Consider the following 340,242-nt stretch of genomic DNA (forward strand, 5'->3'; position numbering starts at 1 on the left):
TCTGCTGTTCGAGCGTTTTACCCACTTTAACGGGGCAGCGGATAAAGGCTGGATCATCATTCCTTGCGAACTCATCGACTACAACGGCGATGCCCTGCGTGAACTGGTGCTGCGCTATGCACAGGAGTGGGCGCTGCCGGCGGCATTCATTGCGTGGCTGAACGATGCTAACACCTTCTGTTCGACGCTGGTTGACCGCATTGTTACCGGCTATCCGCGTGATGAGGTGGCTGAGCTGGAAGCCGGGCTGGGCTATCACGACAGCTTCCTCGACACGGCGGAACATTTCTATCTGTTTGTTATTCAGGGGCCGAAATCACTTGCAGCTGAACTGCGCCTGGATAAATACCCGCTTAACATCCTGATTGTTGACGATATCAAGCCTTATAAAGAGCGTAAGGTGGCGATCCTCAACGGCGCGCACACGGCGCTGGTTCCGGTCGCTTTTCAGGCCGGCCTGGATACGGTAGGGGAAGCCATGAACGACGCGGAAATTTGCGCGTTCGTAGAGAAGGCTATTTATGAGGAGATTATTCCGGTCCTGGATCTGCCGCGCGACGAGCTTCACTCCTTCGCCAGTGCCGTAACGGGGCGTTTCCGTAATCCGTACATTAAGCATCAGCTGCTGTCGATTGCCCTGAACGGGATGACCAAGTACCGCACCCGTATTCTGCCGCAACTGCTGGCAGGGCAGAAGGCGACCGGCAAATTGCCAGCACGTCTGACCTTTGCTCTGGCGGCGCTGATTGCATTTTACCGTGCCGAGCGCAACGGTGAGCGCTATCCGGTGCAGGACGATGCGCACTGGCTTGAACGTTACCAGCAGCTGTGGACGCAACATCACGACAAACAGGTCACTACCCGTGAACTGGTATCGTCGGTGTTAAGCGTGAGCGAGCACTGGGAACAGGATCTCACTCTGGTGAACGGACTGGTAGACCAGGTTGCGCAGGATCTGGATGCGATTTTAAGCAAAGGCATGCGCGATGCGGTGAAACCGCTCTGCTAATCATTATACCCGGCGTTGGCCGGGTTTTTTACAGACCCTATTTAGTTACAACATACTATATGTTCTTTTTTTAAAAAGCACATGCAGCACCGTGCGGTTGAGGCTTAACAGGTGAGAAAATGCAATGAACTATTAACATGCTTGCAACCGTGAGGGGGATCACGTTTAATAGCCGCGCTCTTTACTTTTCTGAAGCTGATTATGATTGTTCGTCCTCAACAGCACTGGCTGCAACTGATTTTTGTCTGGCATGGTTCGGTACTTCCCAAAATTTATACCCGACTGCTGCTTAACTTCCTGCTTTCCATCGCCGTGATTGTCATGCTGCCGTGGTACACCTCGCTGGGTATCCGGTTTACCGTCGCGCCGTTCAGCATTCTGGGCGTGGCTATCGCCATCTTCCTGGGATTTCGCAATAACGCCTGTTATTCGCGCTACGTTGAGGCGCGTCTGCTTTGGGGGCAGTTGATGATAGCGGCGCGCTCGCTGTTTCGCGAGGTAAAAAACACCTTGCCGGATGATAAACATCTCGGAGAGTTTGTCCGCCTGCAAATCGCGTTTGCTAACTGTCTGCGTATGACCCTGCGCAGAGAAACCAATGCCGATCAGCTGTCCCGCTATCTGGCTCCTGACGATTTACGCAAAGTGATGGACGCCAACTCACCCGCGAACCGTATCCTGCTGATCATGGGGGAGTGGCTGGCCGTGCGGCGGCGTAGCGGGCACCTTTCAGACATCCTGTTTCACAGCCTCAACAACCGCCTGAACGATATGTCCATCGTGCTGGCTGGCTGTGAGCGTATCGCCAATACGCCAGTCCCGTTTGCCTATACGCTGATCCTGCACCGGACGGTGTATCTGTTCTGCATCATGCTGCCGTTTGCGCTGGTAGTTGATCTGCATTACATGACGCCCTTTGTCTCTGCGCTGATTTCCTACACCTTTATCTCGCTGGACACGCTGGCGGAAGAGCTGGAAGATCCGTTTGGGACGGAAGATAACGATCTGCCGCTGGACGCCATCTGCAACATGATGGAGCGCGATCTGTTGCAGATGAACGATGAAGAGAATATCCCTGAAAGACTGATGCCGGATAAACATTATCAGCTGACCTGACGGGCATTCCACTCATCGCGGGTGATTTCCCACAGCTCCGAATCCAGCAGGCCACTGACATAGGCTTTCTTCTCCGTCCTGATGAGCCGCATGCCGCTGCTGTCTGAAATACGTCGGGAGCGGCTGTTGGCCGCCGCTTTCGGCGCACGTAACACCGGTTTATTGAGCGTATTAAACCAGTAATCCGTGGCCGCAATACTCGCCTCGCGCATATATCCCTGGCCCTGAAATTCCGGCGCGAGCCAGAAGCCCCGGTTGTTGTCCTCCACGTCATACAGGCAAATCAACCCCATCAGTTCGTCAGGCGCTTCGCGACGGCGAATCGTCCAGAACCACGCAATCCCTTTGGCCATATCGGGCAGTGCAACATTGTTGACATAATTTTCTGCACCGTTTTCCGGGTAGGGCCAGGGGACTGAAGCCACCATATAGCGGACAATCTCCCAGCGCGGATAGCGTTGCTGGATCTGGACGGCATCTTCTGCAAGCAGGGGGCGTAATATCAGGCGCTCGGTGGTAAGCGTGGGTATGGTCATCCGCTGATCTCCATAATTAAGCGTTATGCTTTTGTTTGGGTTCTGGTATTTTCATCTTAATAACATTCTGTTGCGATGTACTGTACTAAAACGATGTTGAGTTAACGTAATCAACCTGCTTGAAAAGGAGAAGGGTATGGTTTTACCTGGGATAAACCTTGATAAAAACTTACCGGGCTACGATTTTGCGAAAATGTCGGGAGTTGGGGCTGCGGATTTCGATTTTAAAGCGCTTGGTGCCGCCATGGACTGTCATCGTGAATTTGCTCACGCGGGTATCATTTACTCTGACGGCCCCCAACGCTTCCTGGTGCGACCCGGTAAAAGACATCCTCAAGGGCAAAGTGGAATAGTAACGCATGTTATTGTGACTAAAGCCACCTCGCTTCCGTCTGCCTCCACAGCAGGAAAAGCATTGAGTGATGCAGTTTCTTCTACTTCCATGGGAACTGAAATTGCCTCAACCGTTCTGTCATGTGGCGCGATGATCATAACTGGCGGAGTGATGCTCGCTGGAACAGCAGCGACTCCCCTTACCGCAGGCGCGGGAAGCGTATTGGTCGCTATTGGCTACGCCGGAACGGCTGCCACTGGTCTGCAATGTGTGAATGGCCTTTATCGAATTTATGATTTGGTTGAAAATGACGGCGCCAATGTCGCCTGGCTGGATACCCAGGACTGGTATGTCGCGACATCCACTTCCTTAGATGTCATTTCTCTGGCAAGCGCAGGCGGTGCACTTAAAGAGGCTGTTACTACCTGGCGCGCAATGAAATCCGTTTCGTCCTTGAAAGCAACCGAGTGGCTAAAAAGTTATCCTCGTCAGGACCGTGCTCGACTGACTGAATTAATTATTCGCGCTCAAAACCCTGGTATAAGCAATAAAGAAGTCAAAGCGCTTATTCGAGCAGGCTTTTATCCAAAACGATTCCCAACGGGTCCTGTTCAGGTTGAGCTCACCAGGCAATTAGGTCAAGTTGTAACGAGTGCCGCGGCGCTTGCAGGAAGCGCTGTAAGCGGAGTTATTGCCGCTCCAGGGAACATACCTCGCACCAGTAAATACATTATCGGTACTATCCAGTCACTGGCGGTTTTTTGATGAAAATTCTGCGCTTGTTAACCGGACACGTTTCTTACGAGCTCCTGCAACACGGAAAACGGATTGAGGACGCTATTGCCCGTCATGACAATGACTTATTAAACCATTCCACACCCGAACTGGAGCGGTTTTTTTCACGCCCGCTTAGTGAGCTGCCACGGCAAAATGCTTATCCGGTAGCGATATTATTACCGCTATTTCTGGTGATTTTTGCGTTTAATTTGCTGCCATTTCTCCAGACAATATCCAGTATGTCGCCATCGCTACATGCACTCAGTTTTTTTGTCCCATCGCTAGCGATACTTATCTTCCTGATGCTCGCGAGTGCCTTCCTTGCCCGGGGATACACTTCAGGACTAACAGGGTTTTTAGCGCTTTTCATCATCCTGCTGACATTAACGGTACTGCAATGGCTTCACTATCTGACCATTTCTGACGGCAGTAGCTGGCAGCTGATCATTGCAACGATCGCTTTGGTAATTAGCCGTATGGTGTTAAACAGTCGAGGCTTTGTGCTGTTCACGCTATATTGTCGTTCGAAGCGTCTTGCCACGCTGGCTCGCATCATGCGCCTAAAGAGCGGTAAGGATAATGTGAGGAACACATGACACTCATCGTACGCCCGTTACAGGCAGAAGATTACCCACAATGGCGACCGCTGTGGGATGGCTATACCCATTTTTATGAGTGCTACCTTGACGAGTCCGTTACCACGGCCACCTGGGACAGGGCGCTCGCAGATTCATCACCCCTGTTTTGCCGGGTCGTGGAGAAAGACGGCAGCGTCATCGGCTTCGCCATGTGTGTCCTGCATGAAGGGACCTGGTCAACCGCGCCAGTTTGCTATCTGGAAGATCTGTTTGTTGACGCTGCCGAACGTGGCGCAGGGGCGGGTAAAGCGCTTATCGACGCCCTGATCGATGAAGGCAAGCGGGAAGGGTGGTCAAAACTCTACTGGGTAACCCGCATGAACAATCCGGCGCGTAAGCTGTATGACCACTATGGTGAAGCCGACGATTACGTCCGGTACCGAATCTCGCTTTAGTCGTTTACTACCTGGGTTTGTATCACACTGTATCTGCGTCTGTGATACATACACAGGTATGCAATAAAACCGCATCCGCACACATCTCCTATACAAACGCATGGTGTTATATCTCCGTCAACTGAACTTATCCGGAGATAACATCATGTTTAATAAACTCGCATACTCAGCCGTCGCCCTGACCGTTTCACTTGGCACCGTGATGTCCTGTCACGCAGAAGCGACGGGTAAGGATTACGCGTCGGCTTTTAATCAGGTTAAACAGATTAACGCTGGCGATTTGAACGTCGGTTACGTCGATATCGGGCCAAAAGAGGGGCAACCGGTGATCCTGTTGCATGGCTGGCCGTACGACATTCACAGTTATGCAGAAGTGGCCCCCGCGCTGGCCGCGAAGGGGTATCGTGTCATTGTGCCGTCCCTGCGCGGGTACGGCACCACGCGCTTTATTTCTGATAAAACGCCGCGAAACGGCCAGCCTTCGGCAATGGCAAAAGACATCGTCAACCTGATGGACGCCCTGAATATCAAACAGGCGGTGTTTGCCGGTTATGACTGGGGGGCGCGTACGGCGGATATCGTTGCGGCGCTCTGGCCGGAACGGGTGAAATCGCTGGTCTCGGTAAGTGGCTACCTGATCAGCAGCCAGGCGATTGGCAAACAGCCTTTACCGCCGAAGGCAGAGGTTCAGTGGTGGTATCAGTTCTATTTCGCCACGCCGCGCGGTGCGGAAGGCTATGCTAAAAATACGCACGATTTTGCCCGGTTGATCTGGTCCCAGGCTTCGCCTGACTGGAAATTCAGCGATGCCACCTTCAATGCCAGCGCCAGGTCCCTCGATAATCCGGACCACGTTGCCGTCACGCTCAGTAATTACCGCTGGCGTCTGGGACTGGAGAAGGGTGAGCAGAAATATGACGCCTACGAACAAAAGCTGGCTACGCTGCCGAACATTACGGTGCCGACCATCACCATCGAGGGCGGTAACAACGGGGCACCACATCCTGCACCCGCCGCCTATGCGGGGAAATTCACCGGAAAATATGAGCACCGTACTTTCGGCGCAACAGTTGGCCACAACCCGCCGCAGGAAGATCCGCAGGACTTTGTTAACGCCGTTGTCGACGCGGATAAGCTCTGATATGTGCTATTTTCAATCCGTTACCTCTTAATCAGGAGCCTGCGGTGGAGCATATTGATCACATCCTTGTCGTCGATGACGACAGGGATATTCGTGAACTGATTGTCGATTACCTCGTGAAATCCGGCTATCACGCCTCTGGCGCTGCGAACGGGAAAGAGATGCGCGCAGTGCTCGACAAACAGCATATCGACCTGGTGGTGCTGGACGTGATGATGCCCGGCGATGATGGCCTGACGCTGTGTCGGCAGCTGCGCAGCAGCAGGCATAAGGATCTGCCGATCCTGATGCTCACCGCGCGCAACGAGGACACGGACCGGATCCTGGGGCTGGAGATGGGCGCCGACGATTATGTGGTGAAACCGTTTGTGGCCCGCGAACTGCTGGCGCGTATCAAAGCTATCCTGCGTCGTTTTCGTACTATGCCGCCGAATCTTCAGGTGACCGAGGCAGGGCGCCTGGTGGTGTTCGGGGAATGGCAGCTGGATACCGTGGCGCGTCATCTGATTGATAACGAGGGGATGGTTGTGGCGCTCAGCGGGGCGGAATATCGCCTTTTGCGCGTATTCCTTGACCATCCTCAACGGGTGCTGACCCGCGATCAGCTGCTGAACCTGACGCAGGGACGTGATGCCGAGCTGTTTGAGCGTTCAATTGATCTCCTGGTGAGCCGCGTGCGACAGCGTCTGAATGAAGATGCCCGCACGCCCGCCTACATCAAAACCGTTCGCAGCGAGGGCTACGTCTTTACCATGCCGGTGACCATCGTCGAGGCCAATGAATGACGCTGTGGCCCCGCACCTTACTGGCCCGGCTGCTGATCATTGTGCTGCTTGGGCTCTTGCTGGCTAACGCGCTCAGCCTGACGCTGGTCATGGTTGAGCGAATGCGCAGCGCGCGTTCGGTTATGCTGGGCAATCTTGAGAACGACGTGGCGACCAGCGTGGCTATTCTCGACCGGCTTCCGGCCAAAGAGCGGCCAGAGTGGCTGGAACGGCTCAGTCGCGGTAATTATCGTTATATCCTTGGCCCCGGCGAGGCAGGCGCCGCGCCAACGGACAAGCGCTCGCGGGATGCGATTCGCACCCTGAAAGAGACGCTTTCAGCCCAATATCCGCTCCATTTTACGACGGTGCCAGGGCCGATTTCCCATATTCAGGCCCATCTGTCGCTTCGCGACGGCGCACCGCTCACCATCGATCTGATCCCGCGCATGCCGCCTGTCGCCAGCTGGTTGCCCGTGGTGCTGGTTCTTCAGCTGTTACTTGTCGCGCTTTGCTCCTGGATTGCCGTGCGCCAGGTTGTCCGGCCCTTCCTGCTATTCACGCGCGCGGTTGATTCCCTCGATCCTGCGGCCCATTCTCCGATGACTGAAAAAGGTCCGGTTGAGGTGCGCCAGGCAGCGCACGCTTTTAATGAGATGCAGTCGCGGATACAGACCTATCTGCGTGAACGCGCGCAGATTCTGGCGTCCATTTCTCACGATCTCCAGACGCCCATCACGCGCATGAAGCTGCGGATCGAAATGGCGGATCAGCCCGAACTCCGCGATAAGCTGCTGAGCGACCTGGATAATATGTCGCGCCTGGTACGGGAGGGGATTGCCTATGCCCGGTCATCAGAATCCCTGGAAGAGACCACGCTGAAGCTGGAGCTGAACGCGTGGGTTAACAGCATCGCCAGTGATTATCAGGACATTGGTAAAAACGTGCAGTTTCATGCACGCAATGCGCGTCTGCCGATCGTCACTCGTCCCCAGGCATTGCGCAGGGTAATGACCAACCTGCTGGATAATGCGCTGAAGTTTGGCGATAGCGCGGTAATAGAGATTGATGAAGATGAAAGGCAGGTCGCGATCCGCATTATGGATAACGGCCCTGGCATCCCGGAGGCAGAACTGGAGGCGGTGTTACAGCCGTTCTACCGGGTTGAAACGTCGCGCAACCGGGAAACGGGCGGCACCGGGTTAGGCCTCGCCATTGCCGCGCAGCTCACCGCCCAGCTTGACGGGAAATTGCAGCTTGCAAACCGGGCGGAGGGCGGGCTGGCCGTAAGCGTAACCCTTCCGCGCGGTTAATTGTACGCCTGTGTATCTGCACGCCGCGCCGATACGCAGGCAGACAAAATTCAGCTTTTCGCACACGGCCTGAACACATTCGTACGGTGAAATGACCTCACTGCACCTTCGCAGCAACCGTATCGTGAGGTCGTTATGTTTCTGATAATCGCTTTTTTAGGCGGCATGATTAGCCTGCTCAGTCCGTGCACGCTTCCCGTCATTCCTCTGCTGTTCGCTGGCTTTCAGGGGCAGCGCAAACACATTCTGGCGCTTCTGTCGGGAATGATTGTGATGTTCACGTTGGTGGCGATGGTAGTAACGGTTGCCAGCGAGTGGATCGCTGACGCCACCGTTATCGGTCGCTGGATTGCGCTGTTGGTACTGAGCATTGCCGCCCTGGCCCTGATCTTTCCGCAGTTTGCTCAGCGCATTGCCCGCCCGGCGGTCAGCGCGGGAAACGTTCTCAACACCCACAGCATGCAGCGACGCGGCCTGGTTTCGGCTTTTCTGGCAGGGCTGGCCGTTGGACTGCTGTGGTCCCCCTGTGCCGGACCGATTCTCGGGGCGATCTTCAGCATTAATATTGCGGGCCACTCGGCCATCGCAACTGGAGCGCTGTTAGCCGCTTACGGCAGTGGGTGCGCGTTGATGCTGGGGCTGCTTGTTGCGGGGGGCCGTAAGTTGATAACCCCTCTGAGAGCCAAATCCGCATTGATGGCGCGTTTGCGTCAGGGAGCGGGAGTGATGATGTTAGCCGCTGTTGCGTTCAACGCCAGCGGGATGACCTCAGCCCTGAAAGGTGCCAACGGTATTGCCGACCAGCTGGAAAACGCCCTGTTGAGCTTGGCGCAACCATCCTCCACGCAGGTGAAACTGCAACCGGTCGCTGACGCGACGCCGAGCAGCCAGCTACCGTCATTAAGCGGCGGTACGGGTTGGGTAAACGGTGACCCTGTCACGTCTGAGTCCTTGAGGGGGAAAGTTGTGCTTATCGATTTCTGGACCTGGGACTGTATTAACTGCCAGCACACGCTTCCGCACGTGCGTAACTGGGCGAAGAAATATCAGTCTGAAGGTCTGGTAGTGATTGGCGTCCACACCCCGGAATACCCCTGGGAAAAGCCGTTATCATCGGTGAAAAACGCGGTCAACAAATGGCAGCTGCCGTACCGCGTAGTGACGGATAATAACTACAAAATCTGGAGCGCGTTCGGAAATCAGTACTGGCCAGCACATTACTATTTCGATGCGAAAGGGCAACTGCGTTACACCGCGTTTGGCGAGGGGAACTACGACAAGCAGGAGGCCGTGATTCAGCAGTTGCTCAAGGAAGCACGTTCCTGATCCGGCTTACGGAACCCGCTGAGCCACCATAAACAGGCGCGGAAAAGCCAGCAGTATCTGCCCGTTCTCCTGGAGTGGATACTGCTCTTCCAGCAGCTCAAGATAGCGTTTCAGATAGTTTTTCTGCTCGCTCTCGCTGAGATCCTGTAACCACGGCCGTAACCCCGTCGCGCTGACCCAATCGATAATCGCCTGATGAGAGCTCATCTGATGGAAGTAGGTGGTGCGCCAGATATCCACGTCGCATCCCGCTTCCGTCAGAATATCGTAGTAGGCATGGATACCCGGCAATGGCTCGCGGCCACGATCGGGGTAGCCCTGTTCCCAGGCAACTTCACGCATCAGGGCGTGCGTCGGCTCAAGCCAGTTGTCAGGCATTTGCACCGCCAGCACGCCGTTTAACTGGAGCAGTGAAACCAGGTGCGGCAGAAGGTGGTAATGGTCCGGGATCCATTGCAATGAGGCGTTAGCATAGATCAGGCTGAGAGGCTGGTCAGGTTTGTAGTGCCGGATATCCGCCTCAACAAAGTGGCAGTCTGGCAGGGCCTGCCGGGCTTCCTCCAGCATGGCCGGGGAGTTATCCACGCCAGCGATCTGCGCAGAAGGCCAGCGCTGTTTCAGCAGCGCGGTGCTGTTGCCTGGCCCGCAGCCCAAATCCACGGCAGAGGTTATGTCAGCAAGCGGCACCCGGGCGAGTAGCTCTGCGGCGGGACGTGTGCGTTCTGCGCTGTACTGTAGATAAAGAGAGGGATCCCAGTCGGCCATTTTCGCATCTCCATGTTGAGGTGTTCAGCAAGAATAGCACAGGCAAATACCTGTGCCGGGGAAGGTATCTGGCTAATGGTGAGATTATAAAATGCCTTTCAGGGCCAGGTGATAGAGCAGCATGATGGTTTTTCCGTCGACAATCTGCCCATTTTCAATGCCCCGAAGCGCGTCGTCCAGCGTCATTTCCAGTACGTCGAATCAAACGTGCATTTTCCGGCAGAGCGGCGGAAACGGTGGTATTGGCCTCACCGGAAAAGATCAACACGGCCTCGGCGTTTGTGATTGGCGACCTGTCGCTGGTGAATACGCTGGTTGTTGAAAACACAACGGATGAACGCTGGGTGAGCGCTCTGAAAGAAAAGGGCGTTGCGGTGATCGCAAGCCAGTAAATATCCGCTTTTTTGCCAGCCTGACCGCATGGCTGTCAAACAGACAAAGGTTATCCTTCTGGCGGATTTCTAAACTAAGGCTTTCATCTGTTTAAGGACAAGCCATGAAAGCGATCTCCATTCTGGCGTGCGGCGCGGACCCAACCGCGCAACGCCTGTCAACGTCTGCCATTCAGCAGGCCATAAATAGCGCTCAACAGAACGATGTCATTGTTATTCCGCAAGGCCGTTTTCTGACCGGAGCACTGTTCCTGAAAAGCGGTGTTTCGCTTCGCCTGGACGCTGGCGCACAGCTCGTTGGAAGCCAGGATCTGGCTGATTATCCCCTGATAAACACCCGGGTGGCGGGCATTGATATGCGCTGGCCGGCAGGCATTATTAATATCATCGATTGTGAAAACGTCAGTATTACCGGTACAGGCACGATAGACGGGCAGGGTGTTATCTGGTGGCAACGCTTCTGGGGCGATGACGAGCGCAGCGGCATGGTCGGCGATTACAGCGCCAGAGGATTGCGCTGGGTGGTTGATTACGACTGTCAGCGCCCGCGCAATATTCTGGTCTTTGAAAGCCAGAGCATTCTGCTGCGTGATGTTACCAGTCGGGAGTCCGGATTCTGGAACATGCACCTTTGTTATTCGCGCCATATCACGGTTGAGGGCGTGCAAATCAGCAATTCTGCGGGGCCGAGCACCGACGGGATTGATATCGATTCCTGTGAACAGGTGCGGGTTGAACGCTGCATTGTTTCCTGTAATGACGACAATATCTGCATCAAATCAGGACGAGGACGCGAAGCGGCGCAAAAAGCACGTACTGCAAGGGATATAGTGGTCCGCGGATGTACGCTGAATAAGGGGTCCGGGATCACGCTGGGGAGCGAAACCTCAGGCGGCATTGAACGCGTCCTGATAGAAGATAATGCGTTTAACGGTACGGGCGTCGGGTTTCGCATTAAGTCGGCCCGCAACCGGGGCGGGTTTATCCGTGATATCACCGTCCAAAATTTACGGCTTATGGACGTGCGTTTTCCGGTGCTGATCCAGCTGAACTGGTTTCCGCAGTACAGCTATGGCGGCCAGAGCAATTTATCTGATAAGCCAGAACACTGGCGCAAGCTGGCTGATGGCGTCGAGGGCGAAGCCGGTCTTACTGCGGTCAGCGGACTGACGATTAAAAATATGACGGCGCATCGCTCAGACAACAAATATTTCTCGCGGGCATTTTTCATTGAGGGGTATCCGGAGCGTCCTGTGGCTGGGTTAACGCTGGAGGGTATTTTGATTGACGCGACAGAGTTCGGGAAAATTTCCGGTGTGGATGGGTTGCGCTTTCAGAATGTGCAGGTGACTGCCGTGGAGAACACGCAAGACTGTAACGACAGTTACGAACGTTAAGGGCATAGAAATGATGGACATAATGCGCTGAATGAGCAGAACAAGGATGGGCCCGAAACGGCTGGATTTGTTCTTAATTAATCTTAGTTCGCATAATGTATATTATGTTAAATGAGATATTATGAAGCCTATCCCTCGTCAGATAAGCCCATCGAATCCCACCCCTTCCCTGTGCCTCTACTGAGGAAGCCTGAGAAACAGTGTTCGTTCCTGAGTCTGCGATGCTTTGAAACCATGGTGGATATAAAACGCTTTGGCTTCCTCAGTGAGTGCATGAACCATAATCGCCCGCACCCCGATATTCTCAGCTACCCGATAACAGCGTAAAACCGCATCGTGGAGTAAATCGGCTCCCAACCCGTTTCCGCGTAACGAGACATCGACAGCCAGACGAGCAAGAATAATCACGGGAATGGGATCCGGCATGTTACGCCGCAGATTCCCTGTCGCTTGCGTATGGTTAACGCTGCCGGTAGCCAGAGAGTAAAATCCCGCGACCTGCTTCGTGCCTGTTTTACAAACGACAAACGTACGGGCTGCGCCGAGCGCCTGGTTTTTCAGACCTCTTTGTTTTAGCCATTCGTCAAGCACGGCCTCTCCACTGACGAACTCCGCCAGTTGATGAACGCTGGATAACGGCTCTGGTGCTGTTACACGTCCCACTGCGGTTTCCTTGCCAGCAGTTTTTCTATGGCCGGATCGTCCGCGACCGGGGCATCGAGCATGTCAATGAACTCGGCATACTGTTCATCGTTAAAATTGAATACACGCCGATCGAGGATCACATTCTCGGCTGCCTGACAGGCCATCTCCAGAATGAAGTCTGTACGTGATTTATGGAGGATCTCTGCGGCGGCATCAATAAGCGCCCGCTGGGATTCTTTGGCTCTGAGATTGAGTTGAACATCTGATTTCATGGGCATACCTCTTGTATAGCAATTGCTTTACAAGCATAGCATAAGCGCTGTGTATAGCAATCGCTATACAGCGCCCTTAATCATGTCTGACCTCTCCACACCGCATATCGCAAGAATTTGCTCTCTCAGCCAACGGTGACCAGGGTCGCGTTCCATTCTTGGGTGCCACATCTGCGATACCGTAATACGACGGCTTTTGAACGGCAGCTTGAAAACGTGTACCTGGTCCGTTACCTGCTGATTGAGTAAATAGAGCGCGGGTATCATGGCGATAAGATCTGATGCCAGCGCCACGGACAGTGCCGTCGGAAATCCCGGTACGACGCTCGCGATTTTACGTTTTGTCCCCAGTTCGGCCAGCGCATCGTCAACGGATCCGTGCAATGCGCCCTCGGGTGACGCGACCACATGGCCCCAGGCGACATAATCGTCCACGTGTATGTCTGCCTGCGTAGCCAGCGGGTGCCCCTTACGCACGACGCCCACAAACCGATCCTCAAACAACCGTTGCAGCCGTATTTCAGGCCCCATATTGCTCTGGACGCCAATCTCCAGATCAACCAGCCCTTCCCGAAGATAGCGCGACGTTTTTTCCGGCTTAGGCGCGAAGCGTATACAGACGTCCGGCGCGGCGTCGGCCACAGCCGCTATAAGCGCAGGCCCAAACGCTACCACAAAACCATCGTTTGCCCTGATGGTAAAAAGACGCGCCAGACTTCGCGCGCTGAACGTTTCGGTTGAGGGCTGCAATACCGCCCTGGCCTCGTGCACTGCACGCCTGGCGCGATCCCGGGTCGCTTCGGCCCACGGGGTCAGTACCATGTTACGTCCGGCGCGCACCAGGATCGGGTCGCCTGTAACGTCGCGTAACCTGCTTAATGTCCGGCTCATGGCCGAGGTGCTGAGGTTCAGCCGACGTGCCGCACCTGCGACACTCGCTTCGCTCAGCAATATGTCGAGTGCAATCAGTAAATTAAAATCAGGATCGGTCATAGCGCTCATTCCTGTTCATTCAGATAAGGCGTTTCGTGCAACGATAAAGTGCAAATGGTGCGCCTTCCGCCCTGTAAAAGCCATCTTTATAGTTTTGTCATCCATACACGCTTCTCAGAGGACACTATGATGACGCTCTTTTCCAGTCAACCCGGCGACGAAGGACTGCCCGGCCCGGCGCGCGCACGGGTGATGGCCGCAATAATGACCACCACCTTAATGGGCGTGTTTGATGGCACCATGATCAACATTGCCCTGCCCTCCATGGCTCAGGAGATGCAGGTACCTGCCAGTATTGCCGTCTGGTTCGCCAACGGGTATCTGCTGGCGGCTGCGATGACGCTGGCGATATTCGCGGCGCTTGCGGCCCGCCTGGGTTATCGCCTCGTATTTCTGGCAGGTCTGACGACCTTTACCCTGACATCGCTGGGTTGCGCGCTGGCGAATACATCCGAAGTGCTTATCGGTATGCGCGTGCTTCAGGGGATCGGCGGCGCGGCGACGCTGAGTATTGCCCCCGCAATCCTGCGGTCCATATTTCCCGGGCGATTGCTTGGCCGCATTCTGGGGTTGCACGCCCTGCTCATCGCCTCCAGCTCCGCTATCGGCCCGGTATTGGGCGGAACGATCCTTCACACCCTGAGCTGGCAATGGCTGTTTGCGATAAACGTTGTTCCCGGCACCCTCGCCTTAGTGCTGGCGTTTAAAGCGCTGCCGCGGGAGGCTGTTCGAAAGCAAGCGCCCTTCGACACTCCGGGCGCCATATTGTCGGCGCTGCTGCTGGGGTCGACGATCATGGCGGCGAACAGCCTCCAGGACGCGACTTATCACCTTGGCAGTCTTTGCTGGACGGTGCTCGCTGCGCTGAGCGGCATGGCGTTTATCTGGCAGATCCGCCGCGCGGATAACCCCTTACTGCCACCGACGATGTTTAAAAATGAACGTTTTACCCTCGCGGCCTTCACGTCGATGATTGCTTTTGTCAGCCAGGGGATCACTTTTATTGCACTGCCTTTCCTGTTTCAGAGCGAATACGGCTACAGTCCGGTATTGTCTGCCCTGCTGTTTACGCCGTGGCCGTTAGGGATCGTACTGATTGCGCCGCATGCAGGCCGGTGGGCGGACACGATTTCAGCCCCGGCGATATCCACCCTGGGGCTGGTGATTTTTGTCGTGGGTTTGATCCTGCTGGCGACATTACCCGACCGCCCTTCAGTGTGGGATATCTGCCTGCGGAGTCTGGTGTGCGGAGTGGGGTTTGGCTGCTTTCAGAGTCCCAATAACCGTGAAATGCTCTCCAACGTTATTCGTGAGCATGCGAGCTATGCATCCGGTGTTTTATCCATTATGCGCACGTTCTGGCAGTGTCTGGGGGCCGCCGCCGTGGCCGTTCTACTGGCGGCAGATGAAAGGTCAATTCATCTTGCACTGTGGGTCGCCGCCGCGGCTTCTGCGATAGCGGTCGTCGTCAGCGCGAGCCGGTTGCGTAAAATCACTCATCCTGCGGAAACAGGATGAGCGCGAAAATATAACTAAGCGCTACTCCAGTGCCAGCAGCGCAAAACTCGCCAGCCAGTGGCCGCCGCTGTAGTGGCTGCCGACAACATGTTCCACGCTTGCCGAGAGATGGCGCGCAACGGCATCCTGTAACGCCTGCTGCGCCGGGTGGTTTTCCGGCAAGGCGCGGGCAATGTGCTTCATACACCACGCGCGGCTGAGGTTAAGCCCGTCCAGGTGCGCGATTTTCGGGTCGGTGCGGTCGCTTACCTCAGCCGGGTTCATCAGCGCTGAAACGGCACCCACTTCAGGCAGAAACGCATCGAACCAGGCCGGGAAATTCTCTACCACCTTACTCATCAGCAGGGCCTCGGTCAGCGCCCCGGAGATATACTCGTCGCCGCCCGGCTCATAATGCGCCGGATATTGCGTGTCCGTATGATAAAAGCGCGTCGCCGCGTCCAGGATCGCCTGTTCAAGCCCGTCATCCGTCACCGCCCGGGCATAATCCAGACCCAGCGCGAGCGCAAACGCCGTGTTGTAATGTGTTCCGACGCGGATGGGATAGGTAAGCTTGCTGAGGTAATCCACCAGCCGCTGGCGAATATCCCGCGTTAACGGTTGCAGCGTCTGGTACCAGCGCTCCGCCTGCGGCAGTGACGACTGTTTCAGCTCCTGCGCCAGCGCCAGCAGCCAGCCGTAGCCATAAGGCCGCTCAAACGACGCGCGGAACGGCGCGGTAAAATAGGCCAGCTCCTTCGCCACCTTCTCGTCGGTCAGGTGTTCTTCGAACAGAGTGATGATCTCTTCCCGGCACGGCAGTTCGGGCCAGAGACGCAGGCAGCGCAGCAGCAGCCAGTAGCCGTGCACCGCAGAGTGCCAGTCAAAACAGCCGTAAAAGATCGGGTGCAGCTCGCGAGGCGGCAGAACGTCGCCGTCATCGTTGAGCAGATGCATAATGTGGTTCGGGTATTCCTGACGTAAATAGGTCAACGGCATTCTGGCGAAAGCGTCAGCCTGATGTTGCGTTAATTCCATTGCAGCTCCTTAGCGAAACACGAGGAAATACATTAAGAACACGTTCACCACCAGCAGGGTTAACGCGGTCGGGATCTGGATCTTGATAACCTGATATTTGTCTTTTAGCTCCAGCAGCGCGGCGGGCACAATGTTGAAGTTGGCGGCCATCGGCGTCATCAGCGTGCCGCAATAGCCAGCGTACATACCGATAGCCAGCAGCGGCGCCGGGTTACCGTGATGGACGTTAATCAGGAATGGCAGAGCGATACCGGCGCTTAACACCGGGAAGGCTGCGAAGGCGTTACCCATGATCATGGTAAACAGCGCCATCCCCACGCAGTAAATGACCACCAGCATGAAGCGGCTGTCCGGGTTAACAAACAGGCTGACCACCTTTTGTACCGATTCGCCGGTATTCGCCACCACAAACACCCCGCCGAGCATGGCGAGCATCTGCGGCAGGATCACCGCCCAGCCAATGGTATCGACCAGCCGACGCGACTGACGCACCGCATGCAGCGGCGTACCTTTTGTCAGCCACCAGCCGGTAAGGATAGCCGCCACGCAGGCCACGCACAGCGCCGCCAGCGTAAGCTGTTTCTGGTCGAGCAGATAAACGCCGCCAATCGACACGCCTTTCAGAAACAGCGTCCCGATGACCGTTACCACGGGGATCATCAGCGCGGGCAAGAATAGCCAGTTTTTCAGCCGGTTCGACGAGGCAACACGCTCCTCCTCGGTGGACATTTTATAGTGCCCCTTCCCGACCAGCCCGAAACCGGCCAGCAGCGCAATCACGATAACGGCGCCGCCAATAATGCGATACGCCAGCGACTTACCCAGCTCCTGCACCATCAGATCGCCAAACAGGAAGATCCCGCCGAACAGAAACCAGAACAGCGCGGTGGTATAGCGTTTCGGGTTAGCGCGATCGCGAAGGGTCATCACAACCAGCAGCATCACGACGAAGCCGATTAGGTAGTACACGCGGTTAATGGTAATGAGGGTCATCATGGTGCGATCTCCTGCGTACCCTGTTCTGCTTTCCAGGCCATCACGTCGCGACGAATGCTGGCATCGAGGCGCAGCAGACGCGTCATATGGATGATCAGTGCCGCAATAGCGGTCGGAATGGCCCACAGGCCGATATGCAGCGGTTCGATCCCCTCGATCCCGTTCTCTTTCAGGAACGCATCAATCAGCAGTACCGCGCCAAAGGCGATAAAGATATCTTCCCCAAAGAAAACCGCGATATTGTCACACGCGGCGGCATGGGCTTTGATTTTGTCGCGGATAGTCTGCGGCAGTTCGCCGTATTCATTCAGGGCAGCCCCTTCCGCCATCGGCGCCAGCAGCGGACGCACCGTTTGCGCGTGGCCGCCAAGGGACATCAGGCCCAGCGCAGCCGTCCCTTCGCGGGCAACAAAGTAGAGCATCAGGATACGCGCCGAGGTGGCGCTGGCGATCTTCGCGACCCAGGCCTGGGCGCGCTCTTTCAGCCCGTAATACTCCAGCAGGCCAATCACCGGCAGGATCAGAATGAAGGTGGCAAGCGATCGGCTATTCACGAACTTTTCGCCAAAGGTTTCCAGCAGCATACCGAAATCCATGCCAACCAGCAGGCCCGTCGCCAGCCCCGCCACCACGACAACCAGCAGCGGGTTGAAACGCAGTGCAAAACCAATAACCACCACCGGAATCCCGATAAGTGGCAACAGTGTAGAACTGTCCATAAACGTTACCCTATCCAAAGTGAGCGTTGCGCGCCGACGGCTATTTTTTATACTTCGCAGCAGAGCGAAGCCGGTGCATTACGGCGCGCGATGTTGTGTTTTGCGTCAGGCTCCACAGAACCTGCACTAAAAAGCTATATCTGAACGTCAAAAACATGTAAACAATTTATCAATAAAATGTTCTTATTTTATCGACGGGTTTACATTTCGGGGGAAGGATCGTTATGACAGTAAAGAAAAAGACGACAGCATTGAACCACGACGATATTGCGGACGGGCGAATCGTCTCCTCCCGTCATCTCGTCTCAGAGCGGTGTGCTGAATTATCAGAGCTGGAATATGCGCTGATCATGACCAGCAATGCGTTTAACAAATGGATGGTGCGCTGCATGACCGCAGCGGGTGAACCGGATATGGGGGCCTTTGACGTTTCGCTTCTGCACCACGTGAATCACCGCAACCGCAAGAAAAAGCTGGCCGACATCTGCTTTGTGCTGAACGTGGAAGATACCCACGTGGTGACGTATGCGCTGAAAAAGCTGGTTAAGGCGGGATATGTCACCAGCGAGAAAGCCGGAAAAGAGCTTTTTTTCTCCACTACGGCGGAGGGAAAAGCGCTGTGCATGAAGTACCGGGAGGTGCGGGAGGCCTGCCTGATCAACATTCATGCGGAAAGCGGTATTCCGGGCGCGTCGATTGGCGAGACCGCGCAGTTACTCCGCGCGATCTCCTCCCTGTATGATACCGCCGCACGCGCGGCGGCCTCGCTTTAAGGACGGCGGAAAAGCGACATGCTCCGCCCGGCCAGTTCATAATCGACGGATTCCGTGATGATTTCCCCTGTGGGGGCATCATCCGCCGTCGAAAGCTCCAGCACCCAACCCCCTTCGCCAAACTGCGGGATCTGGAATGGCACCGTGCCTTCAAACGGGTTAAACAGCATCAGCACGTCGTGCCAGACGCCCTCTTCCTGCTCAAGATCGGGACGGCTGATGGCAAGACCAAGGGTGGAACCCTCGTCCCATTGTTCCGACTGCTGCGGTCCGCCACCGGCGTTAAACCAGCGGATCTCCAGCCCGTCGCGCCAGTTCTCACGTCGCAGCAGCGGCTGCGTCGCGCGCAGGGCAATCAACCGACGGGTAAAGTCGCGCAGCTTCTCGTCGTTCTCAGTGAGTCCTTCCCAGTTTACCCAGGAGATCTCGCTGTCCTGACAATAGCCGTTATTATTGCCCTTTTGCGTCCGGCCAAACTCATCGCCTGCCAGCAGCATCGGCGTGCCGTGGGAGAAGAAGAGCGTGGTGAGGAAGTTGCGCTTTTGCCGCTCGCGGGTGGCGATGATATCCGGGTTCTCCGTAGGCCCCTCTTCACCGTAGTTATACGACCGGTTATCGTTATGTCCGTCGTTATTATCTTCCCCGTTATCGGCGTTATGTTTCACGTTGTACGACACCAGGTCGTTCAGCGTGAAGCCGTCATGCGCGGTAATAAAATTGACGCTGGCCCACGGACGACGCCCGCGCAGATCGTACAAATCACCGGACCCTAACAGACGGGCGGCAAAATCGTTAGAGACGTTATCCCCCTTCCAGTATTCACGTACCGTATCGCGGTATTTGTCGTTCCACTCACCCCAGCCTGGCGGGAAGCCCCCCACCTGATACCCGCCGGGGCCGATATCCCACGGCTCACCGATGAGCTTCAGCTTCGACAGCACCGGATCCTGGGTCACGGCATCGAAGAAGCCGCCGCGTGGATCGAACCCCTCCGGCTCACGTCCGAGAATGGTCCCGAGATCAAAGCGGAAACCGTCAATCTGCATCGATTCCGCCCAGTAGCGCAGGGAGTCCATGACCATCTGCAACACGCGCGGGTGCGAAGTATTAACGGTGTTCCCGGTGCCGGTATCGTTGATGTAATACCGGTGCTGATCCGGCATGGTGCGGTAATAACAGAAGTTATCAATTCCCTTAAACGACAGGGTTGGCCCCAGCTCGTTGCCCTCCGCCGTGTGGTTATAGACCACGTCGAGGATCACCTCAATGCCCGCGTCATGATAAGCACGCACCATGTCGCGAAAACCCTGGATCCCCGCCGGGCCGTAATAGCGGGACGCTGGCGCAAAGAAAGCGAGCGAGTTATAGCCCCAGAAGTTTTTCAGACCGCGATCGAGCAGGTGCTGATCGTCAGGGAACCAGTGAACCGGCAGCAGCTCGACCGAGGTAATCCCGAGGCTTTTGATGTACTCCACCGACGCTTTATGCCCCATCCCCTCAAACGTACCGCGCAGTTCAGGCGGAATAGCCGGGTTAAGCTGGGTAAAACCTTTGACGTGGCTCTCATAGACCACGGTATGCGGCCACGGGATATCGGGTCGGCGGGAGTCTTGCCAGTCAACGGCATTGGGGTCGATGACCTTGCATTTGGGCGTAAACGGCGCGCTGTCTCGCGTATCAAAGCTGAGATCCAGCTCATCGTGTCCCAGCTCATAGCCGAAGTGGGCATCGTTCCACTCAATGTCACCCACCAGTTCACGGGCATAGGGGTCAATAAGCAGCTTATTGGGATTGAAGCGGTGACCGTTCTCCGGATCGTAAGGGCCATACACACGGTAACCATACAGCGCCCCCGGTTTCAGATCCGGTACATAGCCGTGCCAGACCTCATGGGTATATTCCGGCAGTTCCAGGCGAGCGATTTCTGTTTTTCCCGAAGGGTCAAACAGACACAGCTCCACCCGCTCCGCATGGGCGGAAAACAGGGCGAAGTTCACCCCTTTCCCGTCATAATTTGCGCCCAACTGCTGGCCATGACCGGCCCGAATTTCAAACGTTGTATCCTTTGGCATTTTTGTTCTCCTCGATTAGTCGCAGGTAAGCAGAACCAACAAACATCCCTTTTCAGACGTTAAATCCAGCGTCTCTGGCAGAAGGCGGCGCTCACCGGTAAACAGATCCCGGTAGTGCTTCCCGGCCAGCTCCTGGGGTATGGCCACCGTAGTATTGGCCCACAGCATCGCATTGTCGGTGACGTCAAACACCAGACGCGGCACGGCGACGATCAGCGCCTCGTCATCTTTTATGCGGGCATAAACAATCAGATTCTCCTCCCGCTCGCCGGTCACCTTCAGCGGCAGCCAGTCGCCATAGCGGAAAAGCGCGGGGTAATGCGGCCGCAGCCGTAACAGCGTGGCGGTGACGTACTGCTTCACGCTGCCGTCTCGCCAGCGTTGCGCATCGTTAAAGAGTGCTGCATCCGCCGTGCTGAGATTTTTCGCCAGCGCGGTGAAATCCGGTTCGCGGCGGTTATCCGGGTCGACCAGGCTGAAGTTAAGCCCTTCGCTGCCCTGGTAGATGTCCGGTACGCCGGGCGCAGTCAGCTTGATCACCGTCTGGCTCAGGCTGTTCATTAACCCTGCCCGAATAAACGGCTGGAGTGCGGCACTGAAATCGCGCAGGAACAGGGTGTTGTCCGGGGAAAGCAGATGGCGCACGTAGTCCAGCACCACGCTCTCGTACCCTTCGTTGCTGTCGATCCAGTCGGTACGCTGCTTGGCCTCGCGCAGGGCTTTCTCAATAAAGCCGAGGAAACGCTCTTCCAGTGACTTAAGGCCATCACGATCGTCAGGCGACAGCGTGGCTGGCCAGACGCCCGCCAGCGCCTGGAAGATCATCCAGGTGTCGGCGGCGTTCGGCGCGGTACCGTCGTTGAGGAATCGGACCTGCGTCTGGTTCATCTGCCGCCAGCGCGCCAGGTTTTCTCCCCACAGATCTGGCGCTTCCGTCAGCGTATACAGACGCGCTCGCGCATCCTCGCCGCGTTTGGTGTCGTGGGTGGAGGTTCCCAGCAGCGCATCGGGCTGGCGGGCAAGACGAATGCGCATCTCCTGATGAAAACGGGAAAGTGAAAATGCGCGCGGCGTCGGGTCGGCGCCGACTTCGTTCAGGGCCAGCTCCAGGTTATGGCGGAAGAACAGCGTATCCTCTACCGATTTCGCCATCAGCGGCCCGGTCAGTTGCTGAAAACGGGTGCGGAAAAGCGAGGCCAGCGCGTGGTCATGCTCCGGCAGATCGCCGGTAAGAATATGCACGATCAGGCTGAGCGCGGGTTCAGAGGTGTCGACGCTGGCGACCACGCGACTTAGCAGCGCCACATCCGGTGGCGTCAGCCCCTCTCCGGTGCCGTAGGTGCGATACACCGGAAACGCGATAAGCAGCTCGCGCAGGGCATGGCGGATATCCTCATGCTCCACTTCGGCGCCGTTATGCCCGGCCAGCTCGCTGGCTATTTTGAGCAGCGTGGTAAATTCACCTTCAAAATTACGATCGGTCATCAGCCCTTTGGCTTTGCGAAGTTCCGCCTGCCTGTCCACGGTCGTACCCAGCGTCTCATCGTAGAGCGTCTCCAGTCGCGAGAGGTTGGTATCGTCCACCAGCACTTCCGCCAGCGAGGCGATGAACTCATAGCCCGTGGTCCCCGAGACCGGCCACTCCGGAGGAAGCTGTTCCCCTTTGGCGAGGATCTTCTCTACCGTGATGTAGCAATCCGGCCCGGTCGCCACACGCAGGCGCTGCAAATAGCCCAGCGGATCGGCAAGCCCGTCCACATGGTCAATGCGCAGGCCGTCGACTACCCCGGCGTGGACAAGCTCAAGGATCAGGCGGTGCGTGTCTGCGAAGACCGCCTCATCCTCTACCCGCACGCCGACCAGCCCGGTGATTTCAAAGAAGCGCCGCCATGAAAGCTGTTTCGACGCTTCCCGCCAGGACATCAGCCGCCAGCTTTGCGCCTCGTGGATCTCAGCGATGCTCTTGCCTTCGGCATACGTGCCGGGATTAAGCGGGTAGGCGGTATCATAGTAAACCAGCGCTGCGCTGTTAGTGACACCGTCACGTTTTAAGGTGATAGCCCCCCGCTCCAGCTCGGCTTCAAAGGTGTCGCCAAGAAACGGCAACGTCAGCGGTCGGGACCAGTCGATATCAAAATACGCCGCATAGCGGCTCTGCCTGCCGTGCTCGATAACATCGCGCCACCAGCGGTTTTCCAGCGAGGTCGACATATGGTTAGGAACAATATCCAGAATCAGCCCCATCCCCGCCTGTTTCAGCGCTGCCGCCATGCGGTCAAACCCTTTCCGCCCGCCAATCGCCGGGTCGATTTCGTTGGGGTCGGTCACGTCATAGCCGTGGGTGGAATCCGTGGTTGCGGTGAAAACAGGCGACGCGTAAAGATGGCTGATTCCAAGGTCTTTCATATACGGAATCAGGTCCACCACGCGATCGAAGGTCATGCCGTTGCGAAACTGAATTCGGTAAGTAGAGGAAGGGATCATAGCGCTGCTTCTCCATCAGCAAAGCGAACAATAATGCTGTTCGGCGGCAGGTTATCGACTGCCTCCGGCCAGCTAAAGATCGTTTTTCCGGGCAGGTCCGGTAAGGCGAGCGGCTTTTTGCCGATATTCAGCGCCAGCGACAGCGTGCCGGATGGAAAACGCCAGTTCACGGCAACCATGCCGAGCGCCGTTTGCAGGACGTTACCCTCCACGGCGCCCCGCTGTTTCAGTAACGGGACGATAAAGCGCTGACGCAGCGCAATCAGTTCGCGCGTCACGTGCAGCCACGCCCTGCCTTCCTCCGTGTCTGCCTTGTTCCAGTCAAGCTTCGACCGCATAAAGGTATTTACGTCATTGGGGTCCGGTACGGTGTCATCGTGCCCGGCATGGCCGGTAAACTCTTTCGCGCGCCCTTCCCGCACGGCTTTCGCCAGGTCGCCGTGGAAGTCGGTGAAAAAGAGGAACGGATGCGTTTCGCCATACTCCTCCCCCATAAACAGCAGCGGAATATGGGGCGACAGGAGCAGCGCCGCGAACAGCACGCGCGTTTTATCCGCGCCTGCCAGAGAGATAAGCCTCTCCCCCTGGGCACGGTTGCCGACCTGGTCGTGATTCTGAATAAAATCGACAAAAAACTGTGGGGGTTGCTCACGACACTCTACCCCGCGCGATTTTCCGGTCTGAAGCGAGATTTCCCCCTGGTAGACAAAGCCCTCTGCCAGCGCCCGCGCCAGTTTTTTCTCCGGCTCAAAGGCAAAATCCTGATAGTAGGCGTGTGATTCCCCGGTCGCGAAGACATGCGCGGCGTTGTGAAAATCATCATTCCATTCGGCGGTGAAAAGCGGCGTCTGACCATGCTCATCACGCGGATGCAGGAAAATCACGTTGCGACTGTCTTCGGTGGTCAGATGGATATGCCGATCCGGAAATGCGTCGCGGATCCGTTGCGCTATTTCAGGAAGAATATGGGTCTCAGCGTCGTCATGGATCTGGTCGATGGCGTCGAAGCGCAGACCGTCAAGATGATACTCCGAGAGCCAGAATAACGGCGCCTCAGCGATGTATTGCCGGACGGCCTCAACCTCATAGGCAATACCGTTGCCCCACGGGGTCATGCGATCCTGATGGAAAAACGCCGGCGAGAGCAACGGCAGGTAGTTCCCTTCCGGGCCAAAGTGGTTGAGTACAATATCCAGCACCACGGAAAGCCCGAGCGCGTGGGCGGCATCGATGAAGGCATGAAAATCATCCGGTGTGCCATAAGCTGAGTGCGGGGCATACAGCAGCACGCCGTCATACCCCCATCCGCGCGCGCCCCCGAACTGGGACACGGGCATCACTTCCAGTTGCGTAATACCCAGTTCGGCCAGATAAGGCAGTTTGTCGATGGCCGCTCTGAAGGTTCCTTCCCCGGTGAAGGTGCCGATATGCAGCTCGTAGATCACCGTCTCTTCCCACGGTCGTCCCTGCCATTCCCGCTGAGTGGGCAGGCTGCGACGCGGGTCGATCACCACCGACGGGCCGTTGACGTCCGACTGCTGCGCGCGCGAGGCCGGGTCCGGCACCGCCATTCCATCCTGTAAAACAAACTGATATGTCGTACCGTGCCTGACGCCGGGCACGTCAATCTGAAACCAGCCGTCGCCCACCGCCGCCATGGGAATGTCGGTATCGGTTAAACGCAACGTAAGATCTTTTTGCCCTTCTGCCCAGACGCGAAAACGTACAACGTCATCGGAAATAAACTCAGCACCCCAGTGCCTGCGACATGTTCTGAATTCCATTCATTGTCCTCGAATGACCACATTTTACGCGGAACGAAATACAAGCTTAGACCAGGATCTACAGAGTGTTATGCCAGCAGGGTATGCCGCTTCGTCTATTATCTATTTATTACTCCCACTTAAGGAATACTATGCATATTCGAAAAGGATTAAGTACCGACCTCGCCCGTCTTGAATGTTGTGATTTTTCTTTCACGGTTGATGAGATTGCCAGAGAGCCATTTCTCAATGGTGATTTGCATATCGAGGCGCTGACCGAACCTTATCTTAAAACCTATGAACTGGATCTCCAGACGCTGGAAAATCATTGCGTTCATCCGGATTCAATATTTCTTATCGCCGAAACGGATGACGGTGAAATCGCCGGTTTTATTACCGCGTCCTGCAACTGGAATAAATTTATTTCGGTGGATTACATTGCCGTGGAGCGTACAAAACGCCGTACGGGCGCGGCGCACAAGCTGATGTCCGCCACCCACGTCTGGGCGCGAAGCCTCAATGCGCCCGGCTTACGGCTGGAGACGCAAAACGTTAATGTTTCTGCCTGTCTGTTCTATCGTCACTACGGATTTATTCTGGGCGGTTACGATCGCTATCTTTACAATGCCCTGCCGGAAAAAGATGAGGTCGCCCTTTTCTGGTATTACATGCTGGCTTGAGAAAATATTTTATATCCGCTACCGGAAGATAGATTTGTCTGAATTTGTCAATTTTGCCCGCTTACGTTTAATTAACGACTAATCTTGGAATTCACTATTAAGGAGGCCGGTATGTCTACAGGAAATAATCACACGCTGCATTACCCTCGTCCACCGTTTGCTGAACAACCGCAAAGGGCCCCCGGGCTGGCATCGGAAATGAAGCCAATACCGGATCATGGTGAAACAAGTTATATCGGGTCAGGAAAACTGGCAGGAAAAAAAGCGCTGATTACCGGCGGTGATTCCGGAATTGGTCGTGCGGTAGCGATCGCCTATGCCCGTGAAGGTGCAGATGTCGCTATTGGCTATTTGCCGGAAGAGGAGTCCGATGCGGCATCGGTCATAGCGCTGATTCAGGCTGAAGGCCGTAAGGCGGTCGCCATTCCGGGCGACATTCGCGTGGAGTCGTTCTGCGATACGCTGGTGGAAAAAGCTGTCGCGGAACTGGGTGGCCTGGATATCCTGGTGAACAACGCCGGACGCCAGCAGTACTGCGAATCGATCGACGATCTCACCACGGCAGATTTTGACGCGACGTTTAAGACCAACGTCTATGCCCCCTTCTGGATCACCAAAGCTGCGCTGCGCCATTTGCAGGAAGGCGCCGTGATCATCAACACCACTTCCGTTCAGGCGTTCAAACCGAGCGCGATCCTGGTGGACTATGCGCAGACCAAAGCCTGTAACGTGGCCTTTACCAAGTCTCTGGCCCAGCAGCTGGGACCGCGTGGCATTCGGGTGAATGCCGTCGCGCCAGGTCCATACTGGACGCCTCTTCAGTCCAGCGGCGGTCAGCCGCAGTCCAAAGTTCAGAAGTTCGGGGAAGATACGCCCCTGGGCAGACCGGGCCAGCCGGTTGAAATCGCACCGCTGTATGTGCTGTTTGCCTCCGATACCTGCTCATACGCCTCCGGGCAAGTGTGGTGCTCTGACGGCGGTACCGGCGTACTGTAAAGCATCCTCTCAGACCTATCCATTCCATGGATAGGTCACATTCACTTCCCTGCTGTTCTCAAAAATCTCAGTTGAACTATGATGAACTTACTATTGAGGAGCCCATCATGTTTACTGTGAAAAAACTTGCGATATCAACCCTGTTGACCGGTTCGGTTTTATTCTTTCCCGCGATCCACGCGGTGGCCAGCGTTCCGCAGCATGTGGTGAAACAGCAGGCTGGCGGCTACAGCGTTCAGGTTGGCGATACGATTGTCACCGCCTTTACGGACGGCAGCGTGCCGCAGGATCTGCACGCCTTACTGCGCCGGACGACGGCGGAAAATACCGATGCGTTACTGGCTAAAAACTTCCAGGCCAATCCGGTGGAAGCGTCGATTAACGCGTTCTATATCGCCATCCCCGGCCACAAAATTCTGGTGGATACCGGTTCCGGTCAGCTCTTCGGCCCCGGCAAAGGCGGACGGCTGATTGAGAGCCTGGCGACGCAGGGCATTACACCGCAGGATATTACCGATATCCTGATCACCCATGCGCACTCCGATCACGCTGGCGGCCTGGTTAAAGACGGTCAGCGCGTGTTTACCCGCGCGCAGGTGTATGTCGGCAAACCGGATATCGATTTCTTCTTTAACGACGAGAACCAGAAAAAGTCCGGCTATGACCAGAACTACTTCGACGTCGCGCGCAAGACCTTAAAGCCCTATCTTGACGCCGGAAAAGTGAAGACTTTCTCCGGGACGGAACAGCTTCTGCCGGGCATCAGCGGTACGGTACACCCGGGCCACACCCCAGGCTCCGCGTTCTACACGCTGGAGAGCAAAGGTGAAAAAATTACCTTTGTCGGCGACATCATTCACGTTGCCGCGGTTCAGTTCCCGCAGCCCAACGTGACGATTGCTTACGATGAGGATCAGGACGGCGCCGCCCGGGTACGCAACGCAGCTTTCGCTGAGTTTGTGAAAAACAAAGATCTGATTGCGGCGCCACATCTGCCTTTCCCCGGGATCGGCTATGTGACGAAAGGTGAGCGGGAAGGCTACGCGTGGGTTCCGGTGACCTATACCAACCGTGACGCAAAATAAGATGTCCCCCTCCGATATGGATATGGATATGGACCTGATCCTGACGCTGGATGCGTTACTCAGGGACCAGAATATCACCCATGCGGCCGCGCGGCTGGGCATCAGCCAGCCGGCGATGTCTGCCCGCCTTGCGCGCCTGCGCGTGTTGTTCAGTGAGCCGCTGTTTGTCCCTTCCCCACACGGACGTGGGGTGTTACCGACGCCGCGCGCCGAGGCGTTAAGGCCGCAGGTCGCGACGGTTTTGCAGGGCATATCGGCGATGCTTGAACCCACCACGTTCAACGCGCAGAACAGCAACCGCACCTTTGTGATTGCCCTGCACGAGAACCCGGCGCTGATGCTGGGGGCAGAGTTGCAGAATCAGATTAGCGCTGCGGCACCAGGCATCCGCCTGCGTTTTGCGCTCCCGGAAACCCCGCTGCTGCCAGCACAGATGGAAAATGGCGATGTGGATATTTATGTCGGCGTTAATGCGGGGGCGCACGATGCATGGGTCAGACGCAAGCTGTTTGACGATGAATATGCCACCGCCCAGCGTAAAGGCCATCCGCGCGGTACGGGGCCGATGGATCTGGAAAGCTATTGCAGCCTTTCCCATCTGGTGGTTTCATCCGAGGGCGACCCGTTCGCAGGCTTTGTCGATCAGCATCTGGCGGGGCTTGGCCACCAGCGTAACGTGGTGATGTCGACGCAAAGCTATGCGATGGCGCCTGCGATTGTTGCCGGTACCGATTTGCTCTGCACCCTACCCAGACGCATGTTGGTACGGTTCACACAAACGCTTGATATTTTTCCGCCGCCGCTGGATCTGCCGCCGATCGTCATCGGTATGTACTGGCACCCGAAAAACAGCCAGGATCCGGCTAACCGCTGGCTACGTGAACAGCTTCTTCAGGCCGCCGGACGTCAGGTGTGATCGAGGATACTCATCAATTTTTTCAGCACCTCAGAGCGAATAATCCGGTGGCAAACCAGCGTCAGCTCGCTCTCCCGGAGTCGGTCAAGAATATCCACAAAGACGACGTTTTGTACGCATATCGCCTTCGCTGAGGCGGGCAGCATGGCGATGCCAAACCCTGCCGAGACGAGGCTTATCACCGTGGGGACATCGGTGGCATTTTGCACAACGTCAGGCTGTATGCCCGCGCTGTGGCAGGCATCATAGAAATATTGCTCCAGCCCCATCCCCTCCGGGTCGCGCAGGGCAATCCACTTCTCCTCTTTCACCGACGCAAGCGTCAGCGCGGCGGAGCCCGCCAGGCTGTTTTGACGAGGTAAGGCCAGCACGGCTTTTTCCGTTGTGAAAGGACGGCTTTGCAGATCGTCAGGCAATAGCGGTAACGGGGCACGAATAATGGCCACATCCAGCTGGTTGCTTTGCACGCCGGTATAAAGGGTTTGCACGTTTCCCGTCATCATGGAAAGGCTGATAGCTGGCCATTTCTCATGTAAAAGCCGCAGCGCGGCGGGCAGCTTACTGTCGAATATTGCGCTTGAAACACATCCGAGATTCAGCACGCCCTGTTCCCCTCTGGCCGTCTGTCTGGCATCCAGAATCGCCTGATCGGTCATTAAAATCGCGACTCTGGCTTTACTGAGAAATGCCTCACCGGCTGGCGTCAGCGTCAGGCGACGATTCGCCCGGCTAAAGAGCATTACCCCCAGACGATCTTCCAGCGTTTTTATCTGCTGGCTCAGTGCGGGCTGCGCCATGTTAAGGCGCTCCGCCGCACGATGCATGTGAAGCTCTTCCGCCACCACGATAAAATTGCGCATCAGTCGAAACTGCATACTGTGCCTTCACTATTGATAATAAAATTCATATTAAAATAGCATAAATGATGCAATTGATAGCCCTCTTCGTCCGGTTAAGAATGGAAGCATTCATCCAAGGGGGACAATATGGAAAACCACATCAACGATCTCAGAAGTGCTATCGAACTGCTCAAACGCCATGAAGGTCAATACCTTGAAACCAGCCATCCGGTCGATCCTGACGCGGAGCTGGCGGGTGTGTACCGGCATATTGGTGCTGGCGGCACGGTAAAACGTCCGACGCGCATCGGCCCGGCGATGATGTTTAACGCTATAAAGGGGTATCCCGACTCCCGTATTCTGGTCGGAATGCACGCCAGCCGCGAGCGGGCGGCGCTCCTGTTGGGCTGCGAGCCCTCTGAACTGGCAAAACACGTCGGCCAGGCCGTGAAAAACCCGATTGCTCCCGTTGTGGTTCCGGCGGCCCAGGCGCCGTGTCAGGAACAGGTGTTTTATGCCGACGATCCGGACTTCGATCTGCGTAAATTGCTTCCGGCACCGACCAACACGCCGATAGATGCCGGTCCGTTCTTCTGTCTGGGGCTGGTGCTGGCAAGCGATCCGGAAGATGCCTCGCTGACCGATGTCACTATTCACCGTCTTTGCGTTCAGGCGCGCGATGAGCTCTCCATGTTCCTTGCCGCGGGCCGCCATATAGAGGTGTTCCGTAAGAAAGCCGAGGAGGCGGGCAAACCGTTGCCGGTCACGATCAATATGGGTCTCGATCCCGCTATCTATATTGGCGCCTGTTTCGAAGCCCCTACCACGCCCTTCGGCTACAACGAGCTGGGTGTCGCCGGTGCGTTACGTCAGGCACCCGTCGAGCTGGTACAGGGTGTGGCCGTAAATGAAAAAGCGATTGCGCGTGCGGAAATTATCATCGAAGGCGAACTGCTGCCTGGCGTGCGCGTAGAAGAAGATCAGCATACCCACACCGGGCACGCGATGCCGGAATTTCCCGGCTACTGCGGGGAGGCTAACCCCTCCTTACCGGTAATCAAAGTAAAGGCCGTCACGATGCGTCATCAGGCGATCCTGCAAACTCTGGTGGGACCGGGCGAAGAGCACACCACGCTGGCCGGTTTGCCAACGGAGGCCAGCATCCGGAATGCGGTGGAAGAAGCCATCCCCGGTTTTCTGCAAAACGTCTATGCGCATACCGCTGGCGGCGGGAAATTCCTTGGCGTATTGCAGGTGAAAAAACGCCAGCCCTCTGACGAAGGGCGTCAGGGTCAGGCGGCACTCATTGCGTTAGCCACCTATTCCGAGCTTAAAAACATTATTCTCGTCGACGAAGATGTGGATATTTTCGACAGCGACGACATCCTGTGGGCGATGACCACCCGTATGCAGGGCGATGTCAGCATCACCCATCTGCCGGGGATCCGCGGACACCAGCTCGATCCGTCTCAGGCGCCGGACTACAGCCCCTCCATTCGTGGCAACGGGATCACCTGCAAAACGATTTTCGACTGTACGGTGCCCTGGGAGCTGAAGTCCCGCTTTGAGCGTGCGCCCTTTATGGAGGTAGACCCGACGCCGTGGGCGCCTGAACTGTTTAAAAAATAGCGTTAACCGGAAAATCTTCTTCACCCTTCACGGGTGAAGAACCTCACGCTGAAATTGCCGCATCCCCTGCTTTCTTGTAACCTTTGAGCGTTTATCACATCCCCATAAAAAATGAGACTACCGGACGCCTATGACAGCACACATTTCCAACGATCCTTTGCATGGCGTAACCCTCGAAATGCAGGTTAACGCGCTGGTTGCGCGATATGGCTGGAATGAACTGGGCAACCGAATCAAAATCAACTGTTTTCGCAAAGACCCGAGCGTGAAATCGAGTCTGAAGTTCCTGCGCCGCACCCCATGGGCGCGGGCGGAAGTTGAAGCCCTCTACCTCGACTCTCTTCACGATGACGGTAACGGGGAACAGGACGAACCGGCGTTTAATCCCTGGACGGATAGCCGGACACCCAGGAGCTAACACGCAAATGATGCGACACGTAAAACGGACTGCCGCGCTGCTTGGCTGCGCGCTTTTACTGGTAAGTTGCACTTCCAAACCACCCAAATCACTCGTTACCCCGCTGCCGCAGGCGAAACCTCTACAGCAGACCAACGAACCCATGCGCGGGATCTGGCTGGCGACCGTCTCCCGTCTCGACTGGCCTCCCGTGTCATCGGTGAATAGCCGTAGCGCGGACCAGCGTATCGCCCAGCAACAGAAGGCGCTGACGGACAAACTCGATAAGCTGAAAAATCTTGGGATCAACACCGTCTTCTTTCAGGTAAAACCGGACAGTACGGCGCTGTGGGCCTCTAAAATACTGCCCTGGTCAGATACCCTGACGGGAACTATCGGGGAAGATCCCGGTTACGATCCGCTCCAGTTTATGCTGGATGAAGCGCACAAGCGCGGGATGAAGGTTCATGCCTGGTTTAACCCGTACCGCGTTTCCACCAACACGAAGCCGTCGACCATCGCCGCGCTTAACCGCACCTCGTCGCTTCATCCTTCCAGCGTGTACGTCCAGCATCCGGAGTGGATCCGCACCTCGGGGGATCGTTTTGTTCTCGACCCGGGCATTCCCGAGGTGCGGGACTGGATAACCCAGGTGGTGATGGAAGTGGTGAATCACTACCCTGTCGACGGCGTTCAGTTCGATGACTATTTTTACACCGAGACGCCGGGCTCCCCCCTGAATGATGCCTTGACCTTCAGAAGCTATGGCGAAGGATTTGCGTCAAAAGCGGACTGGCGTCGACACAATACGCAGCAGTTGATTGTGCAGGTCTCAAGGGCGATCAAGCAGGCTAAACCTGATGTCGAATTTGGCGTTAGCCCGGCGGGGGTCTGGCGCAATCGCTCCTTCGACCCGGCAGGCTCGGACACGCGCGGCGCCGCAGCCTACGATGAGTCCTACGCTGACACGCGCAAATGGGTACAGCAGGGTTTACTGGATTACATTGCGCCGCAGATCTACTGGCCCTTCGCCCGCGACGCGGCACGTTACGATGTGCTGACAAAATGGTGGGCTGACGTGGTGAAACCGACCCACACCCGCCTGTATATCGGGATCGCGTTCTACAAAGTGGGCGCGCCTTCCAGAAACGAACCGGACTGGACGGTGAACGGCGGCGTACCGGAGCTGAAAAAACAGCTCGATCTCAACGATTCACTGCCAGACGTTAAGGGCACCATCCTGTTCCGTGAAGACTATCTTAACCAGCCTCAGACGCAGGAGGCAGTTAATTACCTCCGGGGACGCTGGGGTAGTTAACTGAAAAAAGGCAGAAACGTCCTGTTTCTGCCTTTCTTTTTACGGCTTCGGCCCGAACATCGCCTCAAGCTGTTTTGCGTCTGGCATACCCACGACCTGTTGCAGTTCGTTTTGCTCATTCAGGTAATAGATAGCCGGTGTGGCATTCGCGCCGAGACTGTCCATGAGCGTCTGGTGATTTTGCAGGATCTCAACGGTTTCCCGGGAAGCCGCAGCTTCAGGTTTCGGCAGCTTTTTACCGCCGGACAGCTCGTACGCTTTCCAGGCCGATACCGGATCTTTCGCATTCAGGATCGCGGAGGCGTAACGCCCGCTGTTCGGGTTAAGAAACGCAACCAGCAGCGTATTGAGCTGAACCTTGCCAGCCTTCACCCACGGCTGCGCTTCAGCCCAGAACTGCTTGCAGTACGGGCAGAACGGGTCGGCAAAGACAAAGACTTTACGCGGGGCATTCTCCGCGCCCTCCTTCAGGGGATGCGCGGCATTAAGCTTTTTCCACATCTCGCGGCCCATCGGGGCGTAGATCTCTTTCTGGAAAAAGGCTTCGCTGAGGTTGGTTCCCTTCTCATCATACAGATAGCCAGACACGACGTGCTTTCCGTCAGGGGTCAGAAAGAGCGTCACGCCCATGTCCTGATATTGTCCCAGCCACGCTGGCGCGCCGCCGGGGGCGTCAATTTTCTTAATGATTTTGATGTCCTGCTGTTCGCTGAAGTGCTTCACCACATCCGGAAGCGACTCCTCTGCCCTGACCAGCCCTGAAATCATCAGAGCAGAGAGTAACAGCACCTTTTTCTTTGCTAACCGTTGAAGCATAACGCCCCCTCTAAGATATTGTTTTTCAGAGTGGTCGAAGTTTATTGCCCTGTCAACGCTTCATAAATATCCTTATGGTCTCTGATGAGGTAGACGGATGAGGAACAGAAATATTGCCGGGGAAAGATAAAATTTATGTGATAGCGGCTTTGTAGGGATAACTGTATTGGCTGAAGGTAGCGTCCCCCGCTTCCACCCTTTTCACATACTCCATAACCCTGACGCGCAGGGTTCGGCTGTGGTTAATGGGATCGATAATGGACAAAACCACCTGAATTTGATGCCCCCCTCAGACGTTACCCTGTCACTCCACGGCCTTGTATCGCCGTTGCAGGGTGGCATCCAGCTTACGCTGGATCGGCTCCGGCGTTTCCCCTTCAATCAGTTTGCCAATCAGATCAAAGCAGTGCCAGGCGAGCTGTCGGTTATCCTGACGAACGGTATCAACAGGAATGGTCAGAGAATCATAGAGATAGTGATCGTCAAAGCTGGCCAGACGCATATCGCTTTGCAGCAGATTATGTTGCCCCATATAGCGCAACACCCCTTCCAGCAGACCGCAAGCGGCGGTAAAGAGGGCTTTTGGCGGGCGGCCCAGGCGCGCGCAAAGCTCGGCAAACATTTCGTAGCCGGAGCTCGGATGGTAATTACCATGAATGATCCACTCCGGACGTAACTCGACGCCAGCGTCACGTAGCCCCTGCTTAAACCCTTCCAGACGGTCACGCGTCGGGGAAAGCCGCGGCTGACCGCCGAGGAAGTAGAACTCATCCGGATGCTGGCGCGCGATGTCGGCCACCAGCGTGGCGGTTGGGGTAATTGAATCGGTGAGAACCAGCGGCAAAGAACTGTCGTTCATATGACGGTCAAAAAGCACAACGGGCAGCTGTTCGCTCAGCTTTTGATAGTCCGCGTCGTTGAGCATGCTGGAGGCGACAATCAGCCCGTCCACCTGGCGGGCCACCATGTTATTGACCACCACCGTCTCCTGGCCCGGATTTTCATCGCTACAGGAGATCAGCAGCTGAACACCCGCCTCTCGGCAAAGGGTCTCCAGCTCATGAGAAAAAACGGCAAACCCGTAGTTGGTGATTTCCGGCACCACCAGACCAATGGTGTGGCTGCGGTTGTCCCGCAGCGAACGGGCGTGAATACTGGGCTGATAATGATGTTCTTTGGCAATCGCCAGCACGCGCTCGCGCGTCTCCTCCGCCACCCGAAGCTCTTTGCTGCGGCCGTTCAGAACCAGGCTGGCGGTGGCTTTTGATACCCCCGCCAGCTCCGCGATATCTTTAATGGTGACGCGTTTTGTTTTTCTCACAACGACTTAGATCCGGCTGCCAAAACCTCTATTCTATCATGCAGCTGCGCAGCGACCAGTAGCGTAATGTGATATCGGACGCACCTTCGAAGCGTACCTGGGCCGGATGGTCAGGAAAATAGCGGCTGCTCATGACGCCTTCACCGTGATTGATGAATATTTCGACGCTGGAACGGTCGCACAGCACGCGTAAATGATGAACATTGCCCTGCCAGTAGCGGGTCAGCGTCTCTCCGGTTTCCAGGCTGGCGCGTTCCAGGCGGATCCCCTCATCATTCACAATCAGCCGCAACGCGCCGGCAAAATCCACGTTCACGCTCGGCGCGCTCAGTTCGAACTCAAGACGCGCTCCCGCCAGCACCGGGGCATCGCTGGCGCGTCCCTGCCAGTGATGTTCATCCTCGCGCAGCGTTTCCAGCTCACGGACCGGGGTTTGCCAGAGCTTACCGTCGCGGTAGCGCAGCTCGCGTGGACAGGTCATCTGGTGGATCCAGCCGTGCGCCCGCGTAGGCTGGAGCATCTCTTCGCCGTCCGGCACGCCCATCCAGCCGATGAGGATGCGGCGGCCATCTTCTGCCACCGTGGTTTGCGGCGCGTAAAATTCGAAACCGGCGTCAAGCTCATGCAGCTCGCCGTGCGCAAATGCAGGCGTCTGATAATCAAATGCCCCGCTCATCCAGACAGCCGGATAGGTGTTGAGATAGCGATGCGGTTCGCGCGCCAGCCCCTGCGGGCAGCAGATCAAGACGTGTGTGCCATCAAGCGCAAACAGATCCGGGCACTCCCACATATAGCCCGCGTCCGTGAGTCCGTTGACGCCGTGACCAGCGATTTCGCCGCAGGACGCCCAGGTGTGTAAATCGGCTGACGTAAACAGCAGCACCTTGCCGCGCTGCTGTCGATCCTGCGCGCCGAGCACCATGTACCACAGCCCGTCATGGCGCCACACTTTCGGATCGCGGACGTGCCCGGTATACCCGTCCGGCAGGGGCAACACCGGTCCCAGTTTGGCAAACGTGCCATCGTCATTTTGCACCGCCAGACACTGCCAGGCGGTGCGGCCGCCATCGTCAAACTTAACGTTGCCGGTATAGCACAGGGTCATCACGCCGTTGTTATCCACGGCGCTGCCGGAGTAACAGCCATTGCGGTCATACTCTTCGTCAGGCATCAGCGCCATTGGCTCGTGCTGCCAGTGCACCAGATCTGCTGAGCTCCAGTGCCCCCAACACTTGTAGCGATGATCGCAGCCCAGCGGGTTCCACTGATAAAACAGATGGTAGCGCCCGGCAAACCAGATAAACCCGTTCGGATCGTTCATCAGCCCTGTCACCGGCGCGGGATGCCACTGCGGATAGTGGCTGTCCGCCAGCGCACGCGGCTGGCCTTGCATCACGGCCTGCAACACGGCAGGCCAGCGGGAAGATAAGGTCATTATTCAGAGTCCGTTTTATATTTCAGCAGCAGAGAGACGGTGAACGCCACGCCAAAGGCAATCACCATGCCGATAATATAGTTGAGCAGTGAGCTGGCCTGGACAATCGCCATGCCGGGAAGCGCCGTCAGCCCAACGGCGGTCATGTAGACATGCACCGACACCACCCAGGCACCGCCTGCCGCACCGCCGATCAGCGCCGCGATGAACGGCTTCACAAAACGCAGGTTGATGCCAAAAATTGCCGCTTCGGTGATGCCCAGCATCGCGGAAAACGCCGACGGTAAGGTAATGGCTTTGATTTTGGCATCACGGGTTTTGAACCACACCGCCAGACACGCCCCGCCCTGCGCCACGTTCGCCATCGCCCAGATCGGCAGCAGGAAGTTAACGCCAATTGACGGATTACCCAGCAGCCCGGCCTCAATGGCGTGGAAGCTGTGGTGAATACCGGTAATGACAATCACCGAATAGAGCCCACCAAACAGCAGCCCGGCCAGCCAGCCCGCGTGGGCAATCAGGGTGCTGAGAATGAAGGAGATCCCGTCGCCCAGCGCGCGTCCCGCCGGGCCAATAATCAACAGCGCAATGAAGCCGGAGATAATGACGGTCAGGAACGGCGTCAGGATCAGATCTAACGCATCCGGGATCGCCCGGCGCAGCTGTTTTTCCACAATGCTCATAAACCACACCGCCAGCAGCACCGGGAAGACGGTTCCCTGATAGCCAATCATGGCGATTTCAAGACCGAAGAAGTTCATGGTGTGGAAACCGGACGCTACGCCCCAGGCGTTGGTCAGCGCCGGATGAGTCAGGATGCCGCCGAGCGTTGCCCCCAGATACGGGTTGCCGCCAAACTCCCGCGCGGCGGTGAAGCCAATCAGGATCGGCAGAATAATAAACGCCGCCGAGCTGCACATATCCAGCATGATATAGAGCGCGTTATCCGGATTAACCCAGCCGTAGGTTTTAACCATCCCCAGCAGGCCCATCAGCAGACCCGAGGCCACGATCGCCGGGATAATCGGCACGAAGATGTTGGAGAGCAGACGCGCGATACGCTGGAACGGGTTCAGCTTGCGAGCCGCAATATCCGCCGCTTCCGATTTGCTGGACTCGCTAATCCCTGCCGCCTGAATAAACGCCGCGTAAACCTTATTCACCACCCCGGTGCCGAAGATCACCTGCATCTGCCCGGCGTTTCGAAAACAGCCTTTCACGCCTTCAACCTTGCCGATAGCCTGCTGGTCGGCAAGCGCATCATCGACCAGCACCAGACGAAGGCGCGTGGCGCAATGTGCCGCGCTGGCAATGTTCTCTTTGCCACCGAGCAGCGGAATAAGCTCGCGCGCAATATGATTAAAATCCATAGATACCTCTTCCTGACCTCTTTTTATGGTGTTCGAAACGCCCCCGCGATGCGGGAGCGTGAAGGGTTAAAACCAGGTTTCCATCTGCACCCCAAAGTTCCATTCCCCGCCCGCGTTGAAGCCGCTGCTGCCAAATGCGTCATCGCTGGCGTAGTTATCCAGCTTGCTGCTCCAGTCCATCCAGGTGGCGAACAGGCGCAGCTCCGGACGGCTGAAGAAATCGCCAATCTTGCCCGCTTTTAACGTCGGGGCGAAGGTCAGCTTGTAGAAGCTACCGTTAACCGCATTGCGATCCTTGTAGCCTTCCGGGTTTAAATCCATGTATTGATAGCTGCCCTCGAACGCGAGGGCGAAATTCTGGGTCACCTCTTTGATCAGACGCGTATTGAGCGTGACCCACTCATAGCTGTCGCCCTTCACGTAGCGGTCCTTACTGCTTTGCGCCAGCACGGCGGGCGCAATGTGCCAGCCACCGCCCAGCGGCGTGACACCGTAACTTGCAAAACGCCAGGTATCGGCTTCTGACAGCAGCGCGCCGTCTGAACCAATGCTTTTCACCTCGGCGCCCAGACCGTGGCCGTAAAGCAGCGCCGTTTTGGCAGAACCTTCCCGCAGGCCGTAGAAGCTCTCGTTATGCAGACCAACCAGCGCATGCACCCCGTTATTGGCCGCGTCGGTTTTTATCGGATCGCCGTTGCTGTTCTTACGGTCGTCATTATCTTTTGCCCGTAAGCCGCTGACCATCATCTGCACCGGCCCGGCGAAGTGATTCATGCTAAGGATGTAGTTCTGAACGTTGTTGTCGATCTCCTCTTCGCTGCCGAAGTTACGGCCATAAAGGGAGAAGTTACTGTGCAGCGTATCGTTCCACTTCACGTCGTAGACGCCGCCGCCGGTCCCGGCGAGAAATACCACGTCGGAATCCAGCCAGTGAATGTCGAAGTTGTCGCGGTCAAAACGCTTACCCGCCCAGAAGGTGCTGCCCTTCAGCGCGCCGGTAAAGTCCGGCAGATTGCCCAGCTCGGCAAAGGCCTGACGAATGTTCAGGTCGCTGCTGTCTGCCGACCAGTCGTTATAGGTTTTCTGACCGTCGGCCAGCATCGCCTTAAAGCGCGTCGTCGCGCCATTCTCCAGCGTCTGTTTGTGCTCAACATTCAGCTCAACGTAGGTATCTGCTTCGTTCCCCAGACGCCCGATGGCCCCACCCGTTTCCCCGGCGGGCGTCAGATAAGGGCCGCTTTTGCTGCTGGAGGCCGCGTCGTTCATCAGCAGGCCGGAACGGGCGTAACCGTGAAATTCAAAACCACCTGTCCGGTCGGCTTTCTCTTCCAGCGCCGTGGTACGTTGCGCCACCGCCTGTGTGGAGGTTTGCGCTTCCTGCTGCGCCGCCACCAGCTGCTGCGTTTTCTGTTCCGCTGCCGTGGCGCGTTTTTCAGCAACCTGCGCGCGGGTTTCCGCCTCCTGCAAACGCTGCTCCAGCGCCGCCAGGCGCGCTTCGATACGGGACATATCCGTCTGGGCAAAAACAGAGGTACTGCCGGCCAGCATGCCTATCATCACGGCAAGTCTGCGTTTTTTATACATTTTGTCGCATCCCTAATAACTATCGGTGAAAGTGCTAAATTGCTAAACCGGTTTAGGATGATACTAAACCGTTGAATTTTGGATCGGCAATGTTTTTTGCTAAACCGTTTTAGTAAGTGTGATCGAGGCGACAATTCAGGCCGCCGACCGGTGGCCTGGAGAGGTGAATTACAGTTCGTGATGATAAGGCAGCGCGGTCATTGCCCCTTTTGCGGTTGTCGCCAGCGCCCCGCAGCGCTGCGCCAGCGTGATGACCTCTGAAAGACGGGCCTGGGCATCACGAGCCAGACCGAACAGCAGTCCGGCGACGAAAGCATCCCCCGCGCCGGTGGTATCAATGCATTCCACGGGTGATGCAGGATAGTGCGTCAACGCGCCTCCCTGCCAGGCGGTCACGCCCTCTTTTCCCTGCGTCACCAGCACCAGCCTGGCCGGACAGGTGCGCATCAGCGCCGCCAGCCCCTCATGGACCTGCGCATTTCCGGTTAAGAACGCCAGCTCTTCCACCGAGATTTTCACCACATCTGCACAGGCTAATGCCCGCTCAAGACACTGGCGCAGCTCGACTTCATCGTGCCAGAGATCGGCGCGGATATTGGGGTCAAAGCTGACGAATCCCCCCGCCTGTCTGATCGCGGCCATCGCCTGAAACGTCGCGGAACGGCTGGGTTCGGCGCTAAGCGCGATAGAGCAGACGTGCAGCCACTCCCCGGCGCGGAATGGCGGGAGATCGGCAGAGTCGAGGAATAAATCAGCGCTCGGGCGAACCATAAAGGTAAAGGAACGTTCACCGTCGTTATCGAGATCCACCACCACCGTGGAGGTGCGATGCTGCGGGTCCAGGCGCAGCCATTCTGTATTAACCTGCTCATCCGCAAGCGTTTTTTGCATAAAGCGCCCGAAGGGGTCGTCGCCCACCCGGCCTATAAACGCGCTTCTGCCGCCCAGACGCGCAATCCCTACCGCGACATTGGCCGGTGCGCCGCCCGGACATTGCAGCAGTTTACCCTCTCCGTCGGGCAACAGATCCACCACGGCATCGCCAAGTACCCAGATCGTCTCCATATCACCTTCTTAGCTAAATCATGTTAAACCGGTTTAGCTATTTAAGCACAGGCAGGGTGTCGGGGAAATATGGCGAGGGAAAATTTGCTTAACCCACCCGATGGGGCCAGTGAATATCACCCACACCGTTAAGCTGCGGGCGGGCGAATAAAAATCCCTGGAAGCGGCGAATACCGGCGGATTCAAGCCAGCACCACTCTTCTATCTTCTCAATGCCTTCTGCGACCAGCGTAATCTCCAGATCGGTGCAGCAGCTGATTATCGACTTCACAATCGCCTGCTTGGGCCCGCTCAGGTGGATATCGCTGACGATCTCTCTGTCGATTTTGAGCTTATCCGGCTGGAACCGCGTGAGCAGTGAAAGACCAGCATAGCCGGAACCAAAATCATCTATCGCCAGCCCAACCCCTTCCGCCCGCAGCTGTTTAATGGCGCTGTTAAACTGGTTGAAGCCGGAAATCATCTCGTTCTCAGTGACTTCGATGACCACCTGCTCTGGCTGTAGACCGTGCTTTTTGATCTGCGTTACCAGGAACTCTACCGCACCCGGCACGTTAACCAGCGACATTGGCAGCAGGTTCACCGCCAGTTTGTGGCTGCCGATGCCCAGCTTTTGCGCCAGCGCAAAGGTCCAGGCTTTGGTTTGCAGGTCGACTTCGTAAATCTGTTCACGATCGAGACTACGGAAGAAATGCTCCGGGCTGCCGCCGTCGTTTCCGCGTATAAGCGCTTCGAGAGAACTGATTTTGCCTTCGGACGGCTCGACAATGGGTTGCAGCGCAAACTGGCAGGGCTGTCCCGCCAGCAGACCTAACCCTTTTCCAAACGGCGCGCGCTCTCGCGAAAGCGTCCATTTATCAGGCTCATAGTCCGAAGCGGGTGGGATAGCGGTTTTGCCGGTGATAAAGGTCTGAATGAATTTGAAGACCCGATCCTCAGAAGTGAGATAGCTTTCCAGCTTGCTGTAATGCAGAACCGACGCCAGAACCGCTTTCGGGGTCTGAACGTCCAGGTCAAACAGCAGCATTCCCACGTCTTCGAAACGTCTGCGCGGGCCGTAATCGCGCATCAGCTCCACTACGCCGGTATGCCGGTCATCCGCACGGATGGTGTTAAAAAGCGCGACGACGCGCTGTTCCGTGCCTTCGAGAATTTGCAGAACGTCACGTCCACGGGAGAGAAGAATGCCTGAGATGCCCTGCTCCGTGTTACGGATCCTGGCCTGTTCAACCAGCGCGCTTAACGCTGCGGAGGTGCAGGTTAAGCTCAGCTGGCTTCGATAAATAAGAGTTGTCAGCACAGAAACGGGGTCCGGTATGGGGTATACGCCTGAACGGTACTGTTTAACACAGTTCCCCGGTGTGACCTAATCTATTGTTGGGCTTGATTCTCCCCGATACGGCTGTTGATCCGCGTCTGCATATAATCGTAGAACGGATTCGACGTCACCCGCATCAGCGCATCTTTGCCGACACTCAGAACCGATGTTTCTCCCCACAGGGCTATCGTCCCGAGGCTGATACCATAGTGGTTTTTCACCTCAGGATGGCGGCCATACAGATCGTCATCCGGCGGGAACGGAATGGCAACATGAGACAGGGAATAAACCTCCTGCGGATACGCGACCGACAGCGGCATCACCGTTTCCCGGGTGCTACCCGCTGGCGTTGTCTTTGCCACCATATCAAACCTGTCGGGGCTGGCATTGGTCACAATTGTGACACTGTAACGTCTTTTCGCCTCGGGCAGCAGGTCAGCCACCGCCGTCCAGGATGATGGCCTGAACAGTGGACGGAAACTCCCGGCCTGGTTGATATCAAAAACCACCAGTTCGCTGCCGTTTGCCGGAAGCTGGTCAAACAGCCCGCTGACCACGGCGCGGGTACTGACCGTTGAATCCATGACCGACTGGAAAGCAAGTATCGGCGGGAGCTGCGCCAGTTTGTGATCAAGAACATCGCGATTTATCTGCTCATGCAGCGCCTGGGTGAGTAGCCAGGACTGACGTGCCGCATTCACCGGGAACGAATTGTATTTATAAGGATTATATTCAGGCGAAATGTTAAGCCACGCGGCTTTGGCAAACGCCGGTAACATAGCCGGTAGCCCGGCGAATCCGGCAAAGCGCGCAAACGCCGTGACGCCAATCATCGGGGAGAGCAAAACGATCTGCTGAGGTTTACGCAGTTCAGGCGCATCAAGGGCGTCGAGGGCGTATTTCATCGCCAGCGCCCCGCCGTTGGAGTAGCCCACCAGATGCAGGGGGAGATCGTTCCCCGTCAGGCGTGTCGCTTCACGAACCGCAAGGCGCGTTGCCGCCAGCCACGCCTCCCAGTCAACGTCTGTCAGCGCGCCCGGCGCCGTGCCGTGTCCGGGCAAACGAGGCACTACGGCCACAAAGCCGTGCTGTTGATAATTCACAGCCAGATGCCTGACGCTGTAGGGCGAGTCCGTCAGACCGTGCAGCAATACCACCGCCCCGCGCGGCTTCCCGGCAGGCATCAACACGAACGACCGGTTTGCATCCGGGGAAAAGTGTCCTGGCCACACCAGGCTCTGGCGGTAATAACGGTTCAGCGGCGTGCGCTCTGCGGGGGTGACTTTCGCTGTCACCTCAGCGTCGAGAGCGGTGAAGATGGCGTTTTCCCGCGCGACATACGCTGCGAAGGTCGCGTTATCCATCTCCTGCACGGACATTTCGTCAGCCCGCCAGGTGTGCCAGTGATGCAGGGCCGGCCCCTGCTGCGAAAGATAAACCCGCACCGCCAGCAAAACGAGCACAATGATCCCGATGACCATCGCTATTTTTTTTGCGAGAGCCATCAGGCGCACGCTGACCCGCCAGGGCAAATTCGCCATGTAAGGCTCCCTCTCCCATTCCCAGAGCGTTCATCTTACCAAAAAATGTGAAGAGGCTGACGTATTCACCAAATAGATACCCCTCAGCCTGCACACTGCACCAAAAGTGAACTACGCTGCACAAATGTTGATCATCTGTTAAACAAATATTGCATTAACTTTGCTGCACAGCGCGTTTTCGCCGCAATGTGAACATGGCACGCGTCCTGCATTGTTAATCCGGTAACAGAAACCCGGCCTTTGACAGCCAGTTAACAGCGAGGCGGTATGACGACCAAACCTGAGGTGTTGAGCCGTATCGAAGCGACCTTTAGCCAGCTCACCCCGAGCGAAAAGCGGGTGGCAAGCTGGATGCTGGCGCACGTCGGTCAGATCCCCTTTGAAACGGCAAAACGGCAGAGAGCGTGGCGCTGGCCACGGCCACCAGCGGGATCACCGTCGGACGCTTTCTGCGCAAGCTGGGCTATCGCAACCTGGACGACGCCAAAAAAAGCCTGCGCGATCCCCACCAGCCCTGGGGCATTAACGAGCGTCTCGACTCCTGGAAGCAGCAACAGCCGCTGTCGGATCGCCTTCAGCACTCCCTGTCGCTTGAGGTGGACGCCATTGCCCATGTTTATCAGCTGGCGCAAAGCGAAACGTTCAGGCAGGTGGTCCAGCAACTTACCCATGCCGACGCCGTCTTCGTGCTGGGGATCCAGTCCACGCGCGGGATCGCCAATGCGTTCTTCAGCCATCTGGAGTACCTGCGCCCGCGGGTGAGCTATTCCGAAGGGCTCTCCGGTAGCTGGGTGGAGTCGCTTAATTCCGGCTTTGCGAACCCGTATATCGTGCTGACGGATACCCGCGCCTACTCCGCCATTGCCCGCCAGTACTGCCGCGTGGCGAGCGAAAAAGGCCTGGCGATGGCGCTGATCACCGATATCTGGTGCCCGTGGGCGCGGGATTACCCGATTGATTTACTCCAGGTGAAAACCGATACCGGCCATTTCTGGGATTCGCTGGCGCCGGTGAGCTGTCTGTTCAACCTGCTGCTGTCGGGCGTTGTGGAGGCGCTGGGGGATGCGCTGCCGGAACGTCTGGCAATCAACCGACAACTACAACAAGAGTTTGGACAATTTGAACGCTAAAGGAGCGGAGCTATGCCTGAAGAGAGTCAACTGATTGATGTGGCGAAAACCTTTCCCACGCTGCATATCGATCTGAAATACGCGACCGCCGATAACATCACCGGCCGCCCGATCTACCAGCACGCCGCGTGCCTGCTGCATACGGATGCCGCCACCGCGCTGGCGAAAGCGATCAGCATCGCCGCGCTGGCCGGTCTGAAGCTGGTGGTTTACGACGCCTACCGCCCCCAGCAGGCGCAGGCGCAACTCTGGGATGCCTGCCCCAATCCGGAATACGTGGTGGATGTCGCAATTGGCTCTAACCACAGCCGGGGCACCGCCATTGACGTCACGCTGATGGATGAACACGACAACGTGCTGGATATGGGCGCCGGGTTTGACGAAATGGACGACCGTTCTCATGCCTGGCACCCTTCCGTTCCGCCTGAGGCGCAGCGAAATCGTCTGCTCCTGAACGCCGTGATGTACGGCGGCGGTTTTGTGGGCATCAGCAGCGAATGGTGGCATTTCGAACTGCCGAACGCTGCCAGCTACCCGCTGTTAGATGACCAGTTCGCCTGTTAACCGACCACACACTCACTGTAATTCTGGAGCCCGGCCATGAAAACAACGCTGCTTACAACCCTGATTGCCGCTACGCTCGCCCTGAGCGCCCCTCTCGCGCAGGCGGCGGTGCCGAAAGATATGCTGGTGATTGGGAAAGCTGCCGATCCGCAAACGCTGGATCCGGCGGTCACTATCGATAACAACGACTGGACGGTGACCTACCCCTCGTACCAGCGTCTGGTGAAATACAAGCCTGGCACCACGGAGGTGGAAGGCGATCTGTCGACGGGCTGGAAGGCGTCTGACGACCAGAAAGAGTGGACGTTCACCCTGGCAGATAATGCAAAATTCTCCGACGGCACGCCGGTGACCGCCGAAGCGGTCAAGCTGTCGTTTGAACGTCTGCTGAAAATTAATCAGGGACCTTCCGAAGCGTTCCCGAAAGATTTGAAAGTGGACGCGGTGGATGAGCATACGGTGAAATTCACCCTCAGCCAGCCGTTCGCCCCGTTCCTCTACACGCTGGCCAATGACGGCGCGTCGATCGTCAACCCGGCGGTGCTGAAAGCCAATGCCGCCGACGACGCGCGCGGTTTCCTGGCGCAAAACACCGCGGGTTCCGGACCGTTTATGCTGAAAAGCTGGCGGAAAGGTCAGCAGCTGGTGATGGTGCCCAACCCACACTGGCCGGGTGAAAAGCCGCACTTCAAGCGCGTCTCGGTGAAGATTATCGGTGAAAGCGCCTCGCGTCGCCTGCAACTTTCCCGTGGCGATCTGGATATCGCCGACGCCCTGCCGGTGGATCAGCTTGCTGCCCTGAAGCAGGAAGGCAAAGTGGCCGTGGCGGAATACCCGTCCCTGCGGGTGACCTACCTCTATCTGAACAACAGTAAGCCTCCGATGAATCAGGTGGACTTGCGCCGCGCGGTCTCCTGGGCCACCGATTATCAGGGGATGGTGAAAGGCATTCTCAGCGGGAACGGCAAGCAGATGCGCGGCCCGATCCCGGAGGGCATGTGGGGCTTCGATGCGAACGCCATGCAGTACAGCTTTGACGAGGCTAAGGCCAAAGCGGCGCTGGAGAAAGTCAACGATAAACCGGCCAGCCTGACGTTCCTCTACTCCGATAACGACCCGAACTGGGAGCCTATCGCCCTCTCCACGCAGGCGAGCCTGGGCAAGCTGGGGATTAACGTCAAGCTTGAGAAACTGGCGAACGCCACCATGCGCGACCGCGTCGGCAAAGGTGATTATGACATTGCGATTGGTAACTGGAGCCCGGACTTCGCTGACCCGTACATGTTCATGAACTACTGGTTCGAATCGGACAAAAAAGGGCTGCCGGGGAACCGCTCATTCTATGAGAACAAAGAGGTCGATGCATTGTTGCAGGCGGCACTGAAAACCACCGATCAGGCGGAACGCACCAAAGATTACCAGCAGGCGCAGAAAGTGGTGATTGACGAGGCGGCTTACGTTTATCTGTTCCAGAAGAACTACCAGCTGGCGATGAACAAAGAGGTCAAAGGCTTCACTTTTAATCCGATGCTTGAGCAGGTCTTTAACATCGCCACCATGAGTAAGTAACGGCCCACGCCGGGGGGAAGTGTATGACGTTCTGGAGCATTGTGCGCCAGCGCTGCTGGGGGTTAATCCTGGTGGTGGCCGGTGTCTGTATTATTACTTTTATTATTTCACACCTGATCCCCGGCGATCCGGCCCGCCTGCTGGCCGGTGACCGCGCCAGCGATGAAATTGTGCAGGGCATCCGCCAGCAGCTGGGGCTGGATCAACCGCTCTATATTCAGTTTGGCCGCTATGTAGAGGCGCTGGCGCACGGCGATCTGGGCACGTCCATTCGCACCGGTCGCCCCGTTGCGGAAGATTTGAAAGCCTTCTTCCCCGCCACGCTGGAGCTGGCCTTCTGCTCTTTGCTGCTGGCGCTGGTGATTGGCGTACCGCTGGGCATTTTATCGGCGGTGTACCGTAACCGCTGGCTGGATCACCTGGTGCGACTGATGGCGATGACGGGCATCTCGACGCCTGCCTTCTGGCTGGGACTGGGGGTAATCGTTCTGTTCTACGGGCAACTGCAAATTCTGCCCGGCGGCGGCAGGCTGGACGACTGGCTCGATCCGCCTGCCCACGTTACCGGCTTTTATCTGCTGGACGCCCTGCTGGAAGGCAACGGCGAGGTGTTTTTCAACGCCCTACAGCACCTGATTCTACCCTCCCTGACCCTGGCCTTTGTGCATCTGGGTATTGTGGCGCGTCAGGTGCGTTCCGCGATGCTGGAGCAGCTTAGCGAGGATTATATTCGTACCGCCCGCGCGAGCGGGTTGCCGGGCTGGTACATCGTGCTGCGCTACGCCTTACCCAACGCCATGATCCCCTCCATTACCGTGCTCGGGCTGGCGCTGGGCGATCTGCTGTATGGGGCAGTCCTTACCGAAACCGTGTTTGCCTGGCCGGGAATGGGAGCCTGGGTGGTGACCTCCATTCAGGCGCTGGACTTCCCTGCCGTCATGGGCTTCGCGGTCGTGGTATCGCTGGCCTATGTCTTCGTCAATCTGGTGGTGGATCTGCTGTATCTGTGGATCGACCCGCGAATCGGGCGCGGAGGTGCCGAATGATGTTAACTCAGGAAACGCCCGTCCCTGTCAGCACCGCCAAACAGCGCATCAACTGGGCAAAGCTGTTCTGGATGCTACGCAAAAGCCCGCTCACGCTGATCGGCGGGGTGATTATGATCGTGATGCTGCTGATGATGGTGGTCTCGCCGTGGATAGTCCCGCACGATCCGAACGCGCTGGATCTGACCGCGCGATTGCAGGCGCCTTCAGCCCAGCACTGGTTTGGCACCGATGAGGTGGGCCGGGATCTGTTCAGCCGCGTGCTGGTGGGCAGCCAGCAGTCCATCACGGCGGGGCTGGCGGTGGTGGTGATTGCGGGCGGCATCGGTTCGCTGCTCGGCTGTTTGTCCGGCGTACTCGGCGGGCGCGGCGACGCCATCATTATGCGCGTCATGGACATTATGCTCTCCATCCCCTCGCTGGTGCTGACGATGGCGCTGGCCGCCGCGCTCGGCCCAAGCCTGTTTAACGCGATGCTGGCGATTGCGATTGTACGCATTCCGTTTTACGTGCGGCTGGCACGCGGGCAAACGCTGGTGGTGCGCCAGTTCACCTACGTGCAGGCCGCCCGCACCTTTGGCGCGTCGCGCTGGCACCTGATCAGCTGGCATATCCTGCGTAACGCCCTGCCGCCGCTGATCGTTCAGGCATCGCTGGATATCGGCAGCGCCATTCTGATGGCCGCCACGCTCGGCTTTATTGGATTAGGCGCGCAGCAGCCCACCGCCGAATGGGGCGCGATGGTGGCCGTGGGGCGTAACTACGTGCTTGACCAGTGGTGGTACTGCGCGTTTCCGGGGGCGGCAATTCTGATCACAGCGGTTGGGTTTAATCTATTTGGCGATGGTCTTCGCGACCTGCTGGATCCCAAATCAGGAGGGAAGCAGTCATGAGTGATTCCGTATTATCGATTGAAGATTTGCACCTGAGCTTCCCCATTTTTCGCGGTGACGTCCACGCGCTCAACCACGTGTCGCTGGAGATTGGCCGGGGTGAAATTGTCGGTGTGGTGGGCGAATCCGGCTCGGGAAAATCGGTCACTGCAATGCTGGCGATGCGCCTGCTGCCGGAAGGCAGTTACCATATTCACCATGGCCGAGTCACGCTGCTTGGGGAAGATGTCCTGAACGCGTCGGAAAAACAGCTTCGTCAGTGGCGCGGCGCCAGGGTGGCGATGATTTTTCAGGAGCCGATGACGGCGCTCAACCCCACGCGCCGGATTGGCAGGCAGATGGTGGAGGTGATCCGCCAGCATCAGTCGCTTTCCCGTCGCGACGCGCAGCAGAAGGCGATCGCCCTGCTGGGCGAGATGCAAATCCCGGATGCGGCACAGGTGATGGATCGCTATCCGTTTGAGCTTTCTGGCGGCATGCGCCAGCGGGTGATGATCGCCCTTGCCTTCTCCTGCGAGCCGGAGCTGATCATTGCCGATGAGCCGACCACCGCGCTGGACGTGACCGTTCAGCGTCAGGTGCTGCGTCTGCTGAAACACAAAGCGCGCGCCAGCGGGACGTCGGTGCTGTTTATCAGTCACGATATGGCGGTGGTGTCGCAGCTTTGTGACCGGATGTACGTTATGTACGCGGGCAGCGTGATCGAAAGCGGCAGCACGCAGACCTTGATCCACCATCCTGTACACCCCTATTCGATTGGCCTGCTGCGGTGTGCCCCGGAAAATGGCGAACCGCGCGAGATCCTCCCGGCCATTCCCGGCACGGTGCCTAACCTCAGCCACCTCCCGCGCGGATGTGCTTTTCGCGAGCGCTGTTTTGCTGCCGGAGCGAAATGCAGCGAAACGCCGCGCTTAATTTCCACGGGCGCAGAAGGCCAGCAGGCTGCCTGCTGGTACCCACAACAGGAGAGACGCCATGTCTGAGGTACTGCTGGAACTGGATAGCGTGCATGTGAATTTTCCTGCGCGCAAAAACTGGCTGGGGCGCGTGACGGAGCAGGTACACGCCCTCAACGGCATGGATCTCCGGATCCATCGCGGCGAAACGCTGGGCGTTGTGGGGGAATCTGGTTGCGGAAAGAGCACGCTGGCGCAGCTGCTGATGGGCATGCTCAAACCGAGTACCGGTGCCTGTCAGCGCGCGAATGCGGCAGGCGGTATGCAGATGGTATTTCAGGACCCGCTCTCGTCCCTCGATCCGCGTTTACCCGTCTGGCGCATCATCACCGAGCCGGTGTGGATACAGCAACGCCGCAGCGAACGGGAGCGTCGTCAGCTGGCTGAGACGCTGGCGCAGCAGGTGGGCATTCGGGCGGAATATCTTGACCGCCTGCCGCATGCGTTTTCGGGCGGACAGCGCCAGCGCATCGCTATTGCCCGGGCGCTCTCTTCGGATCCGGACATCATCGTGCTGGATGAACCTACCAGCGCGCTGGATATTTCCGTCCAGGCGCAGATCCTCAATTTGCTGGTTGTCCTGCAACAGCAGCGAAATCTGACCTACGTGCTGATCTCGCACAACGTCTCGGTGGTCCGGCACATGAGCGATCGGGTGGCGGTGATGTATCTGGGGCAGATTGTGGAGCTGGGTCCGGCGGACCAGGTGCTGAGTCAGCCCCGGCATCCGTATACGCAGTTGCTGCTTGACTCCGTTCCCCGTATCGGCGAACCGCTGGACGAAGATCTGGCATTACGCAAAACCGATCTCCCCGGTAATCGCCACCTGCCTGATGGCTGCTACTTCCGCGACCGCTGCCCGCTGGCGATGCAGGGATGTGAACAGCCGCAGCCGCTTCAGCCCGCAGCCGAAGGCCGAAGCGTACGCTGCTGGCGTAACTGTTAAAAGGAGCCGGGCATTTGCCCGGCCAGATATCAGTTCAGTTTGTAATCCAGCGTGATTTCGGCTTTCAACAGCTGCGACACCGGACAACCCGCCTTCGCTTTCTGAATAATGCCGTCGAACTGCTGCGGATCGATACCCGGTACCGTCACCTTGCTTTGCAGCGCCACTTTGCTGATGGCAAAACCGCTGTCGGTTTTATCCAGCGAAACGTCCGCCGTGGTATCGATGGAATCGGCGGTATAACCCGCTTCGCCCAGCATTAGCGACAGGGCCATTGAGAAACAGGCCGCGTGCGCTGCGCCAATCAGTTCTTCCGGGTTGGTCCCTTTTTCGCCCTCGAAGCGGGTGTTAAAGCCGTAAGGTTGCTGGTTAAGGACGCCACTCTCTGTTGAGACCGTTCCTTTACCGCGTTTGATGTCGCCAGACCAGTGTGCTGAACCGTGCTTATGAATCGTCATTCTTGCTCTCCTTTTGGCTTACAAAGGGATAAGTATAGGACGCATAATCCATTTTGCAGGGAAGACAGACTAGTCCGAGCGCGTGGCAAGGTGGTTTGCCAGCGCGTCGAGGAACACACGCTGCGCCGCAGGCTGATAGTCTCGCGACTGATAAATACCAAAAATGCCGATCGGTTTTGGCGTAAAGGCGCTGAGCACCTGCACCAGGCTGCCCTGCCGTAGCGCCGCGTCGGCCTCGCGCTCGGGCAGCATGGCAATACCACAGTGGTTTATCGCCGCCTCCATCAGCAGTGACGAGATGCTGGCGCTGAGATTGCCGCTGACCGCCGTCGTGACCGGCTCCCCTTCCGGGGTCAAAAAACGCCACGACTGACCGGCAAAAAAGCTGTAATGCAGGCAGTTGTGCTGGGCTAAATCCTCCAGCTGTTCTGGAACGCCCCGGCTGGCAAGGTAGTGCGGCGAAGCGCAAAGTACGGACCGACACTCTCCCAGCCGGCGGGCAATCATGCCCGGTTCGGGGTTATCGGTGATGCGGATCGCCACGTCAATTCGCTCACCCACCAGGCTTACCGGATGATTGTTAACATCCAGCTCGATGCGCAGCTGAGGGTAACGCTGCAACAGATCGGGCAGCACCGGAGCGATAATCTGCATCGCCGTAAAGTGCGCGCAGGCGACGCGAAGCGTGCCTGAGGGTAAATCCTTCACGGACTGATCTTCAATTTCCTGAGAAATTTGCGAGAGCGTACGCGTCTTTTGCAGGACCTTCTCCCCCGCCGCCGTCAGCGTCAGCTTGCGGGTGGATCGGTTCACCAGCCGCGCCCCGGCCCACTTCTCCATCTGCTCCAGATAACGGCTCACCATCGGACGGGAGATCCCCAGCGCCCGCGCCGCCGCGCTTAAACTCCCCAGCTCACAGATGCGGTTGTACACCTGGGCGGCAATAACGCGATCCATTCTGACCTCCATTTGCTCGATTTATGAAACTAAGCATCTCCTGTTTCAGGAATTCTGGCAAATGAACAGATCCGTACAATATAGACTTTCCTGAAGAACAGAGACATGACCATGACCATCGCCCGCCTTGCTTTGCTGACAACCCTTTTCACTCCGGCCGTCTTTGCCGCGCCGTTGACCATTGATACGTACAACCCGCAGGAAAAAGGCATTTTTGCCGTCTCTTCCACCCTGGTGTCTGGCCCAAAAGAGGCGGTACTGTTTGACGCCCAGTTCAGCGTGAAAGATGGCGAAGCGCTGGTAGAAAAAATTCGCCACAGCGGTAAAACGCTGAATAAAATCGTGATCACCTCCGGCGATCCGGATTTCTATTTCGGCCTGCAACCGCTGGTGAAAGCCTTCCCTAATGCCAAAGTTGTCGCCACGCAACAGGTGGTGGACCATATCAAGGCCACAAAAGACGCGAAGCTCGCCTTCTGGGGGCCTCAGATGAAAGACGGCGCGCCGACGCAGCTCTACGTGCCGCAAGTGCTTGCCTCAACCACCTTTATGATTGACGGTGAAAGAGTGAATATTGAAGAGCCTGAGAGCTATGCGGCGTATGTCTGGATCCCATCCGCAAAAACCATCCTCGGCGGCACGGGCGTCTCATGGGGCATTCACGTCTGGACGGCGGATACCCAAACGCCGGAAAGCCGCAAACAGTGGCAGCAGACGCTGGATAGCATGGCAGCCCTTAAGCCCGAACACGTTATTCCGGGCCACTACCTTGGGACACCGCCAGCGGGGACCGGCGCTATCGACTTTACCCGTCGCTATCTACAGCAGTTTGAACAGGCCCTCACGGCAGATAAAGCGTCAACCGGCGTCATCAACACGATGAAAAAACAGTGGCCGAACCTGGCGGAAGCCAGTTCGCTGGAACTGAGTGCCAAAGTGAATACCGGCGAAATGAAGTGGTAATAGCCTGATTATCTCCTGCTATATTTAAATTTTTTATAGCAGGAGTTAACTATGCCATCGTCAGTAAGGGGCATCGACCATATCGGTATTACGGTGCCCGACATTGAAAAAGCCACCCTATTTTTTGAACGCGCTTTCGACGCACAGGTTTTATATCATTCTGTCGATGCGCAAACCGATAATATTGATCAGTCCGCCCAGCAGCACACCTTAAAATTATTTCCCGGCACAAAAATTCACGCCATCCGCATGCTTGTTATGCCCCACGGACCCGGCATAGAACTTTTCGAAATGCATGGTCCTGAACAGGGAATGCCCGCCCGCGCCAGCGACTTTGGCCTCCAGCATTTTGCTGTCTATGTTGATGATTTTGATAAGGCGATAGCCGCTTTCACCGCTGCTGGCGGGGAGATGTTTACCGCGCCAAAGCCACTTACATTTTCGGATGAAAAAGGTGAAGGGAATGCTTTCTGCTATGGGCAAACACCCTGGGGCAGCATTGTGGAATTGATCTCCTGGCCTACGCCCATGCCTTATGAAAAAACGACAAATTTACGCCGCTGGAAACCCTAAATTTTATTTCTGTGCTACGGGAGATGATATTTTTATTTCCAGGACGAATCTGAACCACAACGGCAAAAATATTTGCCAATCTGAATGCGAATTACGATTTTGCACGCCGTAACATTAAACAGACAACGACACGGAGGCAGCATGTTTACTTATTACCCGGCACATACCACAGCAGCACAACCCGAACTCGTTAACGCGATTGCGCAGGGTCTTCAGGCGGAGCACGGTGTTGTTACCGAAGATGACATTTTGATGGAACTGACCAGGTGGGTGGAAGCCACAGACAATGACATCCTCAGTGACATCTACCAGCAAACCATCAACTACGTGGTCAGCGGGCAAAATGCACCTTTGTAAAAACCTGCTAAGCTGGATCTGCAACCTAAGGGGTTACATTTCTTTTGCGTGAGCAAACTTGTCCTTAAAACTATCAACGGGATTGAGGAGTTAATATGAAATCGAACCGTCAGGCACGCCACATTCTGGGACTGAACTACAAGCTCTCTAACCAGCGCAAAGTGGTTATTGAAGAGGGGAGCGAAACGCAAGTGACCCACGCCACCGGCAGGAAACGTCAGGCAGGCAAGTAAGTTCCAGTACGAAATCCACAACACCATCGGTTACCCCGGTGGTGTTTTTGTTTATGTGTTGCGGTAATTAATATTTAGCTCCTTTATAATACCGCCCGACCGCACCCCGTAGCACAGGCCAGAAAGATGACAAACAGCAGTGTCAGGGTCGGATCTTCTTAAAAAGAGTGAGTGACATGGACAACAAACTGAAAAAACATCGTTCCCTTTATATTCCTTACGCCGGTCCGGTTTTACTGGAGTTTCCTCTTCTGAACAAAGGCAGCGCCTTTAGCATGGAAGAGCGCAGCAGCTTTAACCTGCTGGGCCTGCTGCCTGAAGTGGTTGAAACCATTGAAGAACAGGCGGAACGCGCCTGGATCCAGTATCAGGGCTTTAAAACCGAAATCGATAAGCACATCTACCTGCGTAATATCCAGGACACCAACGAAACCCTCTTCTACCGCCTGGTGCAGAACCATCTCGAAGAGATGATGCCCGTCATTTACACCCCAACCGTCGGCGCGGCGTGTGAACGCTTCTCAGAGATCTACCGTCGTTCCCGCGGCGTGTTCATCTCCTATCAGAACCGTCACAACATGGACGACATTCTGCAAAACGTGCCTAACCACAACATCAAGGTGATCGTGGTAACCGATGGCGAACGTATTCTGGGCCTTGGCGACCAGGGCATTGGCGGGATGGGTATTCCCATCGGTAAGCTCTCGCTGTATACCGCCTGCGGCGGGATCAGCCCGGCCTACACCCTGCCGGTGGTACTGGATGTGGGAACCAACAACCAGCAACTGCTGAACGATCCGCTGTACATGGGCTGGCGTCATCCGCGCATTACCGACGACGAGTACTATCAGTTTGTTGATGATTTCATCCAGGCCGTGAAGCACCGCTGGCCGGACGTGCTGTTGCAGTTCGAAGACTTCGCGCAGAAAAACGCCATGCCGCTGCTGAACCGCTACCGCGATGAGATCTGCTCGTTCAACGACGACATTCAGGGCACTGCGGCAGTGACTGTGGGGACGCTGATTGCCGCGAGCCGTGCGGCAGGCAGTCAGCTCAGCTATCAGAAAATTGTCTTCCTGGGTGCAGGCTCCGCGGGCTGCGGCATCGCCGAGCAAATTATTGCCCAGACCCAGCGTGAAGGCTTAAGCGAAGAGCTGGCCCGCTCCCGCGTCTATATGGTGGACCGTTTTGGCCTGCTGACCGACGGTATGCCAAACCTGCTCCCGTTCCAGACCAAACTGGTGCAGAAGCGTGAAAACCTGAAAAACTGGGATACGGATAACGAAGTGCTCTCGCTTCTTGACGTGGTGCGCAACGTGAAGCCGGACATTCTGATCGGCGTATCCGGGCAGACCGGTCTCTTCACGGAAGAGATTATTCGCGAGATGCACAAGCACTGCGAACGCCCTATCGTGATGCCGCTGTCTAACCCGACTTCACGCGTGGAGGCAACGCCGCAGGATATCATCGCCTGGACCGAAGGTAAGGCACTGGTCGCGACCGGCAGTCCGTTTGATCCGGTGGTGTGGAAAGACAAGCTCTACCCCATCGCACAGTGCAATAACTCCTATATCTTCCCGGGTATTGGTCTGGGGGTTATCGCCTCCGGCGCGTCACGCATCACCGACGAAATGCTGATGTCCGCGAGCGAAACGCTGGCAGGTCACTCACCGCTGGTGAATAACGGTGAAGGCCTGGTACTGCCGGAGCTGAAAGACATTCATAAAGTGTCCCGCGCAATTGCCTTCGCGGTAGGCAAAATGGCGCAGCAGCAAGGCGTCGCGGTGAAAACCTCTGCCGATGCGTTGCAGCAGGCGATTGACGATAACTTCTGGATGCCGGAATACCGTAGCTATCGTCGTACTTCGATTTAAGCATTGCCCCTCACCCAGCCCTCTCCCCAAGGGGAGAGGGTGAAAACCGCACCGGACAGTCCCCTCGCCCCTTTGGGGAGAGGGGAATATACGGCAGTTCCCACTAGCCAAACCCATTTTCCCCCGCTACACTCCCTTCATCCATTAACCTACTGAATATATAAGGAGGCCAATTATGCTGTACTGTGAAATTTTCAATGTTTCACATACATTTGGTGATCGCACCAGCTCAAGCGTTATCGGTATCGTGCTGCGATAACTTCCGCTTGAGCGAAGACACCAACCCCCTGAAATCCCTTCTCTCGGGCTTACTGAGTTATCGTCAGCGATGTTTGACGAGGCATAAACATGCCTGTAACTCCTGGGTAAGCAACAATGAGCACTTTACTCACTGCACATTCTTTACGCGTTGATACGGCGTTCGGCACGCTCTTCGACTCTCTCTCCTTTACGTTAAAAAAAGGCGATCGCATCGGCCTGCTGGGTGATAACGGCTGCGGAAAAAGTACGCTGCTGAAAATCCTCGACGGGACGCAGTCCCCTGCTGCCGGAACCGTTTCGCTGGCGGGACATTGCCTGCTGGCGCGCGTGGAACAACATCTGCCGGAGACCCTTGATCCCCTGACCATGCTGGATGCGGTGCTGGCGCAGCTGCCGATCGGTGAGCGCGACAGTTTGCGCTGGAAAGCCGAGACGCTGCTGGCCGGAATGGGCTTCACGACGCAGGAAACAGCGTTAACCTCCGCCACGCTGAGCGGCGGCCAGCATACGCGCTTGTTGCTGGCGCGAGCGTTGATAAGCGATCCGGATCTGCTGCTTCTGGACGAACCGAGCAACCACCTCGACCTGCCAACCCTGCTGTGGCTGGAGCAGTTTCTACAAAACTGGTCCGGCAGCTTTGTGCTGGTCTCACACGACAGGCAACTGCTGGACGCGGTAACCAACGGCAGCTGGATCCTGCGCGATAAAACGCTGCACGCCTTTGCCCTTCCCTGTACTGCCGCACGTCAGGCGCTCGACGCGAAAGATGAAAGCGATGCGCTGCGCCATAAGGCAGAGCAAAAAGAGATCGACCGCGTCACGGCCAGCGCCCGACGTCTCGCGACCTGGGGCAAGGTCTATGACAACGAAGATCTCTCCCGTAAGGCTAAGCAGATGGAAAAACAGGTCGAACGCCTGAAAGAGACCCAGACGGAACTGACGGCGGGAAGCCCGTGGACCTTAACCCTGCGCGGGGACGCGCTTCGCGCTGACCGTCTGCTGGAAATGACTCACCTCGGCGTCCCCCCGGCGCCGGGCCTGCCAGACCTGTTTACCCTCGACAGCGCGCGGCTGAAGAGCGGCGATCGCGTGGCGATTGTGGGTCGTAACGGCTGCGGGAAATCGTCGCTGCTGAAGCTTATCTGGCGACATTTTCGCGACGAGATCGCGGACGAGCGGCTTAAGCGTCATCCGCGCGTCTCACCCGGCTACTACGACCAGACGCTGCACCAGTTGCCGGACGATGCGGCGCTGCTTGATGCGCTGGAGCCTTTCGCGCCAGATCCGCAGACCCGTAAAATGGCGCTCATCAGTGCCGGGTTCCCGTGGGCGCGTCACGGGCAAAAAGTCAGTACGCTGAGCGGCGGGGAACGTTCACGGCTGCTGTTCGTCGGCCTGACGCTTGCCCGTTATAGCCTGCTGATGCTGGATGAACCGACCAATCACCTGGACATGGAAGGCAAAGAGGCGCTGGCGGAAACACTGCAACAGTTTGAAGGCGGAGTGCTGCTGGTGAGCCACGATCGTCAGTTAATTAGCCAGAGCTGTAACCGCTTCTGGCTGATTGAGGACGGCAGGCTGAGCGAATGGCACGATGCGGAGGCGGTGTTTGAGCGCCTGCGTGAGGACACCGGTCCGGTTGTACCTGAGGCGTCGAAGGCCGCATTCAAGGCACCCTCTTCAGCGTCTGACGATCTGCTCGAACGCCTGGTTGCCCTGGAAACGCTGCTGGAAGAGGATTTGGCGCGCAAGCCAAAACATCAAAAACCGCAGTTACAGGCGCAATGGCGAAAAGAGATTGAGGTGATAGAAGCGCAACTGTAAATCTGAGCCCGGCGGTGGCGTCGCCGGGCCAGTGTTTTTCACCCCAATTTATGAGGGGTACAGCCTTTTCTTAATCCGAAAATGCATCAAATAATGACATTATGTTGCGGTTCCCTTGCATTACAGCGCCAAAGTATTAATCCTTAATGGGTAATCAGACCTGCTATGCAGATACTCATCATGAAAGGAGAAACACATGAAGGCTGCTGTTGTCACTCAGGATCATCAGGTTAATGTCACAGAAAAAACCTTACGCGCGCTCAAACATGGTGAAGCGCTGCTGAAGATGGAGTGCTGTGGCGTTTGCCATACCGATCTGCATGTTAAGAATGGCGATTTTGGCGACAAAACCGGGGTGATCCTCGGCCATGAAGGGATTGGTATCGTCAAAGAGATTGGTCCCGGCGTCACGTCGCTAAAAGTAGGCGATCGTGCAAGCGTGGCGTGGTTCTTCGAAGGCTGTGGCCACTGTGAATATTGTAATACCGGCAACGAAACGCTGTGCCGTGACGTGAAAAACGCGGGTTACTCCGTTGACGGGGGCATGGCGGAAGAGTGCATCGTAACCGCGGATTACGCGGTTAAAGTCCCGGACGGGCTGGACTCTGCGGCGGCCAGCAGCATCACCTGCGCTGGGGTCACTACCTACAAAGCGGTGAAAGTCTCTGACATCAAACCCGGCCACTGGATTGCGATCTACGGCCTGGGCGGTCTGGGCAACCTCGCGCTGCAATACGCTAAAAATGTCTTCAATGCGAAAGTTATCGCCATTGACGTGAATGACGAGCAGCTGAAGCTCGCTGCCAGCATGGGCGCAGACTTAACCGTGAACTCCCGCAGTGAAGATGCGGCAAAAGTGATTCAGGAGAAAACCGGCGGTGCACATGCGGCGGTGGTGACGGCGGTGGCGAAAGCGGCCTTCAACTCTGCCGTTGACGCAGTTCGCGCCGGAGGACGCGTGGTGGCTGTTGGCCTGCCGCCGGAAGCGATGAGCCTGGATATTCCACGTCTGGTCCTGGATGGGATTCAGGTGGTGGGCTCCCTGGTGGGTACCCGTCAGGATCTGCTCGAAGCCTTCCAGTTTGCGGCTGAAGGTAAGGTGAAGCCGAAAGTTACAATGCGCCCACTGGAAGATATCAACGCCATCTTCAAAGAGATGGAACAGGGCCAGATCCGTGGCCGTATGGTGATTGATTTACGTTCTTAACCGCGGTGGCCGGGTAGCGGCTCTGCCCTGCCCGGCTTTTCACGTGGACGAACGGCGATCGGAAATCCATTCCTGAACCTCGATCTGGAACGTGTCCGGCGCTTTTCGATACATCTTCCGCGCCAGATCCAGGATGGTATGGCGCCCTAACTCCTCTTCCATCCGCTGCTGCGCGCTGTCCATCACCGAGCGCACCCCACACGGGCCGTCACAGACCCAGGCAGGTGGCGTTTCATCAAACACCGCCAGGCGCTGACGCACTTCCCGACACTCAAACATATTCTTCTCGCCGTCGATGGCCTGCGCCACGTCCAGCACGCTGATCAGCTCCGCCGGACGCGCCAGCCGGAATCCTCCCCCTTTACCTTCGGTGCTGATGACCAGCCCCGCGCGTGATAAACGGGTGAAGATCTTTCCAAGATAGTCGTACGGCACGCCCTGCAAGGCCGCCATCTCCCGGACGCTCATCTCACGCTCATTGCCTTTTGCATCCACCATACACATCAGGCTATGAATGCCATATTCCACACCAGAACTGTAAAACGCCATGGCTCACTCCGGGTCATTGTTCGCTGCATTATAACGATTTTTAACTCAGAAAGAAGTTGTCGCAGTTAACTCCGACAAGTATAGTGGCAGTTATGTCAGACATACAGCCTGACGAACAAAAGGATCGAGTATGAAAAAGCAGATTTTAATTGTGGGTAGTGGGTTTTCCGGTATGTGGGCTGCGGTCAGTGCCGCGCGCCTTTCTGCTCTGGAGGGTAACAATAGCCTCAGCATTGCCGTGCTGGCCCCTGTTCCGGAGCTGCGCGTTCGCCCACGCTTTTATGAAGAGAACGTGTCGACGATGGTCGCACCGCTGACCGAACTGTTTGCTGAGCTGGGCATCGCCTTTATTGCGGGCGAAGCACAACGTATTGATACCTCGTCTAAAACCGTTTTGTATCGCGATTCAAACGGCGCGATTGCTGAAGTCGCCTGGGAACGTCTGATCCTTGCAACCGGTAGCCAGACTAAACGTCCTCCTGTTGCCGGTCTGGCTGAATACGCCTTTGATATCGACCAACTCGACTCCGCCAGGTTGTTCGAGCAGCATCTTGATTCGCTGGTTTCGCGTCCCTCCACCCCGGAGCGTAATACCGTGGTCGTGTGTGGCGGCGGCTTTACCGGCATCGAACTGGCAACGGAACTCCCTACCCGACTCCGCACTCGCTTCGGTGCCGATACAAAGACTAAAGTAATCGTAGTTGAAAAAGGTGCAACCATTGGCGGGCGTTACAGCGAGGCGCTGCGTAACACAATTGAAGAAGCAAGCAACGCGCTGGGCGTTGAATGGCGTTTAAACAGTGAAATTGAAGCCATCGATGCCAGCGGCGTAACGCTGAAAAACGGAGAGCGCATTGCCAGCGCCACTGTAGTGTGGACGGCAGGGGTAGAAGCTAACCCTCTCAGCCTGCAAATTGACGGGGAACGCGATACTCAGGGACGGCTGATCGTCACCGACACGTTGCAGGTTCCTGCGCATCCTGAGGTTTACGCGACGGGTGATATGGCGCACGCCAAAACGGACGATGCGGGCAACACGGCGCTGATGACCTGCCAGCACGCGATCCAGCTGGGGAAATTCGCCGGACACAACGCGGCGGCCAGCCTGTTAAATCTGGAGCCGTACCCTTACCGTCAGGTGAACTACGTCACCTGTCTGGATTTGGGTGGCTGGGGCGCGGTATATACCGAGGGCTGGGAACAGCGCATTAAATCCGTGCGCGAGGAAGGCAAAAAGATCAAAGTCGCCATCACCAACGAACTGATTTACCCGCCAGCAGCAGACAAAGGGGTCGCTTTTGCCGCGGCTGACCCACTGGCGAAATTCGTTTAGTCCACTCCTGCGCCCGCGACCAGCGGGCAACATGTGAGATCAGGCCAGCGCACCTGCGTTGGCCTGACGTTTTTTGGCACATAAATAACCATACATCAGCAGAGAGGTCATCGCAGAGAAGGATAAGATCGCTGCCGGCAGCGTGACATAGCTCCAGCTAAAGCCGAGCGTAATCATCATTCCACCGAAATACGCGCCAATTGCGCTGCCGAGGTTAAACGCCATTTGCCCGCCTGCGGCCCCCAGCATCTCGCCGCCTTTCGCATTTTGCAGCAGCAGAATTTGCAGCGGCGCAGAGAGCGCAAACAGCCCGGCGCAGCAGACGAATCCCATGACCAGTGAAGCTGTTTTAAGCTCGCCAAAGGCGAACAACGCCAGCAGCGAAGCCACAATCACCAGGTCGGTGGTGGCAGCAATGCGCAGCGGGCTAAAGCGCGACGACAGCTTACCGCTGAAGACATTACCCAGCACCATGCCCAGCCCCATCAGCATCATGATCGCGGTCATTACGCCCTCGGAAAAGCCTGACACATTGACCATAAACGGCTTCACGAAGCTAAACCAGGCAAACACCCCGGCATTGCCAAACATCGTAGCGGCAAAAATCAGCCACGGTTCCGGTTTCTTCAGGAAGTGGAATTGTTCTGTCAGCCGGGTGGTGGTCGTGTCGTGAATGTCTGGCACCCACAGCAGAACAGACAGGATCACCAGCGCGTCAAAGACCGCAATCAAAAAGAAGGTGTAACGCCAGCTAAATTCATGTCCCAGCCACGTCCCGAGCGGCACGCCAAGCAGGTTGGCAACGGTCATCCCGGCAATCATCCCGGCCACAGCGACCGTAACTTTGCCCGGCGGCGCGATTTTTGACAGGATTATCGCCCCCACTCCGAAAATCGCGCCATGCGGAAAACCAGAGATTAAGCGCCCCGCCGCCAGCCCTACGTAGGAGTCAGAGAAGGTAAAGAGTGCGTTACCGACGACGCACATCGCCACCAGAAACAGCAGCGTTGTTTTCAGCGAAAATTTGCTGGAGAACAGTGCCACAATCGGCGCGCCGATCACCACGCCAAAAGCGTAAAACGAAATCATATTTCCGGCGGAGGGAATCGAAATGCCCGTATCATGAGCCAGCTCGGTCAGCACGCCCATAATGCCAAACTCAGCCATCCCCAGGCCAAAAGTACCCAGTGCTAACGAAAAAATTGTCTTTTTCATACCGCGACCACTGTTAAAAAATATGCAGCGTGCATTATTGATTAAACTTGTATGGTGAACCAGTTCAAATCAGCTTTCTGACACATTAATCCATTCATTCAGGCCGATTACACTCTTAGTACGGCCTCGATCCCGCGACCGGATACAAAGGGAGACCCACCATGGTCAGTAAGAAGAAAACCCGTGTTGTTGATGATGTCGTTAAAAACGCGCCGCTCAAAACTAAAGCGTACGAGCAAGAGCTTCGCCGCCTCCATGTTGAACTGGTTAAGCTCCAGCAATGGGTGGTCGCCAAAGGGTTAAAGGTCTGTATTGTTTTTGAAGGACGAGACGGCGCCGGTAAAGGCGGTGTCATCAAAGCCATCACCGAACGCGTCAGCCCCCGGGTGTTTCGCGTTGTTGCGTTACCGGCCCCCACCGATAAAGAGAAAAGTCAGCTCTATTTTCAGCGTTACGTTCCCCATCTGCCCTCTGCCGGTGAAATCGTCATTTTTGACCGCAGCTGGTACAACCGTGCGGGCGTGGAAAGAGTCATGGGTTTCTGTACCGAAGAGCAGGCCGAAAAATTTCTTGATGGAACGCCGGTAATGGAAAAAGCGATGGTCGATGCCGGGATCATTTTGTTGAAATACTGGCTTGAAGTAACGCCAAAAGAGCAGGAGCGACGCCTGCGCGATCGCATTAATGATGGTCGCAAGATCTGGAAGCTGTCTCCAATGGACATTAAATCTTTCAATCTGTGGGATGAATATACCCTCGCCCGCGACGCGATGTTTAAAGCGACCGACACCGCCTGGGCGCCGTGGTTTGTGGCGCGCTCAGAAGATAAAAAACGGGTGCGGCTGAATATTATTTCGCATCTGCTTTCGCAGATCCCCTATAAAGAAATTCACGTAGACAAAGTGGATTTACCGAAACGCAAGATCGGCAAAGTGAAGCCTACAAAATATCCCTTCCGCTATATTGCAGAGCGGTTTTGATATTGAGAAGTAGGCCCGCGCAAGCGCAGCGCCGCCGGGCAAAGCCGACGGCGCAGGGCATTTACTTCATCCCTTCTGAACTCTCTTTTTGCGCTTCAAGACGCTCAACGTCCCGATACCAGCGCGGATGGTGTTTTTGCGCCCAGCGGCGGCTCACCTTCCCTTCAATCATGCCTTTAATCGATCCTTTCACCCAGAAGGCCATATACATATGGATCAGGATGGCGTGGATCAGAATAATGGCCGAGGTCGCGTGGATCAGCAGCGCATAACGCACCACCTGAATCGGGAAATAGTGCGCAAAATACGGACGCCAGATAATCACTCCGGTCACCAGCAGCACGAAAATCATACTCATGATGGTCCAGAACATCATCTTCTGCCCGGCGTTGTATTTGCCCACCTTCGCGACTTTATGCTCGTTGCCTTTCAGAACCTCAACAATCCCTTTTAGCCAGGGAATATCCTGCTTGTCAGGGATGTTGTGATGAACAAAACGCACGAACATAAACATCAGCACCACGAAAATCAGCACGCCGAAGAACGGATGCAGAATGCGCCCCATCTGCGGTGTCCCGAAGGTTTCCGTAAGCCACTGAAGCGTCGGAAAGAAGAACGATATGCCGGATACCGCCACCAGGAAGAAACAGATGACCACCGTCCAGTGACAGGCGCGATCGACAAATTTTGTGCGCACTATCATTTTCGACTTACTCATGATGCTCCTCCTCGTCGTCATCCACCTCTTTATTCGGCCCGATACCGATGTAGTGATAAATCAGCCCGGCAAAGGTGGCGATAAAGCCCGCCGCTGAAAGCGGCTTAAGCGCCCCCTTCCACAGGTTGATTGAGGTATCGATCGCCGGATCTTTCGGCAGATTGTGATACAGCTCCGGCTGGTCATTGTGGTGCAGAACATACATGACGTGCGTACCGCCGACACCCTGCGGGTTATAAATCCCGGCCTTGTCATAGCCGCGCGCTTTGAGCTTATCCACCCGCTGCTGCGCCACTTCCAGCATCTCTTTTTTGGTGCCGAAGTGGATCGCCCCGGTAGGACAGGTCTTCACGCAGGCAGGCTCCTGGCCGACGCTGACGCGATCGACGCATAGCGTGCATTTATAGACCCGGTTATCCTCTTTATTGAGACGCGGGATATTAAACGGACAGCCTGCGATGCAGTAGCCGCAGCCGATGCAGTTATCCTGCTGGAAATCGACAATCCCGTTGGCGTACTGAATGATTGCCCCAGCAGACGGGCATGCCTTCAGGCAGCCCGGATCTTCACAGTGCATACAGCCGTCTTTACGGATCAGCCACTCCAGCTTGCCGTTCTGGTCGGTTTCGCTAAAGCGCATCACCGTCCAGGACTTGGCGCTTAGATCAGCAGGATTGTCATAGACCCCAACGCAGTGCCCCACCTCGTCGCGGATATCGTTCCACTCCGAGCAGGCCACCTGGCAGGCCTTACAGCCTACGCAGGAGGAGACATCGATCAGCTTGGCGACTTCTGCCTTGTAGTCCCGCGCACGAGGCGCGGGCGTTATCGGGTTGGTCGCGGAGCGTTTAATAATGTCTTGTGTTTCCATCGCCATTTAATCGCTCCTTACGCTTTCTCGATGTTGACCAGAAACGCTTTATACTCCGGCGTTTGCGAGTTGGAATCGCCGACGTTTGGCGTCAGTGTATTGGCGATGTAGCCTTTCTGCGCCACCCCTTCAAAGCCCCAGTGCAGCGGTATGCCGACGGTTTCCACCTGCTGGCCATGCACGTTCAGCGTTTGCAGACGACGGGTGACCACCGCCACCGCGCGAATAAAGCCGCGCTTGCTGCTGACCTTCACGCGATCGCCGTTGGCAATGCCTTTCGCCTTCGCCAGGGTTTCGCTTATCTCCACAAACTGTTCCGGCTGCGCGATGGCGTTAAGCCGCGCGTGCTTGGTCCAGGTATGGAAATGCTCGGTCAGGCGGTAGGTGGTGCCGACATACGGGAACTTGTCCTTTTTACCTAAACGCAGCACGTCGTCTTCGTAGATGCGTACCACCGGGCTTGACACCACGTTCGGGTGCAGCGGGTTAGTGCCGAGCGGCGTTTCCATCGGCTCGTAGTGTTCCGGGAACGGCCCTTCTGCCAGTTTGTCGATGGCAAACAGACGTCCCAGCCCTTCCGGCTGCATGATAAACGGCCCGGTGTTGCTGCCCGGCGCGGCGGTGTTGAAGTCCGGGATATCGTTCCCCGTCCACTTCGTGCCGTTCCACTCGATCAGCATGCGTTTCGGATCCCACGGCTTACCGTTCACGTCTGCGGAGGCACGGTTGTACAGTACGCGGCGGTTCAACGGCCACGCCCATGCCCAGCCCAGGGTATTGCCCAGGCCTGACGGATCGGCGTTATCGCGGTTGGCCATCTGGTTACCCTGCTCCGTCCAGCTGCCGGTGTAGATCCAGCAGGACGAGGCCGTGGTACCGTCGTCACGCAACAGCGCGAAGCTATTGAGCAACTGGCCTTTCTTCGCCACCAGATTGCCGTTGGCATCGTACAGGTCGGCCAGCGCCACGCCGTTGTTCTCTTTTGCCACCTCTTCGGACTCAGGGTGATCCGGCTGCTTGTAGTTCCAGCTCATCTTCAGCAGCGGCTCAGCGCCTTTGCCGCCTTCTGCGCGGTACATCTCGCGCAGACGATGGTAAATCCCGGCCAGAATTTCGCCGTCATTACGCGCTTCGCCCGGCGCATCCTGACCTTTCCAGTGCCACTGTAGCCAGCGGCCAGAGTTGGCAATAGAACCGTCCTCTTCCGCAAAGCATGTCGATGGCAGGCGGAACACCTCGGTCTGAATCGCTGCCGGATCGACATCGTTTGATTCACCGTGGTTCTGCCAGAACGTAGACGTTTCGGTGACCAGCGGATCGATAACCACCATGTACTTCAGCTTGCTCAGGCTTCGAACGACTTTGTTTTTATCCGGGAATGACGCCACCGGGTTAAAGCCCTGGCAGATATACCCCGTGACGTCGCCCTTATCCATCATATTGAAATACTTGATGACATCGTAAGCCTGGTCCCATTTCGGCAACCACTCAAAGCCCCAGTCATTCTCTTTCTGCGCCGCGTCGCCGTAGAACGATTTCATCAGACTGACGGCAAACTTCGGATAGTTACTCCAGTAGTTCACCTGGTCCGGACGCGTCGCTTTTGGCGTGTTGGCGTCAAGCCAGCTTTGCCAGTCGGTCTGCTTCTCGGACGGCAGGGTCAGGTAACCCGGCAGGCTGGTCGACAGCAGGCCGAGGTCGGTTAAGCCCTGAATGTTAGAGTGTCCGCGCAGGGCGTTCACGCCGCCACCGGCCATCCCCATGTTGCCGAGCAGCAGCTGGATCATCGCCATGGTGCGAATGTTCTGCGCGCCCACGGTATGCTGCGTCCAGCCCAGCGCGTACAGGAACGTGGTGGTTCTGTCGGCGGCACTGGTGGAGGCCAGCACTTCACACACTTTCAGGAAGTCCGCTTTCGGCGTACCGCAGATGTTTTCCACCACGTCCGGCGTATAGCGGGAAACGTGCTGTTTCAGCAGGTTCCACACGCAGCGCGGATCGCTCAGGGTCTCATCGCGTTTCGCGTAGCCGTTTTCGTCGAACTGATAGTTCCAGGATGATTTATCGTACTGACGTTTCTCTGCGTCATAGCCGCTGAACAGACCATCTTCGAAGGCGAAATCTTCCCGCACCAGCAGGCTGGCATTGGTGTAATGCTTAACGTATTCCGCGTTAATCTTATTGTTTTCGATCAGGTACAACAGTACGCCGGAAAGGAACGTAATATCCGTACCGGAGCGGATCGGCGCATAGATATCAGCCACCGATGCCGTACGCGTAAAGCGTGGATCGACGACAATCAGCGTCGCATCGTTGTTGTTTTTCGCTTCCATCGCCCAGCGGAATCCCACCGGATGGGCCTCAGCGGCGTTACCGCCCATTACCACCACGACGTTAGCGTTTTTGATATCAACCCAGTGGTTGGTCATCGCACCGCGACCAAATGTTGGAGCAAGACTTGCTACCGTTGGTCCGTGTCAGACGCGCGCCTGGTTATCAACCGCCAGCATGCCGAGGGAGCGCACAAATTTTTGCGTCAGCATGCCGGTCTCATTACTTGCCGCAGAGGCACACAGCATCCCGGTGGAGGTCCAGCGGTTTACCGTGATGCCCTGCTCGTTCTTCTCAATAAAGTTGGCGTCGCGATCCGCTTTCATCAGTTTTGCAATTCGGGAGAAGGCTTCGTCCCAGGAGATACGCTGCCATTTGTCAGAGCCCGGCGCACGATATTCCGGGTAGCGCAGACGGTTTTCACTGTGGACGTAGTCCAGCAGCCCCGCCCCTTTCGGGCAAAGCGCCCCGCGGCTCACCGGATGGTCCGGGTCCCCTTCAATATGATAAATCGCTTCTTTGGCGTTCTTCGCGCCATCACCCAGGCTATACATTAATAGCCCACAACCCACGGAGCAGTATGTGCAGGTGTTACGGATCTCTTTCGCGCGCAGCAGTTTATAGTTGCGTGCCTGAGCCAGCGCCATTTTGGGAGCGAATCCCAGCATTGCGGCTGTTGTTCCGGCCATACCGCCCGCGCAGATTTTAAAAAATTGTCTGCGGCTGACGTCCATTGTTGTCCTCGTTATCTGATAAGACTTCGCGCGGCAAACTAACAGCAAAGCCCCTTTTTTTATTGCGTCAAATCAAGGTCGCTATACTTAGCCCCCCAAATAGTCACTGCTGGTACGATTTGCTACTCTTTTCGGGGTATCTGCCCCTGAGAAAATTCGCCAGGTGAAGCGGATAGATGCTATAAGTTTTCCCTTTGATTTTTAGAAGACTGGCAGGGTAATGGACAGAAAAAGAGCAACGCTGACGGGCCTGGCGGCCATATTGTTGTGGAGCACCATGGTGGGTCTCATCCGCAGCGTCAGTGAAGGACTGGGCCCGGTGGGCGGCGCGGCAATGATTTACACCGTCAGCGGGCTGTTGTGTCTGGTGACGGTGGGTTTTCCCGATCTTCTGCGTTTTTCCACGCGCTATCTTCTGGCGGGCAGCATCCTGTTTGTCAGCTATGAGATGTGCCTGGCCCTGTCGCTGGGATATGCCGCGACGCGCTCACAGGCGATTGAAGTCGGTATGGTCAATTATCTGTGGCCAAGCCTGACGATTGCGTTCGCGATTTTGTTCAACGGGCAAAAAACCACCCTGTGGGTCATCCCTGGGCTTCTCATCTCGCTGTTGGGGGTGTGCTGGGTTTTAGGTGGCGAAAACGGTCTGCAACTGAATGACATCATGCAGAACGTCGTCTCCAGCCCGCTAAGTTATGGGCTGGCGTTTGCTGGCGCTTTTATCTGGGCCGCCTACTGCACCGTCACCAGCAGGTATGCCAAAGGGCAAAATGGCATTACCCTTTTCGTCCTGCTGACCGCCCTGAGCCTGTGGGTCAAATATGCCGTCAGCGATCAGCCCGAAATGGTGTTCAGCGTCCCGGTAGTGGTGAAGCTATTGATGTGTGGGGTTGCCCTTGGCTTTGGCTACGCCGCCTGGAATATCGGTATTCTTCACGGTAACGTCACGGTGCTTGCGGCTGTCTCTTATTTCACGCCCGTGCTTTCCGCCGCGCTGGCGGCTATTGTGCTGAGTTCTCCGCTTTCATTCTCATTCTGGCAAGGGGCATTAATGGTCTGCGCCGGATCGTTACTGTGCTGGTATGCCACGCGCAAATAGTATTTTTATTTTGTGCCGGGTACCCAATATACCCGGCAAAATATTAACAATATTTTAATATGTGATCACACCCTAGAATATAATTCGTAACATTCGAGGCTACTAAAATTTCTGTATAGAGTGCTTTTAGAAAGTCAGAGTCGTTGTGAAAATTGACATAAACTGACAACAAAGGTAATTAATTCAGCGCCAATATTACCGCGCTATATAGCACAAAGCGCAATAGTTTATTTCTGAATATTTCATTTAAAAAACAGGCTTTGGCTCACCGAAAAATCTATAAGCTGATGTTTTAAAACATGTTATTGCACCTCACGCGTTGATACTCTCTGTCAAACCCCTTTAATTCCCCCGAAAAATTAAAACGTCCGACAATTATTTACAGCCATATTATCGTGGTTGGTTAATAATCAATTTATGTCTATATATTAACCTGATTGGGCGATTTAAGGGCAATTTACCCGATCGGGATCACACTAATTGAAATTATCTTTAATATTTTGAAACTTATTATTGAAAGCAGTCTACGGAATTTTAAAAATAGTCTGCCATTGACGATAAGCCTCGTTTAAAAATCGCTCATTTGGCTTAGGAAATACCTAAATAAAATTATAAGGATTATTTAAGATGAAACTTAAATTAGTTGCAGTGGCAGTGACTTCCATGTTGGCAGCAGGCGTTGTTAACGCGGCTGAAGTTTTTAACAAAGACGGTAACAAACTGGATCTGTACGGCAAAGTTACTGGTCTGCACTATTTTTCTGATGATGCTGGTAGCGACGGTGACAAAACATATGTTCGTCTGGGCTTCAAAGGTGAAACTCAGATCAACGATCAGCTGACCGGATACGGCCAGTGGGAATATGAGTTCAAGGGCAATCGCTCTGAAGCGCAGGGTTCCGACGGCAACAAAACCCGTCTGGCGTACGCTGGTCTGAAATTCGATGAATTCGGTTCCTTCGACTACGGTCGTAACTACGGTGTGGCTTATGACATCGGCGCGTGGACTGACGTTCTGCCAGAGTTCGGTGGCGATACCTGGACGCAGACTGACGGTTTCATGACCGGCCGTACCACTGGCGTTGCAACCTACCGAAACACCGACTTCTTTGGTCTGGTTGACGGCCTGAACGTGGCTGCCCAGTACCAGGGTAAAAACGACCGTTCAGAGATCACCGAATCCAACGGTGACGGCTGGGGTCTGTCTTCTACTTATGAATTCGACGGCTTCGGTGTGGGTGCGACCTACGCGAAATCTGACCGTACCGACCGTCAGGTTCGTGCTGCAAGCAACCTGAACGCCGGTGGCGAAAACGCAGAAGTCTGGGCTGCTGGCCTGAAGTACGATGCGAACAACATCTACCTGGCAACCACCTACTCTGAAACCCGCAACATGACGGCGTTCGGTAACGGTCACGTTGCCAACAAAGCGCAGAACTTTGAAGTTGTGGCTCAGTACCAGTTCGACTTCGGTCTGCGTCCGTCCATCGCTTACCTGAAATCCAAAGGTAAAGACATCGGTTCTTATGGCGACCAGGACCTGGTTGAATACATTGACGTTGGCGCGAGCTACTACTTCAACAAAAACATGTCCACCTACGTTGATTATAAAATCAACCTCGTGGATGACAGCCAGTTCACCAAAGATGCCAAAGTGGCTACCGACAACATCGTGGCTGTGGGTCTGACCTACCAGTTCTAAGATCTGTTAGTTCAAAAGGCCAGCCCTCGCGGCTGGCCTTTTTTATTACTGCTGCCCTCCGACCTTCGCCAGACTAAACCAGATCCCCACCGCCAGAATCAGCAGCATGCCTCCCGCACTACCCAGGGCCACGCTGTGCGAGGTGATGAACGCGGTTTTCGCCGCCGTCATCACCGGCTCGGCCAGCGACGGCGTCAGCTCCTGCGCCACCTTCATCGCTTCACCGATGGACGACGAGGCTTTATCGGTCAGCGACGCGCTCAGCCCCTGCGGCAGTACAATTGACGCCGAAAAGCTGCGGGTTAACAGCAAACCGAAAATGGCGATCCCCAGACCAGCACCCAGCTCGTAGGACATGGTTTCGATTGCGCCTGCGGCGGCCGCTTTCTCTTTCGGCGCGGCAGCCATGATCGCTGACGTCGAGGCCAGCAGTGCGCTGGCGGCACTGAAGCCCAGCAGCACCATCAGGCTCCACGCCTGCCACTGTTGGGTGCTGAAATCGAGCGTCGACAGGCCGATAAAACTGACCGCACTAAGCCCCATGCCTCCGGCCGCGACAATGCGTAGCCCCAGACGCCCGACCAGCACACCCGCGATCGGCCCGCTAAATCCGCTCGCCACCATCACCGGCAGCATGAATGTCCCTGCTTCAAACGGCGTAAAACCATGCACGAACTGCAACTCCTGCGCCATCAGCAGTTCAAAGCCCACCAGCGCAATCATGGCGGTCATCGCCATGACCACGCCGCTTAAAATAATGCGATGGCAAAACAGGCGCATGTCGATCATCGGCACGCGCGCGCGCAGCTGGATACGGACGAAGATAAACAGCATCACCGCCCCGGTAAGCAGCGTACAGGCCACCATCCACGGCGACAGCACCCCTTTCAGGGCGGTTTTGGCGCTATAGACCAGCAGTAAAATCGCTACAATCAGCATAATGGCATGGCTGATATTGAGCGGCTGCTCGGGCCGCCCCTGCTGAGCAGGCACAAAGCGCGCAGCAAGCGAAACCACGATCAGCACGATCGGCACGTTAATCAGGAACACCGACCCCCAGTAAAAGTGCTCCAGCAACATGCCGCCAATCAGCGGGCCAAACGCCGCGCCGCCCGACCCAACGGCAGCCCAGACGCCGAGGGCGATATTACGATGCCGCGCATCAATAAACAGGGTGCGGATCCCCGCAAGCGTAGCCGGAATAATCATCGCCGCGCCTATCGCCAGCGACGCGCGGGCGGCAATCAGCCAGCCCGCGGACGGCGCAAAAGCCGCCGCTAACGATGACAGGCCAAACAGCACGCTGCCAATCATCAGCAGGCGCTTAAAACCTATGCGATCGCCCAGCGCGCCCATCGGCAGCACCATCCCCGCCATCACCAGCGAATAAATATCAATAATCCACAGCAATTCGTTGCCGCTGGCACCCAGCGTCATGCTCAATGTTGGCGCCGCCACGTGCAGCACCGTCGCGTCAATCGCCACCGGGATATACACCAGCACGATAATCACTAACGCTAACCACTGACGAAACATAAATTTCCTTTTCAGTTAAAAACTGGACACATGTCCAGAATGCGATCCTACGTAAAGTTGAACACTTGTCCAGCTCTTTGTTACACTCGTTTCGTTGCCATTGAGAGTGAGAAATTATGCGTTATCTGAGCAAGGACGAGCGGCGGGAAGAGATCCTCCAGGCCGCGATGCGCGTGGCGCTGACCGAAGGATTCGCGGCAATGACCGTGCGCCGCATCGCCACCGAAGCGGGCGTCGCCACCGGGCAGGTACATCACCACTTTGCGTCGGCGGGCGAGCTAAAATCGCTGGCGTTTGTCCGGCTGATCCGCGATTTGCTGGATGCTGAAATCGTTGGCGAAAACGCTGGCTGGCGCGAGCGCCTGCATGCCATGCTCGGCAGCGATGACGGCGGGTTTGAGCCCTACATTCGACTGTGGCGGGAGGCGCAAATTCTCGCCAGCCGGGATAGCGATATCAAAGGCGCCTACGTTTTGACTATGGAGATGTGGCACCAGGAAACGGTCGCGATTATCCGCGCCGGGGGGGAAGCCAACGCCTTTACGCTTGCTGACCAGCCGGAAAATATCGCCTGGCGTTTAATTGGTCTGGTATGTGGCCTGGATGGCATATACGTATTAAATATGCCTGAAATGGACGACGCGGCATTTAATAAGCATCTGGATAAACTTATCTCCCTCGAATTGTTTTAATACTCCCATCGGGGTATTAATTTCCGCAAATAGTTACAATTAGTAACACATAAAGCGAACCCTGATTCCCATTCCAAACTCAGGGATTCGCTTTTTTATCTATCCTTTCAGATGTATCCCATAACATCCAATAATTTCTACAAACTGCCGACAGGTATCTTTCTGTTTTTACTTCTTTTTTCTCTCCATTTTGGTAAGCAAGAGGGTGATATGTCACATCAAAGCGAGAAGAGTAATCAGCATCTGTTGAGTAACTGGAAACCGGAAAACGCGCAATTTTGGGAGAATAAAGGGAAACATATCGCACGAAGAAACCTGTGGATTTCCGTGGCGTGTTTGCTTCTCGCGTTTTGTGTCTGGATGTTGTTTAGCGCTATTGCGGTAAACCTTAATAAGGTCGGATTTAATTTCAGCACCGATCAGCTTTTTATGCTAACGGCATTACCTTCTCTCTCCGGCGCGATATTGCGTGTCCCCTATTCTTTTATGGTGCCGATATTTGGCGGACGTTACTGGACCGTGTTGAGCACCGTGATCCTGGTCGTGCCCTGTGTCTGGCTTGGGATCGCCATCCAGAATACCGCTACGCCTTACTGGATCTTTATCATCATCGCACTGCTGTGCGGTTTTGCCGGCGCCAACTTCGCTTCCAGCATGGGAAACATCAGCTTCTTCTTCCCGAAAGCCAGACAGGGTAGCGCGCTGGGCATTAACGGCGGGCTGGGTAACCTGGGCGTGAGCGTGATGCAGCTGGTTGCGCCGCTGGTGATTTTCCTGCCGATGTTTACCTTCCTCGGCGTGCACGGCGTACCGCAGGAGGATGGCTCGACGATGTGGCTGGCGAACGCGGCGTGGATCTGGGCCCCGCTGCTGATTCTTGCCACCCTTGCGGCGTTTTTTGGCATGAACGACATTGCCAGCTCGAAAGCGTCCATTGCCAGCCAGCTTCCGGTGCTTAAGCGCTTTCATCTCTGGCTGCTGAGCCTGCTTTATCTGGCCACCTTCGGCTCGTTTATCGGTTTCTCGGCAGGCTTTGCTATGCTGTCAAAAACCCAGTTTCCGGACGTGAATATCCTCCACCTCGCCTTCTTTGGTCCGCTGATTGGCGCCCTGGCGCGCTCCGCGGGCGGGATGATCTCGGACAGGCTGGGCGGCGTACGGGTGACGCTGATCAACTTCGTCTTTATGGCCATCTTTAGCGCCCTGATTTTCCTGACGCTGCCCGGCTCTGGTTCAGGCAGTTTTATCGCCTTCTATCTGGTCTTTATGGGCCTGTTCCTCACCGCAGGCCTGGGCAGCGGCTCGACCTTCCAGATGATCGCGATTATCTTTCGCCAAATCACCCTCGACCGCGTGAAAAAACAGGGTGGGAGCGACGAACAGGCGCAGCATGAAGCGGTGACTGAAACGGCTGCCGCGCTGGGCTTTATCTCTGCCATCGGTGCGGTGGGCGGGTTCTTTATTCCCAAAGCCTTTGGCACATCCCTGGCGATGACCGGTTCTCCGGTGGGCGCCATGAAAGTCTTCCTCGTGTTTTACATCGTCTGCGTGCTCGTCACCTGGCTGGTGTACGGCCGCAAATCCTCACAAAAATAATAACTACATCTTCGCCGGAGCGTGATGCCTCACCCTCCGGCCATGCTATCGAAGCAGGAGAAATGTCATGAGCAAACTGTTGGACCGCTTCCGTTACTTCAAAACAAAAGGCGACAGTTTCGCCGATGGGCACGGGCAGGTGTACCACACCAACCGCGACTGGGAGGACAGCTACCGTCAGCGCTGGCAGTTCGATAAAATTGTGCGATCCACCCACGGCGTTAACTGCACCGGCTCCTGTAGCTGGAAGATTTATGTCAAAAATGGCCTGGTGACCTGGGAAACCCAGCAGACCGACTACCCGCGCACCCGCCCTGACCTGCCTAACCACGAACCGCGCGGCTGCCCGCGTGGCGCAAGTTACTCCTGGTATCTCTACAGCGCCAACCGTCTCAAGTACCCGCTGGTACGCCGCAGGCTGATCGAACTCTGGCGCGAGGCGCTGGCGCAGCATACCGATCCGGTGCTGGCCTGGGATGCCATCCAGAACGATCCGCAGAAAGCGCAGAGCTACAGGAAAGCGCGCGGAAAAGGCGGTTTTATCCGCTCAAACTGGAAAGAGCTTAACCAGCTGATTGCTGCCGCTAACGTCTGGACCATCAAAAATTACGGCCCTGATCGCGTGGCCGGTTTCTCCCCAATTCCGGCGATGTCGATGGTCTCTTATGCCGCCGGTACGCGCTATCTCTCCCTGCTCGGCGGCACCTGCCTGAGCTTCTATGACTGGTACTGCGATCTGCCTCCGGCGTCGCCGATGACCTGGGGCGAACAGACCGACGTGCCGGAATCGGCGGACTGGTACAACTCCAGTTATATCATTGCCTGGGGCTCAAACGTGCCGCAGACGCGCACCCCGGACGCCCACTTCTTTACCGAAGTGCGTTACAAAGGCACCAAGACCGTCGCCATTACGCCGGATTTCTCGGAGGTGGCGAAGCTCAGCGACCAGTGGCTGGCCCCCAAACAGGGTACCGACAGCGCCCTTGCCATGGCGATGGGACATGTGATCCTTAAAGAGTTCCACCTCGATAACCCGAGCGAGTACTTCCTCAACTATTGCCGCCGCTACACCGACATGCCAATGCTGGTTCTGCTGGATGAACAGGCTGACGGTCGCGTGGTGCCGGGCCGCATGCTGCGCGCGTCGGATCTGGCCGACGGGCTGGGCGAAACCAACAACCCGGAGTGGAAAACCATCGCCTTTGACGTGGCCGGAAATCTGGTGGCGCCGAATGGTTCCATCGGCTTCCGCTGGGGTGAAAAAGGCAAATGGAACCTGGAGTCGCTGGCCGCGGGACAGGAAACCGAGCTGACGCTTTCCCTGCTCATCACCCACGACAGCGTGGCAGACGTGGCCTTCCCGTACTTCGGCGGAAACGAGAACCCGCATTTCCGCAGCGTGAAGCAGGAGCCAGTGCTGACGCGCCGCGTACCGAGTAAAACCCTGACCCTGGCCGACGGCAGCCAGAGACGCGTGGTGAGCGTGTACGATCTGGTGCTCGCAAACTACGGCCTCGATCGCGGTCTGGAAGACAGTAATGCGGCGGCAAACTACGCCGAGATAAAAGCCTACACCCCGGCCTGGGGCGAACAGATTACCGGCGTCCCCGCTTACCTGATTGAAAAAATCGCCCGTGAATTTGCCGACACGGCGCACAAAACCCACGGACGGTCGATGATCATCCTCGGGGCCGGTGTGAACCACTGGTACCACATGGACATGAACTACCGCGGGATGATCAACATGCTGGTCTTCTGCGGCTGCGTCGGGCAGAGCGGCGGCGGCTGGTCGCACTATGTCGGCCAGGAAAAGCTGCGCCCGCAAACCGGCTGGCTGCCGCTGGCCTTCGCGCTGGACTGGAACCGTCCGCCGCGCCAGATGAACAGCACATCGTACTTCTACAACCACGCCAGCCAGTGGCGCTATGAGAAGCTCACCGCACAGGAACTGCTTTCTCCCCTTGCAGACGCATCGAAGTTTACCGGTCACCTTATTGATTTCAACGTCCGCGCCGAGCGCATGGGCTGGCTCCCTTCCGCGCCGCAGCTCAACCTCAACCCGCTGCACGTGAAAGCTCGCGCCGACGCCGCCGGGATGTCGCCGCAGGATTACACCGTGCAGGCGTTAAAATCGGGTGATATTCGCTTCGCCTGCGAACAGCCGGACAACGGTAAGAACCACCCGCGCAACCTGTTCGTCTGGCGTTCTAACCTGCTCGGTTCGTCCGGGAAAGGCCATGAATACATGCTGAAATACCTGCTTGGCACCGAGAGCGGTATTCAGGGTGAGGATTTAGGCTCAACGGACGACGTGAAACCTGAAGAGGTGGAATGGCAAACCGCCGCCATTGAGGGCAAGCTGGATCTGCTGGTGACGCTCGATTTCCGTATGTCCAGCACCTGCCTGTTCTCGGATATCGTCCTGCCCACCGCCACCTGGTATGAAAAAGACGATATGAATACCTCGGACATGCATCCGTTTATTCACCCGCTTTCCGCCGCCGTTGACCCGGCGTGGGAGTCCCGCAGCGACTGGGAGATCTACAAGGGCATCGCCAAAGTGTTCTCTGAAGTGTGCGTCGGACATCTCGGCACCGAGACTGACGTGGTGCTACAGCCGCTACAGCATGATTCACCGGGGGAACTGTCGCAGCCGTTTGATATTCAGGACTGGCGCAAAGGCGAATGCGATCTGATCCCCGGCAAAACCGCGCCAAACATTGCAGTCGTCGAGCGCAACTATCCGGAAACCTACGAGCGCTTCACGGCCCTTGGGCCGCTGCTGGACAAGCTCGGCAACGGCGGAAAAGGCATATCGTGGAACACCCAGAATGAGGTCGATTTCCTCGGCAAGCTCAATTACGTCAAGGCCGACGGCCCGGCGAAAGGTCGTCCGCGCATCGAGACCGCCATTGACGCTTCAGAGGTGATCCTCGCCCTTGCGCCAGAAACTAACGGTCAGGTTGCGGTCAAAGCCTGGGAAGCCCTCGGCGAACTGACCGGGCGCGATCACACCCATCTGGCGCTGAACAAAGAAGACGAGAAAATCCGCTTCCGCGATATTCAGGCGCAGCCGCGCAAAATTATCTCCAGCCCGACGTGGTCCGGCCTTGAGAGCGAGCACGTCTCGTATAATGCGGGCTACACCAACGTTCACGAGCTGATCCCGTGGCGCACGATTTCGGGCCGCCAGCAGCTGTATCAGGATCATGCCTGGATGCGCGCCTTCGGGGAGAGTCTGGTGGCCTATCGTCCACCGATTGATACCCGCAGCGTCACCCATATGCGCGAGATCCCGCCGAACGGCTTCCCGGAAAAGGCGCTTAACTTCCTGACGCCGCACCAGAAATGGGGCATTCATTCCACCTACAGCGAAAACCTGCTGATGCAGACCCTGTCGCGCGGGGGGCCAATCGTCTGGATCAGCGAAACCGACGCGCGCGAGCTGGGCATTGAGGACAACGACTGGATCGAAGCCTTTAACGCCAACGGCGCCCTCACCGCCCGCGCGGTGGTCAGCCAGCGCGTGCCGCCGGGCATGACCATGATGTACCACGCTCAGGAGCGCATCCTGAACATTCCGGGGTCAGAAGTAACCGGACGGCGCGGCGGGATCCACAACTCGGTCACCCGCGTCTGCCCGAAACCGACCCACATGATCGGCGGCTACGCGCAGCTGGCGTACAGCTTCAACTATTACGGCACCGTCGGCTCGAACCGCGACGAGTTCATCATGATCCGCAAAATGAAAAACATTAACTGGCTGGACGGCGAAGGTCGGGATCAGGTACAGGAGGCGAAAAAATGAAAATACGCTCACAGGTTGGCATGGTACTGAATCTCGATAAATGCATTGGCTGCCACACCTGCTCGGTCACCTGTAAGAACGTCTGGACCGGGCGCGAAGGGATGGAGTACGCATGGTTTAACAACGTCGAAACCAAACCGGGTATCGGCTATCCGAAAAACTGGGAAGATCAGGATGAGTGGCAAGGCGGCTGGATCCGCGGCATTCACGGCAAGCTAACGCCGCGCCTCGGCGGCAAAATGGGCGTGCTGTCGAAGATTTTCGCCAACCCCGTGTTGCCGCAGATTGACGATTATTATGAGCCCTTCACCTTCGATTACCAGGATCTGCACCGTGCGCCGGAGGGAGACCACCTCCCTACCGCCCGCCCCCGTTCGCTGATCGACGGCAAGCGAATGGATAAAATCAAATGGGGGCCCAACTGGGAGGAGCTGCTGGGCGGCGAGTTCGAAAAACGCGCCCGCGACCGCAACTTCCAGAAGATCCAGAAAGAGATGTACGGTCAGTTTGAAAACACCTTCATGATGTATCTGCCGCGCCTGTGCGAGCACTGCCTGAACCCGAGCTGCGTCGCCACCTGCCCGAGCGGTGCGATTTACAAGCGCGAAGAGGACGGCATTGTGCTGATCGACCAGGACAAATGCCGCGGCTGGCGTCTGTGCATCAGCGGCTGCCCGTACAAGAAAATCTACTTCAACTGGAAAAGCGGCAAATCAGAGAAGTGCATCTTCTGCTATCCGCGCATTGAATCCGGCCAGCCGACCGTCTGCTCGGAAACCTGTGTCGGGCGCATCCGCTATCTCGGCGTGCTGCTGTACGATGCGGACCGTATCGAGGAGGCAGCGAGCACCGAGCATGAGACCGACCTGTACGAGCGTCAGTGCGACGTGTTCCTTAACCCGAACGATCCGGCGGTGATTGAGGAAGCGCTGAAACAGGGTATTCCGCAGAACGTCATTGACGCGGCACAGCGTTCCCCGGTTTACAAAATGGCGATGGACTGGAAGCTTGCCCTGCCGCTGCATCCGGAATACCGCACCCTGCCAATGGTCTGGTATGTGCCGCCGCTGTCACCGATTCAGTCCTACGCCGACGCAGGTGGTTTGCCGCAGAGCGACGGCGTGCTGCCTGCGGTCGAAAGCCTGCGCATTCCGGTGCAGTACCTGGCAAACATGCTCAGCGCGGGCGATACCGGTCCGGTGCTGCGCGCCCTGAAGCGCATGATGGCGATGCGCCACTACAAGCGTTCCCAGACCGTGGAAGGCGTGACCGACACCCGCGCCATCGAAGAAGTGGGCCTGACCGAAGCGCAGGTTGAGGAGATGTACCGCTATCTGGCGATTGCCAACTACGAAGACCGCTTCGTGATCCCGACCAGCCACCGAGAAATGGCGCGCGACGCCTTCCCGGAGAAAAACGGCTGCGGCTTCACCTTTGGCGACGGCTGCCACGGCTCCGACACCAAATTCAACCTCTTCAACAGCAGCCGCATCGACGCGATCAACATCACTGAAGTGCGCGATCACGGGGAGGGAGAGTAATGCAAATCCTCAAAATCATCGCGCTGCTCATTGAGTATCCCGATGAGCTGCTGTGGGAAAACCGTGACGAAGCGCTTTCCCTGGTTGAACAGGACGCGCCCATGCTGCTGCCGTTTGCGCAGCAGCACCTGAGCGCCCCGCTGCTGGATAAGCAGGCTGAATGGTGTGAAGTGTTTGAACGTGGTCGCGCAACCTCGCTACTGCTGTTCGAGCATGTTCACGCCGAGTCTCGCGATCGCGGTCAGGCGATGGTCGATTTGATGAGCCAGTATGAGAAAGCGGGCCTTCAGCTGGACTGCCGCGAGCTGCCGGACTATCTGCCACTCTACCTGGAGTACCTTAGCATCGTTACCGACGACGAAGCGCGCGAAGGGCTGCAAAACGTCGCGCCGATCCTGGCGCTGATTGGTGGCCGCCTGAAACAGCGTGAGGTGGCACATTACCAGCTGTTTGACGCCCTACTGACGCTGGCCGGAACGCGCCTTTCCAGCGACAGCGTGGCGAAACAGGTGTCCGGTGAAAAACGGGATGATACCCGTCAGGCGCTGGACGCCGTGTGGGAAGAGGAACAGGTGAAGTTTATTGAAGACAATGCCACATCGTGCGACAGCTCGCCGATGCAGCAATATCAACGACGCTTTAGCCAGGACGTCGCGCCGCAGTACGTGGACGTCAGCGCCGGAGGCCCAAAATGACACATTACCTGAACGTGTTTTTCTATGACATTTATCCGTACATCTGCGCCACCGTCTTTTTCCTCGGTAGCTGGTTGCGCTACGACTACGGGCAGTACACATGGCGCGCCTCGTCAAGCCAGATGCTCAGCAAGCGCGGGATGAACTGGGGCTCTAACCTGTTTCATATCGGCATTCTGGGGATCTTCTTCGGGCACCTGTTCGGCATGTTAACCCCGCACTGGATGTACGCCTGGTTTTTACCCATCGCGGTTAAACAGCAGTTAGCCATGATTGCGGGGGGCATTTGCGGGGTGCTAACGCTGATTGGCGGGTCGATGCTGCTTTACCGCCGCCTGTTCAACCAGCGGGTGCGCGCCACGTCCACCACGCCGGATATTATCATCATGAGTATCCTGCTGCTTCAGTGCATCCTTGGGCTGTCGACCATTCCTTTCTCCGCCCAGTATCCTGACGGAAGCGAGATGATGAAGCTGGTCGGCTGGGCGCAGGGGATCGTGACGTTTAAGGGCGGTTCGTCGGAAATGCTGAGCGGCGTCGCGCCAATCTTCCGCGTGCATCTGGTGCTGGGGATGACGATCTTCCTTATCTTCCCGTTCACCCGCCTGGTGCACGTGTGGAGCGCGCCGTTTGAGTACTTCACCCGTCGGTATCAGATAGTGAGATCGCGCCGTTGATTTTGTCGGGTGGCGGCTTCGCCTTACCCGACCTACGTTTCAAGCCGCTGTTGGCCCGGTAAGGCGTAGCCGCCACCGGGCTATTTACCTGCCTGTGGATGCGTATCAAACCCCGCCATCACGGCCGTCAGCTCGGCGAGGGTAAAGCCGTGCTTCGGGTCATCAACGCCCAGGCCAAACCGCGCCTGCATCAGCTTATACAGCGCCTCCGCATCCGGCAAATGGATCTGCTCCTCCACATGACCGTTCTGCCAGTGGGTAAAATTAAAGTTGGTCAGCGTCAGCTTGCCCCCGTCCGGCAGGTGGCGACACATCAGCAGGTGATGACGGAAATGGGACTGCGGCCAGTGCGCCGACCAGAAGTTTCCCATCACGTAATCGTTGAAATACTGGGTCGCCAGGTCGAAATGGTACATCGACTGCCAGTGCTCGTGATGGCGGAATTGCAGTACCCAGTCGTTACCCTCGCTCAGCAAACGATAACTCCCGTGCGGGGTTTCCTGCTCCTCGTTAGCGATCAAACGAATCGGCGCCGTCAGCGTTTGTCCGCCAAATCCCACATCGGCGATCCAGCGCTCGCCGTTCAGCTCAACCAGCAGCAACCGGTGCGTGCGTGGCGGCATCTGCGACGGATTAGCCAGCACAACCCGCCCCAGCACGCTGCGCACCGTAAAACCGACTTCGCGCAACACCCGCTCAAACAGGCCGTTTTGCTCGAAGCAATACCCCCCCCGACGTGCGGTGACCAGTTTATCCACCAGACACCCGTCGTCCAGATGGATTTCACGCGGCAAAACAACATCGATATTTTCGAAAGGGATTGCGCAGTTATGGTGTAAATGCAGCCCCCGCAGGGTATCGATATCAACCTGTACGGGCTGCTGCCAGCCCGTGCGGGCGAAATAAGCACTCAGAAATGGGGACATGATTTGCTCCAGGATGTGATATCCCCTGTTTATAAACTATTTTCCCTTATGCATATGCGCAAAAGTGCTTTTTCGTCATACTCATCGTGTACATGAGGAGATCCTATGAACCACTTTCGCCCTGTTGAATTACGCCATGCCAGCCGTCTTCTGAATCACGGTCCAACCGTGCTCATCACCAGCCGGGATGAGACCATCGATCGTCGCAACGTCATGGCCGCCGCATGGTCTATGCCGGTGGAATTTGAGCCCCCGCGTATCGCGATTGTGGTAGACAAAAGCGCGTGGTCACGGGAGTTGATCGAACGCAGCGGGAAATTCGGCATTGTGATCCCCGGCGTGGCGGCAGCCAACTGGACCTGGGCGGTCGGCAGCGTCAGCGGGCGCGACGAGGATAAATTTAACTGCTACGGGATCCCGGTTATTTATGGCCCTGAGCTTGGCCTGCCGGTTATAGAAGAGAAATGTCTGGCGTGGATGGAGTGCCGGTTATTACCTGTAACCTCTGCGGCCGAGAAATATGACACTCTGTTTGGCGAAGTGGTTTCCGCCGCGGCGGATGAACGCGCATTTGTCGCCGGACGCTGGCAGTTTGACGGGGATAAGCTGAATACGCTGCATCATCTGGGTGCGGGTACGTTTGTCGCGAGCGGGAAAATGGTGAAGGCGCTGGATTAAGGCTTCTCAAAAAAGAAAAGCCCTCTTCCTGAGGAAGAGGGCTTTTTATTACTTAACACGCTTCGCAATAATCTCATCCGCCACATTCCGCGGAGCTTCCGCAAAATGATGGAACTCCATCGTATACGTCGCGCGCCCCTGGGACATCGAGCGCAGCGTGGTAGCGTAGCCAAACATCTCAGCCAGCGGGACGTCAGCGCGAATAATCTGGCTGCCGTACTGCTCTGCCATCCCCTGCACCATGCCGCGACGGGAGGAGAGATCGCCCATAATGTTCCCGGCGTACTCTTCCGGCGTTTCCACCTCAACGTGCATCACCGGCTCAAGAATAACCGGATCCGCCCGCCGTGCGCCCTCTTTGAAGCCGAGGATCGCCGCCATGCGGAAGGCCATCTCCGAGGAGTCAACGTCATGGTAGGACCCAAACGTCAGGGTCGCTTTCACATCCACCACCGGATAGCCCGCCAGCACTCCCGTATTCATGGCTTCTCGCAAGCCTTTTTCCACCGACGGGATGTACTCCCGCGGCACCACCCCGCCTTTGGTGGCATCTTCAAACACAAAACCACTCCCGGCGGCTAAAGGCTCAAGGCTCAGGACCACATGACCGTACTGCCCTTTCCCACCGGACTGTCGGACAAATTTACCTTCAATATCCTTCACCGCTTTACGCAGGGTTTCACGGTAGGTGACCTGCGGACGACCAATGTTCGCCTCAACGCCAAACTCGCGCTTCATGCGGTCGACGATGATCTCCAGATGCAACTCGCCCATCCCGGAGATGATGGTCTGACCGGACTCTTCGTCCGTGTGCAGGCGGAACGACGGATCTTCCGCCGCCAGGCGCTGTAGGGCGATCCCCATTTTCTCCTGATCGGCCTTGGTTTTCGGCTCAATCGCCAGCGAAATAACCGGGTCCGGGAACTCCATCCGTTCAAGGGTGATCACCGCATTCGGGTCGGTCAGCGTGTCACCGGTAGTAACGTCTTTCAGCCCGACACAGGCTGCGATATCCCCTGCGCGCAGCTCGTCCACCTCATGGCGATCGTTGGCATGCATCAGCACGATGCGCCCGATACGCTCTTTCTTGCCCTTCACCGGGTTGTACACCGCGTCGCCTTTGCGCAGTATGCCGGAATAGACGCGGATAAAGGTCAGCTGGCCAACGTACGGATCGCTCATCAGCTTGAAGGCCAGCGCCGAGAACGGTTCATCATCGCTTGGGTGGCGCTCGGCGTGCTGTCCGTCTTCGTCTACCCCATCAATAGCGGGCACGTCCAGTGGAGACGGCATCAATTCAATTACCGCGTCGAGCATGCGCTGCACGCCTTTGTTCTTGAAAGCGCTGCCGCACAGCATCGGCTGGATTTCGCCGGAGATGGTCCGGACGCGCAGCCCCTGGATGATTTCTGCTTCATCCAGTTCGCCCGTCTCAAGGTACTTATCCATAAGCTCATCGCTGGCTTCTGCCGCAGCCGAAACCATTTTTTCTCGCCACGCCTGGGCGGTGCTCAGCAGATCGTCAGGCACTGGCGCATAGCTGAACGCCATGCCCTGCGTCGCATCGTCCCACAGAATGGTGCGCATCTTGATGAGATCCACCACGCCGGTGAAGTGTTCTTCTGCTCCCACGGGGATCACAATCGGGACCGGATTGGCTTTCAGCCGCTCCTGCATCATCCGCACCACGCGGAAGAAATCCGCACCCGGGCGGTCCATTTTGTTGACAAATGCCAGGCGCGGGACGTGATATTTATTCGCCTGACGCCAGACGGTCTCCGACTGCGGTTGCACACCACCGACGGAGTCATAGACCATTACCGCGCCGTCGAGCACACGCATGGAACGTTCCACCTCAATGGTGAAATCCACGTGCCCGGGGGTGTCGATAATATTGATGCGGTGCGGTTCAAAGCCTCTGTCCATACCGGGCCAGAAACAGCTCACCGCCGCCGACGTAATGGTGATCCCGCGCTCCTGCTCCTGCGCCATCCAGTCGGTGGTTGCCGCGCCATCGTGTACTTCACCCAGCTTGTGGCTCATCCCGGTGTAAAACAGGATGCGCTCAGTGGTGGTTGTTTTGCCCGCATCGATATGCGCGGAGATACCGATGTTGCGATAACGTTCGAGTGGAATGGGTCGGGGCATGATATTTCCTTAAGTCTTCATGACTGGTTTGTGATGACCGGGATGGTCGCGTGTTCGTTCGTTTGTTATAATAGTCCCATTGTACAAGTATTATCGAACTATTTTTTAACGGTTGACCTATTGTTGATATAGCTCAATCTCACGCGAGACGCAGGAAAACGATGATCCCAAACCACCCGGAACCTGAACAGATAGTGTTGGAAAATGTGCTGTTCGCCCTCGGCAACCCGCTGCGATTAGCGATTATCCGCAGGCTGGCCGACGGCAGCGAACTGAGCTGTAACGCGCTGCGCCCGGAAGAGGTGGTGAAATCCACTATGACTCACCACTGGCGCGTGCTGCGCGACAGTGGCGTGATCTGGCAGCGCCCGCAGGGGCGCGAGAATATGATCTCACTGAGAAGAGAAGATCTGGACGCCCGCTTTCCTGGACTGCTGGCGATCCTGCTCCAGGCTAAGTAGCGGCAGCGACCTCTAGACGATAAACCGGAATGCGCCGTGTTGTTCCGGTAAGGGTGTCGAACACCTCCGTATCGGACGTCACTATCCTCATCCCGGTCTTCCTTAACCGCTGCACGTCGGCGGCTATGCGCTGGAGGCCAAACCAGAAAAGCCCGTCAAGCGCGGTGACCGTAAGCCCCTGCTCCAGCGCCAGCTGGAGGCGCTCGCGGGGGGCTTTCACCTGCTGAGCGATTTGCCGGTAAGGCACTTCCGATCCGCCGGACGCATCGATTCGCTGAATACGGGTCTTCAGGTGGTAGGTAAATTCATCGGGAATGCCGTTCAAATCCTGTTTAAGGCTGTAGACGCAGCCAAACCGCTTCCCGTTGAACAGGACATTTTTTTGACTGAGCTGAAACTCATTTCTGATGCCATCAATCAGCTGCGGTGCGCGGGTAAGAAGTAACCGGAAGGGAAGCTCAAAGCTGGTCACATAATCCACGTTCAGTAGCGCGAGACGCAGCCGCTCTTCTGCCCCGGATTTCTGGTCATGACACTCGCGCATCACCTCCGCCCACTGGCGCGTCAGACGTTCCGGCTCGCCGGCTTCGGTGAGGAGGTATTTTTCAAGATGATAATCGACTCTTCCGGTCATGTGGGGCATCCCGTCAATGTGGATGCGGTAATTCTATCCAGCGCGGCCGGATTTATAAAGGGCGGAGCGCACCGGCATCCGCCCTGCCGGGCTACTGCTGGATACTCGACCGGCCCGAAATATCGCTGGCAGATAAGGTTCTTGCAGAAGATGGGATCTGTTTTTTGCGTTTATACCGGTCCGGCTGGCCTTCGGGGCGGGTTTTGAACCGGCGATGCAGCCACATATATTGCTCAGGCGCCATCATCACGGCGCGCTCAATTGCTCTGTTCATCTGCGTGGCTACCGACGCTTTATCGCCTCCCTGCAAGGTATCGCTGATATCTTCCAGAATAATCAGCTCATACCCTGTGCCGTCTGCTTTTCGGCGCGGTACAAACGGGATCACGGCAGATCTGGCACTTTTCACCAGCATGTAGCTCCCGGCAGTTGTCGCGGCGTCCGGGACGGCAAAAAACGGCACAAACACGCTATTCGTTTTGCCATAGTCGTGGTCCGGGGCATACCACAGGATCTCGTTTTGCTTCAGCGCGCGGATCATGCCCTTCAGGTCATAGCGGTCAAGCATGGTTTTATTGGAACGCAGACGACCGCGCGTTTGCAGCCAGTCGAGCAACGCATTATTGTTGGGACGATACACACCAATACCCGCGTTGAGCATGCCAAAGATACGTGCGCCTAATTCCAGCGTGAGAAAATGCATGCCAATGAGCACCACGCCCCTTCCTTGCGCCCGCGCCTGTTCCATATGTTCGTAGCCGGTCACGCTGAAGTGTTTCCGTACGCGCCAGTCTGGCCAGAACCACGCTATCCCGGTTTCGATGACGCCCATTCCAACCGATTCAAAATTACGCTCAAGTAAACCCTCGCGCTCGTCCTCTTTCATATCAGGAAAGCAAAGCTCAAGATTTCGTCTGGCGATCTCCACGCGGCGTGGAAGCAGGCGCATAGCCAGACGCCCAAGCCCGTGACCTGTTTTTAACAGCAGCGGGTACGGAAGCTGAACCGTGCACCAGAGCGCGGCAATGCCTGCCCAGCTGAGCCAGTAACGAGGATGAATAAAGGCAAGTGAAAACTGAGGTAATTTTGTCATGGAAAAATTATCCTTTTACTAATTTGTACTTAATCTGGTGCAGTTGCAGTGCTTACCTGCTGATTTAACGAATATTGTTCGGAAGGATGAATTGTAGCGGAATCGTTATGGTTTTTATTATCGATTTTTGCGAAAGGGAATAAAAGCGAGGTGCGCCGGGTGATATTGCACCACCCGGCAGGCAAGTTACATTGAATAACCGGGCTTCTTAATCAGTTCATCCAGTTTCGGGCCGATCTCGGTATCCCAGACCCGCGTCTTCCAGTCAGCTTCCTGAACCTCCTGAAGCGCCACGGAGATTGAGCGATCTTTACTGTTCAGGTGACGGGCGATCGCTTCGGCGATATCCGCCGCCAGGGCCGTTTTTTGTTCGTCAGTCAGATCGCGTGGAAAACATTTGATGTCAACGTGTGGCATGGGCAGGGCTCCTTTTATAGATGAGCGTTCCACGTTATCAGATTATATCGTTAGCTTTTAGCACCTTGTGCAGTTCCGGCAGCGCGCAGACGGCATCCGCGACGGCGGTAATATTAGGCGTGTTAGTGGCAAACCACTCATGGCGTGGCCCCCAGGTACGCGCAACGGCGATATAGACGTCAAGCAGCGTCAGCTGTTTGCCAAACGCAAACGGCGAGGCGCTGAGCTGGCTGTCGAACCACAGATAGAGCGATTTTCGGTACTCAATGCAATTTTTCTTCAGCTGTTCCGGGGCATCAGGCACCCAGCGTTCCGGGTAGTCTGCATACGTAAAGGTGGGATAGACGTTCGCCACAAACCAGATGAGCAGGCGCTGAAACCGCTGACGCTCGGCCTGCCCTACGGGCGGCGCGAGGTCGGGACGTCTGTCGAGCACCATCAGGGCGATAGCCGCGGTTTCCGTCACGATCGCCCCGTTTTCCAGCTCCAGCGTCGGCACCTGGCACAGCGGGTTCAGTTTCAATAGCAATTCGCGCTGCGGGCCGGGCTGGTCAAACCCGTCCACGTTGACGAACTGATACGGGATGTCTGCCAGAGTCAGCATCACTTCACTGATTGCCGATCCCCAGCCGGGTACGCCATAGAGTTTGATCATGTTGCCCCCTCAGGGATGAAAACCCTAAGTGTAGAGCACCATTAGTAGGTTATCCCGGGCGGATTAACGTCTGAAGACGTCACCGCTTCGCCCGCTTCTCCCCAGCGCGCCAGCACCTTTTGATACTCCCCGCGCTTAATCGCACCGTCCAGCGCAGCCTGCAACGCATACACCAGCCCATTGCCTTTTTTGGTTGTGGTGGCGACATAGGCTTTCTTCGGCCCTAATCCCACGACGCGGGTTTTGCCGGTTAACGCGGCTTTATAGGCAGAAACGGACTGCGGTCCAAAGAACACATCCGCCCTGCCGGACTGAATATAAAGATTGCCTGAGGCGTCGTCGGTCAGATAAACCGGCAACGCAGGCTCGCGCCCGGCCTTTTTATTCTCTTCGTTCCAGCCCAGCAGAATACGCTCCTGATTGGTGCCTGACCCGACAATCACCTTTTTACCGGCCAGATCTTTCGCACGGGTGATCGACTGTACGTTGCTGGTGGATTTTACCGAGAAGGCGAGGGAATCGACGCGATAGGTCGCAAAATCGAACTTCGCCTTACGTTGCTCGGTGACAGCGATATTCACCAACGCCACGTCATAGCGCCCGGAAGTGATCCCCAGCGGCCAGTCTTCCCACGCCGTTGGCACCAGTTTCAGCTTCAGCCCCAGGCTGCCCGCCAGCAACCGGGCGATATCCGGGTCGCTGCCAATACGGGTGCGGTTATCACTGGCCAGCAGCGCCAGCGGCGGAGAATTCAGGGCTGAAATTGCTACCGTGAGGGTCCCCGGCTCAACAAATTTATAGTTCGCCGGGATTTTCGCCACCGCCTGTTGATCAACCGTCACCGGCAGCGGCTGTTCGTTGGCCTTTAAATCAATGCTGGCGTGGCTCGCCGTCGTGAAGACCAGCCCCGCCAGGAGTCCATATTTCATCTGCGCTCCTTACAGCACTTTTGAGAGGAACTGGCGCGTTCGCGGATGCGACGGTCGGTTTAACACGTCGTCGCTGCTGCCCTGCTCCACAATTTTACCGTCGACCATAAATACCACCTGGTCCGCCACTTCCCGGGCAAAACCGATCTCATGGGTGACCACCACCAGCGTCGTGCCGGAACGGGCGAGCTTTTTAATCACGTCCAGCACTTCGCCAACCAGTTCCGGATCCAGCGCCGAGGTGGGTTCATCAAACAGCATCACGCGGGGGCGCAGCGCCAGCGCGCGGGCAATGGCGATACGCTGTTGCTGGCCACCGGAGAGGTGACGTGACCAGGCATCGGCTTTATCGCGCAGTCCTACCACATCCAGCAGGCTGTAGGCGTTTTCAACAGCCTCTTTTTTAGTGAATTTTTTATGCGCGATGGGTGCTTCAATCAGGTTTTCCAGCACCGTGAGATGCGGAAAAAGATTGAAGTTCTGAAACACGTATCCAACGTTGACGCGCTGTTTCAGGATCTCTTTCTCTTTTAGCTCGTAGAGTTTGTCACCCTGACGGCGATAGCCGATGTAATCCCCGTCAATCTGAATAAAGCCTTCGTCTACGCGCTCCAGATGGTTAATGGTGCGCAGCAGCGTCGATTTTCCCGATCCAGAGGGACCGAGGATCACCGTCACGGAGCCCGGCGGGATCTCAAGCGTGACGTTATCGAGCGCTTTATGTCGGCCAAAAAACTTACTGACGCCGGTAATGGAAATGTGTCCTTCAGGAGAGGCTTGCATGAACGGGCTCCTGTGCTGGCGAAGTGGTGACGGAACGCGTGCGGCTGGCCACCCGGTTGTGGTTTACGGCGGAGCGGCGCTCGCTGCGGGCGAGTCCACGCTCAATAACATGCTGGATGGCAGACAGTACGGTGGTGATCACCAGATACCAGACGGCCCCCACCATCAACAGCGGGATCACCTCCTGGGTGCGGTTGTAGATCATCTGGATCGTGTAGAACAGTTCCGGCATCGCCAGCACGTAAACCATCGCCGTCCCTTTGGCGAGGCTGATGATTTCGTTAAACCCGGACGGCAGAATGGTGCGCAGCGCCTGGGGGAGAATGATGCGCACCGTGCGACGCCACGCCGGCAGACCCAGCGCAGCGGCCGCCTCATACTGACCGTGGTCGACTCCAAGGAAGCCCCCGCGAATGATCTCCGCAGTATAGGCGCTCTGCACCAGCGTCAGCCCCACGATGGCGGTAGAAAACTGCCCGAGAACGTTGATGGTTTCAAAGCTGCCCCAGGTAATGCCGGTAAAAGGCACGCCGAGAGAGAGCGTGTCGTAGAGATAGGAGAAGTTATAGAGGATAATCAGCACCACGATCAGCGGCAGCGATCGGAACAGCCAGATGTAACCCCACGCCAGGCTGCTCAACAGCCATGATGACGAGAGCCGCGCCAGCGCCAGTATGCCGCCAATCACCACGCTCAGTACGGTGCTTATCAACGTCAGCAGCAGCGTCTGGCCGACGCCTTCGAGGATCACCGGGTCGAAGAACCAGCGGGCAAATACCGCCCACTCCCAGCGCGGATTAAAGGCCACGGACTGGATCACGACCGCCAGCACAAACAGCGCCACCACGGCGCCAGCAGCGCGCAGCGGATAACGTGCCGGGACCACTTTTATGGTTTCAACGTTGCTCATCGTCGCTCCTTATGCGGTTTTGCTGAGCGCTTCGCGGATCAGCGTCTTGGTGAAACGCAGCCGGCCGTCGAACGGCGGCTGGCTGTACTCTTCCGGGTCGCGGTTGAGATCGAACTGCGGCTGATACCCCTGACTGAGATAGAGCCGCACCGCCTCCGGCTGACGAAACCCCGTGGTCAGGTAGATGTGGCTGTAGCCCGCCAGCACCGCCCGGCGCTCCAGCTCCTGTACCACGCGCGCGGCCAGCCCCTGCTGGCGCAGCGTTTTATTCGTCCAGATGCGTTTGATCTCTGCGGTATGTTCGTCGAAGGGCTTGTACGCACCGGTGGCGATGATCTCGCCATCGCGCTCCAGGACGATAAACAGCCCCTGCGGCGCCAGGTACCACTCTGTCAGCTCGACTTCCGCATCTTTTGAAAAGTAGTCGCCGTAACGAGCGGCGTATTCACCGAACAGCCCCTCGATAATGGGCTGAAGATCGGCATCTTCCGGCGAAACGTCACGAAATTGTTCGCGCATAGCGCCTCCTCAATCGCCCAGACCCGCCGGGTTAACTTCGGAACTGGGGATACGCTCCACGCCTTCTCCCCAGCGGTTCAGCACTTTGTCGTAATCGCCGTTCTTGATCGCGCCGTTCAGCGCGGTCTGAACCGGTTCGACCAGGCCGCTGCCTTTTTTCAGCGTCACCGCGATATGCGCCGCCTTCGGCCAGCCGCCGTCGACGCTGCCGACCAGTTTGGTTTTACCGTTAAGCGCCGCTTTCCAGGCGCCGATCACGTTCGGACCAAAGTAGGCGTCCGCGCGTCCGGACTGAAGCGCCAGCGTTTGGGCCGCGTCGTCTTTGGTGTAGATCGGCGTAAAGGGTTTAAGCCCTTTTTTGAGATTCTCTTCGTTCCATGCCAGCAGAATGGCCTCCTGGTTGGTGCCGGAACCCACGATGATGCGCAGCCCGGCGATATCCTCGGCCTTTACAAGCGAGTTGATCGGACTGGTGGATTTCACGTAGAAGCCAAGAGAATCCTTGCGGTAGGTGGCGAAGTCGAACTTCTCTTTGCGCGCTTTGGTGACGGTGATGTTGCTGATAGCCGCGTCGTATTTCCCGGAGGCAACCCCCAGCGGCCAGTCTTCCCAGGAGGTGGGCACCACGTTCAGCTCCAGTCCGAGGCTGTCCGCCACCAGACGCGCAATGTCGACCTCACTTCCCAGCAGGGTTTTGTTATCGTCGGAAAAGACCGTCAGCGGCGGTTGATTCAGTCCCGCCACCGCCACGGTAAATTTCCCCGGCACGGCAAAACGATAGTCTTTCGGCAGTTGCGCGATCGCATCGCTGTTTTTGGCGGTATTGATCGGCGTTTTATTGGCCTCAATGCTCACGCCGGTGCCGTTAATATTGACGTTCTCTGCCCAGACGGCAGGGGTAAAGGCCAGCGCAAGCGCCAGAATAAGCGATGATTTCTGCATAGCGTTTTTCTCTTTTATTGTTGTGTGAACTGATTTTTGGGTTCGTCTAAGCCCAGACTTTCGCGCAGCGTGGTGCCGGGATAGTCGGTGCGGAACAGGCCGCGCGCCTGTAAAACGGGCACCACCTGGTCGACAAAGCGCGGGAAGGTGTCCGGCGTGCCGCCCTGAATGATGAAGCCGTCCGCCGCTTTCTCTTCGAACCAGGCCTGTAAACCATCGGCTACCTGCTCCGGTGTGCCGGAAAAGCGCGGGCGCGGCGATGCGGCTTCCAGCGCGACCTGACGCAGAGTTAAGTTGCGCTCACGGGCGTTACGCTTGATTTCATCGGTGGTGCTGCGGAAGCTGTTTTTGCCCAAATCGCCAATATCCGGGAACGGCGCGTCGAGGGGATACTGGCTGAAGTCGTGATGCTCGAAATAACGTCCGAGGTAATTCAGCGCATCATGAATGGAGACCAGTGCCGCCGTGGTTTGATACTGGTTTTCTACGTCATCGGCGTCGTTTCCAACAATCACGCTGACGCCCTGGAATATATGTAAAGCCCCTGCGCGACGGCCGTGACTTTCCAGCTGCTGTTTAACATCGCGGTAAAAAGCCTGGGCTTCTTCCAGCGTGTCATGGTGGGTAAAGATGGCGTCAGCGTGTTTTGCCGCCAGCTTTTTACCGTCATCGGACGCGCCAGCCTGAAAGACAATCGGACGTCCCTGCGGCGTGCGGCCAATATTCAGCGGGCCGGAAACCTGGAAGAAATCACCGTGGTGATCCAGCGTATGCAGTTTCGACGCATCAAAAAACTGTCCGCTCTCTTTATTGCGGATAAAGGCATCCCCTTCCCAGGAATCCCACAGCCCTTTCACCACGTCGAGATACTCATCGGCAATGCGGTAGCGCAGCGCATGCTCCGGGTGTTTTTCGCGGGAGAAGTTCTTCGCTGACCCTTCCAGCGGTGACGTAACCACGTTCCAGCCCGCGCGTCCGTTGCTCAGGTGATCGAGGCTGGCGAACTGGCGTGCAACGGTGAAAGGCTCGCTGTACGAGGTGGATAACGTGCCGACCAGCCCCAGACGCGAGGTGATACTCGCCAGCGCGGACAACACCGTCAGCGGCTCAAAGCGGTTTAAAAAATGCGGAATGGATTTCTCGTTAATATAAAGACCGTCGGCCACAAATATAAAGTCAAGCTTGCCCGCTTCTGCTTTTAAAGCCGTTTCTTTGACGAAATCAAAATTAATGCTGGCATCCGCGACCGCCGCCGGATGGCGCCAGGCAGACATATTTCCGGATGCGCCATGCAAAATGGTCCCCAGCCGCAATTGACGATGTGCAGACATATTCACCTCAAATTAATTAAACGTGTTGCAGGGCTTTTTCCGCGAGCTGTGCAAAATAGCGGGCAGCGGGTTCGATTAATGCTTCGTCCGGGTTAAATGCCGGGTGATGTAACCCAAACGGACTGTTGCTGCCGATGCTGACAAACGCGCCGGGTATGTTTTGCAGATAGACCGCGAAATCCTCCCCGCCCATGTGCAGTTCCGCATGCCGGGTTTCATATCCCGCTTCGCGCGCGACCGAGGTGGCAAACCCGGCCCAGTGCTCATCGTTCACCAGCGCGGTGGGCCCGGCGTACCAGGTGATGTTGATCTGCGCGCTAAAGGCGCTGGCAAATCCGGCGGCGATTTCACCGACGCGCGCTTTTACGTTCTGCTGCACTTCCATGCGGTGCGTGCGCAGCGTACCCTCCAGCTCAACGCTTTCCGGCAGCACGTTCCAGGTATTTCCCCCGGCGATGCGCGTCACGCTCAGAACAACCGAATCCAGCGTGTTGACGTTACGGCTGGCAACGCTTTGTAGCGCGGTCACCAGCTGGCTTGCCAGCACGATGGCGTCGTTGCCTTCATGGGGACGTGCGGCATGCGCGCCTTTGCCGGTCACGTGAATAACGAAGCGATCGACGTTGGCATAGAACGGGCCGCCGCGCGTGGCAAACTCGCCGACCGGCAGTGAAGGCTCGTTATGCATTCCAAAAATCGCGCGTACGTCGCGTAACGCCCCGGCCCGCACCATGCTTTTCGCTCCTCCGAAATTTTCTTCCGCAGGCTGGAACAGGAGCCGCACACGACCGTTAAGCGAGGCTTCCCGCTCCTTCAGCTTTAGCGCGGCGCCGAGGATCACGCTGGTGTGGATGTCGTGTCCGCAGGCATGCATCACCCCGGCACGCCGGGAGCTAAACGGCACCCCGCTGCGCTCGTCGATGGGTAACGCGTCGATATCGGCGCGCAGCGCAACCAGTGCGTTGCCCGTGCCGATCTCTGCAACCAGCCCGGTCTGGAGATCGTAATCCAGCGGGGCAATCCCGGCGGCCGTCAGCCACTCGCGCAGGCGCGCCGTTGTTTCGACCTCCTGACCGGAGAGTTCAGGGTTCTGGTGCAGCTCACGGCGCCAGGCAATCAGTTGTTCGCTAAAGCTCATACGGTCACCTCCCTGTTAAGACGCGCCTCGGCCAGCAGTCGCAGTGACTGTACGCGCGTTGCGCCATCAGCGACCGGCGTGTCGATGATAAATTCGTCAATCCCCCACTGCTGATGCAGCGCGTTGAGCTGTTCAAGCACCGACGCCGCCGTTCCGGCCAGCAGAGACTGCGCCCGACGCGCGATGCGCACCGGTTCACTCCCCGCCTGCCGCGCAAAGGCGTAGGCCTGTTCTTCGCTGGCCACGGTGACACGCTGTCCGTTTGCCAGCTCCACGCCCCACACTTCAACCTTCTGCGCCAGCGCATCGGCTTCAGCTTGAGTTGGGGCAACAATGACCTGCACGGCCACAATCACCTCCCGGACGCTGTGTTGACGCCAGGCTGTGACGACCTCGCGCAGCAGCTCAGGATCACCGTTCAGATGGGCGGCAAAGACAAAATGCCAGTCGAGGGAGGCCGCCAGCAGCGCGCTTTCGGTGCTGGCACCCAGCAGAAATCCCCGGGCAGGCACCGGCGGCAGCGGCGTGGCGCGAACGTCCTCCTCCGCTGACTGATTTTCAGGGCGGATCCAGCGATCGAGCTGCGTCAGTTGTTCAGCAAAGCTGCCTTTTTCCTGCGGATTAAGGCCGTGCTGCAAGGCGCGGGTAGAGAGCGGCAGGCCGCCGGGCGCTTTGCCAACGCCCAGATCAACCCGGCCCGGCGCAATGGCGGCCAGTACGTTAAAATTTTCGGCAACTTTATAGGGGCTGTAATGTTGCAGCATGACGCCGCCTGAGCCCACGCGAATGCGTTTTGTTTGCCCGAGGATCCAGGCAATCAGCAGCTCCGGCGAGGGGCTGGCAAGCTGCGGGGTATTGTGGTGTTCGGCAATCCAGAAGCGGTGATAACCCAGCGTTTCTGCCTGTTGCGCCAGTGCTAAGGTTCGCGCCAGCGCATCGGCGGCTGTTTCGTGTTCTGCGACGGGGCTTTTATCCAGAATGCTGATTCGCCATGACATGTTGCGTTCTCGTTTGACTTAACATGTCGTCATTATTAAAGGCGGATTTCACCTCTGAGAAACAATTAATTTACATTTGGATTGCCGGAAAACGGCAATAGAGAGTCTGTCATCGGCGTGATTTGAGCGATGTAATGAGTCTTTCCGCATCCTGCCGTCGGGTAATGCGGAGAAAGCGAATGTGTGCGTACTGCGGGTTTTGCATATCCGCCTCATATCGTTTGCGGTTGCTGCGCCAGGTTTTGATCGTCCAGATGATAATAGAGTCCTTGCTAAGGAACGACCGACGAAAGCTTTCGCGGTTCCCCGTGCCGGGCCAGAGCTCCTGTTTGTGCCAGGCGCGTCTGGAGGCCCGCGTCACCGCCTGCCAGAGCGTGCGGATAAACCCACGATCTATCCACACCACCAGATCGACGTCGCGCCACTTAACGTCGCGTGTGCGGTTGTAATTCCCGTCCAGGACCCAGTCTTGCGAGGCGGCGAGCGCTTTTTCCAGGGTTGCAAGAAACTCATCATCCGGTGTTCCCTGCCAGTTCGCTCGCCAGTAAAGCCTGTCCATCTCAATGTAAGGGATAGCCAGCGCCTCCGCGATTCGCCTGCCAAACGTGCTTTTCCCACTTCCGCTGGTGCCTATGATATTGATTTTCACCGTTCCGCCTGCACATGCTGAAGAAAACGGATCGAATCATAACGTTAATAATTTGTTTACGAAACGCCAGACTGCTCGTTCGGATACTGCTCGTCGGTGACCTTCTCCAGCCATGCCACCGGACTCCCGTCGACAGCTTCTGCGATGGCGATATGGGTCATGGCCGTCTGCGCGCTTGCGCCGTGCCAGTGCTTCACGCCGGGTGGGATCCAGGCGATATCACCCTGATTCAGCGGTTCCGCCTCTTTCCCCCACTCCTGTAACCAGCCGCGCCCCTGCGTCACGATCAGCGTTTGTCCAAGAGGATGCGTATGCCAGGCGGTACGTGCGCCGGGTTCAAAGGTGACGGTCGCGCCGCCGACTTTTGCCGGTTCAGTCGCCTGGAAAGGTGCGTCAATGCGCACGCAGCCGGTAAACCAGGCCTCTGGCCCCTGAACAGAAGGTAACGAACCGCTACGGATAATTTTCATGATTAACTCCTCGTTTGCTGTTGCGTTAACAGTAGCGTAAAGCCATGGGGAGCATTAGAGTGCATAATCAGAAAGGAATCATGAGTTCAATTCATAAATCGAGTAAGCCGCCATGTTAAAAGACAACTTCAACGATCTGCTTTCCTTTATGGTCGTCGCCCGGGAGCGCAGCTTTACCCGCGCCGCGGCGCAGCTTGGGGTATCTCAGTCGGCACTCAGCCACGCAATGCGCAATCTGGAAGCGAGGCTGGAAGTCCGTCTGTTAACCCGCACCACCCGTAGCGTGGCTCCTACCGAGGCCGGCGAGCAACTCTTTATGCGCTTAAGCCCCCATCTGCTGGAGATCGAGCAGGAACTCACCGTGCTGCGTGATACCCGCGACAGACCTGCCGGGAATATTCGCCTTACCGCCGGGGAGCACGCCATGTCTGCGGTGCTGTGGCCTGTGCTTATACCCTTTATGGCGCAGTATCCTGACATCAACGTTGAAGTCACGGTGGACAATGGGCTGACTGATATTGTCGATGGCCGCTTTGACGCGGGGGTGCGTCTGGGTGAGCAGGTGGCGAAAGATATGATTGCCGTACGTATTGCGCCGGACATGCGCATGGCGGTCGTCGGGTCGGCAGAGTATTTGCAACGTTTCGGCGTACCGGAAACGCCGGAGCAGCTTGATCAGCACCGCTGCATTAATATGCGCCTGCCCACACGCGGCGGATTATATGCCTGGGAATTTGAACGGGACGGACGTGAGCTGCGCGTGCGGGTTGACGGCCAGCTGATCCTCAACAGCCTGCCGCAACGCATCGATGCCGCCGAAAACGGTCTGGGGCTGGCGTACGTCCCGGAAGATGCGGTTCAGGACGCCCTTGCTGAGAGCCGGTTAGTGCGTGTGCTTGAAGCCTGGTGCCCGGCTTTTACGGGATACCATCTGTACTATCCGAGCCGCCGCCAGCACACTACCGCGTTTGCATTACTTATTGCAGCCCTGCGGCATTCATAAGCTCTACCTATAAGTAACTATTAAGTAAACCTGATGATTAAATCAGCATTCACAGACCTTTTTGCCTAAAAAAACGCCACGATTCAGCGCGTTGTGATCCCCGTCTGCTCTGACCACACGATTTCCTTCGACGTGCATCACTTTCGGCACGGTTATATTTTGCGTCGCTTATCAATTGCGGGTAGGATGCCTCGCCATGTTTTGCCTTATCCATACACAGAATGACTGGAAAGGCAGCATGTGTCTGCGCAGAAGCAATCGTTTGTTTCGGCATCTGCCAGGCAGGACTATCACGTTAATGGTTCAGACAGGCAAACAGGTAACTCAATGAAAACAAGCAATAAAAGCGCAGCCGATCATCATGCTGCGAAACGTCGCTGGTTGAACTCTCATGAAGAGGGCTATCACAAGGCGATGGGCAACCGTCAGGTGCAGATGATCGCCATCGGCGGCGCTATCGGTACAGGTCTGTTTTTAGGTGCAGGCGCACGTCTGCAAATGGCTGGCCCCGCTCTCGCCCTGGTCTATCTGGTGTGCGGGATCTTCTCTTTCTTCATCCTTCGCGCCCTCGGCGAACTGGTACTCCACCGCCCTTCCAGCGGCAGCTTTGTCTCTTACGCCCGCGAGTTTCTTGGTGAAAAAGCCGCGTATGTCGCGGGCTGGATGTACTTCGTTAACTGGGCGATGACCGGTATCGTCGATATCACCGCCGTTGCGCTGTATATGCACTACTGGGGCGCGTTTGGTGATGTACCGCAGTGGGTGTTCGCCCTCGGGGCGCTGGCAATTGTCGGAACCATGAACATGATCGGCGTGAAATGGTTCGCCGAAATGGAGTTCTGGTTCGCGCTGGTGAAGGTGCTGGCCATTGTGATCTTCCTGGTGGTCGGGACCGTATTCCTCGGCACCGGTAAACCGCTGGACGGTAACGCAACCGGCTTCCACCTGATTACCGATAACGGTGGTTTCTTCCCGCACGGCCTGCTGCCAGCGCTGGTTCTGGTGCAGGGGGTGGTGTTCGCCTTTGCCTCCATCGAACTGGTCGGTACGGCGGCAGGCGAATGTAAAGATCCGCAGACGATGGTGCCAAAAGCCATCAACAGCGTGATCTGGCGTATCGGTCTGTTCTATGTGGGTTCCGTGGTGCTGCTGGTGCTGCTGCTGCCGTGGAATGCATACCAGGCGGGGCAAAGCCCGTTTGTGACCTTCTTCTCTAAGCTGGGCGTGCCGTACGTGGGCAGCATCATGAACATCGTGGTACTGACCGCCGCGCTCTCCAGCCTGAACTCCGGGCTCTATTCGACGGGCCGTATCCTGCGCTCTATGTCGATGGGGGGCTCTGCGCCGAAGTTTATGTCGAAGATGAGCAAGCAGCAGGTGCCTTACGCGGGTATTCTGGCCACGCTGGTGGTGTATATCTTTGGCGTGTTCCTGAACTATCTGGTGCCGTCTCAGGTGTTTGAGATCGTGCTGAACGTCGCGGCACTGGGCATTATTGCTTCCTGGGCCTTTATCGTGGTGTGTCAGATGCGTCTGCGCAAAGCGATCAAAGAAGGAAAAGCGGCTGACGTCAGCTTCAAGCTGCCGGGCGCACCGGTGACCTCCTGGCTCACCCTGCTGTTCCTGTTCAGCGTGCTGGTACTGATGGCGTTTGACTACCCGAACGGTACTTACACCATCGCGACGATCCCACTGCTGGCGGTTCTGCTGATTGCTGGCTGGTTCGGCGTGCGTAAGCGCGTTCACGAGATCCACAGCACCGCGCCGCTTCATCACGACGATGAAAAGCACGACGCACCGCTGGTAGAAGAAACCTCGCGTTAATAAAAAAGCCGGGTGGCGGCTTCGCCTTACCCGGCCTGCATTTCATGGTTTTTTTATGCCCGGTAAGCGCACCACCACCGGGCAATGCCCACCTTAGAGTGCAATACGAATCACATCGTCAGGCTGGGTCGCTTCCTGCTGACGGGTTGATTTCTGTTTCACCGTCACGTACAGCGTTTTACCGTCCACAGACAGCGCCAGGCTGTTCGGGTAAACCGGGGTATCGTAGGTTTTGGTCACTTTGTAGGTTTTGGCGTCAATCACACTCACCTTACCCGCCTCGCGGTGCGTCACATAGGCTTCGTTACGCGCCGGGTTAAACAGTACGGCCAGCGATTCTGGCGCGGCGATTTTCTGCATCACGCTGCCATCTTTCAGATTCACCACCAGCACTTCTGGCTGTTTTGAATCCGTCACAAACGCACGCTGGCCGGCAGTGTCCAGGCTCAGGTTCAGGTAGAAATGCTCTTTTCCGTCATCCTGCACTTTTTTACGGCTGAGGATTTTGTTGGTTGCCGTATCAATGGTCACCAGCTCGCCGTCCGCATTGGTGGTATACAGGCGTTTTGCTTTCGCATCCAGCGCCAGCCCGGTGCTGAACGTGCCGGTGTTGGTGATGGTGTCCTTCAGCTTCAGCGTTGCGCCATCAACAACCCAGATCACGCTCTCCTTGCCGATACCGGTAATGTAAACCGTATTGGTCGTGTCATCGGCCACCAGCTGGCGCGGCTGAAGCGGCTTCACCGTGTCGCTACGCTTGCGATCGTCCAGCACCAGGCGCCCTTTCACCTCGCTCGTTTTGGCGTCAATCGCCGTCACGGCGCTGTTGACGGTGTTACCGAACCACAGCGTCTGGGTGGCGTTATCGATCGTGGCGCCAAACGGCTTGAGATCGTTATGAATCGCCTGCGTCACTTCCAGCGTGACCGGATCCAGACGATAGACCACGCCGCCCTTATCGGTTTTGCGGCTTTGTGACGTCGCAACCCACAGCGCGTTTTCCTGCTGGCTGACGGCCATTTCATACGCGCCCTTGCCGACCGCTTTGCGCAGCATCTCTTCAGCGGCATGAACCTGGAACGTACTGGCAAACAGTAAAGAGCCCAACAGCAGAGACCCACGCAGGCGCGGCGAGCACAGATGACGTAAAGACATAACAATTCCTTTTTAAATGAGGAGATTTACCGCTGACATCACTTCCGGTGGGCAAAGTCATCGCTTTGCCGCTATTTTAATGAGAATAGTAATCATTAATGAATTGAATGTGGAGTATTTCTTTCCTTCAAAGCATTACATTCACGAAATGTGCGGTTATAGTTTTCATAACATTTACAAAGGATTTAACATATATACACAGGTTCCAGTTGATTTGGTTCGAATTTTTCTTAACCGGTTTACTCCATGAAAATTATTACTGCCCGTAAGGCATCACTACCACTGCTGTTCGTTCCCGTCATTTTTGGCCCGCTGAGTGCGATGGCCGCGGATGAACAGACCCTGATCGTCAGCGCCACGCCGCAAACCGTCTCCGAACTGGACACCCCGGCCGCAGTCAGCGTGGTGAACGGCGAGGATATGCGACATGCCACACCGCGCATCAACCTTTCTGAATCCCTTGGGAGCGTACCAGGCCTGCAAATCCAGAACCGCCAGAACTATGCTCAGGATCTGCAACTTTCCGTTCGCGGATTCGGCGCGCGTTCAACCTTCGGCGTACGCGGGATCCGCATGTACGTGGACGGCATTCCGGCAACCATGCCCGACGGCCAGGGGCAGACATCAAACATTGACCTCAACAGCATTGAGAGCGTCGACGTGCTGCGCGGGCCCTTCTCCGCCCTGTACGGGAATGCCTCCGGCGGCGTGATCAACATCAACACCCAGACCGGACAACAGCCAGCCACCGTTGAAGCCAGCAGCTATTACGGCAGCTACGGCACCTGGCGTTACGGCATGAAGGCCACCGGTGCGGTGGGCGACGGGACTCAGGCGGGTGATGTGGACTATGCGGTATCCACCACCCGTTTCACCACCCATGGCTATCGTGACCACAGCGGCGCACGGAAAAACCTCGCCAATGCGAAACTGGGCGTGCGCATTGATGATGTCAGCAAGCTAACGCTGATTTTTAACAGCGTGGACATGAAAGCCAACGATCCGGGCGGACTGAGTTATCAGGAGTGGCAGAACAACCCGCGTCAGTCACCCCGTGGCGATCAGTACAACACGCGGAAAACCATTAAGCAGACCCAGGCCGGGCTCCGCTATGACCGTCAGCTGAGCGAACAGGACGACCTCAGCGTGATGATGTATGCCGGTGAGCGTGAAATGACCCAGTACCAGTCCATTCCGGCGTCCACTCAGCGTGACAATCCTGCCCATTCGGGCGGCGTAATTGATATGCAGCGCCACTATCAGGGTATTGATACCCGCTGGACCCATCGCGGCGAGCTGCTGGTGCCGGTAACGTTTACCACCGGCCTGAACTACGAAAATATGAGTGAAAATCGTCGCGGGTATGAAAACTTCGTGATGAACAACGGCGTGCCGGATTATGGCGTGAAGGGTAACAAACGCCGTGACGAACGTAACCTGATGTGGAACCTTGATCCCTACCTGCAAACCCAGTGGCAGCTCACGCAAAAGCTGTCCGTTGAGGCAGGCGTGCGTTACAGCTCCGTCTGGTTTGACTCCAACGATCATTACATTACCCCGCAAAACGGCGATGACAGCGGTGACGCCAGCTACCATAAATGGCTCCCGGCAGGTGCGGTGAAATACGCCGTGACCGACGCCTGGAACCTGTATGCCGCAGCGGGACGGGGATTCGAGACCCCGACCATCAACGAACTCTCCTACCGTCCTGATGGCAAAGGCGGCCTCAATATTAATCTGCAACCGTCAACCAACAACACCTATGAGATTGGCAGCAAAACCCGCATCGGCAATGGCATCCTGACGGCGGCGCTGTTCCGCACGGATACCGACAACGAGATCGTGGTGGACGAAAACAAAGATGGTCGCACGACCTACAAAAATGCGGGGAAAACGCGCCGTCAGGGTGTGGAAATTGCGCTCGACCAGCAGTTTGCCGAAAACTGGAAGCTGAAAATGGCGTGGACCTATCTCGATGCGACCTACCGTACCAACGTCTGTAGCAATGCAGACTGTAGCGGCAACCGGATGCCGGGGATTGCCCGTAACATGGGGTATGCGTCGTTTGGCTGGGAGCCTGAGGAAGGCTGGTACGCGGGGGCAGATGCCCGCTACATGAGCGACGTGATGGCAAACGACACCAATACCGCCAAAGCGCCCTCTTATACCGTGGTCGGTCTGAATACCGGGTATAAACTCAATTACGGCAAATGGGGAATGGACATCTTTGGTCGCGTCGATAACCTGTTCGATAAAGAGTACGTCGGTTCAGAGATTGTTAACGCTGGCTACAATCGCTATTACGAACCCGCCCCTGGCCGTAACTATGGCGTGGGCCTGTCGGTCTCTTATCGCTTTGAGTAAAACATTTTCCGGCAGCGCACGTTGCCGGTAAAAAATAACATCATTCCCGGTAGCCTGAAGCGCCGGGAATATACTCAGGGAAGTTTAAAACGAATAAACAAATAAGTGCGCCAGAGGGATCCTTAACTGTAGTATTGCCGTTGCAGAAGGATATTGGCTTCATCAATGGCGCGGTCGATCGCTTCCCGGCTGGCCAGCACGTCCCTTTGCTCAAGCGCAGAAAGCAGATCGGCATAATGATAGGTCGTTGCAGGGATATCTTTCATCTCTTCATGCAGGTAGTTGATACACGGACCAATCCGTACCCAGAGCTGCTCAATCAGCGAGTTCAGGGTCGGCATTTCGGCATACTGATAGAGCGTAAACCGGAACACGCGGTTGGCATGGATCGCCTTCTGCACGTCGCCCTGATGCATGGCGGTGCTGAAGTTATCTGACAGCGCGCGTAATGCATCCAGTTTGGTCTCGGTCATATTCTGACACGCCGCCGCAACGGCCATTGGCTCAAGCTGTTTTCGGATGGCGTTAATTTCGTTATAGCGCTCCAGCGTAACCTCTGGCACCAAAAACGCCTGTGCAGGCGTGGCCTGTAATGCGCCCGCCGACACCAGGCGCAGCAGGGCTTCGCGTACCGGTGTGATGCTGGTGCCTAATTTATCGGCAATCTCTTTCGTGATGAGTCGAGCCCCAGGTTTTAATGAGCCCGTAATTAACGCTCCCTTTAAACTGTTCTCAACTTGCATCGTCAGACTGATTCTTTGTGCTTTTTCCAGATTTTCCAAATCAAGCATGTTTAATTCCCGTAGCCAAAACAAAATGCCATTTTCAGCGACTGTTTAAAAAAACATCGCCGGTTTGATATATCCTGTATCGTCATGCCTGGTATGAAGGGCGCGCGTTAAAATAAAAATTGTTCAGTTAATATTACGTTTACCACTTCTGGCTCAGCTGGGCCGATGGCGCGCAATGCTTATGGATTAATTAAAGACAATATATCGTATCTTCACAAATAATTATGGCGGACTTTGCCCGCCATAACCGATGCTCTGTTTAGTCCGCCGCCACGCGGATCACGACCTTGCCGAAGTTTTTCCCTTCCAGCAGCCCAATCAGCGCCTCTGGCGCCGCGTCCAGCCCTTCGGTGACCTGCTCGCGATAGTGTACTTTGCCTTCCTTCATCCAGCGTCCCATTTCCTGCTGGAACTCGTCGATACGATGACCATAGTCCTGAGCGATGATAAAGCCCTGCATGCGGATGCGTTTTTTGAGGATGGTCCCCATCAGCAGCGGCAAGCGATCCGGACCATCCGGCAGGTTGGTCGCGTTGTAGCCGCTGACCAGTCCGCAAACAGGTACGCGCGCGGAGGTATTCAGGAGCGGCAGTACGGCGTCAAAGACTTTACCGCCGACGTTTTCATAATACACGTCAATGCCCTGCGGGCAGGCTTTCGCCAGCTGTTCAGCAAAATCATTCGCATGGTGATCCAGACAGGCGTCGAAACCGAGCACGTTGACCGCATGACGGCATTTCTCCTCCCCGCCGGCCACGCCGATAACCCGGCACCCTTTGATTTTACCGATCTGCCCCACCGTTGCGCCGACCGGCCCCGTGGCTGCCGCCACGACAAGCGTTTCCCCCGCCTGAGGCTGACCGATATCAAGCAGCCCCATATACGCGGTGAAGCCCGGCATTCCCAGCACGCCGAGTGCCCATGAAGGGTGCGACGGGTTTTCGCCCAGCCTGACCAGTCCTTTCCCGTCGGAAAGTTCATACTCCTGCCAGCCGCTGTAGCCCAGAACCCACTCACCCTCTTTATAATCCGGATGGCGGGAGGTCTCGACGCGGCTTACCGTGCCGCCCACCATCACCGCGCCAATCTCGACAGGAGGTGAATAGGACGGCGCATCGCTCATACGGCCCCGCATGTACGGATCAAGCGAGAGCCATACGGTGCGTAATAACACCTGCCCCTCTGCGGGCGTGGGGATCGGCTGCTCTTCCAGGCGGAAATTTTCGGCAACCGGTGCGCCGTGTGGACGGGAAGCCAGTACCCAGCGTCGGTTTTGCGTAGTTGATTGACTCATTCATCGCTCCTTAGTGCTGAAAATGTCATTCAAGTCTGGCACGTTATCCTGCGGATCGCCTTCGCATTATGAGGCGGACTGATTAAGCCGCACGACCAGATAGAGGCACGATTCATCCGTTTCGTTGATAAACCGGCAGTCGTTCGGCGGACCGAGTTCCAGACAATCTCCGGCCTTCATTTCATGGCGAGTATCCCCCTCCAGAAAGACCAGTTCACCTGCCTGCAACCAAATCAGCTGTCGCGCCAGCGCATAAGAGGAGGCGGGCATCGGCACATCGCTGCCCGCGGGCAGCTCCACCTGGACGAGGTCGATAGGCATATCGCTGCGCGGCGAGACATGGCGACGCAAATAGTGGGTTTGCGGATCGCGCCAGACGGGCTGGTTCGCCAGACGTAACAGTTTGCCCTCCTGCATTTCCGCGCGCGCAATGAGCGTAGACATGCTAATACCGAAGGCACCGGATAACCGGGCAAGCAGCGTCGCCGTTGGGCTACTGTCACCCCGCTCAATCTTATGGATCATGGCGCGTGAGATACCTGCCCGTTCGGCCAGTTCGCTTAATGACCAGCCCCGCGACTCGCGTTCAAGGCGTATACGGGCGCTAATGCGTTGATTCATATTGTCTGTCATTGTGTTCATGACGTCATACTATAGTGTACGGATGGTTTTTCGGGGCAGTTTTGTGACAAAAAAATAGGGATTTTGTCGTAGCGATGCAATACAAGAACTGTGTAATATTGTGAGTAAATCGTACTACTATAGTGAACAACACAGCCAGAGGTTAACCATGATTGTTCGTCATGCCTGTAAAGAAGATTGTGCCGCTATCGGTGAAATTTATAACCATGCGGTGCTGCACACCGCCGCCATCTGGAACGATACAACTGTCGACACCGATAACCGTATTGCATGGTTTGAGGCGCGTACGCTGTTGGGTTATCCGGTGCTGGTCAGTGAAGAAGAAGGTGTTGTGACGGGATACGCCTCATTTGGCGACTGGCGAGCGTTCGACGGTTTTCGCCATACGGTGGAGCACTCGGTTTACGTTCATCCCGATCACCAGGGCAAAGGCATTGGTCGACTGCTAATGACGGAATTAATCAAGGAAGCCCGCCAGATTGGTAAACATGTGATGGTTGCCGGTATTGAGGCGCAGAATCGGGCGTCGATTCATCTGCATGAAACCCTGGGCTTTATGACCACCGGAAATATGCCGCAGGTGGGAACCAAATTCGGTCGCTGGCTGGATTTAACCTTTATGCAACTCCAGCTCGATGAGCGCAGCGATCCGGATGCTCTGCCATGAATCAATCGTTGACGTTAGCGTTTCTGGTGGCCGCCGGGATTGGGCTGGTGGTACAAAACACCCTGATGGTGCGCATTACGCAATCCTCTTCCACCATTCTTATCGCCATGCTGCTGAACTCGCTGGTGGGGATTGTGCTGTTTGTCAGCATTTTGCTTATGAAAAATGGCCTGGCGGGGTTTAGCGAACTGGCGTCAACGGTGCGCTGGTGGACGTTAGTACCCGGCCTGCTGGGGTCATTTTTTGTCTTTGCCAGTATTAGCGGGTATCAGAATGTGGGCGCGGCAACGACCATTGCCGTGCTGGTGGCAAGCCAGCTGATTGGCGGCCTGGTGATGGACATCCTCAAGAGCAACGGTGTCCCCCTGCGGGCGCTGGTAGGCCCGGTCTGCGGCGCAGTGATGCTGGTGGTTGGCGCCTGGCTGGTGGCACGGCGCCAGTTTTAACCCTTACAGGATAGTCCCACCCTGCGTGAGGTGGGCATGGCGCGCCTCCGCCTCTTCTTTATGCTGCTTACCATGATGCGCAATCGCGGTACGCAGGCGCTGCTGCTGGGTATAGCGATCTTCACGGCTTAGCTCTGCATCATCGCTTAATTCGATCAGCAGTTCGTTCATGTGGGTAATTACGCTCTCTTCGATGGCAGCGTCGACGCGGGCGATAACATCGGTTAAATGTGACATTGTCACTCCTTTCCAGATGCCCGGTGGCGCTACGCTTACCGGGCCTACGGGTGGTAACTGTAGGCCGGGTAAGGCATAGCCGCCACCCGGCAAGAATACGATCAGTTCAGCTTCGCTTTCGAGAAGTCACTGCCCATCAGACTCACGCTGTACCCGGTCACGTTGCTGCGGGTCGCGTAGAACGTTTTGCCGTTAGCTAACGCAATCCAAGGTGCCTGCTGGTAGAAAATCTCCTGTGCCTGGCCATACAGCTTCGCACGTTCGTCCGGGTTGCTGGTCAGTTTGGCCTTTTGCACCAGCTCATCATACCCCTTATCACACCAGCGCGCGGCGTTAGATCCGGTTTTGATGCTGTTACAACCCAGCAGCACATCGGCGAAGTTGTCCGGATCGCCGTTATCAGACATCCAGCCGAACAGCGCGGAATCATGCTCGCCTTTACGCATGCCGGAGAGATATTCCCCCCACTCGTAAGAGACGATTTTCGCCTTCACGCCCACTTTCGCCCAGTCAGCCTGGATCATCTCCGCAATGCGTCGCGAGTTCGGGTTGTACGGACGCTGAACCGGCATGGACCAGAGGGTCACTTCCGCGCCTTTCTCCAGACCCGCCTGCTTCAGCAGCGCTTTCGCTTTTTCCGGATCGTAGCCGTAATCCTTCAGGTCTTTATTAAAGCCGAGCATGTTCGGCGGGATCGGCGATTTAGCGACCGTACCAGACCCCATAAAGACCGCGTTCACAATGGCCTTTTTGTCCGTTGCGTAATTCAGCGCCTGGCGCACCAGCACGTTATCAAACGGTTTTTTCTCCGTGTTGAACGCCAGGTACCCCACGTTCAGCGCATCTACCGAGTGCAGGGTCAGGTCTTTGTTTTTCTTGATCGCTTCAAACTGCACCGGCGACGGCGCAGGAATGATCTGACACTCGTTCGTTTGCAGCTTAGCCAGACGCGTCTCAACGTTTGGCGTGATGGAGAAGATCAGGTGTTTGGTCGGCACCTCTCCCTCCCAGTAGTTCGGATTGGCAACGTAGCGGATCAGCGAATCCACCTTGTACTGCTGAAGCACATACGGCCCGGTGCCGATTGGCCAGGTGTCCACATTTTCAGGCGTACCCTTTTTCAGCATCGCGTCCGCGTATTCGGCAGAGAGGATCGAAGCGAAGTCCATTCCCCAGTCGGCCAGGAACGCCGCGTTAGGTTCACTCAGCGTGAACTGGACGTGATAATCGTCGATTTTTTTCACATCCTGAATGAGCTTGTCGAGGCCCACGTCATTAAAGTATTCGTAATTGCCCTGGGAAACATCGTGATAGGGATGCTTAGGGTCTTTCTGACGCATAACGGAGAAAATAACGTCATCAGCGTTAAAATCACGGGTCGGTTTGAAGTATTTATTGCTGTTGAATTTTACCCCTTTACGCAGGGTAAACGTGTATGTTTTGCCGTCTGGCGAAATGGTCCACGACTCGGCCAGAGAAGGCACCGGCGTGTTTTTTACCGGGTCGAAGTTAATCAGACGGTTATACAGCGTTTGCGAGCTGGCGACAAACGAGGGGCCAGAGCTGGCGATCTGCGGGTTAAACGACTCCGGCGACGCCTCGGAGCAGTAGATAATGGTGTCTTTGTTTGCCGCCCATGCGGCGCTTGCCGGTAGCAGCGCGCTCAGCGCGAGGGCGAGCACGGTTTTCCCTGTAGACATGGTTATTACCCTTTCGGTTTTATTATAGTGAACAGTAATAACAGCACAGACGTTTTGGCCTGACAAATAACGAATCACTATCAGGTTATTCTAAAGCCGTACATTTCGCTGGTTTTAGCATCAGCCCGCAGAAACCGATTTGTCTTAAGGTTCATTATTCGTCAAGCACAACCGTCACGATCAATGCCGCAAGAAATCGTCCCTTTTGTCGTCTCCTCCGCCGTTTGTTTGCTTACCTGTTTCGTTACAGTAATGGCGTGAAGAAGTCTACAGGACCAAATCGTGGCAAAAACACTTTTACGCAGCGGTAATCTGGATGATTTTCAGGCCGTTGGCGGCGGCGGACAGGCCGTTTTTGAATCAGCGCTGCAAATCCGCGAAGCGCTTCGGTTGCGCAAACAGCAGGCTATTGTTGATTGCCTGGCCATCCCCCAGGTCAACGACGGCGGCGATCGCGTTGACTGGTACTCCCCGGTTGAGGGAACCGTCTCCAGCTGGAAGGCGGCGGATGAAGATGATCGTTATCGCGCCCTGCGCTATCTGGAAAACACGCTCGCCAGCGTGGAGTCGCTTAGTAAAAAATGCCTTCAGTCACCGAAAACGGCGCAGCAACTGTTTGGCTCTCTGCTCTCAAAAGCCTTTCAGTTTCCCGGTGAAAACTTTGTTTTCCTGGTGGATGGCAAACCGGTGATATGCTTCTGGGGTTTCGTCAACCTTAACGAAAACGCGCGCGACGACGTGCTGGACTGCCTGCGCGAATCGTTGGTCCCTGAACCTGAGCCAGTGGTGATTAACGAGCCTGAACCTGAACCGGAGTCAGAACCGGCCCCGGTGGTGACTTTTGCGCAGGCCGACGCGCCGCTTATCACGCCTGTGACTACCGTCCGTATCACCGACGATGAACTGTATACGCCAGAGCCGGTGCGCATAAACGCCGCGCCGCCAGAGCCCGCACCGGCGGCCTTACAGAAAAAACGTCGCTCCCCCCTGTGGTTGCTGCCGGTTGCCGCCGTCATTATTGCAGCCATCGCCACCCCGCTGCTCTGGCCAAAACAGGCCCCGATCGCAGCGCCTGTTGCCACACCAGCGCCAGTACCCGTCGCCATTGCTCCGGCCCCCATAAAGACGGTTGAGCCGCTTGAACTGAAACTCCCGCTGCACCATGCCGAAGTGGTAGAGCCGAAGGTGAAAACGCCTGCCCCGGCAGCCGAACCGGTGGTCATTACCGCGATACCGAAAGATGCGATGGTGATGGAGGCAAACCAGGTCAAAGCGGGGTTAACGCGCTTCCTGAACGGCACCTGGCGCGCGTTTCTCGATGTGCAGGATCCGCTCACCGGCAAACCGCCGTCGCTGCGCTACCAGATCCAGAACAATAAAGGTTTCGCCCGGGTCGTGCATGGCGACAACATTGTCTGCCGGGTGGACGTCTTTTCCGGATTACACAGCAACGGCGAGCTGTTGATCAAAACGCGCGGAAACGCGCGTTGCACCGACGGTTCACGCTATCCGATGCCGGAAGTGACCTGTAAGGCGGGTGCCAGCGACGTGGCGGAATGCACCGCACGTTACGATGCCAGCACCGTCGTTCCTCTGACGTTCAAGAAAGCAGGTGTCTGATCCTATGCTGGTTAATCTTTGCGACTATAAACAGAGCGTGACGCTGATTGCTAACAGCGGCGTGCAGTTTCTCGATTTTGGCCTGACTCCGCAGGACACCGCCAGCAACGGGCGTTTCGTGCGTAAAACGGCAAATGGCCCGCTGCTGCGCCTGGATTTTGACCTGGTTAACGGCCGGTACACGCTGCCTGCCACCGATGGCGGGCAGCCGGAAGTGGTCAAGCCTGAAAGCACCATTCCACTGCATGACTCCCTGACTGTGCTGGACGGCGTCTGGCTGCCGCTCCCTTTCCTGCGCTTTAACCCGCCGCGGACGTTTGTTGAAGGCCCGGATAACTGGGCGCGCGTCCAGGTACGAAAGCTTTCCACCCCCGACGCGGCTGGCAATACGCACCGGGTCACCGTCGCGCTCGACAGCCAGATTGCAGAGCATGCGACGTCTGCCCTGTCGCCGGTTGAAAACGATATCCTGAACGGCACGCGTTTCGCGCTCGCCTGGCGCGACAGTGAGGTTGAAAGTTTCCTCGACCAGACCTGGATTGACGGCTGGCTGCGCGAAGCCTTCACGCAGTTTGCTGACGGGGTTGAAAAACGCTCCGAGCGCGAGCTGCATCAGGCCATGCGCAGCTTTGAATATCAGGCGCACTGGCTCAACCTGCTCTCCATGCTCGGTGAACAACTCACCGTGCCGGAAGTAAAGTTTGTCACCCATACCCTGAGCACCCCTGCCATTCCTGTCGATCTGATCCTTGACGTAGGCAACACCCATACCTGCGGCGTGATTATTGAAGATCATGGTGATGCCAACGACGGCCTGCGCCAGACGGCTGAACTTCAGGTACGATCGCTGAGTGAGCCGCAGTTCCTGAATGAACCGCTGTTTACCAGCCGTCTTGAGTTTTCCGAAGCGCGTTTTGGCAAGCAGCACTTCTCGGTGGAAAGCGGCCGGGAGGATGCGTTCGTCTGGCCGTCGATTGTCCGCGTGGGTGATGAAGCGCGTAAGCTGGCGATGCAGCGTCTGGGCACGGAAGGCAACAGCGGCATCTCCAGCCCGCGTCGCTATCTGTGGGACGAGACGCCGGTGGTGCAGGACTGGCGCTTTAGCCAGATGAACAGCAAAACTCAGCGCGAACCGCTGGCAACCGCGTTTCCGCTGATGAACCTGATGAACGACGACGGGGAACCGCTCTTTACGCTGCCGCAGGATGAACGCCTGCCGGTATTCTCTCCGCAGTACAGCCGCAGCACCCTGATGACGCACATGCTCTGCGAGCTGCTGGCTCAGGCGCTTGGCCAGATTAACAGCGTGGCCACCCGCCTGCGGCTCGGCTTCCCGGCCTCTCCCCGCCAGCTGCGGACGCTGATCCTCACCCTGCCTTCGGCGATGCCGAAACAGGAGCGCGAGATTTTCCGTCGCCGCATGTTTGAAGCTATCGCCATCGTCTGGAAAGCGATGGGCTGGCACCCGCAGGATGAAGATTTTGCCAGCCGCAAGCAGCAGGAAAAAAGCGTGGTGCCGGTTCCTGAGATCCAGATGGAGTGGGACGAGGCCAGCTGCGGCCAGCTGGTGTGGCTGTATAACGAAGCCATTTCCCATTTCGGCGGTCAGACCGAGGCCTTTTTCGCCTCCCTCGCCCGTCCGGATCGCGCGCCTGAGCCTGACGTCCAGCCGGGGCGTGCGCTGCGCGTGGCCTCGATTGATATCGGCGGCGGCACTACGGATATGGCTATCACGCACTATCAGTTAGATGATGGTTCCGGGAATAACGTCAAAATCACCCCACAGCTGCTGTTCCGCGAAGGGTTTAAGGTCGCTGGCGACGACACGCTGCTGGACGTGATCCAGCGCTACGTTCTGCCTGCGCTGCAAACCCAGCTTCAGAAATCCGGCATAGCCGATGCTTCCCAACTGATGGCATCCCTGTTCGGCGACTCCGGGCGGATCGATACCCAGGCGGTCCTGCGCCAGCAGACGGCGCTTCAGCTCTTTATGCCGATCGGTCACGCGATCCTGGCGGCGTGGGAATCGAGCGATGTTGACGATCCGCTGGCCGGGCTGCACGCCATCTTTGGCGATCTGCTTGCGCAAAAACCGACGCGCAACGTGATGAATTATCTCCAGCAGGCGATCGACCATGCGTTGCCTGCTGGCTCAGAACACTTTGATCTGTTCAGCGTACCGCTGCACGTCAGCTTCCGGGAGATGCAGGACGCCATGCTGGCGGGTCAGTTCACGCTTGCCGCCCCGCTTCATGCGGTATGTGAGGCGATCTCTCACTACAGCTGCGATATCCTGCTGATCACGGGACGGCCGGGCTGTCTGCCGGGCGTTCAGGCCCTGATTCGCCACCTGCAACCGGTGCCCGTCAACCGCATCGTCTGGCTGGATAAATACCAGGTTCATGAATGGTATCCGTTCAGCCAGCAGGGACGGATCGGCAACCCGAAATCCACCGCTGCGGTGGGAGCGATGCTCTGTAGCCTGGCGCTGGATCTTCGTCTGCCGCGCTTTAACTTTAAAGCAGCGGATATCGGCGCGTACTCTACGGTGCGCTATCTGGGCGTGCTGGATAACACGATCAATACCCTGCGGGACGAGAACGTCTGGTATCACGATATCGACCTCGATAAACCCGGCGCGAAACTGGACGCCCGTCTGCACTTCCCGCTGCGCGGCAACGTTACGCTCGGCTTCCGGCAACTGGCCAATGCCCGCTGGCCCGCGACGCCGCTCTATACCCTGAGCATCAACTCAGCCGAGCTGGCGAAAGCCATTGCGGGCGACGGCGTACTGAACGTGCGTCTGAAGCTGCGTGGCGGCACTAAGCAGGAAGGCCCGGAATCTTTCGAGCTGAGTGATGCCTGGCTACAGGACGGCACGCCCGTGCCGCCGGATGCCCTGACCTTTAAACTGAATACTCTGGCCGATCGCCGACACAGCGGCAGCCACTACTGGATCGACAGCGGGAGCGTATACCTCAAATGACTGCGACGACTGCCACCACTCAGGCCTTAATCGGGTGGATCAACGAGACGCGACAGCACGCCCCGATGCTGGATAACGAAGCCGACGCCCTGCTTGCCCGCCTTAACGCAGTAAGCGCGCGTGAAGAAGCGCTCGATGCTGCCCTTGTCAGCCAGGGCAGCATCGGCTTATACGGCCACTCGCAGGCCGCAAAAGCGCACTTGCTGGCTGCCCTGTGCGGCAGCGGCGACGAACGGCTGAACATTACGCCGGGTCAACGCACGTTTGATTACTTCTCGCATATTAACCCCGGGCATGCACCGACCAACATGGCCGTGCGTTTCAGCAGAGCGTCCCGCGAGGTCGCAGACGACGCGTTTCCCCTGCGCCTGCGCCTGGTAACGGAGGCCGAGCTGGTGCAGCTGTTTATCGCGCGCACCACGCTGGAACCGCAGATCCGCGCGGTGGATAAATCGGTAATTGAAGCCCGGCTTGAGAAGTGGCGGGCGCTGCGTCAACCGCAGAGCGTGCCGGGAATGACGGCGCGGGAAGTCGCTACCATTGCCCGGTTCTGGCAAAGCGTAGTACCCGGCGCTAAGCAGCATATTGATGATGCCCTGTGGCACCAGTTTGCCCTGCTGGTTCCGTCGCTTGATCTCAGCACCCGCGCCAGCGTCTGGTCTCTGCTGTGGGGTGAGCAGCAGGAGTTAACCCACCAGTGGCTTAAATTCGCCCAGGTGCTGCATCAAACCAGCCATGCCAGCGCGCTTGCGGCGCCGTTGAGTCTGCTGGTGGACAGCTTTGGTCTGCCGTGTGAAGGTTTCCTTACTCACGGGGCGTTTACCGTGCCGGAAGCACAGGAAACACTGCTTCATCCGGTAAAAAACGGCGAGCTGCTTAACGCCATTAGCCTGCCCGTCGATGTACTGGCATCTCTGACCCGCGAAGTGATGCTGCCCGTTGAGCACTGCGTGCTGGATAACGTTGACGTTATTGATATTCCAGCTATTTCTGAGGAAAACACGCCGCTGATGATGCAGGCAAAATGCCTGTGGTTGCTGGAACATTATCGTCAGCACATTCAGCCGGATGTCCTGGTTATCTGCAATGCCACGGCGCACCACCAGCAGACCGCGAAAACGGCAAGGCTCCTGCAAAACTGGGTCAAAGAGACGCAGCCGGTTGAAGAGTCCGCGTTGCCGGGTCTGGTCTGGGCCATTACCCCTCATGACGCGCGGTTTACCACAAAGCAGAATCTGGACGAAGCGGTGCAGCAATTGCTGGGCCAGCCGGGTCTGCGCTGGGGCACGCTTCAGGCGCTCGATACCCACAGCATGCAGCGGGTGATTGAGTGGCTGTCGCAGGCTACCCTGCCGGCACAGCGCCAGAAGCGTCTCCGCGCGCTGAAAAGGCAGTTACAAGAGTCTCTGTCGACGCTGATGCGCCCATATGTCGCGCCTCTTACTCAGGAGCCAGGCGCAGGGCGGGCAATGGCCGAAAAAATGGTCCGAACGCTGCAAGGCAGTGCCGCTCGTCATGGTGAACTGCTTGAGGGACTTCTGCCGCCGTTAAACGCGTTTGAGACGCTGCTGACCGTTCACCAGCCTCGTGAGGAACAGGTCAACGGCCTGTTTAACGATGTTATCGATCTGTTTGCGGAAGAGACGCAGGAAAATCCAGGCGCGTTGCAGACCCAAGACAAGGCGCGGCTGGCCCATAACGTGTGGGTTAACCATCTTCGTCAGTGGAGTCGCAACGACGCGGCGGCTGCCCGTCTGGGCCTGGACACAGAGGTATTACAGCAGATTGCGGATGTGCTGATCGTTACCAGCTACCGGCTGGATCTGCCGCTGCAACTGCAACGCATTGCAGAAAAAGATAAAAGCAGTGCCGCGCAGCTGCATGCCGCGACAGGCAATTTCATTAGCTGGCTTGGCTATGAACTGACGCCCGTCGCTGAACGGCCTGCAAGCCGGATCCGCAAAGGTCAGCCAATTTTTGTGACGCCCGTTGTGAGCAGCGCTTCACCCCGTCTTACCCGGCTTGGCGAGCAGCCTGTCCATGCGGCAACAGCCTATGTTTATGACTGGCTGGTTGCGCTCTACACCCGCGCGATTGAGAACGTGGATTATCAGTGCCCGTATGACGTTCAGCCTGCTGCGCGGAAAGCCTTGTCTGCCTTGCTGTCTTAATCATTGCAGCCCGCAGCAATGCGGGCTACCCCTTCATGAGCCGTTTATGAAGCCAGATAAAGTCTGAGCCAACGCTGACGGGTTTTCCCAGGACATTGAATGGCCCGCATCAGGGATAATTTTTACAGCAACGCCGTTTTGTTGCAGACGATTAAAATCGTCATCAGGCAGGGAGCGCTCACCAAAGACTAACATTACCGGGCAGCGCAATGACAAGAACAGGTGTTCCCAGTCAGGTTTAACGCCCTCGACCAGGCTTGTTGCGCCGCGCCAGACGGCCCGGGGAGCATTGCTTTGAAGGCTTCCAGCCCACGGCGACGTTTCCGCCCGCAGCATGTCATCATAGCCCTGAGCCAGAAAATGTTGTTCCGTTTGGGCCGCAATTGCTCGGCTGAACATCCCGCCACCCGCATGAAAATTGGGTTCAGACACTATCAGGCCCTTAACGCGCGACGTTAACAGCGTTGCCGTCTCGATCGCGATACTCCCCCCCATGCTATGACCATAGAGCCAGAGACTATCCAGGCCGAGATGGTTTAACAGTTCAACCACCACCTGCGCCTGTTCGCTCGTGCAATAACGGTAGTTGTCAGGTTTGTCACTGTAACCGCTACCGGGAAGATCGATCAGAATGGCTCTGCGCCCCCCGAAACGGGTATCACAGACAATACGAGGATATTCATACGACGATGCACAGCCCAACCCGTGGATAAACACAACCGGGTCACCGAAACCGGGAAGATCCTGCCAGCGCACAGTGCAGCCTGCTTGCTGCGAATAGAAACTGTTCATAAGCACTCCATGTATGACGGACTGTATATTTATACAGCCTCAATGTATGGAATGCTATGTCTGGATGCCGATTCTGGAAGCGTACTTCAGAAAAGAGAGATCAACAGGGCAACAGGAAAGCTCATCGGCCAGGTAGAACCCACCAGAAATGCGCTCAACAGGCGAATACGTTTTCGATCTTTAGACAGGAACCAGGTGATTAATGCGCAGATGGAGGCCATGATTGCGTAGAACACCAACATCTTTTGATACAACGTCATTCTGTTTACCTGAGCCGAAAAATAACCGCACGCAATATGCGTCATATGTTGACACAGATCAAGTTTTTTCGTTACATCATAACCACTTAAACACTAAGGATAATAACAACTGAGTACCTTGTGTAACAACGCCGGGTAAAGCAAAACGGTTATTATTGATAAGATGCATATTAAATGCACTTTTTGATAAATCCATCCCTTCAGAAAGCAGTTTAATAACAGCAGGCTTTTAAGGGAGGAAACATGCTACGCATTCCGCAGAGTTGCATTCACACCCGTTCCACGCCTTTCTGGAACAAAGAAACGGCCCCCGCCGGCATTTTTAAACGTCACCTGGATACGGGCACGCGTCCGGGCGTTTACCCTCGCCTTTCGGTGATGCGTGGCGCAGTGCGTTATCTGGGCTATGCTGATGAATTTACACCTGAGCCTGACAGCGAGCTCGTCATTGAAGCGGGTCGTTTCGGCGTTTTCCCGCCAGAGAGATGGCACCACATTGAGGTGATGACCGACGACACCCTGTTCAATATTGAATTCTTTGTTGAACCTGAGGTGCTTAAGTCCCTTTAAGCGCCCGCCAACATGAAGGAAACTATTATGTTACGTATTCCTGAAAACTTTGTTCATACCCGCTCGACGCCGTTCTGGAATAAAGAGACCGCCCCAAAAGCGCTTTTTACCCATCACAACACCAAAGCCGGCGTGTACGGTCGGTTGTCCGTCATGCAGGGTGCGGTGCGTTACTTTGGCTTTGCCGATGGCGACGCCACCGAGCCCGATCTGGAAGTGGTTATTGAGGCCGGTTCTTTTGGCATCTCCCCACCACAAAAATGGCACCGCATTGAGCTTCTGACCGACGACACCTATTTTAATATCGACTTTTTCGCGGATCCTGCCGTCACGCTCAGCGGTGCGGGCATCGGTAAAGTGGTCAACACGCATAAGGAGTAAATAATGGGTAAGGCTACCTATACCGTGACCGTCACCAACAACAGCAACGGCGTGTCGGTGGATTATGAGACAGAAGCGCCAATGGAGCTGTTGATCCCGGACGTCGCGGCAGATGTCGTGAAGGATCTGGTGAACACCGTTCGCGCCTACGATACGGAAAATGAACACGAGGTATGTGGCTGGTAAGCTGAATCGCCCGGCACTGCGCCGGGCATGTGGGTTTAGTGTTTGATCATGACATGCCGGACTACCGTGTAATCCTCAAGTCCGTAGACCGACATATCTTTGCCATAACCGGATAACTTCATCCCGCCGTGCGGCATTTCGCTCACCAGCATAAAATGGGTATTGACCCAGGTGCAGCCATACTGCAACCGTGCACTGAGGCGATGGGCGCGTCCGACGTCTTTTGTCCAGACGGACGAGGCCAGGCCGTATTGCGAATCGTTAGCCCAGTTCAGCACCTGCGCTTCATCCTCAAATTCTGTCACACTGACCACCGGGCCAAACACTTCTCGCTGGACGATCGCATCTTCCTGCTTCGCCCCGGCCAGCAGCGTTGGCTGGAAGTAATATCCTGCCCCCTCACTTTTACTGCCACCGGTGACGACGCGGATATGTCCAAGGGTTTTGGCTTCGTCCACGGCAGCACAAACGCGGGAAAGATGCGCTGCGGAGCTGAGCGGGCCCAGCTCGGTTGACGCATCGTCCGGCGCGCCCATTTTCAGGCTGGCAACGGCTGCGCCCAGCTTTTCGACCAGCGCGGGGTAAATCCCCTTCTGGGCATAGATACGACAGGCTGCGGTACAATCCTGACCAGCATTGTAGAAACCAAACGTACGCACGCCTTCAACCACGGCATCCAAATCTGCATCGTCAAAGACAATGACCGGGGCTTTTCCGCCCAATTCCATATGGGTACGTTTAACTGAAGATGCGGTATGCCCGATAATATGTTCTCCGGTAGCAATAGAGCCGGTGAGAGAAACCATACGGACTTTTTCGTGACCGGTCAGCGGATCTCCTACGGTTTTGCCGCGACCAAACAGCACGTTCAGCACGCCTGGCGGGAAAATATCTTTCGCCAGTTCCGCCAGCTTCAGCGCCGTCAACGGGGTGATTTCAGACGGCTTGATGACGACACAGTTTCCCGCCGCCAGCGCGGGCGCCAGCTTCCACGCCGCCATCATCAGAGGATAGTTCCAGGGGGCAATAGAGGCGACAACGCCAACCGGGTCGCGGCGGATCATCGAGGTATGTCCTTCGAGGTATTCTCCGGCAGCCAGCCCGTTCAGGCAGCGGGCGGCCCCGGCAAAGAAGCGAAACACATCGACCACGGCCGGGATCTCGTCCCCCTGGACACAGTGCAGCGGTTTCCCGCAGTTAAGGGACTCCAGTTTTGCGAACGCGTCAGCGTTGGCTTCTATCACATCAGCCAGTTTCAACAGACATTCGGCGCGCGTTTTCGGCGTCGTTTGTCCCCACTCTGTGAATGCGCGATCGGCAGCCTGGACGGCAGCGTCCACCTGTGCTGCCGACGCTTCAGCCATCTCCAGCAGCACTTCACCCGTGGCAGGATTATAAACCGCCTGCTTCTCACCTTCGCCGGTCACCAGTTCACCATTAATCAGCAATTGATTTTGCATAGCATCGTCCTGTTGAAATCGACATTGTTTTCGCTGTCAGCACACGTTCTGGCGGGCAGAAACGTGACAACGTCACGTTACCAATCCGCGCTCCCTTACTAAAGGTAGACCGCGCGTTATGTCGCTTCAGGAATTTTCATCAAGGTGTGACTGGGTGCAGCATCATTTCGCGGATTAACCCCGCCAGCTGGACGACCGCCTGCTCCTCCCGCTCGCCCCAGCCCCATGAGGTATTGAAACGGAAAAACGGTGTCCAGATATTGGAGGTGGAAAACATCTTGCCGGGCGCAATGCTGATTTGATGGGTTAGCGCCTTCTCACTCAACCGCCCCGCATCCAGCTGTTCAGACAGTTCCAGCCATAAAAAATAGCCGCTGTCGTTGTGATGGATTTTGACACCAGCAGGCATATGGCGCAAAAGCGATTGCCAGGCCTGCTGTTTGCGTTCAGCAAGCGTGCGTCGCAGGCGACGAAGGTGGGCGTCGTAACGTTTGGTCGCCAGGTAATCCACCAGCGCCAGCTGCATGGGAGAGCTGGTGGATAACGTACTCATCAGCTGCAACTGCTGAATACGGCGCGCATGTTTTCCCGCCGCCACCCAGCCAATACGGAAACCGGCCACCAGACACTTGGAGAATGAGGAACAGTGCAACGTCATATCCTGCTTATCCCAGGCCTTTGCCGGAAGCGGCTTTTCACGGCCAAAGTAGAGTTCGCTGTAAACATCGTCTTCAATCAGCGTGACGTTATGCCGGGTGAGTAAGGCCACCAGCTGAGCTTTCTTCTCTGCACTCAGCGTGAAGCCGAGCGGGTTCTGACTGTTGGTCATCAGCCAGCAGGCCTTCACCGGATAATCATTCAACGCCTGCTCAAGGGCACTGAGATCGATGCCCTCGCGCACGTCAGTGGCAACCGACAGCGCTTTCAGTTTCAGACGTTCAAGCGCCTGGAGTGCGCCATAAAAACAGGGGTTTTCAACGATAACCCAGTCCCCTGGTTCAGTCACAGCCTGCAAACTGAGGTTGAGCGCCTCAAGCGCGCCCGCGGTGATCACAATTTCATCCGGGGAGATATTCATTCCCTGCTGAGCGTAGCGACGGGCAATGGCATGACGTAAGTCGACGTTACCCGGCGGCAGGTTTTCAATCACGCTCATGGCGGTAGCCGTTTTGCTGACGTTAGCCAGCGAACGGTTGAGTTGCTGAAGCGGGAAAAGGCGCGGATCGGGAAATGCCGAGGCAAAAGGGACAACGGAGGGGTCGCGGCTGGCCTGTAGCACGTCGAAAATATAGGTGTTGATGTCGACCACTTCATCGCGCATCACCTGCGCGGGTGGTGCAGGCTGGTGTGTGGTCGGGCGGGCGGCAACGTAATAGCCTGACTGCGGTCTGGCAACAATGCGCCCCTGACTTTCCAGCATCTGATACGCGTGGCCCACGGTCATAAAACTCATGCCGCTGCTTGCCACCTGCTCTCGCAGAGAAGGCAGCTTATCGCCCGGCAACCATACGCCAAGCTCAATCTGCGAGATAATTTGTTGCGCCAGACGCTGGTATTTTTTCATCAGATTCTCCTTATTGCTGACAGTTTATATCAGCAGGAGAAAAAGAGAAGATTTTGCTAACTGTTATAGGAAACGCAGCAGATTACTTGCGGTACTCAGTAATGTGATTCTGAGCAGAACGCGCTGCGGCCAGGTGGTCGAGCGTGATCATCGACGATTTGCAGAAAATGCATTTCGCGCCGAACGGATTTTTGTCAGACACATCAAAAGCTGAGGTGCGGTACTGCGAGCCATGACAGCATGGGCAGCGGAAATGGATATAAGAAGTCATAGGATTCTCCTGTAAACGTAAAAACGTAAATTACTCATGAGCCGATCAGGCAATAAATGGTTCGATACAAAACGAATCGGAATGTAGATAAAGACCCAAGAGAGGCTGCGGAGAGGCACAACGTGATGAGAACTGCTTTATAATACTACGTCAGATATTTATTTGGATTCAAAACCAGAGATCCATTAACGCATGTTGCTGACGACAAAGCAAGCTGTTTAATGCGTAAAAATCATAAAAAGAAATTTTTTATTCTTCCTTGTTACCTATATCAGCCAGATAAAGTTCAGGTTTTCCCACAACTGTTATAGATAAATTATCGATTTCTGCTTCTGATATCTTATTTGCCCCCTCTCTATCATAACAGTACACCGTTTAACATTGAGGCAGTGCATGTTTGGTCCAGATGCGTTTCATCTTGCGCGAATACAGTTCGCCTTTACCGTATCCTTTCATATTATTTTTCCGGCGATAACCATTGGCCTGGCGAGCTATCTCGCCGTGCTGGAAGGGCTGTGGTTGAAAACAAAAAATCCCGTCTGGCGCTCGCTGTACCATTTCTGGTCGAAGATCTTCGCCGTCAACTTTGGGATGGGCGTGGTCTCCGGCCTGGTGATGGCTTATCAGTTTGGCACTAACTGGAGTGGGTTTTCCCAGTTCGCGGGCAGTATTACCGGCCCCCTGCTGACCTATGAAGTGCTTACCGCGTTCTTCCTTGAGGCGGGGTTCCTCGGGGTAATGTTGTTTGGCTGGAATAAGGTCGGGCCGGGGCTGCACTTCTTTTCGACCTGCATGGTCGCACTGGGGACCCTCATGTCTACGTTCTGGATCCTCTCGTCAAACAGCTGGATGCAGACACCGCAAGGGTTTGAAATCATCAACGGTCAGGTCGTTCCGGTGGACTGGTTTGCCGTGGTGTTTAACCCCTCCTTCCCTTACCGCCTGCTGCACATGTCGATAGCGGCATTTCTCAGCAGCGCGCTGTTTGTCGGTGCTTCCGCGGCCTGGCATTTGCTGCGCGGAAACAACACGCCCGCTATTCGCACCATGTTTTCAATGGCGTTGTGGATGACGTTGATCGTGGCACCCGTCCAGGCGCTGGTGGGTGATATGCACGGGCTTAATACCTTGAAACACCAGCCAGCGAAAATAGCCGCCATAGAAGGCCACTGGGAGAATCCGCCGGGTGAGCCTACCCCACTGCTGCTGTTTGGCTGGCCGGATATGGAGCAGGAACGGACCCGTTTTGGCCTGGAAATTCCCGCGCTCGGCAGCCTGATCCTGACCCACAGTCTCGATAAACAGGTTCCGGCATTGAAAGAGTTCCCGAAAGAAGATCGCCCGAACGCCACCATTGTCTTCTGGTCTTTTCGCATCATGGCTGGCCTGGGGATGTTGATGCTGCTCCTGGGCGTGACGGCGGTCTGGCTGCGTTACAAACAGCGCCTTTATACCTCACGTTCCTTCCTGTGGTTTGCCCTGCTGATGGGGCCGTCCGGGCTGATCGCGATCCTCGCCGGATGGGTAACAACGGAGGTCGGCCGCCAGCCGTGGGTTGTCTATGGACTACAGCGTACGAAGGATGCGGTCTCCGCGCATGGCGATCTGCACATGAGCGTCAGTTTGCTGGCCTTCTTCGTGGTTTATACCGCGGTGTTCGGCGTGGGTTACAGCTATATAGTGCGTCTGATTAAAAAAGGGCCGCAGCCCCATGGATCCTTCGCGACTGAATCCGATGGCCGCCCTGCTCGTCCGCTTTCTGCCGTCACCACTGAATTTAAGGAGTAACCGTAATGGGTATCGATCTTTCCATTATCTGGTTCGTGATTATCGTTTTCGCCACATTGATGTATATCGTGATGGACGGTTTTGATCTGGGGATAGGCATCCTGTTTCCGGCAACGCCGAATGCGGACGACCGAGACGTGATGGTCAACAGCGTGGCTCCCGTCTGGGATGGCAACGAAACCTGGCTGGTGCTTGGCGGTGCGGCCCTGTTTGGCGCCTTTCCTCTCGCCTATGCGGTTATCATCGACGCGCTAACCATTCCACTGACAATAATGCTGATCGGGCTTATATTTCGTGGCGTCGCCTTCGAATTTCGCTTCAAGGCCACTCCGGCTCACCGCCCGTTCTGGGATAAGGCCTTTATTGGCGGGTCGATTGTGGCTACCTTCAGCCAGGGCATCACCGTCGGCGCGGTCATTCAGGGGTTCAGCGTCACCGGTCGCGCTTACAGCGGTGGTCCGTTTGACTGGTTTACCGCGTTCAATTTTTTCTGCGGCGCGGGTCTTGTGGTGGCTTACGCGCTGTTAGGATCAACGTGGCTGGTAATGAAAAGCGAAAATGCCCTGCAACAGCGGATGCGTCAGGTATCGAAAGTGCTTCTGCTCCTGCTTCTGGTATTCATTGCGGTAATCAGTATCTGGACCCCTCTCGCCCAGCCAGCCATTGCTGCGCGCTGGTTTACGCTGCCGAATCTGTTTTATCTGCTGCCTGTCCCTGCGCTGGTTGCGATCCTGAGTCTGTGTCAGTGGCGCTGCCTGAACGATCCTGCGAGCCATACTCTGCCGTTTATCATGACGTTAGGGCTGGTTTTTCTTGGCTTTAGCGGGCTTGGGATCAGCATCTGGCCGCATATCATCCCGCCGGACATTACCCTGTGGCAGGCCGCTGCGCCAGCCCAAAGCCAGGGCTTTATGTTAGTGGGTGCACTGTTGATCATTCCCGTGATTCTGGTCTACACCTTCTGGAGTTATTACGTTTTTCGCGGAAAAGTACAGCATGGGGAGGGTTATCACTGATGCAACAACCTGTATGGAAACGTTTGATGTGGCTTGCCATCATCTGGGGCGGCAGCGTCCTGGCGCTGGCCTGCGTAAGTATGCTCTTTAAAATGCTGATGGCCGCAGCCGGATTTAAATCGCACTAACTCACTGACCGGGTGCGCCGCCGCCCGGTCCCTTCCCGCACTTTCAGATAAACCCCATTAACACCCAGGAGGGTATGGTTACACTGAAAAAATATTTACAGCATTGATAGTTTGAGAAGAAAAATGAAAAAGCTCGCGGCAGTAAGTTTAATCAGCCTCGCACTGGCTGGATGCGTTAATCCTGGTAAAGCCTCCGTTCAGACCGATCAGTTAGAGAATCACCGTTTCGTTCTGGAAAATGTGGATGGCAAAGCAGTTAAAGGCGGGAAAACGCAGCCTGAAATTCGCTTCAGTGCGCAACCCAATATCAGCCTGATTAACAACATTGTCGTCTCCGGCACAATGTGCAACGGCTTCAACGGCCAGGGGAAACTGTCCGAAGGCGAGTTGACGGTCAAAACGCTGGCAATGACGCGGAAACTCTGCACCGAGCCGCAGCTAAATGAACTGGATCAGACCATCGCCGATATGCTACGCACAGGCGCACAGGTAGACCTGACCGAAGACCAGTTAACGCTGGCGACAGCCAATAAAACATTGATGTTTAAGCGAGTTGAATAACTCAGTAACTTCCGCACGAACCTACGGCAAGCGACTGCTCACTACAGCGTTTGCCATTTGGCAATGCGCACATGCCGATGGCGGAGCCGTCAAGCTGACGGGCAACGGAGAGTGAACCGCCGATCATTGCGCAGTTGGCCTGACCTGAACTGGACATCGCCGCTCGCATACCCGGCGTAACGTGTGCCGCTGTCGCCTGCTGTACAGGTTCATTGCTGCATGCCGACAACAGTAACGCGGCACATCCGACCCAAAATGCTGAACGCATACCTTCCTCCCCATAATTAACGCGAAACCTATGCATAATAGGCATCACGCGCCGCATCGTCGAGAGCGGATGTGCGTATTTATGCGCCCTGGTAACAATTTCTCGCAATTTTTTAACGCGAATAGCCATCGAGTCATTGATACAGCGCATACCAAGGACACAAAAGCGAAAATCGTAAAACCTGAGCTTTGCTAAAATACACAGATAATATTCAGGGTCTGTCGTCGTTTTACAGGCCCCTCTTTTTGCGCAATGTAAGGGTGTTGTCCTATGCAAACTATTGACGGCAATGGTGCAGTCGCGTCTGTTGCGTTTCGTACCAGCGAAGTGATCGCCATCTACCCCATCACGCCCAGCTCCACGATGGCTGAACAGGCTGACGCCTGGGCTGGTAATGGGATAAAAAACGTCTGGGGCGATGTCCCGCGGGTTGTAGAGATGCAGTCCGAAGCCGGTGCCATTGCCACCGTGCATGGTGCGTTGCAGACCGGCGCCCTGTCGACCTCGTTCACGTCGTCTCAGGGGCTGCTGTTGATGATCCCCACGCTTTACAAGCTGGCAGGGCAATTAACGCCGTTTGTGTTGCACGTTGCCGCACGCACTGTAGCCACTCACGCTCTCTCTATTTTTGGCGACCACTCAGACGTGATGGCCGTGCGTCAGACCGGCTGCGCTATGCTCTGCGCCAGCAGCGTGCAGGAAGCGCAGGACTTCGCGCTGATTTCGCATATCGCCACGCTGAAAAGCCGTGTGCCATTTATTCATTTCTTCGATGGTTTTCGCACGTCCCACGAGATCAATAAAATCGTTCCACTGCCGGACGACACCATTCTGAATCTGCTGCCGCAGGCGGACATCGATGCGCATCGCGCTCGCGCCCTCAATCCGGAACATCCGGTGATCCGGGGTACCTCTGCAAACCCGGATACCTATTTCCAGTCCCGCGAGGCGACGAACCCGTGGTACAACGCGGTCTATGCGCACGTTGAACAGGCGATGGACGATTTTGCCGCTGCGACGGGCCGCGAATATAAGCCGTTTGAAAATTACGGTCATCCGCAGGCCGAGCGCGTGATCGTCCTGATGGGCTCCGCCATCGGCACCTGTGAAGAGGTGGTTGATGAGCTATTGACGCGTGGAGAGAAAGTTGGCGTGCTCAAAGTTCGCCTCTACCGTCCCTTCTCAGCGAAACACCTGCTCGCAGCCCTGCCGGACAGCGCGCGTGCCGTTGCGGTACTGGACCGCACCAAAGAGCCTGGCGCACAGGCTGAACCACTTTATCTGGACGTGATGACCGCTCTGGCTGAGGCGTTTAACCGCGGTGAGCGCGAAACGCTGCCGCGCGTCATTGGCGGGCGTTATGGATTGTCTTCCAAAGAGTTCGGGCCGGAGTGCGTCCTGGCGGTATTTGCTGAACTGCGCGAGGCAAAACCGAAGCCGCGCTTTACGGTCGGCATTTATGATGACGTGACTAACCTTTCTCTGCCCTTGCCGGAAAACACCCTGCCCTCGACTGCGATACTGGAAGCGCTGTTCTACGGTCTGGGCAGCGACGGCAGCGTCTCGGCGACCAAGAACAACATCAAAATTATCGGCAACTCCACGCCGTGGTATGCGCAAGGGTATTTCGTCTACGATTCCAAAAAAGCGGGCGGACTGACCGTCTCCCACCTGCGCGTCAGCGAACACCCGATCCGCTCGGCATACCTGATTTCTCAGGCCGATTTTGTTGGCTGTCACCAGCTCCAGTTCATTGATAAATATCAGATGGCCGAGCGCCTGAAGCCCGGCGGTATTTTCCTGATCAACACCCCTTACAGCGCCGATGAGGTCTGGGCACGCCTGCCCCAGGAAGTCCAGGCAGTGCTTAACCAGAAACAGGCGCGCCTGTATGTCATTAACGCCGCGAAGATCGCCCGCGAATGCGGCCTGGCCGCGCGCATCAATACGGTTATGCAGATGGCGTTCTTCCACCTGACTAATATTCTGCCGGGCGACAGCGCGCTGATGGAGCTTCAGGGTGCGATCGCCAAAAGCTACAGCAGCAAAGGTCAGGAGCTGGTTGAGCGCAACTGGCAGGCGCTGGCGCTGGCCCGCGAATCGCTGTTCGCGGTGCCGTTGCAGCCGGTCAATGCCAGCAGTCCGAACCGACCGCCAGTGGTATCTGACGCCGCCCCGGATTTCGTCAAAACCGTCACGGCGGCGATGCTTGCCGGACTGGGCGACACCCTTCCCGTCTCTGCGCTTCCGCCTGACGGAACCTGGCCGATGGGCACGACCCGCTGGGAAAAACGCAACATTGCCGAAGCGATCCCTATCTGGAAAGAAGAGCTGTGCACCCAGTGCAACCACTGCGTGGCGGCCTGCCCGCACTCGGCCATTCGCGCCAAAGTGGTGTCGCCAGAAGCGTTAGATGGCGCACCGGAAAGTTTGCACTCGCTGGATGTAAAATCCCGCGATATGCGTGGTCAGAAATATGTCCTACAGGTGGCGCCGGAAGACTGCACCGGCTGTAACCTGTGCGTCGAGGTGTGCCCGGCGAAAGATCGTCAGGACCCGTCAATCAAAGCCATCAATATGATGTCGCGTCTTGAACATGTTGAAGAAGAGAAAGTGAATTATGATTTCTTCCTCGACCTGCCCGAAATCGATCGTAACAAGCTGGAACGCATTGACATTCGTACCTCGCAGCTCATCACCCCGCTCTTCGAGTACTCCGGGGCGTGCTCCGGCTGCGGCGAAACACCATATATCAAACTGCTCACTCAGCTTTACGGCGACCGGATGCTGATTGCCAACGCGACGGGCTGCTCGTCGATCTACGGGGGTAACCTGCCGTCCACGCCGTACACCACCGACGCGAACGGTCGCGGCCCGGCGTGGGCAAACTCGCTTTTCGAGGACAACGCAGAATTTGGTCTGGGATTCCGTCTGACGGTCGATCAGCACCGCGCCCGCGTAATGCGTCTGCTGGCACAGTTTGCCGATAAGATCCCGGCAGAACTGAATGATGCCCTGCATGCGGAGGCCACACCTGACGTTCGTCGCGCGCAGGTTGCTGAACTGCGCAACGCGCTTCAGGGTGTTGAAGGGGCTGAACAACTCCTGACTGATGCTGACGCGCTGGTTGAAAAATCTGTCTGGCTGATCGGCGGCGACGGGTGGGCCTACGATATTGGTTTCGGCGGTCTTGATCATGTCCTGAGCCTGACCGAAAACGTCAATATTCTGGTGCTTGATACTCAGTGCTATTCCAACACCGGCGGACAGGCCTCGAAAGCAACGCCATTGGGGGCGGTCACCAAATTTGGTGAGCACGGCAAGCGCAAGGCGCGTAAAGATTTGGGCGTCAGCATGATGATGTATGGACACGTCTACGTCGCGCAGATTTCGCTGGGGGCGCAGCTCAACCAGACGGTGAAAGCCATTCAGGAAGCGGAAGCGTATCCAGGCCCGTCGCTGATTATCGCCTACAGTCCGTGTGAGGAGCATGGCTACGATCTGGCGCTCAGCCACGACCAGATGCGTCAGCTCACCGCAACCGGCTTCTGGCCACTGTACCGCTTTGACCCGCGCCGTGCCGATGAAGGGAAATTGCCGCTGGCGCTGGATTCGCGTCCGCCGTCAGACGCCCTTGCCGAAACCTTACTTCAGGAGCAGCGTTTCCGCAGGCTGAACGCCCAACAGCCTGAAGTAGCAGAGCAACTATGGAAGGATGCGGCAGCGGATCTTCAGAAGCGTTATGACTTCCTGGCGCAACTGGCAGGGAAAGCCGAAAAGTCGACCAGTGAATAACCTGTATGCCCGGCTTGTCCGGGCATTTTTTTGCCATAAAAAAGCCCGATGCATGTGCACCGGGCGAATCCAGAAGATCGGTGAAAATTGTCTCAACGTTCTGAACAATATTCACGTGAATTATGGATGAAAAAATCTTAAAGGCATATAACGGCGTGGAGATTACCTTGTTTTCCACGTAATTAATAATTTTTATTTTGTATTAATTACAATAATTCATTCATGACATCTATCGTTATTTCAACCGCATCATTTAGTTTAGATTTTACTTAACCCGTAACAATTATATTTTATTCATCCGCCGCCAGAGTGATTTAGCATGGGACAGCTTTCCAGCCCGGAAAGTTCACGAAGTAATAAAAAAATAACTGCAAAGGAATAATCAAAATGCAAAGAAAAGTACTGGCACTGATGATCCCCGCTTTGTTAATGGCTGGCGCCGCTCACGCAGCTGAAATTTATAATAAAGACGGCAATAAACTGGATCTGTATGGCAAAGTAGATGGTCTGCATTATTTCTCTGACGACGCCTCTAAAGATGGCGATCAAACCTATATGCGTCTGGGTTTTAAAGGTGAAACCCAAATCAACGACATGATGACCGGTTACGCGCAGTGGGAATACAACATTCAGGCAAACAACACCGAAGGGTCTGACAATCAGTCCTGGACGCGTCTGGCCTTCGCGGGTGTGAAGGTAGGCGACTACGGCTCCTTCGATTACGGCCGTAACTATGGCGTCCTGTACGACGTGGAAGGCTGGACCGATATGCTGCCAGAATTTGGTGGCGACTCTTATACTAATGCCGATAACTTTATGACTGGTCGTGCAAACGGCGTGGCGACCTACCGTAACACCGACTTCTTTGGTCTGGTGCAGGGTCTGAACTTCGCGGTGCAGTATCAGGGTAATAATGAAGGCAGCAACTGTGACGAGTATGGCTGCTCTCAGGAAGGCACTAATAACCGTTCAGATAACAACATTCGTAATCAAAACGGTGATGGCTTCGGTATCTCCACCACCTATGACTTCGGCATGGGCTTCAGCGCAGGCGCGGCATATGCGTCATCTGACCGTACCAACGATCAGGTTAGTGCTGGCACTGGCGCAGCATCTCAGTATGCAGGTGGCGATAAGGCGGATGCATGGACTGCTGGCCTGAAATATGACGCTAACAATATTTACCTGGCGGCAATGTATTCCGAAACCCGCAATATGACCCCTTATGGTTCAACCGATAGCCAAGATGGCGGCGGTATTGCAAACAAAACCCAAAACTTCGAAGTGACCGCACAATATCAGTTCGATTTCGGTCTGCGTCCGGCTATTTCCTATTTACAGTCTAAAGGTAAAGACCTGGGCAATGGCCAGGACGATAAAGACCTGGTGAAATATGCTGACGTCGGTGCTACCTATTATTTCAACAAAAATATGTCCACCTATGTTGATTATAAAATCAACCTGCTGGATGAAGATGATTCATTCTACAAAAACAATGGCATCGGTACGGATGACATCGTAGCGTTAGGTCTGGTTTACCAGTTCTAATCCCATTAGCCCGCAGCGATCTGCGGGCTAATTTTACCGCTGTTTCGCCTGTTCTTTGCGGAAAGAGAGATAACCAAATACCCCGCTGTCGCCATCCATAGGGTGATTAACTCCATCCATTACCACCACTTCCGGGAAGTCAAATGGCGTGACATTTTCCAGACAAGCGACATTCACACCATATTCATTGGGATTGGAACGTCGTTGATGGAACGTGTAAATACCGCAAATCGAACAGAAGAAATGGCGCGCCGTGCCGGTGTTGAAACGGTACTCTGTGAGCGTGTCCGCGCCCTGCGTCACCTTAATGCCCGTCAAAGGTGCGGAAACCACGACCGCCCCACGCATCCTGCAAAACGAGCAGCTACATCGACGCGCGGTATTCAGGCCGTCCGTCAGCTCAACCGTAAATTTCACCGCCCCACAATGACACTGTGCATGACGAATGTCAGCCATCACTTATACCCCTTTTCTCACTAACTCAGCCGCTTTTAAAAAGACCTCATCTTCAACACCATCCCCCTTCTGCCTGCCGAGCCTTACCAGCTCATCGACAATACTTTCACGGTTGATGATCTTCTGGGATGAAACCAGCCCAATAACGGCGGCACCAATCGCCAGCCCAACTAATCCTGTCTGTTCGTCTTTATTTTTCATAGAAGCGCTCCCTTGTCCCCCTCAAAAGCGTAGCAGGAGAACTGTAAAACGCGCTGGTACGCGGGAATGAGATCCGTGCTTTATCTCAGCTGTTCGCCAGGCAAAACAGGAGGGATTCTGAGCGGTTATCAGACAACGTTAATGAGGATAACGTGAACAGCGGTGCGCGTAGAGAGGCCGTAATGGGTGTTAAAACCGCCTTCGTAAAGGCGGCTGGTCATTACTCTGGATCTTTATCGCCTGATTCAGGCGCTGAGCCAGGATCATCTTTCGGTTTTCTTCCATCCTTTTCCGGGTTATCCGGGCTGGGATTATAATCAGGATGGTCACCATGAACGGGACGGTCAGTCATTTTCACCTCCGTTTTTACTGCGTAAGCTGTAAGTGTAGACAACCCTTCAGTCTTAACCAAACTTCTCCTGTGGGGCTCATTTGTAAATCGTGCTGGCATTCGGCGCTGCAATCCGTACCATACACGACACACTTTCGCATACTGGTTTTTACCGGTAGCCGCAAACCCGTCTTTTATCGCTAACCAGATGGGGCACGTAAATGCGCAGATGGTGTATGAAATCTATGCTACATGGATAGAAGAGATGAACACGAAGCTGACGCTTTGAAATCGTTTTCCTCACCCTGTGCCCCATTTGAGATCTGAGTAACGAATAGATGCAACAAAATCAAGAGATTAACAAGAAAGAACAGTACAACCTGAATAAACTGCAAAAGCGACTGCGCCGTAACGTGGGCGAAGCCATTGCAGACTTCAACATGATTGAAGAAGGCGATCGCATCATGGTCTGCCTGTCGGGCGGTAAAGACAGCTACACCATGCTGGAGATCCTGCGCAATCTACAGCAAAGCGCACCGGTGAACTTTTCCCTGGTCGCGGTTAACCTCGATCAGAAACAGCCGGGCTTCCCGGAGCATATCCTGCCGGAGTACCTCAAGAACCTGGGCGTTGAGTACAAAATCGTAGAAGAGAATACCTACGGCATTGTTAAAGAGAAGATCCCTGAGGGCAAAACGACCTGTTCGCTCTGCTCACGTTTGCGTCGCGGCATTCTGTACCGCACCGCAACCGAACTGGGGGCCACCAAGATTGCGCTTGGTCATCACCGGGACGACATTCTGCAAACGCTGTTTCTGAATATGTTCTACGGCGGCAAAATGAAGGGAATGCCACCGAAGCTGATGAGCGACGACGGCAAACACATCGTGATCCGCCCACTCGCCTACTGCCGCGAGAAAGACATTGAGCGTTTCTCTCAGGCTAAAGCCTTCCCTATCATTCCGTGCAATCTGTGCGGCTCACAGCCGAACCTGCAACGTCAGGTCATTGGCGACATGCTGCGTGACTGGGATAAACGCTATCCGGGCCGCATCGAAACCATGTTCAGCGCCATGCAGAACGTGGTGCCTTCGCACCTCGCCGACGTTGAACTGTTCGATTTCAAAGGGATTAACCACGGTTCAGAGGTGGTGAATGGCGGGGATCTGGCGTTTGATCGCGAAGAGATCCCGATGCAGCCTGCTGGCTGGCAGCCAGAGGAAGAGGATGCGCAATTCGATGAACTGCGCCTGAACGTGGTAGAAGTCAAGTAACCTGGCAGCGTCTCAGATATCGTTTCTGAGACGCGTTTTAAGCTTATTTCAGCAGTCGAACGCGGCAGGTCTTCCCTTTAATCTTCCCGCCCTGCAACTGTTTCCAGGCCTTCTGCGCAACTGACTGGCGAACCGCTACGTAGACATGCGCAGGATGGACAGTGATCTTGCCAATATCTGCCCCGTCGAGACCGATATCCCCAGTTAACGCCCCCAGAACGTCACCGGGACGCATTTTGGCCTTTTTACCGCCGTCGATGCACAGGGTGGCCATTTCCGCCGCCAGCGGAGCGATGCTGATATTACCTGGGGCATTCACCCAGTTGAGTTTCAGTTGCAGCATTTCCGCAAGAATATTGGCGCGCTGGGCCTCTTCAGGTGCGCAGAAGCTGATGGCGAGACCACTGTTACCCGCACGTGCGGTACGCCCGATGCGGTGGACATGCACTTCCGGATCCCATGCCAGCTCAAAATTCACCACCAGCTCAAGCGATTTAATATCCAGGCCACGGGCCGCCACATCCGTTGCAACCAGCACGCGAGCGCTGCCGTTAGCGAAACGCACCAGCGTCTGATCGCGATCGCGCTGTTCCAGATCGCCATGCAGCGATAATGCGCTCTGTCCTGCATCATTCAGGGCATCGCACACCGCCTGACAGTCTTTTTTGGTATTACAGAACACCACGCAGGACGCTGGCTGGTGTTGGCTCAGCAATTTTTGTAGCAGTGGAATTTTGCCCTGCTGCGATGTCTCGAAGAACTGCTGCTCAATCGCCGGTAACGCATCGACAGCATCGATTTCAATGGTCAGCGGGTTCTTCTGCACGCGTCCGCTGATCGCCGCAATCGCCTCAGGCCAGGTGGCAGAAAAGAGCAGCGTCTGGCGTGTGGCTGGGGCAAAGCGGATCACTTCGTCAATCGCATCGCTGAAGCCCATATCCAGCATGCGGTCAGCTTCATCCATCACCAGCGTTTGCAGTGCATCGAGTGAAACGGTGCCTTTTTGCAGGTGATCGAGCAGACGGCCCGGCGTTGCCACAATGATATGCGGCGCGTGCTGAAGGGAATCGCGCTGCGCGCCGAACGGTTGCCCGCCGCAGAGCGTTAAAATTTTAGTGTTAGGCAAAAAACGCGCCAGACGACGCAGCTCACCCGCGACCTGGTCGGCCAGCTCGCGCGTCGGGCAGAGTATCAGGGACTGGGTCTGAAACAGGGTTGCATCAATGTGTTGTAACAGGCCTAGCCCGAATGCAGCCGTTTTTCCACTGCCGGTTTTCGCCTGCACGCGCACGTCACGGCCTTCAAGGATAGCCGGCAGCGCGGCGGCCTGGACAGGGGTCATAGTGAGGTAGCCCAACTCATTCAGGTTAGTCAGTTGGGCTTCAGGCAGAACGTTCAGCGTGGAAAAAGCGGTCACAATATACTCTCGTGGTAATGATTGCAGTCAGATGGCGCGTATCCTCGCAGATCTGCGCTAACGATGCGACAATTTAATCGGTTCTTCATCCGGCGGCGGATCCGGCATCGGCTGCGGACGTGGGACAGGATCGGGTATTGGCGTCGGATCGGTAGGCACCGGATCGGACTGCCAGGTGTTCAGGCGTTGCAGGTCAAGTAGCATACTCATCTTTTCCTCCAGATTAGGGTGCTGACCCCTATAAAGGGTAGACGCAGATAAACAGGAGGCAAAAAAAAGCCGACTATGAAGTCGGCGTCGTACGAATCAATTGTGCTATGCAGTAATTCAAAAAAAGGAAGTAAGACAATATGGAGCGCAACGCCCATCGCTTGACGTTGCATTCACCTGCGGGAGTAATATTGCACCTAACATGGTCGGAGTTTATTGACTTCGCTCAATTAAAATGTCGTTTTGAAGCCGACTCTGCCTCAGAAAAGCGTAAATTTACAGCCATTTACTACGATGCAACCACCATGCAACACCCCCAATCAAAACCACTAACATGACGCAAAACGTGGTGAAGCCATAGTGATATTCACCGCCGGGGATCCCTCCGAGGTTTACGCCAAACAACCCCGTCAGGAAGGTACTCGGTAAAAAGACCATCGCCATCAGCGACATGGTGTACGTTCTCCTGGCTAACGACTCCTGCATCACCTGGGCTATCTCATCCGCCATGACTGCCGTTCTGGCAATACATGAGTCAATCTCGTCCAGTCCACGTCCGAGCCGGTCAGCGATATCCTGCATTCTGCGGCGCTGATCGTCGTTCATCCAGCTCATACGTTCGCTGGCCAGCCGCGCATAAACGTCGCGCTGAGGGGTCATATAGCGGCGCATCACGATGAGCTGCTTACGCAGCAGCGCCAGAAAACCACGTGGGGGGATTTGCTGATCGAGCAGGTTATCTTCCAGATCGATGATTTTATCGTGAAGTTCTTCTATAAACTCGCTGGCATGATCGGTCAGCGCATCACACACATCCACCAGCCAGCTGCCGCAATCCGTAGGCCCCGTGCCCTCTTTCAGATCGTTAATGACGTCATCCAGCGCCAGCACTTTTCTCTGGCGGGTGGAAACAATCAGCCGTTCATCCATATAAACACGCATTGCCACCAACTGATCCGGACGCTCATCCGTACTGCCGTTTATACAACGCAGCGTAATTAACGTCCCCTCACCCATCCGGCTGACGCGGGGTCTGAGACTTTCTCCCGCCAGCGCATCCCGAACGTTGTTGGGCAATAGCGGCGTGGACGCGAGCCACTCGGCGCTGTCCGGGTGCGTGTAGTTGAGGTGCAGCCAGCATGGATGTTCGCTGTCGATGTGATCCTGATCTTCAAGCGGCCTTGCGCCGCCTTGTCCATCAAACACCCATGCAAAAACTGCGTCAGGTACGTTAACCTCAGACCCTTTAATGCTCTCCACAGCGCCTCCACCGTTTTATCTCTTTCGGTGTCAGTCTAGCTTTCGCCGAGGGTTAAGCAATAATTATGTGAGGCATCGTCCTGAATACGTTCAGGAATTCACCGCCCATTCGCGGCTTTTTAATGCATTATCAGTCTGGAACTCATTTTCCAGACGGAAATTACGTGTTCGTGTCTGGAGCTCAATCACCTGATTGCGCAGCACATCTGACGACCCATTGAGTTCCTCAACCATCGACACGTTGCTCTGCGTTACGCGTTCAAGCTCTGACAATGCCTGCGTAATTTGTGAAATACCTTTTTCCTGTTCTGATGTTGAGGCGGATATTTCATCCATCAGTCTGCTCACATTGCCCGAACCGGTAACAATGTCATGCATGTTTTTTTCGGCTTCAGAGACCACGTTAACGCCCTGCGTCACGTTATGGCTGGTAACTTCAATCAGTGACTTAATATTTTTTGCCGCTTCGGCGCTACGATGCGCCAGGCTTCTCACCTCACCCGCGACCACAGAAAACCCTTTACCATGGTCGCCCGCTCTTGCCGCTTCAACGGCGGCGTTAAGCGCCAGAATATTGGTCTGAAAAGCGATACCGTCAATCAGCGAGATAATCTCTGTCATTTGCTGGGCGCAGTCGGTAATCGACTGCATATTGTTCGCGACCTGCCCCATTAATTCTCCGCCTTTACGCGCCTGTAACGTCGCGATATTCGCCTGCTCGCTGGCTAAACGGGTATTGTCGGCATTATTTTTTGTACTTGCAGCCATCTCTTCCATGCTGGCTGCCGTTTGCACCAGCGAAGCTGACTGCTGTTCTGTTTTGACGGAAAGCTGCGCGCTGCGTGAAGAGAGTTGATCTGACAGGGTCATCGCGGTTTGCGAGGAGGCGCGGATCTCACGGACCAGGGTTGCAATGTTGCTGGAGAGACTATTAATCCCCGGGATCAGGCGTCCCGCACAATTGTTGCCAAATTCAGGTATCGACACGCCAAGTTTGCCTGACGTCACTTCTTCAATACTTTTTTTCACCGTATTGATCGGCGTCACAAGATATTTTGTCATGTACGCCCAAAGCAAAAATAAGGCGATGAATTGTACAATTATGACTGCAATAAAAAGCGAAGAATTTCGTGAAAATAGCGCTATAACTCCATCACTTACCAAAAATACACATAAAAGGAAATAGACAATGAACGTTCTGACACTAATATTTCTTAGCATACGTTTTCCTGGGACATTATATTTTGGTTGGCATTAAGGGTTATAGCATTGCCATACGAATTTGTCCTCACGTTCGTCGCTGGTTTGTTGTTTTGCAGTTTGATTTGCGCAGTTTTACTTAAGGCGGATAAAAAGCATGTTTTACGCTAAATATCTGGCTTGTCGTTGGGTTACTGATACCCCTTCAAAAATGTTAATTATATATTTAAGGAGGGGTACTGTAGGCCGCCGGTGTGTAGTGGTGCTTAATAAGTTAACGTAGTTAATATATATTAACTACGTTAATGCGCGCTCCTTCCGTTAGGGTGACTTACGTTCAGGCCAGACAGTCGATAGCCTGGAAAAAACAGTCCTCAGTCATGAGAATATTCTCTTTTGCACTTTGATGCCCGCGACGAATATACCAGCCTGTATCAGGCGCCATGCTTAAATGGAATATCCTCGCCCCCGACAGACTATCGGGGACATTAATACTCATCGTCACACACCCCTTCTCCGGCCCCCTGATCACCTGTTCTGGCATAATGGTGACGCTGCGATCCCCATTTTGCAAAATGATCGTCGTAATGGCATAACGACATATACCGCTACTGAGGCTGTAGCCAACCGTACTTAAATCGGTGATATGTTTTTTAGATAAAAATATTTCAATACCAGAACCTTCAAACCATGTAATGATTTGCTGCGCAAGATCCTCCATCCGCTCACAAAACGCCCTGACTTCGGCCTCAGCCGTATTAACATAGATCGGTTTGTCCCCGATGCTCTGCTGCACTTTCTTAAAAAAACGCTCTCTTGCTGACATGTCAACTCCGTGTTTTTCGCCAGTCTCATTATTCTTTTTGGTGCTTCAGCAAGGCATAGCTGGCAATCAACTGCTGAAGATGCTGTTCGGCCTGGTTTAGCTGCGCTGCTGACAGGGGTTGCCCGGCAGGTAAAATGGAAAGCAGACGAAGCTGCTCCTCAAGCGGAACGGTATGGCTGAAGGACTGCGACATGGCAAACACGGCTGATTTCAGTTCGCTGACCGTCATGTACTTCCCCTTCTGTTCATCCAGCGCGTTTAGCCTGTTCGTCAACTGCTGTAACTGCGTCATTCCCTGATGCCAGCCATTCAGATCTGACTCTGCAAGTCCGGCAACGCTAATCTGCTTGTGCCACTGTTGTGCCAGGGGTTTGGCCTCTTCAGGCCACAACGTCAGCGCCTGCTGCACCAGACGGTCGCCGTAGCTTACTGCCCAGTCTGGTTTCAGGTGTAAAAGCTGCGCTAACAACTGCTGTGTCTTGCTGATCCCCGGTTCAGGTGGCGGTGACGTTTGTTGCAGCGCCTGCAACTGTGCTGTAGAGAGTCCTTCAGGTAAAGGAGTCAGAGTTGCAGCCAGCTGCATTTGCGCCGAATCTGGCGCATGCATCATCTGCCATCCCACTACGACAACACTGGCAGCCACCAGCATGGACAACATACCCGCAGCAAATGGTTTCCACTGCTTCACGGGCACAGGAGGCTCTTTATTCGGCAACGACTCGGGCTGAACCACATAAACCCATTTGCAACGCTCTGTCGGTTCTGTGAGGTGGAGTTCCGCGGCCCCTACCGCGTTACCCGGCAGACTTACGCCCGAATTTTCACTGTTTTCCAGACGCACTGCTGCGTTCTGCATCATCGTGCGCAGAGCATCAAGCTGAGCAGCATGCTTAAGTTCGAGGCGCTGCAACATGTCACTCAGAGCGTTCAGATTCTCCTCAGCCTGATAAAGCTGCCCTAAATCGGCATACGTCAACGTCAGCGTTCTCACCACCTGTTGCAGGCGTTTGCTCAGTGCGCTGAGGATTTCAACTCGCGCATGAACAGGCTGTGGCCAGAGGCTACCCCACTGGCGGACGACCAGGGCAGCCAGTACCGCCAGCCCTTCATTCATGCCGTAGAGGCCGGCAAGATGCGTGCGGGCGAGCGTATACCAGGCAGCCGTTTGTAGCTCCACACCGTTATGCTCGAACAGTGACAGACAGAGCGTTTCCGCGTGTTGCCAGTTAACATCCGGGCGTGCCGGATGGGTGAGCTTGTTCATTTCTTCGCGCAAGGCAGCGTAATCTGCAAGTGTGCGCGGATCCCCGCCGGTTTTAAGTTGGCGTTCAGAATTTATTGTCATAACTGTTTTAACCTGAGTAATAACTAGATGGCGGCTCGTGCATCGAGGTATTGCTGTTGTTTCAGATGACGGATTAATACCCTGCCCTCGGGCATAAATTCCGTGCCGTAGCGCACCAGCCCGACCCCCTTCAGCTCCGCATCAATGGCGTAGCGGAGTTCACCGGGCTGAATCTGTTCCTGCATCACCACGTTAATCCGGCTCAGGCGCGGCTCATATTTCAGCAATATGGCCGACAGTGTGGTAATCAGCTGATGGGCGGTACCGGGCATTCCCTGGAGGATTTTTGTCATATCCGGCAGGCCGTAGTCCGGCAGGTGAGCCAGCGTACCGGCGCGGCAGTTGAGGATGCGCTGCATGTTATCGAGTACTGATAAAATCACCTGATTCTGTTCGCTGACTTGGTTGAGGCTCAGGCCACCTGAGAAATTGCCGCTCAGCATTTCATACAGCGATGGCGTATTATGTCCCTTAGGCATCAGTCATCCTTCAATGGCTGTAACGTCAGGTGGTTATTCCCGGCCTCCAGAATGCGCGGCTTATCCGGATCGAGATCTTCACGTTTTAGAACCTGCTTCCAGGTATTGTTGACCAGGTCCGGGTGACGAAACAGGCCGACTACCGCGACAAACTGCGTTTCTTCTTCCATTGGCATATCAAGATTTGTATCACCGCCCGGTTTTACGACCACATCGCGGGTCGCCATCAGGTCGGTTTTCAGAATAGTTTCGCCATCGTTCAGTAGTTGCTGGTAAACCGTTTTATCGAAGATTTTACGGTCTTTCAGTTGATAGACACGGACTACCATCGGCTCGGAGAGTGAGTTACTTTCGCGGGAATCGGTGTTTAGCGCTTCACGCGCCGTGAAATCCAGGTGCAGCATCTTAATTTTTTTGTAGAACACGGCGTTAAATGCCGATTTGGTGCCATCGGTGATACCCTGCGTCATCCCGCACCCCGTCAGGCTGAACGCCAGCAGCGCAGGCAACCAGCCTGCGGATTTAATCAAACTTGTACGTAACACGTCGGTTTCCTTGTTGTGGTATTGCTGGCTTCAGGCCAGTGTAATAGCCCAGTTCCGTCGTAAAGGTCGGTGGGATATCGTCTTTAAGTTCCCCCTCATCAGCACCCAGCACGCCGTTCATCCCGAGCCAGAAAGGGCCTTCGCCAAGCGGCGGAACGGCCAGCAGTCGGGTCCGTGTGGTCAGGGTGATCTTTGCTTTAAAACGCCAGCCGATCCAGACACGAAGCATCACCAGAAAGTCCTGATACAGCAGACCGTCCGGCTTCCAGCCCTGTGCCTCCTGTTCATTATCCGTTGTAAGCGCAACCAGCAGTTGGCTACCCGCATCCATCGCTTCGTCACCCAGTGGCGTGTTGCCGTCCAGCAGAAAATCGTCATCACCGTAAAAGCCCAGCGGCTGACCCATTTCCACCGGCCGCAGGCAGTATGGACTGACCTTCACGGTGGTATCCGGGGCCAGCAACGTCACCAGCGCCTGCATTCCCTCCTGAGTTTTGCCCGGTTGCTGTAGAACACCCAGCAGAGCCAGAAAACGGGATACCGGTGTGGCGATGTGGTCTGCTGTGCCGGGAATACCCAATCCCACCAGGCCCAGCAGTGACTGCGAGATGCTGTCCGTACCACCGGGTTCAAAGGTGGCCGGATAAGAGTATTTACGCCAGATACGGTAAAACTGCGTCAGAATGCGATGGCTGAAAATATCCAGAAAACCCTGTAGTGCGTCATGCCCTTCCCGACGCTGAGCGATGTCATCGAGATACGCCATCGGCAGGGGTGAGTCGACACCGTACATTCCCATAAAGGTCGTGCGGATAAGTGGTGGCCGGCTGTCATCATCCTCATCATACTCCACGGCTTTCAGCTCACTGGCCGGAAATCCCATGCCCGGATGCGGGGCAAAGCGTACCGGGTCATCGCCCGGGTGACTGGTCGAGCCCATCAACGGCCTGCCCGGGTTACGCTTCTCCAGCAACTGGCATAAACGGTAAAAGTTAATACGATGCAGGTCGGCTTCCAGCCGTGGGCTCAGCCGGGAATGCGGCGGTTGTGCTTCTCTTCCCATTCCAGGCGTTCTCCGGTCGGTTGCAGAATGATAATCAGGCGGTTAAACAAATAGATGTCAGTGTATAGCGCAAAGAATCGGCTCATCATCTCGCCAAATAAGCAGATGTCGCCGCGTCCGGCAAAGCCATTGCTGTCCAGCGTGACTTCAATCTGCACGCCACGGACCAGGTAGCCCTGTTCAAAGCGCTCCGTTTCACTGTGTTTTACCTCGAGAATGGCTTCCAGGCGGCGACGGTTCATCTCGCTGTCGGTCCATTCATACAGCGCCAGGGTACCGCGCAGCACGTCGGCATTATCCATCATCGACAGAAATCCGCTGCCAAGGTGACTCAGTACGCGCCAGTGGAAACGGTCCTGCGCCGGTGGGTAACAAGGCAGCGTCGGCGCAAACAGGTTGCGCACGGCAATGCTGACCGAAGTGGTTTTCATCACCGTATCAAGCACGGTGCTTTGCAGCGCACGTCGTGGCAGTTGACCATTGGTGCCAGTTAGCGTCAGCGACAGGCTTTCGTCTTCCGGGACGGTATGATTATCAAATGCTTCGCCGCCAAGGATGAGCCAGGTGTTATGCAGACCGGACGGACCGCGGCGCACACGGGTGTGGTAGTAATATTCTGGTGCTTCATGACGCATCATTCCTCCCTTATGACGGAAGCTCGAAAACGGCACGTAGGTATGCTGGCTCGATGACATCACCGAATCCACGGTATAGATCTCGGTATGGCCATCCTGCACGCGCATCGGGCGCAGCATGTATTCGGTTTGCAGAGAATTGAGCGTCAGCGGATCGGATTCCAGCGGGAACAGGTTAATGACCGGCACACAATTCAGGCGCAGGTGCTTTTCGGTAAAGCTGAAGTCATGCTCCCAGCGTTCCGCCAGCACCACGTCGATTTCAAACCACGGGATCTCAGCCGGAAAGACCACGCTCTCCAGCCCGCGCAGCCCCGTAAACATGAATTTCTCGCGAAAGGTGAAGTACTCCAGCAGCAACTGGTAACCGCTGAAACTACTGTCCCCCTTCGGCCACAGCCTGTCATCATCACCAAACCCCAGTGCGGTGAAATACCCGTCCATCGGCCTTCTGTCCGTGTCACCCGGCATGCGTAGCCACAGGCGCGCAGTATTCATGGTAAAGGCTTCATGCATGGCGCAGGCCAGCGGTGCGTCAGCGTTGAAGTAGAACGGGATCTGGCTGAGATCGACACGGCTCCAGTCAGCGAGATGGCTACAACTGAAGCGCAGGCTGATGACAGAGCGCCCATCAGGATCAGTCGACAGGCGGGCATGCTCCAGCGCCAGTGGCTGAAGGGTTATCTCTTTAGTTGTGGTGTAGCGACAACGCGTGCCTTTTTCACCGATCGGCCGCGAATTGACCTCGAAACCTCTGGCAATACGCATCGGTTCTTTCATCTCACGCCAGACAGGAGTGAACTCCACCACCGACATCGAGGGAATAGTGCGCAGGTAATGCGGCCACAGCAGACTGACCAGCCCTTCAGTCAATTCAGGCAGGTCGTCATCAAGCTTCTCACGCAGGCGGCCCATCAGGAAGGCAAAGCCCTCGAATAGGCGCTCCACGTATGGGTCGCGCGCGCCCGCTTTATCGAGATTGAGCATTGCTGCCTGCTCCGGGTGAGCGCGGGCAAATTCTTCGCCGGCTTCCAGCAGGTAGCGCATTTCAGCGTCGTAGTAACGCAGGGTTAAATCATCCATATATTTATATTAATTTCTTATCATTTATTAAACACTGGAAATTCCAACTTTAAACAGACATTTCCTAGAAAACAGGCTATGGATCAATATTTATAGTTGAATGCTTTTATTTTTTTAAAACATAAATCACCGGGAGCTTTCTCTAGAATATCATTATTAAACCCATCGTTTATTTTAATCGACACAGAACACGCACCTGCTGTTGAGGAAAGAATGAAATTCCGGCCTCCACCACCAACTGAATTATATTCGTATTGGCCACCGATCCTCCAACCAATATCGATTACTGCGTCTCTTCTAATCAGAGATATAAATGAAGCAGTAAATTCACTTTTCTCGCCTGGAGCTATGATTTTAGGTTTTGACCTTACAATTCGCTCAACTTCTTCAGGTTCGGGGTCGACGTCATAGATACTCTCACCAGCATATATAAAAAGAGGTTTGTTAGTATTATTTGTAATCGTAACGAAAGGTCGTATCGGGAAGACATGAACAACTAGCACCAACAATCCCGAAAATAATATAATGCACCCCAGAATTAATTTCTTTTTCATGATCATTCTCCAATCTTATCTGGATTATCTATATTCCAGCACCAATGCTTTTCCTTTGAGTGCGGTAGTAGCACATTAGGTGTTTGCTCGAGCGCGTCAAGGATATTAATCGCAGTCAAACTGTGGCCATATTCACCCTGTTTATGGAAAAGAGCAAAACCGATAGAGATGCTCTTACCTGCATGTATGAAAAATAGTTTATTAATATTATCTGTGATGCCTGACCAGTAAAAATGAAGCTACAGGCGCAAAAAAAAGCAACAGATACTTAATCATTCTCAACGTCCTGTGACTGGCTGAATGTAGTGGGAGCATAACTGCTCGATCCTTTTCCGGCGAGCCTACTTCCTCCACATACTGATGGTGGGAGTACGTATTCGGTGGCCATTCCCGGCATCCATCCATCAGGGCGGCCGACGCACTTCACATAGCCTTTACTCTCAAGAATCGAAGTATACGCAAAGGAAAAGATGACAGAACTTATGATAAAAACACCAACCAGACCTATAAATACCCTGTTTGTTTTTTTGCATTTGATAATTGCCTGCTCTTCTCCGTGCCTCATTGCCAAATACCAGTATATGCATGGGAAAAGAAGAATTATCGGAATCATTAGCAGAGCGGAAACAATCGGTGAAAACACTATATCATTTCCAAATTCAAATAGCTCACTAAATGCATCATTTGCAAACCACAGGGAACCTAATGATGAAACACACCAAATAATAATATTTCCAAAAAACCTGCGTTTCGCACTCATAAGTTAATTACCTGCGGCGCCAGATCGCCAATAAATTTTTTAATATATTGCTTTATTTCGGATTCTATTACTTGCCGCCCTTCTCTGAGCTTTCCATCTATATACATGGCTCCCAAATCAAGTAAATCATTTGAGATCCCCCTGGATCTTTCAACAAACTCTTGCTGTGCAGATTCGATGTAAGGTGCCATGAACTCAACCAGACTATCCGTAATATGATATTTCCTGTCCAGAGTGTTTAACACCCAAGCTAAACCAGCTCCAAAAACAAGAACAACAGCGATATTCAGGACTATATACGCAGACATTGTATATAATCCAACAGCATAAAGCGCTGCTGAAGTAATTCCTACTTTGACGATATCGGTAGCAAGCGTGCCCAGGAACTTTGCGAGTGTTGTTTCATCATTCAATATAAAATCAATTGTATCTATAACCGAAACATATATAAAACCGAGAATCGCACCTTGAATGATGGATTTCTTTAATCCAAATTTCCCTATTCCAGCCTCGATGATTTTGGGGTTCATCTCTGCAAAGACAGGGGCATTGAGCGTTTTCCTGATTGCGGCATAACCACTAATTTTTATCAGGCGTGTTCCTTTGTGGTTAATAAACACCGTTGCGGTTATACCGATGCTTCCCAGTTTGTAAACCATCGCTGAAGCACTGGCTGCATCATCGATATTCGTTGCATATGTTTTGACAGTATTACCAACGGGATTTGTCACGGCATCTTTCCATGTTTTTTTTACAAAATCCCAGCCGTCAATAATCCGTTGACATTCCTCCAGCGTCAGTAAGAGGAAATCATGTCTGTTAGCTCTGAGCATCCCTCGAACGTTGTCATCCGGTACGGTATGAGTGTTGATTAACACAGGATATCCCGGCGCTAACATTGTATCAGTCTGTGAGCCAGCCAGAAACGCCTGAGAAACCGCATTCGCCAGAGATGTCTTTCCAGATTCTTCTGCTGCTGAAATTGCTCCGGCTGAACTCTTTTCGTACGTATCATCCCACATCGAGGGAATAAACTTTGCCTTACAGGGACATGAACTGTAGCTGTCGAGAGTGCCGGCCATTCGCCTGCCATGAATGATATCGTTGTCGATGCCACCGGCTACCTTGTAAATCCCCGGAAATTTACCGCAGGTCACGCTGTCCTGTTCCCGGGCAACCGGTTTACCAAACAGAGTGTGATCTTCTGCGCCCGTGATAATTCTTCCGCCGCAGGTCGTTTTGTCGCCCTGCACCAGATAAAAGCCTTTTGCTGGCATACGTTTTTCCTTTTCGCTGAATTCAGTCCTGGTTACCCGCAAAGCACCGCACTGCCTGCCGGGTCAAGCGCAATCAGGCCCGCCAGAAGCTGGTCCATCTCTGGCTGAAGCCGTGACTTATCGGTTTCACTGCGGGCGGCTTTCATGCGCAGCAGCCTGAGACGGCGCGATTTCACTTCAAACAACAGCGCCGGTGTCCACTGAGTGAGGGTGATGGCCTGTGCTGCACCGTCAAGTTCACCCAGCAGATGCAGCGCCAGTTCATTCTTACCCTTCTGCTCCGCCACACGTGCCATCAGCAGACGCACCAACCATTTGTCTTTTGTGGTGTCGGTGCCCGGGCGCGTTTGCAGCCAGTGGAGTGTGGCATCCAGACCATCCGTGTCAGCTTTCTCCAGTGCTTCCGGTTCAAGGGCCAGAATATCGTTGCCAGTTTCACTCAAGGCATTGACAGGCTCATCCCGCCAGTTGGACATCTCGTCCTGCACGCTCTGGTTTATCCAGTTCAGCGTGACCTCATCAGCAAAGGGTGTGCCGTCATTGAAGGCCAGCGTTTCAAGTCCGGGAAGGCGCCGCAGCAGCCCTTTCAGGTCAGCGGTAATGATATCGGCCAGCACATCCTGGCCTGATTTAATCAGGGCCTGATGGATATACCACTGCAAATCCAGCCAGAGATGATTGGCGCCACGCGAGAAAGTGCTGTCCGCTTGCTCCAGTATCTCCAGCCAGCTCTGTTGCAAATACAGCCGTTTGAGCATTGCCCGCTGGTCAGCCCGCGGCGGTTCTATGCGCGTTTTCCCTTCGGCATCCGGTGCCGGGATTGCTCTTAGCGTGTCGTGACGCAGACTTTTCATCAGCCGGTGTGCGGCAAGCCAGCCATCCGGTTGCTCAAGCAAATATCCCGTCAGGGTTCGGGCCTGAGCCAGCAAATCCTGACCGGACGTGATGCGGCTCAGCACTGGCGCGTCCTGTTCTGCCGTGTGAGATGCCGACTGCGGGCGTGTCTGACTGCTGGCGTTCTGGGGTATTACCACATCCACGCCACCGGCTTTCATCAGGCGGGATCCCAGCGCGCTGTACAGGGCACTCAGATCTGGACGTGACGCTTCAGGCTCAGTTTCAAGACTGTCTCGGATGAGCAGCAACGCACCGGTCGTACGCTGGGCATCGTCGCGTACCACTTCTGGCCAGAGTAACAGGCTATCAAGTAGACGAGAGCCTGCGAGCCACTCCAGCGCTGGTTTACGGCTTCGCTCGCGCTGTGGATGGAGCTGTGTTCCATACTGGGTTAGTAATCCCGCCAGTAACTCAAGCCCTTCAGCAAACCCGGTTTCACCGTCCTGGTGCAAGCGCGCCCAACAATAGTAAGTAGCAACCCGGACATCTTTGGCCTCTGTGGTCAGCACCTTTTCAGCCAGCTGGCAAATCAGCCCGGTATCAATGCCGGAAAGTTTATTGACCTCCTCCCGGATACGCTGGAAATCATCGTCATAACCCGGGTCTTCTCCTGTAGGATTGATCTCACTGATAGGGGTAAGCCAGCGCTGCCAGCTTTCCATACGTGACTGCGCCTGCTGTCGCAACAAGGTTTCATCCGCCTGGCAGGCAACAACCAGATTCAGCAAAGCGTCCATTATTCGACTCCGTCCATGTCACTGTTTTCTGTGTTGGTCATCAGCGCCTGCGCCATAGCCGCGCTGTCGACGCTGAATATTTGATCTGGCAGCGTAAAACCCCGCAGTGCCAGTAACGCCAGCGGCCCACTGCCCAGTTGTGAACGCAGTACCCACTGTAGGGTCCGACCATCCGGGGCGGTAAAACTCATCATCCACTGACTGCGGTCTAGCTGCTCTCTCTTACTTTCATCCAGCCAACGAATAAAGCCCCAGGTTCCGCTGTAATCACCAAACAGACGTGCGCCCGCATTGACGGTGGTCCATGTCAGCATGGTTCCGGGCTTGTAGGTGTCACCAGGCCAACGGAAGCTCTGCCAGTCTGCCATCTGGTTGAAGTAGTGCAGCTTTTGTCCATCAATAGTCAGTTGCGTTTCTACCACCTGCGGTACCGGACGCGCCTGTAGCTCAAAACTGATGCCCTGACTGCCGTCGGTAAATAAGATATCCGATAGCTGGCTGAGCTGATTAATCGCCCGCAGGAAGGCTGGATTAAAGCTCAGCCCCTGGCTATTAACCTTATCCGGCACCCACTGGCTGCCCTCCTTATGCAGCACACCGCCGAGTTCCGTGGTCAGGAAGCGCTCAATGCGTCCGCTATCCTTACGCACAAACTCAGCCAGCATTGGCAGAGAGGAATCACTCTTGCTGATCGCGAATGGGAAGCGTCCGTCAAATGCCGTATGCCAGTTCGCCACCACGGAGCGACTCCATTTGTCATTCAGGCTCGCTGCCGATGGCTGAAGCACAGTTTCCCAGGCCTGGGTCAGTGGCTGCACAAACATGGTGCTGCCAAAACCACTCCACTCTTCGCCCAGGCTTGCAGCAATCAGGCTGCCGTACTGCTGGGTGTCGATCAGGTCCACGCTTTTGCCCTGGAACACGGTCTGCGCCAGGCTCTGCATCATTTCCTGAGGGTCAGAGGCGCTGGCGACCTGTTGCAGACGCAGACGCACACGGGTGATACGGGTAAGATACGTTTGCAGGCTCAGTGAGTTGTCAGCCGACATAACGTTGCTGCCTTTGTTTTTACCCATAAGTGCCAGCAACGGTCCAAAGGTTTCATCCAGTGGGCCCTGCGGGCCTGAGGCTGACTGGTCAATTACCGGTTTGTCCTTCCCGCCTACCAGGTCTTTAGCCGATTTGATGATGGAGTCCGACAGGTCTTCACTCTTCTGGCCGGTCTGTCCCTGCCAGGCGAGGGTGTTCATCAGGGCAATCAGCGGTGACTGGCGAACATCACTCATCAGCGTCAGCTGGTCGGTGACATCTGCAATATTGTTTGCCGGATTAAGTTGCAGGCTGTTGAGGAAGCTCAGCCAGCTACCGGCAAAGTCGGTGAAGTAGCGTTCCGTCAGACGTGCTTTCAGTGCTTCCGGCGACAGGTCTGAGGAGACGGCTTTCCGGCTGTCGCTCAGCACCCAGTCAATTTCATCGCGGCGGGAGTTCGCCGCTTTCTCAATGGCCTGCTGAATACCTCCCTCCCAGGCCTGACGGGTGAACATGCCCGGCACCACCTCATCGGTGGTAAACAGGCGACGGGCATCGGTACCGCCGGTCATGTCCTCCAGAGACACATCGGCGAAGTTACGACGCACGGATTTGAGCATGTTCTCGTACAGCGTACTTTCCGCGTTGCGCCGTCCAATTTGCTGCAACAGCACCTGGCGGCTCTGGCTGACCAGTTGCTCATCCGGCGTGGTTTTCCACTGTGGCTGCGCTGGCAGTTCGGTGATGTAGAAAGCCCACAAATCCGGTGACAGGCTTTGCCACAGGCCAGCTGAGATGCCTAAACGCGTCGGCTGCACGGTTTTCATGGTTTGCGCGTAGAATGCACCATCAGCTTTATCCGGCCGGGACATCATCAGCCAGGCTTTCAGCTGGTCATAACCCGGTTTCGCCATCTGTGTCCGCTGGTCGCTGTTGGGTGCCGAATTGACCAGCGCAATGAGCTTCTGCTTAAGCGCTTCATTTGCCGGATCACGTATCAGACGGTTGTTCGCCACCCCGTACCAGGGCAGCATTGCGTCAAGCAACTGCTGATCATGGTCCAGACCAAAGCGCTGATACCATGGCGCGCCGTCCTGAATATGGTGCAGCAGACGACCGGCATCATTACGCAGAGCATGCAGGGCCGTCAGTTGGTAATCAGATACAGAAGGGTGCTCCACCAGAGCATGAGCCTGCTGTGCAACAGAAATGATTTGTGACCGGTTGACCGCAAACGACAGCAGCGTCCCTATCCCCCAGACACTGATGATGGCCATCAGTACCCAGGCCAGCGCTCGTTCCCACGGCATACCGACACGACGGCCACGTACGCGGATGCAGTCGTCGACAATACTCTGCCAGGTTGCTGGCAGAGTCAGGGCATGACGCTGCGATCCATAATTCTCAGCGTCGGCTGTTCCCGCTGACATTCCGGCAGGTTTCTTCTCCGACAGGCTGAACATCAGACCACGCAGCGGGACGCGCTGCTGAGAAACAAAGAGCCATGGCTGCAACTGCTGAGCCCAGCGGGCAATAGCACCGTCGTTCAGGTGATGGCTCAGGCGCAGCAGGAAGTCGTGGCTGCTGTTTTCCGCGACCTGACTCATCCCCTGCGCCCGCAGGGCTGGCAGCATCAGTTCCAGCTGGCGGATTACATCGTCTTCTTTTGCGCGTGGTGGAAAGCTTGCACCTACCGCCTGCTCAGGACGCGTACCCTGCGACCAGTGACTGCTGCACAGTTGCCACAGCCAGACCGGAGCGGAATAACGCAGCAGTTCGCTGATTTTTTCCAGGCCGCGTAAATCGCTGTCGCTGATATGTGGGGTCAGCTTAAGCGACTCGGGCAGTACACGGATAATCCCGTCCAGCGGGCGCCCGCGGCGTAGTTTACGCAGCGCTGTGTATTTTTCGCGGTCAGGCTCCGATGCCAGGCTGCCGCCGTAAATCAGCACGGTGCGGTTGCCTTCAAGCCACTGCTGCTTTTGCAGGCCGGGTAGCAGTTGCTCAATCGCGGCTTCATCGCCGGTGATTAACAGCAGACGTGTTTTGCTACGCCAGTAAAAACTAATACGGGAGCGGAGATGCGCCCGAATCCTGTCACACATGACCACCGCAGGGTGAACAGGGGCGTTATCATTTTCCCGCTTCCTTTTTTCATCATCACCACTGGTATCGTCGACAAGCGCATTAAACTCCTGCTTACCGGCATTACGAACTGCCGCCAGGAGCAACATGGATAGGATAAGGGTGCAGCCTGAAATACTTCCGCCAGCGATAAGCCAGTAGATTTGCTGCTGACTACCGTCTTGAATCCCGGCTATATCCGGATGCTTCCAGATCATCAACGTCATAACGGCTAACAACAAAAAGAAAAGCAATGCGACAGCAAGATAGCGGCCTTCCGTAGTCTTTGGTGCAATAGAAAAAGGTAGCTTCACGGATCCATCTCCTGTCGGGAAGCAATCGGGGTAATGAGCGTGCTCCACAGCACATTCTTTGTGGTATCGCCACAAATAATCATCTGTGGTGACTGTGTTTGTTGGGCGATTTCAGTGGCGGCAGCGATAGCAAGCCAGGGGGCTGCGGCACCGGCACGTCCCATAGACCTGTCGAGTGAAATGACGGAGTCGTCCGCTACAGACTGCGCAGGATGTGCATTCTGACATGTGATCACTTCTGCGTGCTGCTCATCCGTCAGTCCGGCAAGCCATAAATTTTTAACGATATGTCCTTTGAGCGGGACGTTCCAGGCGGACATGTTCATCCCCTCGCTCAGTTCACCAGGAGAGGAAGCATCTGGCCGGTGCAGCAGCGCGAGAGGTTCGAGTGCCTCCTGTGTCAGGCGGTTGCCGAGAAGCAGTGCAACAGCGGCTTCTGCGGTATTGTTTGAGTCAACCGGGTTAATCTGGAGGCCAACGATCAATAACATCGTTTCATCTTTAATGCGGTAATCCAGCCAGTGGCTAACGACTCCCGGCCCATTGCTGTCCACATACTCAACCGCGCAGGTTATTCCACTTTCCTTCCAGGATTCCTGCCAAATCTCCTGAATCGCAGGGAATGACAAAGATGACGAGTTATCAAGGATGACAGCCAGTGAGGCATTTTCCGGGAACTGACCAACTGGCAGATCCGCAATGAGTTCAGAAAACAGACGTGTGACAACCAGCTCAGGAGTCTCTCCCGGCTCTGTCGTAATACGGCTTAGCCTCTTGCCTTTTTCGCCTTTCCAGTCCGACTGAGAAATAATAATGCTGTGATTCTTGAGTATCTCAACAGCGACAGAACCCTGTTTGTCTTCCTTATGGGCAGTTATAAATGTCATATTCAGTATCTGAAGCGCGCGGCGTGCTTTACGGGTCTCACTTAAGATCCAGCGTTCCCGATGCCGGTCAAAACTATTCGCTTTACTGTCCTGTAATGACCAGTGCCACATACGAAAACCGAAACTTATAATCCAAACAACAACGGGCGTACCAATAGCGACCAACCAGAAGTGGTTGTTATCGATGTATCGCCCGAATATCCGCATGAGGATCACACTGATGACCAGCATTGCCGCCAGGACAGCAAACCAACGGGATGTTTTTGGCGGAACTGGTCGTGGATAACATTCAGGAAGATGTTTAAGGGAATACCGCATTCACACACTCATGATTCAAAATTTCTAAGCATTAGCTAAAAGGGAAAAATGTTTGGCTCTCTCGGGATATCTGTCAAAGATCATTTCATATTTTTTATGGCCTCTGTTTTTAATTTCAATTAGCGTTACCTCCCCGTTTGAATCATATGAAATGCGCTTACCCTCCTCAATATAATTACCTTGTATGTCAATGTAATTTGTTTCTATTCTGAGGCGGCCAATTTCAGGGCCTGATGTATAATACCCACGGCAATGCATTGTTTTTTTGAGTACATACTCCGGAATTCACATAAAGTGGCCCATGTTTTTCGAAGATATAAAATATAGTCATTTCATTATGAAAAAAGAAAAACCTGTTCTCTCTGTTGGGTATGTAGTTGTAAGCAAGATACGCTTTATTATCTTTATCTGCATTCAATTTACCTGGTCTTTTTCCGTAAGCATAATCGGAAGCATATACATTACCGATTTTTTATGTCTCTAGCTACTACCTTTGTAGTTGAATGAAACATTATTGATATATTGGATTTTATTATCATCCCCACGATAAGAAATGCAAGAACATGAGTGGGATTTTGTCATTAATTTTTTACCTTTCCCATTCAAAAATAATTCTGGTACACTGAATTTATTTAATGTTTAATCAAAAAATGTTTACTCCAGAACAACTGTTGATGCTTTACACCAATTGTTGAGCATGTATTTATGCAAAAGAATATTATTTTTTAAATTAGTATCTGGTAATGGTCTAATATTATTATCAATTACCCCATCAGGCGTAATCATCCGTTCTTCTCCTCGAAGAGAATGCTTAATACCATTTTCATAAGCAAAATATTTTACAGCAACTGGATCAAGGCCGCCCACACAACCTATGGTATAAGCAAACAATACTGTATCTAATGAGTCATTAATTTTCTTAACCTCGAATGAGCCCTTAATCAAGGCCATATTTATATCAAGCGGACATTTATTTACAAAATCGACAAGACTCCATATTTTTTTGTTTTTCACATACTCCGAAGCAGTTATTGTTGAATTTTTAACATCCCCAAGATTTTCTTCTTGAATATCAATCCTTACCTTATGGACACCATCAATCCTAACAAACTCCTTAGTAAAAGAAGATGCAAAACTACTCATAACAGGCAAAGTCACCAGAAATAATGCTAGTTTTATCTTGTTTGTTAGAATCATCTTGTGCTCTCGTGTCCAGTTGTTTTAGAATGAATACCAATCATTTCATTCAGTTCATTTACATCAAAGATGTCTAATTCTTTTTGTGCATTTGACTCATAGTATCCTTTATATGCCACTGGTAAAAAAAATCTAAAATCTTTAAAAAGTGAAAATTTTATTGTGTCACCCTGATTACCGCCCAAACAAATTAATTCTCCAGACTTCGATTGACCATATACAAAGGTTGCATGCTTTCCTGATGATGCGGCACATCCATAGATAGGTTTTTTGATTTCAAAAAAGTTATTGCTATCTTTAAAAAACGAAATAGCACGATATGGATCTGGCACTGTTTTATGATATCCACTTTCTTGAAAACAATAATTTACAAAAGACGAACACCAAGCATTTGATGTCCCAACTAGATTTTTTATCCATTTATGACCTATTAATGCATGATAATTGCTGGTAATAGAGTCTTCTTTAGTTCCATGCCATTTCTTTGCCTCACTCAGTGCAATATTCATCCACGGAGCTTCTCTCTGGTCATGAGGGAGTATAGCTATTGGATTTCCAGAATTTTCCCCCAATCGATTCCAGCGTTTTTTTATTGGTATTTACTTCTTTTTTTGTGTTTTTTTATTCACTGATTTTGATGCTGGAGGGCTAACTGCTGGTTTTTCTGTTTCGCCAACAGCATTACTACCACTGTTGCTTATGGAAAGTGATTGCCCTGGGTAAATTTTATTAGGTTCGGATATGTTGTTCTGTCGTGCGATTTCGTCTAAACTAACATCGTATTTATCCGCGATCTCCGCAAGAGTATCACCCGGTGAAACGATATACACTGAAGGGTCACTAGTATTGACACCATAAATCGTCAAGTGCTGACCGGGGAAGATCTTACTTACATCTTTTATATTATTATTTTTAGCAATTTCATCAGTACTTGTCTTATAACGTTCGGCAATTTTCGAGAGGGAGTCTCCTGACATGACTATGTACTTTATCGTTTTTCGCTGTCGACCAAGTGGCCGAGATTCAGCTGGCTCTTGCTTTTTTGGTACTAATTACTCTCTCCCCACCGGAAACATGCAAGGAATATTGCCCATACTTATTACAACCAATTATGCCAGAAGATTGAGTGCAATATTTATTCAGTAATTTAATGTATTCCTCTTTTGCCTGAAAACCCGTATCTTCGCTTAAATTTTGCGTAGCAAATTGATTCCACGCCTCATAGTCACTAATAAAATCAATGACTGTTTATTGAGGAGTAAGTTTTGCATTTGATCTCATTGCAAAAGCTGAGAAGATCATTAACACAAATAATATAATTAACAACTTAAGAAATTACATTTTAATTACGTAATAGCATAATAATCGGATTCTTGTTCTGTAGAATCGTTAGGCACATACCAGGAATACTTAAATGGAGGCCATCTGACATCCTCAAATGTCATTCTTCCAATTAATCCATTTATCCCTTGACGATTTTGTTTGCTGATAGTTCCAGACAAATTCATTGTTGCACTAGCCCTCCAGAATGCTGATTCTCTAAGCCATCATCTTCACTAGTTTTTACAATCAAAGGTGATTTTTCACAACTATTACCAATTTTCACTTCCTTATATTGATACTTATTTCACTTAAGAGCGTCAATTGGCATAGCGCATGATTTCGGAGCGTTACCATCATAAAACGTGTTAATTAAATTGTCACCATCAATCCGAATATTAACAAAGTCATCGCCGCATCCAGGCTTTATCTCTTTGAATTTTCCCTCAGGTGGAGAAAAGATAAATAATCTATAAATTTTATACGTACCCATTCCTTCATCTAAATGCCATACACTGAAGTCTTTATAACCATCACGATTATAATCTTCGAGTGTAACATGATTTTTTCTCAGATGAAACATCTATTTCTTCTGTGCTAATAATCTTACCATGATTTAAAATCGACATTAACAACGAATCATTATTTTTCAGCAAAACCTTCGCAGAAATACCTTCTGCAAAGTTAACATCTAAAAGTTTATTATCACAACCTAATGCAGTATTTGTAAAAATGTAAAAAAGAAAAATAATATACCTCATTATAACACCTTAGGATTTTGTTAAGTCCACAACAATGCGAGATTTTCCAGTAAGGCTTACAGTAACAGTTGCTTAACGCCGGGTAAAACTATTCGCTTTACTGTCCTGTAATGGCCAGAGCCATATGCGAAAACCGAAACTTACAATCCACACAACGACAGGTGTGCCAATAGCAAGCAACCAGAAGTGTCTGGTATCGATGTAGCGTCAGAATATACGCATAAGGGTCACGCTAATAACCAACATTGCCGCCAGAACGACAAACCAGCGGGATGTTTTTGGTGAAACTGGTCGTGGATAACATTCAGGAGGATGTTTCAGTGAGTACGACATTCATACTTCATAATTTATAATTTATAATTCATACTTCATAATTTATAATTTATAAATATTAACTAAGGTTAGTTATCATCAAATGAAATACTCTCAAGCAGTTTCAACGCATCTTTAGAGAGCTCTTCATTTTTATCATCAGGGGAATTAATGCCAGAGCCACATAGAGCATTATTTTTATGTATCAAACAGAAATAAATGCTCTCACCTAGAGTTCCATCTATGAGTTTCGCCATACTGTTAACAGCCATAAAACCAGATGCATTTTTACTTTTTACCTGCACTAGGGATAGATGATTTATCTTTACATTTTTTACATAAGCTGTATCTGGTATTAGTTTCCATATCTTATTCTTATAATCATAAACAATTTTATTATCAGTACTACTAACACTAATTCCTTTAGTGTTTACTTGCTGTGTATCATATCCCGCTTCAAATGCCTCACCAGAATATAAACAACTCCACTCTGATATTGGCGATTTTTTTTTAAAGTACTCATCCTCTGACAATGTAGGGAATTTGTAATCCCTGAAATGCACATTACATGCATCAAAACTGGATGACGAAGAGATTTCTGCGTTAGAATCTGAAGTCAATGCTCTGGTTACTGAAGTATTTTCAACTTTAGCTTCAGGAGCAGAGGCCATAGCGAAGGAACTAATACTGAGAAAAACCACTATATATAACAATTTCATATAATTTACGTCCTATGATTATATCCTTCTGGAAAGTCCAAAACAAAACTTCCAGAAGCATTCGGGAATTTATTTTCAGTTAAAATAGCAATGGCAACTCCGTAGGCACAGCATCTTGAATCGAATCCATTTAGTGAGCGATGGTAAAGTGAACCGATCCTTCCAGGTAAATTAACTGCGGCACTTGCTTTCCAAAAACTAGGACTTCGGTAGTAATACTTAATTCCTAGATTTGAATTAACAGAAACCCTCTCAAAACATGCTCCTCATCGGCATATTTAGCCATCTTATTTTTTACCCAATAAAACCCAGCGCTATCTGCAGCTAATGTACCTTGTGAATCACTAACCTCGCTCCTTAGTCCTATAAACTCTGTTGGAAGCGTAGGGAAGTGGCGATCTTGCAATGTCGCATTAGATCTATTCGCAGGTGGTTGTGCTGCAATTAATGCATATGCGTCAACCAAACTTCGTTTTAATTGATCCTCAACTACCTTGCCAATATATTTAAAATAATTTAGGTAGTTTTCTGGATTAGTTAATTGCAAAAAACCGCGTCCGTACCACGGGGCGTACCAGAGGTTACTGCCATTTCCTTCATGAAGGGTACTTAACCAGCCTGTTTCTTGTATTGCATTACCTAAAAAGCAAGAAATCCTAAAGGGCGTATTAATACAATACTTTCTCATCGAGGAATTTAAATTTGAAATCTGGTTACTTAAAATTGAGCCCGGCGTTCTTAAATTCGTATTAATTGCCTCCCAAACAAACCGATCTCTGCCAGATTGCCGCAGTGCATGGCTAGGTACTATTTGTTTCATTTCACAGAAACTTAACCATCCACAGTTTCTAAAATGTTTAATGAATGTTTTTGGCTCAAAATGCCACAGCCTTCCATTACTCAATGCTCCGGAATCAAAGCACAACGCTTCTGCATGAGCCTTAAATTTTGCATAATCTCCTTCCGTCATCGGAGCACGCTTGTCATTCCCCGTTTTCAGCCATGAAAAACGGGTATCGACCGTACTTTTTTCCCATTCGAACGGGAAATGACAGATTAACTTTCCACACTGATTATTGTACTCACCGTCCTCCTGCAGTTTCCTGATTATGGCTGAGCTACACTGACTATTACTGTCAGTATCGTCATCAACCAGCTGCCAGCCCGTCCAGTGAGGAAAATCAGCGTCACTGAATTTTTTAATATTCGGATCAGCGAGATTGACCACCCCTTTGCCACCCGGATAACTGACCGTCATCCATAATGGCGCATCTGCCGGTACCAGCGTTTCATGCTCCGTATTGATCACCCGGCCAAAACGAAGCAGCTCAAACCCGGCGCTGGGGCTTTCCTTATAATTCCGCATCGCGGTGTTATAGAGATTATATTCGTAGTCCTCTCCGTCAGCATTCACCAGAGGGTCGCCCAGCAGGTCATACTTCCCGTCAGTCTGCGTATTTTTCTGCCGGGTCACCATCGTGCAGCTGCCCTGTGCCAGCGTCATACTGGCATACAGAGGCGCACTGCTGGTATACAGCTCAGAAAGCCCGGTTATGGAAGTACTGTTATTTGCGGGTGCCTTATCATAAAACTTCGTTCCGGCCGGAAGATAAAAGTGAATATCTCCGTAAACGGCATCAGTCCGGCCATCTTTCGACACGTCCAGTTCACGGGTCGTTCTGCCCGTCAGCTTGCTGATATTGTTGTCATCACAGAAAATCTGGAAATGGAATTCATTCCGTCCACTGCACGTGCCTGAAGAGCCCAGGGGGGCTTTACGGTATATTTTTGCATCCTGCTTTATTTCTGCCTCCAGAAATTTCATATGCATGCACAGTGAATAGAATACGACCTTCCCGTCATCTCCGCTTCCTGTCTCCGTTTCATGCTTCAGCAACACATAGCCGTCATCTGTCGGTCCGAGATAATTGAGTGGTTCTGTATCTTTAGACGGCGATGGCTGGCGGAACGAAACAACCACGCCATCAGCAATTGCCCGTATTTTTTCATTAGGCATTCCTTCGTCTGTATGTGTGATGTGAACACCTCCATGCCAGGATTCTGCTCCGTTCAACGGGAATCCCTGGTCTGGATTAACCGGCATCATTGCGCCAGTCCAGTCGGCATCAGACTGGGATGCAGTTCTGTTTCTCAGAAACGGTGGGCTGATAATCATGTTATGACTCCGTGTCAGGAAAAAAGGAAATAACTGGCTGGCTCTGCTGCTTCCGGAGCAGCAGGACCAGTACCCGGGACATCTTCGTCTTTGTCTGGTTTTTCTTGCTGGTTGTTACCGGAGCTGGCAGGTTCTGCTGCTATCGGGGCAATACTCGGGAAATCTTCTGGTTTATTTGCCTTCTGCTGCCGGTCATAAAATCCCGCCCGTGTCCGGTAATCCCCGAGCGTCGCCGCCTCAATCGCATTCGCATCCAGTGTGATATAGCTCCCGCCGCCGTTCAGCGTGATCTTCTTCTTCGCAAGGATCCTGATTTCATCTTCCGTGCTGACGATGCTGATTTCTTTTCGTGCCAGCAATGCCATTAAATCATTCTGTGCCTGTACCTGCACCGGCCCCTGGTTGGCGATGAGCCTGATCCCCAGTTTGCGCACAAACACACTCAGGGCATTGCCCACCCCGATGAACAAATTTTTCACCACGCTGACGTCCGCATTTTTACCGGCCGTGGCAATCAGGTTCTGCCCGGCCGATACCTGCAGATGGTCTCCGCTGGTCAGTGCGATACCGTCCGGTGCGCTCATCAGCAGCACCGATTTTTTAAGGTCCGTCAGATGCTGCTCCAGCAGGGTGATTTGCGCCTGAAGGTCTGCCGGGTTCGCGGTCGCCTGCTGCGCATCACCGGAGATGGATGTCATCTGCTCCCGGGCATCGCCGAGATTGCTGACCGCCGGCACCATCTCCAGCACCTGCCCCTGCGCCTTCTCCTGGCCGTCAGCACTGATAAAAATCCCCTTCTGCGCCCGGATGGCGCCCCGGCTGTCCGTCCTGAGCTCAAACCCCTCACCGCGCTTCTGCCTGTCGCTGTCAACCAGATGGCCTAGATTCAGCTGGCTCTTGCCGCCGTACTCCGTGCTGACCTTGATATGCTCTTTCCCGCGCTCGTCGTCGAGGCGGATTTTGTTGTTCGCCGGCGTGCGCAGGACGTTACGTCTGTAGTTGCGGATGGTGACGTGGTCGCCGTGCGCCGAGTCGTGCAGCACACCGGCAATGTACGGCCGGTCCGGGTTGCCGTCCTCAAAACCAATCGCCACCTCGGTGCCTGCCAGCAGCGGCAGGTGCAGGCCGTAGGTGTCACCCGCATACGGGCGGGACTGACGGACCCACAGACTCTCGAACCCGGTCTCCCAGTTCTCACGGTCAAACAGCATGTTGACGCGGTAGCGGCCGTCTTTGTCGATATGCCCGTAGGTGTCATTTTCAGTGGTACTGGTGACGCGGGCCGGTAAGGTACCTGCCATCACCGGACGTGAACCAGGTTCCGGGCGAAAACTGAAATCCGGGCTGTCCGGGATACCGTCAAACCTGACGCAAAAGTCCGCATCACGCTGCGCATGGCTGTGCATCGCCGTGACAACCACGCCCTGCGCAAACACGTCTGCCACTTCGTACCCGCCGGTGACGGTCAGCAGCATACCCGGAGAGAGCACCGGACAACTGGTGAAGGCAACGGTCTGCGTCTGGCCATTCAGGTAGCGTTCGTGACGGATGCGGGCGTAAAACGCACCGGACTCCGGTGCCGGGTTGCGGTCATACGCGCTGCCCGGCGTCAGGTAGTTATCCGCCCAGTGATAGGCCTCACCGTACGTGGTGACATCCCCGCGGGTCGCATCCACCAGGGTGTTCATGTCCTGCGTGGCCTGACGGTAGTTGTAGTCGCGGGTGCTGACCGCCTTCTGGACCACCTTATGACGGCTCTCCATATCCCACACCGAGTCCACCCCCTGCGAGTGCTGCCCTGACGGCGGCACCGACGGCAGCGTCAGGCCTTTCTCATACCCCTGCCGGCTGTCGTAAAACTCCACCACGTCGATGTTGAGGCGCGTGTCGGTGGTAAAGCGGAACCAGATACCGACCTCACACAGCAGGCGGGTGATAAAGTGCAGGTCGTCCTCACCGTACTGCATCACCTGCTCACGGCGCGGATACTCTTTACTCAGCGAGAACAGGAAGTCCTGGCCGCGCATGCCGTGACGCTCGCGCAGGATTTTCTCCACAATCTGCGGGACGGACATGTCCTGGTAGATGGCGTTCTGGTGCGAGCGGCTGAGCAGCGCCAGACGCGGCTCAAGCGTCACTGCGTAACGGGTTTCATCCTTTGAGGTACCCAGACGTTCAAAACCCGTGACCACGCCCTGAATCACCCGCACCGGCTGCTGTATTTTGATGCCGTACCCCTGGTCTACCGGGGCCTGAAGCGTCAGGGAAGCCGCTTTCATCAGCATCATCTCTTTGCTGATGGCATGGTCCGCGCTGGTGAATTCAATACGGCAGCTGAACGGCGTGCTCAGGGCTTCATCACCCTCAAACGCCAGCACATCGGGTTCTGCGTCACATCCCTTCACCGACAGCAGGTGATGGCTGTGGCTGAATCTTAGCGGGGGATTGCTGCTCATGCGTGCACTCCTTCTGTCCGGTCAAACTCGAGCACTATGCCCTCTTCCTCATCCCAGCCCAGCGTCAGGGTATGCGGCTTCTGCCCCGCTGCCATATGCATCAGCAACTGCTGGCTCAGCACCGGCAGGATCTGCTGGTTCAGCAGGCTGTCAACATTGCGAGCCCCGGTGTCCGGCAGCAGGCAGGCATCGGTCAGTGCGTCGTACAGACTTTCGTGGATATCGGTCTTCATACCGTAGTGACGGTTGAGGCGTTTACTGACCTGCGCCAGCTTCATCTCCACAATGGTACGCATCGCTGCCTTTGCCAGCGGACGGTAAATCACTGTCTGGAAGCGCGCCAGCAGCGCGGGCTGGAAGTGGTCCCGCAGGACAGGACGCAGCAGTTCATGCAGGTCCGGCTCTGTCGCCTCCGGCTGTTCCTCCAGCATCTGCATGATGAGGTCGCTGCCGAGATTGGAGGTCATCAGAATCACCGTGTTGCGGAAGTCAATTTCCCGCCCCTCGCCGTCGCGCATGACCCCCCGGTCAAACACCTGGTAGAACAGGTTCATCACATCCCGGTGCGCCTTTTCCACTTCATCCAGCAGCACCACGCTGTAGGGGCGCTTACGGACGGCTTCGGTCAGAATGCCGCCCTGACCGTAACCCACGTAGCCCGGCGGTGAGCCCTTGAGCTGCGAGACGGTGTGTGGCTCCTGGTATTCCGAGAGGTTGATGGTGATAAGAGACTTCTCGCCGCCGAACAGTTCATCGGCCAGCGCCAGCGCGGTTTCGGTTTTGTCCACACCGCTCGGACCAACCAGCAGGAACACGCCCTGCGGGCCGTTCTCTGACGTCAGACCGGTTTTGCTGGCGCGCAGGCGCTGCGCAATGGCATTCAGTGCACTGTCCTGACCGACAACGCGTTTCGCCAGACTGTGCTCAAGGCTCAGCAGTTCCGTCTGCTCGTCCTTCATCAGGGAAGAGAGCGGTACGCCCGTCCAGTCGGCGATAACGGTGGCGACGGTACGCGCGTCCACATCCAGCCCCAGCAGCGGGGTATTCTGCTGCACGGCAGTAAGCTGCCTCTGAAGGTCCGCAATCTCCCCCTGACGGGAGATATCCGTGCGGCAGGCAAGCAGTTCTTCCGTCAGTTTCAGCTCCTGGCCGTACTGGGTTTCCCGTTCGTCGAGTTGCAGGATGATGCGGATTTTGTCCTGTTCAATGGCCGCCAGACGCTCGCCGTGGGTGGTGTTGCTCACCGCGATATCCTCCAGCAGCGCCTGCTTCTCCATAGCCAGTGCCGTGAGCTGCGCCTTCATGCGGGTCAGCGGCTCCGGCACCGTATCCAGGCTCATACGGACACGGGCAGAGGCGGTATCCAGCAAATCCACCGCCTTGTCCGGAAGCTGGCGTCCGGTCAGATAGCGTCTGGAGAGCGTGACGGCGGCTTTAACCGCTTCATCGGTAATATGCACGCCATGGTGCTCCGCGTAGCGTGACTTGAGTCCGCGCAGCATCAGGCAGGCGGTGTCGTCGTCCGGTTCATCAACTTTAACCATCTGGAAACGACGCTCCAGCGCGGCGTCGCGCTCAAAGTACTGTTTGTATTCGCTCCAGGTGGTGGCGGCAATGGTTCTGAGCTCACCGCGGGCCAGCGCCGGTTTCAGCAGGTTGGCCGCATCGGCGCCGCCCGCCTGGTTGCCCGCGCCGATAATGGTGTGCGCCTCGTCAATGAAGAGCAGAACCGGCAGGGGTGACTGCTGCACCGCGTCGATGATGTTTTTCAGGCGCTGCTCGAATTCCCCCTTCACACCCGCCCCGGCCTGTAACAGGCCGAGGTCAAGGGTGCGTACCGCGACCGGCTTCAGCGCGTCCGGCACATTGCCCTCATGAATGCGCAGCGCCAGTCCTTCCACGAGCGCGGTCTTGCCCACCCCCGGTTCGCCGACCAGAATCGGGTTGTTCTTGCGGCGCCGGGAAAGAATGTCCACCATCTGGCGGATTTCATTGTCGCGGCCATAGACCGGGTCGATTCTGCCCTCACGGGCGCGGGCGGTGACGTCGAGGGTGAACCTGTCCAGCGCATTCTGCAACGCCGGGTTCAGCTCTCCTTTTATATCCGCGTTCACCGGACGGCCGACAAACTCCACCTCATCCCCCTGCGTAAGCTCCGCTTCCTGCTGCACCTCCGGGCGTTCATCCGACTGCGCATCCAGAAGTCCACGCAGGCGCTCAAGCTGGCTCTGCGCCAGCGTCAGCAGCGGCCACAGGCCGTCACAGCGCAGCAGTTTCGGTTTTTCCACCAGAGCCATCAGAAGGTGAATGCTGCGGATATGCTCTTCCCCCGCCAGCGAGGCGTGCAGCCAGGCGTCCTGCATAAGGGACTGCACGCCCTCCGAAAGCTGCGGACGGCTGCGCACCGACCGTGGCAGGCTGTCCAGAAAACCCAGCATATCCTGCCATATCGTATCCATATCCCATTCGTAGCGCCGCGCCAGCACCGTCAGGTCGCCCTCACCCTGCTCCAGCAGTTTCAGCAGCCAGTGCTCAGGCAGGATTTCCGCATGAGCGCGGGTCTGGCACAGGGAAGCGGCCCCTTCCATCGCGCGGGCACAGTAAGGGTTAAGACGGCGTAACAGAATGGCTGGATTTTCCATGAGACTCTCTCTTTATCAGTTCCGGACACGCTACCGCCCGTCGCTGTTCCCTGTTATTCAGGAACCCAAAGCGCATCAGGTCGGGCAGGCAGATTGTGTTTTTCTTTGCTGACCACCCGTCAGTGCAGGCGCTCAGCAAAAAAAGCAGACGGCTGACCGTCTGCTCAGGGCTCTTACGCAGTGGCGCGTTCGTTCCAGGAATCGGAATGAATGATGTTGCCGTCCTTGTAGGTCCAGGTGATTTTTTCGTAGCGCAGTTCAATCTGCTCGAGGTGGTTGTGCTTCTCGAAAGCAGGATCCTTGATGTCATGCATCTTCGGATTCACTTTCACCAGCTTCACGTTCTCAAGCTTCGTGTTGAAGTACTCCACTTCCTGGCCTGCGTCATTGATTCTGTACCATTTGAACTCGGCAGATTTCAGGGTCTGGCCGGTCGTCACCGCCTTGTACAGGTACGGGCTGGAGGAGTCGATTTCCTTGGTGAACAGGAACGGGGTGTGGATACGGGTGCCGGTCAGTTTGCCGGTATTGTTATCGGTCGGGATGTACAGGTTGTGCTCCTGGGCCACCACTTCGATACTGCCTTCACGATCCTGAACGTCCACGGACCCTTTGATGTCCGCGCCGCCGTCGTCCTTCAGCCACAGATAGACTGGAATTGCCATGTTAATTACTCCGTTACATTGTTATCAGCGCCATCATCCTGCGATGACGCATGGGTCTTGCCCGGCGCCTGACAGGCATTCGCCTGCGGTACCAGACTGATTTCGACACGGCGGTTCAGCGCCCGGCCTTCAGCCGTGTCGTTGGTGGCGACAGGACGGCTTTCACCATAGCCCTGCACCGCAAAACAGCTCTCCGGCACGTCGCCGGTATCCCGCATCCAGTCGCGCACCGACTCCGCGCGCTTAAGCGACAGCACCTGGTTGGACTGGTCATCCCCGGTGCTGTCGGTATGGCCCGCGACCACAATCAGCCAGCCGGGCTTCGCCTTGATCCCCACAAGCGAGTTCACCAGCAGCTTTGTTGAGGCGGGTTTAAGCGCCCACTTTCCGGTATCGAACAGCGACATGCTGTCGAGGCGGATGATTTTCGGTGCCGGTTTGAGTTCCGGTTCAGGCGGCGGAGGCGGAGGCACATAAGAGCGAATCGCATTCAGCACTGGCATACGCAGACGTCCGCCCTGATACAGACCCAGACTCAGCCGGGGCGGTACACCGTTACGTGCATGGTCGTCCAGCAATGCCGCATCCTCGCGCAGCACGGCAACGGCGTCAGCTTTCGGCCCGAAGTCATTCATCGGTATACGTTCATAGCGTGCAATATCGAAGCTCACGCGTTGCAACAGCTGGCGATTATTCCAGCCACTGCTGAGTAGCGCAGCAATGGTCGCCAGCGTGAAGATTCCGAGCGCACCGCGCCAGGTTCGACCATGCGGTGTCAGGCCTCGTCCTTCTGGCAGTAAAGGGAGGACAAAATTCGGGAACAGGGAAATAACCGTACTGTCCGTTCCCGCCGGCTGCCAGCCAGACACCTGCTGCATCGCAGTATGGCGGGACAACCACGCTGTCCAGACAGAGGTGGCCATGCTTCCGGCCAGGATCGGGCCCAATCCCCACAGAACCGCAACAGGTTCAATGACAGGAATATCGGGGTTTTCATCCATAAGGACAGCCTGGACGTGCTGTTGGAACCAGCTCATCAGGCTGTTCATCAGCACCTGTTGCTGCATCGCAGGCGTTCCGCCAGTATTAACCCATTCAGCAACTGAGCCAGGCGCTGAAGTCCCACTCCAGACCTTTACCCCTTCCCCCAGGATCGCCGTCTGCCAGAGCATGTCATTCATCATCGCACTGCCGACCTGTCCATTCAGAACCAGTGGCACAGAATGGCCGGTTGCTTTACGCAACCGGCTAATCTGCCAGCGCAGGGCAAGCAAACGACTGGTAAGGCGCTCACTGTCAGGGTGCTGCTGCGGACAAACACTGACCATCACTGACAGCTGACGTCCCCAGTCGGGGCGCAACCACAGTACCTGACGGGCGGCCTGCTCCAGTTCCAGATGATCCTCTACACGGATCCAGCAGCCCTGCGTGACAGTAAGTACAGGTGACTGATGCGGCCAGGCAAGCGGCAGATCGCCACAGACAAGTACCACGGGCTGGCAATAATTGGCTTCAGGCAGGTCCTCCAGACACAGGGTGAAATCGTGCTGCACGCGACGGCAGGTGACAGCCCAGAACGCCATGATTAGCCCCAGTACCGCCAGCAGGACGAGAACGGAAACCAGCCGGGATGCTGGCAGAAACCACAGGCAGACCACTGCACTCAGCAGGGCAGCCCAGAGCGCAAGCCCGCGCTGTTGTGCAGGGCTCATTTCACAGCTCCCGGTAGCAGGGTAAGCAGTGTCTTATCCAGCCAGCAATCCAGTCCCCACCATAATGCGGTGACCACCACCACACTCAGGCCAATGCGCATAGGCCATGATGCCAGCCAACCCCCTATCCCCCGTCCGGCATGGCTTTCCGCCAGAACGGGATGGGGTTGTGAATAGCTGAACGGCGCAACACATTCATTCAGTGCATTCATGAGTTTCTGCCGCTCAGGATCGTTCAGGGAGCGGAAGTTGCCGAGGAATCCGAGCATCATGACTCGCTGGAAGCAGGTCACAACGGCGTGGTCAGGAGCCGGTTCACGCAGCACATCACGCATCCGATCGCATAACGTGTCACCGGCGTCCATAGTGCCAAGGAAGTATCCCTGTAAGGGAATGTCATACCACTGTATACAGGCATCATCCTCCACACCGCGACCTTTGACCGCCTCATCAAGCAGCGCACACTGTGCCGTAAGAATATGCTGGCAGCTGGCTTCATCGAGTTCGCTCGCTTTCAGTTCTCGCTGCACACGCCCGACATCATCAATGCAGCGCTCCCAAAGCGTACGACCTTCCCCGTCCTGGAATGTCGGGCCGTGACGCAGACTGATCACCTGTAGCCAGGTGTCCTGTAACAGGGCATCAATATCAATGAACGCGGCAGTAGCGCGTTTACGATCATTCATGTTCTCAGTACCGCAAAGAGTTCAAGTTCAGGCTCGGCGAGCATTCCCGGAACGTAAAACATACAGGTGCCGCTCTGGAACATTTCGATGGCCAGAGGATGAGAGACATCAAGGCTGAAATACTGATTTTCCAGACGTAGTGGAATGGCTGCCGGCACATGGCGCAGCGGCATCAGAGTGACGCCCACCCGCGATGAATTGACGATACTCCTGACATGATCGGGACTGCCGACCTTGCACTGGCGCGGGAACTGCTCCTGCAATTGTGCCACCGGCATCGGTGAACGCACGGAGAGGTAATAATCAGCCCCTTCGCGCAGACGTGGATCATGCAGACGGGCCTGCCAGAAGTGAAGCCGGTCATCATGCTCAAGCTCAATCGCCACCACCCGCGACGGCAGGCTGGCTTCCAGAAGATCGCCAAGTAAATCAAACAGCGGCGGGAAGACGTTATTCAGTTGCTCATGCTGCCATGCCGGGATCGCACTGACCTGATGCTCCAGCGAGAATGTCAACAGGCTGCCTGCAAGCCTTGCCAGCTCCGGATAGAGACGCTCAGGCGGGCTTTGCGGGTGGCGCTGAAACTGACCCAGCACGGGCTCAGCACTGTTCAGGGCATTGAGCAGCCAGAACAATGAAACATCGGCTACGGCAAAATCCGCCATGCGCTCATTACTTTCCCGGCGCATGTCCATCAGGCGGCCCAGACGGGCGCGCAGTTGCGTCAACAGTTGCTCCAGCTGGGTCATCAGCCAGCGGCTGCCCAGCAACGCCAGCAGCGGCGGAAGGTATGTCTCATCAAGTGCCCAGTTCCCCTGCGAATCTTGTTGCAGGCGGGCAACCGGACAGGTCAGGTAATCGCTGTTGTTCTGATGGGCAAATCGCAACGTCAGCTCTGGCCGCATCACTGCAATCTGGCGGGTGTCATCGCCAAAAAGGTTGCGGACATCCCGCCAGCGCTGGCGATAGCGAACAGGACGCGCGGCCACCTCATCGGGCTTAAGGCAGTTGCCACCATTCGCGCGCAGCAGCGGAAGAGCCAGAACCACCACCACGTCCTGTGTTTCACTCTCAAGCGCCAGCACCGGTGGCAGGTCGTCAGCATTATCCGTATCGATTAATGTCCCGTCAGGGAACCGGAGGTGCAGATGACGGGCCTGTAGACGGCCCAACTTCAGTACATCCGGTTCGAAAGTGGCATTAATCACCCCCCAGGGATGGGAGAGACCCAGTCGGGCGATACATTCCGCAGACCAGGCCGCATAGGCGGCCTGTTGCTGGAAGTGCTGGGGAGAGACCATCTGGCCCCTGCCCCATAACGGTTGTTCCGTTCTCATGCTTCCTGCCTTACGTTACGCTTTCGCTTTAGGCATCTGGCTCACCAGAGACAGGTTCACATCCATGCCTTCCACCTGGAAGTGCGGCACCGCAAACAGCTTCACGCGGAAGAAACCCGGGTTGTCTTCGATATCTTCCACCACCACCTTCGCGTCACGCAGCGGATGAGAAGCCTGCAACTCATCGCCCGGATCGGTCATTTCCGTCACCAGACTACGCACCCACGTATTCAGTTCCAGCTCCAGCAGACGGCGGTCCTTGGTGGTGCCGATGTTCTCGCGCTGGATGAGCTTCAGGTAGTGCGCAATACGCGACAGCAGGAAGATGTACGGCAGACGGGCGTTGATGCGGCTGTTGGCCGTAGCATCTGCGGTGTCGTACAGCGCCGGTTTCTGCGCGGAGTTCGCCGAGAAGAAGCAGGCATAGTCGCGGTTTTTGTAATACGAGAGCGGAATAAAGCCGAGGTTGGCAAACTCGAACTCGCGGGTCTCCGGGATCATCACCTCAGACGGGATTTTCACCTGGTTGCCGGTGCCCAGATCGTACAGATGAATAGGCAGGTCTTTCACCGCCCCGCCCGCCTGCGGGCCACGGATCTGCACGCACCAGCCGTTATTGATGAAGCTCTTCACCATGTTTGACGCGAAGGAGAACGACGCACTGGTCCACAGGTATTTCTCGTGATCCGGGCCTTTCACCTGCTCAACGTAGTTAAAGCTGCGTACAGGTACGGTGTCCGGGCCATACGGCAGACGCCCCAGCACGCGCGGCATCACGAGGCCGATGTAGCGGGCGTCGTCGGTGTCGCGGAAGGATTTCCACTTGATGTACTCCGCGCGGTCGAAGTAGTTGCCGATATCCTTAATTGCAGCGACCTCTTCCATGGAGTCTTTCAGGAAGAATTTCGGACCAACAGAGCCAATAAACGGCATATGTGCGGCAGCTGACACTTTAGAGATGTTGCGCAGTAGCGCCACATCCTGCGGGCTGGCGTCAAATTCATAGGATGAAATCACGGAGCCAATCGGCTCGCCGCCCGGGGTGTCGTATTCGGCGGTATAGGTGTGCCAGTAGAGGCCGCTCTGGATAAGTTCCGGCGCGTCTTCAAAGTCCTGACGCAGATCTTCTTTCGACACATCCAGGATTTCGGTTTTCACGTTCTGGCGGTAGTCGGTGCTGTCCACCAGCTGCTTCAGGCCGCGCCACAGGGACTCCACCTTCTGAAACTCCTGGTGATGCATTACGGCATCCAGCTGACGGCTGATCTGGAAATCCAGCTCAGCGATATGGTGGTCAATCAGCGTTTTGTCGAGCTTCTCCACCGGCTGACCGGATTTGCGGATGCAGTCCATAAACACCTGCATCGCCGCCGTCAGGCGTTCACCCGCCGGAGCGTCAGAAAGCGCGGCGTCATCCAGAAACGCATTGATATCACCCAGGCTGGAGGCCGGGGTCAGGTTGATTTTTTCAAACAGGGAGGCGTAAACGCCCTCTTTTTCCAGTACGGTGGTCTGCCCCTGCGCAGAGGCGGTTTCAGTATTCACAGACATCAGCATATTCCCGGTTAATCCATTAAATTACACATGCCGCTTATTTCGGGGCCAGTGCACTCATTTCGTCGCGTAATTCCTGAGACAGCGCCGGGTCTTTAAGAATTTTCTCGAGTTCTTTTCTGAAAGTGGCGTTATCAAGAAGATTGGATTTGAGGTCGCGTAATAAATTACGCATGGCCAGCATGGCGCGGAGCTGGGGGATCTGGCGGGCAACCTGTTCAGGTTCGAAATCCTTAATATCGGAGAAATTCAGTTTTATGCTTTCTTCCGAACCATCCCCGACCATTGTGTTAGGAACCGTCAGATTCACTTCCGGGTTAAATTCCGAAAGTACGCTGTTGAAGTTATTTTTATTGACGTTAATTTTCTCCCTTTCAGATAATGGGCGATTCTCTTTTCCATTACTGAAATCACCGACGGTGAGGAGTTTAAGCGGCAGTTCGATTTTCTTCTGCGCGCCACCTGTATGCAGAGCCAGCTTTAAGTTTATGCGTGCCTTGGGCACCTCATTCTGGAATGAATCGGCCATAGCAGTCCCTTTCTTTAAAAGAAATAAATGTTAAGTGAGTGACGTTTCTTTACAAAACCATATTAGAGCAAAAGCCCATTTAAAATCAACTTTTCAGATCAAAGATCTACTATTGGACTTTTCTTAAGAATATTCCACTAAATTATTGTACTCATAAATGCCATGCATACATGACATACAGTAAAAATTAACTATTTATTCACATTAATTTGGCAGGAATGACTGCTTTGATTGGAAATATTGAACTTATTGTTCCATGAGATTGAATAATTGATTTACATCAATGCATTCATTAACACGCCCCATAACAGCGCAGAGAAATAAGGTTTTAATTCAATAAATGGCCTGAATATGAAAAAATCCTGTATCGGACAAATTCAATCTTAAAAACAGTAATGACTATACTGCTACAGGAATGGCGAATAAATGACTACGCGTTTTTCGATAAACGGGAGAAAGAATCTCTCTTAAGATATTCATCATGACAATGAGTGATGGGCTGATATGAAGGGGATATTCGGTATTAACCAGGCTGTAAAATCATGCCCCCTGAGAGCGGGCGCTTATGCGGTTAATGGATGTTTACCATAATCACGTAGCGCCCTGACCTCTTTTTAATGCTTTTCAATATACATTGTACGGCTGTACGCAACATCCTCTGGGTTATTTATCGGATAACCTTTAACCCATGGCTTGATGAGACGTCCATTGGTGTACTGATAAATAGGGGCAATCGGTGCTTTCTCGGTGAGGATCTTCTCGGCCATGTTGTAGTCGGCATTACGCGCTTTTTCAGTCGTTTCGAGCGTCGCCTGATGAATAATCTTATCGTAAGCAGGATCGTTGAATCGTGAGATATTCCCGCTGTGGGAGGAGGTCAGCAGCGACAGGAATGTCGACGGCTCGTTGTAGTCCCCTACCCACGATGCACGGATGACGTCAAAATTCCCGGTATTGCGGCTGTCGATGTAGGTTTTCCACTCCTGATTCTGCAACTTAACGTCAACACCCAGATTTTTCTTCCACATGGATGCAACGGCAATCGCGATTTTCTGGTGGTTTTCAGACGTGTTATACAGCAGCGTTAATTTTAGCGGACGCTGAGGGCCATAGCCTGCCGCCTGCAACAACGTTTTCGCCTGCGCATTCAGCTCTTGCTGCGACATCTGCTCAAATGGCGAGGTTTCCGGCGTAAAGCCCGCAGTGACATCGGGAGTAAAATGCCAGGCCGGTTTCTCACCGGTCCCCAGGACTTTTTCCGCCATAATACGTCTGTCTATAGTCATGCTGAGCGCGAGACGTACGCGGGCATCCGCGGTTGGGCCTTTTTGCGTGTTAAACGCGTAGTAATAGGTCCCAAGCTGTGGCGGTGTATATACCTGTCCCGGAATATCTTTAAGCAGCTTCTGGTACATGTTTTTCGGAAACGATTCTGTAATATCGATATCGCCCGCAAGATAGCGTTTGGTCGCTGAGGACTCCTGGTTGATCGGCACAAAGGTGATTTTTTTAAGCACCGTCCTGCCGTTATCCCAGTAATGAGAATTTGGCTCAACCACCAGTTTTTCATTCACCACGCGATCTTTCAGCACATACGCACCGTTGCCAATGAGCGCGCCAGGGCGCGTCCATTCCTTACCGCTTTCCACATTGGCCTTTTGAACAGGATAAAACGCGAAATTAGCCGTCAGATTGCTGAACCAGGGCAGCGGTTTGTCCAGCTGCACGCGCAACGTTTTAGCATCCACCGCCGTCACGCCGAGGGTATCCGGAGCAGCTTTGCCATCGATAATGGCCTGGGCATTGTTAATGCCCGCCAGCGCCGCAAACCAGGCGAAAGGTGACGTTGTTTTAGGATCAACCAGACGACGCCAGCTATAGACAAAATCGTGTGCCGTCACCGGGGTACCGTCAGACCACTTAGCGTTATCCCGCAACGTGAACGTCCAGACGCGATTGTCATTGCTCTGCCAGCGCGTCGCCACGCCGGGAACTAACTCCCCTTTTTCGTTCTGATTCACCAGCCCTTCATAGAGGTCGCGGATCACCTGGATCTCGGGCAATCCCACCGCTTTTGCCGGATCGAGCGAAGCGGGCTCATCTTTGATATGTCGAACCAGCTCCTGCTTTTGCGCCAGAACCGTTCCTTCGGGAACCTCCGCGGCATATGAAAGTGAAGAAAGCCCGCACAGCCACAGCGCAGTACAAAGAAGCGAAACAGGATGCTTCATACGATCCCCTTAATGATGTCAGGTAACAGGCAGATGCGTAATTATTTGTTTCGAAACGGAGAAATGCAAATGCTTCCTCCGGAAAGTTGATGTCAGGCAATTTTCCACACACACGGAAACTATTTGATTAAGCGCGGCTTTTGCACAACACTGCCAGAAGTGACTTTATCATCAGGGTTTACTATGGCAACTACCCGACCAAGAACGGAACGCGGCGCCTTCCCGCCAGGAACTGAACATTATGGACGCTCATTTTTAGGCGCGCCGCTGATCTGGTTTCCGGCCCCCGAGGCCGATCGCAATAGCGGCTTAATCATTGCAGGCACGCATGGTGATGAAAACTCGTCTGTCGTGACGCTCTCGTGCGCGTTACGTACGCTGGCCCCCGATTTACGACGTCATCATGTAATTTTGACCGTCAACCCGGACGGTTGTCAGCTTGGATTACGGGCGAATGCACGAGGCGTTGACCTGAACAGGAACTTCCCGGCGGCAAACTGGCGCGCCGGTGAAACGGTATATCGCTGGAACAGTTCGGCGCAGGAGCGAGATGTGGTCCTGCTCACGGGAGACAAACCCGGTTCCGAACCGGAGACTCAGGCGCTGTGCCAGCTTATTCATAAGATCCACCCGGCCTGGGTTGTCTCTTTCCACGATCCCCTCGCCTGTATTGAAGATCCTCGTCATACGGCGCTCGGGCAGTGGCTGGCGGATGCGTTTGCTCTACCTCTGGTGAGCAGCGTTGGCTATGAAACACCCGGGTCTTTTGGCAGCTGGTGCGCGGACCTCAGCCTTCACTGTATCACCGCTGAGTTTCCGCCCATCTCCTCGGATGAAGCGAGCGAAAAATACCTGCGGGCGATGACAGATCTCCTGCGCTGGCAGCCTCAAAGATGAAGTACGCCGGAGGTAAAATTCAGCGCGGGTGAGACGTCAACCGCCAGCCAGGTTGGGCCGTCCAGATCGGCAAAGCGCACGCTGTTCACCAGCGGGAGTGCAGCGCCGATCGCTCTGGACGTACACAACATACAGCCCAGCATCAGAGCAAAGCCTTGCGCCTGCGCATCTTGTGCCAGAGCCAGAGCCTCGGTTAATCCACCTGTTTTATCCAGCTTAATGTTCACCATTTCGTAACGTCCCTTGAGGGCTGACAGGCTCTCACGGGTATGACAGCTTTCGTCTGCACAGACGGGAAGCGGATGAATAAAATTCGCCAGCGCGGCATCGTCTTCTGCCGGGAGGGGTTGCTCCAGCATGGCAACGCCCAGATCGGCAAGCAGCTGACAACGGGCTGCCAGCCCTTCGCTGTGCCATGATTCGTTCGCATCGACGATGAGAGTGGCATCAGGCACCGCCGCACGAATGGCGACCATGCGTTCGCTAATCAGGCGATCGTCGAGCTTCACCTTTAATAAGGTTGCACCGGTGGCATACAACGCCTGAGCGCTGGCGGCCATTTGCTCTGGTTCACCGATGACCACCGTCTGCGCGGTGACGATCGATTGCGGCAGCGTAACGTCCAGCAGCGCAGGCAGCGGTTTTTGTTGTTTCGCCGCTTCCAGACTCCAGAGTGCGCAGTCAATCGCGTTGCGTGCCGCGCCGGCCGGCAACCGAAGCTGAAGAGACTCGCGCGTCAGGCCCGCCTGCAACTCGGGCACCACCGTCATAATTTGCGCCATGACTGACGCCAGGCTTTCTCCGTAGCGAGGATAAGGGGTACATTCTCCGACGCCTTTTACGCCGTCCTCTTCACATTCAACCACGACCACGCAGGCCTCATTACGGCTGCCGCGCGAGATCACAAACGGGGTGTGCAATGGCCAGGCTTCTTCATAGACCTTAACGCTTCTCATCACTGACTCCTTGCAGGCCGGAAAGGCAGAAAATTGGTTTGCCGTGCTAACTGCGGATGACATACACTAGCCACGACGTTAACTATTTGTAAACAGGAAGATATCTATGTCACAACTCGTTCATTTCCAGGGCAACCCGGTTGCTGTTGCAGGTTCCATCCCACAGTCTGGCAGCAAAGCACAGCCTTTTACTCTGGTGGCTAAAGATCTGTCTGACGTCACGCTGAGCCAGTTTGCTGGCAAGCGTAAAGTCCTGAACATTTTCCCAAGCATCGATACTGGCGTTTGCGCTGCATCAGTGCGTAAATTCAACCAGCTGGCGACCGAAATGGATAACACCGTGGTGCTGTGCATTTCTGCTGACCTGCCGTTTGCCCAGTCCCGCTTCTGCGGCGCTGAAGGCCTGAGCAACGTTATCACCCTTTCCACTCTGCGCAGCCCGGATTTCCTGGAAAAATACGGTGTTGCCATTTCCGAAGGCGCGCTGAAAGGTCTGGCTGCTCGTGCGGTGCTGGTGATCGATGAAAACAACAACGTTGTTTTCAGTGAGCTGGTCAACGAAATCACTACCGAACCGGATTACACCGCTGCACTTGAGGCGCTTAAAGCCTAAACGTAAAAAAGCCTCTGCAAAGAGGCTTTTTTATTTATTCGTCACCCTTCTTCTGATTTAACCCATACTCGCGCAGCTTATTCGCAATTGCGGTATGAGACACTCCAAGACGTTTAGCCAGCTTGCGCGTGCTCGGATAGCTGCGATAAAGCTGCGTTAACACTGAACGCTCGAAACGGCTGGTGATGTCATCCAGCGAGCCTTCCATTGCCTCTTCGCCTACCGAGACCGTCCCGGCATCGTAATCCGGCAACAGAATATCCTGAGGACGCAGTTCATACCCTTCAAGCTGAGTTAATGCGCGATAGACCGCATTTTTAAGCTGACGAATATTGCCCGGCCAGCCGTAACGCGTCAGTACGGTGCCCAGGTCGGCAGAGAGCTTCGGACGCGGCACGCCCTGCTCATCGGCAAAACGGGCCACGAACAGTTCTGTCAACGGCATGATGTCCTGCGGGCAATCGCGCAGCGGCGGAATATTGAGCGTCAGAACGTTGAGACGATAGTAGAGATCTTCGCGGAATACTCCTTTCTGCACCAGCTCCACCAGGTTTTTCTGGGTGGCGCAGATGACGCGCACGTCCACGTGAACTTCATGATCTTCCCCCACGCGGCGGAACGTGCCGTCATTGAGAAAACGCAGCAGTTTCGCCTGCATGCGTGGCGACATTTCGCCAATCTCGTCCAGCAACACCGAGCCGCCATTCGCTTGCTCAAAGAAGCCTTTTTTGCCTTCCGGCGCATGCCCGAACAGCTCACTTTCAACGGCATCTTCAGGAATAGACGCGCAGTTCAGCGCCAGATACGGTTTTGCCGCACGCGGGCTGGCCATGTGCACAGCATGCGCCAGCAAATCTTTCCCCGTACCGGTATCCCCGGTAATCAGCAGCGGCGCCGTAAGATTTGCCAGCTTGCGCGCCTGGTCGATCACATGACGCATTTTCGGGCTCACCGCAATAATCTGGCTGAATGCGCCGACGTCCTGGCTGGAAATATTCTGTAACTGGCGTCCCATGCGCACCGTGGAGCGCAGCATGATCACCGCGCCGGTGAGCACCCGCACGGCATTTTCCCCTTTCAGATAGACCGGCGTGATCTCCATCAGGAAATTCTGTCCGTTGATGACGACGTGCTCGCTATGGGTATTTTGCGGGTTGCTATCCAGCCAGCGCTGGAAATTAAACCCGGTGATCAGTTGCGTGGCGTGGTGCCCGATAAGTTTTTCCTGCGTCTGCGCAAACAGCTGGCAGCTGGCCTGGTTAACGCGCTCGACTTTATTTTTCAGATCGAGAGAGAGAAACGGCTCCGGCATTGCTTCCAGCAGCGCGCTCAGTGCAAGGTGTTCCCGCTCGGACGGCATCCAGGGGATGGTGCGTACGTCCGTAACGCCAGCGATACGGCGGATTTCCGCCATCAGGCTACTGAAGGTATTAAATTCAATTTCGGCAAAATTGAGGTAAATTCGCCCGACAGGGTCGATCTCTATGCCACGTAAATCAATGCTACGTAAAACAAGAAGATCGAGTAACTCTCGGGTCAGACCGAGACGGTCCTCACAAAAGACTTCCAGACGCATGGGAAATTCACCGTTTAAGCCATTAACAGTAAAATGATATGTCAGATCCCGGTGTTCGGGAAGGTGGCTGTCAACAAATATTGACAGCCCGCACGATTAGTAAACAAAACCTCACTGAGCAGGTTTTTTATTGAGCGTCTCTTTAAGCTGGCCAATTAATTCGCGACGGAAATCCCCCAGCCGCGGCTTATCGCCATCGATCCAGGGGAGTGGACGACAAACCTCCATCGCTTTGATGCCCAGGCGTGCCGTCAGCAGACCGGCACCAATCCCCTGCGCCGCCCGGGCAGAGAGACGCGCCGCAAGATCCTGCGACATCCAGTCCATCCCGACCTCCCGCACCAGTTCGCTTGCCCCGGCGAAGGCGATATTCAGCAATACCAGTTTGAACAGGCGCAGTCGGCTGTAATAGCCAAGCTCAATACCGTACAGTCTGGCGATGCGGTTGATCAGACGCAGGTTGCGCCAGGCAATAAAGGCCATGTCCACCATCGCCAGCGGACTGACGGCAATCATCAGGGTGGATTCCGCCGCCGAGCGGCTGATCTCACGACGAGCCTGCGCATCCAGTACCGGCTGAACAATGTGCGCATAGAGCGTGACCACTTCCTGGTCATTCTGGGTTTCGTGGATCGCCGCATACCAGCGCTGAAGCGCCGGGTGAGAGTGATCTATTCCGGCCTGAGCCGCAAGCTTTTCACAAAAAGCACGCCCTTTTCCTGTGCCGTGACTGTGCAGCAGATCCCGCGCTTCATCGCGTTCGTGCGCACGCTGACGCAAACGCCAGAGGCGACGCCACTCGGTGACGACTGAGCCAACGCCCGCACCAACAATCAACGCCCCGGCGGCGCATCCCCCCAGCGCCACCCAGTCCTGCGTTTGCCAGGCATTGACGCCCCACTGCACGCCCTGGCCGATTACGCTTACACCAAAAAGGGCTAACCCGGCGGTCACCATCTTGCGCCACAGGCTGCGTTTCGGGCGCAGTGCCGCATCAACCACCGCTTCCGCCTGCCCCTGTTCAGCCATCGGCTCGTCTGCCAGCACGGGAGCAAAGTTGTCGGCCTGCGGGCCGCTGAAGGTTTGCGCCGTTTTAAACGCCTCATGCGGGGACTGCTCAAGCTGGCCGGTAAAATCAATGCGTGGTTTTAACGGTTCCGTCATCGCAATTTATCTCCAATTAAAAACTCCAGCGCGGCATCCAGACGGATATGCGGCAATGGCTGGTCAACATTCATGCTCTGCGGACGGAAGGCTTCGAACTGAAAACCCTGGCTTTGCCAGAAAGCCTGGCCCGGCAGACGCGCCGGGACTTCCCCCGGATAGACCGTGAGCGGTTCGCCGTCGCTGAGACGGTTGCCCCGCAGGGCTGGAATTTTCTCGCCATTCAGGTCAATCAGCCCACTCTGCGTAGCCTGTACGGACGCCAGCCCCAGACAGTCCATGCTGATCCCTTCGAAAGCCGCATTCTGCCAGGCATCCTGCACCAGCTGTTGCAGCAGGGATACCATGTTGGCGTGCTGATCGACCGTCACATGGTCAGCTTTTGTGGCGGCAAACAGCAGCTTGTCGATGACCGGCGAGAACAAACGGCGAAACAGCGTACGCTGGCCATAATGAAAGCTTTGCATCAGCTGCGTCAGCGCCAGCCGCATATCATTGAACGCCTGCGGCCCGCTGTTGAGCGGTTGCAGGCAGTCCACCAGCACGATCTGGCGGTCAAAGCGTAAAAAGTGATTTTTATAAAAGCCCTTAACCACCTTCTCACAGTAATAATTGTATCGCTCGCGGAGCATACCGGCGTTGGTGGTCTTGTCCGCCTGCGCCAGTTTCGATTCACCGATGCTGTCAACGTCCGGCCACGGGAAAAACTGTAGCGCGGGAGCACCGGCTAAATCACCCGGCAGAACAAAACGGCCCGGCTGAATAAAATGCAACCCCTCCTGCTTGCACTGATGCAGGTAATCCGTCCAGGCTTCAGCTATGACGGCCAGACGGTTTTCATCCGCCGGTGCCAGCGGGTCCAGCCCTTCGCAAAGCTGGCGCCATTTGGTCGACCACTCTGCCCGCTGCCCCTGCAACAGTCCGGTCATCTGTCGGGACCAGCTCAGGTAATCCTGCGCCAGCATCGGTAAATCGAGCAGCCATTCTCCCGGATAATCCACAATTTCGAGATAGAGCGTGGACGTTTCTTTGAAGTGACGCATCAGGGATTCATTTGAGCGGAAACGAAGCGCAAGCCGAATTTCGCTCACGCCACGCGTCGGGGTGGGCCAGGCGGGAGGCTCCCCGTATAACTGCGCCAGACCTTCATCATAGGTGAAACGGGGGATGCCAAAATCACGTTGCGGTACGCGTTTTACCCCCAGCAACCGCTCCTCGCGCGCTGCGCTAAGCAGTGGCAGGCGCGCCCCTGCATGCAGGTTCAACAGCTGATTGACCATCGCCGTAATGAATGCTGTCTTACCGCTGCGGCTCAGCCCCGTCACGGCAAGACGTAGATGGCGATCAACGCCACGGTTCACCAGAGAATTGAATTCGTTTTTAAGTCGCTTCATCGCCGTCCTTCATTGCCTGGAACCCTGAAAAAAGTCACTTCAGAATACAGTAAATTGGGGCAGATCGTTGATTATCAATTCTTAATTATTGCTATTGCCGTTTTCTCTCCAGTAAGATGGGCGCAATTGCTGTCCGTCTGGAGTGAGTAAGGTGTATGTCACCCACCATCTATGATATTGCCCGCGTTGCTGGCGTTTCGAAATCAACCGTGTCGCGCGTTCTGAATAAACAAACGAATATTTCTCCTGAAGCGCGCGAAAAGGTGTTGAAGGCGATAGAAGAATTAAATTATCAACCGAATAAACTTGCCCGCGCACTCACCTCTTCTGGCTTCGACGCCATTATGGTTATTTCGACCCGTTCAACCAAAACCACCGCAGGAAATCCGTTTTTCTCTGATGTACTGCATGCCATAACGGCAAAAGCAGAAGAAGAAGGTTTTGATGTTATTTTACAAACGTCCAAAAGCAGCGAAGATGATCTGCAAAAATGCGTGGGTAAAATAAAGCAGAAGATGATCAAAGGGATCATCATGCTAAGCTCGCCGGCGAACGAGTCTTTTTTCGCGACGCTGGACGAATACGGTGTGCCCGTGGTCGTTATTGGTAAAGTGGAAGGTAATTACCAGAATATCTATTCTGTCGACACGGATAATTTCCGCGACAGCGCCATATTAACCGACTCATTTATCAAACATGGTCGCACTAAAATTGCCTGCCTGCATGCCCCGCTCGATTATCACGTTTCTATCGATCGCCTGGCGGGCTATAAATCGAGCCTTGAGAAGCAGGGTATTGCGATTAACCCGGACTGGGTTATTGATGGCGGGTATACCCATGAAAGCGCGCTTCAGGCGGCCTGTCAGCTACTCTCTTCAGACAACCCGCCCGATGCGGTTTTTGCGACGGACAGCATGAAACTGCTGAGTCTTTATCGTGCCGCGGATGAGCTAAATCTGACGATCCCGGAACAGGTCGCAATGGCAGGATACAGCGACCCGATGCTATCTCTCATTTTAACCCCTGCACCAGGCGGTTTTGATATCCCCACGAGAAAGCTGGGCGAAGAGAGCTGCGATTTGTTGTTCAGGTGCATTGCGGGTAAACCTGCCCCGCATAAGGTATTGGTTGAAACGCATTTTTCGGATGCGGCTTCATTACGCTAAAAACCAGGGGCAAATGCCCCTGGTGAAGTGTTATCAGAACGCGTAATTCACGCCGATCCCCGCATAGTGGAAGCGATCGTTTTCGCCTTCGTCATGGTTTTCCCATTCGTAGGCATATTCCAGCGTCATGGAAAGGCCATTCGCAAAGTCGTAAGCGTAGAGCAGCCCCAGACGATTGAAATCATGCCCTTCACGTGTCGGATCGTCCTGCCAGTCCCAGTTTGTCCAGCGGTCAAGCCCAAGACGGGTATACGGCGTCAGGGTTGTCTGGCCTAATGAAACAGGCAGATACGCACGGATTTCCTGAGTGGAGAATTCACCGTTATTACGTGAACTGTCCATATTGAAACCCCGCTCTAAATAGTAATTAACTTTTGCAGAGACGGTTTCGTTAATTGTCCAGGTAAAACCGGTTTCCGTTTCAACACGGCTGTCAGAATAACCGGTTTTTGCCAGGTCATTCGCAAACTGGTACATGGCAAACCATCCGCCAAAACGCCAGTCATCAGTTAATTTTACATCCCAGTCAGGTTGAATTTTATAGCGCTGCATATTCGCGCTGCCCGCTTTCGCGCCATCCTCGTCTTTGAAATGATAGCTGTAATTACGGAAACCTCCCGTCAGTCCCAGCGTGAAATCATCGGTACCAATAATACGATAGCGTAATTCTACTTCAGGACGATCGAAATAGGTGCCGCGCGTCATGCTACTGTAATCAACCGGCCCTTCCTGATACATAGCCAGCGAAATGGTCCATGCATCCCATGTGGCATTAAACCACACGGAGGGTTCATATAATCCATCTTTATCGTCGGCCTGACCTTCGACGTTTTCAATTTCATACATGGCGCCAATATTAAATTCCCACTGTTTGGCTGATTCAGTTGCTTGCGCGCAGCTCACCCCTGCGCACAGAACGAGCGCAGCACTTCTTAGTAGAGTACTCATTAAAATATTCCTTTATAATTAACACACAAAAAACCGGAAACTTTCATTTCCGGCGAACACCTTTCTTATCTAATAGCTGTTTCAGTATCAGCATCGAAGAAATGGCACTTATTCATATCGAACTGGATGCCGATATTATCTCCGGCAACATAATCATCCGCCGCTCCCGCACGGACAACCAGTTCATGCCCACCCACGGTGGCATAAAGCATAAATTCAGCCCCGGTCAGCTCAGCAACGCTGATCTTCGCGGTGATGTTTTCACCGCTTCGCTGTGCGGTGAGAATGTCTTCCGGACGGATCCCAAAGACAACCGCTTTACGCTGGTAACCTTGCGCATTCAGTACGGCCAGCTTGTCTTCCGGGATCTCCAGATGCAGCGTTTCCGTCACAAAGTAGCGGTCGTCGATCGCGCCACGAATGAAGTTCATCGCCGGTGAGCCAATAAACCCTGCAACGAACATATTCGCCGGCTCGTTGTAGACCTGCTTCGGCGCGCCCACCTGCTGAATGATGCCGTCCTTTAAAATCACGATGCGGGTCGCCATCGTCATGGCTTCTGTCTGATCGTGCGTCACGTAAATCATGGTGGTGTTAAGCTTCTGGTGCAGCTTGCTGATTTCAGCGCGCATCTGCACACGAAGTTTGGCATCGAGGTTGGATAAAGGCTCATCCATCAGGAAGACCCCCGCTTCGCGCACTATCGCCCTGCCTAACGCCACGCGCTGGCGCTGACCGCCGGACAACGCGCCAGGTTTACGCTGGAGATAGTCGCGCAAGCCCAGGATCTGTGCCGCCCAGCTAACGCGTTCTTCAATGACGGAGGGCGCAATTTTTTGCATTTTCAGGCCAAACGCCATGGTGTCGTAGACCGTCATATGCGGATAGAGCGCATAGTTCTGGAAGACCATCGCAATATCACGGGACTTGGCGGGAACATCATTCATGCAAACCCCGTCAATAATCAGTTCACCCGCGCTGATCTCCTCGAGGCCGGCAATCATTCGCAGCGTCGTGGATTTCCCACAGCCCGATGGACCGACGAAGACAATAAATTCTTTGTCTTCAATTTCGAGGTTGAAATCCTTCACCACATGGACCTGGTTATCATAGATTTTCTGAATGTGTTTCAGAGACAGTTGAGCCATTATTAATTCCTTATCAATACGCCCGGGATGCCCAGAACGCCGTCAGGCGTTCCCAGGTCAGTTCCTGCGTTGAATGAAGTTGTAATCCCGCATGGTTCAGGCCAGGCCCAATCCCGACCGACAGCATTCCTGCGGCGTTGATCGCATCTACCCCTGCGGCGGCATCTTCGATACCAATGGCCTCTTCAGGACGTACGTTCAGTCCCTTACAGGCCGCAAGGAAGATTTCCGGGTCCGGCTTTGAGCGGTTAATACGCGAAGCATCGGCGCAAAAATCGAAAGCCTGATGAATGCCCAACGCGTGCAAAATCCCGGGGGCATTAAGCGATACGGATGCCAGGCCAATTTTGACCTTCGCGGCGCGAATATCCGCCAGCACGTCGCGAATCCCCGGGAGCAGTGAATCCTGCGTCAGTGATGCCAGCGACTGGACGTAAAGCGCGTTTTTTTTCGTCGCCAGCGCCAGGCGCTGCTCGTCACTGAACATCCCCTCTTTCCCGCCATGTTTCAGAATGCGCTGGAGGGAGTCCATACGGCTTATTCCCTTCAGCTGTTCGTTAAATACCTCATCGAAGGTGATACCAATTTCCTCCGCCACGGCGCGCCAGGCCAGAAAGTGAAGATGCGCGGTATCGGTTATCACCCCGTCCAGATCGAATACAACAGCGTTAAGCGTCATGGCGCCCCTCCGTGGTAGCGGTCCCATTAACCGATGCAAGAAAGTCCTTACGCTCACAGACCTTTCGTCCTGATACATGCAGCGTTTTACCCCACAGCGTCAACGTGACAGGTGCGGTGGTTTCAATGGTTAACTGGTCATCTTCACAGGTAATGTGCATCGTTGCGTCCCGCCACCGCAGCGGGAAGGCGAGTTTCTGCCAGTGAGCAGGCAGCTTCGGCGCAAGATGCAGCTCCCCTTCGCTAATGTGCAGGCCAGCAAATCCCTGAATAGCGCCCAGCCAGATCGCACCGGTGGCGGCGGCATGAATACCGTCATCACTGCTGTGCGGGTCATCCCCCAGGTCGATGGCAATCCCATCGCGCCAGAAGGCATACGCACCCTCGGTGTCACCGCAGCGTGCGAGCACAATGCCGTGAATGGCTTTACTCAGGGATGAATCATGGATCGTGCGTGGCTCGTAGAACGCCAGATTGGCGGCACATTGCTGCGGCGTAAACCGTTCCGGCAGCAGGTAGTTAAGCATTACCACGTCAGCCTGCTTCAGGATCTGCATCTCATTCACTTCCGCGCGAGAGTAATCAAGCAGAATGGTTTGCTTGCCCGCTTTGGCTTTATAGCGGCTCAGATCGATGGCAGGTTTTGCCATGAAGGTATCATCCTGCGGGATCACACCGTTTGCGTCGGCCTCTGGCAGCCACAGGCGCGCCAGGAACTTCCCGGCATTCTCCGTAAAACGCGCATCTTCACGCCCAAACATCGCCATAAACTGACGCGCGCAGGCAACGTTGTGCCAGGCCAGATAGTTGGTGTAGGCGTTGTTGTTGACATGCTCGGTGTATTCATCCGGTCCGATCACGTCATGGATCTCAAGACGACCATTAATTTCCGTCGCGCGTCCCATCCAGAACGAAGCGGTTTCCATCAGCAGCGTCAGGCCCTCATTGCGCATAAAGGCATCGTCGTGTGTTGCCTGCCAGTAAGCGACAACGGCCCAGGCAATATCAGCCACGATGTGGTGTTCAGCGAGTGCGGAGGCGACCTTCTGGCGAACCCCGGTACGGATGTTAATGGCTGCGAATTCTGGCGTCTCTTCCTGTCCGCTGGCGGCGCTTTCCCACGGGAACAACGCGCCTGGCCAACCGTTACGGCGTGCTTTTTCGCGCGCGCCAGAAAGATTCAGCCAGCGATAGCGCAGCAGGCTGCGGGCAATTTGTGGACGGGTAAACAGATGGAACGGCAGCAGGAAAATTTCAGTATCCCAGAAGACGTGCCCTTTGTACCCTTCCCCCGTCAGCCCTTTCGCGGCAATGCTGCTTCTTTCGCTATGGGCTGGCGTCATTGTCGTCAGGTGCCAGACGGCATAATCCAGCGCCAGCTGATCCTGCTGTTCTGCACACGTCACTTCCACCCGAGCGTCACGCCATACCGCTTTCCAGGCATACGCTGAGCTTTCAAGCAACGCATCGTAGCCTCTTGCCGCGCAGACTTTGAGATCGGCCAGCGCGTTGCGGGCGAAAGACTCCTGCGAGAGTGCTTTATCGCTGCGATGCGTCAACCAGACGATCTTCTCAAGAGTGACAGTGTCACCTTGCGTGATGGTCAGAGAATGATGAACGCTGAGGCGACGATTTTTAGCGGTGAAACAGCTGTCGCTCTTAGCGGAGAGCTGACAAAACGCCGAAACAACAACTTCAGACGCCCGGTCCTGCGTTTCATACACACCCTGCATGTAGTGCTGGTCGAAGACCCTGACCGAGATTTCATCCAGATGCTGCCTGCCGCTGTTCGTTTGTGTCGCATCTATGCCGGTTTTCAGCACGGCCTGAGCGGCGCCATCAAGCGGTGTGATCGAGAGCTGCATTGCCACTAAGGGCAACTGGTCCAGCGAAACAAAACGACGGCTCTCGAGGCGATAGCGTTTTCCGTCCGGCGAACGCCAGACCACGTTACGATGCAGTTCGCCGTTAGCAAAGGCCAGCTCGCGTTGCCACTCAAGAATTTCGCCTGAAAGGAGCGTGAAGTTGACGCCGTCCAGCTCAACTTCAACCCCGGTGACATCCGGCAGATTGATCAGCTCTGTGGTTTCGTTGCGTCCCGCGCGATGATACAGCCCCGCGAGATACATGCCTCTGGTCTGCTGGGTGTAATCTTCTTCATGCGTGGCGCGAATGCCCATGTAGCCATTGCCGCAGGCCATAATGGACGCGTACTTATTCAGGCTATGCGGGCAAAAGCCCGGATCGGTTAATACAGACTGGTTCAGCATAACGTCACGCTTTCCCCTGTTTCCGCGGCTTCATACAACGCCGCGACTAATTGCTGGATCACCAGCCCCTGCTCCGCATCGGCAATCATGACCGGCTCGCCCAATACATGGCGAACAAACGCGTCCATACTGCGCAGATGTCGGCGATCGTCGGCTTCTTCACGCTGGGTCAGCGTCTGTAAAACACCGGCTTCGTCGTTATAAATGTGTGCCGGGAACAGCGTTGCACCCGCCTTCTCTCCACAGAAAGAGACGTTGATGATCGACTGCTCGCGGATATTAAGCGCAAAAGAGGTGTCCAGACGCAGAATGCCACCGTTGCAGAACTCAATCGTGCCAAACAGGGCATCTTCCACGGTAAACTGCGCAGGATCCCATTCGCCAAACTGGCCGGTGTGTTTCCGGTTCCCCAGTCTCTGGAAGCTGTGCGCGGTTACCCGTTTCACGGTCGGGAAGCCGAGCACATACATCGCGGCATCCAGCATGTGAATGCCGATATCGATCAGCGGCCCGCCGCCCTGGAGCGATTTATTGGTGAACACGCCCCACCCCGGCACACCGCAGCGACGCAGCGCCTGCGCGGAGGTGAAGTAAATTTCACCGAGCGTTCCGTTCATTACCGCCTCGCGCAGGAGCTGGGTATCCAGGGCAAAGCGATGGTGAAAATCGTACGCGAGGACTTTTCCGGCCTTGCGCGCCGCGAGACGCATCTCATCCGCCTGGTGCGGCGTCATCGCTGGCGGCTTTTCACACATCACATGACAGCCTGCTTCGAGCGCCGCCATCACATGTTCAAAATGGAACCGGTTAGGCGAACAGACGCTCACCACATCCGGTTTTACTTCCTGCAACATCTCGTGAGCGTCCTGCCATGCCGATGGAATAGCATAACGTTCCGCGAACGCCTGTGCCTGCTCAAGGCGGCTGTCCATGACAGCCACCATTTGAACATCACTGCGCGTGGCGTAATACGAGGCATGCACTTTGTCTGCAACCTGCCCGGCGCCAATAATGGCGACGCGCAGAGGCAAAGGTGTAGAAGCACTCATCACGCTCGTCATCCTTAGCATTCACGCAAGTAAGTGAGAGAGTCCTTATAGGCCTGAGCCGGATCGTCGGCACGCACCCGGCACTCGTACACGACGTAACCCTGATAGTTATCGGCACGCAGCTGATCGAACAGGCTGGCGAAATCGAGGCTGCCGCTGCCCGGCTGATAGCGGTGGTTATCAGCAATGTGCACATGACCCAGCAGGTCGCGGTTCTGATGCAGCGCTTCCGTCAGGGAGTCTTCTTCAATATTCATGTGGTAGAAATCACCGATGATCTGCACGTGCTTCAGGCCATTCTCTTCGATATAACGACGCGCGTCGGCCAGAGTGTTGATCATATGATCCTGATAGCGGTTCAGCGGCTCCAGGTAAACGGTCGTACCGGTGCGCGCTGCCACCTCATCCAGCCAGCGCAGGGAAGCGCTGACCGCTTTGCGATCGCCGTCCAGACTACGTGGGGAAGTCATTGGCGGCAGACGGAAGGTAAACATCCCCCAGGCAGCCGGAACGATAATCCCCTTACCGCCCACTTCTGCCAGCGCTTCCAGGATGCGTTCAATCTGCTGTAGACCGTTCAGGCGGCGTTCTTCGATGAAATCCCCGATCCAGCCATCGTAACCGCCACAGGCCGTCGTGACTGGCAGGCCGGTGGCTTTGATAGCCGCTTTTACTTCGTCGAGGTTTTCCACCAGCAGTCGGCCATCGATTTCGTAGCCATCAAATCCCATCGCTTTGATGTATTCGAATTTTTCCATGATAGCGGTCGGGAAAAAGGCCTGGTTTTGTGTTGCGATTTTCATGATTTGCTGTCCTTAGCTTAAAAAGTGACGCCCATTTTGATACTGAGTTCCGGGTGCTGATCGACATACTTCATATAGCTTTCCGGGCTGGTGGTGAAGGTGACGACCGGGTCGATCAGATCTTCACAATTGAGATAACCGTTCATCAGCAATTCCCAGCAGGTCTCTTCAATACGCTTGCGGCTCCAGCGCGGATAATCCGGGTTGGGTTCACTGCATGCGCGGGAGAAGACAATTTTGGCGTTGTTGAAGTGTGCTTCGCGACCAAGGTTGAAGCCCGCCGCGAACGGCTTGGCGAAGGCCACGTAGGAGATGGTGCCGCCGTAGGCGAGACCGCGCAGCGCAGATTGCAGTGCATCTGCAAATCCGCTGGTTTCGATGATCACATCTGCGCCCTGCTTGCCGGTCAGTTTCTTAATTTCCAGACCGACATCGGTACCGATTGGGTTCAGGCAGTGGTCTGCACCGTGACGGCGGGCGATCTCACAGCGGTGTTCGATAGGATCGACACCAATAACCACTGACGCTCCGGCTTTTTTCGCCAGCTGAATCGCAATCTGGCCAATCGCGCCCAGCCCCACAACCACGACGAAATCCCCTACGCGGACGTTAGCATCACGCACGCCGCTCATGGCGAACTGCGCCGGATCGTAACAAACGGCGTTTTTCCAGGATGCGCCCTGCGGCATTTTGCGCAGCTTATAGTTGTTCATCGCGTTAACGATGACCGTTTCCTGCAACGGGCCGTAGCAGCAGACGCTGTCGCCGATCTGGTATTCCGTCACGTCCGCACCACATTCGATGATGTCGCCGACGATCATGTTCCCCAGCTGGAATTTACCAAATTCGATGCCGCGCGCTGCACCTTCTTCACGCGGGGTAAACATCTGCCACTCAGCGTTGAACTCTTCATCGATGAACGGGCTTGCCGCGCGGAAATCCACAACTTCAGTGCCGTGTTTCGGGGCGCCATAACGAGCACGAATCTTCACCTCATGTGCTGCAACAGGACGATCTTCGTATTCCACCAGCGCCGCTACACGAGGCGCTGTCGCAACTAATTTTTTCATGACTGACTCCTTGTTAAAATCGGCCGCCTCAGCCCTTCACGCCGCCGGCGGTCAAACCACTTTTAATGAAACGTTCAGACAGGGCATACATAATGACGACCGGAAGTGCCGTTACCAGCGATGCCGCCATCATGCGACCCCAGATGTAATCTGGCGTACTGAAGAGCGTGTTCAGCCCGACCGGCAACGTGAAGTTGCTGGCGCTGGACAGGAAAATGGAGGCGAACAGATAGTCATTCCACGCCACCATGAAGCAGTAGACAAAGACCGACACCAGACCCGAGATCGCCAGCGGCACGGTGATGCGGAAGATGATTTGCAGGCGGTTCAGGCCGTCCATCATCGCGGCTTCTTCGATTTCGTCCGGGATGGTGTCGAAATAGCTGCGCAGCATAAAGACCGCGGTAGGCAACGTCTGCGTGACCATGGTGATGATCAGCGCCAGTTCGGTGTCATAAATGCCGAGCGCGGTGATGATTTTGAACAGCGGCACCACCAGCAGGATCCCGGAGAACATATAGACGGTGTAGAAGCTCGCATTGATCGTCGTGCGCCCTTTAAAGCGCAGTTTGGATAACGCATACGCGCCCAGCGTGCCGAGAAACACCGCAATGACCGAGGAGGTCAGCGACACCACCATGCTGTTACGGAAGTAATCCACAAACGGGAAAATCAGCGGGTTAAAGATGTCTATGTAGTGCTGTAGCGTCCACTCCTGCGGCAGAATGGTCGGGTGCAGCGAGATCGCCTCTTTCGCGCTTTTGAACGACGTCATCAACATCACAAAAAACGGAAACAGCGTGATAATCAGAAATAGCGCCAGTCCCAGATAAAAACCGATACGGCCCAGAACGCGTTTATTTGTTGCCATTGAGGTTTACCCTTTTTCTGGTCAGCAGAATGACAGCGAAGATGATCACAAACAGCACAACGGAAATGGCGGCTGCTTTACCCAGGTCATTGAACGCAAAGGCGGTTTTGTAGAGATATACGCCCAGAATGTCGACCTTGGTGGTGAGCAGATACACATCCGCAAACATGTAGAACATCCAGATGGTTCGCAGCGTGACCACCGTGGCCAGCACCGGCATGATGGCGGGCAACGTCACGATACGAAAACGCTGCCAGGCATTCGCTCCGTCCATCTCTGCCGCTTCGTACAACGATTTATCAATGGTCTGCAAAATCGCGAGGAACGAGATAAAGGCATACGGGAAGTAACGCCAGATGGCGAACAGCACAACCAGGACAAAACTGCTGCCAGGATTATCGAACCACAGCGGCGCCTGATCGTAGAGATGCAACAGATCCACGCCCAGGTAGTTCACAATCCCGTAGCCGTTGTTGAACATGTATTTCCAGGCAAATACCAGTGAAATAGACGGCGTCACGTAGGACAGGATCACCAGTGAACGTGCCGTTTTCCGCATGCGGAATTCACGGTTAAAAAAGATCGCTACGGCCAGTCCCAACCCGGTGCTGCCGAGGACGACCAGCGCCGTGTACCAGAACGTCATCCACAGGGAGTGCCAGAACGCAGCATCGCCCAAAATGCGAATGTAGTTATCCAGGCCGACAAACACCGCATCAATACGCGGGTTCAGCGGTAAACGTAAAAAACTGATTTCAATGTTGGAAATCATTGGCCAGGCCACCAGGCCCCCCAGCAAAATCAGGCTGGGGGCCAACAGCAGCATGGCGAAAGGCATATCTGAACGACCAGAAAACAACGTCTTCATAATTCCCTTCGCAAAGCGCTCCTATCGTTGTGTTATCAGGTCAGTCAGTTTCTTCTGGCTGTTGCTTAACGTCGCATTGAGATCTTTTTGTCCCACCGTCACGTTATGCACCATGGAACTGATAATGCCGGAGCCGGTAACGTCTCCCATGCGGGTAAAGTTTTTGTCGCCTACGGCGCCAAATACCTGGACGTTCGGGAACTGGGCAATCAGCTCGTAAGGCAGTTGGCCAAAGGCTTTGATCACGTCGTTGTTTTTCCAGCTTTCAGTGCCCACCACGAGTTTGTTTACCGGCAGCGCCGCACCAGGGGACATCATCACCCAGTCAGACGCGTTTTGAGCCTGCTCCATCCAGGTCACAAATTTTTCTGCCGCCTGCGTTTCCTCTTCGGTCTGGCCGGTCGTGATCGTCAACGAGGTGATCATGCCGTACACGGCTGATGATTTTTCCGTCGGGACCACGAACCCCAGGTTGGCCGGATTGCCATCTTTGTAGACCGCGGGCAGGATATAGGTGGAGTAAACGGCCATCGGCGCAGAGCCGTTCATGAAGGCGTCTTTGATCTCCATGACATCATTCGAGCCCGGCATGGTATTCGCGGCCAGTGCCCGATAAAACGCCAGCGCTTTCGACATTTCAGGGGTATCGATTTTTACGTTGCCGTTTGCATCAAAGACGTTGGCTCCACCTGACAACGCAAACTGCGAGAAAGCCTGCTCCGTCATGACGCTTTCTGCGGTTGGAAGCGCGATACCGTAATGTTTTTTCGCCGGATCGTTGAGCGCCTGACTGGCTTTCTGCAGTTGCTCCCAGTTGTGCGGTTCTTCGATTCCCGCTGCCGCGAGCGCATCTTTGTGATACCAGACGCCGGACAGCCAGGCGCTAACCGGCACCCCCGTCCATGCCTCGCCGTCTTCAGTGCGAACAACGCGTAAAATGCCGTCGTAAAAGGTATCTTCACCGACGGCTTTAATCGCGTTGCCGATCGCGTCACGGTCCAGCAGTTGCTCTTTATCCATGACTTTGGCGTAGTCATGGCTGACTTCAATCACTTCCGGTAGCGCGCCAGTACGGGCCAACGTAATAACCTTGGTGTTATAGGCATCTTCCTCAACGGGTACCTGTTTCACCGTAATAGTCGGGTTCTCTTTCTCGAATTTTTCGATCAGTTTCGTAATAACCGCCTGACGCTCCTGTTCTACCGACGAGTGCATAAACTCAATGGTGACCTGAGATGCTTTATCGTCCTTACAGCCTGATAATAGGGCGCACGAAACCAGTGCTGATAACAGCACAATTTTGGGCATTTTCATTTTAGGGTCCTTTTTAGTATTCTTTAATCCACATTACCTGCCATGGATTGAGGGTCAGTTCCGTACCGCTAATATCTTGTCCTGAGAGTAATTCCGTACCAAAGAGCGTTTGTCCATAAACGGTCTGCATTTTATTGCTAAAATTAAATAATGCTGTCATTCGCTCGCCATTTTCAGCAACACGAACAATTTTAAGAATATGTTCACCGATTGCGTCAAAAATAGCCTGACTATCCGGATGGAACGCACGCTTGCCGCGACGAATAGCAATAAGCTCACTCAAACGAGAATAAATTTGATAACGAATACTCTTCTTATTATTGAGCTCCAGATCAACCTGACCTGCGGTGTATTTCTTCCTGTTTATCGCGCGGTTATATCCGAGACGTTCGACACCTTCATAATCGTTACGCGAACCAAGAATGCTTTGAATATATACAGCCGGTACGCCAGGAAAACTTAACAACACAGCATGCGCCAGGATGAACCGCGCAATGCGCTCATCATCTGAGCTGTCTCGCAAACTCAACGCATCAAGATAGGTGACATTAATTTCATAGGGGCTTCGCGTTCCGTCAGGATTATTTTTCCAGTTGACCAGTGCGCCTTCCTGCTGAAGCTTATCGACCAGCGAGAGGATCTCTGATTCCGGAAGGATGCCGCGTAACGGGTTCAAACCGATGCCATCGTGCGAGGCCAGGAAATTAAACCAGGTGGTATGAGTTGAAGGCAGCGCCAGTGACCCCGCCCACTGGCATAGGGCTTTAACATCCTGACGATGAACAGCATGCAGCACCAGCGGCGGTAAGGAAAACTGATAGACCATCTGGGCTTCATTTTCACCATCACCGAAGTAAGAGATATTGTCTTTGTGGGGAACATTTGTCTCAGTGATGATCACCGTTCCAGGCGCCACGGCGTCCGTAATGGCGCGGAACAGCTGGATAAGGCAATGGGTTTGTTCCAGATGGATACAGGTGGTTCCCTGGATCTTCCACATAAACCCGACCGCATCCAGACGGATATAACGCGCCCCTTCCATGAGGTAATGGAGCAGAACGTCAACCATGGCAATCAGCACTTGCGGCGAGGCGAAATTGAGATCGATCTGGTCATCGCTGAATGTGGTCCACAGATGACGAACGCTGCCATCATGAAGCGTGAACGGCGTCAGCAGCGGTAATGCGCGTGGACGCGTCACCGCGGATAAATCGGTTTCAGGGTCGACAGAAATAAAGAAATCTTCGTAGCCCGGCTTCTGCGCCAGATAATTAGCAAACCATTCGCTTTTCGCTGACATATGGTTGCAAACGAAGTCAAACATTAAGCTGGCAGACTGTTTTAATTCCGCGACATCTCGCCAGGTTCCGGTTTCAGGTGCAACCTCGTGATAATCAATAACGGAAAATCCATCATCCGAAGACCACGGATAAAAAGGTAACAGATGGACATGGGAAAACGTGCGAGAGAGCCATTCATTATAGAACCGGGTAAATACCGGCAACGCTTTCTCCCCTTTCGCGGAGAACTGATCGGCATAGGTAATCAGCACAACGTCTTTTTCATCCCAGCCTGACTTACGCTTTTCAGTAATATTAACCGCCGCTTTTTCAAGCTTAGTTAATAACACGTTAAGGTGTGCATCTGAAAATGATTCACCGTAGATATGATTGATAAGTTTTTTAATTTTTGCGTTCACATTATTTTCCATGGTAGCGGTCCCACGGAGTGGCAATCTACTCCCATGAAAAATATCTGTCAACGGACCCGGGGGCAGAAAGCAGCAATCTCAGCGCAGCGCAACGCATTATTGTGAGCTGCCGCAAAGAAAGCAGAAAAGCAGAAGAAACGCAGAAAGGAAAGTCATGCCCCTTCTCTGGGCGAGAAAGGGCTTATGCGGGAGGAACTAGCGTGACAGGTAGCGCCGGGAAACGCGTTTTGCCAGTTTCTGTAACAGCGGCTCCAGCGCGACCGCCAGCATCATTCTGACCGGCTTGCGGGCAACAGACTTGATCGCCCAACCCGCCACACCGGCCGGGCCATAACGTAACGCCGTCATCAGAACCAGTTTACCTGCGATTTTCAGGCCGGGTTTTACCTTCTGACCGGCCTGTTGCCAGTTTTGTTTCATGTAAGTTCTCTCTTAAAGCTGACGAAAACGACTTCTCAGCGTAAAGGTATCGGAGGTGACATAACGTTCCATCTCGCGCAATCGCTTCTCCCCTGCACTCAGCTGTTCATCCACCGCGTTCAGGAGATCGCTGCTGGTAGGCGTGTTCTCAGCATCCAGCTCACCTTCCGGCATAGGATCGAGCACAAACGACAGAATGATGTAAGCCACCAGGGTAATAAAGGCCAGGCCGAAGAAAATCGACAATACCGTGACCACACGCACCAGTTTTACCGGGACATCCAGATAGTGCGCCAGCCCGGCGCAAACGCCCCGAACCATGCCCTGCTGTGGGATCCGCCACAGTTTTTTATTCAGATTCAGTCCAGCCATTACCGTTCCCTCCAGTTCGGGTGTTCCGCGTCCAGGATCGCTTCCAGCGCCTGAATACGTTCGCGCATTTTATTTGCCTCGGCAGAGAGCTGCGCCAGCCGCTGTTGTTCACTCTGCGACAGCTCCCCGCGTGAAGAGCGGTTGCTGTAGTGCAGCCATAACCAGATGGGCAGAACAAACAGCACGAAAATGGTCAGGGGTATTGCCAGAAAAAGCGCGCTCATGTGTACTCCTTGTCTTACGATGCGGCACGCTCAGGTGCCGCAGGAATTATTATTGGTTGTCTTGTTTCATTTTGGCTTTCAGCGCAGCCAGTTGCTCGCTAATTTCATCATCGGCCTTCAGGTCAGCAAACTGCTGATCGAGGGTTTTCTGTTTACCGATGCTGTGGCTTTCGGCTTCCGCTTCCATGTGGTCGATACGGCGTTCAAACGATTCGAAACGCGCCATCGCTTCATCCAGCTTGCCGCTGTCCAGCTGGCGACGCACATCGCGGGACGAGCTTGCAGCCTGGTGGCGCAGCGCCAGCGCCTGTTGACGCGCCCGGGTTTCGCTGAGTTTGTTTTCAAGCTCACCAATCTCTTTCTTCATACGCGTCAGAGTATCATCCACCAGCGTCACTTCATGCTCCAGCGTGGCAACCATGTCGGTCAGCTTCTGCTTCTCAATCAGCGCAGCGCGGGCCAGATCTTCTTTATCTTTACGCAGCGCCAGTTCCGCTTTTTCCTGCCATTCGTTAAGCTGGGCAGTCGCCTGCTCGATACGACGCGTTAACTGCTTTTTCTCTGCCAGCGCGCGGGCGGAGGTGGAGCGTACTTCAACCAGCGTGTCTTCCATCTCCTGAATCATCAGACGCACCAGCTTCTGCGGATCTTCCGCTTTCTCCAGCAGCGAGTTGATGTTGGCGTTCACGATGTCGGCAAAACGAGAAAAAATACCCATAATTCAATCCTCATAGTTCTGTTATCGGGCGATGCCCTGCTGAATAGTTAATACAAATCCCATGCCAACTTTTTATCTTATTGATTTTACTGACTGTGATTGATATTTATCCAGCTAACCGCTATTCTCACCTGGTGAATATCACTAAGGAGTGGTTAATTTCATCATGGCTGAATATAAAGATAATTTGCTTGGCGAAGCTAACAGCTTCCTGGAAGTGCTTGAACAGGTATCGCGCCTCGCGCCGCTGAATAAACCGGTGCTGATTATCGGTGAGCGCGGAACGGGTAAAGAACTTATCGCTAACCGCCTGCACTTTCTGTCTGGCCGCTGGGACGGCCCTTTTATTTCCCTTAACTGCGCGGCGTTGAATGAAAATCTGCTCGACACCGAGCTGTTTGGTCATGAAGCTGGCGCCTTCACTGGCGCACAAAAACGGCATCCCGGACGCTTTGAGCGCGCCGATGGCGGAACGCTCTTTCTCGACGAGCTGGCGACCGCGCCGATGCTGGTGCAGGAAAAGCTGCTGCGCGTCATTGAGTACGGTGAACTGGAACGCGTTGGCGGCAGTCAGCCGCTCCAGGTCAACGTGCGCCTGGTATGCGCCACCAACGCCGACCTGCCCGCGATGGTGGCTGAGGACAAATTCCGCGCCGACCTGCTGGACAGGCTGGCTTTCGATGTTGTACAGCTGCCGCCGCTGCGGGAGCGTCGCAGCGATATCATGCTGCTGGCCGATCAATTTGCCATTCAGATGTGCCGGGAACTGGGCCTGCCGCTCTTTCCGGGCTTCAGCGAACGGGCCACCGAGACCCTGCTCGGTTATCACTGGCCGGGCAATATTCGTGAACTGAAAAACGTGGTGGAACGGTCCGTTTACCGGCATGGCAGCAGCGAGACCGAACTGGACAACATTATTCTCGATCCGTTTCGGCGCGAGGATAAACAGCTCCCGGCTCCGGCGACACGCCAGCAGGATCCGGCGTTGCCGCTCGATCTACGCCAGTTCCAGCATCAGCAGGAACAACAATTGCTCGAGCAGAGCCTGAAAGAGGCGAAATATAATCAGAAACGGGCGGCTGAACTGCTGGGTCTGACCTACCATCAGTTAAGGGCATTGCTCAAAAAACATCAAATGAGCTGACATTATCAGCACTTACCCCCAGACATTTTTACGAAGCAGGCGTAAGTGCGATACACTTTGCAGATCGAATCTAAAAACCTTAAAAACTATGCGCCTGGTTTTATCGTCCCTGTTTGCACTCGGTCTGTTCAGCAATCTGGCCTTTGCTGCGCCCGATCGCGCTGTGCCCCCTGATATCCGAGAGAGTGGTTTCGTCTATTGTGTCAGCGGGCAAGTTGATACCTTTAACCCACAAAAAGCGGGGAGCGGCCTGATTGTTGATACGCTGGCCGCGCAGCTGTACGATCGCCTGCTCGACGTCGATCCTTACACCTATCGGCTGGTCCCGGAGCTTGCCGAAAGCTGGGAGGTAATGGATAACGGCGCAACATACCGCTTCCGCCTGCGCGATGACGTCGCTTTTCAGCACACCCCATGGTTTACGCCAACCCGTAAACTCAACGCGGATGACGTGGTTTTCACCTTCCAGCGCATCTTTAACCGCAGCCATCCATGGCACAACGTCAACGGCGATAACTTCCCCTATTTCGACAGTTTGCAGTTTGCTGATACGGTCAAAAGCGTTCGTAAGCTGGATAACCGCACGGTTGAGTTTCGCCTGACGCGCCCGGATGCTTCCTTCCTCTGGCATCTGGCGACGCACTACGCCTCGGTCATGTCAGCCGAATACGCGGATCAGCTGACGAAAAAGGATCGCCAGGAACGTCTCGATCGTGAGCCTGTGGGCACAGGTCCGTTCCAGTTAGCAGAGTACCGCGCCGGACAATACATTCGCCTGCAACGTCACGATCGTTTCTGGCGCGGCAAACCGCTGATGCCGCAGGTGATTGTTGATCTGGGTTCAGGTGGCACAGGCCGACTCTCCAAACTGCTGACCGGCGAGTGCGACGTGCTTGCCTGGCCTGCGGCCAGCCAGTTGACCATTTTGCGCGACGACCCACGCCTGCGCCTGACCCTGCGCCCGGGAATGAACATCGCTTATCTGGCGTTTAACACCGATAAGCCGCCGCTCAATAATCCGGCCGTGCGCCATGCGCTGGCGTTAGCGATCAACAATCAGCGTCTGATGCAGTCGATTTACTACGGGACCGCAGAAACCGCCGCCTCTATTCTGCCGCGCGCCTCCTGGGCCTATGACGGCGAGGCGAAGATTACGGAATATAATCCGGCGAAAGCGCGCGAACAGCTTAAAGCGCTGGGGGCAGAAAACCTGACGCTACAGCTGTGGGTGCCCACCAGCTCTCAGGCGTGGAACCCCAGCCCGCTAAAAACGGCGGAGCTGTTGCAGGCTGATATGGCGCAGGTGGGCGTTAAGGTGATCATCGTGCCTGTCGAAGGCCGTTTCCAGGAGGCGCGTCTGATGGACATGAATCACGACTTAACGCTGGCTGGCTGGTCCACCGACAGTAACGACCCGGACAGCTTCTTCCGTCCGCTGCTGAGCTGTGCGGCAATCAACTCCCAGACCAACTACGCCCACTGGTGTAACCGGGAATTTGATGCCGTGCTGCAAAAAGCGCTTGCGTCTCAACAGCTTGCCTCACGCATTGAGGCCTACGATGAAGCGCAAAATATTCTGGCCAGAGAACTTCCCGTGTTGCCGCTTGCCTCTTCCCTGCGCCTCCAGGCCTACCGTTACGATATTAAAGGGCTGGTACTCAGCCCGTTTGGTAACGCCTCCTTCGCGGGCGTGACCCGTGAGAAAGAACAAGAGGTGAAGAAACCATGATTATATTTACCTTGCGTCGGCTGCTGTTACTGCTGGTCACCCTGTTCTTCCTGACCTTTGTCGGCTTTAGCCTGAGCTACTTTACGCCGCACGCCCCGCTTCAGGGTTCATCCCTCTGGGACGCCTGGCTGTTCTGGTTTAATGGCCTGCTGCACTGGGATTTTGGCGTGTCCAGCATCAATGGACAGCTCATCTCCGAGCAGCTGAAAGTGGTTTTCCCGGCCACCATGGAGCTATGTATACTCGCCTTTGGCTTTGCCCTCATGGTGGGGATCCCGGTGGGGATGCTGGCAGGCATTTATCGTAATAAGTGGCAGGATAAATTCATCAGCGCGCTTGCCTTAATTGGCTTTTCCATCCCTGTTTTCTGGCTGGCGCTGTTGCTTACCCTCTTCTTCTCACTGACGTTAGGCTGGCTGCCGGTATCTGGCCGTTTTGACCTGCTGTATAACGTGCAAACGGTGAGCGGCTTCGCCATCGTTGACGCCTGGCTTTCTGATTCAGTCTGGCGCGACGAAATGATCGTAAGCGCGCTGCGCCACATGGTGCTGCCGGTGCTTACGCTGGCCGTCGCGCCGACGACCGAAGTGATCCGCCTGATGCGCATCAGCACTATCGACGTCTTCGATCAAAACTATGTGAAAGCCGCCGCCACGCGCGGACTGTCTCGCCTGACGATTCTACGTCGCCATGTGCTGCATAATGCGTTGCCACCCGTAATCCCACGTCTTGGGCTGCAATTCTCAACCATGCTGACGCTGGCGATGATCACCGAGATGGTTTTCAGCTGGCCGGGCCTTGGGCGCTGGATGATCAACGCCATTCGCCAGCAGGATTACGCGGCGATCTCTGCCGGCGTGATGGTGATTGGCTCCCTGGTCATTATTGTTAACGTTGTTTCCGATATTTTGGGTGCCATGGCCAACCCATTGAAGCATAAGGAATGGTATGCCTTACGATAACGTCTACAGCGAAAAGCGCACGCCCGGTGCGCTACGTACCGTGTGGCGTAATTTTTACGGCGACACCACGGCGATGATCGGCTTTTACGGCTGCATTGGCCTCGTGTTGCTGTGCGTTTTGGGTTCGTGGTTTGCGCCGTATGGCATCGATCAACAGTTCCTGGGTTATCAGCTTTTACCGCCGTCGTGGTCGCGTTACGGGGAGGTTTCGTTCTTCCTGGGGACTGACGATCTCGGACGCGACGTGCTAAGTCGTTTGCTGAGCGGCGCCGCACCGACGGTAGGCGGCGCGTTCGTGGTCACCCTGGCTGCCGCGATCTGCGGCCTGGCACTGGGCATTTTTGCCGGCTCAACCCACGGATTGCGGTCTGCCGTGCTTAACCATATTCTGGATACCCTGCTCTCTATTCCTTCGCTGTTGCTGGCAATTATCGTCGTGGCCTTTGCGGGGCCGCACCTCACCCATGCGATGTTCGCCGTCTGGCTGGCCATTCTGCCGCGCATGGTGCGCTCGGTTTACAGCCTGGTTCACGACGAACTGGAGAAAGAGTATGTCGTCGCCGCCCGTCTGGATGGCGCCACCACGTTTAATATTTTGTGGTTTGCCGTGCTGCCTAACATTGCCGCCGGGCTGGTGACGGAGATCACCCGCGCCCTGTCGATGGCGATTCTGGATATCGCAGCGCTGGGCTTTCTGGATCTGGGCGCGCAGCTTCCCTCCCCGGAATGGGGCGCTATGCTCGGCGATGCGCTGGAGCTGATTTACGTTGCGCCATGGACGGTCATGCTGCCGGGCGCGGCCATCATGGTGAGCGTGCTGCTCGTTAACCTGCTGGGCGACGGGATCCGCCGCGCAATCAATGCGGGGGTGCAATAATGCCGTTACTTGATATCCGCAACCTCACGATCGAAATTAAAACGGGCGAAGGCTGGGTCAAGGCCGTGGATCGCATCAGTATTACGCTCGCTGAGGGCGAAATCCGCGGGCTGGTGGGCGAATCGGGCTCAGGGAAAAGTCTGATCGCCAAGGCCATTTGCGGCGTGGCGAAGGACAACTGGCGGGTAACCGCCGACCGTATGCGTTTCGACGACATCGATCTGTTGCGTCTCTCCCCGCGCGAACGCCGTAAACTGGTGGGCCATAACGTCTCGATGATTTTCCAGGAGCCGCAATCCTGTCTCGATCCGTCCGAGCGCGTCGGGAAACAGCTTATGCAGAACATTCCCGGCTGGACCTATAAAGGCCGCTGGTGGCAGCGTTTCGGCTGGCGTAAACGCCGTGCCATTGAGCTGTTGCACCGTGTCGGGATCAAAGACCATAAAGACGCGATGCGCAGTTTCCCCTACGAACTGACGGACGGTGAATGCCAGAAAGTGATGATTGCCATCGCCCTGGCGAATCAGCCGCGTCTGCTGATTGCGGACGAACCGACGAACGCGATGGAGCCAACCACCCAGGCGCAAATTTTCCGCCTGCTCACGCGTCTGAATCAAAATAACAACACCACCATTTTGCTGATCAGCCATGACCTGCAAATGCTGAGCAAGTGGGCGGATAAAATTGACGTAATGTATTGCGGCCAGACGGTAGAAACCGCGCCAAGCGAAGACCTGGTGACAACGCCGCATCATCCTTACACGCAGGCGCTGATCAGGGCGATCCCTGACTTTGGCAGCGCGATGCCGTACAAAAGCCGTCTGAATACGCTGCCTGGCGCGATACCGCTGCTGGAATCGCTGCCCATTGGCTGCCGTCTGGGTCCGCGTTGCCCGTATGCTCAGCGTAAATGCATCGAAACACCGCGCCTGACAGGGCCGAAAAACCATCTGTTTGCCTGTCATTTCCCGCTGAACATGGAGAGAGAGTGAAATGGTCGAAACCTTACTGGAAGTACGTAACCTGAGTAAGACCTTTCGCTATCGCACCGGCCTGTTTCACCGTCAGACCGTCGAGGCGGTTAAACCGCTAAGCTTTACGCTGCGCGAAAAGCAGACACTGGCAATTATCGGTGAAAACGGCTCGGGCAAATCGACCCTGGCAAAAATGCTCGCGGGTATGGTCGAGCCGAGCGGCGGTGAAATACTGATTGACGATCATCCTCTGGAATTTGGGGACTACTCTTTTCGCAGTCAGCGCATCCGGATGATTTTTCAGGATCCGTCGACGTCCCTGAACCCGCGCCAGCGTATTTCCCAGATCCTGGATTTCCCGCTGAGGTTGAATACCGACCTGGAGCCGGAAGCGCGTCGCAAACGGATTGTCGAAACCCTGCGTCTGGTAGGCCTCCTTCCCGACCATGTCAGCTATTACCCGCACATGCTGGCCCCGGGCCAAAAACAGCGTCTCGGTCTGGCCCGTGCGCTGATCCTGCGCCCGAAGGTCATCATCGCCGACGAAGCGCTGGCGTCGCTGGATATGTCGATGCGTTCGCAGCTCATTAACCTGATGCTGGAGTTACAGGAAAAACAGGGTATCTCGTATATCTACGTGACTCAGCACCTGGGCATGATGAAGCACATCAGCGATCAGGTGCTGGTGATGCACCAGGGTGAAGTTGTCGAGCGCGGCAGTACCGCTGACGTGCTGGCCTCCCCGCTCCACGATCTGACAAAACGCCTGATTGCCGGACACTTTGGTGAAGCATTGACGGCGGACGCGTGGCGTAAAGATCGTTAGCCGTTGCGTAACCCGCTTGCCAGCAGAGTAAACACCTCTATGGCATGCGGAAGGGTCTTCTGCGGTTCATCACTCGCGGCAATCAGCAGAGCCGCATTCAGCGCGGCGCCATTCAGCAGATGGGCTGCGACTCTGGCATCCATCTTTTTGATTACGTTGCACTCCATCATTTTTTCGATGGTCTGACGGGTCGACTCAAGGCAGCTGTTCTGGCTGGGCCATTGCGCCGGATCGCCCAGAACAGCCGGGCCGTCAAGGAGGACGATACGCTGAACTTCCGGAACGAGCGCCATTTTGATATAGGCGATGCCCTCCGCCAGCAGTCGCTCCCAGTCATCTTCGGCGGCGGCGGCAATCGCTTTTGCGTTTGCTGCCATTTCGCTGTCTATCTGCGCGACCACCGCCGCCAGTAATCCCTTCTTGTCGTTGAAATTATGATATAGCGCGCCGCGTGTTAACCCCACGCTTGCCGTGAGTTCATCCATTGACGCTGCGGCATAGCCTTTTTCAGCAAACGCCTTGCGCGCCGCCTGAATCATTTTCTCGCGATTTTCCTGGGCCGTTTCAGCGCGACGTTTTGTAGCCATGGGACTTCCTTCATTAAGCGGTAATTATAATTTGACATACGCGGCGTATGTGGATTGCATTTTTGACATACATCGCGTATGTTACTTCTACTGCGCAACCACAACAATACCCCTGACAGAAAAGGAAAAGCCATGCATTCACGTGATCCCGTCTTTCCGGCTAATCGCCATGCCCTCTATGAAGAGCATGGCTATTCAGCTGCAATCCGCTCTGGCGATCTGTTATTTGTTTCCGGTCAGGTTGGCAGCCGCAGCGATGGCACACCTGAACCCGACTTCCCCGCTCAGGTACAGCTGGCGTTCGATAATTTACGGGCGACGCTGGCAGCCGCAGGATGTACTTTTGACGATCTGATCGATGTCACGACGTTTCATACCGATCCTGAAAACCAGTTCCCCGTCATCATGGAGGCGAAAAAACTGGCATTTCCCCACCCTCCTTACCCAAACTGGACAGCAATAGGCGTTAACTGGCTTGCGGGTTTTGATTTCGAAATTAAGGTTATCGCCAGGATCCCTACGCCCGCGAATTAACAACAGGCAGCAAACTGATTTACCGTTAAGCTATCACTGACGCATAAATGAAAGACAGCATCAGTAACTATATTCTCTCCTGGGTAGAAGAAAATAACTTTACTATTTTACATATTGATGATTTGGTTGCAGATATTGGATACAGCAGAAGAACCATCGAAACATGGTTTAAAGAGAAGTATCGGCTCTCTTTAGGTGAGTATATTCTCCGAAGGAGGTTAAGCCGTGCCGCCATTATGCTGAGAATGACGTCGATTCCGGTGACGGATATTGCGTATTTATTCCATTACCAGAGCAGCCAGGGATTTTCCAGAGCCTTTAAAAAAATGATGGGGCTGACACCCTCTGAGTACAGATGTGCCAGAGGGTGGAATTTTGACATCTTACAGCCCTCTTTTTTATTAAGCGAACTGGAAACGCCTGAGCTTGAGGTCTGCTTTCTGGATGAAACGTTTGTCTATACGCATGAAATTATCGAGCACGATCATCTTTTTGATACCTCGGTGCATGATATTACTAAAAAAATCAAAAAGCTCCTGACAGAAAACCGCCATGATATCGATAAAATTATTCTGATGCCCCGCCGCCCAGAGTTAGGCAAAAGCCGATCGTATCTGGTCGAGGTATTAATATCGTACGCTTTACAAAGCGACACGGTGACAAATAAAAAATCCTGCGTTGTGCGGGGGAGATACGCAAGAATGCCCTTTAGCGGAAGCTGGGAAAGCTACAGCGCGTTTAACAAGATTGGCTTCGTTAAGGCGATGGTAAATAAACGCCTGACGTTGCGCGACGGTATTTACCTGATGAAAATTAATGCGTACAGCGATGAGCGTGTCGATTTTGATGTTTTCATCCCCATCCTGTGACCTCAGCTGCATTCAGCCTGTCTGGTAACGATTCTGTTTTTACCGTTGTGCTTAGCCTCATACAACGCCTCGTCCACGTCACGCATAATATCATTGCTGTTGACGTTATTCTGAATGGCTGAGCACACGCCGATACTTAATGTGACCTTTACAGGGAGAGCATAATAGTAGCCCGGCCCGGTGCGCTGCTGAACGTTCTGGCGAATACGCTCCGCGACGGCAATAGCCTGCTTACCGTCGGTATCCGGCAGCAGAAGACCAAATTCCTCGCCTCCCAGTCGGGCAAAGATGTCGTTTTCGCGAATGCTGTCTTTGATAATATCCACGACCGCCAGAATCACGCGATCCCCCACAAGATGGCCCCAGTTATCGTTTATCGACTTAAAGTTGTCGATGTCCAGCATCATAATGCTGGCCCCCTTTTCTGTCCTGAGCGAGCGGACCCGCGGAAGTGCCTCGTAAAAATATTTACGGTTGTAGATCTGAGTAAGCGGATCGCGATCAACCCGATCGCCGAAAATTTTCAACAGGTTAAAGACATGGAACATTAAGGTACAAATCACAAATAATTTACTGAGGACCTCTACTGCCCGGCTGATATACCAGAGCGACAGATTGTAGGTATCAAGCAGTAAGAGGAAAAAATTGTAAACGATGGCGGAAAGGCAGACCACAATAATACTGTTCCAGATCCCGGACGCCAGGCGTGTCACTGAAATCATATAACAAAGTAAAATCGACCAGAGCAGGATCAGAACGTTTACGTACCTGATATCCCAGACAGGATGATGATATTCATCTTCGTATGCTGCAATCGTTAATGTCCAGGCCGGATGGTAGCTGCTGAGATAATGGGCCAGCATCGGAAACATAACCAGTGACATCATCAATGCTAACGTCATGCTGATCTTATTTCGGAATCTGAGCGTGGAACGTCTCGTGATTTTCTCCACACGGACCGCCAGCGCCAGTAATACGATAAAGCTCAGCTGCCGGAAAAAATAGAATACCGCCGTATCGTTGGTTTTTGCCGCCTGGGTAAAACCAGCATGCTCCGGAAGCTGAATAACAATGATCGTCTCAATGAAATAAACCAGCCCACTAAGAAATGCCAGACTCAGAATGAATAATGAAAAACGCGATCGGTCGGAGGCATACAGCATCTGGATAAAAATAAAGATAATGGTATCCAGAAAGAACAGCGCAATCATGACGATCAAATAGGTGGTCATAGGCACCCTGAAACCAGGATTATCATTCACGCAAAAGGAGTTCACCGCGATCATAAGCGCAAAAAGCACCGCACCTGACAGCATGATCAGTTTTTCGGCCAACGTTATATTTTTCATCTTCCTTCTTACCGCACACAGATAAAGACGCAAAATGGCATAGCCGTTATCGACCCTCGCGCAATTTTAAAGCGTTTAAAGGGCTTAACGGATCATTTTGCGCAAAAGGCGCTGGACACATCAGCATGAGGGCGGCGTCACGGTGCCCGCTGGTTGGATGAGGCGAACCCCGCGTGCGGTGATATACTGCTGAAATACACACGAAACAGCCTGATGAAGAGTCAGTTCAACCTCTTCCGTGAGCCCATTCACGGCGCAGGAGCGAGAAATATCGTGACACATGGGGCTGTGAGTGGGCTATAATTTCGAGCTAATTTCGAATGATTTTGAAATACTGCCTGTAACGCTATGAATTACAAGGCAAAATAAGCAATGAATATAAGGATTAAAGCTATGGGTTTTCTTTCCGGTAAGCGCATTCTGGTGACTGGCGTTGCCAGCAAACTGTCCATCGCATACGGCATCGCACAGGCAATGCATCGCGAAGGCGCTGAGCTGGCGTTCACCTACCAGAACGACAAGCTGAAAGGCCGTGTTGAAGAATTTGCCGCGCAGCTGGGTTCCAGCATTGTTCTGGAATGTGACGTTGCACAAGACGAAAGCATTGATGGCATGTTTGCTGAACTGGCAAAAGCATGGCCGAAATTCGACGGTTTTGTTCACTCCATCGGCTTCGCTCCTGGCGACCAGCTGGACGGCGACTACGTGAACGCGGTTACCCGTGATGGCTTCAAAATCGCCCACGACATCAGCTCCTACAGCTTCGTTGCAATGGCAAAATCCTGCCGCGCGATGCTGAACCCGGGCGCAGCCCTGCTGACTCTGTCCTACCTCGGCGCAGAACGTGCTATCCCTAACTACAACGTTATGGGTCTGGCGAAAGCGTCTCTGGAAGCCAACGTGCGCTACATGGCGAACGCAATGGGTCCTGAAGGCGTGCGTGTTAACGCTATTTCTGCGGGTCCAATCCGTACCCTGGCCGCTTCCGGTATCAAAGATTTCCGTAAAATGCTGGCACACTGCGAAGCGGTTACCCCGATTCGTCGTACCGTTACTATCGAAGATGTGGGTAACTCTGCGGCATTCCTGTGCTCTGACCTTTCCGCAGGTATCTCCGGCGAAGTGGTTCACGTTGACGGCGGCTTCAACATCGCTGCAATGAACGAGCTGGAAATCAAATAAGTTTGTCTCTCTCTTCCCGTCAGGGAAGAGAGTTTCCCCCGCCCCGCCCCTCGTTATTCCGTTCTGCTATTTGTTATCACCTAACAATATTTTTCCCCTCATCCGCCTTACGCCAGGATATTGATCGCCATTTTGAGATCAAGGAACGCCCATGGAACAACGCCGTTTTTCCGGCAAAGGCCACTGGTATCATGAAACCCAGTCGAATCATTCGCAGACGGACGTTCTGCCGCTGGTGCCCGAAGCCGCTAACGTCGACGACCGTTTTTTGCTCGATTTAGCCCTGCCCGATGACATTCTCGCAAGCTGTGCTGGTTGGCTTACGCCTGCCCGAACCTTGTGTCATCTTTTGTTCCCGCTTGATACTCCCGTGAACCGTCTGCATACGCTCAGCGCCTACGACAGGCTGAGCACGGCATTAACGGTTGCCCAGGCGTGTGGCGTTCAGCGGCTCTGTAACCACTACGCTGCTCTGCTCGCCCCTCTTCCGGGGCCGGACTCCTCCCGGGAAAGCAATCGACGCCTTGCAGAAATTACCCAGTATGCCCGCCAGTTAGCCAGCTCACCCGATGTCATCGATGATAAAGCCCAAAACCAGCTTGATGAGGTTGGACTCACAACGTATGACATTGTGCTTATCAACCAGATCATCGGCTTTGTCGGTTTTCAGGCGCGAGTGGTCGCGATATTTCAGGCATTGCTTGGCCATCCGGTACGCTGGCTGCCCGGACACCACATTCAGCCCCATACGCTGCCGGTCAGCTTCAGCAGATGGACCGCCACGCTACCCGCGGTTGAGCTAAAATATGCCAGTGCGCTTCAGCTTGAGGCGCTCTCACGCTGGCAGGCGGAACCGGCGCTTGAAGCGCTCACCCCTGTGCTGTGTCATGAGCCGATGCTGCTTAATCTGACGGGCGAAATTCTGCTTCACCATCCGCAAAGTGAAGGTCCCGCGTCTTCGATGATCTCAGCCGCTCGTGTGCTGCTCGTCGCCTCTCCGGATCGCTTTAGCGCCGCCCAGTTAACGCCCCTGACCGGGTCAGGTCTCTCGCCAGAGAAGGCCATCAACCTGCTAACCCGAGATGCATTTTTTGGCTGGCTGGACCGTCTGCGCGTGGCGCTCGGCAAAGAGGAATAACCATACTCTTTACCTAAAGAGCGCTTGCTGTAGCAGTGAGATTCGCGTAAAACTGTCAGCCGCTCAATGGCTACGAAAATAGAACATTATGTTTCAGGACAACCCGCTGCTAGCGCAGCTTAAACAGCAACTGCATTCCCAGACGCCGCGTGCAGAAGGGGTCGTAAAAGCCACGGAAAAGGGCTTTGGCTTTCTTGAAGTTGACGGGCAGAAGAGCTACTTCATTCCGCCTCCTCAGATGAAGAAAGTGATGCATGGCGACCGCATTTCGGCCGTTATTCATACCGAAAAGGAACGAGAGTCTGCCGAGCCGGAAGCACTGATCGAGCCTTTCCTGACCCGCTTTGTCGGGAAAGTGCATAAAAAAGACGATCGTCTTTCTGTCGTGCCGGACCATCCTCTCCTGAAAGATGCTATTCCGTGCCGCGCCGCGCGTGGCGTTGAGCATGATTTTGTTGAGGGTGACTGGGCGGTTGCTGAGATGCGCCGTCATCCTTTAAAAGGCGATCGCGGTTTCTACGCCGAGCTTACCCAATACATTACCTTCGGCGACGACCATTTCGTCCCATGGTGGGTGACGCTGGCGCGCCACAATCTCGAAAAAGAAGCGCCTGATGGCGTGGCGACTGAAATGCAGGACGAAGGTCTGGAACGTCGCGATCTGACGGCGCTGGACTTTGTCACCATTGACAGCGCCAGCACCGAGGATATGGACGATGCGCTGTATGCCGAAGAGACAGCCGATGGCAAACTGCATCTGACCGTCGCCATTGCCGACCCTACCGCATGGATTGTCGAAGGCAGCAAGCTGGACGAGATGGCCAAAGTGCGTTCGTTCACCAACTACCTGCCGGGCTTTAACATTCCGATGCTGCCGCGTGAACTCTCCGACGATCTTTGCTCGCTGCGTGCGCATGAAGTGCGTCCGGTGCTGGCCTGTCGGATGACCATTGCGGCTGACGGTACCATTGAAGAAGATATTGAATTCTTCGCCGCCACCATCGAATCCAAAGCCAAGCTGGCCTATGACGACGTGTCCGACTGGCTGGAAAACACGGGCAGCTGGAAACCCGAGTCCGACAACATTGCCGCACAAATTCGTCTGCTGCACCGCGTCTGCCTGAGCCGCAGCGAATGGCGTCAAACTCACGCGCTGGTCTTCAAAGATCGTCCGGACTACCGTTTTGTGCTGGGTGAAAAAGGTGAAGTGCTGAATATCGTCGCTGAGCCGCGCCGTATTGCCAACCGCATCGTTGAAGAAGCGATGATTTCCGCCAACATTTGTGCCGCCCGCGTGCTGCGCGACAAATTAGGCTTTGGCATTTACAACGTGCACACCGGGTTTGATCCGGCGAACACCGAAGCGCTGGCTGCCCTGCTGAAAACCCATGACGTACACGTCGATCCTGAGGAAGTGCTGACCCTGCAAGGTTTCTGCAAACTGCGCCGCGAGCTGGACGCACAGCCGTCAGGGTTCCTCGACAGCCGTATTCGCCGCTTCCAGTCCTTTGCGGAAATCAGCACCGAGCCAGGCCCGCACTTCGGCCTTGGCCTTGAGGCTTACGCGACCTGGACCTCCCCGATCCGTAAGTACGGCGACATGGTTAACCATCGTCTGCTGAAAGCGATCATCAAAGGGGAATCTGTTGCCCGCCCACAGGATGATACGACATTGCAGATGGCAGAGCGTCGCCGTCTCAACCGTATGGCGGAGCGTGATGTCGGCGACTGGTTGTACGCGCGCTTCCTGAATGATAAGGCAGGGACTGACACCCGTTTCCCGGCGGAAATCATTGACATCAGCCGCGGCGGTATGCGCGTTCGTCTGGTGGATAATGGCGCCGTTGCCTTTATTCCTGCCCCATTCCTGCATGCCGTTCGCGACGAACTGGTTTGTAGCCAGGAAAACGGGACCGTGCAAATTAAAGGCGAAACGGTTTACAAGGTCACTGACGTGATTGATGTCACCATCGCTGAAGTGCGCATGGAAACCCGCAGTATTATCGCGCGCCCTGCCGCCTGATAACCGCGTAAACTTCCGGCCGTTCCGTTAAGGGGTGGCCGGGAGTTCTCTCCTGAATTATCTCCCGCAAAATCATCGTTTTTTCTCACACTTTTCTGTTTCCCATCGCCACATTTCGCCAGAATTATCTACAGTAAAAGAGAGCCGTCATTGTCGACTGCAAATGAATAATTTGTGCGCTACTCAGCAGCCGCGGGAGAAAACGTGATGGACGATCTGGAGCAGAATTTGCTGTTTCGTTACATGGGTACGCATAGCCCCTGGTGGCGACTGACAGCAGACAGCAATGCTCTGCATCTTGCTGCCAGTGAAAGCGCTGACATCATTCAGGTGGTTGCGCTGGATGATGAGCAGGCCGCGCTGATCCGCCAGCTCACCGTGATCACCTCCAGTATTGCCATGACCCTGCCCTTGTACGGTGTGGACGTTCCCGTTCATCTTGTCGGCCGTAAAATTAACAAAAATGAGTGGGCAGGAACGGCATCAGCCTGGAACGATACCCCTTCCGTGGCGCGCGACCTGGCGCAGGGGCTTTCCTTCGCCGAACAGGTGGTTTCCGAGGCTAACTCCGTGATTGTGATCCTCGATCAGAACGGGAATATTCAGCGCTTCAACCGTTTAAGTGAAGAATATACGGGCCTGAAGGAACAGGAAGTTATCGGGCAAAACGTGTTCAAACTGTTTATGAGCCGCAGCGAAGCCGCGGCCTCCAAACGCAACATCACCGGCTTTTTTCGTAACGGCAGCTCGTACGAGGTTGAACGCTGGATCAAGACCCGCAAGGGGCAGCGCCTGTTTCTCTTCAGAAATAAATTCGTTCACAGCGGCAGCGGGAAAAATGAAATTTTCCTCATCTGTTCAGGTACCGACATAACCGAAGAGCGTCGGGCCCAGGAGCGCCTGCGCGTTCTCGCCAATACGGATACGATTACCGGTTTGCCTAACCGAAACGCCATCCATGAGCTGATCTCCGATGCCATTGCCGCTCGGGGTGACACGCAGGTAGGCGTGGTTTATCTCGATCTGGATAACTTTAAAAAAGTGAACGATGCCTATGGGCATATGTTTGGCGACCAGCTGCTACAGGCCGTTGCGCTGGCGATCCTGAGCTGCCTGGACGAAGGACAAACCCTGGCGCGCCTGGGCGGGGATGAATTTATCGTGATGGCCACCGATACCTCGCAGGGCGCGCTGGAAGCGATGGCGTCGCGCATTCTGACCCGACTGCGTCAGCCTTTCCGCATCGGGCTGATTGAGGTTTACACCGGCTGCTCGCTGGGCATCGCGCTTGCGCCCCAGCATGGTAACGATCGCGAAAGCGTCATTCGCAATGCCGACACCGCCATGTACACCGCCAAAGAAAATGGCCGGGGTAAATTCTGCGTCTTCTCGCCAGAGATGAACCAGCGCGTATTTGAATACCTGTGGCTGGATACCAACCTGCGTAAAGCGCTGGATAACGATCAGCTGTTAATCCACTACCAGCCAAAAATGACCTGGCGCGGCGAAGTCAGAAGTCTGGAAGCGCTGGTGCGCTGGCAGTCGCCAGAGCGCGGCCTGATCCCGCCGATGGAGTTTATCTCCTACGCCGAGGAATCAGGGCTGATTGTGCCCCTGGGCCGCTGGGTTATGCTTGATGTGGTGCGCCAGGTAGCAAAATGGCGCGACAAGGGGATCAACCTTCGCGTCGCGGTCAACGTCTCCGCCCGTCAGCTGGCGGACCAGACCATTTTCAGTGACCTGAAGCAGGCGCTGAAAGACCTGAATTTTGAATACTGCCCGATTGACGTGGAATTGACCGAAAGCTGTCTCATCGAAAATGAAGAGCTGGCCCTGTCAGTGATCCAGCAATTTAGCCGCCTGGGAGCGCAAATTCACCTGGATGACTTTGGTACGGGGTACTCTTCCCTGTCGCAGCTGGCGCGCTTCCCTATTGATGCCATCAAGCTTGACCAGTCTTTCGTGCGGGATATCCATAAGCAGTCCATTTCACAGTCGCTGGTGCGTGCGATAGTCGCCGTGGCGCAGGCGTTAAATTTGCAGGTCATTGCTGAAGGGGTGGAAAGTGCAAAAGAAGACGCCTTTCTGACGAAGAATGGCGTCAACGAACGGCAGGGTTATCTTTTTGCTAAGCCCATGCCCGCTGCCGCATTCGAGCGATGGCTAAAGCGCTATCAGGCCAGGAATGTCCGTTAGCTGGCTTTGCGTAAGCCCGTCGCCTGATGGCGATTTTGCAGCATAACCAGCCGCTCCATGTAGGCGATATCCTTCGGTTCAAGGCAGAAGGCGGCATCAACCCAATCCTCGGTAATGTCCATCAACTCGCTTCGCGGAAGTGGCAGAACGCGCGTACGCGCACGCAGCATAGCCCTTACGCCGTTCAGCTTCGGCTGTAGCGTGTCGATAAATGTCCGCACCGAAACATAGCTCTGTAACGGCTCGAATAAGAGATCCACAAGACCATGCTGCTCATACCATTCCGCCGTATGCGACTCACCTTTATAGATCAGCGCCTCCGCCATTTTCATGCCGGCACGACGCGCCACCAGTGAATAGCCGCCCATGCCCGGGAACAGATTGAACGCGATTTCCGGAAAGCCTAATCGGGCATCGCGCTGGGCCAGAATGAAATGATGCGCCAGCGCGGCTTCAAACCCGCCCCCTAACGCACTTCCTTCCACCATAGCCAGCGTGACAGCGCCGGTATCAAACCCTCGCGAGGCGGCATGAACGCAGTCCACACAGGCCCGGGCATAGGCGCGTAACGCTTCGCGTCGGTTGTTTTTGATGCACTCAACGAAGAACTGCAAATCACCGCCGGTATTGTAGATGTCGGGGACCAGCGATCCGGTGACCCAAAAATCAACGACAAATCCGGACTGTCGAACCAGCCAGGAGAGATTCATGATCTCCTCGATCAGCGCATGGTTGAAGCAAGACCGTGGCGTGGCACGTAACATCATCCACACCGTACGCCGTTCGGCCTCATAATAAGCCGCCAGTTGAGTGAATCGTTCAGCATCAGTAAACAATGTGCAGGTTGTCTGGTTGATAACTGTCATAGTCGAATTCCTCTTATAAAAAAGCGCGTTGCGCGCAGTTTTAGACTAATCCACCCCTACAACCCGCAGCATACGGGGGTCAAATTTATCACTTTCATTTTTGAACTTTGGTTATTGCATTTTTTACCTTCTCTTTTGAATCAATTTTCTGCATCATTGATAATATTAACTTTTCGCTTCAGGGTGAGCTTATGTCTAACATTGATGCAACAGCCGTGGCACAGCGTATTGATACTGTGCTGGATATTCTTGTCGCAGGCGATTATCACTCTGCTATCCGTAATCTTGAGATCCTCAAGTCTGAACTGCTGGCTGAGAACGGCGCTGATAACGCTCCAGAATCCACTCAACCTAAAGCCCCGTGGGAAGTGTAACCACGTCGTTTTCGCCCTTGCCTTTTAAATGGATGCTATGAATTCCCGACAACAAATCATTTTGCAGATGGTGATCGATCAGGGACGCGTAAGCGTGGTCGATCTCGCTAAAGCCACCGGCGTTTCTGAAGTCACCATTCGTCAGGATCTGAATCTTCTGGAAAAACAGAGCTACCTGCGGCGTGCGCACGGATATGCCGTTCCACTGGACAGCGACGACGTCGAAACCCGCATGATGAACAATTATGCGCTCAAGCGGGAGCTGGCGGAGTTTGCTGCATCCTTAGTGAATAACGGTGAGACCGTCTTTATTGAAAATGGCAGCAGTAACGCCCTTCTGGCGCGCACGCTCGCCAATCAAAAAGACGTTACCATCATCACCGTAAGCAGCTATATCGCCCATTTGTTGAAGGAAACTCGCTGCGAGGTGATTCTTCTGGGCGGCATTTACCAGAAGAAAAGCGAAAGCATGGTCGGGCCATTAACGCGCCAATATGTTCAGCAGGTTCACTTCAGTAAGGCATTCATTGGTATTGATGGCTGGCAGCCCGACACCGGCTTTACCGGTCGCGACATGATGCGTTCAGACGTGGTTAACGCCGTACTCGCCAAAGAGTGTGAAGCGATTGTGCTGACCGACAGCTCTAAGTTTGGCGCCGTACACCCTTATACGATGGGTCCGGCTTCGCGCTTCAGCCGTGTGATTACGGATGAGCGTTTGCGCGATGAATATCGCCAGCAATTAGAACAAGACGGCCTGACTGTCGATATTGTGAAAAAAACGGCCTGATTATCCTGCTGCGCCCGAATAATGGGCGCACTTAAACCTTTCTCTGAGAGTATTCCGACCCTTCCTTTAAGAGTTTTTACCTGTTGAAACCGTTCTAAACACGTAAAATTAATATTAGCGATATAACAGGAAGTGACTATCACCTGCGTGATGATGAAACGCCTGCGCGACCAGCTTTCACGGGAACAGAATTTAAGTAGGGATATTGTCTATACTTAAAGTGCATTCCTTTCCGTGAATCGATAATTCAGGAGAAAGTATTATGACCTTTACCAGCAAAAAATTAGCCGCCGCTGTTCTGGCAATCACTGTAGCAATGTCCCTGAGCGCCTGCTCTAACTGGTCTAAACGTGACCGTAACACCGCGATTGGTGCCGGTGCTGGTGCGCTTGGTGGTGCAGTATTAACGGATGGTAGTACGCTGGGTACATTAGGTGGTGCTGCCGTAGGTGGTATTATCGGTCACCAGGTGGGCAAATAATCACCATAACGGCTCTCACCGGTATAATAATATATTAAGTATTTTCAGGTCTGACTTACGCACGTAAAAACAAGAGCCACGGCAATGTCCGTGGCTCATTTATTTTAGCCGCCCGCCAGTTTGACTTTCATTCCTTTGGCTTCCAGCAGCGTTTTAATTAAATCGCGTTTATCGCCCTGAATCTCAATAATGCCGTCTTTTACTGCCCCACCGCATCCGCACTTCTTTTTAAGTTCAGCGGCGAGCTTTACCAGGTCTGCATCATCCAGGTCAATGCCGGTGACAAGGCAAACGCCTTTCCCTTTTCTGCCACTGGTCTGGCGCTGAATTCGCACGATACCATCGCCTTTTGGACGTTCAGCTTTTTCTTTTGGCTCTTCAATGCGCCCGGTATCCGTTGAATAGACCAGACGACTGTTGGCGTCACGCATTATGCCCCCTTTTTCAGTGATGCATTAATCGCTTTCAGGGTCTCTGCCGGATGAGCGGATTGCGTCACCGGGCGACCAATCACCATATAGTCTACACCCGCGCTCAGCGCCTGCTCTGGCGTCATGATGCGTCGCTGATCCCCAGACTCGCTGCCTGCCGGACGGATACCTGGCGTCACCAGTTTAAAGTCGCGGCCTAGCTCAGATTTGAAGCGAACCGCCTCCTGAGCCGAACAGACCACGCCATCGAGCCCACACTGTTGCGTGAGGCGCGCCAGACGCTCTGCATGTTCGGCAGGTGACAATGTCACACCCAGGTCGCGCAGGTCGGATTCATCCATACTGGTCAGCACGGTGACGGCGATCAGAAGCGGAGCGTCATTGCCAAACGGCACCAGCGCTTCGCGCGCAGCCGTCATCATGCGTGCCCCGCCCGATGCATGAACGTTAACCATCCACACACCCAGTTCAGCCGCCGCAGCAACGGCGTGCGCAGTGGTATTTGGAATATCGTGGAATTTCAGGTCGAGGAAAACGTCGAAGCCACGCTGGTGCAGATCGCGGACGATTGACGGGCCGAACAGCGTAAACATCTCTTTGCCTACTTTCAGACGGCAATCGCGGGGATCAATGCCATCAACAAAGGCCAGTGCGGCGTCACGGTTATTGTAATCCAGAGCAACAACTACGGGAGAATCGGTAACTACGCGGGAAGTGGAGGATGTAACAGACGTCATGACCAGCCCTTTTCGTCTATGGGCGCGCAGCGGCGCGGAACAGATAAACGGCGTGCATTCTACCTGCCCTCGGGGTAAATGAACAGAATCGAATGCTTTTCCTGCTGAACCCCAGACCGCACGGTGCTGACGAAATTACTGCACTCATTAGTATGTTGTAACTAAAGTGCGGCGTTTTAAAAAATCACTGTCCGTCCAGACCTCGGATTGGCTTAATGGTGGACCACGCCCGGCAGGAAGGGCAATGCCAGTAGAGCGAATAGGCGGTGAAACCGCATTTCTGGCAGCGATAACGCGGTTTGCTGCGCACCTGTTCACCCACCATGTCTCGCAGCACCATCAGGCTCTCTTTAGCGCGCCCTTCTTCTGCGTCATTGAGGTGGTAATCCATCAGCTTATGGAATACCCGCATGGTAGGATGACGCTGCAACTGGCGGGTAATGTATACCTGGGCGGTATCACTCCCTTCGTGCTCTTCGACGACATCCGACAGCATCAGTTCGGCTGTGGCACCGGTGTTTTCTTCAACGCAGCGACGCAAAAACGCAACCCACTCGTCCTGCTTACCTAACTGCTGATAGCAGGTTTGCAGCATTTCCAGCGTTTCGCTGACCAGCTCTTTGTCCTGATCGATAACGCGAAGCAGGCTCTCCACGGCTTTGGCGTAATCACCGTTAGCCATAAAGACCCGCCCCATCATGATCGAGATGCGCGCGCTGTTGCGATCGGCCGCGGCGCCTTTCTTTAACAATGCCATGGCTTTATCCATGTCATCGCTACCCATCTGCTGGAGAGCCAGCTCGCAATAGAAGTGGGCAATTTCGACGCGCTGTTTGTCTTTACCGAGTTTGACCAGCCGTTCAGCAGTATCAATCGCTTTTTGCCAGTCGCTGGTGGCCTGATAGATTTGCAAAAGCTGCTGAAGCGCACCGATACGGAAGTCCGTCTCATCCACCAGCTGAGAGAACATATCCTCGGCGCGATCGTAAAGCCCCGCGGCCATGTAATCCCGCCCAAGCTGCTGCACGGCCAGCAACCGTTGCTCATAGGTCAACGAAGCGCTTTCCATCAGGGTCTGGTGGATACGAATGGCACGGTCAACCTCTCCGCGCGAGCGGAACAGGTTTCCCAGGGTGAGATGCGCCTCAACGGTGCCGGTATCCTCTTTAAGCATGTCGAGGAACAGATCCACCGCTTTATCCTGCTGATTGCTCAGCAGGAAGTTCACCCCCGCTACGTAGTCACGGGAGAGTCGGTTTGCTTCATCCTGTTTTGTTTGTTGCGCGCTTCTGCGGCCCATATACCAGCCATAGGCTGCGGCGACAGGCAAAAGCAGAAACAACAACTCCAGCATATTCGATTATTCCTTGACTACCGGCACACCAGAGCTCGCCGGAATGTCAGACGCAGGCGTAAGTTGATGTTCAAGTCGTTTAATTTTACGTTCAGCGCGAACAAGAGAAACACGAACCTTAAGCCAGAACAGGCCGCATACAAGCCAGCCGATGACAAAACCCGCCGCGAATAACACCGCCAGCAGGCTCGACACCCGGTACTCGCCCTGCGCCAGCAGATAGTTAAAACTTACCTGTTGATCGTTTTGCGCGCCCAATGTGACTGAAATGACAAAAATCGCCAACACCAGTAAGAAAATGAGTAAATATTTCACATGACTTCCCGTTATGTGGTTCGAGCGTATAAAGCGTGTTCAACTCACTGCAATCAGCCTTATAAGCTACCATTTTAGTGGCGGGCGCGAAATGGAAAAAGTAACGCGCCCTACATGGATTTATGGTCAAAATGCGGAATATCAACCTTCAGGTTCCGCCAGACTCCCTTTCGGCTATTTCTTCCTTCTCTTCCGGCGGCGGCGTCAGGGGTCCACAAAAACGTTGTGCAAGCCAGGTCGCCAGCGTCACCAGTACCCACGAGATCAGCGTTGCCACCACCAAATCACGCGGCCAGTGCATCCCCAACAGCATCCGGCTGCCCATTACGCCTGTCGCCCAGACCAGCAAAATCGCAATCGTGAGGGTACGCCGACGCGGCCACAGCAGTCCCACGCCAAGTAGCGCCCAGCTGGCAGCAAACATCGTATGCCCGGAAGGAAACGCAAAGCCGGTCTCTTTTTGCCAGTGTTTGCGTAAAAAGGTCGGGATATCCTGCTGTTCCGCAAGCTGCTCCTTTACCAGCGCACCGCGATCTTTACGCTTTAAATTGTAGAACTCATCCACCGGAACATGGTGCGTTTTTTCCAGCCAGACGACGAAAGGACGGGGTTCCTGCACGCGATCTTTCACCCACGACTTCACCCCCTGCCCGATAAGTATGGCCCCGCCGAGAATGGCAAACAGTACCAGCGCCGCGCGAAGGCGAAAGCGCAGGCACCACAGGAACCAGCCACAGAGCAGCACGTGCGTAATAATCCCCCACGGCTGGGTGACCGTCTCGGTTATCCAGTATAAGGCTTTCAGCCACGTCTCGTTTTGTCCGGGCTGCCACATCCAGCCGGAGAACCAAACGACCAGGGGGATAACGAGCAATACGGCGGCGCCTGCGGCCGTTCGTCTGGCAATTGAAAGCATGTCCTCTCCTTTTTCACTAAGCACCACAATCATAACTGAATTTCATCATTCAGGTGGATATGTCGGATTGTGCGTTTAACGTTTGTAAAGCGTGGTGGTGATTAGGTGAAGTTGCCGGGCTTGTGGCAAAATAGTCCAATACAGAAAGCATAATGGGGCAAAGGCACGAAACGTGTCAGCCTGGTCTGGAGAATCACATGCAGCTTAAACGTGTGGCAGAAGCCAAACTGCCAACCCCATGGGGCGATTTCCTGATGGTGGGTTTTGAAGAACTGGCAACCGGGCAAGATCACGTCGCCCTGGTATTCGGCGACATTTCGGGGCAAACGCCGGTGCTGTCCCGCGTTCATTCAGAGTGTCTGACTGGTGACGCGCTGTTCAGCCTGCGCTGCGACTGCGGTTTCCAGCTTGAAGCCGCCCTTTCTCATATCGCAGAGGAAGGACGTGGCGTTCTGCTGTATCACCGTCAGGAAGGACGCAATATCGGCCTGCTGAATAAAATCCGCGCCTACGCGTTGCAGGATCAGGGCTACGATACCGTCGAAGCGAACCATCAGCTCGGCTTTGCTGCTGACGAGCGCGATTTCACCCTGTGCGCAGATATGTTCAAGCTGCTGGGCGTGGACGAAGTGCGTCTGTTGACCAATAACCCGAAAAAAGTGGAAATTCTCACTGAAGCGGGCATCAATATCGTGGAACGCGTGCCGCTGATTGTCGGCCGCAACCCGAAAAACGCGCACTACCTCGATACCAAAGCTGCCAAAATGGGGCATTTGCTGAGCGAGTAAACGCAAAACGCCCGGCACATGTGCCGGGCGAATTATATCAGTCCAGCATCTTACGAATCACATAATGTAAAATGCCGTCGTTCTGGTAATAGGTCAGCTCTGTTGCCGTATCAATACGACACCGGCAATCCAGCACTTCTGTCGTTCCATCTGCGCGCGTTAACTTCACCGGAACGGTTTTACCCGGTTCCAGATTTTGCAGACCGCTGATATCAATCTGCTCTTCCCCGGTCAAACCCAGCGTTTTACGCGTTACGCCCTGCGGGAACTCCAGCGGCAGGATCCCCATGCCGATCAGGTTTGAGCGGTGGATACGTTCAAAGGATTCGGCAATCACCACGCGAACCCCGAGCAGACGCGGACCTTTTGCCGCCCAGTCGCGACTGGACCCAGAGCCGTACTCTTTCCCGGCAATAACGGCCAGCGGCGTCCCCTCCTGCTGATACTTCATGGCTGCGTCATAAATTGAAATGACCTCTGTATCCGGCAGGTGGCGCGTCATGCCCCCTTCCACGCCCGGGACCATTTCATTGCGAATGCGGATGTTGGCAAAGGTCCCGCGCATCATCACTTCGTGGTTACCGCGGCGCGAACCGTAGGAGTTGAAATCGCGACGTTCCACGCCACGACTTTGCAGATACCGACCTGCCGGACTGTCCGCCTTGATGCTCCCCGCAGGGGAGATATGGTCGGTGGTGACGGAATCGCCCAGCATCGCCAGGATGCGCGCGCCGTGAATATCTTTCAGCGGTGCAGGCTCCGCCAGCATTTCATCGAAGAATGGCGACAGGCGAATATAGGTCGAATCATCCTGCCAGTCATAGGTATCGGAACCCACCACGTCAATCGCTTTCCACTCCGCTGTGCCTTCGAACACTTCCGCATACTCTTTGCGGAACATCTCGGTGGAAACTTTCTCTACCGCGCGCGCAATTTCACGCGATGATGGCCAGATGTCTTTCAGATAGACCGGTTCATTTTTGCGGTCGTGACCAATCGGATCGGTCGCCAGATTAATGTTCATGTTTCCGGCCAGCGCATAGGCTACAACCAGCGGCGGCGAGGCCAGCCAGTTGGTTTTCACCAGCGGATGAATACGCCCTTCAAAGTTTCGGTTACCGGAAAGTACCGCGCCAACGGTCAAATCGCCCTGCTTGATCGCCATTTCAATAGGTTCAGGCAGCGGACCAGAGTTACCGATGCAGGTCGTACAGCCGTAGCCCACCAGGTTAAAGCCCAGCTCGTCGAGGTAAGGCGTGAGTCTGGCCTGCGCCAGGTAATCGGAAACCACTTTCGAACCAGGCGCCAGGGAGGCTTTAACCCACGGCTGTGGCTTGAGCCCCAGCTCTACCGCTTTTTTTGCCAGCAGCCCGGCAGCCATTAACACACTCGGGTTGGACGTGTTGGTACAGGAGGTGATAGCGGCGATCACCACGGCGCCGTCAGGGAGCTGATACTGATGCCCGTTCAGAACATAGTCCACCGGACGGTGATCTTTTTGCGCGGCGTTAACTTCCAGCTCATTGCTGGCGGCAAAGGCTTTGGGAACGCTGCTCAGGGCGACGCGGTCCTGCGGACGTTTTGGCCCTGCAAGGCTTGCCTCAACGGTGCCCATATCCAGCTCCAGCGTACTGGTAAATACCGGCTCGTCACCCGGGTTACGCCACATGCCCTGCGCTTTGGTATAAGCATCAACGAGAGCCACCTGCTCCTCGCTGCGACCGCTGAGGCGCATATACTCCAGCGTAACGCTATCAATCGGGAAAAAGCCGCAGGTCGCGCCATATTCCGGAGCCATGTTGGCGATGGTGGCCCGGTCCGCCAGCGGCAGTGAATCCAGACCATCGCCATAAAATTCAACGAATTTGCCCACCACGCCATGCTTACGCAGCATCTGGGTGACCGTCAGAACCAGATCCGTGGCGGTAATGCCTTCGGACAATTTACCGGTCAGCTTAAAGCCCACCACATCGGGAATGAGCATTGATACCGGCTGGCCGAGCATGGCCGCTTCCGCTTCAATACCACCGACGCCCCAGCCCAGAACGCCAAGGCCGTTAATCATGGTTGTGTGTGAATCGGTACCCACCAGCGTATCCGGGTAAGCCACCCACTCTTTATCCTGCAATTCACTCCAGACGGCTTTGCCGAGATATTCCAGATTGACCTGGTGACAAATGCCGGTGCCCGGTGGAACAACGCTGAAGCGGCTGAACGCTTGCTGTCCCCATTTCAGAAATACGTAGCGTTCATGGTTACGTTCCATCTCCAGACGGACGTTTTCGCCGAAAGCATCGTCGTCACCAAAGTGATCGACGGTGACGGAGTGGTCGATGACGAGGTCTACCGGGGACAGGGGGTTAACCTTAGCAGTATCGCCCCCGAGACGCTTAACGGCTTCACGCATGGCAGCCAAATCCACAACCGCTGGCACGCCGGTGAAATCCTGCATCAGCACCCTGGCCGGGCGATAGGCAATTTCTCTGTCTGCATGAGCATTTTTCAGCCACCCTGCCAGAGCCTGGATATCCTCCTCGGTAACCGAGTCGCCATCCTGCCAGCGCAAGAGGTTTTCCAGTAAGACTTTCAACGACTTGGGTAACCGCGAAATGTCCCCAAGCGTTCTGGCAGCCAGCGGTAAGCTGTAGTAGCGCCAGGTTTTATTTTCCGCCTGTAATGTGTCCTTACTGGCTTCGCGTAGGGTTAACGACATAAGCTCCTCCTTAAAAACAGGGATGTCCTGACAATCATCAGGGCTGTAATTAAAGATAACACAAAGATGTCGTAACGTTTTGATAACAACCCAAATTGATAAATTTAGGAATGGTCCAACGTGAGGGATAAAACAAAAAACCCCGCCGTGGCGAGGTTTTACGATTTAGTGCAAGGCCAGCCAGAGGAGCTGACACCAGAAGAGGATCGACGCTGAGAATACGCCGAGCCATGACCAGTATTTTACGGTTGTCATGTTATTCATCATAGGGACACCAGACTTTAATTATTTAAGGTTGCGAGGTCTGCCCTCGTTCTATATTGCTGATGTGTATTTATTAAGGAGTACAAAAGTGCATAGTCTTTATTCAGACTATTTGCATCATTACGCAAAAATCAAAATTATTGTTTTTTGGGTTCGTCTTCCGCGAACACATCAATAAAGGCCTGCTGTTGTGGCGTCAGTTTCCAGGAAGCTGGCACGCTGGTTGCTGGCGCCTTACGGGCTTTGTGAACATTGTCACGAAGCTGACACATCTCTTTTCGCGCTTCTGTACGCACCGTCATGACCATAATCAACCCCAGTAATTCCAGACAAGAAGAGCAACCACCACCCAGAACAGGGCAGAGCCAAGAAAGACCGCCAGCCAGGCTTTACGCTTAAGCGCGGGATCCCTTTGCGGTTCTTCACTTCCTGACGGCATTGCTAACCTCATACAATCGACATCGCTTATCATTTAGAGACCAAACAATTGGCACAAGTAATCATCCGATGAGATAAATCCTAAAGAAACTTTAGCCGAAAAGCCAGTGAATTTACGTATCTGAGCCTGGGAAAATTCAATCTTTTGACCCGAAATAAATAATTGAAAAGAATAATTTGCACACCTGTAAATTAGTTTCTACTTTTGTCGCAAATTTGCGACAGTAAAACCATAGTCATTAAATGGGTTATGACGATATATGACAGTGGGCGTAGATGATGATAATTCTAATTCAGGTTTAAAGGGGAATGACGGTATCTTTCCGCGCAAGAAAGATACCGGGTGTGATTATTTGGCGGGAAGTTTAATGTCTTTAAACATCTCTTCGATGTCTTCATTGGAGCGTAACGCCACAGCTGTATCCACCACGTCGCGCGTTAAATGTGGCGCGAAGCGTTGAATAAAATCATACATATAGCTGCGCAGGAACGTGCTGCGACGAAAACCTATCTTGGTGGTGCTGTGGCTGAAAATATCATGCGCATCCAGACGCACCAGATCCGGGTCTGAGACAGGATCCACCGCCATGCTGGCAATAACCCCAACGCCCAGGCCCAGACGCACATACGTTTTTATGACGTCCGCATCCGTCGCCGTAAAGACAATCCGTGGCGTTAATCCGGCGCGGTTAAACGCGGTGTCCAGTTCAGACCGGCCCGTAAAGCCGAACGTATAGGTCACCAGCGGGTATTGCGCCAGTTCTTCGATTGTCACTTCACCCTTCCCCGCCAGCGGGTGATCCGGGGTCACAACAATAGAGCGGTTCCAGTGGTAGCACGGGAGCATGACCAGATCATCGTACAGATGGAGCGCTTCCGTCGCGATAGCGAAGTCTGCATTGCCTTTAGACACGGCCTCTGCGATTTGCGTCGGTGAGCCCTGATGCATATGCAGGGAAACGCGGGGATAGCGTTCGATAAAACCTTTGATCACCCCGGGAAGCGCATAACGCGCCTGTGTATGCGTGGTGGCAATATACAGAGAACCTTTATCGGGCCAGGTATGTTCCCCGGCGACGGATTTAATGGCGTCGACTTTGGAGAGCACTTCCCGTGCGATGCGTATGATTTCCTGTCCAGCCGGCGTGACCTGCGTCAGGTGCTTACCGCTGCGGGAAAATATCTGAATACCTAACTCATCCTCCAGCATACGCACCTGCTTACTGATGCCGGGCTGAGAGGTATAAAGACCTTCTGCGGTGGAAGAGACATTGAGGTTATGATTGACGACCTCAACGATATAGCGAAGCTGCTGTAATTTCATGCCAGACCATCCGATTTAGCGCATGCGTCAATCGCTTAAGACGATTTGATAATAAGAAACGGGTTAACTATAACCACTATATCATTTATAGCCAGGCTGTATAGTACGGAACAAAAAATAATAACTACGTAATAAAAAAGGGCCGGAAGTCCGGCCCTTTCAGAGGTAAGTTACGGTAAGGAAAGATTATTTCTTGCCTTCAACCCATTTCCCGTCGACAAAGAAGGCTGACCATCCGGTCGCTTTGCCCTCTTTCTCTGCCGCCACGTACTGCTGCTTCGTTTTACGGCTGAAGCGCACCACGGTTTTATTGCCTTCCGGATCCTGTTGTGGCGCATCGGCCAGGTAACGCAGTTTCTCCGGCAGACGGTCGCGGAAGCGGTACAGCTCTTCTACCAGCGGCGCACGAGTTTCGCGCGATTTCGGGAAGGTGTTGGCCGCCAGGAATACCCCGGCAGCACCGTCACGTAGCACAAAATACGCGTCTGACTTCTCGCACGGCAGCTCAGGAAGCGGAACCGGATCTTCCTTCGGCGGCGCAACTTCACCGTTACGCAGGATCTTACGCGTGTTTTTACAATCGTCGTTGGTGCATGCCATGTACTTACCGAAGCGTCCCATTTTCAGGTGCATTTCGGAACCACATTTCTCACACTCAACGATTGGACCATCATAGCCCTTAATGCGGAACTCACCTTCTTCGATCTCATAACCATCGCAGGTCGGGTTATTGCCACAAACGTGCAGTTTGCGTTTTGGATCGATCAGGTAGCTGTCCATCGCCGTGCCGCATTTCTTACAGCGGCGTTTGGCGCGCAGTGCGTTGGTCTCCGCATCGTCCCCTTCCAGCACGTTGAGAACTTCGTTCTCCGGCACGAGGTTTATGGTGGTTTTGCAACGCTCTTTCGGCGACAGCGCATAGCCAGAGCAACCGAGGAATACGCCCGTGGTCGCGGTACGGATCCCCATTTTACGGCCACAGGTTGGGCAGTCGATGCTGGTCAGTACCATCTGGTTAGGCAGCATGCCGCCCTCTTCAGGATCTTTCTCGGCTTTCTCAAGCTGATTGGTAAAATCGCTGAAGAAGCTGTCGAGAACTTTCTTCCACTCTGCCTTATGGCTGGCAACCTCATCGAGGCTGTCTTCCATCTGCGCGGTGAAGTCATAGTTCATCAACTCGCGGAAGTTTGCTTCCAGACGGTCGGTGACAATCTCACCCATTTTTTCAGCATAGAAGCGACGGTTCTCAACGCGAACGTATCCACGATCCTGAATGGTCGAAATGATTGACGCATAGGTGGACGGGCGACCGATGCCGCGTTTTTCCAGCTCTTTCACCAGCGATGCTTCACTGAAGCGCGCAGGTGGCTTGGTGAAGTGCTGAGCCGGGACCAGATCAACCAGCGACAGCTCGTCACCTTTGTTGACTGAAGGCAGCGTTCTGTCTTCATCGCCTTTACGCAGCGCAGGCATCACTTTTGTCCAGCCGTCGAAGCGCAGAATGCGGCCGCGCGCTTTCAGGCGGAAATCACCCGCGCCGACGGTCAGCGTGGTGGAGTCGTATTTCGCTGGCGTCATCTGGCAGGCGACGAACTGGCGCCAGATCAGCTGATACAGCTTCTGGGCGTCCGCTTCCATATCTTTCAGCGATTCAGCCAGAACGGAAACGTCAGAAGGACGAATCGCTTCGTGCGCTTCCTGAGAATTCTCTTTGCTGGCGTACTGGTTAGGACTATCCGGCAGGTATTTCTTACCGAAGTTGTCCTCGATATAGCCACGCACCATGTTGACAGCGTCCTGGCTCAGGTTGGTGGAGTCAGTACGCATGTAGGTGATGTAACCCGCTTCATACAAACGCTGGGCCATCATCATGGTTTTCTTCACACCGTAACCCAGACGCGTACTTGCCGCCTGCTGGAGAGTTGACGTGATAAACGGTGCGCCAGGCTTGCTGCTGGTCGGTTTGTCTTCACGATCCAGAACCTGATAACGCGCTTTTTCCAGCAGCGCCACGGCGGCCATGGTCTGATCGCGATTTTCAGGACGGAACGGTTTGTCGTTGTGGTGGCTCACCTGCAACGGCAGCGCATCGCCGCCCGGCGTGGTGACATTCGCATCCACTTCCCAGAACTCTTCCGGGACGAACGCTTTGATCTCGCGTTCACGCTCTACAACAAGACGAACAGCCACAGACTGCACACGCCCCGCAGACAGGCCGCGAGCGACCTTTTTCCACAGCAACGGCGAGACCATGTAGCCTACAACGCGGTCCATAAAGCGACGCGCCTGCTGAGCGTTAACACGGTCGATATTCAGTTCACCCGGCTTTTCAAACGCCTGACGAATCGCATTCTTTGTAATTTCGTTGAACACTACACGACTGTAGCGTTTGTCATCACCCCCGATCACTTCCCGCAGGTGCCATGCGATGGCCTCCCCTTCGCGGTCAAGGTCGGTTGCGAGATAAATGTGGTCTGCTTTTTCAGCAAGCTGTTTCAGCTCGTTAACGACTTTTTCTTTGCCTGGCAGCACTTCGTAATGTGCATCCCAGTTGTGCCATGGGTTAACACCCATGCGGTTGACAAGCGCGCTACGTTCATCCTTTTTAGGCTTTTTAGCCCCTTTGGTGGAGGTAGAGTCTGCGCTCTTTTTGCTGGCTGAGCCACTGGTCGGCAAGTCGCGAATGTGACCAACGCTGGACTTAACCACGTAGTCATTGCCCAGATATTTATTGATCGTTTTGGCTTTTGCCGGGGACTCAACGATGACGAGAGCTTTACCCATATTCACCTTTACCTAATTTAATTCTTCCAGGAATACGCCGCACGTTGATTTCCCTTCCGCTGACGACGAGCCATTGATATTGCGACGTCGTCAGGGGATATCAACCCCTATGTGTTACCGAACGTCAGAATGGCGACATCCAGGTCATTGAGTTTTCGGGTATTTTTCTCACATCAAAGTTCATTCGTGACGAATTCCCGGTCGAATGTCAAGCAATTCTGTTGCCAGAATGACGAAAGCGCACACTGTACCTGATAAAATTCGTTACGCAACTTTATTAGCATGCAAAAGCAAATCCCGCCAGCCAGCCCCTGTTCCTTATCCCCTCGGATAACAGGGAAAATTTGCCCCCGAAGCGACCCAGGCGTAGACTATTGTCACTGTTTAAGGAGTGGAATATGCAGAATACGACCCAACCCATTGACCGAGCTTCACTGCTTATCGAAGCAAACAAACTCATTCGCGACCATGAAGACACCCTGGCGGGGATTGAAGCGACTGGCGTGGAACAACGTAATGGCGTGCTGGTGTTCAGCGGTGAATACTTCCTTGATGAACAAGGGTTACCCACCCCAAAAAGCACCGCCGTGTTTAACATGTTTAAATACCTGGCGCATACCCTCTCAGAAAAGTACCACCTGGTAGATTAAAACGAAAACGCGAGGCATCTGCCTCGCGTTTGTCTTTACAGCAGCGGCTTTTGTCCGCGCTGCAACCAGCGTAGCAGCAGGCGATCCGCGCTTTCTGCCGCGCTATTGGTAAAACGGTCGAGCAGGCGCTTGCGTCGGGTGAAGCGCACCCCCACCAGCTCACGGCCTTCCATCAGGTTGAGCAGGAGGTCGTCGCTGGTACCCACTTCATCCACCAGCCCTTTCTCCTGCGCCTGCGTGCCGTACCAGTGTTCGCCCGTAGCCACTTGCTCAATGTCCAGCGTTGGACGCATGCGGTGCACGAAATCCTTGAACAGATGGTGGGTTTCGTTCAGATCTTCCCGGAACTTCTGCCGTCCCTCTTCGGTATTTTCGCCGAGCAGCGTCAGCGTACGTTTGTACTGACCCGCCGTATGCAGTTCGATGTCGATCTCTTTATTTTTCAGGAAACGATTGAAGTTAGGGATCTGCGCGACCACCCCAATCGAGCCGATAATGGAGAACGGTGCCGCGACGATTTTATCCGCCACGCACGCCATCATATAACCGCCACTCGCCGCGACCTTATCTACCGCCACGGTGAGCGGGATCTGTTTATCCCGCAGACGCTGTAACTGCGACGCCGCCAGTCCATACCCATGCACTACGCCGCCCGGGCTTTCAAGGCGTACCACCACCTGATCCTGGGCTGTCGCCACAGCCAGCACCGCCGTCACTTCTTCACGCAGAGAGGAGACCTCATGCGCATCCATGCTACCTTTAAAATCGAGCACATATACGCGCGGTTTTGCGTCAGCCTGTGGCGTGGCGAGCTTAGCTTTCGCCTTCGCAGCTTTGGCGTCCTGCTTGTGTTTTTTCTTCTGGGCTTTTAGCCACAGCTTCTGTTGATGATCGTCAAGCAGCGCCAGAGACATCTCCTCCTGCATCTCTTTATACTGCTCGCTCAGGCGGGTAATGCGTAACTCACCACGCTGACGCTTACGCTGCGTCAGGTTGACAATCAGGACGGCAATCACCGCGACAGCAATAACCACCGTCGCGATTTTGGCCAAAAACAACCCATACTGAGAAAGTAATTCCACGCGTTCCACCTTGATTTAACCACGAATCTTTCACGCCAGTGTACAACAGCCCTGTGCAGGCGTCTCGCTCTGGACATTACCTCTGCGAGGCGGCTTCAGGAATCCCCCGTTTCTGGTTTAAATCTTTGCAAATTGTTAATTTACCAGCGATCTGTCCTGTAGACTGATTGAATTCTGACGCTGTTTCGGGCATAAAGCCGAAAAGTCATAAATAAAGGTGCAAGTCACGCCCAATGCGCCTGAGGAGCCACCGTGCATTATCAGCCACAAAAAAACCTTCTACAGAACCGCATCATTCTGGTTACCGGTGCCAGCGACGGGATTGGTCGCGAAGCGGCGCTGACCTATTCTGAATACGGTGCGAGCCTTATTCTGCTGGGACGTAATGAAGAAAAGCTCAAAGCCGTCGCCCGTGAAATCGAAAACGCCGGCGGTACTCCCACGCCCTGGTATACGCTCGATCTGCTGACCTGTACGCCAGCGTCATGTCAGGCTCTTGCCCAGCGTATCAGCACGCATTATCCGCGTCTGGACGGCGTACTGCACAACGCGGGGTTACTGGGCGAAGTGCGCCCGATGGATGAACAGGATCCGGAGATTTGGCAGCAGGTGATGCAGGTTAACGTCAACGGGACGTTTTTCCTGACCCAGGCCTTGCTTCCTTTATTACTCAACTCCGATTCCGGCTCGCTGGTCTTTACCTCCTCCAGCGTGGGGCGTCAGGGGCGTGCAAACTGGGGGGCTTACGCCGTCTCAAAATTTGCCACCGAAGGAATGATGCAGGTGCTGGCCGAAGAGTACCAAAGCCGCCACCTGCGGGTTAACTGTATTAACCCGGGCGGTACGCGCACCAAAATGCGCGCCAGCGCCTTCCCGACAGAAGATCCGCAGAAGCTGAAAACCCCGGCCGATATCATGCCCCTTTACCTGTGGCTGATGGGTGACGACAGCCGTCGCAAAACCGGAATGACCTTCGATGCCCAGCCAGGCCGCAAACCGGGGATATCGCAATGAGTGAAGATCGTCATCAGCAGCGCCAGCAGCGTCTGAAAGAACAGGTTGATGCACGCGTGGCGGCCGCTCAGGACGAGCGCGGGATCCTCATCGTGTTCACCGGCAACGGTAAAGGCAAAACCACCGCCGCATTTGGTACCGCCACCCGCGCAGTCGGGCATGGGCAGAAAGTGGGCGTGATCCAGTTTATCAAGGGTGAATGGCCCAACGGCGAGCGTAATCTGCTCGAGCCGCATGGCGTTGAGTTTCAGGTAATGGCAACCGGTTTTACCTGGGATACCCAGAACCGGGAAACCGATACCGCAGCCTGCCTCGCCGTCTGGGAGCATGCCAAAAGAATGCTTTCAGACCCGTCGCTGAATATGGTGTTGCTGGATGAGATCACCTATATGGTCGCCTACGACTATCTGCCGCTGGAGGCCGTGCTGGCTGCCCTGAAAAACCGCCCAGCGCATCAGACGGTTATCGTCACGGGGCGCGGGTGTCATCGGGACATTCTGGAGCTGGCCGATACCGTCAGCGAGCTGCGTCCGGTTAAGCATGCGTTCGATGCGGGTATCAAAGCGCAAATGGGGATTGATTACTGAAGAAAAAAGCCCGGTATATTCACCGGGCTTTTCGATTAACCGTTGTTATTACGGCTGCCAGAGCGGCGATTGCTGCTGACCTGGCTGTGACGCTTCACCGCACGGCGGATCTGATTCGCCTTCATGCGACGACGATCTTTCTCTACCGCCACTTTCGAGGTGGTTTCTGGCGTCAGGCCAACCAGATCGCGCAGGTAGTTGGTTTGCGTCAGATCCAGTTCGGTATAGCCGCCACGTGGCAGGCCTTTCGGCAGCAGAATGTCGCCATAGCGGACGCGAATCAAACGGCTCACCTGGACACCGACCGCTTCCCACAGACGACGCACCTCGCGGTTACGTCCCTCTGTCAGGGTAACGTTGTACCACTGGTTAATGCCTTCACCACCGGTAAACTTGATGGTTTTGAACGCCGCAGGGCCGTCTTCCAGCTGAACGCCACGCGACAGGTCGCGCAGTTTGTTCTCATCAACCTGGCCGAAAACACGAACGGCGTATTCACGTTCCACTTCACGACTCGGGTGCATCAGACGGTTTGCCAGTTCACCATCGGTGGTGAACAGCAGCAGGCCGCAGGTGTTCACGTCCAGACGCCCTACGGCAATCCAGCGGGCGCCACGCAATTTTGGCAGGCGGTCAAACACCGTCGGGCGGCCTTCCGGATCGTTGCGGGTACACAGTTCGCCTTCCGGCTTGTAGTAAGCCAGTACGCGGCAGATCTGTTCAGCAGACTCTTTCACGGAGATAAGATGGCCGTCAATGCGGATCTTCAGCCCCGGTACGATTTCAACGCGGTCACCGAGCGTGGCGATTTTACCGTCCACACTCACGCGGCCTGCTTCAATAATGGCTTCGATTTCACGGCGCGAACCGTGGCCGGCGCGCGCCAGCACTTTCTGTAACTTCTCGCTCATTGAGCTTCCTCAGGTGTCGCCTTCACAGGCGTCGAATCAGGTCAAAAACAGGGCAGCGCCCTGCTTTGATGGCCGCGTAGTATATCTGCTTACACCCTTACAAGAAAGGCTTAACATCGCCCACGCCTTCACGAATCACTTCTGGCGCGTCTTCGGTGAGATCCACCACGGTGGTCGGCTGCTGGCCAAGATAGCCGCCATGAATAATCAGCTCCACCACCTTCTCCAGACGATCTTTGATCTCTTCCGGGTCGGATTCGGTAAACTCACTGCCCGGCAGCATCAGCGATGTGGAGAGCATCGGCTCGCCGAGGGTTTCCAGCAGCGCCTGGGCAATCGGGTTCGACGGTACGCGCATGCCGATGGTTTTACGTTTTTCCTGCAACAGACGACGCGGTACCTCTTTTGTCCCTTTCAGAATGAAGGTGTAGTTACCGGGCGTGTTGTTCTTAATCAGGCGAAAGGCCACGTTATCAACATAAGCATAGGTCGACAGCTCAGAGAGATCGCGACACATCAGGGTAAAGTTGTGGCCGTCCGGCAGCTGGCGGATGCGACAGATGCGCTCCATCGCCCCTTTGTCCTCGATTTTACAGCCCAGCGCATAGCCAGAATCGGTTGGGTAGACAATAACGCCGCCTTTGCGGACGATCTCCACGGCCTGATTAATCAGACGTGGCTGGGGGTTATCCGGATGGATATAGAAAAACTGACTCATACTTCCCTCTCTTCAATTTGCTGTGGCTGTTCCCAGAGCTGCCAGACAGGCTCAACGCCCGCGGGTAACCAGAGCTTGCGCCCCAGTTCAATCCACGCGCAGGGCTGATGGAAATCTGAACCCTGTGACCCAAGCAGACCAAACTGACGGGCGTAGGTCGCAAGCTGCGAACGCTCATTGGGTGCCTGCTGACACTGGGCAACTTCCATCGCCTCACCGCCGCATTCGGCAAAGTGTGCCAGCAGTCTTTTCAGCCATTTAGCAGAAAGATTATACCGCCCCGGATGGGCCAGCACGGCCTTACCGCCAGAATGATGAATCACATCAATAGCTTGTTTTATTGTACACCACTGTGGGGGAACGTATCCGGTTTTCCCGCGCGCCAGATACTTTTTAAAGACATTCGCCATGGTCGTCGCCTTACCGGCGTCCACCAGAAAACGGGCGAAATGGCCGCGCGTCACCGCCCCACCGTTCGCCAGCTTTCGCGCGCCTTCCAGCGCACCGGGAATATGCGCTTTTTCCAGACGTTCGCCAATCATCTCCGCGCGTTGATTGCGGCGTGTTTTTTGTTCTTGCAAAAAAGCACGCATGGCCGGATGTTCCGTATCGATGTTCAGGCCAACGATATGAATTTCGTGGTTTTCCCAGACCGTTGAGATCTCAACCCCGGCCACCAGATCCAGCGCCAGTCCGCTGCGGGCAATCTCGGCGCGCGCGGCGGGAATGCCGTCAGTGGTATCGTGATCGGTTATTGCCAGCGTGCCGACACGCATTTCAACGGCGCGATGGACCAGGGCTTCGGGTGTCAGCAGGCCATCTGAAGCCTGCGTATGGCTGTGTAAATCATAAATTACGGCGTAGGTGGTATCGCTCAAAGCACTTCCCATAACAGGTTGGAGACATCCGAAGCCCCTATGATACCGACTAACCGTGAAATACTGAAATCAGGGGTTGACAACACGCCATCGAACTAGTTAACTAGTACGAAAGTTCACACGAGAAAGGTATCTGAAAATGACAGCACATTTCGCTCTGCACGGTTGGTGGCGTACTTCCTGATCTTCGGGCAGTGTCACACGTCTGCGATAAGCAAACAGATACCCGGCCCGCTACCCAGCGGGCTTTTTTTTGAACAGAATATGAGAACAACAACATGCAAACAGCCAAACCCCACCTCGAACTGCTGACCTGCGAGGCGGCCTATCGCCATAACCCTACCGCGCTGTTTCATCAGGTGTGCGGCGCACGTCCCGCGACACTGCTGCTGGAATCTGCTGACATTGACAGCAAGGACGATCTTAAAAGCCTGCTGCTGGTTGACAGCGCGCTGCGCATTACCGCGTCGGGTGACACCGTCACCATTAAGGCGTTATCTGAGAATGGCGCGTCGCTGCTGCCGCTGCTGGATGCGGCTCTGCCTTCAGGCATTGAAAATGAGCGTCATCCGGACCTGCGAATTCTGCATTTCCCACCTGTAAGCCAGCTGCTGGATGAGGATGCCCGCCTCTGCTCGCTCTCCGTTTTTGACGCCTTCCGCCTGCTGCAAAATCTGGTGGCCGTGCCGGAAGATGAGCGCGAAGCAATGTTCTTTGGCGGGCTGTTTGCTTACGACCTGGTTGCTGGCTTTGAAGATTTACCGGAAACCGAGCAGGGAAACCGCTGCCCGGACTACTGCTTCTACCTGGCCGAAACCCTGCTGGTGATCGACCATCAGAAAAAATATACCCGCATCCAGGCCAGCCTGTTCACGCCGTCTGAGTCTGAGAAAAATCGCCTCGCGCAGCGCATCGCCCAACTGCAACAGCAGATGTCGGAAGCACCGCCCGCGCTGCCGGTGCAGCGTGTTGAAAAGATGACCTGCGAGGTGAGTCAGACCGACGATCAGTACGGCGCGGTGGTGCGTCAGATGCAAAAAGCGATTCGTGCCGGGGAGATTTTCCAGGTAGTGCCGTCCCGTCGCTTCTCACTGCCCTGCCCGTCGCCGCTGGCGGCTTACGATGTGCTGAAAAAGAGCAACCCAAGCCCGTACATGTTCTTTATGCAGGACAATGATTTCACTCTGTTTGGCGCGTCGCCGGAAAGCTCCCTCAAGTACGACGCTACCAGCCGCCAGATTGAGATCTACCCGATAGCGGGAACCCGTCCACGTGGCCGTCGTGCCGATGGCTCCCTGGACCGCGATCTCGACAGCCGCATCGAACTGGAAATGCGTACCGACCATAAAGAGCTCTCCGAACACCTGATGCTGGTTGACCTGGCGCGTAACGATCTGGCACGCATTTGCACGCCAGGCAGCCGCTACGTGGCGGACCTGACCAAAGTCGACCGCTACTCCTTCGTCATGCACCTGGTCTCCCGCGTGGTGGGTGAACTGCGCCACGACCTCGACGTTCTGCACGCCTACCGCGCCTGCATGAACATGGGCACCCTGAGCGGCGCGCCGAAAGTCCGCGCCATGCAGCTGATCGCCGAAGCGGAAGGACGCCGTCGCGGCAGCTACGGTGGTGCGGTGGGCTATTTCACCGCTCACGGTGACCTCGATACCTGCATCGTGATCCGCTCCGCCTACGTTGAAGACGGCATTGCTACCGTCCAGGCCGGGGCCGGTATTGTGCTGGATTCTGTTCCGCAGTCGGAAGCCGACGAAACCCGCAGTAAAGCGCGCGCGGTACTGCGCGCCATTGCTACCGCACACCATGCACAGGAGATTTTCTGATGGCTGACATTCTGCTGCTCGATAATATCGACTCCTTTACCTATAACCTGGCAGATCAGCTGCGTGCGAATGGTCATAACGTCGTTATCTATCGCAACCACGTTCCGGCCCAGACGTTGATTGACCGTCTGGCGACCATGCAAAACCCGGTGCTGATGCTCTCCCCGGGCCCAGGCGCGCCGAGCGAAGCGGGCTGTATGCCTGAGCTGTTGACCCGTATGCGCGGCAAGCTGCCGATTATCGGCATCTGTCTCGGCCACCAGGCGATTGTCGAAGCCTACGGCGGTTACGTGGGTCAGGCGGGGGAGATCCTGCATGGCAAAGCGTCAAGTATTGAACATGACGGTCAGGCGATGTTTGCCGGGCTGCCGAACCCGCTTCCGGTAGCGCGTTACCACTCGCTGGTCGGCAGCAATATTCCGGCCGGGCTGACCATTAACGCCTCGTTTGAAGGGATGGTGATGGCGGTGCGTCATGATGCGGATCGCGTCTGCGGAATGCAGTTCCACCCGGAATCTATCCTGACGTCCAACGGCGCGCGCCTGCTGGAGCAAACGCTCGACTGGGCGCTGCAAAAGCTGGAGCAGACCAACACCCTGCAACCGATTCTGGAAAAACTGTATCAGGCCCAGACCCTGAGCCAGCAGGAGAGCCACCAGCTATTCTCCGCCGTCGTGCGCGGTGAGCTGAAGCCTGAGCAGTTGGCCGCTGCGCTGGTGAGCATGAAGGTACGCGGCGAAAGCCCGCAGGAGATCGCCGGTGCGGCAACCGCACTGCTGGAAAATGCCGCCCCGTTCCCGCGCCCGGACTATCCGTTTGCCGATATTGTCGGGACCGGTGGCGACGGCAGTAACAGTATCAATATTTCCACCGCCAGCGCCTTTGTGGCCGCGGCATGCGGTCTGAAAGTGGCGAAACACGGCAACCGCAGCGTGTCCAGCCGTTCCGGATCGTCCGACCTGCTGGCGGCTTTCGGTATCAACCTGGACATGAACGCCGAGCGTTCCCGTGAAGCGCTGGATGATCTGGGCGTCTGTTTCCTGTTCGCGCCGAAGTATCACACCGGTTTCCGCCACGCGATGCCGGTTCGCCAGCAGCTTAAAACCCGCACGCTGTTTAACGTGCTCGGTCCACTCATTAACCCGGCGCACCCGCCGCTGGCGCTGATTGGCGTTTACAGCCCGGAGCTGGTCCTGCCGATTGCGGAGACGCTGCGCGTCCTCGGTTACCAACGCGCCGCCGTGGTACACAGCGGCGGGATGGATGAAGTTTCCCTGCATGCGCCCACGCTGGTTGCCGAACTGAATAACGGTGAAGTGCTGAACTATCAGCTTGAGGCCGCTGACTTCGGGTTGACCCCGTACCATCAGGACGCCCTGGCGGGCGGCACGCCGGAAGAAAACCGTGACATTCTCACGCGCTTATTACAAGGTAAAGGTGAGGCCGCCCATGAGGCCGCCGTGGCGGCCAACGTAGCCATGCTGATGCGTTTACATGGCGAGGAAGATCTGAAAGCCAACGCCCAAAAAGTTCTGGACGTGCTGCGCTCCGGTGCAGCTTACGATCGCGTTACCGCACTTGCGGCAAGAGGGTAAATAATGCAGACCGTTTTAGCGAAAATCGTCGCCGATAAGGCCATCTGGGTGGAAGCCCGTAAGCAACAGCAGCCGCTCGCCAGTTTTCAGAATGACGTCGTTCCGAGCAGCCGTCGTTTTTATGATGCTCTCCAGGGCGCGCGTACCGCGTTTATTCTGGAGTGTAAAAAAGCGTCTCCGTCCAAAGGCGTGATCCGCGACGATTTCGACCCGGCGCGTATTGCCGGTATTTACAAGCATCATGCGTCTGCCATTTCTGTGCTGACTGATGAGAAATATTTCCAGGGCAGCTTCGATTTTCTGCCCGTTGTCAGCGGCATCGCGCCGCAGCCGATTCTGTGCAAAGACTTTATTATCGACCCGTATCAGATCTGGCTGGCGCGCTTTTACCAGGCCGATGCCTGCCTGCTGATGCTCTCCGTTCTGGATGACGAGCAGTATCGCCAGCTCTCCGCCGTCGCGCACAGCCTGAATATGGGCGTGCTGACCGAAGTGAGCAACGAAGAGGAACTGGAGCGCGCCATCGCGCTGGAAGCCAAAGTGGTCGGCATTAACAACCGCGACCTGCGCGACCTGTCGATTGACCTCAACCGTACGCGCCAGCTTGCGCCGCGTCTGGGCGCGGGCGTCACGGTGATCAGCGAATCCGGGATTAACAGCTACGCTCAGGTGCGCGAACTCAGCCACTTTGCCAACGGTTTCCTGATCGGCTCCGCGATGATGGAACACGACGATCTTAATGCGGCCGTGCGCCGCGTGCTGTTGGGTGAGAACAAAGTCTGCGGCCTGACCCGTGAACAGGATGCGCAGGCCGCGTATGAAGCGGGCGCAATCTATGGTGGTCTGATCTTTGTTGAGTCCTCTCCTCGCGCCGTTAATGAGGAAAAGGCGCGCAAGGTGATCGCGGCTGCGCCACTGAGCTACGTGGGCGTGTTCCGCAATGCGGATATCAACGACGTTGCGGCAAAAGCGGACGCGTTATCCCTGAGCGCGGTTCAGCTGCACGGCGATGAAGATCAGGCGTACATCGATGCCCTGCGACATGTTCTGGCGCCTCAGGTTCAGATCTGGAAAGCGCAAAGCGTTGGCGCCACCCTGCCCGCGCGTAACCTGAAGCATGTTGATAAATATGTTCTCGACAACGGCCAGGGCGGCACGGGGCAGCGTTTCGACTGGTCACTGCTGCGTGGCGAAGTGCTGGACAATGTCCTGCTGGCGGGGGGATTAAGCCCCGATAACTGTGTGGAAGCGGCCAAAACCGGCTGCGCAGGCCTCGATTTCAATTCAGGCGTAGAGTCCCAACCGGGCATTAAAGACGCCAGCAAGCTGGCATCGGTATTTAAAACTCTGCGTGCATATTAAGGAAGAGAAGATGACGACATTACTTAACCCGTATTTTGGTGAGTTCGGTGGGATGTATGTCCCACAAATCCTGATGCCCGCGCTGCGCCAGCTGGAAGAAGCGTTCGTGAGCGCACAGAAAGATCCGGCGTTTCAGGCGGAGTTTACTGACCTGCTGAAAAACTACGCCGGTCGTCCGACGGCGCTGACAAAGTGCCGCAACCTGACCGAAGGCACCAAAACCACGCTGTATCTTAAGCGTGAAGATCTGCTGCACGGTGGCGCGCATAAAACTAACCAGGTGCTTGGCCAGGCGTTGCTCGCGAAGCGGATGGGTAAAACCGAAATCATCGCCGAAACCGGCGCGGGACAGCACGGTGTGGCCTCAGCGCTCGCCAGCGCCCTGCTCGGTCTGAAATGCCGCATTTACATGGGGGCGAAGGACGTTGAGCGCCAGTCGCCAAACGTGTTCCGTATGCGTCTGATGGGGGCGGAAGTGATCCCGGTGCACAGCGGTTCTGCCACGCTGAAAGATGCCTGTAATGAAGCGCTGCGCGACTGGTCTGGCAGCTACGAAACCGCCCACTACATGCTCGGTACCGCGGCGGGCCCGCACCCGTTCCCGACCATCGTGCGGGAATTCCAGCGCATGATCGGCGAAGAGACTAAAGCGCAGATCCTCGAAAAAGAGGGTCGCCTGCCGGATGCGGTGATCGCCTGCGTTGGCGGCGGATCTAACGCCATCGGCATGTTTGCCGATTTTATCGACGAAACCAGCGTTGGGCTGATTGGCGTTGAGCCTGCCGGCCACGGCATTGAAACGGGCGAGCACGGAGCGCCGCTGAAGCATGGCCGCGTAGGGATCTACTTCGGCATGAAGGCCCCGATGATGCAGACTGATGAAGGGCAGATTGAGGAGTCTTACTCAATCTCTGCCGGACTGGATTTCCCGTCCGTAGGGCCGCAGCACGCGTTCCTCAACAGCACCGGCCGCGCGGATTATGTCTCCATCACCGATGACGAAGCGCTGGAGGCCTTCAAAACGCTGTGCCGCAATGAAGGGATCATCCCGGCGCTGGAGTCTTCCCACGCGCTGGCGCACGCGCTGAAAATGATGAAGGAAAACCCGGAAAAAGAGCAGCTGCTGGTGGTAAACCTTTCCGGTCGCGGTGACAAAGATATCTTCACCGTTCACGATATTCTGAAAGCACGAGGGGAAATCTGATGGAACGCTACGACAACGCATTTGCACAACTGAAAGCTCGCCAGGAAGGCGCCTTCGTTCCCTTCGTGACGCTGGGCGACCCCGGCCCGGAGCAGTCGCTGAAGATTATCGACACCCTGATTGATGCCGGTGCCGACGCGCTGGAGCTCGGTATTCCGTTCTCCGATCCGCTGGCGGATGGCCCGACCATTCAGAACGCAACGCTACGCGCGTTTGCCGCGGGCGTGACGCCGAGCCAGTGCTTTGAAATGCTGGCGGCGATCCGCCAGAAGCACCCGACCATTCCGATCGGCCTGCTGATGTACGCCAACCTGGTGTTCAGCCGCGGTATTGATGCGTTTTACGCCGAGTGCGCCCGCGTGGGCGTTGACTCCGTGCTGGTGGCTGACGTGCCCGTTGAAGAGTCTGCGCCATTCCGTCAGGCGGCAATGCGCCACAACGTCGCGCCGATTTTCATCTGTCCACCGAATGCCGATGACGATCTGTTGCGCCAGATTGCCTCTTACGGACGAGGTTACACCTACCTGCTCTCCCGTGCGGGCGTCACCGGTGCGGAAAACAAAGCCGCGCTGCCGCTGCATCATCTGGTGGAGAAGCTGGCAGAATACCATGCTGCACCGCCGCTTCAGGGCTTTGGCATTTCCTCCCCGGATCAGGTTACTGCGGCGATTGACGCCAAAGCCGCCGGGGCCATTTCCGGTTCGGCTATCGTAAAAATCATCGAGAAGAACGTGGATAAGCCAGAGCAGATGCTGGCTGAGTTACACGCATTCGTCACATCCATGAAAGCGGCCACGCGCAAGGTGTAACCGTTAACACCGTCTGGCCCCGGCGTCAGGCGGTTTTCCCTTCTCTCTTCCTGAAAGAAGCAGGTCAAAATTGATCCTGTCGATATTTTCGGTGTGAATGACTTTCCAAACTTTCGCGTAAGCGTATGATCTGGGCTCTTTTTAGCGTTACCCTTCTGAGTTCAGAGGTTATTCATGTCATGGCATTCCTTCAAACAGACTTACCTGGTTAAGTTCTGGTCACCTGTTCCGGCCGTTATCGCGGCAGGCATTCTCTCTACCTATTATTTCGGTATTACCGGCACCTTCTGGGCTGTTACGGGCGAGTTTACCCGCTGGGGTGGGCAGCTATTACAGCTGGCTGGCGTTCATGCCGAAGAGTGGGGCTACTTCAAACTGATCCATCTTGAGGGCACACCGCTGACCCGCATCGACGGGATGATGATCATTGGCATGTTCGGCGGCTGTTTTGCGGCTGCGCTGTGGGCCAACAACGTTAAGTTGCGCATGCCGAAAAGCCGCATCCGCATTGTGCAGGCCGTGGTCGGCGGTATCATTGCCGGGTTTGGCGCTCGTCTGGCGATGGGCTGTAACCTTGCCGCGTTCTTCACCGGTATTCCGCAGTTCTCGCTGCATGCCTGGTTCTTTGCCGTCGCCACCGCCATCGGCTCCTACTTCGGTGCTAAATTCACCCTGCTGCCGCTGTTCCGCATTCCGGTGAAAATGACGAAAGTTAGCGCTGCCTCTCCGTTAACGCAAAAACCCGATCAGGCGCGTCGTCGCTTCCGCCTCGGTATGCTGGTCTTTTTTGCCATGGTTGCCTGGGCGATTTGCACGGCAATGAATCAGCCCAAACTCGGCCTGGCCATGCTGTTCGGCGTCGGCTTTGGTTTGCTGATTGAACGTGCGCAGATCTGCTTTACCTCCGCATTTCGCGATATGTGGATCACCGGACGCACCATGATGGCGAAGGCGATCATTGCTGGTATGGCCGTGAGCGCAATTGGCATCTTCAGCTATGTTCAGCTCGGCGTGGAGCCGAAAATCATGTGGGCGGGCCCAAATGCCGTGATTGGCGGGCTGCTGTTTGGTTTTGGCATCGTGCTGGCGGGCGGGTGTGAAACCGGCTGGATGTATCGCGCCGTGGAAGGTCAGGTGCATTACTGGTGGGTGGGTCTGGGTAACGTGATTGGCTCTACCCTTCTGGCCTGCTACTGGGATGATGTCTCGCCGGTACTGGCAACAAACTGGGACAAGGTCAACCTGCTGAATACGTTTGGTCCACTCGGGGGACTGATGGTGACCTATGCCCTGCTGCTCATCGCCTTCTTACTGGTTGTTGCACAAGAGAAGCGCTTCTTCCGGCGTGCCACCGTCAAAACTGAAACTCAGGAGAATGCCGCATGAAAGAGATCGTGCCTGACTATCGTCTCGATATGGTGGGGGAACCTTGTCCTTACCCGGCCGTCGCCACGCTTGAAGCGCTACCGCAGTTAAAGAAAGGCGAAATTCTGGAAGTGGTGAGCGATTGCCCCCAGTCGATCAATAACATTCCGCTTGATGCCAAAAATCACGGCTATACCGTGCTGGATATCCAGCAGGATGGACCAACCATTCGTTATTTAATTCAGAAGTGATTGCACGATCGAAAAGGCCTCTCAGAGGCCTTTTCTAGTTTACTGGCTTTGGCCACCGTCGTCGTCTGAGCTTCGGCAGGCATGAATGAATGGTGAGACGTGTTCCGCAAACGGAACAGATAGCACCGTGAGGTAGGCTATGTGCTGGGCTGAACGTCGTGAACTGAAACTGTTTACCTGCACAAACCGGACACTCAAATTTGATGTTGGGGATATCCCCTCCAGCCAGGTGTGTGGAACAACCACCATACAGCAATCACCGGCTGACAGGGGATATATCTTCTGTCAGAAACGATAGCCTGCTGAGAACATAAATACCCACGGATCCAGACGGGTATTGATACTTTGCTGCTGGCCACCAGCTTTAAAGCGCACGTCCGTATCAATGTCCATATACCAGACCGAGGCGTTGATCAGCCAGTCACGGTTAATCAGATAATCCAGACCAACCTGCCCCGCCATGCCCCACGAGTCTTTCAGGCTGAGATCGGAGAGCCCGGCCTCTTTACCGGTATCGTTAAATTTCTCATCAAAGAAGGTGGTGTAGTTAACGCCTGCACCAATATAAGGGCGAACCTTGCTGCTGGAATCGCCGAAGTACCACTGCGCCATCAGCGTTGGTGGCAAATGGTGCACCGTGGCAATGTCCCCGGTCGGTCCTAAACCGACGCGGTGACGGAATGGCGTGGCGGCTAAAAGCTCGACGCCAATGTTATCCGTTGCCATATACGTAAACGTCAGGCCTAACTGGGTGTTATTGCTGACGTTAAACCCGCCCATACCCAGTACATTGTCGGAACCTTCCGTTGGACGCACCGTTGCCGAACCGGCACGAATAAAGAATTCGCCTGCTTCATGCGCGTACGCGCCGCCAGAGAGAGTGCTTAAGATAAGGGCTGCCACCGCTAATTTTTTCATATCCGCTCCATCGTTGTGGTTTTAATTGCGGAGGAGAATATACTCACAAATGAGTAATAAGTGATCTAACACAGATCACATTAAAACCAGTAAGTTAACATTCATTGATCTAGGTTAAATTTTGGTGACGCCTTATAAAGCAATAAGTTGTTACTGCGTCAATTTTTGGCATTTCATGGTTACAAAATTTTCTGTTTTCCCTCTCTTGCGCTTCCTGTAGCGGCTGGATAATTTATCGCTCTCATAATGTGATTTGATGCGTTCTATTTTTGCAGGTGTGCCATGAGTGATCATAACCCGTGCATGACGTGCGGAGCCTGTTGTGCGTATTTTCGAGTCTCTTTCTACTGGGCTGAAGCCAGCGATGGCGGCGGCACCGTTCCGGTTGATCTCACGGAACCCTTGACCCCTTTTCTGCGCTGTATGCGCGGCACCAACCAAAAACAGAGCCGCTGTGTGGCACTGGAAGGTGAACCTGGGGTATCCACCCGCTGCTCCATTTACGCGGATCGCCCCAGCCCGTGTCGCACTTTCGCGATGTCGGGAGAGGATGGGCAGGTCAATGAGGCATGCAATCGCGCCCGCGCCCGCTATGGATTACCGCCGCTTTACAAAGATATGCTTTTCCATACAAGCCTTGATGCTGCCACCAGCGTGTTATCCGGTGTACAATTGCCGGCTAATTAACACCTGCAATACTCAAGGAGAGTGCATGTCTATCACGGCGAAGTCTGTCTACCGTGACACGGGAAATTTTTTCCGCAATCAGTTCATTACCTTTTTACTGATCGCGTTGTTGTGCGCCTTTATTACGGTGGTGCTGGGTCATGCGTTCTCACCCAGTGATGAACAGATTGCCACGCTGAGCCAGGGGGATCATCTTGCAGGCAGCGCAGGGTTGTTTGACCTTGTGCAGAATATGACGCCAGAGCAACAGCAAATCTTGCTGCGCGCATCTGCGGCATCGACCTTCTCGGGCCTGATTGGCAACGCCATTCTGGCGGGTGGCGTGTTGCTGATGATCCAGCTGGTGTCTGCCGGCCAACGCGTCAGCGCGTTACGTGCAATCGGGGCCAGTGCTCCGGTGCTGCCAAAGCTGTTTATCCTCATCTTCCTGACCACGCTGCTGGTCCAGATGGGGATCATGTTGGTTGTCGTTCCGGGCGTGCTGCTGGCTATCGTACTTTCATTCGCGCCAGTAATGGTTGTGCAGGACAAACTGGGCATTTTCACCGCCATGCGCAGCAGCATCAGGCTCGCGTGGGCCAATATGCGTCTGGTCGCCCCGGCCGTTATCAGCTGGCTGCTGGCCAAAACTCTGCTGTTGCTGTTTGCGCCGAATTTTGCGGTGTTAACGCCAAACGTTGGAGCGGTTGTCGCCAATACGCTGAGCAATCTGATTTCAGCCGTGCTGCTGGTCTATTTGTTCCGTCTGTACATGTTAATTCGTCAGTAACTGGGATCGCAGAATGAAGCAGTTTCTTGATTTTTTACCGCTGATCGTATTTTTCGCTTTTTATAAGCTGTACGACATTTATGCCGGCACGCTGGCGCTGATTGTGGCAACGGCTGTGGTGCTGATTTACAGCTGGGTTCGCTATCGCAAAGTTGAAAAGATGGCGCTCATCACCTTCCTGATGGTGGCGGTGTTTGGTGGCCTGACGTTGTTCTTCCACAATGATGAATTTATCAAATGGAAGGTCACGGTGATTTACGGCCTGTTTGCGGGCGCGCTGCTCATCAGCCAGTGGGTGATGAAGAAGCCGCTGATCCAGCGCATGCTGGGGAAAGAACTGACCCTGCCGCAGGCTGTGTGGGGGCGTCTGAATATCGCCTGGGCGCTATTTTTTATTCTGTGTGGTCTGGCGAATATCTATATCGCATTCTGGCTGCCACAGAATATCTGGGTCAACTTCAAGGTGTTTGGCCTGACGGCGCTGACCCTTATCTTCACCCTGCTTAGCGGCGTTTATATTTATCGCCACATGCCGCAGGATGACAAGCACTGATCCTTCTGGCCAGATCGCCGCGCGGTCTGGCCTCTTTTCCCGCCTTCTCTTATCTCTACATCCTTCCTGCGAAAATGTCTGAATCATGAAGATTTTATGGAGATTGCTGTCATTTGATTGTAATGAGAATGACTATCATTAATATTCGTCATCGCATTTTTAACAAATGGAAATGAGTTGATGAATAACATAATAAGATTTGCCCCGGCTACACTTACGCTCGCCATTCTTTCAACGCTATACCAGAGCGCGCACGCAGCGGAAGATCCTCTCGCCGATGGTGAAACAATGGTTGTTCAGGCCACCGCTGAAGAGGCGCTGAAGCAACAGCCGGGGGTTTCCATCATCACGGCAAAGGACATAGAAAAGGATCCACCGGTTAACGATCTTTCAGAAATTATTCGCAAAATGCCCGGGGTTAACCTCACCGGAAACAGCGCGACAGGCAGCCGCGGCAACAACCGCCAGATCGACATCCGCGGTATGGGGCCGGAGAACACGCTGATTCTGATTGACGGTGTGCCGGTGACGTCACGTAACTCGGTGCGCTACAGCTGGCGCGGGGAGCGCGACACCCGCGGGGATACCAACTGGGTTCCGCCAGAGATGGTTGAGCGCATTGAAGTGCTCCGGGGACCTGCTGCCGCCCGCTATGGTTCGGGGGCGGCCGGCGGCGTCGTCAACATCATTACCAAACGCCCGACCAACGACTGGCACGGTTCGCTCTCCCTGTACACTAACCAGCCTGAAAATGATAAAGAGGGAGCGACGAAACGCGCTAATTTTGATCTGAGCGGCCCCCTCGCGGGCGATGCGTTAACGATGCGCCTGTACGGGAATATCAATAAAACTGACGCAGATGCTCAGGATATCAACACCGCGCAAAACGGCTCTTACGCCGCCGGACGTGAAGGCGTGCGCAACAAGGACATCAATGCCCTGCTCTCCTGGAAACTCACGCCACAGCAGATTATCGATTTCGACTACAGCTACAGCCGCCAGGGCAATATCTACGCGGGTGATACTCAATACAGCAACAGCAACGTCAGCCCTGACGGTCTTGTGTCGTCCCTGTATGGACACGAAACGAACCGAATGTACCGCCAGTCTTATGGCATTACGCACAACGGCATCTGGGACTGGGGTCAGTCAAAGTTCGGTGTTTATTATGAAAAGACCAACAACACCCGCCTGGAAGAAGGCTCTACGGGCAAAGTTGAGGGGATGATCAATAGCGATAAATACGATACCAGCCGGCTGGAGTCATACCGTTCAACGGGTGAACTGAACATGCCTTTCTTCTGGCTGGTCGAACAGACGCTAACCGTCGGTGCAGAATGGAACCGTGATGAACTGAACGATCCGGCCTCAATGCAGGCGACAAATGTGTCGGGAGAAGTGATTAACGGCGTTCCCGGCACGGCTTCTGAGCGCAACAGCAAAAACAGCGCTGACCTCACTGGCATCTATCTTGAGGACAATATTGAAGCGCGTCAGGGCACCAACCTGATCCCAGGGCTCCGCTTTGATTATCACAATCAGTTTGGCAGCAACTGGAGCCCGAGCCTGAACCTCTCTCAGGATTTGGGTGACATGTTCAAGGTTAAAGCGGGTATCGCTCGGGTATTTAAAGCGCCAAACCTGTATCAATCCAGCGAAGGCTATCTGCTTTCCACCCGCGGCAATGGCTGCCCGAATAACGTTTCCGAAGGAAGCTGTTACCTGTTAGGTAACCCGGATCTGGATCCTGAAATCAGCGTGAACAAAGAGATTGGCCTGGCCTTTGCGCTGGAAGGCTACGAGGCTGGCATAACCTGGTTCCGCAACGATTACAAAAACAAGATCGTTTCAGGAACGGATGTGCTGGGCCAGACAAGCAGCGGCGCAAATATCCTTCAGTGGCAGAACGGAGGAAAGGCTGTTGTTGAGGGGCTGGAAGGCAACCTCACCGTCCCGGTTATCCGCGACACGCTCACCTGGCGTACCAATGCGACGTATATGATTCAGTCTGAAAGTAAGGACACCGGCAACCCTCTGTCGATTATCCCAAAATATACCGTCAACACGATGCTCGACTGGCAGGTAAGCAGCAAACTTTCAGCGAACCTTAGCTGGACGATGTATGGCCGCCAGAAGCCAAGAGAAAATGCTGAAATCCGCAAAGAGCAGAATGCGATGTCAGATAAAGAGATTGGCGCCTATTCCATCGTTGGGATCGGTAGTAACTATCAACTGACAAAAGACCTCCACCTGAATGCCGGGATCAGCAACCTCTTTGATAAGCAGATTTACCGAGAAAATGACGGTGCATCGACCTATAACGAACCAGGCCGTGCGTATTACGCTGGCGTGACCCTGTCCTTCTGACCCTAAGGCGCCTGCTCTGCGGGCGCTAACCCTATTCTCTCCAGCCAGAAATCATAGTAGCATCCCGCCTGAAGTCTTCAGTTACGAGTTTAAAAACAATGACAACAAATGACACCCCTCAGGGCGAACTGGTTTTACGCACACTGGCAATGCCTGCGGATACGAATGCCAATGGCGATATTTTTGGCGGCTGGTTGATGTCGCAGATGGATATGGGCGGTGCAATCCTGGCAAAAGAGATTGCACACGGGCGCGTGGTAACCGTCCGGGTCGATGGCATGACCTTTCTGCGCCCTGTCGCGGTGGGGGACGTGGTGTGCTGTTATGCACGCTGCGTAAAACGCGGCAATACGTCTGTCTCCATCAACATTGAAGTATGGGTGAAAAAAGTCTCTTCTGAACCGATTGGTCAGCGCTATAAGGCGACGGAGGCATTATTCATCTACGTGGCGGTGGATAGCGACGGTAAGCCCCGCCAGCTCCCACGGAGCTGAACCTCAGGTAAAAAAAAGCCTCCTTGCGGAGGCTTCTTTTATTCCATCTGTGCCCCGCCGTTCAGGCGGAAGACAATGTTCACAATCAACCCATTGCCGGGTTTACCGGCTTCATAGCGCCACCTGCGCATGGCCGATTTAACTTCGCGTTCAAACATATTCGCCGGCTGTGCGGACAGGATTTCCACGTTATCCACACGTCCATCAGCCGTAACGTCGAATTTCACCCGTACACGCCCTTCAATACGTAACGCCTGAGCACGTGCCGGGTACTGCGGCTGGTTACGGCTCAGCGCGCGCGGGCCTGCTGGCGCCGTTACCGTCGGTTTTGTCGCGGTCGTGGTGTTATTCATCAGCGGACGTGACGGGGCGGCATTTTCAACCGGCTGCGTGGCGCGTGGCTCAACCGGACGCACTTCGCGTTTCGGACGCTCTTCCACCTTTTTGACCGGCTTGGGTTTTGGCTTCGGCTTAGGTTTCGGCTCCGGCTTATGGATCACCACCGGCGCTTCTTTCGGCGGTTCAGGAACCGGCTCGGGCTCTGGCTCCGGCTCGGGTTCAGCAACGGGCTGTGGCGGCGGCGGCGCAACCTGCGGCGGCTCAAGATCCGCAGGCGATACCATGGTCACAGAAATTGGCTGCGCAGGCGCTGGCATTTCAATAACCTGATGAACCGAGGTATAGAGCAGACCCGCCACGACAGCACCGTGAATAACGACGGAAAGCAACGTCGGCCATGGAAAGCGGCGAGGTAAATCAAGGGTCATCGAAGTCATAATCATCAACGTTAAAAAACCGAACCTCGATTTTAAATGCAAATAGCAATCATATTCAATAAGACACTTTGTCCTGGCGCAATTTAAGCGTACATGAGGGCAAAAAAGGGGCATCCAGATCAGGGTTTTAACATTGTTATTATCTTTACATTGCAGTCATTTGTGCTTTCACATAACGTAATTGTCACTTTTACCGGTTAAGGAGCTTTGCCGTGCTTTACGTGATTTACGCTGAAGATGTACCTGATTCTCTGGAAAAACGTCTTTCCGTTCGCCCTGCCCATCTGGCGCGTTTACAGTTGCTACAGGATGAAGGTCGGTTGCTGACCGCAGGCCCGATGCCTGCCGTTGACAGCAACGATCCGGGCGCGGCGGGTTTTACCGGCTCAACGGTGATTGCCGAGTTTGAATCTCTGGAAGCCGCACAGGCCTGGGCAGAAGCAGACCCGTACGTCGCAGCCGGCGTTTACGAGAAAGTCACGGTTCGCCCGTATAAAAAAGTGTTCTGAAACGAAAGGCTCCCTCGGGAGCCTTTTCTTCATTCAGTGCAGCGACGCCAGCCTCGCCGCAAATCCGACAAACAGCAGCCCTATCAACCCGTTCCCCAGCTTCGCCAGTTTCTTTTTGGTTTTCAGGTAACGCGTGACAAACGCGCCTGAGAAAATCAGGAAGCTCATGTACATGAAGCTGATCAGCTCAAGCGTTGTGGCGAGGATCAGGAACGACGTGCCGGTATTCTTCGCATTGACATCAATGAACTGCACGAAGAACGACACGTAAAAGAGAATCGCTTTCGGGTTCGTCAGGCTCAGCACCAGCGAACGCTTAAGGATTGCGCTTGCCGGTTCGGCGCTACTTTCGTGCGCATTTTTTTGACGCGTCATAACGGACCAGAGCATTTTTCCGCCCAGCCACAGCAGATAAAACGCGCCCAGATAGCGGACAATATTAAATAATACCGGAGTGGTCTGGATCAACGCGGCGACGCCCGCCCAGGCCAGAAACATCAGCACGGCATCACCAATAAATACACCGGTGGCTGCCAGATAGCCTTTCTTAACGCCGTGGCCAATCCCTGTTTTCAGCACAAACAAGGTGTTCGGTCCTGGAACCAGCACGATAAAAAATGCGCCGACAACATAGGTCCAGAAATTCAGTACACCAAACTCCGCAAACACGTCTCACTCCTTTCGCTCAAAAACAGCGGGGATACCGGTAATTACGGTATCCCCTGAATCAGTTGCGCTATTGTACGCCGTTATAGCCATCAAGATAAGTCGCGGCCAGTTCGTTACCAAATAACAGGGCGTCTTTACTGTCCATGTCCGAAGACCATTTATCCTTCGCGTTGCCTGCGAACAATTCCTGCGACTTCGCATTTTCTTTCAGCTGATCGCGAATGCTTTGCGCGTATTCACTGGCTTCAGCCTGAGTCCGCCCTTCCGCGCGGTCAGCTTTGCCCCGGGCATAAAGCTCGCGGAACTGCGCCACGTTCAGCTGATAATTTTTCTGCACGCTGGAGGTGTAGTTGCCGCCAGTAAAGCTGGACTGATGCGACACGAAATAAAACGCGTGCCGTTCGGGTGAGGTTTTGCTGCTGGCACAACCGCTTAATATCGCAATCCCAAAGAGTGCTGCCATTACTTTTCCGTTCATCCTTTGTTCCTTTAATAAAGCCAATGTATTCCCCATGCGAAAACATAATCTGCCAATGAGGAAAATGACGAAAGTCCTAAATCTTCTCTGAGCGCATCCAGCGCCAAAAGTACAATAAAAATCCAGAGATAAGGATTCATCTTTTAATATCATGACGTTATGGGGACTTAGTATATCGCGGAAAGCAAACGGAAGGAGACTGCAAAAATTGATAGCCTGGATGTTTAATGGGCACCTTTACGGTGCCCTTCATGCTTTTCAGATGTCCTGGACTGCGAACAACAGCGCGTTACGGTGTCTGTTCAGGCCACATTTTCTGATGGCGTGGATACGCATATTGCGGCGGGATTGTGCTTCCAGCCAACGAGCCTTACGACGACTCACCTGTCGCAACATGCGCCAGCGCCCAACTTCAGTTCTACTGCGCTTCATGTCTACAACTCTTTCTCTAACAGAGATGCCATTATATGCCTAAGCAGGCGGCAAACCAGCGCTTTTATCTGCCGTTTTTATTTGCCAGATGAATCCTGATGCGTAAACTCATAACAATACGCTTTCAAAAGGATTTTTTATTTATGACAACCTTCTACACCGTGGTGAGTTGGCTGGTCATTTTAGGATACTGGCTGTTAATTGCCGGGGTGACGTTGCGCATTCTGATGAAACGCAGAGCGGTACCTTCCGCCATGGCCTGGCTTCTGATTATCTACATTCTGCCGCTGGTGGGCATCATCGCCTATCTCTCTTTCGGTGAACTTCATCTGGGTAAACGCCGCGCCGAACGCGCCCGCGCCATGTGGCCCTCCACGGCGAAATGGCTTGCTGACCTTAAAGCCTGCAAGCATATCTTCGCTGAAGAGAACAGCAGCGTGGCCGCATCTCTGTTCAAGCTGTGCGAACGCCGCCAGGGGATTGCTGGGGTAAAAGGCAATCAGCTGCAACTGATGACCTCTTCTGATGACGTGATGCAGGCGCTGATCCGTGATATCCAGCTCGCCCGACACAATATCGAGATGGTGTTTTATATCTGGCAGCCGGGCGGCATGGCGGACCAGGTCGCCGAATCGCTAATGGCCGCTGCACGTCGCGGTATCCACTGCCGCCTGATGCTGGACTCCGCTGGCAGCGTGGCCTTTTTCCGTAGCCCGTGGGCAGGCATGATGCGCAACGCCGGTATCGAGGTGGTCGAGGCGCTAAAAGTGAATCTTTTCCGCGTCTTTCTGCGCCGCATGGATCTCCGCCAGCACCGGAAAATGGTTCTGATCGATAACTACATCGCCTACACCGGCAGCATGAACATGGTTGACCCCCGCTTCTTCAAGCAGGATTCCGGCGTGGGGCAATGGATCGATCTGATGGCGCGGATGGAGGGACCGATCGCGACCTCAATGGGCATCGTCTACTCCTGCGACTGGGAAATTGAAACCGGTAAACGCATTCTTCCCCCGCCGCCGGATGGCAATATCATGCCGTTTGAGGAAGCCAGCGGGCACACTATCCACACTATCGCCTCCGGTCCTGGCTTCCCGGAAGATCTGATCCATCAGGCACTGCTTACCGCCGCGTACTCCGCGCGGGAATATCTGATCATGACCACGCCCTATTTCGTTCCCAGCGACGACCTTCTGCATGCCATCTGTACAGCGGCACAGCGCGGAGTGGATGTGAGCATTATTATGCCGCGCAAGAACGATTCGCTGCTGGTGGGATGGGCAAGCCGCGCGTTCTTTAGTGAGCTGCTGGCCGCAGGCGTTAAAATTTATCAGTTCGAAGGCGGGCTGTTACACACCAAGAGCGTGCTGGTGGACGGAGAGCTGAGCCTGGTGGGTACCGTCAACCTCGATATGCGCAGCCTATGGCTGAATTTTGAAATTACGCTGGTCATTGATGACGCCGGGTTCGGTGGCGATCTGGCGGCGGTTCAGGACGATTATATCTCCCGCTCACGCCTGCTGGACGCCAGACTGTGGGCGAAACGTCCGCTGTGGCAGCGAATTGCCGAACGACTGTTTTACTTCTTTAGTCCGTTGCTGTAAAACGTGCCCAACGATGTTTAACAGGTAGTCATCATGGAAATGGATCTGAACAATCGCCTGACCGAAGACGAAACGCTCGAGCAGGCCTACGATATTTTTCTCGAGCTGGCGGTCGATAATCTCGACCCTGCTGACGTCATTCTTTTCAACCTGCAATTTGAAGAGCGTGGCGGTGCTGAGCTGTTCGATCCGTCTGAAGACTGGGCCGAACATGTCGATTTTGATCTCAACCCGGACTTCTTCGCCGAGGTGGTGATTGGCCTGGCAGATGAAGACGGCGGAGAAATTAACGACATCTTTGCCCGCGTCCTGCTGTGCCGCGAGAAAGACCACAAACTGTGCCATATTCTCTGGCGCGAATAATAAAAAAGGCTGCCCGCGCAGCCTTTTTTATTTAATCCGGTAAGGCATTTCCACAGCGGTGACAAAACCGCGCGCCGGGTTCATGATTCCCCTGCTGACACTTCGGACATTTGCGTTGCTGCTTGCTGTTCTGAAAGGCGCTGCTCATATGGGTGGTAATTAGCCCCGTTGGTATCGCTATTACTGAATAGCCGATCAGTATAAGAACCGATGCCACAATACGTCCGAGCGGCGTATGCGGGGTAATATCGCCATAGCCCACGGTGGTCACCGTGACGATAGCCCAGTAAACAGACGCATTAAGTGTGGTAAACCCGTATTTTGGCCCTTCGATTAAATACATCAGGGAGCCAAAAACGATCATCACGATAGCAATAAACGAATAGAAGAGAATCAGCTGGTGGCGGGCGCTGACAATGGCAACCCAAAAAACCCGCAGCGACGGCATAAAGCGCAGCAGTTTGAGTATTCGTAACACACGAATCGCCCGCATTGCACGCCAGGCAAACACATAATTCAGGCTGATCTCAGGCCACAGCCACATGACATACAGCGGCAGGATGGTGGCTAAATCAATAAATCCCCAGAAGCTGAAAACGTATTTCGCCGGATTTGGCCAGCTAATGACCCTCAGCACATATTCCGCGGTAAACACCAGCGTGACAATCAATTCCAGCCAGACGAAAACGTGCCACTCCTCATACGTCATGTGGTACTGCGTTCCGGCGCCGGATTCGATAAAGATAATAATGACGCTAATCAGCGCAAATAAACCACACAGACCTTCGAAGCGGCGACCGGAAACCGTTTCAGGATCAAATAAAAGGTGATACAGCCGCTGACGGGCCGACGTGAATAATCGCGACACATTAACCTCGAAAAATAAGGGCTGACATCATGTCAGCCCTTGCGATTATAACGGGTCTACTTTCAGGCAGGAAACCGCATGTCGGAAACTGCCCTCCAGAACCGGCCGTGTTTTTGCACATTCCGGCCCGGCTATTGGGCATCGCGTACGGAATACGCAGCCTGAAGGCGGGTTGATTGGCGAAGGCAGTTCACCTTCCAGAAGCTGAATGGTTTTATTTTTTTCCAGATCGGGGTCCGGAACGGGAACCGCAGACATCAGCGCTTTGGTATAAGGGTGCAGCGGATTGTGGTACACCTCATCATACGTACCCAGCTCCACGGCGTGGCCCAGATACATGACCAGCACACGGTCCGAAATGTGTTTTACCACCGCCAGATCGTGGGCGATGAAGATCAGCGACAGCCCCATTTCCCGTTGCAGTTTCTGTAGCAGGTTAACCACCTGGGCCTGGATGGAGACGTCCAGCGCCGAAACCGGCTCATCACAGATAATCAGTTTTGGTTCAAGGATCAACGCGCGTGCAATACCGATACGCTGGCACTGACCGCCGGAAAACTCATGTGGGTAGCGGTTGATGAGGTTAGGCAGCAGACCCACCTTCAGCATCATCGCTTTCACCCGGTCGCGAACTTCCTGGCGCGGCATCTTCGGATGATAGGTGCGCAGCGGCTCGGCAATGATTTCGCCAATGGTCATACGCGGATTCAGGGACGCCAGCGGATCCTGGAAAATCATCTGGATGTCGCTGCGGACGTCGCGCCATTCATCCGGCTTCATCCCCAGCAGATCTTTGCCAAGCCAGGCCACTTTCCCGTCGGTGGCTTTCACAAGGCCGATGATCGCCCGCGCAAACGTCGATTTGCCGCAGCCGGATTCGCCCACCACGCCCAGGGTCTCCCCTTCGTACAGGCGTAGCGTGACGCCATCCACCGCTTTCAGGGTTTTGGCAGGCTGCCAGAACCACTGTTTACCGTCTTTGATATCGAAATGGACCTTAAGGTCAGCGATTTCGAGCAGCACATTTCTTTTTTCGTCGATTGCGTTCATACCAGCTCCTCCAGCGGCTTAAAGCAGGCGCGCAGACGGCCTGGGGCAAACGCTTCCAGCGGCGGTGCACTGTTACAGATTTCCATCGCATGCGGACAACGCGGCTGGAACGGGCAGCCTTTTGGCAGACGCAGCAGGTTTGGCGGGTTGCCCGGGATAGTCAGCAGCGACTCCCCTTCCGCATCAAGACGCGGTACGGCATTCAGCAGCCCGATAGAGTACGGATGGGCTGGCTGGTAAAACACATCGCGAGCATTACCGTATTCCATCGTGCGGCCTGCATACATGACTAACACTTTGTCGCAGATCCCGGCAACGACGCCTAAATCGTGGGTGATCATGATGATGGCGGTGTTGAACTCGCGCTTCAGCTCGTTCAGCAACGTCATGATCTGCGCCTGGACGGTTACATCCAGGGCGGTGGTCGGTTCATCAGCGATCAGCAGTTTTGGCCGGCAAAGCAATGCCATCGCGATCATGACGCGCTGGCGCATACCGCCGGAGAACTCGTGTGGATACATGCGCATGCGCTTGCGTGCTTCAGGCATTTTCACCGCATCCAGCATTTTGACGGACTCTTCAAACGCTTCGGCTTTGCCCAGCCCCTTGTGGAGCATCAGCACTTCCATCAGCTGTTCACCCACCCGCATATAGGGGTTCAGGGACGTCATCGGGTCCTGGAAAATCATTGAAATCTGCTCGGCGCGCAGCCTGTTCAGCTCATGTTCCGGCAAATTCAGGATCTCTTTCCCGTTAAACGTCGCCGAACCACCGATCACGCCGTTTGACGCCAGCAGGCCCATCAGCGCGAATGCGGTCTGGGATTTACCGGAACCGGATTCGCCCACAATGCCCAGCGTTTCACCGGCACGCAGGTCGAAGTTGAGATCGTTAACGGCAGTAACATCACCGTCGGGGGTTTTAAACGTCACGCGGAGGTCTTTAACGTCCAGCAGTGCGCTGGTCCGCTGTTGCGCCTGTGGCGCGGTTGCCGTTTCAATAATGGTCATGACGGCGCTCCTTAACGGTCTTTCGGGTCGAGGGCATCACGCAGGCCATCGCCGATAAAGTTGAAACAGAACAGGGTGACGACCAGGAAGCCCGCCGGATACAGCAGTAGCCACGGTGACACTTCCATGGAGTTTGCGCCATCACTTAACAGAGCGCCCCAGCTACTCAGTGGCTCTTGCGTACCTAATCCCAGGAAGCTCAGGAATGATTCAAACAGGATCATACTTGGCACCAGCAGGGAGGCGTATACCACCACCACGCCCAGCACGTTAGGAACGATATGACGCACCACAATATTGGCGGTAGAAACGCCACCAACCTGTGCGGCTTCGATAAACTCCTTACGTTTGAGGCTCAGCGTCTGGCCGCGCACAATACGCGCCATATCCAGCCAGGACACCATCCCGATCGCCACGAAGATCAGCAGGATATTTTGACCAAAGAAGGTCACCAGCAGAATGACGAAGAACATGAACGGGAAGGAGTTCAGAATTTCAAGCATACGCATCATCACGGAGTCCACTTTTCCGCCGAGGTAACCGGAAAGCGAACCGTAAAGCGTGCCGACAATCACCGCCACCAGCGCCGCCGCGATGCCAACCATCAGGGAGATACGGCCGCCAATCGCCACACGCACCAGCAAATCACGCCCGGAGGAGTCGGTGCCGAAATAGTGCCCGGATTCCATATCCGGCGCGCTGGACATCATGCCCCAGTCCGTATCGAAATAGGTGAACTGAGAGAGCATTGGCGCCAGGGTTACGAACAGCGCGATAAGCACCAGCACGACCAGGCTGGCAACGGCGGCACGGTTATGCATAAAACGACGGCGGGCGTCCTGCCAAAGGCTACGACCTTCGACCTCCAGCTTTTCACTGAAGTTTTCCAGCGCCTCGCTGTTTTTCTTACTCAACATCATGGCGTGCTCCAGTTAGTAACGGATTTTCGGGTCGATAACGGCATACAGCACATCGACAACGGCATTAAACAGAATGGTCAGCGCGCCCACGAGGATCGTCAGGCTCAGCACCAGCGAATAGTCACGGTTAAGCGCCCCGTTAACAAACAGCTGCCCGATACCTGGCAGGCCATAAATGGTTTCAATCACCATTGAGCCGGTGATAATGCCGACGAAAGCCGGACCCATATAGGAGAGTACCGGTAACAGTGCAGGCTTGAGGGCATGACGGAAAATAATCCGGCGCATCGGCAGCCCTTTCGCACGGGCGGTACGGATGAAGTTCGAGTGCAGGACTTCAATCATTGAACCGCGGGTAATACGGGCGATGCTGGCGATGTAGGCCAGAGATAATGCCACCATCGGCAATATCATGAACTTCAGCGCCCCGCCGTTCCAGCCGCCCCCGGGAAGCCATTTCAGGGTTATGGCGAATATCATGACCAGCAACGGCGCGACAACGAAGCTGGGGATAACCACCCCAGTCATTGCGACCCCCATGACGGCGTAATCCCATCGGGTATTTTGTTTTAGCGCAGCGATAACGCCCGCAGTGACACCGAGAACAACGGCCAGGATAAATGCAGCAGCCCCTAATTTAGCCGATACCGGGAAGCTGGACGCCACCAGGTCGTTAACGGAATAGTCTTTATATTTAAATGACGGACCAAAATCACCGTGTGCAAGTTGCTTCAGATAGTTGAAGTACTGCGTGGTGATAGGATCGTTTAAATGGTATTTCGCTTCGATGTTGGCCATAACTTCTGGCGGAAGCGTGCGTTCACCGGTAAAAGGACTGCCCGGTGCAAGACGCATCATGAAGAAGGAAATTGTAATTAGAATAAATAACGTTGGAATCGCTTCAAGACAGCGACGCAGGATAAATTTCAACATTGCCCGTACCTTCTGGCGTGTGCCTGATGAATGTTACAAAATAGACACAGTGGGGCAAGCTCGCTCGCCCCACGTATTGCCATTAATGCTTGATAATATAAAGATTCTTAACGGAAATATTATCCAACGGGTCTTTACCGGTATAACCCCCTACCCATGGTTTCACCAGGCGGGCGTTAACGTAGTAGTAAACCGGAACGATCGCAGAGTCTTTATCGAGCTGTTGTTCTGATTTGGCGTACAGATCGGCGCGCTGGGCGTCATCTGCCACCTTCAGGGTTTCGCCAATCAGCTTATCAAACGCCGGGCTCTTATAATGTGCGGTGTTGTTCGAACTGTCGCTCAGCATGGTGTTCAGGAATGAGGTCGGTTCGTTATAGTCCGCACACCATCCTGCACGTGCCACGTCAAAGGTTCCCTGGTGGCGCGTATCGAGGAAGGTTTTCCATTCCTGGTTTTCCAGCTTCACGTTCACGCCGAGGTTTTTCTTCCAGATTGACGCGACGGCGATAGCCAGTTTTTTATGCAGATCGGAGGTGTTATACAGCAGGCTAAAGGTCAGCGGCTTGTCGGCGGTATAGCCAGCTTCAGCCAGCAGTTTTTTCGCTTCTTCGTTACGTTTTTCCTGTGACCATTTGAACCATTCAGGTTCAACCAGCTTCATACCGTCGGTGTAAGGCGGGGTGTAGCTGTAAGCCGGCAGGTCGCCCTGATTCTTCACTTTATTCACGATAATGTCGCGATCCAGTGCCAGCTTCAGTGCGGTACGAACACGTACGTCGGTGAACGGTGCTTTCTGGTTGTTAATTTCGTAATAGTAGGTGCACAGATACGGATCGACGTGAACTTCTTTCGGGATCTCTTTTTTCAGCTTCTGGAACAGTTCAATCGGCATGTTGTTATAGGTCATGTCGATTTCACCGCTGCGGTAGCGGTTTACGTCCGTCACTTCAGAAGAGATTGGCAGGTAAGTGACCTGATTGATAACGGTCTTCGCATTATCCCAATACTGCGGGTTGCGCTCCAGCACCATACGTTCGTTAACGACCCAGTCCTTCAGCTTATATGCACCGTTGGTCACGATATTCGCAGGCTGCGTCCATTTTTCACCAAATTTTTCTACCGCAGATTTTGGTACCGGGGAGACGGACGGGTGAACCAGCAGCTTATAGAAGTACGGAACAGGTTCGCTCAACGTCACTTCAAAGGTGTTGGCATCGATGGCTTTTACGCCAAGGTCGGTTACAGGCTTTTTACCCGTGATGATGTCATCGATATTGGCAATATGGCCATACTGGAGGTAACTCGCATACGGGGAGGCGGTATTCGGATCCGCCAGACGCTGCCAGCTATAGACGAAATCTTCGGCGGTAACCGGCGTACCGTCGGACCATTTGGCATCTTTACGCAGATGGAAGGTCCAGACTTTGAAATCTTTGTTGTCCCATTTTTCCGCCACGCCCGGAGCCGGGTGGCCGTCTACGTCAGTCACCAGCAGACCTTCAAACAGATCGCGGTTAACGTTAGACTCTGGAACACCTTCAATTTTGTGCGGATCAAGAGACTGCACTTCCGCACCGTTATTACGTACCAGCGTTTGCTTCTCAGCCAGCTGAACACCAGCAGGAACGTCCGCAGCCATTGCAGCGTTGCCCGCGATTAGCGCAGTTAAAATCCCCGCCGCTACCAGACTTTTTTTTGTGATGATGGACATTGTGTTGATACTCCACTCATTATAATGACTGACCTTCGCCAGTTGTGTAATCCCCTGTTGGGGCCTGTACAGCGCAGGAGTTTTTTTTGCTACTGTCAGGTTCTTTTTTTACTTCTTGCTATCACCGACTTCATTATTACTGACCGCTCGTACGGCGGTCTTGCGTCGATTCTTTACACCTCTCCCCTGTCAGAGAGATGCGTTGGATATCTTACGTGAGGGCTATATGAAAATAGTTCTCATCAACTTGTTTAATGCTGCAAAATATAAGGCCGGAAAGTACCAAATGGTGCCAACTCTCGCCAATACATTTTGCAAATTTGTTAAGCATTTCTCTTTTACGATGACTGGCATAACTATGGCGCCAACTCTGGCTTACGCCGAAATCAACAAAAAGAGATGTAATTCATACAGATAAGAAATTTTGTTGCTGCAAACGCGACGACATAGCTTAGCTGAACGAATTTTCACGAAAATTTAACAATTGATTATTATTTAGCACATTCGTCTGAGTCAGCGTCGAAATTACTAATATCATTTCGGTTATCTGTCAGCAAGCCCCAGAGTATCATGTGAGTAAAATAACAGAGGGTTTGAGGGATTTATGCGCGGTAAGGGGAAATGAAAATAAACAACCTCTTGAAAAACAACAAAAGAGAGTTATTAGTAGAACTTATTATGACTGGCGCCTATTTCAACTTTATTTATATGATTTGCAGATAATCACGTAAAAAACGGAGCCGCTGGCTCCGCTCTTTCAAATGAAAGTCAGTGTACTAACCCGGGGAATATACTTTTTATACCGGTAACGATAAATTCGATGCCCAACGCCATTAACAACAGACCCATGATACGGGTAATCACGTTGATGCCCGTTTGTCCCAGCAAGCGAACCAGCCATGGCGCCATACGAAATACGCCCCAGCAGCACAGCGCGAACAGCGCAATAGCGACGGAAAAGCCAATCAGGTGCATCAGGCTGTGGTAGCGCGTTCCCCAGACAATGGTGGAACTGATCGCCCCCGGGCCCGCCATCAGCGGCAGTGCCAATGGCACAACCCCGATGCTCTCGCGGATAGCTGTCTCTGATTTTTCCTGCTTGTTCTGTTTATCCTCCCCCAGCTTGCCGCTGATCATCGACATGGCAATCGTCACCACCAGGATCCCGCCTGCTATACGGAACGAATCAATCGAGATGCCGAAGACCTGAAGAATGGCGTCCCCGAGATAAAGAGACGTAAGCAAGATGATGGCCACCGACAGGTTTGCCGTCAGGTTGGTTTTATTTCGTGCCGCAGCCGTCTGATAGCTGGTCATACTGATGAAGACAGGGATGATCCCTACCGGGTTAACCAGAGCAAACAAGCCGATAAAAAACTTGAAATATGTAGGGAAATCAAAGAGCGTTTGAATCACATTAAGCTCCGCAATTGAGCATGGCCAGGGAGAAACTGCGTGTCATGATAAATCCGCGCTGAAGATACGCTTTTTAGCCGCATACTTCACCAGAAATCTGTTCTTAAACGTTATCAATTCATGATGTTAAACATTTGTGTAATCAATGATATCGCCGCTTCCAATAGTTACTTAATTATTTAACAGTAGAATAATTAGCACAAAATAACCCTGCTGAAAGGTATCAGCTTAGGACAAAATTGATCTCGATCATAATTTTCGTACTCAGAAGTGAGTAATCTTGGTTACGCCGCCAGGGAGATCACCTATCAAAAAGGTATGATGCTAAGGTAAGGCTCTTTTAGTAAATTAGTGAGCTGGAGCAGTGAGTAATCCTTTGTTTTACTGTGTGTTACGCAAGTGGGATCGGCTCTGACTATACTGTCAGACGTATCGAGCGCTGGTTTACTAAAAGAGTTTAAACATTATCAGGAGAGCATTATGGCTGTTACCAATATCGCTGAACTGAACGCCCTCGTCGAGCGCGTGAAAAAAGCCCAGCGTGAATATGCCAATTTCACCCAAGAACAGGTTGATAAAATCTTCCGCGCGGCCGCTCTGGCTGCTGCTGATGCTCGAATCCCTCTCGCTAAAATGGCCGTTGCCGAATCCGGCATGGGTATCGTTGAAGATAAAGTGATCAAAAACCACTTTGCTTCAGAGTATATCTACAACGCCTATAAAGATGAGAAAACCTGCGGTGTGCTGTCAGAAGACGATACTTTCGGCACCATCACCATCGCAGAACCGATCGGCATCATTTGCGGTATCGTTCCAACCACTAACCCAACCTCTACCGCCATCTTCAAATCTCTCATCAGTCTGAAGACACGTAACGCAATCATTTTCTCCCCGCATCCACGTGCGAAGGACGCCACCAACAAAGCAGCAGATATCGTGCTTCAGGCTGCCATTGCGGCGGGTGCACCAAAAGATCTCATCGGCTGGATCGACCAACCTTCTGTTGAACTGTCCAACGCCCTGATGCATCACCCGGACATTAACCTGATTCTGGCGACCGGTGGTCCTGGTATGGTTAAAGCAGCATACAGCTCCGGTAAACCAGCCATCGGCGTAGGCGCGGGTAATACTCCTGTTGTGATCGACGAAACGGCAGATATCAAGCGTGCAGTTGCTTCTGTGCTGATGTCTAAAACCTTCGATAACGGCGTTATCTGCGCATCTGAACAGTCAGTTGTTGTGGTTGATTCGGTATACGACGCCGTTCGTGAACGTTTCGCCAGCCACGGCGGCTACCTGTTACAAGGTAAAGAACTGAAAGCTGTTCAGGACGTAATTCTGAAAAATGGCGCGCTGAACGCGGCTATCGTAGGTCAGCCAGCGTATAAAATCGCTGAACTCGCTGGCTTTAGCGTCCCTGCTACCACCAAGATTCTGATTGGTGAAGTGAAGGTCGTCGATGAAAGTGAGCCGTTTGCTCACGAGAAACTCTCCCCGACGCTGGCAATGTACCGTGCGAAAGATTTCGATGACGCGGTAGAAAAAGCAGAGAAACTGGTGGCGATGGGCGGTATCGGCCACACCTCTTGCCTGTACACCGACCAGGATAACCAGCCTGAGCGTGTTGCTTACTTCGGTCAGAAGATGAAGACAGCACGTATCCTGATCAACACCCCTGCTTCTCAGGGTGGTATCGGTGACCTGTACAACTTCAAACTCGCACCTTCCCTGACTCTGGGTTGTGGTTCCTGGGGTGGTAACTCCATCTCTGAAAACGTTGGTCCAAAACACCTGATCAACAAGAAAACCGTTGCTAAGCGAGCTGAAAACATGTTGTGGCACAAACTTCCGAAATCTATCTACTTCCGCCGCGGCTCTCTGCCAATCGCGCTGGATGAAGTGATTACTGATGGCCACAAACGTGCGCTCATCGTGACTGACCGTTTCCTGTTCAACAATGGCTATGCAGACCAGATCACCTCTGTTCTGAAAGCGGCTGGCGTCGAAACTGAAGTCTTCTTTGAAGTTGAAGCTGACCCAACCCTGAGCGTTGTACGTAAAGGCGCTGAACTGGCGAACTCCTTCAAACCTGATGTGATCATCGCGCTGGGTGGCGGTTCCCCAATGGACGCCGCGAAAATTATGTGGGTGATGTACGAGCATCCGGAAACTCACTTCGAAGAACTGGCGCTGCGCTTTATGGATATCCGTAAACGTATCTACAAGTTCCCGAAAATGGGCGTGAAAGCGAAAATGATCGCCGTCACCACCACGTCCGGTACTGGTTCAGAAGTGACGCCATTTGCCGTTGTGACTGATGACGCTACCGGTCAGAAGTACCCGCTGGCTGACTACGCACTGACGCCAGATATGGCTATCGTTGACGCCAACCTGGTCATGGAAATGCCGAAATCACTGTGTGCATTCGGTGGTCTGGATGCGGTAACTCACGCTCTGGAAGCTTACGTTTCCGTACTGGCTTCTGAGTTCTCTGACGGTCAGGCTTTGCAGGCGCTGAAACTGCTGAAAGAAAACCTGCCAGCTTCTTACAACGAAGGTTCGAAAAACCCTGTAGCACGTGAACGTGTACACAGTGCGGCAACCATCGCGGGCATCGCGTTTGCTAACGCCTTCCTGGGTGTCTGTCACTCCATGGCGCACAAGCTGGGTTCACAGTTCCACATTCCTCACGGTCTGGCGAACGCCCTGTTGATCAGCAACGTTATCCGCTATAACGCCAACGACAACCCAACCAAGCAGACTGCCTTCAGCCAGTACGACCGTCCACAGGCGCGCCGTCGTTATGCTGAAATCGCAGATCACCTGGGTCTGAGCGCACCGGGCGACCGTACTGCCGCGAAGATCGAGAAACTGCTGGCATGGCTGGAAAGTCTGAAGGCGGAACTGGGTATTCCTAAATCTATCCGCGAAGCAGGCGTTCAGGAAGCTGACTTCCTCGCTCACGTAGATAAGCTGTCTGAAGATGCATTCGATGACCAGTGTACTGGTGCTAACCCGCGCTACCCACTGATTTCCGAACTGAAACAGATCCTGCTGGATACTTATTACGGTCGTAACTTCACTGAAAGCGATGTCGCAGCCGTAAAAGTTGAAATCCCCGCAGTTGTAAAGGCTGACAAGAAAGCGAAGAAAAACGCTTGATTGACAGTGTGACAAAAAACCCGCCGCTGGCGGGTTTTTTTATATCTGAGGATCAGTAAAACATTCTTATTATTTTCGATTGTCGCCCTGTAACGCCGTCAGCGAGCCTACAGCCAGCGCCTCTTTATAATGCTTGCGACAGACCGAGACATAACGTTCATTGCCTCCTATCACCACCTGCTCGCCATCAGCATAGGGTTTACCCGACTGGTCCAGGCGAAGAACCATACTTGCCTTGCGGCCACAAAAGCAGATCGTTTTCAGTTCAACCAGCTTATCCGACCAGGCGAGCAGATACTGACTGCCGGCAAATAACTCCCCACGAAAATCGGTACGTAATCCATAGCAAAGAACGGGAATATCCAGCTCATCAACGACCTCTGAAAGCGCATGGACCTGCTCACGGGTCAGGAACTGGCTTTCATCTACCAGCACGCAATGGACAGGCTTAGAGGCATGCTCGGCACGAATGTCCTCCAGCAGGTCCGTTTCAGGGTTAAACAGCCTTGCAGGCGACGAGAGCCCTATTCTTGAGCTTACCTTCCCTGCCCCAAAGCGATCGTCGATTTCGGCGGTATAAACAACGGTGCGCATCCCCCGCTCCTGATAATTGTATGAGGATTGCAGTAACGCCGTCGATTTCCCTGCATTCATTGCCGAATAGTAGAAATAAAGTTGTGCCATTGGCCGAAGAACCCTAATCAATGTGTAATATTCCCGATGGATCATTGTACCATATTTTGTACCGTCATCAGCGGCGCGGTGCACACTCCAGCCTGTCATGCCTGCGTAAACCCTTCGCAAATAGCGCAAAATAATGCGTTAAAACAGGCAGTAATGACATTAAACACTGACAATAAGGTGAGCCCGCAACCAGAGATAACACTTCTTTTTATAGTGTCTTCTTCGTTCATTAAAATTCACTATTTATTAACTATTCCTGGCTTCGCTGCGCTTACGCGGGGTAATACAAAAGGCTGATATTTATCAACCGCAACTATAATTCCTGAGGTAAAAGTCACAAAACAAACATGCAAATGACGCGTTTTTGCCGTTTGAAACGATATCTCGCAGACCCAACAAACAATGAAATTTAAGTTAGCGTAATTAATAATAGCGTCGTTTATTTTGTATTTTTTGAATTCCTTACATTCCCACCTATTGCACAAGTGAAATTAAGGCTCTATTATTAGGACAACAAACCCACCCCCATTATAAGTTTGAGATTACTACAATGAGCGAAGCACTTAAAATTCTGAACAACATCCGTACTCTTCGTGCGCAGGCAAGAGAATGTACCCTTGAGACGCTTGAAGAAATGCTCGAAAAATTAGAAGTTGTAGTTAACGAACGTCGTGAAGAAGAAAGCGCAGCTGCGGCTGAAATCGAAGAACGTACACGTAAACTGCAACAGTATCGCGAAATGCTGATTGCCGATGGTATCGATCCAAACGAATTGCTGAACAGCATGGCTGCGGCTAAAACCGGTACCAAAGCAAAACGCGCGGCACGTCCTGCTAAATATAGCTACATCGATGAGAACGGCGAAGAGAAAACCTGGACCGGCCAGGGTCGTACTCCTGCTGTAATCAAGAAAGCAATGGACGAACAAGGTAAACAACTGGATGACTTCCTGATCAAGGATTAATCTGGAAAGAATCTGAAAAATCCCGCCCTGTGCGGGATTTTTTATGCCTGTAATATTAGCCCGAACATCTCCTTACATTCTGTCATATTGCGAGGCTTACTATTTAACGTCCTTGACAATCCCCCGCCAATTACAGAGTGACAGGCATAAAAAAACCGGTGGGCAACGCCACACCGGTCTTGTTCACAGGCTGGTGAGTTTATTACTTAATACCCACGCTACCTTTGAGCCAGGCTTTAAATTCTTCACCCAGGCTGTTATGGCGAATACCATATTCGACGAATGCCTGCATATAACCGAGCTTATTCCCGCAGTCATGGCTCTTACCTTTCATATGGTAGGCTTCCACGGTCTCTTTCTCGATCAGCATATCGATAGCATCCGTCAGCTGGATTTCATCGCCCGCACCCGGAGGCGTTTTCGCCAGCAGCGCCCAAATTTCAGCGCTCAGTACGTAACGGCCAACGACAGCAAGGTTAGACGGCGCGACGTCCGCTTTAGGTTTTTCAACAACGCCAACCATCGGTACGCTTTCGCCAGGTTGCAGGTCAACGCCTTTGCAGTCAACCACACCATAAGCGGTCACGTCGTCGACTGGCTCAACCATAATCTGGCTGCTGCCGGTTTCGTCGAAGCGTTTAATCATTTCCGCCAGGTTTTCCTGGGAAAGATCGGACTCGTACTCATCAAGAATTACGTCAGGCAGAATAACCGCGACCGGCTCATCACCCACTACCGGGTGTGCACACAATACTGCGTGCCCCAGGCCTTTCGCCAGGCCCTGACGAACCTGCATAATGGTAACGTGTGGAGGGCAAATAGACTGCACTTCCTCCAGCAGCTGGCGCTTAACGCGTTTTTCCAGCATTGCTTCGAGTTCGAAACTGGTATCGAAATGGTTTTCGATAGAGTTTTTAGATGAATGCGTCACCAGCACAATTTCGGTGATACCTGCTGCAATACATTCATTCACAACATACTGGATTAATGGCTTATCAACCAGAGGCAGCATCTCTTTTGGGATTGCCTTCGTCGCTGGCAACATCCTGGTACCCAATCCCGCCACCGGGATAACGGCCTTTCTGACTTTCGAATTAAGGGCAGCCATTGAAATTCTCCTGAACTGTTCAAGTTTTGAACTTTTATGCATTGAATAACGCGTTGAGTATACCGTCTCAGCCACTAATACGGGTCTGAAAAGAACGCGTTGCCGATCAATTAAGACAAATACGCATGAAACTTGCAGCGATAGTAGCACTGCCAGCAAAAACACAGGTAAAGCAATCTGAAAAATAAAATCTGACTGCTTACTCCGTGGACAACATTAAGCGTAACCGCCCTCCGGCACCCCAAATTTGGCACTGCCAGGAGGTGCAGCGATGGCTAATTTGATTAAGGTAAGTATTTCCCAGCGTACCCAACGGCACGCCGTTACTCACCTGAATATGGTGTTCGCCAGTATTCAGTGTGGCATTTAAGCCCGCAGATACCAGAATAAGGTTATTCAACCCGCTGTGATAATAACCAACCAGAAGCGGGAACTGCCCCGGCAAATTGGCCTGGCGAAAAAGTTGGTTGACCTGTTTTAGTAAACTGCCTAACTCAGGAAGTCGTTGCCCCTGATGGGATAATTGTTCCTGTAGCAATCCATTAAACAGCGCCCGGAGTAATAAGGCCGCCAGAACGCCGTTATCTCCCGCTCGGGTAACATCCAGGCAATAAAAAGCGAGGTCGGAATCCGAGAGCGGCGCAATATCCAGTACCAGTCCAGGCTGGTCAGCCGCTACCAGCTGGCGATAATTTACTCTGCAATGAGAGATATTTTGCTGCACCGGCGGCTGAAGTTCCTGAAGCAGCTTCGCGGCCGCGAGCGGATTACTGACTAAAGCATCCCAGTCCTGGAAAAGACGTTCTTCTTCTTCCACCCGGGAATTGAACATATTGGGATACAGGCAGGCCAACACCGTTTCACGCAGACGGTTTAAATCTTTAACCGGTTTGAGCAGGATATCCTGCACTCCTAAACGCAACGCCTTAGCTATATCCGCCATATTTTCGGTGGCCGAGATCACCAGTATCGGTGTCTGATAACCTTCATTACGCAGGTTTTCCACCAGCATCAATCCGTCCATGCGCGGCATCTCGAGATCGCAGATCATCAGATCCGGCGCCATGCTGGCCATTTTTTCCAGTGCCTCGACGCCATCTTCGGCGAGGGACGTGGTTGCACCCAGTGAGGATAACCACGAATCCAGTAGCGATCGGAAAACGGGCTCGTCTTCAACTATCAAAATATGTTTTCCGGCCAATGGCTGTGTCATGGTTCCTCCCCTGGCTGACAGTTACTCAATAGTGGCATGCTATTGGTACTATCGCCTGTCAGATTTTGCTGAAGTAATCAAAAAAGTGCTCAACGTGCTGTACGCACAAAAGGCAACAGTTCATCTATTTTCTTTTCGACGGCTAACGAGCCCGCTGCTATGGCGGCCTCAGCCCGGTGGAAATCAAGGGTAGAGATTTGTGGACAATAGGGTTGAATAAGAATATCCGGAGGATCGCCAGCCATACGGTTTCGCTTCAGGCGATTCTCAAGAATTTGAATAGAGGTCGTCATGATTTCAATGGCGTTCGGCGCAGTCACGGCGCGACGGGCAGCCAGGCGCCCTATTCTGCCGCGTAATCGCGCATGCCAGGCAAGTTTCTCTTCTTCCGCGTCATCGCTCTGAAGATTAACCGGCATCAAATCCTGCTGCATGAGGTGAGCATCGTGCTGTAAATCCACGGCAATGACGATATCCGCCCCCATGGCGCGCGTCAGAGAGATGGGTACAGGATTCACTACGCCCCCATCAACGAGCCAGTAGCCGTTGTGAGGCACAGGCGCCATTAACCCCGGCATGCTACAGGATGCGCGAACGGCAAGATGAATATCCCCTTCAGTGAGCCATAACTCCCTGCCCGTACTGAGGTTGGTTGCAACGGCACCGAAAGGCATTTGGCAGTGGCTGAAGTCAGCGAGGGGCATTATCTTGCGAAACTGATTGAACACGCGTTCGCCGCGCAGCAGGCCGCCACGCTGCCAGGAGAGATCCATCAAGCGCAGCACATCCCAGTAACTGAAGGAGCGCACCCAGCTTTCAAGCTCAGGGAGCTTACCGCAGGCGTACGCGGATCCGACCAGCGACCCGATAGAACATCCTGCGACAATATCAACGTCAATCCCCATCTGGTTTAAGGTATTGATAACGCCAATATGTGACCAACCCCGGGCTGCACCTGAGCCCAACGCCAGTCCAATTTTTACCTTTCTCATTAGCCCTGTTTTACTTCCCCTGGATTCCCGACATAGCGTCAACGCACCTGCTCAGTTAACATATTGCTACCTTAAGCGTTAAACGCCTTATTTTTTGTTCCAGGAAGAGAATCGTGTCTCAACTCTGCCCCTGTGGTAGCGCTCTGGAGTATAGCCTATGTTGCCAGCGATATCTTTCTGGCGAGCAGGTTGCACCAGACCCGTCACACCTTATGCGCTCGCGGTATACTGCTTTTGTGATCAAAAACGCAGACTACCTGATTAAAACCTGGCATCCGTCCTGCCATGCTGCCGATTTTCGCCAAGAGATTGAAGCCGGATTTGCCAACACCATCTGGCTGGGCCTCACCGTCTTTGAAGCCGCTCCCGGCCGCGATGCCAACGAGGGCTATGTCAGTTTTGTCGCCCGCTTTAGCGAACAAAACAAACCCGGCGCCATCATTGAACGCTCACGGTTCTTAAAGGAGAGCGGGCAATGGTATTATATTGACGGCACACGTCCGCAATTCGGTCGTAACGATCCCTGCCCCTGTGGTTCAGGAAAAAAATTTAAAAAGTGTTGCGGCAGTAATGCCTGACAACTCAGACTTCGCAAATACATAAACAGGATTTCCCGGCGATGCAATCATTACAACGTAAAGTTCTGCGCACTATCTGTCCCGATCAAAAAGGGCTGATCGCACGAATTACCAACATTTGCTACAAGCATGAACTGAATATCGTGCAGAACAACGAGTTCGTTGACCACCGTACCGGTCGCTTCTTTATGCGTACCGAACTGGAAGGCATTTTCAACGACACAACCCTGCTTGCCGATCTGGACAGCGCCCTGCCGGAAGGCTCGGTGCGTGAGCTTAACCCGGCGGGCCGTCGCCGCATTGTCATTCTGGTCACCAAAGAGGCGCACTGCCTGGGCGATCTGCTGATGAAAGCCAACTACGGTGGCCTGGACGTCGAAATTGCCGCCGTCATTGGCAACCACGAGACGCTGCGTACGCTGGTTGAACGTTTCGACATTCCGTTTGAACTGGTCAGTCACGAAGGCCATACCCGTGAAGAGCACGACAACCTGATGGCTGCTGCAATTGAAGCGCATAACCCGGATTACGTGGTGCTGGCGAAATATATGCGCGTGCTGACGCCATCCTTCGTGGCGCGTTTCCCGAACAAAATTATCAACATCCACCACTCCTTCCTGCCAGCCTTTATTGGCGCGCGTCCGTATCACCAGGCATACGAGCGTGGGGTGAAGATCATTGGCGCAACCGCGCACTACGTGAATGACAATCTGGACGAAGGTCCAATCATCATGCAGGACGTGATTCACGTGGATCACACCTACACGGCAGAAGATATGATGCGTGCTGGCCGTGACGTTGAGAAGAACGTACTGAGCCGTGCGCTGTATCAGGTACTTGCCCAGCGCGTCTTTGTATACGGCAACAGAACGATTATTCTTTAATCCTTCGGAAAATGAATTGATTAGCTTTACGCCTTTACGGATAAAAAGCAGGCAAACAGCTTCATTTCCCTAAAGGAATGCTTTACAGGGGCGTCTCATTTGATATGATGCGCCCCGCTTCCAACAGGAAGCAGGCCAGTTAAAAGCATTACCCCGTGGTGGGGTTCCCGAGCGGCCAAAGGGAGCAGACTGTAAATCTGCCGTCATCGACTTCGAAGGTTCGAATCCTTCCCCCACCACCATCTCCAGCTTTACCTCAAAATATGAATTACCCCTGGTGGGGTTCCCGAGCGGCCAAAGGGAGCAGACTGTAAATCTGCCGTCATCGACTTCGAAGGTTCGAATCCTTCCCCCACCACCATCACTTCCAGATTCTTAAGCACTCACTCAAGCACAATGCTCCATATTTCTCGATGCCGGGAGTAATCCTTCCCTGCCTGTTTTCCCCGGTGGCGCTTCGCTTACCGGGGCTACGAATAGGGTCTGTAGGCCGGGTAAGGCGCAGCCGCCACCCGGCATCCGCACGCCCCCTGGATCGGGGACAAAAAAAACCCCGCAAATGCGGGGTTGTATTAATACAGCTAATCAGCGACGAGCACGCACAATCTGATATTTGCGCGTCAGGTACTCCACCGGCGCACTCCAGATGTGCACCAGGCGAGAGAACGGGAACAGCACAAACAGGGTCATACCCAGCACCAGGTGAACGCGGAAGATAAACGCCACGCCGTCCAGATGCTCAGAGGCGCCCCCGCGGAAGGTTACGACAGACTGCGCCCATCCCACCAGCTTCATCATCTCGCTGCCGTCCATATGCTGCGCAGAGAATGGAATGGTCAGCAGACCAAGCGCACACTGCACCATCAGCAGGGAGAGGATCAGGATGTCCGCTCCGGTCGTGGTAGCCCGCACGCGTGGGCTGAACAGACGGCGTTTCAGCAGCAACAGACCACCCACCAGGGTCATCACGCCACAGGCGCCGCCGGCAATCATCGCCATCTTCTGCTTCACGTCAATCGGCAGCCACGCTTCGTACATCCAGTGCGGGGTCAGCATCCCCAGGAAGTGACCGGCGAAAATCCCCAAAATCCCGATGTGGAACAGGTTTGACGCCAGGTTCATCCCTTTACGATCCAGCATCTGGCTGGAGGCAGCACGCCAGGTGTACTGGCCATAGTCATAACGCAGCCAGCTTCCCACCAGGAACACGGTGCCCGCGATATACGGGTAAATGTCAAAGAAGAACATATTCAGGAAGTGCATTAGTGCTGTCCTCCGTTAGAGATATTCAAATATTGCGGAGCCACCGCTCCGGCAAAACGACGCTGATGCGCGGAGATTTCAGATTCGCCACAGCTCTGGTCAGCAAAGAATTTCACCTGCTCCTCTTCCCAGACGGCATCCAGTGCTTGTGGGGTATCGTCACGGGCTTCATCCGCGATTTTTTCCGCCACTTTTTGACTGTCAACCGAGGCGTTAGCCAGTTTCACCAGCAGATCGAACAGGACTGCATAGCTGCTCTCACGTTGCTGGAGACGCGCGCCGAGCAACGCCAGAATAGGAGCAATGTCCTGCAACCCGCCCAGCGCTTCCTCTTTCGGCAACTGCGCCAGATATTCCAGATACAGCGGCAGGTGATCCGGCAGCTCGCGGCTGTCGAGTTGCAAACCGTGCTGCTCGTACTGGGCCATCAGATCCACCATCGCCTGACCACGGTCGCGGGATTCACCGTGAACGTGTTCGAACAGCAGCAGAGACGTTGCACGGCCGCGATCAAACAGCTGGCTGTAGTCCGCCTGCGCATCAAGAAGCTCGCGCGCCAGCAGGTCGCGGAGGAAAATGCCCAGCTTCTGGGCATCCTCTTTATCCAGGTTTTCAGATGACGCGAGTGCATCAAAGAGTTCCTGTTGATGCTGCACAAGCGCAGCATCAGGGTACTCGAGCAGACGCGAAACAATGACGAGTTCAATCATTGGTGCGGCTCCGTTTTGCTGGTCACATCCATCGCGTCGATGCGGCGGCTGTTGAACAGGTTGAATTTGCTGTCTGACCCGTGGCAACCGTCGCCAAAGGTAAAGCCACACCCACTTTTCTCCGGGAAGGCCTCGCGAGCCAGTTCACGGTGGCTGCTCGGCACCACGAAACGATCTTCGTAGTTAGCGATTGCCAGATAGCGGTACATCTCCTGCGCCTGCGCTTCGGTCAGACCAACCTCTTCCAGCGCGCGGGTATCGTTAACGCCGTCAACGGTTTCCGCACGTTTGAAGTGACGCATCGCCAGCATACGTTTCAGCGCGAGCAGTACCGGCTGGGTATCCCCTGCGGTGAGCAGGTTGGCCAGATACTGAACCGGGATGCGCAGGCTTTCCACGTCCGGCAGAATGCCGTTGCTGCCCAGTTCACCCGCGTCCGCCGCAGACTGAATCGGAGACAGCGGCGGCACGTACCAGACCATCGGCAGCGTGCGGTATTCCGGGTGCAGCGGCAGGGCCAGCTTCCAGTCCATCGCCATTTTGTACACCGGAGACTGCTGTGCGGCGTCAATCACGCTCTGCGGAATACCGTCTTTCAGCGCCTGCTCAATAACCTTCGGATCGTTCGGATCGAGGAAGACGTCCAGCTGACGCTGATACAGATCTTTCTCGTTCTCGGTGCTTGCGGCATTTTCAATCGCGTCCGCGTCGTACAGCAGCACGCCGAGGTAGCGGATACGACCTACGCAGCTCTCTGAGCAGACGGTCGGCATACCGGCTTCGATACGCGGATAGCAGAAGATGCACTTCTCAGACTTACCGCTCTTCCAGTTGAAGTAGATTTTTTTGTACGGGCAGCCGGTGATGCACATACGCCAGCCGCGGCACTTGTCCTGGTCGATCAGCACAATGCCATCTTCTTCACGCTTGTAGATGGCGCCGCTTGGGCAGGTCGCCACGCACGCCGGGTTAAGGCAGTGTTCGCACAGGCGCGGCAGATACATCATGAAGGTGTTTTCGAACTGGCCGTACATCGCCTTCTGCATGTTCTCGAAGTTCTGGTCTTTGGCGCGTTTTTCGAATTCGCCGCCCAGAATTTCTTCCCAGTTTGGACCGCTGGTAATTTTGTCCATGCGCTGACCGGTGATCAGCGAGCGAGGACGGGCGATCGGCTGGTGTTTGCTTTCCGGCGCGTTGTGCAGGTTCTGATAGTCGTAATCAAACGGCTCGTAGTAATCATCAATGCCCGGCAGATGCGGGTTAGCGAAGATTTTACCCAGCAGCATGGCACGGTTACCCATGCGCGGTTGCAGTTTGCCGTTGATTTTACGGATCCAGCCGCCCTTCCACTTCTCCTGGTTTTCCCAGTCGGTCGGGAAGCCAGTGCCCGGCTTGCTTTCCACGTTGTTGAACCAGGCGTACTCCATACCTTCACGGCTGGTCCAGACGTTTTTACAGGTGACTGAGCAGGTATGACAGCCGATGCATTTATCCAGATTCAGCACCATGCCGACTTGTGAACGAATTTTCATTTTACGCTCTCCTGTACCTGGTCATTACCTTCACCATCTAACCAGTTAATATTCTTCATCTTACGTACCACCACGAACTCATCGCGGTTCGATCCTACGGTGCCGTAGTAGTTAAAGCCGTAGGCCAGCTGGGCATAACCACCGATCATGTGGGTCGGCTTCGGCGTAATACGGGTCACGGAGTTGTGAATGCCGCCGCGCTGCTCGGTGATCTCAGACCCCGGCAGGTTAACGATACGTTCCTGCGCGTGGTACATCATGGTCATCCCGGCAGGTACACGCTGGCTCACCACCGCACGTGCCGTCAGGGCGCCGTTGCTGTTGAACACTTCGATCCAGTCGTTATCTTCGATACCCAGATCTTTGGCGTCCGCTTCGCTCATCCAGACAATCGGACCACCGCGCGACAGCGTCAGCATCAGCAGGTTGTCGCTATAGGTGGAGTGGATACCCCACTTCTGGTGCGGCGTCAGGAAGTTCAGCGCCTTCTCAGGGTTACCGTTCGATTTCGCGCCCATCACCGCTTTCACGGAGCGGGTATCGATTGGCGGACGGTAAACCAGCAGGCTTTCACCGAAGTCACGCATCCACTGGTGATCCTGATAGAGCGACTGACGGCCAGAAAGCGTGCGCCATGGGATCAGCTCGTGAACGTTGGTGTATCCGGCGTTATAGGACACGTGTTCATCTTCAAGGCCTGACCAGGTCGGGCTGGAGATGATTTTGCGCGGCTGGGCCTGAATATCGCGGAAGCGTATTTTCTCTTCCTCTTTATTCTTCGCCAGGTGCGTGTGGTCACGACCGGTAAACTCGCTCAGGGCCGCCCACGCTTTCACCGCCACGTGGCCGTTGGTTTCCGGGGCCAGGGTCAGGATCATCTCTGCCGCATCAATTGCCGTGTTCAGCATCGGCTGGCCTTTCGCCGGGCCGTCTGCTTTGGTGTAATTGAGCTTGCGCAGCAGATCCATTTCGCTCTGGGTGTTCCAGGCGATGCCTTTACCGCCGTTACCGATCTTCTCCATCAGCGGGCCGATAGAGGTAAAGCGTTCGTAGGTTGCCGGGTAATCGCGTTCAACCGGAATAATGTGCGGCGCGGTCACGCCCGGGATCAGGTCGCACTCGCCTTTTTTCCAGTCCTTCACGTCCAGCGGCTGCGCCAGTTCGGCAGCGGAGTCGTGCTGGATGGGCAGCGTCACCACGTCGGTCTCTTTGCCCAGGTGCCCTACACAGACTTCGGAGAATTTCTTCGCGATGTCTTTGTAGATTTCCCAGTCGCTTTTTGATTCCCATGCCGGGTCAACGGCCGCAGATAGCGGATGAATAAACGGATGCATATCCGACGTATTCATGTCGTCTTTTTCGTACCAGGTGGCAGTAGGCAGCACGATGTCGGAGTACAGGCAGGTACTGGACAGACGGAAGTCCAGCGTTACCACCAGATCCAGCTTGCCGTCCAGACCGTTGTCTTTCCACTCCACCTCTTCCGGCTTCACGCCGCCCTGCTTGCCGAGATCTTTACCCTGAATACCGTTTTCGGTACCGAGCAGGTATTTCAGCATGTACTCGTGACCTTTACCGGACGAACCCAGCAGGTTAGAGCGCCAGATAAACAGGTTACGCGGATGGTTTTTACCGTTCTCCGGCTGTTCTGCCGCGAAGCGGATTGAGCCGTCTTTAAGGGATTTAACGGTGTAGTCCACCGGCGACATGCCCGCTTGCTTCGCCGCTTCCGCAATGCGCAGCGGGTTCGTGCCCAGCTGCGGCGCAGACGGCAGCCAGCCCATACGCTCAGCGCGGACGTTGAAGTCAATCAGGTGGCCGCTGTAGCGGGATTTATCCGCCATCGGCGACAGCAGCTCCTGGGCGGTGACCGTCTCGTAGCGCCACTGGCTGGAGTGGTTATAGAAGTAGGAGGTGCTGTTCATGTGACGAGCCGGACGCTGCCAGTCAAGAGCAAACGCCAGCGGTTGCCAGCCGGTCTGCGGACGCAGTTTTTCCTGGCCCACGTAGTGCGCCCAGCCGCCGCCGCTCTGCCCGACGCAGCCGCAGAAGATCAGCATGTTGATCAGGCCGCGATAGTTCATGTCGAGGTGATACCAGTGGTTCAGACCGGCACCGACGATGATCATGGAACGACCGTGGGTTTTGTCGGCGTTTTCCGCAAATTCGCGGGCGATACGGGTGATCTGGGCGCGTGGCACACCGGTGATCTGCTCTGCCCAGGCTGGGGTATAAGCCTTCACGTCGTCATAGCTGGTCGCGCAGTTTTCGTCGTTCAGGCCGCGCTCCAGGCCGTAGTTCGCCATGGTCAGATCGTAGACCGTCGTGACCAGAGCGGTAGAACCGTCCGCCAGTTGCAGGCGCTTCACCGGCAGCTTGTGCATCAGAACGTTTTGCAGCTCAACCTTGTTGAAGTGCTCGGAACCTTCGCCACCAAAGTACGGGAAGCCGACATCGGCGATTTCGTCCTGGCTGCCCAGCATGCTGAGACGCAGCTCCGTCTCTTCACCCGTGGTGCCGTTACGCTGCTCCAGGTTCCATTTGCCTTTTTCGCCCCAGCGGAAGCCGATAGAACCGTTTGGCGCCACCAGCTCGCCGTTGCTGTTGCAGGCGACCGTTTTCCACTCCGGGTTGTTTTCCTGACCCAGCGCGTCCACCAGATCCGCAGCACGCAGCATACGGCCTGCGGCGTAATAGCCGTCACGCTCTTCGAGCATCACCAGCATAGGCATGTCGGTGTAGCGACGGACGTAATCAGTGAAGTACTGGCTTGGCTTGTCGAGGTGGAACTCACGCAGCATGACGTGGCCCATCGCCAGCGCCATTGCGGCATCGGTACCCTGTTTCGGCGCCAGCCACAGATCGCACAGTTTGGCGATTTCGGCGTAATCCGGGGTCACGGCGACGGTTTTGGTCCCTTTGTAACGTACTTCAGTAAAGAAGTGCGCATCCGGGGTACGGGTCTGCGGAACGTTAGAGCCCCAGGCGATGATGTAGCTGGAGTTGTACCAGTCAGCGGACTCCGGCACGTCGGTCTGCTCGCCCCAGGTCTGTGGCGACGCTGGCGGCAGGTCGCAGTACCAGTCGTAGAAGCTCAGGCAGGTACCACCGATGAGTGACAGGTAGCGCGCGCCGGAGGCGTAAGAGACCATCGACATCGCCGGGATTGGCGAGAAGCCTGCCACACGGTCAGGACCGTAGGTTTTCACGGTGTAGACGTTGGAAGCCGCAATCAGCTCGTTCACCTCTTTCCAGGAAGAACGAACGAAACCACCGCGACCACGCGCCTGCTTGAAGCTTTTCGCTTTGTCGGCATCTTCAATGATGGAGGCCCAGGCATCAACCGGATCGCTGTGCTGCGCTTTCGCTTCACGCCACATTTTCATCAGGCGTTTACGCATCAGCGGGTATTTCAGACGGTTGGCGCTGTAGAGATACCAGGAGTAGCTGGCCCCACGCGGGCAGCCGCGCGGTTCGTGGTTCGGCATATCCGGACGGGTACGCGGATAGTCGGTCTGCTGCATTTCCCAGGTCACCAGACCGTTTTTAACGAAAATCTTCCAGCTACATGAGCCAGTGCAGTTTACGCCGTGGGTAGAACGGACAACTTTGTCATGCTGCCAGCGTTGACGGTAACCGTCTTCCCAGTCCCGGTTGGTATCCAGAACCTGGCCGTGCCCATCGGCAAAAGTTTCACCCTTCTGTTTGAAGTAGCGAAACCGGTCCAAAAATTTGCTCATCGGGTATCTCCTGTGTGGAGCCTGTGGCTCTCTAAATCGACATTGCTGATTTGCAGCGAAGGTAACGCTATGAAAGATGGTGAGAATTGATAACGATCAAGACGAAGGGGGACTCTGAAGGGGGGTATTAGATCAAATACCACCAAAGCGGTAGCCGTAAATGCTTTTTAACTTTATGATTTATATAGATATATTTTATTTATCGTACAATAGTCGAGGCAAAATTTAACATCTTAGGTATTAAGGGGTAGACACACCTGTAAAGCGATGGCGATCACAGCGTTACCTGCGTGTGACCACGGGTAACGCTATTAGTATGTTGTAACTATTTAGTGTTTAAAAAAAGCGCGGCACTCAGGCCGCGCAAACGGATAATCAAGCTTACTTGTTTTTCTTGGTATTACGGCCATATACCAGCCAGGTGATGACCACGCAGGCGATATAGAAGACGAGGAATACTTTCATCGCACCCGCCGGAGAGCCGGTCAGATCCAGTGAGATACCGAACGCTTTTGGAATAAAGAAGCCGCCAATCGCGCCAATCGCAGAGATAAACCCAAGCGCCGCAGCGGTATCGGTAGCAGCTTCACGCATTGCCTGCTCGTCGCTCCCGCCCTGCGCTTTCACGCGGTCCATGGTCAGCTTGCGGAAGATGACAGAGATCATCTGGAAAGTAGACGCACTGCCCAGCCCGGCGGTCAGGAACAGCACCATGAAGACGCCGAAGAAGGCAAAGAAGTTACCCCCCTCACCACCCGCAGGCAGCGTCAGGAACAGCAGCGCACAGAAGATGGCCATCACAACAAAGTTCACCAGCGTAACGCGCGTTCCGCCCAGACGGTCGGAGATCATCCCGCCCAGCGAACGTGCCAGCGCGCCAATAAACGGACCGAAGAAGGCAAACTGAAGGATCTGCACGTCCGGGAACTGGGTTTTCGACAGCATGGCAAAGCCTGCGGAGAAACCGATGAACGAGCCGAAGGTCGCCAGATACAGCAGCGCCATCACCCACAGGTGACCACGCTTCAGCACCGGCAGCTGCTCGCTCAGTGACGCTTTGGACGCGGACAGATCGTTCATGAAGAACCACGCCGCCAGGGTAAAGACCACCAGGAACGGTACCCAAATCCAGGAGGCGTTTTGCAGGAACAGCACGGAACCGTCGGGCTGCGTCACACCGCCGCCGCCAAAGGCCGCAAAGATGGAGACAGAGATCGCCAGCGGAGCAATCAGCTGCATCACGCTCACGCCCATGTTACCCAGGCCGCCGTTAATGCCCAGCGCACCGCCCTGCTTCGCTTTCGGGAAGAAGAAGCTGATGTTTGCCATACTGGATGCAAAGTTCGCCCCCGCAAAACCGCACAGCAGAGAGATAATCACGAACACGCTAAACGGTGTGGAGGTATCCTGCACCGCAAAACCGAGCCACACGCACGGTACGATCATGATCCCGGTACTGAAAGCCGTCCAGCGACGACCACCAAATACCGGCACCATAAACGCATAAGGAACGCGCAGCAGTGCGCCTGAAAGCGACGGCAACGCGGTCAACATAAACAGCTGATCGGTGGTGAAGGTAAAGCCCACTTTTGGCAGGTTAACCGCAACCGCACTGAACAACATCCAGACGCAAAACGCCAGTAACAGACATGGAACGGAAATCCACAGATTACGACTTGCTACACGGTGGCCGCGCTGTTGCCAGAACGCCGGATCCTCTGGACGCCAGTCTGTAATAACGGCACCAGTTTCCCTTTCGGGAGCGGAAGAGTGACTCATAGACACCTCTGATTCTCGAATGATGCTGCAAACATTAGGGCTTTAGGGCGGCGGTAAGTTGATATAAATCAAAGGAAAAGTGGGAGGTTTTGCGGCGAAAAAAAAGCCATCACTCTTAATGAGTAGATGCAAAACGTAAAAAAGGTGTGGTTTTTCACGGTGCTGACGCATCCCTGCTTCGTCCACCCACTAACCGTTACCCCTCTGGCAATTTAGAGGTAATCCTTTATTGGTATGGGTATACTCCAGGGTATGCACGAGAATAGCGCCATTCCTGCAACAGGTCACGTCAGGAGCCCGGCAACTCTATGTTAAAAAGATGTTTATCTCCGCTGACGCTGGTTAACCAGTTGGCGCTTATTGTTCTGCTGTCCACCGCTATCGGCGTGACCGGCATGGCTATTTCTGGCTGGCTGGTACAGGGTGTACAGGGTAACGCGCATGCCATCAACGAGGCAGGCTCGCTACGTATGCAGAGTTACCGGCTGCTGGCGTCGGTGCCGCTGACGCAGGCTGACCAACCGCTTATCGACGAAATGGAGCGTACCGCATTCAGCCCTGAACTGGAAAGAGCCGCCATCCGTGACGGTCAGCAATCTCAGCTTAAGGCGCTTCAGGGCTACTGGCATACCCAGCTGGAGCCTGGGTTAAAGCGGGCGGAAGACCGGGAAACGGTCGCCCAGGATGTCGCCGGGTTTGTATCACGCATCGATCATCTTGTCTCCTCATTCGATCGCACCACGGAGTTACGCATTGACCGTGTGGTGATGGTTCACCGCGCAATGGCCCTGTTTATGGGTTTGCTGCTGATTTTCACGGTTATCTGGCTGCGCGCGCGGTTGCTTAACCCCTGGAAACAGCTCCTGGCGATGGCCCGCGCCGTCACACAGCGCGATTTTACCCAGCGCACGCACATCAGCGGGCGCAACGAAATGGCGATGCTCGGCGAGGCGCTCAATACCATGTCGGCAGAGCTATCAGAGAGCTACGCGGTACTGGAACAACGCGTCCAGGAGAAAACCGCCGGGCTTGAGCAAAAAAACGAGATCCTCTCTTTCCTCTGGCAGGCGAACCGTCGCCTGCATATGCAGGTCCCGCTTTGCGAACGTCTTTCGCCGGTACTGAACGGCCTGCAAAATCTGACTCTGCTCCGCGATCTTGAGCTTCGGGTTTACGACGTTGAAGATGAGGAAAACCATCAGGAATTTACCTGTCAGTCAGACATCTCCTGCGACGATAAAGGGTGTCATCTGTGCCCGCGCGGCTTGCCGCCGCTTACCACCAGCGGCACGACCCTCAAGTGGCGGCTGATGGACAGCCATACCCAGTACGGTATTTTGCTGGCCACCCTGCCCGCCGGACGTCACCTGAGCCACGACCAGCAGCAGCTGGTCGATACGCTTGTTGAGCAGCTCACGGCCACGCTGGCGCTCGACCGCCACCAGGAGAAACAGCAGCAGCTGATCGTGATGGAGGAGCGTGCCACCATCGCCCGCGAGCTGCACGACTCCATCGCCCAGTCCCTCTCCTGCATGAAGATGCAGGTGAGCTGCCTGCAAATGCAGGATGAAGGCATGCCCGAGAGCAGCAAACAGCTGCTCAGTCAGATCCGCAACGAGCTTAACACCTCGTGGGTTCAGCTTCGCGAGCTGCTGACCACCTTCCGTTTGCAGCTCACCGAGCCGGGGCTGCGCCCTGCGCTGGAGTCCAGCTGTCAGGAGTTTAGCGCCCGGCTGGGCTTCCCGGTGAAGCTGGATTACCAGCTGCCACCGCGTTTTGTCCCCTCTCACCAGGCGATCCATTTGCTGCAAATTGCCCGCGAAGCCCTGAGCAACGTGCTCAAGCATGCCGAGGCGACGGCCGTTACGGTCACCGTCAGCTGCCAGGATAATCAGGTGAAGCTCAGGGTTCAGGATAACGGCCGCGGCGTGCCGGAAAATGCCGAACGAACGAACCATTATGGTTTAATTATCATGCGAGACCGCGCGCAAAGCCTGCGCGGTGATTGCCAGGTTCGCCGGGGAGAGTCAGGTGGCACCGAAGTAGTGGTCACCTTTATACCCGAAAAGCCTCTCATAACTGCTCAAGGAGAAAACCATGACTAATCAGGAACCGGCATCTATCCTGTTGATTGACGATCATCCGATGCTGCGCACTGGCGTTAAACAGCTTGTCAGCATGGCACCAGATATCACCGTCGTCGGGGAAGCCAGCAACGGCGAACAGGGTATTGAACTTGCCGAATCGCTCGATCCTGATTTGATCTTGCTCGATCTCAACATGCCGGGCATGAATGGCCTGGAAACCCTCGACAAGCTGCGGGAGAAATCCCTCTCTGGCCGGGTGGTGGTCTTCAGCGTCTCAAACCATGAAGAAGACGTGGTCACCGCGCTTAAGCGAGGGGCAGACGGCTATCTGCTGAAAGATATGGAGCCGGAAGATCTGCTCAAGGCGCTGCAACAGGCAGCCGCAGGCGAGATGGTGCTGAGTGAAGCGTTAACGCCGGTACTGGCCGCCAGCCTGCGTGCGAACCGCGCCACGTCTGACCGCGACGTCAGTCAGTTGACCCCGCGCGAGCGTGACATTCTTAAGCTGATTGCCCAGGGGCTGCCGAACAAAATGATCGCCCGCCGTCTGGACATCACCGAGAGCACGGTCAAAGTGCATGTCAAACACATGCTGAAAAAAATGAAGTTAAAATCCCGCGTCGAAGCCGCCGTCTGGGTGCATCAGGAGCGCATTTTTTAACTTACTCATCCGGCAGCAACTTCCACCGTGGATCGTCGGCAGGCATTGCGACGAGCGGTTGCACCACGGAAAGCGTGATCTCATTGGAGGAGACACGCTGCCCATCCTTATCTTCCACCACGGCCGTAAGCCGCCATGCGTTTTTCGCCCCTTCTGAATCATCCCATGCAGGCATGATCACACTCCAGCCATCGCTGCTGTTACCGTTTGCCGGTGAGGTCAGGCTGAGCGCCTGGGTATCACCCAGCCAGTGGATCTGCCGGATACCGTGCTTGCTGCGAATTTGCAGCTTAAGCATCACCGTTTCGCCTGGCTTAAGATCCCACGGCGGCGTGGCAAGATATACCGAGAGGGTTTTGCGCTGACGAAATTCCATCACGGGCAGATTATCGCGCTCAGGTGAATCATAGCGGCTGCCCCGCAGCGAGCGCGTCGCCGCCACCTCCCCGGCGGAAAGCTGTTTCGCCAGCGGCACGCCAAAACGATAGTTGAGCTTCAGCCCGAGGTTATTCTGGCTAACGCCGCTCTCCCCCTGCTTATGGGCAGCCGTCAGGGTAACCAGCGGAACAGGGGTATAGTTCAGTCCCAGGTTGACCGCAACCGGGTTGTGATACCCCGTACCGCTGTTAAACAGATCGACGTTATCGCCAAAATACTGTTCAAAGCTGACGCTGGTGTTCAGGTGATGAAACCAGGGAAGCCAGGCTTTGGCCGTTACGTCGTACCCGCGCGCCATGCGCTGCTCGCGGATGTCGGAACGCGGCTGCCAGCCAGCGAACGGCTGGTAGTAATTGGCCGACAGGCGCAGGTTTTCGCCCCACGCCTCTGCGCCCAGCCCGGCACGTTGCAGGTTGTCTTCCAGCAGGTTGTCGTAAAAGGTGTTGTAGCCCAGCAGCCAGTTTCCGGCAACCCAGCGCTGCCCGATCCCGACGTTGCTCACCAGCCCGTCTGTCTGCTGCGTCAGACCAAGCTGGCTCCAGCTCAGATAACGGGTGTTGTCGTTCCAGGGGATAAACCAGCTTCCGCTGCTGCCGTTAAAGTTGCCGTCGTCATCCACCAGTACATTGACGTTGGCGTTTCCCCAGGGTGAAAGCCAGGATTCAATCTGCTCGTTGACTTCCCCGCTGACGGCATCCCGCACCTTGCCAAACGCGAACTGTCGCGCCTGCTGCCCGGCCGTCAGGCCGTTATCGGTCATACTGGCTTCACCGAAGGCCTTTGCCATTTCAGCCAGATGCTTTTCGCCTTCGGTGCTCGGCTGCGCCATACCGAGATCCGGCAGACTATCACCGTTGTTATCAAACGGATTTTGCGCCTGCTGCACGAAGGATTTCGGCGCACCGTGAACGGCTCCAGCCGTAAAAAGGGGGAGTAACAGCAAAAAACGGATGCGGGACGATACAGCCTTCAACGTCGTCAATCAGAACCTGTGTTTATGAACAACCACTTATTATGTTAACCCCATAAGCCCTGAAAACCAGTCTTAACAGAAATTTCAGGAATATCCTGAAAAGCATTGTCGCGTGGCGGCTTCCCCTTACCCGACCGACAAATTCGTACCGGTGCAAAGCCGCCACCCGACGCCCTTACACTATCCCAACAGCCCTTTCAGCTCCGGCACGCAGGAGCCGCAGTTCGTACCGCAACGCAGCTTCACGCCCAGCGCTGCGGCAGAATCACAGCCTCCGGCTATCGCCTTACGTATCGTATTTTCACCCACGCTGAAGCAGCTACAGATAATTCGCCCGGGATCGGCATCTTCGCCCGGCCGTTGTCCGTGCAGCAGCGCATGGCGTTCAGCGAGTTGTACGGGCGCAGCAGCAAAGGCTTCTTCAATAAACGCATGCGCCAGCGCTGGCAGCGTATGGCCCTCCCAGTAGCCCAGCATCAGCTCGCCGTGATGCCAGGCGAGCACGCTGCTGCGTTCTCCCGTCTGTGCCACCTGTAACTGCCAGCCCCGACCGCTGGCGTACGCCATGACCCACGACAGCAACGGCTGCTCCCCCGCCACCGTCAGACGTGAGGCTTTACGCCACCAGCAGACCGACGGCGGCAGCGCTGGCAGCTCGCGGGCATACAGTTCCCCCTGCCAGGCCGGTAGCCAGGGCAGGATCCTCACCGCGGTTTGTTTACTCTCCGGCTGGCCTGACCCGACATCAACCCGCCCTTCCACCAGCGCGTTGACCTTTCCCTGCCGGGCAAATTGCGCGTTCCAGTGCATCGGCGCAAACAGCTCGCCCGCACGCTGCGCGGTGGATATACGTACTCTGGCAACCATCACTCCGCGCGGGGAGCTTACCCGCGCCAGCTGGCCGTCAGTCAGCCCGGCGCGCGCCGCATCAGTTGCGTTCATCTCAACAGAAGGCTCATCGATATGCTGCATCAGGCGCGGAACATGCCCCGTGCGCGTCATGGTGTGCCACTGATCGCGGATCCGCCCGGTGTTCAGTATCAAGGGGTACAATTCGTCGACGCTGGCCCCATGCGGGGACGGGTCAACCGGAACAAGCGTTCGTTGCGGGAACTCACCGGCATGCCACTGATACGGCGCCAGCGCGTCCCACGCCTCTCGCGTCAGCGACGCCAGTTCGCGCAGGTTTAGCGCCCGTTGGCCGTTATTTTCAAACGCCGTCAGCGCCGCATGCTCACAAAATATCTCCTGAGGGTGTTCCCAGGCGAAGGCATCGCCATAACCGAGCTGCTCTGCGATCCGGGCGATGATCCACCAGTCCGGTCTGGCCTCGCCCGGCGCAGGCATAAAGGCGCGCTGGCGGGAGATACGGCGTTCAGAATTGGTCACCGTGCCGTTTTTCTCGCCCCAGCCCAGGGCGGGAAAACGGATATGGGCAAACCGGCTGGTGTCCGTCTCCTGCATCACCTCAGATACCATGACCAGCGGGCAGGCCGCCAGAGCCTGGCACACCGCGTGGCTGTCGGGAAGTGACACAGCAGGGTTGGTGCCCATGATCCACACCGCCTTCACCTCGCCGCGGGCAATGGCGTCAAACAGTTCCACCGCCATCAGGCCCGGGGTCTGCGCCAGCCGTTCCGTTCCCCAGAAACGCGCCACGCGCGAGAGATCGTCCGGCTCGAAGTTCATGTGCGCCGCCAGCTGGTTCGCCAGTCCCCCCACTTCCCGCCCGCCCATGGCATTTGGCTGTCCGGTCAGCGAAAACGGGCCGCAGCCCGGACGGTTGAACTTCCCGCTGGCAAGATGCACGTTAATGATGGCGTTGCACTTGTCGCTGCCGCTGGAGGACTGGTTGATCCCCATGGTGTAGAGCGTGATCGCGCGTGGCGCGGTGACAAACCAGTCGTAGAAGGTGCCAATTTCATCTGAAGGCAGATCGCAAAACGCCGCCACGCGCGGGATCGGCCACTCGCCGCGCCCCTGGATCAGATTGAGCAACCCCACAAACAGCCCGGCGTCGCTGCCGGGTCTGAGCGCGAGGTGAAGATCGGCGATATCGCAGGTGGCGGTTTTACGCGGATCGATCACGACCACTTTCATCTGCGGATTGTTGTGTTTTGCCTGCACCAGCCGCTGATACAGCACCGGATGCGTCCAGGCCGCGTTCGAGCCAACGAGTACCACCAGATCGCTGTTTTCCACGTCCTCGTAGCTGCACGGGACCACGTCTTCACCGAAGGCGCGTTTGTAACCCACCACCGCCGACGACATGCACAGCCGCGAGTTGGTATCAATGTTCGCCGCCCCGATAAAGCCTTTCATCAGCTTGTTGGCGGCATAGTAATCCTCTGTCAACAGCTGGCCGGAGGCATAAAACGCCACCGCCTGCGGCCCCCATTCGTTGATGATGTTCCGCAGCCGCTCGCCCGCTTCGCCCAGCGCCTGCGGCCATGCCACCTCCCGGCCATCGACAACCGGGCGCAGCAGGCGTCCCTGTAGCCCCGTGGTTTCCCCGAGGGCAGATCCTTTTACGCACAGACGACCGAAATTCGCCGGATGAGTTTCATCCCCCCGAATGCTCACCTTTTCACCGTCTGCGCTGGCGACCACGCCGCAGCCCACCCCGCAGTAAGGGCACGTTGTCCGGGTTTCCGTCATGAGGCCTCCGCGCGCATCACCAGCTCTTCATTTCCAACCCACACCTTGCCGTTTTCGATTTTTACCGGCCAGGCACGCACCGCAGGCGCCCCGCTCTCAGCCTGACACCCGTCGCGCAGACGAATACGTTGCTTGTAGAGCGGCGAGATCACCACCGGTTCCCCCGCCGCATCGCCGAGGATGCCGCGTGACAGCACGTTCGCGCGGCTGCCCGGCTCCCGATCGTCGAGGGCATAAACGGTGTTGCCAAAGCGGAACAGCGCAATCGGTTTGCGCCCAAGATGCGCGCCAATGCCCGCCTGCTCCGGGATCTCGTCGATATTACAAATTTCCTGCCAGCGCTTGTTCTCCTCCGCGGCGGGGACGTTCACCGCGGTGCGGAACAGCGCCAGGCGGTCAGGATCGTTAAGGGTGGTTTGCCATTCGCACTGGTAAGTCTCCACCACCCGGGCCATCTCCTGCTCCAGCTCGTGGGCGAGCCCCAGGCTGTCGTTGAGGATCACCTCGCGCAGATAGTCGAGGCCGCCTTCCAGGTTATCCATCCAGGTACTGGTGCGTTGCAGACGATCTGCCGTGCGAATGTAGAACATCAGGAAACGGTCAACGGTGCGGATCAGCGTTTCGTCGTCCAGATCGCTGGCGAAGAGATCCGCGTGGCGCGGCTTCATCCCGCCGTTGCCGCACAGATAGAGGTTCCAGCCTTTGTCCGTGGCAATCACCCCCACGTCTTTGCTCTGCGCCTCTGCGCACTCACGGGTACAGCCGGAGACCGCCATTTTGATTTTGTGCGGCGCGCGCAGCCCCTTGTAGCGGTGCTCCAGCCTGACCGCGAGGCCGGTGGAATCCTGCACGCCGTAGCGGCACCAGGTCGACCCGACGCAGGATTTCACCGTGCGCAGGGATTTCCCGTAAGCGTGCCCGGTCTCAAACCCGGCCTCCACCAGCGCCTGCCAGATTTCAGGCAACTGCTCGAGCGTGGCGCCAAACAGGTCAAGACGCTGCCCGCCGGTAATTTTGCTGTAAAGGCTATAGCGTTTCGCGATCTGGCCGATGGCGATCAGCCCGTCGGCGGTCACTTCACCCGCCGGCATCCGCGGGACGATGGAGTAGGTTCCGTCTTTCTGAATATTGGCGAAATAGCGGTCGTTGGTGTCCTGCAACGGCAGATGCGCCGGTTTCAGCAGATACTCGTTCCAGCAGGAAGCCAATACCGAGCCCACCAGCGGCTTACAGATCTCGCATCCGTGCCCCTGACCGTAGCGGCTGATAAGCTGGTCGAAGGTGCGGATATGGTTGACGCGCACCAGGTGGTAAATCTCCTGACGCGAGTACGGGAAGTGTTCGCAGATATCTTTCTTCACCTCCACGCCCTGCGCCGCAAGCTGGAACTCCATCACCTGCTTCACCAGCGCGCTACAGCCTCCGCAGCCGGTCGCCGCTTTGGTGCACTGCTTAACGGCGCCGATATCCGTCGCACCCGCGCTTACCGCCTGGCAGATATCCCCTTTGCTGACGTTATGACACGAACAGATCTGCGCGCTTTCCGGCAGCGCCGCCACGCCCAGCGCTTTCGGCGCGCCGCCTGACGACGCGGGTAAGATCAGCGTTTCCGGCTCTTTTGGCAGGCTGATGCCGTTGAGCATCATCTGCACCAGCGTGGCGTATTCGCTGGCATCGCCCACCAGCACGCCCCCCAGCAGGGTTTTGCTGTCGTGGCTGACCACAATTTTTTTGTAGATTTGCTGCGGCCCGTGCGTCCACTGGTAGCTCAGCGCGCCCGGCGTGCGCCCGTGGGCATCGCCAAACGACGCCACATCCACGCCCAGCAACTTGAGTTTGGTACTCATATCTGCGCCGGTGAAGCGCTTCTCCTCACCCGCCAGCACAGCGGCGGCCACGCGCGCCATCTGGTAGCCCGGGGCCACCAGACCAAAGATTTTCCCCTCCCACAGCGCGCATTCCCCGATGGCAAGCACGTCCGGATCGGAGGTCCGGCAGACGTCGTCAATGCAGATCCCGCCGCGCTCGCCGACAGCCAGCCCGCTGCTGCGCGCCAGCGCGTCCTGCGGCCGAATACCGGCAGAGAAGACCATCATGTCCGTTTCCAGCCGCTCGCCATCGGCAAAGCGCAGCACCAGTCCGTCGTCTGCGGTGGCTATCTCCGTCGTCGATTTACTGGTGTGCACCCCTACGCCCAGCGCCTCAATTTTCTTGCGCAGCATTGCCGCGCCGTCGCTGTCGAGCTGCACCGCCATCAGGTTCGGCGCAAACTCCACCACGTGAGTTTCCAGCCCGAGCTGCTTAAGCGCATTTGCCGCCTCCAGCCCCAGCAGGCCGCCGCCGATCACCACGCCACGACGCGAGCCTGCCGCATGAGCCGCAATGTTATCCAGATCGTCAAGGGTGCGGTAGACAAAACAACCCGGCAGATCGTTGCCCGGAACGGGCGGTACGAACGGGTACGAGCCGGTCGCCAGCACCAGCTTGTCCCAGTGGGTCTCATGGCCACTGGCGGTACGCACTACGTGCGCATCACGATCGATAGCGACGATCTGCTGCGAGAGGCGCAGCTCAATGCCGTTATCGGCAAAGAACGCCCCCGCCACCAGCGAGAGTGAGTCCGCGCTGCGTCCGCCAAAATATTCCGACAGATGCACGCGGTCATAGGCGGCATAGCGCTCTTCGCCAAAAACAATAATCTGATACTGCTGATGCAAATTGCGGTTAACGCAGTCTTCGAGGAAATGATGGCCGACCATACCGTGCCCAACCACCACCAGAGTAGGTTTTGTCATAGCGTTCTGTCCTGCAACCTGCGGTTGCGTTGTGAAACGATCGAACAGCCAGTCCGCGTGGGCGGGCGCAGCCGTTGCCAGTAAATCGGTAAAGGTTGCCGCGCTGCGGCAGTCACCCATCAGCAGCACGCCAGCCAGCGCCCCCTGATGGATCAGTAAACGTCGATAGTGACGGGTGAGCGGATCCCATGAACTCCAGACCACATCGTCCGCCTGCGCCGTCGCGCGTCCGAGGCTGAACAGCTCCACGCCGGTCACCTTAAGGCGCACGCCGTTGTCGACAAGGGTAAACGGCGCGGTGACCTCCCCGGCCAGCCGCGCGGCAAGAATATCCGCCTGCGCCAGACAGGGGGCGACCAGACCAAACGTCTGGCCGTCAATTTCGCAGCACTCGCCGATGGCGTAGGTATCCGGCACGGAGGTTTGCATCTGCTGATCCACCACGATGCCGCGCGCGCAGCGAATGCCGCTGGCTTTTGCCAGCGCAACGTTGGGCTGTACGCCCGTAGCCAGCACCACGCGCGTGGCGGCGATGCGGCGTCCGTCGAGCAACGTCACGGCATCGTCAGCGATGGCCGTGATGCCGGAGGCGAGTTCACAGCTAACGCCCCGCGCCGCCAGCGCCTCTTCCAGCAACAGTCCCGCCTGCTGATCCAGCTGCTGTTCCATTAGCCACGGACCGCGATGCACGAGCGTGACGTTGTCACCGTTGCGCGCCAGCGCTGCCGCGGCCTCCACGCCGAGTACGCCGCCGCCCAGCACTACCGCCGGTCCGGAGATATTCCGGATGGCGCGGGTCTCTGCCAGGGTGCGAAAGGTGAACACATGCGGCGCATCGACCCGGGGGATCGGCGGCACGACAGGGGTAGACCCGGTGGCAAACACCAGCGCATCCCAGCCCAGCGTGCGAGCAGAGGTATGCACTTCACGCGCGTTAACGTCTACTGCGAGCGCCGTTTCTCCTCGCAGCACCGTTACGCCTCGTGCCGTGTACCAGTCTTCATCGTGCAGACAGATGTGCTCCGCCTGCTTTTCGCCACCCAGCACCGGCGAAAGCTGGATGCGGTTGTATGCCTGCTCCGGCTCGTCACCGATGACGGTGACAGCGAAACGACCGGGAACACGCCCGGTGAGCGACGCAATCAGCCGGGCTGCCGCCATACCATTACCGATAATGACCAGTCGCATCGTGCCCCCTCATTACGCCGCTTTCGGCTGTTTTTCGTAGAGGAAATGGAGGATCTGCTGGCGCATGTGGTGATAGCGGCTGTCATCCGCCAGCTGCACCCGGTTGCGCGGGCGCGGCAGATCGACGCGCAGGATCTCACCCACGGTGGCCGCCGGGCCGTTGGTCATCATCAGTACGCGGTCAGAGAGCAGTACCGCCTCGTCCACGTCGTGGGTGATGAGCACGATGGTGGTGTTCAGCGCCTGCTGGATCTGCATCACCGAATCCTGAAGATGGGCGCGCGTCAGCGCATCGAGCGCGCCAAACGGCTCATCCATCAGCAGCACTTTCGGCTTCATTGCCAGCGCCCGGGCAATACCGACGCGCTGCTTCATGCCGCCGGAGATCTCCCCGGGGCGCTTATGCAGCGCGTGGCCCATCTGCACCCGGTCGAGGTTGTGCTCAATCCACGCTTTGCGCTCGGCCTTACTCATGGTGTGACGGAAGACCTGATCCACCGCCAGCGCCACGTTGTCGAAGCAGGTCAGCCACGGCAGCAGCGAATGGTTCTGGAACACCACCGCGCGCTCTGGCCCCGGCCCGGCGATTTCGCGGTTGTCGCAAATCAGCCCGCCTTCCGTCGGCAGCGTGATCCCGGCGATCAGGTTTAACAGCGTCGACTTGCCGCAGCCGGAGTGACCAATCAGACTGACGGTTTCGCCCTCGTGGATATCAAAAGAGACGTTTTGCAGCGCCAGAAACTCGCCGCTGGCGGTGGAAAAACGCTGGCTCACGGCCTGGACCTGAATTAACGGTTTCATCTTCACTCCTTATTTTTCCTGCCAGCTAAAGCGACGGGCGATCAGCATCAGCCCCTGCTCCAGCAGCAACCCGACCACGCCAATGATGACGATGGCGATGAGAATGTTTTCGACGTTGAGGTTGTTCCACTCATTCCAGATCCAGAAGCCAATGCCTAAACCTCCGGTGAGCATCTCGGCGGCGACAATCACCAGCCAGGCAATGCCAATGGAAAGACGTACCCCGGTCAGTACCGCAGGCAGCACGGCGGGGAAAAGAATGCGGCGCATGATGGTCCACTCTGAGAGTTGCAGCACCCGGGCTACGTTGAGGTAGTCCTGCGGAATACGGCGCACCCCTTCGGCTGTGTTAATGACCATCGGCCAGATGGAGCAGATAAAAATGGTCCAGCTCGATGCAGGCTCCGCCTTCTGGAACAGCAGCAGGCCGATAGGCAGCCAGGCCAGCGGGCTGACAGGACGCAGGAGCGCGATCAGCGGGTTGAACATGCGCGAGAAAAAGGTGAAGCGCCCAATCAAAAAGCCCAGCGGAATGCCCGCCAGCGCCGCCAGACCGAAGCCGATGGCGACGCGCTGCAACGACGCCAGCACGTTCCAGCCAATGCCCATATCGTTTGGCCCGTCGCGATAAAACGGATCGGCAAACAGGGTCATGGCCGAATCGAGCGTGCTGAGCGGCGTCGGAAAGCCTTTACTGTTTATCGCCGCCAGCTGCCAGAGCACCACCAGCAGGCCGAGACCGAGCAGCGCCGGGATGACGCGCTGTAAAAAGTCATTCATCCGGCGCGCAAAGGCGGGCGTGCGGCGGCGAACCTGTAACGGAGGCAGGACAATCACTTCCCCGCTCTCTGACGTCTCTTGTGGTTTTGTATTTTGCAGATGCTGCATACTCAGGCCCCTTTACGGTGAATGGCGAAGCGGTTGGCGTACCCTTCCGGATCGGTGCCGTTCCAGACGGTGCCGTCCATCAGGGTGCTGCTGCGATACGGGGATGACGGTGTGGACATGCCGCCCACGGCGGTCGCGGCATCCTGCCAGACCGCGGTCTGGTTAATGCGCTGTGCAATGCCCGCGTATTCCGGCGCGGCGTTGAGCAAGCCCCAGCGGCGGAACTGGGTTAAGAACCACATCCCGTCGGAGAGATACGGGTAGCTCACGGCTCCCTCGTTGAAGAAACGGATCGGGTGCGCATCCTGCCAGCGCTGACCGACCCCGTTGTCGTACTCGCCAAGCATACGTCCGGTGAGATACTGTTCCTTGCAGTTGAGCCAGGCGCGGCGCGAGAGGATCTGCGCGGTTTCGCGTTTGTTTTCCGCTGACGCCTCGATCCAGCGCGCGGCTTCCATCACGGCGCTCACCAGCGCCCGCGCGGTGTGCGGGTTTTTCGCCACCCAGTCGCGTCGGGTGCCGAGGATCTTTTCCGGGTGATCGGCCCAGATGGACTGCGACGTGGCGGCGGTAAATCCGATGCGGTCGTTAATCGCCCGCGCGTTCCACGGCTCGCCAACGCAAAACCCGACCATGTTGCCAATGCGCATGTTCATCACCATCTGCGGCGGCGGCACCACCACGGTGCGCACGTCGTCAAACGGGTTAATCCCCGCGCTGGCCAGCCAGTAGTAGAGCCACATGGCGTGCGTTCCCGTCGGGAAGGTATGCGCGAAGGTGTAGGTTCCCGGCGCCTGCTGCGCAATCAGCTTTTTCAGCCCGTCGAGGTCACGAACGCCCTTCTCCGCCAGATCGCTGGAGAGCGTAATGGCCTGACCGTTCTGGTTGAGGGTCATCAGGTTCGCCATCTGCTGCGGCTTGCCCGCGATGCCCAGCTCCAGACCGTACAGCAGGCCGTAAAGAATGTGTGCGGCGTCCAGCTCCCCCGCCACCAGCTTGTCGCGCACCGCCGCCCAGCTCGCCTCTTTTGTCGGCACAATAGTAATGCCGTGTTTTTTATCGAACCCTTTCAGGGCCGCGATAACCACGGGCGCGCAGTCGGTCAGGGGGATAAACCCGATACGCACGGTATCCTGCTCCGGCTTATCTGACCCCGCCGCCCATGCGGCCTGCATGACACCCGGCAACAGCATCGCACCACTCGCCAGCATGCTGGCCTGCAATAACCGCCGTCTCGACAAATCCGCCATAATTGCTCCTGAAAAAAGGCAAAAAAAAGCGCCCGACGGTGCTGAAGCACCGCTGGACGCCTTTATCCCGAAGACGCATGCACCGCCGTTGGCGCATCGTCGAAAATGGTTAATCTGTTAATGCAAAGGTAATGCCAGCTTTTCATCCCCGCTATTACGGGGTTTCTGCAAGAAGAGCGCTGTTTTACGCACCTCAATCAGGCATAAATTGCCCACGGACTGTGCAACTACTCCCCAGGGGGTATCTTCCACAAATTTTTCACCGTGAGCAGCGCACGGGCGATATCCACCATGCGTTGGTTTTTATCCATCGCCATTTTGCGCAGGGCAGTCCACGCCTGCTCCTCGCTCAGGTTCTGGTGCGTCATCAGCACGCTTTTGGCTTTGTCGATGGTCTTACGCTCCTCCAGCGTGTCGCGCAGGGAAGCAAGCTGACGAGAGAGTTGCTCAATTTCACGCGCCTGCTGGCGCACCAGCGGCAGCAGCGGTTTATCCGGAAATCGCGCCAGGATATCGTCGTGCCCATCGTCTGCGTGCAGGTTTTCGCTATAGCGGCGCTCCTCAACTGCCGTCATCAGATCGGCAATTGCCACCTCCTCCAGCGTGCGCAGGTGCTCAAGGCGCGTGGTTTGCAGGGCAAACCATTTGAGGGCGGTATCACCGTTATCTGCCGGAGGCTGGCGGGTGCACGCTTCACGCCTGAGTTTTTCAGTCTCCAGACCCGGCTGGCAGTTGAGGATAAACGTCTCCTGCACGTCTGGTGTGCAATGGGAGATAAAAACCTCGAAGCAGGCCTGCTGGCCATCAATGCGATCCACCAGCCGCTGGCGGGTTTCATCGTCAAAGAATCCCTGTGTGAAACCAATAGCCCCCAGCGCCCGCTCTTGTCCCACAAGTTCTTTGCCCTGCATCAGGCTGTAAAGGGCAACAAATCGGCCCGCGATGTGCGGATCGTCAATGCTGTCGCTGAGTTGAGGTACGATACTAAGCAGATGACGCAGTATGCGGCTGTAGTGTTCCATCGCCTGCGGCGCGGTGACGCGTTGACCTGTAACGCCATCACGCAGCACCGTTAGCGTCTCAAGGCCGTGCAGTGCGCTGGCAATGCGTTCGCAGAGGGCGCTGCCCGGCAGCGGTTCGTTAAACTGAAGGTGCAATGCGGCAAGGTTTTCATCTACCAGGGCCCTGCTGGCCTTGCATTCAGGCGCGTACAATTTGCCCTGCGAGCAGAGCCAGACATTTGACGCACCGCGCTCGCACTGTAGCATATGCACCAGTCGACTGATGCCGTTCACCAGTGCGCCCAGCTGCGCCAGTCTGCCGAGCTGTTCCTCACGCAACATTTTCGCACGCTGGAACCATTCGGTTGCGCCAGGGGAACTGCCAGCCACTATCGTCATCGTTTCTCTCCCCGATACGTATTCTTCGGTACGAGAAGCAATATTCGTGCCTTTTCAAAGAACAGGAGTCAACATGCAGAAGATTGTGATCGTCGCCAACGGTGCGGCCTACGGCAGTGAATCCCTTTTTAACAGCCTGCGCCTGGCAATCGCGCTGCGCGATAAGGAGAGTGAACTGGAGCTGCGCCTCTTTTTGATGTCCGACGCCGTCACGGCCGGGCTGAAGGGGCAAAAACCCGCAGAGGGCTACAACATTCAACAAATGCTGGAGATCCTGACCGCGCAAAACGTTCCGGTCAAACTGTGCAAAACCTGTACCGACGGGCGCGGCATTACCGGGCTACCGCTGATTGATGGCGTGGAAATTGGCACGCTGGTGGAGCTGGCTGAATGGACGCTTTCCGCCGATAAAGTATTAACTTTTTAATAATAACCCGCTAAAAATATTATTTTCTTATGGACGCGGTTTCAGCATCAAGTTTACCTGCACCGTTGCCGATAGGCATGGAAACAACACAGCAGGTATTACACTTATGTTCAGATCCATTCGCGCCCGTATCATTGCCGCGACGACAGGCTGTCTGGTCGTCGCCCTTCTTCTTAATACTATTATTAACTTTCAGGTCACGCGCCAGGATAACCAGCAGTCGCAGCGCGATATTCTGACCAGCACCAGCGCCAGCCACAACATGGCGATTGCCGACTGGGTGAACAGCAAAATGACCGTCATCACCTCGGCGCAGCCAGTCGCGCTCAGCGACGATCCGGTTCCGGTGTTTAAACAGCTTGCGCTGGCGGGTGGATTCACCAACGTCTACGTGGGTTATGCCAGCAAAACGGCTAAATTTTCTAACCCAACCGGGGTACCCGCTGATTACGATCCCACCCTTCGCCCGTGGTATCAGCAGGCCGTCAGCGCTGATGGCCCGATAGTGACTGCACCCTATGTGGACGCGGGCACCGGGAAACTGGTGGTGACGTTCGCGGTACCGGTTAAAGAGCAAGGCGCCCTGAAAGCGGTGGTGGCGGGTGATGTGGCGATGGACAGCGTGGTGGCTAACGTACGCGGCATTCACCCTACCCCGGCCAGCAGCGGACTGCTTCTGGACAGCAACGGCACCGTTATTGCCGGCAGCGATCCTGCGCTGACGCTTAAGCCTTTTTCGGAGACGATCAAAGGGACCGATTTTGCTGCCCTGAAAAGCGGCAACCTGGTTGACGGAACGTTTAACGGACGCGAAAAAACGTTCCTGGCCACCGCCGTACCGGGGACGCACTGGCTGCTGGTTGTGGCGCTCGATAACGGCGATGCCACCGCCGGGATGCGGTCATTGCTGAAAGCATCTGCACTGTCTCTGGCGATCCTCGCCCTGCTGAGCGGAGCCCTCATGCACCTCCTGATTGCCCGCCTGCTTAAGCGGCTGTCCGGTATCCGTGACGCGATGAACAACATTGCTAACGGTACTAACGATCTGTCGCAGCGTCTGCCGGATAAGGGGGGCGATGAAGTGGCGCAAATCGCGCAGGCGTTTAACGCCTTCAGCGATAAGCTTTCTGTGGTGATGGTCCAGCTGCGTGATGCCAGCGCCTCAGTGAAAAACGCCGCGCATGAGATTGCGACAGGTAATCAGGATCTTTCCGGGCGTACCGAGCAGGCGGCATCAAGCCTTCGCGAAACCGCCAGCGCCGTGGAAGAGATCACGGCCTCCGTTACGCAGTCAAACGAGTCGGCAGCAGAAGCGAATGAACAGGCGAGCAAGGCCTCTGCCGCTGCATCCCGCGGAGGTGACGTCGTCGCTCAGGCCATCAGCACCATGCAGTCCATTGAACTGGCTTCCGCGAAAATCGGCGATATCACCAGCGTCATTGACGGCATCGCCTTCCAGACCAATATTCTGGCGCTTAACGCCTCGGTGGAAGCGGCGCGTGCCGGGGAACAAGGCCGTGGGTTCGCGGTCGTTGCGGGGGAAGTACGTAACCTGGCCAGCCGCAGCGCTCAGGCGGCGAAAGAGATCAAATCCCTTATTGACTCCACCACCGAAAGCGTTGCAACCGGCTCCCGGTTTGTGCACCTTGCGGGCGACAGCATGGATGAGATCCGCGCCAGCGTCAGGAGCGTGTCTGGCATTATGCGTGAAATATCCATTGCCACCCGGGAGCAGATGAAAGGGATCCATGAGATTAACCACGCGGTGACTCACCTGGATCGCATGGTGCAGCAGAACGCCGAGCTTGTTGTACAGTCTGCTGCGGCGGCCAGCGCGCTGCAAAGCCAGGCGGGCGACCTTGCTGAGACCGCTGGCCATTTCCGCATATAATTTTTCCGGGGCGCGCGTTAAGCAGGGAAAACGCGCGTCCGCTGAAAGGTTTCAGGGATTTTGTCATTTTTGTTTAATCGTTGCGCCATTTTTTGATCGAAATCAGCATCCCACCCCTGCCCCTTTGGTGTTATGCAATGAGTAAATTGTGAACAACATCACGCTCGGGATGGGCAAAAACGACGGAGTATAAAATGGCACGAGTTAAAACAAGTCTGAAACTGTTTGGCGGGGATACGGTAGTGGTGCGTTGCTCAGAGCGTTGCCGCATCCATCTGATGAGTACAAAAGGACAGAAGCAATCGCAGGCAGATATCCTTACCGTCCAGGACGATAAGGCCTGGCTGACGGTGCCTTACACCGGCACCTGGGATGTGCTGATCGACAGCCACAGCCAGTCGCTCGAACATTCCGTAAGTTACGTGGCGGCATAACCGTAAACGCCCGGCCAGCCGGGCGTATTATCAGGCAAAACCCGGCCGCAGCGTATTGCTGAGCGGGTTCCCTTCCAGCAGCGCTTTCACCTTCACCACCAGCTCACTCAGACAGTCGTCCTGCATACCGAGACGCGTCAGCTCCTGATCGAGCGAGAAAAGGTACTGGGCGTTAGTACCCAGCGGTCCACTGGCGACGGCAATCAGCGGGGCAATCACCTGGGTACGGGTGTCGGCTTCATACAGCGGATGGCGCGGATCCATAATGAACACCAGCGCGTTGACGGTGCGCCCGTCATCCAGTTCCAGCTTGCACCAGCTGGGCATATAGCAGCCGGTGATCATCTCGCGCTTCCACAGCAGCGTCAGCTCATCTTCCAGCGTGGTATCCGGCAGCCGGTATGCCACGCCCGTGGTGCGCCCGCCCTCTTTTAGTGCAAGCATGCGGCCAGGCTGGCACGCGCTGCCGCGTCCGGCGGTCAGGCGCAAACAGAAGGCGCGGTGCCAGCCAGGCAGCGTTCCGGTTGCCGATTCAACAAATTCGAGCGCCGGGTTCCACATCAGCGAGCCGTAACCAAAGATCCAGACCGGGCCATCATCCGGGCGGCAGGCCAGCGTTGCCGCAAGCGACGCCGCACGTTGTTCAGCCGACCACAGAAGCGATTCCTCAATAGCACCAAATGCCGTCTTACAATCTGCCTTCATCAAGAAATCACGCGTTAACACATTCCACCTCCGCCACTGCATGCTTCCTTGCGACATCTTTAATGCGCCTTCCCGGCATTCTGTGCTGTTCATTTTAACAGCAGTTGAGCAACGATAAGCAATTCGCGGGCCAGATGCAATACAGCGGCAGGTCAACCGCCTGAAATGTCAAAATGGAGGTAGCGTATTATTCGACGGCTATTTCTTTTTGTGCCATTTATCATCGTCCCCTTTCTCATAGTCATTTTTCACGGCGGCCCAGGCCACCTTATGCGCCGTCTCTTCACGGCTGGCATCGTCCCGCCGATCTTCTTTATCTTTGTACTGATCCCAGGCGCTGTTAAAGGCTTCTTTGTAGATATCCTGGGCGTGGGCAGGCAATACGTTTTGCACGTTCTCCGGTAATTCGCTTTTCGATTTGTATGGCATCGTTAACCTCTCTTTTGGCTAAAAGATAAGTGTGGACGACGATACGCCAGCGTGCCACCTGACAGGAAGAAGTGAACAATTTAAAAACACAACACATTGTTATTAAATAATTATTTTATGTAGATGAGTCATTATAAGCCTCAGGAATAAAAATTATCACAAAGGGTAAAATTAAGTAAAAAATACAGGGTATTTAACAGATTTCTGTTAATTTAATACCTTTAAAATCTATCTATAATTACAAGCACCTGCACTGTTGGAGAAACACATGACAGCAACACACGAGGCGGTAAAAACCCGCCACAAGGAGACCTCTCTCATTTTCCCGGTTCTGGCACTGGCTGTGCTGCTCTTCTGGGGAAGCAGTCAGTCATTGCCAGTGGTTGTGGGGATCAATATTCTGGCTCTGGTGGGTATTTTAACCAGTGCATTTAGTGTGGTACGCCATGCGGATGTTTTAGCCCACCGTCTTGGCGAGCCGTATGGGTCATTAATTTTAAGCCTTTCGGTTGTGATTCTTGAGGTCAGTCTCATTTCCGCATTAATGGCCACCGGCGACGCCGCGCCAACGCTAATGCGCGATACGCTCTACTCCATCATTATGATTGTCACCGGCGGCCTGGTCGGTTTTTCACTTTTATTAGGTGGTCGCAAATTTGCCACCCAGTACATGAACCTCTTTGGCATTAAACAGTACCTGATCGCCCTGTTCCCGCTGGCGATTATTGTGCTGGTCTTCCCGATGGCGCTGCCGGGTGCCAATTTCACCACCGGCCAGGCGCTGCTGGTGGCGCTGATTTCCGCGGCGATGTACGGCGTGTTCCTGCTGATCCAGACCAAAACACACCAGAGCCTGTTTGTTTACGAGCATGAAGACGACGGCGACGACGATGACCCGCATCACGGTAAGCCGTCGGCCCACAGCAGCGCGTGGCATACGGTTTGGCTGATCGTGCATCTGATTGCCGTTATTGCGGTCACCAAGATGAATGCGAACCCGCTGGAGGCGCTGTTAACTGAACTGAACGCGCCGGTCGCCTTTACCGGTTTCCTGGTGGCCCTGTTGATCCTGTCGCCAGAAGGCCTGGGAGCGCTGAAAGCGGTGCTCAATAATCAGGTGCAGCGGGCGATGAATCTGTTCTTCGGCTCCGTTCTGGCGACCATCTCTCTTACCGTTCCGGTGGTGACGCTGATTGCCTTTATGACGGGGAATGAATTGCAGTTTGCGCTGGGTGCGCCAGAGATGATTGTGATGGTGGCATCCTTGCTGCTGTGCCAGATATCCTTCTCCACCGGCCGCACCAATGTGCTGAACGGCGCGGCGCATATGGCGCTGTTTATTGCGTATCTGATGACGATATTTGCGTAGCCTTTTTGCCCAGCGGCGCTTCGCTTGCAGGGCCTACGGGTTTTGTAGGCCGGGTAAGCGCAGCGCCACCCGGCAATATGCCCCATAAAAAAACCCGCCGAAGCGGGTTTTTTTATCAGTTGCTGGTATCCAGCTCGTCGAAGCTCTTCACCAGATCGTCAATCGCTTTGATCTGTTTCAGGAACGGCTCCAGCTTATCCAGCGGCAGCGCGGATGGACCGTCGCATTTCGCGTTAGCCGGATCCGGGTGCGCTTCAATGAACAGACCCGCCAGGCCGGTTGCCATACCGGCGCGCGCCAGTTCGGTCACCTGCGCACGACGCCCGCCAGACGCGGCGCCAAACGGGTCGCGGCATTGCAGGGAGTGGGTCACGTCGAAAATCACCGGGGACTGGTTAGAGACGTTCTTCATCACGCTGAAGCCCAGCATATCTACAACCAGGTTGTCATAACCGAAGTTTGAACCACGGTCGCAGAGGATCACCTGGTCGTTACCGCCTTCGATAAACTTGTCGACGATGTTACCCATCTGGCCAGGGCTCACGAACTGCGGTTTTTTCACGTTAATCACGGCACCGGTTTTCGCCATCGCTTCTACCAGGTCAGTCTGGCGAGCGAGGAACGCCGGAAGCTGAATCACGTCTACCACATCAGCCACGGGCTGTGCCTGAGACGCTTCGTGCACGTCGGTGATCACTTTCACGCCAAACGTCTGTTTCAGCTCCTGGAAAATCTTCATCCCCTCTTCCAGGCCCGGGCCACGGTAGGAGTGAATGGAGGAGCGGTTGGCTTTGTCAAAAGAGGCTTTAAACACGTACGGGATGCCCAGCTTTTGGGTCACGGTCACGTAGTGTTCGCAGATGCGCATAGCGAGATCGCGGGATTCCAGAACGTTCATACCGCCAAACAGCACGAACGGCAGGTCGTTTGCCACGTTGATATCACCAATGCTAACCACTTTTTGTTTCATAGGATCGCCTTATTCAGGTGTGAATCGGAATTAAGATTAATGCAGTGTAATGTGTTTATGCGCGATCGCGTTAATCTGCGCGCGGATCATCTCGCTGATCGGGTCTTCCGGACATTGCTCGACGAAATAATTCAAATCATTCAGCGCCACGTGCTCGCAGTCGAGCTGCGCATAAATCAGGCCGCGGTCGCGGATTTCGTACGGATCTTCCGGATTGAACTGCAACAGCACTTCGCTTGCGCGCAGAGCCAGCTCCATCTGACGCTCTTCCATCAGCGCAGACTTCAGCGTATCCAGGAGCTTACGGATCACTTCGGCGTTATCGGCTTCATCGAGATCTTCATTGAACAGCTCAGCTATCGGGCTGATGTTGCCTTTCAGCCAGACGTCCAGCGTATGCTCATCCAGCGTGTCGCCGTTAAACGGATTGATTAACCACATCTCACCGTCCAGCCACTCCGCCCGCAAAATCATCTGCGTCGGGAAAATGACCGGCACCAGTGGAATATCCAGCTCGTGCGCAACCCACAGTAAAATGGCGCCCAACGCGACGGCACTGCCCTGACGATTTTTCAACACCTGGTCCAGCCACAGTGCGTCAGACAGGCGGTACACGCCTCGCGTGTCGCAGAAACCCCATTCGCCGTAGAAAAGCTCAATCAGCTTCTCTAATTGCCAGTCCTGCGGACGTGCCTGATTGATCTCTTCGCGCGCCAGGCTGACCAGATTCTCCAGTTCAGCGTAAACGTACTGTGACGTAAAATCGTCGCGGATCATCTCTGAAATCAGGATCATACCATCGCAGAGCGGCACTTTGTTAAATTCGAAATCGGCTAAGGACCTCATGACTTACCCCAGTAACGGTATTCTTGTGGTGGCGAGTTTAATGATGATGTACAGCACCACCAGACCCAGCAAAAAGGCGATAAACCCTGTCTGCTGGCTGCGCGGACGATGACGCCCAAGCGCGATAAAACCCAAAACGATGTAGATGATAACGCCAAACAGCTTTTCAGTCAGCCATGCGCCTTTATCAGTAAATGGCAGATAGCCGGTTTTCCACATTAACCCGGCTCCGGAAAGGAACAGCACCGTGTCGATACAGTGCGGGGCGATGCGTACCCAGCGGGCGTTAATCAGCGGATTGTTGCTGTAGCGCCACCAGTAGCGGGCAATGAAAAAGCCAATGGTCAGGGCAACGGAAATCAGGTGAACGGAGATCAGCAGCGTAAACAGGCTCATGACCACTGCCCCAGCGTCAGACGTTCATTGCCGCCGTAATCCCGGCAGGTTTCCACGGCAGCGTATCCGGCACGCGTAAACAGCGCTCGCACCGCCTCTCCCTGCGTCCAGCCATGTTCCACCAGCAGCCAGCCACCGGGAAGCAAATGTTGTCGTGACGTTGTCACAATGTGATCGAGATCCGCAAGTCCCTGATTCGCAGCGACCAGCGCGGTCAAAGGTTCAAAACGCACGTCGCCCTGCGCGAGATGCGGATCGTCTTCGTCGATGTAGGGCGGATTGCTGACAATCATTTCAAACATGCGGCTTTCAAGCGCGGCAAACCAGCTGCTTTGCAGAACGGAAACATTGTTCAGCCCCAGCCGTTCAACGTTGCGCCGCGCGAGGGCGACCGCATCAGGCATCACGTCTACCGCCGTCACGGTGCAGTCCGGTCGCTCGCTGGCAAGCGCCAGCGCAATCGCGCCGGTGCCAGTACCGAGATCGAGGATCTGACACGGCTGCGCCGGTAACCGCGCCAGCGCCTGCTCCACCAGACACTCGGTGTCCGGGCGCGGGATCAGCGTGGCCGCTGAAACGTACAGCGGAAGTGACCAGAACTCGCGTTCGCCAACCAGATGCGCCACCGGCTCGCCGGTTTTACGGCGGGCAAGCAGCGCCTCCAGCTGCGATTGCTGTTCAGCGGTCAGAGCGGTTTCGCCGAAAGCCAGAAGATACGTGCGGGCTTTACCCGTCACATGCTCAAGCAGAATTTCGGCGTCGCGCTTCGGGCTTTCACTTGCAGAAAGCTCACTGGCGGCATGGCGTAACCAGCGCTGAAAATCCATTAATCCTGCTCGGATAGTGCCGCCAGCTGGTCGGCCTGGTATTCCTGCACGATAGGCTCAATCAGCATATCGAGCTTGCCTTCCATCGCCTCATCCAGACGGTAGAGCGTCAGGTTGATGCGATGGTCGGTTACGCGACCCTGCGGGAAGTTATAGGTACGGTTACGGTCGCTACGATCGCCGCTGCCCAGCAGGTTACGGCGGGTAGAGGCTTCCGCCTGCTGGCGTTTCGCCATTTCCGCCGCGTGGATACGGGCGCCCAGCACGGATAACGCTTTAGCTTTGTTCTTGTGCTGGGAACGTTCATCCTGACACTCAACCACAATCCCGGTGGGCAGGTGAGTAATACGGATAGCGGAGTCGGTGGTGTTAACGTGCTGACCACCTGCCCCTGAAGAGCGGAAGGTGTCGATGCGCAGATCTGCCGGGTTGATATCCGGCAGTTCCGCTTCCGGCAGCTCCGGCATCACCGCCACCGTACAGGCTGACGTATGAATGCGTCCCTGAGATTCTGTCGCAGGCACGCGCTGCACGCGGTGACCGCCGGATTCAAATTTCAGTCGACCGTACACGCCGTCGCCGCTGATCTTGGCGATAACCTCTTTGTAGCCGCCATGCTCGCCTTCGTTGGCGCTCATGATCTCCACGCGCCAGCGACGGGATTCGGCATACCGGCTGTACATACGGAACAGATCCCCGGCGAACAGCGCCGCTTCGTCGCCACCGGTACCGGCGCGGACTTCCACAAAGGCGTTACGCTCATCATCCGGATCTTTCGGCAGCAGAAGCACCTGAAGCTGCTGCTCCATCTCTTCTGAACGCGCTTTCGCATCCTGTAACTCTTCCTGCGCCATCTCGCGCATCTCAGGATCGTCGAGCATCATCTGCGCGGTTTCGATATCTTCCTGGACCTGTCGCCAGTCGGTAAAGCATTTTGAAACATCACTTAACTGCGCGTATTCACGCGACAGCGCGCGAAAACGTTCCTGGTCGGCAATGGTCCCGGCATCACCGAGCAGCGCCTGGACTTCTTCATGGCGCTCGTGCAGAGCTTCCAGTTTAGCGACGATAGAAGGCTTCATAGGCGTAAATGCACCTTGTCTTAGAAAATGGGTATAGGGCGCTATTCCAGCCCGAGGCTGTTGCGCAGAATAGTCAGGCGTTCATCGTCCCCGTCACGGGCAGCCTGCTGAAGAGATTTGGTTGGGGCATGGATCAGGCGGTTGGTCAGTTTCCAGGCCAGATCCTGCATAATCGCCTGCGCGTCGCCGCCCTGTTCAAGGGCCGCTAACGCTTTGGCCGTCAGGTCATCACGCACCTGCTCCGCCTGACCGCGGTATTCGCGGATGGTCTCGCTGACGCTTTGCGCGCGCAGCCAGGCCATAAATTCGCTGGTTTCCTGTTCAACGATGGTTTCCGCCTGCACAGCCGCCGCCTTACGCTGGGCAAGGTTGTGCGAAATGATGCTTTGCAGGTCATCCACGCTGTACAGGTAGGCGTTCGCCAGTTTGCCCACTTCCGGTTCGACATCACGCGGAACGGCGATATCCACCAGCAGCATCGGCTGATTGCGGCGGGATTTCAGCGCACGCTCGACCATCCCTTTCCCGATAATCGGCAGCGGGCTGGCGGTAGAACTGATAATAATGTCCGCCTCTTTCAGACGTTCATCGATGTCGCTCAGCGCAATCACCTCAGCGCCCACTTCGTCCGCCAGCACCTGCGCACGTTCGCGGGTGCGGTTGGCAATGATCATCTTCTTCACCTTGTGTTCGCGAAGATGGCGCGCCACCAGCTCGATGGTTTCGCCCGCTCCCACCAGCAGTACGGTGACGGTCGACAGGGATTCAAAAATTTGACGGGCAAGGGTACAGGCCGCGAAAGCAACCGAAACCGCACTGGCGCCAATGTCGGTTTCGGTTCGCACACGCTTCGCCACGGAGAATGACTTCTGGAACATTCGCTCCAGTTCGCTGGCTTTCAGATGTCCTTTCTGGGAATCCGCGAAAGCTTTTTTCACCTGGCCGAGGATCTGCGGCTCGCCCAGCACCAGCGAATCCAGACCGCTGGCCACGCGCATCAGATGGCTGACCGCATCGTTATCCTGATGCCAGTACAGGCTGTTGCGCAGCTCTTCTTCGTTGAGGTTGTGGTAGTCACACAGCCAGCGGATCAGCGCCTCGTGCAGGTTGTCCTGCTCTTCTACGCTCAAATACAGCTCGGTACGGTTGCACGTCGACAGCACCACGCCACCCTGCACCATCGGCTGTGCAAGCAGGCTGTCCAGCGCCAGGTCGAGCGTATCCGGCGAAAACGTAACGCGTTCTCGCAGTGAAACCGGGGCCGTTTTGTGGTTAATACCGAGTGCTAATAGGGTCATGTTGAGCGGGAGTAGTACCAGCGTTAATAAGGTTAGCAGGACGCATCATACAGGATGCGCGAGATCAATAAAAGAGACTGCCCCCTTTCGGAGTAATAGCTTACGCCACGCTTTGAGATAATTTGAACGTAGACGGTGGCACCCTTCAACGCTAGCATTAACAGTTATAACTGCAACGTATCTCAAGGATTTGTCATCATTATGACCCGAATGATTCGCCTGCTGCCTCTGGCGGCCCTGGTTCTGACCGCCTGTTCCGTTCATCAGCCGAAAGGCCCGGGCAAAAGCCCTGACTCACCGCAGTGGCGTCAGCACCAGCAGGACGTGCTGAAATTAAGCCAGTACCAGACCCGCGGTGCATTTGCTTATCTCTCTGACGAACAAAAAGTTTACGCTCGCTTTTTCTGGCAGCAAACGGGGCAGGACAACTATCGCCTGCTGCTGCTGAACCCGCTGGGCAGCACCGAGCTGGAGCTTAACGCGAAGCCTGGCGAAGCGCAGATCACCGATAACAAAGGCCAGCACTACACGGCAACCGACGCCGAAGAGATGATTGGCAAGCTGACCGGAATGCCGATTCCGCTCAATAGTCTGCGCCAGTGGATCCTTGGCCTGCCGGGTGACGCAACCGACTATACGCTCGACGATCAATACCGTCTGAGCCAGGTGAACTACACCCAGGGCGGTAAAACCTGGAAAGTGGTGTACAGCGCGTATGACAGCAAGACGCAACCGTCGCTGCCGTCCAATATGGAGCTGACGCAGGGTAGCCAGCGTATCAAGCTGAAAATGGACAACTGGATCGTTAAATGATGACCCACTGGCCCTCTCCCGCAAAACTGAACCTGTTTCTCTACATTACCGGGCAGCGCGCTGACGGCTATCACACCCTGCAAACCCTGTTTCAGTTTGTCGATTACGGCGACACCATCTCCATCGAACCGCGTCAGGACGGGCAGATTTGCCTGCTGACGCCGGTCGACGGCGTGGCGCATGACGATAACCTGATCGTGCGCGCTGCCCGCCTGCTGATGAACACGGCGTCGTCGTCGGGTCGTCTGCCAGCGGGAAGCGGTGCGGATATCCGTATCGACAAACGCCTGCCGATGGGCGGCGGTCTTGGCGGCGGCTCATCAAACGCCGCAACTGTACTGGTGGCGCTTAACCACCTCTGGGGCTGCGGTCTGACGACGGACGAACTGGCAGCGTTAGGGTTGACGCTGGGCGCCGATGTACCGGTGTTTGTGCGCGGCCACGCGGCATTCGCTGAAGGGGTGGGTGAAATCCTCACGCCGGTCGATCCGCCGGAAAAATGGTATCTGATCGTTCACCCCGGCGTGAGCATTCCTACCCCGGTCATCTTTAAAGATCCTGACCTGAAAAGAAATACCCCGGCACGGTCAATAAAAACGTTATTAAATTGTGAATTCAGCAACGATTGCGAGGATATCGCAAGAAAACGTTTTCGCGAGGTTGATGCGGTGCTTTCCTGGCTGTTAGAATACGCGCCGTCGCGCCTGACCGGTACAGGGGCCTGTGTCTTTGCTGAATTTGACACCGAAACCGCCGCCCGTCAGGTGCTTGAGCAAGCGCCGGTTTGGCTGCATGGTTTTGTAGCACGCGGGATGAACACCTCCCCCCTACAGCAGGCCATTCTGGCGCAGACTGAGTTTCGGTGACAACGTCACCCTGTTCCAGACGTTGCATCGCGCTCTTTAATACACCGCCTGGATAGCGTTTGCTTAGGCCCCGCAGTTTGCGGCGAACGCTATCCACCACTGGACGCATGCCTGAGGTTCTTCTCGTGCCTGATATGAAGCTTTTTGCTGGTAACGCCACCCCGGAACTAGCACAACGTATTGCCAACCGCCTGTACACTTCCCTCGGCGACGCCGCTGTAGGTCGCTTTAGCGACGGCGAAGTCAGCGTACAAATTAACGAAAATGTACGCGGTGGTGATATTTTCATCATCCAGTCCACCTGTGCTCCAACGAATGACAACCTGATGGAATTGGTTGTTATGGTCGACGCGCTGCGTCGTGCTTCTGCTGGCCGTATCACTGCTGTTATTCCTTACTTTGGCTATGCACGTCAGGACCGTCGCGTCCGTTCCGCGCGTGTGCCAATCACCGCTAAAGTTGTCGCTGACTTCCTGTCCAGCGTCGGCGTTGACCGCGTACTGACGGTTGACCTCCACGCAGAGCAGATCCAGGGCTTCTTCGACGTGCCGGTTGATAACGTATTCGGCAGCCCAATCCTGCTGGAAGACATGCTGCAACTGAATCTGGACAACCCGATTGTGGTTTCTCCGGACATCGGCGGCGTGGTACGTGCTCGTGCTATCGCGAAGCTGCTGAACGATACCGACATGGCGATCATCGACAAACGCCGTCCGCGCGCTAACGTTTCTCAGGTGATGCACATCATCGGTGACGTGGCTGGCCGCGACTGCGTGTTGGTGGACGACATGATCGATACCGGCGGTACGCTGTGTAAAGCCGCTGAAGCGCTGAAAGAGCGTGGTGCGAAACGCGTATTCGCTTACGCCACTCACCCGATCTTCTCCGGCAATGCGGTAAACAACCTCCGTAACTCCGTCATTGACGAAGTTGTGGTGTGCGATACCATTCCACTGAGCGACGAGATCAAAGCGCTGCCAAACGTGCGTACGTTGACTCTGTCCGGGATGCTGGCCGAAGCGATTCGTCGTATCAGCAACGAAGAATCGATCTCTGCAATGTTCGAACACTGATCGAACACGGCCAAAAAACCCGCTACGGCGGGTTTTTTTGTTTATAGTATTTATTTGTATGACTTATGCCTCCTTCACCTGCCATTCACATGACAGATGATGCGCACACGGATGATAGATAATTGTGAAAAACGTAACCTCCTCACATGTTCTGCCCTTTCGCGCCCTCATCGACGCCTGCTGGAAAGAGAAATACACATCGTCACGCTTTGTTCGTGACCTGATAGCCGGGATCACCGTCGGGATTATTGCCATCCCGCTGGCGATGGCGCTGGCGATTGGTAGCGGCGTCGCGCCGCAGTACGGGCTGTACACCTCGGCCGTTGCGGGGATTGTGATTGCGCTGACGGGCGGATCTCGCTTCAGCGTCTCCGGCCCGACTGCCGCCTTTGTGGTGATCCTCTACCCGGTTTCCCAACAGTTTGGTCTGGCAGGTCTGCTGGTTGCCACCCTGATGTCCGGCATCTTTTTAATTCTGTTTGGTCTGGCCCGCTTTGGTCGCCTGATTGAATATATTCCCCTTTCCGTAACGCTGGGGTTCACCTCGGGGATTGGGATTACCATCGGGACCATGCAGATTAAGGATTTCCTCGGCCTGCAAATGGCCCATGTTCCGGAGCACTATTTACAGAAAGTGGGCGCGCTGTTTATGGCGTTGCCGACGGCCAACCTGGGGGATGCAGCCATTGGCATCGTTACCCTCGGCACACTTATCGTCTGGCCTCGCTTAGGCATTCGTCTCCCGGGGCATCTGCCCGCTCTGCTGCTGGGCTGCGCGGTGATGGGCGTTGTCAACCTGCTCGGTGGACAGGTCGCCACCATTGGCTCCCAGTTTCACTATGTTCTGGCGGACGGCTCACAGGGTAGCGGCATTCCGCAGCTGCTGCCGCAGCTGGTTCTGCCTTGGGACATGCCGGGCTCCAGCTTTACCCTGAGCTGGGATTCCCTTCGCGCTCTGCTGCCCGCTGCATTCTCGATGGCTATGCTGGGCGCGATCGAATCCCTGCTCTGCGCCGTCGTGCTCGACGGCATGACCGGCACTAAGCACAAAGCCAACAGCGAGCTGGTCGGCCAGGGCTTGGGGAACATCGTTGCACCGTTCTTCGGCGGTATTACCGCTACGGCTGCGATTGCCCGTTCCGCCGCGAACGTACGTGCGGGCGCGACATCACCGGTTTCCGCGGTCATTCACTCCCTGCTGGTGATCATGGCGCTGCTGATCCTCGCCCCGCTGCTTTCATGGCTTCCGCTCTCTGCCATGGCTGCGCTGCTGCTGATGGTGGCCTGGAACATGAGTGAGGCGCATAAGGTGGTTAACCTGCTGCGCCGCGCGCCGAAAGACGACATTATCGTGATGCTGATCTGCATGTCGCTGACCGTGCTGTTCGATATGGTTATCGCCATCAGCGTCGGCATTGTGCTGGCCTCACTGCTCTTTATGCGCCGCATCGCGCAGATGACGCGTCTCTCCCCGGTTAACGTTGAGGTGCCTGACGATGTGCTGGTGCTGCGCGTGATTGGCCCGCTGTTCTTCGCCGCAGCGGAAGGTTTGTTCAGCGATCTGGAATCCCGCATTGCGGGCAAACGGATTGTGGTGCTGAAATGGGATGCCGTCCCGGTGCTGGATGCCGGCGGTCTGGATGCCTTCCAGCGCTTTGTCGCCCGCCTGCCGGAAGGCTGTGAACTGCGGGTGAGTAACCTCGAATTCCAGCCCCTGCGCACCATGGCGCGCGCGGGCGTGCAGCCGATCCCTGGCCGATTGTCCTTCTACCCTAACCGTGAAGCTGCATTAGCGGATCTGTGAGTCATCTGATGCAGAGACGCGTCTTTGCATCATTACCCCGATCGCCTGCTGGAGCCATTCAAGCACGGCAGGCGTCATCCACGTGCCCTTCATCAGATGCGGCTCCTGCTGCATGGCGAGACGAAATTTTTGCTGGGTCTGCGGGTTTGTTCCCGCATAGGACTGGAATAAAACCAGCCAGTTTTCTGCCAGCTTTTGCGCATCGTCAGAAGCGGGACTGAGATTATCCCGCTGCGCCTGATGCAGCTTCGCCACCAGCGGCGGCCACTCCATCATCCGGTCAAAGTAGTGCGCCCGGGTAAAGGCCATCTCTTCGGCAGTGAGATATTTCTCCCAGATGCTGAGCTTTGATTCGGCAAACGCCCGCGTGATGTAATCAGTTATCTCCGGCGTAATGCCGGTTTGCTCCTGCATCTGCGGCTCCACGCTGTGCATCTCGTTCAGACGGGTCAAAAATTCCGGTTTGCCTGCGGTATCCTGCTCCAGGCGTTCCATCCACCGTGAAGCCAAATCGGTCGCCCGCACGTCCGTGACGCTGACGTTCTGTTCCAGCAAGTGTTTAACCTCCGTCACCAGCCCCGACCAGATATCCGCCAGCGCCTCTTTCTCTACCGCAAACGGCAGTTGCTGCAACTCTTCTTTGCTAAACCAGCGATCGTACATATTCATTAACTCCAGAGTCTGTAGCCAGGATTCCAGATCCGGCGTCGCATCGTCGGTCAGCCCGGTACGCAATTCCACCAGCCGGTTGCGCAGCGTATGGATGCTACGCAGTTGCTTGTCCAGCAGAGTGATTTGCCCGTCGAGTAATTCGGCTAATGACAGCGAACGCTGTTCCAGAAAATCCCTGATTTCGGCAAGCTCAAGCCCGGCTTTTGCCAGCGTCTGGATCATATGCAGACGCTGCACATCCGCCAGGTTATAAAGCCGGTAGCCTGCCGCGCTTCTGGCAGAAGGTAACAACAGCCCTGTTTGCTCGTAGTGATGCAAAGTCCGCACGGTGATCCCGGCACGTTTCGCCAGTTCACCCACCTGTATCAACATAACGGCTCCTTTTATTCTGCCAGTTTCGTTACTCTGAAGCCTTACGTTACGTGAGGGTCAATGCGTCATGCAAAAAAAAACGACTTCAGATGAAGTCGTTTCGGTGTTCTTTATGGGGCACTAGCTATGCTTGCGCTGGTCGCGGCGGCATCGTTTATCGTAATGGCGCACCCACCAGTATTTATCGCAGACTTCCTCATGTCCGCTCACGCGCGCCCCGGCGAGCCACAATACCGCACCAAGGAAGATACTCAGCACCGCGCCATGCGCAAAGTATTGTGGGAGGTCAAGCTGCGGTAATTGGTTTAAGATTGAATAACCGACACCGGCGACCATCACGAACAGTCCCAACCCCATTAGCACGTTACCGAGCATTGAAGCGTTTTTGCGTTTCATATGTCACCTCCGGAACTTTGGGTTGTCAGGGGAAAAGCCCCTTCTCCTTGTGTGTAAAGTATAGACAACGCCTCTTATATGAGTTGCGTGAATGATCACATTTACTGATAACTCCCGGACAAAAATTTACAAATAAGACATTGAACAGCTTGAAATTCTAATTGTTCAAAGAGGAAATTATTCGCATTTCGGTGTACCGCAGGCAGAACTTTGTCAAGCGGCGCGCCAGACAGTAAACTACGCGCCAGATCTGGAACCCATTAGGAAGTAAATCGTGACAATTAAACTGATTGTCGGCCTCGCCAATCCGGGCGCAGAGTATGCCGCTACCCGCCATAACGCCGGCGCCTGGTATGTTGATCTGCTGGCGGAGCGTTTGCGCGCACCCCTGCGTGAAGAACCCAAGTTTTACGGGTATACCTCACGCATCAGTCTTGCGGGTGCTGACGTGCGGTTGCTGGTGCCAACCACCTTTATGAACCTGAGCGGCAAAGCCGTGGCGGCCATGGCAACGTTTTATCGCATCAACCCGGATGAGATCCTGGTGGCCCACGACGAACTGGACCTGCCGCCAGGCGTGGCGAAGTTCAAACTGGGCGGCGGTCATGGCGGCCACAATGGTCTGAAAGACATCATCAGCAAACTGGGTAATAACCCTAATTTCCACCGTTTGCGCGTGGGAATCGGCCATCCGGGCGATAAAAACAAAGTTGTTGGTTTCGTACTGGGTAAACCACCGGTTTCTGAGCAGAAGTTGATTGACGAAGCGGTGGACGAAGCGGCCCGCTGCACCGAGATTTGGCTTCAGGATGGCCTGACAAAAGCCACCAATCGACTGCACGCTTTCAAAGCGCAATAATCGGCGCCCCGGGGCTTTTTTACCGCGCGTCGCGCGGGTTACGTGTATAATAGGCGTAGTTATTTACTTTTCTTCAATCGGTTATCGTTAACGAATTGATTATCAAGATATTAAGGTGATTTAGAAATGGGATTCAAATGCGGTATCGTCGGTCTGCCAAACGTGGGCAAATCCACCCTGTTCAACGCGCTCACCAAAGCAGGTATTGAAGCGGCGAACTTCCCGTTCTGTACCATCGAGCCGAACACCGGTGTTGTTCCTATGCCCGATCCGCGTCTGGACCAGCTCGCGGAAATCGTGAAGCCGCAGCGCATTCTGCCAACTACCATGGAGTTCGTGGACATCGCGGGCCTGGTAAAAGGCGCATCCAAAGGTGAAGGCCTGGGCAACCAGTTCCTGACCAACATCCGTGAAACCGAAGCGATCGGCCACGTTGTGCGCTGCTTCGAGAACGACAACATTATCCACGTTAACAATAAAGTGGATCCAGCTGACGACATCGACGTCATCAACACCGAGCTGGCCCTCTCTGACCTCGACACCTGCGAACGCGCCATTCACCGCGTGCAGAAGAAAGCCAAAGGCGGCGACAAAGACGCGAAAGCGGAACTGGCTGCGCTGGAAAAATGTCTGCCACAGCTGGAAAACGCGGGCATGCTGCGCGCGCTGAAAAACCTGACTGACGAAGACAAAGCGGCGATCAAATACCTGAGCTTCCTGACCCTGAAGCCAACCATGTACATCGCCAACGTTAACGAAGACGGTTTCGAGAACAACCCGTATCTGGACAAAGTGCGTGAAATCGCTGCGGCTGAAGGTTCTGTAGTGGTAGCGGTTTGCGCTGCCGTTGAATCTGATATTGCAGAGCTGGACGACGCCGATCGTGAAGAGTTCATGGCCGAGCTGGGTCTGGAAGAGCCGGGCCTGAACCGCGTGATCCGCGCGGGCTATGAGCTGCTGAATCTGCAAACCTACTTCACCGCTGGCGTGAAAGAAGTGCGTGCGTGGACCATCCCTGTGGGAGCGACCGCGCCTCAGGCGGCTGGTAAGATCCACACCGACTTCGAGAAAGGCTTCATTCGTGCGCAGACTATCGCGTTTGAAGACTTTATCACCTACAAGGGTGAGCAAGGCGCGAAAGAAGCTGGCAAGATGCGTGCGGAAGGGAAAGACTACATCGTTAAAGATGGCGATGTGATGAACTTCTTGTTTAACGTTTGATTTGTTTTGAGTGAAAAAATCCACGCCCTGGCGTGGATTTTTTTATAGAGTAACGAACCTATCTCCTTTTGCGCAGATAGTACTCTAGATATTTTTTAGGTCTATCCTGAAACGCACGCTCTTTGCCGTAATTATAAGCATCGTTAAAATATTTATACGCTTCCTCGAATTGATTCAATTCATAACAGACCATGCCGAGATCGATTAAGGGTGCAGTGTCTATATCCGATCCACGTGTCCGTAATGTCGTCTCTCCCCATTTCTTTGCCTCAGCGTAATCCGCGAGATCAAAATATGCGCTGTACATGCAGGCAGAGATCCAGTTGGCGAGCTCCCATTGGAGCTTTGGCTCAGGAAGAGCTTGCCAGGCTTTTTGGTATTGCTCTAAAGCCTCGACGTATTTTTTTTCATCGTGAAACTCGTTTCCTTGTTCAATAGTATATTATTATAGATATTATCATACTTAAGTTCTTGCCCTTTTAAATAAAAAAACCTTGCCTAAGAAACCGCCAAAAATACCATAATACATGGTTAAATTTTATTTAAAATCATAAACTTATTACATTGCAATCAATCATTTTATAGCAAATATTTTTTAGTATTAATGACTCTATAACATTCCAATCACCACCACCGAGGCCAGCTCCTATCCTTGGCATTTGTACAGAAAGGCGATTCACTAAAGCAAAGTCAGATAATTTTTCAAGACAAACTTCCAGAGAGTCATAACATACGCATTGTTTTTTGTCGTTGATATTTTTCTTTATACCATCCTGCGCATACATATTAGCAATAAATATCTTCTCCTGAGCATCAACCATAACAAAATCAACCATCCCTAATTCTGGGGAGCTATTTTCTTTGAAGCTACTAAGATAGCTTTTTTTTGCCGCAGGATATTTATTTGAAAGGGACAGAACAAAACCTTTACCCCACTTCCCTTTATTATTCACAATATGAGCAATAACTGTGGATTTTTTCAAAGGTTCCACAGCATCTCCAAACAAGTATTTTATTCGCTTTTTTTCTTGCAATGAACTCGTTGATGTTTGCCAGAAAACTTCAAATTCCTCATTCGAAATTTCTTCGGCGTCACTTAAGTCCAGGTCGCTTTTCTTACCATCATACAGCAGGAAGCCAACTTTTTCATTTTTATCTAGCAAAGAGGAAGAAGCATAATAATTACCATCTATAATATTTATTTGTCGCGTGGCTACCTCTCCTATGAACTCATTGAGAATAGTCCCTTCACCTGCAATAAAATCAACACTTCCTTTATAATATTTTTTCACCTCAACCACAACTCCTCCCACTTTTAACAATTCTTTTAGAGACATCGAGATCTTTTGTGTTTAAGATCAAAAATGTATTTTTCCGGGGTTCAATTACATCTAAGCCAGTAACATCTATTTCGACAAAATGGCTTATACCTTTTAATTTCCTCGCATCACCATATATATCAGCTGCTAATTGACCCAGAGACATTTTTCCAGTTCCTCCAACATCTTTGAGTGTTCGTCCGCCAATCATTTCAGGTCTAATATTAGTGAAGTATTGTCCATCCCCGAAACGGGCGTGTATATCTCCTGATGAAGGTCTTATTACACCACTTTCCGTGATACCTTTCATCCTTCTTCAGTCGTGTAGTGAATTAATGTTTTAGGAGTCAACCCCCACGGATCCACCCACCCCAGCGCGTTCGGCGCATACTGGTAAAGGTTAATCCCTCCCGCCAGCCCTATCGGGTCCTGCTGCGTAAATCGTCCGCAGTCCGGGTCATAATACCGGAACAGATTGTAGTGCAGCCCTGTCTCACGGTCCAGGTATTGCCCCAGCATGCGCAGGTTCTGAGAATATCCTGATACCTTCGTCTCGCTTTCCCGTAGCAGCTTGCCCCAGGCGCTGTTCACCCCTTCCCAGCGCACCTGCCCTTCGCTATCCGTCATCCGCTCCGGCGTGCCGTTGGGCTGACAGTGGAACCAGAAGATCTCCGGGGCATCAACGCCGTCAATACGCGCCAGCGGATCGTAGCTGTCCTGATCGCTGTAGACGTAGGTCAGCGGCACATCCCCGTGCACCTCCTGCAACAGCCGGAACCCTTCCCAGACAAACCGGGTGGTGACCGGCTTGCCGGTCGGCTGCCCAAACAGCATCTGGCGTCGCGTTTTGCTGATGCGTCGCCCGAGCGGGTCATAGCGGAAGCTGACCTGCGTCTGCGGCCTGTTGCGGTCCCGCGGCTGGCTGATCACCTCCGTCAGGCGGTGCTCGCCGTCGTAGCGGTAGTGCCAGCGGGTCTGGCCGTTATCCTTCTCCACGGTGCGGCCGTGGATGTCATAGCGCCAGCGAATGCCGTTCAGCTGCGTCAGGCGGTTGTGCGTAACCTTCTCAGCAGATCCTTCGAGCGGGTTACCGGTAGTATCCCAGCGGTGCAACCAATAGCACTGAAAATTACCGGTAACTATATCCCGGCGATGCAGGCGGCCAAGACGGTCATATTCGCTGCGGGTTCGTTAGTGTTAGTAGTTTGCGCCACGGTTGAATCCGATAATACTGAACTGGACGATGCCGACCGTGAAGAGTTTATGGAAGAGCTGGGTCAGGAAGGGCCAGGCGCGAAAGAAGGAGGCAAGATGCGTGCATAAGGAAAAGACTACATTGTTGAAGATGGCGATGTGATGAACTTCTTGTTTACGTTTAATTTTTATGAACGGGAAAAATCCACGCTTTCACGTACATTTTTTATTAGGGAGTCAAAAAAATATCTTAGAGATCTGACTTCTTGCTCACCTCCAAAGAAATGATTTGTGTAGTCGCAAGCTTTAACGTCTGAAAAGGCACCTCGATTAATCACTCAACAAGTAAGGCCAGACTCTAATACTTAGCGAGGCTGACACCACCGTTTCTTAGGAGAGGTCTGCCGGTCGACAATAATATATCTTCTAAATCCCTTTTTTTTGCGAGCGGGAATCGTTAAAAGTTTTGAATCGCATTTTATCATAATAAGCAGGGCCTGATCGAGACAACGCGTTACGCTTCATACCATTTAAATAAAACCAATCATGCCAGCCATTTTGGTTTTCCACATAGCTAAAGACAACAACCCCTTCTTCGTTCAGATGATTTTTAAGTAATAGAAAAATGTGCCTCGTGGCAGTGCAGGCAAAGAAGCTTTTGCCCTAAGCATCAAATAGTGTTACAACGGTTAATAATGGCTTTTTATCGGTTAACACAAAAACTAACTCGCGTGTTGTAAGACCATTGCATAATCTAAAATGGTATGCTGAAAATTTTTTTTACCCTTTAGCAATGATAACGTTTCTATGATTTGTTCCATTCTTTATCCAGAACATTTCATCTTGAGGTAACGTTCCATTACCGCAGAAATCAACAAGCTCACCTTGCCAACCATCAGGAACATATTTTTGATAATGCATACTTTCAACATACTCCGAATATAGTCTTTTATTATCAAAATCTATAAGCAAATCCGGCATAAGATCATATATATCCCACCAAGTTGTTTTTTGCGAAAGCCTACTAAAAAACTCATCAGCTATGTCATCCTTATCGAATGAATAGCCATCTTTAATTAACCCATCAATAAATATCTGCGCGTTTTCTTCATTTACTACGGGTATGTCATATCTTTCCTTATGGACATCCTGTAGATTTATTTCCACCCCACTTTTCACAAAATCCTCTATCCATTTAATTCTATCTAAAACCCACATTTCTTTGAACGCCACGAACCAATAATATATTCCTTCTTTCTTTACTATCACAAGGAGATCATCATCTTTATTAATATTCATATAGTAACCTATTTTACATTACCGGAGCCTGGAATCGCTACTTCTTCAAGCCATTCTGCCCATACTGATGGTAATACATACGATCTACCTGGCGTTGTTGGATCAACGTGCTTAGGAGCCAATCCCCCTTGATTTAACGGATTAAGCATGCGTTAGGGGGTTGTGCGTGTCCTTTCCAGCAAGTCGTTCGAGGTGGATTACCAACAGACGATCGCAGTTGTCATAATTTCATTATTGCGTACAGCTGGTAAAAGACTTTTAAATGCTCAGAGTCTAATATCTAAAGACTTTACACTTAAAAGAATGAGCATGACGTAAAGAAAAAGGTAAGTTGCGTGCAGAAAGCAAAAAATCAAATCGTTAAAAATGGCGATGGGATGAACTTCTTGTTTAAAGTTTGATTTGTTTTTTATGAAAAAAACGAACTTGCGCACTCTTAGGAAAATAGAACTCAAGGTATTTTTCAGCTCTGTCTTGAAACGTTCGTTCTTTGACGTAGTTATAAGAATCATTAAAATATTTGTACGCTTCATCAAATTGATTCAACTCATAAAAAACCATGCCGAGGTCGATTAACGGCGCTGTCTCTATATCCGATCCACGTGTACTAAGTATCCTCTCCCCCCATTTTTTCGCCTCATCGTTCTCCTTGAGAGCAAAGCAAGCACTGTACATGTACGCAGAGTTGCAGTTGGCAATTTTCCATTCGATCTGCGGCTCAGGAAGAGCCTGCCGGACATTTTGTTATTGCTCTAAAGCCTCGGCTTATTTTTTTATCATGAAATTCGTTTCCTTTTTCTACAAGAGATGTAAATATTATTCATGTGTTTATTCATTAGCAATAGCAAATAAACCTCCTCACCTATAAAAAGGGGAATAAGAAATAAATGCTTTTAGAAGCAAGGAGGTATCTAAGACAGTAAATCTTTATTATTAAAAAACTTAAAAACTAACCAAAAAAGAATTTTTTAAACCCTTCAACCTCAACATCTTTTAGTTTAGTTTTAAGCATCACATCGATATCTTCCAGAAAATCTTCTCTTAAATTAAATTCATCATCTGTAGCATCACCATCATAATTATTTTGTTCCATCTCAATAGCAGAACAAAAAGCATTCAAAAAGTCAGCTAAGGAACCAGAAATTATAAAGTTTCGTTTTTGAATGCTACCATAAACAGGAGATGTTAGATTTTGGGTGTCACAAAAAAGAACGTCACCATTTCTTTCAGCAAAGATTATATATTCATCGCGCCAAGCCGTATCATTTTGAACTCGCCAACCGGATAATATTTCGTTGAGATCTTGAGGTTCAATAATCTGTAAATAAAAAGTACCATCAAATGTTGGACTGTCATTTAAAATCAAATGACGATAAAAAAAATCAACCTCCCCATTTAAATTCACGGGAAAAGAAGTCTCATTTTCATCGTCTGTATAGTCTATCTCTCCCATATTCAATTCATTCATTTTAAATTTGTTCACAAGATCTTGGACTGCATTTTTTAAGTTCATCTTTCCACCTATAATTGCTTACATCGTTGTCTAGATTTTAGTGTTCTTTCTCTATCGATTAAGCGCCCACGCGTCGAGTTCTTAGTATTCCCTCTATGTCCTTGATCACCATGGACATGCTCATTGAACTTGTCGGGATGGTTATGATTTTTCAAGAATACAATGTTCCTCGGATCACCTTGCCATTTGGAACCAAGTGTACCATTGCCTTCTACCGAATTGATATGATGCCCGGTATAGACTGCCCGGGACATCACAGAGGTTAGGCTCTTGTTGGGAGTCTTCAAAATTAAATCCCTCTCTTGCGCTGTCCAATTTCTTGTGCCAGCCCCACCATCCTGCAATAAGGCTTTTTCTTGCACCCATGCCCTAGAAATAGCAGAGCTTCTAGCTCCAGCTTGAGCAGAAAGAGAATCATGTGGCCGGTAACGAATGAGATCGTCAGGAGTCAACCCCCACGGATCTGCCCACCCCAGCGCACTCGGCGCATACTGGTAAAGGTTTATCCCCCCCGCCAGCCCTATCGGGTCCTGCTGCGTAAACCTTCCGCAGTCCGGGTCGTAATACCGGAACAGATTGTAGTGCAGCCCTGTCTCGCGGTCCAGGTATTGCCCCTACATGCGCAGGTTCTGGGAATATCCTGATACCTGCGTCTCGCTTTCCCGCAGCAGCTTGCCCCAGGCGCTGTTCACCCCTTCCCAGCGCACCTGCCCTTCGCTATCCGTCATCCGCTCCGGCGTGCCGTTCGGCTGGCAGTGGAACCAGAAGATTTCCGGGGCATCAACGCCGTCAATACGTGCCAGCGGATCGTAGCTGTCCTGATCGCTGTAGACGTAGGTCAGCGGCACATCCCCGTGCACTTCCTGCAACAGCCGGAACCCTTCCCAGACAAACCGGGTGGTGACCGGCTTGCCGGTCGGCTGCCCAAACAGCATCTGGCGGCGCGTTTTGCTGATGCGTCGCCCGAGCGGGTCATAGCGGAAGCTGACCTGCGTCTGCGGCCTGTTGCGGTCCCGCGGCTGGCTGATGACCTCCGTCAGGCGGTGCTCGCCGTCGTAGCGGTAGTGCCAGCGGGTCTGGCCGTTATCCTTCTCCACGGTGCGGCCGTGGATGTCATAGCGCCAGCGAATGCCGTTCAGCTGCGTCAGGCGGTTGTGAGTGACCTTCTCAGCAAAGCCTTCGAGCGGGTTACCGGTAGTATTCCAGCGGTGCAACCAAGAGCACTGAGAATTACCGGTAACTATATCCCGGCGATGCAGGCGGCCAAGACGGTCATATTCGCTGCGGGTAGACAGCCCCCCTGCGTGCGCCTAGAGCAAGGGCTTATACGTGCTCAAGCTATAATGTATAAGGACTCCACGCCGACAAGGATAAGCAAGGCACGAAAGTAGCGGACAAGATGGTTGTGGAAGGGGAAAATTACTTCTTACAGATTTCTATGAGATAATTTTTTATTTAACTTTTAATCGCTTTGAACAAAAAACGCCCCCCATGCGTGTTTTTAGTTCTCTATTATAATTGGCTAAAGTTAACTTTTACAAAGAACCTCATTGAGCGACTTATTTTGGTTTGTAGTAAAAAACCATCCTTATTACTGATCGACAGGTAATTATTAAAAATGAGGCCAATATTTTAGCTTTTCTTTTTTTCAATGGCTATTAAAACCTCATAAGCATCCTTTTCACTCATTTGAACTTTTTTGGCCTCATCAATGCTCAATTCTTCTTCCTCTTCTTTCATAACTATCCCCCCTGAATAAAACCTAATAAAAAAACGCCCTTCTCTTTCGATAAGGATTACTCCATAATTATTAAATATTATTTTATCCATTGCGCCTCCTTTTTTTTAATTCTTCAACGGTGTGATCTTTAATTGATTTAGCGGAGTAGGATCTATGGCCGCCTCTGGGATATCACCTGAAGTATATCCTCCCGGCAACCAAAATTCATTTGCTCCTCGTTCATTTCCTGTTGGCATTCTTAAACCTGTCGGATTATTAATATCAACTCTTAAAGGAGCGTCTCCGAGATCACCTGCATTTAACCCTAACAATCTATCAAGCTTTGGAATATTCCCACCCGAACGTCTAATTAAGTCATCAGCAACGGTCCTTGGCATAACAAAGTGGCCTCCTGGAGGACCTAAATGACTAAATTCAGGATTAATACCCCAAACGAACTTAGTAACCCCTCCCTTGAATAGTTCTAAATGCCTACTAATTTTTCCTGCATCGAGGTATGTCGCCGGATTAGGGAAATCTGGCTTTGAAATTCCATGAGTAGCTCGGTAGGCCCGTGCAGCATGACCTCTTGTAGCAAAAGCACCTCGAGTTTTGCTCTGGAAAGCATTCCAGCTATTTCCGCACGATAACCCCCACGGATCCACCCACCCCAGCGCATTCGGCGCATACTGGTAAAGGTTTATCCCCCCCGCCAGCCCTATCGGGTCCTGCTGCGTAAACCGTCCGCAGTCCGGGTCGTAATACCGGCACAGATTGTAGTGCAGCCCTGTCTCACGGTCCAGGTATTGCCCCTGCATGCGCAGGTTCTGAGAATATCCTGATACCTTCGTCTCGCTTTCCCGTAGCAGCTTGCCCCAGGCGCTGTTCACCCCTTCCCAGCGCACCTGCCCTTCGCTATCCGTCATCCGCTCCGGCGTGCCGTTGGGCTGACAGTGGAACCAGAAGATTTCCGGGGCATCAACGCCGTCAATACGCGCCAGCGGATCGTAGCTGTCCTGATCGCTGTAGACGTAGGTCAGCGGCACATCACCGTGCACCTCCTGCAACAGCCGGAACCCTTCCCATACAAACCGGGTGGTGACCGGCTTGCCGGTCGGCTGCCCAAACAGCATCTGGCGTCGCGTTTTGCTGATGCGTCGCCCGAGCGGGTCATAGCGGAAGCTGACCTGCGTCTGCGGCCTGTTGCGGTCCCGCGGCTGACTGATGACCTCCGTCAGGCGATGCTCGCCGTCGTAGCGGTAGTGCCAGCGAATGACGTTCAGCTGCGTCAGACGGTTGTGCGTGACCTTCTCAGCAGAGTCTTCAAGCGGTAAAGGTTCTGTAGAGGTAGCGGTTTACGCCGCGGTTGAATCCGATATCGCTGAAATCATCGACGGCGACCATAAAGAGTTCATGGCCGAGCGGGGGCTGAACCGCGTGATCCGCGCGGGCTATGAGCTGCTCAGCCTGCAAACCTACTTCACCGCGGGCGTGAAAGAAGTGAACGCGTGAATCATCCCTGTCGGTGCGACTGCGCCTCACGCGGCCGGTAAGATCCACACCGACTTTAAGAAGGGCTTCATTCGTGCGCAGACTATCGCGTTTTAAGACTTTATCACCTGCAAGGGTGAGCAAGGCGCGAAAGAAGCAGGCAAGATGCGTACGGAAGGGAAAGATTACTTCGTTAAAGAGGTTCATGTGGTGAACTTCTTGTTTAACGTATGATTTTTTTCATTCGATTTAGTTATTATTAACTTTAAAAAAAACCCTCTTTTAGAGGATTGAATTTTTTCCCTCCCCAAGGGTCGTCTAATAAAAACTTAGCAGGGATTGCTTCTTTTTCAGGCACAAGAGTAAAATTATAATAAATCTCGTCCCCTTCACAAACCTCATAAAAGAGCGAATAAATCTTGCCGGTTACGTTAATGCTTACATCAAATTTCTCTGTCGCAGATGCGATCTGGATCTTATTTTTATCCGTAATAAAAAATGGAACAACAATGCAGCGTTGTGCATTTCGATCTAATTTAAAAGCATTATCTATTTTGATATTGACGTTTGCTCCAAATGCGTCCTCTGGTAATGGATCGAATATAACATAATCCTTGTGTAAAACAGCGCCTTGAGAAACATTACCTTTTCCCCACTGACTCAGCTTTTCGTCATAGTCTCTGGATCGTAACAATATTTGACTATGTGAAATTAGCAGATCTACTGTTTGCATGATCTTATCACTCATTATATTCCCTAGACTTTTATTCTTGTTCCATATGATTGTTATGGAAAAACATTACCAATACTCGAACCTGCACCAAAATTACTGCTTTTAGATATCAGTTATAAGTTGTGCCGTGCCGTTGGATTGGCAATGGACCCAGAAGATATATGAAGCATCAACACTATCTACACGCGCCAGCAAATCGTAGTTGTCCTGACCACTTTCGTCGACGTAGGTGAACAGCACATCCCCGTGCGCTTCCCCCAGTAGGCAGTCATTTCCAGACACACCGGGTGGTGATGGCTTGCCGGTTGGCTGTCCGCCCAGCTTCTGGCGTCGCGTTTTACTGATGCGGCGACCGAGCGGATCGTAGCGGAAGCTGACCTGCGTCTGCGGTTTGTTGCGGTTCCTCGGGTTTGGCCGTTATCCTTCTCTACAGTGCAAGCATGGGTATTATAACGCCAGCGAATATCATTCAGCTGCGCCAGGCGGTTGTGCGTAATGTTCTCAACAGAACCTTCGAGCGGGTTAGCGGCTGCATCCCAGATCCCCTGCTCCTCTCCGGCCAGCGTGCCGTCCTGAACCAGGAGACGCCCGGCACTGTCTGTCGTACTGCCAGCGGTACCATTTGAACGGGTTATCGTCCCGCTCTTCGCGCACCAAGTTATTGCGGTAGTAGTAATCCCTGCGGCGCTGCGACGGGCGCTGGGTATTTTACTTACGACAGTGGATGTCATGACTCCAGAGAATGCTTACCCAGGGTTTTATGTAAAGTAAATAATCCGAGGGATCAACCCTAACCCACACTTCAGCGTTTTATTTTTTGTGGGTTCCAATCAGAGTAATCAGCAACACGGATTTCATTAAGAACAAGATCTAGTGGAACATGTGCAATGCTATCTGCAATTTCATCATATGGCGCTGGCAACTCGAATGAAAAACCAAAGTCGTCATTTATAATAAAACAGCCATTAAATATACGCTGTTTGTAAGTCAACCCTATTATTTCCCCCATCGTTTGGCCTGTTTGTAATATTTTATTATACCTCCCCTTATAGTTTACGTTACAACCAATAGAAATGATCGTTCCATCTTCAAGGGTAGCGATTGTCATTGTGTCATCTACAATATAAGCAAGCCTTTTTTTATCATCAGGCAAGAAATAATCAAAGTAAGTTACCTTATAGCCAGCATATAACTCGCTTATGTACTTACTGATATTATCCCCCAAAAAAACGTTACCTAGTGCTCTTCCTGATAAAATATCAGCATTAAAATCAATCATTTTACCCCCCCCCATTAAGTAAAACTCCGTCAACATAAACAGGTGAATCGGTTATTAAATCATAATTTTTAAACTCTCCATGACCAATTCTCCCATATACTACATCAGCACCATCAACTTCGCGATAAAATTTCCAGTAATCATTACCATGAATATTAGGTTGAGTTGGAGTCCCTCCGGGATGATAATCTAATTTGTACGTAGTACCTGATTTTGTTGTTTTGACATATTGAATATGTTGGATAGCTCCTGGTTTATTGGCTTGTGGATATGTTCTCGTCCAACCTTTGGATGTCAAAATATTATGAACATCAGCGTTTTTTTTCCCTGTTAATCTATCCACCCATCCTTGTGTTATACGATCTTTTTGAGAAAAACCACATTTTAACCCCCACGGATCCACCCACCCCAGCGCGTTCGGCGCATACTGGTAAAGGTTTATCCCCCCCGCCAGGCCTATCGGGTCCTGCTGCGTAAACCTTCCGCAGTCCGGGTCATAATACCGGAACAGATTTTAGTGCAGCCCTGCATCACGATCCAGGTATTGCCCCTGCATACGCAGGTTCTGGGAATATCCTGATACCTGCGTCTCGCTTTCCCGCAGCAGTTTGCCCCAGGCGCTGTTCACCCCTTCCCAGCGCACCTGCCCTTCGCTATCCGTCATCCGCTCCGGCGTGCCGTTGGGCTGACAGTGGAACCAGAAGATCTCCGGGGCATCAACGCCGTCAATACGCGCCAGCGGATCGTAGCTGTCCTGATCGCTGTAGACGTAGGTCAGCGGCACATCCCCGTGCACTTCCTGCAACAGCCGGAACCCTTCCCAGACAAACCGGGTGGTGACTGGCTTACCGGTTGGCTGCCCAAACAGCATCTGGCGTCGCGTTTTGCTGATGCGTCGCCCGAGCGGGTCATAGCGGAAGCTGACCTGCGTCTGCGGCCTGTTGCGGTCCCGCGGCTGGCTGATGACCTCCGTCAGGCGATGTTCGCCGTCATACCGGTAATGCCAGCGGTACCAGCTGAACGGGTTATCGTCCCGCTCTTCACGCACCGGGTTATTGCGGTAGTCGTAATCCCAGCGGCGCGGCGACGGACGCTGGGCATTGCTGGTAAAGACGTCCCGGCGATGCAGGCGGCCAAGACGTTCGTATTCGCTGCGGTTGGTCAGCAGCCCCTGGGTGCGGCTGGTCTCACGGAGGAGCTCGTCGCGGGTATTCTGACAGCTTATTGAGGGTAAGATTCAGCAAGGAGCGTAAGAGGCAGCCCGAATGTGAGCTGAAGGTAAAAATTACATCGTTAAAGATGGCGATGTGATGAACTTCTTGTTTAACGTTTGATTTGTTTTGAATGAAAAAAATCCACGCTTTGGCGTGGATTTTTTATTCCGAGATTAATTCCCCGATCAGTATTAAATTTAAAAAACCCCTTCTTTAAGAGGATGGTCTTTTATTCCTCCCCAAGGGTCATCTAGCAAAAACCTAGCATCAATAGCTTCTTTTGTCGGTACAAGAGTGAAATTATAGTAAATTTCTTCTCCTTCACAAATCTCATAAAAGAGTGAATAAACTTTATCGTTCACATCAATATTTAAATCGAATTTCTCAGTTGCAGAAGCGATTTGCAGCTTATGTTTATCCGTAATGAAAAATGGTACAACAATACAGCGCTGAGCATTTTCATCTAATATGAAATCATTCTCTATTTTGATATTGACGTCTGCTCCAAACGCGTCCTCTGGCAATGGTTCGAATATAACATAATCTTTGTGAAGTACAGCACTTTGCGAAACATTTCCTCTCCCCCACTGACTCAGTTTCTCATCATAGTCTCTGGATCGTAACAAAATTTGACTATGCGAAATCAGCAGATCAACTATTTGTATTTTTTTATCATTCATTACATTACCTCGACTTTTATTATCGTTCTAACTGAAAGTTCTGATAAAAGTTTACCAATACTTGAACCTGTACCACAGTTACTGCCCTTCGATATCCGTCATCGGTGCAGTCGAGTTGGCATTGGAACCAGAAAATGTACGGGGCATCGATACTCGCCAGCGAATCGTAGCTGTCTTGATCGTTGTAGAAATAGGTAAACAGAGCATGCCTATGCACTTCCTTCAGCAGACGGTTATGGATTATCTTCTCAGGAGATCCTCCGTTCGAATTCCCAGCAGCATCCCAACACCACTGCTCCGGTCCCTCAGCGTGCTATCCTGAACGAGTAGTTGCCGGCGCTATTGTCCTAGTTGAAAGGGTTTCCGCCCGCTTTTCCCGCACCAGGTTATCGCGGTAGCCGTAATCCGAGCGGAGAGATCAGCGGCGCAGCACTGGGTGCGAAAGGTAAAGATTACATCATTAAAAATTACGATGTGATGAACTTATTTTTTATGTTCGATTTGTTTGAAAGAAAAATCCACGATTTAACGTGGATTATCCCAATATACCGAACTAAGTTGTTTAATAAATAAAAATCATTATAGCATAAATATGCTATCACTTTCTTTATCCATGTCTAGGCTTCCTAACGCTCCAAGAACTAAAGAGTAAATCTCATCAGTACCTTTGCGCAAATTCAAAAAGTACCCAAGATCACCATCTTGACCAATCAATAAAACGTCAGGCTCAACCTCTTGAATTGTATATGTATTATTTCTTTCAAGTAAATCAAAACAATTGAAAACATATAGCTGGTCACCATTTGCTCGTTGAATTTCATAAGAGTCAGTGTCCTTGACGTTTTCAATCATAAAGCGCTTATATTCAGAAGGTAAAGACATGCGCATGATTTTTTCAATTTCATCTAGCTGATCAATTAAATCCTGTTTTTCCATATTGGCTTACCTGTAAATGAATAAGTTATATATCAAAATAAATGTTACTACTATTAGACTCTCTCAATTGGTCAAAATATTTATACGAGTCACTAATCGATTTCCTTGCCTGCTGCTTTGGAACACCTGCATCAATCATTTCTTTGTAACTGATATGAAACTCTTGTTTCAATGTTGTATCCCAACCTCCCGGTAAAGCTCTACGAGTTCTTTGAGCAGAACTTATATTAGCGTGTGGACTGCCTGATGCGGATTTAAGTAACGTAGCAGGTGCAGTATATCTCTGGTAACCGTTAATTCTTTTCTTAGCCCAAGCATCTTGTATTGGATGGTGACTTTGTACAAACCCATCATTTTTACTATTTGTGTGGCCCGACGCCCTGTTTACACCAGGAGAAAGATTACCATGTGGATCAACATCACCCGTTTTATATCCGTTCGGTGCTTTACATCTCGACAACCCCCACGGATCCACCCACCCCAGCGCGTTCGGCGCATACTGGTAAAGGTTTATCCCCCCCCCGCCAGCCCTATCGGGTCCTGCTGCGTAAACCGTCCGCAGTCCGGGTCGTAATACCGGCACAGATTGTAGTGCAGCCCTGTCTCACGGTTCAGGTATTGCCCCTGCATACGCAGGTTCTGAGAATATCCTGATACCTGCGTCTCGCTTTCCCGCAGCAGTTTGCCCCAGGCGCTGTTCGCCCCTTCCCAGCGTACCTGCCCTTCGCTATCCGTCATCCGCTCCGGCGTACCGTTGGGCTGACAGTGGAACCAGAACATTTCCGGGGCATCAACGCCGTCAATACGCGCCAGCGGGTGGTAGCTGTCCTGATCGCTGTAGACGTAGGTCAGCTGCACATCCCCGTGCACTTCCTGCAACAGCCGGAACCCTTCCCAGACAAACCGGGTGGTGACCGGCTTGCCGATTGGCTGTCCGCCCAGCACCTGGCGTCGCGTTTTGCTGATGCGGCGACCGAGCGGATCGTAGCGGAAGCTGACCTGCGTCTGCGGCTTGTTGCGGTCCCGCGGCTGGCTGATCACCTCCGTCAGGCGGTGCTCACCGTCGTAGCGGTAGTGCCAGCGGGTCTGGCCGTTATCCTTCTCCACGGTGCGGCCGTGGATGTCATAGCGCCAGCGAATGCCGTTCAGCTGCGACAGGCGGTTGTGCGGGATCTTCTCAGTAAAATCTTCGAGCGGTGAAGATTCTGTAGTGGTGGCGGTTTGCGCCACGGTTGAATCCGATATCGCTGAAGTGAACGACGCCGATCGTGTAGATTTCATGGCCGAGCCGGGTCTGAACCGCGTGATCCGCGCGGGCTATGAGATGCTCAGCCTGCAAACCTACTTCACCGCGGGCGGAAAGAAGTGCGCGCGTGAAACATCCCTGTCGATGCGACTGTGCCTCAGGCGGCTGGTAAGATCCACATCGACTTCGAGAAGGCTTCATCCGTGCACAGACTATCGCGTTTGAAGACTTCATCACCTACAAGGGTGAGCAAGGTGCGAAAGAAGCAGGCAAGATGCGTGCGGAAGGGAAAGATTACATCGTTAAAGATGGCGACGTGATGAACTTCTTGTTTAACGTTTGATTTGTTTTGAATGAGAAAAATCCGCGCTTGGGCGTGGATTTTTTTATTTCGATTTAGTAATTATTAACTTTAAAACACACCCTCTTTTAGAGGATTGTCTTTTTTCCCTCCCCAAGGGTCGTCTAATAAAAACTTAGCAGTGATAGCTTCTTTTTCAGGCACAAGAGTAAAATTATAATAAATCTCGTCCCCTTCACAAATCTCAAAGAAGAGCGAAAAAGTCTTACCGGTTACATTAATGTTCACATCAAATTTCTCTGTCGCAGATGCGATCTGAAGCTTATTTTCATCCGTAATAAAAAATGGGACGACAATGCAGCGTTGTGCATTTACATCTAAATTAAAAGCATTCGCTAGTTTGATATTAACGTTTGCTCCGAACGCGTCCTCTGGTAATGAATCAAAAATCACATAGTCTTTATGAATTACAGCGCCTTGATCAATATTACCTTGATCCCACTGACTCATTTTTTCATCATAGTCTCGGGATCGTAGCAATATTTGACTATGTGAAATCAGTAGATCAACACATTGTCTATGTCTATTCCTCATTATATAAAATAGACTATTGTTCATATTCAATTGTTTTTGTTGCTATGTACATATTTTCTCTTTGAATACTGATTGACCATAAAAACAACTATTATTACGCAGGGGTTCCCCCACTAACCGAAGTTGACAAGTGCTAATTGAGTGAAAAATTCTTTGTAATCATGATCATTAACTAAAAATGTGTGATTTATCTCCGAATTTAGCAATGAAATTAACCTTATAACCACAGTTATACACTAAATAAAACGATAACATTTTCAAATATTAATCACAACTATAGAATATAGTAAACTACAAATTTAACGCTATCAACTATATAACTCCTGATTTTTGACTGTAAAAATAAAAAATAATTAACACCCCCTCGCAACACTATTATTCCTTTGAAAAAAACGGCTTGTTTTTCCCTTCTCTAGTCTGAGTGGCAACAATAACTTCATAAGCATCTCTTTCACTTCTTTGTGCTTTCGATGCTTCTTCTGATGTAATTTTCGATTCCTTTTCAATCATAGCAATAGTTCCGGTATCATATCGGATAAAATATTCACTCTCTCTTTTAATTATGTCAATTCCAAAACCTGAAAAATAGCCTCATTCATTTTTCATATCTCTATTTATTTGTAATTGGTGAAATCAATGCATCACCGACAGGTGTTTAACCTATTACAGTTTCAGGGATGCCTTCCGACGTCTTACAACTAGGAAACAAAAAATCTTTGCCAGTTGTTGATTTAATATTTTATTGCCATACATTGAACAACTGCTTCCATATCTCCTGTTCCTCAATGGTAGGAACTCTATAATCCTGAGTCTTTCGTCTATATTCCATAAAACATGAGTCTATAGCTCGAATAGCTACCATTTGTTCTTTGCGACATCCAGCTAAAATAGATTGCATATCCTGAAGATAATTAGAATCAAGAATGTATTTTTGAAAAAACAGCTCCAAGAAATCCAATACTTCATCATAAGATTGTAAATTTATCATGGTTCCTCTGGTAGAATATCAATCTTGTCGAAATTAATAACTCTATTTTCAGCATGCAGTTGTTGAACATTACCTTGACCGTATTCAGGGTATGCCTTAGTAAACGGTTCAAGTGGCGCTCCTGGCCTATCGCCGAACATTCTCGGGGTTCGCACTTGCGGAACACCATTTTCATATAATTGAAGCGTATCAAACTCAGCTCTTAGACGTCCATCACTCCATGATTTATCCAGAGGATCGAGTGGATTCAATTTATCTGCTCCTTTGTTCTGGAATGCATCTCTTACTGAGCGCCCGGAATCTAATTTATCAAAACCACAATAAGTGACTGGTGCGGATTTGGATTCGTATGTTTTAGGCACCCATGTGTTAATCGAACCGTCATCCTCAAGATACCTTATATAGCGATATGCTGTAGAAGGCATTGTAGCGCTTGGCCCCGCTGGCCAGACACAGAAATCAGGTTTTGTTTTATCGCTACACTGACGGCTCAACCCCCACGGATCCACCCACCCCAGCGTATTCGGCGCATACTGGTAAAGGTTAATCCCCCCGCCAGCCCTATCGGGTCCTGCTGCGTAAACCTTCCGCAGTCCGGGTCATAATACCGGAACAGATTGTAGTGCAGCCCTGTCTCACGATCCAGGTATTGCCCCTGCATACGCAGGTTCTGAGAATATCCTGATACCTGCGTCTCGCTTTCCCGCAGCAGTTTGCCCCAGGCGCTGTTCACCCTTCCCAGTGCACCTGCCCTTCGCTATCCGTCATCCGCTCCGGCGTGCCGTCCTGAACCAGCACACGTCCGGCGCTATCGTACTGCCAGCGGTACCAGCTGAACGGGTTATCGTCCCGCTCTTCCCGCACCAGATTATTGCGGTAGTCGTAATCCCAGCGGCGGGTCCAGCGGCGCGGCGACGGGCGCTGGGTATTGCCGGTAAAAACGTCCCGGCGATGCAGTCGACCGAGACGGTCGTATTCGCTGCGGGTGGTCAGCAGCCACGGGGAGCCATTCTCAGGGTGGTGTTGTTCGTTGCATGTATATTGACAGTTTATTAAGGGCAAGGGTAAATAAGGCGCGAAAAATAAAATAAGCAAGAGACGCGCAGAAGGAAGAAAGAATATTGTTAAAAATGACTAAGTAGTGAACAAATAGATTAAAATTTTTTGGGATGAAAAAATCCACGCCATGCAGTGAGTTTCATTCAGAGATAAACTCCCTCTTCTAACGAGTTTTCTGTAATCGTTGTTTTTGTAAAGGAAATCAGAACATCTGAACCTTGCTTTTTATATTTAACTTCGTAACTACCAGGTTCTAAAGTAATAAACTCACCTGAAATAGCATCTGAATCATCAGGCTCAAGATCCCCGCCCGTGACATCTTCTCCCGCCCCAATGAAAACCTTTCCACTAGGTACGTTTAAAAACAGCGCACCGATATATTCTTCAACATCATTTTTAATATGAACTTTGTAGGTGCCATCATCCCCAACATTGAGAAATAATACATTCCCTTTGTTTATTTCTACCACTTCATCTTCTGGAAAACTCCACCAATCTGCATCATCGTTAACTCTATGCTTTAGTGAAACTAAATCATAAATGACTACTGTTGCTGTATTTGTTTGGAAATGTATTATTTCATGCATAATTTTCAATATTTAATCACTTATCTTATAATTAACAATCACTATTTAGAAACAATAGAATATGTACCATAAGGTCCAAATTATCTCCTGGACCTTATCAGCTTGGGAAATGCTTATCAATTCAATTGGCATTCATGCCACTAATCACGTCCGCAACTTAACATAATTATCAAAAAATTCAGAAAACGAAGGACTTATAATGTTCGTCGTATTCTTGGAAAACAGATCATAATTAACAACCCTTCCAAAATCCTCACCACCAGAATCTATACACCAGCAAACCTCATCATCTTTTAGATATATAACAGCATAATTTTCAGGGAGTGAAAATTCATTGCGGCAATATATTGTATCGTAAAAAACAGCACCTCCTGACTCTTCAAGAGCATTATTATCCACTATTCCTGAAATCTCCTCTCCAATCACCCCTCCGCCCCCAACCAAAAGTAAGAACTCTCGAAAATCATGAGGGAGTTTAATGCCAAGGTTATTTTCAAGTAAGTCAATCTGTTCTATATCAACTTGACCTAACCAAAAAACTTCGTCTGTCGCATTATTGTTCAAATATTCAATTGCAGTTTTGATAGTCATCATTTTTACACCCTATTAAAAATCTAATGCTCTCAACTTCCAATACGCACTTCTGAATCTGTTGTACTGTCTATCAAGTTCAGGAGTATTTCTAAAACTACCACCGTTCGCGATTAATCCATGCAATTGCTTATGATACAGCTTATACATAGATGATAGAATTTCCATCATTGGTCCAGGTTCTTGTCCAAGAACGTGATGAAGATTGGCAAGGCCTTTCATGGAACAATGTTTCTTGATTGGGAGTTCTGGCATTGTTCATACGCAAGCCTTGTTGGAGCCTGCTGCGCTACCCTATAATTATCCATTTATACTAAATTTTAATCTTTCCATTCTATGTATATACCGCAATCAAAGGATCTTTCATTTGATTGCACTGTTAGCTCACCCCATTCAAAGTTCCATGTGACTCCATAAGGGGGGGCACTTATCTTTACCATTTTTTCTTTGGAAAGTTTATTTTGAATCCAGTCTGTCAATCTTCTTTCTTCATCTTTAAGGTTTTTTAACGATGCTCTAAGTTCCCAATCTTTAAGTGTTTGATAGAAATCCCCATCTTTACTTGTAAGAAAAAGAGATGAATTAAATGAAAAAATAGCTGGTCTAAACTCCACAATAAAGTTCTGCCCTTCCCATTCAATATCATCTTTCGCAAAATAAAATTTACCTATCCTAGTGAATTCAGAATGGGCTTTGTAAAATTCAGAAGAAGTAAAATTTTCAAAAGAACCAAGTTCAATAGAGTAGCCATCAATTTCAATGTTTCCATCTTTAAAATTTAATGTCATTTTTTTCATATATCTATCACCTTACCAGGAATTAATTTACTACGTGCTTCTTCAGGTATATAGATTTGCATCCCCCCACCTTTTCCGTATTGCGGATTCGCATTAGCACGACAACTAGCAACAAATATATCCTCAGAAACATAACATGCCCTAACCTTTGTTCGCAATGGGATATCTGGATTAAGTTTCACCTGTAACGCTTCATGATATCCTAATGAATCACCTTTATATTGCCTAACTGTAGGATGAGTTACGGTATATGCAGGTAACTGATCACCATTTGGATGTAATGCATAAAGGATTGTTCCTTTTTTAAGCGTTCTATTCGAGTAACTATCGATTCCTTTATAGTCTTTATTATGAGGACCTTGCCATTGAGTCGCTTCTTTAGAAGGATCCTTACATTTACGGCTCAACCTCCAAGGATTCCCCCACCCCAGCGCATTCGGCGCATACTGGTAAAGGTTTATCCCCCCCGCCAGCCCTATCGGGTCCTGCTGCGTAAACCGTCCGCAGTCCGGGTCGTAATACCGGAACAGATTGTATGCAGCCCTGTCTCACGATCGTGGTATTGCCCCTGCATGCGCAGGTTCTGGGAATATCCTGATACCTGCGTCTCGCTTTCACGCAGCAGTTTGCCCCAGGCGCTGTTCACCCCTTCCCAGCGCACCTGCCCTTCGATATCCGTCAACCGCTCCGGCGTACCGTTGGGCTGACAGTGGAACCAGAAGATTTCCGGGGCATCAAAGCCGTCGATACGCGCCAGCGGATCGTAGCTGTCCTGATCGCTGTAGACGTAGGTCAGCGGCACATCCCCGTGCACCTCCTGCAACAGACGGAACCCTTCCCAGACAAACCGGGTGGTGACCGGCTTACCGGTTGGCTGCTCAAACAGCATCTGGCGTCGCGTTTTGCTGATGCGTCGCCCGAGCGGATCGTAGCGGTAGTGCCAGCGGGTCTGACCGTTATCCTTCTCCACGGTGCGGCCGTGGATGTCACAGCGCCAGCGAATGCCGTTGAGCTGCGTCAGGCGGTTGTGCGTGACCTTCTCAGCAGACTCTTCAAGCGATAAAGGTTCTGTAGTGGTAGCGTTTTGGAACGCGGTTGAATCCAATATCGCTGAAACGAACGACGCCGATCGTGAAGATTTAATGGCCGAGCCGGGTCTGGAATAGCCGGGCCTGAACCGCGTGATCCGCGCGGGCTATGAGCTGCTGAATCTGCAAACCTACTTCACTGCTGGCGTAAAAGAAGTGCGTGCATGGACCATCCCTGTCGGTGCGACTGCGCCTCAGGCGGCTGGTAAGATCCACACCGACTTCGAGAAAGGCTTCATTCGCGCGCAGACTATCGCGTATGAAGACTTCATCACCTACAAGGGTGAGCAGAGCGCGCAAGAAGCAGGCAGGATGCGTGCGGAAGGGAAAGATTACATCGTTAAAGATGGCGACGTGATGAACTTCTTGTTTAACGTTTGATTTGTTTTGAATTAAAAAAATCCACGCTTTGGCGTGGATTTTTTTATAGAGTAACGAACTTATCCCCTTTTGCGCAGATAAAACTCTAGATATTTTTTAGGTCTATCCTGAAACGCACGCTCTTTGCCGTAGTCATAAGCATCGTTAAAATATTTATACGCTTCCTCGAATTGATTTAACTCATAACAGACCATGCCGAGATCGATTAAGGGTGCAGTGTCTATATCTGATCCACGTGTCCGTAATGTCGTCTCTCCCCATTTCTTTGCCTCAGCGTAAACCGCGAGATCAAAATATGCGCTGTATATGCAGGCAGAGATCCAGTTGGCGAGCTCCCATTCGAGCTTTGGCTCAGGAAGAGCTTGCCAGGCTTTTTGGTATTGCTCTAAAGCCTCGACGTATTTTTTATCATCGTGAAACTCGTTTCCTTTTTCAACAAAGGAGTTAATTTCGGATTCAATTTTTGGGTCTTCAAGGCCTTTCATGGAACAATGCTCCTTCATTGGAAATATTGGGATTTTTCCTGTGGGCCAATAAAATCAGCGGAATCTTTATATCTATCAGGTAGCAGTGCCCCCTGAGACCGATTGTTGCCATAATATTCAAGTTCATAATTCCTGGAATCTCTCATAAAGGCTCTGACCTCACGAGATTTAGGACCATAGTAGCCACCCTTCTGATTCCAGTATCTGTTAAATGAGCCATGTCCGCATCCTGAATACGGTACTATTTACCATCAGTTGAGCTTTTAAATTACATCCTATCGCCCGTACCACGAATACGTCCTTCTCCTCGCATTCGTGCAATTACTTCACGTCCAGTTTTACTATTTTACCCAGGGGTTCTTCCCATAAATTTCTGACATTGCAGGTAAAGACGTCCCGGCGATGCCGTCGCCCAAGGCGGTATTACTCGCTGCGGAGATCAGCCGCCACTGGGGGCTTTTCTCAGGGTAGAGTTGTTCGTCGCGAGTATACTGACAGCTTATTGAAGACAAGGGTAAGCAAGGCGCGAGAAAAGCAAGCAAGATGCGTGCAGAAGGAAAAAAGAATAGTGTTAAAAATGGCTACGTGGTGAACTAATTAATTATTTAACATTTTTTGGATGAAAAAATCCACGCCAAGGCGTGGATTTTCATTCAGAGATAAACACCCTCTTCTAATGAATTTTCAGTAAACGTTGTTTTTGTAAAGGAAATTAGCACATCTGAACCATGCTTTTTATATTTAACCTCGTAACTACCAGGTTCTAAAGTAATAAACTCGCCTGAAATAGCATCTGAATCATCTGGCTCCAGATCTCCGCCCGTGACATCCTCTCCCGCCCCTATGAAAACCTTTCCAGTAGGTACGTTTAAAAATAACGATCCGGTATATTCACCAATGTCATTTTTAATATCAACTTTATAGGTACCATCATTTCCAAGATTGAGAAATAACACATTCCCTTTATTTATTTCTTCAACTTCATCTTCTGGAAGACTCCACCAATCTGCATCATCATTAATCCTATGCTTTAATGACATTAAATCATAAATTACTAATGTGGCAGTATCCGTCTGTATATTAATAGATTTATTCATTTTACCCCCTATTGAAATATTATCTCACTGATGGCATCTCCGGGCTGAAGCCCCGCCTTTCTGCCTGCATTTTTCAAAGAACTACCGACACTTTTATTAATAGTTTCGTTCAGCATTTGTAATCTTTGTGTAGGCGAACCTCCAACAATTAAATCAACAGGATGATCAGCGTTTAACTTACTTAGATCAGGTGCTGAGCCAAACATTTTTTCAAAGCGTGCAGAAACAGCCTGCCTGTAAGAACTTTGCAAAGATGAAATCCTAACCTCATGGGTGCCAGGAGACCAAACTAACTCTCCTCTTTGAGCCGCTCGGTTTAAGGCATTCATTTTTTTCATAAACTGTCTTTCGAGGAATTTTCTCTCAGTTGATGACAGCTTTGTGCTGCTTAAAATCTTCGGTTTATTGACAGTTAAGCGTGTACCTCCAGAACATCTACTCAACCCCCACGGATCCACCCACCCCAGCGCATTCGGCGCATACTGGTAAAGGTTTATCCCCCCCGCCAGCCCTATCGGGTCCTGCTGCGTAAACCTTCCGCAGTCCGGGTCATAATACCGGAACAGATTGTAGTGCAGCCCTGTCTCACGATCCAGGTATTGCCCCTGCATACGCAGGTTCTGAGAATATCCTGATACCTGCGTCTCGCTTTCCCGCAGCAGTTTGCCCCAGGCACTGTTCACCCCTTCCCAGCGCACCTGCCCTTCGCTATCCGTCATCCGCTCCGGTGTACCGTTGGGCTGGCAGTGGAACCAGAAGATTTCCGGGGCATCAACGCCGTCAATACGTGCCAGCGGATCGTAGCTGTCCTGATCGCTGTAGACGTAGGTCAGCGGCACATCCCCGTGCACCTCCTGCAACAGCCGGAACCCTTCCCAGACAAACCGGGTGGTGACCGGCTTGCCGGTCGGCTGCCCAAACAGCATCTGGCGGCGCGTTTTGCTGATGCGTCGCCCGAGCGGGTCATAGCGGAAGCTGACCTGCGTCTGCGGCCTGTTGCGGTCCCGCGGCTGGCTGATGACCTCCGTCAGGCGGTGCTCGCCGTCGTAGCGGTAGTGCCAGCGGGTCTGGCCGTTATCCTTCTCCACGGTGCGGCCGTGGATGTCATAGCGCCAGCGAATGCCGTTCAGCTGCGTCAGGCGGTTGTGAGTGACCTTCTCAGCAAAGCCTTCGAGCGGGTTACCGGCAGCATCCCAGCGCCACTGCTCCTGGCCGGGCAGCGTGCCGTCCTGAACCAGCAGACGTCCGGCGCTGTCGTACTGCCAGCGGTACCAGCTGAACGGGTTATCGTCCCGCTCTTCCCGCACCAGGTTATTGCGATAGTCGTAATCCCAGCGGCGGGACCAGCGGCGCGGCGACGGGCGCTGGGCATTGCCGGTAAAGACGTCCCGGCGATGCAGTCGTCCAAGACGATCGTATTCACTGCGGGTGGTCAGCAGCCCCTGGGTGCGGCTGGTTTCACGATGGAGTTCGTCGCGGGTAAAGTCGGAGACCGAGAGCTTATCAAGCGCGATGCTGAGCAGATGCCCGCTGCCGTAGTAGAACTGTTTCAGCTCCCGGCCATCGGGCAGCGTGACGGAGGTGCGGTTACCCAGCGCGTCATACTCCCACGCCAGCTCCCCGTGTTCGCCCGTTTCGCGCGTGACGCGCCCGAGCGCGTCATACTCAAACACAAGCTCCTGCTCGGCCTCGGCGCTCCAGGCATCGGCTGAAAGCGCGGGATGCAGCCCAATCCGACTCAGAAGGCCGGACGGGGTGTAGTGGTAGCGGGTCTGCCCTTCCGGCGTGGTGCGGGCGACCAGTTGGCCGCTCGCGCTCCAGGCGAAAGCGTGGGTGATGGCCTCCGGATGATCGGCGGCAAAGGTGCGCGCTATCGTACGCCCGCAGACATCGTAGCGATACTGCGAGGCCACGCCATCAAGCCCCACCTCTTCCAGCAGCAGCGAGTCTGCGCCCCAGCGGAACTGATACGCTTCGCCGTTTTCGTTTTCCAGGGCAATCAGACGCCCGCGGCTGTCCCAGCGGCGGCGCACCTCTTCACCCTGCGTATTACGGGTGGCGGTTAAGCGCCCTGCCTCGTCGTATCTGAACTCGCTCTCTTTCCCGTCGGCACCCGCATGCTTCACCGGCAGACCACGTTCGTTCCATTTGAGCGACTCGGTCCAGCCTTCTGGTCGGTCGAGCTGCACCGGACGCCCCGCGGCGTCGTAGCGGTAACGCGTCTCTTCGCCGTCGGCGCTTATCTCAGCCACCAGCCAGCCCAGCGGATGATAACGGTATTGTGTCACACGGCCCGAACAGTCCGTCGCACGCACCATCTGCCCGGCTTCGTTGTACTCCTGGTAGCGGCTATTCCCGGCGGCATCAACTTCTTCAACCACCTGACCAAACTCGTCCCGACGCAGCAGCGTGGTCTGCCCCATCGGATCCACCACGCGTTTCAGCCCATGATGTTCGTCATACAGGAACCGGGTGGCGCTACCGTCGGCTTCGATGATGGACGCCGGAAGCGCACGGTGCTCCAGCCAGGTGGTGGTGCGGGTATTGCCATCGGCGTCGATCTCCTGCACCCGGTTGCCCATATCGTCATAGACGAAGGTGACGGCATTACCCAGCGGATCGATGCGACGCGTGAGGAGTTCGTTGTCATCCCACTCGTAGCGCCAGTTCTCACCGCGCTCGTCAACGTAGCGAACAATCAGGTTTTGCGCGTTCCAGTAATGCTTTCGCGTCTGACCGTCGTAGTGATCGACGGTCGTCAGCCCGGCGGCTAAATCGTAGCTAAAGCGACAGCCGTCGCCGGTGCTGGTGCGGTTTTCCACCACGCGCCAGTGGTCGAATTTTTGCCAGCGGTATTCGCTCTCCAGCCCGCCCGGCAGAAGGTGCCAGACCATCAGGCCATCATCGTTATAACGGTATTCACGTGTTACCACGCCGGAGGCATCCGTTGCGCGGGCCAGCTGGCCGCGCGCGTCGTACCCCCACTGCATCAGCGGCCATGTCTGGTTGCCGTCGAAATGGCTGGCAGCGGTAACGCGCTGCGGGAAACGTTCATCTTCATAGCGCAGGGTGACGTCGATTGCCCGCGGCTCATCATGGATACCAATCAGCCTGCCGTGTTCATCCCACTCCGTCAGCAACGCGTTGCCGTACTCGTCGCTGAGGGAGGCCAGGCGCAGGATGGAGGGGTTAGCGCGGGTCGGTTTATACAGACGCCACACCGCGCCGTCATCATCGGCTATCGCCACGTCGCCGCTCTCATTGCGACGGATAATGATGCCTTCGCTGATGCTGTAAAACGCGCGGTCGACCGGCGGCAGTTCAAAGCTCAGCTCGCGCCCGGTTTCATCGAACCAGGTGGCGTTGTTTTCTTCCAGCGCCAGATAGCTGTCAAAGGTGGTAGCCCAGCCCAGACCGAAAAGCCCTTCGCGGGTGGTCAGGCTGTTGTAGCTGCGTTGCCAGCGCAGCGGAAAGCGCCCCGGCAGCGAGAAATCGAGTTCGTCGTCGTCATTCAGCACCTTCACGCCAGTGGCGGCGTGAACCGGGTGCGAGGAGCCGAACACGGCGTTGACGGCCATATCAGCCAGCATCCCGCCACCGGCAGCAGCCAGCGCGCAGGGCATGTTTTTCAGAATCTTGCCAGGACGCCCGCGCAGCAGGGAGAGCGCAATCATCCCCAGCGCCAGACCCGGCGTTTTGCCGCTTTTAATGTCGCGGACCGTGAGCGTGTCACCGCCGATGATCACGTTAGGGGAGACGTCGTCGGAAACGGTGCCCTCGCAGGTGGTGCGATCTTTTGCGCGCACCGCGGGTTGTCCGTTGATAAAGACGCTTTTAGAGCCTTCCGCCAGATACTGTGGCCCGGAGTGTTTATCACACGCCACCTTGTCTTCTTCCAGCGGCGAGGTCCCCGCGGCGGCAGAGGCGACGCTGGGCTGCCACATCTCGCTGCCGAACTGTCCGGCAGCGGAGAGCAGCATGCCCGCATAGTCGGCAAAGCTGCCCGGCGACTGAGGCTCCGGGGACGGGGTATCGGCAGGCGTTAACGTCCCGGCTGCGCGTGCAGCGGGAAGTTTATTTGTCAGAACGTTGCTCGAACCGGTGGTGATTTTGCCCGCGGGCGACGGCGGGAAAAGCGCGTTACCCAGCCCTTCAGCGGCGTTGCTGATATCGTCGGTGATCCCGGCGACGTTCGCCAGAACCCCGCCGATAATGCCGCTCAACAGACAGCTGGATCCAATCGCCGCCACGCCTGCCGCTGCGGCCCCGGCTCCCAGCAGTGGGGCCGCGACGGTCGCTGCTGCGCCCACCGCCGCGCCAATCACCGCATAGGCGGCACCTTCCGCCACAATGCTGGTTATATCAGCAAAAATGCTGGAGTGAATAATCTCGTCGCCCTTACGGGCCGCGTTGTTATCGCTCATGCCTTACACATTCCGGTTGTCGTTTAGCTTCAGACTTTGCTTCAGTGCGCTCCAGCGCGCCTCGTCCTCTTCCGTAAAGGCTTTTAAGGCCGAGAGGGTAAAAATCATCAGTACCGGTTTGCCTGGCGTCTGCACGGCCAGCTGTTTTTGCCACAGGCGCTGGCCGTTACGGTCAAAGGTGGTCTCAACTTCCAGCCCGTTAATTTTTCCGTCAGGCCCGGCTTGTACGTGCTGAAATTCGCTCTGGGCGATCTCACCCATCTGAGGACGCAGCACGTCCCACTGGCGGTGAAACTCTTGTTCGTAGTCGCTGCCATCGGGAATCACGCCGCGGCTGACTACCACGGATAATCCGCTCTCGTCATCACGAATGATGTTCATGCTGTTATCCTGCCAGGCAGCAGGAAAAAGGGTAAAGGAACCTTCCTGGAGGGTGTATTTCATAAGTGAACTCGGGATGATTTATTAGAAAAATAAAATTAAAAGCGCTAAAATTTATACCGCCAATATTAATTACTGCTTAGCGACTCAGAGAAATATGATCATTAGAACGTTAGCACTTTCTTTTTTTCCGCAAAAACTTTAGGGGCAGCGATATTATTGGCCGTTTGATAATTATCTTCTTTCACAGCCCGTAAAGTTGCCTCGCAACTTATTGTTCGTAGCGTGACATAACTACCCTGCCCAGGCATTCCTGATTCAGAACTGGAAAGCTAAATGCCCATGCCAGCCCGCGTTCATCGGTAGGGGTGCGATATCCAACTGATTGTCCCGGCGTGTTTCCGCGAGGGATATTAGACAATTTCAGATCCGGGAAATGAGATTTGACTTGATCAAGAGTAATACATGGTTGATTAACTACGAAAGAAACCAAAGATACGCTGTTATCACCATTTCCCCATAAACGAACATCCACATTGCTGATCCGTGTGCCATCAGTTAACGTAAAGGGAGCTGAAGTATAACGGTCTTCTTTCTCCTGTGTATTATTAATCAGCGGTTGGTTAAACAGTTTACTGACATCCTCAACTTGTTTACCCCACACTGATTTCATTTCTTTAATCATTTGCCACAACGAATCTTGATTCATTTTATTATGCCCTGCATAGGTAAATATTGAAAATAGTGGAAGAACAATGAGGAATGTAGCTTTAATCATCCTACTTTCCATAGAATCCTCCATAGTAATCATTATAATTTAGATTAGTCCCTGAGGCTATTTCGCCTTTACCATACACTTTCCCTATTGCTTTGGCTGCATCAATGCGAGATAACTCACCACTTACCATTTTATCATATGCAGAATTATATGCTTTTAGGTTTTCGGCACTTCCCGCTATATCAATATCAATACCGCCGTTTGCAAGGATCTCGCGTTGTATTTTAATATTATTCAGCGTTGCTCCACCTTCATCCATAAGCTGGCTGTTGATGAAGCTTTCCTTACTCGAAGAATCTACCGCAACAGGATAAGTTGCATGCCCTGCCTCATGTGCCAGAGTTTGCACCGTTGTGGCTGTATCTTCCATGTGTTCAGGGTCCATGACAATCAATTTGTTATTCGTATCAGCGTAACTCCCCCCTCCTGCTGCTCCCGGTTGAATAGCCCACCCTTTATCTTTTAGATCTTTTAATTGTGTCTGAAGCGTTGGTGACTTATTGATTTCCTTAACTACATCTTCACTGAAGGGCATCACATCAGAGTTGTAGGAATTATTTTGATAGACGTAACTCCCTTTTAATGGTGGCGCTGATGCAAATTTTGTTGTTGGTTTTGGTCTGGTTGCTGCTGGCGCTGAAGCTGCGGGAGCCGGATTCTTAGCACTTTTATTCGGAGAAAACTTCTCCTGCACCGCCGCATCAATATCCCCTTTATGCCCCGATCCCGGTGCCGTTGTGCCCGGCTTGGTGCCCGACGTATTCAGATGCAGCTTACCGCCCGTGGTGATATACCCATCGCCCTCAACGAAGAAGTTGAACTCTTTGCCGATCAGGTTAATTTTGCCGTTAGCGTTAAGCTCAATAGCACTCTCGCCCGAGACCAGCCGCAGCTTCGTCCCGGAAGCAATGACATACTGCTCCACCGCCGCATCCAGCTTGCCTTTCCCCGTCAGGATCTCAGTTCCGCCTTTCACCGCCTGGGTCTGGTTCGCTTCCACGCGATGCAGCTCGTTTTTCTTCACGTAATGGCTGCGCGCCCCGCCAACGCTGTGCGTTTCATCATTTTTAATGCTGGTGTCCATGTTGCGCTCGGCCTGGATCCACACCTGCTCTGCACCCGCCTTGTCCTCAAAGCGCAGGGCGTTGGCGTTGTCCACGGAACCGTCTTTTGTCCGGCTCATAAAGCCCATCTGCGTCGCCGCAGCCGGCAGCGCCCACGGCGGCATGCTGGCCTCGTTGTACACGCGCCCGGTAATGATCGGACGGTCCGGGTCGCCGTTGATAAAGTCCACCACCACCTCATCGCCGACGCGCGGGATCTGCACCCCGCCGTAGCCCTGGCCCGCCCAGGCGCTCGACACGCGCACCCAGCAGGAGCTGGTGTCATCGCCTTTCGCCAGACGGTCCCAGTGGAACTTCACCTTCACCCGGCCGTATTTGTCCGTCCAGATACTCTCGCCCTGCGGCCCGACCACTTTCGCCGTCTGCGGGCCGTAGGTGCGCGGCCACGCCGTGCTCTGCGCCGGACGGTACGA

General features: G+C 54.4%; 305 protein-coding genes, 2 tRNA genes, 17 pseudogenes and 1 other annotated feature (1 of these 325 cut by a window edge). Of the genes and pseudogenes, 125 read left to right on the forward strand and 199 right to left on the reverse strand.

What is annotated here, in order from left to right; all coding sequences use genetic code 11:
* A protein-coding gene (locus ACOTW6_RS01385; protein WP_213788771.1) for a tagaturonate reductase crosses the window boundary here: on the forward strand, window positions 1-1,009 show its 3' portion. Its footprint begins 443 nt before the window's first position; only the last 1,009 of its 1,452 coding nucleotides appear in the window; the start codon falls outside the window, past its left edge; the stop codon is at window positions 1,007-1,009.
* 201 nt (window positions 1,010-1,210) lie between these two features.
* A complete protein-coding gene (locus tag ACOTW6_RS01390) occupies window positions 1,211-2,125 on the forward strand; it encodes a bestrophin family protein (RefSeq protein ID WP_003857155.1) in 915 nt (304 codons plus the stop codon).
* On the opposite strand, the gene ACOTW6_RS01395 is transcribed toward ACOTW6_RS01390, so the two are convergent.
* Window positions 2,113-2,661 carry a GNAT family N-acetyltransferase gene (locus ACOTW6_RS01395; RefSeq protein ID WP_047365028.1) on the reverse strand — a complete coding sequence of 183 codons (549 nt, stop codon included), beginning with the start codon at window positions 2,659-2,661 and terminating at the stop codon, window positions 2,113-2,115. The two genes, ACOTW6_RS01390 and ACOTW6_RS01395, sit on opposite strands and share 13 nt — an antisense overlap.
* Window positions 2,662-2,797: 136 nt before the next feature.
* On the opposite strand from ACOTW6_RS01395, the gene ACOTW6_RS01400 reads away from it, so the two are divergent.
* The 7 genes from ACOTW6_RS01400 to ACOTW6_RS01430 all read left to right on the forward strand — a co-directional run bounded on the left by ACOTW6_RS01400 (window position 2,798) and on the right by ACOTW6_RS01430 (window position 9,349).
* Window positions 2,798-3,760, forward strand: a complete 963-nt coding sequence (locus ACOTW6_RS01400) for a hypothetical protein (protein WP_213788772.1) — start codon at window positions 2,798-2,800, stop codon at window positions 3,758-3,760.
* Window positions 3,760-4,368, forward strand: a complete 609-nt coding sequence (locus ACOTW6_RS01405) for a hypothetical protein (RefSeq protein WP_213788773.1) — start codon at window positions 3,760-3,762, stop codon at window positions 4,366-4,368. The genes ACOTW6_RS01400 and ACOTW6_RS01405 overlap by 1 nt, the downstream gene beginning before the upstream one ends.
* A complete protein-coding gene (locus tag ACOTW6_RS01410) occupies window positions 4,365-4,805 on the forward strand; it encodes a GNAT family N-acetyltransferase (protein ID WP_213788774.1) in 441 nt (146 codons plus the stop codon). The genes ACOTW6_RS01405 and ACOTW6_RS01410 overlap by 4 nt, the downstream gene beginning before the upstream one ends.
* Before the next feature lie 145 nt (window positions 4,806-4,950).
* Window positions 4,951-5,946, forward strand: coding sequence for an alpha/beta fold hydrolase (locus tag ACOTW6_RS01415; RefSeq protein WP_213788775.1), 996 nt, complete (start codon window positions 4,951-4,953; stop codon window positions 5,944-5,946).
* A gap of 44 nt (window positions 5,947-5,990) precedes the next feature.
* On the forward strand, window positions 5,991-6,731 hold the full coding sequence (locus ACOTW6_RS01420) for a response regulator (RefSeq protein WP_017382353.1): 741 nt from the start codon (window positions 5,991-5,993) through the stop codon (window positions 6,729-6,731).
* Window positions 6,728-8,023: an ATP-binding protein gene (locus ACOTW6_RS01425; RefSeq protein WP_194302638.1), complete on the forward strand. Its 1,296-nt coding sequence runs from the start codon at window positions 6,728-6,730 to the stop codon at window positions 8,021-8,023. The genes ACOTW6_RS01420 and ACOTW6_RS01425 overlap by 4 nt, the downstream gene beginning before the upstream one ends.
* A 135-nt stretch (window positions 8,024-8,158) precedes the next feature.
* The gene (locus ACOTW6_RS01430) at window positions 8,159-9,349 is read left to right on the forward strand and encodes a cytochrome c biogenesis protein/redoxin (protein WP_213788776.1); all 1,191 of its coding nucleotides are present in this window, start codon (window positions 8,159-8,161) and stop codon (window positions 9,347-9,349) included.
* A 6-nt stretch (window positions 9,350-9,355) separates the two neighbouring features.
* On the opposite strand, the gene tam is transcribed toward ACOTW6_RS01430, so the two are convergent.
* Together tam and ACOTW6_RS01440 are read right to left on the reverse strand one after the other, a co-directional pair.
* Entirely contained in the window at window positions 9,356-10,114 is a 759-nt protein-coding gene (gene tam / locus ACOTW6_RS01435) for a trans-aconitate 2-methyltransferase (RefSeq protein ID WP_063132717.1), read from the reverse strand.
* An 84-nt stretch (window positions 10,115-10,198) separates the two neighbouring features.
* A pseudogene (locus ACOTW6_RS01440) lies at window positions 10,199-10,312 on the reverse strand (GDP-mannose pyrophosphatase); the annotation flags it as partial.
* Window positions 10,313-10,314: 2 nt separating this feature from the next.
* Between ACOTW6_RS01440 and ACOTW6_RS01445 the strand changes: the two are divergent.
* Both ACOTW6_RS01445 and ACOTW6_RS01450 read left to right on the forward strand, forming a co-directional pair.
* Window positions 10,315-10,506, forward strand: a pseudogene (locus ACOTW6_RS01445) (DeoR family transcriptional regulator); the annotation flags it as partial.
* A gap of 104 nt (window positions 10,507-10,610) precedes the next feature.
* Entirely contained in the window at window positions 10,611-11,903 is a 1,293-nt protein-coding gene (locus ACOTW6_RS01450; RefSeq protein ID WP_213788777.1) for a glycoside hydrolase family 28 protein, read from the forward strand.
* Between the two features lie 177 nt (window positions 11,904-12,080).
* Here the strand turns inward: ACOTW6_RS01450 and ACOTW6_RS01455 are convergent, their stop codons facing one another.
* The 3 genes from ACOTW6_RS01455 to ACOTW6_RS01465 all read right to left on the reverse strand — a co-directional run bounded on the left by ACOTW6_RS01455 (window position 12,081) and on the right by ACOTW6_RS01465 (window position 13,813).
* A complete protein-coding gene (locus tag ACOTW6_RS01455; RefSeq protein ID WP_003857133.1) occupies window positions 12,081-12,566 on the reverse strand; it encodes a GNAT family N-acetyltransferase in 486 nt (161 codons plus the stop codon).
* The gene (locus ACOTW6_RS01460) at window positions 12,554-12,820 is read right to left on the reverse strand and encodes a DUF1778 domain-containing protein (protein ID WP_003857131.1); all 267 of its coding nucleotides are present in this window, start codon (window positions 12,818-12,820) and stop codon (window positions 12,554-12,556) included. Before ACOTW6_RS01460 ends, ACOTW6_RS01455 begins: the two co-directional genes overlap by 13 nt.
* A gap of 63 nt (window positions 12,821-12,883) precedes the next feature.
* Window positions 12,884-13,813 carry a LysR family transcriptional regulator gene (locus tag ACOTW6_RS01465; RefSeq protein ID WP_213788778.1) on the reverse strand — a complete coding sequence of 310 codons (930 nt, stop codon included), beginning with the start codon at window positions 13,811-13,813 and terminating at the stop codon, window positions 12,884-12,886.
* 129 nt (window positions 13,814-13,942) lie between these two features.
* Here ACOTW6_RS01465 and ACOTW6_RS01470 point away from each other — a divergent pair, with 129 nt between their 5' ends.
* The gene (locus tag ACOTW6_RS01470; protein ID WP_421766230.1) at window positions 13,943-15,331 is read left to right on the forward strand and encodes an MFS transporter; all 1,389 of its coding nucleotides are present in this window, start codon (window positions 13,943-13,945) and stop codon (window positions 15,329-15,331) included.
* Window positions 15,332-15,352: 21 nt separating this feature from the next.
* On the opposite strand, the gene ACOTW6_RS01475 is transcribed toward ACOTW6_RS01470, so the two are convergent.
* Genes ACOTW6_RS01475 through ACOTW6_RS01485 form a run of 3 tightly spaced genes read right to left on the reverse strand, consistent with a single transcriptional unit; the run spans window position 15,353 to window position 18,063 of the window.
* Window positions 15,353-16,348: a DUF2891 domain-containing protein gene (locus ACOTW6_RS01475; protein WP_015570513.1), complete on the reverse strand. Its 996-nt coding sequence runs from the start codon at window positions 16,346-16,348 to the stop codon at window positions 15,353-15,355.
* Window positions 16,349-16,357: 9 nt separating this feature from the next.
* Window positions 16,358-17,344, reverse strand: a complete 987-nt coding sequence (locus ACOTW6_RS01480; protein ID WP_017382341.1) for a DUF979 domain-containing protein — start codon at window positions 17,342-17,344, stop codon at window positions 16,358-16,360.
* A complete protein-coding gene (locus tag ACOTW6_RS01485) occupies window positions 17,341-18,063 on the reverse strand; it encodes a DUF969 domain-containing protein (RefSeq protein ID WP_003857121.1) in 723 nt (240 codons plus the stop codon). Before ACOTW6_RS01485 ends, ACOTW6_RS01480 begins: the two co-directional genes overlap by 4 nt.
* A gap of 224 nt (window positions 18,064-18,287) precedes the next feature.
* Between ACOTW6_RS01485 and ACOTW6_RS01490 the strand changes: the two genes are divergently transcribed.
* Window positions 18,288-18,836 carry a winged helix DNA-binding protein gene (locus tag ACOTW6_RS01490; RefSeq protein ID WP_045142140.1) on the forward strand — a complete coding sequence of 183 codons (549 nt, stop codon included), beginning with the start codon at window positions 18,288-18,290 and terminating at the stop codon, window positions 18,834-18,836.
* Here ACOTW6_RS01490 and glgX read toward each other — a convergent pair.
* Genes glgX through treZ form a run of 3 tightly spaced genes read right to left on the reverse strand, consistent with a single transcriptional unit; the run spans window position 18,833 to window position 25,176 of the window.
* On the reverse strand, window positions 18,833-20,908 hold the full coding sequence (gene glgX, locus ACOTW6_RS01495; RefSeq protein ID WP_421766221.1) for a glycogen debranching protein GlgX: 2,076 nt from the start codon (window positions 20,906-20,908) through the stop codon (window positions 18,833-18,835). The two genes, ACOTW6_RS01490 and glgX, sit on opposite strands and share 4 nt — an antisense overlap.
* Before the next feature lie 15 nt (window positions 20,909-20,923).
* Entirely contained in the window at window positions 20,924-23,392 is a 2,469-nt protein-coding gene (gene treY / locus ACOTW6_RS01500; protein WP_213788780.1) for a malto-oligosyltrehalose synthase, read from the reverse strand.
* Window positions 23,389-25,176 carry a malto-oligosyltrehalose trehalohydrolase gene (gene treZ, locus ACOTW6_RS01505; RefSeq protein ID WP_213788781.1) on the reverse strand — a complete coding sequence of 596 codons (1,788 nt, stop codon included), beginning with the start codon at window positions 25,174-25,176 and terminating at the stop codon, window positions 23,389-23,391. The genes treY and treZ overlap by 4 nt, the downstream gene beginning before the upstream one ends.
* 131 nt (window positions 25,177-25,307) lie before the next feature.
* On the opposite strand from treZ, the gene ACOTW6_RS01510 reads away from it, so the two are divergent.
* The 4 genes from ACOTW6_RS01510 to ACOTW6_RS01525 all read left to right on the forward strand — a co-directional run bounded on the left by ACOTW6_RS01510 (window position 25,308) and on the right by ACOTW6_RS01525 (window position 28,832).
* Window positions 25,308-25,835 (forward strand): GNAT family N-acetyltransferase, encoded by a 528-nt coding sequence (locus ACOTW6_RS01510; protein WP_213788782.1) that lies wholly within the window; start codon window positions 25,308-25,310, stop codon window positions 25,833-25,835.
* A gap of 111 nt (window positions 25,836-25,946) precedes the next feature.
* Window positions 25,947-26,831: an SDR family oxidoreductase gene (locus ACOTW6_RS01515; protein ID WP_022651207.1), complete on the forward strand. Its 885-nt coding sequence runs from the start codon at window positions 25,947-25,949 to the stop codon at window positions 26,829-26,831.
* 107 nt (window positions 26,832-26,938) lie between these two features.
* A complete protein-coding gene (locus tag ACOTW6_RS01520; protein ID WP_213788783.1) occupies window positions 26,939-27,916 on the forward strand; it encodes an MBL fold metallo-hydrolase in 978 nt (325 codons plus the stop codon).
* 1 nt (window position 27,917) lies between these two features.
* Complete coding sequence (locus ACOTW6_RS01525; protein WP_213788784.1) at window positions 27,918-28,832, forward strand: LysR family transcriptional regulator; 915 nt, start codon at window positions 27,918-27,920, stop codon at window positions 28,830-28,832.
* Here the strand turns inward: ACOTW6_RS01525 and ACOTW6_RS01530 are convergent.
* Window positions 28,823-29,707 carry a LysR substrate-binding domain-containing protein gene (locus ACOTW6_RS01530; RefSeq protein WP_213788785.1) on the reverse strand — a complete coding sequence of 295 codons (885 nt, stop codon included), beginning with the start codon at window positions 29,705-29,707 and terminating at the stop codon, window positions 28,823-28,825. The genes ACOTW6_RS01525 and ACOTW6_RS01530 overlap by 10 nt on opposite strands.
* A gap of 111 nt (window positions 29,708-29,818) precedes the next feature.
* Between ACOTW6_RS01530 and ACOTW6_RS01535 the strand changes: the two genes are divergently transcribed.
* The 3 genes from ACOTW6_RS01535 to ACOTW6_RS01545 all read left to right on the forward strand — a co-directional run bounded on the left by ACOTW6_RS01535 (window position 29,819) and on the right by ACOTW6_RS01545 (window position 33,015).
* Window positions 29,819-31,300 (forward strand): UbiD family decarboxylase, encoded by a 1,482-nt coding sequence (locus tag ACOTW6_RS01535; RefSeq protein ID WP_213788786.1) that lies wholly within the window; start codon window positions 29,819-29,821, stop codon window positions 31,298-31,300.
* A gap of 130 nt (window positions 31,301-31,430) precedes the next feature.
* A complete protein-coding gene (locus ACOTW6_RS01540) occupies window positions 31,431-31,718 on the forward strand; it encodes a VF530 family DNA-binding protein (protein WP_000123965.1) in 288 nt (95 codons plus the stop codon).
* A gap of 7 nt (window positions 31,719-31,725) precedes the next feature.
* On the forward strand, window positions 31,726-33,015 hold the full coding sequence (locus tag ACOTW6_RS01545; protein ID WP_213788787.1) for a glycoside hydrolase family 10 protein: 1,290 nt from the start codon (window positions 31,726-31,728) through the stop codon (window positions 33,013-33,015).
* A gap of 39 nt (window positions 33,016-33,054) precedes the next feature.
* On the opposite strand, the gene dsbG is transcribed toward ACOTW6_RS01545, so the two are convergent.
* The 8 genes from dsbG to ACOTW6_RS01585 form a co-directional block, all read right to left on the reverse strand.
* Window positions 33,055-33,831 (reverse strand): thiol:disulfide interchange protein DsbG, encoded by a 777-nt coding sequence (gene dsbG / locus ACOTW6_RS01550; protein ID WP_213788788.1) that lies wholly within the window; start codon window positions 33,829-33,831, stop codon window positions 33,055-33,057.
* 304 nt (window positions 33,832-34,135) lie between these two features.
* Window positions 34,136-35,152: a LacI family DNA-binding transcriptional regulator gene (locus ACOTW6_RS01555; protein WP_017693400.1), complete on the reverse strand. Its 1,017-nt coding sequence runs from the start codon at window positions 35,150-35,152 to the stop codon at window positions 34,136-34,138.
* A 28-nt stretch (window positions 35,153-35,180) separates the two neighbouring features.
* Window positions 35,181-36,587 carry a sucrose-6-phosphate hydrolase gene (locus ACOTW6_RS01560; RefSeq protein ID WP_213788789.1) on the reverse strand — a complete coding sequence of 469 codons (1,407 nt, stop codon included), beginning with the start codon at window positions 36,585-36,587 and terminating at the stop codon, window positions 35,181-35,183.
* Entirely contained in the window at window positions 36,587-37,957 is a 1,371-nt protein-coding gene (locus ACOTW6_RS01565) for a sucrose-specific PTS transporter subunit IIBC (protein ID WP_003857085.1), read from the reverse strand. The genes ACOTW6_RS01560 and ACOTW6_RS01565 overlap by 1 nt, the downstream gene beginning before the upstream one ends.
* A gap of 66 nt (window positions 37,958-38,023) precedes the next feature.
* Window positions 38,024-39,541: a carbohydrate porin gene (locus ACOTW6_RS01570; RefSeq protein ID WP_194302576.1), complete on the reverse strand. Its 1,518-nt coding sequence runs from the start codon at window positions 39,539-39,541 to the stop codon at window positions 38,024-38,026.
* Between the two features lie 168 nt (window positions 39,542-39,709).
* Complete coding sequence (locus ACOTW6_RS01575; protein WP_194302577.1) at window positions 39,710-40,606, reverse strand: aminoimidazole riboside kinase; 897 nt, start codon at window positions 40,604-40,606, stop codon at window positions 39,710-39,712.
* An 88-nt stretch (window positions 40,607-40,694) separates the two neighbouring features.
* The gene (locus ACOTW6_RS01580; protein ID WP_163324041.1) at window positions 40,695-41,906 is read right to left on the reverse strand and encodes a diguanylate phosphodiesterase; all 1,212 of its coding nucleotides are present in this window, start codon (window positions 41,904-41,906) and stop codon (window positions 40,695-40,697) included.
* Between the two features lie 71 nt (window positions 41,907-41,977).
* Window positions 41,978-43,465, reverse strand: a complete 1,488-nt coding sequence (locus tag ACOTW6_RS01585; RefSeq protein ID WP_213788790.1) for an alpha/beta hydrolase — start codon at window positions 43,463-43,465, stop codon at window positions 41,978-41,980.
* Between the two features lie 267 nt (window positions 43,466-43,732).
* Between ACOTW6_RS01585 and ACOTW6_RS01590 the strand changes: the two are divergent.
* The 7 genes and pseudogenes from ACOTW6_RS01590 to ACOTW6_RS01620 all read left to right on the forward strand — a co-directional run bounded on the left by ACOTW6_RS01590 (window position 43,733) and on the right by ACOTW6_RS01620 (window position 50,569).
* Window positions 43,733-44,595: pseudogene (locus ACOTW6_RS01590) on the forward strand (MurR/RpiR family transcriptional regulator).
* 12 nt (window positions 44,596-44,607) lie between these two features.
* Window positions 44,608-45,159 (forward strand): D-alanyl-D-alanine dipeptidase, encoded by a 552-nt coding sequence (ddpX, locus tag ACOTW6_RS01595; RefSeq protein WP_213788791.1) that lies wholly within the window; start codon window positions 44,608-44,610, stop codon window positions 45,157-45,159.
* A gap of 36 nt (window positions 45,160-45,195) precedes the next feature.
* Complete coding sequence (locus ACOTW6_RS01600) at window positions 45,196-46,728, forward strand: ABC transporter substrate-binding protein (RefSeq protein WP_063132695.1); 1,533 nt, start codon at window positions 45,196-45,198, stop codon at window positions 46,726-46,728.
* Window positions 46,729-46,751: 23 nt separating this feature from the next.
* The gene (locus ACOTW6_RS01605; RefSeq protein ID WP_003857077.1) at window positions 46,752-47,774 is read left to right on the forward strand and encodes an ABC transporter permease; all 1,023 of its coding nucleotides are present in this window, start codon (window positions 46,752-46,754) and stop codon (window positions 47,772-47,774) included.
* Window positions 47,771-48,667 carry a D,D-dipeptide ABC transporter permease gene (gene ddpC / locus ACOTW6_RS01610; RefSeq protein ID WP_045906673.1) on the forward strand — a complete coding sequence of 299 codons (897 nt, stop codon included), beginning with the start codon at window positions 47,771-47,773 and terminating at the stop codon, window positions 48,665-48,667. The genes ACOTW6_RS01605 and ddpC overlap by 4 nt, the downstream gene beginning before the upstream one ends.
* Window positions 48,664-49,650 (forward strand): ABC transporter ATP-binding protein, encoded by a 987-nt coding sequence (locus ACOTW6_RS01615; RefSeq protein ID WP_032671167.1) that lies wholly within the window; start codon window positions 48,664-48,666, stop codon window positions 49,648-49,650. The genes ddpC and ACOTW6_RS01615 overlap by 4 nt, the downstream gene beginning before the upstream one ends.
* On the forward strand, window positions 49,643-50,569 hold the full coding sequence (locus ACOTW6_RS01620; protein WP_213788792.1) for an oligopeptide/dipeptide ABC transporter ATP-binding protein: 927 nt from the start codon (window positions 49,643-49,645) through the stop codon (window positions 50,567-50,569). The genes ACOTW6_RS01615 and ACOTW6_RS01620 overlap by 8 nt, the downstream gene beginning before the upstream one ends.
* Window positions 50,570-50,598: 29 nt before the next feature.
* Here ACOTW6_RS01620 and ACOTW6_RS01625 read toward each other — a convergent pair whose 3' ends face one another.
* Window positions 50,599-51,027, reverse strand: a complete 429-nt coding sequence (locus ACOTW6_RS01625; RefSeq protein WP_003857069.1) for an OsmC family protein — start codon at window positions 51,025-51,027, stop codon at window positions 50,599-50,601.
* A 69-nt stretch (window positions 51,028-51,096) separates the two neighbouring features.
* Window positions 51,097-51,984, reverse strand: a complete 888-nt coding sequence (locus tag ACOTW6_RS01630) for a LysR family transcriptional regulator (RefSeq protein WP_246616010.1) — start codon at window positions 51,982-51,984, stop codon at window positions 51,097-51,099.
* 111 nt (window positions 51,985-52,095) lie between these two features.
* Here ACOTW6_RS01630 and ACOTW6_RS01635 point away from each other — a divergent pair, with 111 nt between their 5' ends.
* From ACOTW6_RS01635 to adhP, 7 genes are all read left to right on the forward strand, one after another.
* A complete protein-coding gene (locus ACOTW6_RS01635; protein ID WP_213788840.1) occupies window positions 52,096-52,947 on the forward strand; it encodes a Vmh family MBL fold metallo-hydrolase in 852 nt (283 codons plus the stop codon).
* A gap of 51 nt (window positions 52,948-52,998) precedes the next feature.
* Window positions 52,999-53,520 (forward strand): VOC family protein, encoded by a 522-nt coding sequence (locus ACOTW6_RS01640; RefSeq protein WP_213788794.1) that lies wholly within the window; start codon window positions 52,999-53,001, stop codon window positions 53,518-53,520.
* A gap of 141 nt (window positions 53,521-53,661) precedes the next feature.
* Window positions 53,662-53,877 carry a biofilm-dependent modulation protein gene (gene bdm, locus ACOTW6_RS01645; protein ID WP_015570485.1) on the forward strand — a complete coding sequence of 72 codons (216 nt, stop codon included), beginning with the start codon at window positions 53,662-53,664 and terminating at the stop codon, window positions 53,875-53,877.
* 95 nt (window positions 53,878-53,972) lie between these two features.
* Window positions 53,973-54,110, forward strand: coding sequence for a stationary-phase-induced ribosome-associated protein (gene sra / locus ACOTW6_RS01650; protein WP_000841561.1), 138 nt, complete (start codon window positions 53,973-53,975; stop codon window positions 54,108-54,110).
* A gap of 176 nt (window positions 54,111-54,286) precedes the next feature.
* Window positions 54,287-55,984 (forward strand): NAD-dependent malic enzyme, encoded by a 1,698-nt coding sequence (locus ACOTW6_RS01655; RefSeq protein ID WP_193135811.1) that lies wholly within the window; start codon window positions 54,287-54,289, stop codon window positions 55,982-55,984.
* A 375-nt stretch (window positions 55,985-56,359) separates the two neighbouring features.
* A complete protein-coding gene (locus ACOTW6_RS01660) occupies window positions 56,360-58,069 on the forward strand; it encodes an ABC-F family ATP-binding cassette domain-containing protein (RefSeq protein WP_213788795.1) in 1,710 nt (569 codons plus the stop codon).
* 196 nt (window positions 58,070-58,265) lie between these two features.
* On the forward strand, window positions 58,266-59,276 hold the full coding sequence (gene adhP, locus ACOTW6_RS01665; protein WP_213788796.1) for an alcohol dehydrogenase AdhP: 1,011 nt from the start codon (window positions 58,266-58,268) through the stop codon (window positions 59,274-59,276).
* A 39-nt stretch (window positions 59,277-59,315) separates the two neighbouring features.
* Here the strand turns inward: adhP and ACOTW6_RS01670 are convergent, their stop codons facing one another.
* Window positions 59,316-59,825, reverse strand: coding sequence for an RrF2 family transcriptional regulator (locus ACOTW6_RS01670; protein WP_047051084.1), 510 nt, complete (start codon window positions 59,823-59,825; stop codon window positions 59,316-59,318).
* A gap of 130 nt (window positions 59,826-59,955) precedes the next feature.
* Between ACOTW6_RS01670 and ACOTW6_RS01675 the strand changes: the two genes are divergently transcribed.
* Window positions 59,956-61,158: an NAD(P)/FAD-dependent oxidoreductase gene (locus tag ACOTW6_RS01675; RefSeq protein ID WP_213788797.1), complete on the forward strand. Its 1,203-nt coding sequence runs from the start codon at window positions 59,956-59,958 to the stop codon at window positions 61,156-61,158.
* 39 nt (window positions 61,159-61,197) lie between these two features.
* Here the strand turns inward: ACOTW6_RS01675 and araJ are convergent, their stop codons facing one another.
* The gene (araJ, locus tag ACOTW6_RS01680) at window positions 61,198-62,373 is read right to left on the reverse strand and encodes an MFS transporter AraJ (RefSeq protein WP_063931304.1); all 1,176 of its coding nucleotides are present in this window, start codon (window positions 62,371-62,373) and stop codon (window positions 61,198-61,200) included.
* A gap of 161 nt (window positions 62,374-62,534) precedes the next feature.
* On the opposite strand from araJ, the gene ppk2 reads away from it, so the two are divergent.
* Complete coding sequence (gene ppk2, locus ACOTW6_RS01685; RefSeq protein WP_017693386.1) at window positions 62,535-63,353, forward strand: polyphosphate kinase 2; 819 nt, start codon at window positions 62,535-62,537, stop codon at window positions 63,351-63,353.
* A gap of 61 nt (window positions 63,354-63,414) precedes the next feature.
* Here the strand turns inward: ppk2 and fdnI are convergent, their stop codons facing one another.
* From fdnI to fdnG, 3 genes are read right to left on the reverse strand one after another with little or no spacing between them, the layout of a single operon-like run.
* Window positions 63,415-64,071, reverse strand: a complete 657-nt coding sequence (fdnI, locus tag ACOTW6_RS01690; protein ID WP_063132687.1) for a formate dehydrogenase-N subunit gamma — start codon at window positions 64,069-64,071, stop codon at window positions 63,415-63,417.
* Window positions 64,064-64,948 carry a formate dehydrogenase subunit beta gene (gene fdxH / locus ACOTW6_RS01695; protein ID WP_003857048.1) on the reverse strand — a complete coding sequence of 295 codons (885 nt, stop codon included), beginning with the start codon at window positions 64,946-64,948 and terminating at the stop codon, window positions 64,064-64,066. Before fdxH ends, fdnI begins: the two co-directional genes overlap by 8 nt.
* Window positions 64,949-64,959: 11 nt before the next feature.
* On the reverse strand, window positions 64,960-68,007 hold the full coding sequence (gene fdnG / locus ACOTW6_RS01700) for a formate dehydrogenase-N subunit alpha (protein ID WP_213788798.1): 3,048 nt from the start codon (window positions 68,005-68,007) through the stop codon (window positions 64,960-64,962).
* 220 nt (window positions 68,008-68,227) lie between these two features.
* Between fdnG and yddG the strand changes: the two genes are divergently transcribed.
* Together yddG and ompC (ACOTW6_RS01710) are read left to right on the forward strand one after the other, a co-directional pair.
* Window positions 68,228-69,106: an aromatic amino acid DMT transporter YddG gene (yddG, locus tag ACOTW6_RS01705; protein WP_421766222.1), complete on the forward strand. Its 879-nt coding sequence runs from the start codon at window positions 68,228-68,230 to the stop codon at window positions 69,104-69,106.
* Between the two features lie 627 nt (window positions 69,107-69,733).
* Window positions 69,734-70,807 carry a porin OmpC gene (gene ompC / locus ACOTW6_RS01710; protein WP_213788800.1) on the forward strand — a complete coding sequence of 358 codons (1,074 nt, stop codon included), beginning with the start codon at window positions 69,734-69,736 and terminating at the stop codon, window positions 70,805-70,807.
* Window positions 70,808-70,852: 45 nt separating this feature from the next.
* On the opposite strand, the gene ACOTW6_RS01715 is transcribed toward ompC (ACOTW6_RS01710), so the two are convergent.
* The gene (locus ACOTW6_RS01715) at window positions 70,853-72,343 is read right to left on the reverse strand and encodes an MFS transporter (protein ID WP_063132684.1); all 1,491 of its coding nucleotides are present in this window, start codon (window positions 72,341-72,343) and stop codon (window positions 70,853-70,855) included.
* A gap of 116 nt (window positions 72,344-72,459) precedes the next feature.
* Here ACOTW6_RS01715 and ACOTW6_RS01720 point away from each other — a divergent pair, with 116 nt between their 5' ends.
* The 6 genes from ACOTW6_RS01720 to narI (ACOTW6_RS01745) all read left to right on the forward strand — a co-directional run bounded on the left by ACOTW6_RS01720 (window position 72,460) and on the right by narI (ACOTW6_RS01745) (window position 81,352).
* Window positions 72,460-73,035, forward strand: coding sequence for a TetR family transcriptional regulator (locus tag ACOTW6_RS01720; RefSeq protein WP_063132683.1), 576 nt, complete (start codon window positions 72,460-72,462; stop codon window positions 73,033-73,035).
* A gap of 210 nt (window positions 73,036-73,245) precedes the next feature.
* Window positions 73,246-74,631, forward strand: coding sequence for a NarK family nitrate/nitrite MFS transporter (locus ACOTW6_RS01725; RefSeq protein ID WP_213788801.1), 1,386 nt, complete (start codon window positions 73,246-73,248; stop codon window positions 74,629-74,631).
* Between the two features lie 67 nt (window positions 74,632-74,698).
* Complete coding sequence (locus tag ACOTW6_RS01730) at window positions 74,699-78,439, forward strand: nitrate reductase subunit alpha (RefSeq protein WP_213788802.1); 3,741 nt, start codon at window positions 74,699-74,701, stop codon at window positions 78,437-78,439.
* Entirely contained in the window at window positions 78,436-79,980 is a 1,545-nt protein-coding gene (gene narH, locus ACOTW6_RS01735; protein ID WP_022651229.1) for a nitrate reductase subunit beta, read from the forward strand. The genes ACOTW6_RS01730 and narH (ACOTW6_RS01735) overlap by 4 nt, the downstream gene beginning before the upstream one ends.
* Window positions 79,980-80,675, forward strand: coding sequence for a nitrate reductase molybdenum cofactor assembly chaperone (gene narW / locus ACOTW6_RS01740; RefSeq protein ID WP_121478920.1), 696 nt, complete (start codon window positions 79,980-79,982; stop codon window positions 80,673-80,675). Before narH (ACOTW6_RS01735) ends, narW begins: the two co-directional genes overlap by 1 nt.
* A complete protein-coding gene (gene narI / locus ACOTW6_RS01745) occupies window positions 80,672-81,352 on the forward strand; it encodes a respiratory nitrate reductase subunit gamma (RefSeq protein WP_121478919.1) in 681 nt (226 codons plus the stop codon). Before narW ends, narI (ACOTW6_RS01745) begins: the two co-directional genes overlap by 4 nt.
* Before the next feature lie 80 nt (window positions 81,353-81,432).
* Here narI (ACOTW6_RS01745) and nhoA read toward each other — a convergent pair whose 3' ends face one another.
* The gene (nhoA, locus tag ACOTW6_RS01750; RefSeq protein ID WP_015570465.1) at window positions 81,433-82,278 is read right to left on the reverse strand and encodes an N-hydroxyarylamine O-acetyltransferase; all 846 of its coding nucleotides are present in this window, start codon (window positions 82,276-82,278) and stop codon (window positions 81,433-81,435) included.
* 105 nt (window positions 82,279-82,383) lie between these two features.
* Here nhoA and ACOTW6_RS01755 point away from each other — a divergent pair, with 105 nt between their 5' ends.
* Window positions 82,384-82,956, forward strand: a complete 573-nt coding sequence (locus ACOTW6_RS01755) for a flavin reductase family protein (RefSeq protein ID WP_017382293.1) — start codon at window positions 82,384-82,386, stop codon at window positions 82,954-82,956.
* A gap of 48 nt (window positions 82,957-83,004) precedes the next feature.
* On the opposite strand, the gene fusA is transcribed toward ACOTW6_RS01755, so the two are convergent.
* On the reverse strand, window positions 83,005-85,104 hold the full coding sequence (fusA, locus tag ACOTW6_RS01760; protein WP_121478918.1) for an elongation factor G: 2,100 nt from the start codon (window positions 85,102-85,104) through the stop codon (window positions 83,005-83,007).
* 161 nt (window positions 85,105-85,265) lie between these two features.
* Between fusA and ACOTW6_RS01765 the strand changes: the two genes are divergently transcribed.
* Entirely contained in the window at window positions 85,266-85,565 is a 300-nt protein-coding gene (locus ACOTW6_RS01765; protein WP_000612740.1) for an ArsR/SmtB family transcription factor, read from the forward strand.
* Here the strand turns inward: ACOTW6_RS01765 and ACOTW6_RS01770 are convergent.
* The 13 genes and pseudogenes from ACOTW6_RS01770 to ACOTW6_RS01830 all read right to left on the reverse strand — a co-directional run bounded on the left by ACOTW6_RS01770 (window position 85,558) and on the right by ACOTW6_RS01830 (window position 97,033).
* Complete coding sequence (locus tag ACOTW6_RS01770; protein WP_121479453.1) at window positions 85,558-86,199, reverse strand: DNA-binding protein; 642 nt, start codon at window positions 86,197-86,199, stop codon at window positions 85,558-85,560. The two genes, ACOTW6_RS01765 and ACOTW6_RS01770, sit on opposite strands and share 8 nt — an antisense overlap.
* A 91-nt stretch (window positions 86,200-86,290) precedes the next feature.
* Window positions 86,291-87,292, reverse strand: a complete 1,002-nt coding sequence (locus ACOTW6_RS01775) for a Kdo(2)-lipid IV(A) acyltransferase (protein ID WP_213788804.1) — start codon at window positions 87,290-87,292, stop codon at window positions 86,291-86,293.
* A 186-nt stretch (window positions 87,293-87,478) separates the two neighbouring features.
* Window positions 87,479-87,709: a tautomerase PptA gene (gene pptA / locus ACOTW6_RS01780; RefSeq protein ID WP_121478916.1), complete on the reverse strand. Its 231-nt coding sequence runs from the start codon at window positions 87,707-87,709 to the stop codon at window positions 87,479-87,481.
* Between the two features lie 37 nt (window positions 87,710-87,746).
* Entirely contained in the window at window positions 87,747-88,364 is a 618-nt protein-coding gene (locus ACOTW6_RS01785; protein WP_096205883.1) for a glutathione S-transferase family protein, read from the reverse strand.
* A 41-nt stretch (window positions 88,365-88,405) separates the two neighbouring features.
* Window positions 88,406-89,293: a transporter substrate-binding domain-containing protein gene (locus ACOTW6_RS01790; protein WP_017693376.1), complete on the reverse strand. Its 888-nt coding sequence runs from the start codon at window positions 89,291-89,293 to the stop codon at window positions 88,406-88,408.
* A gap of 9 nt (window positions 89,294-89,302) precedes the next feature.
* Window positions 89,303-90,076, reverse strand: a complete 774-nt coding sequence (locus ACOTW6_RS01795; RefSeq protein WP_045334928.1) for an amino acid ABC transporter ATP-binding protein — start codon at window positions 90,074-90,076, stop codon at window positions 89,303-89,305.
* The gene (locus ACOTW6_RS01800; protein ID WP_121478913.1) at window positions 90,060-90,986 is read right to left on the reverse strand and encodes an amino acid ABC transporter permease; all 927 of its coding nucleotides are present in this window, start codon (window positions 90,984-90,986) and stop codon (window positions 90,060-90,062) included. The genes ACOTW6_RS01795 and ACOTW6_RS01800 overlap by 17 nt, the downstream gene beginning before the upstream one ends.
* Before the next feature lie 9 nt (window positions 90,987-90,995).
* Window positions 90,996-91,505 carry a GNAT family N-acetyltransferase gene (locus ACOTW6_RS01805; protein WP_003857004.1) on the reverse strand — a complete coding sequence of 170 codons (510 nt, stop codon included), beginning with the start codon at window positions 91,503-91,505 and terminating at the stop codon, window positions 90,996-90,998.
* Between the two features lie 9 nt (window positions 91,506-91,514).
* A pseudogene (locus ACOTW6_RS01810) lies at window positions 91,515-93,778 on the reverse strand (NtaA/DmoA family FMN-dependent monooxygenase).
* A 16-nt stretch (window positions 93,779-93,794) separates the two neighbouring features.
* A complete protein-coding gene (locus ACOTW6_RS01815) occupies window positions 93,795-94,916 on the reverse strand; it encodes an amidohydrolase (protein ID WP_213788806.1) in 1,122 nt (373 codons plus the stop codon).
* Complete coding sequence (locus ACOTW6_RS01820; RefSeq protein WP_017693372.1) at window positions 94,913-95,914, reverse strand: MsnO8 family LLM class oxidoreductase; 1,002 nt, start codon at window positions 95,912-95,914, stop codon at window positions 94,913-94,915. Before ACOTW6_RS01820 ends, ACOTW6_RS01815 begins: the two co-directional genes overlap by 4 nt.
* Window positions 95,915-96,023: 109 nt before the next feature.
* Window positions 96,024-96,563, reverse strand: a complete 540-nt coding sequence (locus tag ACOTW6_RS01825) for a shikimate kinase (RefSeq protein ID WP_121478908.1) — start codon at window positions 96,561-96,563, stop codon at window positions 96,024-96,026.
* Window positions 96,564-96,619: 56 nt separating this feature from the next.
* A complete protein-coding gene (locus tag ACOTW6_RS01830) occupies window positions 96,620-97,033 on the reverse strand; it encodes a (R)-mandelonitrile lyase (RefSeq protein ID WP_213788807.1) in 414 nt (137 codons plus the stop codon).
* Between the two features lie 112 nt (window positions 97,034-97,145).
* Between ACOTW6_RS01830 and ACOTW6_RS01835 the strand changes: the two genes are divergently transcribed.
* Window positions 97,146-98,036: a LysR family transcriptional regulator gene (locus tag ACOTW6_RS01835; protein ID WP_121478907.1), complete on the forward strand. Its 891-nt coding sequence runs from the start codon at window positions 97,146-97,148 to the stop codon at window positions 98,034-98,036.
* A gap of 327 nt (window positions 98,037-98,363) precedes the next feature.
* Window positions 98,364-99,860: an L-asparagine permease gene (gene ansP / locus ACOTW6_RS01840; protein ID WP_121478906.1), complete on the forward strand. Its 1,497-nt coding sequence runs from the start codon at window positions 98,364-98,366 to the stop codon at window positions 99,858-99,860.
* A gap of 93 nt (window positions 99,861-99,953) precedes the next feature.
* On the opposite strand, the gene ACOTW6_RS01845 is transcribed toward ansP, so the two are convergent.
* Window positions 99,954-101,015, reverse strand: coding sequence for a YncE family protein (locus ACOTW6_RS01845; protein ID WP_121478905.1), 1,062 nt, complete (start codon window positions 101,013-101,015; stop codon window positions 99,954-99,956).
* A 246-nt stretch (window positions 101,016-101,261) separates the two neighbouring features.
* On the opposite strand from ACOTW6_RS01845, the gene pqqU reads away from it, so the two are divergent.
* The gene (pqqU, locus tag ACOTW6_RS01850; protein ID WP_213788808.1) at window positions 101,262-103,379 is read left to right on the forward strand and encodes a TonB-dependent receptor PqqU; all 2,118 of its coding nucleotides are present in this window, start codon (window positions 101,262-101,264) and stop codon (window positions 103,377-103,379) included.
* Between the two features lie 122 nt (window positions 103,380-103,501).
* Here the strand turns inward: pqqU and ACOTW6_RS01855 are convergent, their stop codons facing one another.
* From ACOTW6_RS01855 to ACOTW6_RS01865, 3 genes are all read right to left on the reverse strand, one after another.
* Window positions 103,502-104,170: a GntR family transcriptional regulator gene (locus ACOTW6_RS01855; protein ID WP_121478903.1), complete on the reverse strand. Its 669-nt coding sequence runs from the start codon at window positions 104,168-104,170 to the stop codon at window positions 103,502-103,504.
* A gap of 259 nt (window positions 104,171-104,429) precedes the next feature.
* Complete coding sequence (locus ACOTW6_RS01860; protein ID WP_213788809.1) at window positions 104,430-105,464, reverse strand: NADP-dependent oxidoreductase; 1,035 nt, start codon at window positions 105,462-105,464, stop codon at window positions 104,430-104,432.
* Between the two features lie 66 nt (window positions 105,465-105,530).
* Window positions 105,531-106,106 (reverse strand): helix-turn-helix domain-containing protein, encoded by a 576-nt coding sequence (locus ACOTW6_RS01865; RefSeq protein WP_047051055.1) that lies wholly within the window; start codon window positions 106,104-106,106, stop codon window positions 105,531-105,533.
* A 148-nt stretch (window positions 106,107-106,254) separates the two neighbouring features.
* Between ACOTW6_RS01865 and ACOTW6_RS01870 the strand changes: the two genes are divergently transcribed.
* Together ACOTW6_RS01870 and ACOTW6_RS01875 are read left to right on the forward strand one after the other, a co-directional pair.
* Window positions 106,255-106,773, forward strand: coding sequence for a GNAT family N-acetyltransferase (locus ACOTW6_RS01870; protein WP_121478901.1), 519 nt, complete (start codon window positions 106,255-106,257; stop codon window positions 106,771-106,773).
* Complete coding sequence (locus ACOTW6_RS01875) at window positions 106,770-107,219, forward strand: DMT family transporter (RefSeq protein ID WP_047717466.1); 450 nt, start codon at window positions 106,770-106,772, stop codon at window positions 107,217-107,219. The genes ACOTW6_RS01870 and ACOTW6_RS01875 overlap by 4 nt, the downstream gene beginning before the upstream one ends.
* A gap of 3 nt (window positions 107,220-107,222) precedes the next feature.
* On the opposite strand, the gene ACOTW6_RS01880 is transcribed toward ACOTW6_RS01875, so the two are convergent.
* Entirely contained in the window at window positions 107,223-107,456 is a 234-nt protein-coding gene (locus tag ACOTW6_RS01880; RefSeq protein ID WP_032669817.1) for a YdcY family protein, read from the reverse strand.
* 101 nt (window positions 107,457-107,557) lie between these two features.
* The gene (locus ACOTW6_RS01885) at window positions 107,558-109,156 is read right to left on the reverse strand and encodes an ABC transporter substrate-binding protein (RefSeq protein WP_121478900.1); all 1,599 of its coding nucleotides are present in this window, start codon (window positions 109,154-109,156) and stop codon (window positions 107,558-107,560) included.
* 282 nt (window positions 109,157-109,438) lie between these two features.
* On the opposite strand from ACOTW6_RS01885, the gene ACOTW6_RS01890 reads away from it, so the two are divergent.
* From ACOTW6_RS01890 to ACOTW6_RS01900, 3 genes are read left to right on the forward strand one after another with little or no spacing between them, the layout of a single operon-like run.
* A complete protein-coding gene (locus ACOTW6_RS01890) occupies window positions 109,439-110,776 on the forward strand; it encodes an SrfA family protein (RefSeq protein WP_213788810.1) in 1,338 nt (445 codons plus the stop codon).
* A 4-nt stretch (window positions 110,777-110,780) separates the two neighbouring features.
* The gene (locus ACOTW6_RS01895; RefSeq protein ID WP_213788811.1) at window positions 110,781-113,762 is read left to right on the forward strand and encodes a virulence factor SrfB; all 2,982 of its coding nucleotides are present in this window, start codon (window positions 110,781-110,783) and stop codon (window positions 113,760-113,762) included.
* Entirely contained in the window at window positions 113,759-115,933 is a 2,175-nt protein-coding gene (locus ACOTW6_RS01900) for a virulence factor SrfC family protein (protein ID WP_213788812.1), read from the forward strand. Before ACOTW6_RS01895 ends, ACOTW6_RS01900 begins: the two co-directional genes overlap by 4 nt.
* A gap of 33 nt (window positions 115,934-115,966) precedes the next feature.
* Here ACOTW6_RS01900 and ACOTW6_RS01905 read toward each other — a convergent pair whose 3' ends face one another.
* Both ACOTW6_RS01905 and ACOTW6_RS01910 read right to left on the reverse strand, forming a co-directional pair.
* Window positions 115,967-116,725 (reverse strand): alpha/beta fold hydrolase, encoded by a 759-nt coding sequence (locus ACOTW6_RS01905; RefSeq protein WP_121478897.1) that lies wholly within the window; start codon window positions 116,723-116,725, stop codon window positions 115,967-115,969.
* An 86-nt stretch (window positions 116,726-116,811) separates the two neighbouring features.
* Window positions 116,812-116,985, reverse strand: a complete 174-nt coding sequence (locus ACOTW6_RS01910) for a GhoT/OrtT family toxin (protein ID WP_003856960.1) — start codon at window positions 116,983-116,985, stop codon at window positions 116,812-116,814.
* A 243-nt stretch (window positions 116,986-117,228) separates the two neighbouring features.
* Between ACOTW6_RS01910 and ACOTW6_RS01915 the strand changes: the two genes are divergently transcribed.
* From ACOTW6_RS01915 to ACOTW6_RS01925, 3 genes are read left to right on the forward strand one after another with little or no spacing between them, the layout of a single operon-like run.
* Window positions 117,229-117,555, forward strand: coding sequence for a DUF1971 domain-containing protein (locus tag ACOTW6_RS01915; protein ID WP_015570441.1), 327 nt, complete (start codon window positions 117,229-117,231; stop codon window positions 117,553-117,555).
* 27 nt (window positions 117,556-117,582) lie between these two features.
* Window positions 117,583-117,936 carry a DUF1971 domain-containing protein gene (locus tag ACOTW6_RS01920; RefSeq protein WP_003856958.1) on the forward strand — a complete coding sequence of 118 codons (354 nt, stop codon included), beginning with the start codon at window positions 117,583-117,585 and terminating at the stop codon, window positions 117,934-117,936.
* 3 nt (window positions 117,937-117,939) lie between these two features.
* Complete coding sequence (locus ACOTW6_RS01925; protein ID WP_003856955.1) at window positions 117,940-118,122, forward strand: DUF1869 domain-containing protein; 183 nt, start codon at window positions 117,940-117,942, stop codon at window positions 118,120-118,122.
* A 35-nt stretch (window positions 118,123-118,157) separates the two neighbouring features.
* On the opposite strand, the gene patD is transcribed toward ACOTW6_RS01925, so the two are convergent.
* The 3 genes from patD to ACOTW6_RS01940 form a co-directional block, all read right to left on the reverse strand.
* A complete protein-coding gene (gene patD / locus ACOTW6_RS01930) occupies window positions 118,158-119,582 on the reverse strand; it encodes an aminobutyraldehyde dehydrogenase (RefSeq protein ID WP_017382269.1) in 1,425 nt (474 codons plus the stop codon).
* 139 nt (window positions 119,583-119,721) lie between these two features.
* Window positions 119,722-121,146, reverse strand: coding sequence for a PLP-dependent aminotransferase family protein (locus ACOTW6_RS01935; RefSeq protein WP_121478896.1), 1,425 nt, complete (start codon window positions 121,144-121,146; stop codon window positions 119,722-119,724).
* Between the two features lie 82 nt (window positions 121,147-121,228).
* Window positions 121,229-121,417 carry a hypothetical protein gene (locus ACOTW6_RS01940; RefSeq protein WP_017693360.1) on the reverse strand — a complete coding sequence of 63 codons (189 nt, stop codon included), beginning with the start codon at window positions 121,415-121,417 and terminating at the stop codon, window positions 121,229-121,231.
* 393 nt (window positions 121,418-121,810) lie between these two features.
* Here ACOTW6_RS01940 and ACOTW6_RS01945 point away from each other — a divergent pair, with 393 nt between their 5' ends.
* The 4 genes from ACOTW6_RS01945 to hslJ all read left to right on the forward strand — a co-directional run bounded on the left by ACOTW6_RS01945 (window position 121,811) and on the right by hslJ (window position 124,910).
* A complete protein-coding gene (locus ACOTW6_RS01945; protein WP_121478895.1) occupies window positions 121,811-123,205 on the forward strand; it encodes a cytochrome ubiquinol oxidase subunit I in 1,395 nt (464 codons plus the stop codon).
* 5 nt (window positions 123,206-123,210) lie between these two features.
* Window positions 123,211-124,221, forward strand: a complete 1,011-nt coding sequence (gene cydB / locus ACOTW6_RS01950; RefSeq protein WP_063624284.1) for a cytochrome d ubiquinol oxidase subunit II — start codon at window positions 123,211-123,213, stop codon at window positions 124,219-124,221.
* On the forward strand, window positions 124,221-124,349 hold the full coding sequence (locus tag ACOTW6_RS01955) for a DUF2474 domain-containing protein (protein WP_017693358.1): 129 nt from the start codon (window positions 124,221-124,223) through the stop codon (window positions 124,347-124,349). The genes cydB and ACOTW6_RS01955 overlap by 1 nt, the downstream gene beginning before the upstream one ends.
* A 123-nt stretch (window positions 124,350-124,472) precedes the next feature.
* Window positions 124,473-124,910: a heat shock protein HslJ gene (gene hslJ / locus ACOTW6_RS01960; RefSeq protein WP_039270661.1), complete on the forward strand. Its 438-nt coding sequence runs from the start codon at window positions 124,473-124,475 to the stop codon at window positions 124,908-124,910.
* A gap of 1 nt (window position 124,911) precedes the next feature.
* Here the strand turns inward: hslJ and ACOTW6_RS01965 are convergent, their stop codons facing one another.
* Window positions 124,912-125,178, reverse strand: a complete 267-nt coding sequence (locus ACOTW6_RS01965) for a DUF333 domain-containing protein (protein ID WP_003856935.1) — start codon at window positions 125,176-125,178, stop codon at window positions 124,912-124,914.
* Window positions 125,179-125,448: 270 nt separating this feature from the next.
* Here ACOTW6_RS01965 and nifJ point away from each other — a divergent pair, with 270 nt between their 5' ends.
* Both nifJ and ompC (ACOTW6_RS01975) read left to right on the forward strand, forming a co-directional pair.
* On the forward strand, window positions 125,449-128,973 hold the full coding sequence (gene nifJ / locus ACOTW6_RS01970) for a pyruvate:ferredoxin (flavodoxin) oxidoreductase (RefSeq protein WP_121478894.1): 3,525 nt from the start codon (window positions 125,449-125,451) through the stop codon (window positions 128,971-128,973).
* A gap of 387 nt (window positions 128,974-129,360) precedes the next feature.
* Window positions 129,361-130,521, forward strand: a complete 1,161-nt coding sequence (gene ompC / locus ACOTW6_RS01975; RefSeq protein WP_062932978.1) for a porin OmpC — start codon at window positions 129,361-129,363, stop codon at window positions 130,519-130,521.
* Between the two features lie 33 nt (window positions 130,522-130,554).
* Here the strand turns inward: ompC (ACOTW6_RS01975) and ACOTW6_RS01980 are convergent, their stop codons facing one another.
* The 3 genes from ACOTW6_RS01980 to ACOTW6_RS01990 form a co-directional block, all read right to left on the reverse strand.
* Window positions 130,555-130,977 carry a GFA family protein gene (locus tag ACOTW6_RS01980; RefSeq protein WP_032648425.1) on the reverse strand — a complete coding sequence of 141 codons (423 nt, stop codon included), beginning with the start codon at window positions 130,975-130,977 and terminating at the stop codon, window positions 130,555-130,557.
* Between the two features lie 3 nt (window positions 130,978-130,980).
* Entirely contained in the window at window positions 130,981-131,178 is a 198-nt protein-coding gene (locus tag ACOTW6_RS01985) for a hypothetical protein (protein ID WP_003856931.1), read from the reverse strand.
* A 220-nt stretch (window positions 131,179-131,398) separates the two neighbouring features.
* A complete protein-coding gene (locus tag ACOTW6_RS01990) occupies window positions 131,399-131,530 on the reverse strand; it encodes a hypothetical protein (RefSeq protein WP_255301129.1) in 132 nt (43 codons plus the stop codon).
* A gap of 70 nt (window positions 131,531-131,600) precedes the next feature.
* Here ACOTW6_RS01990 and ACOTW6_RS01995 point away from each other — a divergent pair.
* Together ACOTW6_RS01995 and ttcA are read left to right on the forward strand one after the other, a co-directional pair.
* Window positions 131,601-131,798, forward strand: a pseudogene (locus tag ACOTW6_RS01995) (tyrosine-type recombinase/integrase); the annotation flags it as partial.
* A 49-nt stretch (window positions 131,799-131,847) separates the two neighbouring features.
* The gene (gene ttcA / locus ACOTW6_RS02000) at window positions 131,848-132,783 is read left to right on the forward strand and encodes a tRNA 2-thiocytidine(32) synthetase TtcA (protein ID WP_116329825.1); all 936 of its coding nucleotides are present in this window, start codon (window positions 131,848-131,850) and stop codon (window positions 132,781-132,783) included.
* A 43-nt stretch (window positions 132,784-132,826) separates the two neighbouring features.
* Here ttcA and dbpA read toward each other — a convergent pair whose 3' ends face one another.
* The 31 genes from dbpA to ACOTW6_RS02155 all read right to left on the reverse strand — a co-directional run bounded on the left by dbpA (window position 132,827) and on the right by ACOTW6_RS02155 (window position 172,040).
* On the reverse strand, window positions 132,827-134,200 hold the full coding sequence (gene dbpA / locus ACOTW6_RS02005) for an ATP-dependent RNA helicase DbpA (RefSeq protein ID WP_062932976.1): 1,374 nt from the start codon (window positions 134,198-134,200) through the stop codon (window positions 132,827-132,829).
* A gap of 57 nt (window positions 134,201-134,257) precedes the next feature.
* A complete protein-coding gene (locus ACOTW6_RS02010) occupies window positions 134,258-134,404 on the reverse strand; it encodes a hypothetical protein (RefSeq protein WP_371306719.1) in 147 nt (48 codons plus the stop codon).
* Window positions 134,405-134,686: 282 nt separating this feature from the next.
* Complete coding sequence (gene zntB / locus ACOTW6_RS02015) at window positions 134,687-135,670, reverse strand: zinc transporter ZntB (RefSeq protein ID WP_017382256.1); 984 nt, start codon at window positions 135,668-135,670, stop codon at window positions 134,687-134,689.
* 90 nt (window positions 135,671-135,760) lie between these two features.
* On the reverse strand, window positions 135,761-136,891 hold the full coding sequence (locus tag ACOTW6_RS02020) for a methyl-accepting chemotaxis protein (RefSeq protein ID WP_023303809.1): 1,131 nt from the start codon (window positions 136,889-136,891) through the stop codon (window positions 135,761-135,763).
* Between the two features lie 316 nt (window positions 136,892-137,207).
* The gene (locus ACOTW6_RS02025; RefSeq protein ID WP_032103614.1) at window positions 137,208-137,696 is read right to left on the reverse strand and encodes a hypothetical protein; all 489 of its coding nucleotides are present in this window, start codon (window positions 137,694-137,696) and stop codon (window positions 137,208-137,210) included.
* 28 nt (window positions 137,697-137,724) lie between these two features.
* Window positions 137,725-139,041, reverse strand: a complete 1,317-nt coding sequence (locus ACOTW6_RS02030) for a VasL domain-containing protein (RefSeq protein WP_062932975.1) — start codon at window positions 139,039-139,041, stop codon at window positions 137,725-137,727.
* Between the two features lie 23 nt (window positions 139,042-139,064).
* Entirely contained in the window at window positions 139,065-139,520 is a 456-nt protein-coding gene (tssE, locus tag ACOTW6_RS02035) for a type VI secretion system baseplate subunit TssE (protein WP_015570427.1), read from the reverse strand.
* Window positions 139,520-140,065 (reverse strand): type VI secretion system lipoprotein TssJ, encoded by a 546-nt coding sequence (tssJ, locus tag ACOTW6_RS02040; RefSeq protein ID WP_062932974.1) that lies wholly within the window; start codon window positions 140,063-140,065, stop codon window positions 139,520-139,522. Before tssJ ends, tssE begins: the two co-directional genes overlap by 1 nt.
* Window positions 140,043-141,128: a type VI secretion system baseplate subunit TssG gene (gene tssG / locus ACOTW6_RS02045; protein WP_421766223.1), complete on the reverse strand. Its 1,086-nt coding sequence runs from the start codon at window positions 141,126-141,128 to the stop codon at window positions 140,043-140,045. The genes tssJ and tssG overlap by 23 nt, the downstream gene beginning before the upstream one ends.
* Window positions 141,092-142,846, reverse strand: coding sequence for a type VI secretion system baseplate subunit TssF (gene tssF, locus ACOTW6_RS02050; protein WP_062932973.1), 1,755 nt, complete (start codon window positions 142,844-142,846; stop codon window positions 141,092-141,094). The genes tssG and tssF overlap by 37 nt, the downstream gene beginning before the upstream one ends.
* Window positions 142,847-142,929: 83 nt before the next feature.
* Window positions 142,930-143,400 carry a hypothetical protein gene (locus ACOTW6_RS02055; protein ID WP_062933058.1) on the reverse strand — a complete coding sequence of 157 codons (471 nt, stop codon included), beginning with the start codon at window positions 143,398-143,400 and terminating at the stop codon, window positions 142,930-142,932.
* Window positions 143,401-143,668: 268 nt separating this feature from the next.
* Entirely contained in the window at window positions 143,669-144,160 is a 492-nt protein-coding gene (locus tag ACOTW6_RS02060) for a hypothetical protein (RefSeq protein ID WP_006810786.1), read from the reverse strand.
* Window positions 144,157-145,437: a PAAR domain-containing protein gene (locus tag ACOTW6_RS02065; RefSeq protein ID WP_062932971.1), complete on the reverse strand. Its 1,281-nt coding sequence runs from the start codon at window positions 145,435-145,437 to the stop codon at window positions 144,157-144,159. The genes ACOTW6_RS02060 and ACOTW6_RS02065 overlap by 4 nt, the downstream gene beginning before the upstream one ends.
* A gap of 32 nt (window positions 145,438-145,469) precedes the next feature.
* Window positions 145,470-147,071 (reverse strand): type VI secretion system protein TssA, encoded by a 1,602-nt coding sequence (gene tssA, locus ACOTW6_RS02070; RefSeq protein WP_062932970.1) that lies wholly within the window; start codon window positions 147,069-147,071, stop codon window positions 145,470-145,472.
* Window positions 147,071-150,538 carry an ImcF-related family protein gene (locus ACOTW6_RS02075; RefSeq protein ID WP_062932969.1) on the reverse strand — a complete coding sequence of 1,156 codons (3,468 nt, stop codon included), beginning with the start codon at window positions 150,536-150,538 and terminating at the stop codon, window positions 147,071-147,073. Before ACOTW6_RS02075 ends, tssA begins: the two co-directional genes overlap by 1 nt.
* A complete protein-coding gene (locus tag ACOTW6_RS02080) occupies window positions 150,535-151,743 on the reverse strand; it encodes a hypothetical protein (RefSeq protein WP_062932968.1) in 1,209 nt (402 codons plus the stop codon). The genes ACOTW6_RS02075 and ACOTW6_RS02080 overlap by 4 nt, the downstream gene beginning before the upstream one ends.
* Before the next feature lie 654 nt (window positions 151,744-152,397).
* The gene (locus ACOTW6_RS02085; RefSeq protein ID WP_062932967.1) at window positions 152,398-152,940 is read right to left on the reverse strand and encodes a M949_RS01915 family surface polysaccharide biosynthesis protein; all 543 of its coding nucleotides are present in this window, start codon (window positions 152,938-152,940) and stop codon (window positions 152,398-152,400) included.
* Window positions 152,937-153,449, reverse strand: coding sequence for a TIGR02594 family protein (locus ACOTW6_RS02090; protein ID WP_074135707.1), 513 nt, complete (start codon window positions 153,447-153,449; stop codon window positions 152,937-152,939). Before ACOTW6_RS02090 ends, ACOTW6_RS02085 begins: the two co-directional genes overlap by 4 nt.
* A gap of 90 nt (window positions 153,450-153,539) precedes the next feature.
* Complete coding sequence (locus tag ACOTW6_RS02095) at window positions 153,540-153,917, reverse strand: LysM peptidoglycan-binding domain-containing protein (RefSeq protein WP_213788813.1); 378 nt, start codon at window positions 153,915-153,917, stop codon at window positions 153,540-153,542.
* Between the two features lie 650 nt (window positions 153,918-154,567).
* Complete coding sequence (locus ACOTW6_RS02100; protein WP_213788814.1) at window positions 154,568-154,843, reverse strand: XAC2610-related protein; 276 nt, start codon at window positions 154,841-154,843, stop codon at window positions 154,568-154,570.
* Between the two features lie 579 nt (window positions 154,844-155,422).
* Entirely contained in the window at window positions 155,423-156,052 is a 630-nt protein-coding gene (locus ACOTW6_RS02105; RefSeq protein WP_246616011.1) for a hypothetical protein, read from the reverse strand.
* A 226-nt stretch (window positions 156,053-156,278) separates the two neighbouring features.
* Window positions 156,279-158,228 carry a M23 family peptidase gene (locus ACOTW6_RS02110; RefSeq protein WP_421766224.1) on the reverse strand — a complete coding sequence of 650 codons (1,950 nt, stop codon included), beginning with the start codon at window positions 158,226-158,228 and terminating at the stop codon, window positions 156,279-156,281.
* 14 nt (window positions 158,229-158,242) lie between these two features.
* The gene (locus tag ACOTW6_RS02115; protein WP_421766225.1) at window positions 158,243-160,684 is read right to left on the reverse strand and encodes a type VI secretion system Vgr family protein; all 2,442 of its coding nucleotides are present in this window, start codon (window positions 160,682-160,684) and stop codon (window positions 158,243-158,245) included.
* Window positions 160,681-163,326, reverse strand: coding sequence for a type VI secretion system ATPase TssH (gene tssH, locus ACOTW6_RS02120; RefSeq protein WP_213788816.1), 2,646 nt, complete (start codon window positions 163,324-163,326; stop codon window positions 160,681-160,683). Before tssH ends, ACOTW6_RS02115 begins: the two co-directional genes overlap by 4 nt.
* A gap of 173 nt (window positions 163,327-163,499) precedes the next feature.
* Window positions 163,500-163,991, reverse strand: coding sequence for a type VI secretion system effector Hcp (gene hcp / locus ACOTW6_RS02125; RefSeq protein WP_009653685.1), 492 nt, complete (start codon window positions 163,989-163,991; stop codon window positions 163,500-163,502).
* Window positions 163,992-163,996: 5 nt separating this feature from the next.
* A complete protein-coding gene (locus ACOTW6_RS02130; RefSeq protein WP_213788817.1) occupies window positions 163,997-165,703 on the reverse strand; it encodes an OmpA family protein in 1,707 nt (568 codons plus the stop codon).
* Window positions 165,700-166,389 carry a type VI secretion system protein TssL, short form gene (tssL, locus tag ACOTW6_RS02135; RefSeq protein ID WP_090278538.1) on the reverse strand — a complete coding sequence of 230 codons (690 nt, stop codon included), beginning with the start codon at window positions 166,387-166,389 and terminating at the stop codon, window positions 165,700-165,702. The genes ACOTW6_RS02130 and tssL overlap by 4 nt, the downstream gene beginning before the upstream one ends.
* Window positions 166,386-167,726: a type VI secretion system baseplate subunit TssK gene (gene tssK, locus ACOTW6_RS02140; RefSeq protein ID WP_421766226.1), complete on the reverse strand. Its 1,341-nt coding sequence runs from the start codon at window positions 167,724-167,726 to the stop codon at window positions 166,386-166,388. Before tssK ends, tssL begins: the two co-directional genes overlap by 4 nt.
* Before the next feature lie 15 nt (window positions 167,727-167,741).
* Window positions 167,742-169,277, reverse strand: a complete 1,536-nt coding sequence (gene tssC / locus ACOTW6_RS02145; RefSeq protein ID WP_023324775.1) for a type VI secretion system contractile sheath large subunit — start codon at window positions 169,275-169,277, stop codon at window positions 167,742-167,744.
* A gap of 40 nt (window positions 169,278-169,317) precedes the next feature.
* Entirely contained in the window at window positions 169,318-169,809 is a 492-nt protein-coding gene (gene tssB / locus ACOTW6_RS02150; RefSeq protein WP_090278540.1) for a type VI secretion system contractile sheath small subunit, read from the reverse strand.
* A 614-nt stretch (window positions 169,810-170,423) separates the two neighbouring features.
* Window positions 170,424-172,040, reverse strand: coding sequence for a peptide ABC transporter substrate-binding protein (locus ACOTW6_RS02155; RefSeq protein ID WP_213788818.1), 1,617 nt, complete (start codon window positions 172,038-172,040; stop codon window positions 170,424-170,426).
* Window positions 172,041-172,223: 183 nt separating this feature from the next.
* On the opposite strand from ACOTW6_RS02155, the gene mpaA reads away from it, so the two are divergent.
* Entirely contained in the window at window positions 172,224-172,937 is a 714-nt protein-coding gene (gene mpaA, locus ACOTW6_RS02160; protein ID WP_023314235.1) for a murein tripeptide amidase MpaA, read from the forward strand.
* Here the strand turns inward: mpaA and ycjG are convergent.
* Window positions 172,928-173,893 (reverse strand): L-Ala-D/L-Glu epimerase, encoded by a 966-nt coding sequence (gene ycjG / locus ACOTW6_RS02165; protein WP_121478890.1) that lies wholly within the window; start codon window positions 173,891-173,893, stop codon window positions 172,928-172,930. The two genes, mpaA and ycjG, sit on opposite strands and share 10 nt — an antisense overlap.
* Window positions 173,894-173,999: 106 nt before the next feature.
* On the opposite strand from ycjG, the gene tpx reads away from it, so the two are divergent.
* Window positions 174,000-174,506, forward strand: a complete 507-nt coding sequence (gene tpx, locus ACOTW6_RS02170) for a thiol peroxidase (protein WP_213788819.1) — start codon at window positions 174,000-174,002, stop codon at window positions 174,504-174,506.
* Between the two features lie 34 nt (window positions 174,507-174,540).
* Here the strand turns inward: tpx and tyrR are convergent, their stop codons facing one another.
* The 3 genes from tyrR to ACOTW6_RS02185 form a co-directional block, all read right to left on the reverse strand.
* Window positions 174,541-176,082 carry a transcriptional regulator TyrR gene (gene tyrR, locus ACOTW6_RS02175; RefSeq protein ID WP_121478889.1) on the reverse strand — a complete coding sequence of 514 codons (1,542 nt, stop codon included), beginning with the start codon at window positions 176,080-176,082 and terminating at the stop codon, window positions 174,541-174,543.
* Window positions 176,083-176,193: 111 nt separating this feature from the next.
* Window positions 176,194-177,246, reverse strand: coding sequence for a YcjF family protein (locus ACOTW6_RS02180; RefSeq protein WP_121478888.1), 1,053 nt, complete (start codon window positions 177,244-177,246; stop codon window positions 176,194-176,196).
* Complete coding sequence (locus tag ACOTW6_RS02185; RefSeq protein ID WP_090278546.1) at window positions 177,243-178,640, reverse strand: YcjX family protein; 1,398 nt, start codon at window positions 178,638-178,640, stop codon at window positions 177,243-177,245. The genes ACOTW6_RS02180 and ACOTW6_RS02185 overlap by 4 nt, the downstream gene beginning before the upstream one ends.
* Window positions 178,641-178,795: 155 nt before the next feature.
* Here ACOTW6_RS02185 and ACOTW6_RS02190 point away from each other — a divergent pair, with 155 nt between their 5' ends.
* Entirely contained in the window at window positions 178,796-179,806 is a 1,011-nt protein-coding gene (locus tag ACOTW6_RS02190) for a LacI family DNA-binding transcriptional regulator (protein ID WP_047051006.1), read from the forward strand.
* Window positions 179,807-179,839: 33 nt separating this feature from the next.
* On the opposite strand, the gene ACOTW6_RS02195 is transcribed toward ACOTW6_RS02190, so the two are convergent.
* The 15 genes from ACOTW6_RS02195 to pspA all read right to left on the reverse strand — a co-directional run bounded on the left by ACOTW6_RS02195 (window position 179,840) and on the right by pspA (window position 194,270).
* Window positions 179,840-180,754 carry an OmpG family monomeric porin gene (locus tag ACOTW6_RS02195; RefSeq protein ID WP_063133484.1) on the reverse strand — a complete coding sequence of 305 codons (915 nt, stop codon included), beginning with the start codon at window positions 180,752-180,754 and terminating at the stop codon, window positions 179,840-179,842.
* Between the two features lie 65 nt (window positions 180,755-180,819).
* The gene (locus ACOTW6_RS02200; protein WP_219240884.1) at window positions 180,820-181,902 is read right to left on the reverse strand and encodes an ABC transporter ATP-binding protein; all 1,083 of its coding nucleotides are present in this window, start codon (window positions 181,900-181,902) and stop codon (window positions 180,820-180,822) included.
* Between the two features lie 13 nt (window positions 181,903-181,915).
* Window positions 181,916-182,581 carry a beta-phosphoglucomutase gene (pgmB, locus tag ACOTW6_RS02205; protein WP_032653776.1) on the reverse strand — a complete coding sequence of 222 codons (666 nt, stop codon included), beginning with the start codon at window positions 182,579-182,581 and terminating at the stop codon, window positions 181,916-181,918.
* On the reverse strand, window positions 182,571-184,850 hold the full coding sequence (locus ACOTW6_RS02210; protein ID WP_213788820.1) for a glycoside hydrolase family 65 protein: 2,280 nt from the start codon (window positions 184,848-184,850) through the stop codon (window positions 182,571-182,573). Before ACOTW6_RS02210 ends, pgmB begins: the two co-directional genes overlap by 11 nt.
* Window positions 184,844-185,902: a Gfo/Idh/MocA family protein gene (locus ACOTW6_RS02215; RefSeq protein ID WP_213788821.1), complete on the reverse strand. Its 1,059-nt coding sequence runs from the start codon at window positions 185,900-185,902 to the stop codon at window positions 184,844-184,846. Before ACOTW6_RS02215 ends, ACOTW6_RS02210 begins: the two co-directional genes overlap by 7 nt.
* An 11-nt stretch (window positions 185,903-185,913) precedes the next feature.
* Complete coding sequence (locus ACOTW6_RS02220; protein ID WP_003856868.1) at window positions 185,914-186,702, reverse strand: sugar phosphate isomerase/epimerase family protein; 789 nt, start codon at window positions 186,700-186,702, stop codon at window positions 185,914-185,916.
* A 17-nt stretch (window positions 186,703-186,719) separates the two neighbouring features.
* Entirely contained in the window at window positions 186,720-187,772 is a 1,053-nt protein-coding gene (locus ACOTW6_RS02225; RefSeq protein ID WP_121478884.1) for a zinc-dependent alcohol dehydrogenase, read from the reverse strand.
* A 28-nt stretch (window positions 187,773-187,800) separates the two neighbouring features.
* The gene (locus tag ACOTW6_RS02230; RefSeq protein ID WP_015570402.1) at window positions 187,801-188,643 is read right to left on the reverse strand and encodes a carbohydrate ABC transporter permease; all 843 of its coding nucleotides are present in this window, start codon (window positions 188,641-188,643) and stop codon (window positions 187,801-187,803) included.
* Entirely contained in the window at window positions 188,630-189,511 is an 882-nt protein-coding gene (locus ACOTW6_RS02235; RefSeq protein WP_003856862.1) for a carbohydrate ABC transporter permease, read from the reverse strand. The genes ACOTW6_RS02230 and ACOTW6_RS02235 overlap by 14 nt, the downstream gene beginning before the upstream one ends.
* A gap of 21 nt (window positions 189,512-189,532) precedes the next feature.
* Entirely contained in the window at window positions 189,533-190,825 is a 1,293-nt protein-coding gene (locus ACOTW6_RS02240) for an ABC transporter substrate-binding protein (protein ID WP_213788822.1), read from the reverse strand.
* Between the two features lie 13 nt (window positions 190,826-190,838).
* Complete coding sequence (locus tag ACOTW6_RS02245; protein WP_421766227.1) at window positions 190,839-192,536, reverse strand: sugar phosphorylase; 1,698 nt, start codon at window positions 192,534-192,536, stop codon at window positions 190,839-190,841.
* A 195-nt stretch (window positions 192,537-192,731) separates the two neighbouring features.
* Window positions 192,732-192,956 carry a phage shock protein PspD gene (pspD, locus tag ACOTW6_RS02250; protein ID WP_003856857.1) on the reverse strand — a complete coding sequence of 75 codons (225 nt, stop codon included), beginning with the start codon at window positions 192,954-192,956 and terminating at the stop codon, window positions 192,732-192,734.
* A 12-nt stretch (window positions 192,957-192,968) separates the two neighbouring features.
* Entirely contained in the window at window positions 192,969-193,328 is a 360-nt protein-coding gene (pspC, locus tag ACOTW6_RS02255) for an envelope stress response membrane protein PspC (protein ID WP_006810819.1), read from the reverse strand.
* On the reverse strand, window positions 193,328-193,552 hold the full coding sequence (gene pspB / locus ACOTW6_RS02260) for an envelope stress response membrane protein PspB (RefSeq protein ID WP_003856853.1): 225 nt from the start codon (window positions 193,550-193,552) through the stop codon (window positions 193,328-193,330). Before pspB ends, pspC begins: the two co-directional genes overlap by 1 nt.
* 49 nt (window positions 193,553-193,601) lie before the next feature.
* Window positions 193,602-194,270, reverse strand: coding sequence for a phage shock protein PspA (gene pspA / locus ACOTW6_RS02265; protein WP_022651342.1), 669 nt, complete (start codon window positions 194,268-194,270; stop codon window positions 193,602-193,604).
* A 151-nt stretch (window positions 194,271-194,421) separates the two neighbouring features.
* On the opposite strand from pspA, the gene pspF reads away from it, so the two are divergent.
* The 6 genes from pspF (at window position 194,422) to sapF (ending at window position 200,782) form a co-directional block, all read left to right on the forward strand.
* A complete protein-coding gene (gene pspF / locus ACOTW6_RS02270; protein WP_213788824.1) occupies window positions 194,422-195,414 on the forward strand; it encodes a phage shock protein operon transcriptional activator in 993 nt (330 codons plus the stop codon).
* Window positions 195,415-195,502: 88 nt separating this feature from the next.
* Window positions 195,503-197,143 carry an ABC transporter substrate-binding protein SapA gene (gene sapA / locus ACOTW6_RS02275; protein ID WP_213788825.1) on the forward strand — a complete coding sequence of 547 codons (1,641 nt, stop codon included), beginning with the start codon at window positions 195,503-195,505 and terminating at the stop codon, window positions 197,141-197,143.
* The gene (sapB, locus tag ACOTW6_RS02280) at window positions 197,140-198,105 is read left to right on the forward strand and encodes a putrescine export ABC transporter permease SapB (protein ID WP_032648486.1); all 966 of its coding nucleotides are present in this window, start codon (window positions 197,140-197,142) and stop codon (window positions 198,103-198,105) included. Before sapA ends, sapB begins: the two co-directional genes overlap by 4 nt.
* Complete coding sequence (gene sapC, locus ACOTW6_RS02285; RefSeq protein WP_003856843.1) at window positions 198,092-198,982, forward strand: putrescine export ABC transporter permease SapC; 891 nt, start codon at window positions 198,092-198,094, stop codon at window positions 198,980-198,982. The genes sapB and sapC overlap by 14 nt, the downstream gene beginning before the upstream one ends.
* Entirely contained in the window at window positions 198,982-199,974 is a 993-nt protein-coding gene (sapD, locus tag ACOTW6_RS02290) for a putrescine export ABC transporter ATP-binding protein SapD (protein ID WP_213788826.1), read from the forward strand. The genes sapC and sapD overlap by 1 nt, the downstream gene beginning before the upstream one ends.
* 1 nt (window position 199,975) lies before the next feature.
* The gene (sapF, locus tag ACOTW6_RS02295; RefSeq protein ID WP_003856838.1) at window positions 199,976-200,782 is read left to right on the forward strand and encodes a putrescine export ABC transporter ATP-binding protein SapF; all 807 of its coding nucleotides are present in this window, start codon (window positions 199,976-199,978) and stop codon (window positions 200,780-200,782) included.
* Here sapF and ACOTW6_RS02300 read toward each other — a convergent pair.
* On the reverse strand, window positions 200,779-201,369 hold the full coding sequence (locus tag ACOTW6_RS02300) for a TetR/AcrR family transcriptional regulator (RefSeq protein ID WP_045339882.1): 591 nt from the start codon (window positions 201,367-201,369) through the stop codon (window positions 200,779-200,781). The two genes, sapF and ACOTW6_RS02300, sit on opposite strands and share 4 nt — an antisense overlap.
* 132 nt (window positions 201,370-201,501) lie before the next feature.
* Here ACOTW6_RS02300 and ACOTW6_RS02305 point away from each other — a divergent pair, with 132 nt between their 5' ends.
* Window positions 201,502-201,903, forward strand: coding sequence for a RidA family protein (locus ACOTW6_RS02305; RefSeq protein ID WP_193135756.1), 402 nt, complete (start codon window positions 201,502-201,504; stop codon window positions 201,901-201,903).
* 47 nt (window positions 201,904-201,950) lie between these two features.
* Window positions 201,951-202,772 carry a helix-turn-helix transcriptional regulator gene (locus ACOTW6_RS02310; RefSeq protein WP_213788827.1) on the forward strand — a complete coding sequence of 274 codons (822 nt, stop codon included), beginning with the start codon at window positions 201,951-201,953 and terminating at the stop codon, window positions 202,770-202,772.
* A gap of 2 nt (window positions 202,773-202,774) precedes the next feature.
* Here ACOTW6_RS02310 and ACOTW6_RS02315 read toward each other — a convergent pair whose 3' ends face one another.
* On the reverse strand, window positions 202,775-204,121 hold the full coding sequence (locus tag ACOTW6_RS02315; protein WP_213788828.1) for a sensor domain-containing diguanylate cyclase: 1,347 nt from the start codon (window positions 204,119-204,121) through the stop codon (window positions 202,775-202,777).
* 393 nt (window positions 204,122-204,514) lie between these two features.
* Between ACOTW6_RS02315 and fabI the strand changes: the two genes are divergently transcribed.
* The 4 genes from fabI (at window position 204,515) to pdeR (ending at window position 210,660) form a co-directional block, all read left to right on the forward strand.
* Complete coding sequence (gene fabI / locus ACOTW6_RS02320) at window positions 204,515-205,303, forward strand: enoyl-ACP reductase FabI (protein WP_003856831.1); 789 nt, start codon at window positions 204,515-204,517, stop codon at window positions 205,301-205,303.
* Between the two features lie 151 nt (window positions 205,304-205,454).
* The gene (locus ACOTW6_RS02325; RefSeq protein WP_213788829.1) at window positions 205,455-206,441 is read left to right on the forward strand and encodes a CMD domain-containing protein; all 987 of its coding nucleotides are present in this window, start codon (window positions 205,455-205,457) and stop codon (window positions 206,439-206,441) included.
* 88 nt (window positions 206,442-206,529) lie between these two features.
* The gene (locus ACOTW6_RS02330) at window positions 206,530-208,464 is read left to right on the forward strand and encodes an exoribonuclease II (RefSeq protein WP_039270613.1); all 1,935 of its coding nucleotides are present in this window, start codon (window positions 206,530-206,532) and stop codon (window positions 208,462-208,464) included.
* A 204-nt stretch (window positions 208,465-208,668) separates the two neighbouring features.
* The gene (gene pdeR / locus ACOTW6_RS02335; protein WP_213788841.1) at window positions 208,669-210,660 is read left to right on the forward strand and encodes a cyclic di-GMP phosphodiesterase; all 1,992 of its coding nucleotides are present in this window, start codon (window positions 208,669-208,671) and stop codon (window positions 210,658-210,660) included.
* On the opposite strand, the gene ACOTW6_RS02340 is transcribed toward pdeR, so the two are convergent.
* Window positions 210,657-211,526, reverse strand: a complete 870-nt coding sequence (locus ACOTW6_RS02340) for a crotonase/enoyl-CoA hydratase family protein (RefSeq protein ID WP_121478873.1) — start codon at window positions 211,524-211,526, stop codon at window positions 210,657-210,659. The two genes, pdeR and ACOTW6_RS02340, sit on opposite strands and share 4 nt — an antisense overlap.
* Window positions 211,527-211,717: 191 nt before the next feature.
* On the opposite strand from ACOTW6_RS02340, the gene ACOTW6_RS02345 reads away from it, so the two are divergent.
* The 3 genes from ACOTW6_RS02345 to osmB all read left to right on the forward strand — a co-directional run bounded on the left by ACOTW6_RS02345 (window position 211,718) and on the right by osmB (window position 213,171).
* Window positions 211,718-211,900 carry a hypothetical protein gene (locus ACOTW6_RS02345; protein ID WP_003856825.1) on the forward strand — a complete coding sequence of 61 codons (183 nt, stop codon included), beginning with the start codon at window positions 211,718-211,720 and terminating at the stop codon, window positions 211,898-211,900.
* Between the two features lie 37 nt (window positions 211,901-211,937).
* Window positions 211,938-212,690 (forward strand): DNA-binding transcriptional regulator YciT, encoded by a 753-nt coding sequence (locus tag ACOTW6_RS02350; protein WP_121478872.1) that lies wholly within the window; start codon window positions 211,938-211,940, stop codon window positions 212,688-212,690.
* A gap of 262 nt (window positions 212,691-212,952) precedes the next feature.
* On the forward strand, window positions 212,953-213,171 hold the full coding sequence (osmB, locus tag ACOTW6_RS02355) for an osmotically-inducible lipoprotein OsmB (RefSeq protein WP_003856823.1): 219 nt from the start codon (window positions 212,953-212,955) through the stop codon (window positions 213,169-213,171).
* A 104-nt stretch (window positions 213,172-213,275) separates the two neighbouring features.
* On the opposite strand, the gene yciH is transcribed toward osmB, so the two are convergent.
* The 5 genes from yciH to pgpB form a co-directional block, all read right to left on the reverse strand.
* A complete protein-coding gene (yciH, locus tag ACOTW6_RS02360) occupies window positions 213,276-213,602 on the reverse strand; it encodes a stress response translation initiation inhibitor YciH (protein WP_003856822.1) in 327 nt (108 codons plus the stop codon).
* Complete coding sequence (gene pyrF, locus ACOTW6_RS02365; protein WP_121478871.1) at window positions 213,602-214,339, reverse strand: orotidine-5'-phosphate decarboxylase; 738 nt, start codon at window positions 214,337-214,339, stop codon at window positions 213,602-213,604. The genes yciH and pyrF overlap by 1 nt, the downstream gene beginning before the upstream one ends.
* A 184-nt stretch (window positions 214,340-214,523) precedes the next feature.
* Complete coding sequence (lapB, locus tag ACOTW6_RS02370; protein ID WP_003856819.1) at window positions 214,524-215,693, reverse strand: lipopolysaccharide assembly protein LapB; 1,170 nt, start codon at window positions 215,691-215,693, stop codon at window positions 214,524-214,526.
* 6 nt (window positions 215,694-215,699) lie between these two features.
* Window positions 215,700-216,008: a LapA family protein gene (locus ACOTW6_RS02375; protein WP_003856817.1), complete on the reverse strand. Its 309-nt coding sequence runs from the start codon at window positions 216,006-216,008 to the stop codon at window positions 215,700-215,702.
* Between the two features lie 148 nt (window positions 216,009-216,156).
* Window positions 216,157-216,924 carry a phosphatidylglycerophosphatase B gene (pgpB, locus tag ACOTW6_RS02380; protein WP_003856815.1) on the reverse strand — a complete coding sequence of 256 codons (768 nt, stop codon included), beginning with the start codon at window positions 216,922-216,924 and terminating at the stop codon, window positions 216,157-216,159.
* Between the two features lie 197 nt (window positions 216,925-217,121).
* Here pgpB and ribA point away from each other — a divergent pair, with 197 nt between their 5' ends.
* Window positions 217,122-217,712, forward strand: a complete 591-nt coding sequence (ribA, locus tag ACOTW6_RS02385) for a GTP cyclohydrolase II (protein ID WP_003856813.1) — start codon at window positions 217,122-217,124, stop codon at window positions 217,710-217,712.
* A 37-nt stretch (window positions 217,713-217,749) separates the two neighbouring features.
* Here ribA and acnA read toward each other — a convergent pair whose 3' ends face one another.
* From acnA to topA, 6 genes are all read right to left on the reverse strand, one after another.
* Entirely contained in the window at window positions 217,750-220,425 is a 2,676-nt protein-coding gene (gene acnA, locus ACOTW6_RS02390; protein ID WP_213788830.1) for an aconitate hydratase AcnA, read from the reverse strand.
* 165 nt (window positions 220,426-220,590) lie between these two features.
* Window positions 220,591-220,689, reverse strand: a complete 99-nt coding sequence (gene ymiC, locus ACOTW6_RS02395) for a small membrane protein YmiC (RefSeq protein ID WP_032103392.1) — start codon at window positions 220,687-220,689, stop codon at window positions 220,591-220,593.
* A 137-nt stretch (window positions 220,690-220,826) separates the two neighbouring features.
* Window positions 220,827-220,991, reverse strand: coding sequence for a hypothetical protein (locus tag ACOTW6_RS02400; RefSeq protein ID WP_162184032.1), 165 nt, complete (start codon window positions 220,989-220,991; stop codon window positions 220,827-220,829).
* A gap of 8 nt (window positions 220,992-220,999) precedes the next feature.
* Window positions 221,000-221,140 carry a YmiA family putative membrane protein gene (locus ACOTW6_RS02405; RefSeq protein ID WP_213083754.1) on the reverse strand — a complete coding sequence of 47 codons (141 nt, stop codon included), beginning with the start codon at window positions 221,138-221,140 and terminating at the stop codon, window positions 221,000-221,002.
* 336 nt (window positions 221,141-221,476) lie between these two features.
* Window positions 221,477-222,451, reverse strand: a complete 975-nt coding sequence (gene cysB / locus ACOTW6_RS02410) for an HTH-type transcriptional regulator CysB (protein ID WP_121478869.1) — start codon at window positions 222,449-222,451, stop codon at window positions 221,477-221,479.
* Window positions 222,452-222,637: 186 nt separating this feature from the next.
* A complete protein-coding gene (gene topA / locus ACOTW6_RS02415; protein WP_003856806.1) occupies window positions 222,638-225,235 on the reverse strand; it encodes a type I DNA topoisomerase in 2,598 nt (865 codons plus the stop codon).
* Window positions 225,236-225,633: 398 nt separating this feature from the next.
* Between topA and ACOTW6_RS02420 the strand changes: the two genes are divergently transcribed.
* A complete protein-coding gene (locus tag ACOTW6_RS02420; protein ID WP_003856804.1) occupies window positions 225,634-225,885 on the forward strand; it encodes a YciN family protein in 252 nt (83 codons plus the stop codon).
* Between the two features lie 35 nt (window positions 225,886-225,920).
* Here the strand turns inward: ACOTW6_RS02420 and sohB are convergent, their stop codons facing one another.
* The gene (gene sohB, locus ACOTW6_RS02425) at window positions 225,921-226,967 is read right to left on the reverse strand and encodes a protease SohB (protein WP_023296716.1); all 1,047 of its coding nucleotides are present in this window, start codon (window positions 226,965-226,967) and stop codon (window positions 225,921-225,923) included.
* A gap of 252 nt (window positions 226,968-227,219) precedes the next feature.
* Here sohB and ACOTW6_RS02430 point away from each other — a divergent pair, with 252 nt between their 5' ends.
* A complete protein-coding gene (locus ACOTW6_RS02430; RefSeq protein ID WP_017384219.1) occupies window positions 227,220-227,981 on the forward strand; it encodes a YciK family oxidoreductase in 762 nt (253 codons plus the stop codon).
* Entirely contained in the window at window positions 227,978-228,568 is a 591-nt protein-coding gene (cobO, locus tag ACOTW6_RS02435) for a cob(I)yrinic acid a,c-diamide adenosyltransferase (protein ID WP_023314251.1), read from the forward strand. Before ACOTW6_RS02430 ends, cobO begins: the two co-directional genes overlap by 4 nt.
* A gap of 35 nt (window positions 228,569-228,603) precedes the next feature.
* Here the strand turns inward: cobO and rluB are convergent, their stop codons facing one another.
* The 3 genes from rluB to rnm form a co-directional block, all read right to left on the reverse strand.
* The gene (gene rluB, locus ACOTW6_RS02440; protein ID WP_003856794.1) at window positions 228,604-229,479 is read right to left on the reverse strand and encodes a 23S rRNA pseudouridine(2605) synthase RluB; all 876 of its coding nucleotides are present in this window, start codon (window positions 229,477-229,479) and stop codon (window positions 228,604-228,606) included.
* A gap of 97 nt (window positions 229,480-229,576) precedes the next feature.
* Complete coding sequence (locus tag ACOTW6_RS02445) at window positions 229,577-230,197, reverse strand: L-threonylcarbamoyladenylate synthase (RefSeq protein WP_003856793.1); 621 nt, start codon at window positions 230,195-230,197, stop codon at window positions 229,577-229,579.
* On the reverse strand, window positions 230,194-231,087 hold the full coding sequence (gene rnm / locus ACOTW6_RS02450; protein WP_026080677.1) for an RNase RNM: 894 nt from the start codon (window positions 231,085-231,087) through the stop codon (window positions 230,194-230,196). Before rnm ends, ACOTW6_RS02445 begins: the two co-directional genes overlap by 4 nt.
* Before the next feature lie 127 nt (window positions 231,088-231,214).
* Here rnm and trpL point away from each other — a divergent pair, with 127 nt between their 5' ends.
* From trpL to yedF, 8 genes are all read left to right on the forward strand, one after another.
* A complete protein-coding gene (trpL, locus tag ACOTW6_RS02455; protein WP_071524153.1) occupies window positions 231,215-231,259 on the forward strand; it encodes a trp operon leader peptide in 45 nt (14 codons plus the stop codon).
* Window positions 231,236-231,330 (forward strand) — a sequence feature (Trp leader region). It overlaps the preceding gene by 24 nt.
* A gap of 23 nt (window positions 231,331-231,353) precedes the next feature.
* The gene (locus ACOTW6_RS02460; RefSeq protein ID WP_063133459.1) at window positions 231,354-232,916 is read left to right on the forward strand and encodes an anthranilate synthase component 1; all 1,563 of its coding nucleotides are present in this window, start codon (window positions 231,354-231,356) and stop codon (window positions 232,914-232,916) included.
* The gene (trpD, locus tag ACOTW6_RS02465; protein WP_017384223.1) at window positions 232,916-234,511 is read left to right on the forward strand and encodes a bifunctional anthranilate synthase glutamate amidotransferase component TrpG/anthranilate phosphoribosyltransferase TrpD; all 1,596 of its coding nucleotides are present in this window, start codon (window positions 232,916-232,918) and stop codon (window positions 234,509-234,511) included. The genes ACOTW6_RS02460 and trpD overlap by 1 nt, the downstream gene beginning before the upstream one ends.
* 3 nt (window positions 234,512-234,514) lie before the next feature.
* The gene (gene trpCF / locus ACOTW6_RS02470; protein WP_121478868.1) at window positions 234,515-235,873 is read left to right on the forward strand and encodes a bifunctional indole-3-glycerol-phosphate synthase TrpC/phosphoribosylanthranilate isomerase TrpF; all 1,359 of its coding nucleotides are present in this window, start codon (window positions 234,515-234,517) and stop codon (window positions 235,871-235,873) included.
* Window positions 235,874-235,883: 10 nt separating this feature from the next.
* Window positions 235,884-237,077 carry a tryptophan synthase subunit beta gene (gene trpB, locus ACOTW6_RS02475; RefSeq protein WP_003856780.1) on the forward strand — a complete coding sequence of 398 codons (1,194 nt, stop codon included), beginning with the start codon at window positions 235,884-235,886 and terminating at the stop codon, window positions 237,075-237,077.
* Window positions 237,077-237,886 carry a tryptophan synthase subunit alpha gene (gene trpA, locus ACOTW6_RS02480; RefSeq protein ID WP_213788831.1) on the forward strand — a complete coding sequence of 270 codons (810 nt, stop codon included), beginning with the start codon at window positions 237,077-237,079 and terminating at the stop codon, window positions 237,884-237,886. Before trpB ends, trpA begins: the two co-directional genes overlap by 1 nt.
* Before the next feature lie 174 nt (window positions 237,887-238,060).
* Window positions 238,061-239,272 (forward strand): selenium metabolism membrane protein YedE/FdhT, encoded by a 1,212-nt coding sequence (yedE, locus tag ACOTW6_RS02485; protein WP_121478866.1) that lies wholly within the window; start codon window positions 238,061-238,063, stop codon window positions 239,270-239,272.
* A complete protein-coding gene (yedF, locus tag ACOTW6_RS02490; protein WP_003856774.1) occupies window positions 239,269-239,502 on the forward strand; it encodes a sulfurtransferase-like selenium metabolism protein YedF in 234 nt (77 codons plus the stop codon). Before yedE ends, yedF begins: the two co-directional genes overlap by 4 nt.
* Before the next feature lie 285 nt (window positions 239,503-239,787).
* Here yedF and ompW read toward each other — a convergent pair whose 3' ends face one another.
* The gene (ompW, locus tag ACOTW6_RS02495) at window positions 239,788-240,420 is read right to left on the reverse strand and encodes an outer membrane protein OmpW (RefSeq protein ID WP_063933044.1); all 633 of its coding nucleotides are present in this window, start codon (window positions 240,418-240,420) and stop codon (window positions 239,788-239,790) included.
* Window positions 240,421-240,702: 282 nt separating this feature from the next.
* Between ompW and ACOTW6_RS02500 the strand changes: the two genes are divergently transcribed.
* The 5 genes from ACOTW6_RS02500 to yciA all read left to right on the forward strand — a co-directional run bounded on the left by ACOTW6_RS02500 (window position 240,703) and on the right by yciA (window position 245,290).
* Window positions 240,703-241,107 (forward strand): YkgJ family cysteine cluster protein, encoded by a 405-nt coding sequence (locus ACOTW6_RS02500; RefSeq protein ID WP_003856766.1) that lies wholly within the window; start codon window positions 240,703-240,705, stop codon window positions 241,105-241,107.
* A 25-nt stretch (window positions 241,108-241,132) separates the two neighbouring features.
* The gene (locus ACOTW6_RS02505; protein ID WP_003856765.1) at window positions 241,133-241,876 is read left to right on the forward strand and encodes a YciC family protein; all 744 of its coding nucleotides are present in this window, start codon (window positions 241,133-241,135) and stop codon (window positions 241,874-241,876) included.
* A 13-nt stretch (window positions 241,877-241,889) separates the two neighbouring features.
* The gene (locus ACOTW6_RS02510; RefSeq protein ID WP_003856762.1) at window positions 241,890-242,429 is read left to right on the forward strand and encodes a septation protein A; all 540 of its coding nucleotides are present in this window, start codon (window positions 241,890-241,892) and stop codon (window positions 242,427-242,429) included.
* A 180-nt stretch (window positions 242,430-242,609) separates the two neighbouring features.
* The gene (locus tag ACOTW6_RS02515; RefSeq protein ID WP_121478865.1) at window positions 242,610-244,796 is read left to right on the forward strand and encodes a TonB-dependent siderophore receptor; all 2,187 of its coding nucleotides are present in this window, start codon (window positions 242,610-242,612) and stop codon (window positions 244,794-244,796) included.
* Between the two features lie 98 nt (window positions 244,797-244,894).
* Window positions 244,895-245,290, forward strand: a complete 396-nt coding sequence (gene yciA / locus ACOTW6_RS02520; RefSeq protein WP_213788832.1) for an acyl-CoA thioester hydrolase YciA — start codon at window positions 244,895-244,897, stop codon at window positions 245,288-245,290.
* 38 nt (window positions 245,291-245,328) lie between these two features.
* On the opposite strand, the gene tonB is transcribed toward yciA, so the two are convergent.
* Window positions 245,329-246,057 (reverse strand): TonB system transport protein TonB, encoded by a 729-nt coding sequence (gene tonB / locus ACOTW6_RS02525; protein ID WP_047747161.1) that lies wholly within the window; start codon window positions 246,055-246,057, stop codon window positions 245,329-245,331.
* Between the two features lie 221 nt (window positions 246,058-246,278).
* On the opposite strand from tonB, the gene ACOTW6_RS02530 reads away from it, so the two are divergent.
* Window positions 246,279-246,575, forward strand: a complete 297-nt coding sequence (locus tag ACOTW6_RS02530) for a YciI family protein (RefSeq protein ID WP_003856755.1) — start codon at window positions 246,279-246,281, stop codon at window positions 246,573-246,575.
* Between the two features lie 33 nt (window positions 246,576-246,608).
* Here the strand turns inward: ACOTW6_RS02530 and leuE are convergent, their stop codons facing one another.
* The 4 genes from leuE to ACOTW6_RS02550 form a co-directional block, all read right to left on the reverse strand.
* On the reverse strand, window positions 246,609-247,244 hold the full coding sequence (gene leuE / locus ACOTW6_RS02535; protein ID WP_006810877.1) for a leucine efflux protein LeuE: 636 nt from the start codon (window positions 247,242-247,244) through the stop codon (window positions 246,609-246,611).
* Window positions 247,245-247,311: 67 nt separating this feature from the next.
* Window positions 247,312-247,722 carry an Exc2 family lipoprotein gene (locus tag ACOTW6_RS02540; protein ID WP_032609416.1) on the reverse strand — a complete coding sequence of 137 codons (411 nt, stop codon included), beginning with the start codon at window positions 247,720-247,722 and terminating at the stop codon, window positions 247,312-247,314.
* 11 nt (window positions 247,723-247,733) lie between these two features.
* Entirely contained in the window at window positions 247,734-247,862 is a 129-nt protein-coding gene (locus ACOTW6_RS02545) for a KPN_01571 family protein (RefSeq protein WP_208985927.1), read from the reverse strand.
* 118 nt (window positions 247,863-247,980) lie between these two features.
* Window positions 247,981-248,154, reverse strand: coding sequence for a YciY family protein (locus ACOTW6_RS02550; protein WP_017384232.1), 174 nt, complete (start codon window positions 248,152-248,154; stop codon window positions 247,981-247,983).
* Between the two features lie 143 nt (window positions 248,155-248,297).
* On the opposite strand from ACOTW6_RS02550, the gene cls reads away from it, so the two are divergent.
* Together cls and ACOTW6_RS02560 are read left to right on the forward strand one after the other, a co-directional pair.
* A complete protein-coding gene (gene cls / locus ACOTW6_RS02555) occupies window positions 248,298-249,758 on the forward strand; it encodes a cardiolipin synthase (protein ID WP_003856750.1) in 1,461 nt (486 codons plus the stop codon).
* Window positions 249,759-249,791: 33 nt separating this feature from the next.
* Window positions 249,792-250,121: an HI1450 family dsDNA-mimic protein gene (locus tag ACOTW6_RS02560; RefSeq protein WP_006810881.1), complete on the forward strand. Its 330-nt coding sequence runs from the start codon at window positions 249,792-249,794 to the stop codon at window positions 250,119-250,121.
* Window positions 250,122-250,152: 31 nt separating this feature from the next.
* Here ACOTW6_RS02560 and ACOTW6_RS02565 read toward each other — a convergent pair.
* The 7 genes and pseudogenes from ACOTW6_RS02565 to ACOTW6_RS02595 all read right to left on the reverse strand — a co-directional run bounded on the left by ACOTW6_RS02565 (window position 250,153) and on the right by ACOTW6_RS02595 (window position 258,032).
* Window positions 250,153-251,020: pseudogene (locus tag ACOTW6_RS02565) on the reverse strand (ion transporter).
* 14 nt (window positions 251,021-251,034) lie between these two features.
* Window positions 251,035-252,039, reverse strand: a complete 1,005-nt coding sequence (gene oppF / locus ACOTW6_RS02570; protein ID WP_003856743.1) for a murein tripeptide/oligopeptide ABC transporter ATP-binding protein OppF — start codon at window positions 252,037-252,039, stop codon at window positions 251,035-251,037.
* Window positions 252,036-253,049: an ABC transporter ATP-binding protein gene (locus ACOTW6_RS02575; protein ID WP_047747153.1), complete on the reverse strand. Its 1,014-nt coding sequence runs from the start codon at window positions 253,047-253,049 to the stop codon at window positions 252,036-252,038. Before ACOTW6_RS02575 ends, oppF begins: the two co-directional genes overlap by 4 nt.
* 11 nt (window positions 253,050-253,060) lie before the next feature.
* A complete protein-coding gene (gene oppC, locus ACOTW6_RS02580; protein ID WP_015570372.1) occupies window positions 253,061-253,969 on the reverse strand; it encodes an oligopeptide ABC transporter permease OppC in 909 nt (302 codons plus the stop codon).
* A gap of 12 nt (window positions 253,970-253,981) precedes the next feature.
* Window positions 253,982-254,902, reverse strand: coding sequence for an oligopeptide ABC transporter permease OppB (oppB, locus tag ACOTW6_RS02585; RefSeq protein ID WP_003856738.1), 921 nt, complete (start codon window positions 254,900-254,902; stop codon window positions 253,982-253,984).
* Between the two features lie 82 nt (window positions 254,903-254,984).
* A complete protein-coding gene (oppA, locus tag ACOTW6_RS02590) occupies window positions 254,985-256,616 on the reverse strand; it encodes an oligopeptide ABC transporter substrate-binding protein OppA (protein WP_003856736.1) in 1,632 nt (543 codons plus the stop codon).
* 768 nt (window positions 256,617-257,384) lie between these two features.
* Window positions 257,385-258,032: a YchE family NAAT transporter gene (locus ACOTW6_RS02595; RefSeq protein ID WP_017384236.1), complete on the reverse strand. Its 648-nt coding sequence runs from the start codon at window positions 258,030-258,032 to the stop codon at window positions 257,385-257,387.
* A 480-nt stretch (window positions 258,033-258,512) separates the two neighbouring features.
* Between ACOTW6_RS02595 and adhE the strand changes: the two genes are divergently transcribed.
* Window positions 258,513-261,194 carry a bifunctional acetaldehyde-CoA/alcohol dehydrogenase gene (gene adhE, locus ACOTW6_RS02600; protein ID WP_003856730.1) on the forward strand — a complete coding sequence of 894 codons (2,682 nt, stop codon included), beginning with the start codon at window positions 258,513-258,515 and terminating at the stop codon, window positions 261,192-261,194.
* A 69-nt stretch (window positions 261,195-261,263) separates the two neighbouring features.
* Here adhE and tdk read toward each other — a convergent pair whose 3' ends face one another.
* Entirely contained in the window at window positions 261,264-261,878 is a 615-nt protein-coding gene (gene tdk, locus ACOTW6_RS02605) for a thymidine kinase (protein WP_003856726.1), read from the reverse strand.
* Window positions 261,879-262,428: 550 nt separating this feature from the next.
* Between tdk and hns the strand changes: the two genes are divergently transcribed.
* The gene (gene hns / locus ACOTW6_RS02610; protein ID WP_003856724.1) at window positions 262,429-262,842 is read left to right on the forward strand and encodes a histone-like nucleoid-structuring protein H-NS; all 414 of its coding nucleotides are present in this window, start codon (window positions 262,429-262,431) and stop codon (window positions 262,840-262,842) included.
* Window positions 262,843-263,044: 202 nt separating this feature from the next.
* Here hns and galU read toward each other — a convergent pair whose 3' ends face one another.
* From galU to rssA, 3 genes are all read right to left on the reverse strand, one after another.
* On the reverse strand, window positions 263,045-263,950 hold the full coding sequence (galU, locus tag ACOTW6_RS02615) for a UTP--glucose-1-phosphate uridylyltransferase GalU (protein WP_003856723.1): 906 nt from the start codon (window positions 263,948-263,950) through the stop codon (window positions 263,045-263,047).
* A gap of 199 nt (window positions 263,951-264,149) precedes the next feature.
* Window positions 264,150-265,163 (reverse strand): two-component system response regulator RssB, encoded by a 1,014-nt coding sequence (gene rssB, locus ACOTW6_RS02620; RefSeq protein WP_003856721.1) that lies wholly within the window; start codon window positions 265,161-265,163, stop codon window positions 264,150-264,152.
* A gap of 89 nt (window positions 265,164-265,252) precedes the next feature.
* Window positions 265,253-266,155 carry a patatin-like phospholipase RssA gene (gene rssA / locus ACOTW6_RS02625; protein WP_045351007.1) on the reverse strand — a complete coding sequence of 301 codons (903 nt, stop codon included), beginning with the start codon at window positions 266,153-266,155 and terminating at the stop codon, window positions 265,253-265,255.
* 113 nt (window positions 266,156-266,268) lie between these two features.
* Between rssA and ACOTW6_RS02630 the strand changes: the two genes are divergently transcribed.
* The 4 genes from ACOTW6_RS02630 (at window position 266,269) to ACOTW6_RS02645 (ending at window position 267,978) form a co-directional block, all read left to right on the forward strand.
* Entirely contained in the window at window positions 266,269-266,733 is a 465-nt protein-coding gene (locus ACOTW6_RS02630) for a YchJ family protein (protein ID WP_121478863.1), read from the forward strand.
* 41 nt (window positions 266,734-266,774) lie between these two features.
* Window positions 266,775-267,617: a formyltetrahydrofolate deformylase gene (gene purU / locus ACOTW6_RS02635; protein ID WP_003856715.1), complete on the forward strand. Its 843-nt coding sequence runs from the start codon at window positions 266,775-266,777 to the stop codon at window positions 267,615-267,617.
* Window positions 267,618-267,774: 157 nt separating this feature from the next.
* Window positions 267,775-267,859, forward strand: a tRNA-Tyr gene (locus ACOTW6_RS02640).
* A 34-nt stretch (window positions 267,860-267,893) separates the two neighbouring features.
* Window positions 267,894-267,978, forward strand: a tRNA-Tyr gene (locus tag ACOTW6_RS02645).
* A gap of 224 nt (window positions 267,979-268,202) precedes the next feature.
* Here ACOTW6_RS02645 and narI (ACOTW6_RS02650) read toward each other — a convergent pair.
* From narI (ACOTW6_RS02650) to ACOTW6_RS02670, 5 genes are all read right to left on the reverse strand, one after another.
* Window positions 268,203-268,880 carry a respiratory nitrate reductase subunit gamma gene (gene narI / locus ACOTW6_RS02650; RefSeq protein WP_047051574.1) on the reverse strand — a complete coding sequence of 226 codons (678 nt, stop codon included), beginning with the start codon at window positions 268,878-268,880 and terminating at the stop codon, window positions 268,203-268,205.
* Entirely contained in the window at window positions 268,880-269,590 is a 711-nt protein-coding gene (gene narJ, locus ACOTW6_RS02655; RefSeq protein WP_047051575.1) for a nitrate reductase molybdenum cofactor assembly chaperone, read from the reverse strand. The genes narI (ACOTW6_RS02650) and narJ overlap by 1 nt, the downstream gene beginning before the upstream one ends.
* On the reverse strand, window positions 269,587-271,122 hold the full coding sequence (gene narH, locus ACOTW6_RS02660) for a nitrate reductase subunit beta (protein ID WP_017384243.1): 1,536 nt from the start codon (window positions 271,120-271,122) through the stop codon (window positions 269,587-269,589). Before narH (ACOTW6_RS02660) ends, narJ begins: the two co-directional genes overlap by 4 nt.
* Entirely contained in the window at window positions 271,119-274,862 is a 3,744-nt protein-coding gene (locus tag ACOTW6_RS02665; protein ID WP_032653838.1) for a nitrate reductase subunit alpha, read from the reverse strand. The genes narH (ACOTW6_RS02660) and ACOTW6_RS02665 overlap by 4 nt, the downstream gene beginning before the upstream one ends.
* Before the next feature lie 381 nt (window positions 274,863-275,243).
* Window positions 275,244-276,641: a NarK family nitrate/nitrite MFS transporter gene (locus ACOTW6_RS02670; RefSeq protein WP_017384245.1), complete on the reverse strand. Its 1,398-nt coding sequence runs from the start codon at window positions 276,639-276,641 to the stop codon at window positions 275,244-275,246.
* Window positions 276,642-276,949: 308 nt separating this feature from the next.
* On the opposite strand from ACOTW6_RS02670, the gene narX reads away from it, so the two are divergent.
* Window positions 276,950-278,746, forward strand: coding sequence for a nitrate/nitrite two-component system sensor histidine kinase NarX (narX, locus tag ACOTW6_RS02675; protein ID WP_003856703.1), 1,797 nt, complete (start codon window positions 276,950-276,952; stop codon window positions 278,744-278,746).
* On the forward strand, window positions 278,739-279,389 hold the full coding sequence (narL, locus tag ACOTW6_RS02680; protein WP_003856701.1) for a two-component system response regulator NarL: 651 nt from the start codon (window positions 278,739-278,741) through the stop codon (window positions 279,387-279,389). The genes narX and narL overlap by 8 nt, the downstream gene beginning before the upstream one ends.
* 1 nt (window position 279,390) lies before the next feature.
* On the opposite strand, the gene ACOTW6_RS02685 is transcribed toward narL, so the two are convergent.
* The 7 genes from ACOTW6_RS02685 to nasR form a co-directional block, all read right to left on the reverse strand.
* Window positions 279,391-280,809, reverse strand: a complete 1,419-nt coding sequence (locus tag ACOTW6_RS02685) for a YchO/YchP family invasin (RefSeq protein ID WP_121478861.1) — start codon at window positions 280,807-280,809, stop codon at window positions 279,391-279,393.
* 171 nt (window positions 280,810-280,980) lie between these two features.
* Window positions 280,981-283,458 (reverse strand): nitrate reductase, encoded by a 2,478-nt coding sequence (locus ACOTW6_RS02690; RefSeq protein ID WP_213788833.1) that lies wholly within the window; start codon window positions 283,456-283,458, stop codon window positions 280,981-280,983.
* Window positions 283,455-287,441, reverse strand: a complete 3,987-nt coding sequence (gene nirB / locus ACOTW6_RS02695) for a nitrite reductase large subunit NirB (RefSeq protein ID WP_213788834.1) — start codon at window positions 287,439-287,441, stop codon at window positions 283,455-283,457. Before nirB ends, ACOTW6_RS02690 begins: the two co-directional genes overlap by 4 nt.
* A gap of 12 nt (window positions 287,442-287,453) precedes the next feature.
* Window positions 287,454-288,242 (reverse strand): ABC transporter ATP-binding protein, encoded by a 789-nt coding sequence (locus ACOTW6_RS02700; RefSeq protein WP_015570359.1) that lies wholly within the window; start codon window positions 288,240-288,242, stop codon window positions 287,454-287,456.
* Between the two features lie 9 nt (window positions 288,243-288,251).
* Entirely contained in the window at window positions 288,252-289,130 is an 879-nt protein-coding gene (gene ntrB, locus ACOTW6_RS02705; RefSeq protein ID WP_121478858.1) for a nitrate ABC transporter permease, read from the reverse strand.
* 2 nt (window positions 289,131-289,132) lie between these two features.
* Window positions 289,133-290,380: a CmpA/NrtA family ABC transporter substrate-binding protein gene (locus tag ACOTW6_RS02710; protein WP_121478857.1), complete on the reverse strand. Its 1,248-nt coding sequence runs from the start codon at window positions 290,378-290,380 to the stop codon at window positions 289,133-289,135.
* 227 nt (window positions 290,381-290,607) lie between these two features.
* A complete protein-coding gene (nasR, locus tag ACOTW6_RS02715) occupies window positions 290,608-291,780 on the reverse strand; it encodes a nitrate regulatory protein NasR (protein WP_121478856.1) in 1,173 nt (390 codons plus the stop codon).
* Between the two features lie 73 nt (window positions 291,781-291,853).
* Here nasR and ACOTW6_RS02720 point away from each other — a divergent pair, with 73 nt between their 5' ends.
* The 3 genes from ACOTW6_RS02720 (at window position 291,854) to ACOTW6_RS02730 (ending at window position 294,532) form a co-directional block, all read left to right on the forward strand.
* Complete coding sequence (locus ACOTW6_RS02720) at window positions 291,854-292,207, forward strand: DsrE/DsrF/TusD sulfur relay family protein (protein ID WP_015570354.1); 354 nt, start codon at window positions 291,854-291,856, stop codon at window positions 292,205-292,207.
* A gap of 106 nt (window positions 292,208-292,313) precedes the next feature.
* Window positions 292,314-294,098, forward strand: coding sequence for a methyl-accepting chemotaxis protein (locus ACOTW6_RS02725; RefSeq protein WP_121478855.1), 1,785 nt, complete (start codon window positions 292,314-292,316; stop codon window positions 294,096-294,098).
* A 194-nt stretch (window positions 294,099-294,292) separates the two neighbouring features.
* Entirely contained in the window at window positions 294,293-294,532 is a 240-nt protein-coding gene (locus ACOTW6_RS02730) for a hypothetical protein (protein ID WP_015570352.1), read from the forward strand.
* A gap of 30 nt (window positions 294,533-294,562) precedes the next feature.
* Here ACOTW6_RS02730 and ACOTW6_RS02735 read toward each other — a convergent pair whose 3' ends face one another.
* Window positions 294,563-295,258, reverse strand: a complete 696-nt coding sequence (locus tag ACOTW6_RS02735) for a gamma-glutamylcyclotransferase (protein WP_121478854.1) — start codon at window positions 295,256-295,258, stop codon at window positions 294,563-294,565.
* Between the two features lie 177 nt (window positions 295,259-295,435).
* Window positions 295,436-295,666 carry a putative cation transport regulator ChaB gene (chaB, locus tag ACOTW6_RS02740; RefSeq protein ID WP_048982011.1) on the reverse strand — a complete coding sequence of 77 codons (231 nt, stop codon included), beginning with the start codon at window positions 295,664-295,666 and terminating at the stop codon, window positions 295,436-295,438.
* A gap of 268 nt (window positions 295,667-295,934) precedes the next feature.
* On the opposite strand from chaB, the gene chaA reads away from it, so the two are divergent.
* On the forward strand, window positions 295,935-297,035 hold the full coding sequence (gene chaA / locus ACOTW6_RS02745; protein WP_003856672.1) for a sodium-potassium/proton antiporter ChaA: 1,101 nt from the start codon (window positions 295,935-295,937) through the stop codon (window positions 297,033-297,035).
* 115 nt (window positions 297,036-297,150) lie between these two features.
* On the opposite strand, the gene kdsA is transcribed toward chaA, so the two are convergent.
* Genes kdsA through hemA form a run of 6 tightly spaced genes read right to left on the reverse strand, consistent with a single transcriptional unit; the run spans window position 297,151 to window position 302,454 of the window.
* On the reverse strand, window positions 297,151-298,005 hold the full coding sequence (gene kdsA, locus ACOTW6_RS02750) for a 3-deoxy-8-phosphooctulonate synthase (protein WP_003856671.1): 855 nt from the start codon (window positions 298,003-298,005) through the stop codon (window positions 297,151-297,153).
* Window positions 298,006-298,041: 36 nt separating this feature from the next.
* A complete protein-coding gene (gene sirB1, locus ACOTW6_RS02755; protein ID WP_006810913.1) occupies window positions 298,042-298,851 on the reverse strand; it encodes an invasion regulator SirB1 in 810 nt (269 codons plus the stop codon).
* Between the two features lie 3 nt (window positions 298,852-298,854).
* Window positions 298,855-299,247, reverse strand: a complete 393-nt coding sequence (gene sirB2 / locus ACOTW6_RS02760) for an invasion regulator SirB2 (RefSeq protein ID WP_023296762.1) — start codon at window positions 299,245-299,247, stop codon at window positions 298,855-298,857.
* A complete protein-coding gene (prmC, locus tag ACOTW6_RS02765) occupies window positions 299,244-300,074 on the reverse strand; it encodes a peptide chain release factor N(5)-glutamine methyltransferase (RefSeq protein WP_023303859.1) in 831 nt (276 codons plus the stop codon). Before prmC ends, sirB2 begins: the two co-directional genes overlap by 4 nt.
* Window positions 300,074-301,156: a peptide chain release factor 1 gene (gene prfA / locus ACOTW6_RS02770; protein ID WP_003856667.1), complete on the reverse strand. Its 1,083-nt coding sequence runs from the start codon at window positions 301,154-301,156 to the stop codon at window positions 300,074-300,076. The genes prmC and prfA overlap by 1 nt, the downstream gene beginning before the upstream one ends.
* Window positions 301,157-301,197: 41 nt before the next feature.
* Window positions 301,198-302,454: a glutamyl-tRNA reductase gene (hemA, locus tag ACOTW6_RS02775; protein WP_003856666.1), complete on the reverse strand. Its 1,257-nt coding sequence runs from the start codon at window positions 302,452-302,454 to the stop codon at window positions 301,198-301,200.
* 201 nt (window positions 302,455-302,655) lie between these two features.
* On the opposite strand from hemA, the gene lolB reads away from it, so the two are divergent.
* The 4 genes from lolB (at window position 302,656) to dauA (ending at window position 307,010) form a co-directional block, all read left to right on the forward strand.
* A complete protein-coding gene (gene lolB / locus ACOTW6_RS02780; protein WP_003856665.1) occupies window positions 302,656-303,267 on the forward strand; it encodes a lipoprotein insertase outer membrane protein LolB in 612 nt (203 codons plus the stop codon).
* Window positions 303,264-304,133 carry a 4-(cytidine 5'-diphospho)-2-C-methyl-D-erythritol kinase gene (gene ispE, locus ACOTW6_RS02785; protein ID WP_017384260.1) on the forward strand — a complete coding sequence of 290 codons (870 nt, stop codon included), beginning with the start codon at window positions 303,264-303,266 and terminating at the stop codon, window positions 304,131-304,133. The genes lolB and ispE overlap by 4 nt, the downstream gene beginning before the upstream one ends.
* A 125-nt stretch (window positions 304,134-304,258) precedes the next feature.
* Window positions 304,259-305,206 (forward strand): ribose-phosphate diphosphokinase, encoded by a 948-nt coding sequence (gene prs, locus ACOTW6_RS02790; RefSeq protein WP_003856663.1) that lies wholly within the window; start codon window positions 304,259-304,261, stop codon window positions 305,204-305,206.
* A 124-nt stretch (window positions 305,207-305,330) separates the two neighbouring features.
* The gene (gene dauA / locus ACOTW6_RS02795; protein WP_058685770.1) at window positions 305,331-307,010 is read left to right on the forward strand and encodes a C4-dicarboxylic acid transporter DauA; all 1,680 of its coding nucleotides are present in this window, start codon (window positions 305,331-305,333) and stop codon (window positions 307,008-307,010) included.
* On the opposite strand, the gene ACOTW6_RS02800 is transcribed toward dauA, so the two are convergent.
* Together ACOTW6_RS02800 and ychH are read right to left on the reverse strand one after the other, a co-directional pair.
* Complete coding sequence (locus tag ACOTW6_RS02800) at window positions 306,996-308,054, reverse strand: MerR family transcriptional regulator (RefSeq protein WP_062932921.1); 1,059 nt, start codon at window positions 308,052-308,054, stop codon at window positions 306,996-306,998. The two genes, dauA and ACOTW6_RS02800, sit on opposite strands and share 15 nt — an antisense overlap.
* Window positions 308,055-308,174: 120 nt before the next feature.
* Window positions 308,175-308,450, reverse strand: a complete 276-nt coding sequence (gene ychH / locus ACOTW6_RS02805; RefSeq protein WP_003856655.1) for a stress-induced protein YchH — start codon at window positions 308,448-308,450, stop codon at window positions 308,175-308,177.
* Window positions 308,451-308,724: 274 nt separating this feature from the next.
* Between ychH and pth the strand changes: the two genes are divergently transcribed.
* A complete protein-coding gene (pth, locus tag ACOTW6_RS02810) occupies window positions 308,725-309,309 on the forward strand; it encodes an aminoacyl-tRNA hydrolase (RefSeq protein WP_062932920.1) in 585 nt (194 codons plus the stop codon).
* Window positions 309,310-309,435: 126 nt separating this feature from the next.
* Window positions 309,436-310,530, forward strand: a complete 1,095-nt coding sequence (ychF, locus tag ACOTW6_RS02815; RefSeq protein ID WP_003856650.1) for a redox-regulated ATPase YchF — start codon at window positions 309,436-309,438, stop codon at window positions 310,528-310,530.
* A gap of 548 nt (window positions 310,531-311,078) precedes the next feature.
* On the opposite strand, the gene ACOTW6_RS02820 is transcribed toward ychF, so the two are convergent.
* From ACOTW6_RS02820 to ACOTW6_RS02830, 3 genes and pseudogenes are all read right to left on the reverse strand, one after another.
* Entirely contained in the window at window positions 311,079-311,867 is a 789-nt protein-coding gene (locus ACOTW6_RS02820) for a macro domain-containing protein (protein WP_062932918.1), read from the reverse strand.
* Entirely contained in the window at window positions 311,824-312,159 is a 336-nt protein-coding gene (locus tag ACOTW6_RS02825) for an HYD1 signature containing ADP-ribosyltransferase family protein (protein ID WP_074135703.1), read from the reverse strand. The genes ACOTW6_RS02820 and ACOTW6_RS02825 overlap by 44 nt, the downstream gene beginning before the upstream one ends.
* 29 nt (window positions 312,160-312,188) lie before the next feature.
* A pseudogene (locus tag ACOTW6_RS02830) lies at window positions 312,189-313,037 on the reverse strand (RHS repeat domain-containing protein); the annotation flags it as partial.
* On the opposite strand from ACOTW6_RS02830, the pseudogene ACOTW6_RS02835 reads away from it, so the two are divergent.
* Window positions 312,996-313,172, forward strand: a pseudogene (locus ACOTW6_RS02835) (hypothetical protein); the annotation flags it as partial. The pseudogenes ACOTW6_RS02830 and ACOTW6_RS02835 overlap by 42 nt on opposite strands.
* A 651-nt stretch (window positions 313,173-313,823) precedes the next feature.
* Here the strand turns inward: ACOTW6_RS02835 and ACOTW6_RS02840 are convergent.
* The 5 genes and pseudogenes from ACOTW6_RS02840 to ACOTW6_RS02860 all read right to left on the reverse strand — a co-directional run.
* Entirely contained in the window at window positions 313,824-314,342 is a 519-nt protein-coding gene (locus ACOTW6_RS02840) for a hypothetical protein (RefSeq protein ID WP_058662637.1), read from the reverse strand.
* Window positions 314,343-315,291: 949 nt separating this feature from the next.
* A complete protein-coding gene (locus ACOTW6_RS02845) occupies window positions 315,292-315,855 on the reverse strand; it encodes a hypothetical protein (protein ID WP_062933892.1) in 564 nt (187 codons plus the stop codon).
* 8 nt (window positions 315,856-315,863) lie between these two features.
* A pseudogene (locus ACOTW6_RS02850) lies at window positions 315,864-317,156 on the reverse strand (RHS repeat-associated core domain-containing protein); the annotation flags it as partial.
* Window positions 317,157-317,487: 331 nt separating this feature from the next.
* Window positions 317,488-317,685, reverse strand: coding sequence for a hypothetical protein (locus ACOTW6_RS02855; RefSeq protein ID WP_023300305.1), 198 nt, complete (start codon window positions 317,683-317,685; stop codon window positions 317,488-317,490).
* 15 nt (window positions 317,686-317,700) lie between these two features.
* Window positions 317,701-318,906, reverse strand: a pseudogene (locus tag ACOTW6_RS02860) (RHS repeat domain-containing protein); the annotation flags it as partial.
* On the opposite strand from ACOTW6_RS02860, the pseudogene ACOTW6_RS02865 reads away from it, so the two are divergent.
* Window positions 318,893-319,300, forward strand: a pseudogene (locus ACOTW6_RS02865) (DUF933 domain-containing protein); the annotation flags it as partial. The pseudogenes ACOTW6_RS02860 and ACOTW6_RS02865 overlap by 14 nt on opposite strands.
* 31 nt (window positions 319,301-319,331) lie before the next feature.
* On the opposite strand, the gene comJ (ACOTW6_RS02870) reads toward ACOTW6_RS02865, so the two are convergent.
* The 9 genes and pseudogenes from comJ (ACOTW6_RS02870) to ACOTW6_RS02910 all read right to left on the reverse strand — a co-directional run.
* Entirely contained in the window at window positions 319,332-319,814 is a 483-nt protein-coding gene (comJ, locus tag ACOTW6_RS02870; protein WP_421766228.1) for a competence protein ComJ, read from the reverse strand.
* A gap of 164 nt (window positions 319,815-319,978) precedes the next feature.
* Window positions 319,979-320,530, reverse strand: coding sequence for a hypothetical protein (locus ACOTW6_RS02875; RefSeq protein WP_371306723.1), 552 nt, complete (start codon window positions 320,528-320,530; stop codon window positions 319,979-319,981).
* A gap of 71 nt (window positions 320,531-320,601) precedes the next feature.
* Window positions 320,602-321,078, reverse strand: coding sequence for a hypothetical protein (locus ACOTW6_RS02880; RefSeq protein ID WP_062933888.1), 477 nt, complete (start codon window positions 321,076-321,078; stop codon window positions 320,602-320,604).
* 1 nt (window position 321,079) lies between these two features.
* Window positions 321,080-321,421 (reverse strand): hypothetical protein, encoded by a 342-nt coding sequence (locus tag ACOTW6_RS02885; RefSeq protein ID WP_237764261.1) that lies wholly within the window; start codon window positions 321,419-321,421, stop codon window positions 321,080-321,082.
* Between the two features lie 39 nt (window positions 321,422-321,460).
* Window positions 321,461-322,288, reverse strand: a pseudogene (locus ACOTW6_RS02890) (RHS repeat domain-containing protein); the annotation flags it as partial.
* A gap of 201 nt (window positions 322,289-322,489) precedes the next feature.
* Window positions 322,490-322,972, reverse strand: coding sequence for a competence protein ComJ (gene comJ / locus ACOTW6_RS02895; protein ID WP_213789445.1), 483 nt, complete (start codon window positions 322,970-322,972; stop codon window positions 322,490-322,492).
* 579 nt (window positions 322,973-323,551) lie between these two features.
* Complete coding sequence (locus ACOTW6_RS02900) at window positions 323,552-323,908, reverse strand: SMI1/KNR4 family protein (protein WP_062933882.1); 357 nt, start codon at window positions 323,906-323,908, stop codon at window positions 323,552-323,554.
* Window positions 323,909-323,933: 25 nt separating this feature from the next.
* The gene (locus tag ACOTW6_RS02905; protein WP_303745643.1) at window positions 323,934-324,383 is read right to left on the reverse strand and encodes a Rhs family protein; all 450 of its coding nucleotides are present in this window, start codon (window positions 324,381-324,383) and stop codon (window positions 323,934-323,936) included.
* Window positions 324,360-325,087, reverse strand: a pseudogene (locus ACOTW6_RS02910) (RHS repeat domain-containing protein); the annotation flags it as partial. The pseudogene ACOTW6_RS02910 and the gene ACOTW6_RS02905, both read right to left, overlap by 24 nt.
* 19 nt (window positions 325,088-325,106) lie before the next feature.
* Between ACOTW6_RS02910 and ACOTW6_RS02915 the strand changes: the two are divergent.
* Window positions 325,107-325,497 (forward strand): annotated as a pseudogene (locus tag ACOTW6_RS02915) (DUF933 domain-containing protein); the annotation flags it as partial.
* A gap of 69 nt (window positions 325,498-325,566) precedes the next feature.
* On the opposite strand, the gene comJ (ACOTW6_RS02920) reads toward ACOTW6_RS02915, so the two are convergent.
* The 10 genes and pseudogenes from comJ (ACOTW6_RS02920) to ACOTW6_RS02965 form a co-directional block, all read right to left on the reverse strand.
* A complete protein-coding gene (gene comJ / locus ACOTW6_RS02920) occupies window positions 325,567-326,073 on the reverse strand; it encodes a competence protein ComJ (protein WP_317457783.1) in 507 nt (168 codons plus the stop codon).
* A gap of 351 nt (window positions 326,074-326,424) precedes the next feature.
* Window positions 326,425-326,559 carry a hypothetical protein gene (locus tag ACOTW6_RS02925; protein ID WP_256141382.1) on the reverse strand — a complete coding sequence of 45 codons (135 nt, stop codon included), beginning with the start codon at window positions 326,557-326,559 and terminating at the stop codon, window positions 326,425-326,427.
* A gap of 229 nt (window positions 326,560-326,788) precedes the next feature.
* Window positions 326,789-327,037, reverse strand: a complete 249-nt coding sequence (locus tag ACOTW6_RS02930) for a hypothetical protein (protein WP_045338150.1) — start codon at window positions 327,035-327,037, stop codon at window positions 326,789-326,791.
* Window positions 327,034-327,462, reverse strand: coding sequence for a hypothetical protein (locus ACOTW6_RS02935; RefSeq protein WP_202815620.1), 429 nt, complete (start codon window positions 327,460-327,462; stop codon window positions 327,034-327,036). Before ACOTW6_RS02935 ends, ACOTW6_RS02930 begins: the two co-directional genes overlap by 4 nt.
* A 57-nt stretch (window positions 327,463-327,519) precedes the next feature.
* Window positions 327,520-328,069, reverse strand: a pseudogene (locus ACOTW6_RS02940) (RHS repeat-associated core domain-containing protein); the annotation flags it as partial.
* Between the two features lie 170 nt (window positions 328,070-328,239).
* Window positions 328,240-328,683, reverse strand: coding sequence for a DUF6386 family protein (locus ACOTW6_RS02945; protein WP_062933878.1), 444 nt, complete (start codon window positions 328,681-328,683; stop codon window positions 328,240-328,242).
* A 144-nt stretch (window positions 328,684-328,827) separates the two neighbouring features.
* Window positions 328,828-329,277: an SMI1/KNR4 family protein gene (locus ACOTW6_RS02950; RefSeq protein WP_062933877.1), complete on the reverse strand. Its 450-nt coding sequence runs from the start codon at window positions 329,275-329,277 to the stop codon at window positions 328,828-328,830.
* A gap of 12 nt (window positions 329,278-329,289) precedes the next feature.
* The gene (locus ACOTW6_RS02955; protein WP_080454698.1) at window positions 329,290-329,529 is read right to left on the reverse strand and encodes an HNH/ENDO VII family nuclease; all 240 of its coding nucleotides are present in this window, start codon (window positions 329,527-329,529) and stop codon (window positions 329,290-329,292) included.
* Window positions 329,530-329,594: 65 nt separating this feature from the next.
* Window positions 329,595-330,071 carry a hypothetical protein gene (locus tag ACOTW6_RS02960; RefSeq protein ID WP_062933876.1) on the reverse strand — a complete coding sequence of 159 codons (477 nt, stop codon included), beginning with the start codon at window positions 330,069-330,071 and terminating at the stop codon, window positions 329,595-329,597.
* Window positions 330,068-331,128 (reverse strand): annotated as a pseudogene (locus ACOTW6_RS02965) (RHS repeat domain-containing protein); the annotation flags it as partial. The pseudogene ACOTW6_RS02965 and the gene ACOTW6_RS02960, both read right to left, overlap by 4 nt.
* On the opposite strand from ACOTW6_RS02965, the pseudogene ACOTW6_RS02970 reads away from it, so the two are divergent.
* Window positions 331,124-331,540: pseudogene (locus tag ACOTW6_RS02970) on the forward strand (DUF933 domain-containing protein); the annotation flags it as partial. The pseudogenes ACOTW6_RS02965 and ACOTW6_RS02970 overlap by 5 nt on opposite strands.
* A 59-nt stretch (window positions 331,541-331,599) precedes the next feature.
* Here ACOTW6_RS02970 and ACOTW6_RS02975 read toward each other — a convergent pair.
* The 6 genes from ACOTW6_RS02975 to ACOTW6_RS03000 all read right to left on the reverse strand — a co-directional run.
* The gene (locus ACOTW6_RS02975; protein WP_219240891.1) at window positions 331,600-332,025 is read right to left on the reverse strand and encodes a hypothetical protein; all 426 of its coding nucleotides are present in this window, start codon (window positions 332,023-332,025) and stop codon (window positions 331,600-331,602) included.
* A 653-nt stretch (window positions 332,026-332,678) separates the two neighbouring features.
* Window positions 332,679-333,122 carry a DUF6386 family protein gene (locus ACOTW6_RS02980; protein WP_062933874.1) on the reverse strand — a complete coding sequence of 148 codons (444 nt, stop codon included), beginning with the start codon at window positions 333,120-333,122 and terminating at the stop codon, window positions 332,679-332,681.
* Between the two features lie 8 nt (window positions 333,123-333,130).
* Entirely contained in the window at window positions 333,131-337,546 is a 4,416-nt protein-coding gene (locus tag ACOTW6_RS02985; protein WP_246616013.1) for an RHS repeat-associated core domain-containing protein, read from the reverse strand.
* Window positions 337,547-337,549: 3 nt separating this feature from the next.
* Window positions 337,550-337,990 carry a DcrB-related protein gene (locus ACOTW6_RS02990; RefSeq protein WP_213789443.1) on the reverse strand — a complete coding sequence of 147 codons (441 nt, stop codon included), beginning with the start codon at window positions 337,988-337,990 and terminating at the stop codon, window positions 337,550-337,552.
* Between the two features lie 208 nt (window positions 337,991-338,198).
* Window positions 338,199-338,705, reverse strand: coding sequence for a hypothetical protein (locus tag ACOTW6_RS02995; RefSeq protein WP_223831766.1), 507 nt, complete (start codon window positions 338,703-338,705; stop codon window positions 338,199-338,201).
* A 1-nt stretch (window position 338,706) separates the two neighbouring features.
* Window positions 338,707-340,242 (reverse strand): type VI secretion system Vgr family protein (locus ACOTW6_RS03000; RefSeq protein ID WP_421766229.1); only part of this gene is annotated, 1,536 nt, incomplete at its 5' end.

The organism is Enterobacter cloacae complex sp. IR5403 (assembly GCF_049238705.1).
Taxonomy (GTDB): Bacteria; Pseudomonadota; Gammaproteobacteria; order Enterobacterales; family Enterobacteriaceae; genus Enterobacter; species Enterobacter hormaechei_C.

What these genes read in the sequence shown, in the direction of transcription:
- ACOTW6_RS01485 (WP_003857121.1), bottom strand. Translation starts at nt 18,063, where the DNA reads ATGGACAGTTCTACACTGTTGCCACTTATCGGGATTCCGGTGGTGGTT.
- narW (WP_121478920.1), top strand. Translation starts at nt 79,980, where the DNA reads ATGCAAATCCTCAAAATCATCGCGCTGCTCATTGAGTATCCCGATGAG.
- ACOTW6_RS01830 (WP_213788807.1), bottom strand. Translation starts at nt 97,033, where the DNA reads ATGAAAATTATCCGTAGCGGTTCGTTACCTTCTGTTCAGGGGCCAGAG.
- ACOTW6_RS01855 (WP_121478903.1), bottom strand. Translation starts at nt 104,170, where the DNA reads ATGCTTGATTTGGAAAATCTGGAAAAAGCACAAAGAATCAGTCTGACG.
- ACOTW6_RS01935 (WP_121478896.1), bottom strand. Translation starts at nt 121,146, where the DNA reads ATGAAAAAATACCAGCGTCTGGCGCAACAAATTATCTCGCAGATTGAG.
- ACOTW6_RS01415 (WP_213788775.1), top strand. Translation starts at nt 4,951, where the DNA reads ATGTTTAATAAACTCGCATACTCAGCCGTCGCCCTGACCGTTTCACTT.
- ACOTW6_RS01875 (WP_047717466.1), top strand. Translation starts at nt 106,770, where the DNA reads ATGAATCAATCGTTGACGTTAGCGTTTCTGGTGGCCGCCGGGATTGGG.
- ACOTW6_RS02210 (WP_213788820.1), bottom strand. Translation starts at nt 184,850, where the DNA reads ATGCTGAACCAGTCTGTATTAACCGATCCGGGCTTTTGCCCGCATAGC.
- oppF (WP_003856743.1), bottom strand. Translation starts at nt 252,039, where the DNA reads ATGAACGCAATCGACGAAAAAAGAAATGTGCTGCTCGAAATCGCTGAC.
- ompW (WP_063933044.1), bottom strand. Translation starts at nt 240,420, where the DNA reads ATGAAAAAATTAGCGGTGGCAGCCCTTATCTTAAGCACTCTCTCTGGC.
- araJ (WP_063931304.1), bottom strand. Translation starts at nt 62,373, where the DNA reads ATGAAAAAGACAATTTTTTCGTTAGCACTGGGTACTTTTGGCCTGGGG.
- narI (WP_121478919.1), top strand. Translation starts at nt 80,672, where the DNA reads ATGACACATTACCTGAACGTGTTTTTCTATGACATTTATCCGTACATC.
- patD (WP_017382269.1), bottom strand. Translation starts at nt 119,582, where the DNA reads ATGCAAAATCAATTGCTGATTAATGGTGAACTGGTGACCGGCGAAGGT.
- ACOTW6_RS01800 (WP_121478913.1), bottom strand. Translation starts at nt 90,986, where the DNA reads ATGAGCAACGTTGAAACCATAAAAGTGGTCCCGGCACGTTATCCGCTG.
- ACOTW6_RS02725 (WP_121478855.1), top strand. Translation starts at nt 292,314, where the DNA reads ATGTTCAGATCCATTCGCGCCCGTATCATTGCCGCGACGACAGGCTGT.
- ACOTW6_RS01720 (WP_063132683.1), top strand. Translation starts at nt 72,460, where the DNA reads ATGCGTTATCTGAGCAAGGACGAGCGGCGGGAAGAGATCCTCCAGGCC.
- ACOTW6_RS02220 (WP_003856868.1), bottom strand. Translation starts at nt 186,702, where the DNA reads ATGAAAATCGCAACACAAAACCAGGCCTTTTTCCCGACCGCTATCATG.
- nhoA (WP_015570465.1), bottom strand. Translation starts at nt 82,278, where the DNA reads ATGTCCCCATTTCTGAGTGCTTATTTCGCCCGCACGGGCTGGCAGCAG.
- oppA (WP_003856736.1), bottom strand. Translation starts at nt 256,616, where the DNA reads ATGTCCATCATCACAAAAAAAAGTCTGGTAGCGGCGGGGATTTTAACT.
- oppB (WP_003856738.1), bottom strand. Translation starts at nt 254,902, where the DNA reads ATGTTGAAATTTATCCTGCGTCGCTGTCTTGAAGCGATTCCAACGTTA.
- ACOTW6_RS02665 (WP_032653838.1), bottom strand. Translation starts at nt 274,862, where the DNA reads ATGAGCAAATTTTTGGACCGGTTTCGCTACTTCAAACAGAAGGGTGAA.
- ACOTW6_RS02020 (WP_023303809.1), bottom strand. Translation starts at nt 136,891, where the DNA reads ATGCTAAGAAATATTAGTGTCAGAACGTTCATTGTCTATTTCCTTTTA.
- ACOTW6_RS02840 (WP_058662637.1), bottom strand. Translation starts at nt 314,342, where the DNA reads ATGAATATTAATAAAGATGATGATCTCCTTGTGATAGTAAAGAAAGAA.
- ACOTW6_RS01510 (WP_213788782.1), top strand. Translation starts at nt 25,308, where the DNA reads ATGCATATTCGAAAAGGATTAAGTACCGACCTCGCCCGTCTTGAATGT.
- ACOTW6_RS01940 (WP_017693360.1), bottom strand. Translation starts at nt 121,417, where the DNA reads ATGACTTCTTATATCCATTTCCGCTGCCCATGCTGTCATGGCTCGCAG.
- ACOTW6_RS02875 (WP_371306723.1), bottom strand. Translation starts at nt 320,530, where the DNA reads ATGACATCCACTGTCGTAAGTAAAATACCCAGCGCCCGTCGCAGCGCC.
- ACOTW6_RS02400 (WP_162184032.1), bottom strand. Translation starts at nt 220,991, where the DNA reads ATGACGGTGCGTACAGAAGCGCGAAAAGAGATGTGTCAGCTTCGTGAC.
- ACOTW6_RS01785 (WP_096205883.1), bottom strand. Translation starts at nt 88,364, where the DNA reads ATGATCAAACTCTATGGCGTACCCGGCTGGGGATCGGCAATCAGTGAA.
- ACOTW6_RS02985 (WP_246616013.1), bottom strand. Translation starts at nt 337,546, where the DNA reads ATGAGCGATAACAACGCGGCCCGTAAGGGCGACGAGATTATTCACTCC.
- ACOTW6_RS02030 (WP_062932975.1), bottom strand. Translation starts at nt 139,041, where the DNA reads ATGACAATAAATTCTGAACGCCAACTTAAAACCGGCGGGGATCCGCGC.
- nifJ (WP_121478894.1), top strand. Translation starts at nt 125,449, where the DNA reads ATGCAAACTATTGACGGCAATGGTGCAGTCGCGTCTGTTGCGTTTCGT.
- ACOTW6_RS02945 (WP_062933878.1), bottom strand. Translation starts at nt 328,683, where the DNA reads ATGCATGAAATAATACATTTCCAAACAAATACAGCAACAGTAGTCATT.
- ACOTW6_RS02540 (WP_032609416.1), bottom strand. Translation starts at nt 247,722, where the DNA reads ATGAACGGAAAAGTAATGGCAGCACTCTTTGGGATTGCGATATTAAGC.
- trpA (WP_213788831.1), top strand. Translation starts at nt 237,077, where the DNA reads ATGGAACGCTACGACAACGCATTTGCACAACTGAAAGCTCGCCAGGAA.
- ACOTW6_RS02950 (WP_062933877.1), bottom strand. Translation starts at nt 329,277, where the DNA reads ATGATGACTATCAAAACTGCAATTGAATATTTGAACAATAATGCGACA.
- ACOTW6_RS02325 (WP_213788829.1), top strand. Translation starts at nt 205,455, where the DNA reads ATGGAACAACGCCGTTTTTCCGGCAAAGGCCACTGGTATCATGAAACC.
- ACOTW6_RS01755 (WP_017382293.1), top strand. Translation starts at nt 82,384, where the DNA reads ATGAACCACTTTCGCCCTGTTGAATTACGCCATGCCAGCCGTCTTCTG.
- fdxH (WP_003857048.1), bottom strand. Translation starts at nt 64,948, where the DNA reads ATGGCGATGGAAACACAAGACATTATTAAACGCTCCGCGACCAACCCG.
- sirB1 (WP_006810913.1), bottom strand. Translation starts at nt 298,851, where the DNA reads ATGAGGTCCTTAGCCGATTTCGAATTTAACAAAGTGCCGCTCTGCGAT.
- ACOTW6_RS01450 (WP_213788777.1), top strand. Translation starts at nt 10,611, where the DNA reads ATGAAAGCGATCTCCATTCTGGCGTGCGGCGCGGACCCAACCGCGCAA.
- pgmB (WP_032653776.1), bottom strand. Translation starts at nt 182,581, where the DNA reads ATGACGCTTAACGCTGTTGTATTCGATCTGGACGGGGTGATAACCGAT.
- ACOTW6_RS01585 (WP_213788790.1), bottom strand. Translation starts at nt 43,465, where the DNA reads ATGGCGAATTTGCCCTGGCGGGTCAGCGTGCGCCTGATGGCTCTCGCA.
- ACOTW6_RS01560 (WP_213788789.1), bottom strand. Translation starts at nt 36,587, where the DNA reads ATGACCTTATCTTCCCGCTGGCCTGCCGTGTTGCAGGCCGTGATGCAA.
- ACOTW6_RS01410 (WP_213788774.1), top strand. Translation starts at nt 4,365, where the DNA reads ATGACACTCATCGTACGCCCGTTACAGGCAGAAGATTACCCACAATGG.
- ACOTW6_RS01390 (WP_003857155.1), top strand. Translation starts at nt 1,211, where the DNA reads ATGATTGTTCGTCCTCAACAGCACTGGCTGCAACTGATTTTTGTCTGG.
- narL (WP_003856701.1), top strand. Translation starts at nt 278,739, where the DNA reads ATGACTAATCAGGAACCGGCATCTATCCTGTTGATTGACGATCATCCG.
- ACOTW6_RS01980 (WP_032648425.1), bottom strand. Translation starts at nt 130,977, where the DNA reads ATGGCTGACATTCGTCATGCACAGTGTCATTGTGGGGCGGTGAAATTT.
- ACOTW6_RS02010 (WP_371306719.1), bottom strand. Translation starts at nt 134,404, where the DNA reads ATGCTACTTGACCTGCAACGCCTGAACACCTGGCAGTCCGATCCGGTG.
- ACOTW6_RS02085 (WP_062932967.1), bottom strand. Translation starts at nt 152,940, where the DNA reads ATGATTCTAACAAACAAGATAAAACTAGCATTATTTCTGGTGACTTTG.
- ACOTW6_RS02900 (WP_062933882.1), bottom strand. Translation starts at nt 323,908, where the DNA reads ATGGAAAAACAGGATTTAATTGATCAGCTAGATGAAATTGAAAAAATC.
- ACOTW6_RS02230 (WP_015570402.1), bottom strand. Translation starts at nt 188,643, where the DNA reads ATGGCAACAAATAAACGCGTTCTGGGCCGTATCGGTTTTTATCTGGGA.
- ACOTW6_RS02800 (WP_062932921.1), bottom strand. Translation starts at nt 308,054, where the DNA reads ATGTTGATACAGGTGGGTGAACTGGCGAAACGTGCCGGGATCACCGTG.
- ACOTW6_RS01945 (WP_121478895.1), top strand. Translation starts at nt 121,811, where the DNA reads ATGTTTGGTCCAGATGCGTTTCATCTTGCGCGAATACAGTTCGCCTTT.
- sapC (WP_003856843.1), top strand. Translation starts at nt 198,092, where the DNA reads ATGCCTTACGATAACGTCTACAGCGAAAAGCGCACGCCCGGTGCGCTA.
- pqqU (WP_213788808.1), top strand. Translation starts at nt 101,262, where the DNA reads ATGAAAATTATTACTGCCCGTAAGGCATCACTACCACTGCTGTTCGTT.
- lapB (WP_003856819.1), bottom strand. Translation starts at nt 215,693, where the DNA reads ATGCTGGAGTTGTTGTTTCTGCTTTTGCCTGTCGCCGCAGCCTATGGC.
- ACOTW6_RS02825 (WP_074135703.1), bottom strand. Translation starts at nt 312,159, where the DNA reads ATGAAAGGTATCACGGAAAGTGGTGTAATAAGACCTTCATCAGGAGAT.
- ACOTW6_RS02500 (WP_003856766.1), top strand. Translation starts at nt 240,703, where the DNA reads ATGAGTGATCATAACCCGTGCATGACGTGCGGAGCCTGTTGTGCGTAT.
- ACOTW6_RS01925 (WP_003856955.1), top strand. Translation starts at nt 117,940, where the DNA reads ATGGGTAAGGCTACCTATACCGTGACCGTCACCAACAACAGCAACGGC.
- ACOTW6_RS01575 (WP_194302577.1), bottom strand. Translation starts at nt 40,606, where the DNA reads ATGGAGACGATCTGGGTACTTGGCGATGCCGTGGTGGATCTGTTGCCC.
- sapD (WP_213788826.1), top strand. Translation starts at nt 198,982, where the DNA reads ATGCCGTTACTTGATATCCGCAACCTCACGATCGAAATTAAAACGGGC.
- ACOTW6_RS01460 (WP_003857131.1), bottom strand. Translation starts at nt 12,820, where the DNA reads ATGAAATCAGATGTTCAACTCAATCTCAGAGCCAAAGAATCCCAGCGG.
- ACOTW6_RS02065 (WP_062932971.1), bottom strand. Translation starts at nt 145,437, where the DNA reads ATGCCAGCAAAAGGCTTTTATCTGGTGCAGGGCGACAAAACGACCTGC.
- ACOTW6_RS02350 (WP_121478872.1), top strand. Translation starts at nt 211,938, where the DNA reads ATGAATTCCCGACAACAAATCATTTTGCAGATGGTGATCGATCAGGGA.
- cobO (WP_023314251.1), top strand. Translation starts at nt 227,978, where the DNA reads ATGAGTGAAGATCGTCATCAGCAGCGCCAGCAGCGTCTGAAAGAACAG.
- ACOTW6_RS02245 (WP_421766227.1), bottom strand. Translation starts at nt 192,536, where the DNA reads ATGGAAAATAATGTGAACGCAAAAATTAAAAAACTTATCAATCATATC.
- acnA (WP_213788830.1), bottom strand. Translation starts at nt 220,425, where the DNA reads ATGTCGTTAACCCTACGCGAAGCCAGTAAGGACACATTACAGGCGGAA.
- ACOTW6_RS01725 (WP_213788801.1), top strand. Translation starts at nt 73,246, where the DNA reads ATGTCACATCAAAGCGAGAAGAGTAATCAGCATCTGTTGAGTAACTGG.
- ACOTW6_RS01480 (WP_017382341.1), bottom strand. Translation starts at nt 17,344, where the DNA reads ATGATGACCCTCATTACCATTAACCGCGTGTACTACCTAATCGGCTTC.
- narI (WP_047051574.1), bottom strand. Translation starts at nt 268,880, where the DNA reads ATGCACTTCCTGAATATGTTCTTCTTTGACATTTACCCGTATATCGCG.
- galU (WP_003856723.1), bottom strand. Translation starts at nt 263,950, where the DNA reads ATGGCTGCCCTTAATTCGAAAGTCAGAAAGGCCGTTATCCCGGTGGCG.
- ACOTW6_RS02225 (WP_121478884.1), bottom strand. Translation starts at nt 187,772, where the DNA reads ATGAAAAAATTAGTTGCGACAGCGCCTCGTGTAGCGGCGCTGGTGGAA.
- adhP (WP_213788796.1), top strand. Translation starts at nt 58,266, where the DNA reads ATGAAGGCTGCTGTTGTCACTCAGGATCATCAGGTTAATGTCACAGAA.
- ACOTW6_RS02330 (WP_039270613.1), top strand. Translation starts at nt 206,530, where the DNA reads ATGTTTCAGGACAACCCGCTGCTAGCGCAGCTTAAACAGCAACTGCAT.
- pyrF (WP_121478871.1), bottom strand. Translation starts at nt 214,339, where the DNA reads ATGACGTCTGTTACATCCTCCACTTCCCGCGTAGTTACCGATTCTCCC.
- ACOTW6_RS01395 (WP_047365028.1), bottom strand. Translation starts at nt 2,661, where the DNA reads ATGACCATACCCACGCTTACCACCGAGCGCCTGATATTACGCCCCCTG.
- ACOTW6_RS02155 (WP_213788818.1), bottom strand. Translation starts at nt 172,040, where the DNA reads ATGAAGCATCCTGTTTCGCTTCTTTGTACTGCGCTGTGGCTGTGCGGG.
- ACOTW6_RS02315 (WP_213788828.1), bottom strand. Translation starts at nt 204,121, where the DNA reads ATGAAAAATATAACGTTGGCCGAAAAACTGATCATGCTGTCAGGTGCG.
- ddpX (WP_213788791.1), top strand. Translation starts at nt 44,608, where the DNA reads ATGCCTGAAGAGAGTCAACTGATTGATGTGGCGAAAACCTTTCCCACG.
- ompC (WP_213788800.1), top strand. Translation starts at nt 69,734, where the DNA reads ATGAAACTTAAATTAGTTGCAGTGGCAGTGACTTCCATGTTGGCAGCA.
- narJ (WP_047051575.1), bottom strand. Translation starts at nt 269,590, where the DNA reads ATGATTGAACTCGTCATTGTTTCGCGTCTGCTCGAGTACCCTGATGCT.
- ACOTW6_RS01570 (WP_194302576.1), bottom strand. Translation starts at nt 39,541, where the DNA reads ATGTATAAAAAACGCAGACTTGCCGTGATGATAGGCATGCTGGCCGGC.
- ACOTW6_RS01730 (WP_213788802.1), top strand. Translation starts at nt 74,699, where the DNA reads ATGAGCAAACTGTTGGACCGCTTCCGTTACTTCAAAACAAAAGGCGAC.
- ACOTW6_RS02445 (WP_003856793.1), bottom strand. Translation starts at nt 230,197, where the DNA reads ATGAGTCAGTTTTTCTATATCCATCCGGATAACCCCCAGCCACGTCTG.
- ACOTW6_RS01770 (WP_121479453.1), bottom strand. Translation starts at nt 86,199, where the DNA reads ATGACCGGAAGAGTCGATTATCATCTTGAAAAATACCTCCTCACCGAA.
- ACOTW6_RS01895 (WP_213788811.1), top strand. Translation starts at nt 110,781, where the DNA reads ATGCTGGTTAATCTTTGCGACTATAAACAGAGCGTGACGCTGATTGCT.
- ACOTW6_RS02235 (WP_003856862.1), bottom strand. Translation starts at nt 189,511, where the DNA reads ATGAAGACGTTGTTTTCTGGTCGTTCAGATATGCCTTTCGCCATGCTG.
- trpCF (WP_121478868.1), top strand. Translation starts at nt 234,515, where the DNA reads ATGCAGACCGTTTTAGCGAAAATCGTCGCCGATAAGGCCATCTGGGTG.
- tdk (WP_003856726.1), bottom strand. Translation starts at nt 261,878, where the DNA reads ATGGCACAACTTTATTTCTACTATTCGGCAATGAATGCAGGGAAATCG.
- ACOTW6_RS02100 (WP_213788814.1), bottom strand. Translation starts at nt 154,843, where the DNA reads ATGTTTCATCTGAGAAAAAATCATGTTACACTCGAAGATTATAATCGT.
- ACOTW6_RS01430 (WP_213788776.1), top strand. Translation starts at nt 8,159, where the DNA reads ATGTTTCTGATAATCGCTTTTTTAGGCGGCATGATTAGCCTGCTCAGT.
- ACOTW6_RS01990 (WP_255301129.1), bottom strand. Translation starts at nt 131,530, where the DNA reads ATGACTGACCGTCCCGTTCATGGTGACCATCCTGATTATAATCCCAGC.
- ACOTW6_RS02690 (WP_213788833.1), bottom strand. Translation starts at nt 283,458, where the DNA reads ATGACGGAAACCCGGACAACGTGCCCTTACTGCGGGGTGGGCTGCGGC.
- ychH (WP_003856655.1), bottom strand. Translation starts at nt 308,450, where the DNA reads ATGAAACGCAAAAACGCTTCAATGCTCGGTAACGTGCTAATGGGGTTG.
- fdnI (WP_063132687.1), bottom strand. Translation starts at nt 64,071, where the DNA reads ATGAGTAAGTCGAAAATGATAGTGCGCACAAAATTTGTCGATCGCGCC.
- ACOTW6_RS02935 (WP_202815620.1), bottom strand. Translation starts at nt 327,462, where the DNA reads ATGCCTTCTACAGCATATCGCTATATAAGGTATCTTGAGGATGACGGT.
- ACOTW6_RS02060 (WP_006810786.1), bottom strand. Translation starts at nt 144,160, where the DNA reads ATGAGTGCGAAACGCAGGTTTTTTGGAAATATTATTATTTGGTGTGTT.
- ACOTW6_RS01520 (WP_213788783.1), top strand. Translation starts at nt 26,939, where the DNA reads ATGTTTACTGTGAAAAAACTTGCGATATCAACCCTGTTGACCGGTTCG.
- ACOTW6_RS02095 (WP_213788813.1), bottom strand. Translation starts at nt 153,917, where the DNA reads ATGTCAGGAGACTCCCTCTCGAAAATTGCCGAACGTTATAAGACAAGT.
- ACOTW6_RS01630 (WP_246616010.1), bottom strand. Translation starts at nt 51,984, where the DNA reads ATGGATCGCGTTATTGCCGCCCAGGTGTACAACCGCATCTGTGAGCTG.
- ACOTW6_RS02960 (WP_062933876.1), bottom strand. Translation starts at nt 330,071, where the DNA reads ATGAAAAAAATGACATTAAATTTTAAAGATGGAAACATTGAAATTGAT.
- ACOTW6_RS02845 (WP_062933892.1), bottom strand. Translation starts at nt 315,855, where the DNA reads ATGAACTTAAAAAATGCAGTCCAAGATCTTGTGAACAAATTTAAAATG.
- sirB2 (WP_023296762.1), bottom strand. Translation starts at nt 299,247, where the DNA reads ATGAGCCTGTTTACGCTGCTGATCTCCGTTCACCTGATTTCCGTTGCC.
- adhE (WP_003856730.1), top strand. Translation starts at nt 258,513, where the DNA reads ATGGCTGTTACCAATATCGCTGAACTGAACGCCCTCGTCGAGCGCGTG.
- narH (WP_017384243.1), bottom strand. Translation starts at nt 271,122, where the DNA reads ATGAAAATTCGTTCACAAGTCGGCATGGTGCTGAATCTGGATAAATGC.
- narH (WP_022651229.1), top strand. Translation starts at nt 78,436, where the DNA reads ATGAAAATACGCTCACAGGTTGGCATGGTACTGAATCTCGATAAATGC.
- ACOTW6_RS01880 (WP_032669817.1), bottom strand. Translation starts at nt 107,456, where the DNA reads ATGTCACATTTAACCGATGTTATCGCCCGCGTCGACGCTGCCATCGAA.
- ACOTW6_RS02820 (WP_062932918.1), bottom strand. Translation starts at nt 311,867, where the DNA reads ATGTCTCTAAAAGAATTGTTAAAAGTGGGAGGAGTTGTGGTTGAGGTG.
- ACOTW6_RS01915 (WP_015570441.1), top strand. Translation starts at nt 117,229, where the DNA reads ATGCTACGCATTCCGCAGAGTTGCATTCACACCCGTTCCACGCCTTTC.
- ACOTW6_RS01820 (WP_017693372.1), bottom strand. Translation starts at nt 95,914, where the DNA reads ATGTCATGGCGAATCAGCATTCTGGATAAAAGCCCCGTCGCAGAACAC.
- comJ (WP_317457783.1), bottom strand. Translation starts at nt 326,073, where the DNA reads ATGAACAATAGTCTATTTTATATAATGAGGAATAGACATAGACAATGT.
- cydB (WP_063624284.1), top strand. Translation starts at nt 123,211, where the DNA reads ATGGGTATCGATCTTTCCATTATCTGGTTCGTGATTATCGTTTTCGCC.
- yciA (WP_213788832.1), top strand. Translation starts at nt 244,895, where the DNA reads ATGACAACAAATGACACCCCTCAGGGCGAACTGGTTTTACGCACACTG.
- ansP (WP_121478906.1), top strand. Translation starts at nt 98,364, where the DNA reads ATGAAAACAAGCAATAAAAGCGCAGCCGATCATCATGCTGCGAAACGT.
- ribA (WP_003856813.1), top strand. Translation starts at nt 217,122, where the DNA reads ATGCAGCTTAAACGTGTGGCAGAAGCCAAACTGCCAACCCCATGGGGC.
- ACOTW6_RS01490 (WP_045142140.1), top strand. Translation starts at nt 18,288, where the DNA reads ATGACAGTAAAGAAAAAGACGACAGCATTGAACCACGACGATATTGCG.
- treZ (WP_213788781.1), bottom strand. Translation starts at nt 25,176, where the DNA reads ATGGAATTCAGAACATGTCGCAGGCACTGGGGTGCTGAGTTTATTTCC.
- ACOTW6_RS02720 (WP_015570354.1), top strand. Translation starts at nt 291,854, where the DNA reads ATGCAGAAGATTGTGATCGTCGCCAACGGTGCGGCCTACGGCAGTGAA.
- pgpB (WP_003856815.1), bottom strand. Translation starts at nt 216,924, where the DNA reads ATGCTTTCAATTGCCAGACGAACGGCCGCAGGCGCCGCCGTATTGCTC.
- ACOTW6_RS02575 (WP_047747153.1), bottom strand. Translation starts at nt 253,049, where the DNA reads ATGACCATTATTGAAACGGCAACCGCGCCACAGGCGCAACAGCGGACC.
- ACOTW6_RS02025 (WP_032103614.1), bottom strand. Translation starts at nt 137,696, where the DNA reads ATGTCAGCAAGAGAGCGTTTTTTTAAGAAAGTGCAGCAGAGCATCGGG.
- tssE (WP_015570427.1), bottom strand. Translation starts at nt 139,520, where the DNA reads ATGCCTAAGGGACATAATACGCCATCGCTGTATGAAATGCTGAGCGGC.
- pspA (WP_022651342.1), bottom strand. Translation starts at nt 194,270, where the DNA reads ATGGGTATTTTTTCTCGTTTTGCCGACATCGTGAACGCCAACATCAAC.
- ACOTW6_RS01615 (WP_032671167.1), top strand. Translation starts at nt 48,664, where the DNA reads ATGAGTGATTCCGTATTATCGATTGAAGATTTGCACCTGAGCTTCCCC.
- rluB (WP_003856794.1), bottom strand. Translation starts at nt 229,479, where the DNA reads ATGAGCGAGAAGTTACAGAAAGTGCTGGCGCGCGCCGGCCACGGTTCG.
- ACOTW6_RS02130 (WP_213788817.1), bottom strand. Translation starts at nt 165,703, where the DNA reads ATGAGCCCTGCACAACAGCGCGGGCTTGCGCTCTGGGCTGCCCTGCTG.
- kdsA (WP_003856671.1), bottom strand. Translation starts at nt 298,005, where the DNA reads ATGAAACAAAAAGTGGTTAGCATTGGTGATATCAACGTGGCAAACGAC.
- prfA (WP_003856667.1), bottom strand. Translation starts at nt 301,156, where the DNA reads ATGAAGCCTTCTATCGTCGCTAAACTGGAAGCTCTGCACGAGCGCCAT.
- ACOTW6_RS01885 (WP_121478900.1), bottom strand. Translation starts at nt 109,156, where the DNA reads ATGTCTACAGGGAAAACCGTGCTCGCCCTCGCGCTGAGCGCGCTGCTA.
- ACOTW6_RS02670 (WP_017384245.1), bottom strand. Translation starts at nt 276,641, where the DNA reads ATGAGTCACTCTTCCGCTCCCGAAAGGGAAACTGGTGCCGTTATTACA.
- ACOTW6_RS02180 (WP_121478888.1), bottom strand. Translation starts at nt 177,246, where the DNA reads ATGACGGAACCGTTAAAACCACGCATTGATTTTACCGGCCAGCTTGAG.
- tssA (WP_062932970.1), bottom strand. Translation starts at nt 147,071, where the DNA reads ATGGACGCTTTGCTGAATCTGGTTGTTGCCTGCCAGGCGGATGAAACC.
- ACOTW6_RS02115 (WP_421766225.1), bottom strand. Translation starts at nt 160,684, where the DNA reads ATGAGCAGCAATCCCCCGCTAAGATTCAGCCACAGCCATCACCTGCTG.
- ACOTW6_RS01845 (WP_121478905.1), bottom strand. Translation starts at nt 101,015, where the DNA reads ATGTCTTTACGTCATCTGTGCTCGCCGCGCCTGCGTGGGTCTCTGCTG.
- yddG (WP_421766222.1), top strand. Translation starts at nt 68,228, where the DNA reads ATGGACAGAAAAAGAGCAACGCTGACGGGCCTGGCGGCCATATTGTTG.
- ACOTW6_RS02300 (WP_045339882.1), bottom strand. Translation starts at nt 201,369, where the DNA reads ATGGCTACAAAACGTCGCGCTGAAACGGCCCAGGAAAATCGCGAGAAA.
- tpx (WP_213788819.1), top strand. Translation starts at nt 174,000, where the DNA reads ATGTCACAACTCGTTCATTTCCAGGGCAACCCGGTTGCTGTTGCAGGT.
- sapF (WP_003856838.1), top strand. Translation starts at nt 199,976, where the DNA reads ATGGTCGAAACCTTACTGGAAGTACGTAACCTGAGTAAGACCTTTCGC.
- ntrB (WP_121478858.1), bottom strand. Translation starts at nt 289,130, where the DNA reads ATGCAGCATCTGCAAAATACAAAACCACAAGAGACGTCAGAGAGCGGG.
- ACOTW6_RS02995 (WP_223831766.1), bottom strand. Translation starts at nt 338,705, where the DNA reads ATGATTAAAGCTACATTCCTCATTGTTCTTCCACTATTTTCAATATTT.
- ACOTW6_RS02460 (WP_063133459.1), top strand. Translation starts at nt 231,354, where the DNA reads ATGCAAACAGCCAAACCCCACCTCGAACTGCTGACCTGCGAGGCGGCC.
- ACOTW6_RS01405 (WP_213788773.1), top strand. Translation starts at nt 3,760, where the DNA reads ATGAAAATTCTGCGCTTGTTAACCGGACACGTTTCTTACGAGCTCCTG.
- rssA (WP_045351007.1), bottom strand. Translation starts at nt 266,155, where the DNA reads ATGAGAAAGGTAAAAATTGGACTGGCGTTGGGCTCAGGTGCAGCCCGG.
- ACOTW6_RS02990 (WP_213789443.1), bottom strand. Translation starts at nt 337,990, where the DNA reads ATGAAATACACCCTCCAGGAAGGTTCCTTTACCCTTTTTCCTGCTGCC.
- ACOTW6_RS01955 (WP_017693358.1), top strand. Translation starts at nt 124,221, where the DNA reads ATGCAACAACCTGTATGGAAACGTTTGATGTGGCTTGCCATCATCTGG.
- ACOTW6_RS01515 (WP_022651207.1), top strand. Translation starts at nt 25,947, where the DNA reads ATGTCTACAGGAAATAATCACACGCTGCATTACCCTCGTCCACCGTTT.
- tssC (WP_023324775.1), bottom strand. Translation starts at nt 169,277, where the DNA reads ATGTCTGTGAATACTGAAACCGCCTCTGCGCAGGGGCAGACCACCGTA.
- tssK (WP_421766226.1), bottom strand. Translation starts at nt 167,726, where the DNA reads ATGAGAACGGAACAACCGTTATGGGGCAGGGGCCAGATGGTCTCTCCC.
- rssB (WP_003856721.1), bottom strand. Translation starts at nt 265,163, where the DNA reads ATGACACAGCCATTGGCCGGAAAACATATTTTGATAGTTGAAGACGAG.
- ttcA (WP_116329825.1), top strand. Translation starts at nt 131,848, where the DNA reads ATGCAACAAAATCAAGAGATTAACAAGAAAGAACAGTACAACCTGAAT.
- ACOTW6_RS02510 (WP_003856762.1), top strand. Translation starts at nt 241,890, where the DNA reads ATGAAGCAGTTTCTTGATTTTTTACCGCTGATCGTATTTTTCGCTTTT.
- ACOTW6_RS01465 (WP_213788778.1), bottom strand. Translation starts at nt 13,813, where the DNA reads ATGACCGATCCTGATTTTAATTTACTGATTGCACTCGACATATTGCTG.
- ACOTW6_RS02200 (WP_219240884.1), bottom strand. Translation starts at nt 181,902, where the DNA reads ATGGCTCAACTGTCTCTGAAACACATTCAGAAAATCTATGATAACCAG.
- mpaA (WP_023314235.1), top strand. Translation starts at nt 172,224, where the DNA reads ATGGCAACTACCCGACCAAGAACGGAACGCGGCGCCTTCCCGCCAGGA.
- trpD (WP_017384223.1), top strand. Translation starts at nt 232,916, where the DNA reads ATGGCTGACATTCTGCTGCTCGATAATATCGACTCCTTTACCTATAAC.
- ACOTW6_RS01600 (WP_063132695.1), top strand. Translation starts at nt 45,196, where the DNA reads ATGAAAACAACGCTGCTTACAACCCTGATTGCCGCTACGCTCGCCCTG.
- hcp (WP_009653685.1), bottom strand. Translation starts at nt 163,991, where the DNA reads ATGGCAATTCCAGTCTATCTGTGGCTGAAGGACGACGGCGGCGCGGAC.
- ACOTW6_RS02880 (WP_062933888.1), bottom strand. Translation starts at nt 321,078, where the DNA reads ATGATTGATTTTAATGCTGATATTTTATCAGGAAGAGCACTAGGTAAC.
- comJ (WP_421766228.1), bottom strand. Translation starts at nt 319,814, where the DNA reads ATGAGTGATAAGATCATGCAAACAGTAGATCTGCTAATTTCACATAGT.
- ACOTW6_RS02185 (WP_090278546.1), bottom strand. Translation starts at nt 178,640, where the DNA reads ATGAAGCGACTTAAAAACGAATTCAATTCTCTGGTGAACCGTGGCGTT.
- ACOTW6_RS02420 (WP_003856804.1), top strand. Translation starts at nt 225,634, where the DNA reads ATGCAGAATACGACCCAACCCATTGACCGAGCTTCACTGCTTATCGAA.
- pspB (WP_003856853.1), bottom strand. Translation starts at nt 193,552, where the DNA reads ATGAGCGCGCTTTTTCTGGCAATACCCCTGACCATTTTCGTGCTGTTT.
- purU (WP_003856715.1), top strand. Translation starts at nt 266,775, where the DNA reads ATGCAATCATTACAACGTAAAGTTCTGCGCACTATCTGTCCCGATCAA.
- ACOTW6_RS02055 (WP_062933058.1), bottom strand. Translation starts at nt 143,400, where the DNA reads ATGAAAAAGAAATTAATTCTGGGGTGCATTATATTATTTTCGGGATTG.
- ACOTW6_RS01775 (WP_213788804.1), bottom strand. Translation starts at nt 87,292, where the DNA reads ATGACAAAATTACCTCAGTTTTCACTTGCCTTTATTCATCCTCGTTAC.
- ACOTW6_RS02730 (WP_015570352.1), top strand. Translation starts at nt 294,293, where the DNA reads ATGGCACGAGTTAAAACAAGTCTGAAACTGTTTGGCGGGGATACGGTA.
- tssF (WP_062932973.1), bottom strand. Translation starts at nt 142,846, where the DNA reads ATGGATGATTTAACCCTGCGTTACTACGACGCTGAAATGCGCTACCTG.
- ACOTW6_RS01790 (WP_017693376.1), bottom strand. Translation starts at nt 89,293, where the DNA reads ATGAAATATGGACTCCTGGCGGGGCTGGTCTTCACGACGGCGAGCCAC.
- sapB (WP_032648486.1), top strand. Translation starts at nt 197,140, where the DNA reads ATGATTATATTTACCTTGCGTCGGCTGCTGTTACTGCTGGTCACCCTG.
- tonB (WP_047747161.1), bottom strand. Translation starts at nt 246,057, where the DNA reads ATGACCCTTGATTTACCTCGCCGCTTTCCATGGCCGACGTTGCTTTCC.
- fabI (WP_003856831.1), top strand. Translation starts at nt 204,515, where the DNA reads ATGGGTTTTCTTTCCGGTAAGCGCATTCTGGTGACTGGCGTTGCCAGC.
- lolB (WP_003856665.1), top strand. Translation starts at nt 302,656, where the DNA reads ATGACCCGAATGATTCGCCTGCTGCCTCTGGCGGCCCTGGTTCTGACC.
- ACOTW6_RS02515 (WP_121478865.1), top strand. Translation starts at nt 242,610, where the DNA reads ATGAATAACATAATAAGATTTGCCCCGGCTACACTTACGCTCGCCATT.
- pspD (WP_003856857.1), bottom strand. Translation starts at nt 192,956, where the DNA reads ATGAAACAAAACTGGCAACAGGCCGGTCAGAAGGTAAAACCCGGCCTG.
- ACOTW6_RS02545 (WP_208985927.1), bottom strand. Translation starts at nt 247,862, where the DNA reads ATGAATCCTTATCTCTGGATTTTTATTGTACTTTTGGCGCTGGATGCG.
- fusA (WP_121478918.1), bottom strand. Translation starts at nt 85,104, where the DNA reads ATGCCCCGACCCATTCCACTCGAACGTTATCGCAACATCGGTATCTCC.
- ACOTW6_RS01900 (WP_213788812.1), top strand. Translation starts at nt 113,759, where the DNA reads ATGACTGCGACGACTGCCACCACTCAGGCCTTAATCGGGTGGATCAAC.
- ACOTW6_RS01525 (WP_213788784.1), top strand. Translation starts at nt 27,918, where the DNA reads ATGTCCCCCTCCGATATGGATATGGATATGGACCTGATCCTGACGCTG.
- ACOTW6_RS02195 (WP_063133484.1), bottom strand. Translation starts at nt 180,754, where the DNA reads ATGAGTACTCTACTAAGAAGTGCTGCGCTCGTTCTGTGCGCAGGGGTG.
- ACOTW6_RS01655 (WP_193135811.1), top strand. Translation starts at nt 54,287, where the DNA reads ATGGACAACAAACTGAAAAAACATCGTTCCCTTTATATTCCTTACGCC.
- hemA (WP_003856666.1), bottom strand. Translation starts at nt 302,454, where the DNA reads ATGACCCTATTAGCACTCGGTATTAACCACAAAACGGCCCCGGTTTCA.
- yedF (WP_003856774.1), top strand. Translation starts at nt 239,269, where the DNA reads ATGAAAGAGATCGTGCCTGACTATCGTCTCGATATGGTGGGGGAACCT.
- tssH (WP_213788816.1), bottom strand. Translation starts at nt 163,326, where the DNA reads ATGGAAAATCCAGCCATTCTGTTACGCCGTCTTAACCCTTACTGTGCC.
- ACOTW6_RS02955 (WP_080454698.1), bottom strand. Translation starts at nt 329,529, where the DNA reads ATGCCAGAACTCCCAATCAAGAAACATTGTTCCATGAAAGGCCTTGCC.
- ychF (WP_003856650.1), top strand. Translation starts at nt 309,436, where the DNA reads ATGGGATTCAAATGCGGTATCGTCGGTCTGCCAAACGTGGGCAAATCC.
- ACOTW6_RS01660 (WP_213788795.1), top strand. Translation starts at nt 56,360, where the DNA reads ATGAGCACTTTACTCACTGCACATTCTTTACGCGTTGATACGGCGTTC.
- ACOTW6_RS01475 (WP_015570513.1), bottom strand. Translation starts at nt 16,348, where the DNA reads ATGGAATTAACGCAACATCAGGCTGACGCTTTCGCCAGAATGCCGTTG.
- ACOTW6_RS02550 (WP_017384232.1), bottom strand. Translation starts at nt 248,154, where the DNA reads ATGAAGCGCAGTAGAACTGAAGTTGGGCGCTGGCGCATGTTGCGACAG.
- ACOTW6_RS01605 (WP_003857077.1), top strand. Translation starts at nt 46,752, where the DNA reads ATGACGTTCTGGAGCATTGTGCGCCAGCGCTGCTGGGGGTTAATCCTG.
- ACOTW6_RS01670 (WP_047051084.1), bottom strand. Translation starts at nt 59,825, where the DNA reads ATGGCGTTTTACAGTTCTGGTGTGGAATATGGCATTCATAGCCTGATG.
- ACOTW6_RS01675 (WP_213788797.1), top strand. Translation starts at nt 59,956, where the DNA reads ATGAAAAAGCAGATTTTAATTGTGGGTAGTGGGTTTTCCGGTATGTGG.
- ACOTW6_RS01920 (WP_003856958.1), top strand. Translation starts at nt 117,583, where the DNA reads ATGTTACGTATTCCTGAAAACTTTGTTCATACCCGCTCGACGCCGTTC.
- ACOTW6_RS01865 (WP_047051055.1), bottom strand. Translation starts at nt 106,106, where the DNA reads ATGAACACAATGACAGACAATATGAATCAACGCATTAGCGCCCGTATA.
- topA (WP_003856806.1), bottom strand. Translation starts at nt 225,235, where the DNA reads ATGGGTAAAGCTCTCGTCATCGTTGAGTCCCCGGCAAAAGCCAAAACG.
- ACOTW6_RS02110 (WP_421766224.1), bottom strand. Translation starts at nt 158,228, where the DNA reads ATGATTATCAGCCCACCGTTTCTGAGAAACAGAACTGCATCCCAGTCT.
- ACOTW6_RS01545 (WP_213788787.1), top strand. Translation starts at nt 31,726, where the DNA reads ATGATGCGACACGTAAAACGGACTGCCGCGCTGCTTGGCTGCGCGCTT.
- tam (WP_063132717.1), bottom strand. Translation starts at nt 10,114, where the DNA reads ATGGCCGACTGGGATCCCTCTCTTTATCTACAGTACAGCGCAGAACGC.
- ACOTW6_RS01805 (WP_003857004.1), bottom strand. Translation starts at nt 91,505, where the DNA reads ATGCGCGAACAATTTCGTGACGTTTCGCCGGAAGATGCCGATCTTCAG.
- rnm (WP_026080677.1), bottom strand. Translation starts at nt 231,087, where the DNA reads ATGGGAAGTGCTTTGAGCGATACCACCTACGCCGTAATTTATGATTTA.
- ACOTW6_RS02305 (WP_193135756.1), top strand. Translation starts at nt 201,502, where the DNA reads ATGCATTCACGTGATCCCGTCTTTCCGGCTAATCGCCATGCCCTCTAT.
- ACOTW6_RS01835 (WP_121478907.1), top strand. Translation starts at nt 97,146, where the DNA reads ATGTTAAAAGACAACTTCAACGATCTGCTTTCCTTTATGGTCGTCGCC.
- ACOTW6_RS01985 (WP_003856931.1), bottom strand. Translation starts at nt 131,178, where the DNA reads ATGAAAAATAAAGACGAACAGACAGGATTAGTTGGGCTGGCGATTGGT.
- ACOTW6_RS02560 (WP_006810881.1), top strand. Translation starts at nt 249,792, where the DNA reads ATGGAAATGGATCTGAACAATCGCCTGACCGAAGACGAAACGCTCGAG.
- ACOTW6_RS01870 (WP_121478901.1), top strand. Translation starts at nt 106,255, where the DNA reads ATGATTGTTCGTCATGCCTGTAAAGAAGATTGTGCCGCTATCGGTGAA.
- ACOTW6_RS01620 (WP_213788792.1), top strand. Translation starts at nt 49,643, where the DNA reads ATGTCTGAGGTACTGCTGGAACTGGATAGCGTGCATGTGAATTTTCCT.
- ACOTW6_RS01795 (WP_045334928.1), bottom strand. Translation starts at nt 90,076, where the DNA reads ATGCAAGCCTCTCCTGAAGGACACATTTCCATTACCGGCGTCAGTAAG.
- ompC (WP_062932978.1), top strand. Translation starts at nt 129,361, where the DNA reads ATGCAAAGAAAAGTACTGGCACTGATGATCCCCGCTTTGTTAATGGCT.
- cls (WP_003856750.1), top strand. Translation starts at nt 248,298, where the DNA reads ATGACAACCTTCTACACCGTGGTGAGTTGGCTGGTCATTTTAGGATAC.
- nirB (WP_213788834.1), bottom strand. Translation starts at nt 287,441, where the DNA reads ATGCGACTGGTCATTATCGGTAATGGTATGGCGGCAGCCCGGCTGATT.
- bdm (WP_015570485.1), top strand. Translation starts at nt 53,662, where the DNA reads ATGTTTACTTATTACCCGGCACATACCACAGCAGCACAACCCGAACTC.
- dsbG (WP_213788788.1), bottom strand. Translation starts at nt 33,831, where the DNA reads ATGCTTCAACGGTTAGCAAAGAAAAAGGTGCTGTTACTCTCTGCTCTG.
- sapA (WP_213788825.1), top strand. Translation starts at nt 195,503, where the DNA reads ATGCGCCTGGTTTTATCGTCCCTGTTTGCACTCGGTCTGTTCAGCAAT.
- ycjG (WP_121478890.1), bottom strand. Translation starts at nt 173,893, where the DNA reads ATGAGAAGCGTTAAGGTCTATGAAGAAGCCTGGCCATTGCACACCCCG.
- chaA (WP_003856672.1), top strand. Translation starts at nt 295,935, where the DNA reads ATGACAGCAACACACGAGGCGGTAAAAACCCGCCACAAGGAGACCTCT.
- ACOTW6_RS01715 (WP_063132684.1), bottom strand. Translation starts at nt 72,343, where the DNA reads ATGTTTCGTCAGTGGTTAGCGTTAGTGATTATCGTGCTGGTGTATATC.
- osmB (WP_003856823.1), top strand. Translation starts at nt 212,953, where the DNA reads ATGACCTTTACCAGCAAAAAATTAGCCGCCGCTGTTCTGGCAATCACT.
- nasR (WP_121478856.1), bottom strand. Translation starts at nt 291,780, where the DNA reads ATGACGATAGTGGCTGGCAGTTCCCCTGGCGCAACCGAATGGTTCCAG.
- ACOTW6_RS01625 (WP_003857069.1), bottom strand. Translation starts at nt 51,027, where the DNA reads ATGACGATTCATAAGCACGGTTCAGCACACTGGTCTGGCGACATCAAA.
- oppC (WP_015570372.1), bottom strand. Translation starts at nt 253,969, where the DNA reads ATGATGTTGAGTAAGAAAAACAGCGAGGCGCTGGAAAACTTCAGTGAA.
- ispE (WP_017384260.1), top strand. Translation starts at nt 303,264, where the DNA reads ATGATGACCCACTGGCCCTCTCCCGCAAAACTGAACCTGTTTCTCTAC.
- sra (WP_000841561.1), top strand. Translation starts at nt 53,973, where the DNA reads ATGAAATCGAACCGTCAGGCACGCCACATTCTGGGACTGAACTACAAG.
- ACOTW6_RS01640 (WP_213788794.1), top strand. Translation starts at nt 52,999, where the DNA reads ATGCCATCGTCAGTAAGGGGCATCGACCATATCGGTATTACGGTGCCC.
- ymiC (WP_032103392.1), bottom strand. Translation starts at nt 220,689, where the DNA reads ATGAATAACATGACAACCGTAAAATACTGGTCATGGCTCGGCGTATTC.
- cysB (WP_121478869.1), bottom strand. Translation starts at nt 222,451, where the DNA reads ATGAAATTACAGCAGCTTCGCTATATCGTTGAGGTCGTCAATCATAAC.
- ACOTW6_RS01530 (WP_213788785.1), bottom strand. Translation starts at nt 29,707, where the DNA reads ATGCAGTTTCGACTGATGCGCAATTTTATCGTGGTGGCGGAAGAGCTT.
- ACOTW6_RS01860 (WP_213788809.1), bottom strand. Translation starts at nt 105,464, where the DNA reads ATGAGTCAATCAACTACGCAAAACCGACGCTGGGTACTGGCTTCCCGT.
- ACOTW6_RS02310 (WP_213788827.1), top strand. Translation starts at nt 201,951, where the DNA reads ATGAAAGACAGCATCAGTAACTATATTCTCTCCTGGGTAGAAGAAAAT.
- yedE (WP_121478866.1), top strand. Translation starts at nt 238,061, where the DNA reads ATGTCATGGCATTCCTTCAAACAGACTTACCTGGTTAAGTTCTGGTCA.
- ACOTW6_RS02700 (WP_015570359.1), bottom strand. Translation starts at nt 288,242, where the DNA reads ATGAAACCGTTAATTCAGGTCCAGGCCGTGAGCCAGCGTTTTTCCACC.
- tssG (WP_421766223.1), bottom strand. Translation starts at nt 141,128, where the DNA reads ATGGGAAGAGAAGCACAACCGCCGCATTCCCGGCTGAGCCCACGGCTG.
- ACOTW6_RS02930 (WP_045338150.1), bottom strand. Translation starts at nt 327,037, where the DNA reads ATGATAAATTTACAATCTTATGATGAAGTATTGGATTTCTTGGAGCTG.
- ACOTW6_RS01425 (WP_194302638.1), top strand. Translation starts at nt 6,728, where the DNA reads ATGACGCTGTGGCCCCGCACCTTACTGGCCCGGCTGCTGATCATTGTG.
- ACOTW6_RS01765 (WP_000612740.1), top strand. Translation starts at nt 85,266, where the DNA reads ATGATCCCAAACCACCCGGAACCTGAACAGATAGTGTTGGAAAATGTG.
- narX (WP_003856703.1), top strand. Translation starts at nt 276,950, where the DNA reads ATGTTAAAAAGATGTTTATCTCCGCTGACGCTGGTTAACCAGTTGGCG.
- ACOTW6_RS02190 (WP_047051006.1), top strand. Translation starts at nt 178,796, where the DNA reads ATGTCACCCACCATCTATGATATTGCCCGCGTTGCTGGCGTTTCGAAA.
- tssL (WP_090278538.1), bottom strand. Translation starts at nt 166,389, where the DNA reads ATGAATGATCGTAAACGCGCTACTGCCGCGTTCATTGATATTGATGCC.
- ACOTW6_RS01815 (WP_213788806.1), bottom strand. Translation starts at nt 94,916, where the DNA reads ATGAGCTTTAGCGAACAACTGATTGCCTGGCGCCGTGAGCTGCACCAG.
- yciH (WP_003856822.1), bottom strand. Translation starts at nt 213,602, where the DNA reads ATGCGTGACGCCAACAGTCGTCTGGTCTATTCAACGGATACCGGGCGC.
- ACOTW6_RS01905 (WP_121478897.1), bottom strand. Translation starts at nt 116,725, where the DNA reads ATGAACAGTTTCTATTCGCAGCAAGCAGGCTGCACTGTGCGCTGGCAG.
- ACOTW6_RS01400 (WP_213788772.1), top strand. Translation starts at nt 2,798, where the DNA reads ATGGTTTTACCTGGGATAAACCTTGATAAAAACTTACCGGGCTACGAT.
- tssB (WP_090278540.1), bottom strand. Translation starts at nt 169,809, where the DNA reads ATGGCCGATTCATTCCAGAATGAGGTGCCCAAGGCACGCATAAACTTA.
- comJ (WP_213789445.1), bottom strand. Translation starts at nt 322,972, where the DNA reads ATGAATGATAAAAAAATACAAATAGTTGATCTGCTGATTTCGCATAGT.
- ACOTW6_RS02710 (WP_121478857.1), bottom strand. Translation starts at nt 290,380, where the DNA reads ATGGCGGATTTGTCGAGACGGCGGTTATTGCAGGCCAGCATGCTGGCG.
- prmC (WP_023303859.1), bottom strand. Translation starts at nt 300,074, where the DNA reads ATGGATTTTCAGCGCTGGTTACGCCATGCCGCCAGTGAGCTTTCTGCA.
- chaB (WP_048982011.1), bottom strand. Translation starts at nt 295,666, where the DNA reads ATGCCATACAAATCGAAAAGCGAATTACCGGAGAACGTGCAAAACGTA.
- ACOTW6_RS02405 (WP_213083754.1), bottom strand. Translation starts at nt 221,140, where the DNA reads ATGAGGTTAGCAATGCCGTCAGGAAGTGAAGAACCGCAAAGGGATCCC.
- pspC (WP_006810819.1), bottom strand. Translation starts at nt 193,328, where the DNA reads ATGGCTGGACTGAATCTGAATAAAAAACTGTGGCGGATCCCACAGCAG.
- ACOTW6_RS02925 (WP_256141382.1), bottom strand. Translation starts at nt 326,559, where the DNA reads ATGATTGAAAAGGAATCGAAAATTACATCAGAAGAAGCATCGAAAGCA.
- glgX (WP_421766221.1), bottom strand. Translation starts at nt 20,908, where the DNA reads ATGCCAAAGGATACAACGTTTGAAATTCGGGCCGGTCATGGCCAGCAG.
- ACOTW6_RS02345 (WP_003856825.1), top strand. Translation starts at nt 211,718, where the DNA reads ATGTCTAACATTGATGCAACAGCCGTGGCACAGCGTATTGATACTGTG.
- ACOTW6_RS02855 (WP_023300305.1), bottom strand. Translation starts at nt 317,685, where the DNA reads ATGGATAAAATAATATTTAATAATTATGGAGTAATCCTTATCGAAAGA.
- ACOTW6_RS01540 (WP_000123965.1), top strand. Translation starts at nt 31,431, where the DNA reads ATGACAGCACACATTTCCAACGATCCTTTGCATGGCGTAACCCTCGAA.
- ddpC (WP_045906673.1), top strand. Translation starts at nt 47,771, where the DNA reads ATGATGTTAACTCAGGAAACGCCCGTCCCTGTCAGCACCGCCAAACAG.
- ACOTW6_RS01635 (WP_213788840.1), top strand. Translation starts at nt 52,096, where the DNA reads ATGACCATCGCCCGCCTTGCTTTGCTGACAACCCTTTTCACTCCGGCC.
- ACOTW6_RS01535 (WP_213788786.1), top strand. Translation starts at nt 29,819, where the DNA reads ATGGAAAACCACATCAACGATCTCAGAAGTGCTATCGAACTGCTCAAA.
- trpB (WP_003856780.1), top strand. Translation starts at nt 235,884, where the DNA reads ATGACGACATTACTTAACCCGTATTTTGGTGAGTTCGGTGGGATGTAT.
- ACOTW6_RS01965 (WP_003856935.1), bottom strand. Translation starts at nt 125,178, where the DNA reads ATGCGTTCAGCATTTTGGGTCGGATGTGCCGCGTTACTGTTGTCGGCA.
- ACOTW6_RS02090 (WP_074135707.1), bottom strand. Translation starts at nt 153,449, where the DNA reads ATGAATATTGCACTGAGTGAGGCAAAGAAATGGCATGGAACTAAAGAA.
- ppk2 (WP_017693386.1), top strand. Translation starts at nt 62,535, where the DNA reads ATGGTCAGTAAGAAGAAAACCCGTGTTGTTGATGATGTCGTTAAAAAC.
- ACOTW6_RS02975 (WP_219240891.1), bottom strand. Translation starts at nt 332,025, where the DNA reads ATGAAAGGCCTTGAAGACCCAAAAATTGAATCCGAAATTAACTCCTTT.
- hns (WP_003856724.1), top strand. Translation starts at nt 262,429, where the DNA reads ATGAGCGAAGCACTTAAAATTCTGAACAACATCCGTACTCTTCGTGCG.
- treY (WP_213788780.1), bottom strand. Translation starts at nt 23,392, where the DNA reads ATGATCCCTTCCTCTACTTACCGAATTCAGTTTCGCAACGGCATGACC.
- hslJ (WP_039270661.1), top strand. Translation starts at nt 124,473, where the DNA reads ATGAAAAAGCTCGCGGCAGTAAGTTTAATCAGCCTCGCACTGGCTGGA.
- tyrR (WP_121478889.1), bottom strand. Translation starts at nt 176,082, where the DNA reads ATGCGTCTGGAAGTCTTTTGTGAGGACCGTCTCGGTCTGACCCGAGAG.
- pptA (WP_121478916.1), bottom strand. Translation starts at nt 87,709, where the DNA reads ATGCCACACGTTGACATCAAATGTTTTCCACGCGATCTGACTGACGAA.
- ACOTW6_RS02505 (WP_003856765.1), top strand. Translation starts at nt 241,133, where the DNA reads ATGTCTATCACGGCGAAGTCTGTCTACCGTGACACGGGAAATTTTTTC.
- ACOTW6_RS02080 (WP_062932968.1), bottom strand. Translation starts at nt 151,743, where the DNA reads ATGCGGTATTCCCTTAAACATCTTCCTGAATGTTATCCACGACCAGTT.
- ACOTW6_RS02240 (WP_213788822.1), bottom strand. Translation starts at nt 190,825, where the DNA reads ATGAAAATGCCCAAAATTGTGCTGTTATCAGCACTGGTTTCGTGCGCC.
- ACOTW6_RS01470 (WP_421766230.1), top strand. Translation starts at nt 13,943, where the DNA reads ATGACGCTCTTTTCCAGTCAACCCGGCGACGAAGGACTGCCCGGCCCG.
- ACOTW6_RS02980 (WP_062933874.1), bottom strand. Translation starts at nt 333,122, where the DNA reads ATGAATAAATCTATTAATATACAGACGGATACTGCCACATTAGTAATT.
- ACOTW6_RS02105 (WP_246616011.1), bottom strand. Translation starts at nt 156,052, where the DNA reads ATGAAATTGTTATATATAGTGGTTTTTCTCAGTATTAGTTCCTTCGCT.
- ACOTW6_RS01910 (WP_003856960.1), bottom strand. Translation starts at nt 116,985, where the DNA reads ATGACGTTGTATCAAAAGATGTTGGTGTTCTACGCAATCATGGCCTCC.
- ACOTW6_RS02340 (WP_121478873.1), bottom strand. Translation starts at nt 211,526, where the DNA reads ATGACAGTTATCAACCAGACAACCTGCACATTGTTTACTGATGCTGAA.
- ACOTW6_RS01565 (WP_003857085.1), bottom strand. Translation starts at nt 37,957, where the DNA reads ATGGATTTTAATCATATTGCGCGCGAGCTTATTCCGCTGCTCGGTGGC.